This window comes from Mesorhizobium koreense (genome assembly GCF_031656215.1).
GTDB classification, from domain to species: domain Bacteria; phylum Pseudomonadota; class Alphaproteobacteria; order Rhizobiales; family Rhizobiaceae; genus Mesorhizobium_L; species Mesorhizobium_L koreense.
In genome coordinates this window covers 965544-1425829 of sequence record NZ_CP134228.1, presented here as the reverse complement: position 1 = coordinate 1425829, position 460286 = coordinate 965544, and the positions used below count along the sequence as shown (strand labels likewise).

At 62.1% G+C, this 460286-nt stretch carries 421 protein-coding genes, 3 tRNA genes and 16 pseudogenes (1 of these 440 only partly in view); 214 read left to right on the top strand and 226 right to left on the bottom strand.

The window, feature by feature from the left end:
- Positions 1–669 carry the 3' portion of an ABC transporter ATP-binding protein gene (locus tag RBH77_RS06830; protein ID WP_311031381.1) on the top strand. The gene continues 408 nt to the left of window position 1, outside the view, so only the last 669 of its 1077 coding nucleotides appear in the window; the start codon falls outside the window, past its left edge; the stop codon is at positions 667–669.
- A 136-nt stretch (positions 670–805) separates the two neighbouring features.
- Here RBH77_RS06830 and RBH77_RS06825 read toward each other — a convergent pair whose 3' ends face one another.
- Positions 806–1570: a LuxR C-terminal-related transcriptional regulator gene (locus tag RBH77_RS06825; protein ID WP_311031380.1), complete on the bottom strand. Its 765-nt coding sequence runs from the start codon at positions 1568–1570 to the stop codon at positions 806–808.
- Between the two features lie 329 nt (positions 1571–1899).
- Here RBH77_RS06825 and RBH77_RS06820 point away from each other — a divergent pair, with 329 nt between their 5' ends.
- Both RBH77_RS06820 and RBH77_RS06815 read left to right on the top strand, forming a co-directional pair.
- A complete protein-coding gene (locus tag RBH77_RS06820) occupies positions 1900–3573 on the top strand; it encodes an adenylate/guanylate cyclase domain-containing protein (RefSeq protein ID WP_311031379.1) in 1674 nt (557 codons plus the stop codon).
- 93 nt (positions 3574–3666) lie between these two features.
- Positions 3667–7830 (top strand): cytochrome P450, encoded by a 4164-nt coding sequence (locus RBH77_RS06815; RefSeq protein WP_311031378.1) that lies wholly within the window; start codon positions 3667–3669, stop codon positions 7828–7830.
- Here the strand turns inward: RBH77_RS06815 and RBH77_RS06810 are convergent, their stop codons facing one another.
- The 8 genes from RBH77_RS06810 to RBH77_RS06775 all read right to left on the bottom strand — a co-directional run bounded on the left by RBH77_RS06810 (position 7831) and on the right by RBH77_RS06775 (position 14956).
- Positions 7831–8388 (bottom strand): Crp/Fnr family transcriptional regulator, encoded by a 558-nt coding sequence (locus tag RBH77_RS06810; protein ID WP_311031377.1) that lies wholly within the window; start codon positions 8386–8388, stop codon positions 7831–7833.
- Positions 8389–8909: 521 nt separating this feature from the next.
- The gene (locus RBH77_RS06805) at positions 8910–9200 is read right to left on the bottom strand and encodes a hypothetical protein (RefSeq protein ID WP_311031375.1); all 291 of its coding nucleotides are present in this window, start codon (positions 9198–9200) and stop codon (positions 8910–8912) included.
- Between the two features lie 195 nt (positions 9201–9395).
- The gene (leuD, locus tag RBH77_RS06800; protein WP_311031373.1) at positions 9396–10004 is read right to left on the bottom strand and encodes a 3-isopropylmalate dehydratase small subunit; all 609 of its coding nucleotides are present in this window, start codon (positions 10002–10004) and stop codon (positions 9396–9398) included.
- On the bottom strand, positions 9989–10672 hold the full coding sequence (gene leuD, locus RBH77_RS06795; protein WP_311031372.1) for a 3-isopropylmalate dehydratase small subunit: 684 nt from the start codon (positions 10670–10672) through the stop codon (positions 9989–9991). The genes leuD (RBH77_RS06800) and leuD (RBH77_RS06795) overlap by 16 nt, the downstream gene beginning before the upstream one ends.
- 7 nt (positions 10673–10679) lie before the next feature.
- On the bottom strand, positions 10680–12095 hold the full coding sequence (gene leuC / locus RBH77_RS06790; protein WP_311031371.1) for a 3-isopropylmalate dehydratase large subunit: 1416 nt from the start codon (positions 12093–12095) through the stop codon (positions 10680–10682).
- Positions 12096–12119: 24 nt separating this feature from the next.
- A complete protein-coding gene (leuD, locus tag RBH77_RS06785) occupies positions 12120–12764 on the bottom strand; it encodes a 3-isopropylmalate dehydratase small subunit (RefSeq protein WP_311031370.1) in 645 nt (214 codons plus the stop codon).
- 13 nt (positions 12765–12777) lie between these two features.
- The gene (locus RBH77_RS06780) at positions 12778–14193 is read right to left on the bottom strand and encodes a 3-isopropylmalate dehydratase large subunit (RefSeq protein WP_311031369.1); all 1416 of its coding nucleotides are present in this window, start codon (positions 14191–14193) and stop codon (positions 12778–12780) included.
- Positions 14168–14956 carry a GntR family transcriptional regulator gene (locus tag RBH77_RS06775; protein ID WP_311031368.1) on the bottom strand — a complete coding sequence of 263 codons (789 nt, stop codon included), beginning with the start codon at positions 14954–14956 and terminating at the stop codon, positions 14168–14170. Before RBH77_RS06775 ends, RBH77_RS06780 begins: the two co-directional genes overlap by 26 nt.
- 188 nt (positions 14957–15144) lie before the next feature.
- Here RBH77_RS06775 and RBH77_RS06770 point away from each other — a divergent pair, with 188 nt between their 5' ends.
- The 9 genes from RBH77_RS06770 (at position 15145) to RBH77_RS06730 (ending at position 25572) form a co-directional block, all read left to right on the top strand.
- Positions 15145–16086 (top strand): isocitrate lyase/PEP mutase family protein, encoded by a 942-nt coding sequence (locus RBH77_RS06770; RefSeq protein WP_311031367.1) that lies wholly within the window; start codon positions 15145–15147, stop codon positions 16084–16086.
- Between the two features lie 5 nt (positions 16087–16091).
- Complete coding sequence (locus RBH77_RS06765) at positions 16092–17108, top strand: ABC transporter ATP-binding protein (RefSeq protein WP_311031365.1); 1017 nt, start codon at positions 16092–16094, stop codon at positions 17106–17108.
- A 26-nt stretch (positions 17109–17134) separates the two neighbouring features.
- A complete protein-coding gene (locus RBH77_RS06760) occupies positions 17135–18160 on the top strand; it encodes an isocitrate lyase/PEP mutase family protein (protein WP_311031364.1) in 1026 nt (341 codons plus the stop codon).
- A gap of 64 nt (positions 18161–18224) precedes the next feature.
- Positions 18225–20114, top strand: a complete 1890-nt coding sequence (locus RBH77_RS06755; RefSeq protein ID WP_311031362.1) for an ABC transporter substrate-binding protein — start codon at positions 18225–18227, stop codon at positions 20112–20114.
- Between the two features lie 88 nt (positions 20115–20202).
- Entirely contained in the window at positions 20203–21177 is a 975-nt protein-coding gene (locus RBH77_RS06750) for an ABC transporter permease (RefSeq protein WP_311031361.1), read from the top strand.
- Between the two features lie 10 nt (positions 21178–21187).
- Positions 21188–22105: an ABC transporter permease gene (locus RBH77_RS06745; protein WP_311031360.1), complete on the top strand. Its 918-nt coding sequence runs from the start codon at positions 21188–21190 to the stop codon at positions 22103–22105.
- Positions 22106–22113: 8 nt separating this feature from the next.
- Positions 22114–23139 carry an ABC transporter ATP-binding protein gene (locus tag RBH77_RS06740; protein ID WP_311031358.1) on the top strand — a complete coding sequence of 342 codons (1026 nt, stop codon included), beginning with the start codon at positions 22114–22116 and terminating at the stop codon, positions 23137–23139.
- Between the two features lie 21 nt (positions 23140–23160).
- Complete coding sequence (locus RBH77_RS06735) at positions 23161–24048, top strand: isocitrate lyase/PEP mutase family protein (RefSeq protein WP_311031357.1); 888 nt, start codon at positions 23161–23163, stop codon at positions 24046–24048.
- 81 nt (positions 24049–24129) lie between these two features.
- The gene (locus RBH77_RS06730; RefSeq protein ID WP_311031356.1) at positions 24130–25572 is read left to right on the top strand and encodes an MmgE/PrpD family protein; all 1443 of its coding nucleotides are present in this window, start codon (positions 24130–24132) and stop codon (positions 25570–25572) included.
- Positions 25573–25739: 167 nt separating this feature from the next.
- On the opposite strand, the gene RBH77_RS06725 is transcribed toward RBH77_RS06730, so the two are convergent.
- Entirely contained in the window at positions 25740–26690 is a 951-nt protein-coding gene (locus RBH77_RS06725; RefSeq protein WP_311031355.1) for a LysR family transcriptional regulator, read from the bottom strand.
- A gap of 96 nt (positions 26691–26786) precedes the next feature.
- Here RBH77_RS06725 and RBH77_RS06720 point away from each other — a divergent pair, with 96 nt between their 5' ends.
- Positions 26787–27734 carry a ring-cleaving dioxygenase gene (locus RBH77_RS06720; RefSeq protein ID WP_311031354.1) on the top strand — a complete coding sequence of 316 codons (948 nt, stop codon included), beginning with the start codon at positions 26787–26789 and terminating at the stop codon, positions 27732–27734.
- A gap of 223 nt (positions 27735–27957) precedes the next feature.
- On the opposite strand, the gene RBH77_RS06715 is transcribed toward RBH77_RS06720, so the two are convergent.
- Both RBH77_RS06715 and RBH77_RS06710 read right to left on the bottom strand, forming a co-directional pair.
- Complete coding sequence (locus tag RBH77_RS06715) at positions 27958–28266, bottom strand: GNAT family N-acetyltransferase (RefSeq protein WP_311031353.1); 309 nt, start codon at positions 28264–28266, stop codon at positions 27958–27960.
- A pseudogene (locus tag RBH77_RS06710) lies at positions 28259–29817 on the bottom strand (VOC family protein). The gene RBH77_RS06715 and the pseudogene RBH77_RS06710 overlap by 8 nt, the downstream one beginning before the upstream one ends.
- Positions 29818–30088: 271 nt before the next feature.
- On the opposite strand from RBH77_RS06710, the gene RBH77_RS23990 reads away from it, so the two are divergent.
- Positions 30089–30376: a TOBE domain-containing protein gene (locus tag RBH77_RS23990; protein ID WP_371832844.1), complete on the top strand. Its 288-nt coding sequence runs from the start codon at positions 30089–30091 to the stop codon at positions 30374–30376.
- Between the two features lie 150 nt (positions 30377–30526).
- On the top strand, positions 30527–31525 hold the full coding sequence (locus RBH77_RS06705; protein WP_311031352.1) for an aldo/keto reductase: 999 nt from the start codon (positions 30527–30529) through the stop codon (positions 31523–31525).
- A 167-nt stretch (positions 31526–31692) separates the two neighbouring features.
- On the opposite strand, the gene RBH77_RS06700 is transcribed toward RBH77_RS06705, so the two are convergent.
- Positions 31693–32601: a LysR family transcriptional regulator gene (locus tag RBH77_RS06700; protein WP_311031350.1), complete on the bottom strand. Its 909-nt coding sequence runs from the start codon at positions 32599–32601 to the stop codon at positions 31693–31695.
- A 100-nt stretch (positions 32602–32701) separates the two neighbouring features.
- On the opposite strand from RBH77_RS06700, the gene RBH77_RS06695 reads away from it, so the two are divergent.
- From RBH77_RS06695 to RBH77_RS06675, 5 genes are all read left to right on the top strand, one after another.
- On the top strand, positions 32702–34117 hold the full coding sequence (locus tag RBH77_RS06695) for an extracellular solute-binding protein (RefSeq protein WP_311031349.1): 1416 nt from the start codon (positions 32702–32704) through the stop codon (positions 34115–34117).
- A gap of 70 nt (positions 34118–34187) precedes the next feature.
- Positions 34188–35066 carry a carbohydrate ABC transporter permease gene (locus tag RBH77_RS06690; protein ID WP_311031348.1) on the top strand — a complete coding sequence of 293 codons (879 nt, stop codon included), beginning with the start codon at positions 34188–34190 and terminating at the stop codon, positions 35064–35066.
- Positions 35066–35899 carry a carbohydrate ABC transporter permease gene (locus RBH77_RS06685; RefSeq protein WP_311031347.1) on the top strand — a complete coding sequence of 278 codons (834 nt, stop codon included), beginning with the start codon at positions 35066–35068 and terminating at the stop codon, positions 35897–35899. The genes RBH77_RS06690 and RBH77_RS06685 overlap by 1 nt, the downstream gene beginning before the upstream one ends.
- Before the next feature lie 14 nt (positions 35900–35913).
- On the top strand, positions 35914–37566 hold the full coding sequence (locus RBH77_RS06680) for a hypothetical protein (RefSeq protein ID WP_311031346.1): 1653 nt from the start codon (positions 35914–35916) through the stop codon (positions 37564–37566).
- Positions 37567–37607: 41 nt separating this feature from the next.
- Positions 37608–39260, top strand: a complete 1653-nt coding sequence (locus RBH77_RS06675) for a hypothetical protein (protein ID WP_311031345.1) — start codon at positions 37608–37610, stop codon at positions 39258–39260.
- A gap of 146 nt (positions 39261–39406) precedes the next feature.
- Here the strand turns inward: RBH77_RS06675 and RBH77_RS06670 are convergent, their stop codons facing one another.
- Positions 39407–39856: a DoxX family protein gene (locus RBH77_RS06670; protein ID WP_311032447.1), complete on the bottom strand. Its 450-nt coding sequence runs from the start codon at positions 39854–39856 to the stop codon at positions 39407–39409.
- A gap of 291 nt (positions 39857–40147) precedes the next feature.
- On the opposite strand from RBH77_RS06670, the gene RBH77_RS06665 reads away from it, so the two are divergent.
- On the top strand, positions 40148–40591 hold the full coding sequence (locus RBH77_RS06665; protein ID WP_311031344.1) for a pseudoazurin: 444 nt from the start codon (positions 40148–40150) through the stop codon (positions 40589–40591).
- A 113-nt stretch (positions 40592–40704) separates the two neighbouring features.
- On the opposite strand, the gene RBH77_RS06660 is transcribed toward RBH77_RS06665, so the two are convergent.
- The 3 genes from RBH77_RS06660 to RBH77_RS06650 all read right to left on the bottom strand — a co-directional run bounded on the left by RBH77_RS06660 (position 40705) and on the right by RBH77_RS06650 (position 43463).
- Entirely contained in the window at positions 40705–41562 is an 858-nt protein-coding gene (locus tag RBH77_RS06660; RefSeq protein WP_311031343.1) for an SUMF1/EgtB/PvdO family nonheme iron enzyme, read from the bottom strand.
- A gap of 70 nt (positions 41563–41632) precedes the next feature.
- A complete protein-coding gene (nirK, locus tag RBH77_RS06655; RefSeq protein WP_311031342.1) occupies positions 41633–42751 on the bottom strand; it encodes a copper-containing nitrite reductase in 1119 nt (372 codons plus the stop codon).
- Positions 42752–42887: 136 nt separating this feature from the next.
- The gene (locus RBH77_RS06650; RefSeq protein WP_311031341.1) at positions 42888–43463 is read right to left on the bottom strand and encodes an alternative oxidase; all 576 of its coding nucleotides are present in this window, start codon (positions 43461–43463) and stop codon (positions 42888–42890) included.
- A gap of 38 nt (positions 43464–43501) precedes the next feature.
- Here RBH77_RS06650 and RBH77_RS06645 point away from each other — a divergent pair, with 38 nt between their 5' ends.
- Positions 43502–44326: a Crp/Fnr family transcriptional regulator gene (locus RBH77_RS06645; RefSeq protein WP_311031340.1), complete on the top strand. Its 825-nt coding sequence runs from the start codon at positions 43502–43504 to the stop codon at positions 44324–44326.
- Between the two features lie 226 nt (positions 44327–44552).
- The gene (locus tag RBH77_RS06640) at positions 44553–45311 is read left to right on the top strand and encodes an SDR family oxidoreductase (protein WP_311031339.1); all 759 of its coding nucleotides are present in this window, start codon (positions 44553–44555) and stop codon (positions 45309–45311) included.
- Between the two features lie 150 nt (positions 45312–45461).
- Here RBH77_RS06640 and RBH77_RS06635 read toward each other — a convergent pair whose 3' ends face one another.
- A complete protein-coding gene (locus RBH77_RS06635; protein WP_311031338.1) occupies positions 45462–46343 on the bottom strand; it encodes an aldo/keto reductase family oxidoreductase in 882 nt (293 codons plus the stop codon).
- Between the two features lie 94 nt (positions 46344–46437).
- On the opposite strand from RBH77_RS06635, the gene RBH77_RS06630 reads away from it, so the two are divergent.
- A complete protein-coding gene (locus RBH77_RS06630) occupies positions 46438–47349 on the top strand; it encodes a LysR family transcriptional regulator (protein WP_311031337.1) in 912 nt (303 codons plus the stop codon).
- Between the two features lie 146 nt (positions 47350–47495).
- Here the strand turns inward: RBH77_RS06630 and RBH77_RS06625 are convergent, their stop codons facing one another.
- Both RBH77_RS06625 and RBH77_RS06620 read right to left on the bottom strand, forming a co-directional pair.
- On the bottom strand, positions 47496–48329 hold the full coding sequence (locus tag RBH77_RS06625; protein ID WP_311032446.1) for an alpha/beta fold hydrolase: 834 nt from the start codon (positions 48327–48329) through the stop codon (positions 47496–47498).
- 57 nt (positions 48330–48386) lie between these two features.
- Positions 48387–48650 (bottom strand): annotated as a pseudogene (locus RBH77_RS06620) (epoxide hydrolase N-terminal domain-containing protein); the annotation flags it as partial.
- 118 nt (positions 48651–48768) lie between these two features.
- On the opposite strand from RBH77_RS06620, the gene RBH77_RS06615 reads away from it, so the two are divergent.
- From RBH77_RS06615 to RBH77_RS06585, 7 genes and pseudogenes are all read left to right on the top strand, one after another.
- Positions 48769–48969, top strand: a complete 201-nt coding sequence (locus RBH77_RS06615; RefSeq protein ID WP_311031336.1) for an IS3 family transposase — start codon at positions 48769–48771, stop codon at positions 48967–48969.
- Positions 48970–49071: 102 nt separating this feature from the next.
- Positions 49072–52371, top strand: a complete 3300-nt coding sequence (locus tag RBH77_RS06610) for an adenylate/guanylate cyclase domain-containing protein (RefSeq protein WP_311031335.1) — start codon at positions 49072–49074, stop codon at positions 52369–52371.
- A 19-nt stretch (positions 52372–52390) separates the two neighbouring features.
- Positions 52391–53071 (top strand): peroxiredoxin-like family protein, encoded by a 681-nt coding sequence (locus RBH77_RS06605; RefSeq protein WP_311031334.1) that lies wholly within the window; start codon positions 52391–52393, stop codon positions 53069–53071.
- Between the two features lie 292 nt (positions 53072–53363).
- Positions 53364–53828 (top strand): annotated as a pseudogene (locus RBH77_RS23985) (adenylate/guanylate cyclase domain-containing protein); the annotation flags it as partial.
- Positions 53829–53972: 144 nt separating this feature from the next.
- Positions 53973–55157, top strand: coding sequence for a tetratricopeptide repeat protein (locus tag RBH77_RS06595; protein WP_311031332.1), 1185 nt, complete (start codon positions 53973–53975; stop codon positions 55155–55157).
- A gap of 54 nt (positions 55158–55211) precedes the next feature.
- Positions 55212–56330 (top strand): phosphatase PAP2 family protein, encoded by a 1119-nt coding sequence (locus RBH77_RS06590; RefSeq protein ID WP_311031331.1) that lies wholly within the window; start codon positions 55212–55214, stop codon positions 56328–56330.
- A gap of 34 nt (positions 56331–56364) precedes the next feature.
- Entirely contained in the window at positions 56365–58470 is a 2106-nt protein-coding gene (locus RBH77_RS06585; protein ID WP_311031330.1) for a S8 family serine peptidase, read from the top strand.
- Between the two features lie 178 nt (positions 58471–58648).
- Here RBH77_RS06585 and RBH77_RS06580 read toward each other — a convergent pair whose 3' ends face one another.
- The 13 genes from RBH77_RS06580 to RBH77_RS06520 form a co-directional block, all read right to left on the bottom strand.
- Positions 58649–59824: an acetate/propionate family kinase gene (locus tag RBH77_RS06580; RefSeq protein WP_311031329.1), complete on the bottom strand. Its 1176-nt coding sequence runs from the start codon at positions 59822–59824 to the stop codon at positions 58649–58651.
- A 14-nt stretch (positions 59825–59838) separates the two neighbouring features.
- Positions 59839–61605 carry a sulfoacetaldehyde acetyltransferase gene (gene xsc / locus RBH77_RS06575; protein WP_311031328.1) on the bottom strand — a complete coding sequence of 589 codons (1767 nt, stop codon included), beginning with the start codon at positions 61603–61605 and terminating at the stop codon, positions 59839–59841.
- 116 nt (positions 61606–61721) lie between these two features.
- Positions 61722–63176 carry a MocR-like pyridoxine biosynthesis transcription factor PdxR gene (gene pdxR, locus RBH77_RS06570; RefSeq protein WP_311031327.1) on the bottom strand — a complete coding sequence of 485 codons (1455 nt, stop codon included), beginning with the start codon at positions 63174–63176 and terminating at the stop codon, positions 61722–61724.
- 102 nt (positions 63177–63278) lie between these two features.
- Positions 63279–64661, bottom strand: a complete 1383-nt coding sequence (locus RBH77_RS06565) for an aminotransferase family protein (protein WP_311031326.1) — start codon at positions 64659–64661, stop codon at positions 63279–63281.
- Positions 64662–64826: 165 nt separating this feature from the next.
- Complete coding sequence (locus RBH77_RS06560) at positions 64827–65642, bottom strand: ABC transporter permease subunit (protein ID WP_311031325.1); 816 nt, start codon at positions 65640–65642, stop codon at positions 64827–64829.
- A complete protein-coding gene (locus RBH77_RS06555) occupies positions 65635–66444 on the bottom strand; it encodes a taurine ABC transporter ATP-binding protein (protein ID WP_311032445.1) in 810 nt (269 codons plus the stop codon). The genes RBH77_RS06560 and RBH77_RS06555 overlap by 8 nt, the downstream gene beginning before the upstream one ends.
- 164 nt (positions 66445–66608) lie before the next feature.
- A complete protein-coding gene (gene tauA / locus RBH77_RS06550) occupies positions 66609–67637 on the bottom strand; it encodes a taurine ABC transporter substrate-binding protein (protein ID WP_311031324.1) in 1029 nt (342 codons plus the stop codon).
- A gap of 343 nt (positions 67638–67980) precedes the next feature.
- Positions 67981–68964 (bottom strand): ABC transporter ATP-binding protein, encoded by a 984-nt coding sequence (locus RBH77_RS06545; RefSeq protein ID WP_311031323.1) that lies wholly within the window; start codon positions 68962–68964, stop codon positions 67981–67983.
- Positions 68961–69986, bottom strand: a complete 1026-nt coding sequence (locus RBH77_RS06540) for an ABC transporter ATP-binding protein (RefSeq protein ID WP_371832843.1) — start codon at positions 69984–69986, stop codon at positions 68961–68963. Before RBH77_RS06540 ends, RBH77_RS06545 begins: the two co-directional genes overlap by 4 nt.
- Positions 69955–70842 carry an ABC transporter permease gene (locus RBH77_RS06535; RefSeq protein ID WP_311031321.1) on the bottom strand — a complete coding sequence of 296 codons (888 nt, stop codon included), beginning with the start codon at positions 70840–70842 and terminating at the stop codon, positions 69955–69957. Before RBH77_RS06535 ends, RBH77_RS06540 begins: the two co-directional genes overlap by 32 nt.
- 1 nt (position 70843) lies before the next feature.
- The gene (locus RBH77_RS06530) at positions 70844–71824 is read right to left on the bottom strand and encodes an ABC transporter permease (protein WP_311031320.1); all 981 of its coding nucleotides are present in this window, start codon (positions 71822–71824) and stop codon (positions 70844–70846) included.
- Between the two features lie 59 nt (positions 71825–71883).
- Positions 71884–73482: an ABC transporter substrate-binding protein gene (locus tag RBH77_RS06525; protein ID WP_311031319.1), complete on the bottom strand. Its 1599-nt coding sequence runs from the start codon at positions 73480–73482 to the stop codon at positions 71884–71886.
- Positions 73483–73583: 101 nt separating this feature from the next.
- On the bottom strand, positions 73584–74516 hold the full coding sequence (locus RBH77_RS06520) for a LysR family transcriptional regulator (protein WP_311031318.1): 933 nt from the start codon (positions 74514–74516) through the stop codon (positions 73584–73586).
- A gap of 120 nt (positions 74517–74636) precedes the next feature.
- Between RBH77_RS06520 and RBH77_RS06515 the strand changes: the two genes are divergently transcribed.
- The 3 genes from RBH77_RS06515 to RBH77_RS06505 are packed head-to-tail and all read left to right on the top strand — an operon-like array spanning position 74637 to position 78500.
- Positions 74637–76265: an amidohydrolase gene (locus RBH77_RS06515; RefSeq protein ID WP_311031317.1), complete on the top strand. Its 1629-nt coding sequence runs from the start codon at positions 74637–74639 to the stop codon at positions 76263–76265.
- Position 76266: 1 nt separating this feature from the next.
- Positions 76267–77235: a CobW family GTP-binding protein gene (locus tag RBH77_RS06510; RefSeq protein WP_311031316.1), complete on the top strand. Its 969-nt coding sequence runs from the start codon at positions 76267–76269 to the stop codon at positions 77233–77235.
- A gap of 44 nt (positions 77236–77279) precedes the next feature.
- A complete protein-coding gene (locus RBH77_RS06505; RefSeq protein ID WP_311031315.1) occupies positions 77280–78500 on the top strand; it encodes a serine hydrolase domain-containing protein in 1221 nt (406 codons plus the stop codon).
- Positions 78501–78518: 18 nt separating this feature from the next.
- On the opposite strand, the gene RBH77_RS06500 is transcribed toward RBH77_RS06505, so the two are convergent.
- The 6 genes from RBH77_RS06500 to RBH77_RS06475 all read right to left on the bottom strand — a co-directional run bounded on the left by RBH77_RS06500 (position 78519) and on the right by RBH77_RS06475 (position 85122).
- Positions 78519–79661: a mandelate racemase/muconate lactonizing enzyme family protein gene (locus RBH77_RS06500; protein ID WP_311031314.1), complete on the bottom strand. Its 1143-nt coding sequence runs from the start codon at positions 79659–79661 to the stop codon at positions 78519–78521.
- 109 nt (positions 79662–79770) lie between these two features.
- Positions 79771–80571: a GntR family transcriptional regulator gene (locus tag RBH77_RS06495; protein WP_311031313.1), complete on the bottom strand. Its 801-nt coding sequence runs from the start codon at positions 80569–80571 to the stop codon at positions 79771–79773.
- Between the two features lie 20 nt (positions 80572–80591).
- Positions 80592–81719: a mandelate racemase/muconate lactonizing enzyme family protein gene (locus RBH77_RS06490; RefSeq protein WP_311031312.1), complete on the bottom strand. Its 1128-nt coding sequence runs from the start codon at positions 81717–81719 to the stop codon at positions 80592–80594.
- Positions 81720–81747: 28 nt separating this feature from the next.
- Positions 81748–82587, bottom strand: coding sequence for a carbohydrate ABC transporter permease (locus tag RBH77_RS06485; protein ID WP_311031311.1), 840 nt, complete (start codon positions 82585–82587; stop codon positions 81748–81750).
- Entirely contained in the window at positions 82584–83480 is an 897-nt protein-coding gene (locus RBH77_RS06480) for a carbohydrate ABC transporter permease (RefSeq protein ID WP_311031310.1), read from the bottom strand. Before RBH77_RS06480 ends, RBH77_RS06485 begins: the two co-directional genes overlap by 4 nt.
- A 100-nt stretch (positions 83481–83580) precedes the next feature.
- Complete coding sequence (locus tag RBH77_RS06475) at positions 83581–85122, bottom strand: ABC transporter substrate-binding protein (protein WP_311031309.1); 1542 nt, start codon at positions 85120–85122, stop codon at positions 83581–83583.
- Here RBH77_RS06475 and RBH77_RS06470 point away from each other — a divergent pair.
- Together RBH77_RS06470 and RBH77_RS06465 are read left to right on the top strand one after the other, a co-directional pair.
- Positions 85068–86033, top strand: coding sequence for an amidohydrolase family protein (locus RBH77_RS06470; protein ID WP_311031308.1), 966 nt, complete (start codon positions 85068–85070; stop codon positions 86031–86033). The two genes, RBH77_RS06475 and RBH77_RS06470, sit on opposite strands and share 55 nt — an antisense overlap.
- Before the next feature lie 6 nt (positions 86034–86039).
- Positions 86040–86936, top strand: a complete 897-nt coding sequence (locus RBH77_RS06465; RefSeq protein WP_311031307.1) for an SDR family NAD(P)-dependent oxidoreductase — start codon at positions 86040–86042, stop codon at positions 86934–86936.
- A 1-nt stretch (position 86937) separates the two neighbouring features.
- On the opposite strand, the gene RBH77_RS06460 is transcribed toward RBH77_RS06465, so the two are convergent.
- Together RBH77_RS06460 and RBH77_RS06455 are read right to left on the bottom strand one after the other, a co-directional pair.
- Positions 86938–87840: an SMP-30/gluconolactonase/LRE family protein gene (locus RBH77_RS06460; protein ID WP_311031306.1), complete on the bottom strand. Its 903-nt coding sequence runs from the start codon at positions 87838–87840 to the stop codon at positions 86938–86940.
- 4 nt (positions 87841–87844) lie between these two features.
- Positions 87845–88888, bottom strand: a complete 1044-nt coding sequence (locus RBH77_RS06455) for a LacI family DNA-binding transcriptional regulator (RefSeq protein WP_311031305.1) — start codon at positions 88886–88888, stop codon at positions 87845–87847.
- Positions 88889–89067: 179 nt separating this feature from the next.
- On the opposite strand from RBH77_RS06455, the gene RBH77_RS06450 reads away from it, so the two are divergent.
- The 8 genes from RBH77_RS06450 to RBH77_RS06415 are packed head-to-tail and all read left to right on the top strand — an operon-like array spanning position 89068 to position 96156.
- The gene (locus RBH77_RS06450; RefSeq protein WP_311031304.1) at positions 89068–89823 is read left to right on the top strand and encodes an ABC transporter permease; all 756 of its coding nucleotides are present in this window, start codon (positions 89068–89070) and stop codon (positions 89821–89823) included.
- Positions 89820–90599: an ABC transporter permease gene (locus tag RBH77_RS06445; RefSeq protein ID WP_311031303.1), complete on the top strand. Its 780-nt coding sequence runs from the start codon at positions 89820–89822 to the stop codon at positions 90597–90599. The genes RBH77_RS06450 and RBH77_RS06445 overlap by 4 nt, the downstream gene beginning before the upstream one ends.
- Entirely contained in the window at positions 90587–91417 is an 831-nt protein-coding gene (locus RBH77_RS06440) for an ABC transporter ATP-binding protein (protein ID WP_311031302.1), read from the top strand. The genes RBH77_RS06445 and RBH77_RS06440 overlap by 13 nt, the downstream gene beginning before the upstream one ends.
- A gap of 34 nt (positions 91418–91451) precedes the next feature.
- Positions 91452–92690 (top strand): ABC transporter substrate-binding protein, encoded by a 1239-nt coding sequence (locus RBH77_RS06435; RefSeq protein WP_311031301.1) that lies wholly within the window; start codon positions 91452–91454, stop codon positions 92688–92690.
- Positions 92691–92731: 41 nt separating this feature from the next.
- Positions 92732–93628: an NAD(P)-dependent oxidoreductase gene (locus RBH77_RS06430; protein WP_311031300.1), complete on the top strand. Its 897-nt coding sequence runs from the start codon at positions 92732–92734 to the stop codon at positions 93626–93628.
- 15 nt (positions 93629–93643) lie between these two features.
- The gene (locus RBH77_RS06425) at positions 93644–94663 is read left to right on the top strand and encodes an aldo/keto reductase (protein WP_311031299.1); all 1020 of its coding nucleotides are present in this window, start codon (positions 93644–93646) and stop codon (positions 94661–94663) included.
- Between the two features lie 15 nt (positions 94664–94678).
- Positions 94679–95845, top strand: coding sequence for a UxaA family hydrolase (locus RBH77_RS06420; RefSeq protein WP_311031298.1), 1167 nt, complete (start codon positions 94679–94681; stop codon positions 95843–95845).
- Positions 95842–96156 carry a UxaA family hydrolase gene (locus RBH77_RS06415; RefSeq protein WP_311031297.1) on the top strand — a complete coding sequence of 105 codons (315 nt, stop codon included), beginning with the start codon at positions 95842–95844 and terminating at the stop codon, positions 96154–96156. The genes RBH77_RS06420 and RBH77_RS06415 overlap by 4 nt, the downstream gene beginning before the upstream one ends.
- A 79-nt stretch (positions 96157–96235) precedes the next feature.
- On the opposite strand, the gene ilvD is transcribed toward RBH77_RS06415, so the two are convergent.
- Entirely contained in the window at positions 96236–97948 is a 1713-nt protein-coding gene (ilvD, locus tag RBH77_RS06410) for a dihydroxy-acid dehydratase (RefSeq protein WP_311031296.1), read from the bottom strand.
- A complete protein-coding gene (locus tag RBH77_RS06405) occupies positions 97941–99275 on the bottom strand; it encodes an FAD-dependent oxidoreductase (RefSeq protein ID WP_311031295.1) in 1335 nt (444 codons plus the stop codon). Before RBH77_RS06405 ends, ilvD begins: the two co-directional genes overlap by 8 nt.
- Before the next feature lie 175 nt (positions 99276–99450).
- Here RBH77_RS06405 and RBH77_RS06400 point away from each other — a divergent pair, with 175 nt between their 5' ends.
- Positions 99451–100125: a GntR family transcriptional regulator gene (locus RBH77_RS06400; protein WP_311031294.1), complete on the top strand. Its 675-nt coding sequence runs from the start codon at positions 99451–99453 to the stop codon at positions 100123–100125.
- 60 nt (positions 100126–100185) lie between these two features.
- The gene (locus tag RBH77_RS06395) at positions 100186–103134 is read left to right on the top strand and encodes an FAD-binding and (Fe-S)-binding domain-containing protein (protein ID WP_311032444.1); all 2949 of its coding nucleotides are present in this window, start codon (positions 100186–100188) and stop codon (positions 103132–103134) included.
- On the opposite strand, the gene RBH77_RS06390 is transcribed toward RBH77_RS06395, so the two are convergent.
- From RBH77_RS06390 to RBH77_RS06355, 8 genes are all read right to left on the bottom strand, one after another.
- On the bottom strand, positions 103127–103525 hold the full coding sequence (locus RBH77_RS06390; protein ID WP_311031293.1) for a GlcG/HbpS family heme-binding protein: 399 nt from the start codon (positions 103523–103525) through the stop codon (positions 103127–103129). The two genes, RBH77_RS06395 and RBH77_RS06390, sit on opposite strands and share 8 nt — an antisense overlap.
- Positions 103526–103628: 103 nt before the next feature.
- Positions 103629–104801: a pyridoxal-phosphate-dependent aminotransferase family protein gene (locus tag RBH77_RS06385; RefSeq protein WP_311031292.1), complete on the bottom strand. Its 1173-nt coding sequence runs from the start codon at positions 104799–104801 to the stop codon at positions 103629–103631.
- A 100-nt stretch (positions 104802–104901) separates the two neighbouring features.
- Positions 104902–105645, bottom strand: a complete 744-nt coding sequence (locus RBH77_RS06380; protein WP_311031291.1) for a hypothetical protein — start codon at positions 105643–105645, stop codon at positions 104902–104904.
- A gap of 1 nt (position 105646) precedes the next feature.
- On the bottom strand, positions 105647–107047 hold the full coding sequence (locus RBH77_RS06375; RefSeq protein WP_311031290.1) for an amidase: 1401 nt from the start codon (positions 107045–107047) through the stop codon (positions 105647–105649).
- 1 nt (position 107048) lies between these two features.
- A complete protein-coding gene (locus tag RBH77_RS06370; RefSeq protein ID WP_311031289.1) occupies positions 107049–107462 on the bottom strand; it encodes a RidA family protein in 414 nt (137 codons plus the stop codon).
- Complete coding sequence (locus RBH77_RS06365; protein ID WP_311031288.1) at positions 107459–108802, bottom strand: leucyl aminopeptidase family protein; 1344 nt, start codon at positions 108800–108802, stop codon at positions 107459–107461. The genes RBH77_RS06370 and RBH77_RS06365 overlap by 4 nt, the downstream gene beginning before the upstream one ends.
- Before the next feature lie 168 nt (positions 108803–108970).
- Positions 108971–109930 carry a polysaccharide deacetylase family protein gene (locus RBH77_RS06360; RefSeq protein ID WP_311031287.1) on the bottom strand — a complete coding sequence of 320 codons (960 nt, stop codon included), beginning with the start codon at positions 109928–109930 and terminating at the stop codon, positions 108971–108973.
- Positions 109927–111120 (bottom strand): urate hydroxylase PuuD, encoded by a 1194-nt coding sequence (locus RBH77_RS06355; protein WP_311031286.1) that lies wholly within the window; start codon positions 111118–111120, stop codon positions 109927–109929. Before RBH77_RS06355 ends, RBH77_RS06360 begins: the two co-directional genes overlap by 4 nt.
- A gap of 146 nt (positions 111121–111266) precedes the next feature.
- Here RBH77_RS06355 and RBH77_RS06350 point away from each other — a divergent pair, with 146 nt between their 5' ends.
- Positions 111267–112148: a LysR family transcriptional regulator gene (locus RBH77_RS06350; protein ID WP_311031285.1), complete on the top strand. Its 882-nt coding sequence runs from the start codon at positions 111267–111269 to the stop codon at positions 112146–112148.
- 17 nt (positions 112149–112165) lie between these two features.
- On the opposite strand, the gene RBH77_RS06345 is transcribed toward RBH77_RS06350, so the two are convergent.
- The 12 genes from RBH77_RS06345 to RBH77_RS06290 form a co-directional block, all read right to left on the bottom strand.
- Positions 112166–113194 (bottom strand): NAD(P)-dependent oxidoreductase, encoded by a 1029-nt coding sequence (locus RBH77_RS06345; protein WP_311031284.1) that lies wholly within the window; start codon positions 113192–113194, stop codon positions 112166–112168.
- 94 nt (positions 113195–113288) lie between these two features.
- A complete protein-coding gene (locus tag RBH77_RS06340) occupies positions 113289–114152 on the bottom strand; it encodes an ABC transporter permease (protein WP_311031283.1) in 864 nt (287 codons plus the stop codon).
- Positions 114152–114892, bottom strand: coding sequence for an ABC transporter ATP-binding protein (locus RBH77_RS06335; RefSeq protein WP_311031281.1), 741 nt, complete (start codon positions 114890–114892; stop codon positions 114152–114154). The genes RBH77_RS06340 and RBH77_RS06335 overlap by 1 nt, the downstream gene beginning before the upstream one ends.
- A gap of 104 nt (positions 114893–114996) precedes the next feature.
- Positions 114997–116415 (bottom strand): amidohydrolase family protein, encoded by a 1419-nt coding sequence (locus tag RBH77_RS06330; protein ID WP_311031280.1) that lies wholly within the window; start codon positions 116413–116415, stop codon positions 114997–114999.
- A gap of 124 nt (positions 116416–116539) precedes the next feature.
- The gene (locus tag RBH77_RS06325; RefSeq protein WP_311031279.1) at positions 116540–117652 is read right to left on the bottom strand and encodes a substrate-binding domain-containing protein; all 1113 of its coding nucleotides are present in this window, start codon (positions 117650–117652) and stop codon (positions 116540–116542) included.
- 497 nt (positions 117653–118149) lie between these two features.
- Complete coding sequence (locus RBH77_RS06320) at positions 118150–118647, bottom strand: hypothetical protein (protein WP_311031278.1); 498 nt, start codon at positions 118645–118647, stop codon at positions 118150–118152.
- 342 nt (positions 118648–118989) lie between these two features.
- A complete protein-coding gene (locus RBH77_RS06315; RefSeq protein ID WP_311031277.1) occupies positions 118990–121218 on the bottom strand; it encodes a CHASE2 domain-containing protein in 2229 nt (742 codons plus the stop codon).
- Positions 121219–121384: 166 nt separating this feature from the next.
- Positions 121385–124045, bottom strand: coding sequence for a FecR domain-containing protein (locus RBH77_RS06310; protein ID WP_311031276.1), 2661 nt, complete (start codon positions 124043–124045; stop codon positions 121385–121387).
- A gap of 9 nt (positions 124046–124054) precedes the next feature.
- Entirely contained in the window at positions 124055–125461 is a 1407-nt protein-coding gene (locus RBH77_RS06305; protein WP_311031275.1) for a tetratricopeptide repeat protein, read from the bottom strand.
- Between the two features lie 272 nt (positions 125462–125733).
- Positions 125734–126063: an STAS domain-containing protein gene (locus RBH77_RS06300; RefSeq protein WP_311031274.1), complete on the bottom strand. Its 330-nt coding sequence runs from the start codon at positions 126061–126063 to the stop codon at positions 125734–125736.
- Between the two features lie 324 nt (positions 126064–126387).
- Complete coding sequence (locus RBH77_RS06295) at positions 126388–128013, bottom strand: adenylate/guanylate cyclase domain-containing protein (RefSeq protein WP_311031272.1); 1626 nt, start codon at positions 128011–128013, stop codon at positions 126388–126390.
- Positions 128014–128123: 110 nt separating this feature from the next.
- Complete coding sequence (locus tag RBH77_RS06290) at positions 128124–128498, bottom strand: DUF3307 domain-containing protein (protein WP_311031271.1); 375 nt, start codon at positions 128496–128498, stop codon at positions 128124–128126.
- Between the two features lie 758 nt (positions 128499–129256).
- On the opposite strand from RBH77_RS06290, the gene RBH77_RS06285 reads away from it, so the two are divergent.
- From RBH77_RS06285 to RBH77_RS06225, 13 genes are all read left to right on the top strand, one after another.
- A complete protein-coding gene (locus tag RBH77_RS06285; RefSeq protein WP_311031270.1) occupies positions 129257–129823 on the top strand; it encodes an ATP-binding protein in 567 nt (188 codons plus the stop codon).
- Positions 129798–130178 (top strand): PAAR domain-containing protein, encoded by a 381-nt coding sequence (locus tag RBH77_RS06280; protein WP_311031269.1) that lies wholly within the window; start codon positions 129798–129800, stop codon positions 130176–130178. The genes RBH77_RS06285 and RBH77_RS06280 overlap by 26 nt, the downstream gene beginning before the upstream one ends.
- A gap of 171 nt (positions 130179–130349) precedes the next feature.
- Positions 130350–131372, top strand: a complete 1023-nt coding sequence (locus tag RBH77_RS06275; RefSeq protein ID WP_311031268.1) for a methyltransferase domain-containing protein — start codon at positions 130350–130352, stop codon at positions 131370–131372.
- 54 nt (positions 131373–131426) lie between these two features.
- On the top strand, positions 131427–132107 hold the full coding sequence (locus tag RBH77_RS06270; RefSeq protein ID WP_311031267.1) for a type VI secretion system-associated FHA domain protein: 681 nt from the start codon (positions 131427–131429) through the stop codon (positions 132105–132107).
- Between the two features lie 37 nt (positions 132108–132144).
- A complete protein-coding gene (gene tssJ / locus RBH77_RS06265; protein ID WP_311031266.1) occupies positions 132145–132651 on the top strand; it encodes a type VI secretion system lipoprotein TssJ in 507 nt (168 codons plus the stop codon).
- A gap of 56 nt (positions 132652–132707) precedes the next feature.
- Positions 132708–134045, top strand: coding sequence for a type VI secretion system baseplate subunit TssK (tssK, locus tag RBH77_RS06260; RefSeq protein ID WP_311031265.1), 1338 nt, complete (start codon positions 132708–132710; stop codon positions 134043–134045).
- A 14-nt stretch (positions 134046–134059) separates the two neighbouring features.
- On the top strand, positions 134060–135532 hold the full coding sequence (gene icmH, locus RBH77_RS06255; protein ID WP_311031264.1) for a type IVB secretion system protein IcmH/DotU: 1473 nt from the start codon (positions 134060–134062) through the stop codon (positions 135530–135532).
- A gap of 1 nt (position 135533) precedes the next feature.
- On the top strand, positions 135534–137342 hold the full coding sequence (locus RBH77_RS06250; protein ID WP_311031263.1) for a type VI secretion protein IcmF/TssM N-terminal domain-containing protein: 1809 nt from the start codon (positions 135534–135536) through the stop codon (positions 137340–137342).
- Positions 137339–140890, top strand: coding sequence for a type VI secretion system membrane subunit TssM (tssM, locus tag RBH77_RS06245; protein WP_311031262.1), 3552 nt, complete (start codon positions 137339–137341; stop codon positions 140888–140890). Before RBH77_RS06250 ends, tssM begins: the two co-directional genes overlap by 4 nt.
- Before the next feature lie 2 nt (positions 140891–140892).
- Positions 140893–142719 (top strand): type VI secretion system baseplate subunit TssF, encoded by a 1827-nt coding sequence (tssF, locus tag RBH77_RS06240; protein WP_311031261.1) that lies wholly within the window; start codon positions 140893–140895, stop codon positions 142717–142719.
- Entirely contained in the window at positions 142716–143774 is a 1059-nt protein-coding gene (tssG, locus tag RBH77_RS06235; RefSeq protein ID WP_311031260.1) for a type VI secretion system baseplate subunit TssG, read from the top strand. The genes tssF and tssG overlap by 4 nt, the downstream gene beginning before the upstream one ends.
- Positions 143775–143798: 24 nt before the next feature.
- Entirely contained in the window at positions 143799–145343 is a 1545-nt protein-coding gene (locus RBH77_RS06230) for a methyltransferase regulatory domain-containing protein (protein ID WP_311031259.1), read from the top strand.
- Positions 145319–146095, top strand: coding sequence for a serine/threonine-protein kinase (locus RBH77_RS06225; RefSeq protein WP_311031258.1), 777 nt, complete (start codon positions 145319–145321; stop codon positions 146093–146095). Before RBH77_RS06230 ends, RBH77_RS06225 begins: the two co-directional genes overlap by 25 nt.
- 25 nt (positions 146096–146120) lie before the next feature.
- Here the strand turns inward: RBH77_RS06225 and tssE are convergent, their stop codons facing one another.
- The 11 genes from tssE to RBH77_RS06170 all read right to left on the bottom strand — a co-directional run bounded on the left by tssE (position 146121) and on the right by RBH77_RS06170 (position 160643).
- Complete coding sequence (gene tssE / locus RBH77_RS06220; RefSeq protein WP_311031257.1) at positions 146121–146618, bottom strand: type VI secretion system baseplate subunit TssE; 498 nt, start codon at positions 146616–146618, stop codon at positions 146121–146123.
- A 12-nt stretch (positions 146619–146630) separates the two neighbouring features.
- The gene (gene tssC, locus RBH77_RS06215; protein ID WP_311031256.1) at positions 146631–148193 is read right to left on the bottom strand and encodes a type VI secretion system contractile sheath large subunit; all 1563 of its coding nucleotides are present in this window, start codon (positions 148191–148193) and stop codon (positions 146631–146633) included.
- A gap of 13 nt (positions 148194–148206) precedes the next feature.
- Positions 148207–149706 (bottom strand): type VI secretion system contractile sheath large subunit, encoded by a 1500-nt coding sequence (tssC, locus tag RBH77_RS06210; RefSeq protein WP_311031255.1) that lies wholly within the window; start codon positions 149704–149706, stop codon positions 148207–148209.
- A 3-nt stretch (positions 149707–149709) separates the two neighbouring features.
- The gene (gene tssB, locus RBH77_RS06205; protein WP_311031254.1) at positions 149710–150225 is read right to left on the bottom strand and encodes a type VI secretion system contractile sheath small subunit; all 516 of its coding nucleotides are present in this window, start codon (positions 150223–150225) and stop codon (positions 149710–149712) included.
- 40 nt (positions 150226–150265) lie between these two features.
- Positions 150266–151384, bottom strand: coding sequence for a type VI secretion system protein TssA (gene tssA, locus RBH77_RS06200; RefSeq protein WP_311031253.1), 1119 nt, complete (start codon positions 151382–151384; stop codon positions 150266–150268).
- 172 nt (positions 151385–151556) lie between these two features.
- On the bottom strand, positions 151557–152159 hold the full coding sequence (locus RBH77_RS06195; protein WP_311031252.1) for a DUF6931 family protein: 603 nt from the start codon (positions 152157–152159) through the stop codon (positions 151557–151559).
- An 11-nt stretch (positions 152160–152170) separates the two neighbouring features.
- Positions 152171–154048 carry a type VI secretion system Vgr family protein gene (locus RBH77_RS06190; protein ID WP_311031251.1) on the bottom strand — a complete coding sequence of 626 codons (1878 nt, stop codon included), beginning with the start codon at positions 154046–154048 and terminating at the stop codon, positions 152171–152173.
- 57 nt (positions 154049–154105) lie between these two features.
- On the bottom strand, positions 154106–154582 hold the full coding sequence (locus RBH77_RS06185) for an Hcp family type VI secretion system effector (protein WP_311031250.1): 477 nt from the start codon (positions 154580–154582) through the stop codon (positions 154106–154108).
- A gap of 69 nt (positions 154583–154651) precedes the next feature.
- On the bottom strand, positions 154652–157399 hold the full coding sequence (tssH, locus tag RBH77_RS06180; protein WP_311031249.1) for a type VI secretion system ATPase TssH: 2748 nt from the start codon (positions 157397–157399) through the stop codon (positions 154652–154654).
- Between the two features lie 531 nt (positions 157400–157930).
- Entirely contained in the window at positions 157931–159268 is a 1338-nt protein-coding gene (locus RBH77_RS06175; RefSeq protein ID WP_311031248.1) for a PP2C family protein-serine/threonine phosphatase, read from the bottom strand.
- A gap of 433 nt (positions 159269–159701) precedes the next feature.
- On the bottom strand, positions 159702–160643 hold the full coding sequence (locus tag RBH77_RS06170) for a PP2C family protein-serine/threonine phosphatase (RefSeq protein ID WP_311031247.1): 942 nt from the start codon (positions 160641–160643) through the stop codon (positions 159702–159704).
- Positions 160644–160835: 192 nt separating this feature from the next.
- Here RBH77_RS06170 and RBH77_RS06165 point away from each other — a divergent pair, with 192 nt between their 5' ends.
- Genes RBH77_RS06165 through RBH77_RS06145 form a run of 5 tightly spaced genes read left to right on the top strand, consistent with a single transcriptional unit; the run spans position 160836 to position 165837 of the window.
- On the top strand, positions 160836–161351 hold the full coding sequence (locus RBH77_RS06165) for a ubiquinone biosynthesis methyltransferase UbiE (protein ID WP_311031246.1): 516 nt from the start codon (positions 160836–160838) through the stop codon (positions 161349–161351).
- A complete protein-coding gene (locus RBH77_RS06160; RefSeq protein ID WP_311031245.1) occupies positions 161351–162526 on the top strand; it encodes a methyltransferase domain-containing protein in 1176 nt (391 codons plus the stop codon). Before RBH77_RS06165 ends, RBH77_RS06160 begins: the two co-directional genes overlap by 1 nt.
- The gene (locus RBH77_RS06155; RefSeq protein ID WP_311031244.1) at positions 162523–164904 is read left to right on the top strand and encodes a SpoIIE family protein phosphatase; all 2382 of its coding nucleotides are present in this window, start codon (positions 162523–162525) and stop codon (positions 164902–164904) included. Before RBH77_RS06160 ends, RBH77_RS06155 begins: the two co-directional genes overlap by 4 nt.
- 2 nt (positions 164905–164906) lie before the next feature.
- Positions 164907–165461, top strand: a complete 555-nt coding sequence (locus RBH77_RS06150; protein ID WP_311031243.1) for a slr1658 superfamily regulator — start codon at positions 164907–164909, stop codon at positions 165459–165461.
- Between the two features lie 37 nt (positions 165462–165498).
- Positions 165499–165837: a slr1659 superfamily regulator gene (locus RBH77_RS06145; protein ID WP_311031242.1), complete on the top strand. Its 339-nt coding sequence runs from the start codon at positions 165499–165501 to the stop codon at positions 165835–165837.
- Between the two features lie 144 nt (positions 165838–165981).
- Here RBH77_RS06145 and RBH77_RS06140 read toward each other — a convergent pair whose 3' ends face one another.
- Together RBH77_RS06140 and RBH77_RS06135 are read right to left on the bottom strand one after the other, a co-directional pair.
- Positions 165982–166650 (bottom strand): hypothetical protein, encoded by a 669-nt coding sequence (locus RBH77_RS06140; RefSeq protein ID WP_311031241.1) that lies wholly within the window; start codon positions 166648–166650, stop codon positions 165982–165984.
- 614 nt (positions 166651–167264) lie between these two features.
- A tRNA-Ser gene (locus RBH77_RS06135) sits at positions 167265–167354 on the bottom strand.
- A gap of 798 nt (positions 167355–168152) precedes the next feature.
- On the opposite strand from RBH77_RS06135, the gene RBH77_RS06130 reads away from it, so the two are divergent.
- Positions 168153–168407, top strand: a complete 255-nt coding sequence (locus RBH77_RS06130; protein WP_311031240.1) for a hypothetical protein — start codon at positions 168153–168155, stop codon at positions 168405–168407.
- 60 nt (positions 168408–168467) lie between these two features.
- Here the strand turns inward: RBH77_RS06130 and RBH77_RS06125 are convergent, their stop codons facing one another.
- Positions 168468–169673 (bottom strand): site-specific integrase, encoded by a 1206-nt coding sequence (locus RBH77_RS06125; RefSeq protein WP_311031239.1) that lies wholly within the window; start codon positions 169671–169673, stop codon positions 168468–168470.
- Between the two features lie 190 nt (positions 169674–169863).
- Entirely contained in the window at positions 169864–170352 is a 489-nt protein-coding gene (locus tag RBH77_RS06120) for a hypothetical protein (protein WP_311031238.1), read from the bottom strand.
- Positions 170353–170632: 280 nt separating this feature from the next.
- On the opposite strand from RBH77_RS06120, the gene RBH77_RS06115 reads away from it, so the two are divergent.
- From RBH77_RS06115 to RBH77_RS06090, 6 genes are all read left to right on the top strand, one after another.
- Positions 170633–170905, top strand: a complete 273-nt coding sequence (locus RBH77_RS06115) for a helix-turn-helix domain-containing protein (protein ID WP_311031237.1) — start codon at positions 170633–170635, stop codon at positions 170903–170905.
- A 70-nt stretch (positions 170906–170975) separates the two neighbouring features.
- Positions 170976–173174, top strand: coding sequence for a LamG-like jellyroll fold domain-containing protein (locus RBH77_RS06110; RefSeq protein WP_311031236.1), 2199 nt, complete (start codon positions 170976–170978; stop codon positions 173172–173174).
- A 163-nt stretch (positions 173175–173337) separates the two neighbouring features.
- On the top strand, positions 173338–174270 hold the full coding sequence (locus RBH77_RS06105; RefSeq protein ID WP_311031235.1) for a hypothetical protein: 933 nt from the start codon (positions 173338–173340) through the stop codon (positions 174268–174270).
- Positions 174271–174404: 134 nt separating this feature from the next.
- Complete coding sequence (locus RBH77_RS06100; protein WP_311031234.1) at positions 174405–175133, top strand: hypothetical protein; 729 nt, start codon at positions 174405–174407, stop codon at positions 175131–175133.
- Between the two features lie 156 nt (positions 175134–175289).
- A complete protein-coding gene (locus RBH77_RS06095) occupies positions 175290–177122 on the top strand; it encodes an AAA family ATPase (RefSeq protein WP_311031233.1) in 1833 nt (610 codons plus the stop codon).
- Between the two features lie 236 nt (positions 177123–177358).
- Positions 177359–177946, top strand: a complete 588-nt coding sequence (locus RBH77_RS06090) for a hypothetical protein (protein WP_311031232.1) — start codon at positions 177359–177361, stop codon at positions 177944–177946.
- 363 nt (positions 177947–178309) lie between these two features.
- On the opposite strand, the gene RBH77_RS06085 is transcribed toward RBH77_RS06090, so the two are convergent.
- Positions 178310–178531 (bottom strand): hypothetical protein, encoded by a 222-nt coding sequence (locus tag RBH77_RS06085; protein ID WP_311031231.1) that lies wholly within the window; start codon positions 178529–178531, stop codon positions 178310–178312.
- Between the two features lie 436 nt (positions 178532–178967).
- On the opposite strand from RBH77_RS06085, the gene RBH77_RS06080 reads away from it, so the two are divergent.
- Positions 178968–179333 (top strand): hypothetical protein, encoded by a 366-nt coding sequence (locus RBH77_RS06080; RefSeq protein ID WP_311031230.1) that lies wholly within the window; start codon positions 178968–178970, stop codon positions 179331–179333.
- Positions 179334–179433: 100 nt separating this feature from the next.
- Here the strand turns inward: RBH77_RS06080 and RBH77_RS06075 are convergent, their stop codons facing one another.
- Together RBH77_RS06075 and RBH77_RS06070 are read right to left on the bottom strand one after the other, a co-directional pair.
- Positions 179434–179664, bottom strand: a complete 231-nt coding sequence (locus tag RBH77_RS06075) for a hypothetical protein (RefSeq protein WP_311031229.1) — start codon at positions 179662–179664, stop codon at positions 179434–179436.
- A gap of 130 nt (positions 179665–179794) precedes the next feature.
- Positions 179795–180670 (bottom strand): DUF1236 domain-containing protein, encoded by an 876-nt coding sequence (locus RBH77_RS06070; protein ID WP_311031228.1) that lies wholly within the window; start codon positions 180668–180670, stop codon positions 179795–179797.
- A gap of 369 nt (positions 180671–181039) precedes the next feature.
- On the opposite strand from RBH77_RS06070, the gene RBH77_RS06065 reads away from it, so the two are divergent.
- From RBH77_RS06065 to RBH77_RS06055, 3 genes are all read left to right on the top strand, one after another.
- Complete coding sequence (locus RBH77_RS06065) at positions 181040–181255, top strand: hypothetical protein (RefSeq protein WP_311031227.1); 216 nt, start codon at positions 181040–181042, stop codon at positions 181253–181255.
- 37 nt (positions 181256–181292) lie between these two features.
- Positions 181293–181667, top strand: coding sequence for a hypothetical protein (locus RBH77_RS06060; protein WP_311031226.1), 375 nt, complete (start codon positions 181293–181295; stop codon positions 181665–181667).
- Positions 181668–182471: 804 nt separating this feature from the next.
- Positions 182472–182915, top strand: a complete 444-nt coding sequence (locus tag RBH77_RS06055; RefSeq protein WP_311031225.1) for a hypothetical protein — start codon at positions 182472–182474, stop codon at positions 182913–182915.
- 27 nt (positions 182916–182942) lie between these two features.
- Here RBH77_RS06055 and RBH77_RS06050 read toward each other — a convergent pair whose 3' ends face one another.
- Entirely contained in the window at positions 182943–183095 is a 153-nt protein-coding gene (locus RBH77_RS06050) for a hypothetical protein (protein ID WP_311031224.1), read from the bottom strand.
- A 204-nt stretch (positions 183096–183299) separates the two neighbouring features.
- Between RBH77_RS06050 and RBH77_RS06045 the strand changes: the two genes are divergently transcribed.
- A complete protein-coding gene (locus RBH77_RS06045) occupies positions 183300–183632 on the top strand; it encodes a sunset domain-containing protein (protein WP_311031223.1) in 333 nt (110 codons plus the stop codon).
- Positions 183633–184202: 570 nt separating this feature from the next.
- A complete protein-coding gene (locus tag RBH77_RS06040) occupies positions 184203–184517 on the top strand; it encodes a DUF2059 domain-containing protein (protein ID WP_311031222.1) in 315 nt (104 codons plus the stop codon).
- Between the two features lie 308 nt (positions 184518–184825).
- On the opposite strand, the gene RBH77_RS06035 is transcribed toward RBH77_RS06040, so the two are convergent.
- Positions 184826–184984: a hypothetical protein gene (locus RBH77_RS06035; protein WP_311031221.1), complete on the bottom strand. Its 159-nt coding sequence runs from the start codon at positions 184982–184984 to the stop codon at positions 184826–184828.
- Between the two features lie 185 nt (positions 184985–185169).
- Positions 185170–185466, bottom strand: a complete 297-nt coding sequence (locus RBH77_RS06030; protein ID WP_311031220.1) for a hypothetical protein — start codon at positions 185464–185466, stop codon at positions 185170–185172.
- Between the two features lie 818 nt (positions 185467–186284).
- Between RBH77_RS06030 and RBH77_RS06025 the strand changes: the two genes are divergently transcribed.
- The 12 genes from RBH77_RS06025 (at position 186285) to rlmH (ending at position 196614) form a co-directional block, all read left to right on the top strand.
- A complete protein-coding gene (locus tag RBH77_RS06025; protein ID WP_311031219.1) occupies positions 186285–187073 on the top strand; it encodes a hypothetical protein in 789 nt (262 codons plus the stop codon).
- A 546-nt stretch (positions 187074–187619) separates the two neighbouring features.
- Positions 187620–188294, top strand: a complete 675-nt coding sequence (locus RBH77_RS06020; RefSeq protein WP_311031218.1) for a 50S ribosomal protein L21 — start codon at positions 187620–187622, stop codon at positions 188292–188294.
- Positions 188295–188312: 18 nt separating this feature from the next.
- On the top strand, positions 188313–188582 hold the full coding sequence (gene rpmA, locus RBH77_RS06015) for a 50S ribosomal protein L27 (RefSeq protein ID WP_311031217.1): 270 nt from the start codon (positions 188313–188315) through the stop codon (positions 188580–188582).
- 119 nt (positions 188583–188701) lie between these two features.
- Positions 188702–189262: a GNAT family N-acetyltransferase gene (locus RBH77_RS06010; RefSeq protein WP_311031216.1), complete on the top strand. Its 561-nt coding sequence runs from the start codon at positions 188702–188704 to the stop codon at positions 189260–189262.
- Positions 189263–189286: 24 nt separating this feature from the next.
- On the top strand, positions 189287–189877 hold the full coding sequence (locus tag RBH77_RS06005) for a GNAT family N-acetyltransferase (protein WP_311031215.1): 591 nt from the start codon (positions 189287–189289) through the stop codon (positions 189875–189877).
- A 168-nt stretch (positions 189878–190045) separates the two neighbouring features.
- Positions 190046–191089, top strand: coding sequence for a GTPase ObgE (obgE, locus tag RBH77_RS06000; RefSeq protein WP_311031214.1), 1044 nt, complete (start codon positions 190046–190048; stop codon positions 191087–191089).
- Between the two features lie 7 nt (positions 191090–191096).
- On the top strand, positions 191097–192260 hold the full coding sequence (gene proB, locus RBH77_RS05995; protein WP_311031213.1) for a glutamate 5-kinase: 1164 nt from the start codon (positions 191097–191099) through the stop codon (positions 192258–192260).
- Between the two features lies 1 nt (position 192261).
- Positions 192262–193548 (top strand): glutamate-5-semialdehyde dehydrogenase, encoded by a 1287-nt coding sequence (locus tag RBH77_RS05990; protein WP_311031212.1) that lies wholly within the window; start codon positions 192262–192264, stop codon positions 193546–193548.
- Positions 193549–193595: 47 nt separating this feature from the next.
- Positions 193596–194180, top strand: coding sequence for a nicotinate-nucleotide adenylyltransferase (locus RBH77_RS05985; protein ID WP_311032443.1), 585 nt, complete (start codon positions 193596–193598; stop codon positions 194178–194180).
- A 116-nt stretch (positions 194181–194296) separates the two neighbouring features.
- A complete protein-coding gene (locus RBH77_RS05980) occupies positions 194297–195619 on the top strand; it encodes an MFS transporter (RefSeq protein WP_311032442.1) in 1323 nt (440 codons plus the stop codon).
- Positions 195620–195735: 116 nt separating this feature from the next.
- Positions 195736–196110, top strand: a complete 375-nt coding sequence (rsfS, locus tag RBH77_RS05975; RefSeq protein WP_311031211.1) for a ribosome silencing factor — start codon at positions 195736–195738, stop codon at positions 196108–196110.
- 21 nt (positions 196111–196131) lie between these two features.
- Positions 196132–196614, top strand: coding sequence for a 23S rRNA (pseudouridine(1915)-N(3))-methyltransferase RlmH (gene rlmH, locus RBH77_RS05970; RefSeq protein ID WP_311031210.1), 483 nt, complete (start codon positions 196132–196134; stop codon positions 196612–196614).
- 23 nt (positions 196615–196637) lie between these two features.
- On the opposite strand, the gene RBH77_RS05965 is transcribed toward rlmH, so the two are convergent.
- The 3 genes from RBH77_RS05965 to RBH77_RS05955 all read right to left on the bottom strand — a co-directional run bounded on the left by RBH77_RS05965 (position 196638) and on the right by RBH77_RS05955 (position 197955).
- Entirely contained in the window at positions 196638–197045 is a 408-nt protein-coding gene (locus RBH77_RS05965) for a type II toxin-antitoxin system VapC family toxin (protein ID WP_311031209.1), read from the bottom strand.
- Positions 197042–197284 carry a type II toxin-antitoxin system Phd/YefM family antitoxin gene (locus RBH77_RS05960; protein WP_311031208.1) on the bottom strand — a complete coding sequence of 81 codons (243 nt, stop codon included), beginning with the start codon at positions 197282–197284 and terminating at the stop codon, positions 197042–197044. Before RBH77_RS05960 ends, RBH77_RS05965 begins: the two co-directional genes overlap by 4 nt.
- Before the next feature lie 104 nt (positions 197285–197388).
- The gene (locus tag RBH77_RS05955; protein WP_311031207.1) at positions 197389–197955 is read right to left on the bottom strand and encodes a peroxidase-related enzyme; all 567 of its coding nucleotides are present in this window, start codon (positions 197953–197955) and stop codon (positions 197389–197391) included.
- Positions 197956–198075: 120 nt separating this feature from the next.
- On the opposite strand from RBH77_RS05955, the gene RBH77_RS05950 reads away from it, so the two are divergent.
- Both RBH77_RS05950 and RBH77_RS05945 read left to right on the top strand, forming a co-directional pair.
- The gene (locus RBH77_RS05950; protein ID WP_311031206.1) at positions 198076–202860 is read left to right on the top strand and encodes an NAD-glutamate dehydrogenase; all 4785 of its coding nucleotides are present in this window, start codon (positions 198076–198078) and stop codon (positions 202858–202860) included.
- 16 nt (positions 202861–202876) lie between these two features.
- Positions 202877–204256, top strand: a complete 1380-nt coding sequence (locus RBH77_RS05945; protein WP_311031205.1) for an MFS transporter — start codon at positions 202877–202879, stop codon at positions 204254–204256.
- 8 nt (positions 204257–204264) lie between these two features.
- On the opposite strand, the gene RBH77_RS05940 is transcribed toward RBH77_RS05945, so the two are convergent.
- Positions 204265–205086, bottom strand: a complete 822-nt coding sequence (locus RBH77_RS05940) for a lytic murein transglycosylase (RefSeq protein ID WP_311031204.1) — start codon at positions 205084–205086, stop codon at positions 204265–204267.
- A gap of 199 nt (positions 205087–205285) precedes the next feature.
- On the opposite strand from RBH77_RS05940, the gene RBH77_RS05935 reads away from it, so the two are divergent.
- Both RBH77_RS05935 and RBH77_RS05930 read left to right on the top strand, forming a co-directional pair.
- On the top strand, positions 205286–206272 hold the full coding sequence (locus RBH77_RS05935; RefSeq protein ID WP_311031202.1) for a CPBP family intramembrane glutamic endopeptidase: 987 nt from the start codon (positions 205286–205288) through the stop codon (positions 206270–206272).
- Positions 206273–206314: 42 nt separating this feature from the next.
- Positions 206315–206974: an SCO family protein gene (locus tag RBH77_RS05930; RefSeq protein ID WP_311031201.1), complete on the top strand. Its 660-nt coding sequence runs from the start codon at positions 206315–206317 to the stop codon at positions 206972–206974.
- A 21-nt stretch (positions 206975–206995) separates the two neighbouring features.
- Here RBH77_RS05930 and RBH77_RS05925 read toward each other — a convergent pair whose 3' ends face one another.
- Both RBH77_RS05925 and RBH77_RS05920 read right to left on the bottom strand, forming a co-directional pair.
- Positions 206996–207334 (bottom strand): copper chaperone PCu(A)C, encoded by a 339-nt coding sequence (locus RBH77_RS05925; protein ID WP_311031200.1) that lies wholly within the window; start codon positions 207332–207334, stop codon positions 206996–206998.
- A 94-nt stretch (positions 207335–207428) separates the two neighbouring features.
- Complete coding sequence (locus RBH77_RS05920; RefSeq protein WP_311031199.1) at positions 207429–208415, bottom strand: cytochrome c oxidase assembly protein; 987 nt, start codon at positions 208413–208415, stop codon at positions 207429–207431.
- A gap of 238 nt (positions 208416–208653) precedes the next feature.
- Here RBH77_RS05920 and RBH77_RS05915 point away from each other — a divergent pair, with 238 nt between their 5' ends.
- From RBH77_RS05915 to rpsP, 4 genes are all read left to right on the top strand, one after another.
- Positions 208654–209280, top strand: coding sequence for a DUF1236 domain-containing protein (locus tag RBH77_RS05915; RefSeq protein ID WP_311031198.1), 627 nt, complete (start codon positions 208654–208656; stop codon positions 209278–209280).
- 273 nt (positions 209281–209553) lie between these two features.
- Positions 209554–211146, top strand: coding sequence for a signal recognition particle protein (gene ffh / locus RBH77_RS05910; protein ID WP_311031197.1), 1593 nt, complete (start codon positions 209554–209556; stop codon positions 211144–211146).
- 13 nt (positions 211147–211159) lie between these two features.
- Entirely contained in the window at positions 211160–211519 is a 360-nt protein-coding gene (locus RBH77_RS05905) for a chorismate mutase (RefSeq protein ID WP_311031196.1), read from the top strand.
- A 34-nt stretch (positions 211520–211553) separates the two neighbouring features.
- Positions 211554–211970 (top strand): 30S ribosomal protein S16, encoded by a 417-nt coding sequence (gene rpsP / locus RBH77_RS05900; protein WP_311031195.1) that lies wholly within the window; start codon positions 211554–211556, stop codon positions 211968–211970.
- Positions 211971–212270: 300 nt separating this feature from the next.
- Here rpsP and RBH77_RS05895 read toward each other — a convergent pair whose 3' ends face one another.
- From RBH77_RS05895 to RBH77_RS05885, 3 genes are all read right to left on the bottom strand, one after another.
- The gene (locus RBH77_RS05895; RefSeq protein ID WP_311031193.1) at positions 212271–212846 is read right to left on the bottom strand and encodes an NUDIX domain-containing protein; all 576 of its coding nucleotides are present in this window, start codon (positions 212844–212846) and stop codon (positions 212271–212273) included.
- Positions 212847–212861: 15 nt separating this feature from the next.
- Positions 212862–214688: a translational GTPase TypA gene (gene typA / locus RBH77_RS05890; RefSeq protein ID WP_311031192.1), complete on the bottom strand. Its 1827-nt coding sequence runs from the start codon at positions 214686–214688 to the stop codon at positions 212862–212864.
- Between the two features lie 113 nt (positions 214689–214801).
- Positions 214802–216856 (bottom strand): M3 family metallopeptidase, encoded by a 2055-nt coding sequence (locus tag RBH77_RS05885; protein WP_311031191.1) that lies wholly within the window; start codon positions 216854–216856, stop codon positions 214802–214804.
- A gap of 161 nt (positions 216857–217017) precedes the next feature.
- Here RBH77_RS05885 and RBH77_RS05880 point away from each other — a divergent pair, with 161 nt between their 5' ends.
- The 5 genes from RBH77_RS05880 to RBH77_RS05860 all read left to right on the top strand — a co-directional run bounded on the left by RBH77_RS05880 (position 217018) and on the right by RBH77_RS05860 (position 223372).
- Positions 217018–217497, top strand: a complete 480-nt coding sequence (locus RBH77_RS05880; RefSeq protein WP_311031190.1) for a MarR family winged helix-turn-helix transcriptional regulator — start codon at positions 217018–217020, stop codon at positions 217495–217497.
- Positions 217494–218765 carry a multidrug effflux MFS transporter gene (locus RBH77_RS05875; RefSeq protein WP_311031189.1) on the top strand — a complete coding sequence of 424 codons (1272 nt, stop codon included), beginning with the start codon at positions 217494–217496 and terminating at the stop codon, positions 218763–218765. The genes RBH77_RS05880 and RBH77_RS05875 overlap by 4 nt, the downstream gene beginning before the upstream one ends.
- Before the next feature lie 235 nt (positions 218766–219000).
- Positions 219001–220887 (top strand): potassium/proton antiporter, encoded by a 1887-nt coding sequence (locus RBH77_RS05870; RefSeq protein WP_311031188.1) that lies wholly within the window; start codon positions 219001–219003, stop codon positions 220885–220887.
- A gap of 80 nt (positions 220888–220967) precedes the next feature.
- Positions 220968–222161: a phosphoglycerate kinase gene (locus RBH77_RS05865; RefSeq protein WP_311031187.1), complete on the top strand. Its 1194-nt coding sequence runs from the start codon at positions 220968–220970 to the stop codon at positions 222159–222161.
- A 317-nt stretch (positions 222162–222478) separates the two neighbouring features.
- Positions 222479–223372, top strand: a complete 894-nt coding sequence (locus RBH77_RS05860; RefSeq protein WP_311031186.1) for a fructose bisphosphate aldolase — start codon at positions 222479–222481, stop codon at positions 223370–223372.
- A gap of 175 nt (positions 223373–223547) precedes the next feature.
- Here the strand turns inward: RBH77_RS05860 and RBH77_RS05855 are convergent, their stop codons facing one another.
- Complete coding sequence (locus RBH77_RS05855; protein WP_311031185.1) at positions 223548–224807, bottom strand: ubiquinone biosynthesis hydroxylase; 1260 nt, start codon at positions 224805–224807, stop codon at positions 223548–223550.
- A 108-nt stretch (positions 224808–224915) separates the two neighbouring features.
- Here RBH77_RS05855 and RBH77_RS05850 point away from each other — a divergent pair, with 108 nt between their 5' ends.
- Together RBH77_RS05850 and RBH77_RS05845 are read left to right on the top strand one after the other, a co-directional pair.
- The gene (locus RBH77_RS05850; RefSeq protein WP_311031184.1) at positions 224916–225794 is read left to right on the top strand and encodes an acyl-CoA thioesterase; all 879 of its coding nucleotides are present in this window, start codon (positions 224916–224918) and stop codon (positions 225792–225794) included.
- Positions 225795–226059: 265 nt separating this feature from the next.
- Positions 226060–227355 carry an ammonium transporter gene (locus RBH77_RS05845; RefSeq protein ID WP_371832842.1) on the top strand — a complete coding sequence of 432 codons (1296 nt, stop codon included), beginning with the start codon at positions 226060–226062 and terminating at the stop codon, positions 227353–227355.
- 56 nt (positions 227356–227411) lie between these two features.
- On the opposite strand, the gene RBH77_RS05840 is transcribed toward RBH77_RS05845, so the two are convergent.
- Positions 227412–228233 (bottom strand): FkbM family methyltransferase, encoded by an 822-nt coding sequence (locus RBH77_RS05840; protein WP_311031183.1) that lies wholly within the window; start codon positions 228231–228233, stop codon positions 227412–227414.
- A 294-nt stretch (positions 228234–228527) separates the two neighbouring features.
- Here RBH77_RS05840 and RBH77_RS05835 point away from each other — a divergent pair, with 294 nt between their 5' ends.
- The 4 genes from RBH77_RS05835 to RBH77_RS05820 all read left to right on the top strand — a co-directional run bounded on the left by RBH77_RS05835 (position 228528) and on the right by RBH77_RS05820 (position 234017).
- The gene (locus RBH77_RS05835; RefSeq protein WP_311031182.1) at positions 228528–228929 is read left to right on the top strand and encodes a hypothetical protein; all 402 of its coding nucleotides are present in this window, start codon (positions 228528–228530) and stop codon (positions 228927–228929) included.
- Positions 228930–229343: 414 nt separating this feature from the next.
- Positions 229344–230051: a YopT-type cysteine protease domain-containing protein gene (locus RBH77_RS05830; protein ID WP_311031181.1), complete on the top strand. Its 708-nt coding sequence runs from the start codon at positions 229344–229346 to the stop codon at positions 230049–230051.
- Positions 230052–230480: 429 nt separating this feature from the next.
- Positions 230481–233096, top strand: coding sequence for an FtsK/SpoIIIE family DNA translocase (locus RBH77_RS05825; protein WP_311031180.1), 2616 nt, complete (start codon positions 230481–230483; stop codon positions 233094–233096).
- A 258-nt stretch (positions 233097–233354) separates the two neighbouring features.
- Positions 233355–234017: an outer membrane lipoprotein carrier protein LolA gene (locus RBH77_RS05820; protein ID WP_311031179.1), complete on the top strand. Its 663-nt coding sequence runs from the start codon at positions 233355–233357 to the stop codon at positions 234015–234017.
- Positions 234018–234056: 39 nt separating this feature from the next.
- Here RBH77_RS05820 and RBH77_RS05815 read toward each other — a convergent pair whose 3' ends face one another.
- Complete coding sequence (locus RBH77_RS05815; RefSeq protein WP_311031178.1) at positions 234057–234794, bottom strand: class I SAM-dependent methyltransferase; 738 nt, start codon at positions 234792–234794, stop codon at positions 234057–234059.
- A 277-nt stretch (positions 234795–235071) separates the two neighbouring features.
- On the opposite strand from RBH77_RS05815, the gene RBH77_RS05810 reads away from it, so the two are divergent.
- Positions 235072–235878 (top strand): exodeoxyribonuclease III, encoded by an 807-nt coding sequence (locus RBH77_RS05810; protein WP_311031177.1) that lies wholly within the window; start codon positions 235072–235074, stop codon positions 235876–235878.
- A gap of 15 nt (positions 235879–235893) precedes the next feature.
- On the opposite strand, the gene RBH77_RS05805 is transcribed toward RBH77_RS05810, so the two are convergent.
- Both RBH77_RS05805 and RBH77_RS05800 read right to left on the bottom strand, forming a co-directional pair.
- Positions 235894–236352, bottom strand: coding sequence for a Crp/Fnr family transcriptional regulator (locus tag RBH77_RS05805; protein ID WP_311031176.1), 459 nt, complete (start codon positions 236350–236352; stop codon positions 235894–235896).
- 45 nt (positions 236353–236397) lie between these two features.
- A complete protein-coding gene (locus RBH77_RS05800) occupies positions 236398–237081 on the bottom strand; it encodes a response regulator transcription factor (protein WP_311031175.1) in 684 nt (227 codons plus the stop codon).
- Positions 237082–237236: 155 nt separating this feature from the next.
- On the opposite strand from RBH77_RS05800, the gene RBH77_RS05795 reads away from it, so the two are divergent.
- Entirely contained in the window at positions 237237–237761 is a 525-nt protein-coding gene (locus RBH77_RS05795) for a L,D-transpeptidase family protein (RefSeq protein WP_311031174.1), read from the top strand.
- 265 nt (positions 237762–238026) lie between these two features.
- Here the strand turns inward: RBH77_RS05795 and RBH77_RS05790 are convergent, their stop codons facing one another.
- Positions 238027–238392 carry a cell division protein ZapA gene (locus RBH77_RS05790; RefSeq protein WP_311031173.1) on the bottom strand — a complete coding sequence of 122 codons (366 nt, stop codon included), beginning with the start codon at positions 238390–238392 and terminating at the stop codon, positions 238027–238029.
- A gap of 9 nt (positions 238393–238401) precedes the next feature.
- Positions 238402–238674 carry a DUF4164 domain-containing protein gene (locus tag RBH77_RS05785; protein ID WP_311031172.1) on the bottom strand — a complete coding sequence of 91 codons (273 nt, stop codon included), beginning with the start codon at positions 238672–238674 and terminating at the stop codon, positions 238402–238404.
- A 265-nt stretch (positions 238675–238939) separates the two neighbouring features.
- Here RBH77_RS05785 and tkt point away from each other — a divergent pair, with 265 nt between their 5' ends.
- Positions 238940–240928 (top strand): transketolase, encoded by a 1989-nt coding sequence (tkt, locus tag RBH77_RS05780; protein ID WP_311031171.1) that lies wholly within the window; start codon positions 238940–238942, stop codon positions 240926–240928.
- Positions 240929–240989: 61 nt separating this feature from the next.
- On the top strand, positions 240990–242000 hold the full coding sequence (gene gap / locus RBH77_RS05775) for a type I glyceraldehyde-3-phosphate dehydrogenase (protein ID WP_311031170.1): 1011 nt from the start codon (positions 240990–240992) through the stop codon (positions 241998–242000).
- Positions 242001–242194: 194 nt separating this feature from the next.
- Here gap and RBH77_RS05770 read toward each other — a convergent pair whose 3' ends face one another.
- A complete protein-coding gene (locus RBH77_RS05770) occupies positions 242195–242356 on the bottom strand; it encodes a hypothetical protein (protein WP_311031169.1) in 162 nt (53 codons plus the stop codon).
- 188 nt (positions 242357–242544) lie between these two features.
- Here RBH77_RS05770 and RBH77_RS05765 point away from each other — a divergent pair, with 188 nt between their 5' ends.
- The 4 genes from RBH77_RS05765 to RBH77_RS05750 all read left to right on the top strand — a co-directional run bounded on the left by RBH77_RS05765 (position 242545) and on the right by RBH77_RS05750 (position 246729).
- On the top strand, positions 242545–244446 hold the full coding sequence (locus RBH77_RS05765; protein WP_311031168.1) for a propionyl-CoA synthetase: 1902 nt from the start codon (positions 242545–242547) through the stop codon (positions 244444–244446).
- A 364-nt stretch (positions 244447–244810) separates the two neighbouring features.
- Positions 244811–245599 (top strand): SDR family NAD(P)-dependent oxidoreductase, encoded by a 789-nt coding sequence (locus RBH77_RS05760; protein WP_311031167.1) that lies wholly within the window; start codon positions 244811–244813, stop codon positions 245597–245599.
- An 89-nt stretch (positions 245600–245688) separates the two neighbouring features.
- Positions 245689–245868 carry a hypothetical protein gene (locus tag RBH77_RS05755; protein WP_311031166.1) on the top strand — a complete coding sequence of 60 codons (180 nt, stop codon included), beginning with the start codon at positions 245689–245691 and terminating at the stop codon, positions 245866–245868.
- A gap of 150 nt (positions 245869–246018) precedes the next feature.
- Positions 246019–246729 carry a helix-turn-helix transcriptional regulator gene (locus RBH77_RS05750; protein ID WP_311031165.1) on the top strand — a complete coding sequence of 237 codons (711 nt, stop codon included), beginning with the start codon at positions 246019–246021 and terminating at the stop codon, positions 246727–246729.
- Between the two features lie 279 nt (positions 246730–247008).
- Here the strand turns inward: RBH77_RS05750 and RBH77_RS05745 are convergent, their stop codons facing one another.
- Complete coding sequence (locus RBH77_RS05745) at positions 247009–247692, bottom strand: DUF1013 domain-containing protein (RefSeq protein WP_311031164.1); 684 nt, start codon at positions 247690–247692, stop codon at positions 247009–247011.
- 1118 nt (positions 247693–248810) lie between these two features.
- Positions 248811–249815, bottom strand: coding sequence for an NAD(P)H-quinone oxidoreductase (locus tag RBH77_RS05740; RefSeq protein ID WP_311031163.1), 1005 nt, complete (start codon positions 249813–249815; stop codon positions 248811–248813).
- A gap of 124 nt (positions 249816–249939) precedes the next feature.
- Here RBH77_RS05740 and RBH77_RS05735 point away from each other — a divergent pair, with 124 nt between their 5' ends.
- A complete protein-coding gene (locus RBH77_RS05735) occupies positions 249940–250134 on the top strand; it encodes a DUF1192 domain-containing protein (protein ID WP_311031162.1) in 195 nt (64 codons plus the stop codon).
- 103 nt (positions 250135–250237) lie between these two features.
- Positions 250238–251518 (top strand): MFS transporter, encoded by a 1281-nt coding sequence (locus tag RBH77_RS05730; RefSeq protein ID WP_311031161.1) that lies wholly within the window; start codon positions 250238–250240, stop codon positions 251516–251518.
- Positions 251519–251562: 44 nt separating this feature from the next.
- Here RBH77_RS05730 and RBH77_RS05725 read toward each other — a convergent pair whose 3' ends face one another.
- On the bottom strand, positions 251563–253059 hold the full coding sequence (locus RBH77_RS05725) for a CoA-acylating methylmalonate-semialdehyde dehydrogenase (RefSeq protein WP_311031160.1): 1497 nt from the start codon (positions 253057–253059) through the stop codon (positions 251563–251565).
- Between the two features lie 160 nt (positions 253060–253219).
- On the opposite strand from RBH77_RS05725, the gene RBH77_RS05720 reads away from it, so the two are divergent.
- Complete coding sequence (locus tag RBH77_RS05720) at positions 253220–254101, top strand: LysR family transcriptional regulator (RefSeq protein WP_311031159.1); 882 nt, start codon at positions 253220–253222, stop codon at positions 254099–254101.
- Positions 254102–254115: 14 nt separating this feature from the next.
- On the opposite strand, the gene RBH77_RS05715 is transcribed toward RBH77_RS05720, so the two are convergent.
- The 4 genes from RBH77_RS05715 to RBH77_RS05700 form a co-directional block, all read right to left on the bottom strand.
- Positions 254116–255876: a chloride channel protein gene (locus RBH77_RS05715; protein WP_311032439.1), complete on the bottom strand. Its 1761-nt coding sequence runs from the start codon at positions 255874–255876 to the stop codon at positions 254116–254118.
- 215 nt (positions 255877–256091) lie between these two features.
- Positions 256092–256736: a maleylacetoacetate isomerase gene (maiA, locus tag RBH77_RS05710; RefSeq protein WP_311031158.1), complete on the bottom strand. Its 645-nt coding sequence runs from the start codon at positions 256734–256736 to the stop codon at positions 256092–256094.
- 12 nt (positions 256737–256748) lie between these two features.
- Positions 256749–257450 (bottom strand): fumarylacetoacetate hydrolase family protein, encoded by a 702-nt coding sequence (locus tag RBH77_RS05705; protein ID WP_311031157.1) that lies wholly within the window; start codon positions 257448–257450, stop codon positions 256749–256751.
- Positions 257451–257542: 92 nt separating this feature from the next.
- Positions 257543–257971 carry a PaaI family thioesterase gene (locus RBH77_RS05700; protein WP_311031156.1) on the bottom strand — a complete coding sequence of 143 codons (429 nt, stop codon included), beginning with the start codon at positions 257969–257971 and terminating at the stop codon, positions 257543–257545.
- A 394-nt stretch (positions 257972–258365) separates the two neighbouring features.
- Between RBH77_RS05700 and glpD the strand changes: the two genes are divergently transcribed.
- The 7 genes from glpD to RBH77_RS05665 all read left to right on the top strand — a co-directional run bounded on the left by glpD (position 258366) and on the right by RBH77_RS05665 (position 265955).
- Positions 258366–259895, top strand: coding sequence for a glycerol-3-phosphate dehydrogenase (gene glpD / locus RBH77_RS05695; RefSeq protein WP_311031155.1), 1530 nt, complete (start codon positions 258366–258368; stop codon positions 259893–259895).
- A 21-nt stretch (positions 259896–259916) separates the two neighbouring features.
- The gene (locus tag RBH77_RS05690) at positions 259917–260999 is read left to right on the top strand and encodes an ABC transporter ATP-binding protein (RefSeq protein WP_311031154.1); all 1083 of its coding nucleotides are present in this window, start codon (positions 259917–259919) and stop codon (positions 260997–260999) included.
- A 10-nt stretch (positions 261000–261009) separates the two neighbouring features.
- Complete coding sequence (locus tag RBH77_RS05685; RefSeq protein ID WP_311031153.1) at positions 261010–262080, top strand: ABC transporter ATP-binding protein; 1071 nt, start codon at positions 261010–261012, stop codon at positions 262078–262080.
- Positions 262081–262082: 2 nt separating this feature from the next.
- Positions 262083–262949 carry a carbohydrate ABC transporter permease gene (locus tag RBH77_RS05680; RefSeq protein WP_311031152.1) on the top strand — a complete coding sequence of 289 codons (867 nt, stop codon included), beginning with the start codon at positions 262083–262085 and terminating at the stop codon, positions 262947–262949.
- Between the two features lie 41 nt (positions 262950–262990).
- Entirely contained in the window at positions 262991–263860 is an 870-nt protein-coding gene (locus RBH77_RS05675; RefSeq protein WP_311032438.1) for a carbohydrate ABC transporter permease, read from the top strand.
- 2 nt (positions 263861–263862) lie between these two features.
- Positions 263863–264150: a DUF2160 domain-containing protein gene (locus tag RBH77_RS05670; protein WP_311031151.1), complete on the top strand. Its 288-nt coding sequence runs from the start codon at positions 263863–263865 to the stop codon at positions 264148–264150.
- An 80-nt stretch (positions 264151–264230) separates the two neighbouring features.
- Entirely contained in the window at positions 264231–265955 is a 1725-nt protein-coding gene (locus RBH77_RS05665; protein ID WP_311031150.1) for an ABC transporter substrate-binding protein, read from the top strand.
- Between the two features lie 153 nt (positions 265956–266108).
- On the opposite strand, the gene RBH77_RS05660 is transcribed toward RBH77_RS05665, so the two are convergent.
- The 10 genes from RBH77_RS05660 to RBH77_RS05615 all read right to left on the bottom strand — a co-directional run bounded on the left by RBH77_RS05660 (position 266109) and on the right by RBH77_RS05615 (position 277716).
- Complete coding sequence (locus tag RBH77_RS05660) at positions 266109–266852, bottom strand: SDR family oxidoreductase (protein WP_311031149.1); 744 nt, start codon at positions 266850–266852, stop codon at positions 266109–266111.
- 61 nt (positions 266853–266913) lie between these two features.
- The gene (locus tag RBH77_RS05655; protein ID WP_311031148.1) at positions 266914–267552 is read right to left on the bottom strand and encodes a DUF4241 domain-containing protein; all 639 of its coding nucleotides are present in this window, start codon (positions 267550–267552) and stop codon (positions 266914–266916) included.
- Between the two features lie 9 nt (positions 267553–267561).
- Positions 267562–268851: a 2-oxoglutarate dehydrogenase complex dihydrolipoyllysine-residue succinyltransferase gene (gene odhB, locus RBH77_RS05650; RefSeq protein WP_311031146.1), complete on the bottom strand. Its 1290-nt coding sequence runs from the start codon at positions 268849–268851 to the stop codon at positions 267562–267564.
- Between the two features lie 37 nt (positions 268852–268888).
- Complete coding sequence (locus RBH77_RS05645) at positions 268889–271879, bottom strand: 2-oxoglutarate dehydrogenase E1 component (RefSeq protein WP_311031145.1); 2991 nt, start codon at positions 271877–271879, stop codon at positions 268889–268891.
- 92 nt (positions 271880–271971) lie between these two features.
- Positions 271972–272883, bottom strand: a complete 912-nt coding sequence (gene sucD / locus RBH77_RS05640; RefSeq protein WP_311031144.1) for a succinate--CoA ligase subunit alpha — start codon at positions 272881–272883, stop codon at positions 271972–271974.
- Positions 272884–272887: 4 nt separating this feature from the next.
- On the bottom strand, positions 272888–274084 hold the full coding sequence (gene sucC, locus RBH77_RS05635) for an ADP-forming succinate--CoA ligase subunit beta (protein ID WP_311031143.1): 1197 nt from the start codon (positions 274082–274084) through the stop codon (positions 272888–272890).
- Positions 274085–274123: 39 nt separating this feature from the next.
- Positions 274124–275089 (bottom strand): malate dehydrogenase, encoded by a 966-nt coding sequence (mdh, locus tag RBH77_RS05630; protein WP_311032437.1) that lies wholly within the window; start codon positions 275087–275089, stop codon positions 274124–274126.
- A 254-nt stretch (positions 275090–275343) separates the two neighbouring features.
- On the bottom strand, positions 275344–276516 hold the full coding sequence (zapE, locus tag RBH77_RS05625) for a cell division protein ZapE (protein ID WP_311031142.1): 1173 nt from the start codon (positions 276514–276516) through the stop codon (positions 275344–275346).
- Between the two features lie 68 nt (positions 276517–276584).
- Positions 276585–277112 (bottom strand): protease inhibitor Inh/omp19 family protein, encoded by a 528-nt coding sequence (locus RBH77_RS05620; protein WP_311031141.1) that lies wholly within the window; start codon positions 277110–277112, stop codon positions 276585–276587.
- Between the two features lie 160 nt (positions 277113–277272).
- Complete coding sequence (locus tag RBH77_RS05615) at positions 277273–277716, bottom strand: VOC family protein (RefSeq protein ID WP_311031140.1); 444 nt, start codon at positions 277714–277716, stop codon at positions 277273–277275.
- 140 nt (positions 277717–277856) lie between these two features.
- Between RBH77_RS05615 and RBH77_RS05610 the strand changes: the two genes are divergently transcribed.
- The 11 genes from RBH77_RS05610 to RBH77_RS05560 all read left to right on the top strand — a co-directional run bounded on the left by RBH77_RS05610 (position 277857) and on the right by RBH77_RS05560 (position 288905).
- Positions 277857–278867, top strand: a complete 1011-nt coding sequence (locus tag RBH77_RS05610; protein WP_311032436.1) for an MBL fold metallo-hydrolase — start codon at positions 277857–277859, stop codon at positions 278865–278867.
- Between the two features lie 95 nt (positions 278868–278962).
- The gene (locus RBH77_RS05605) at positions 278963–280174 is read left to right on the top strand and encodes an amino acid ABC transporter substrate-binding protein (protein WP_371832841.1); all 1212 of its coding nucleotides are present in this window, start codon (positions 278963–278965) and stop codon (positions 280172–280174) included.
- Positions 280175–280325: 151 nt separating this feature from the next.
- Entirely contained in the window at positions 280326–281189 is an 864-nt protein-coding gene (locus tag RBH77_RS05600) for a branched-chain amino acid ABC transporter permease (protein WP_311031139.1), read from the top strand.
- Positions 281186–282136 carry a branched-chain amino acid ABC transporter permease gene (locus RBH77_RS05595; protein WP_311031138.1) on the top strand — a complete coding sequence of 317 codons (951 nt, stop codon included), beginning with the start codon at positions 281186–281188 and terminating at the stop codon, positions 282134–282136. The genes RBH77_RS05600 and RBH77_RS05595 overlap by 4 nt, the downstream gene beginning before the upstream one ends.
- A complete protein-coding gene (locus RBH77_RS05590; protein ID WP_311031137.1) occupies positions 282133–282867 on the top strand; it encodes an ABC transporter ATP-binding protein in 735 nt (244 codons plus the stop codon). Before RBH77_RS05595 ends, RBH77_RS05590 begins: the two co-directional genes overlap by 4 nt.
- Positions 282864–283598, top strand: a complete 735-nt coding sequence (locus RBH77_RS05585; protein ID WP_311031136.1) for an ABC transporter ATP-binding protein — start codon at positions 282864–282866, stop codon at positions 283596–283598. Before RBH77_RS05590 ends, RBH77_RS05585 begins: the two co-directional genes overlap by 4 nt.
- A gap of 72 nt (positions 283599–283670) precedes the next feature.
- Positions 283671–284552, top strand: coding sequence for a diaminopimelate epimerase (gene dapF, locus RBH77_RS05580; protein ID WP_311031135.1), 882 nt, complete (start codon positions 283671–283673; stop codon positions 284550–284552).
- A gap of 187 nt (positions 284553–284739) precedes the next feature.
- Positions 284740–286023 (top strand): tRNA (N(6)-L-threonylcarbamoyladenosine(37)-C(2))-methylthiotransferase MtaB, encoded by a 1284-nt coding sequence (gene mtaB, locus RBH77_RS05575; protein ID WP_311031134.1) that lies wholly within the window; start codon positions 284740–284742, stop codon positions 286021–286023.
- 12 nt (positions 286024–286035) lie between these two features.
- Entirely contained in the window at positions 286036–287787 is a 1752-nt protein-coding gene (gene ftsY / locus RBH77_RS05570) for a signal recognition particle-docking protein FtsY (RefSeq protein ID WP_311031133.1), read from the top strand.
- 114 nt (positions 287788–287901) lie between these two features.
- Positions 287902–288573 (top strand): septation protein A, encoded by a 672-nt coding sequence (locus tag RBH77_RS05565; RefSeq protein WP_311031132.1) that lies wholly within the window; start codon positions 287902–287904, stop codon positions 288571–288573.
- Between the two features lie 164 nt (positions 288574–288737).
- Positions 288738–288905, top strand: coding sequence for a hypothetical protein (locus RBH77_RS05560; protein WP_311031131.1), 168 nt, complete (start codon positions 288738–288740; stop codon positions 288903–288905).
- Here the strand turns inward: RBH77_RS05560 and RBH77_RS05555 are convergent.
- The 10 genes from RBH77_RS05555 to RBH77_RS05510 form a co-directional block, all read right to left on the bottom strand.
- On the bottom strand, positions 288896–289951 hold the full coding sequence (locus RBH77_RS05555) for a DUF2332 domain-containing protein (RefSeq protein ID WP_311031130.1): 1056 nt from the start codon (positions 289949–289951) through the stop codon (positions 288896–288898). The genes RBH77_RS05560 and RBH77_RS05555 overlap by 10 nt on opposite strands.
- A gap of 63 nt (positions 289952–290014) precedes the next feature.
- Positions 290015–290590 carry a DsbE family thiol:disulfide interchange protein gene (locus RBH77_RS05550; protein ID WP_311031129.1) on the bottom strand — a complete coding sequence of 192 codons (576 nt, stop codon included), beginning with the start codon at positions 290588–290590 and terminating at the stop codon, positions 290015–290017.
- Positions 290587–290757, bottom strand: coding sequence for a heme exporter protein CcmD (gene ccmD / locus RBH77_RS05545; RefSeq protein ID WP_311031128.1), 171 nt, complete (start codon positions 290755–290757; stop codon positions 290587–290589). The genes RBH77_RS05550 and ccmD overlap by 4 nt, the downstream gene beginning before the upstream one ends.
- 1 nt (position 290758) lies before the next feature.
- The gene (locus RBH77_RS05540; RefSeq protein ID WP_311031127.1) at positions 290759–291517 is read right to left on the bottom strand and encodes a heme ABC transporter permease; all 759 of its coding nucleotides are present in this window, start codon (positions 291515–291517) and stop codon (positions 290759–290761) included.
- A gap of 154 nt (positions 291518–291671) precedes the next feature.
- Complete coding sequence (locus RBH77_RS05535) at positions 291672–292079, bottom strand: F0F1 ATP synthase subunit epsilon (RefSeq protein WP_311031126.1); 408 nt, start codon at positions 292077–292079, stop codon at positions 291672–291674.
- Positions 292080–292176: 97 nt separating this feature from the next.
- Entirely contained in the window at positions 292177–293778 is a 1602-nt protein-coding gene (gene atpD, locus RBH77_RS05530) for a F0F1 ATP synthase subunit beta (protein ID WP_311031125.1), read from the bottom strand.
- A 23-nt stretch (positions 293779–293801) separates the two neighbouring features.
- Positions 293802–294686 (bottom strand): F0F1 ATP synthase subunit gamma, encoded by an 885-nt coding sequence (locus tag RBH77_RS05525; RefSeq protein WP_311031124.1) that lies wholly within the window; start codon positions 294684–294686, stop codon positions 293802–293804.
- 22 nt (positions 294687–294708) lie between these two features.
- On the bottom strand, positions 294709–296238 hold the full coding sequence (atpA, locus tag RBH77_RS05520) for a F0F1 ATP synthase subunit alpha (protein ID WP_311031123.1): 1530 nt from the start codon (positions 296236–296238) through the stop codon (positions 294709–294711).
- A complete protein-coding gene (locus RBH77_RS05515) occupies positions 296238–296798 on the bottom strand; it encodes a F0F1 ATP synthase subunit delta (RefSeq protein ID WP_311031122.1) in 561 nt (186 codons plus the stop codon). The genes atpA and RBH77_RS05515 overlap by 1 nt, the downstream gene beginning before the upstream one ends.
- Positions 296799–297026: 228 nt before the next feature.
- Positions 297027–297422, bottom strand: coding sequence for an AGROH133_08824 family phage infection protein (locus RBH77_RS05510; protein ID WP_311031121.1), 396 nt, complete (start codon positions 297420–297422; stop codon positions 297027–297029).
- Positions 297423–297703: 281 nt separating this feature from the next.
- Here RBH77_RS05510 and RBH77_RS05505 point away from each other — a divergent pair, with 281 nt between their 5' ends.
- Complete coding sequence (locus RBH77_RS05505; protein WP_311031120.1) at positions 297704–299095, top strand: MFS transporter; 1392 nt, start codon at positions 297704–297706, stop codon at positions 299093–299095.
- Positions 299096–299105: 10 nt separating this feature from the next.
- On the opposite strand, the gene RBH77_RS05500 is transcribed toward RBH77_RS05505, so the two are convergent.
- On the bottom strand, positions 299106–300053 hold the full coding sequence (locus tag RBH77_RS05500; RefSeq protein ID WP_311031119.1) for a carbon-nitrogen hydrolase family protein: 948 nt from the start codon (positions 300051–300053) through the stop codon (positions 299106–299108).
- Positions 300054–300282: 229 nt separating this feature from the next.
- Between RBH77_RS05500 and RBH77_RS05495 the strand changes: the two genes are divergently transcribed.
- The 4 genes from RBH77_RS05495 (at position 300283) to RBH77_RS05480 (ending at position 303414) form a co-directional block, all read left to right on the top strand.
- Positions 300283–301065 carry an amino acid ABC transporter ATP-binding protein gene (locus RBH77_RS05495; RefSeq protein ID WP_311031118.1) on the top strand — a complete coding sequence of 261 codons (783 nt, stop codon included), beginning with the start codon at positions 300283–300285 and terminating at the stop codon, positions 301063–301065.
- A 58-nt stretch (positions 301066–301123) separates the two neighbouring features.
- Positions 301124–301924, top strand: coding sequence for a transporter substrate-binding domain-containing protein (locus tag RBH77_RS05490; protein WP_311031117.1), 801 nt, complete (start codon positions 301124–301126; stop codon positions 301922–301924).
- Positions 301925–302029: 105 nt separating this feature from the next.
- A complete protein-coding gene (locus tag RBH77_RS05485; protein WP_311031116.1) occupies positions 302030–302725 on the top strand; it encodes an amino acid ABC transporter permease in 696 nt (231 codons plus the stop codon).
- Positions 302689–303414, top strand: a complete 726-nt coding sequence (locus RBH77_RS05480) for an amino acid ABC transporter permease (RefSeq protein ID WP_311031115.1) — start codon at positions 302689–302691, stop codon at positions 303412–303414. The genes RBH77_RS05485 and RBH77_RS05480 overlap by 37 nt, the downstream gene beginning before the upstream one ends.
- An 18-nt stretch (positions 303415–303432) precedes the next feature.
- On the opposite strand, the gene RBH77_RS05475 is transcribed toward RBH77_RS05480, so the two are convergent.
- Positions 303433–304680 (bottom strand): NAD(P)/FAD-dependent oxidoreductase, encoded by a 1248-nt coding sequence (locus tag RBH77_RS05475; protein WP_311031114.1) that lies wholly within the window; start codon positions 304678–304680, stop codon positions 303433–303435.
- 46 nt (positions 304681–304726) lie between these two features.
- A complete protein-coding gene (locus RBH77_RS05470; protein ID WP_311031113.1) occupies positions 304727–306907 on the bottom strand; it encodes a primosomal protein N' in 2181 nt (726 codons plus the stop codon).
- Positions 306908–306995: 88 nt separating this feature from the next.
- Here RBH77_RS05470 and fsa point away from each other — a divergent pair, with 88 nt between their 5' ends.
- Complete coding sequence (gene fsa, locus RBH77_RS05465; RefSeq protein WP_311031112.1) at positions 306996–307649, top strand: fructose-6-phosphate aldolase; 654 nt, start codon at positions 306996–306998, stop codon at positions 307647–307649.
- 12 nt (positions 307650–307661) lie between these two features.
- Entirely contained in the window at positions 307662–308477 is an 816-nt protein-coding gene (locus RBH77_RS05460; protein WP_311031111.1) for a 2-keto-4-pentenoate hydratase, read from the top strand.
- Here the strand turns inward: RBH77_RS05460 and RBH77_RS05455 are convergent.
- The 3 genes from RBH77_RS05455 to leuS all read right to left on the bottom strand — a co-directional run bounded on the left by RBH77_RS05455 (position 308464) and on the right by leuS (position 312706).
- Positions 308464–309387 (bottom strand): 1-acyl-sn-glycerol-3-phosphate acyltransferase, encoded by a 924-nt coding sequence (locus tag RBH77_RS05455; RefSeq protein ID WP_311031110.1) that lies wholly within the window; start codon positions 309385–309387, stop codon positions 308464–308466. The two genes, RBH77_RS05460 and RBH77_RS05455, sit on opposite strands and share 14 nt — an antisense overlap.
- A 120-nt stretch (positions 309388–309507) precedes the next feature.
- The gene (locus RBH77_RS05450; protein WP_311031109.1) at positions 309508–310074 is read right to left on the bottom strand and encodes an LPS assembly lipoprotein LptE; all 567 of its coding nucleotides are present in this window, start codon (positions 310072–310074) and stop codon (positions 309508–309510) included.
- A complete protein-coding gene (gene leuS / locus RBH77_RS05445; RefSeq protein ID WP_311031108.1) occupies positions 310061–312706 on the bottom strand; it encodes a leucine--tRNA ligase in 2646 nt (881 codons plus the stop codon). The genes RBH77_RS05450 and leuS overlap by 14 nt, the downstream gene beginning before the upstream one ends.
- Positions 312707–312834: 128 nt before the next feature.
- On the opposite strand from leuS, the gene RBH77_RS05440 reads away from it, so the two are divergent.
- On the top strand, positions 312835–313500 hold the full coding sequence (locus RBH77_RS05440; protein WP_311031107.1) for a YggS family pyridoxal phosphate-dependent enzyme: 666 nt from the start codon (positions 312835–312837) through the stop codon (positions 313498–313500).
- 119 nt (positions 313501–313619) lie between these two features.
- Complete coding sequence (locus tag RBH77_RS05435; protein WP_311031106.1) at positions 313620–314030, top strand: hypothetical protein; 411 nt, start codon at positions 313620–313622, stop codon at positions 314028–314030.
- A 22-nt stretch (positions 314031–314052) separates the two neighbouring features.
- On the opposite strand, the gene RBH77_RS05430 is transcribed toward RBH77_RS05435, so the two are convergent.
- The gene (locus tag RBH77_RS05430; protein ID WP_311031105.1) at positions 314053–314325 is read right to left on the bottom strand and encodes an usg protein; all 273 of its coding nucleotides are present in this window, start codon (positions 314323–314325) and stop codon (positions 314053–314055) included.
- Positions 314326–314616: 291 nt separating this feature from the next.
- Between RBH77_RS05430 and acs the strand changes: the two genes are divergently transcribed.
- The 3 genes from acs (at position 314617) to RBH77_RS05415 (ending at position 319334) form a co-directional block, all read left to right on the top strand.
- Positions 314617–316572 (top strand): acetate--CoA ligase, encoded by a 1956-nt coding sequence (gene acs, locus RBH77_RS05425; protein WP_311031104.1) that lies wholly within the window; start codon positions 314617–314619, stop codon positions 316570–316572.
- Positions 316573–316725: 153 nt separating this feature from the next.
- Entirely contained in the window at positions 316726–317709 is a 984-nt protein-coding gene (locus tag RBH77_RS05420; RefSeq protein ID WP_311031103.1) for a D-2-hydroxyacid dehydrogenase family protein, read from the top strand.
- On the top strand, positions 317706–319334 hold the full coding sequence (locus RBH77_RS05415) for a GMC family oxidoreductase (protein ID WP_311031102.1): 1629 nt from the start codon (positions 317706–317708) through the stop codon (positions 319332–319334). The genes RBH77_RS05420 and RBH77_RS05415 overlap by 4 nt, the downstream gene beginning before the upstream one ends.
- Positions 319335–319582: 248 nt before the next feature.
- On the opposite strand, the gene RBH77_RS05410 is transcribed toward RBH77_RS05415, so the two are convergent.
- Together RBH77_RS05410 and RBH77_RS05405 are read right to left on the bottom strand one after the other, a co-directional pair.
- Positions 319583–320713, bottom strand: a complete 1131-nt coding sequence (locus RBH77_RS05410) for a zinc-dependent alcohol dehydrogenase family protein (protein ID WP_311031101.1) — start codon at positions 320711–320713, stop codon at positions 319583–319585.
- Between the two features lie 175 nt (positions 320714–320888).
- A complete protein-coding gene (locus RBH77_RS05405) occupies positions 320889–321473 on the bottom strand; it encodes a biotin transporter BioY (RefSeq protein ID WP_311031100.1) in 585 nt (194 codons plus the stop codon).
- 117 nt (positions 321474–321590) lie between these two features.
- On the opposite strand from RBH77_RS05405, the gene RBH77_RS05400 reads away from it, so the two are divergent.
- Together RBH77_RS05400 and paaZ are read left to right on the top strand one after the other, a co-directional pair.
- Positions 321591–322232: a GntR family transcriptional regulator gene (locus RBH77_RS05400; RefSeq protein ID WP_311031099.1), complete on the top strand. Its 642-nt coding sequence runs from the start codon at positions 321591–321593 to the stop codon at positions 322230–322232.
- Between the two features lie 217 nt (positions 322233–322449).
- Complete coding sequence (gene paaZ / locus RBH77_RS05395) at positions 322450–324510, top strand: phenylacetic acid degradation bifunctional protein PaaZ (protein WP_311031098.1); 2061 nt, start codon at positions 322450–322452, stop codon at positions 324508–324510.
- Between the two features lie 58 nt (positions 324511–324568).
- Here paaZ and RBH77_RS05390 read toward each other — a convergent pair whose 3' ends face one another.
- The 12 genes from RBH77_RS05390 to RBH77_RS05335 all read right to left on the bottom strand — a co-directional run bounded on the left by RBH77_RS05390 (position 324569) and on the right by RBH77_RS05335 (position 336817).
- Positions 324569–326344 (bottom strand): alpha/beta fold hydrolase, encoded by a 1776-nt coding sequence (locus RBH77_RS05390; protein WP_311031097.1) that lies wholly within the window; start codon positions 326342–326344, stop codon positions 324569–324571.
- Entirely contained in the window at positions 326341–328866 is a 2526-nt protein-coding gene (locus RBH77_RS05385) for a glycoside hydrolase family 2 protein (protein WP_311031096.1), read from the bottom strand. The genes RBH77_RS05390 and RBH77_RS05385 overlap by 4 nt, the downstream gene beginning before the upstream one ends.
- A 31-nt stretch (positions 328867–328897) precedes the next feature.
- Positions 328898–329893 (bottom strand): DUF1839 family protein, encoded by a 996-nt coding sequence (locus RBH77_RS05380; protein ID WP_311031095.1) that lies wholly within the window; start codon positions 329891–329893, stop codon positions 328898–328900.
- Between the two features lie 2 nt (positions 329894–329895).
- Positions 329896–330819 (bottom strand): amino acid--[acyl-carrier-protein] ligase, encoded by a 924-nt coding sequence (locus RBH77_RS05375; RefSeq protein ID WP_311031094.1) that lies wholly within the window; start codon positions 330817–330819, stop codon positions 329896–329898.
- A 1-nt stretch (position 330820) separates the two neighbouring features.
- Positions 330821–332032, bottom strand: coding sequence for an acyl-CoA dehydrogenase family protein (locus RBH77_RS05370; protein WP_311031093.1), 1212 nt, complete (start codon positions 332030–332032; stop codon positions 330821–330823).
- Positions 332033–332045: 13 nt separating this feature from the next.
- Positions 332046–332291 carry an acyl carrier protein gene (locus RBH77_RS05365; protein WP_311031092.1) on the bottom strand — a complete coding sequence of 82 codons (246 nt, stop codon included), beginning with the start codon at positions 332289–332291 and terminating at the stop codon, positions 332046–332048.
- Between the two features lie 193 nt (positions 332292–332484).
- Entirely contained in the window at positions 332485–333723 is a 1239-nt protein-coding gene (gene rlmN, locus RBH77_RS05360; RefSeq protein WP_311031091.1) for a dual-specificity RNA methyltransferase RlmN, read from the bottom strand.
- A 123-nt stretch (positions 333724–333846) separates the two neighbouring features.
- A complete protein-coding gene (locus RBH77_RS05355) occupies positions 333847–334353 on the bottom strand; it encodes an invasion associated locus B family protein (protein ID WP_311031090.1) in 507 nt (168 codons plus the stop codon).
- Between the two features lie 281 nt (positions 334354–334634).
- The gene (locus RBH77_RS05350) at positions 334635–335006 is read right to left on the bottom strand and encodes a YkvA family protein (protein WP_311031089.1); all 372 of its coding nucleotides are present in this window, start codon (positions 335004–335006) and stop codon (positions 334635–334637) included.
- Positions 335007–335043: 37 nt separating this feature from the next.
- A complete protein-coding gene (locus RBH77_RS05345) occupies positions 335044–335340 on the bottom strand; it encodes a 4a-hydroxytetrahydrobiopterin dehydratase (RefSeq protein ID WP_311031088.1) in 297 nt (98 codons plus the stop codon).
- 65 nt (positions 335341–335405) lie between these two features.
- Positions 335406–335999, bottom strand: a complete 594-nt coding sequence (gene thpR, locus RBH77_RS05340) for an RNA 2',3'-cyclic phosphodiesterase (RefSeq protein ID WP_311031087.1) — start codon at positions 335997–335999, stop codon at positions 335406–335408.
- 173 nt (positions 336000–336172) lie between these two features.
- On the bottom strand, positions 336173–336817 hold the full coding sequence (locus RBH77_RS05335) for an arylesterase (protein WP_311031086.1): 645 nt from the start codon (positions 336815–336817) through the stop codon (positions 336173–336175).
- Positions 336818–336875: 58 nt separating this feature from the next.
- Here RBH77_RS05335 and RBH77_RS05330 point away from each other — a divergent pair, with 58 nt between their 5' ends.
- Together RBH77_RS05330 and RBH77_RS05325 are read left to right on the top strand one after the other, a co-directional pair.
- A complete protein-coding gene (locus RBH77_RS05330) occupies positions 336876–337589 on the top strand; it encodes an ABC transporter ATP-binding protein (RefSeq protein ID WP_311031085.1) in 714 nt (237 codons plus the stop codon).
- A 3-nt stretch (positions 337590–337592) separates the two neighbouring features.
- Positions 337593–340142 (top strand): ABC transporter permease, encoded by a 2550-nt coding sequence (locus RBH77_RS05325; RefSeq protein ID WP_311031084.1) that lies wholly within the window; start codon positions 337593–337595, stop codon positions 340140–340142.
- Positions 340143–340158: 16 nt separating this feature from the next.
- Here the strand turns inward: RBH77_RS05325 and RBH77_RS05320 are convergent, their stop codons facing one another.
- The 4 genes from RBH77_RS05320 to RBH77_RS05305 form a co-directional block, all read right to left on the bottom strand.
- Positions 340159–340392, bottom strand: a complete 234-nt coding sequence (locus RBH77_RS05320; RefSeq protein ID WP_311031083.1) for a Trm112 family protein — start codon at positions 340390–340392, stop codon at positions 340159–340161.
- A gap of 8 nt (positions 340393–340400) precedes the next feature.
- Positions 340401–341072, bottom strand: a complete 672-nt coding sequence (locus tag RBH77_RS05315) for an LON peptidase substrate-binding domain-containing protein (RefSeq protein WP_311032434.1) — start codon at positions 341070–341072, stop codon at positions 340401–340403.
- 103 nt (positions 341073–341175) lie between these two features.
- Positions 341176–342186 carry a thioredoxin gene (gene trxA / locus RBH77_RS05310; RefSeq protein WP_311031082.1) on the bottom strand — a complete coding sequence of 337 codons (1011 nt, stop codon included), beginning with the start codon at positions 342184–342186 and terminating at the stop codon, positions 341176–341178.
- Between the two features lie 91 nt (positions 342187–342277).
- Entirely contained in the window at positions 342278–342775 is a 498-nt protein-coding gene (locus RBH77_RS05305) for a prolyl-tRNA synthetase associated domain-containing protein (RefSeq protein WP_311031081.1), read from the bottom strand.
- Between the two features lie 211 nt (positions 342776–342986).
- Here RBH77_RS05305 and RBH77_RS05300 point away from each other — a divergent pair.
- The 10 genes and pseudogenes from RBH77_RS05300 to RBH77_RS05255 form a co-directional block, all read left to right on the top strand.
- A tRNA-Gly gene (locus RBH77_RS05300) sits at positions 342987–343061 on the top strand.
- 471 nt (positions 343062–343532) lie between these two features.
- Positions 343533–344489 (top strand): ArdC family protein, encoded by a 957-nt coding sequence (locus RBH77_RS05295; RefSeq protein ID WP_311031080.1) that lies wholly within the window; start codon positions 343533–343535, stop codon positions 344487–344489.
- A 159-nt stretch (positions 344490–344648) separates the two neighbouring features.
- Positions 344649–345527: pseudogene (locus RBH77_RS05290) on the top strand (ParB/RepB/Spo0J family partition protein); the annotation flags it as partial.
- Positions 345523–345954, top strand: a pseudogene (locus RBH77_RS05285) (toprim domain-containing protein); the annotation flags it as partial. The pseudogenes RBH77_RS05290 and RBH77_RS05285, both read left to right, overlap by 5 nt.
- Positions 345955–346250: 296 nt before the next feature.
- A complete protein-coding gene (locus RBH77_RS05280; protein WP_311031079.1) occupies positions 346251–347177 on the top strand; it encodes a DUF2493 domain-containing protein in 927 nt (308 codons plus the stop codon).
- An 84-nt stretch (positions 347178–347261) separates the two neighbouring features.
- A complete protein-coding gene (locus tag RBH77_RS05275) occupies positions 347262–347516 on the top strand; it encodes a FitA-like ribbon-helix-helix domain-containing protein (protein WP_311031078.1) in 255 nt (84 codons plus the stop codon).
- The gene (locus tag RBH77_RS05270; protein WP_311031077.1) at positions 347513–347935 is read left to right on the top strand and encodes a type II toxin-antitoxin system VapC family toxin; all 423 of its coding nucleotides are present in this window, start codon (positions 347513–347515) and stop codon (positions 347933–347935) included. The genes RBH77_RS05275 and RBH77_RS05270 overlap by 4 nt, the downstream gene beginning before the upstream one ends.
- Positions 347936–348212: 277 nt before the next feature.
- Complete coding sequence (locus tag RBH77_RS05265) at positions 348213–348380, top strand: hypothetical protein (RefSeq protein ID WP_311031076.1); 168 nt, start codon at positions 348213–348215, stop codon at positions 348378–348380.
- 129 nt (positions 348381–348509) lie between these two features.
- A complete protein-coding gene (locus RBH77_RS05260; protein WP_311031075.1) occupies positions 348510–348950 on the top strand; it encodes a hypothetical protein in 441 nt (146 codons plus the stop codon).
- 608 nt (positions 348951–349558) lie between these two features.
- Positions 349559–349771, top strand: a pseudogene (locus tag RBH77_RS05255) (DUF736 domain-containing protein); the annotation flags it as partial.
- A 598-nt stretch (positions 349772–350369) separates the two neighbouring features.
- On the opposite strand, the gene RBH77_RS05250 reads toward RBH77_RS05255, so the two are convergent.
- Complete coding sequence (locus RBH77_RS05250; protein WP_311031074.1) at positions 350370–350537, bottom strand: hypothetical protein; 168 nt, start codon at positions 350535–350537, stop codon at positions 350370–350372.
- A gap of 1016 nt (positions 350538–351553) precedes the next feature.
- Between RBH77_RS05250 and RBH77_RS05245 the strand changes: the two genes are divergently transcribed.
- Complete coding sequence (locus RBH77_RS05245; RefSeq protein ID WP_311031073.1) at positions 351554–351805, top strand: DUF982 domain-containing protein; 252 nt, start codon at positions 351554–351556, stop codon at positions 351803–351805.
- A 96-nt stretch (positions 351806–351901) separates the two neighbouring features.
- Here RBH77_RS05245 and RBH77_RS05240 read toward each other — a convergent pair whose 3' ends face one another.
- Together RBH77_RS05240 and RBH77_RS05235 are read right to left on the bottom strand one after the other, a co-directional pair.
- A complete protein-coding gene (locus RBH77_RS05240; RefSeq protein ID WP_311031072.1) occupies positions 351902–352063 on the bottom strand; it encodes a hypothetical protein in 162 nt (53 codons plus the stop codon).
- Between the two features lie 500 nt (positions 352064–352563).
- Positions 352564–352755, bottom strand: a complete 192-nt coding sequence (locus RBH77_RS05235) for a hypothetical protein (protein ID WP_311031071.1) — start codon at positions 352753–352755, stop codon at positions 352564–352566.
- Positions 352756–353026: 271 nt separating this feature from the next.
- On the opposite strand from RBH77_RS05235, the gene RBH77_RS05230 reads away from it, so the two are divergent.
- A complete protein-coding gene (locus RBH77_RS05230; RefSeq protein WP_311031070.1) occupies positions 353027–353560 on the top strand; it encodes a sterol desaturase family protein in 534 nt (177 codons plus the stop codon).
- A gap of 175 nt (positions 353561–353735) precedes the next feature.
- Here RBH77_RS05230 and RBH77_RS05225 read toward each other — a convergent pair whose 3' ends face one another.
- Positions 353736–354188: a hypothetical protein gene (locus RBH77_RS05225; RefSeq protein ID WP_311031069.1), complete on the bottom strand. Its 453-nt coding sequence runs from the start codon at positions 354186–354188 to the stop codon at positions 353736–353738.
- Positions 354189–354769: 581 nt separating this feature from the next.
- On the opposite strand from RBH77_RS05225, the gene RBH77_RS05220 reads away from it, so the two are divergent.
- A complete protein-coding gene (locus RBH77_RS05220; protein WP_311031068.1) occupies positions 354770–355015 on the top strand; it encodes a hypothetical protein in 246 nt (81 codons plus the stop codon).
- Positions 355016–355230: 215 nt separating this feature from the next.
- Positions 355231–355552: pseudogene (locus RBH77_RS05215) on the top strand (LysR family transcriptional regulator); the annotation flags it as partial.
- Positions 355553–355820: 268 nt separating this feature from the next.
- Here RBH77_RS05215 and RBH77_RS05210 read toward each other — a convergent pair.
- The 6 genes from RBH77_RS05210 to RBH77_RS05185 all read right to left on the bottom strand — a co-directional run bounded on the left by RBH77_RS05210 (position 355821) and on the right by RBH77_RS05185 (position 358086).
- Positions 355821–356429 carry an exopolysaccharide biosynthesis protein gene (locus RBH77_RS05210; RefSeq protein WP_311031067.1) on the bottom strand — a complete coding sequence of 203 codons (609 nt, stop codon included), beginning with the start codon at positions 356427–356429 and terminating at the stop codon, positions 355821–355823.
- A 93-nt stretch (positions 356430–356522) separates the two neighbouring features.
- Positions 356523–356798, bottom strand: coding sequence for a DUF1488 family protein (locus RBH77_RS05205; RefSeq protein ID WP_311031066.1), 276 nt, complete (start codon positions 356796–356798; stop codon positions 356523–356525).
- The gene (locus tag RBH77_RS05200; protein WP_311031065.1) at positions 356795–357118 is read right to left on the bottom strand and encodes a hypothetical protein; all 324 of its coding nucleotides are present in this window, start codon (positions 357116–357118) and stop codon (positions 356795–356797) included. Before RBH77_RS05200 ends, RBH77_RS05205 begins: the two co-directional genes overlap by 4 nt.
- On the bottom strand, positions 357115–357357 hold the full coding sequence (locus RBH77_RS05195; protein WP_311031064.1) for a hypothetical protein: 243 nt from the start codon (positions 357355–357357) through the stop codon (positions 357115–357117). Before RBH77_RS05195 ends, RBH77_RS05200 begins: the two co-directional genes overlap by 4 nt.
- A 106-nt stretch (positions 357358–357463) precedes the next feature.
- A complete protein-coding gene (locus RBH77_RS05190; protein ID WP_311031063.1) occupies positions 357464–357829 on the bottom strand; it encodes a hypothetical protein in 366 nt (121 codons plus the stop codon).
- The gene (locus RBH77_RS05185) at positions 357826–358086 is read right to left on the bottom strand and encodes a hypothetical protein (RefSeq protein ID WP_311031062.1); all 261 of its coding nucleotides are present in this window, start codon (positions 358084–358086) and stop codon (positions 357826–357828) included. Before RBH77_RS05185 ends, RBH77_RS05190 begins: the two co-directional genes overlap by 4 nt.
- A gap of 501 nt (positions 358087–358587) precedes the next feature.
- Here RBH77_RS05185 and RBH77_RS05180 point away from each other — a divergent pair.
- The 11 genes from RBH77_RS05180 (at position 358588) to arfA (ending at position 370492) form a co-directional block, all read left to right on the top strand.
- A complete protein-coding gene (locus tag RBH77_RS05180) occupies positions 358588–358905 on the top strand; it encodes a co-chaperone GroES (protein WP_311031061.1) in 318 nt (105 codons plus the stop codon).
- Between the two features lie 49 nt (positions 358906–358954).
- Entirely contained in the window at positions 358955–360589 is a 1635-nt protein-coding gene (gene groL, locus RBH77_RS05175; protein ID WP_311031060.1) for a chaperonin GroEL, read from the top strand.
- Between the two features lie 154 nt (positions 360590–360743).
- Positions 360744–361136, top strand: coding sequence for a hypothetical protein (locus tag RBH77_RS05170; protein ID WP_311031059.1), 393 nt, complete (start codon positions 360744–360746; stop codon positions 361134–361136).
- A gap of 83 nt (positions 361137–361219) precedes the next feature.
- On the top strand, positions 361220–361390 hold the full coding sequence (locus RBH77_RS05165) for a hypothetical protein (RefSeq protein ID WP_311031058.1): 171 nt from the start codon (positions 361220–361222) through the stop codon (positions 361388–361390).
- A 185-nt stretch (positions 361391–361575) separates the two neighbouring features.
- Positions 361576–362622, top strand: coding sequence for a fatty acid desaturase (locus RBH77_RS05160; protein WP_311031057.1), 1047 nt, complete (start codon positions 361576–361578; stop codon positions 362620–362622).
- Positions 362623–363089: 467 nt separating this feature from the next.
- A complete protein-coding gene (locus RBH77_RS05155; RefSeq protein WP_311031056.1) occupies positions 363090–364991 on the top strand; it encodes an ABC transporter substrate-binding protein in 1902 nt (633 codons plus the stop codon).
- 85 nt (positions 364992–365076) lie between these two features.
- The gene (locus tag RBH77_RS05150) at positions 365077–366084 is read left to right on the top strand and encodes an ABC transporter permease (RefSeq protein ID WP_311031055.1); all 1008 of its coding nucleotides are present in this window, start codon (positions 365077–365079) and stop codon (positions 366082–366084) included.
- Positions 366081–366941, top strand: a complete 861-nt coding sequence (locus RBH77_RS05145; protein ID WP_311031054.1) for an ABC transporter permease — start codon at positions 366081–366083, stop codon at positions 366939–366941. The genes RBH77_RS05150 and RBH77_RS05145 overlap by 4 nt, the downstream gene beginning before the upstream one ends.
- Positions 366941–368011 carry an ABC transporter ATP-binding protein gene (locus tag RBH77_RS05140; RefSeq protein ID WP_311031053.1) on the top strand — a complete coding sequence of 357 codons (1071 nt, stop codon included), beginning with the start codon at positions 366941–366943 and terminating at the stop codon, positions 368009–368011. Before RBH77_RS05145 ends, RBH77_RS05140 begins: the two co-directional genes overlap by 1 nt.
- Positions 368008–368937 carry an ABC transporter ATP-binding protein gene (locus RBH77_RS05135; RefSeq protein ID WP_311031052.1) on the top strand — a complete coding sequence of 310 codons (930 nt, stop codon included), beginning with the start codon at positions 368008–368010 and terminating at the stop codon, positions 368935–368937. The genes RBH77_RS05140 and RBH77_RS05135 overlap by 4 nt, the downstream gene beginning before the upstream one ends.
- A 4-nt stretch (positions 368938–368941) precedes the next feature.
- A complete protein-coding gene (gene arfA / locus RBH77_RS05130; RefSeq protein ID WP_371832840.1) occupies positions 368942–370492 on the top strand; it encodes an arabinosylfuranosidase ArfA in 1551 nt (516 codons plus the stop codon).
- A 24-nt stretch (positions 370493–370516) separates the two neighbouring features.
- Here arfA and RBH77_RS05125 read toward each other — a convergent pair whose 3' ends face one another.
- The 5 genes and pseudogenes from RBH77_RS05125 to RBH77_RS05105 form a co-directional block, all read right to left on the bottom strand.
- Positions 370517–371446, bottom strand: coding sequence for an ArsR/SmtB family transcription factor (locus tag RBH77_RS05125; protein ID WP_311031050.1), 930 nt, complete (start codon positions 371444–371446; stop codon positions 370517–370519).
- Positions 371447–371615: 169 nt separating this feature from the next.
- Positions 371616–371933, bottom strand: coding sequence for an MmyB family transcriptional regulator (locus RBH77_RS05120; protein WP_371832869.1), 318 nt, complete (start codon positions 371931–371933; stop codon positions 371616–371618).
- A 34-nt stretch (positions 371934–371967) separates the two neighbouring features.
- Positions 371968–372063 (bottom strand): annotated as a pseudogene (locus RBH77_RS05115) (IS5/IS1182 family transposase); the annotation flags it as partial.
- Between the two features lie 71 nt (positions 372064–372134).
- Positions 372135–373133 carry an AraD1 family protein gene (gene araD1 / locus RBH77_RS05110; protein ID WP_311031049.1) on the bottom strand — a complete coding sequence of 333 codons (999 nt, stop codon included), beginning with the start codon at positions 373131–373133 and terminating at the stop codon, positions 372135–372137.
- Positions 373134–373142: 9 nt separating this feature from the next.
- Positions 373143–374012 (bottom strand): annotated as a pseudogene (locus tag RBH77_RS05105) (ABC transporter permease subunit); the annotation flags it as partial.
- Positions 374013–374026: 14 nt separating this feature from the next.
- On the opposite strand from RBH77_RS05105, the gene RBH77_RS05100 reads away from it, so the two are divergent.
- Complete coding sequence (locus tag RBH77_RS05100) at positions 374027–374239, top strand: protein usg (RefSeq protein ID WP_311032432.1); 213 nt, start codon at positions 374027–374029, stop codon at positions 374237–374239.
- On the opposite strand, the gene RBH77_RS05095 is transcribed toward RBH77_RS05100, so the two are convergent.
- The gene (locus RBH77_RS05095) at positions 374223–374546 is read right to left on the bottom strand and encodes a DUF982 domain-containing protein (protein ID WP_311030957.1); all 324 of its coding nucleotides are present in this window, start codon (positions 374544–374546) and stop codon (positions 374223–374225) included. The two genes, RBH77_RS05100 and RBH77_RS05095, sit on opposite strands and share 17 nt — an antisense overlap.
- A 227-nt stretch (positions 374547–374773) precedes the next feature.
- On the opposite strand from RBH77_RS05095, the gene RBH77_RS05090 reads away from it, so the two are divergent.
- From RBH77_RS05090 to RBH77_RS05075, 4 genes are all read left to right on the top strand, one after another.
- Entirely contained in the window at positions 374774–375250 is a 477-nt protein-coding gene (locus RBH77_RS05090) for an Hsp20 family protein (RefSeq protein ID WP_311030958.1), read from the top strand.
- A 236-nt stretch (positions 375251–375486) separates the two neighbouring features.
- The gene (locus tag RBH77_RS05085; RefSeq protein WP_371832839.1) at positions 375487–375591 is read left to right on the top strand and encodes a DUF4142 domain-containing protein; all 105 of its coding nucleotides are present in this window, start codon (positions 375487–375489) and stop codon (positions 375589–375591) included.
- Positions 375592–375712: 121 nt separating this feature from the next.
- Positions 375713–376672, top strand: a complete 960-nt coding sequence (locus RBH77_RS05080; RefSeq protein WP_311031048.1) for an SDR family oxidoreductase — start codon at positions 375713–375715, stop codon at positions 376670–376672.
- Between the two features lie 215 nt (positions 376673–376887).
- Complete coding sequence (locus RBH77_RS05075) at positions 376888–377022, top strand: hypothetical protein (RefSeq protein ID WP_311031047.1); 135 nt, start codon at positions 376888–376890, stop codon at positions 377020–377022.
- A gap of 456 nt (positions 377023–377478) precedes the next feature.
- Here the strand turns inward: RBH77_RS05075 and RBH77_RS24065 are convergent, their stop codons facing one another.
- The 5 genes and pseudogenes from RBH77_RS24065 to RBH77_RS05050 all read right to left on the bottom strand — a co-directional run bounded on the left by RBH77_RS24065 (position 377479) and on the right by RBH77_RS05050 (position 380640).
- Positions 377479–377682 (bottom strand): KGG domain-containing protein, encoded by a 204-nt coding sequence (locus RBH77_RS24065; protein ID WP_442920461.1) that lies wholly within the window; start codon positions 377680–377682, stop codon positions 377479–377481.
- Between the two features lie 150 nt (positions 377683–377832).
- Positions 377833–378298: pseudogene (locus tag RBH77_RS05065) on the bottom strand (cysteine hydrolase family protein).
- 157 nt (positions 378299–378455) lie between these two features.
- Positions 378456–379442, bottom strand: coding sequence for an ATP-dependent DNA ligase (locus tag RBH77_RS05060; RefSeq protein WP_311031046.1), 987 nt, complete (start codon positions 379440–379442; stop codon positions 378456–378458).
- Between the two features lie 919 nt (positions 379443–380361).
- Positions 380362–380435: transfer RNA gene (locus tag RBH77_RS05055), tRNA-Arg, on the bottom strand.
- A gap of 19 nt (positions 380436–380454) precedes the next feature.
- Positions 380455–380640: a hypothetical protein gene (locus tag RBH77_RS05050; RefSeq protein ID WP_311031045.1), complete on the bottom strand. Its 186-nt coding sequence runs from the start codon at positions 380638–380640 to the stop codon at positions 380455–380457.
- A 205-nt stretch (positions 380641–380845) separates the two neighbouring features.
- On the opposite strand from RBH77_RS05050, the gene RBH77_RS05045 reads away from it, so the two are divergent.
- Positions 380846–381106: a hypothetical protein gene (locus RBH77_RS05045; RefSeq protein ID WP_311031044.1), complete on the top strand. Its 261-nt coding sequence runs from the start codon at positions 380846–380848 to the stop codon at positions 381104–381106.
- Positions 381107–381207: 101 nt separating this feature from the next.
- Here the strand turns inward: RBH77_RS05045 and RBH77_RS05040 are convergent, their stop codons facing one another.
- The 14 genes from RBH77_RS05040 to RBH77_RS04975 all read right to left on the bottom strand — a co-directional run bounded on the left by RBH77_RS05040 (position 381208) and on the right by RBH77_RS04975 (position 394618).
- Positions 381208–382350, bottom strand: coding sequence for a DNA topoisomerase IB (locus RBH77_RS05040; RefSeq protein WP_311031043.1), 1143 nt, complete (start codon positions 382348–382350; stop codon positions 381208–381210).
- A 57-nt stretch (positions 382351–382407) separates the two neighbouring features.
- On the bottom strand, positions 382408–382665 hold the full coding sequence (locus tag RBH77_RS05035) for a cytochrome C oxidase subunit IV family protein (RefSeq protein WP_311031042.1): 258 nt from the start codon (positions 382663–382665) through the stop codon (positions 382408–382410).
- Positions 382662–383300: a cytochrome c oxidase subunit 3 gene (locus RBH77_RS05030; RefSeq protein ID WP_311031041.1), complete on the bottom strand. Its 639-nt coding sequence runs from the start codon at positions 383298–383300 to the stop codon at positions 382662–382664. Before RBH77_RS05030 ends, RBH77_RS05035 begins: the two co-directional genes overlap by 4 nt.
- Positions 383297–384943 (bottom strand): cytochrome c oxidase subunit I, encoded by a 1647-nt coding sequence (gene ctaD, locus RBH77_RS05025; protein WP_311031040.1) that lies wholly within the window; start codon positions 384941–384943, stop codon positions 383297–383299. The genes RBH77_RS05030 and ctaD overlap by 4 nt, the downstream gene beginning before the upstream one ends.
- Positions 384940–385884, bottom strand: a complete 945-nt coding sequence (gene coxB / locus RBH77_RS05020) for a cytochrome c oxidase subunit II (RefSeq protein WP_311031039.1) — start codon at positions 385882–385884, stop codon at positions 384940–384942. The genes ctaD and coxB overlap by 4 nt, the downstream gene beginning before the upstream one ends.
- Positions 385881–386636 (bottom strand): SCO family protein, encoded by a 756-nt coding sequence (locus RBH77_RS05015; RefSeq protein ID WP_311031038.1) that lies wholly within the window; start codon positions 386634–386636, stop codon positions 385881–385883. Before RBH77_RS05015 ends, coxB begins: the two co-directional genes overlap by 4 nt.
- A complete protein-coding gene (locus tag RBH77_RS05010) occupies positions 386633–387079 on the bottom strand; it encodes a hypothetical protein (RefSeq protein ID WP_311031037.1) in 447 nt (148 codons plus the stop codon). The genes RBH77_RS05015 and RBH77_RS05010 overlap by 4 nt, the downstream gene beginning before the upstream one ends.
- Positions 387072–388193 carry a hypothetical protein gene (locus RBH77_RS05005; RefSeq protein ID WP_311031036.1) on the bottom strand — a complete coding sequence of 374 codons (1122 nt, stop codon included), beginning with the start codon at positions 388191–388193 and terminating at the stop codon, positions 387072–387074. Before RBH77_RS05005 ends, RBH77_RS05010 begins: the two co-directional genes overlap by 8 nt.
- A complete protein-coding gene (locus RBH77_RS05000; protein ID WP_311031035.1) occupies positions 388190–388732 on the bottom strand; it encodes a c-type cytochrome in 543 nt (180 codons plus the stop codon). Before RBH77_RS05000 ends, RBH77_RS05005 begins: the two co-directional genes overlap by 4 nt.
- Positions 388729–389256 carry a DUF3341 domain-containing protein gene (locus RBH77_RS04995; RefSeq protein WP_311031034.1) on the bottom strand — a complete coding sequence of 176 codons (528 nt, stop codon included), beginning with the start codon at positions 389254–389256 and terminating at the stop codon, positions 388729–388731. The genes RBH77_RS05000 and RBH77_RS04995 overlap by 4 nt, the downstream gene beginning before the upstream one ends.
- Complete coding sequence (gene nrfD, locus RBH77_RS04990; protein WP_311031033.1) at positions 389253–390626, bottom strand: NrfD/PsrC family molybdoenzyme membrane anchor subunit; 1374 nt, start codon at positions 390624–390626, stop codon at positions 389253–389255. The genes RBH77_RS04995 and nrfD overlap by 4 nt, the downstream gene beginning before the upstream one ends.
- Positions 390619–393585 carry a TAT-variant-translocated molybdopterin oxidoreductase gene (locus RBH77_RS04985; protein WP_311031032.1) on the bottom strand — a complete coding sequence of 989 codons (2967 nt, stop codon included), beginning with the start codon at positions 393583–393585 and terminating at the stop codon, positions 390619–390621. Before RBH77_RS04985 ends, nrfD begins: the two co-directional genes overlap by 8 nt.
- Entirely contained in the window at positions 393569–394225 is a 657-nt protein-coding gene (locus tag RBH77_RS04980) for a cytochrome c3 family protein (RefSeq protein WP_311031031.1), read from the bottom strand. Before RBH77_RS04980 ends, RBH77_RS04985 begins: the two co-directional genes overlap by 17 nt.
- A gap of 213 nt (positions 394226–394438) precedes the next feature.
- The gene (locus RBH77_RS04975) at positions 394439–394618 is read right to left on the bottom strand and encodes a hypothetical protein (RefSeq protein WP_311031030.1); all 180 of its coding nucleotides are present in this window, start codon (positions 394616–394618) and stop codon (positions 394439–394441) included.
- Positions 394619–394760: 142 nt separating this feature from the next.
- Here RBH77_RS04975 and RBH77_RS04970 point away from each other — a divergent pair, with 142 nt between their 5' ends.
- Together RBH77_RS04970 and RBH77_RS04965 are read left to right on the top strand one after the other, a co-directional pair.
- Positions 394761–394964, top strand: a complete 204-nt coding sequence (locus tag RBH77_RS04970; RefSeq protein WP_311031029.1) for a CsbD family protein — start codon at positions 394761–394763, stop codon at positions 394962–394964.
- Between the two features lie 1263 nt (positions 394965–396227).
- Positions 396228–396494: a hypothetical protein gene (locus RBH77_RS04965; protein WP_311031028.1), complete on the top strand. Its 267-nt coding sequence runs from the start codon at positions 396228–396230 to the stop codon at positions 396492–396494.
- A gap of 350 nt (positions 396495–396844) precedes the next feature.
- Here RBH77_RS04965 and RBH77_RS04960 read toward each other — a convergent pair whose 3' ends face one another.
- The 4 genes from RBH77_RS04960 to RBH77_RS04945 all read right to left on the bottom strand — a co-directional run bounded on the left by RBH77_RS04960 (position 396845) and on the right by RBH77_RS04945 (position 400264).
- Positions 396845–397066 carry a hypothetical protein gene (locus RBH77_RS04960; RefSeq protein ID WP_311031027.1) on the bottom strand — a complete coding sequence of 74 codons (222 nt, stop codon included), beginning with the start codon at positions 397064–397066 and terminating at the stop codon, positions 396845–396847.
- A gap of 1172 nt (positions 397067–398238) precedes the next feature.
- Positions 398239–399135 carry a hypothetical protein gene (locus RBH77_RS04955; RefSeq protein ID WP_311031026.1) on the bottom strand — a complete coding sequence of 299 codons (897 nt, stop codon included), beginning with the start codon at positions 399133–399135 and terminating at the stop codon, positions 398239–398241.
- Between the two features lie 474 nt (positions 399136–399609).
- Complete coding sequence (locus RBH77_RS04950; RefSeq protein ID WP_311031025.1) at positions 399610–399936, bottom strand: hypothetical protein; 327 nt, start codon at positions 399934–399936, stop codon at positions 399610–399612.
- Positions 399937–400021: 85 nt separating this feature from the next.
- Entirely contained in the window at positions 400022–400264 is a 243-nt protein-coding gene (locus tag RBH77_RS04945; RefSeq protein WP_311031024.1) for a hypothetical protein, read from the bottom strand.
- A gap of 102 nt (positions 400265–400366) precedes the next feature.
- Between RBH77_RS04945 and RBH77_RS04940 the strand changes: the two genes are divergently transcribed.
- Positions 400367–400942, top strand: a complete 576-nt coding sequence (locus RBH77_RS04940; RefSeq protein WP_311031023.1) for a DUF6894 family protein — start codon at positions 400367–400369, stop codon at positions 400940–400942.
- Positions 400943–400988: 46 nt separating this feature from the next.
- Here the strand turns inward: RBH77_RS04940 and RBH77_RS04935 are convergent, their stop codons facing one another.
- Complete coding sequence (locus tag RBH77_RS04935) at positions 400989–401483, bottom strand: YciE/YciF ferroxidase family protein (protein WP_311031022.1); 495 nt, start codon at positions 401481–401483, stop codon at positions 400989–400991.
- Positions 401484–401623: 140 nt separating this feature from the next.
- Between RBH77_RS04935 and RBH77_RS04930 the strand changes: the two genes are divergently transcribed.
- The 3 genes from RBH77_RS04930 to RBH77_RS04920 all read left to right on the top strand — a co-directional run bounded on the left by RBH77_RS04930 (position 401624) and on the right by RBH77_RS04920 (position 405140).
- Positions 401624–402073, top strand: a complete 450-nt coding sequence (locus RBH77_RS04930) for a low affinity iron permease family protein (protein WP_311031021.1) — start codon at positions 401624–401626, stop codon at positions 402071–402073.
- Positions 402074–402158: 85 nt separating this feature from the next.
- Positions 402159–402494, top strand: a complete 336-nt coding sequence (locus tag RBH77_RS04925) for a hypothetical protein (RefSeq protein WP_311031020.1) — start codon at positions 402159–402161, stop codon at positions 402492–402494.
- Between the two features lie 2073 nt (positions 402495–404567).
- Complete coding sequence (locus tag RBH77_RS04920) at positions 404568–405140, top strand: lipocalin family protein (protein WP_311031019.1); 573 nt, start codon at positions 404568–404570, stop codon at positions 405138–405140.
- 337 nt (positions 405141–405477) lie between these two features.
- Here RBH77_RS04920 and RBH77_RS04915 read toward each other — a convergent pair whose 3' ends face one another.
- Complete coding sequence (locus RBH77_RS04915; protein WP_311031018.1) at positions 405478–405729, bottom strand: hypothetical protein; 252 nt, start codon at positions 405727–405729, stop codon at positions 405478–405480.
- Positions 405730–405971: 242 nt separating this feature from the next.
- Here RBH77_RS04915 and RBH77_RS04910 point away from each other — a divergent pair, with 242 nt between their 5' ends.
- Together RBH77_RS04910 and RBH77_RS04905 are read left to right on the top strand one after the other, a co-directional pair.
- The gene (locus tag RBH77_RS04910) at positions 405972–406214 is read left to right on the top strand and encodes a hypothetical protein (RefSeq protein ID WP_311031017.1); all 243 of its coding nucleotides are present in this window, start codon (positions 405972–405974) and stop codon (positions 406212–406214) included.
- Between the two features lie 132 nt (positions 406215–406346).
- On the top strand, positions 406347–406652 hold the full coding sequence (locus RBH77_RS04905; RefSeq protein WP_311031016.1) for a hypothetical protein: 306 nt from the start codon (positions 406347–406349) through the stop codon (positions 406650–406652).
- Positions 406653–406703: 51 nt separating this feature from the next.
- Here RBH77_RS04905 and RBH77_RS04900 read toward each other — a convergent pair whose 3' ends face one another.
- Positions 406704–407051: a low affinity iron permease family protein gene (locus RBH77_RS04900; RefSeq protein ID WP_311031015.1), complete on the bottom strand. Its 348-nt coding sequence runs from the start codon at positions 407049–407051 to the stop codon at positions 406704–406706.
- A gap of 183 nt (positions 407052–407234) precedes the next feature.
- Here RBH77_RS04900 and RBH77_RS04895 point away from each other — a divergent pair, with 183 nt between their 5' ends.
- From RBH77_RS04895 to RBH77_RS04875, 5 genes are all read left to right on the top strand, one after another.
- Positions 407235–407474: a hypothetical protein gene (locus tag RBH77_RS04895; RefSeq protein ID WP_311031014.1), complete on the top strand. Its 240-nt coding sequence runs from the start codon at positions 407235–407237 to the stop codon at positions 407472–407474.
- A gap of 341 nt (positions 407475–407815) precedes the next feature.
- On the top strand, positions 407816–408721 hold the full coding sequence (locus RBH77_RS04890; RefSeq protein ID WP_311031013.1) for a hypothetical protein: 906 nt from the start codon (positions 407816–407818) through the stop codon (positions 408719–408721).
- 141 nt (positions 408722–408862) lie between these two features.
- Positions 408863–409204 carry a DUF982 domain-containing protein gene (locus tag RBH77_RS04885; RefSeq protein WP_311031012.1) on the top strand — a complete coding sequence of 114 codons (342 nt, stop codon included), beginning with the start codon at positions 408863–408865 and terminating at the stop codon, positions 409202–409204.
- Positions 409205–409681: 477 nt separating this feature from the next.
- A complete protein-coding gene (locus RBH77_RS04880; RefSeq protein WP_311031011.1) occupies positions 409682–410110 on the top strand; it encodes a Ros/MucR family transcriptional regulator in 429 nt (142 codons plus the stop codon).
- Positions 410111–410473: 363 nt separating this feature from the next.
- Positions 410474–410917, top strand: coding sequence for a hypothetical protein (locus RBH77_RS04875; protein WP_311031010.1), 444 nt, complete (start codon positions 410474–410476; stop codon positions 410915–410917).
- Positions 410918–411350: 433 nt separating this feature from the next.
- On the opposite strand, the gene RBH77_RS04870 is transcribed toward RBH77_RS04875, so the two are convergent.
- Positions 411351–412481 carry a diguanylate cyclase domain-containing protein gene (locus RBH77_RS04870; protein WP_311031009.1) on the bottom strand — a complete coding sequence of 377 codons (1131 nt, stop codon included), beginning with the start codon at positions 412479–412481 and terminating at the stop codon, positions 411351–411353.
- Between the two features lie 609 nt (positions 412482–413090).
- Between RBH77_RS04870 and RBH77_RS04865 the strand changes: the two genes are divergently transcribed.
- From RBH77_RS04865 to RBH77_RS04845, 5 genes and pseudogenes are all read left to right on the top strand, one after another.
- Positions 413091–414149, top strand: a complete 1059-nt coding sequence (locus RBH77_RS04865) for a class I SAM-dependent methyltransferase (RefSeq protein ID WP_311031008.1) — start codon at positions 413091–413093, stop codon at positions 414147–414149.
- Between the two features lie 213 nt (positions 414150–414362).
- Positions 414363–415052: pseudogene (locus RBH77_RS04860) on the top strand (Ti-type conjugative transfer relaxase TraA); the annotation flags it as partial.
- A 128-nt stretch (positions 415053–415180) separates the two neighbouring features.
- Positions 415181–415321 (top strand): annotated as a pseudogene (locus tag RBH77_RS04855) (helix-turn-helix transcriptional regulator); the annotation flags it as partial.
- 542 nt (positions 415322–415863) lie between these two features.
- Complete coding sequence (locus RBH77_RS04850) at positions 415864–417639, top strand: diguanylate cyclase (RefSeq protein ID WP_311031007.1); 1776 nt, start codon at positions 415864–415866, stop codon at positions 417637–417639.
- A gap of 712 nt (positions 417640–418351) precedes the next feature.
- Complete coding sequence (locus RBH77_RS04845) at positions 418352–420472, top strand: putative bifunctional diguanylate cyclase/phosphodiesterase (protein WP_311031006.1); 2121 nt, start codon at positions 418352–418354, stop codon at positions 420470–420472.
- A gap of 382 nt (positions 420473–420854) precedes the next feature.
- On the opposite strand, the gene RBH77_RS04840 is transcribed toward RBH77_RS04845, so the two are convergent.
- Entirely contained in the window at positions 420855–421046 is a 192-nt protein-coding gene (locus tag RBH77_RS04840; protein WP_311031005.1) for a hypothetical protein, read from the bottom strand.
- Positions 421047–421078: 32 nt separating this feature from the next.
- Here RBH77_RS04840 and RBH77_RS04835 point away from each other — a divergent pair, with 32 nt between their 5' ends.
- The 3 genes and pseudogenes from RBH77_RS04835 to RBH77_RS04825 form a co-directional block, all read left to right on the top strand.
- Positions 421079–422902 (top strand): adenylate/guanylate cyclase domain-containing protein, encoded by a 1824-nt coding sequence (locus tag RBH77_RS04835; protein WP_311032431.1) that lies wholly within the window; start codon positions 421079–421081, stop codon positions 422900–422902.
- Positions 422903–423095: 193 nt separating this feature from the next.
- The gene (locus RBH77_RS04830; protein WP_311031004.1) at positions 423096–424475 is read left to right on the top strand and encodes an FAD-containing oxidoreductase; all 1380 of its coding nucleotides are present in this window, start codon (positions 423096–423098) and stop codon (positions 424473–424475) included.
- A gap of 51 nt (positions 424476–424526) precedes the next feature.
- A pseudogene (locus tag RBH77_RS04825) lies at positions 424527–424775 on the top strand (heavy metal translocating P-type ATPase); the annotation flags it as partial.
- 205 nt (positions 424776–424980) lie between these two features.
- On the opposite strand, the gene RBH77_RS04820 reads toward RBH77_RS04825, so the two are convergent.
- The 12 genes from RBH77_RS04820 to RBH77_RS04765 form a co-directional block, all read right to left on the bottom strand.
- The gene (locus RBH77_RS04820; protein WP_311031003.1) at positions 424981–425211 is read right to left on the bottom strand and encodes a DUF2274 domain-containing protein; all 231 of its coding nucleotides are present in this window, start codon (positions 425209–425211) and stop codon (positions 424981–424983) included.
- A 2-nt stretch (positions 425212–425213) separates the two neighbouring features.
- Complete coding sequence (locus tag RBH77_RS04815; RefSeq protein ID WP_311031002.1) at positions 425214–426374, bottom strand: TraB/TrbI/VirB10 family type IV secretion system protein; 1161 nt, start codon at positions 426372–426374, stop codon at positions 425214–425216.
- On the bottom strand, positions 426374–427441 hold the full coding sequence (gene trbG / locus RBH77_RS04810; protein WP_311031001.1) for a P-type conjugative transfer protein TrbG: 1068 nt from the start codon (positions 427439–427441) through the stop codon (positions 426374–426376). Before trbG ends, RBH77_RS04815 begins: the two co-directional genes overlap by 1 nt.
- Complete coding sequence (gene trbF, locus RBH77_RS04805; RefSeq protein WP_311031000.1) at positions 427438–428127, bottom strand: conjugal transfer protein TrbF; 690 nt, start codon at positions 428125–428127, stop codon at positions 427438–427440. Before trbF ends, trbG begins: the two co-directional genes overlap by 4 nt.
- On the bottom strand, positions 428124–429452 hold the full coding sequence (gene trbL / locus RBH77_RS04800) for a P-type conjugative transfer protein TrbL (RefSeq protein WP_311030999.1): 1329 nt from the start codon (positions 429450–429452) through the stop codon (positions 428124–428126). The genes trbF and trbL overlap by 4 nt, the downstream gene beginning before the upstream one ends.
- Positions 429452–429742, bottom strand: coding sequence for a putative entry exclusion protein TrbK-alt (gene trbK-alt, locus RBH77_RS04795; protein ID WP_311030998.1), 291 nt, complete (start codon positions 429740–429742; stop codon positions 429452–429454). The genes trbL and trbK-alt overlap by 1 nt, the downstream gene beginning before the upstream one ends.
- 22 nt (positions 429743–429764) lie before the next feature.
- Complete coding sequence (gene trbJ / locus RBH77_RS04790; RefSeq protein WP_311030997.1) at positions 429765–430526, bottom strand: P-type conjugative transfer protein TrbJ; 762 nt, start codon at positions 430524–430526, stop codon at positions 429765–429767.
- On the bottom strand, positions 430523–433021 hold the full coding sequence (gene trbE / locus RBH77_RS04785) for a conjugal transfer protein TrbE (protein ID WP_311030996.1): 2499 nt from the start codon (positions 433019–433021) through the stop codon (positions 430523–430525). Before trbE ends, trbJ begins: the two co-directional genes overlap by 4 nt.
- 14 nt (positions 433022–433035) lie before the next feature.
- Positions 433036–433317, bottom strand: a complete 282-nt coding sequence (locus RBH77_RS04780) for a VirB3 family type IV secretion system protein (RefSeq protein WP_311030995.1) — start codon at positions 433315–433317, stop codon at positions 433036–433038.
- Complete coding sequence (locus RBH77_RS04775; RefSeq protein WP_311030994.1) at positions 433317–433649, bottom strand: TrbC/VirB2 family type IV secretion system protein; 333 nt, start codon at positions 433647–433649, stop codon at positions 433317–433319. The genes RBH77_RS04780 and RBH77_RS04775 overlap by 1 nt, the downstream gene beginning before the upstream one ends.
- A complete protein-coding gene (gene trbB / locus RBH77_RS04770; protein WP_311030993.1) occupies positions 433646–434626 on the bottom strand; it encodes a P-type conjugative transfer ATPase TrbB in 981 nt (326 codons plus the stop codon). Before trbB ends, RBH77_RS04775 begins: the two co-directional genes overlap by 4 nt.
- 259 nt (positions 434627–434885) lie before the next feature.
- A complete protein-coding gene (locus RBH77_RS04765) occupies positions 434886–435362 on the bottom strand; it encodes a cupin domain-containing protein (protein WP_311030992.1) in 477 nt (158 codons plus the stop codon).
- A 65-nt stretch (positions 435363–435427) separates the two neighbouring features.
- Between RBH77_RS04765 and RBH77_RS04760 the strand changes: the two genes are divergently transcribed.
- Entirely contained in the window at positions 435428–435889 is a 462-nt protein-coding gene (locus RBH77_RS04760; RefSeq protein WP_311030991.1) for a MarR family winged helix-turn-helix transcriptional regulator, read from the top strand.
- A gap of 275 nt (positions 435890–436164) precedes the next feature.
- On the opposite strand, the gene RBH77_RS04755 is transcribed toward RBH77_RS04760, so the two are convergent.
- The 14 genes and pseudogenes from RBH77_RS04755 to RBH77_RS04690 form a co-directional block, all read right to left on the bottom strand.
- Complete coding sequence (locus RBH77_RS04755; protein WP_311030990.1) at positions 436165–436617, bottom strand: ribbon-helix-helix domain-containing protein; 453 nt, start codon at positions 436615–436617, stop codon at positions 436165–436167.
- A gap of 10 nt (positions 436618–436627) precedes the next feature.
- Complete coding sequence (locus RBH77_RS04750; RefSeq protein ID WP_311030989.1) at positions 436628–438619, bottom strand: conjugal transfer protein TraG; 1992 nt, start codon at positions 438617–438619, stop codon at positions 436628–436630.
- A gap of 331 nt (positions 438620–438950) precedes the next feature.
- Positions 438951–440447 carry a DUF3363 domain-containing protein gene (locus RBH77_RS04745; protein WP_503623912.1) on the bottom strand — a complete coding sequence of 499 codons (1497 nt, stop codon included), beginning with the start codon at positions 440445–440447 and terminating at the stop codon, positions 438951–438953.
- A gap of 557 nt (positions 440448–441004) precedes the next feature.
- The gene (locus tag RBH77_RS04740) at positions 441005–441325 is read right to left on the bottom strand and encodes a hypothetical protein (protein WP_311030988.1); all 321 of its coding nucleotides are present in this window, start codon (positions 441323–441325) and stop codon (positions 441005–441007) included.
- The gene (locus RBH77_RS04735; protein ID WP_311030987.1) at positions 441322–442233 is read right to left on the bottom strand and encodes a lytic transglycosylase domain-containing protein; all 912 of its coding nucleotides are present in this window, start codon (positions 442231–442233) and stop codon (positions 441322–441324) included. Before RBH77_RS04735 ends, RBH77_RS04740 begins: the two co-directional genes overlap by 4 nt.
- A 4-nt stretch (positions 442234–442237) precedes the next feature.
- Positions 442238–442573, bottom strand: coding sequence for a DUF736 domain-containing protein (locus tag RBH77_RS04730; protein ID WP_311030986.1), 336 nt, complete (start codon positions 442571–442573; stop codon positions 442238–442240).
- A gap of 67 nt (positions 442574–442640) precedes the next feature.
- On the bottom strand, positions 442641–443186 hold the full coding sequence (locus RBH77_RS04725; protein WP_311030985.1) for a S26 family signal peptidase: 546 nt from the start codon (positions 443184–443186) through the stop codon (positions 442641–442643).
- On the bottom strand, positions 443183–443701 hold the full coding sequence (locus tag RBH77_RS04720; RefSeq protein ID WP_311030984.1) for a DUF2840 domain-containing protein: 519 nt from the start codon (positions 443699–443701) through the stop codon (positions 443183–443185). Before RBH77_RS04720 ends, RBH77_RS04725 begins: the two co-directional genes overlap by 4 nt.
- On the bottom strand, positions 443698–444723 hold the full coding sequence (locus tag RBH77_RS04715; protein ID WP_371832838.1) for a replication initiator protein A: 1026 nt from the start codon (positions 444721–444723) through the stop codon (positions 443698–443700). Before RBH77_RS04715 ends, RBH77_RS04720 begins: the two co-directional genes overlap by 4 nt.
- A 26-nt stretch (positions 444724–444749) precedes the next feature.
- The gene (locus tag RBH77_RS04710; RefSeq protein ID WP_311030982.1) at positions 444750–445031 is read right to left on the bottom strand and encodes a helix-turn-helix transcriptional regulator; all 282 of its coding nucleotides are present in this window, start codon (positions 445029–445031) and stop codon (positions 444750–444752) included.
- A 120-nt stretch (positions 445032–445151) separates the two neighbouring features.
- Complete coding sequence (locus RBH77_RS04705; RefSeq protein ID WP_311030981.1) at positions 445152–445607, bottom strand: DUF2285 domain-containing protein; 456 nt, start codon at positions 445605–445607, stop codon at positions 445152–445154.
- A gap of 100 nt (positions 445608–445707) precedes the next feature.
- A complete protein-coding gene (locus tag RBH77_RS04700) occupies positions 445708–445908 on the bottom strand; it encodes a transcriptional regulator domain-containing protein (protein ID WP_311030980.1) in 201 nt (66 codons plus the stop codon).
- A gap of 131 nt (positions 445909–446039) precedes the next feature.
- Positions 446040–446726, bottom strand: coding sequence for a Y4oE-related protein (locus RBH77_RS04695; protein ID WP_311030979.1), 687 nt, complete (start codon positions 446724–446726; stop codon positions 446040–446042).
- Positions 446727–447354: 628 nt separating this feature from the next.
- Positions 447355–447652 (bottom strand): annotated as a pseudogene (locus RBH77_RS04690) (MFS transporter); the annotation flags it as partial.
- 435 nt (positions 447653–448087) lie between these two features.
- Here RBH77_RS04690 and RBH77_RS04685 point away from each other — a divergent pair.
- Positions 448088–449359, top strand: coding sequence for an MFS transporter (locus RBH77_RS04685; protein WP_311030978.1), 1272 nt, complete (start codon positions 448088–448090; stop codon positions 449357–449359).
- A gap of 401 nt (positions 449360–449760) precedes the next feature.
- On the opposite strand, the gene RBH77_RS04680 is transcribed toward RBH77_RS04685, so the two are convergent.
- Positions 449761–451137 (bottom strand): chloride channel protein, encoded by a 1377-nt coding sequence (locus tag RBH77_RS04680; protein WP_311030977.1) that lies wholly within the window; start codon positions 451135–451137, stop codon positions 449761–449763.
- Between the two features lie 161 nt (positions 451138–451298).
- On the opposite strand from RBH77_RS04680, the pseudogene nhaA (RBH77_RS04675) reads away from it, so the two are divergent.
- Positions 451299–452471 (top strand): annotated as a pseudogene (gene nhaA, locus RBH77_RS04675) (Na+/H+ antiporter NhaA).
- Positions 452472–452988: 517 nt separating this feature from the next.
- Here nhaA (RBH77_RS04675) and RBH77_RS04670 read toward each other — a convergent pair.
- Positions 452989–453137: pseudogene (locus RBH77_RS04670) on the bottom strand (IS3 family transposase); the annotation flags it as partial.
- 834 nt (positions 453138–453971) lie between these two features.
- Here RBH77_RS04670 and RBH77_RS04665 point away from each other — a divergent pair.
- The 5 genes from RBH77_RS04665 to RBH77_RS04645 all read left to right on the top strand — a co-directional run bounded on the left by RBH77_RS04665 (position 453972) and on the right by RBH77_RS04645 (position 458775).
- Positions 453972–454361 carry a response regulator gene (locus RBH77_RS04665; protein ID WP_311030976.1) on the top strand — a complete coding sequence of 130 codons (390 nt, stop codon included), beginning with the start codon at positions 453972–453974 and terminating at the stop codon, positions 454359–454361.
- Between the two features lie 394 nt (positions 454362–454755).
- Entirely contained in the window at positions 454756–455979 is a 1224-nt protein-coding gene (nhaA, locus tag RBH77_RS04660) for a Na+/H+ antiporter NhaA (protein WP_311030975.1), read from the top strand.
- A gap of 847 nt (positions 455980–456826) precedes the next feature.
- A complete protein-coding gene (locus tag RBH77_RS04655) occupies positions 456827–457228 on the top strand; it encodes a hypothetical protein (RefSeq protein ID WP_371832837.1) in 402 nt (133 codons plus the stop codon).
- Positions 457229–457324: 96 nt separating this feature from the next.
- Positions 457325–457957, top strand: a complete 633-nt coding sequence (locus tag RBH77_RS04650) for a DUF1326 domain-containing protein (RefSeq protein WP_311030974.1) — start codon at positions 457325–457327, stop codon at positions 457955–457957.
- An 11-nt stretch (positions 457958–457968) separates the two neighbouring features.
- Complete coding sequence (locus RBH77_RS04645) at positions 457969–458775, top strand: DUF2182 domain-containing protein (protein WP_311030973.1); 807 nt, start codon at positions 457969–457971, stop codon at positions 458773–458775.
- 672 nt (positions 458776–459447) lie between these two features.
- On the opposite strand, the gene RBH77_RS04640 is transcribed toward RBH77_RS04645, so the two are convergent.
- On the bottom strand, positions 459448–460266 hold the full coding sequence (locus tag RBH77_RS04640) for a Crp/Fnr family transcriptional regulator (protein WP_311030972.1): 819 nt from the start codon (positions 460264–460266) through the stop codon (positions 459448–459450).
- Positions 460267–460286 lie beyond the last annotated feature (20 nt).

Below are 460286 nucleotides of genomic sequence, written 5' to 3'. Positions count from 1 at the left end.
GGCCAGCAGCAGCGTGTCGCGCTCGCGCGGGCACTAGCGCCGAGGCCAAAGCTTCTGCTGCTCGACGAACCCCTGTCGGCGCTCGACGCCAAGGTGCGCGTGGCGCTGCGCGAGGAGATACGCGCGATCCAGAAGCGACTCGGCATCACCACCATTTTCGTGACGCACGACCAGGAGGAGGCGCTTTCCATTTCCGACCGGATTGCGGTCATGTATGGCGGCAAGGCCGAACAGGTCGGCACGCCTTTCGAGGTCTACAATCGCCCCGCCACCCGCTTCGTCGCCAATTTCGTCGGCACGCTCAACGTCCTTGACGGCACGGTAACGGATGCGGCGGGCGGCACCGTCAAGGTACAGACCGGGAAGGTCTCGCTCAAGGGCAGGCTGAACGGAGCGCGGACCGGCGATCACCTGTCGCTGGCACTCAGGCCCGAGGCCATCGCGCTCGGCCGCAGGCCCGGTTATGACAGCAGCCTGAAGGGCAGGATCGCAGAGGTGCATTTCCTCGGGTCGGTCATCCGTGTCCGGGTCGAACTCGGCGACAGCGTCGTCTCGCTCGACACGTTCAACAATCCGTCGAGCCCGCCACCCGTCGTTGGAGACACCGCCGAGATCAGCTTCTCGTCGGCGGACGTGAACATTCTGCATGGAGACGTTTCTGGACTGTAGCGGCGGCCCGGCATCGAACTTCACCTCGTCAAGAACGAGGTTCATGCCAATATGGACGCTGCCGGACGGCCGAAGGGCGCCGGAGAATTTACCGACCCCAATGTCGGCGCAGGTTGGGGGTACCGCCGCTACGGCGTTACAAACTGATGCCGTTGCTGGCGAACAGATTGGAGACCTTGTAGGCGGCTTCGGTTCGGTTTGTGGCTTTCAGCTTCTGCATGATGGTGCGGGTGTGAACCTTCACCGTGCTTTCGCACATGTTCAACTCATAGGCGATGATCTTGTTTGGCTTGCCTTCCCAGATCGCTTTGGCCACCTGGATTTGCCGGGAGGTGAACATTTCCGTCAGGCGCCGATCGTGCGAGGAGCTGGCATTGATCATCTCGCGCGTCGCGAAGACCGTACTCGCGGGCACAAAGACCCCGCCGGCGAGCGCAAGGTTTATGGCTTCGACACAAACCTCAACACTCACCGACGAAGGTATATAGCCCCGCACGCCATACTCGAAGGCATTGAGCATCTGCACCACGTCATCCCTGTCCGCCAGGATGATCAGCGGGGCAGAACCGGATGCCTTGATGAGCTGTTTGATATGCTCCTCCATGTGGGAATCAGCGATCTTGTCTGAACCCACATGGAAGAGCACAGCGGCCAGTGGAGGATGCCGGTCCGCCTTTTTCTGCCACTCTTCCATGGAGCTGTATGCGACCACTTCCCATGGGGCGTGGCGTGAAACCAGACTGCTGCGCAAGCACTCGCGTGCCAGAATGCGATCGTCGATCAGGAGCACTGAACCCTTCTGTACAACGGCACGGCGGACTTCTTGCTTGATGAAGCTGGGTACCGCCTGGGGCGGATCGGCATCATCGATGAATTCAGGATTGATCCCTTCGAGCGGCATGCCCACTCCGTTGGAGGATGCGGTACAGATTGAGAGGGCTGTCATGTCGAACACCTGATTTTATAGTCGGACGATCTGTTGAACGGTGTTACATTACACGCGCTCGCATATGACTTCTGTGAAATTGACTACATTTGCTGCTCCGGAACGCTTGGGGCCAAAGGACCTCGGAAAAATGTCTGGAGGCCTCTTGATGGTTGTTTGGACTTTTCGGGAGGGCTAGGCTGAACTTTATTGGGGGGCACCTGCCGACAACAATGTCCGAGGGGCAATATACCCGACAGGTCACAACAATCGCGTCCATAGACGCGGTTGGGTTTTCACGCCTGATGGGGATCGACGATGAATTCGCCGTGGCTGCGTTCGAGGAACGGCGGTCGATAATCGCTGATAGCTGCGACGCTGCGGGCGGGCGCACTTTCGGTGCCGCCGGTGACAGCATCATGGCGGAATTTGGCACGCCGATCGATGCGCTGCGCGCCGCTTTCGATTTTCAGCAGAGGATCGTCACCCTGAACAATCGCGTGTCGGACGAGATGCGCATGCAGTTCCGAGTTGGGATCAACACGGGAAATGTCATCGTCCGCGGCTCCAGCCTCTATGGTGACGACGTGAACATCGCGGCCCGTATCCAAGAACTGGCGCCCTATGACGGGCTGGCAATTTCCGAGACCACCTGGAACCACGTAAGAGACAAGGTTGCGGCGCGCTTTACCGATCTGGGCGAGCAGATGCTCAAGAATATTGCCCTTCCGGTACGGGTCTTCGTTGCAAGCAGGGAAGGCGGCGATAATGCTCGGGTCAAACCGCAAAGCACGGCTAATCCCTCTGCGCCGCCAGCTATTGCTGTCCTGCCGTTCCAGAATGAAGTAGGTCCCCAGGAATTCGATTACGTGGCCGATGGTGTCGCCGAAGATATTATCCAGGGACTATGCAGCACGCGCTGGCTCCCGGTCATCGCCAAGGAATCCAGCTTTCAGTTTCGTGACAAGGCGCTGGGCGCGCGGAGGACCGGCAGCGCACTGGGCGCGCGCTATTTGGTGGAGGGGAATATCTCTCGCACCAGCAGGCAATTTGACCTCACCATCACACTGACTGATGCCGTCAACGAAAGGTTGATCTGGTCGCGTGGGTTCCGCCGACCGATTTCGGAGCTTTCGCTGGTGAACGACGAAGTCGGCGGCATGATCGTCACTATGCTGGAGAAGGAGGTAGAACGGGCCGAGCAGGCGCGGACCTTCCAAGTACCCTGGGAAAGTCTGGAGACCTGGCAACTCGTCAGGCGGGGGCGTTGGCACATGCAGCGCCGCACCCGCGAGGACACCGCACTTGCCTTCGATTGTCTCGAGGAGGCACGCAAGAAGGAACCGAATTCCAGTGCCGTGCTCAATGAGCTGGCCTGGTGGTATTTCTGGCGCGGCTGGCTGCACTCCGGTGCCGGTGACGATATGGACAAGGTCGCGGATCTATCGCGCAAGGCATTGCTGATGGATAGCCAGAACGCCCGGCCGCATGCCCATCTGGGGATCGTGGCGATCATGCGTGGGCAGCCTAAACTGGCGATCGAGCATCTGTTCGAGGCGTTGCAGATCAACCCCAGCTTTGCTTTCGCCCACTCGGCAATGGGTAGTGCGCATCTGCTGCTGGGTGAGGCCGCCACGGCCGTTCCTATGTTCAAGACCGCGCGACGCCTGAGCCCTTTCGACATTTACGGGTTTCACAATCTGGGCGAGTTGGCCGCGGCCTATTGCTTCAACCGACAATGGGGAGAGGCCATTAATGCAGCCGAAGGGTCGCTCAGCCTGTCCCCGCAATATTTCTATGCGCGCTTCCTGAAGATCGGGGCTCTGGCGCGCAGCAATCGCATCGAAGAGGCACGAAGAGAGAGAGAACTCTTCCACACATACCATCCCGACTTTTCGCTCGAGCGGGTCGAATGGATTCCGTTCGTGGAGAGATCGGCCACCGCCTTCCTCATCGATAACTTCAACCTCGCCGAATAGGACGAAGTGCGATGCATCTCAGCCCCGGCGTGAACTGCTTCACATAATTCCGACCGATCCACGCATAAGGCCATGCTGTCCGGGGAATTCGCGATGGCGACGACCAAATACTATGATGGCGTGCGCGAGGCACAGCGCAATCAGAGGCCGGTGGCCGACATGCCACCGTTCGACATCGAGCGGCTCCGCGCAAAGGGTTTGCGCGCGAAGCTCACAAGCCGCCTTCTGGAAAATCCGCGCTGGGCGCTAGGCTTCCTTCGACGATTCTTTCCGATCCTGCGCCTCGGCAAATTCGTCTTGGTCACGCGCAACGACGACGTGCGCGAAATACTGGAACGGCAGGATGTGTTCCAGACGCCTTACGGCCTGGAAATGACCGAGATCGCCGGCGGCACCAACTTCATCCTCGGCATGCAGGATGGACCAGATTACCGGCGCATGAAATCGCATGTGCTGAGCGCCTTTCCGGTCGATGAGGTGGAGGGCATGGTACGGCCCCTGGCGGCGCGCCATGCGCAGGCAATCATGCAGCGCGCCGCGCCTCGTTTCGATGCCGTGGACGATCTCCTGCGCGTAGTGCCGGTGCGAATCTGCCGCGAATATTTCGGCATGGTGATCGACGACGAGGCCTCCTTCTCGCACTGGGCCAATGCACTGAGCGGGCTGTTTTTCGCCGACCCCGGCGCGAATCCGGTCGTACGCGAACTGGCAGTGGTCGCTGCCGACCGGGTAAAGCAAGCGATCGACCGGTCGATCGAGGCCGTGCGCGAGGGAACGGTCCCGCGTTCCACGCCGGTTGGCAGGCTCGTCGATCTGCTCGACGAGGACGATCCGCAGATCACGCTGGGTGAGATCCACGCCATCATGCTCGGCATGATCGCCGGCTTCACGCCGACCAATCTTCTGGCGAGCGGCAACTGCCTGGACGTCGTGCTTTCCAGGCCGGAAGCGCGGCGAGTTGTGGAAGAAGCCATCGCGGCTGACGACAATGCACGCCTGGAGCGTGCGATCCTGGAGGCAATGCGCTTCAAGCCGATCTGGATCGGTCCGTTCCGCTACACCGCCCATGATGCCGTCATCGCCCAGGGCACGCGGCGCGAACGGCAGATCAGGGCGGGTACATCGGTCATGCCGGCAACGCTCTCGGCGATGTTCGATCCCGAGGCGGTGCGCGAGCCGGAGCGCTTCGATATGGACCGGCCGGCGCGCGACTATCTGGTGTTCGGCCACGGCATTCATCAATGCATCGGCGCGGCAATTGCCCGAGTACAGATCGCCGAGTGCTTTCGCTCCCTGTTTTTGAAGCCCGGCCTGCGCCGGGCCGATGGTAGGGCGGGGCGTCTCACACGGCTCGGCGCCTATCCAGAGAGCCTCGTCGTCTGCTTCGATCCGGCCCCCCTTTCCAGGACCGTCGAGCACGCCATGGTGACGGCCGTGTTCGCCTGCGCGGAAGGCGTGCGCACAGACGAATTGCGCGAAAAGGTCGATGCGCTCGGCAATCCGGCTGGCGAGGCAATGAAAACCGCCCTGGACAAAAGCGGCGTCATCCATTTCGCCAGCATCGCGGTGATCGATGGGGAAGCAACGAACGGCGCAAAAGGCGCGTGTCATCTGGTCATCGAACTGTCGGGCGACGGGTCCCAGGACGAGGTGATCGGTGCTTTCGCAAAAGCAGCGGAACTCGTCCTCCGCGAACTCCTGCATGTGGCTTGCGGGCTGGACACGCGGCAGCCCGTTGACGCGTTCATTCGCCAGAACGCGCCGGTGATATCCCCCACCTTCGGCAGCAATGCGGGGCTCGTATTCTCGGGAACGCCGGGCCATTCCGTCAAGCGCATCCACGCGGAGGCCGAACTGCAAGAGGTGGCGCGAGCGGAGATCGCGGCAGCCGGCGACAATGCCGAGGCCGGAGAGATCCTGGCTTCGGTGCGGCGCGGCCTGGCTGCGCAGGGTCGTTTCGACTGGGCCTTCGAGCCCGCCGAAACGCTTCTGGAGAACCCCGGCGGCAACGTCGTCAGCGCGGTCAAGCGCACCCTGCGCGCGCCGCGCGTACTGATCGCGGTCGCCGTGACCCTGCTCGTCTGCCTTACCATCAACTACACGCTGGTGTTCGGCTATCAACCCGGCTTCTTTCGCAACCTTTTGACCCTCGGTACATCCTTTGTGCTGACGCTCATCGGCGTGAGCATGCTGATCGCCTTTATCGGCCTGATCCTTTTCTTCTATCTGCGGTATCTGGAGAAGCGGGACGTTCCAAGCAACAAGGGGGCGGACCTGCCGCTCCTGGAGGAGATCGCAAGACGTGAGAACCGTCTCGCGCAAAACCATCTGACGGCGGTTTCCTGCCTGAAGACCGGTTGGCTGCGGCGGCTATCGCTAAGGCTCTCCTTCTACCTGATCTCCATCATGGCGCGGCAGGTCTTTCGGCCCGGTTATTTGGCCGACATCAACACGATCCATTTCGCTCGATGGGTCGCACTACCGAAGACGAAGCAACTCGTCTTCCTCAGCAACTACGATGGCAGTTGGGAAAGCTATCTGGAAGATTTCATCACCAAGGCCCATGCCGGGTTGACGGGCGTGTGGAGCAACACGCTCGGGTTTCCGAGGACGCGGATGCTCTTCCGCGACGGGGCAACGGACGGTGACCGTTTCAAGCGCTGGGCGCGGGCGCAGCAGGTGCCGACCCTCTTCTGGTATGCAGCCTATCCCAGCCTCACGACCAGCCGCATACGGATCAATTCACTGATCCGGAGCGGCCTCGCCAGTGCCGAGACGGAGAGCGAGGCGCGGGACTGGCTGCGGCTCTTCGGTTCGCGTCCGCGTCCGAGCCGCACGCTCGAAACCGATGAGATCCAGTCGATCTTCTTCGGTCCTCTCGGTCCGCTCGCGAAAGCGGAAATGCTCGCCTTCCAGGTCCCGGCGGACCTGCCGCGCGCCGCGCGGCGGGACTGGTTGGCGTTTGTGCTGAAGCAAACCAGCTTCGGCTATCAGCTTTCGCCAGAGCGGGCAGTGATCACGCTCCTCGGGCCCGAGGGGTTGAGGCGGTTCGGCTTCGACACCGATGCAGGCAATGAAAGCCTCGATGGCTTTCCGGCAGCCTTCCGGCAGGGCATGGCGACGAAGGCGCGCATCCGCGTTCTCGACGATATCGGCCAGAGTGCACCGGAGCATTGGCTATGGGGTTCGGAGCAGAAGGCGGTCGACATGGTGGTCGTTTGCTATGCCGCGACCGACAAGATCCTCGATGCCGACATCCAGGGGGTATTGCAGGTGGCAGGAAAGGCCGGGGGTAAGCTGGTGGCTCAGCTTCCGCTGATGATCAAGCGGGAAGGCAAGCAGGCGATCGAGCATTTCGGCTTTGCCGACGGCATTTCACAACCCGTCGTGCGGGGCACACCACGCGCCAACAGGCATGTCGCGCCCATGCATCTCCTCGCGCCCGGCGAGTTCTTGCTCGGCTACAAGGACGAAAGCGGGTTCTATCCGCCCTCGCCCACGATTCCCGAAGCGCAGGATCGCGAGGGCATCCTACCGATGCTCGAAACCGGGCAGGAGGAGCAGCTTTTCGGCAAAAAGGAGACAATGCGGGACTTCGGCCGCAACGGCAGTTTCATGGTCATTCGCCAGCTTGAGCAGCACGTCGCCAGCTTCAGCGCCTATTGCCGGCACGCGGCGGACCTCGCGCGAAGGGAGACGGGCAATTCGAAGCTCAATCCCAAATGGGTGGCGGCGAAGATGGTCGGGCGCTGGCAGGACGGCAGTTCCCTCGTACGCAACCCTAATGGCCGCCCCGACCGCGAAGCCGACAATGATTTCGCCTTCGCCATGGAAGACCCGCAGGGCCTCAAATGCCCGCTAGGCTCGCATGTACGTCGCTCCAATCCGCGGGATTCGTTAGGGAACGACCCCGAGATTCAGCTCAGGATCAACAATCGCCACCGAATCCTTCGCTGCGGCCGCAGCTACAAGAAAGGACAGGAGGTGGGTCTTCTTTTCATGTGCCTTAATGCCGATATCGAGCGACAATACGAGTTCATGCAGCAAACCTGGGTGTCGTCGGGGTTCCTTCAGGGGCTGGCAGGCGAGAAGGATCCGACCATCGGCGCAAACGAGGGCACGGGCAGTTTCTCCATTCCAGCGGGCGAGGGACGCGTACTGTTGCGCGATTTGCCGAGCTTCGTAACCACGCGCGGCGGCGGCTATTTCTTCATGCCCAGCCGCTCGAGCCTGCGCTATCTGCTCTCGAAGCTGTAATCAGTCGTCCTCGAGATTTACGATCTCCTGCAGGCTGTGCCTCGACACCAGTCGGATCGCACCGCGTTTGATGTCGATGAATTCCCGGTTGCGCCAGGTGTTGAGCATCTTGTTGACGGATTCCCGTGTGGCGCCCAGAAAAGCGGCAAGCTCGGATTGAGAAATCCTGATCCAGCCCGCGTCGTCGGCCAGTCTTTCCCCGAGGAGCAGCAGCCGCTTGGCGAGCCGGGCCTCGACCTTGAGAAGCGCCAGGTCGTTGCGTTCGTTGTTGATCCAGCGGAGGCGCAGGCACAGGAGCTCGATCATCGCCAACGAGAGTGAGGCGTTCTCCGCCAGCTTGCGCATGAGTTGCGCGCGGCTCAAGGAGACTAGCTCACAATCGGTGAGGCAGACGGCACTCGCCGTCCGCGGTCCTCCGTCCAACGCGCCGATCTCGCCGATAAGGCTTCGCGACAGCTCGATATTGGCGACCAGTTTACGCCCGCTCATGGAATAGGTGGAAATCTCCACGGTTCCCGACAGGACCCCGTAGACACGGTCCGCAGGGTCCTCGTGCATGAAAAGATACTCGCCGGCCTTACGACCCTCGGGCTTGCAACCGCCGAACAGAAGTTCGAAATGTGCGGGGCATAAGCTGGCAGCCTCCTTGGAGGCCTTGCTATCCTGCGCGGTCCGGAGGCCGCGTGCTTCCGTGTTTTCCAAGAGATCTCACGCGATCTGACCAGTTGTTGTGCTGGATAATGGTTTGTGCCGCCTTGTCAGTCAACGCGACGCTGTCGCCGATCTCGAAGGCGTGCGATTTCTTGTCAGCGCGTCACCATCATTTTGTTCGGAGCAATGATGGCGAGATGAACCGTCAAGATCGAGGCGGGAACGAATTTGGCGACATTTGCCGGGAGGAGGTCCGCATCGACGAGAGCAGGCAATTCAACGCCTCCATCTCTATCCGATAACAGCCGCGGCCATGCTGGACGGATCATGCGTGGCGCTCGCGATCGCCAGGAACCGCTCCACCCGTCCCCGCTGATCGTTCCTGAGTCCAACGGCATGCATCTGGCATTTTGAGGCTTGCAACCACGTCACAGCGGTGCTGAACGAGCATTCGCTGCCGTATCTCCAGCGCAGCAGGCGTTTTCGTTTGACCGATCGCCTCGGACGGTTACCCGTTTCATCAACTGGGCGACTTCCGTGGCCGAGAGGATGATTTCGTAGCAATAGCGCGAGTTGTCGCGATAGCCTGATTTTCTGTGAAGCGGATCGGCAGTGATCGAGATCGCCACTTCCGCGTTGGAACGAGAAATCAGCTCTTCCCCGCTAAGTTCCTGGTCGAAAATCAGCCGATGGTTTCCTTCGCGCTTTGCCGGTCCCATCCTTACGCGCATGATCCATCCCTCCCTAGCAACCTATAGCCCTGGATTGGCGGTGCTGGTCTACAGGATCAATGACATCGGGAATGTGACCGGTTTCACGCTGGCAAGACCCTGGTCATTGGGCAAGCCCATCGCGACCTGTTGCGATGCATCCTCAGGTGGGTCTTACGTTGTTGCACGAATTTCGTTGAAGAATTAACCCGGCGCCAATGCATAAGCCCAGGGCCGCCTCGCCTTGTCGGTCAATCGGAAGGCGTGGATCCGCTCGCCTTTCTCCAGCGTCATTTCAATCTCATCTTTGCCGGCCAGCATCATCTCGCGCATCATGCTCGGGACGATGAAATCGAAGGACAAGCCGCCGGCCGTACTGACCCTCAGGGCCTCCAGATCGACCGTGACCTCACTCCTGCCGCCGCTTGCCTCCATCTCGCCTGCGATCTGGCGGACGTTTTCGATGGGCATTTCAACCGGGACAATGCCGTTGCGGAAGCAATTGTTGTAGAAGATCCCGCCGAAAGAAGGCGCGATCACTGCGCGAAAGCCCCTGTCCCGCAAGGCCTGTGGCGCCGCTTCACGCGACGACCCGCATCCGAAATTGCGATCGGCCAGGATGACCACTGCCCCCTCGAAGGGCTGCCTGTTGAGGATGAAATCAGCGGACTTCCGCCAATCGGCAAACAGGCCCTCGCCGATCCCTTCCTTGCTGGTGCGCACCAGAAAACGCGCCGGAATAATTTGATCGGTGTCGATATTGATGCGCATCAACGGCGCTGCGATGCCCTTGACCCTTATGAATTGTTCCACCGTGAACCCTCCAGAGTGACCGAGCCTTGGGAAGTCTGGGAAATAGGCGGGTAGGCCCAGGGGCGCCTCCTCCGATCCCTTTGCCGAAAGGCGGAGATTTCCGGCGTCTGGTTCAAGGTCAGTTCGATCTCGTCGAGCCCTTCCAGCATCATGCGCCTCAGCAGCTTCGGCGTGCGAAACCCGAACCGGCTGCCTCGCGGGCTCTCGACGAACTCACCTTCCAGATCGACCGTCACAAGCCTTCCGGCCGGATCCGCTTCAACCTCCTCGGATATTCCGAGCACATTGCCGATCGGCAGTTCCACCGGCAGCAGGCCGTTCCTGAAGCAATTATTGTAGAAGATGCCTCCGAAGGAAGGCGCGAGCACCGCACGGAAGCCGAAGCCGCGCAACGCCTTTGGAGCCGGTTCGCGGGAAGAGCCGCAGCCGAAATTTCGATCGGCGAGAAGAATTTGCGCCCTGTCGAACGGTGGCCGGTTCAGAATGAAATCCGGGTTCGACTTGCGATCCTCGATGTAACGCCAATGCGCGAAAAGCCCTGATCCCCATCGCTCGTAGCTCTCGTCGACGGAACGCATGATCTCCGATCCCGGGATGATCTGGTCCGTATCGATATTGATGCGAAGCAGCGGCGCCGCAATTCCGGTGACGCGGACGAACTGTTCCACGACCTGCTCAGCCTTTTTCGATCGTAGACACGTCGGCAATGACGCCCATCAGCGCCGACGCAGCGACGGTAGCGGGGCTCGCGAGATGGGTGCGGGTACGCGGTCCCTGTCTGCCCTCGAAATTGCGGTTCGTGGTGCTGATCACCCGTCGGTCGAGCAGTCGGTCATTGCCCATATGCCCGCACATGGCGCAGCCGCTCTCGTGCCACTCGAAACCCGCTTCGCGGAATATCGTATCCAGCCCCTCGGCTTCCGCCTGCGCCCGCACGCTCGTCGAGCCTGGAACACAGATCGCCTCGATGCCCGTGGCCACTTTGCGCCCCTTGAGGATGGCTGCGGCGATGCGCAGATCGGACAACCTGGCATTAGTGCAAGAGCCGATATAGGCGGTGTCGATCCTGACCCCCTTTATGGGCGAGCCCGGCGTAAGCTGGACATATTGGAGTGCCGACTCCACCAGCTTGCGCGTGCCGGGATCTTCAATGCCGGACGGATCGGGTATACGGCCGTCGATCGATACGACCTGCTGCGGGCTCGTGCCCCAGGTCACCTGCGGTCTTATCCGGCTGCAGTCGATATCGACTTCCCTGTCGAACACCGCATCCAGATCCGATGGCAGTGTCCGCCAATAGGCCTCGGCCTCGTCCCAGGCTGCACCTTTCGGAGCGAATTCCCGGTCCTTGAGGAAATCGATCGTAACGTCGTCCGGCGGCACGAAACCATATTTGGCGGAGAATTCGATCGCCATATTGCAAATCGTCAGTCGACCCTCGACCGGTAAGTCGCGGATCGCCTCGCCGGCGAATTCGACCGCATAGCCGATACCGCCATTGGCGCCGATCTCGCCGATCAGGTGCAGGATCATGTCCTTGGCATAGACGTTGGGTGGCAGCTTCCCGTTGAAGTTGATGCGCATCGTCTTCGGCTTGACCTGGGCGAGGGTCTGCGTCGCCAGCACATGCTCGCCCTCCGTCGAGCCAATGCCCCAGGCGAGCGCGCCGACGCCGCCGACCGTACAGGTGTGGCTGTCGCCGCAGACCAGCGTCAGTCCTGGCAGGGCGATAGCCAGTTCCGGCGAAACGACATGGACAATGCCTTGCCGCCGATCCCCGACATCGAAGAAGGTGAAGCCGTATTCGTGCGAGCCCCGCCTCGCCGCCTTGATCATCTCCGTTCCGGCTGGAAGATGGGAATCGCTCGGGCCGCGGCCTGGTGCGGAGTCGATCACATGGTCGATCACGGTGAAGACCTGGCTCGGGCTGGCCGGGCGTCGGCCGGAAGCCTCCAACTGGCGCATCGCGACGCTGCCGCTCATTTCATGCAGGAACAACCGGTCGATCTGCAGAAGGAAAGTGTTCTCGCCCAGGTCCGCGATGACGTGGTCGTCCCAAACCTTCTCGAAAAACGTGCGTCCCTTTGCCATATCCATACCTCCCGGCGAATTTGATCAGTGGGCTTGACCCGCGCGTCGCGGCCTGTAGGCCCAAGGCCGTTCCGCTTGATCCTGATTGCGGAATGCGGCGATTTCGGCGGCCCGGCTCAGTGTCAGGTCGATTTCATCGACGCCGGCGAGCAGCATTTCGCGCAGCACGCTTGGAGCGCGGAAAACGTAAGTCTCGCGGTCGGGGCCGGTCACCTTCTGCGCTTCGAGATCGACCGTGAGCCTGGCCTTGCCGCCGGACGCCTCCACCTGGTCCGCCAGGTGGCGGACATCTTCAATGGGAAGTTCGACAGGCAGCAATCCATTCCGGAAGCTGTTGCTGAAGAATATGCCGCCGAAGGACGGGGCGATCACTGAACGGAACCCGAAAGCGCGAAGCGCCTGCGGCGCCGATTCCCGCGAGGACCCGCAGCCGAAATTGCGGTCGGCGAGCAGGATCGCCGCATGTTTCCACGGCTCCCGGTTGAGGATGAAATCTGGATCGGGAGTACGCTTGTCCATGTCGAGATAGCGCCAGCGCGCGAACAGGCTCGACCGGTAGCCGTCCGCACGGCCGCGCAGGATCTCCGGACCGGGCGTTATCTGGTCCGTGTCGATATTGATGCGCATGAAGGGAACGGCGGTGCCGGTGATGCTTGTGAAGGATTCCATCGTCGTCGTTGCCTCAATGCACCAGGAGTTTCCGTGGATCCGCGATGCAGCCGGAAAGCGCGGAGGCTGCCACTGTCGCGGGGCTTGCCAGGTGGGTTGCGGTTTTCGGTCCCTGGCGGCCCTCGAAATTGCGGTTTGTGGTGGAGATCACCCGCTTTCCGGCGAGCCGGTCGGCTCCGCCTCCGCCGCAATAGGCGCAGCCCGATTCCTGCCATTCGAAACCGGCGTCGCGGAATATCCGATCGATGCCCTCGGCCTCGGCCTGCGCCTTCACCTGCCCTGATCCGGGTGTGCAGTATGCCGGGAATCCCTCCGGTACCTTGCGGCCTTGCAAAACAGCGGCCGCCTCGCGGAGATCGGATAACCTCGCATTGGTGCAGGAACCGATATAGGCCGCCTGGAGTGGAATGCCTTCGAGCGGTGTACCCGGCGCAAGGCCGATATAGCGCAAGGCGTTTTCCGTCAGTTCGCGCATGCCGCTGTCCTCGATGGCCGAAGGATCCGGAACGCGCCCGTCGATCGCAGCGACCTGCTGCGGGCTGGTGCCCCATGTCACCTGCGGGCGTATCTCGGTGCAGTCGATCACGACCTCCTTGTCGAAATCCGCGCCATCGTCCGTCGCAAGCATGCGCCAATAGGCGAGCGCCCGGTCCCAATCGGCGCCGCTCGGCGCGAATTCACGTCCGGCAAGATATGCGTAAGTCACGTCGTCGGGAGGCACGAATCCATATTTCGCCGAGAATTCGATCGCCATGTTGCAGATGGTGAGCCTGCCTTCGATCGGCATGGAGCGGATGGCGGACCCGGCGAATTCGACCGCATAGCCGATGCCGCCATTGGCGCCGATCGTGCCGATCAGGTGCAGGATCAGGTCTTTCGGATAGACGCCGAGCGGAATGCTCCCCTCAAAGCGGATGCGCATCGTATCGGGGCGGCGCTGCGGCAGTGTCTGGGTGGCAAGCACGTGCTTGGCCTCGGTTGAGCCGATTCCCCAGGCGAGCGCGCCGATGCCGCCGACGGTGCAGGTATGGCTGTCGCCGCAGACGAGGGTGAGGCCCGGCAACGCCACGCCGAGTTCCGGCGAGATGACGTGAACGATACCCTGTCGGGGGTCGCCCACGTCGAAGAAGGTCAGGTTGAGCGCCTTGGACAGGGTCCGTGACGTGCGGATCGCCTCGATGCCGCCGACGCGCTCGGAATCTTCCGGCCCGCGGCCCGGCCGCACGCTGATGGCATGGTCGATGACGGAAAATACCTGGTCCGGGGAGGCGACGCGCCTGCCCTCGTCTTCAAGGGATTTGAGCGCCGCGCTGCCGCTCAGTTCGTGCAGGAACAGGCGGTCGATCTGCAGAAGTGACGTCTGATCCCCGAGATCGGCGATGGCATGCGAATTCCATACCTTTTCAAAGAAGGTTCGTTCCGTCCGCATGGGTCAATGTTTCCTCGCTGGCTGCTTGTCCTTGCCCGACGAAGGGGGTGACGCCCCGCCGGTCAATATCAGTTGCCTGGAAGGCCAACAGGCGTTGTTCGCTTTCGGCGCGGAGGCGCATGATGTGGCGCCTCATCAGCAACTCGGCGCATTCGCCATCCCGATGTTCGATGGCTTCGAGTACCCGGCGATGATCCTCCCACGAAGCGGACCCGCCAAACTGCATCCATTTGTAGTGGCGTCTCCAAATCTTGAACAATCGGAAATAGTCGACATTGACCAGGCGTATCAGCCGGGAGTTGTGCGTTCCCCGCACGATGGTCATGTGGAAGTCGTGGGTGTAGGCAACAGTGTGCCCACGGGCGACCTCCTCTTCGAACGCATGCCGCAGGCCAACTATCTCCTCATTGGTCATGTTCTCCGCCGCCAAGCGCGCCGCAAGGCTTTCGAGCGATGCACGGATGACGTGGGTGTCGAGAATCTCCTTTGGTGAGTGCGTGACGATGCGCGCGCCGGCATTGGGTGAGCGCTGGACCAAATCCCGCTCTTCCAGACGACGTATCGCTTCGCGCACCGGACCACGGCTAACACCGTAGTATCGGGCCAATTCAGGCTCTGACAGTTTTTGCCCGGGAACGAGTTCGCCGGTCAGCAACTTGTCGATAATGGCGTCGAAAAGCCGCTGGACTTGCTCGCCCTCACGGCGTGTGGGCGCCTCCGTCTCTGGTCCTGTCGCGTCCACCGCGGGCTTTTCGCTTTTCACGCAATCCTCCATCGCAACCTCAAGCCTAATATACGGCCAAAATGTGTCAACACTTTTCGTGGAATATCTCGGATCGATGCAGGAAAATGCCCTTGTAGGTTATATTGCCTAGCCTTTTTTTCAAAAGTGTTGACAATCTGGGAGCGGTGCGCAACGTTGAACCTCAGACAGCCATTGGGAGGAAAACGATGGCGGGATGGAAGGGCATGTCACGCCGATTCCGCGACATGCTGAAAAGTGGGCGCACGTTCGTTCAGCCGGGCGTCTTCAATGCACAGTCGGCACAGATCGCGGAAAAAGCCGGATTCGAAACCGTCGGCGTATCCGGGTACAGCCTTTCGGCGACCCTGATCGGCAAGCCGGACGTGGGCCTCACCACCCTCACCGAGGTCGCTCAGTTGACCGGCTACATCTGCGATGCGGTGAACATCCCCGTGCTCGCCGACGCCGATACCGGCTACGGCAACGCCATCAACGCGATGCGCACCGTCGAACAGCTCATAAAATGCGGCGCCGCGGCTATGTTCATCGAGGATCAGGTCGCGCCGAAGCGCTGCGGTCATGTTTCCGGCAAGCAGATCATCACGATGGACGAAGCGGTCGGCAAGTACCGCGCAGCTGTGCGCACCCGCGACAGCCTCGACAAGGATGTCGTGCTGGTGGCGCGCTGCGACGCCCGCGGCGTCGCCGGCGGGTCGATCGAGGACACTATCCGGCGCGGCAAGGCCTATATGGACGCCGGCGTCGATGTTTTCTTCCCCGAAGGCGTGACCTCCCGGGAAGAACTTGAGCGGGTCGCGAAGGAAGTCAGTGCACCCCTGCTTTTCAACCGTACGGGTGTCTCGCCCAACCTGACCTTGGCCGACCTGAACGGGCTGGGCGTCTTCCTGGTCGCCAATCCGGGCGGCGCGATGCGCGCCGCCGCGCGCGGTATGTGGGACTACCTGCATGAATTCGCGCGCCAGGACCAGGCGCTGGACGAACGCATCAAGCGCGAGCAGGCGGACCACCCGGTGACGGACATGCATGCTTTCGTCGGCTTCCCCGACATCTGGAAGCTCGAACAGGAGTTCCTCCCCAAGGACGACCTTCGCCGAAAATACGAAGGCTCGATCGGTTTCCGGCCCTGAACGCAATGAACATAGCCCTTAACGAACCAGAGCCGGCCGGACAGGTGATTATCGAGGTTCGTGGCCTGCGGAAATGGTACCCGGTCAGCGGGCGCTCCAAGGACCCGTCCCGACGCGGCGAACGGCGCTACCTGCATGCGGTGGACGGCGTGAGCTTCACCTTGCGCCGCGGAGAAGTGCTCGGCCTCGCAGGCGAAAGCGGCTGCGGCAAGTCGACGACGGGCATGACGGTGCTGCAGTTGCACAAGCCGTCCGGCGGCGAGATCCTGTTCGACGGCAGCGACCTTGCCGCATCGCCCAGCGCGAAGAGCATGAAGGCCTTCCGGCGTCGCGCGCAGATCGTCTTCCAGAACCCGTACGAATCCCTCAACCCCCGCTTTACCGTTGCCCAGAGCGTTGGTGAACCGATCTCCATCCATTTCCGCGAACCGGCGGAGGCGCGGCGCGCGCGCGTTGTCCGTGCGATGGAGCGGGCCGGCCTTGCACCGGTAGAGGCCTATCTCGACCGCTATCCCCACCAGCTTTCCGGCGGTCAGCTCCAGCGTATCGCGATTGCGCGCGCAATATCGGTGGAACCCGAATTCCTCGTCGCCGACGAGCCGGTCTCCATGCTTGATGTCTCGATCCGGGCGGGCATCCTCAATTTGCTCAAGCACTTCTCGCGCGAGATGAAAATGGCGATCCTCTATATATCGCACGATCTCTCGACCATGCGGCACATCTGCAATCGCGTGGCGATCATGTATCTCGGCCGCATCGCCGAGATCGGCTCGACCGACCAGGTCCTGGATCATCCGCAGCACCCTTATGCCAAGGCGCTGATGGCGGCGGCTCCTGTTATGGGCGGCCGCCGTCGTCAGCGCATCCAGCTCGAAGGCAGCGTCCCCAACCCGATCGACCCGCCATCCGGCTGCCGTTTCCACACGCGCTGTCCGATGGCGTTCGATCGCTGCCGGAAAGAGGAACCCGTACTGCGCGCGGCCGCAGCCGGCAGCGAGGTGGCCTGTCACCTGTTCGACTGACTTTTGCGTCTTTGAAGGAGAAGACAATGCGCCTGAGGGACAATCTGATCAAAGAGCGGCCGAGCACAGTGCTGCGCCGGCTCTTCAACGAAAGCCCCGAACCGGTCGTGGGTGTCTACGGCTCGACGGCGCATCACGCACAACTCGTCGAGGCGACCGGATTCAGCTATTTCGGAATTTCCGGATCGAACACCTCGACCCACCTCCTCGGCCTGCCCGATGCCGGCCTTCTCACCCTCGCCGAACTGCTCGAAAACACACGACGCGTCTGCCAGGCGGTCTCGATCCCGGTTCTGGTCGATTGCGACACCGGCTTCGGCAATGCGATCAACGTCATCCGCACGGTGGACGGCATCATCCGCGCGGGCGCAGCCGCCCTCTTCATCGAAGACCAGGTGGCGCCTAAGCGGTGCGGCTTCGTCAAGGGCAAGGAGCTGATTTCCGTCGAGGAGGCGGTCGGCAAATATCGTGCCGCCTGTGATGTCCGCGACGATCTGGATCCCGACTTCATCATCATGGCGCGCACGGATGCACGCGGCGCTGTTGGAGGCGGCATGGACGAGGTCTTGCGCCGCTGCGAGGCCTATCTGAAGGCTGGCATCGACGTGATCTATGTCGAGGCGCTGCAGTCGCGGGAGGAAATACAGACGGTGCGCGATGCCTTCCCCGACGCGTTGCTCAAGGTCACGCCATGGGCCATCGATCCGCCGATCACACCGGAAGAGACGAAGGCATGGCGGCTTTGCACGACCGGCATGCACATCACCCGCATCGGTTCGGTCATGATGTACGACTTCCTGCTCGACTACAAGAAACGCGGCGAAGCCGCCTACAACGAGTTCGCCGCGCGCTACAAGAACCACCCTCTCGGCGGCTTCGGCATCTTCGATCTCACCGGTTTTCCGAAAGTGCTGGAACTGGAGCGGAAATACCTGCCGCCGGAACATCTCGAGCGCTACGAGAAGTCGATCGGCGTCTACGATCCGCGCGTCGGACACGCAGGCCGCATTGCCGGGGAACGGGAGGAAGAAACCAGGCCGGCCGCCGAATAGGACCGCGGCATCGCGCGTCGAACCGGCGTTGCGGATTCGGCAAACCTCAAGACGGGAGGATTTCATGAACGACAAGAAGAATTCAGGCGGGCCGATCGACCGCCGCACGCTCCTTCAGTTGATGGCGGCGACCGGGAGCGTCGCCGCCTTTGGCAGCGTCAGTGGCTCTCACACCGCGCATGCGGCCCCTTCGGGAGGTTCCGGGATCAGCGTCGTCAGCCCGAAATACGAGACCTTCTACAAGCATTACAGCGATTATTTCATGAACGACCCGCAATGGGTCACCTACACCTCCGCTCGTCTGAAATGGCCCGCCAAGGGTGAGCGGGTTCCCGACCTGTCCGTCGTCATTCCCAACAGCAACCCCGACTGGTTGGACGCCTTTCGCAAATGGTCGAGCGACGTTGCCAAGCTCGGCATCAAGTTCGACATCTCGCAGGCCTCACAGGCGCGGTGGCTGGAACTGATCACCGTTCATCGGCACGGCGACATGGAAACGCATCCGTCCATCCTGCGGCCGGAGCGCGTCGATCCTTCGGAATGGATCACCTCGCGCGCTTATGGCGCCGACCGCCGGAACTACGGTGAATATGTCTGCGAGGAATATGATGCGGTGATCGAGGCGCAATCGCGCGAAGGGGATTCGAAGAAGCGCCTGGAACTGGTGCGCAAGGCGCAGGCGATCCTGGCCGAGGACTATTATTCGAACGTCGTCGGCTGGGGACCCGAACTCATCGAGGCCTTTAACAGCGCCAGCTGGGACGGCGTCGTACAGGTCCGCGGTTTCGGAGTCGGCTCGCTGAACATGCCCCACTCCTATCTGAACATGACTCCCAAGGGCGATCGAAAGAGCCTGCGCTGTGGCAAGATATCGGGTTTGGAAACGACCAACCTGCTCGCCGCCACCAACAACATGCGCTCGATCGGCCGTCTGATCTACGATCGGCTCGCCTGGCTGGACAAGGATCTCAACGTGGTGCCCTGGGCCGTGGAATCCTGGGAGCGGGTAGACGATCGCACTTGGGATATGAAGCTGCGGCCGGGAATGAAATGGCACGATGGCAATCCCGTCACCATCAAGGATCTCAAATTCACGTTCGACTTCCTGCAGAAATGGGAACGCGGCATCCTGTGGACCGCCAATCGGTTCCTCGACAAGACGGAGATCAAGGACGAGGCGGGTGGCATCCTTCGCGCCACTTTCAAGCAGCCTTACGGCCAGTTCGAAAGCTATTTCCTGCAGCTCAATGTGATCCTGCCTGAGCACATCTGGGGCGACATCATGCAAAAGCAGGGCATCGGCGATGATGTCCGTCGCATTCGCATCGAGAAGCCGATCGGCAGCGGCCCGTTCAAATATGCACGGTACCGGAAGGATGCGGATCTGCAGCTCCTCGCCCACAAGGAGCATTTTGCAGCGCCGAAGGTCGACGACCTATGGATTGTCATCACGCCGACCGTCGACGGCCTGCTCGGCAAGCTGCTCAATGGCGAGATCGACCTGATCGACACGAGCGACCTGCAATTGCGCCCAAGCCAGGCGCAGCAATTCAACGGAGTAGAGGAACTGACCGTTCTCAAGACGCCGGATATCAATTGGCTGCACGTGATCAGCCGGCCGTCGATCCTGCCGTGGCGCGACTACGAATTCCGCACGGCATGGATGCACATGCTCGACCGCCAGTTCCTGATCCGCTCCCCATGGGAAGGCGCGGGCAAGGTGCCGGCTACGGATACCTTCCTGGTGCCCGGCAATCCGTGGAACAATCCGGACCTGCCGCCGATCCCCGAGTTCAACCTCGATAAGGCGCGCGATATCCTTCAGAAGGCCGGGTACTCCTGGGATGCCGACAAGCGGTTGGTCTACCCCGACACGGGCGACCAGAAGTTCCGCGAGCGCGTGAACAAGGTCCTCAAATCCCACACCTGGGGCGGACTGAAGATGATGGCCTGATGCCGAGAGAGGGCCGGCGTGATTGGAACCGGAGTTTCGAGCCCGTTCACGCCGAATCCGATGAAATACTAACCGCAAGGACCAGTCCATGACCGGATTCCAGCGTTATTTCTTCCGGCGCCTTGGTCTGATGGTGTTCGTCATCTGGTGCGTGATGACGATCATGTTCATCCTGTTCCAGAAACTGCCCGGCGATCCGACGGCCATCTTCGTCGACAACAACTTCTCGCCCGAGATGATCGCCCAGACCCGCGCGAGCTGGGGCCTCGATGATCCGTGGTACGTCCAGTATGTCCGCTATCTCTGGAACATGGCGACGTTCAATTTCGGAGCCTCGTTCTTCCAGCTCGACCCGGTGTCGAGCATCATGGCCGAAAAGCTCCGCAACACGCTCTTGATGATCGTGCCGGCGCTGATCATCAGCATCGTTGCGGGAACCATCATCGGCGCCGCGGCCGGCTGGATGCGCGGCCGCAATTTCGAGCGCATCACGGTCGGCGTATCGCTGTTCCTGCATTCGGCGCCGTCCTTCTTCGTCGGCATCCTCGTCCTCATGATCTTCTCCTACAAGCTGCGCTGGTTGCCTTCGGGCGGCATGACCGGCCTGGGCGGCCCCAATCATTTCTTGGGGATCGTCGGCTCCGGTGAATACTGGCGGCACCTGCTGCTGCCGTTGCTGGTTCTCGTGAGCCGCGAGGTCACCGGTCCGATCCTGCTGTTGAGGGCCAGCATGCTCGAGGTGAAAGGCAGCGAGTTCCTCGACATCCTCCGCGCCAAGGGCCTGCCGCCATCCGGCGTTGTGACGCATGCGACACGCAACGCCCTCCTCCCGCTGGTCACCTATATCGCCGTTATGATGGGCCTGCTGTTCCAGGGGCAGGTCCTGCTGGAGATCATCTTCTCCTGGCCCGGCATCGGCCGCGAGCTCGTGCAGGCGCTGAACGACCTCGACTACCCGGTCGCGCAGGCCGCGCTCTACATAATGGCGCTGGTGACGCTGGTGCTGAACTTCATCGCCGATCTGCTCTACGGAGTGATCGATCCCCGTGTTTCCTACGAGTAGGAGCGCGAAGATGGCGCATATACGCTTGGCATACGAGGTGACAGAACGCGCCCCCCGTATCGGCTTTCTGCGCCAGGGCTGGGACAGGATCAGCGTCATCCGCAAATATCCGACAGGTGTCGCTGGCCTGGTGCTGGTCGTGCTCTTCGTCCTCGTCGCACTGTTTGCCCCGCTGATCGCGCCTTACGGGCCTTTCGAGGTGGTCTATCGCCCGGACCAGACCCTGTTGCGCATGGCCCCGCCTAACGCGCAGGCATGGTTCGGGACGACCAATCAGGGCATGGATGTCTTCAGCCAGCTCGTCTGGGGCTCTCAGATCGCACTGACGGTCGGCCTTCTGTCCGCGTTCGGCAGCGTTGTCATCGGCACGCTTGTCGGCCTGCTTGCCGGCTATTTCGGCGGCTGGGTCGACGACGTTCTCATGCGGATAACTGACGTCGCTTTCGGCATCCCGTTCCTGCCCTTCGCCATGGTCGTCATCTCGATCCTCGACCCCAGCCTGTCGCTGGTCGTGCTTCTGGTGATCTTCTTCCTATGGCGCACCACGGCGCGGGTGATCCGGGCGCAGGTGCTTTCCCTGCGCAACCGGCCCTTCATCTGGGCGGCCAAGGCGGCGGGCGCCGGGCCGTTCAGGATACTCTTCGTTCATATCCTGCCGAACGTGATGCCGCTCAGTTTCCTCTATGTGGCGATCGGCGTTCAGACCGGGGTGATGATGGAGGCCGCCCTTTCTTTCCTCGGCTTCGGCGATCCGCACATCCAGAGCTGGGGGACCATGCTGAACGCCGCCTTCGCGGCCGGTGCCATGCGCACCGCCTGGTGGTGGGTGCTGCCGCCGGGGCTGGCGCTCTCGGCCTTCGTCATTTCCGTCTTCATGATCGGCCGGGCCTATGAGGAAATCCTCAATCCGCGGCTGCGGTCCCAGTGAGCGACGCCATGTCTCCTGTCCTCGAAATCCGCAACCTCGAAATCCGCTACGATACGGCGACCGGCTCCGCGCATGCCGTCGACGGGATTTCCTTCAGCATCGAGCCCGGTGAATATCTCGGTCTCGTTGGTGAATCCGGCTGCGGCAAGTCCACCGTCGCCAAGGCGATCCTCGGCATCCTGCCGCCGAACGGGAAGGTATCGGCCGGCGATATATTCTTCCAGGGAACGGCCCTCAATCGCTTGTCTCCCACCGACCTTAGGACCATCCGTTGGCAGAAGATCGCGTTGATCCCACAAAGCGCGATGGACGGTTTCGACCCGGTCTATACCGTTCGCCAGCAGCTCGAGGAAGCGATAACCAGTCACGTCAAGGTACCACCAGCCGAGCGGCGGAAGCGGCTGGAGGAGGTATTCGAGCTTGTCGGCATCGCCACGGGCCGCCTCGATGCCTATCCGCACCAGTTTTCCGGTGGCATGCGCCAGCGCGCCATGATCGCCATGGCGATGATCCTCGATCCGGTGCTGGTCGTTGCCGACGAGCCGACGACCGGCCTCGATGTCATTGTCCAGGATCAGATCCTACAGCGCATCCGTGACATCCATGAGCGGATGCAGAAGACCATGCTGCTGATCACGCACGACATGGCGGTGGTGGCGGAGAATTGCGACAAGATCGCCGTCATGTATGCCGGCCGCATCATGGAGTACGGCCCGAACGCTGTTTTCGAGGAACCGTTCCACCCCTATACGATGGGCCTTCGCAACGCCTTCCCGGACCTGGACGACCGGAACCGCGAGCTGATCTCGATCCCCGGCGGACCGCCAAGCCTGCTGGCGCCTCCGCGCGGCTGCAGGTTCCACGAACGGTGCCCCTTTGCGACTGCCCGATGTGCGCGCGAGGAACCCGCGCTAACGCCGGTCGGCGAAAACCATGTCGCTGCCTGTCACTATGTCGAAAAGGCCACCGAATTCCGCAAGCGGGCGGCCAATCCCAATACTTGGCGGCGCGCCGCCATAGCCGAGCCGGCTTGATCAGAACGGAAAGGAACCACCATGAAGACGACGACTAGATTGCGCCAGATGCTGGCTGAGCCCGGCATGATTGTGGCTCCGGGCTCTTACGATTGCATCTCGGCGCGGACGATCGAGCAGGCAGGCTATTCCTGCGCGTACATGACGGGCGCGGGCACGTCGATGTCGCGCGGCTTTCCCGACTACGGGCTCCTGACCATGAGTGAGATGGTCGAAAATGCGGCTGCCATCGCCCGTTCGATCGATATCCCGCTGATTTCCGATGCCGATACGGGCTATGGCAACGAACTGAACGTCACGCGCACGGTACGCGAATTCGAAGGGCGAGGCGTTGCTGGCATCCATATCGAGGACCAGGTATCGCCGAAGCGCTGTGGCCATCTCGACGGCAAGGAGGTCATCTCGCGTGACGAATATGTCGCCAAGATAAGGGCGGCCGTCGCCGCCCGCAGCGATCCCGATTTCGTCATCATCGCCCGCACCGACGCGCGCGCCGTCATGGGCCTTGACGAGGCGATCGCTCGCGCCAGGCTCGCTTGCGAGGCCGGCGCGGATGTCGGTTTCGTCGAAGCGGTGCAGTCCACCGAAGAGATGGCCGCCGTGCCGAAGCAAATCGGCAAGCCCTGCCTGCTGAACGTCGTCCAGGGCGGCAAGACCCCGCTGGTCGAACTGGAGGAAGCCAAGCGCATGGGGTATCGGCTGGCCATCCTTCCCGGCCTTCTCTTCACAGTGGCGATCGATGCGATGGACACCATCCTGGCCAACCTGAAGAAGACCGGAAAAGCGCCTCCCCGCCCTAAAAGCGCGACTGTCGCCGACACGTTCCGCCGATTCGGTACGGAGGATTGGGACCGCATCCGGCGCGGCGAACACGCGTCCTCTCTCCTGCGCATGACCGCGGCGGAATAGACGCCCCTCCAGCCCCGGTGAACCCAAAGGCCGGCAACTGCCCCCGGCCGTCTCAACTTCGACCGTCCGAGGATTTTTCCCATGAGCATGACCGCCGTCCTGGAACCCCCATCAGCGGAGGCGACCGATCCCTCCGGCCCTACCGGTCAACTTGCAGCCTGGCTTGCCGGACTGAGGATGGAACAGGTTCCCTCAGAAGTCCGCGAGCGGGCAAAACATCTCATCCTCGACGGCATCGGCTGTGCTCTGGTCGGCGCGCAACTTCCGTGGTCGCAGACGGCGGTAGAGATCGTGACCCGGATCGAAGGCCGTGGTGACAAGACGATCATAGGCTGGAGACGCACGACCGCCGGACCCGCGGCCGCGCTTCTAAACGGCACCTTCATCCAGGGGTTCGAGCTGGACGACTTTCACGCGCTCGGACCGCTCCACAGTGCCTCTGTCGTCATTCCATCATTGATGGCGTGCGCGGAACAGATCGGCTCGGTTTCCGGGCGCGACTTCCTGCTCGGCGCCGTTGCCGGCTTCGAGGTCGGACCGCGCGTGGGCATGGCGCTGCATGGCGGCCAGATGCTTTCCAGGGGCTGGCATTCCGGATCGGTTTTCGGCACGCACGCCAGCGCCGCCGCGGCCGGGAAACTGCTCGGTCTCGATGCGGCACGCTTCGAAGACGCGCTCGGCCTGGCTGGAACGCAATCCAGCGGTCTGATGGCCGCCCAGTACGAGGCGATGTGCAAGCGCATGCATCACGGCTTCAGCGCCCGCGCGGGGCTTTATGCCGCCTTTCTGGCCGAGGGCGGATATACTGGTATCAAGCGTGTCTTCGAGCGCGAGTATGGCGGCTTCCTATCCGTTTTCGGCGAGGGGCACGACCCGGATTCCTCCCGGATCGCGAGCGACCTGGGCGAAAGGTGGGAAACCGACCGCATCGTCATCAAGCCTTATGCCGCCATGGGCTCGCTTCACGCGCCTCTCGATGCGCTGTTCGAACTTGCGGCAAAACGGCCCCTGAAACCCGAAGAGATCGAAGCCGTCGATATCGACATATCGCATGCCGCCTATCACCACGGATGGTGGCGCGTGGAGCGTCCGCTTACGACGATCGGGGCGCAGATGAACGTCGGCTACGCCATCGCGGTCGCCATTCTCGACGGCGCGGCGATGGTAAAGCAGTTCTCGCCACAGCGCATCGACAGCGACGACGTCTGGGCGCTCATCCCGAAGATCACCGCGCACCATGATCCGGCTTTCGACACAGGCGGGCAGAAGAGCCGTGGCAACACGCGGCTTCGCATCCGCTTCACCGACGGCACGGAACTGGAAACGTACCGGGAAGGGTCGCGGGGCGTCATGAACCCGCTCACGAATGATGAGATCGTCGAGAAATACGAGACGCTGACCGAAGGCATCGTTTCTCCCGAGCGCCGTGACAGTATCAGAGAGACGATCCTTCACTTGGAGCAAGTGGACGACATCGGTCAGCTCGTGGCTTTGCTGGCCGCTCCCGTATCGGCTCCATTTTGAGCCTTGTGCGAAGATACAAGAGAGCCTGACGCTTCGTATCTGTGGATGCCGCTGGCGATATTTCCCGCGAGTTCCATCATGAGAACGACGGGGCGCCGTCGCGCATATGGAAAAAATGCCATGATGATCGGTTCGTCGGGCAGACATGCGCGGAGGCGCTGCGTCGACTACACTATCCACGCTGGCCGCTCGGAAAACGCCTTTGCGAAGTGGTTGACGATCGCCCGCAACTTCATCGGCATCGGCTTGACCGGTGGCCAGACGGCAGAGATCGGCAGAGGAGTGGGCGTGAGGTTTTCAGCGATCCTGATGAGACGACCTTCCTGCAAAGCTTCATGCGCGATGAACATTGGCAAGACTGCGATGCCCAGCCCTGCAATCGCCATGTCACGGATGGCCTCGCCATTGTTCGCCGAGATCCGGCTTTCCATCGACAGTCCGATTACGGACCCATCCTCACGAACGAATTGCCAGACATTGGCGGCCTGGACGTTGAGGTAGCCAATGCAGGGATGGCTCTGGAGGTCGCCAAGCGTTTCGGGCGTGCCGCGACGGCTAACGTAATCCGGGCTCGCCACGATGACGCGCGGGTCCTCGCAGAGCTTGCGGGCGATCAGGCCGGAGTCGGGCAACTGTCCAACGCGGATCGCCAGATCGAAGCGGCCACGTACCAGGTCGAGAATCCGGTCGTCGTAATCGAGGAGAATATCAAGGTCCGGATGCTGACGAGCGAAGTCCGCTATCACCGGGCTCAAATGCCGAATGCCGAAGCTCATCGGCGCGGTGATCGCAAGCGACCCCCGCAAGCCCGCCATACCCCAGGCAGCGCTTTCAACCGCATTCGTCATTTCGGTCAGCACCGGGCGCAGCCGTAGTGCCAGTTCCTCGGCACTTTCAGTCGGTGTGATACGGCCGGCGTGACGCCGGAAAAGTGCCGCCCCGAGCGCTGCCTCGAGATCGGCGATGCGCTTGCTGATGACCGACTTGGAGAGGTTCGATCGGGCGGCCGCGCTAGAAACCGTCCCGGTTTCCATAACGTCCAGAAACGTCCTGATTTCCTCGATTGTCCACTTCATCCAACAATGTTTAGCGCATCCAGCGTTGCTGCGCACCGGCACCGTTCGTGAATCGCGAACGCTGGGTCTTCCCGTTCAGGGCTCAACCGGTGTGGTCGCCACGATCATATTGGGTGCATCGAAACAGGAGTGACCGACATGCAATTGACCGGAATCCATCATCTGACGGCGATCACGGCCGACGCTCCGGCCAACAAGCGCTTCTATACGGAAACGCTGGGCCTGCGTCTGGTCAAAAAGACCGTCAACCAGGACGATACAAGCGCCTATCATCTTTTCTACGCCGACGGCGAGGCGACGCCGGGCACGGACCTCACCTTCTTCGATTGGCCGGTGGAGCGCGAAAGGCGGGGAACGCCATCGATCAGCCGCACGGGCCTCAGGGTCTCAGGCGAGGACAGCCTGAACTACTGGTCCGCACGTCTCAAGGATCTGGGCGTTGCAGCAGAGCCGATTAGGACGGTCGACGGTCGCGCCACGATCGATTTCGAGGATGCAGAAGGCCAGCGGTTCCGGCTGCTCGATGATGGTGGCGCAGGCACGGCTCATCCCTGGGATCGCAGCTTGGTTCCCGCGGAGCATCAGATCCGCGGCCTCGGCCCGATCACCATCTCGCTGCCAAAGCTGGAGATGACCGACGCCCTGCTGACCCGCGTGCTCAACATGAAGCAGATCCGCCAGTATTCCTCGCCCGACGGTCAGGGCGACGTCCATGTCTACACAATGGGCGACGGCGGACCGGCGGCCGAACTCCACGTCGCAGTCCAGCCCGGACTTCCGATGGCGCGGCAGGGTGCGGGCGCGGTCCATCACGTCGCGTTTCGCACACCCGACGTGCAGTCGAGCCGCGACTGGGCCGCACGCCTTTCGGAATTCCGCGTCCCGAATTCCGGCGAGGTCGAGCGCTACTATTTCCGCTCGCTCTATTTCCGTGAGCCCTCAGGGAACCTGTTCGAGATCGCGACCGACGGCCCCGGCTTCTCCGTTGACGAGCCCTTGGAAAGTCTGGGCGAAAGGCTTGCCCTACCGCCTTTCCTGGAAGGCAAGCGGGCTTCCATCGAGGCAAACCTGAAGCCTCTCGGCTGAACCCGGCTTGGCAAGGATGTTTCCGGCTGTGCCGGAAACATCCAGCAGGATCGATCCCGTGCTTCGAGGTAACTTATGACCACGATATTCGGCCTATCCGGCAGTCTTCGCAGGGCCTTATTCAAGCCGGGCTCCCGCGCGTGGCTGCCGAGGTCGCCCCGCCCGAAGTGACTATCAAGATCGGCCGATCCTCGAGGTACCGCTCTATGACGCCGATGTGAGTTTAATCCGGCGCGACCGCCATCACGTCGGCCCATTCCGGGTGTTTGCGATACTGCGCCCTGACATAGGGACAGATCGGCATGATCCGAAAGCCGTTTCGGCGGGCATCTTCGATCATGTATTCTACCAGAACGAAGGCGGCTCCAGTTCCACGCATGCTTTCCGGCGCGCCGGTGTGATCAGCGCTGATGAGATCAGGACCGCGTACCGAAAAGGTGATCTCCGCCTCGCCCTCGACACCAGGAATGCGCGCCACGTAACGTCCGTGTCGATCGTCGCGACGCTCCTTACCGATTTCCATCTCAGCCATCATGGTTCCTTTCCGCGTCCAGAAGCCATTCGCGTGCGAGTTCAACATCCGCGGAGCCCAACTCATGTCCTGACGAGAGGACATGATGCTCAACCCGCGCTCCCTGTTCGCGCAACCATCCCTTGAGCACCGGCGCGGCTGAACCGTACGGATCGGTGTCCCCGCTCAGCATGAGGACATCCGCGCCCCTCAGATCCGCTGCCGGCAGCGGATCGAGAACGGGCGTGCTCCGCAGGAGGATGGCCCGGCGGATCGCTGCAGGATAGAGCGCCATCACGGTAGCGGCGAAGTTCGCGCCGTTCGAAAAGCCGAGGCAGATCATCCGCACCGGGTCCAGCCCGTAACCGGCGACCGCTCCTTCCATGAAGGCCGCGAAAGCCTCCGCCTCCGCCCGGATATCCGCCTGGTCGAAGGTGACCGTCGTCAGCCGTCGGAACCAGCGGGCAATGCCTTCTTCGTGGCTTCGTCCGCGTACACCGAGAAGCACCGCTCGGGGCGCTATCCGGCGGGCAAGCGGCATGAGATCGGCTTCGTTGCCACCGGTTCCGTGCAGCAGGACGAGCGTGCTTCCATCAGGATCGTCCGGCGTGTGGAAGCGGTGGACGAACGGAAGGGCACGCTTTGGGCGGCGCGGCTCGCCAGGCATCGAGAATTGCGGCAGCATGACCTTCAGATCCTCGGCCTGTTCGGCATCGTGCGGCGGCACAAAAAGAGCTTCACCCAGGCGTTCGAGAGGCTCGTCGACCGTGAAGCCCGGGCCGTCCGTCGCCAGTTCGAAGAGCGTCCGCCCGGTTCCCGAACATAGAGCGAAGTGAAGTACTTCCGGTCATGGATGGTCGTCGGCGACGAATTCAGTGCCGATAGCTCTGCCTCCGCCGCTCGTATGGCCGCTACGTCCGCGGCGCGGAAAGCGACGTGATCGGCGGTGCCGGTTCCGGGAACGCCGGGAACATAACCCGTCGCGTCGCGGACATCGACGGCATCGGTTTTCGATCGCATCCGCCTGATATTTCCGGCGACAAGTCCCGGTTCGTATCCGAACCGACTGAGGAAAGCTGCCGTCTGCTCGGGCTCGTCCGTCAGGATGGTGATGGCCCGCAGTCTGCGGATCGCACCATTGCGAGCGGCTTCACCGGCATGTGGGGAGAGGTCGACCCCCACCAGCTTGACGATGACACCGTCCGGATCTTTCAGCCGCAGCACCGGTTCGCCGAACTCTCGGAGCGGCCCATCGACACTCACGTGCTGGTTCAGCGCGCGTAGCAACCAGTCGCCGATGCTGGCAGATGGCACGACGAAGGCGATCTCCGCCACCTGGCCGGTGCCGACACGCCCCGGCGCGCCATCTTCCCAGACCAGGAAAGTGACGAGCGATCCGGGCGAGCCCCTCTCGTCACCGTAGAAGAGATGCAGTTGGCGGCCGTCCTCATATCCGCCGGTCCGCTTGACCAGCCGAAGCCCTAGGAAGCCGACATAGAAATCAATGTTTGCCTGCACGTCGCGCGTGATCAGCGTGACATGATGGATGCCGTTTGATGCCGCGGCCAACACTCCAGCCCTCGTCCTGTCCAATCCGGTCCGGGCATAGGCACCGCGCGCGGTGCAGTTCCGGCAAGAGAGGCCTCTATGATCTATCCATGATCGTCGCATGGCAGTGCGAGGCGCCCAACCAATTTTCGCCAGACCCGGTGTTCGCATTTCACGAACAATTACCTCAATCTGGCAAGCCGGTGGGACGGCTTCTTCCACGTCATGGGAAACAGTTTGATCGTGGCCGTCGGCGCCACCATTCTGGCCGGCGTCGTCAGCTTCCTCGCCGGCTATGCCTATTCTCAACGAAATCGGCCCGCGTGATATCACCGTCGGTGTGCGGCCTCACGACCTTAGGTTTGAGCCGGTCGGACAGGCGAAATTAAAGGCCACGGTGGCGATAGTGGAGCGGACGGGAGCGGAAACGGTAGTGACCTGCACCCTTCCCAGCGGCAGGAATGTTTGCGCAGCTATGCCCGGACAGATCGCCGTCAACGCGGGCGAACAGGTGGGGTTGGGATTCAATCCCATGCAGCTCCATTATTTCGATCCCAGAAGCGGCAAGGCACTCGTTGCTTAACCATCGCCGTCCAATTCACCTTATACGGACGCTGCAGCTCAATGACGCGCAGCGAGGCTGGTCCAAAAGGCCGGGCCTTGCTCCGACGTCTAGCTGTCTGTAACCAACAACCATACTTTGTGGACGCTTTTTGCTTCAGGTGAGCATCGAATGAATACGCCTACGACACGGATGGGGCGCACAGGCCTCATGGTTTCCCGCCTTGCCCTCGGGACGATGACGTTCGGCCTGCAGACAGATGAAGCGACGGCATGCGAGATACTCAACGAGGCTGCATCCGCAGGCATCAATTTCATCGATACCGCCGATGTCTATCCGCTCGGTGGCGATCTCGAGACCGTCGGCCGCACCGAAGAAATCCTTGGAAGATGGCTCCGAGGTCAGAGAGGGAGATATATCGTCGCCACGAAAGCGGTCGGCAAAATGGGTCCGAATGCCTGGGACCAGGGAGCTTCGCGAAAACATCTCCTCGATGCGATCGACGCTTCACTGGCACGGCTGCACACGGACTATGTCGATCTCTTCCAGCTTCATTCGGATGACCGGACGACACCCCTCGAAGAAATGGTCGAGGGGCTCAACCATATCGTCGCGTCCGGAAGGGCCCGCTATGTGGGCGTCTCCAATTTTCTCGCCTACAGGCTTGCCGGGCTGTTGGGCAAGGCGGAAGCAAAAAATCTGGTCCGCATCGTTACCGTCCAGCCACGGTACAGTCTCCTCTTTCGGGAAATCGAGCGCGAACTGCTGCCCCTTGCGTCCGAGGAAGGTATCGGCGTGATCCCGTACAACCCTCTTGCCGGCGGCCTCCTGACCGGGAAACATAGAGCCGTCTCCGCGCCTCCGCCCGGTACGCGCTTCACTTTGGGAAGCGCGGCTGCCAATTACCAGCAGCGCTACTGGAATGAAGGAGCCTTTGAAACCGTGGCCAGATTCGTCGAGATTGCGCGTCGCATAGGAATCTCGCCGACGACTTTGGCGATCGCGTGGGTGCTGGCCAATCCGGCTATCACCGCTCCCATTCTGGGGGCCAGCAAGCCGTCTCAACTTGCTGATTCGATAGCCGCGGCGTCCTATCAAATCGATCCCGCCATCAAGGAAGAGCTCGACCAATTAACCGCATCATACCGATTGGGCGACGCGACAAGATAGGGGCAAACCGTCCGCTCGGATCTCTGCCTAGCCTATGCCGGCAACATTGGCCGCGGCGCGAACATTGACAACCCGAATCCGTTTGGGGCGAGTCAGGAACCCAGTCACGCGCCAAGCAGTTCTCATTCAGCGATCAAGAATCCAGGCCGGCATCCAGAGTTGAAAAATCAGTATGGCCTGATCCCAATTCTGCCCGAACATCCAATCTCGGCACAAGCCGCTCGAATGGAATCCATCAGTGTCTCCGATATGGAAGACACGGGGCGATCCTTCCAGCGGATCATCGAGGGGCTGATATCGATCGTGGGCTCGACCAGGCAGTGATGCAAATCCTCGTCATGCAAAACGAGCGGGTCAACGAAGGCGATTCCTGCATTACACCGAGCCAACGCCACTGCCGTCGCGGCATGGTTTATGGATATGGTGATGCGCTTTTCGAGTTCGGTGAAATTTCCGTGTTGATTCAGGCCGGCGATCATCGATGAGTGCAGGTTCGAGATCACCGGATACTCGGCAATTTCCGCAATGGTCAACCTTTCCCGTCCTGCAAGCTTGTGCGTCGTAGGCAGGACGCAGATCATCTGCGAATTCAGTAGCTTCTCCGAAATCAGCATAGGCGCGTCGATCATAATGGTCGTCAGGCCGATATCGACGCGATTGGCCCTGACCAAGTGAAGCACCTGATGGCTTGCCATCACCTGCACCCAGCATTTGACCCTTGGATGAATCTTCCGGAACCGGCTGAGGGCAAATGGCAAAATTGCCTCGGCGGCGGTGGGCGTCGCCGAGATCGTCAGGGCTCCGGCAAGCCCGTCCTCCAGTTCGCGTGCCCGCTCGCGCACGGTTACGGTTGCACTGAGCACCCGCTCGATCTCCGGATATATGGCCATTGCTTCGGCCGTCGGACGAAGCCGGCCGCCCTCCCGATGGAAGAGCTTTATCCCCAACTCTCGTTCCGCCTGCCGCAGCAACTTGCTCGCCGCCGGTTGAGATATGCCGAGGGCGAGCGCGGAGGAGCTTACCGTTCGGCCGGTGAGTACCGCGTGGATGAGCTCGAACTGACGAAGGTTGACCATGAGAACATAACCCGGGGTTATTGAATGACGAAATCTTAGCATTTGACAGCATGATTGCTCAATCGCAGGATCGATAGCCGGATCATCGTGGGAGGACAGGATGACGAACACGCTCGACAGACGGGAGTTCCTTTTGGGAACGGGAATGTTAGCGCTTGGTTCGGGCCTGCTCGGCACCGGTCCGGCCCGGGCGGGCGCTCCCGATTTCAGTGGCCGCACGGTTCGGATGATCACGCAGCGAAGCGTCCATCAGAATGCGTTGTCCGACGCACTTCGCATCACTGCCGAGAAATGGGGCGCTAAGCTGGAAGTCCGGCAGGTTACCGCAAGCGAACTCGAAAAGAAGGTCGTGCTCGATCACGTCGCCAACTCTGCGACCTGGGACATCATGTACACCGGCGGCGTGCAGCGCATGTATGAGTGGTACGGCGGCAAAATCTCTGCCGACATGACGCCGCTCATCAAGCAATATGGCGATCCTAAGCTGCTCGGGCTTGAAGATCTGGACCCCAACGCCCGAAAGGCGGTGACTTTCGACGACAAGGTTCTCGGCTTGCCCATTGCCACCAGCAACCAGGCGATGTGCTATCGCAAGGACCTGTTTGAAGATGCATCGGAGAAAGCGGCCTTCAAGTCGAAATACGGCTACGATCTCGCTCCGCCTGACACGATGAAGCAGTTCCATGACATCTGCGAATTCTTTACCCGGAAAAAGGGGGACACCCTTGCGGGAAAGACGCTGACAGAGAATTTCTACGGGACGGTGATGCCCAACAAGAAGGGCGTTTACATCTTCCATAATTACGAAAATCTGGTCGTAGCGTTCGGCAGCGATATCTACGACCCGAAGACAGGCAAATCAGCGATCCGGTCCGAGCGCGGCCTGGAAGCCGTCAGGTTCCTCCGGTCGCTGATACCTTTCCTGCCACCCGGGCACATCAATATGGCCAACGCCGAATCTACCGCCACTTTCGTGTCCGGAGGTGCAGCCACGACGCTGGAATATTTTGACCGCATGCTGGGGACTGTGAGCGCGGGCGATACCAAGGTCCAACGTGATCAGGTGGGCTATGCGTTGCCACCGGTCGCCGAGGACAACCCCAAGGGATACAAGCACGGCGCCCGTTCGGGCCCGGCGGTCATGGTGATATCCTCGCTTTCGAAAGACAAGGAACTGGCCTTCAAGCTTCTGCAAAGCGCCATGGGGGCCGAAACGCAACTCGAAATGGCCAAGAAATATCCCGGCTATATGCCGACCAGGGAAACGGCCTTGCGCGAATTCGCCCAGAGCACACCGGAGGTAGACTATCTCGTCAGGGCCGCCGCGGATCGCGATACCGCCATGCTCACCGATGCCTCCATCATGCCCTATCCGGGAATCCTCCGTTCCAACCAGATCAGCGAAGCACTGGGTGATGCGCTGCAGTCGATCCTGGGTGGAGCGGATATCGATCCCGAGCTTCAAAGGGCGGAAGGCAAGATCAACGCCGCCCTAGCCGACGTCTATAAGAGCTGACGCCAGCGGACGCCTGCTGCTGCATCCGGAAGCGCGAACCAAATTGCCACCCGCATCGCATCCGATTCCGGTGAACGTCAGGACGCAGCAGCGCCTGTTTCTGCTGGCATTCTTCATTCCCGGAATGGCCTATCTGATCGTCGTCAGGCTCATTCCGGTGCTGGTCACTCTCTACCTCAGCTTCACTGAGTGGAACATGACCGAGCAACCTTCCCCCACTTGGATCGGAGTGGAAAACTACGCCAGGCTGGCCCGCGATGGCGACTTTCTGACCTCGCTGACGCGAACGCTGGTTTTCTGCGTAGTTGCGACCACGATAGAGGTCATACTGGGCGTAGCCATCGCGGTCTTTCTGGCGCGTCCTTTTCCCGGTCGCAATCTCGTGCGTACGGCATTCCTCGCGCCCATGGTCCTGACGCCGGCAGTCATCGGGCTCATGTGGTACATACTCTACCATCCTACGATCGGACCGCTGAACTGGATCCTGTCACTGTTCGGGTTCGAGCCTGTCGGCTGGCTCACGAACCCAACCGTCGCCTTTGTCTCCATCATCATCACCGATGTATGGCACTGGACGCCCTTCGTGTTCCTGCTGGCTTTCGCGGCGATTCAGAACATTCCGGCCGATCTCTACGAGAGCGCTGAGATCGACGGCGCGAGTGCCTGGCAAGCCACCCGTCACGTCACCCTGCCGCTGATCCGCGACACGGTGCTGGTCGCGGTCTTGTTCCGGTCGATGGATGCCTTCGAAATCTTTGCCGAACCCTTCGTCATGACCGGTGGCGGACCCGGCACGGCAACCGAAACCCTGAGCATGCACATCTACCGCACGGCGTTCAATTTCTTCCAGATGGGATATGCCGGCGCAATGGTGGTGGTATCGATCGTCATCCTGGTCGTCCTCTATTCGGTCTACTTACGTTTGATCCGCACCCAGGTGGCGATGTGATGGCGGCGCGCAAGCTTGGCCCCGTTCAGTTGGCAGTGAGGATCGTCGGCGGCCTCGCGCTCATCGTCGTCGCATCCTTTCCCGTCTATTACATGCTGCTGACGTCGCTGAAGCCTCAGGCGCTGCTGCTGGCCCAGCCACCGCGCTTTCTGTTCACGCCTGTGCTGGACAACTACGTCACGCTTCTGCGCGGTGGCGAATTCGAACTTTACTACCGCAACAGTCTCATGGTGGCGCTGGCATCGACGGCTATCGGCGTGCTGCTGGGATCCATGGTGGCTTTCGCCTTGGAACGAGGCCGGCTCCGCGGGGAGCACTTTTGGATGTTCATCATATTGCTGCCCCGCAGCTTTCCGCCCGTTGCCACGATCATTCCGATATTTTTTGCCGCCAGGTCTTTGGGCCTGCTCGACCAGGTGATTACACTGGTGATCTTCGAGGCCGCGGTCCGACTGCCGCTGGTGATCTGGGTGATGCGGGGCTTCCTGCGTGCGGTGCCGGACGAACTCATCGACGCCGCCATGCTCGACGGATGTTCGCTCTCCTCGGCATTTTTCCGCATCGTATTCCCCATCGTGCTGCCCGGCCTCGCCGCCGTGTCGGTCATCTCCTTCATCGATACCTGGAATGCCTTCCTGGTGCCGCTTGTCCTCACCAACCTCCACGGCATGACCGCGCCGGTGGGGCTGATGTCCTACATGGAAACGGATGAGCAGTTGCTGTGGGGCGTGATCGCCGCCGGCGGCATTCTCACCATTACACCCCTCATTGTCGTTGCCGTGGCACTGCGTCGGTTCCTGCTGCAGGGCCTGACGGCCGGCGCCATCAAATAGAGCGGAGATATCCAGTGAGTTTCAATGTCCGTGGCCTGGAACTACACGGCCGCACCATCTGGCGGCGGGACCGCATCCTGGAAGCGCTGGATTTCATCGAGCGCCACGACATGACGCATCTTGTGCTGCATGAGACCGATCTGATGCAGATGGTCACATATCCCAGATCCTATTTCGACCCTCATGCGCTGTGGACAAGCGCGCCGACGCGGCGCGGCGAGAATGCGATCGAGAACAATCGAATCTATCTCGATCACGTGCTTCAGCTCGCGCACAACCGCAACATCGGCGTGTTCATCGAAGTCAAGGAAATCGGTTTCCCCGACGAACTGATCACGGCCCATCCTGAACTGGTCAAGCAGGGCGTTATCTGCCCCAGCGAGCCGTTCTGGTACGAATTCATCGAACGCAAGACCGATGAGTTCTTCGAGGATTTCCCGCTCACTGCCGGCATGATCACGAGCCCCGGATCGACTGAAGGCAAAACGTCGCGCGCGCAGAACAAATGCACTTGCGAGCTATGTGCCCGCACCAGCGTCGAGGACTGGTATTGCAAGATCATCGCTGCGCTGCATCGGGCCACGAAACGTCATGGCAAGCGCCTCGTCGTGCGTGACTTCGCCTACAAGCCGGAGGACCATGAGCCGCTGATCAAGGCCGTCGAGAAATCCCCGCCAGAGGTCGTGTTCTGTCTCAAGGTCACGCCGCACGACTTCTACGTCACCTTTCCGGACAATCCCGGTATCGGCCGGCTCGATCGCGAGCAATGGATCGAATACGACGCCATGGGACAGTTCTACGGCTGGGGCATCTTTCCTTGCTTCGTCCTGGACGATATCCGCTCCCGTCTGGATTATGCGGGCAAGCATGGAGTGACTGGCGGCATTTTCCGCACCGAGTGGGAGCGGATCAACGATTATTGGGTGCTCGAATCGCTCAACGAAACGAACCTTATCGCTGCAGCCGAACTGGCGAAGGGTCGATCCGTCGATCCGGAATCGGTCGCACGGCAATGGCTGGAGAAAAAGGGATCGGCAATCGAAGCCGCTGCCTGGCTCGGCGGCGTCCTGGCGCGGACCTGGCCAATCGTCAAAGGGGCTGTCTACGCCAACGACTTCGTCTTCGCCGACAACAGCATGTTTCCACGCAGCGTGCGGCGCGCCTGGTGGAGCATGGAAACGCTGAACGCTTTACATACCTGGGCGCCCGACCGCGAGGCCGGTCTGACAATGGATCGATCCAAGGTGCAGGCGCTGATCGCCGAAAAGCAGAAGGCGCTCGACCTGGCACGGCAGCTCGCCGGCGACGTCAAGGCGGGTCATACTGCCCTCGATCCGGATCTGCATACGGAACTCATCGAGCTCTTCGATCGCTTCGTGCTCTACGTAGAGGGATTCCTCTATTGCGGCGCCGCCTGCTTTTATAGCCGGTGGGTAGACCAGGAACGGCGGAACGACACGGGCCCGGACGCAGGGGAACTGCAAGACTTCAAGGACTGGCTGGCCAGACTCGAAGCCTTCGGGCAGCGGATCAGGCCGATCGCGACCGAAGCCAGATACCGCCACCAGGTGGTTATGCTGATGGATTATCGCCGGATCGCCGATGTACTGCGCGAGGGGCGCCAGGCCCTCGACCTGGTTCTTGTGCCTTCTTCCGATCACGCCTGATCACGTTCCCTTCCCAGGAGTTATTCATGGCGACCCCTCCAATGGACGTCCGCGCCCTTGAGTTTCACGGTGACCGTATGTGGAGTTGGCGGTGGGTCAAGGCGGCCCTGGATTTTGCCGCCGCCAACGGTCTGAATGCGCTGGTCTTTCACAAGAACGACCTGCTCGACCTGCTTGCCCTGCCGGAGCGCTATTTCAGCGTGGACGACGTGTGGCGCCGATGGCCGGTGCGCTACCACAACATCGACAACAACCGTCAATACATTCGCAGCGTGGCCCGCTATGCGCACGATCGCGGAATCCGGTTCTTTGCCGAGGTAAAGGAGATCTCATTCCACGATTCGCTTCTTGCGCAGCGCCCCGAACTCTGGGTGAATGGCGGCATCGATACGGCGACCCCCTTCTGGTGGGAATTTCTCGAGGCAAAGGTAAGTGAAGTCGTCGAGGCGGTGCCTGAAATCGACGGTATCATCGTGAGCCCCGGCACTCGCGAAAGCCGGGTCTCGATCAGCACGACACAGACCTCGACGAAGCCGGGCCTGTCGGCTGCCGACTGGTACGAAGCGCTCATAGGAGCAATGTACCGTCCTCTGGCACGAGCCGGAAAGGTACTCGCCGTAAGGGATTTCACCTATACGCAAGCCGAGCAGAGCGTCGTCCTCGATGCGGTTTCGCGTGTGTCAGACCAGATTGTCATCTCGCTGAAGAACACGCCGCACGATTATTACCCGACTTTCCCCAACAATGCCCGCATCGGCCACGTAGGCCGAAACCCGCAGTGGATCGAATTCGACACCTGGGGCCAGTTCTTCGGGCTGGGCGTGTTCCCTGCGATCGTGCTCGACGACATGCGCGAGCGGTTCGCCTACGCCCGCAAGCAAGGCGCCATCGGCGTGATGGCCCGCACCGACTGGGAAGTGATCTCCGACAATCAGGTCCTCGATACGCTCAATCTGCCCAATCTGATGGGCTTCACCAAGCTCGCCTCCGGCTCGGATATCGATGTCTCAGACGTAGTCGGCCAATTTCTTGGCCACTCGTTCGCGACCGCGCTTGGCGGCGGGGTGGAGATTGGTCCTTTCTCCCTGGACGGAGCGCCGCGAACCAAGGCGGCTCTGGCACGTGCTCTGAATCGCTCTTGGGAGATGATGAGCAAGGCCGTCTTCGTCCTGCGCCATGTCTTCCATGAAGATTGCATGTTCCCGGATACGCTCAAGAAAGCGTACATGATGCTTGTCGAGGTGCATGGAATCGCAGATTGGGCGCCTGAAATGGCTGGGGCGCTGGATTTGACGCCCGAAAAGCTCCACGAGATCTTTGCCGAGAAGGACGAAGCCGTCGCCCTGGCGCGCGAAATGTCGGAAGAGATTGCCGGGGCGACGGCTGCGGAGCAAACCGCCGCAGCAGAAGAGCTTCGGGAGACCTACGATCTTCAGCTATGGTATGCTGAAGGCTTCCGCGCCTGTGCGAGAGCCTGCTTTGCGGCAAAATGGGCCCTCACGACCCCGGAAGACGCAGATAGGCAAAAGTCGGCCCGCAGCGAGATAGACGCCCTGGAACAATACCGTCTCGCGCTGGTGGATCGGCTTTCCGGGACCCGATATTGCCACCTCGTCTATTGGCTACTGGACACGCATCGACTGGAATCCTTGCACGAGGACCTCGAAAGGTCGCTAGGTGCATTTCAGCTATGACCGAAAGGCCAAGTTTCCACGCTCGGCCAGCTATGCCAGACTTTTCGACGGACCCGACATGGGACCGCGCTGACCGGCGCGATAGCCCCAAGCCCCCCGCCCCGCGCCGGTCAGCATAAATTTCCTATGACTTTGCGTTCACCACGTCAGAAAGCTCGGCCGATTTTCGCGTCGACCGAATGGCTGTTCCCGCCACGGATAGCGAAGAAGAAAAAGATCGCTGCCCACAGGATCGACTTTTCTGCACCGGAATAGCCCTGCCCAGCGGTGATCCAGTGAAACCAGACGGTCACAAGCAGCACGAATGTCGCCGCCAATGAAGCGGGGCGTGTCAAGAAGCCGATTGCAATGAAGATTCCGCCGACGAATTCAGTCAACGACAGCATCAACGACCAAAAAGCGCCAGGATAGAAGCCGAGGCTTTCGACCATACCTGCCGATCCGAATGGGTCGCCAATTTTACCCAGGCCGTGAGTCACCAATGCCGCGCCGGCTATCACGCGCAGGACCGTCTCGGCAAAATTGTGCAGGCCGGAATAAAGGCCAGAGAGCGCCGGCACAAACAGCCGCGTGCCCTTTGCCACTGGATCGCTCATCGTCATCTTCTCCGTTTCCAAGAAAGCCGGATGTCGGAACGACGGCGCTGCCGATCAAGGCCGCGCCCCGCGACGGACTGTCAACAGCGGTCGATGACGGATCAGGTCCGCCCCGCAACGGACGGCAAGCGGCAGAAGCAACAACAAGGTTCCACGGACCGGCACGATCTTCTCAATCTGCACCGATTTTGCGTTGCAGCAAAGTTTTGCCGAGGCGCCCGTCCTAGGAGACGACCAACGGCAGGGGCGGCGACGCCTTTCGTCGTGAGAAGAACTGGAAAGGCAACCATCATGAAGTACAGAATAGCAATCGCAGCCGCTCTTTCGGTATTGATGGCGGCAGGTGCCGCCGAAGCGGCCGACCATCAGGTGCAGATGCTCAACAAGGGCGACAAGGGGACGATGGTGTTCCAGCCAGACCTCGTCGTCGCGGCACCCGGCGACACTGTCACCTTCGTACCGACCGACAAGGGCCATGATGCGGCCAGCATCGACGGAATGATCCCGGAAGGTGCCCAGCCCTTCAAGGGCGAGATCGGCAAGCCCATCACCGTCACGCTCGACAAGGAAGGGGTGTACGGCGTCAAGTGCGTGCCCCATTACGGAATGGGTATGGTAGCGCTGGTTGTCGTCGGCAAGCCCGTCAATCTCGAACAGGCCGAAGCCGTTAAGCAACTGGGCAAGGCTAAGAAGAAGTTCCAGGCGCTGTTCGCGGAAGTGCCGACCGGCAATTGACGCCCAGGAAGAGCGTGGACGGGCGGGCGCGGGGCAAAGGCTTCGCGCCCGCCTTGTTTTTTGCAAGGAATAGTAGGAGAGGATCGCCGCGTGGACGGCTTCCGCCCCCCTGTCTAGCCGACAGCCCTTGCCCATAGCCCGCGCACATAGCTGATGGCCGAAGGAGCCTGGCGGACCAGTCGGAAGCCGAGATTGTCGGGCGCGAGGCCGGCGGCGCAGCCGCCACTCCTGCCATCTCGAATGAAGGTCGACATGTAGCCACGGTGGCTTCCGGCGACCACGCGCACGCCGCAGTTATCGGTGCTGTGCACAACCTTCCCGTTTGTGGACACTGTCGCGCGCACGTAGCACGTAGAAGTCCATTCCCAGACATTGCCGGCAATATCCGCCACCCCCTTGCGATTCATCCCGAAATGGCCGAGCGGCTTCGGCTCGGTGTCGCGCTTGCCGGCGCTCGCCTCGGTGCGATAACGGGCGAGCCACCTTTCGGCCGGATTGGCCGAATCCTGCGATACGCCAAGCGCGTCGTCGCTGCGGCGCTCGGCGGCGGCGAACGCCCATTCCTCGTCGGTAGGCAGGCGCCATGTCTCTCCTGTTTTCCCCGACAGCCAGGCCGCATAGGCAGTGGCGTCGCGATAGCTGACGCCGGTCACCGGGTAGATGGCAGAAGAATTGCCGCCTTCGGCCGCTTCGCAGGCGCCATCGGCGACACAGGCTGCATAGTCGGCTGCGCTGACCTCCACCTTCATGATGTCGAAGCCGAGCCGGAAGGAGACGGTACGCTTCGGTGCATCGACAGGTCGCCCGGCCTTCAGATATTCGCCGGAAAGGCGGAACTCGAAGGCGCCGGGTGCTATCGTGACGGTGTCGAAGGACGCAGCTGTCTTGGCAGACATAGGCCGCAGGGTGGGCCCGGAAGCGAGCACCAATGCCGTCGCAGCCGCAAGGGCCGCGGGAACCATCAAACGCATGGTCTTTGTCCTCAAGAAAAAGGCGGCTCGCCGTGTCTCGACGGGCCGCCGGTTCGAACGCGCCTGCCCGTCAGTAGGAGGCGATCGGGGCGGGTGCCCGCACCTGCGTCATCAGATCGTCGTTCCACTCTCCGTCCACCGTGATGTGGGCGGTGGCCCCGAGCTCGGCCGCCTCGATCAGATTATGATTGACGTAGGCGTAGATGCCGGGCTGGCGGAACGTGTAGAGCGCCGCGCAAGCCGATCCGCCGCGCACGAACCACGTCTCCAGATCCTTTTCCGGCGGGTTGGCGAACTTGCCCTGTTCCCAGACATGGTCGCCATGGCCGCCGATGATGTGCGGGCGTGTATCGCGGTTGGCCTGCGAGTGGATGATGAGTACGGTCTCCCCGACCTTGGCCTTGAGGGCGTTGTCTCCGGTCAGCGCGCCGACCTTGCCATTGAAGACGACATGTGTCGGGATAAGGCCGCGCATCACCTTCAGCGTATCGTCATAGGCATCGCCGAGGGATTCATAGCTCTTGTATTTGCCGTTCGCATCGCGCGGGATGTAGAAGTCGCTTTCGCCGATATAGAAGATGCGGTCGTACTTCAGTCTGCGGCCGTCGCCATCCTTCAGTCCGTCGCGGGGGAGTACCAGGATGGCGCCGTTCATGCCCGAGACGACATGCCAGGGGATCATGCCGGCCGGCGCGCAGTGGTAGACGAATACACCAGCGCGCGTCGCCTTGAAGCGCATCGTTGCCTGCTCTCCGGGATTGACTTCCAGGAGTTGTGCGCCGCCGAGCGCTCCCGTGGCGGCATGGAAGTCGACATTGTGCGGCATTTCGTTGGTCTCGGGATTGACAAGCGTCAACTCGACATAGTCGCCTTCGTGGACCACCATCATCGGCGCGGGAATGGAGCCGTTGAAGGTCATGGCCTGCATGACGGTGCCTTCGTCGTCGATGACCATCGGCTGTTCCTTCACGGTCAGGCGGAACTCGACAATCTTCGGGCCGCCCCGGACGACCTGATCGTGGGCATGTACGAAGGGCGGAGCGACAAGCTCGACCCGTTCGCGCGGCAGCCTGCTTATATCGGCAGACTGGGGCCCGGCCGCCGCCCGCGCCGCGGGCATCGTCGCAAGGATTGCCGCCGTGGTCGCGCTTGCGGCCGTTCCAAAGAGGGCTTCGCGTCTCGTCAACATTTCCACTCTCCTTAGTGGCTTTCGTTGTTGTTGGACGGAGCCTATTCCCCCTTGCTTGGGATTCTTTGTTGCGGAGCAAAAAACGGCGCTTTCCGCAGGGTGCGGCGCGCTGCCGCATTCATCGGCCGGAGACCGCTCAAGGAATGATCTGCGGTGGCCCCGGAAGATCGCGTCCGCTTTCCAGCGCGTCGGCGAAACTGTGGTTGATGTCCCGGTGAATGGCCTCGTCGTCCTGCATCGCGCGGATGACGTCGGCGAGCCGCGCGTCGGGCGAGAGGTTCCAGTAAGCGACCGCGAAGGCCGGTGCCGGCGGATTCTCCTGCCTTCCGTCTCGGATTTCCTCCAGATATTGGCCATAGCCGCGCACGGCGTCTTCGGCGAAATAGCCGACGATCCGGTGGGCCGTTCGCGGCGAGAACAGGTAAATCAGGAAATGCGCATTGTAGAAGAAACCTTGCGCGAGCAGGACGGAAAGACGCTCGAACAGGCTTGGGCGGTCGATGGCGACGAAGACCATGAGGTGGGCTCGCTGTGTCTCGGCCTCATTCAGCAGCGTGCGGATCCAGCCGCGATCGTCGATCATCAGGCGCAGGCATTTGAGATGGAGCAGCGTCGCTGCCACCATGCCCGGAACGGCAGCGATGGTCTCAAGCACAATCGTGCGGTGGCGGTAGCGTCGGCCAAACAATCCATCGGCGACGAAGCGCAGCATCCTCACGACGCGTAAGGCGACACGGTCGGACAACGTCCGTGGAGGGTGATGGCGCGTCAGATTCGTCTTGTCGATGGTCAGCATGGGCAAGGGAGTACCCTAAACGATTTCCCCATTATAAGCATATCGTCCGCCCATCGGGCAGCCAGAAACCTGAAGCGCAGGAAATGACGGGCATCAAGACGGACATCGGCATTCTTGCCGGCACCGAGATATTCCGCTCCCTGCCGAGCGAGGCCCTCGACGAGGTGTGCCAGGCGGCTTCCCGTAAGCGTTTGGCGAGGAAGGAAACACTCTATCAGCAAGGCGACGCCGCCCTGAATTTCTATGTGGTGGTGGTCGGCCGCCTGCGAGCGACGCAGACCACCGAGGAAGGCAACCAGATCGCATTGCGCTATCTCGGACCCGGCGAACTTGCAGGCTATGCGGCGCTTGCGGGAATTCCGGATTATCCCGGGACAGTGGTGGCCGTAGAGGATACTCACCTGTTTGTCTGGCCTGCGGGCGCCATGAAGCAATTGATGAACAGGCATCCGCAGATCGCGATGAACGCCGTGGCGGTGCTGGGCGCGCGCTATCAGGAAACACAGATCCGATTGCGCGAACTGTCCACCGAGACCGTCGAGCGCAGGATTGCTCATGCCTTGCTGAGGCTGGCGCGCCAGGCAGGGCGCCGAACGGCGCAAGGAACCGAAATCTGCTTTCCTCTTTCCCGCCAGGACATCGCCGAACTGGCCGGAACAACGCTCCATACGGTCAGCCGGACGCTCAGCGCCTGGGAAAAGGATAGCATCGTGCTAAGCGCGCATCGGCATATCGTCATCTGCCTGCCCGAAGCACTGGCTGCAATCAATGCATCATAGTCGTAACCGGCTTGGTGCGGTTCCAGCCGCCTACGATGGCGACCCGGCGAGATACGCTTGACCCTGATCAAGGCTAACGCCGATACGGGATGCACGAAACACCACCTGCGAACCCACATGTGAGTTGCCGCCCAATCCCACTACCCGTTGCAGACGGAAATCGGGTGGCCGCGCCATTACTCCTGCCGCTAGTCATCCATAGCGTAACACTCAGGAGAAGCAGTTCATGGATCTGGAAAACAGGTCGATCATCATTACCGGAGCGAGTAGCGGAATCGGCGCGGCGGCCGCTTTGCTGTTCGCGGCGGAGGGCGCCAATGTGGTTCTTGGCGCACGCCGGTCGGTCGAGTTGGAAGCCTTCGCGGGATCGATCAACCGCGGCAACGGCAGGGCGGTTTATCTGTCCGGCGACGTTAAGGACAAGGGCTATGCCGATGCTCTGGTCGATCTCGCCACAAAGGAGTTCGGCGGGCTGCATGGTGCCTTCAACAATGCCGGCATCGTCGGGGAGATGGGTCCGATCCCCGATATGGGACTTGCCAATTGGAACGATGTCATCTCGGTCAACCTGACGGCAGCCTTCCTTGCCGCCAAGGCCCAGATACCTGCCATGACAAAGCAGGGAGGCGGCTCGATCGTCTTCACCTCGTCCTTCGTCGGCTTCAGCAATGGCGGCATGCCGGGTATGGGGGCGTATGCGGCATCGAAGGCCGGATTGATCGGGCTGGTGCAGTCACTGGCATCCGACCATGCTGCCGAAGGCGTCCGCATCAATGCACTGCTGCCGGGAGGCACTGTCACACCTGCGGGAGGCGAAGGGAATCCGGATGTGCTGGAATTCATCGCGAACCTGCATCCGATGAAGCGGATGGCAAGCGCGAAAGAGATAGCACAGGCGGCCGTTTTCCTCCTGTCCGACCGGTCGAGCTTCATGACGGGAAGCCCGATGATCGTGGATGGTGGCATGTCCGTTCGGCTGACATAACCCGAACACCGAGCGCATCCGGAACCAGGCAACCGTCATCGACGGCAGGATCAGTGAAAACTGTTCCCGTGCCTGCCAGGCAGGGCGCCACGGGCGACATTCCGCGGCCGGTGGCTCATACTGGACCGAAGACGCGAAAATCGGTCGCCTTCAGGCGGCGGTATCCATGGCGGCCACATCGTCCAGCTCCGCCAGCGCAACATCCGGCAAATCCAACTCCGCCGCGGCAAGATTTTCCCGCAAGTGAGCGACGGAGGACGTGCCGGGGATCAAAAGGATGTTGGGTGAACGGCGAAGCAGCCAGGCGAGCGCGACCTGCATTGGCGTGGCGTCGAGACGATCTGCGACATCGGACAAGGCCGACGATTGCAGCGGACTGAACCCGCCGAGCGGAAAGAACGGCACATAGGCGATGCCTTCGCGGGCAAGATCGCCGATCAGAGGGTCGTCGGTACGGTGCGCAACATTGTACTGGTTCTGCACGCAAACGATATCGGCGATCTTGCGTCCTTCCGCGACCTGAGCGGGTGTGACGTTGCTCAGCCCGATATGACGCACCAACCCCTGCCGCTGAAGGTCGGCCAGGACGGTGAGCGGCGCCTCGATCGATCCTTCGGCCGGACCATGCGCATCGAACATGATACGCAGATTGACCACGTCGAGTACATCCAGTCCGAGATTGCGCAGATTGTCGTGGACGGCCCGAGTCAGTTCTTCGGGCGAGAAAGCCGGTAGCCATGCCCCGTCCCCGCCGCGCCGGGCGCCGATCTTGGTGACGATGAAGAGATCCTGCGGATAGGGCGCGAGCGCCTCCCGGATCAGTCGGTTGGTGATGTGCGGTCCATAGAAATCGCTGGTGTCGATATGGTTCACGCCCGACGCCACGGCCTCGCGCAATACAGCTAATGCCGCGTCGTGATCCCGGGGCGGACCGAACACGCCGGGTCCTGCGAGTTGCATGGCGCCGTAGCCGAGCCGTTTCACAGATCGATTGCCGAGGATGAAGGCGCCGGACTGGTCAATACTGGACATGGTGATCTCCTTATCAAGACGAGACACAGATAGGCGCTGTATGGGCGAATGATAATCAGGCATAATCCACACAGCTCGTGCGGAAAAACGAACAATGAAGATAGATCTGGGGGATTTGAACGCCTTCGTGACGGTAGCCCGTGCCGGAGGCTTTCGCGATGGTGCTCGCACCAGCGGCAGCAGCGCATCTGGCTTGAGCGAGGCGGTGCGTCGTCTCGAGACGGGACTGGGGGTAAGGCTGCTCAACCGCACGACGCGAAGCGTCGCCCCGACCGAAGCGGGCCGAGGGCTGCTGAACCGACTCGGTCCGGCGTTGACCGAGGTTGAAGCTGCCTTGGATGCGCTGAACAGCGTTCGCGATAGGCCGGTCGGCACCCTCAAGCTCAATGTACCGGTCAGTGCGGCACGGCTGGTGCTTCCCGACATCGTTCCGCCGTTCCTCGCTGCCTATCCCGATATCCGACTGGAGGTAATCACCGAGGAAAGCTTCGTCGACGTGCTTGCGGCCGGCTGCGATGCCGGCATCCGCTATGACGAACGGCTGGAACAGGACATGATTGCGGTACCGATCGGACCGCGTACCCAGCGCTTCGCCTGCGCTGCCTCATCGGCCTATCTCGACCGGCATGGCCGGCCGGAACACCCCCGCGACCTGCTCGCCCACGCCTGCCTGCGCGGGCGCTTTCCAAGCGGCGCGACGCCACCATGGGAGTTCGAGCGACGTGGCGAGTTGGTGCGGGTCGATCCGACCGGACCGCTGATCGTGCGGGCGGGCGGCGCGACCGATCTCGCCGTCGATGCCGCCATCGCAGGAACCGGCATCGTATACCTGTTCGAGGACTGGCTGCGCCCACATCTCGACAATGGGACGCTTGAACCTGTCCTTGGACCATGGTGGCAGCCCTTTTCCGGGCCGTTTCTCTACTACCCCGGCCGGCGTCTCGTGCCGGCACCGCTCAGGGCATTTATCGACTTCATCAAGGCATCGGCTGCTGATCGCCGTTAACGTCGCTGCCCACTGCAAGAACAGGAAGAGACCACGCGTCGGCGACCTGCAACTGCTCGAGATCAGCGAACAGCCCAGGCACGGCAGCCCCTGCATCGTGCAATTGAGATATTCTGCCACAAAGTGCGGCCCGTGCTCAGGCACGCCTATCGTCTCAGGGGCCTGAAAAACGCCCGGATATCCTCCGCCAGCAATTCAGGCTGCTCCATCGCGGCAAAGTGGCCTCCCCTTGGCATTTCTGTCCAGCGAGCGACGTTGTGGACGCGTTCCACCCATGATCGCGGTGGCATGGGCAATTCACGCGGGAACAAAGCAACGCCAAGAGGTGGTTCTACGCGCTCGCCTGGCTTGAAGCGAAGGGGGTCGAGACGGTTCTCCTTGTACATACGAATCGCGGCGTCCACCGTACCGCTGAACCAGTAGAGCGAAATGTCGGTAAGCAACTCGTCGAGGCTTACAACCTGCTCGACATCTCCGTCGCAGTCGCTCCAGGCGCGGAATTTCTCGACGATCCAGGCCGCGAGACCGGCCGGTGAATCGTTGAGGGAATAGGCCAGCGTCTGCGGTTTGGTGCCGTGCATGTGCGCATAAGCACCTTCATTGGCCGCCCATGCGGCGATTGCATCGAGAAAAGATTGCTCTTCGGCGGTGGCGGGCGACAGCCCTTCGCCGAGCGGCGGCCGATAGCCGCCTGAAATATAGTTGACGTGGAACCCCATGACGGACTCTGGAAAGCGACGTGCCAACCAGGTCGAAACTCCGGCCCCGATATCGCCGCCTTGAGCGCCGAAACGCGTATAACCAAGGCCGCTCATAAGCTCGAACCACAGTTCGGCCACTCGGGACGAAGAAAAGCCGCGCCGATCAGGCGCCTGCGAGAATCCGTAACCGGGCAAGGATGGCACGATAACATGGAACGCATCGTTCGGATCGCCACCATGTGCGCCCGGTTCGGCCAGAAGCGGGATGATCTTCTCCATCTCGATGAAGGAGCCCGGCCAACCATGGGTCATGATGAGCGGCAAGGGCTCTGGCCCGTTTCCACGCTGATGAACGAAGTGGATCGACAATCCGCCGACCATCGCCCGGAATTGCGGCAGTCTATTGAGACGAGCTTCCTGCGCCCTCCAATCGAATTGTTCCCGCCAGTACTTTATCTGGCGCTCCATGAAGGCGACGCTCGTGCCGTCTTCCCACCCTTCGACATCCAGTGATTGCGGCAGACGAACGCTGTCAAGGCGCCGCCTTAGATCGGCGAGCAAACTTTCATCGACATGAATATTGAAAGGGTGAATGTCCATGGTTGCACTCTGAAAGACGCGTTATCCGATTCAGCCGACATTTTTATACGATCACGTTGCCAGGCAGCTGTCGGGTCGCGCGAAGCGGGATGAAATACTGAAGGTGGAGATGCGGCAAGTGTTCGAGAAGAATTTGGAGGCGTACGTAGCGCGCAAGGTGAGACGGCAATTGAAGCGCGAGGGCTTCCATGTCGCCTGCTGCATGGTGGCTGCGTTGACGCGTGAAATGGACCTTGAAGGGGCGATCCGCGGTAAGTCGTGGAACGACGCGGAGCGACAAGGCGGTGCGGTGTCCGCTCGAGGGGTGCGCCAGAACTGATTCCAGTTGCCGCAAGTGCCTATCGGGTCCATGCTGGGATTGCCTTGGCCGTGGCCTGGGTTGCGCAGGTGCAGCGGAAACATTGTCCAACGAGGGTGGACGATGGACTGCGTCGGTTGTGGATTTGGCATCGAGAGTGGATTTGCCTTTTGCCCCAAATGCGGCAGGAGGATCTCCAGTCATTGTCCCCGTTGCGACTATGCCTGCGCCCCGGAATTCGCCTTCTGTCCGAAGTGCGGCGCCGACTTAAACGGTGCTGCGTCTGGCTCCGGTCAGACCGTGGGCGCGGCCGCGATTTCGGTACTGCCGCCTAGTTTCCCGCAAGCACGGATGGCCACGACGAACACTTTCGACAATCACTCCGAAAGCGACCGGCGGGTGGTAACCGTGCTGTTCGCCGACCTCAGCCAATTCACCGCCGTCTGCGAATCTCTCGACCCCGAGATCGTCCGGTCGCTGCAGTCGGACTTCTTCAGCGAAATGACCGCATCGGTGGAGCATTTCGGCGGTTATGTCGACAAGTTCATCGGCGACGCGATGTTGGCGCTTTTCGGCGCGCCGATCGCGCACGAGGACGATCCCGAGCGAGCCCTCATGGCTGCGTTGGACATGGTACGGCGCACCGATGCGGTACGGCGAGCCTTTGCCGACGCTTCGGGGGCACGCCTGAAGCTGCATGTCGGCATCAATACAGGTCCGGTCATCGCGGGGGAAATCGGTTCGGGAAGTCGCGTCTCCTACTCGGTGACCGGCGACACGGTGAACACCGCGCAGCGGCTGCAATCACTTGCCGCGCCCGGCGATATCCTCGTCGGCCCGTTGACCCATCGGCTGACACGTCACGCATTCGCCTATGAATCGCTCGGCGATATGGCGCTGCGAGGGCGGACAGGAAGCGTTCTGGTACATCGCCTGACCGGACCGCTCGATGCACCGCGCCCGGCACGCGGCCTGGAGGCGCTGGGGCTCGGCTCGCCATTGATCGGCCGCCGTGCCGAACTCGCACGATTGTGCGCCTGCCTTGACCTCGCCTGCACAGGCAGCGCCCAACTCGTCCGTGTCGTGGGCGCAGCCGGCGTCGGCAAGACCCGGCTGGTCAACGAATTCATCGCGTATATACGCGACGACCGCCGATTCGATTCGCTAGCCATCCGTACCGCTGCCTGTTCGCCTCTCGGCGAACAGTCCCATGGCACCCTTGCTGCCATCCTCCGCAGCGCCTACGGCATCAGCCACATGGCCTCGGAGACGGAAACGCGGGCGAAACTCGCCGAGTCCCTGCTCGAATTGGGCCTCCCATCCGGCGAGATCGATCGGCTGATGCCGCTCTATCTGCACGTGCTGGGTCTAGAAGACCCCGATGCGGCCTTTCGGCATCTCGAGCCGGAACAGCTCCGCCGGCAGATATTGTTCGCCGTGCGGACCTTGTTCGAGAGGCGGCTGTCGCTGTCGCCCCTGCTCATCATCGTGGAAGACCTGCATTGGGCGGATCAGGCGTCGCTGGAGGCGCTTCGCTTCGTCATCGACCGGCTGGATCGGCGGCCGCTAATGGTCCTCCTGACGCTGCGGCCAACGATTGCGACCGACCAGATGGACACGGCCCGGATCAGCCGGACGGCGTTGCGCCTGGTTTCGCTCAGTCCCGAGGATGGGCAGAAGCTGCTGGCGGCCCAGCTCGGCGAGGACTGGGTCCGCACCTCGCCAAAACTCTGCCGGCGTATTCTGGGGCAGACCGACGGCAACCCGCTTTTCATGGAGGAGATCGTACGCGCTCTCCTCGAACAGGGGATCATCGAGCGGATCGACGGCAAATGGAAAACCGTCAGCGACGGCGACGCCGCAGATATCCCGGCCAGCATACAGGCGATGCTCCTGTCACGTATCGACCGGCTGCCCGGCTGGGTACGGCAACTGGCACAGGAAGCCGCAATCGTCGGCCCGCAATTTCCCGTCGGGCTGCTTACGGCCACCGCCGGAATCCCCGCCGACAGGGTGGAAGAGGCGATCGAGATCCTGTGCGAGGCGGAGATCGTCGAGGACGTTCAGGGCGCCAGTGAACTGGAGATGCGGTCATGCCGGTTCACTCAATCGCTGTTGCGGGAGGTCATCTACAACAACCTGCTTCGTAGGCAGCGGACGGAGATGCATGGCAAGGTCGCCGCTACCCTCGAAAGGATTTCCGGCGGCCATCCATCCCGCCTGGAGGACCTGGTTATGCTCGGCTATCATTTCGCCGCGAGCGCTGAGCGGAAGAAAGGTGCTTTCTATCTGATGGAAGCGGGGGACCGCGCGCGGGCCTCTCACGCCAATGCCGACGCCATCCGCTACTACGAACAGGCGCTCGATGCCCTTTCCGGAGAAGACGCCGATGCGAGCGACCGAAACGTGCTGCGCGAGCGCATCGGCGACCTGTACGGGCCGGCGGGGAGCCGCGACCTTGCCTTTAGGCACTATGGTGAGGTGCTGGATGCTTTTCGAGCGGCGGACGACCACGCCGGATCCGCGCGCATTCTGCGTAAGATCGGCCGTCTGCTGTGGGATGCTGGCAAGCGGGGCGAAGCCGAAACGCATTATCGCGACGCGGGCGCGCTGCTGGAAGAAGCGGAAGCACCGATCGAACGCGCCCATCTGCTGCAGGAACTCGGGCGTCTGGCGTGCCGGACCGGCGACTATTCACGTGCAGTGGAGCTTGCCGACACGGCACTCCGTTCCGTCGATATGATCGGAGCCGAGGCGAGCGCGGAGATTGTCATCGAAGCAGCGCGGGCAAAGGCTGAAGCGTTCAACACCAAGGGGGTGGCGCTGGCACGGCTCGGACGCAGTCAGGAAGCACTTGGCAACGTCGAGCGAAGCATCGAGGTCGCTGAACAGAACGGATTGCTGACTGCGGCATGCCGCGGCTACACGAATCTGAGCGTTCTTTACACGACGGCAGATCCCGCGCGCGCGATGGAACTCTGCCGCCGCGGCCTCGACATCGCGCGCCGCATAGGCGATCTCGGCTTCCAGGCACGCCTGCTCGCCAATCTCGCCGTCGCCTCCTGCACCTTTACCGACCGCTGCGGCCAGGAAGGCATTCCGGCCGCTGAGGAAGCGATAGAACTCGACCGCGCGCTCGACCAGCGCGAACATCTGGCGGTCCCCCTTACGGTGCTCGCACAGATCCACCAATGCCATGGCAACCCCGAGGCGGCGGCGCTGCGTTATGGCGAGGCGCTCGAGGTCGCGCTCGAATCAGATGAGCCGCAGCTTCTCTATCCATGCTATGATGGCTTGGCGACGCTGAACCTTGATATGGACCGTCTGCCCGAAGCGGAACGCTATTTCGCGCTGGCGCAGGATGTATGCGCCAAGCACCGCCTCGATCCTGAATCACTCGTCGTCCTGCCGTTTCTCGACTGACCCGATAAAGGAGCTGAACATGCGCGCAAGCAATGGTGAAGGACCGCTGGGGCCAGGTGACCGGCCACCGAACGTCGTTCTCGATGCCGTGACCCGCGAGGGCAAGGTCGCTCTCGACGATTTCCGTGGGCGAAGTCCGGTGTTGGTCGGGCTCTATCGTGGACTGCACTGTCCGTTCTGCCGGCGGCACATCGCCGCCTTGGCCCGTCTCGAACCTGCCTTGCGCGAACGAGGCGTACAGAGCCTGGCCGTGGTCAATACGCCGGTGGCGCGGGCCCGGCTCTATTTCCGCTTCCACCCGATGCCGACGATGCTCGCCGCGGCCGATCCAGCGCGGGTCTCGCACCAGGCCTTCGGCCTGCCCAACCTGCAATTCGTCGAGGGTCAGACGGAGTGGCCCTACAGGGTGGGCATGGACGATGCCATGGCGCTCAAGGTCGACTTGCCGGGCGAGTTGCCTGAACCCATGCACCCGAACGCTGCGGCCGAGATTCTCAACCGGAAGGACGGCTACGAAACGACGGAAGCAGAGACGGAGGTGTCGCCGCCCGACCGGGCGCAGCTTGTGGGCCAATTCCTGCTCGACCGGGATGGTGTAGTTCGCTGGAGCTTCACCGAGGTGGCGAACGGCGGGGCGAACATGTTCGGCGCCGCCAGCCCGAGCGACCTGCTTGCCGCCGCCGCTGAAGTCACTCATTGAGGAGGGCGCTGATAATCGAGGATTGCGGCGCTGCTCTCCTTGATCCAATCTGTCCAAACTGCCTAGAAACCCAGGCGCGATGAAAACACGATACGATTCCAGATCAGTTGGTCGGAAAACGGCTGAAGTACACGTGTAATTTTGATCACATATATAACTATTTCATATTTATTCTATTCAAGTCTCCTTTTCTGTCGAATATATTTCATTCATAAAAATAAGTGGAAAAAACACTTGGTATTCGGTAGTGTATTGGCTGGTGGGGCGGCTGGGAACCGTGACCGGGTTTCAGATGACCCAAGCTCTGTTCGGCAAGCCACAACGTGCAGCGTTTGACGAGTTCGAAAGGGCGAGCGAAGCGGTCCTTTTTGTCGACGTTGCCGACTCCGTCCGTCTTGTCGAGGCTGACGAAGAGGGCACGCTGCGAACCTGGTTGCGGTTTGTTGACAACCTCCAGCAGAAAATCATCCCTGGAAATAACGGTCGCCTCATAAAGACGCTCGGAGATGGAGCGCTTGTCGAATTCGACGAAGCGAGTAACGCTGTCTTCGCCGCATTCGCCATCTTGAAGGCGATCGAGACGCAAAACCTCGGTATAGCGCGAGAACGGCGCTTGCAGGTTAGAATTGGACTCGATTTCGGCGACATCATTCATCATGGCCATACCGATATCTATGGTCGACACGTAAATATCGCCGCCCGGCTTCTCGGAGTCGCTCAGCCAGGCGAGATTGTGGCGACCGCCGATCTGCGCGATCAGCTTTCCAGCGAACTCGACGCCGAATTCGAGGATATCGGCGCATGTCACCTTCGCAATGTTGAAGCACCAATTCACGCTTATCGAGTGCATCCGGTTGGGGCGTTCAATCGAATAATGCCCGTGATACGGCACGAGGACCTGTTGCCGACTATTGCAGTCATTCCGCTCATTACCCGGGACCGTTCCCGCGATAATTTTCCGCTTGGCGAGGTGCTGGCCGAGAACCTTATCGTGGCTTTGTCCACATCGGCCGAGGTCAATGTAATTTCGCGCCTGTCCAGCTCCGGCTTTCGGATGCGCCGCGCATCGCTTGCCGAGATAGGCAGCGCGTTGAACGCCGGCTTCGTTCTGTCGGGGACCTATAGCGGTCACGAAAATATGGTCGTGGATCTGGAATTGGCGGAAGTCGCTACGAGCCGGGTCATATGGGCCAATCATTTGCAAGCTCACATCAACGACCTGATGGCCGACGCCAGTGCAACCTTGGAGCTTGCGCATAGCATCCATCGCGCCATCTGTGCGGCCGAGGTCAGTCGAGCCATGGAAAACCCGATGCCCACGCTCGAAGGACATTCGCTTCTGATCGGCGCGGTTACCCTTATGCATCGGCTGTCCGCGCGCGACTTCAATTTCGCTCGAGACCTTCTCGAAACTTTGATCGAACGGTCGCCCAATCTTCCATCGCCCAGAGCATGGATGGCGCGATGGCACGTGCTGCGTGTTCAGCAAGGCTGGACCGACTCGCCTAAAGCCGAGGGACAGATTGCTTTGCAAAACACGAAGCGCGCCCTCGATATAGATCCGACGAATGTTCCGGCCCTCATCGCCGAAGGATCCGTACTAACCAGCCTGTTGCATCGGCTGGACGATGCAGAGGACCGCTATGACGCTGCTCTCGATTACAGCCCAAATGATGCCACGGCCCGCTTATTGCGTGGAACGCTGAACGCCTTTCGTGGCGATGGCGATCTGGCTGTGCGCGACGCCGAACGGGCGCTTCACCTCGCCCCGCGCGACCCCAACAGATATTACTTCCTGTCGTTGGCCGCATCGGCCTGCATTGCCGCGGGTGACAATCGACGTGCCCTGAACCTAGCGGAACATTCGCTGCGCGCCAACCGCATTCACACCTCCACCCTTCGCGTGAAGACGGTCGCCCAAATGCGACTCGGAGATATCACCGGCGCGCAAAGGACGGTCCGACAATTGCTTGACCTCGAACCGGATCTGACGATCACAAGTTGGATGGAGCGGTCGCCGAGCGCCCAATTTGATGTAGGCCGGTACTTCGCAGATACGATGCGGCAAGCTGGAGTTCCCGGCTGAATATAGTCCGGATATAGGCTGGGAATTACGGGGCCGGATGGGAGGGTGCCTGTCATGCCAGTTGAAGGTGGTGGGCCCGAGAGCGGCTTCAGCGGGTTCTCAGGCTTCAGCGGATTTTCCGGATTTAGTGGATTCGCCAGTTCCGGACCGCAAGATGATCCGATTATCGTCGAGGGCCTGATCACCAATCGCGATGGAATCGCCGGAACCTGGAAAGAGGTCGGTGTCGCAATCGCCGAGAACAATCCGGAGGATGTGGAAGCACTGGCGGGGCTTGGCCCGACGATACGATCAAGCCTTTTCGTTTTCGAATTGGCATCATGTCTTGGCTTTTACTACGACGCGGGATCCTACAAGGCGCATCTCTGGCACAGGGAGAACAGAGCAGAGGCCGCCAAAGCGCCGCTCGTCGACATGACGCGACCTGCCGAAGCTGCTTTTCGACAGCAGCTTAACATGGTCGCAAATTATTCTGATTTACGGCAGGACCGCATAGCGGAGATACTTTCTCAACTTAAGACACCGTCCGAATTTCTTCGGTCGATATTGTATATGGATCCATCAAGAACACCGTATACACTGGAGCTGCTGTCCATTGCGCAGACGCTGGCCAACCTCGTGGAAATGCGGTTCAAATACGCGCTGCGTTGCAAGCGGCCTTTCGAATATTCGGCTCAAATTCAGCCGATGATCTGGACGCCACCTCACGCATCCTTGCCAAGCGGACATTCGACGGAGTCCTTCACCATGGCCCGATTGCTGTGGTTGTTGATGCGGGAAATAGGCAAATACCCTTACAATGACATCGAGTTCGGCAAGATGTTGATGCGGCAGGCCGCCCGGATCGCGATCAATCGGACCGTTGCGGGGCTTCATTTTCCGGTCGATAGCATCGCCGGCTGCGTTCTCGGGCTTACCCTTGCCAAGTACCTGTATGCGCGTTGCGGCGATCCACGAGCGTTTCCGGTTCCATTCATCGGCTGGTTGTTCGACGGCGTGGCATTTTCCGGTGATGAGGATTTCTATTGGAATCATCTTTACGACGTTGGCAACGACACGCAGCAAGAAGTTGTCCGCTGGGCAACCCAGATCACCGCTGACCCGGCAATGATATCGGCCGGATCCCCCCTTCTGAGATGGCTGTGGGAACGAGCAAAGGAGGAGTGGGCCTGACGTCCCGGTTGCGCTCGAACGAAAGGGGATTGGCATGGACTACAGCTGGAGCGATCTCGATATCGAATTCATGGACCCGAAGGCGGAATTCCGGACATCCGCGATGGAGAGGTTCTCTCGGGAAGGGACATTCGAGAACACCTGGTGGCCAGCGCTGATCGAGTTGGAAGACGAAAGGGATCTGGAAGAGCTAGCCAACGCGCGGGAGGATGCGGACGATCTCATCGTGCCAGAGATCTACGACGAGGCCGATCGCCGCCGGAAGGGAGCAGCATTCACGATTTTCGTGCGCCGTTCGTTCATCACCGACATGAACAGAAGAAACGACACGATCCGCCGCCTCGTACTTGGCGCGCCGGTACCAAATACTTCCCGCCATACTCAGATAACCGGCTCGCATTATCAGATGCCGAAGGGCGCAGCCACTTCCTGGTCTGGCTCTGCCGTAACAATGGCGGTCATCGACAATGGCATTGCGTTTGCACATGAGTTGTTCCGCAAAGAGTGTCCGACGCGATCCAGGGTTTTGTCTGCATGGATTATGGACGTGAGAGCCGATCCGATGACGGGCGGGATCGACCTTGGTGTATTCCTGGACGGAAGCCAGATCGAAGCGCTGCTGGCTCGGTGCACCGAAGACGGCCAGCTCGATGAAGACAAGTTTTATTCCCTGGCGGGAATGCTCGACTTCAGGACAGGATCTTTCAAGCCGACCGCTCTGCGTACCTCACACGGCACTCACGTGATGGGTATCGCCGCCGGCTACAAGCCGGGGGAAAAGGATGACGAGCGTCCGATCGTTTGCGTTTCGCTGCCGACCTATGTCGTCGCCGACACAAGCCCTTCTGGACTGGAGCCTTATCTGTGGCTCGCCTTGGACTACGTAATGAAGCAATCGAAATTGGTAATAGATAGAGACAAGGTAATCAGACCCCTCGTAATAAACTTCAGCTATGGCAATTTTGCCGGGCCGCATGACGGAACGGGGCTCGTCGAGCGAAGCATTGATCTCAAGCTGTACGGAGAATCGAAAGACCGGATAGTTCGTGCCGTTCTGCCGGCAGGGAACGGGAATCTGAGCCGTACGCATGCTCGCGTGGCGTTTTCCAATGTAGCGACGCCCGCTTCCAATGGGGGTCATACCCAAAAGCTCTTCTGGCGCATACTCCCGGACGATCGGACGTCGAATAGTCTCTTTCTCTGGTTGCCTTTCCGAAAGGAAGGCGTTCCGCTTGCCGAAGTCTGCGTAACTGCCCCTAGTGGCCAAACGAGTCCTGTGCTCAGGTCGGGCAAGGAGAGCGACAGATCGGCGGAATTCACCCTGTCTGGTGGAAGAGATGTGATCGCCACGCTCACCTATGTCTATGTAGGCTATCCAACAAGTCGAGGACTTTTTCAGATCGACATAGTGCCTACTGCGAGCGAAGCCGAAGTCGAGCCGGTCGCACCGTCGGGGGTATGGACGGTGGCTGTTGTCAACGGCGATCTAGCTCCAAACGAGGCCATTGAAGCCTGGATCGAACGGGACGAGCGGTTACCCGGATTCCGGCCGTTCGGACGGCAATCCTATTTCGACCATCCCGACTATCGTCGGTACGATGACGAGGGACGTCCCTTGCCCATCGACCCGGGGAACGCGACCGGGAGAGGCGTGCACGGTTCTGGTTGCATGGTCCAACGCGCCGGCACGCTGAGCGGTTTCGCCTGTGGTCAACTGCCGATCGTCGCGGCCGGATTGGTATATTGCAATGGCAAGATTGCCGACTACTCCTCTGCCGGGCCGATATCCCCGAACCCCAATGCACGGCTGCCCGGGTCATCCGAACCTGAGCGCTGCGGGCCGGATGCCGCCCTGGCAACGGATGAGTCAGCGGTTCTGAGCGGCGTCCTGAGTGCCGGCTCTCATTGCGGATCGATGGTAGCGATGAACGGAACAAGCGTCGCTTCGCCATGTGCGGCTCGATGGGTCGCCGACGAGCTTTCGAGCGGCCGCGCCGGCGACCGCGCAGCTATACAATATGCGGCTGCCGGTCAGGACCGAGGCTATCCGCCTCCAAGACCCGGTGAAACGAGAGCCGGCGGAGGCCGGATGACATTCCGGTCGGGTATCGGGACGGAGCGGCGCCCGATTGGTGGCTGACGGTTAGCGTACGATTTCGCACCAATCTTGTTCCGACACCTATCTGGCTGAAATAGTTAAAATCGCCACTACCGGGCGCGTGACTTTGCCTGGTGGCAGAAGTACGCGGTCCTGACGATAGCCGCAGGCTGTCTGGCCAAGCACGATATATCGCACATTTCGGTCCAGAGCTGCCATCTTATGCCGGATCTGCTGCAGGCAAGCTGGCAATCAATGCCGCAGCGTCGCGCGCAATCGTGGTTTCCTCGTCGGCGGGAACGATCCATGCCTCGACGGAGGAATCGGGCTGATGGAGACGAGGGCCTTCCTCCGTATCGCCAGCCCTACGAGCCACAAGGCCGGTCCATGCCATGCCGTCCATGATTGCGGCACGAATGGCGGCATCATTCTCACCGATCCCGCCGGTGAATGCGAGTGCGTCGAGACCGCCCATCGCTGCCATCATCGAGCCGGCGTGTCGCGTCGCCCAATAGCAGAAATGCCGGATGGCGAAGGCGGCTTCGGGCGTCTTTGCCGCGTGGAGCGCGCGCATGTCGGAATGGCCGCCAAGGCCTCGCAATCCGCTTTCTCGGTTGAGGAGCCGCGCTGCTTCCTCGATACCGTAATCCGATGCGAGGCGCAGCACGGCATTACCGTCGATGCTGCCCGCCCGTGTTCCCATGGTGAGCCCGTCGAGCGGTGAATAGCCCATCGTTGTCGCCACGGAACAGCCGTCGCGAATGGCGCAAAGGCTCACTCCATTGCCGAGATGGAAAGCCAGAAGCCTGGCGGGTAGCGGGTGTCCAGTGATTTCGGGCAATTGCCGTGTCAGGCCGGCGAAGGAAATGCCGTGGAATCCATAACGCCTTATCCCCTTGCCATCCTCTTTCTCCGGTATGGCGTAGCGCAGCGCCACTTCCGGATTGCTCGCATGGAAAGCCGTGTCGAAGGAGGCATATTGCGGCAGGTCCGGCGCGGCATCCGAAACGGCCCGGATGAGCGCCAGATTGTGAGGATTATGCAGCGGCGCCAGCGGTACGCAGGCCTCGATCTCGGCGATCGCTTTCGCGGTGAGCCGGCATGTTTTGGTCAGGGCCCGGCCGCCATGAACGACGCGATGCGCTACCCCCGCAAGGGTGTCGAGGCGTATCCCATGATGGTCCAGTTCCTCTAGGATCGCGTCGAGCGCGTTGGCATGGTGGGCGAAACGCGCCGCTCTTTCATTTCCACCTACATTAAGGCGTCCGTCACCGCCGATCGCGTCCGCCAATCCGGACAATCCGCGTCGAAACGCATCGTCGAACAAGGCGAACTTGATTGAGGACGATCCGGCGTTGAAGACGAGAATGCCGCTGGAGCGTCCGCCGCGTGCCATCGCCTCGAAATGCCTCAGTCGCGCATGTCCGCCGGATCGATCCCGGCCACCGCCACTGGCTTCTTCATCGCGTCGCGACGGAACGGCTCGCCGAGTTCTTGATTGATCATGGCCTCGATCAGCGTCGTCTTTCCATGCTTCATCTGGTCTTCGACTGCCTTGTCGAGCGCAGCGGTCAACGCTTCCATGGTGAAGGCCTGTACGCCCTCGAGGCCGCAAGCCTTGGCGATACCGGCATAGGAGACCTGCGTATCGAGTTCGGTGCCGACGAAATTGTCCGCGTACCACAGCGTCGAATTGCGCTTCTCGGCGCCCCATTGATAGTTGCGGAATACGATCATGGTGATTGCCGGCCATTCCTTGCGGCCGATGGCAGTGAGTTCGGTGCAGGCGATGCCGAAGGCGCCGTCGCCGGCAAAGCCGACAACCGGCGTATCCGGGCACGCGATCTTGGCGCCGACGATGGAAGGCAGGCCGTAGCCGCACGGGCCGAAGAGGCCCGGCGCAAGATATTTGCGTCCCTTTTCGAACGAAGGATAGGCGTTACCAATCGCGCAATTGTTGCCGATATCGGAGGAGATGATCGCGTCGCGAGGCAGCGCCTTCTGGATGGCGCGCCAGGCCATGCGCGGGCTCATCCAGTCGGGCTTGGCCTTGCGGGCGCGTTCGTTCCATGTGGTGCCTTGATCGTCCTCCTCGTGGTCCATCGAAGAGAGTTCCTGCGCCCAGGCGGATTTGGTCTGGGCGATCGTCGCCTTGCGCTCGGCGCGGCCGGTATCTCCGGCAGCGTCTGACAAACGCGCCAATATGCCTTCGGCGACCTTCTTCGCGTCACCGACGATGCCGACGGTGACGGGCTTGGTCAGGCCGATGCGGTCCGGATTGATGTCGACCTGGATGATCGCCGCGTTTTTCGGCCAATAGTCGATGCCGTATCCGGGGAGCGTCGAAAACGGATTGAGCCGCGTGCCAAGCGCCAGCACGACATCGGCCTTGGCAATGAGCTGCATGGCTGCCTTCGAGCCGTTATAGCCGAGCGGCCCGGCGAAAAGCGGGTGCGAACCCGGGAAGGCGTCATTGTGCTGGTAGCCGCAGGCCACCGGCGCATCGAGACGCTCGGCCAGCGCCATGGAGGCGCCGGTCGCGCCGGCCAGCACCACGCCGGCGCCGTTGAGGATGACCGGAAACCTGGCAGAGGAAAGAAGTGCCGCGGCCTTTTCGAGCGCTTGCGCCTCACCGGACGGCCGCTCGAAATCGACGATCGCCGGCAGCTCGATATCGACCACCTGGGTCCATAGGTCGCGCGGCACATTGATCTGGGCCGGCGCGGAAGCCCGCTTCGCATGCTGGATAACGCGGTTGAGGACTTCGGCGATGCGCGAGGCATCGCGTACCTCCTCCTGATAGGCGACCATATCCTTGAACAGCGCCATCTGCTCGACTTCCTGGAAGCCTCCCTGCCCGATCGTCTTGTTCGCCGCCTGCGGCGTGACGAGCAGAAGCGGCGTATGGTTCCAGTAGGCCGTCTTGACCGCCGTGACGAAGTTGGTGATGCCGGGTCCGTTCTGGGCGATCATCATCGACATCTTGCCGCCGGCGCGGGTGTAGCCGTCGGCCATCATGCCGCCGGAGCCTTCATGCGCGCAGTCCCAGAAGGTGATGCCGGCCTTGGGGAACAAGTCTGAAATGGGCATGAAAGCCGATCCGATGATGCCGAAAGCATGCCTGATGCCGTGTCGCTGCAACACTTTGACGAAAGCTTCTTCGGTGGTCATTTTCATTTTCGGTCGGGCTCCCATGGGATCGCGCGCGCATACCGGCGCGCTGCTCTCGCGACCATAGTGGGATGGGGGCAATGAGGGGTGTAGGGCCAGTCTGCGCGCGCCATATCGCCAGATCAGACCCGGCTGGCAATCAGCCTGATCCCCTCGGCGATCTTGGACGCGTCGATCGACGAATAGGCAAGGCGATAGAAGTCCCGCGGCGCATCCTCCCTATTGAAGAAGACATGGCCGGGTTCGATCAGCACGCCCAGCGGCCGAAGCCGTTCGGCGAGGAGGCGCGCGTCCTCGCCGAACGGCGTGCGCATCCAGAAACTGGAGCCACCGGCCGCCTCGCCATGCGCGAACGTCAGCCCGTGGTCTTCGATCGCTTTTCGCATGACCTCGCGGCGTTGGGCGAAGGCGTGGCTCATACGGGCGACCATCGCATCGTAATGGCCGAGCGAGAGGAAGCTCGCGACGGTGCGTTGGATCTGGCCGGGCGGATGGCGCAGCACGGTTGCCCGCAGCGCCCGTACTTCCTGGATGAACGGCTCTGCGGCTACCACGTAACCGAGGCGCAGGCCTGGAAACAAGGATTTCGAGAAAGAGCCGATATAGATGACACGGCCGTCGCGATCGAGCGATTTCAATGCCGGAACCGGCGGCTTGCCGAATGATATTTCGAACTCGTAATCGTCCTCGATCACCATGTAATCGTGCGTGGAGGCGTGTTCGAGCAGCATACGTCGGCGCTCGAGCGGCATGGTGACATTTGTCGGACAGTGGTGGCTGGGCGTCGTGAAAACCGCGTCTACACCCTCGGGAAGCTCCTCGAAGCGCATGCCTTCGGCGTCGACGCGCGCGCGAACCTGCCTGCAATGCGTATGGTTGAGGATCGCCCGCAGGCCGGGATAGCCGGGATCTTCCATGGCGGCCGTACGGGACTGTCCGAGCAGCACCTGCGCAGTCAGCCAAAGCGCGTTCTGGGCGCCGAGCGTCACCAGGATTTCCTCGGGCCGCGCGCGGATGCCTCGCCGCGGCAGTGTCCGCAGGGCGATGAACTTCACCAGTTCAGGGTCGTCGCGCTCGAAATAATCGGCGGTGATATAGGGGATTTCCTTCCTGCCGAGCGCTTGCAGAGCGCAGAGCCGCCAGTTGCGGTGGTCGAAGAGGGTTTCGTCGGCCTGGCCGTAGATGAAGGGATACGCGTAGCTGCGCCAGTCGCTCGGCTTTTCGGGAAGAATCTGCCCAGAGTAGTGCTGCCCGATCGCGCGGCTCCAATCAACGGCGCGGCCATTGCTGCTTGCCGTCGGTTCGAAGACCGTGCGCAGCGGTGCGTTCGGTGAGACGAAATAACCGGAGCGTCCGCGCGATACGAGATAGTCGTCGGACAGGAGTTCGCCATAGGCGAGCGTCACGGTGATGCGGCTGACGCCGAGATAGCTCGCCAGCCTGCGGCTCGATGGCAGCTTCTCGCCTCGGCAAAGCCGGCCGGACAAGATTCCTTTTGCAACCATGTGCTGGATGCGCTGCTGCAACGTTCCCTCGAAATCGGGATCGAGAAACAGCGCTTCCGGTGGGACTGGCACGGCGGAGAAATCCTGCCTGCGGGATTGCAGTGCAATCATACTAGCAGAATTCCACCGGCGCCGGCCAAGAGGACGACGCCGGGCCGAAACAGCCGATCCGCTCTAGCCGAAGACCTTCGTCAATGCTTTGTCGATCGCATCCGTGATCTGGTCGATATCGCCCGTTTTCGCGATCAGCGCCGGACTGAGGCAGAGCGTGTTGTTGAAGCCCGGCAGCGAACGGTTGGTCATGCCGATCAGGACGCCCTGGCTATTGCAGTCGGCTACGACCGCTTGAACCAGCTTCTCATCGGCTGATTCCTTCGTCTTCCTGTCCGCCACCAGTTCGGCGCCGAAGAACAGGCCCTTGCCGCGGACATCCCCGATCGCCGCATGCTTGTCCATCAGGCCCCTCAGGTTCCGCTCCAGCCGCGCGCCCATCGCCTTGGTGTTGTCGAGCAGTTTCTCGTCCTCGATGATGCGCATGTTCTCCAGCGCCGCCGCCGGACCGGCCGTGCATCCCCCGAATGTGGAGATGTCACGGAAATAGGAGAGCGGATCGGCCGGGTCGTCCTTGAACATGTCGAAGACGGCTTCGGTCGTGACCGTGCAGGAGATCGCCGCATAACCGGACGCGACACCCTTCGCCATGGTAACGAAATCGGGCTTGATGCCGTAATTCTGATAGCCGAACCATTCGCCGGTGCGGCCTACGCCGCACACCACCTCGTCGATATGAATCAGGATGTCGTGACGCTTGCAGATGTCCTGCACGCGCTCCCAGTAGCCCGCGGGCGGGGTGATGACGCCGCCGCCGGCCGTGATCGGCTCGAGGCAGATAGCGCCGACCGTATCCGCCCCCTCGCGCAGGATCACGGCCTCGATCGCGTCTGCCGCCGCCTCGCCGTAATTCTCCGCCGCGCCGTACTGGTTGCGGTATTCGAGACAGTGCGGAACCTCGACGAAGCCGGGTGTCAGCGGTCCGTATTGCGCCGCCCTTTGTGGCTGTCCACCTGCCGACAGCGTACCGATCGTCGTGCCGTGATAGTCACGCTCGCGGTAGAGGATCTTGTATTTCTTCCCGCCATGACGGTGATGCGCGATCTGGCGCACCATCTTGAACACCTTCTCGTTAGCCTCGGAGCCGGAGTTCGAATAATAGACGCGGCTCATGCCGGGCATCTTCTCGATCAGGCGCTGCGCGAAAAGCGCGCCCGGAATCGAGCCGGCGGAATTGGCGAAATAATTCATCTTCACGAGCTGGTCGCGCACCGCATCGGCGATGCTCTCGCGCCCGTAGCCGACATTGACCGTCCACACGCCGCCCGATACGGCGTCCAGATATTCCCGGCCCGCGGCATCCCACACGCGCATGCCGCGGCCCTCGACGATGACGCGCGGGTCGGTCGTCTCGAACGGCTTGTGCTGGACGAGATGGTGCCAGACGTGCCTGCGATCGGCCTCCACCACTTCGCGGATGTCGTTGGTATGCAAATTCATGTTCATGATACGCGATCCCGTTCGAGCCGGCGGCACGATCCGCCCGCAACATTACGGCCCAGCCTGCTCACAAACGCGCCGGCGGCTATAGCACCAAACGGCGCGATATATATATCCAGTGCCGTTGGGCGGCCGGGCGGAAACCACCGATCCGCCTGCCCGCCTCGGACCTCAGACCTTGCCCTTCCAGGGGATCATGATGCGTTCGAGATAGCGTACGATAAGGTCGAAGCCGAAGGCGAAGAGGCCGATGACGATGATGCCCATGATGACCGCGTCGCTCGCCAGGAATTGTGCCGAGTTGAGTACCATGAAGCCGAGGCCCCGCTCGGCCGCCACCATTTCGGCCGCCACCAGCGTCGTCCAGCCGACGCCGATGCCGATGCGCATGCCGGTGAATATCTCGGGCAGCGCGGCCTTGAGGATGACGTGCCAGATCACCTGCTGGCGCGTGGCGCCCATGGCGTAGGCGGCGTGTATCTGCTCGGTTGATACCGACCGCACGCCTGCGCGAGCCGAAATCGCCATCGGCGCGAAGATGGCGAGGAAGATCAGGAAGATCTTCGGGAACTCACCGATGCCGAGCCAGATGATGACAAGCGGCAGATAAGCGAGCGGCGGCAGGGGACGGTAGAATTCGATGATAGGATCGAAGACCCCGCGCGCGATACGGCTTACCCCCATCCAGATGCCGATGGGGATGGCGGTGAGGCATGCCAGGAAGAACGCGCCGAAGACGCGCGTCAGGCTGGCAACGGTGTGCTGGAGCAGCGTCGAATTGGCGACGCCATCTGTCGTGGCGAGGATGAACTTGTTGTAGACGGCCTGGGGCGAGGGAAGGAAGAGCGGCTTCACCCAGCCCTCGCCGGTCACCAGGAACCAGGCGCCGATCAGGACAATGATGGTGATGAGGCTGATATGGCCCGAATAACCGTCGCCCGGCGCGCCGTAGACTTTGCCAGGACGGACCGCCTTTGCCTTAGGCATGGATCAAATCCTTCTGGTGGGCACGCTCGTCACCATAGATGATGCTGAGGATGGTCTCGCGCATCGCGATGAAATCCGCGCTCGACTTGATCGCGCGGGCGTTGCCGTGCTCCAGGAATCGCCGGTTGAAATCCAGCTCGTAGGAATGCGTGATACGGCCCGGTCGGGGTGACATCACGATCAGCGTCGAGCCGAGGAACAGCGCCTCCTCGACACTGTGCGTGATGAAGAAGAACATCTTGCCCGTCCGCTCCCACACCTTGAGGAGCAGTTCCTGAATGGTCTCGCGGGTGAGTGCGTCGAGCGCGGCCATCGGCTCGTCCATCAGGAGCATTTCCGGGTCGCAGGTCAGAGCGCGGGCGACGCCCACGCGCTGCTGCATGCCGCCAGAGAGATGGTAGATCATATGGTTATGGAAATCCTGCAGCCCGACCAGGGCGAGGTTCTGCGCCGCGCGCTCGCGCCGTTCCGCCTTCGCGACGCCCTGCAGCTTAAGGCCGAACTCGGTGTTCTCCATGACGTTCAGCCATGGCAAGAGGGCATGCTTCTGAAAGACGACGCCGCGATCGGCGCCGGGGCCCTGGATCAAGCGGTCGCCGAGGCTGATCGTCCCCTCCGTCGGCGACAGGAAGCCCGCGAGAAGGTTGAGCAGCGTGGTCTTGCCGCAACCAGACGCGCCGAGTGCCACGACGAAATTGCCGTTTTCTATCGTCAGGTTGACGCCCTTGAGGGCGACCACCGCCTCGTCGCTGCTCAGGCCAGGATAGGTCAGACTGACATCCCGTACCGTCAGCGTCTTCATTTGCGATGCCATATGGCCCGAATCCCATCAAAGCTGACGTGCCGGAGCCTAGACGGTTCATGCGGCGAATGCATGCAAAACGTTTTCGGCACCCTCGCAGGCCTGTTGAAGCAACTCACGAGCCAGCCGGCCTTGCGAAGTCGGCTGGCCCGTCGCTTCTGCCGTTATTTTGCAGCTGCCTTTGCGTATTCGTCCGTCACGTAGGACGTGTAGTCCGGAAGCACAGCATCGATCTGCTTCTGATCCTTCAGGAACTGCGCGCTTGCGGCGAGCGCGCGCACGGCACCGCCCTCTGCCCCGCCACCGAGCCAGGTCTTGGACGCCTGTTCCTCGGCCGTCGGAAATTCCAGCAACCGTGAAGCTTCGATGATGTCCTTCGGCTCGCCGCCGATCAACTTCACAATACCCTTCACTTCCGGAGAGTCGGGCGTCCATTTGGCGCCGTTCTCCTTGAAGTCGGCATAGGCCTGGGCGAGCACCTTGGTGAAGGCTGCCATGAATTTCGGATTGTCCTTGGCCCAATCCTTGTTCACGATGATACCGTCGAAAGTCGGCACGCTGGCCTTGCCCACTTCGGCGGAATTAATGATCTCCTTGCCGTTCTTCTGGATTTCGGAGAGTGCCGGCGGCCAGACATAGGCCGCGTCGATGTCGCCGCGCTTCCAGGCCGCGACGATTTCCGGCGGCTTCAGGTTGAGGATGTTTACCTTGCGCGCATCGATGTGCCAGACTTTGTCGAGCGCAACCAGAAGGTGGAAGTGCGAAGTGGAAACGAAGGGTACGGCGATCTTCTTGCCAACGAGATCCTCAGGCTTCTCGATGCCGGAGCCGTTACGGGCGATCAGCGCTTCCGACTTGCCGATATTGTCAAGGATCCAGAACAGTTCTGCGTCGACGCCGCGCGTTACCGAGGCCGTCACGCCTGTCGATCCGATCACCCCGACGGCGACGTTGCCCGAGGCGAGCGCGACCGAAATGTCGCCGGCGGATGCGAACTGGCGCCAGTCGATCTTGTAGCCGGCCTCCTGCTCGGGCTTATCGAAGCTGCCGGCGGCGATCGCGCTGACGAAGGGGCCGACGATCTGCTGATAGCCGACCACGACGGTCGTCTCGGCATGAGCTGCCCCGGCCCCCACCATCGCGCCCAAGGTCAGAGCGGTGGCGAAGGCCCTCGCTTTGTTGACGATTTTCATCGAGTTCTCCTCATTTATGAGTTTCGTTCCCGCACATCGTTGCTGTTTGCCGGCTTGATCGCCAGTCTCGTAGCTGCACGCGCGATGTTGATTGAGAAAAAAATAACCCCGCTATAGCCAGTTTTGAACATCATTATATCCATGCCTGGGTTTTGCGGCGTCCGCTCCAGCGGAGCGGAGACTACCGGCATGTTGCCCGATGGACACTTTTTCCACGAGAAGCACGGCCAATCCCAAGTATGGTCGGGCGACGATAATGAGCGCCGAGGCTTGGCTTGTGAAGCCCCGATATTTCCCAAAGGATGATGCGCTTTATGGCGAACCGTGCGCAGGCCTCGGCGTCTCAGGCAAGCGGATAATGGCAGGCAACCGAACCGTCGGCATCGTGGACCAACTGTGGCCGTTCGGCACGACATTTCGACTGCGCGCGTGGGCATCTCGACGCGAAAGCGCAACCCTCGGGAATGTTCAGCGGGCTCGGCGGGTCGCCCTTGACGGAGCCCTCGCGCACATAGCCGGCGCTTTTGCGACGCGCCAGCGACGGGGCGGCTGAGAGAAGGGCAGCCGTATAGGGGTGGCGCGGCCGGGCAAACAGGTTCGGCCGGTCGGCGAATTCGACGATCTGCCCGAGATACATCACCGCGACATCGTCGCAGATGAACTGCACCACGCCGAGATCGTGGCTGATAAAGAGATAGGAGAGGCCGTAATCGTCCTGCAAACGGCGCAGCAAATTCAGGATTTGTGCCTGGATCGCCACGTCGAGCGCCGACACCGGCTCGTCACAGACAATCAACCGGGGATTGGTCGCGAGCGCTCGGGCGATCGAGATGCGCTGCCTCTGCCCGCCCGAAAACTGGTGTGGGAACAGCGCCATCTGGTCGGGCCGCAGACCGACCAGTCCGAACAGCTCGCGCACCCGTTCCTCGCGATCGAATTGCGACATTTCGGGCATCATCAGGTCGAGCGGTTCGCGAACGATCGCGCCGACGCGCTCGCGCGGATTGAGCGAGGAATAGGGGTCCTGAAAGATCACCTGCAGGTGCCGTCGGCGCTGACGCATCGCTTCCGGGTCGAGGTTGAGAAGATCGACGCCATCGAACGTCACCGAGCCCGACCAGGCCGCAACCAGCCGGATCGCGGCCATCGCCGTCGTCGTCTTGCCGGAGCCGCTCTCGCCGACGAGGCCGAGCGTCCGCCCGGGCTTCAGCGAAAACGAGACGCTACGTACCGCTTGCAGGGTCGGCCGCGTCCCCAACAGGGATTGGCGCGGCATGGCGAAGCGCACCGACAGCCCTTGGACATCAAGCAGGGGACCGCTCGTCACGCCGCCTCCATTTCCGTCGCGAAGCACGCGACCTTATGGGAACGGCCTTCAAGTCCGGGACTTTCAACGCGACAGCGATCGAATGCGAGGGGGCAGCGATCCGCGAAGGCGCAACCCCGTCCGAGCAGATGGAGCGGCGGAACGATGCCGGGTATTTCGGCAAGCGGCGGCATGCGTCCCTGCCGTCCCGCCTCCTTGCCGAGTACGGGAATGCAGCCGATCAGGCCACGCGTATAGGGATGCAGAGGATTGTCGAGGATCTCATCGGCGTCGCCCTTCTCGACGATGCGGCCGGCATACATGACCGCCACCCGATCGGCCATTTCGGCAATGGCGCCCATGTCATGGGTTATGAGCATGATGGCAACCCCGAATTCTCTCTGGATATCGCGCATCAGGTCGAAGATCTGCGCCTGCACGGTCACGTCGAGCGCCGTCGTCGGCTCGTCAGCGATCAGGACACGCGGTCGGCATGAGATCGCCATCGCGATCATGACGCGCTGGCGCATGCCGCCGGAGAGTTCGTGGGGATAGGAATGCGCGCGCCGCTCCGGCTCCGGGATGCCGACCGTGCGCAGCAGATCGACCGCCTTGCGGCCGGCTTCGCCTCTGCTCGCCGACTGGTGCAGCATGATAGCCTCGGCGATCTGATCGCCGGCGGTGAAGACCGGATTGAGCGAGGTCATCGGCTCCTGGAAGATCATCGAGATGTCCGAGCCGCGCAGGCTTCTCAGCCGTTTCGCGTCGGCATGGGTGATATCCTCGCCATCGAAAAGAATCCGGCCGCCGGCAATGCGGCCCGGCGGATCGGGGACAAGACCCATGGTCGCCAGCGCCGTGATCGACTTGCCGCAGCCGGATTCGCCGACGATGCCGAGCGTTTCGCCCGGCATCAGGTCGAGGTCGATGCCGTCGAGCGCGGTGACGCGTCCGTTGCGCGTCGAGAACTCGACCTTCAGGTTCCGGATCGAAAGCAGCGGCTCCGTCACGTCAGCGCTCGCGCAGTTTCGGGTTGAAGGCATCGTTCAGCCCATCGCCGACCAGGCTGACTGCAAAGACGGTCAGGAAGATCGCGACGCCGGGCAAGGTCACGGGCCACCAGGCGTCGAGGATATATTGCCGGTTGGTTCCGATCATCAGCCCCCACGACATGGTATTGGGGTCGTCGAGACCGAGGAACGACAGGCCTGCCTGAAACAGGACTGCCACGCCGACGGTGAGCGTCGCTGAGACGATGAGCGGCGGCAGCGCATTGGGAAGGATCACCTTCCACATGATACGCCCGTTGCGCGCGCCGATGGAGCGCGCGGCTGTAACGTATTCGAGTTCCCGGATCCTCAGGAATTCCGCCCGCGTCAACCGCGCGGTCTGCGGCCATAGAACGATACCGATCGCGATCGCCGTCGTAAGCGTGGACGGCGAGAAGAGCGTGATAACCACCATGGCGAAGAGAAGCGCCGGCAGGACCTGGAAGAATTCCGTGACGCGCATCAGGAGATCGTCGATCCAGCCTCCGAAATAGCCGGCGATCCCGCCAAGCGCGATGCCGATGACGAGCGTGATGATCGCCGCTGCTGCCCCGACTGCAAGCGTCGGTCCGCCGCCTTTCAGGAGGCCGCGCATGATGTCGCGGCCAAGATAATCGGTGCCGAGCGGCACGCTCGCTTCCGTTCCAGGCGGCGTCTGCGGTGCCCAGACGATCTCATAGGGGTCGCCTTGGAAAAAGAATGTCCCGTAGATGACGAGGATGACAATGGCTACCAGCAGGAGCGTTCCGAACAGGGCCGGCTTGTTGCGGCGATAAGCGATCCAGGCCTCCCTGAGCGGGCTTGCCCCCTCGACCGCATGGTTCCTTGCCGCGGGCTCGACTGCGCTCATATCAGCGGCCTCCCGTTCGGATGCGTGGATCGGCGAACCGATAGGAGAGATCCGTGAGCAAATTGGCGACGATGACCATCAATGCTGCGAAGAACAGGATTCCCAGAAGTGTCGGATAGTCGCGCCTCAACACGGAATCGAAAGCGAGCCGTCCCATGCCCGGCCAGTTGAAGACCGATTCGACCAGCAGTGCGCCGGAGATCAGGTTGCCGAACTGGATACCGGCAACCGTGATGATGGGGAGCACGGCGTTACGCAGCGCGTGCTTGAAGACCACCTTGGTTTCGCTGAGCCCCTTGGCCCGCGCGGTGCGAACATAGTCCGCGCCGAGCACGTCGATCATCGAGGCCCTGGACAGCCGCGAATACTGCGCCAGGAAAATGATCGCGAGCGTGAAGGCAGGAAGCACAAGATGATAGAGCACGTCGCCGATATAGGCGAAATAGCCGCCGGCGAAGCGTGCGCTGGTCATGCCGTCGACGGGAAAGATCGGCCATATCGATGCGAGCAGGATGATCAGCATGATGCCGGTCCAGAATACCGGAGCGGCGTAGCCGATGGTGGAAAGGACGGTGATGAAGGCGGAAAGAGGCCCGGAGGGTTTGCGCGCGGCGAAGACTCCCATGGCCACGCCAATCGTAATCGCGAATACCTGGGCAGCGAGAACGAGCAGGATGGTCGGTCCGACGCGAGCGGCGATCAGTCCTATGACCGGCTGGTTGAAATAGTACGACATGCCGAGATCGCCATGCGCGACATGCCCGAGATAGATGGCTAGTTGGGTAAGGAGCGGCTTGTCGAGGCCATAGCTTGCCCGAATCTCGGCCAGCATCTTCGCCGTGGCACCACCCATGACGCCGGCGATCGTTTCCGCAGGATCGCCCGGCGCCGCGTGTATCAGGAAGAAATTGAGGACGAGCACCCCGACCAGGAGGATCACTCCGTAGAGGAGCCGTCTGGCGATATAGGCGGTGGACCCCATCTACGGTCAGTGCTCCCATGATGGTCCGCCCGCTCCCGCAGGCGGCGCCGGCTGCGTCCTCAGCTTCTCTTTTCCTTCCAATAAACCTCGTCCATCGACTGCATCGAGCCCCATATCGACTCGGGGACGTTGCCTAGCCGCTTGTCATAGACGGTATGGTAAGGGAGCGCGTTGATCCAGTAGATCGGCAGGTCGTCTCCGACGATCATCTGGAATTCGTCATAGAACGCTTTGCGCTTTTTAGGGTCCTTCTCCACCGCCGCATTGTTCAGCAACTCGTCGACCTTGGGGTTGCTGTATTGCTGGGTGTTCGACCAGATCACGCCCTTACGGATATTCGAGGACAGATAGGTGCGATGCACGCCGATCACCGGATCGCCCCAATTGTAGACCTCGTCCATCGTCAGGTCGAAATCGTAGTTCGAGATGCGCTTGGCCCAGGTCGGGAAGTCGGGCGAAGCGCGCACCTCGATGTCGATGCCCGCCTTCTTGAGCTGTGACTTCAGATATTGAGCGACTCCCTGCTGCTGCTCGCCGCCGCCGGGGAGATAGTCGATCGTCAGCTTGAAGCGCATGCCGTCGGCGCCCTTCTTGTGACCGGCCTCGTCGAGCATCGCATTCGCCTTGTCGAGATCGAGGCCATAGGAAGGCATCTTCGGGTTGAAGAAGGGACTCGATTCGATGATCGGCGAACGTTGTGCCTTGGCGATGCCGCGCAACAGCGCCTTGGTCACGAAATTGCGGTCTATCGCGTAGCCGATCGCCTGGCGCACGGCCTTGTTGTCGAGCGGCGCCTTGGCCGTGTTGAACGCCAGCCAGTTGATCGGGCCGACGGCGGCATAGCCCTTGTCGGTCACCCCGAGACGGTCCGACTTCTGCAGGCGCGTGATGTACTGGCTCTCCGCCAGCCAGGGCAGAAAATCCGCCTGGCCGTTCTCGGTGGCAAGTACGACCGTGCTGAGGTCCGGGCTGATGCGGATGACGATCTTGTCGAGATAGGGTCGGCCCTCGATGAAGAAGTCCGGGTTCTTCTCCAGCACGATCTGCTCGCCTGCCTTGAACTCCGCCAGCTTGAAGGGCCCGCTTCCGATCGGATTTGAATTGGCAGGATGGTTCACGATGTCCTGGCCGTCGCCGAAGACGTGCTTCGGAATGATCGGGCAGAGCGCGCCCGACATGCAAAGCAGCAGCGCAGGATGCGGACGAGCGAGGCGGATGACCGCGGTATGCTCATCCGGAGTCTCGATCGAACTGACCGGCTCGAACATGGTCTTGAAGGGGTGATGTGCCTTGATCGTCTCGATGGAGAATTTCACGTCGTCCGACGTGACCGGCTTGCCGTCGTGAAATTTGGCGTTCTTGACGAGGTTGAGTGTGCACGAGAGGCCGTCCTCGGCAACTTTCCAGCTCTCGGCGAGGTAGGGATGCGGATTCCAATCCGCATCGTAGCGGAGCGGCGAGGCGAAGATCTGCGTGCCGGGCACGGCCGTGGCGATGCCGGACTGCACCGCCGGATTGAGATGGCGAGGCACCTGCGTCGATACCATCACCATCGTACCGCCTTTCTGCGGCTCGGCGGCATGAGCGTGGAAGGCGATATCTGGCGCGATGAGCAGCGCACCGGCGGATCCAAGGATTTCCCGTCTCGTCAGCTTCATGACCGTTCCCCGATTATTGGTTTTGCTTATGGTCCGTGGCCAACGCTAGTCGATGAACAATCTTTGGAAAAAAGGTATTTATGCGCGAGCTTCCGCTAAATTTACGGGGAATTGGATGGGCGCTTCACGACCAGGTCGTCGAAGGTTCCGGCGCTGCTTAGCTTCGCGCAATGGTCGAGGAATGCCCGAACGATGCGCGGATGGCGAACGCCGGCGATCGAGACGATCCCGAACTCGATCGCGGGCGTCGGGTCCCTGATCGGCAGGCAGACATATTCCGGACGGGCCGCTTCCCTAGCCCGGATATTGAGAACGGAGAAGCCGAAGCCGCCCGCCGCCAGCGCTCGTACGATCTCTGACGACCGGGTTGTGTGAGCAATCCGTGGTCGCAGCCCACGGGAAAAGAACAGGTCGGTATAGTAGTCACGGCCAAACGGAAGGTCAAGGACGATCATCGGCCGCTCCGCCAGTTGCGCCAGCGTTACGGACGACTTCTTCGCGAGAGCGTCCTCGGCGCTGATTATCGCATAGGGCGGGGCAGAGAAAAGCGGGGTGAACGACACCTGCTCGGGCAGACTGTTGCTGTAGGTGCAGGCAAGGTCGACGCTGCCGTCGAGCAGTTGTTCGACCACGGAAACCATGTCGCCCTCGGCGAGTTCCACGCGCACGCCGGGATGATCGCGTACGAATCCTTTGAGCATAGGTGGCAGCACATGCGGCGCTGTCGTCACGTAACAGGCGAGGCGTAACGCTCCGACCGGCTCCCCGCCGATTGACCGAAGATCGCTGTCAAGATGGTTGGTCTGCTCGAGGAAGCCGCGGATATGGCTGAGCGCGTCCGTCCCCGACGGCGTTGCCTGTATCCCCTTCGCCGGCATCCGGATGAAGAGATCGAAGCCGAGCGCTTGCTCCAGCGCATCGATCGCCGCAGTGATCGAGGATTGGGAAATGCTGAGAAGCTCGGCCGCATTCGTGATCGAGCCGCATCGGCCAGCCGCTTCGACATAACGGAGTTGCTTCAATGTGAAATTCATCGAACATCCTCCCAAAAGATCGGCAAAATGAGGTTTATAGCCAAGAAAATACTATTTTCCCGGCCAATGGAAGTTGCTTACTCCTCTTCCGCTCCGACAAGCCAACATCCGGAGGGGACCATGGCGGATACCGTCGTCTACAGCGCTTCGAAGATCATCACGATGGACCCCACCTTGCCGGAAGCCACGCATGTAGCCGTGCGTGACGGGCTTATCCTCGCGGTCGGCACTGCGGACTGCGCCAGGCCCTGGGGCGATTTCCGTCGCGACGACCGCTACCGCGACGCGGTACTGATGCCGGGCTTTGTCGAAGGCCATGCCCACATGATGACGGGTGCCATGTGGAACTACGCTTATGCAGGGTATCAGGATCGCATCGACCCGGACGGACGGAAATGGGAAGGTCTAGCCGACATCGCCGGCGTGATGGCCGGATTGAAGCGCGCTCTTGCCGAACTTCCGGCCGGCAAGCCGCTGATCGCGTGGGGGTTCGACCCAATCTTCCTGCCGACCGAGCGGTTGAACCGTCGTCACCTCGACGAGGTGTCGAGCGATCTGCCGATCGTCGTCATGCATTCCAATTTCCATCTGATGACCGCCAATTCGGCCGCTCTTTCCATCGTCGGTTACGACCGCAACACAAACGCGGTCGGCGTCGCCAGCTTCGACGATGGCGAACCGAGCGGGGAGTTGCAGGAGATGGCGGCGATGTTCCCGCTCATGCGCCGTCTCGGCATGGATTTCCGCGGCTTGGCGCGAACGGAATTCGCCATGCGCAACTTCGCCAAATCCGCCATGCGCGTCGGCGTGACGACAAGCACGGACCTCCTGACCGACCTGCCGGAGGACGACATCGCCACGCTTACCGCCCTGACTGGCAGGGACGATTTCCAACTGCGCATCGTGCCGGCCCTGAACGGCATCACGCAGCCAGCCGAGGACATCGCACGGCGCGTGGCGGAACTGAGGAAGCGCTCCACCGACAAGCTGAGACTCGGCGCCGTCAAGCTGATGGCCGATGGGTCGATCCAGGGCTACACTGGACGCCTCAAATGGCCGGGTTATGTCACGGGCCATCCGAACGGCATATGGAACACGCCGCCCGATCTTCTGAAGGAGCAGATCGTGCACCTGCATCGCGAAGGCGTGCAAATGCATATCCATGTCAACGGCGACGAAGCCTCCGAAGCCGCGCTGGACGCGCTGGAGGAGGCGCAGGCGCTCTATCCGCGTTTCGACCACCGTCACACGCTGCAACACTGCCAGATGGCCGACGATGCGCAATTCCGCCGCATGGCCGCGCTTGACCTGTGCGTCAACCTTTTCGCCAATCACATCTGGTATTTCGGCGATCAGCACTATGAGCGCACCATGGGGCCCGACCGCGCCATGCGGCTCGACGCGTGCGGCTCGGCATTGCGGTATGGCGTTCCGCTCGCCATCCATTCCGATTCCCCGGTAACGCCGCTTGGACCACTGCATGTCGCCTGGTGCGCCGTGAACCGGCTGACGCCATCCGGCCGCGTGCTTGGCGAGAACCAGAAGATTTCCGTCGAGGCAGCGCTCCATGCCATCACACTTGGAGCGGCCTTCACACTGAAGCTGGACTCCGAGATCGGCTCGATCGAGACCGGCAAAAAGGCCGATTTCGCGGTGCTGGGTCAAGATCCCTTTGCCGTGCCAGCGATCGAACTCAGGGATATTCCCGTTCTCGGGACGGTTATGGGCGGCCATCATTTCCCGATCTGAGATGCTGGCGCAGCCAAATCCTCAACCTTATCCACCGCTGCCGGTCACCATCGTCAGCGGCTATCTCGGCGCCGGCAAGACGACACTGGTCAACGCGATACTGGCTGGCGATCACGGCCTGCGCATCGCCGTGCTGGTCAATGATTTCGGCAAGATGGCGGTGGACGAGGCATTGATCGTCAACAGAAACGGCGACGTCGTGGCGCTTGCGAATGGCTGCATGTGCTGCCAGGTCGGAGGCGATCTCTATGATGCCATCGACCGCATCCTGCGCATGAGGAAACGGTTCGACCATCTCCTGATCGAGACCAGCGGCGTTGCCGATCCGGCCAAGGTCGCCCAGATCGCCGTGGCCGAGCCCGATCTCGAAACAGCTTATACGGCCGTTCTCGTCGATGCCGCCAATTTCCTCAATGTCCTGAAGGATTCCCGCCTGAACGATACGCTGCTGCGGCAGGTGCGGGCAGCCGACATCATCCTCCTGACCAAGACCGGCGCAGTCGCGACGGCGCTTGACGATCTCTATATCACCCTTGCGGACGCTGGGGTCGCTGCGCCGACCGTCATGCTCAAGAAAGACGACCGGGAGGCCTGGCATTTTCTCCAGTCGCGCGAGCGCCATGCGAACCTGCCGAAGGCCGGCCTTTCACGCTTTCACACACTGCCTTATCAGAGCTGGAGTTGGACGGGCAACGGGGCGGTCAAACTGGACGAACTGATTGCATTCGCGAGCGATCCGAGCCTCCATATCTACCGCCTGAAGGGCCGTATTCGCCTGAACGACGGCAGATCGATCCTGATCCACAAGGTCGGTGCCGATATCGCGTTCGAGGACACGGTCGAAACGTTCGAGAATTCGGAATTCGTTGCAATCGGGGTCAAGCCGGACTTCGATCCTGTGCGTACGGAAGCTGCCTGGCTGGCGATTGTGAACTACACAGCGCCAGCCGCTTCCCATAACCTCCCCTGACGGCGGGAGCCGTTGTGACCTGGGGTAAGACATGGAGATTGGAATTGAGCAGCCAGCCCGTCACCTGCCCCGAAGATCTGGGCCTGTCTTCAGCCCGCCTCGATCGCGTGAGGGTGTGGATGCGCCGCCAGATCGACAGCGGAAGGCTACCGGGGATCGAGGTGCTGATTACCCGGCGCGGCAAGGCGGCCTTCCATCATTGCGAAGGAATGGCGGATATCGCGCGCGGCAGGCCGGCGACGGCCGAGACGCTCTATCGTCTCTACTCAATGAACAAGTCGCTCGCTTCAGCCGCGGCGATGATGCTTTACGAGGAAGGCTACTTCCAGCTCGACGACCCGATCTCGCGTTTCATCCCGGAATTTTTGGGGCAGCACGTCTGGTCCGGCGGAGGCTTCGGCGCGATGCAGAGCGAGCCGGCGCGACGCGACATCACCTTCCATGATCTCCTCACGCACACTTCCGGCCTGACCTACGGCTTTATGCAGGCGAATCCGGTCGATGCCATATATCGCGAGCAGAAGATCGATCGGCTCGGCATCGAGATGACGCTCGCCGAATTCGCCGCGAAAGTCGCGAAGCTGCCGCTCGTCGCGCATCCCGGCACGCGCTGGAACTATTCCGTGTCGACCGATGTCCTTTGCCGGCTCATAGAGGTGATCTCCGGCCAAGCCTACGACAGCTTCCTGACCGAACGCCTGCTGAAGCCGCTCGGTATGGCCGATACGACCTTCAATGTTCCGCCAGGTAAGGCCCATCGCTTCGCTGCCTGCTACATGCCCGGCTCCGATGGTTTGCTGAAGCTACAGGACGATCCCGAAACCAGCCGTTTCGTCGCACCGCTCAAGGCTCCGTTCGGCAGTGCGCTCGTTTCGACGGCGAGCGACTATATGCGCTTCTGCCGGTTTCTCCTTTCGAAGGGAGCCTGCGGCGACACACATCTGCTTGGCCGCAAGACGATCGAACTGATGATGATGAACCATTTGCCGGGCGACCTTGCGGCGATGGGTCAGCCGCGCTTCGCCGAAAGCACTTTCCATGGCATTGGTTTCGGGCTCGGCTTCTCCGTCCTCATCGATCCAACGAAGGCGGAGATTGTCGGCACGCCGGGCGAATGCGGCTGGGGCGGCATGGCGAGCACAGGCTTTTGGGTGGACCCCGTCGAGGATCTCGCTGTCGTCATGACGACGCAGTTGATCCCCTCTTCCAAATACCCGCTGAGGCGCGAATTGCGCGTCCTCACCTATCAGGCGATTGTCGAGTAAGCGTAGAAGATCAGCATCTCATCGGACTGCGCTGGCCAGCGACCAATCGCCTACTTGCTCGGAAGTCGATGCGAGGACGTCCCTGTCGAGCGTTATTCCGAGCCCCGGCGCTTCGGGCAAGGCTGAATGCCCGTCCTTGAACCGTGGCAGGCTGTCGCCTACCAGACGCCAGAAAAGATCGCTTTCTTCGAACGGTACTTCCAGCCTGTCAAAATGGGCCATAGCCGCCGACACATGAAGACTGGCGGCATGAGCAACGGGGCCGCTTGGATTGTGGGGTGAACATGCAACACTACATTGCTCGAGAAGGCCGGCCAGCCGTATCACTTCCCCGACGCCGCCGGCATATTTCACGTCCGGCATCATGACATCATAGGCTCGGGCTTCGGCGAACGGCCGGTTGTGCTCGAGCCCGATCAGTTCCTCGCAGCCGGCGAGCCGCATCCCGGCATCGTTCGCGAATTCGCGCAGCCGCCGGATGACCGGGATCGCCTCTAACGCCTCGGGCACGGGACACTCGACCCAGCGGACGCCGGGCGCCCGGCCTTCATCAATAAGTACCCTCGCCGAGATCTCGTCGAAGCGCCAGTGACAGTCGACCATAAGATCGAACTCACCGATGACCCTGGCGACGGCTGCCACACGGTCGAGACCAGGCTGCATGGCCTCGACGATCCGGCCCGCATGCCGTGCAGCCTCATCGACCTCGTCAAAGGGGGCGAGCTTGAAGGCGGTGAAACCGGACTCCAGAGCCAAACGTGCGCTGGCTGCAAAACCGGCGGGTGAGCGGTCGATCGTCCGGCGGTTGATATTGGCATAGAGCGGTATGCACTCCCGTTGCGCCACGCCAAGGTAATCGACCAGGCGTTTGCTTTCACGCTTTGCGGCTATGTCGTGAAGTGCTTGGTCGACTGCGGAGATGAAAGCGGCTTCCGCCAGGGTCTCATCTCTCATCCGTCTCGCGACTGGCTTGGCTGCCAGCCCCAGCAATGACGGCGCAAACCGGTCGGCGGCCTCTTTGACGGCGATTTCGCGCCCCTGAAGCGACGCCTCGCCTAGGCCCGTGATTTCCGAAGTGGTGCCGATCTCGATAAAAAGCCAGCGCGTCCTTGGCGATACCCCGACGTCGTAAAGACGGATGTGGCTAATTACGTCGATCAAGTTCAACTGCTCCGGCCGCAGCCGCAGAGGCGGTCATTCCCATTCATTCGAAAAGTTCCTGCCCTGCCTTGAGGACGTGCGCTCCCGGTACAGAAAGCCTGCGATGCGGTCACTTGAGATCGACAGAGAAGTCGAGCCGCACAAGATCACCGCGGAAGAACAGGTTACCGAAATAGATGACCGTACCGGCCCCGTCGCGGATGACACGGCGCAGTTCGGCGATTGGTGCCGCCTCGTGCACGCCGAGATGATGAGATAGCTCGATGTCGGCTTCGCCGATCGTAAGGGTTTGCTGGATATGACCGAGATCGGCATGGTGCGCCGCCAACCGCTCCAGGATCGGCCGGCCGCGCACTGCTTCTCCACCGAGCTGCGCGTGGGTTTCGAGTTGAGCGTAAACCCGGCTTTCGATCAAGATCTCCGTCATCGCGACCGCGTGAGGAAAGCTCGAATGATGATGAAGATGGACGACACGATGATAGGCCTCGGCTGCCTGCCCCTCTTGTGAAGCGATAGGCAGTGGTCGTTCCCACGGACCCGATTCGAGTTCCGAAACCGTTATGGAGGAAGAATGCGTTTCCAGTTCCGCCAGATTGAGCGCGAGGGTGAACCACCGCCGGTCGAGCGGATGAGCGATGACCGAACTGCCGCGCCGGTCGCGATGCCGCGCAATCAGTCCTTCATCTGCGAGAAGGTCGAGCGCATGGCGGACGGTGACGCGGCCGACACGAAACTCCTCCACCAAAGCGTCGAGCGCCGGCAAACGATCGCCTGGCTGCCACTCCCCGCTCGAAATACGGCGCCTCAACACCGCCGCGACCCGCCGATAGGTGGAGATGCCGAGCCGCCGCGGACGCTCAGCGGCGTGCAAGCCCTTTCCCCTCTCCTCCTGTTTTGACCGCTGCTTCAAATGCCTTCTCCCGGACGTCGCTACCGGATCTCGAAATTCTCGAAGACTTCTTCACGGAGAAGATCGTCCCCAAGCCCCGGGCCCTCCGGCAGTAGCAGCTTGCCTTCGCGCACGACAGGAGCTTCCGGCAGCAGCATCTCGAACAGCGGGTTGGGCATCGAATCCATCTCCAGCCACGACATGCCGTCGATCGCCGCCGTGAGGTGCGCGCTGGCGTAGAGTCCGATCGGGCCGCCATACATATGAAGGCAGGCGCGTGGTCCCGCCGCGATGATCGCACGGCAGATGTCACGGCCTTCGCTGAGGCCGGCCGTCTTGGTGATGTCCGGTTGTGCGACGTCCGGATGGACAATGTCGAGGATCCGCCGGAATCCGTCCAGGCGATAACTGTTCTCGCCGAGCGCCACCGGCGGGCGGACGGGTTCGTCCCGCCATTTGGCATAAGCTTCGAGATAGTCGGCCAGGAATGGCTCCTCCAGCCATTCAAGTGAGAGCTCGGCCAGCCGCCGTGCAAGTGGCCGCAGCATTTCGAGACGGAAGGATTGCGTCGCGTCGGCCATCAGCGGCCGCGCACCAGCGGCGGCGCGGGCGTCCCTGAGACGTTCGACGATTGCCAGGTCGTCGCCCGACACGCGGAACTTGAAGCGCGCATGGCCTTTCGCCGCCATGGCCTCGATGGTTTCCGGCCGCGAGATCGGCAGATTGGTGGCATAGACATCGACGCTCTGCCGCGAAGGCCCGCCACGGACGAAATCGGCGAGCGGCTTGCCGGCGCGGCGCGCCGCCGCGTCCCATAGTGCGATATCGGCGCCGGCGAGCGCCTGCTGGAACGGCCCGACCGCGCCGAGTTGGTTGGCAAGCGCCCTGAGCCTATCGGCCAGCATCCAATAGAGTCGCGAAGGATCGTCGAGCCGCTGTCCGACGAGCAGAGGCCGGATCACATTCACGAGAATGTCGACGCGGTCGCGGCATCCCCAGGGCGGGAAGTTGCCCCAGCTCTCCCCGATGCCCCAGGCACCGTCGTCCGTTTCGACACGGACGAGGATATTGTGCCGGGTTCTCACGGTCCCGAAAGGCGCCACGATCGGATTGGCCAGCGGCGCGGCAACCAGCGCCACGCGAAGCCTCGTGATCTTCGGCGCGCTCAACGGCCCCTCCTCATCGGCTTCCAGTCCATCACTTGACGGCCCCGGCGATTCGCCCCGGCGATATCCTGCCCTGGATCGGAAGGAAAAGCAGGAAGACCGGCAGCGTTGTGACGACCGACGCAGCCATGACCGCACCCCAGTCGACATTATCTTCGCCGAAGAATTGGTAGAGCCCGAGCGGCAGCGTCTTGAGGTCGGTCTGGGTGAGGAAGGCGAGCGCGAAGAGATATTCGGTCCAGCAAAGCAGGAAGGCGTAGGTCGCCGTCGCTACGAAACCGGGCAGCATGACCGGGCAGATGATGTACCAGATGACCTGCCAGCGCGAGGCGCCGTCGATGATGGCGGCCTCGTCGAGGCTCTTGGGTACAGTGACCAGATAGCCCACCAGCATGTAGACCGAAAAGGGGACAGTGAAGGCCGTATAGGTCAGGATCATGCCGATATAGCTATTGATGAGGTGCAGAGTGGCGAAGGCCACGAAAAGCGGATTGATCAGCACGATCCACGGGAACACCTGTCCGAAAAGGATTCCGGTAAAAAGCGCCCGCTTGAAGCGGAAATCGAAACGCGAGAACGCGTAGGCCGCCATGATAGAAAGAATTGTCGACGCTGCCGTCGCGGCCACGCAGATGGCGAGGCTGTTGAAGATGAAGCGCCCGAAACCGCTCTGGAAAATCCTGACATAATTTCGGAAGGTGAAGGTGCCGGTCGCCGAAAGAAGACCGCCGCCGGGACGGAACGAACCGATAAGGACGTAGATGGCGGGGTAGACGAGAAGGAAGAGCGTCAGGATCGCCAGGAGCGCGGCAGCGAGCAGCGCCAGCCCGCCGGGAGCGCGCCAGTGGCGCGAGGAAGCGGAAGCGCTCACAGCGTCTCCTCCAGCTGCTGACGCGCGACCAGCCTGAGATAGAAGATGCCGAAGGCGCCCATGATGACGGCCATCACCATGCCGATCGCCGAACTGTAGCCGAGCCGGAAATCGATGAAAGCCTTGAGATAGACCTCCGTTGCCAGCACGTTGGTATAGGTCCCCGGTCCCGCGCCCGTCGCCAGCCAGACATAGACGAAATTGTTGAACGACCAGAAGACCGACATCAGCCCGAGCACCAGCATGGCCGGCATCAAAAACGGCAGGGTAACGAAGCGGAATTTCTGCCAGTCTGTCGCTCCGTCGAGTTCGGCGGCTTCATAATATTCGTCGGGAACCGTCTGCAGGCTGGAGAGCAGCGACAGCGCGATCAGCGGCACGGTGTTCCACAGCATGATGGCGACGAGGGAGGGCCAGACGGTGCGCATATCGGCCAGGAAGGCAACCGGGTGATCGACGATCCCAAGGGCGATCAGCGCCTCGTTGACCGCGCCGTTGCGCTCCAGCAAAAAACGCCAGATGACAACCGCGACGATCGGCGGGGTCGCCCAGGGGATGAGCAGCGCGAAACGCGAAACGGCCGCCAGCCTGAGGAGCTTAACTGCGCGGGTGTTCAGCAGGAGTGCGATGCCGAGCCCGATCAGCAGCCGCAGGGCCACGGACGTTGCGGTGAGCCAGACCAAGGTATTGAACAGGATGTGGCTGAAATCGCCGCTGCGGAAAAGCTCGCGGTAGTTCGCCATACCGACCCAGTTGCCGCCCTTTTTCATGCCGAGAAGCGACAGGTCGGTGAAGCTCATGCGCAAATTGTCGAAGATGGGATAGCCGTAGAAGAGCAGCAGGAGCACGACCGTCGGCAGCACCATCATCGTGATGAAGAGTCTGTCGCGCATGCTTTGGGATCGGCTCTCGGTCTTCGACAAAAGAGGGCCGGCGCTTGCCGGCCAGTTGACGGCCGGTCTGCCCGGCCGCCCTTCGGCAAGGATTACCTTATCAGCCTTTCGAGGCCATCTGCTTTTCGATGTCCTGCAGCAGGCCCTTCGCCGCTTCTTCCGGCGTCGACTGGCCGGAAAGCGCGGTCCCAAAGGCCCGGCCGGTCAGGTTCCACATCGTCCCGATCGGCACCGGCCCGCTGGCATAAGGTCCCCAGGTCCGGGCATACTCGAACTGTTCGGCAAAGCCCTTGAGCGGCGCGCCGAAATCGATCTTCTTCAGAAGCGAATTCTGCGCCGGGAACTGGGTCCGGTAGTATTTGGCGAAAACCTGCTCTGACGCCATGAACTTAACGAACTTCCAAGCCTCGTCCGGATGCTTCGTGTTGGCGTTGATGACCAGCATGCGGCCGCCGATCATCGAGCTCTTGGTATTGTCCGGATGCGGGAACGGCGCTGAAACGAACGGAACCGGTTTGCCGGGATTGGCGTCCTCGTAGGCCTTGATGATTTCCTTGTAGGTGTTTGGCGGCATTGCGCCCATGGCCTGGTTGCCGGTCACCAGCGCCTGCATGATCGAAGGATCATGCGCATCGCTGGCGGCGAGATTGGATTGCGGATTATCGCCGCTATCCATGTACTGCTTGAAGTACTTCATGCAATCCGCGACGTCCTCGGCCGTCACGCCGACGGCATAGGAACCGTCCGGCTTCTGCACGATCAGGGCCTTGCCGTGCGACCACCAATAGAAATTAGCCAGGAACCAGATAGCGCCCGAAGCGGAGCTTCCCGCTGGATAACCGAAGCCAGCCTTGCCGGTCTTCTTGTAGACGGCTTCGCTGTCCGCCCGCAGTTCACCCCAGGTCTGCGGCAGCTTGTCGATGCCCGCCTGCTTGAGCAGGTCGCTGCGATACACCATCGCCCATGTGTCCGTCGTCCATGGCAGACCGTAGACGTGGCCGTCCTTACCCTTGGCGAGATCCTGCGCGGCAAAGTCCGAAAAGCCGTTCGGCGGCCCGTCCTTCTTCAGGAAATCGTCGAGGGGGAGCAGCGCCCCGGCGTTGCCCATCTCGCTCACCCACACCTGCGCGCTATGCACGACGTCCGGCCCCTGCCCGACGGCGGCCTCACGGAGGAATTGGTTGCGCGCGTCCTTCCAGCCGATGCGCTGCAAATCGACCTTGATATCCGGGTTTTCCTTCTGGAATTCGTCTATCGCTCCGCGAACTTCCTGTTCGGTATCGTTGAAGCGGAAAGTGATCGTGACCGGGTCCGCCGCTGCGGCCCGCATGGTTCCGAACATGGCCGCGCTGACGAAGAGCGCGGCCGCAAGCGATTTGAGCATGGCTTCCTCCCAGTTGCCCGCGGCCACAGTCGGCAGTCCCAACGAGGATTGCCCGCCCGACGGAAGCCACGTGATTAACAGAACCATATGTAATCCTGTTAATGCTGTCAAACGCGTTCGTCGGCATGTTTGCCGCCGCAATTGACGCTCCCTAAAAACAGAACTAGCAATAGGTCTGTTTTGAAGAATCGAGAGGCGCGATCTTGCGGCCGACGATCGACGCTCATCATCATTTGTGGCAACTCGGCCGTTTTCCATATGCTTGGCTGGCTCCGGATTCTCCTCCCCGCCCCTTTGGCGACCACAGCAGACTGAAAAGCGACTATCTCGTCGACGATTACCGGCGCGACATGTCCGGTGCTGGCGTCGTCGCGTCCGTCTTCGTCGAGGCGAATGCGGGCGCTCCTGGCTCAAAAGAAGTGGAATGGGTGGACGCCGCAGCCCGTGATTTCCCGTGGCCAGCCGCCGCCATCGGCAGCGCCGATCTGCGGCGGCCCGATATCGCCAAGGTCCTTGACGAATTCATGCGTTCGCCGCGTATGCGCGGCATCCGCATGTCGCTATGCTGGGACGAGCGGCCGCAATGGCGCTTCATCGACCGGCCGGATGTCATGCTGGATCCAGGCTTCCGGCACGGGCTGGCGGAATTGACCCGCCGGAACATGGTTTTCGATGCGCTTGTCGTCCCTGGCCAACTGTCGCAACTCGCCGATCTGGCTCGCGCCAATCCGGACCAGCAGATCGTCATCGACCACCTCGGCACGCCCTGGTTCGAAACGGCCGCCGACGAAGCGACGTGGATGGCCGGCATGCGCGAATGCGCGCGCCGCGCCAACGTCGTCGTCAAATTGTCCGGCCTGTGGCCGCTGGACAGGCAATGGCGGCCGGAGCGGATCGCCGGTCCGGTCCGGCTGGTCGTCGATCTCTTCGGGCCGGAGCGCTGTCTTTGGGCCAGCAACTATCCGGTGGAGAAGCTGATGTGTCCGGTGCTCGACCAGATCAGCAACCTCGAAACGGTTCTGGATGGTCTCCCGGAGAAGGACAAGGACATGATCTTCCGGGGGACAGCCGAACGGGTCTACCGAATCCCGCAAGTTGCCCTCGGCGGGCCGCAAGAGCGAAGCCCGGCCCGAGAAGCGGTTCGCGCCAGCGGTGCCGCGCGCCGATAGGATGAGTTGCATGACGAAATTGAAGCCAAGGACGACAAGGGTAGGGAAATGACGATCGACGAAGAGGCAATCGAGAGCAACCGCCGCGTAGCGGAGAGATTCTCGATGATGGGCCGCAAGGCGCTGGTGACGGGCGGCAGCGTAAGTATCGGCCGCGAGATCGCGCTTGCCTTCGCCGATGCCGGTGCCGATGTCGCCATCCAGCATGCGCGCGCCGCCGACATCGCCTTCGGCCGCACCTCCGCCGCCGAGGAGACGGTGGCGGCGATCGCCGGGCGCGGGCGCATGAGCGTCGCGATCGAAGCGGATTTCGCCCGGCCGCATGAAGCGGCACGCAGTGTCGAGGAAGCACGTCGCTTCCTCGGCGGTCTCGACGTCCTCGTCGTCTGTGCCTCCATCCAGTACCGCACGCCCTTCGAAGAGGTGACGGAGGAGCAGATCGAGCGGCAGATTCAGGTGAATTTCAAGGCGACCGTCGAGCTTCTCCAGGCCGCGCTGCCCGAGATGCGGCGCCGCCGTTTCGGCCGCATCCTGACCATCGGAAGTGTCAACCAGATAGTGCCGGAGAGCGTTCTGTCGGTCTATGCCGCGCTGAAGAGCGCGCAGCATAATCTGGTGATAAATCTCGCGCGCGAATACGCGCCTCACGGCATCACCATCAACAATCTTTCGCCTGGTCTGATCGCCACCGAGCGTAACAAATGGCGACGCAAGGATGCGGCGGCCTGGAAGGCGATAGAGATTGGCTGCAGCCCGATGAGACGGGCGGGCAGGCCTGCCGAGATGGGGGGCGCGGCGCTGCTGCTGTGCTCGGACGCCGGCAGCTACATCACGGGTGCCGACCTTCAGGTGACCGGTGGTCGTCACCTCGCCTGGCAATCGCCGGAAATCCCGGCCTCCTGACCTATCCAGCGAAGCCCGGTTCCGTCAGACCGCGCACGCCCGGATCGATGGCAAGCAGCGCGCCCGCCAAAGGCTCGGCCGCAAGCGCCGCGGCATCGAGCCCTTGCCGTGCGGTGGTGATGTAGAGACGGTCGAGACGGTTGCCGCCGAAACTGCACGAGGTCGGCCGTGAGACAGGAAGAGGATAGACGACATGGGCTGAGCCGTCGGGCGCGGAGCGCACGATGCATCCGCCATCGAAACGCGCGTTCCAGAGATAACCCTCGCTGTCGACTGTCGCCCCGTCCGGTCGGCCCGGTATCAGCCCCGCCGGAACGACGGCGCCGAGGCGACGGAAAGAAACATCGGTCTCGGTCATCTCGAAAGCATCGAGGCTCTCCTTGGGCGTGTCGGCGAAATAAAACCGTCGCCCATCCGGCGAAAAGCAGATCGCGTTCGGGATGGTCACGCCGGAAATCAGTTCGACGGGATCGCCCGAAGCATCCAGGCGATACAGCCCGCCCGTGCTTGCCTTGCCGAAATCGCGCATGCGCGAGAACCAGAGCCTGCCTTCACGGTCGCAGCGCGCATCGTTCGTCCGATCCTGCGGATGCCGGGTGGGAAAATGAACGGTTCGACTGAGCGATTTCGTGCCGAGATCAAACGAATAGAGGCCGGATTGCAGTCCGACGATGACGCCGCCAGTTTCGCGCAGCACCACAGACCCGGCCAGTTCCGGCATCGGCCATCGAGCCACCTCCCCGCTCCTGATATCCAGTCGAAAGAGCGCGGGCGCCCTTATGTCGGTCCAATAGAGCACTTGCTCGCGTTCTGACCAGACCGGCGACTCGCCGAGCACGTTTCCGCATTGTGCGGCGACATGCACCTCGGCGTTGCCATGGGAGACCTTCGGCGCAGTCGGCATGAGCCTAGCGGACCTTGCGTGTCGAGCCTCGCACGACAATCTCGAAGCCCATGTCGACCACCGAGCCTTCGACCGGCTTGCCGGCGATGCGATCGAGCAGCAACTCGGCCGCCCGTGCGCCGATCTGCGGGTGCGGCAGGCGGACGGTGGTCAATCCCGGCTGTACGTAGGCAGCAAGATCGATGTCGTCAAAACCGGCTATGCCGAAATCTTCCGGGACACGTAATCCGCGCCGTTGACACTCGAACAGCGCCCCTACGGCGACCAAGTCACCACCACAGAACAGCGCCTCGGCATCCGGCCTGCGCTCCAGCAACTCACCGAGACTTCTTGCGGCATTGGCAAGATCCATCGGCACCTCGGCCATGAGCGCCGGATCCGGATCAAGACCGAACGTTTCGACCCCCCGCCTGAAGCCGGCGATGCGGCCCCGTTGCCGTTCATTGTCCCTTGTGGGAAGGCTGAAGAATGCGATCTTCCGGTAGCCGCATCCGGCGAGATGCCGCATCATCGCAAACGACGCCTCGACGTTTGAGAACCCCACGACCATATCGATCGGCTCTCCATCGAGACTGGCTATCTCCACGACCGGCACTCGGCTTTCCTTGAGCATGTGCCTGGCACGATCGGTATGGGTGGTTCCGGTGAGATAGATGCCATCGGCGCGCCGGGCGAGAAATTCCACAATCAGGCTTTCTTCCTCGTCCACCGAGAAATTGGAGCCGCCGAGAAGCAACTGATAGCCCCGGCTTCTCAGGACGGTCGCCATGCCGCCGGTGAATTCGGTGGCCACCGAGCTTTGGAAAGTCGGGATGATTGCGCCGATCAGGCGCGTCTGATTGGACGACAGGCTGCCGGCAACCCGGTTGGGAATATAGCCGAGCGACGATACTGCCGCCATGATGCGCTCGCGTGTGGCCGGCGCCACGGCGCTCGGGAAACTCAGCGCGCGCGAAACCGTGATCGGCGCGACTTCCGCGAGACGTGCGACTTCCCGAACTCCGATCCGCTTTGTCTGGCGGGTGCTGTTTCGCTTTTCCCCTGACATAGAGAATCCGCTTCTATCACATCGCCTTGACTCGACAATATGATACCGGTACCATAAATGCAACATTGACGGGATTTCGGGAGGTTTCGTCGGTGAAGGCAGATGCTTTCAGCGGAAGAGGCATACCGGCCGGACCGCGCCGGACGCCGGCCCATAGCACGGGTCGCGCGTGGAGCGCGGTGTTAGAGGTCGCCGTCTACCTGCGTACGATGGTCGTTTTCCTGCTCGTCTGGCAGGCGGCGGCAATGTGGATAGGCAATCCCATCCTCCTGCCGACGCCCATCGATGTCGGCCAAAGCTTCGTGGAACTGGCCGGCACCGGCGAGATGGTGACCAATGTCGTCGTCAGCGTCAGCCGCCTCGTCCTCAGCTTCCTGCTCGCAGGGGTGATCGCGGTGCCGCTCGGCTTCGCCATGGGCCTCAACCGCACCCTCTTCGAGATGATCGATCCCACGATGGAATTGCTGCGGCCGATCTCGGGCATCGCCTGGATCCCGCTCGGCCTGTTCATCCTCGGCATTGGCGACGCACTGCCGACGGCGATCATGTTCTACGGCGCCTTCTTCCCGCTCCTTGTCAACACGATCACGGCCGTGCGCTCCGTCGACCGCTCTTATTTGAACGCAGCGCGTACACTCGGCGTCGGCAGGACAACAATTCTGACGCAGGTGATCATTCCCGCCGCACTCCCCGGCATCCTCGTCGGCGCGCGGCTGGCCGCCGGGGCCGGCTGGATGTCGATGGTCGCAGCGGAACTGATCGGGGCGCCGTCCGGCCTCGGCTTTGCGGTCGAATGGTACCGGGAATTGCTGATGACGCCGAAAGTGCTCGCCTTTGTCGTCCTCATCGGCCTGATGGGCTACCTGTTCGACCGGGCGCTGCGTTATCTCCAGCGCTCCCTGACGCGCTGGGCCGAGCCAAGGAACGCCTCATGACGCGCCTGGCCGGATCCTCGCTGCTACGCGCGACCGTGCTCCCGGTCGGACTGCTGGTCCTTTGGCAACTGCTCGTGACCTTCGGTTCGCATTCGCCGCGCACGCCGATGCCGACCCATGTCGTGGCGGCGGCGTGGAACCTTATCGGCAGCGGCGATCTTCCGCTCGCGCTGATCCAGAGCCTCGGCCGCGTACTCGCCGGCTTTGCCTGGGCCGCCGCCTTCGCGCTCGTCCTCGGCGCACTGATGGGAACCTATCGCGCCATCGACCGGTCGATCGACCCGCTGGTGGAAAGCTTCCGATCGATCGCGCCGATAGCGCTCCTGCCTCTCGCCATTTTGTGGTTCGGGACAGGAACGCCCGCGGCCGCTTTCATCGTCGGCTATGCCGCCTTCTTCCCGATGATCGTCAACACCATCCATGGCGTGAAGAGCGTCGACCCGCAGCTCGTCCGCGCTGCCCGTACACTTGGTGTCGACCGCCTCACCGTCCTGCGGACGGTCGTGCTGCCGGGCGCCCTTCCCTACATCTTCGTCGGTGCCCGGTTGGCGCTCGGCGTCGCTTGGACCTCGATCATCGCCGCCGAACTCGCCGTCGGCGCCAAGGCCGGCGGCGGTTCAACCGGCGGCATCGGCCAGATGATGTTCGTGTTCTACGCCTACAGCGTCGATCTGAACGGCATCATCGTGTGCATGATCTCTGTCGGGCTTGTCGCGCTTGTGATCGATCGGGGGCTGCGCCGGCTCGAACAATGGATGATGCCATGGAAACGCTGAACGACGCCGCGCCGAAGCTCCGCCTGCGCGACGTGCGCAAGGAATTCGTCCTACCGAGGACGGGCGAGCGAACCGTCGCGCTGGAGGACATCGACCTCGACGTGAAGCCGGGCGAATTCCTTTGCATCGTCGGGCCCTCCGGATGCGGCAAGACCACGATCCTCAACATGATCGCGGGCCTCACGGCGCCGACCAGCGGCAGCCTCGAACTCGACGGCAAATTCATAGAAGGCCCAGGCGCCGAGCGCGGCGTCGTTTTCCAGGATTATGCGCTGTTTCCCTGGAAGACCGTGCGGGAGAACATCGAATTCGGGCCGCGCTACCGCAAGGGCTCGACGCTCACCAAACAGCAACGGGACGAGCGCGTCCGCCACTTCATCGAGCTGGTGGCGCTGAGCGGGGCGGAAAACAAATATCCCTACGAGCTCTCCGGCGGCATGCGTCAGCGCTGTGCCTTCGCACGCGCCCTTGCGAACGATCCCGATGTGCTCCTGATGGACGAGCCGTTCGCCGCGCTCGACGCGCAGACGCGAGTCATCCTGCAGGAGGAACTCCTGCGCATCTGGGGCGAGACCGGTGTGGAGGCCGAGCGGCGGACAGTAGTCTTCATCACCCACGGCATCGACGAAGCGGTGTTCCTGGCCGACCGGGTCGTGGTGATGGGGAGTCATCCCGGCAGGATCCGGGAAATCGAAACCGTCAACCTGCCGCGCCCGCGCAAGCCGGAGGTACGGGCAAGCGCGGCCTTTCAGGAACTCGTCGAGCATATCTGGCAGCTCATACGCGACGAAGCCTATGCCGCCACGGTCAGAGCATAAACCGGCCCAAAGGGCCAAACATGGAGGAGACGAAATGACCCGCAGAAAAGACAATGGCATAAACCGGCGTACCCTGCTTGCGGCAGGCGCGGCCGGCCTCGGCGCCGTGGCGCTTTACCGGCCTTCGATCGCGCGTGCGGCGGAAGAGGCATCTGTCTCCGTCGGCCGCCAGCCCTGGGCGGCGGCGAATTCGCCGATTACTGAATACATGATGCAGCAAAAACTCTTCGAGAAGCATGCTGCCAAGCTGGGCTACAATCTCAAGGTCGACTGGCGCGACTATCCGTCGGCGATGCCGCAGGTCGAGGCCTTCGTCAGCAACAATCTAGACCTCGGCATGTGGGGGAACACGCCGATCATTCGCGGCATCGCAGCCAAGCAGCCCTGGAGCATTCTCAATGTCGGCGAGGGCCATTTGCGCTTCGTGTTGGCGACCCGCCCCGACAGCGGCATCCGCAATGTCCAGGACCTGAAGGGGAAGACGATCGGCGCGCTTCTCGGCGGCGATCCTTACAACGCCCTTTCCCAGATCCTGCTCTACCAGCTTGGCTCAGGCGATCCCAAGGCGAACGGCATCAAGATCGTCAATACGCCGACCCAGGCGCAGGCCGCCACGGTGCCGACCGGCCTCGATGCCGCCGTCGTCATCTATCCGGCCTTCCTAAAGGCGCAGAAGGATGTCGGCACCGTCGGTATCGTCAATTCCTACGGCTATACGGAAGACCACTACAAGGGTCCCGAGGGCGAAGGCGCCGGCATCCTGCTCCCGTCGGTGAAGAAGTCACCTTTCTACCCGGACGGCTACTACCTGCACCGCTCCATGTGGATGGCGCAGAACAAGCTGCTGGAAAAGACACCGAAGCTGGCGGTCGCTTTCATGAGTGCCCAGCAGGAGGCGCTGGAGGCGCTCGTCAAGATGGATCCCGGCGATGTGTCGCAGCTCGTCAAGAAATACTGGGAGCTGCCGCCGGACCTCGGCGCCAAAGTATGGAAGGACGACGTGCTCTATGCCCGCAAATGGGTGTGGTCGACCCGCGGCGATGTCAGCGCGGTCGTGGCCGCCTCGAAGTTCATGGTCGCCGGCGGCCTCATCCCGCAGCCGACCACATGGGATCAGATCAACGAGGCGATTTCGAAGGGCGCCCCTCTCATGCAGCAGGCCTACGAGGCTTCCGGCAAGGTGCCGGACGAGTCGGCCTTCACGGCCAAGGACGTGGCCGATGTGCGTGGCCTGCCGGTCTGGGAACAGTCGAAGTGGCCACAGGAAAACTGAACCAGCGCAACGCCGGAAATTGAAGGAAAAGGGCGTCGAACATGAAGAAAATCGGATTTGTCGGTTTGGGCACCATGGGCGGACCGATGGCACGGAACGTGCTGAAGAAGGGTTTCCCCGTGAAGGGCTTCGACCTCAATCCCGACGCCCTGGAAAAGCTTGCAGGAGCCGGCGGCACCACTGCCGGCTCCCCGAAAAAAGCGGCGGAAGGCGTAGATGTGCTGATCACCATGCTGCCGGATGGTCCCGATGTGGAGCACGCTATCCTTGGCGAAGACGGTGCCATTCACGGCCTGAAACCGGGCGCGGTGGTGATCGACATGAGCACGATCGACCCGGCTTACACCAGAAAAATCGGCAAGGCGCTCGCCGAGCGCGGTATCGCCATGGTGGACAGCCCGGTCGGCAAGACTGCCGACCACGCCATTGCTGGGACGCTGACGCTGATTGTCGGCGGCGACCCCAAGGTGGTCGATGAGGTGCGGCCCGTCCTCGACTGCATGGGAACGGACTATTTCTACTGCGGCGAACTTGGCATGGGCGAGGCGATGAAACTCGCCAACAATTTCCTTGCCAACACCATCCTCTCGGCGACCAGCGAAGCGCTTGTCATGGGCATCAAAGCCGGCCTTAGCCTGGAGACGATGATGTCGGTGATGCGGACCACCATGGCCTGGAACAACCAGCTCGGTGTGTCGCTGCCGAAGAAGGCGCTCGCCGACGATTTCTCGCTCGGCTTCATGGTGCGGCTGGCCGAAAAGGATCACCGGCTGGCGGTTCAGATGGCGAAGTCGCTCGGCGTCGAGACGCCGGTTGGATCAGCGGCGTTCGATGTGCTGAAGCAGGCTTCGACCAACGGGCTTGCCAGCCTCGATGTCAGCGCTGTCCTGCGCTTGCGCGAGGAGCAAGCCGGGGTGAAGGTGCGGATGGCGCGCTAGGTCGGACGGAACGGAATGGAAAAGAGACGCATCGGCCGCACCGGCCTGGAGGTCACGGTCCTCGGCTTCGGCTGCGGGCCGATCGGAGGGCTGTTCGACAAGGTGCCCGATGAGCAGGCGCATCAGGCGGTACGCGCTGCCCGCGACGGCGGCGTCACCTATTTCGATGTCGCGCCTTTCTACGGCACCGGGCTTGCCGAACATCGATTGGGCGAAGCTTTCCGTGGCAGGCCGAAGGATTTCGTGCTCTCCACGAAAGTCGGCCGGCTGCTCAAGCCGGCTACCTCCGGCCGTCCGCAGGAATCGATGTTCCGCGAGACGCTGCCCTTCGAGATCGTCTATGACTACAGCTATGACGGTATCATGCGCTCGGTGGATGATAGCTGCCAGCGGCTGGGTATGGCAGCCGTCGACATGCTCTACATTCATGACGTGAACCGTAGGTGGCATGGCGACGCGATTGATGACCGTTTCCGCGAAGTCATGGAAGGCGGATACAGGGCGTTGGAAAAGCTGCGCGCGGATGGCGCCGTCAAGGCAATCGGTGTTGGCGTCAATGATCCCGACATTCTCGTGCGCTTCGCCGAGACAGGTGATTTCGACTGCTTCATGCTGGCCGGTCGCTATACGCTTCTGGAACAGACGCCGCTCGAAAAGCTGTTCCCCGTCTGCGAAAAACGCGACATCTCGATCGTTGCCGCCGGACCTTTCAACTCCGGAATCCTGGCCACCGGCGCGAAGCCTCGCGCCAGATATTTCTATGCGGATGCCACCCCTGAAATTCTGAACAAGACCCGCCACATCGAGAAAGTGTGTGCGTTGCACGATGTGCCGCTCGCAGCCGCAGCGCTTCAATTCGCACTCGGCCATCCGATCGTGGCCAGTGTCGCCACCGGAATGGTTTCGCCACAGGAAGTCGGGGAAAACCTTCACCACATGAAGCACGCCATACCGGAGGATTTCTGGCTGGAACTCAAGCAGGAGGGCCTGCTGAGGCAGGACACGCCGCTTCCGCGCATGGCGCGGGCGGGGTAGCACGAGAACCGCCGCATGGTTGAAAAGACGTTTCTTGGATTTCCACGCAAATCCGGCCGGCCGGGGACGCGTAACCACCTTCTGGTCCTCGGCATCAACGGTCTGGTCGCGACAGGCGCTGCCCGCGTCGCGGCCGCCCTTCCCGGCAGCAGGCTGGTTGCAACGCCTTACGGACGCGGCCAATTCGGCGCCGACAAGAAATGCCATTTCCGGCAGTTGGTCGGGATAGGCGCCAATGCCAACAATGGCGCCGTGCTGATCATCGGGGTCGACCGCAGCTCCGCGGACGAGGTGGCGAACGGTATTGCCGCAAGATCACCTGTGCTGGTCGAAACCGTCACGCTTGACGATACGCATGAGGACGCGCTTGCGCTTGCCGAACTGGGCATCCGGGCCGGCTCCCGGCTGGCACGGGAAATCTCGCGGGCACGCAGACAGCCTGTCAGCGTTTCCGAACTCTATGTCGGCCTCGAATGTGGTCATTCCGACGCAAGTTCGGGCCTTGCCGCCAACCCGCTCGCCGGCGCGCTTGCCGACCGGCTGGTCGATGCCGGCGGCACGGCGGTGATCGGCGAGACGATCGAATGGCTGGGCGCCGAACATGCCCTGCGCCATCGCGGGGCAAAACCGGAGATCGGCGAGGCTATCGTCCTCGCCGTTGCCGCGCGTGAGGCGGCTGTCACGGCGGCGGGCGTCGATCTCCTCGGAAACAATCCGGGCGCGGAGAACATTCGCGGTGGCCTCTCGACGATCGAGGAGAAATCGCTGGGCGCGGTAGCGAAAGCCGGCTCGCGACCCATATCCGGCCTCCTGCCTTTCGCTGGGCCGCCGGACCACGCCGGCCTCTACCTGATGGACGGGCCGAGCTTTTCGCCTGAATCGATGACCGGCTTCGTCGCCTCGGGCACCCAGATGATCCTGTTCACCACAGGGCCCGGCAACTCCTATTGCAGCCTGCTGGCGCCGACGATCAAGATCAGTGCCAATCCCACCGCCAGGGAACGTTTGGAGAGCCAGATCGACTTCGATGCCAGCAGCGTCTTCCAAGCTCGTGAAACGCTGGATGCGGCCGCCGATCGTCTTTTTGCCGAGGTGATCGGGATTGCCTCCGGTACGCTCACCTGGGGCGAGGCCGTCGGCGAAGGCGCGGAGTGTTTTACACGTATAGGAGCCTCGTTGTGAGCGCAGCGAAAGAAGAAGCCGGCTGGGATGCCGTTCAGATTGCGCGAAACGACCACGTCGCCATCGCGCTTCGCGACCTGTCGGGCTCTGTGCGCGTCCGCCGTGGCGATGAGGTCGCCTCCGTCACTCTGCTCGGACCGATCCCGCTTGGCCACAAATTCGCGCTCGCCGATCTGCCTGCGGGCAGCGAGATTTACAAATACGGGGCACCGATCGGGCAATTGACGCAACCGGTAGCGACGGGTGCGCATGTCCACGTCCATAACCTCGTCAGCCAGAGGGCAAGGCAATCTGCCGCCCCCAAGGAATGATGCCTGCGCTCCGTTTGGTCCCGGCATTTGCCGGAGCGTATCTGCTCTGAGCCGTTCGGGCCGTGAAACCCGTGCCTCGTTACTCGCCGGCGGATTTTGGCCGTACTGTGTCTCCCACTACCGCGCCGCGCGCAAGCGGCCCGACAGTAGCACGGTATATCGACAGCCAGCCGCGGGGAGCGTCCGGCAGGCGCAGTGGAACGCGCAAGCGGCGCGCCATCTCTTCTCGATCGACCAGCAGATCGATAGTCCGCCGGCCCAGATCGATCGCGATTTCGTCGCCGCTTTCGACATAGGCCAGCGGCCCGCCTTCGGCCGCTTCCGGCATCACCTGGCCGATGGTAATGCCGCTGTTCAATCCCGACAGTTCCCCGTCGGTGACGACCGCGACGACGCCTGCCAGGTCCGTGCCTTGCAAGGCGGCCATGAAGCTGGCGGCGAACACGGTGCCGGGTCCGCCTTTAGGTCCCATCATGCGCAGCACGACGACGTCACCTCTCTCGATATGCTGCGGATGGGTTGGAGCGAGCCTCTCGATGGCGTCGGCCTCGTTCTCGAACACCCGCGCCTTTCCGGAGAAACGGCGGGTTTGATCGGGGACAGCCGCGATCTTGACCACCGCGCCATCTGGAGCCAGCGAGCCGCGTATGATCGCCAGGCCGGGGTCTGTCGAGAAAGGGAAATCCAGACTGGCAAGATGTGGTGAATTCGGCGTTTCCGCGCTCGAGATCAGTTGGCCGATCGTCTTGCCGCTCACCGTTACCGCGTCGATCTCCAAAACCTGCTCCAGCACCTTGAGCGCTGCCATGCAGCCGCCGGCCGCCTCGAAATCCTCGATACGCGTGCCGCCGTTCGGCCGTATCCGGGCGATCAGCGGTGTTTGGGCCGCCGCCTTTTCCACCTCTGCGACGACATCGAGCTCGAGTTCGGCCTCTTGCGCGATCGCTGCCAGATGGCGCACCACATTGACCGAGGCACCCAGGGCCACGGCTATACGGACGGCATTGCGGAAAGCCGGGGGCGTCAGGATGTCGCGAGGTCTTAGATCCTCTTCCACCATTTCCATAATGCGGCGTCCGGCAGCGTTGCAGATCTCGTTCAACCGATCCGAGCTGGCGCGGATCGGGGTATTACCCGGCAAAGTCATGCCGAGCGCCTCGGCCATGACATGCATGGAATTCGCGGTAGCGAGGCCGGCGCATACACCGGGGCCCATGATCGCCACGCGGCTCATCTCGGTGAGTTGCTCAAGGTCGATCTCGCCCGCCTTGTAGCTGCCGACGGAATTGTAGAGCGTCTCGATATCGACCGATTTTCCGCCACAGCTGCCACCGAGCTGGTAGCCACAAGCCACTACGATCGAAGGGATGTCGAGACGCGCGGCCGCCATCAGATGTGCAGGCGTGGTCTTGTCGCAGGACGACAGAAGGACCATCCCGTCCAGTTCCGCACCCTCGATCTGAACCTCTACGTCGAACGACATGAGATCGCGCGTCGGCATGAGATACCGGCCTTGCCGGCCCGCACTGGTGACGAAATCGGATGACGCGGCCGTGCGAACCTCGAAGGGCAGCCCACCGCTGTCGCGGATTGCCGTTTCAACTCGCGCCGCAAGCCTGTCCAGATGCTGGTAGCAGACGGACAGTTTGCTCGACGTGTTGACGATTGCGACCTTCGGTTTGGAGAAATCCTTCTCGTCGATACCCATCGCGATCCACTGGGCGCGGCGCACGGCCCACCGCGTACTGCCCGGCTCGAAATTGCTGCGGATCGGCCGCCTCGTTCTACTCATCGAGCCTGGCTCCCATTCTGTTGAGGCCCATCCTGATGCGCGAGCCTTCGATGCTGCTTGCAGGAATCTGCTCGTCGACCGCGATCGAGGCGGCGTGGCCTATGGCTTGGCCGTAGGAAAAGCACTGCGCGGTAACCCGCGCCGAGGCCACCGCCTCATGCTCGGCCGAAAGACAGCGGCCCGCGAATAGCAACCCATCGCCGCGCTCGGGGATGAAGCATCGATACGGCACCTCGTAGAAGTCATTCAGCAACCAGTGCACACGCGGCTTTTCGCCCGCATGCAGCTCGATCGGCCATGGCGAGCGGGCGATACCGTCGGAGAATTTCGCGCTGGTCAGCACATCCTCGTTCTTCAGCACGTAGCGTCCGAGGCCCTGGCGCGTTTGACGTATGCCGACCTGGACGCCGGTATCATTGACGAAGCTCTGCTCGCAGCCCGTGACATGGTCGTGGAAGAAGCGGGCATATTCGCGCACCTGCTTGCGACCGAGAACTTCAGCCTCCGTGAAGTCCCGCGCATAGAGCGTGTTGAGCGCACGGCCGTCCGACCCGATGATACGCGTGCAGTTGCACAGCAGTTCGTTCGGCCGGGTCGTTGGAAACACCCAGATTTTCGTCCTGGGCAGGCTGTATCGGCCAGAACGGTTCTGGGTGGCGATCAAATCCGTGATCTCAGCGGGCATGATCGTGTCTTTGCCATAGGCGCCGAACAAACGGTCCGTGTCGACGCCCATCAGCCGGAAAATCATTGTCGGGTTCTGTACCTGGCCATCGGCTCCGACGAAGCTCCCAAGGCCGGCCATCGCGACCACATCGGCGTCGCCGCTAGCATCGATCGTAATGCCGGCGCGCAGTCGAAGCGTGCCTTCCTTGCTATAGGCCTCTACGCCGAGCAGGCGGTCCCCGTCCTGGATGACGCCGGTCACGGTTGTGTGGAACAGGACCTCCACGCCGGAATCCGCCAGGAACTTGTCTGCGGTCTCGCGCCAGACGAGCGGATCGTGAACGCGCGTATATGTCTTGCCGTAGCGCACGGGAGCGGTCAGCCCGCCGCGCCGTTCGAGTTCGAAGATGAATTCGTCCACGAAGCCGTGGACCACCTTGCGCGGTTCCGCTTCGTTGTCGTCGCTGGCCTCGTAAAGACCGCAGATAGTGCCCGAGAGACCGGCGACCGCGCCGCCTCCACAGAAACCGTAGCGCTCAATCAGGCAGACGCTCAAACCCGCCCGCGCCGCCGTCACGGCGGCGGCGACGCCCGCTGCCCCGCCGCCGACGACCAGCGCATCGAAGCTGCGTTCAATGGTTCCTCGCGCATCGCCGGCCATGTCGATCGCCTTCTGCCGATAGGACACTTCACTAAGCGACTACAAATATGTTAGTGGTCGTCAAATGACAAGGCCATTGAGGATGATGGTACAGGCGGATATGGTCGCGGCGGTGAACGCGACCCGTAAAGAGGCTGATACCAGCCGAGGCAGCGACAGGGATATCGGGGTTCGAATGCCGAGTAGGCGCAAGGCGAGGGGCACGCGCGGCGAGGTGCCGCTTTCCGAACGAGCCTATCAGACCATCGAGGAAAAGATTGTCGTCGGCGAGCTTCCGGCCGGCAAGGCTCTCTCCGAAGGAGCACTCGCTGAGTTGTTGGGGATGGGGCGAACGCCCGTTCGCGAGGCCTTGCAGCGTTTGGCAGGGGAGGGTCTTGTCCAGATACTGCCTCAGCGGGGAGTCCTGGTCTCCGACATTACGGTCGACGACTATCTGAAGCTGATGGAAGCGCGCAGGCCGCTTGATGTGTTGATTGCGGATATCGTTTCGTCGCGAGCGTCGGATAGCCAGCGGATGCGCATCGCTGAAATTGCGGTCCTGTTCGATGAAGCACGAAGCGTTGCCGACGAACGGCTCTTCATGCACGTCGACCGTGAGTTCAACGGGCTCCTCTGCGAAGCGTCGGGCAATGTCTACCTTGCAAGGATGTCGGGCCTGCTTCAGGGACAGTCCCGGCGCTTCTATTTCCGGCATCGTCATCGAACCGATTTTAGCGAGACGGCGGGATTGCACGGAGAACTGGCGAGAGCCATTGCTGCGGGTGATCCGGGCCGGGCAGGCAAGGCCGCAGATGCGATCATCGCCTTCAACATCCGGCTTGCGCGCGACGTGCTTCTCGACAGGCGATGATATGCCGGATCGAGCCTTTCCGGTGTGCGGACAGCCGCTTCTAGTGTCTTTGGGGTAATCATGAGCGAAGCCAGGGTCGGCATTGGGACGCGGCACGTCGGTTTGGAGCGCCGGCTGGCTCGCGATGTTCGTGGAGAAGTCAAGTTCGACGCGCTGACGAGAGGCCTCTACGCGACCGACGCATCGATCTATCAGATTTTTCCGGTGGGCGTCGTCTTCCCCCGCGATGTGGCCGACGTGCAGGCCTGTCTGGGGGCTGCAGCCGAGTTCGGTGTCCCGATCATAGCGCGCGGCGCGGGAACCTCGCAGAACGGCCAGCCGATCGGCGCGGGATTGGTGCTCGACATGAGCAGGCATTTCAGCGGCATCCTCGACCTTGATCTGGAAGCCGGGACGGTGATCGTTCGTCCTGGCACTGTTCTGGAACAGTTGAACAGCGTAGTGCGCCGACATGGGCTTTTCTTCCCGGTGGAGCCATCGACCGCCAGTCGCTGCACGTTAGGCGGCATGGCCGGGAATAATTCCTCGGGCGCCCGCTCGATGCGCTATGGAAAGATGGTCGACAACGTGCTGGCCATCGAAGCTGTCGATGCGGAGGGGGAACTTTTCCGCTTCGGACGCTCCCCGAGCGCCTCAAGCGTGCACGGCCGTATCGCCGATACCCTGGAACGGCTGCTCGCGGTCGCCCATGCCGAAGCCGGGGAGATCGAGCGCACCTTCCCGAAGGTCCAGAGGCGGGTCGGCGGCTACAATCTCGACGAACTGATCAGGAAGCCCGCGAACCCCGCGGGATTGCTGGTCGGGTCCGAAGGCACACTTTCGGTGACGACCGAACTGACGTTGAAGCTGGCGCGGCTGCCTGCCGGGCGGGTGATGGGGGTATGTCATTTTCCGAGCTTCCGCTCGGCCATGGAAGCGACCGCCAGCCTCGTCGATCTGGGGCCGACGGCGGTCGAACTGGTGGACAACAACATCCTTACGCTTGGCCGCGACATTCCGCTGTTTCGCAACACATTGGCCGCGATCACGCGTGGTACGCCCGATTGCCTTCTGCTGGTCGAATTCGCCGGGGCGGACGAGGCATCCCTGGCTATCGATCTGCAGCGCCTTGACGAATGCATGGCGGACCTCGGCTTTCCCGATGCCGTTGTCGAAATAACCCAGCCCGACAGTCAAAAGCTCGTTTGGGGCATGCGGGAAGCGTGTCTCAACATCATGATGTCGATGCGAGGCGACCGAAAGCCGGTCTCCTTTATCGAGGATTGCGCCGTCCCGCTTGAACACCTCGCCGACTATACGGATGCTATGACGGAGCTCTTTGCACGCAATGGCATACGTGGCACCTGGTACGCGCATGCGTCCGTCGGCTGCCTCCACGTCCGCCCTATCCTCGATATGAAGGACGTTGCGGATATTGCAACCATGCGTGCCCTTGCAGAGACAGCCTGCGATATGGTCAAGAGATTCAAGGGATCCTTCTCGGGAGAGCATGGCGACGGTATCTCGAGATCCGAGTTCATCGAGCCGATGTTCGGCAGGAGGATGACGGCTGTTTTCGAGGCCGTAAAGCAGGGTTTCGACCCGAATAACCGGCTCAACCCGGGCAAGATCGTCCGCCCGTTCAAGATGGACGACCGCTCGCTCATGCGATTTGCTCCATCCTATCGCGTTACCGAGCCCGCGACGCCCATTCTGGACTGGTCCGCCTTTGGCGGCTTCGGCGGCGCTGTCGAAATGTGCAACAATAACGGGACATGCCGCAAGCTTTCGGGCGGTACCATGTGCCCGTCGTACCGGGTCATGCGCGACGAGCGGCATGTCACGCGCGGGAGAGCCAACGCCCTCCGCCTCGCCATGTCGGGTCAGTTGGGGGCAGACGCCTTTACTTCCGCGGAGATGAAAGCCTCTCTGGATCTCTGCGTCTCCTGCAAAGGCTGCCGGCGGGAATGCCCGACCGGAGTCGACATGGCCAAGCTCAAGATCGAATTCCTGCACCAATATTACGAACGGCACGGACTACCGCTGCGCGAGCGGCTGATCGCCTACCTTCCGCGTTATGCGAGACACGCCGGGCGTCTAGCGCCGCTGATCAATTTGCGGAACCGGGTGCCGTTTGCAGCCAAACTGTCCGAGCGGATGCTGGGCTTCAGCGCGCGCCGAACCCTCCCTGTCTGGAGACGCACATGGGATGCTCCGTCCCGCACATCCGCCGGGCCGGTGGCCGGCGACGGCCGGGACATCGTGCTGTTCGCCGATACGTTCAACAGCCATTTCGAGGCCGAGAACCTCGATGCCGCGGTGCGCGTGCTGGGCGCTGCCGGCTATCGGGTTCATCATGCACAAGCGGCCGACGGGGGGCGGGGGCCTTGCTGCGGCCGGACGTTCCTGTCTGCCGGCATGGTCGAAGAGGCGCGCAAGGAAGCGGAGCGGAGCGCCGCGATGCTGCTTCCCTATGTTCGCGCCGGCGCACGCATTGTCGGGCTGGAGCCGTCATGCCTTCTCACATTTCGCGACGAATATGAAAGCCTGCTGCCCCCCGAGGATTTCAAGGCACTGGCCGAAGCGAGCCTACTGTTCGACGAACTGCTTGCACCCGACGCTGGGCGCATCGCCGACTTGCTCGGAATCCGCGATCAGGGCGGCAGGGTTGCCCGCGTCCACGGGCATTGTCATCAAAAGTCTATGGACGCGCTGGCTCCACTCGAGAAATTGCTGGGAGCGATACCGGGGCTGGACGTGCGCGTGATCGATTCAAGTTGTTGCGGCATGGCGGGGGCCTTCGGCTACGGTGCCGAAACCATCGACGTGTCGATGGCGATGGGCGAACTGACCTTGCTGCCGGAGGTCCGAAAGACGGGACCCGATGACGTGATCGTTGCCAACGGCACGAGCTGCCGGCACCAGATCCACGACGGTGCAGGCCGGGATGCCATCCACATCATCCGGTTCCTGGACGAGCTGATTCAGACCGATACCGGCGCGGCACCGGCCCGCAACCGGTCTACCTGACGGCCTTGGCACCTGCCTCCGCAACCTGATGATCCTGCTGAGGCGCCAGGCCCGATATCCCGATGCCGCCCACGGTTTGGCCTCCGGCTACGAGAGGGACGCCGCCCATTACCGGTGTGATGCCCGGCAACGCCAGCATCGCCAGGCGCCCGGCGATGCGGTCTTCCATGGGTCCGGTCGGGCCACGGAAGATCGCTGCCGTACGTGATTTTTCGAAGGCGATGCGGGCAGTCGCCGGCGCGGCCCCGTCCATGCGTTCAAACAGGATGGGATAGCCGCCGGCATCGACTACCGACACGCTTACCTTCCAGCCATTCGCAGCGGCCTCCTGCTTGGCAGCCTCGAGGACGGCGCGTGCATCGCTCAATTCCAGTAATTTCGTATCAATCATCTAGCAGTCTCCATTTCACGCGTTTCAGATCGCCAAGCTTTCAGCGTGGGTTTGATCGACGACACAGGCAGGCATGCGTAGGAAGCGACGGGAGATCCAGCGTCTATGCCGCGCTCGTTTCCGCGAGATAGCGCATGGCCGTGTCGACGCCGCCCTTCTGATGGGGGACGCCGGCCAGTTCGAAGCCCATCTCACAGCCGGCCAGCGTGCCGACCAGCGTCAGTTCGTTGATCTCTCCCAGATGGCCGATACGGAACACGCGATCGGCGACCTTGGACAGGCCGGACCCGAGCGACATGTTGAAATTCTCCAGAACCTTGCGCCGGAAGGCATCGGCGCTATGGCCTTCGGGCATCATCACGGTCGTGAGCACGGGCGAAAAATGGCGCGGAGATGCGCAAAGGTTTTCCAGCCCCCAGGACTGGACCGCACGGCGTGTCGCCTCTCCCATGCGCTTATGGCGGGCAAACACGTTTTCCAGCCCCTCGGCCAGCAGCATATCGATCGCGGTATCGAGGCCGAACAACAGGTTGGTCGCCGGCGTATAGGGGAAATAGCCGGTCCTGTTCATGGCCAGCATCTCGCCCCAGTCCCAATAGGAACGACGGATGCCCGATGATTTGGAAGCAGCCAGCGCCTTTGGGCCGACGGCGTTGAAAGAAAGGCCGGGGGGCAGCATCAATCCTTTCTGCGACCCTGCCACGACCACATCGACACCCCATTCGTCCATGCGCAGGTCGGCGGAAGCCAGGCCGGAAATGCTGTCGACCATCAGCAGCGCGGGATGGCCGGCGGCGTCGATCGCGTCGCGCACCTCCTTGATCACAGTGGTCGATCCCGTCGAAGTCTCGTTGTGGACCACGCACACCGCCTTGATCTCGCGTTGCGTATCCTTGCGAAGCTCGGCCTCGATGGCATTGGCGTCCACGCCTGCCCGCCAATTCTCTCCCGCAATAACGGGCACGAGCCCGATCTTCCTGGCGAGTTTCGCCCATAGGGAGGCGAAGTGCCCTGTCTCGTAAGTCATGATTTTGTCGCCGGGCGACAGCGTGTTGCTGAGCGCTGCCTCCCACGCCCCGGTGCCCGAGGCCGGATAGATGACGACGTCATGCCCGGTCTTGAAGATCTTCCTGATCTTGGTCAGAACCCTCGTCCCCAACTCGCCGAATTCCGGACTGCGGTGGTCGATGACCTGGCGCGCAGTCGCGGCGAGAACGGCTTCGGGCACTGGCGAGGGCCCGGGAATCTGAAGAAAATGGCGACCGGTTCTGTTCACTGTCTTCTCCCGCGAGGCACGTCGGACGCCGCAGTATCGTGAGGTCCGATTGACAAATCCATTGAATTAATCTCGGTAACAATTGTAAAATTCGTAATTATCAGACAACGTTTACTGACGCCGCCCCATACTCTGGAAACGTCGCGGTAAAATGTTGCGGACTTTCCAGGGTTATGATGCCGCAATAGCTTCCCGTGATGACAACGTCGCCGCGCCTTAGCCCGCCGCGATGGCGCGATACATGACGGACGACCCAGCAGACCAGGTCGAGCGGGTCGCCGAACGGGTGCGCGGCATCGGTGGGGTGCTGAAGCCCATCCGCACCGATGGCGAGAGATACCCGACCCAGGTCCTGCTTCCTCCAGGGCGCCGGCTCGCCCAATATCACGCCGCCATTCGCCTGCAGATCGGCCAGTTTCCAGAGTGCGTCTCCCGCCTGTGGCTCGACCAACCGTGACTCAAGGATTTCTATGGTGGGAACGACGGCGTCGATGAGTTCGGCACACTCGGCCCTGCCAAGGTCGGCCGCTTCGGCCGGTACGTCGCGGCCAAGCCTCAGGCCAAGCTCGGCCTCCAGCCGCGCAACACCTTCGTAGCGCTTGTAGACCTCTCCATTCTCCAGCCGTCGCGAGGCGGGAAGCGGCGCGCAATAAGGCTCGGCATCCGGCTTTGCCAGCCCGACTTTCCATCCACATGCACGGCCGAGGGTCGCCATCATCAGGTCCTGCACCCGATAGGAATCGGCACGGGTCGCAGGAGCGGCAAGAAGCGACGCGCCTTTCGTGCGGCGATCGAAATGTTCTGCGAGAAAGGCCGCCGCCGCCTCGGCTGAAAAGGCGTTCATGCTACAGGTCCGGCCATGCGTAGGGGCCGAATTCCTCCGCATACGCCTCGGCCAGCGAAACGAGCAGGAGGTCGGAGCGGAAGGGGCCGACGAGTTGGCAGCCGATCGGCAGGCCGGCAGCGGATGGCGCGGTAGGAAGGTTTATCGCCGGCAGGCCGCCGGCATTGACGAAAGGCGTGAATACGGCATGTCCCCGCGGGCCGGCCGCGACGCCGTCGATGGTCTCGGGGTGGCTTTGCGATTTCGGCCACGGAAGGGCGGCGACCGACGGGGTCAGGATGAAGTCGTGGTGCTCGAACAGCAGCACAAGCTCGTTTCGCAACGACTGGACGTCCGCAAGGAGTTGCAGGTAAGCGGTCGCGCTGGCCTTGCGTCCGGTTTCGACCATTGGCAACAGGGAAGGCGACATGAGGCTGGTGTCGAGCGAGTGGCTATCGACCAACCAGGCAAGTCCTGCGGGACCGATCAGATTCCATATCGCATTCAGCCGGTCGACATCGAATGGTACCTCGCCCATTTCGATGCTGTGGCCCATCCGCTCCAACAGACGCGCCGCGCCGTCGACACTGTCGCCAATCTCCGGATCCACGGGAAAATCACCGAAGCGAGGCACATAGAGGATACGCTGGCGCCCCTTCGCTGCCGGGACAGTACGGCGTTCCTCGTCGGAAAACGCGAAGGCGGGACGGTCCGCCGGATGGCGATGCGCGGCTGTGAACAGGATCGCCCGCAGATCGCCCGGCGAGCGGGCGATGACACCCATGGTCTCGAAATCGCCGAGCAGCGGAGGCAGTCCGTCGATCCGGCTCACGAGGCCGGGGCTTGGCTTCAGCCCGTAGAGGCCGGTGTGGGCGGACGGTCGGCGGATGGAGCCGCCTCCATCGGTTGCCATGGCCGCCACGCCGATGCCGCTCGCCACCGCCGCGACGGCACCGCCGCTCGATCCGCCAGGCGTGAGGTCCGGGTTCCAGGGATTGCCGGTGGCCCCGAAGACGAGGTTGTCGGTGTACCCCTGCAAGGTGAATTCCGGTACGTTGGTCTTGCCCAATATGCCGACGCCGGCGTCGCGCAGGCGCGCGATCGGCCACTCGTCGCGCTCGGGCACATAATCCGCATAGGTGCGGCTGCCCCAGGTGCAGCGAAGGCCCCGAACCGGGATGTTGTCCTTGACGGTTATGAAGACCCCGTCAAGCGCGCTGCGCGGGGTTCCGGTCTTCCATCTCAGCGTGCTTTGGCGGGCGAGCTGGCGCGCCTCCTGCTCGTCTTCGGTGACCACGGCATTAAGGATCGGATTGACCTTGGCGAGCCGCTCCAGGGTCTCGTCCAGAACGTCTTCAGGCGTGAACTTGCCGCCCCGATAACCCGCCGTGGTTTCCGCGATGCCGAGCTGCCAAAGCTCCATGTCAATTCACTTTTGGATTGTCGATGTAGGCGATGACGTCGAACTCGACCAGCAGCTCGGGCATGCCGAAACTTCCGGTGACCGTTGCGCGCGAAGGAAGCGAATTGCCGAAGAAGAACTTCTTGTAGGCGTTGTTCATGCCCTGGAAGTAGCGCATGTCGGATAGGTAGATCATGACGCGGACGACATCGTCGATCGTGCCGCCGGCCGCCTCCAAGAGATGGGTCAGATTTGTGAGCGCCTGGGTGGTCTGGGCCTCGATGTCGCCTACCCCGACGACCTTGCCGTTCACGTCAAGCGCGACCGTAGCGGTGTAGAAATGATTGCCCGCCAGCGTTGCCTGCGAATGCGGGTTCGGTGAAGTCAGGACTTTGGGCGAATAAACGATCTGCTTGCCCATACTTGTTCCTTTCATATCGGCCATCCTGGATTGTGGTCTTGGGATTTCAAATCGCCCTCGAGATCGAGGAGCAGTTGCGCCAGCACCCGCGAACCGCTGCCTGTCGGCCCTTGCGGCATCAGCGGCGTGTCGTGACGGTTCCAGCAGGTATTGTAGATGTCGAGGTGCAGCCAGGGATGCGCACCCACGAAATGGGACAGGAACGCCGCTGCGACCGGCGTGCTGCCGTTCTGTCCGGTCGTGGAAAAATTGCGCAGATCGGCGACCGGGCTTTCAAGGAATTTCCGGTATTCCGGCCACAGCGGCAGGCGCCAGATCTTTTCTCCGGCAAGCCTGTCGGCGCGCGCCAATCGCTCGAACCAAACATCGTCGTTGGCGAAGGTAGCGGTTCCGATCGGGCCGAAAATGCCGAGGGACGCACCCGTCAATGTCGCGAGATCGATGACCGCCGCGGGGGCCAGTCGGGCGGCAGTGTAGAGCGCGTCCGCCAGGATCAGGCGACCTTCGGCGTCGGTGTTGATGATCTCGACCGTCGCGCCGCTGGCCATCCGGATCACATCGCTCGGCCGCATAGCGCCCGGACCGGGCATGTTCTCCACGACGGCGAAGATGGCGGTGACGGGGAAGCTCGGCCTGAGCTTGCCGGCCAGGACCATGGCGCCGAAAACCGCCGCCCCGCCGCCCATGTCGGCTTTCATATGGTCCATGTCTTCGGCTTTCTTCAGCGAAATGCCGCCGCTGTCGAAAGTCACCGTCTTGCCGACCAGCACCAACGGACGCATGTCCTCGGGCGCTTCGGGCGGCCGCCAGTCCATCCGCACCAGGAACGGTTCGTAACGGCTGCCGGCCGCGACCGTGAGCAACCCTCCCATTCCGGCAGCTTCGAGTTCCTTGCGCCCCATTACGGTTAGTCGGAACCCGGCCTGCCCGGCGAGATCGCGGCAGCGCTCCACGAAAGCCGGCGGGGTGAGTTCATTAGCCGGCTCCGTCGCGAGGCGACGCGCCGAGAGAACGGCCAGGCTGGTCAGCCAACCGGCATGCAGTCCGTCGGCGACGATCCCTTTTTCGTCGGCCGCCATGAAGTCCAGATCGTCGAGCTTTCCGCGCGGATCACGGGCGTGTCCCGACGATTCGAACCGGTAATTGGCCGAGAACACCCCTTCGGCGATAGCCTGCACCTTAGGCTTCGTAATGTCGGGCAAGACGATCGTGCAGGCCGTCATGCCCCGGGCGGTCAGCAGGGCGACGGCCTCGGCCGCTCTTGTACGCAGCGCCTGCGGATCGTCGTTTTCCGGAAGCGCCACGAAAAGCACCGGCCGGTCGCCGTCACCGTCCGCCACGGCCGACAGCGCCATGCCTGCCTCCCCGAGCAAACCGGCACCGCGTTGCCTTGCTGCCGCCGCATCCAGCCAGGCAACAGGAACCACCTCTCCACGCCCCGCGCCCAGGAAGGCAAGGACGGGGCGGCTGGACGGGAGCCTGCCCGGCTGGCGAACGAGGGGGGCCTCCGGAAGAGCCATGACCTAACCAGCCCTCTCAGGCGGAAACTGGCGTCGCCAATGGTCGGCTATGTCGGAGCGCCTTGCCACCCAGACCCGCTCGTGTTTGCCGATATGATCGAGAAAGCGCGCCAGGCCTCGGGCGCGGCCCGGGTGTCCCACCATGCGCGGATGAAGCCCGATATTGAGCAGCTTCGGTGCGCTTTCGCCTTCCTCGTAGAGCTGGTCGAAGGCGTCGGCCAGCAACGAAAAGAACTCGTCTGCCGTCTGGATGCCGCGCGGCACCAGCTTGCAGTCATTCGTCACCAGGGAATAGGGAACGATGAGATGCGGCTTGCCCCTGACCGCCGCCCAATAAGGCAGCTCGTCGTTATAGGCGTCGGAATCGTAGGTGATCGCCGGCTCGTCCGCGAGCAATTCGCGCGTATGGACGCTGGGACCATAGCGGCAGCACCACCCTTCCGGCGCGCGCCCGACCGTCCTCTCCAGACTTTCTATGGCCCGACGGATATGGCGCCGCTCCTCTTCGGGGCTTAGCAGCCAGTGTTTTTCCCATCGGTATCCATGACAGCAGATATCGACGGTGCTCTCGCGGAGCCTCTTCGCTAAAATTCCATGCCGTTCGAGCGCTACGGCGCAGGCGAAAGCCGTGAAGGGAAGGGCACGCTCCTCGAACAGGCGCATGATCCGCCAGATGCCCACGCGGCTTCCGTATTCATACATGGACTCGGCGGCGAGGTCCCGCCCGGCGATGCCGGTGTCCATGCCCTCGCCTTCGGTAAGCGCCATGTCGGTTTTTGGATCGCCGTCGAGGGGCGAATATTCCGAACCTTCCTCGATATTGACGGCAAAATTGATCGCGATCCGTGCGTCGCCCGGCCACCGGGGATGGGGGGGCGTCTCCCCATAGCCTACGAAGTCGCGTTCCGGCCCTGCAACCCGCGGATCCCCCGCTCCACCCCGGTCTTTCGATTGCTGTATCATTTGACGGGTGCTCCGGCTGCGATCCATTGGGCGAGCAGCTTGCGCTCGTCTTCGGTCATTCCGGTCAAGTCGGCGGGCGGCATGACGTTCGTCACGACAGCCATCTGCTGGATCTTTTGAGCGTTTGGCGCAGCCTTTTCGATCGAGTCGAGGACGAGGCCTTTGGGGGCTTCGGTGAAACCTTCCATGGTCGGCTTCTGCGCATGGCAAACCGCGCAGCGCGTCTGAAGCACCGCAGCCACTCTGGAGACATCGACGTTGCCGGACCCAGAAATCGACCCTTGCCTGTCGAGAAGGTTGGGGGGCGCCAACAGGACCATTGCTGCCACGCCGAGCGCGATGCCGGCCGCTATCCAACGCGGCTGCGCATTGCCGGCATGCATCGTATTGAAGAAGTGACGGATCGCGACGCCCGCACCACTTATCAATATGAAGCCCTGCCAAGCGTATGGGTGGCCGTAGGTCATCGGGAAATGCCCTGCGATCATTGCAAAAACGACCGGCAAGGTCAGGTAGTTGTTGTGATAGTTCCGTCGCTTCGCATCCGCGCCAACGTCAAATTTATCGATCGTTCCGTCCCGCATGGCCTCCAGCATCTTCTTCTGGCCGGGGAGAATGACGAACCAGACATTGCCGGCCATGATCGTTGCCATGACGATACCGGCATGAAGATAGGCTGCCTTCCCGCTGAACAGATGCGTGAAGCCCCAGATGGCTGCCGAAATCAGAACGGCGATGACGAGAGACAGCACCTTGTCGCTCGCGATCACGCGGCACAGCACGTCGTAAGCCACCCACCCGCCGATGATTGACGCGATGGATGCGAGGATGGCTGCAGCGGGACCAAGGCTGTCGGCCCCTCCGGCCACGAGGTTTATGCTAGCGCCCCACCAGTAGACAACCGCCAGCAGGCCAGCGCCCGAAACCCAGGTGCTCAGCGATTCCCATTTGGACCATTTGAGCCTTTCGGGCACATAACCCGGTCCAAGCGGGTAGCGGCTGTAATTGTATATGGAGCCGCCGTGGATCGACCAGAGTTGGCCGCTTACCCTATCGACGGGCGGCACGGGTGGTCGGAACGAGCGGTCGATACGGTTGAAATAGAATGACGAGCCGACCCAGGTGATGGCGGTTATCACATGCAACCATCTCAAAGCGAGGTTCAGCCATTCGGCAATATATGATTCCATCGTCGTGCCCTTGAATGCGGAATCCCGCCGGAACGGCTGAAGGCCGGGGCCAATATCTCGTCTTGAGATCAATTAGACAAATTCAAAAAAACCATTGATTGATGAGTTTAGCTCAATAGAATGCCCGCCGTTGGGGAACAGCTATCGTGGCCAACGTCACCCTGAAACAACTGAGAACGTTCGTCGCCGTCGCGGACTGCGGTCGGTTCCGTTTGGCTGCGGAGGCGGTCAATCTCACGCAATCCGCCGTAAGCATTCTCATCAAGGAGTTGGAGGGGCAGCTCGGAACGAACCTGTTTGACCGGCATACGCGCTTCGTAGGGTTGACCGACGCCGGCCGGCGACTATTGCCGCTCGCGCTCGACATTCTCGAACGTGTCGACAGCGCAGTTGAATCGATGGTCGACATAACCGCGCTCAAGACGGGGCGCGTGACCATCGCCTCAGCCACCGTTCTCGCGGCAACATACCTTCCAAGCCGTATCGCGAGCTTCATGCGGATACATCCCGAAATCCGCGTTGACTTGCGGGACGTATCCGAAGACGAGATCCGCACGCTCCTGCTGAACGGCGAGGCCGACATCGGCGTCGGCACCAGCCGGTTTCGGGAGCAGGAAATCAATGAACACGAGCTCTTCGCCGATCACCTGGCGCTTTTCTGTCCGGCGGACGATCCGTTGGCGCAGAGAAAGGCGGTGGACTGGGCGGACTTCGACAATCGTTCCTTCATCACGCTTACTTCTGAAAATCCTCTCCAGCGGCGCATCGACCAATTGCTGGAAGTAAATGGCGTCGCCACCCGACGCCAATTCAGCGTCCGTTTCTCCGCAACGTTGCTTGCGCTGGTCAACGAAGGGCTCGGGATCGGGATCCTGCCTGCGGGATCAAAGGGCCTGTCGCCCATGGTCAACATCGTTATGCGGCCCATAACCGACCAGGTGGCTTCCAGGAACGTCGTGGCCCTCACATTGCGCGAGCGCACGTTGAGCCCTGCCGCACAAAGCTTCTTCCTGCATATTACAAGCTAGAGCGCCGGACGTCGCCTTCAGACGACCCTGTTTATCAACGGTTCGTCCCTCATCAACCTTTCGACGTTCTGCCATTCCCGTCGCCTGTTGGCACTAATGTCGGCCGGGGTAAGCGAGCCGCCGGCCGTATGAGGCGTGAAGGCAATATTCGCATCCGGCTGCTCGGCCAGTTCCAGCAATGGATTGCCCGGCAAAAGCGGCTCCCAGGCCCAGCCATCGGTCGCAACGCCCGAGAGCTTTCCATCGCGGAAAGCTTCCGCGACCGCCGCTTCGTTCAAGGTGGAACTCGAGCCGGCGGAGATCAGGCAGGCTCCATCCTTCATGCCCCCGATGAAATCACGCCCTATCGGCGGCTCCTCTCCGGCAATATGTGGAAGCAGCAGGCAGAGGAAATCGCTTTCCGCCCGGATCGAATCGCTGTCCGCATAGCTGATGCCGAACTGTTCCTCGACCGCGGCTGGAAGACGCGTCCTCTTGTTGTAGAGGATCCGGCAGCCGAATGGTTTCAGGCGCATCGCGAGCTCGGCGCCGACTTCGCCGAACCCGACGATCCCGACGGTGGAGCCGATGACCGGGCGAATATTCCGTCGCCCCGTCCAGTTGATCAGGAAATAGTTCCCATCGCACTTGCGGGGCGGCGCTTCGTATTCGGCCCCCTGGCGCAAGATATCTTCACATTCCCGGAAGCGTTTGGCCAAGGTCAGGAGTTGCATCATCGTATGCTCGGCGACCATTGCGCAGCTCTGCAGCGGCCAGTTGCACACCGGTATGCCTGCGCGCTTCGCAGCTTCCAAGTCGATGTCGTGCGTCATACGGCCCAGACGCTGAATAAGCCGCAATTGGCCGGCGCCGGCAATTGCCGCGGCATCCACCTCCCCCTGCCTCTCCGTGATCAAGACGTCGAAATGAGGCAGGCGCCTTGCCAGTTCGTCCCGCGTCGGCCGCGAGCAGATTTCAATATCGAGGCCGGCGGGAGCCACATCCAACGCCTTCTTCTGATGGACGGCTTCCCGGAAAGTCGACAGCAATACTTTCAGTCTTGGCATTCTGTTGGACCCCTCACGGTCGGAATTTTGGCCCGAAGGAGAACCGGGGCGGCGACGCGGCCGCTCCCTGCCTCTTCCGCAGTCCGGCCGGGGATCAATCGTCGCCCGCCGACCGCGTTTCGTACCAGTGGCCGATCGAAGCCTTCGAAAGCCATGTGAAGAAAAGGAACACGGCGATACCCAGGCAGCATGACATGATGACAGCCGCCAGAAGCTGCTCCCCTTCGAGTTCGTTGGCGTATTCGCGCAGGCGCTGACCGATGCCCACGTCGCCACGGCCGAAAAAGAAGTCACCGACGATGGCTCCGATAACCGACAGGCCGGCCGAAATGCGCAGACCGGCAAAGATGGCCGGCAATGCGGCGGGCAGCATGAGCTTGCGGAGCCGCGTCAACCTGCTGGCCTTGTGCAAGGTAAACAGATCATGGGCGCCCCGCGATGCGCTGTGCAGTCCGAATAGCGTGTTCACCAGCATCGGAAACAGCGAGATCAGAACGCAGATGACGACACGTGATGTCTGTCCGAAACCGAACCAGAAGGAAATAAGCGGCACGATGGCGAGCAAAGGTATTGCCTGAAGCGCCACCATGTAGGGAAAGACGGCGATTTCGATCAGCTTGCTCTGGCTCATGATGGTGGCCAGCAGCATCGCGATGCAGATCGCGATCGAAAGGCCGATTGCCGCGACGCGCGCGCTCGACCACAGCGACAGCAGGATTTCGGAGAAATTGCCCCAGTCGGCGAAACCCAGACGCCAGACCTCGTGCGGAGGACTCAACAGAAAGCGGTTGGTGCTGTTGAGGATGAGATAGCTGATCATGTACCAGACGATCAGGAGGAGGCAGCCCAGGATCATCGGCGGAATGATCGTCTCGCCAAGCTGGCGCGCGAATGACTTGGGCTTCGAAATGTCCGCCGGCGGGGTGCCATTGGCGGGAACGGCTACTGCCTTGCTCATTAGTAGGCACTCCTCAACGCGCTGGAAATCTCGGCGGAGAGCTCCGTGAATGCAGGGTCGAAACGGAGTGGCGGGTTTCGAGGATATTCGAAGGGAACATCGAAGCTTGCGACGATGCGCCCCGGCCTTGCCGACATGACGTGAACGCGCGTGCTCATGAACACCGCTTCGCCGATCGAGTGCGTGATGAATAGTCCGGCAAAGCGTTCCTGGCCGAAAAGCCGCTGTGTCTCCTCGTTGAGATGCTCGCGGGTGATCTCGTCGACGGCGCCGAACGGCTCATCGAAAAGAAACAGGGAAGGCTTCAACGTCAGCGTTCTTGCGAGCGACGCGCGCATCTTCATCCCCCCGGAGAGGGACTTCGGATAGTGCTTTTCGAAGCCCGACAGACCCACGAGATCGATCGCGGCCTGTGCAAGTTTCGTCCGCTCGTTGCGTGGAATGCCGTGAAGCTCCGCCGGGAGCTCGACGTTCTGCGCAACGGTCCGCCAGTCCAATAGCGTGGCGTCTTGAAAGACGTAGCCAATCTTGTCCTCTTCCACGGTAACAGAGCCGGAAGTATGCTTGATCAGGCCGGACGCGATCTTGAGCAGCGTGGACTTGCCGCACCCCGAGGGGCCGACGATGCTGACGAATTCGCCAGGCCGAACCTGGAAGGTGACGTCGGAAATCGCCTGCGTACCGTTCGGATACGTCATTCCGATACGATCGAAGATCAGGGCTGGATGTGCCGAAGCCATCGCGTGTCCTCCATACGTGGCACCTACCGCTCTGGCGGAAATGTTCATGGCAGCTCTCTCTTGCTCGGACGCGACACCAGGGTCGCTCGGGAGGGCGGGCACGCTCACAAGACGGGCCAGCGTGGCCGCGCCGCCGGTACCCCCGCGCGTCTGGCAATTTCCGGCATTCGCAGGCGGGCATCCGCTACGATCGCTTCTTCGTCCATTGTAAGGATCTCATGATTGCGCACTACGATCTTGCCGTCGATCACTACCGTATCGACATCCGCTCCCTGCGCGGCGAACACCATCGTGGCAACCGGGCTCCAGATGGGGGTAAGATGTGGTACGTCGGTATCGATGGTTATGAGATCCGCCTTTTTCCCCACTTCCAGCGAACCTACCTGGTCGGCGATACCGAGCGCGCGCGCTCCATGAATGGTCGCCATTTCGAGCACCGTTTCCGCGCGCAGGCAATTACGGGTCTTGGCATGGGTGCGGGCGATATGACAGACCACGCGCAGATCGCGCAGGAGATCCATGTTGGCATCGCCGGCCGTTCCGTCACAGCCGAGCGCCACGTTGACGCCCTCGGCAAGCATGTTGACCACCGGGGTCGGCCCCCACGCGGATACAGCATTGTTCGCCGCATTGGTCGATACCGATGCGCCGGCCTTGGCCAGGATCTTGATGTCCTCCTCGTCCGCCGCCGTGCAATGGGCAAGGACGGCGTTCGGTCCGACAATCCCTAGATCGTAGCCGAATTCCATGTGGCTGCGATAGCCGAGGCGACGCGCGTAGGCATTGTCGCTCTCCAGTTCCGAATGATGGATCGTGAGGCGCATGCCGCGCTCTTTGGCGATCTTCGCGACATTCCTGTAGAGATCGGGATTGGCCGTTTCATCCGCGGTCCTGCATCCGAACCAGACCTGGATCCTTCCATTTGCGGCGCCATTCCATTTCTTATACGCAGCAAGGGTATCGGAAATCGTCCTGTCGGGGTCGAACCAGGCCGACATAGGCCAACCGACCTTGTCCCGGTAGGCGGCCGGTACATCCATGACAACCTTGCCGAGCGCCGCGCGGATGCCCGAGTTCACGCATGTCTCGGCTATTCCGTCGAATCCATGATTCTCCGAAGTCATGCATTCGATGAAGCTCGTCGTCCCGGATTTCAGCATCTCCAGGATGCATAAAGATGCGGACGCCGCGCCGTCTTCCGGCGTCATCGCCCCTTCCATGGGAAGCGTCAGGCCGTAAAGCCATTCGTGGAAATTGTCGGAGCGTTCGTTGCGTTCGCCTACGCCGCGGAAGAAGGCCTGGCTCAAATGGACATGCGTGTCGATCAGGCCGGGTGAGATGATATGCCTGCTGTAATCATGGACCTGAAGCTCGGGAAACTGTCTAAGGACATCGGCTGTCTTGCCGACCGCCGCGATCGAATCCCCGATGACGGCAACGGCTCCGTCATCGATCACCCGGCGCCCGCCGTCCATCGTGATCAAGGTAGCGTTGGCGAGTATGAAGCCGGAATGCGCCGACACGACAGGTCTCCTTGCTTGCGAGTTCGGGCGGCCGCCCAGGCTCAGGTCGAAAGCGACCTTACCCGGGCGGGAGGCGGATTCGCCATCGGCTTGACACCAGGAGAAGCAGCGATGTCGTCCAGCTTCAATTGAGCCCGATCGACTTGTCGATGAATTCGTTGGTGTAGGTCTTGTCGGAGGTCAAATCATCCGGCAGGCGCTCCCCGCTCCTGCGCAGGATATCCATCATCCCGTCGACCACTTTCTTGTCGAAATTGCCGAAGGTGGTGTCGCTTCCATTCGATACCATGCCGAGATCCAATTGCGCCTTCGCGGAATAGGCGGCCTTGTCCATGGGGTAGCGCCAATAACTATTGATCTTCTTGACCATATCGACAATTTTCTCATTGGCCGCTTCGGGGTGTTTTATGTAGTCGACCGCAGACCGCTGCAGGAGCGGGATAAGCAGCTTCAGGCAAGGCTGCAGCTTTTCTAGGTCGGCACTACGTATGGCAAGTGTCTCGAAATAGGCGTGGAAGCCGGCGTCGTCGATCAACTGGTATTTTATCGGCTTGCCCCATTCCGTATAAATCTTCGTATAGTTATAGGGGTCAACCGTCGCCAAAGCCTGCTGCGCGATCTTGCCTTTGGACGCGATGAAGCGCGCCGGTGAACTGTCGAAGGATCTGTCGATCTGCGCTTCCGAAAGCTGCCCGAGGGTAACAAGATATTTCGGGTAGGACGCATATGGCGACACGTTCACGACAATATTCTTGTCTTTCAGATCCTTGATCGTCTTCACGTCGGGATAGGTCTGGGGATCCCACATGATCCCGACCGGGTTCTTCTCGAACGGCGCCAGTACGGAGATCATCGGCGCCACGCGGTAGCCGAGGGCCAGATCGTAATGCGACAGCACCGCCATGTGGATCGCGGGGTCGGTGTACATGACTTTGTTGGTACCCATACCAGCGATCGGAGCGCCGCCTGACCGCAGCTCTATTTCGATCCCGGTATCTTTTCCTTCCGCGACGAGCTTGCTGCGGGCGGTCATGTTCTTGGTGTCGATCTTGTATCCGTCGCCCAGCACGTTGAAAAGGTAGCCGTGCTCGGCCTGCGGGAACCAGTCAAGCTGGACGATAAACGGCGAAGGACATGAGGCCGAAAGGTCGGCGCCGGCTGCGTTCACCGGAGCAGCCGCGAATAAAAGCGGCGACATCACCGCAAGGGCCGCGGTCACTTGAATTGAACGGTTCATAACTGTCTCCTCCCACAGCAGCTCGCGAAAGCCAGCCTCTGCTGGACAGCAGGCTAAATACGGCGATTCACCGATGCAACAGCAATGATCTGATCAATTATTTCGATTTTTTAGAGCTGCCCCGTGCCGAACCGTCCTCGGTTGCAATCATGGCTTTCTTGGCGAAGGCCTGCTCGATCGGATTGAGGTCGGGGCAGCAAAGCGAGTGATATGCCGGCAATACGTGGCTACTGGGGTCGGAACAAAGCTGCTCAAAACCGTACGCTAACCTCGAGCGGAGCATGGAAAGTCATGCTGCAGAAAATGCCCGAGTTCGTGGCGATCGAAAAGCGACGCAGCTCTCCGAAGGCAGCGGAGCGGAACTTCGACGCCCTTCGAGTTCATGTGCAAGGGATGAACCTCACAGCCTACGCGGTTCAAAGTGAACCCGCCTATCAAACCTTTAGACCCGAGCGCCCTCCCCAAGCCACCGTTAGGTGGCGTTTTTATCGCGCGACCTATAATTGTGATACGAGATTGGATGATGCGCCGGCAACCGGCCCCATGGCCATCTGATGCTCAGAGTGAGTCGCACTGCTAAGGTCTTCCAGGAAGAACCGCGCAATCTCCATGCATTTGGACCACGTCTCGTCTGCACTTTCATATCTCCGAGTGGGTGCGGCAGATCGCTTTTCAGTCTTGCCATATCCCCAAATCGGCTGCCAGACACCCGCTCCCGCGTAAACGAAGTACAGATAATCGTAATCTTGCTCTTCTTGTGAAAACCACGACTCGCGCTTTATATGAAAGCTGCTGACAAGGTGCATATACGCGTTGCGATCTCCCAGCTTTCTAAAGCTGCCGCCCTCGAATTTTTTCAGGTCGATCCGCACATGATTTTGAAATGCTGTGCCAAAACTTATTAAGACAAAGCCTTTTGCATTATACTCATATTTGCCCTTGGCAAGTCGAGCTATGTTCTTGAACTCGTCCTCGGTTACCATAAATGTCGGCATCACAAGTCTCCTAGTCAGCCCGCTAATACGGGGGAGGGAATATCCCCCACGGACGGTCAAAGTTCAAGAATTTTGGGCGGTTGCTCGCGCTAGGATGGTTATAGACAGCACAACTGCCGGCTTCATATTCGTCTCGAAACGACTGGCCAACCGAAAAGATTATCGCAATATGAGAACCGGCGCCACGGTCTATGCCGACGGATGCTGGCGAGGTTAGGGCGCTTTTGGCTCGTAGATATGCAAGGTTTTTGGCACAGCCGCTTCCGATGAACATTATTATTTATCATAAGAATATTACAGCATGCGACAGTCTAGTCGGAACGTTTATTATTCTTCTGACATCTACTTCTTCTCGGCTGCGAATACACCGTCCCACTCCTTGTCCGGAGGCATAAGCTTCATCGCGGCAAGACGCTGGGCGTAAAGGTTGTAGAGGCCGTCGAGTGCCGGCGTCTTCCCCCGGCGCGCTTCGGCCAGTGCCGCTTGCGCCTCGTCAATCTCAGCGCGCCGGTAACAGGCGAGGAACTGCCGATGCAAGGCGAGCAGGCCGGCAAAGGCAGGCGTGCCGGCATATTCGGCGTCGCCGACCAGTACATGGACCGCGACCGGCTCCTGCCTGCCCACCACCCGCACCCGATCGGCTTCTAGGAAAGCCAGTTCCGCGGCGGCAGAACGCGTTTCCTCGGTGACCAGAATGGAAACACCATATTGCTTCGTCAGGCTTTCCACACGCGACGCCACATTGACGCTGTCACCAATGGCCGAATAGCTGAAGCGCTGGGCCGAACCGAGATTGCCGACGCAGCACGGACCGGTATGCAGGCCGATTCCGACCCTGATCGCTGCGCCGGCCTTGCTGTTGACGGCATCCACTGCTTCCAGCATGCGCAATGCCGCCAGGCATGCCTTTCGCGGATGATCGGCGATATCGAGCGGGGCGTTCCAGAAAGCCATGATCGCGTCGCCGATATATTTGTCGATGGTTGCCTCGCTTTTCAGCAGCACATCCGTGGCCGGAGTGAGGAAATCGTTCAGGAGCCTGGTCAGCGCGTCGGGGTCGAGATTTTCAGACAGCGAGGTGAAGCCACGAATGTCTGAGAACAAAATGGTAAGTTCCCGGGTTTCGCCGCCGAGTTGCAGCGCGGTGGCATTGTCGGCAAGCCGCTCGACCAGCGTTGGCGACAGGTAGTGCGCGAAGGCACCGCGGATGAAACGCTTCTCACGATCCGCCATCAGCAAAAGGACCGGCATCGTGACGGCGAAAATGGCGAGAACGCTGCCGACCGGGATGATGGGATTGATCAGAAGGTGGCCATGCGAGAAAGCCAGCCACGAGATGCCAAGCGTCAACGCTACCAGCGCGAGGGCTGCGCTGCCGCTGACCAATGCTCCGGTTCGCCACTCCACGATGAGAATGATAAGACCGAACATCACGGCGAACAGAATTTCTGCGCCGTAGGCCCAGTCGGGGCGGACGAGGAATTCCTGCCCGAGAATCTGGTCGATGATTTCGGCATGGACGCGCACGCCCGGCACCGCCTGTTGAAAAGGGGTGGCGACGAGGTCGCGCAAGCCGACAGCGCTAGTCCCGATAAGAACAATGTGCCCCTCCACCGACGAGCGCAGCGGGGCAGTCTCCCCCGAGGCAAGCAGAGCGGCGGCGGGGATCGTCTTCAAATCGGGCAGGCCGGAATAATAGACCCTAAATTGCCCGTCCGGACCTGTCGGCATGGCCAGCGCGCCGACCTTCAGCGCTGTCATCGCCGGCCGTCCGGTGCCGGCCTCGCCGCTTGCACCGGTACTGCGTACGACAAACGAACCGGCGCCCTGAGCCAAGCGCAATGCCTCGACCGAGAGGGCCGGATAGAGCTGCCCCCCGGCATTGGCGACCAGCGGTAGCGAGCGAACCACGCCATCTCCGCTCAACGGAAAGGAGAAGAAACCCAGGCCGGCCGCACTCTCGTCCAGTACCTGCAGGTTGGAAACGCCGCCCCGAAACGAGGGAAGGTAGCTTTTCGGGTCGGCGCCGCCAAACGCAAATCCTGCCTTCGGTGGCGGCAGATGCGCTTGTGTCTCGTTGCTGATTGCGATGCCGGCGACGACCGGATTGCGGGCGAAGGCCCGACCCAGCGCCGCATCGTTGTCGAGGTTCGCTCCTGCCGGCACGGCTACCGTCGCGCCAGCTCTTTCCAGCGCCGCGATCGCGCGGGACGGCGAGGTGCGATCGGCCTCCGGGAACACCATGTCGAAAGCGATTGCCGCTGCGCCGAGGCTACCGAGACGGTCGACCAGTTCGGCTATCTCCGTACGCGGCCAGGGCCATTGCCCGATCTTGGCAATCGAGGCCTCGTCTATGTCGACAATGGTGACCGGAGCATTGGCTGCCTTCCTTGGCTGAATACGCTGATAGGCATCGAAGATCAGATCGCCGAGTTGGCCTACGAAAGGCGGGCCGGCCGCTGCCAATCCGATGACGGCCGCCAGTACGGCAAGACCGGATACCCAGAGAAAGCCTCCCCGTCGCCCATTCCCGCGCCGTCGTGGCGAGCCCGGCAAAAGAGTAGACCTCATCTGATGACCGCTCGGCACAACAAGGCGAGCCGGAGATTGTGGTCGGCGAGCGGGCGTGATCCGAAACCGGCCGTGTGAGCGGCTCGCCCGGAAGAGGTCGTGTCGTTACAATATTGAAGCCCAGCGCCCACGCTGTTTCACCTACCCGACAAGCTGCTCGGCCGATTCAGTTTGTATTGGGCGTCACCGATGTCCTGCCGCCGGCGAAAACGCCGTTTGCCCGCCAGTCGCCTTCCGATGCCCCGACTTCGAAATTGCCGATTGCGCCCGCTGCGACATCACTGCCGTTGTTGACGAACGCTCCATTGGCCGAGCCGCCGAGGAAACCCGATGATCCTGACAGATCGCCATTGAACGTGGCTTGCCCGCCAACAGAGCCGTTCATCGTGCCGCCGAAGCTGTGGCCATCGAAATTGCTGATATTCAACGTTCCCGATCGCTCGCCGAAATTATAGGTCATGTCCATGTCACCGGCCGCGACATAGGAAGCCTCGCCCGACACCACATTACCAACCGCCATTCCCTTGAAGGTGCCGGTCGCGTTCACGAGATCGGAATTGGCGATATCCGCGTCATTGGCGATGTCGCCCGCCACCCATGTGCCGAGATGGACGGAGAAGCGCCCGCCCTCGACTGAGGGATTTGTGGGATCGGCCGTCTGCACCTGCGTTCCCCACCAGCCCCATTTGAGGAAGTCGCATGTCGTGCACAGGTGGTCCGTCGAAACACCAAGCGTCGTGAGGTTCGTGGGCGTGCCGGAAACGAGGTAGGTTCCCGCCGGCTGCCCGTCGCGCTGATAGTTGACAACGGACGAGTCCACGGAACTGACATGGGTGCCGGCGGTGTTCGGATTCGCGGTCGCGGCAAAGGTGTCGCTGTCTATGTAGGCGGACGCTCCATTCTGCGTATTGCCGTTTATCCCGTCGCCGAAGGCGACCGTCATGGTTCCCGGATCGTCGTAATATTGGGCATCGACCGTGATCGATCCGCCAAGCGATTTCCGCGCCGGGTCGAACGCGATGGTCATATCGGAGGGGCTGCCGCTCGTGCCGAATACTGCTCCGCCCGTGCTCGCATTCTCGATGACGCCGGTGGCAAAACCCTGATACGTCCCGCTCAGCGACCGTGCCGGATTGGTGACTTCGCCGGCCAGATTGCCGACATGGATGGTCGAAAAGCCCGTGCCTGACGTGAAACTATCGGACGAGGAATCAAAAAAATGCCCCGGCTGGCCGGGCGCATCGTCGCTGACAACAAAATTCTGGCCGTTCGTTCCGAAGAAGCCGGCGCCGTCAACGGTCAGCGTCGCGGCCTGACCGAACAGAACAGATGACGGCCCGTCGGAAGCGACGCGATAGCTGCCGCGCCTTTCGAGGCTGAAGCCGCTGCTGTCGAGCGCCCCGACATTGACGCCGATCGCGCTTTGCTGATTTGCGCCGGTGCCATTGAACGCTACCCAGCTCTGCATCACGCGGCCGCTGCCGTCACCTGCCGAGCCCGGTTCGGCGACAAGAAAATCGGAACTCGCAATTCCCGACATGCCGATCCCCGCGGCGCCACTCATGAAGGGTACGCCTCCAATTCCCTGGATCGGATCCGCCGTAAAGCTGTAACGGCGCACGCTATTTCCGGTAAGAGCGGCCATGTCGGTCTTCGTCCCGGTAATGGCATAGAAAGGCAAACTCGGATCCCCGCCCATGCCCAACAGATAGGCAGTGAACCCCTCGGGCCCCGAATAGGCAACGCCCGAAAGGGTGCCGAAGGGCGATGCAATACCGCCGACGGAATGCGCCGCAAAGGCGGTATCGTTATAAACGGGGAGCGTGACCGTTCCCTGCGAGAGCGTCGCGGTTCCCGTATCGGCCCCCGCCTGCACGATCAATGTCGTCGGCTGGTCCGTATCCGTCGATCCTCCAACGACCCCGTCGCCCCCCTCTTCCGACGAAATCGTCAGCACCCGCATCGATCGTTCCGATGGCGGAGGAGGAGGCTCGCCACCACCACTGCTATTCTCGACCCTCTGACGGATAATATCGTTGTTTCCCTGATCGACGACCCCAAGGTCAGGGTTGTCGGGCCGCGTCGTGGGGATCGGTATGGAATTCAGCGGCAGCGGAAAATTGGAATTCGTCTCCGGTAGTGTGCTGGCGACCACCATGGCACCGGTCGGCTTGATCGGCGCTCCGCCGCCGCCGCCATTTGCGCCAGAGATCAGTCCTTGGAAAAACCCGGTCCACCATTCAGGTGTCCGGTGCACCCGCACCTTCGAACCCTCGATCACGATCGAGAAACCTGCCTTGTACAACCTGATTGGCTTGCCGTCTGGCCGCCATAGCGTGATGTCGTCGCCGTAGCTGAGATCGATGTGGGACGGCGTGCCGTTACCGAGGCCGAAGGCCATATCCGCAATCGCCCCACGAATGCCGACGGTACCGACCGGCGTATTCAACCGCACGCCGTCCGGTGTTTTGGACGTCTTGCCACCAATGAAACGAAAGACGCCCTTGCCGAGCGACGCCGTGACCTTCGCAGCGCCCGCGTCAGGGTCATAGACGAAGGAATCGATCGTCAAGTGCGAGTCTGGTCCCACGGTGAATGTCGTCCCGTCGGCCAGCAGGATCTGAAGCAGCCCCTTTGTGTTGGTCTCTATCCGTTCATTATGAATGATCTTGTCGCCGAGCACGATGGTGCGGATCGATCGGTCTGGCGGCGTTCCACGCGAATCCTGATTGACCGCCGCGGCCGTGCCGATCGGCTGCGCGAATGCGGTGCAGTTCAGGAAGGTTAGGAAAAAGGCCGTCGACAACAGGGGTGATACGATCCGCATGGCCTTGTCCTAGAAGCTTTTCGTGAAGCCTAGCGACACGCTGACATTGTCAAACTTGTCGATATCGTAGTTCGAATTGACATTGCGGTAACTGGCAACCGCCTGCATCGACCAGGTTTCGCGCAAGGGTATGGTCAATATCCCCTGCACGAACGTTTCGACATCGTGGCGATCGTAAGCTGCCATCAACGAATCGGGTTCGTCGTAGCTGCGATCCAGCACACCGAAGGAAAGGTTGGCAGTCCAGGGCTGCGAGCCGTTGCCAATTAACGGGTCAAGCAGATAGACGCCGCCAATGGTACCCCCCAGACTCCAGTAGCTTTCATAGCCCCGCCTGGCATCGTGGCGCTCGCCTTCGAGGCCGGCATAGGCCGCGAAACGGTTTGTGATCTGATGGCGCAAGGTGCCGATGATGTTGATATTGCTGCCTGTGCGATCCGATGCGGTGGGGCGAAGATCCGAGTCCCGGTAATCCTGGTAGCGATACTCGACCCGCAATTCACCGCGCGTGTCACGTGTGAATGCCTTTGCGAGCCTTGCGCCTATACCTCCGCTCCACCGGTATGGATCACCATGTAGCATCACACCGCCCAATATGCCGTAGATGCCGAAATCGGTTTTGTCGAAGCCGAACCGGTCGAGGCTGATCACCGGCCCGAAGGTCAGTTCAGCAAGCCCGGTATTGATTTCATGATGGTCGTTATAGAAAGCTCCATAGGTCAGGAGTTGCGCGTCAAATCGGTCGCCTTGCGAGGCAAGATCGTGGGAGTAGATGAAATTGCCCAACACAAAACCGTTGACGTCCGAATCCGCAAGGGCGGCATCGCTGAGGAGAAGAGGAATTCCTCCTATGTTGACGATGTCGCTGCTGGCGCCGCCATTCGCATTGGACTGATAGCGTGTCCCGAAAGTGATGGTCCCGTTGAACCGGTCTATTGCAGTACGATTGTGGATCTCAGCGAGATAAGGCTCCACCCGCGCACGGACCTCCGCCGGGACATCGGGGGCTTGGAGCGCGGCTGTCAGATAGTTCTGGGCAAGCTGGTACGAACCTAGCCGATAGTAGAGTACACCCAGTTCCAGTTGGAGACGCGGCACTTTGGGAGCAAAGATCAGCATGCGCTCGAGTGTCGAGATCGCACTTTCAAGATCGCCCGCCTGCGAGGAGAGCGCCGCATATTCAAAGGCGACGTCAAGATTGGCCGGATCGGCCATCATCTTGGCAAACAGGATTTTCCGGCGGGCGGCGTTTGCAGCGAGGCTGCTTTTCTCGATCCTTGGCAGGACGTTGCTAGCGGCAGGTTCGTCGGCCAGGGCGGACGCGCCACGAGCAAACAGGCACAACGCTATGGCAAAGCCGATGAAGCGAACCGCACACCTCATCTCGGCAGGATCTCGCCCTGTCCAGAACGACACCGGGTCGGTTCACGTTCCCAGCCACGGAGAAGAGGACGCATTTTCCCCAAGAAGCCGCCACCGCCGGTCACGGCATTGCACGCAACCCACGATTGCGCGCTCCTCGCCTGCGGCTTGCCCCTGGAACCCATTGATACACACGTCCCCATCCGTGCTGAAGCACGACGGCGCTCTCGTTCTCATTTTTGAATGATTTGCCGGTCGAAGTCAAAGACCGCTGCAGGCGCAAGCCTCTTCCACACGGCTTCCGTTTCTCCGGGACCTGCGGACGTTTACCCCGCTGTAGCCGCGTCAACGCTGGGAAAGACGGGAAAGAGGCGCAGGAATCCACTCATCTCGAATACCAGACGAATACGGCTGTTGAGGCCGCTCAGCGCCATGCTCCCGCCTGCAATCTTTATTTTCTTGGCCGAAGACAGGAAGACCGAAAGTCCGGTACTGCTGATGTAGTCAAGTCCGGCCATGTCAACAACGATATTGATGTCTCCACGGTCGATGGCAGCATTCATATGCCTGCCAAAACCCGGCGAGGTGTTACTGTCGATCCGTCCGATTGGAGCGACGACCAGAATCCCACCACGGCGGCTTTCAGTGATGTCCATTACAGGTCAGCCCTAATACGTCTCGTTTTCACATTGAACGATCTCGGCTTGAGGCGCAAACCAAAGTCGGCGGCAATGGGCACATTCGTGCCAGCCAACGACCCGGCCTTTATCCCCATAGAGGCAAGACACGCAACATCCGGCAGAGCGACTAGCCTAATGGTAGGCAGGCTCGAGGGCACGATGTCGGCTGTGGTCTACCTTTTCATCCATCATCCATCAACGATGATTAATTCTTGCGTTGGATGGCGTTAAGGTACCAGCCGCTATCGAAGAAGATCCAGTATGCTGATAAGATGATTTTCTTGCCTGCCACAGCGAACCTCAATCCCCTCCTCGGGCGGGTCTCCAGCCGGGCGTTGGTTGACGATCGGCTTCGCTTGCCGGGCTCTTGCTCCTCAATGCCGTGATCGCCCTTTCCAGTATCCGGCGGGCACGCTCGGCAGATTCGCCATCGAGCATGGCCGTATCGAGGAAAAGCGTCAGGCCGTTGTCGATTTCGCTGATCGTGGTCGCACCCGCGTCGGGCGAATCGTGGATACCTTCGACCATATAGGGCACGATCTTTCGCGATATTCCTTTGAGCGTTATCGCCGGCAGCGCGCGTGCCCTTACGCTTTCCTCGACGAGCGCGTAGGTTTCGTAACTCAACACGATCCCGCCCGGCTCCGCGATCGACTGGAGGCGCGCGGCCAGATTGGCCTCCGCGCCGACGATCGTGTAGTCCATGCGGTCGAGGCTGCCGAAATTCCCGACATTGCAATAGCCCGTGTTGATGCCCATGCGCACCTCGAAGGGCTTCTGTATACCGCGATGGCGCCATTCAGCTTGCAGGGCGACAAGACGGCGCTGCATGGCGATCGCCATGTCGAGGCAGATGCGGGCATCCTCGCGGGCGCCCTTGGTTTCGGGGTCGCCGAAGAAGGCGAGGATCGCGTCGCCAATGAACTTGTCCACCGTCGCGCCATAGGATTGCGCGATGGCCGACATTTCGGTGAAGTACTCGTTGAGGAGACTGGTGAGTTCTTCCGGCTGAAGGTGCTCCGACATCTCGGTGAAGTCCTTGATGTCGGAAAAGAAGATGGTGAGCTTCTTGCGCTCCGTCGAGATGGTCACGTCCTTCTCGCCGCTGAAGATGCTTTTGTATATCTGCGGCGACAGATATTTCGATATCTTCATGGAAACGGATGCGAGGAAGCCGTTGGCCTCCTCAAGTTCGTGATTCATCTTGCGAAAATGCTTGGCCTGCCGCCATTGCACGCGGGAAAAAGCAACCGCGAACAGGCCGCCGAAGGCGAGATACCCCAGAAGATATTTGAACGAATAAAGATTGCTGGCGATCGTCTGGTGAACGGTGATTTCCTGAATGGCGCGCACGTCACCCACCTTCCAGTCTCGCTTCGGGCTGTCGGGATGCGAGTTGTGGCAGGTGACGCAAGGCTGGCTCATGATCACCGGAACCGCCATGCGGATCTGCCGCTGGAACATAGAGCCCGAGATCGAGGTCCGGATCATGTCCGGGTCGCGCTTGGCGCGGAAATCGGCGAGTGCGTTCTTCTCGAAAGCATCGAGTATATGAGGGGCGCGGCCGGCGAACGGGTAGTCGGACACGAAACGATAGCCGATGTTGGAGCCATGCTCGCCCACGATGCTTCCCAGTTCCAGCGACAGGGTGGCGGGTATCGGAATCGCTCCGGGGACATCCATGTAATTGTGGACGGCGACGCTATCCCCTTTGAAGCCCTGTACCCGGGCGACGATGTTGTCGGCATAATAGCCGCGGATGGCGTTGAACACGCCGTTAAGCGTGCGTGCTTCGGTCGACAGCCCCGCGTCCGAGAGATTTTTCAGGTCGAGCCAGACCGCCACCGGCAACAAAGCGAGAGCCACCGCCATAATCGCCGCCAGCCATTGCGGCCTTTCGATGGCATAGCGCCAGAACGGTTTCATCGCGCCCCCTCGCAGCACGGTACCGGCACACGGTATCCCGAATGAATTACCGAGACGTCAATCGGCCCTTTGATCGCGGATGAATGCCATGGGCCGGCGCCGCCCCACGGTCATCGCGATCCGTAAAGGATAGCGGCAATCGCCAGATAAGTCAGTTGATGAAGCAGTTGGTCAAGACCGATCATCTGCCAGAAGAAGGCATTCTGTCCTGTCGCGAAACGGCGGGTGATCTGATCCTTACCCCAGTCGATATGGTAATGTACGAGAAATTCGCCGACGACTATAGCGACCAAAACTGCGGCAGGAACCGCCAGGACGAGAAGAACAAGCGCCGTGGCGGCGGCATGAAAGCCGGAGTGCAGAATGCCGCCTGGATGTCCATAGGTTCCCTTGTTCTTCACCTGGTAGGACGTCTGTAGCACGAAGTCGAAAACGAAATGCTTCACCTGCAACAAGAGCAGCAAAAGCACGGCACTATGGCTCACGGTCGCCCCCTTCTGATCCCCGGTTGACGATAGAGCGGCGACGGTTCACCCGCAATCGTGTTTCCTGGCTTTGCATCAGCCTCCAGCGGGGTTCATGTGTGCCGCCGGTCGGCGGTGACACACCGCGCAGGATTCGACAGGCCAGCGATCGGGCTGATACCGGGTTGACGCGTAAACCACGGTAAGTCGTAATTGACATGGAATGCCATCCCGAGGCGATTGCGGCCCTCGGCACGGAAGAGGCAAAAAACCGGATGTCCGACGCACAGAAGGAGGATGCACTCGCCCGTGCGATCAGCGCAGGGCTTCCACCGCAGTCCTTCCCATTTCGGCGGGAGGTCGAATTCGCCGGAACCCGGCACGATTCGAGCGAGCGTATCTGCTTTTACGATACCTGGTGGCCAAAGGACACTACCGTCTGCTTCGCAGTTGCAAGCTTGTCCTCGGGGGGTATCGAAGGCGCGCTTGCTGCGGCCTCGCTGAAACATCTTCTACGTGCCGCCATTGCCGAACTCACGGAACCGGGGGCCGCGTTGGCCGCCTGCCGACATTTTATCGGCGCGGATACAGATGTTACGGTGGCCACGCTCGATCTTCAATCCGGAACGACTCGCGCCGCAGCCTTGGGAGATGCCGCTTTTGGATACGATACTTCCCCAACGACCGGATGCGCCACCGTTGCGCTTCAGCCAGGCGCATATTTATGGATCGCCGCAGGCACGCTGCCTTCGCCCAGGATCGCCGAAGCAGGCGCGGGTATGTCGGCAGCGGAAGCCCTCGATGCGGCGGGTGCTGGTCTTCAGCCGGGCGGGGTTCTCGGACTGATCTTTTTCAAGGGGCGGAGCCGGCGACCGGACGACAGTATGTCGGAGACGATCTCGATCACCAACGAGAATAGGCAGATCGCCTCGGCGATCTTGCAAATGGAAAAATTCCGCGAGCGCTGCGGCATCGACGAAAACACGTTCGCGGGACTCGACCTGGCGGTGGACGAACTCCTGACCAATCTTGTCAGCTACGCGTTCCGGGATGGCGCCTGCCATCGAATCGACATCGATCTCGATTTTTCCGGCAAAAGACTTTGCATCGACATCCGCGATGACGGCGCGCCCTTCAATCCGCTCGACATTCCGCCGCCCAGGCTCGATGGCGAACTTGGCGAGCGCGAGGTCGGTGGCCTCGGGATGCATTTCGTCCGCAACATTGCCGACGAGATCACCTACCGCCGCGAAGCAAATTGGAATATATTACGCCTGACAAAGAATATGGGCGTTCCACAGGGTACGGGGGAGGCTGCGCATGAACGCGGCTCGCTTGGGCGATAAGATTCTTCAGGACGCGCCGCATTGCCATGCGCCGATCCATCCGGCCGCGCCCACGCCGACGCCCACGCCGCATCCTGCGATGCCGCTTACGATCATTAAGGGCGAACCGACGGTGCTGATCGGCAAAATGCCTGCGGCACGGATGATGGACATGTCCCAGCCCTGCATGCTGGCGGGCTGCGTTCCCGGCGGGCCGGGCAATATCCTCAAGGGCTCGGCGACCGTGCTGATCGGCAAGATGCCGGCTGCACGCGTGGGCGACCCGACAATGCATCCCAGTTGCGTGGCGCCCATTCCGAGCCCGACGGGCAAAATCCTGCCGCCGGGATGCCCGACGGTCATCATCGGCGGATAATCGAGAGTCCGCCTGCTCAAGGCGCGGCGGGCTCATGCTCGCCGGCATTCGAATACAAGAGCGGGCTCCGATCTGCCTGCCGTTCAAACCCTCCGGCTGGCGTCAGGGCCAGGACCACGCATGCTCATAAAGATTTTCAATTCGCTTCGACCTGTCTGCCCGAATTGCCGCATGCGAGAGGAAACGATCCGGCTCGAGGTGGCGACGGTCGAGGAGCAGCAGAGCGACGATGTCATTTCAGGCATCATCCGCTGCGGCAATTGCGGGGCGGAATATCCCGTGATCGACGGATTGCCGATCCTCGTTCCCGATGTCCGGCGCTACATCCAGGACAATCTCTTCTACCTACTTGCCCGTACCGACTTGCCGCCCGCCGTTGAGAGCCTGATCGGCGATGCTGCAGGCCCGGGCAGCATGTTCGATTCCGCACGGCAGCATCTTTCCTCCTACGTCTGGGACCATTGGGGCGAATTCGACCCCGACGAGTGCCCACCTGAAAACGTAACCGTCCGCCCCGGCGCGATCGCACGGGCGCTGCGCTCCGTGATGGCGATGGCGGCCGACGACCTGCCTCAAGGCCCTGTCCTCGATATCGGTTGCGGTGCCGGGCGATCCGTCCGGGAACTCGTGGCCGGTGGCGGACGCATGGTGCTCGGCATCGACCTGGGTGCCTCACTGGCAAGGACGGCACGCCGGGCCGTGATTGGCGGGCAGGTCGACTACGGCCGCCGCCGGATAGGCCTGACCTACGATCGGCGGCGCTTCAACGTCCCGCAGACCCCTGCGGGCCGAGCCGATATCTGGATTTGCGATATATCGTGCCTGCCCTTCGCCGACGAGACCTTCGCCCTGACGGTCGGCATGAACGTGCTCGACTGTCTGGGAGATCCACGCGGCGGACTGATCGAGATGGACCGCGTCATCGCGAAGGGAGGCGAACTCCTGCTCACCGTTCCGTTCGACTGGAGCCCGGCGGTCACGCCGGTCGAGGGCTGGATCGGCGGACATTCGCAGCGCGGGCCACATCAAGGGTCGGGCGAGGCGATCCTCGATCATCTTTTGACGGACGGACCGATGGCTGCGGGAACGTTGCGCCGCAAGTCATCCACAACGGAGATTCCTTGGCACGTGCGCCTTCACGAACGATCCTGTATGAACTATCAAACTTATGGAATTGCCGCGCGGCGCGGCTGACGACTGGTTTCGCGTCCAACGGACGCACGTCAAGGGTGGAAGGGGCCCCTCCCGGTGAAATTGACGCTTTCCTTGCGCATGTCGCCGCCTCCCGAAGGCGTGGAGGCGCGGCATATGCTTGAGGAAGGCAGCATGACGATCGGGCGCGCGTCCGATGCCACATGGACGATCCCGGATTCGACCCGGGTCATCTCGAAGCAGCATTGCCGCATCGACGCGGCACCCGGCGGCTTTACGGTAACCGATATCTCGACCAACGGCGCCTTTGTGAACGAGCAGCCGATCGGGAGCCAGTCCACCCGGCGTCTCGCGCATGGCGACCTGATCCGGCTGGGCGACATCGTCATCGCGGTCGGAATCGAAGACGCGGACCAGGTCGCGCCGGACAGCGCGCCGGTGAAGGATGGGCCGTTCGGCGAAAATGAGCGCCGTCCCGCGCCCGGACCGGCAATCGCCGAGCCGCTGCCGGCCACCGGCGCTTCGATCGCCGAGGACTGGTGGAAGGAAGCGCCTCCCGCTTCGACTGACAGAGCCGCAGCCCTCGTTCCCGGCTCGCCGTCGCCTACCGCCGACGCTATCGTCGTCAGCCTGATCGAGTCTTTTCCCGAGCTTGACGTCACAGCGCTTGCGCAAGGGGTCGATGTGGCGGGCGCTGTCGTCAGCGACCGGGAATGGCAGGCTTTCTACGACCGGCTGCGGTCATATCTGCGAGAACGATATCCGGAGAGCGTATAGGTATCGAAGACGGCGACGGTATGGGTAGGGTGGTTGTATGGTCCGCATTCTCCGGTTGTTGGTGATCGTTGCGTTGGCGTTTGGCCTCGCGTCGTGCGGCATATTCGGCAAGAAGAAGCCGCCGGCAAAGGAAATCGAAATCAAGCCGGCGCCGCAAAATGCCGGCCTCGACTTCCTTGTCGCCGCGTCGCCACTTGTAAATCCGCAGCCGGACGGACAGCCCTCGCCGACGGTCGTTCGCGTATATCTATTGTCGGGCGACACCGCATTCGCGAACGCCAGCTTCCGCCAATTGTGGGAGAACGATGCAAAAACGCTGGGCCCGACCATGCTGGGCAAGGCGGAACTCATCGTACAGCCGGGCAGTGTCGCGCATGTGAAGGCGCCAATGGCGGAGGGAACGGTGCTGGTGGCGGTGGTCGTCGGCTTTCGCGACTTTCAAGACGCCAAATGGCGTGCGATGATACCGCTCCAGGGCGAAAAGAAGCTGAAATTAAAGGCAGACCTGAAATCGCTTTCGGTCGATCTCGGGCCACAGGATTGACCGTGGCGCGGGGCTAATTCACGACCCAGGTCAAGCAACGGGGGAAGAGGCACTTCATGCCTGTCGACAGTAAGGTGATCTGGTCCGAAGGGATGTTCATTCGGGCCCAGCACTTCCAGCAGGAAGCGCGCTATGTGGAAGGGATGGCGCGGCATCTCTTCCATGGGCTTCGTGGCTATGGGTGGGGGCTGTCCGAACTGAAGCTCAACCGCGACCTTCTCTCGATCGGCAAGTTTTCCGTGGAACGCGCCTCCGGCATCTTTCCGGACGGTACGCCGTTCAATTGGCCGGACGATATAGACGAAGGCGCCATGCAGCCGCTCGAACTCGACGAGAGTGCGCGGGGCCAGATCGTCTACCTGACGCTGCCGACCCGTCGACCGGGCGGGATAGAAGTGGCAGACAACACTTCCGATGCGATAACGCGTTATGTCGGGCATGACCTTGCAGTTTCCGATGCGACCGCTAGTGACGAAGCCACCGCCACGATCACGATCGGCAAGCTTCGCATTCGCTGTGCGCCGCAGGGCAGCGAACGCAACGGCCTGCTTGGCCTCGGCGTCGCGCGCATCGGCGAGGTTCGTTCGGACAATACCGTCATCCTCGACGAGACCTTCATCCCGCCCCTGCTCGACATGCGGGTATCCACGGTGGTCAGCGGCTTCGTCACCGAGATCGTCGGACTGCTGAACCATCGCGGTGAAGCCATCGCTTCACGGCTCGCCGCCGGCAGCGAAGGAACGTCGGGCGAGTTGTCGGATACGCTGATGCTGCAGGGCGTCAACCGCTGGCAGCCGGTCTTCACCCATCTGGCATCGGCTTCGATCGTTCATCCCGAGACCGTTTACATCAACATGGTCTCGCTCGCGGGAGAGCTTGCGACGTTCGCCCGCGCCAATCACAGGCCCGCGAGTTTCCCGGCCTACGACCATGACGATCTGCAGGCGACGTTCGCGCCGGTGATGACATCGCTCCGTCAGGCGCTCAGCGCCGTCCTCGAACGCGGCGCGCTGACCATCCCGCTTGTCCAGCACCGCTACGGCATCCGTGTCGCCGAGGCGCCCGACCGCTCGATTTATTCGAAATATACGCTCATCCTCGTCGCGCGGGCGGACATGCCGGCGGAGACATTGGTGAAGCGCCTGGTCGGACAAGCGAAGGTCGGGCCGGTGGAACAGATTCGGGAATTGGTCAACGCCGCCCTCCCCGGAATTCGGCTCCGCGGGCTGACGGCGGCACCGCGCCAGATCCCCTACCACACGGGCAAGGCCTATTTCGAACTGGACAGGACAAGTCCCGTCTGGAAGCAGATAGCTTCCTCCGGCGGGCTGGCGATCCATGTGGCCGGGGACTTTCCCGGCATCGAACTTGAACTGTGGGCCGTCAAGGATTGATCGAGGAACCCACGATGAGCAGCGATCCGATCTTCGATCCACCGGATGCCGACGATACCATCCGGCAGCCCTTGCCCCGGATCAGGCAAGCCTCGCGCCCGAGCAGCGACAGCCTGTTTCTCGACAATGGCTTCGATGCAGCCGGCGAGAACGAGTTCAAGACGGCTTTCTCCCAGCCGCGCGCGCGGCGATCCGACGATTTCGACGACCTGCTGGGAAGCGACGGCGCATTCGCGGACGATTTCGGCACGGGCGACTATCTGAAATCCGGCAAGGAAGGGGCGATCGAGAAGGCGTTCGATCTCGCCTCGGTCAATCCGTTGGTCAGCGCCGCAGCACCTCTTCTGTGGTTGGCGGGTAGACTGAACGAGAGCGCCCCGCCGGAGGACGTGGAACGCTTCCGCCAGCGTATCCTGGCTGAGATCAAGCAGTTCGAGACCGCCGCGATGGCGCGCGACGTCCCGCCGCGGCTGGTGCGAATGAGCCGCTACGCGATTGCCGCGACGCTCGACGACATCATCCTCAACACCGAATGGGGCGGCCAGGCCGTCTGGGCCGGGCGCAGTCTCGTCAGCTCGCTCTACAACGAAACATGGGGTGGCGAGCGCTTCTACGAATTGCTCAATCAGATGCGCCGGCAGCCGGACGAGAATATCGACGGCCTGGAATTCATGGCGATCTGCCTTGCGGTCGGATTTTCCGGCAAGTACCGGGTCATGGAGGGCGGTCAGGGAAGGCTGAGCCGGCTTCGCCACGAGCTCTACCGGATCATCCGGCGGGTCCGCGGCCCCTACGATCGCGAATTGTCGCCGCCATGGGAACCTGTCGCCGCACCCCATGTCGCGCCGAAATCGGCGCGCGGCGCCTGGATCGTCGCCATCGTGGCGCTGCTCCTGGCCGCCATCCTCTGGGCGCTGTCGAGCTTCGACCTGCGCCAGCGCGTCGACGCGGCGGCGCAGCAGATCGATGCGCTGGCGCCGGCAATCCCGGTCGTGGTGGCAGGACCAGCTATCCCCAACATCCCCGAGCCGGTGAAGCCAAAGACGCAGATGGAGCGGCTGCAGGGCTTCCTTGCGCCGGACATCGCCGCCAAGCATGTCGAACTCGTGAAAGAAGACGACAAGATCGCCATCCGGATGCTCAACGCGTCCTTCCCGTCAGGAGGCGTCGATCTGGCCTCGGCGAGCGATCCGCTCGTCGGCCGCATCGCGGCCGCGCTCAATCACGAGAAGGGGCCGATCGTCGTTTCCGGCAACACCGATAACGTGGCCGTGCCCTACGGCAGCAAGCTCGGCGACAACATGGCGATCTCAAAGGCTCGCGCCGATTCAGCCGCAAGCGTGCTGCGCAAGGGGCTGGACGACCCGTCGCGCGTGACCACCGTCGGCCGGGGATCCAACGATCCGATCGCTTCCAACTCGACCGCGGAAGGGCGCGAGCGGAACCGGCGCGTCGAGTTCCTGATCGACGCGGAGGCGGCAAACTGAGATGCCGGCGCGGGCGAACATCGCAACCCTGCTCGGCCTGCTGGTGGCGCTCGCCGCAAGCTGGCTGATATGGCGCGATGCGCGGCTGGCATCACCCGGCCTGCATTTCGCCGCCAGCGTGGCGCCGCTGGTCCTCTGGGGGTTCCTGCCTGTTTTCCTTGGCTGGTACGGAAGGCGACGGGACGCCCGGGGAGATACCGGGCGCGCGATGGCGGTGCGCGACCAGAAGCGCGCGGCCCTCGCCTTTCTGAAAAACCGTGGGCTTTCCGGGTTCCGGGCACGCTACCGCGTGCCGCTTTTCCTTGTGCTAGGTCCCGGCGGCTCGGGCAAGTCCAGCATCCTCAAGCAATCGGACCTGCAACTGGGTAACGGCGTTCGCATCGGCGACGCGGTCTGGTGGGCCGGCAAGGAAGGTATTTTCGTGGAAGCGCCGCTCGGCACGGGGCATGAAACGATCCTGCAACTGACCACGCTGCTCGCGGCACTGCGCCCGGATCTGCCGCTGAACGGCATTCTCCTCGTCCTCGCGCCGGCCGACCTCGCGCTTGCCGACAGCATCGAATACGAAACGCTGACGCAGGCCACGACGGAATCCATCCGCGAGATCGAAAGGCGGACGCGCCGCCGCTATCCGGTCTATCTCCTGCTCTCGAAGGTCGACCTCGCTCCGGGATTCCGTGAATTCTTCGACCGCCACGAGCCGCAGGAACGGCAACAGGCATGGGGTTTCGGGCTTCCCTTCGAAGGCCTGGCACGCCCGCAAGGCGGGGAAGCCGGCGACAAGGCGCTCACCGACGGTTTCCGCGGCATCCTCACCGCACTCAGGCTGCGCCTGATCGAATGGCTGTCGCGAGAGGGAGACCCGATCCGGAGCGGACGCATCCAGAGCTTCGGCGCGCAGATCGCGACCATATCCGACACTATCCGGCCGATGCTCGAGGCGCTCTTTCCCGACGATCGCCCCGATTGGAAGGGGGCGGCGCTGCGTGGCGTCTTCCTCACCAGTGCCCGCCAGGAGGCGCTGGCCATCGACCCGCTGCTGCCGGAGATGTCGCTGCGCTTCGCCATGCCGCGCTCGGGCACGGTGCCGCCCGACCTTGGACTCGACGAGGAGGAGCACGGCTTCTTCATATCAGGCGCGCTTCGCAAAGGCGCTTTCCAGGAAGCCGGGCTCTCCCTGAAGGAATCCCCCTACCATATTCGTCTTCTATTGCAGTGGCTCGCGGCCGCCTGCGTCGTTGCCGCCTGCATCGGGTTCCTGGTCCTTGCGAGCGCGATCCATGATCGCGAAGCCGCCTGGCCGCGAGAAGCTGCGGCAACCGCCGCGACGTTCACCCCGGTCGCCAGCCCTTCGCAGATCGGCAAGACGCCGGCGGTCCTGGGCGATCTGAAGAAGCTTGCCGCGCTCAACCAGCGCATCCAATCCGCATCGGAGGACAAGCCTCGCGTGCCGGGCTTCTCGGCGCGGCCCAAACTCGGCGAAGCGCTTCTCCGGGCACGCCGGGCTGTCCTTCAGAATGCGCTGGCTCCGCATCTCGACGCTATCCTCGAGAGCCAGCTGGTCGACATGGACACGGATGCCAAAACGCTTCAGGACCTGATCCGGCTTGCAGACCGTTCGGCCCCAAGCGAGGAGGCCGCCATCCGTGCCTGGCTGGAGAAATCGGCCGAAGCCGTGCCGGCCGAACTCCGTGCCTCGTTCGTGGCCGACGGGCTGGAAGCGATAAAAGCCGCCGGCGGAATGACGGCCAGCGCGCCCTACATCGCCGCGGCACGGCGCATCATCGCCTACAAGGAAAGCCTGTCGTGAAAGCGGGCGGCATGATCGGTGCCGCGCTCGAGCGCGCCCTCCGGCCATTCGGGATGGTGACGATCATGGGCGGGGTGCTGGCGCTCCTCGTCTTCTTCCTTGGTCCGCTGCTCGCGGTCGGCGAAATGCGACCGCTGGCGCCGGCATCGGTGCGGCTTGCGGTCCTGCTGGTCATGGCGGTCGCCTGGGGCGTTGCCGGACTTCTGATTCGTGGCCATCGCAAGCCGGAAGCCGGGAGCGAAGGCGACACCAAGCAACGGGAGGTAGATGAAAGGAAAGCAGCGCTCAAGCGCGAGCAGGCGGCAGGCAACGAGCAGTTCGCGCTTTTCGCCGGAAATGCACGGCGCGCTCGCCATGCTCTGGGCGAGCCGCGATGGCTGGACCTGCCCGGCCGGCGAGGCCGTTCGCTGCCGCGCTATCTGGTCGTCGGAACCCAAGGGAGCGGCAAGACGACACTGCTCAGGAACGCCGGCCTTTCGATCACCGGCGACGGTGCGACGCCGGCCGCAAATTCGCCCGCCGATATCATGCTTTCCGAGCATGGCGTGTTCATGGAACTCGCCAGTTCCTGTCTCCGGCAGCCGGATGAAACGCAGAAAGCCGTCTGGCTGCGCACGCTCACCTACATCCGGCGGTGGCGCCCAACCCAGCCGCTGAACGGCGTTCTGGTGACGCTCGACGCCGCCGCCCTTGCGACCGTCACGCCCGACGCCGCCGAGGCACTCGGAACGCTGTTGCGCAAGCGGCTCGACGAGATGACGGACCGCCTGCGGGCGCGCCCGCCGATCTATCTGGTCCTCACCAAGCTCGATCTTCTCGTGGGGTTCGAGGAATTCTTCGATTCGCTCAACATGGACGAACGCGACGCGCGGCTCGGGTTCCAGATCGGATCGCCGAACGATGACGGCGCGCACGGCACGCCTGTCGAACGGTTTTCCACGGGCTTCGACGATATGCTCGATCGGCTCACAGGCCAGCAGCTTCGCCGATTGCAGGAAGAGACCGATGAGAGGCTGCGCCTGAGGGTATTCGAATTCCCGAGCCAGTTGGCGCTGCTGAAATCGCGCCTGACGCCGCTGGTCGGGCAGATCGGCTCGCCGAGCCGCTTCGGCACGCCGCCACTCCTGCGCGGCCTCTTCTTCGCCAGCGCGCTGCAGACCGGGCATTCAAACGACGCGCTGCAGAGCGCCTTGGCGCCCGTCTTCGCCTTCAAGCCGGGCGCCGTCGCACTGCGGGACCGCAAGGCGGCACTGCACTCGCGGCCCTTTTTCCTCCGTGGCCTCCAGCAGACCGTGCTGGCGGAGGCAGCCATGGCCGGCTATTCGCGAAGCGCCGCTGCCGCGCAGCGCGTGCAGGCGCTTTCCGTCAATTTTCTCATAGCGCTGGCCATCTTCGGATGTGCGATCCTGTGGTGGATAAGCTTCAGCGACGGACGCGCCTATACCGCACGCCTTTCCGACGAGATCGGGACGGCGCGCAGCGCGCTTGCAGCGATCGGAGACGTCAAGGCCGGCACGCCGGAGTTCGGGCGCATCGCGACGGCGCTCGATAGCCTGGCGGCGCTGGAGCGCGAAAAGCCAGGGCGGGTCACGCTCGGCCTCTATTCGGAGAAGCCGGCATCGGCCTCGTCCGAAAAGACCTACGATCTCGGCCTCAGGAATTTGTTCCTCCCCTATGTTCTTTCCTATGCCCGCTCGGCCCTCGATCTGCCGACGCTCGATGTCGTCAGCCGGTTCCAGTTGCTGAAATTCTATCTCATGCTTGGCGGCGTCCGCCCGGTCGATCCTGCCGTTGCCGCCGGCGTCGCGCCGGGCTTCGCCGCCACCATGATGCCCGGCAATGAAGCCGAGGGAACCCGCATGCAGGCCCATCTTGCCGCGTTGGCCTCGGTTGATCTGACCAAGCAACCGATCGACAGCGCCCTGGTCGATCGCGCGAGAGGGCGCATCGGAGAAGCAGGGCTTGCCGAACTTGCCTACCAAATGCTCCAGAGCCGGCCGGACGTGCAGGCGCTCGCGCCATGGAGACCCGTCGACCATATGGGAACCGAGGGGCCGCAGGCGCTCGCCCGCGTCAGCGGGGCGAGCCTGTGGGACGGCATACCGGGCCTTTATACGCTCGACGGGTATCGCTCCTGGATGATGCCGCACTCGCAAGAAGCCTCCGTAGCGGTCGCGGACGATTTGTGGGTGATGGGCGAGAACAGGAAGAAACCCGACCTCGGGCAGCAGGCGGGGCGGATCCGGGAAGGCATGCTCGAACTCTACGCCGTCGCCTACAACCGGGAATGGGACAGCCTTCTCGCCGATCTTACCATCACCCCTACGGCCGATGCTGGCCAGGCCGCCAAGCTGGTCTCCATCCTGACCGGCGCTCCCTCGCCCGCCGACGAATTATTGAAGGCGATCGCGCAGCAGACGGATCTGACAGGCGGCTTGACCGGCGCAGCGAGCATGGCCGAGAGTGAACTGGCCAGCCGTGTACCGCTCTATCCGAGCACCCCGCGCAGGGTGGCCAATGCCGAAAGGCGCGTGACGGAGCATTTCTCCCAATTGGCCAAGGCGGTCGGGATCGGCGTCAAAACGGCCAAGGACAAGCCCTCTCCCACCCAGGTCGATGTCGTCCTCGACGCCCTCAAACCGCTCTACGGCAATCTCAATCTGATCGCGACCGGCGGCGATATCCTCCAACTCGGCAACAAGCCGCAGGACACGCTCAATCAACTCGACGAGATGGTGCGGAAGCTGCCAGACCAGCTTCGACCTCTTTTCCAACGCATCGTCTTTCGCATGGCCGCGGTCACCGGCGCGGGCGCGCGCGCGCGCCTGACCGACATATGGAGCTCGACGGTGCTGCCCGCATGCCGCGCCGTGGTCTCGGGCCACTACCCGTTCGATCCGAAGAGCGAACTCGACGCATCGCCCGAGGACTTCACTACCGTCTTCGGCCCGAAGGGCGCGATCGCCTCGTTCCGTGACGGCTATCTCAAGCCCTTCATCGACGTTTCGGCGAGCCCGTGGAAATGGCGCGGCGGCAACATGATCGGGCTCGGCCTCGACGACGCCGTACTTTCGGCGTTCGAGCGCGCCTCCGCCATCTCCGCCCTGTATTTCGACGCCAGCGGCAAGGCCGGCGTCAATTTCACGGTGACGCCGATCGGTCTTGACGGAACGGCCAACGCGGCGCAATTCGAGCATAACGGCCAGACCGACATTTATGACCATGGCCCCGCCACGCCTTCGTCGATAGCATGGCCGGCGCCGCCAAAGGACAGCGAGGTCGCCCTGTCGGTCACGCCGGAGATCGCCGGCCAGAAGAACATCGTCCTCTGGCAGGGGCCGTGGGCGCTGTTCCATCTGCTCGACGCCGGGCGTGACGTGGATCCCGACAAGAAAGAAGCCGGGGAAGCCACCCTTCGCTTCACGATAGGCAGCCGGCGGGTAAAGCTGAAATTCTCCGCCCCTTCGGCCCGAGCGATCATCGGCGGTGATCTCCTGCACGGATTCAAATGCCCGCAACTGGTTGAGGAAAAGGTGGCGAGGCAGTAGAGATGACCGACGATATCCTTGGCCACTACAACCGCGAATTGCTGAACATCCGTCGTGCGGCGGCCCAGTTCGCTGCCGAGAATCCGCGTATCGCCAGCCGGCTCAGGCTTTCCGAAGACGCGGTCGAAGATCCCCATGTCGGTCGTCTCATCGAGTCCTTCGCCTTCCTGACGGCTCGCATCCGCCAAAGGCTCGACGACGATTTCACGGAACTGGCCAACGCCATGCTGGCGGTCCTCTATCCGCACTACACGCGGCCGTTCCCGTCCATGGCCATCCTTCAGATCGAGCCCGGCCCGGACATCGCCGAAGCGGCGACGGTGCCGCGCGGTACCCTCGTCGATACCGAAGAGATCGGTGGCGAAAGCTGCCGCTTCTCCACCGCTTTCGACGTGACGATGCATCCCGTCCGCGTCGTGAGCGCTGCCTTGTCGGGCCGTCCCATCCGGGCGCCGGAATTCGAAGCTGCGGCGGATGCGGCGGCTTGCCTGCGGCTGACCCTCGAAACCTCGCTGGCGGAAGGCGGCTTCTCCGACATCTCACCGGCATCGCTGCGCTTCTTTCTGCGTGGACAGCCGCAACTCGTTTATCCGCTTTACGAGATGCTCTTGAACGATGTCGTAGCCGTCGCCTTCGCGGCGGGAGCGAACGACGCCGAACCGGTGATCGTCGAAGGCGCCGCTCTGACTCCGGGTGGTTTCGACAGCAATGAAGGGCTCCTGCCCTACCCGGATACTTCGCACGCAGGCTATCGGTTGCTGACGGAATATTTCGCCTTTCCGGAGAAGTTTCTTTTCGTCGACCTGGCTTTCCCTGATCGCGCCCGGCTTGGCAACAAAGGCCGCACGCTCGACGTATTCATCTATCTCCGGCGCTCGCGCGCCAATATCGAGCGCGCGGTGACGGCCTCCGCATTCGCGCTCAACTGCACGCCCGTCGCCAACCTCTTCCGGCAGGCGGCGGAGCCGATCTCCCTCGATCACACCACGGCGCAATATACGGTGGAGCCCGACAGCCGCCGTTCAGACGCGCTGGAAATCTACTCCATCGAGAAGGTAGTCGCATCGGACGGTGACGGCAACGCGCGGGAAGTCTTGCCCGTCTACGGAACGCTCCACACGCGCCACAGCGACACCGCGCGCGGCGCGCCGGCGTGGTGGATCGCCCATCGCCACCACGACACGGATGCGACCGGAAAGCAGCGCATGGCGCTTTCGATCTTCGATCCGGATTTCACGCCTTCCGTGCCGGCCGATACGGTCCTGTCGGTCGATACGTTGTGCTTCAACGGAAATCTTGCCGAAAGGCTGCCGTTCGGAGGCGGGCGGCCGGAATTGCGCCTGGCGGAACCGATGGCCGGCGTGGAAGGATTGCGGCTGATAACCGCCCCCACTCCCGTGGCCCGGCCGGATTACGGAGAGGGAGCGCGATGGCGGCTGATCTCGCACCTCGCTCTCAACCACCTGTCCATTGTCAGTGACGGCGGCCTGGACGTCCTCAAGGAAATGCTGCTTCTCTATGACATCCGCAGTTCCGACGAGACACGCTCGCTCATCGACGGGATCTCTGCCCTGTCCTCCCGGCCGGGAACGGCACGGCTGCGTGTGAAAGGGAATACGGCGTTCTGCCGGGGCATCGACGTCACGGCAACCTTCGACGAGGCGTATTTCTCCGGCAACGGCATCTATATGGCCGCCAGCGTGCTGGAGCGCTTCTTCGGCATGTATGCCAGCGTCAATTCCTTCGCCCGCCTGAGCGTCAGGGTCAAAGGGCAAACCGGAGTTCTGAAAACATGGCCCGCGCGCGGAGGCGACCGCATACTTCTTTGAAGTCGGATGTTTTCGACCGCCCGCAGGCCTACGAACTCTTCCAGGCCATGCGGATTGTCGAATTGATCGCGGCCGAAGAGAACGCGACTTCAGACCTGCCAGTCCCCGAGACGGCCGGACGCGGCGTCGATTGGGAGCGCGCCACGATGCGGATACGCTCGGGCGTGCCGCTCGGCTTCGCGGCAATCGAGGTGGCCTCCGTTCGTCGGCCGAAGGGAAGCAGCCAAATCGAACTGACCCAGACCGTCTTCGGCCTGACCGGACCGTCCGGCGCACTCCCCCATGCCTTCAGCGAACTTGTCCACCTTAGCGTACGCGAACGAAATCCGGGCCTGCGCGATTTCCTCGACCTCTTCAACAATCGTCTGAGCGGGCTGTATTTCGAGGCCTGGGCCAAGCACCAGCTGGCTGCCGAATTCGAGCGCGGCGCCCGTCTGGAACTGCCGCGCCCGATAGACGCCGCGCTGAGAGCCGTCGTCGGCTTCGGCCTGCCGTCCATGCTCGGCCGTACCGCTACCGACGACAACACACTTGTACATTACGGCGGCCTGCTTTCACGCAGCGCCCGATCCGCGCAAGCCGTCGAGCAATTGCTGCGCGGCGCCACCGGCCTTCCCATCCGGGTTGAGCAGTTTCACGCACGCTGGCTGCCGATCGCCGAAGACGACCGTACCCTCCTGCCGGCTCCGGATCGGCCGCAAGGCTCGTTCTGCCGGCTCGGGGACGACATGGTTATCGGCGAACGCATCTATGATATCCAATCGACCGTTCGACTGATCGTCGGGCCTGTCGGGTATTCGGATTTTCGGGCGCTGCTGCCGGATGGGACAAGCTCGCGCGGTTTCGGCGATCTTGCCGCCGTCACGCTCGGACCGGAGATGTCGTTCAGGCTTTCGATCGAGCTCAAGCCGGATGAGCTTCCGCCGCTGCGTCTCGAAAGCCGGGATCATCCCGAAACCGGAAGCAGGTTGGGGTGGAATACCTGGCTTCACATGGATAAGCCGCGCCAGGCGCCGGCACGCGTAGACATAGAGCCACCCGCGCATCTGCGCTGATCGGGCGGCCAGGGGGAAGAACGGATGAACAACTGGGCGGATGGATACGTCTCCGATATAGAGTATCTGGACGGATGGTATGCCGAGCAGATGCCGGCGCATCTGGATATTGCCTGCCTCCTGCGCGCGACAGAGCCGCCGGTCGAGGCCGGCGAGCCGTTCTTTTATTGCGAACTGGGCTGCGGCGCGGGCAAGTCGGCGGCGACGGTGGCGGCGACCTGCCCTCACGCAGAGGTCTGGGGCATAGACTTCAACCCGGCTCATATCGCGCGCGCACGCCGGCTGTCGAATAAGGGGGAACTCGACAACCTTCATCTGGAGGATTGGGCGTTTGCCGATCTTGCAGGCGCGCATGGAGCGGCGCTGCCGCGTTTCCACTACATCGCCCTGCATGGCGTGTGGTCGTGGATCAGCTTGGAAAACCAGCGGCACATCGTCGATTTCATCGACGCGCATCTCGAACCTGGTGGCCTTGTCTATATCACCTACAATGCCCTTCCCGGCTGGAACAATGTGGCGCCGATGCAAAGGGTGATCCGCTCGCTGGCGATGCGAGAGGATGGCCGCAGCGACGACCGTGCCGCGAGGGTCCTGGGAATCGTCCGGCGGATGGCGGATGCAGGGGCCGGGGCGCTGCTTACGGAACAGCTCTCGCGGCTGGAAGAGATGTCCCGGAAGGAAGATGTCGCCTATGTTGCGCATGAATATCTCAACGAACACTGGCAGCCCTGCTATCAGATGGACGTGGCAGAGGCGCTTGCGTCAGCCAGGCTGACCTTCGCCGCGTCCGCCAACATTCTCGACAATTATCCCGACGTCTGCCTGACCAAAGAGCAGCGCGAACTCATTGACGGTTCGCCGCTCGATCTGCAGGAGACCGTGGGCGACTTCTTCAGGGAACGCACCTTCCGGCGCGATATCTTCATCCGCGGCGCCCGCACCATTCCTGCCCGCCGCCTCGAGAGCAGGCTGCGCTCGGTCCGCCTCACCGCAATCATCCCGACAAGCGCTCTGAGCCGCGAGATCAAGGTGCCGGCTGGCGCGGCGACGCTTGGCGAAGCGTTCTATGGGCCGGCGTTGGAACAGATCGCCGGAGGCACCCCCACGCTTGAAGAGATTTTCACGCATGTCGATCCGGCATCGTCGACAGCGACCGCACGCGAGGCGATCGGCATGCTTGTCGGTTCCAAGCAGGCCCTGCCCGTCGTGACGGCCAATCCGTCGGAAGCCGCGCGCAAACGGGCGCGCCGCTACAACAGCGCCCAAATCCGCCTCCGCTCGGACCAGGGCAAGGCGTATGCATCGCTGGCCGGCATGGCGATCGGTTCGGCCGTCACCATCCGGTTGGTCGAGATGCTGGTCTACACCGCGTTGGCGGATGGGATCCCTGCCGAGGTTGGACCCGTCGTGGATGATTGCTGGAACCAATTGCAAAGAGGCGGCGATCATCTGGCGAAAGACGGCAAGATCATCGAGGACAGGGCAGAGACCGTCACATTGCTGGAGCACAATGTACCGGAGGTCCTGTCGGTCGCGTTGCCCATGTGGCGGCGCGTCGGCGCCATCTGACCGGCATGGCGGAAGGGCTCTTCACGGGTGAAGTCCTTCGCCGCGCCGGCCGTTCCTTCGATATCTTCGAGGCGGTCGACGAGGACGGCCGCAAGGTGGCCGTCAAGCGCCCCCGTGACCCGGCCGGGCCCGACAAGCCGCGCTTCGCACGCGAGGCGCACCTTGGCCGGACAGTGAGACACACCGGGCTAGCGTCGGTACTCGATCACGCGCCAGACCGGATCGTTTTCGAGTGGTTGCAGGGATCGCTTCTCGACATGCCGGCAGGGACGGCAACATTGACGGCATTGGGAGACGTCGCTCGAACGTTGGCGCATCTGCATGCATGTGGCGTCGTGCATCGCGATCTCAAACCCGCCCACATCATGTTCCGCGACGGCCATGCCGTCCTCATCGACCTCGGCGTCGCGGGCCTGGTCGGCGGCACGGACCGGTTGGACACAGGAGAAGTCGTGGGATCGCCCGCATGGATGGCCCCCGAGCAGATGCTGGGCGCCGCGCCGGAGCCGAGCGCCGATGTATGGGCGCTCTGCGCCGTCGCGCATCGTATGGTGAACGGCCGGCCGCTCCATACGGGAACGGCTGATGCGGTATTCGCGGCCCGGCGCAGGAACACCGAACCGAAACCGGATTTTTCGTCGCTGGCGGATCGCCGCCTTGCCGAAGTGCTCCATGCCGGCTTCGCCGCCCCCGCCGACAGACCGTCGGCGCGTGAACTTGCCGCAGCCCTTTCAGCCATCGACGGCAGATGACCGATCTACCCGCTGCCGCGCCGTTTTATGAAATCGCCGATCTGGTTCCGGCAAACAGCACGCCGCCGGAAACCGGATCGACAAAAGTGTCGTAGACAACGGCTTCCGCCATCTCGGCGACATCCATGATCGCGTCGATCCTGAAGCGCAGGGTCCGCTCGCGCGTCTGCGCATCGTCTTCCAGTATCTCCACCGAAACATCCCGCAAGCGGGGCTCGAACCGCCGAATGGCATTCTCGATCCGACGCCGGCATTCCTCCTGCTGTGAGGCGCCGGCCAGGTTCTGAACCTGGAGATCGGGCAGCCCGAACGCGATAAGCGACGATTTCAGTTCCCCGAATTCGTCGGGGATGGCCTGGTAGTAAGGCCGCGTGTTGAAAAGGATTTCGAGGTCACGCCGAACGGATTCGCGCAGGACCTGAATGGCGCGGTCGAAATTGCCGTCGATCTCGATATTGTCTCCTTGCAGGAGCCTGTCGAGGATCGGAAGGACGACGGGTCTTTTCGCGGGTTTCCTGTCCACCTCGTTCTCCGGTCAGATATTCCGCGGCGGCTGTATCTCCGTCCGCAACTGTATTCCGGTCACGACCCGGTCGAACTGGAAATGCGGCTGGATATGCATGATGCAGGCCATCGAGCCAGGCTTTCCGGGCAGTTCCGTAACTTCGACGCTTCCGCCACTCAGAGGATAGCGCGTCTTGAGTTCGGTGCTGGCATCCGGATTGCCGATCATATAGCCGCGCAACCAGTCGCCGAGGAGCCTTTCGAGTTGCGCGACAGTGGTGAACGCGCCCACGCGGTCGCGGGCGATGACCTTCACGTAGTGGGCGAAGCGGCTGACGCAGAGCACGTATTGCAGCATGGATGACAGCCTTGCGTTCCGGCTCTCCGCGGTATCGGCAACCGGGGGAACGTTGAGCGACTGCGCTCCGAGGAACGCCACGGACTTCGTGTACCCGCACGGGCTCAACGCTACGAAGCCGAGTTCCTCAAGCACCTTCTGCTTCCTGTCGGTCAGTTCGACCTCGAGCGGGCGGCGGTAGGCGACCGCCTCGCCGGTAGAAAAAAACGGCGCCGGCAGGCCGTCGACGCGCCCTGCTCCGAAAACCCCGTCACGCGCACCGCGGATATCGGCGAACCATCCCGACTCACGAAAAGCGCGGATAACGACGGCGCCGAAGCCGTAGACGGCATTTCCCCAAAGCCAATCCTCTATGCCGAGCGCCCGCTCCCTGTAGACGAAGCCGCCATGATCTTCTCCATCACCGTCATGCAAGCCACGCAGCAATATCCGTGGCAGCGCGACCCCGAGAAAGCGGCTCTCCTCCTTCTCCTGCAGGCGCCGCCAACGTTGATACTCTTCCAGGCGGAAGCCGGCATCGATGTGCTGGACATGCGAGAGATCTGCAAAGGTCGAGACGCCGAACAATTCAGGCGCCGCACCGACGACGCATGGCGAAAACGATGCGGCAGCCACTTCCGCCAGTCGGGAAAGCGTCCCGATATCGTCGGCGGAATCGGCCCCGCCATGCCGATGGCGGACAAAATGATCGCAAAGCAGCAACCCGTAAGGCAAACCGCCCGGCATGCCGTATTCTTCACTGTAGACCTTGGCGAAAAGCGCGCTCTGATCGAATTCGCTGGACCGGTCGAAATCACGGCCGAGTTCCTTCCACGTCGTGCTCAGCAGCCGGATGACGACCTTGTCATCCTCCTCGACCTGGTCGAGAAGGAAGGAAACACCGCGCCAGGGCGCCTCGATCTGCTTGAATTCCCGATGATGCAGGATCGCATCAAGCTGCTCCGACAGGAGCGAGTCGAGCGCGGCTATGTCGCGGTCGAGGTGGACGCGCAGCGCCCGTTTATCGAGAGGACCCATGGCGGCAAGCGCATCGGCGCCGTACCAACGGCAAAGAAGGCTTCCTGTGTCCTCCTCATCCAGGAACCCCTGCAAATCGAAATCGCCGTCGTCGTCATCGCAGACGGCGGCGGCGATATTTTCGCGCAGGCGCACAGACGCGGGACCGGGTCCGGTCCGGCTGGCGGATGCCGATCCGACATCCGCCGCAGGTTGTGCTATCGCGCCTTCCTCATTCATTTCGACCCAGGCGTCATCCCATCTGCGGGATGCGCGCCACCAGCCGCATCGAGGCGGTAAGCTCCTCCATCTGCAGCCATGGCCTTAGATAGGCAACGGCATTGTAGGAACCCGGTGCGCCGGGCACCTCGGTGACGGTCACCTTGGCCTCGGCGAGCGGATATTGAGCCTTCATCTCCGCGCTGGCATCCGGATTGCCGTTTACGTAATTGCGAATCCAGTTGTTCAGCCAGGTCTCGCAGTTCGACGCTTCCATGAAGGAACCGATCTTGTCGCGACCCATCACCTTGAGATAATGGGCAAACCGGGCCGTCGCCATGATGTAGGGCAACCTTGCCGAGATCGCGGCATTGGCGGTCGCGTCAGGGCTGTCGTACTTCTTCGGCTTCTGTGTGGTCTGCGAACCGAAGAACACGGCGTAGTCCGATCCCTTGTAGTGGCAGAGCGGCAGGAAGCCGAGCTTGGACAACTCCGCTTCGCGACGATCGGTGATGCCGATTTCGGTCGGGCATTGCTGGTCGATGTCGCCATCGTCGCTGGTGAAGGTGAAGGTCGGCAAATCCTCCACCTTGCCGCCGCCTTCGGCGCCCCGCACAGCAACGCACCATCCATATTTCGAGAACGCCGAGGTCAGCCGTTCGCCGAGCGCGTAAGACGCGTTCATCCAGGTGAACTTGTCGGATGTCATGGCGCTAACGACGCCGTTGGCGCTGACCGGCGCTTCCTCGAACTTGAATTCCTCGATCGAACGACCAGCCGAGCCATACGGCACCCGCGCCAGCACCCTGGGCATGGTGAGCGTGACGAAACGGCTGTCTTCGCTGTCGCGGAAGCTGCGCCACTTGATATATTCGGAGCTCTCGAAAATCTTCTCGAGGTCACGCGGCTTGGACAATTCGGTGAAACTGTCCAGCCCGAACATGTCGGGGCTCGATGCCGCGATGAATGGCGCAAAGGACGCCGCCGCGACGTTCGACATGCCCTGCAGCACTTCCAAATCTTCCGTGCCGGCTCCGAATTCGTAGTCGCCGATCAGGGTGCCGTAAGGCTCGCCACCGGGTGTCCCGAACTCCGTTTCGTACATCTTCTTGAAGATCTGGCTCTGATCGAACTCGACAGCCTTCGTCAGATCCTTGTGAAGCTCCTTTTTGCTGAGGTTCATCATGCGGATCTTGAGCGTCGCTCCGGTCTCGGAATTCTTGACGAGGTGATTGAGCCCGCGCCAGCTTCCTTCCAGCTTCTGGAAATCCGGATGATGCATGATCGCCGAAAGCTGTTTGGACAGCTTTTCGTCGATCGCCTCGATAGCGCGGTTGAAGGTCTGGGTCAGGTTCTTGCTGAACGTGACTGTCCCCGAGAGCGCTTCCGACGTCAGGGTGCGCAGGAGGTCCTGCATTTCATCGCGCTTGGTATTGCGCGTCGCTTCGATCGCCTGGTCAAGCAGGCTGACGCCGGCCACTTCCTCGGCGCCGGCGGCCGCAGCCGCCGTTTCGGTCTTGGCTTCACTGCTCATGGCTCAGGCCTCCTGTCCGGTGGTTTCGTCTCCAAGCTCTCCCACCAGCGCGGAAAGCTTGTCGGTGTTGCGCAGAACCTCCTCGAGAATGTTCTCGAGATCTTCCGAGCGATCCGCCTTCGACATCAGGTCACGCAGCTTGTTACGCACCGCCAGCAGCTTACGCAGCGGCTCCACCTGCTGGACGACCGAGCCGGGCTCGAAATCGTCCATTGAATTGAACCGGAGCGCCACGGCCATCTCGCTATCGTCTCCGGCAAGCGTGTTTTCGACCTTGAACTCCGCGCCCGGCGTCATGCGCTTCATGACGTCGTCGAAATTGTCACGGTCGATCTGGATGAACTTGCGGTCGCGCAGCGGCTTGAGCGGCTCGTACGGCTTGCCCGAGAAATCGCCGATGACACCGACGACAAAAGGCAGCTCCTTGCGGACCTGGGCACCCTCCGTCTCCACGTCATAGGTGATATGGACGCGCGGTTTGCGCACTCTTGAGAGTTTCTTCTGAACGCTTTCTGCCATGTTACTTTCCTCGGTTGGTACGGTTCTGATTATCGGTCGGCTATTCGGACGAAGCCTCGAGATTTTTGATGCCCGCGGCGAGCAGGATGCGCTGGACGTGGGACGGGTCCTCGGCAAGCTCGGCCAGAAGTTCCGGCAGGGTCAGACGGGCGCGCCGGACGGCTTCCTCCAGCGTGTACGAAATAGGGGATTGCGGTTCGGTCTTGCGGAAAAAGCCGGCAAGGCGCGTCAGTTCGCCGAGCGCCTCGTTACGCGAGGCATAGCCGTCGACGCGGGGTCCGCCGGATGCAGGCGCGGACGCTCCTGTGCTATCGGCGGTGGGCGCAGTGTCATCGGTGGCGACGGCGTCGTCTACGCTCACGAGCGCAAGCTTGTCGGCCGCGAAATAACGGATGGATGAGCCGGCCTGCTGCAGCAATTCGCGCAACGCCGTCACAGGCGGCGCGTCGGGACCGGCAACCGCGTCGAACGCGGACGACATTTCGTCGAGCGCCGCAAGACATTCATCGATCAGCCCGACGGTCGCGGCGAACGTCGCCGCAGGCGTCTCCGTCACGCTTTGCATGAACTGTTCCATGGGCACGGCGCCCGCATCTATGCGGGCCTGGCGCCTTGCGGGATCCGTGATCTTCTGTATCTCGCTGGCCTGCTCATAACTCCATAGCGAATAGCTCGCGATGTCGCCTTGCGTGATCGGCAGAAGGCGGATCGGCTGAATCAGCGTCCCGACGGCGCCCGATCCGCTTAGGCCGGCGACCGCCGTCACCCTCCCCTCGACGCCGTCCTCATCGAGTTCGGGGAAACACGTCTCCCAATAGTTCCGCACGATGCCCGCGATCACCGCCAGACCATCGCGAAGCCCCGCGAAGCCCTCCGTGCGGACCAAACCCTCGACCAGCCATGCGGCAATCTCCAGGTCTTTGCTCGCTGTGGTCAGCAATTCCACCGAGGTGGAAACGACCGTATTCCACTCTTCGGGCGTGGCCGCTCCCGTCTCGATCGCGCTACGTTCTTCCGAGCGGGCGGCATTGCGGGCATCTTTGACCCGGTAGTAGAGGGAGTTCGATTGCTTGTCGCCGCGCGAATCCGTCCCGGCCGCCGCCTCTTCCGAGATCGGCTCCATCAATGCGGCGATATCGATAACCTGCGGGCTCGTCATCCGAACAGCTTCCCCCCGGTACCCGCGGCGGCGCTGGCCAGCCAGCGGCAGAAGTCGGCGAGGTTCCTTCCGAGGTCGACAATGCTAGAGAACGCCGCGCGAATCAACCGATCTCGCCCTTCCATTGGTTCCGCTGGACTTGCTCCCCGCAACAGCATGAAAACGACGGAGCTCATGACGCCTCGCGGCGAAGTTCCGCCTTCAGCTTCCCGTTTCCGCCATTGGCGATATCCATCCCGCGCTCGATCGCTTCCTCGAAGCGTCGGTCGGCGGATTGTGCCTCGCCCGCCGCAACCGCGAGGAGAACAGAAGCCCCTACCCCGATGGCGCAAAGCGATGGGTCCGGGGGTACGTCCGGCATGCCCTCCGGCGCCATGCTGCCACCCGACCAGAACACGGACAAGGCCGCGTAGGCGGCTGCCCCCTCGAAATTAAGCTGCTCGGCAGCTGCCATGCAGGCGCGCCGCTTGCCTTCGTCGGGCTCATAGGCCCAGGCGATCGCCAGTCCAAGGCAATCGGTATCGGGTGGCGCCAACTCGTTGCCGCGCGCCGTCACGCAAGCCCACCATACGGCCTCTCGCGGCGGCAGGGAAAAGGCCAGGAAGCGCACTGCGTCGCCGAAATGCCGGCCCTGCACCAACAGCGCCAGGAAGGCCTGCGGCGAGAGCGCGGGCGAAAGCAAAACCATCGCCGTCGGCGACAAAGCCGCGCGGCGACAGATCTCCTCGGCCGAGGATGCCGAAATCTTGCGAAACGGAGCGGTCTGGACCTCCACCGTCTCCACCTTCAATTGATATTGACGACGCCGCCCTTGAGGGCGGCCAAACCGTCGGCGGTGATCTGGACGACGGGGGCCTTTGTTTCCGCCTTGGTCGTCCCCGTTACAGTGATGGTGAGGCCATTGATCTTGACGCCCTGCGGGGTGATCTCGACAACGCTGTCGCCGCATTTGAGCTTGATGCCCTGCATCGCCTCTACCGTGATCTGACCGGACGACGCCTTTACCGTCTGGTTCCCCTGCGAGATTTCCAGTTCGTCATTACCCTGCTTTATCGTCGTCGTGCGGTTGTTCTTGATCGTGCGCTTCTGGTCGTTGCCGACGTCGAGCGTATCGTCGTTCTCGACCTCGCGCAGAAAATCCTTCTGGGCGTGGATAGTGAATTTTTCCTCGCCGGCCTTCTCGTCGAAGGACAATTCGTGCGCCGTAGTCTTGTTGCGGCTTCCGACATTGAGCGTGAGGAAGCCGCTTTTGGTCGCGGTCTCCTTGGTGACCCAGGGCGCCTTGTTGTCCACGTTGTATACAGCGCCGGTGACCAGCGGACGGTCGGGATCGCCGTCGAGGAAATGCACGACGACCTCCATCCCGCCCCGCGGAATGAAGAGCCCTCCCCAGCCGGCGCCCGCCAATGGCTGGGCGACCCGCACGAGACAGGACTCCTTGTTTTGCTTCTTGCCCTCGCGGTCCCAGTAGAAGCGGACCCTGATCCGCCCCAACTCGTCGGTGCCGACGGAGTCCTTCCCGCCGACAACGATCGCGGTCAACGGTCCGTGCACCACCGGCTTCGGCGGAGGCAGAGGCCGCCGGGCGACCCGCTCCGCGGGAATGCAGGAAAAATCGTTGCGGTAGTAGGGTTCGCCCTCCGTTCCCTCATGCAGGGCGAAATAGGTCGGATCGCGGCTTTCATGCGCCACACGTGTCAGGACGAATTTCTTGTCAACGACATCGGAGGCGGGATGTTCCTTGATGGTGAAGCGATGGCCGGGCATAAAGCTCGCGGCGCCGCCTCTACCGTCGATGACGGCGAAGCCGGCATCCGTCGCATCGACCGCGGCGGCGGACAGCGCGCTCACCCTTTGCGCCTTCGGCCCGGCACTGAAGCGGAACCGTTCCCACTGCTTGGCGCTGGCAGGCTTCAGCGCTGTCTTCGTCGTCGTAACGGAGGGATCGGTCGAGACCTCGTAATCGTAGTCGGAGAGTGTCCAACTCGTCTCAGTCAGGCGGCTCGCCATGTCGAATTCAGCTATCGCGTTCGCGGTAGCCTCGACATCCTGTCGATATTCGATCGAATCCTGAGCGCAGTCCGCATAGGCCGTTGCGTCGTTGCACAGCACGAGCGTGTGATCGGAATCGGTGTGCGTGAAGTAATAAAAAATCCCTTCTTCGGCAATCAGACGTTCGAAGAAGGCAAGGTCGGTCTCGCCGAACTGAGTGCAATACGCGCGCGGCTCATATTTTCCCTTGAGCGAATTCTTGAATTTGACGCCCGTAAGAAGCGTGGCCAGGATGTTCGGAATCGTGCCCTGGAAAACCTTGTAGTTCGACTTCCGGCCAAGTGTCCAAAGCGTCGGTGAAATCACCAGCGTGTACAGCCTGTAGCCGCCGCGCGTAAAGGGCCCGGCTGCAATCGAGGTGACGATGCCGTTGACGATGCGGGGCTTGTCTTGCGGCCGCGCCATCGACAGCGTCGCCGGCTTGCCCAGAATGTCTTCTGGGGCAATGGTCATCTTCGGCGAGAGAGCCGAGACGCGAAACTCGAAGGGTTCGGAGATGGCTTCGGTCCCGACTGCTTCGGTCGCAAGCATCTGGTCCTTGCCGAGCGCCGTGTTGAGCGTCAGCCATCGGTCTACCTGTGAGATGGGTGCCTGCGAGACAGATTCAGCCATGCCGGTTACCGAGATTCCGACGCCCCATTTCGCCGGGACGCCGGACCTCGTCCATCATCAGCCTTTCTTGGCAGTCGTAAGGTCGTAGCTGACCCTGACCGGCGTGCCCGCTGCATTCTTGTCGTCGTGCGGCGTCATCTCGAACTCGACCTTGGTGAAATTAAGCGAGAGCGATTCGCTCGGCCTGTCGCCGCCGCTCGATACGCTGTATCCGGAGATCAGCGTGTCATCCAGCGTGTATTTCGCATAGACCATGCCCGGATCGCCCGTCGAAACGAAATTGATTTCGACTTTCTTTCCCGTCGTGCCCGCGGCCGATTCGGTGAAGAGCTTCGGCGACGCGCCGTCCATCGACTTCGTAACCGTGACTTCGCTTACGGAAGCATGAGAGGATTCACGATTGTTCGTGCTCCCGGTCGGTGTCGAGATCCCGCGTCCGACGCCGAACTGGAAGGACTGGACCTCTATCCACTTAACGTGATCCTTCTGCGTAACCTCGCCGTCGATACCTTCATATTTCATGTAAACAGCCATTGCACATCCTTCCCAGACTAGTGAACGAGCCCTGGGCGCCCCCCATGGAGCGCCTGACATTAATAGAAGCTACTCCGCCGCCGCACTGTTGGCTTCGCCGGGTTCGCCGCCTTCTTCAACACCCGAACGGGAGGAGGCGTCGCCACCCCCGGTTCCGGCCTTGAATTCGAATTCTCCCTCGGGGCCGATCGTCACGAAGATGCTGCCGATCTCCTCCCCGTCCGCCATCCGCGACAACACATGCGCCGACAAGCGCGGCAGCAGGCTGCGCGACAGAATGTGCTCGATATTGCGCGCTCCGCTTTCGACTTCGGTGCAGCGGCCGGCGATCTCGTCGATCAGATCCCCGTCCCACGACAGGCTCGCACGATAGACTTCCAGGTAACGCTTGCGGATGCGGTTGAGCTGGAGCTCCACGATCTTGCGGATGATATCGTCGGCCAACGGGAAATAGGGCACGATGGAGCAACGGCCGAGGAAGGCCGGCTTGAACGTCTTGAGGAGTTCGGGGCGCAGGGCCTCGTTGAGTTCCTCTGCGCTCACCCGCGTCGCCGGGTCGTCGCACAATCGATGGATCAGGTCCGTGCCGGCATTCGAGGTGACGATGATGATGGTGTTCTTGAAATCGATATCGCGGCCCTCGCCGTCACGCAGCATGCCCTTGTCGAACACCTGGTAGAAGACGTCCTGGACGCCGGGATGGGCTTTCTCCATCTCGTCGAGCAGGATCACCGAATAGGGCCGGCGGCGCACAGCTTCGGTGAGCACGCCGCCCTCGCCGTAGCCGACGTAGCCGGGAGGCGAGCCCATCAGGGTCGATACCTTATGTTCTTCCTTGAACTCGGACATGTTGATGACGGTCAGGTTCTGCTCACCGCCATAAAGGAGATCCGCGACGGCGAGCGCCGTCTCCGTCTTGCCGACGCCCGAAGTGCCCACCATCAGGAAAACGCCGATGGGCTTGCGCGGATCGATCAGCTTGGCGCGGGAGGTGCGGATGGTCTCGGCAATCGCCTCGAGCGCATGACCCTGGCCGATCACGCGTTCCTCCAGCTTGTCCTTGAGGGACAGGACCGTCTTGATCTCGTCGCGTAGCATCCGGCCGACAGGAATGCCGGTCCAGTTTCCGACGACTTCCGCGATCGCCTGGGCGTCGACCGTCACCCGCATGAGGGGGTGCTCGCCCTGCAACGCCTCCAGTTCCGACTGGCGCGTCTTCAACTCCGTGCGCAAGGCTTCCGGATCCGGCATATGGCCGGTACCGCCCGCCTCATCCCCGGACGATAAATCGCCCCCCTTGCCGAGTTGTTCCTGCAGCTCGCGGATACGGGTGACCTGTTCCCGTTCCTGTTCCCATTTCTTCTCGAGGTCCGCCAACTCGCCGACGGCAGCCTCGCGCGTGGTGCCGAGTTCCTCGATACGCGCCGTGTGGTCGGTCCCGATGCGGGCCTCTCGACCGAGGATCCCCAAATCCATGTCGATCAACTCGATGCGCCGGCGCGCGTCTTCCACGGCGGCAGGCACGGCATGGCTGGCGACCGCGACCCGCCCGCTGGCGGTGTCGAGCAGGCTGACGGCCTTGTCGGGGAGCTGACGGCTCGGGATGTAACGGCGCGACAGGCGCACCGCTTCCTCGACGGCGTCCGACTGGATACGCACGCCGTGATGCGCCTCGAGCGCCGGCACGATGCCGCGCATCATGGCGATCGCTGCCTCATCGTCCGGTTCCTCCACCCGGACGACCTGGAAGCGCCGGCTGAGCGCCGGATCGCGTTCGAAGTATTTCTTGTATTCGGCCCATGTGGTGGCCGCCACGGTTCTCAGTTCGCCCCTGGCCAATGCCGGTTTCAAGAGGTTGGCCGCGTCGTTCTGACCGGCCGCACCTCCCGCGCCGATCATCGTGTGCGCCTCGTCGATGAACAGGATGACGGGCTTGGGCGACGCCTTGACGGCGTCGATGATGCCTTTCAGCCGGTTCTCGAACTCGCCCTTCACGCCGGCGCCCGCTTGCAGCAGGCCTAGATCGAGCGTCCGTAACTCGACGTCACGCAACGCGGGCGGCACGTCGCCGGCGACGATCTTCAGCGCGAAGCCTTCCACCACCGCCGTCTTGCCGACGCCGGCCTCGCCCGTCAGGATCGGGTTGTTCTGCCGGCGGCGCGTCAGGATATCGACGATCTGGCGGGTCTCGGCGTCGCGGCCCAGCACGGCATCGATCTTTCCCTCGCGTGCCCTGGCGGTGAGGTCGATCGTATACTGGTCCAACGGACCGCCGGCACCCGGCCGTGGCGCCGCTCCCGCACTACCCTGCGCACCGCCCGCCGCCGGCGCACTTCCCGCCTCGGCGCTGCCCGAAACGATGTCGGCAAAGGACGAAGTCAATGTCTCGACGTTGATCTTGCCGAATTGCGAGGATGCATCGCGCGCGACGGCGGCGAGCGTATCGTCGGAAAGAAGGGCGACAAGGACATGACCGCTGCGGACGGCGGGTTCGCCGAATTGCAGCGAGGCCGCCATCCACGCCTCGCGGATCAGTTTCACCAGATCTGGCGACAGGGCCGGCGAGCGGCTGTTGCCCGTCTTGAGGCGATCGAGCGCGCGCGTCAGGTCGGTAGCAAGCCGATCGGCCTCGATCTCGAACCGAGTGAAAATCGCCGCAATATCACTGTCGACGCCCTCGATGATCTTCGATAGATAGTGCTCGATCTCGACATTGTAGTTTGTACGGGAAAGCGTGAGCCCGACAGCGGCCTCCAAAGCCGAACGGCACCGCGGCCCAAGCCTCGCTACAAGCGATTTGATGTCGAGTGTTGCCATGCCCAAGCCCGCCCGCCGCACAAACGGCGCATAACTAAACCGGCAATTTGCCGGACCCCAAATACAACGCCGATTTTTCTCTCGACTTAGTCTCTGCCCACCAGACAGCCCCTCGTACAAAACAGAGCCTCGCCGAAAATCAGCCGGCCTCTCTGCTCACTACCCGGACTACGGTTGGCGCCGCCTTTCACTTAATCTCACCCTGCACGGCTACTTGTTTGTCGCGCCGGGAACGTGTCTCGTCGATTCGACCCGCAATGAGGGTCCTGCCCGTCTAAATTCCTGGCGATCCCTTGATGCGATCACCCATCTGCCTGTTTCCTTTTGCCACCTGCGACCCCAATCGAGCCGTCACGGCTACCTTCCAAGGCGGACCTTCGCACCACATCGATCTTCGCTGATGGGAGAAGTGATCCCGAATCTGGGTAGACTACTCATACAAGTTCCGTAGCGTCAATCAAAACCCGCCAATGAGGTTACTCGACGGTGCGTCCCTTATGTCAAATCGGCGATGCTTCCGCGGGCCAAACATCACGGACCTGAAGAAGCGCCACGATAGGCGAGCACGAGGCAGGTAAGATCGTCATGTTGGCTCGCGCCAGCGGCAAAAGCGTCAACGTCTTCGAAGATACCCTCGACCAGTTGCCGCACGTCGAGATTTCGACGCCCCGCGACCGTCGCGTGAAGCCGCTCGTCTTCAAAAAGCTCGCCCAACGGATCGTGCGCTTCCGTTATGCCGTCCGTGAACAGCAGGAGCCGGTCGCCCGGGTCGAGCCGCGTGGTCCGCGTTCGGCAATCGGCCGGCGATAGAACACCAAGCGCGATGCCATCGGGCGGCATGGCCTCGACAGTGCCGTCGCGTCGCTGGACGAGAGGCGGGTTATGCCCGCAATTGCAGTAGGAAAGACTTCCGTCCCGCAAATCGAGGATCGCGCCGAAGAAGGTGGCGAACATGGAGGCCGAGTTCTCCATCTCCAGGAGCTCATTGGCATATTCGACTGCCTCGCCGATCCCGGATGCCGGCCCGCGCAGCGTCATGCGCAGCGTCGTCTGGCAAACGGCCATAAACAGCGAGGCGGGCACGCCCTTGCCGGAAACATCGCCAATGGTGACCACGAGGCGGTTGGCGTCGAGTAGGAAGGCATCGTAGAAATCGCCGCCCACTTCCCGCGCCGGCCGCATCGCAGCGAAAAGATCGAAACGTCCATGGCCATCCCTTGGAAGCGGATCTGGAAGCATGGCGTGCTGGATAGCGGCCGCGCTCGCCAGTTCCTCGCGCTGCCGCTGCCTCAGCGCGATCTGCTCCGCCATTCTGCGGAACGTCTCGGCGAAATTGACCAGTTCGGCCGAAGGGTTGTTGAGATTGTCGAGGATGCCCTGGTCAAACGCGTCCTTTTCAAGCGCGACCAGCGCGTCGGTATAGACGCCGATCGCCGAATTCAACGATTTCAGCTGCCCTCCGAGCCGGCCCACCACATGGCGCAGTATTTGTGGGCTCTCGTCTGCCAGCGAGTTGAAGACCTCTTTGCCTATGTTCAAATAACGTATGTTTTCTAGGGCGCGGACCGTCGCGGTTCGCGGCAAAGCTGCAATGACCCCGATCTCGCCGAGTAAGGCCGGCGCATCGACGCGGGCAAGGCGGATTTCGCCGGAAACCGTCTCCGCTACCACTTCGACCGCCCCCACGAGCAACAGCATAGCGGAATCGCTCGCCTCGCCCTGTCTGAGAAGAACGGAGCCTATCTCCGCCTCCCTTCTCGCTCCGTTCGAGAGCAGCCGGTCAAGCGCGACTTCAGGCAAAGCTCGCAGGAACGGATGCGCCCGAAGAAGCGAAGGGATTTCGCCTGCCTGCGGCGCCTGAGACGGCATCGACATGTTTTCCTGAAAGGCCTCGCGCTTCCGGCCGTCGCTTCGACCGAGGGTGCGAACAGATCACAATTCACGCCTCAAGGCAAAAGAACGGCGGAGGCTGGGGGTCCGCGATGGAAAGTTTCCACTTCGCCAGCGAGCAGGCGGACTTTCGGTGCGGTCATCTCCGACTACAAGTGTCGCACGTGGCTCGAAAAGTGCCCGACCTGTTGCTTCATACCTATATCACAGACATGGAAGCGCCACTTACCGCTTTTCTTTTGCCCTCTGATCGGCTTCTCTGACGCCTTCGCGGTCCCGACGAGCCTTTTCGTCATTGGCTTCGCGGCATTGAATTTGTGCAGAATTCACATCGGCAATTGCTTGCCGATTGCGATGCTGGAGGGTCGATCACCCCCAAACCTGCCGGAATCTTTTTGTCCGCCGTTCTCGATCAGAACTGAATGCGGAGCAATGAAAAATCGTCTGGCAGCGGGCCATCCGCATTGAAGGACCGCACCCAGTCAAGGACTGCCTGCGGGTAATCGCTTTGCATGGTCACGAACTTTGTCAAATCGTCGATGCCGAGCATGTCGCCGTTCGGGCCGGACACTTCGAAGGTTCCGTCGCTGATCAGCAGCAACCGGTCGCCAGGTTCGATTGCGATGCGTTCGGATTGATAGCTTATGTCGGGAAGCGCGCCGATCGCCATCCCGCCCCGCGTCATCAGATGCGTTGACGTCGTGCGTCTATCGGCGCCGGTGCGCAAATGGATAGCCGGCGGATGGCCGCCGCTCGCATAGAGAAGCGTCGCCGTCGTGCGCTGGTACACGCCGTACCAGATGGTGAAGAACATGCCGTTCTGCTTTTCCATCGGAAAGGCATCATTGAGCGCGCAAAGCACGCTGTGCGGTTCGCGAAAGTCGGTAGCCGGCAATGCCGACGACTGCAGCACTTTGATGGCCGCTACCGACAGCAGCGCTGCCCCAACCCCGTGGCCGCACACGTCGAGCAGGTAAAATGCCATGTGATCTTCGTCGATGTCGTGATAGCCGAAGGAATCACCACCAAGCTCCGTGGAAGGCACCAGTAACCATTCAGTCGCCGGAATTGCCTGGCGTGGCGCAGGCAATATGGACATCACATACCGCTCGGCATCGAGAAGCTCCGCCTCCAGCCGCGCCTGGATCTTCTGAAGCGCTAGGTTGCTGTCGGCCAACTGATCTTCAACTGCCTCGCCATGTTCGATGGTGGCTTCATACAGGAGCGTAAGATCGTCGTATTCGGCGGTCAGTCGCGCGATCTCGGCCTTCGCAGCGGCAAGCTCTTCGGCGAGATCAAAACTGCCCTGCGCCTGCTTGGGAAAAACAGCGGCTGTTTTTGAGGGTTCGTTCATTATCAGGTGTAATAGTCCCCCACCGAACCGCTTGGCAAGCAATCGGCCCGGCTATCGGCGTTGCCGTTTCAACGGCCGTTCCATATCGTTGCAGGGGCGGACCGCTTGGCAAATCCGGTTCGCGAATACACGCTCTCCGATACAGCCGGGGGAAACGAAGCACATCAAGCTTCACATCATGACGGGGGGCATATGTCTCGGACGGGGAAGACACGCGAGGGCGGCTATTTCGCCCCGCTTCTCAGCATCGATCTCGACATCGCGGCCTTTGCTTCGAACTGGTCCTATTGCGACCGGTTTTCCTCGTACATCGCGCGTATGATCAGCCACAATCGCACGGACTCGCTTCTCTACGCGAACCTGTTTTCCTCCGCGCTCAACGAGTTGCTGGAGACCGTCTTTCGGGTCCATGGCGGGGCAGGCAACCTTACCTGCTGCGTTTGCCGCCAGGCAGACAGAGACAGGATCGAGCTCACGGTTCCCTGCGGGGAATCTGAAATCGCCTTCTATCAGGATGCCGTAGCCAAATTGGCGGGCGAAGACATCGAGGACCGATATCGGGCCGCCTTGTTCAAAGACGGTCCGATGGAGGCCAGTGTCGGGCTGCTCGAACTGGCCGTCGACTACGGCGCGGACCTCTCCGTTGAAGCGATACCGCAGGCAATAAGGCTGGTTGTCGAACTCTCGCTGGAAGAGGGGGGGAGTTGATGTCGGACATAGCCCATCCAACCTTCGACGTACGCTATGACGAGAACAATCAGGAGTTTTCGATCATCGGTTCGATGCGTCCGCGACAGGTCGAGGAGATGCATGCCTGCACTCGGCTGCTCAAGACGTCCATCGCACTCGTCAAGGGCACGTTCTATATCAACGTCAAGCGATTGCTACGACTCAACAATCTGGCTTTCCATACGCTTGCGACCGATCTGATAAAGGCTTGCGAGGAAAGGCCGGAACTTAGGATTTCGATCATCACGTCGAGCGTCGTGGGCTGGTCGACACGCAAGTTTCACGCCCTGCAGAATGCGAACCCGCGCATTGTCGTCGAGGAATACGACAGCGATTTTTATCCTGGCCAGACCTTCCTGGAAGAAGGTTCCTTCATTCCGATCCTTCGCACCCAGACGAAGATGACCTGGCGGCACGAGCGGGACATCCTGCCGCGTCACGGCATGCGCAAGGGGCTGGCGATCGCCGACATCTGCTGCGGCATCGGCGATTTTGCCGTGCTGGTTCACAAGGAGTTCGATCCTTCGCGCCTGGTCGCGCTCGATCATTCACGATCGAGCCTGGACTACGCCCGAAAGGTCGCGGGCGACTTCGGCATCCAGGGTATCGAATATGTCTATGGCGACGCTTCCGATATGCTTTTGGAAGACGACCAGTTCGACCTCGTCACCTGCCGGCATTCGCTGCAAATATTCGACCGCCCGGAACTGATCCTGCGCGAGCTCTACCGCATCTGCAAACCGGGCGGTCGGGTTTATGTCACCAACGAAAAGAACTCCCACTGCCTGGGAGAACCACGCGCCGAAAGCATCCAGTGGACCTATACCGAAGTCGCCAAGCTGTTTGCACATTTCGGCATGGACGTGGAGCTCGGCCCGAAAAGCCGACGATATCTTCTCGATGCCGGCTTCGACGAAGTTCGTATGGAATCGTTCATGGTGACCAATGTGGATGGCGATCCACAGGATTTCGCGGACATCATACAATCCTGGGAAAACGTCTATGCCGGCCAGATGTCGGTCCAACGCGGAGACGACGAAGCCTTCAATGCACGCTTGCGGCAGGGCTTCCAGGATCACATCTTCGCGGCGACACACCCGAAAGGCTATGCCGGCTGGCCGATATGGGTTGCGTCGGGGCGCAAGCCGCAATGACGACGCAAGCGCTCGAGGCCCGACCCGATAGCAGGTTTACGCTGTCGCCCCGTTCCTTCCGGGCCAAGTTCATCATGGTTGTCGGCGCGGCCGTTCTCTTCGATCTGCTGCTCAGCGGCGGCCTCGCGCTGTGGAATGTGCAGCGGTTGTCGAAGGACGCGACTTCGGAAGTCGGTGCCGGGCTGACGACCGCGACGCAGGAGTTCCTGAAGACCTATGTAGGTTCCACCTCGGTGCGGGCGGATCTCGTTCTCGATCGCGTGCGCGGCGAAGTCGATGCTCTCGCCGGTTCGATGCAGGCGCAGATCGACAGCCCCGACAGCAGGGAGGCTCTTGCTGCGGCCTTGGCCGGACCGGCGGCGACCCAGGCGCCCCTGATCTACGACCAAAAGGGCGGATGGGCACAAAACGGTCCCGGCAGCGCATCGGTCGTCAGCGTATGGGGCTATCTGCTCGACGCGGATCACCGGCCCCTGCCGGCGGTGCAAAAAGAAATCGACGACAGCGCCATGCTCGATCTTTTCGCGCCAAGCCTCATGGCGACCGGCGCGCCGAAACAGCAGATGTATTACATCGGCCCGAAAAGCCGGCCGATCTTCCGTACGGTTCCCTACACTGACCAGGCGCAGACTTTCGACAAGCTCTACCCCGGGCACAACAGCGCCAATTTCTGGGATTTCTTTTTTCCCGGTCTCTACGAAAGTTGGCAGGGCTGGCTCAGGACTCCCGGAAGTGAGCCGGTGAAAGGGGACCTGACGATGACGGCGCCTTACACCGACGCAATAACCGGCAAGCTCATTGTCAGCCTTTTTCATCCGCTCTTCACGAAGGATCGCTCCGATATTGCCGGCACCGTGGGCGCGGACATCACGCTCGACCAGCTTGCGCAGGTGGTTCAGAGCGTGAAGGTCGCCCAGAGTGGCTTCGGGTTCCTCACCATGTCGAACGGCAATATTCTCGCCATCAGCAAGGCCGGCGAGAAGGTGCTCGGCATCGAGGCGGCAAGCGGCGCCCGCTCGAGCGGCGTGACCGGTGTCGAGCGCTCGCTCCGCAGCAGCACGCAACCTGCGATAAAGACGCTGTCGTTGGATGCGGTCAACGACGGTGCCATCCAGGAAATCTCGCTTGAACAAGACGGCACGCAGGTCCCCTATCTTGTCGCGTTGAAACGCCTGAAGCCAGTCAATCTCTGGAGCGGCGGCCCGGTCGCAAGCGAAACGATGTCGGTCGGTATCGTCGTCCCGGAACGGGAGATCTATGCCTCGCTGTCCGCCGCCCAGGATAGCATCTCGGCTGCCACGAAAAGGATCCTCACCTACCAGGTCCTGGCCATTCTCGTTTGTATGCTGGTCGTGTTTGCCGCGGTTTTCGCCATATCGGGGCGGATCACCGCTGGATTGAGCGCTTTGGCGAATGCGGCACGTCGCTTCGCCGCCAAGGACTATTCGGTGCGCGTCAGCATTCCTACCCGTGACGAGGTTGGTGCGGTGGGGCTGGCCTTCAATCGAATGGCAGAGGAAATCAGTTACCATACCGAGAATCTCGAGCGGCTGGTGGAGGCACGCACGACACAGTTGGAAAGCGCCAACAAGGAGATTTCGGCGCTCAACAAGAAGCTGAAAGGCGAGAATCGCAGGCTTGGCGCTGAACTTGATGTCGCTCGGCGGATCCAGATGATGGTGCTGCCCAAGGCAAGCGAACTCGATGCCATCCCAAAGGTCGAGATTGCCGGCTTCATGGAACCGGCCGACGAAGTGGGTGGCGATTACTATGACGTGCTGCACGACGGGGCTCGTATCAAGGTCGGCATCGGCGACGTTACCGGACACGGACTGGAAAGCGGCGTCCTGATGCTGATGGTGCAGTCCACGGCGCGGGCCCTTCAGGAAAAGGGCGGTGGTGATCCGAAGCAGTTCCTGCAGGTGCTCAACCGTGCGATTTACAAGAACATCACGCGCACAAATTCCGACAAGCACCTGTCGCTGGCCTTCCTCGACTACGAGGATCGGAAGGTGACCGTGTCAGGCCAGCATGAAGAGGTGCTGATCTTGCGCGGGAACGGCGAGCTCGAGCGCATCGATACCATCGACCTCGGCTTCCCGATCGGCCTGGAAGGCGACATATCGCCTTTTATTGCCACGCGCGACATCCGTTTCGACCCGGGCGACGCCATCGTGCTCTATACCGACGGCGTCACCGAGGCGGAAAGTCCGGCCGGCGAACTGTTCGGCACGGAAAGGCTGTGCCGCAGCGTTCGCGCGCACGGCCACGGCAACGCCGAGGAGATCGTGCACGGCGTCATCGACGACGTGATAGCACATATCGGCACCCAGAAGATCCATGACGACATCACCCTTGTCGTGATGAGGCACAGATAGCGATGCTCAAATCTTTCGGCCGCACGGATTTCCGCAATGGTCCGGGTGCCTTCGCCACCCGCATCAGACTAGCCGACGGCCCGCTTGGCCTTGCCTGGCACCATTGCGCCGCGACAGCCGATTTCCTCGGCGATTTCTTCGCGCTTCGCCGGGCGACCTCGCAACAAGCCTATACAGAGACACGCCACGGCATCGGCTATCTGGTCAACGAGCTTCTGGAAAATGCGGTCAAGTTCGGGGAGCCGGGCGATATAATCATTGAGAGCTCGCTCGACGGCGATCTCTTCGAAGTCAAGATCGTCAACGCGATCAGCCCGGGAACCGCGCGGCGCTTCCAGGATATGCTTGCGGAACTGACGGCGCGCGATCCCGGCGAATTGCTGATCGCCCGCATCGAGGCCAATGCAGCCGATGCGGGGGCCAGCGGATCCGGGCTTGGTCTTTTGACCTTGATGAACGACTATGGCGCGCGTTTGGGCTGGATATTCCACGACGCGGACGCTGGAGCGGGCGGGTCTATCGGTCTCGATACATTTGCCGCCCTTGATCTTTCCTGACGCCCAGAAGAATTTGTGACGGAGCCAATAGCAAGCCATGGAAATCAAGACCAACGAGTACCGCGTCTGGAGCGAGGGCGCCGAGATCCACTACGAAGGCACGATGCGTCTCTCGGGCACGGAAGCGTATGCGCCGGTCCTCGACCTGATGAACGGCGTGCTGGCGGCGAAGCCGAAGACGATTGTGCTCGACCTGACCGAGCTTGAATTCCTCAACAGTTCCGGCATCAATCTCCTGGCGCGGTTCACCATCGAAATCCGCAAGCAGATGGATGTCGGACTGACCGTCAAGGGATCGACCCGTATCCCCTGGCAGTCGAAGTCGCTACCCAATTTGAAGAAGCTTTATTCCGCGGTCGATCTCGTCATTGCCTGACACTTGAACCGCCCCCTGGCAGCTTTATCGGCCGCGCTTCCGAACTGCACACCCCTCAGGCCGCATTCGGCAAGCGGATCCATCAGTTGGAGGGTGGATTGGAGGCCGCGTATAAACCGTGCTGGATTGTTATCGTTGGGGCAGTCAGATGAAACGCTCGCACCCGATATAGCGTAGCGTCATTCGATCACCAGGTACCGTGTAATACTGGTGGGTATAGAACTTCCATGCTCCGCTGGAGCTACGCCTACCGAACGTGACGGTAGATATCTTTGCGTTGTTCGGAACAACCGCTTTGCGGGTCATTGGGTTGTAGTAGTCATCCGGGTCGATCAATTTTGCATTCGTTACCAAGCCTTTGGCGACATTTCTCTGGATCATTCTCTGCTGTTGGCCGGCGACTGAAGGATCGAGGTTCTGTCGTGTCTGCGGTGTCATATTGACATGGTGAACGCTCACGTCGTTACCACTAGTCACTGATCCCGCGACAAAAGTGCACCCGTCCATTGCGTAGGTAAACATCATGTTCGGGCCACCGTTCCCTGGCAGTGTCGTCCCCAGCGCGTCAGAACTGGAGTAAGGACACCAGAACGCATTCACATCGTCGCCCTCCTTCCCCGACAAAAGGCTTAGCGAAAATACCGGCATTGTCGGATTTCCGTTCACCAGCATATTCTTCGCTATGACCGAATGAACAGGGCTGAATTTGAAGGTTTTTTCTCCGCCGGTTCCACCAGTACCCGCTGTTACCATAAGGACATTGTTACGCAGAAACGTCCGTGGGTGTGAGATAAAGTCCTGAACGTCCGTCATTCGTTGGTCCTCAGTTCCGCCTGTCTCGCCGCTGCCTCCTAAGAGCAGTTGCCCATCCTTCCACCTTTGTTTTCCATCGACAAGCGAGCCTACTTCAGATCGTGCTTAGGCCAAGCGTTTGAATTGGCCGAGGACATCGCAACGGAGTTGCTATCGGCTGTCGAAGAGCCGCGACCTGCCCGCATAACGGAAGGGCAGCACAATATGTCCCGCCTGATCTGGAGCAGAAACGAGATGGTAGGCAGGCCGCAGCCAAACGCCTGACATATCGCCAGATTGTTGCCAGTTTGCCCGTCCCGGCTCGCTGGGGCGGGTTTTTTCAATGTTGCTGGTGGACGGTATCCAACGCCAGCAAGATTTCTCGGCCCGAGACGGTGGGTTTGGCCCAATAGCCGCCTCTAGTATGCTCCTGCCAGTCCACCCAGCCTCTCAAAGCCATGCGGCGGCATATACCCAGCGTTGTCGCAGGTAAGGATTAAAAGTGCCCTGATGCAAATCGAAACCTTGCCGGAAGGAAGAGATGCCCGTTTTCGGGTGTCAACATTTCGCAAAGTGGTGATGAAAATATCTCGGCTCGGAAAATAAAATAATAACAAATGCTTATGTCAATAATTTGGCGGAGAGGGGGGGATTCGAACCCCCGATACCCTTGCGAGTATGCCGCATTTCGAGTGCGGTGCTTTCAACCGCTCAGCCACCTCTCCAACCACAGGATTCCGCCATTCTCAAGGTGCACTTGACGGAACATCCTGTGAACAAAACCGACCCGTGGACCAGTGTTGGACCAAATAGGCCACGGACCCGGTTTGAGCGGGCGGGTTGTAGCGATCCTTGGCCAGTTCGACAAGGGAAAAGAACGCCGTCCGCTGCCCGCGCAGATAAGGAGCGCCGGCACGGACCACAAGCCGCGCCACGTTGCTTGATCAGTTCGCTCTCTGCACGTTGCACAGGAGGAACTCCGCTCCCTAATTGTCGCCGCAGTTCAAATGGTGGCAGCGCCTTTGCCCCTCTAGGCGGCGTGCCCAAGCTTCGAGTATCGGGTGCATCAGCCGGATCATTGGCAGCAGAACGCAGCGTGAACGTAGAAACCTTGACACTGCATGAACTTTAGCGCGAAATTACTAACTGGATCGGTTGCATGACCGATTCTCGATGAGAGAGGCCGGGGTGGCGACCCCGGCCCTCCATCGAAACCGCAAAAGCTTCGGACGGCCTGCGGTATTCGGTTAGTGCGTTGCGAGGATACTCGCACTCCGACTCCTGTCAAGCCGTCCGAGGTCCGACATATAAGGACTTTGGAATATGGTTATTCCTCCCAAACCACCATACTGCCTTACCTTTGACGATGCCGTTGACGTTTGGCTTCGCCATTGGCAGGGCGAGTACCAGCATCACATTGCGGCCTCGTATGGCGTCAATCCGGGCCGTGTGAATGACGTTCTGAAAGGACGCAAACACCCCGGTAGCGAACAGGCAGCCGCTCCGAAAAGGAGGGCTGCGTGATGGCGCAATGGGATATTGCTCTTGTGCTTGAACAGGGCGTCGACTTTGCCGTCGCATCTGTGCAGGATCACGTCATTGACAATCATCATACTGCGGAAGGTCTGGTTGCCGCGCTCAGCGTTCGGTTGGGCCGTCCCGCTGTGCTGTTAGGAGCACAACGACACCGCCTTTACGGGCGGCAGGACATCGTTCGGTTTCTGCAAAGTGTTGATCCGGCACGTCTGCCGTGGCGTCGGATGGAAATTGCGTCCTGAAGCCTGAAAGCACGGTGGGCGCGCCAGCAATGGCATCAACGGCTTGGCGCGCCTACCTCCTCAACTTGCTCCCAGCACGTTGGCGAGAAGAAGACCGGCCGCTGTTGCCGCCGCCGCCTCCGCGTCGGTCGTTGCGTGGCTGTAAATGCCCAGCGTCACCGCCGCGTTGGCGTGACCGAGCCGCGCGCTGACCGCCGCGACCGGCACGCCGGCCTGAAGCAACAGGGTGGCGTGCGTGTGGCGAAGGTCGTGGAAACGGAGCCCAGCGAGGCCGATCTTGCCCGCCCTTGCCGCGAACGCTTTGCTTATTGGCCCATGCCGGCGGGGCGCTGCCGGGTCAACCGCGGAAGCCGGGAATACCAGGGCGTGATCGGGCAGGAGGCTGCGCAGCGTGGCAACGCTGCCCATGCAGCGGATTGCCCGCTGTTCTTCCTCCTGCCGCTCCCGTTCGGCTTCAAGCAGGGCCGCCAGCCCATCATCCAGGCGGATAGTGCGCCGGCTGCGCTCCGTCTTGGGTACGCCGCGCTGAAGCCCCTCGCGCGTCGGTTTCAGCGCCGCTTCGATGCGTAGTGTCTTGGCGCTCCAATTGACGGCGGACCACTCCACCGCCAGAAGTTCATTGATGCGCGCGCCCGTGCCTGCGGCAAGCGCCACGATCGGAAACAGCGGGTCGCCGTCGAAGGCTCTCAGCAGCTTGTCGAGTTCGGCTTGCGTCAGCGCCCGGCCGCCGCTTTGTGTGGTTGCTTTTGGGGGCGACGCGTTCGCGACCGGGTTGCGCGCAACCGCCCCGATTCTGGCCGCCGCCTTGAAGCATGAACCAAGCACCACATGCACATAGCGTATCGTGGAGGCGTGCAGGCCATCCGCCTCAAGCTGCCGGTAAAGCTCATTGATGCGGACAGGCGTCAGCTTTTGGAGCGAAATCTTGCCCAGCGCTGGAACGATGTGACGATCCAGGATGCTTTTTTGGCGATCGTAGGAGCGCGTCGACACTGCGCGTTTGAGATATTGTTCGGCCCAGGTCGCAGCCCACTCGGCAAGCGTCGTAGCGGCGGGCGCAGTCCATGCGTTGCGCGCGATATCCGCGCGGATCACGTCGCGGCGGGCGATTGCGTCCTCCTGGCTTCCCGTCACAGTCTCCGTGTGACGCTTGCCGTCCTTGACGTAGCGGATGCGCCATCTGTTTTCACTACGACGATCGATCCCGGCGAGCTTCTTGGCCTTTTTACTCATTACTTTCGCTCCTACGGCTGCTGCGAGCGCCACGCCCTGTAATCTTCCAATGTCTGGAAGGTACTAGGGCCGCCAACGGGCTTCCTGGAGGACGGTTCGCCGGCCGTTACAACCTCAACTTTCTCGCCATCGAAGGTCACGCGCTGCACGGTCAGCCCCGATGACATGACGGCCTTAATCAGCCGGGTCACCTCAACGTGTGTGATCTTCGCAGCGCGGCGGCTCACGTGGTCTCCCGCTTCTTTTGTGGGCGCTCCGCCGTTTGTCCGATTCCCAAATCTGATTTAATTTCAGACAGAGCCTTTTGATCGCTCGCCATCGGAACCGGGGTACCCTGCTCGTAGGTCGGCTCATGAGCGTTGTACAGTCGATTCCACATGATCTCCGCTACCATTTCCGCTAGGTGTTTTGGGTCATCCAGCTTCTTCTCGCCAAGGCGTTCAAGTACCCTACAAAGACCACGCTGGAGGTAGGCGTAATCTTCGCCCTCTGGAATGTCTTTGATTAGTTCGTTCGCCACTAGGCTGAGTAGCCGGGTGAGCGCTCGCGCACGCGATGTCAGACGCGCTTCCAATCCAGCCCACGAATCCCTATTCAGATTCTCAGGCAGAGTCTGCTCCAACCGCCACTCAATCTCTTGGCGCGTCGTTCTTCCGCTTACCTCCGCTTCTTTGCCCATACGCTCCCACAGCTCGCTGTCGAGACGGAACATTTGACTGGCGGGGGCTACCCTCTTTGCCACGGTCTGACCTCTCTGCACCCGAAAAAGTGATCGCACCTAATCACACTCGTTGCATCTTGTCAACAAAATCTGTTGATTTGCTATCAAGGCGAGATGCAATGAAGCCAATAGCCGTCAACGGCACACCCGTACATTATCAATATCGTAATCATGTCTGTTTACAATATTAACTTTATCTGCTAACGAATAAGGCGAGGCGGCTCCTACTTGGGTGAGCGGCCGAGTACATAACTATTAAGGAGCAGGTACCATGACCCTTCCCGATCGACCGCTCAGCCCGGTGGAATTTGCCAAAGCGCTGGGATGTGGCCGGCACACGGTCGACTGCGCAATTCGCGACAACACTATCCCAGCGGCCCGGATCGGGCGTCGCTACTTCATTCCGCGTCGTGTCGCGATCGAAATCTTGGAAAACGGTCGCATTCCGCAGGCGCACTCCACGCCGGCTCCGACGCCGTTCCTTGCTTCAGACACTCCCCCTCAGCAGCCCGTCGCCCACCCGGCAGGGGTAGGCGCCTCCTGACCCGGCCGCGCGAACCGTAACGTAATCTCGATGAGCTGCGGAGGCTCGTCACCTGGAATGAGGCAGCGACATGAGCAACGTGATTGTTGAAGGTTTCAGCGCCTACGGCACCGGCACGTTCGATTCAACTAAACCGATCGGACTCGCAATGCTCGCCGGTGTGTGGGCGGCGTTCGACGGAGGCATTATCGAAGCGAGCCGGGCAGTCAAGACTCTGCCCTGGGATATCAAGAATCCCGACCTTTACGTGGAATACCTTTTCGGCTCCACGAACGTGAACAAGAACGCCATGCGCCGCGTGCTGCCCACGGCACAAAGCACGGCGATTTTCTCGTTTTACTACGCGTGTTCGACGCTGCCCACTGTTGCAGATAGCGGCACCTTTATCCTCGCCGTGTGCGATTCCGGCAATAACCGTCTCGCCAAGCTGGTATTGGAGACGACCGGCGCGCTGAAGCTGGTGGACAACTCGGACAGCTTGCTTGCGGCGACCAGCGGCCCCGTCATCGTCGCGGAGACGGCCGCGCACATCGAATGCAAGCTCGACGCGAATACTGGCGTGTGTGTTCTCTATGTGAACGGCACGAAGGTCATCGACGCCAGCAGCCTCACGTTCTCGGATACCCAGGACATTGCGCAGTTTCAAATGGCTGCAACGGGCGGATCTATCTCGAACGGGGGGCGCGGCTACATTGGTCACTTGATCGTGCGTACCGGCGATTCCACCTTCCCCGTGGGCGACCGCAAGGTGGCGACTCTTTTCGTCAACAAGGACGACGCCGATCACACCGGCTGGGCAGCGCAGCCGCTGCATCGCTTCGGCGTCGGCATTCTCGACCTGTCGGTGAACGACTTGGGCGGCTCGGCCGTCACCAAGGCCGTCACCGGCCCCGGCACCACGGCAACCGACCTTGGATCCGACGACTTTACCATTGAAGGGCAATTCCGCTTCCAGTCGCTCCCCACGGGCAGCGATAAGGCGGTGCTGTTCGGCAAATGGGATGAGACGAACAACGCACGGAGCTACCAGCTCTATCTCGGCGGCCCCGACCTCGAAAACGGGTTGCTGGTATTCCGCATTTCGACGGACGGGCAGAACGGCACGGTTTCGGAAGTGCTGAAGTGGGCTTGGACGCCCGCGATCGGGCACTGGTACCATGTCGCGCTGGTGCGCTCCTCCGATGAGCTGCTGCTGTTCATCGACGGCGTGCAGCAGGGCGAGGCGCAGGCGGATGCGAACACGTACTACGCCGGCACGGAGCTGCCGTGTCTCGGCGGCCAGACGAACGGTTCCAGTGTCGTCGCTGACACGACCCTCCAGGGCTGGGTGGATGAGTTCCGGCTGACAGGCGGCTTTGCACGCTACACGGCGAACTTCACCCCGCCCACGGAAGGCTTTCCGCGCAATGCCGACGATTCGCAGTGGGGCAGCGTCGTTTGGCTGTCGAGCTGGGATAACGGCGTCATTGCCGACGATGGCCCGAACGCAATCGCGCTGGTGGCGCACGACGACGCGGCGGCGATCACCCCCGACGATGGCGAGCACGATTTCCAGACGATCGACCAGGCGACGCCGCTGGATGACAACTTCATTGAAGCGGCTCTCATACCCGCAACCGGGCTTTTCACCCTTTCGGCTGTCCCCACGGCCAACGACACGGTTACGGTAGGCACCAAGGACGGCACCACGGCGGCGGTTTACAAGTTCGTCGCGACCGTTTCCGCCGCCTACGATGTCGCCATCGGCGCCAGCGTCCAGGCGACGATGAATAACCTTAGCGCGGCGATCACGGCCGGTGCCGGTGAAGGTACGGTCTACGGCACCGGCACGCTCGCCAATGCCGATGTCCCCGCTGCGCTAGAGCCGACAAACCAGATGCTGGTGACGGCGCTTACGGCGGGCACGGCCGGCAACTCGATCGCGTCGAGCACGACCGCCGCCAACGGCTCATGGGGCGGCACCACGCTGAGCGGCGGCGAAGATATCCCCGGATACTCGCAGTTCTCGCTCGACCGGATGCCCTCGAATACCTCCGTGGTGGACAGCATCACGATCGCCGCCCGTCAGTGGAAAACCGACGCCGGGTCGGCCAGTACTCAGATGTCATTCGTGGGCGCCGATGACGGCGTGTCGCTGGGCACGGAGCGGCCTATCACCACGACGCCTTCGGTGACCTTCGACACGTTCGAAACGGACCCCGATACGTCCGCCGCGCTGTCTCCGACCTCGATTCTGCTGGGTAAAATCCGACTAAACAGGACAGCGTAACCATGAGTCATGCAACACAAGTAGATCAGCCCAGCGGGCGCATCCACGACGCCTCCGCCTCACGCGCCCATGCGGCTCAGCCGACGACTCGGATCAACCAAATCGTCGCCCTAGTGGCCTACGCACCGGAACAGGTGCCGGCGAAGAGGGAGGATTCTCAGCAGTGACATTGCCCCGCCAATCTCCTCTTAACTGGAATATTCCAATCGTGGATGCGCAAGGCCGTCCAACTGTGGAATTCATGCGCAAATTTGACCATCAGACGCGCACCAACGACACCATCCCGAACCTCTCTACGGCCGCCAAGGTGTCGGCAGTACTCGACCTGATCAGCGACGGTGCCGGTGCCATGCTCCGCCGAGGTTCGGCAGTATGGGAGGCAGGCACAGCTGTTACCGGTACGTCGAAATTCCTGCGCGCTGACGGCACATGGGCGGAGCCGCCGCAACAGACGATTGACGAGTCCGAGATGGACCTGTCGGACGTGCTCACGAACAACGTCAGCACCAGCCGGCACGGTTTTGCGCCGAAACTACCGAACGACGCGACCAAATATCTCGATGGCACCGGGGCGTATAGTACGCCCGCAGGTGGAGGCGGCGGGGGTGGAGGACTTGGAGCGTGGCAGCAACCCTGTACATTCACTTACTCGGGCTCGGCCCACGCGACGAAGGGGCAAATTTACGCCCCACTCGTGAACATGCAGCTTTCATACCTTTGGGCGAACGCGAACCTTGTGTCGGGAGCCTCCTATAAACTCTCTGTATTCGAGACGGACGGCTCCACGCTTGGCACACTGCTCGCGGAAACCGCAACATTTGTGGCAGCTTCTAGCGGTGGGCAAGATATTGTTAAGGCTCTCCTTTCCACCGCCAGCCTCACGGCCGGGCAGAAATACTACCAGTGCCTGACGCGAACAGACAGCACTGCCACGGCCGCGCTCGGGGTGGCTACAGCCGGCCTAGTCGGAATAACGGTGCCGCTCTCGTCCTCTTACTCCTTTGCTTCGGTAGATTCGGCAGATCCAGCGGAAGCAGACTCCCTGACCGGTTTAGCGAGCGGTTTCTTTATAATCGGCGGGCTCTATGCCACGTAACTTCAACACCTTCTTACGCAGTGAGTACATGCTCAAAGGCTTCGACACTTCTATTCACCCCACCACGGAGCAGCTTAGAACGCTCCGTCACCGCCTGCCGGCACTCTAGAGCGCAGCGTACGGGAGATTGCCCGATGAACCTCCTTCCTTTCATTAAAACCCGCGAAGATCACGACTTCTGCACTTGGCTTTGGCGGGCGATACGCCGGGGCGCGTTTCCGCTCGCCTTTGCGCAGCTTTGGGCCGACTCCGGCGTCGAACAACGCGAGTTGATCAAGATAGGCGCTGGAATCGAAGAGCTGTTGCTGGGGCGGGGCGATAACTACTCCAAAGCCGATCGGCTGGGGCGGTTTGCGGTTCGTGTCGACCGGCTCATTGGCGCGCGCGCGTATGACGAAAAAACACCGCAGCGTCAGCTTGTCGGCATGTTGTTTCAGTGGGCTAACGATCGCCGCCGCTTTCCGCTCAACGATGCCCGAGGTGATTATCCTCTGGTGGTCGGGTACATTGCCGGAGCGGCGGAACTTGCCATCGCAACCTCCATGGCGCTCGGGGCGCCCTACGAAACCACGCTGGCGGAGCTGGAAAAAGATCCGGGTTGGCTCGCCGATATGGCCTTCCAGGCAATCGACGGTCATAGATTGCCCGTTTCCAGAACGGATGTGAAAGACACCATCCGCTTCGGCATGACGGCCCACGGTGGGCTAGGCGACTGGCTTCTATCTGAGAAAATCGAGAGTGCACAGGAAGGCTCCGCCGCGAAGCTCGCCCGGTTCCTGGGAGCGGCGGATTTGCGCGGCATGTGTGCTTCGGAAGTGTCGAGCCGCATTCGCGACCGCACATCCGAGCAACGCGCCGCCTAGAGCAAGCCGCCATGCGAGGGCGAAGTGACAGAAGATTCAACAGCCCCCACAGGCAGCGTTCTCTATGCCGACGCGAGTGAAGCCACCCCTACCTCTGGCGCCTTTTTCACGCCCGTCCCGCAGGGCTGGGCGCAGGCCGTCGCTGAGCCGGATTACATGCGGCTCGCCTCCGACTATCTTGAAGCACGCGGCGCCACCCTGGAGGCTTTCCTTGCTGCTGGCGGTGAGGTTGTTGCCGATGCCAGCCGCATAGACCGCTCGCATCGACGTGAGCCGGCGCTGGTATGGTGGTTTTACAAGCCCGGCACCGCCGACCACATGATTGCCGACCACGGGCACCCTTTCCATCGCGTCCGCTATCTCGGCGGCGATGCACCCGCCCTCCACGAAAGGCGATTCAACCAGCCCAGGGACAGCGGCGTCCATGTTTACTTCGTTCGGCACCCTGAAGCACCATGGCCGGAAATAGCGGCCGATCCGAGCTACGGCCTCATTATCAGCGAAGGCGAGACTCGCGCGCTCGCGGGCGCTGAGCATGGTCTTCAGGTGATTTCGCTGACGGGCGTGGATTGCTGGCACCGCAAAGGCGAGAGAGAGCTGCACCCTGACCTTGCCGGTATCGAGTGGCGCGGCCGGCTGGTTTACGTGGCGTTCGACTCCGACATAGCGACCAAGCCGCGTGTCGGGCAAGCATTCGACGGGCTGGCGGCGGCCCTGAAGCAGCACGGCGCCGATGTGTACCACATGCGCCTGCCGGCCGCCCCTGACGGCGCCAAGCAGGGCCTTGACGACTATCTCAAGCGCTGGGGCGTCGACGCCTTCCACGCCCTTCGCCAGTCGCCGGAAACGACGCCGGCCATGTCGGACGCCGATCTTTTCAGCCCGAACATCAGGGCGCATGAGGAATACAGCGTTGCCGAGTTGCTTGGCCGCCCGGTTGCTCCGGTCGAAGAGCTTGTGCCCGGCTGGATAGAGCGCGGCATTCCCAACTTCATCGCGGGCCCAGGCGGCGTCAATAAATCCCGTCTCGCGCTGCAATGGGGGCTGTGCCTCAACGCGGGCGCCAACGTGCCGGGCGCCCCGGCCGGTAGCCTGACGCCGCAGAAAGCACCGCTGCTTTACTGTTCGGCGGAGGACGACGCGAACGAGATTGCGCGGCGCACCCAGGCGATTTGCGGTGCACTGAAGCTTCAGAAGCCCACACAGGGGCAGTTCGTCATCTGCCGGGGCGTGGATACGGCGCTTGTGGTCATGAAGGAAAGCGGCGGTGTGGAAGCACGCCCGTTCTATTTCGAGCTGCTGGAGCGCCTCAACGCAATTCCGGGGCATAAGGTCGTGGTGCTCGACAGCGCCTATGACTTTGTTCGCTTCGCCGGCCACGCAAAGATCGATGAGGACAGCGTCAACTTCTTCATCAAAGTGGTGCTGCAAAGCGTGTGCGATCGGGGCAACTGCACCCTCGTCATTCCATGGCACCCGTCACAGGCCGGTAGTGAGCGCAAGAGCATGGATGGCTGGTCGGTCGCCTGGCAGAATGCACCACGGCGGCGGCTGGCGCTCAGCGCGGTCAAGGACGTTCCCGACACATACGAGCTAAGCGTAGTGAAGCGCAACCACGGCGCCCCCGTCGACCCGCTTAGGCTACGCTATCATGAAGGCGCTTTGATGCCCGTCGCGGCGCTGCCGGATGATGGAAAGCTGGAAGAAGCCCGACAGGCTGTGGTGAGGGAAGCCATAGCATGCGCGAAGGCGAACGTGCCGCTCAATCGAAGCAGGCGCCACTCCGACACGGTGTTCAAAAAGGTCGAGGAAGCGATAGGGCGCCGCCCATCGAAAAACGAAGTGAACGATTGGCTTGCAGACGCCGTTCGAAACGGCGAACTCAGTTGCCTGGATGGCGCAAAGGGCCGGAAAGCAGGCTATTATCCACCCAGCAGCGCACATGAGCTTGCACGCGAAGCCTACGGGGCGAGCGTTAAAAGGAGCTGAGTTGCTTGAACTGCCACGGCTCATTGCCGAGCCCACGGAGGCTACACCTTTCCGAGAGAGCCCCCGCCCTGACGCTCTTCCACATGTACACGTCATCGGCATCGCTTGTAGCGAAGCACCATCTTTGGTTTGCTGTTGTACGGCTAGATTACTTCAAAGACGGCACCATGCGCTCACCCATAACGTATTCGTCGGTCGCTAACCCTAGGTGGCTAAATCCAACGCAGATTCACTGTATGGTACGTTTCGACAACCTCCCCGGCGAAGAAGTTCCTTTTGTCGCTGACGCCAACGATATCGAACCTCACGGACGGGAAATATTTGAAAGGGCGAAAAATGGTGAATTCGGTCCTATCGGTGCTGTCTCCTACAGCGAGGTAGAATCTTGGCCACAAGTAAGTTTGGAGTCTTTGCCAAACTGGCCGGAAATCCAGGAGATATTGGCTAGGGCGAACGTCGAGAATGCGCTACCAACGGAAATCGGTACTGTGGTGTTATGGACGACTGTACTTGATCACATGCTCGCGCGAGCCCTTTTGGCAACCGGCGTAAGCGCGCCAGGTAAGTTTGCTCGCCGGATCGACGCAGCTTTCCGCCACAAGTTGATCGACAAAGATCAGAGGTGCGCACTTCACCTTATTCGCGAAATACGGAACACGTTCGCTCATGAGTCTCTAGCGACATTGGACTCACCGGTGATTGAGGCAAAACTTTCCGAAATTTATAACCTAACCTGCAACGATGGGTGGCGCGCGCCCGAGCCCAAAATGTACCTTTCGGCGGGCGCTGCAACTCTGGCAATGCACCTCTATTCAAAACTCTAGCGTCTTGCCCTTGGCAAACGCCTGCGCGAAACTCCATGGCGGGCGCAGTGGAGATGGGCATGTCGAGCTTCCAACTTTCGGTCGTCGGAGTTTTAGCCGCGGCGGTAGCTATTAGCGCGTGGATGTTTCGATATGAGAGGACTCCTGGTCCCGACAACAGCATCCTGAAATACGATCGGTGGACCGGAGGCACCCAAATCTGCGTGGTCGGGACGTGTGTTCGCGTACCCTAGCCGCTTCATGCCACCTCTCGCGCCGATGCTGCCAGAGGGGTAACGGGGTGCAATCGGTGGGGTTGCTTTGGCGAGCCGCACGGCAAGGAGACGCGCTGGTTATGCGGGGAGCATCGGCCCCGAGAATAGCTCAGCCGGCGGCGCGACGCATATCGCGCATCGCGATTGCCACCAGTTCGTTCCGATCCTTCTCACCGGCGCGGTAGTGCATGATGAGCGTGCTGACGACATCGTGCATCATCACGTCATCGATGTTGGCCATGCCGATCGCCGCCTCCTCGTAAACTCCCTGCAGAAAATCGAGATCGTCCGGCGTCAGGACGCCGTCCTGCGCTATCGAACGGAATGGCATGGAAGCCTCCAAAATGCGGAGCTTCGCGGTTATCGTTATGAACGCTCCGCGAGTGAACAGTACGCCGAATTGCGGTCCCCGTCGAATCTCGCCCCCTTGAGATGAAAAGCCCCGCCAATCGGAAAGGACAGGCGGGGCGTCGATCGCTTCGCTCAGAGCGGGCGGCGTTAGCTGCGCGAAACAAGCGATCCATATGAACAGCCGCTAAGGCCGTGCGTTCCGATCAGACCGGCAGCTTGGACCAATGCGCGTGGAGCATGGGACCAAGGTCCGGCATCCCTTCCCGATGACCTAGACTAATTTGGCCAAGCGGCCGAGGCTGAACCGCCGCAGCAAGGGCCCGGTCGCCTCTGTTCCCACACTACCCCAGGCGGCCGGGCCTACTCAAAATGCGCGTCTGTTTCTGCAGCATGCAAAAAGGCCCCGATGGGGAGCAATGACGAAGACGGCAACGACAGAAGTCCGGTTCGATAAGACGACCTGCGAGGTTATCGTCGAGGCCACGGACAATGCGGGGACAAAGGAGACGATTAGAGTAGGGTTAGATGCGGCGGAGGCGATCTTCGAAACATTTGCAGCGGAAGCGGGGAATGCTCCGAAGATCGAGGATCCCATAGGAGTTCATAGTGTGGCTGGCCTTACCGCGCAGCCGTTCGATGGCGAGCTTCATCTATATCTGCAACTGACTGACGGCACGGAAGGAATCTTCGTTCTTACCGCGCCAGGCAAAGACGTCCGACAAGTAGAGACCGTATCGAACGCCATACGCGATGCGATCCACCGTCTGGTTGCGATGCACTGAAGCGCACGGACCATGACCGTTTGACTAGAGCCAAAGATACCGCCAAAAAGCAGTCGAAGCTGAACGGTGTTTGAGGCGGTTTCATTCAGCAGGGCACTCTTTAAGCAAATCCACCTGCGTCCGCGATGGTTCCGGCTATCCTGCCCGCCTCCACAGCTGTGAAACTGATCCGATAGCGATAGTGAGACTTGACGTCTCTAATTCCGCTCGCGTCTATGGTCAGCGCAATCCCGCCATTGGGATCAACCTGCAGGTCATCTTTCTGCAGCGGCCTGTCGTAAATGGTGTCAGCGATGCCCGGCCGACGCGCGGGTCCAACTTCGATTAACATGATACCCTCCGTCCTCGTTGATTGACGAGCCACAAGGACACGTGCTTGTTCCGGCAGACCCTCACCAGCCGAAGCTGGTAAGGGCTTACGCCGCTCATCAGAAGCCAACGAGCGATTGAGATCGACCCGTTTACGCCAGAATGTAGACAATCTCGTATGAATTCGGATCGACGATAACGATGCGGCCATCGGCAAGGACGAAGTACTCGTAGTCCTCATAGGCCGGCACAATCTTCACGATCCTCGGCGGCAGCCGATGCAGATGCACGCTGTGCGGGATTGACGTACCCACATCCACGTCGAACGTCACGTGCTCGACCGGCTGGACATCCTCCGTCTTGATCACCTGACGGATTTCGGTCTTCTGCTCGGTGGTGACGTTCACTTCTACGCCGCCATTCTTCTGCACGGAACCGGTCTTCTCATTGCTGGTGCCCGTGCTTTCCACCTGGCCGCTCTTCGTGGTCTCGCCGTTCATCCCGCCACCAGACGTGGCGCTGCCGCTCTTGCCCGTTTCCGATCTCATTTGAGCGCGGGAGCCCTCGCCCTTCTTCGTCGAGCCGGACTCCTCCGTCTTCATCTGAGTTTTCTGATCCGATTTGGCGCCGGTATCCGTCTGGGCATTCTGGCCTTCGCCTTTCATCCGGGTACTGCTCTCGGCTTTGGTCCGATTACCGGTTCCACCCTTCATCTGGGTGCTGCCCTCGGCCTTCGTCTGGCCGCTCGTTTCGCCTTTCATCCGGGTGTTGCCCTCTGCCTTCGTCTGACTATCGGACTGACCCTTCACGCGGGTACCACCTTCGGCCTTCATGCCGCCGCTGGTCTGGCTCTCTGATTTCGTCTCTGAGCCAGTTGCACCCTTGGTTTGGTGCTGCGTCTCGATTTTGGAATTGCTATCGAGCTTCGTGTTGCCTTGGGCGCCCTGCGCCCAGACCACACCCGATGTGATGCCGAGACTAACCATCATGGCGAGGCTGCTTACGGCCATTTTGCGAGAGATGTTCATATTAATCTCCGTCTGCTGTCCCGCCGGCCCTGGTTAGGGGGCCAACATCGGAGTCTAGAAGCGGTTCCGTTGAGACGCGGGATTGGGACCAATGATCCCATGAGATCGGCCCTTGGTCCCATGCCGCAAACGCAAAAAAGCCCCGCCACCTTTCGGCAGCGGGGCGGAAATCGGATATTGATCGAGCCAATACGATGGCACAATGAGAGGTAGGGTCAACTCATCCGATGGAGGTAGGTCAGGGCGAAGACCGGCCTTGGCGGTCCATTTTAGCTTCCCGATGCCGGCTCCGGCCGGGCTCCTCGCCTGCAACGTTGCCCTCGCAAAAACGTTGTTCTCCCATGAGGATGACACGCGTGGGAGGACTCTATGCAGAGAGGATGGGAATTCCTGTTCGATGATAGGGTCTTTTACGTAGGGGCGCCCGACGCCGGCACGGCGGCCTATTTCATGCTCCAGCACCTGCGATGCTCAGCCGACGTTCCAGTCCGAGAGATGCCGCAGGATGCTGTTCGCTATCTCAAGCTGATGGACGGAATTGTGTTCGAGGTGCAGAGGTTCGTCATCAAGCCGCCTGTCAATTAACGCCTCCCGCGAGCACCGACCACGGCCGAAACGTGATATGGCTGGTCACCTAGGCATAGAAGCCGACGAGGGCTACGGCAGCGGCAAGTATCCAGCCGCCGGCTTTCCAGATAGCCCGGCCAGGCGTGCCGGTGCCGCCCACCTGATCCATGACATTTCCTTTCTGGATTTTGATCGACTTGGGCCGCCCCTGTGCTGTAAAAGGCGCGGTGTTTTAGGGGGCGGGACGGTGTTGACGTACGTTGAGGTGAAGCTGACGATCAGCGTGCCTGTAGATGCAGAATACTCACCCGCCGAGCACGCAGACGACATCGTCAAGAATGTCAGACGGCTGTTTCCGGCTGCAGACGTGACGGTTCAGGAGGTCGAAACCGGCCAGGTGCGCAAGCCGAAGCGATCCGCTTTCCGTTGATCGTTGGGCGTGCTTAGATCAGCGGCCGGGCTTTTAACTTTCCACCTGACCGCTCCCAACTCTCACAACCGGTCGGTCTGTGACGAGCTTCATAGAAGTGTCTTTCCCGGTGTGGCTAGATCGCATGTCGGTTCGCCTGAACGCTGACAAGGCCCGGCCGATGTTGAGCCCAACTCTGCGGCCGGGTCTTCTGCGCTCTTCCCGGATCGTGCTTAAATCAGGGGTCAGCACGCTGAACGCTGGCGGGGCCCGGTCGCTCGTTCTCACCCGAACATCCCAAGCGACCGGGCTTTTCCAATTCCATCGGCCGTGCTTAGATCCGCGCGTCAGTGTTGCATCGCTGGCAAGGCCCGGTCGCCGACCCCACCCACTCCCCCAAGGGCGGCCGGGCTTTTGCAGCAACCGACAACCGCCCTTAGATCATCGGCTCGGGTCAGTTGCAGACTGTGGGATTGCTCACGCCGCCCCAACTCTGCACGGTATCTTTGTCGCTTCATCCGGGGCAGAGATCGACGCTGAAGCAACATAGTTTGGCAAAGTATGTTGGTGTCTTGCAGGTTGTAAGTTGCTTCGTTGCTCAATTTCTTGGTGCCCAAAAACCGGGTAAAATCTCGGTAAAATTCACACCCAAAAACGGGTAAAATCCCGGTAAAATTCCGGTAAAATTTGGGGGTGGTGTGTCCCCCCATACCCCTACGGCCGTTCGGCCCTTGGAGGGGCCTTGGCCTATTGGCATGTGGGCCGAAATGTTATAGCGTAACAACCGTCGTCCCGACTATCTCAATCCGCCGCGCGAGACACGCCATGCCCTCTGACCTGACCATCGCCAACCTAACCCATCCGCAGGAAATTGCTTTCGTCGCGGCAGTGGTCGCCCTTGGCGGCCCACAACATGGCGCCACAGCGGCTTTGCAGGCTGGCTATAGCGATGACGAGCGAGAGGCTAGCGATGTGGCTGAGCGGCTGCTTTCGGCCCGCCGTATCAGGAGCGCTATCGCGGGCGAGACGCGGTCGCGTTTCGAAGCCGCTGCGCCAGCGGCCTTCACCACGCTGATGAACGTTTGCATAAATGGTCGATCGGAGTCGGCACGCATCACCGCCGCCCAGGAAATCCTCAATCGTGCGATCGGCCCGATTCCGAGCCGCTCCGTTGCCTTGATGGCTACTGCGACGGTCGAGGAGTTGATAGCGATGCTCGACAAGTCAACCGAAGAGAAAGTGCTTAATGGGGAGTATGAAGCTGGGTGAGCCAACAGTGCGGGTTGCCCTCGCCGGCTAAATTAGAAGTAGGACTATCTCAAACGTGAATGCGGCGAAGGACAGCATTGCCGTCCACGCGCCGAAGAATTCCGTATTGCTTCCATGACCGCCGCCCGCTGCGCACAGTACGCCGAGCCAGAAGGCGGCGACGGTTAGCAACATCATCATTCACCACTCTCCTGTTGCCGGCTCTACTTGGTGTTTTCTCGCTCCTTTGCCGCCGCATGTCATAGCAGCGGTGTTTTGCAGTGAGGTTGAGAAATCCCAGCGAATTTATCCGCCCCGATTAAGGACCGTTGAGAGGCAGGCTCGCGTGTGTTAGCGCCAGCCAGAAATTTCCTTTTAAATTGTCGGTTTTGCTGAAACTGCTGGTTGATCGCTGCCTGCTATTCTCAACGGATGAAGATCAGTAGCATTCCCTTGCCCGCCGCGATCCTTGTCGCCGCTGGTGTAGGCTACTATTCGACCGACCTGTTTGCGTTCAGCCGGCAGGCTGCGCATGTCTCCCAGCCGCGCCCGGCGAGTCAGGTGTCGCAATCGTGTGACATCAAGGGCAACATCTCGATCAACACCGGCGAGCACATCTACCATGTGCGGGGTCAGAAATATTACGCCGTGACCCGCATCTCTCCGCAGTATGGCGAGCGCTGGTTTTGCTCAGAGGCCGAAGCCCGCGCCGCTGGGTGGCGGAAAGCGAGAGAATGACTGCCGTTCGCCGATGCGCTCAGCATTGTCGCCGCGACGGCGCGCAAGCACCTACCCAAAAATGACGGTTGATCCTTCCATTCTGGCGGCTTCCATCAATCACTGGTGCGAAGCGCCTGGCTGCGAGCGTTGGGGTTTTTTGGCGAGCCCTACGGCAAAGAGACGCGATGGCATTGCGGCGAGCATCGCGATCGGGGCTGACGGAACGAACCCCCGCCTCTAAGGTAAGAAGGCGACCCGAAGGCCGCCTTCCCGTTTTGCCTGCGTGAGAATCAAGTCTGAGCATGACCAAGCTTTGGCGATGGTTCGCGCCTATCGATGGCCGAAAGCGTGCCCCCGGTTTTGATCATTACGCGAAGGCCAGCGCGAAAAGCCCCGCCACCTTTCGGCAGCGGGGCGAATGCAGACTTCAGGGCGATCAGGATCGCATGATCGGAGGTACGGTCTGCCCCTCCAATGGAGGTAGGTCAGGGCGGCCGTTAAGATCATTGCCGCTTTCAAGCCATCTCATATCATGGGCGCCGTGAGCGGAAATTGTTCCGCTTGGCATCAAAGATATGTGAGGGGCTCATGCACAAACTCTATATCGTGCCGCTCGCAGCGGCATGCCTGTCTTGGTCCGTCGCTGCTATGGCGGCAGAGCGCCCGGCCACCAAAGCCGAAATCGAGAAGGTCGCAGTCGGTCACACGGTGAGCGGCGCGATGAAATATCTTCCCGACGGGAGATACACCTTCAAGGGCGGAAGCCCTGGGCACTACAAGATTTCCAACGGGAAGATCTGCGTCACGTTCGATAAAGGTGGATCGCGCTGTGATCGCATCGTTACCGATGGCAAGAAAATGACTTTGGTCAACAGCGGCGGCAACCGTTTCCCGTTCAGGTGAACTTTCCGACAGCACGCTGCCGCCCACCTGATCCATGACATTTCCTTTCTGGATTTTGATCGACTTGAGCCGAGCACGCAGACGACATCGTCAAGAATGTCAGGCGGCAGCAGACGTAACCGTTCAGGAGGTCGAAACCGGTCAGGTGCGCAAGCCGAAGCGATCCGCTTCCCGTTGATCGTTGGGCGTGCTTAGATCAGCGGGTCAGTGTTGCATCACTGGCAAGGCCCGGTCCCCCAGGGCGACCGGGCTTTTGCAGCAACCGACAACCGCCCTTAGATCACCGGGCTCATGCAGGTGACGTACATTTACACCGCCGCCTTGTCTTCGTCCCTCTTGTCGAGCGCCGTTGCAAGCCGGCTTCCGATCCGCTCATTGACGGCGCGGAGAGGATCATTCGACAGGTGGGCGTAGCGCGCCGTGGTGGCAGCGTTGCCGTGCCCCAGCAATGCGCTGATCACAGGCAACGACGCGCCGCTGGAGGCAGCGGGCCGCCGCCCCACAAGCCCCTGCTCGCAGCAGCACGGCCGAAACGCGCTGGTGAAGCCCTGAGCGTGGCTGGCGGGCGTTGGCTCGTACGGCGGGAAATATGAAACCGGCCGAGCCTGTCACTGGCCCGGCCGGTTTCTTTAGCTGTGTGCGTTGCTACGGACTATCGAAAGAGGTTTCTGATATCCGGGGCAGAGCCGCGCCGCAGCGCGTCCATCAAACTCCACTCCTGTATATCGTCCAAATTCGGAATATCTTGCGCCCGCAGTTCCTCGCGCGAGAGCCGTGGGAACGGGCGGCCGAGAATTGCCGCTACCCGGCGCCGGCGTTCCTCCATTTCTTCGGGCCCCATCGGTCCTGGCTCCGGCGTCAGCAGCTCGCATACCAGCTCTTCCTTTAGCTGCGCCTCGATTTCCGGTGCTGGCTGGCGCTTGAACTCAATAACGTTTGCGGTTGTCATCTTTTACTCCCTTGCTTGCGTGCTTGCTCGCTTTGTTGCCAGCAATCATCAAATACAAATGTAAGGGCTATCTCTAGTCATTCAAGCAACAGCTGTGCACATATCGGAGGATAAGATCCGATCGGTTAATAATCTCCTTAGAAACTAAACATGTATTTAAGGTATGCTATTATATACTTTAAGATATGTTGTAAGCCCGCACCACAAACACCGCCAACTGCATTGTCGCCAGTCCTCGCCGAGACTTAAGATCGACAAGCAAAAGGTATAGCAGCATGGGGGCAATTTTCGGTGCGTGTGGTCCAGAATATGGTCCTGGCGCGAACGCGCTAGGCACTAACGCATGGATTTCACAATAGGTTTTCCGGTCCAATTACTGCACAAGGACTGCGGTGCCTGCTCTGAAGCGGCAGGGAAACGACGCAACCAAGTCCCTCCGGCCAGCTTGTCCCATAGCCACGCTGCCAAGTGGTGACGGCGCGCTACTATTTATTAGCCAACAATATTAGCAACCAAGCTGCTCCGTCACTTCGCTAGCCAGGAAAAGATATAGTTATCAATCGGTTAAGTTTCTAGATTGCCAGAATCGGAGGGGCGGGTACCGGGGGCATACCTTCGATAGAAATGCTGCGTTGCTTCGCTATAAGCCAGACTCGAACTAGAATCAGAATCGGCCGTTTACCGATCACGGCGCTCAGCGAATCTGAAAATTTCAAAAATCGAATTTCGAGTGCCGCACAGTTTCGATTTTTCTTGATGCTCGCAGTGCGTTCATGGTTTCCGGAGTAAGGCAGTGAAAACGGCGGGAGGGGAGCAAGATGAGGAAGACCGACCCTGCAAAAGAGATCGCCGCTTTTTGCGATGCTCTCGCAACTGGAGGTTCGACAAAGGGCGATGTCCACATCGCAAATGCTTTCAGCGTGCGACCGTGGTCAGCCGAGTTCCTGTTGATCCTCAATGCCTTCATGGACCGCACCGAGCTGGTAATCTCGACAATCGACAGGGTCGATGTTGACGACGACCACCGGAAGGAAATGAAGAGCCACGTCCGCGCGTTACAGGGTCTATGCTCGTTGAAGGTGCTAGGGGCAACCTGGAACAACAGTGATGGGGGGCTGCCCTTAGTCAAAGGTGCCAGCCGCGCGGCCGTGAGTTCGCTTTCCCCTTCGATACGGCTGTGGGTCTGGTACCCGCTCCTTGAGGAACAAGAGCGCCAAGGTGTGCTCGCCCAAGTCGAGATGATCATCGGGAAGCTAGAGGAGTTACAACTCGGCGACCGCGACTTCATTCGCCAAGCTTTGATTGATGGGCTGCGCCAATTTCATTTTCGCCTCGCACGGTTAAAGTGGCTCGGCTGGGGATACACGATCGCGGGCTTGCGCAGCGTCATCACAGCCTATCTCGCGCTAGAGCGGGACTTTCCAAACGCAAACGAAAACACATCGGCTGCGGCAGCGATGAAGTGGACACAGGGTCTTTTCGAGACAGTTTGGAAGTATACTGGCTACGCTGCCGACGCCAAGAGCAGATACGATGTCGCCGCGCTGGCCTTCAACGTGGCACACGTTGCTGGTCCCTTCATCGCAGGCTATCTGAGCGCAGGCTAGGACCACTTTCCGGACCAAAATGCCGCGCTACTACATGCCATGAAGTGAAACAGGCGCAAGCCGACCAACACCAAACCCTCCACGAACTTACTCTTATGCTCGCAAGTGTGACGGGCGGAATTGTTTATTCTGTATTTCGAGTGCGGTGCTTTCAACCGCTCAGCCACCTCTCCTGAGGGCGATTTCGACATCGCGGTGCGGCGCCTAGATAGCGACGGATGCCGCCAGACACAAGCCCTCCGATGGCCGCTGCGGATCAATTGCCCGCGACCGCTCCTGCCGCCGGAAAAGGTGAAGCGCCGGCGCAGCGCGAGACGGACAATATGCTGCCCCGACGCGGCCCGGCAGACCTTGTCTTCTTGCCGTTTGCCGGCCTTCTTTCTTGACACTCCCTTCCCCTTCGGTTAGGGACTGCCCGAGCTTGGCGTGGGTCGCTCCCGCGCCAGTTTGTTTTTGAACCCGTAACAGACTGACAAAAAGACGGCCGGGCCGCTCTCCCTCCGGGCAGGCAGTCCACAAGGCCGACCGAACAGCGAAAGGCAAATAATGTTCGCAGTCATCAAAACGGGCGGCAAGCAGTATCGCGTCGCCGCCGAGGATACGCTGGAGATCGACCGCGTCGCGGGCGAAGTCGGCCAGATCGTCGAGATCGGCCGCGTGCTCGCCCATGGCGAGGGTGACAAGGTCACGATCGGCTCGCCCTTCGTGGAAGACGCCACCGTCACCGCCGAAGTCGTCGAGCAGGGTCGCGGGCCGAAGGTCATCGCCTTCAAGAAGCGCCGCCGCCAGAACTCCCGCCGCACGCGCGGTCATCGCCAGCTTCTGACCACGGTCCGTATCTCCGAGATCCTGATCGGCGGCGCCAAGCCATCGAAGAAGGCCGAGGCCAAGCCTGCAGTCAAGGCGGAAGCCCCCGCCAAGAAGGCCGAACCTAGGGAAGAGGCGAAGGCCCCTGCGAAGAAGGCTGAGTCCGAGGCAGAAGCAAAGGCGGCGCCGCTTTTCAAGGCGCCGAGAGGCAAGGGCGACGACCTGACCGTCATCAAGGGCATCGGCCCGGTCGCCGCGAAGGATTTGAACGAGCAGGGCATCACCACTTTCGCCCAGATCGCGGCGCTCTCCGACGAGGATGTCACGAGGATCGACGCGGCGATGCCGTTCAGCACGGCGCAGATCGAGGATTGGCGTGAGCAGGCCAAGGCGCTCGCGGCCGAGAAGAAGTAAGGCAGAAGGAGAACAGCAATGGCACACAAGAAGGCTGGCGGTTCGTCGCGCAACGGTCGCGATTCGCACTCCAAGCGCCTCGGCGTGAAGAAGTTCGGCGGCGAGAAGGTCCTCGCCGGCAACATCATCGTGCGTCAACGCGGCACCAAGTGGCATCCCGGCACGAATGTCGGCATGGGCACGGACCATACGCTCTTCGCGCTCGAGCAAGGCGCAGTCGCGTTCCGAAAGAAAGCCAATGGCCGTACCTACGTGTCGGTAAACCCGATTACGGAAGCAGCGGAGTAGCCGGTTCCGCACCAAGAACACCGGCGCCCCATCTCGGGAACCGGTGTTCTGGACAGGCCAGAAAAAGGATCAGGGGAGATGGGTCGCCATCTCCCCTTTTTCTTTGCCTGGAGGGAACCATGCAAATTCTGGTCACACCCCGCCTGACCCTGAGGCCGCCGGCGATGCCGGATGCCGAAGACATCGCGGCTTGGCTGGCGGAATGGGATGTGGCGCGTATGCTCGCGCCGGTCCCCTATCCCTATCGGCTCGAGGACGCCGAAAGGTGGATCGACGATGTACGCAGCCGGTCGACGGACCTCGTCTTCACGATCCATCGCGAGAGGCTGATCGGCGTCGTCTCCATCGAAAATCCTGAGGGCGACGTTACCGACGGGACGCCGCGGCTTGGATACTGGCTCGGCTCGCACTGGCATGGACACGGCTTCATGACCGAGGCGGCCGGCTGCCTGCTGGAGCACGCTTTCGACCAGTACGGCCTGTCCGCCGTCCGTTCATCCGTCTTCCTCGACAATCCCGCTTCGTTCGCGGTCCAGCGCAAGCTCGGCTTCGTGGGAACCGGCGACGGCGCAATCTGGTCGCGTTCGCGCCAGGCGATGGTCGCCAAGCGAGACACGTTCTTGACGATAGAGGCTTTTGCAGTAGCCCGGGCATCCTCGCCCCGCAGAGATGCTGCCTGAACAAGTACCATGGGAGAAATGGAAATGGTTGCCGAGAAGGAAGAGAGCGAAGACGAAAGTCTGAGGATCGACTGCCCCGTGCTAGTCACGGAGCGGCTGGTGCTGCGTCCGCCGCACGATGACGATATTCCCGACCTCGCTGCGCTCGCCGCCAACCGCCGCATCGCCGAGATGCTGGCGCGCATGCCGCATCCCTACGGCATCAGGGAGGCGCGTGCCTTTATCGAGATGACACGCAAACAGCGTGCCGCCGGCTGCGTTTATGCCGTGACCGTTGCCGAAACCGGCGCCTTCATCGGCTCCGCCGGGCTGAACGACACTGAGCGCGGGCTTGAACTCGGCTACTGGATCGGCGAGCCCCATTGGGGGAGTGGCTACGCCACGGAAGCGGCGCACGCGCTGGTCGACCTCGCCTTCCGCGCAACCGATATCCAGGTGCTGCATGTCGCCTGCCGCGTCATCAACGACGCCTCGCGCCGGGTCATCCACAAATGCGGCTTCCAGTATGCCGGTCAGGGCATGATGGATTCCATTGCCGCCGGCCGCACGCCGGTGGAGCGATACACGCTCGACCGCAAGACCTGGATCGGCCTCAGGACATGGCCGAGGGACTGACGCCCCTTCTTCTCCCCCATGAATGCGGGGGAGAGGTGGCCGGCCCCCGGGTCCGGCCTTTGACCGGCCCGGGGGCAGGCTCCGCCGGGACGGAGAGAGGGAGGAAACGGGCATTCAAATTCTCCTGGCCATGCGCTAGGAGAACACCTTGAAACTGGCGGTCACCGCATGAAATTTCTTGATCAGGCAAAAGTCTACATCCGCTCCGGCGACGGTGGCGCCGGCTCGGTGTCGTTCCGACGCGAGAAGTTTATCGAGTTCGGCGGGCCGGACGGCGGCGACGGCGGGCGCGGTGGCGACGTCTGGGTCGAGGCGGTCGACGGGCTGAACACGCTCATCGACTACCGCTACCAGCAGCATTTCAAGGCGAAGACCGGCACCCACGGCATGGGCCGTAACCGTACCGGAGCCAAGGGCGCGGACGTCGCGCTCAAGGTCCCGGCCGGTACGCAGATCTTTGAGGAGGACAACGAGACGCAGATCGTCGATCTCACGGCGGTCGGGCAGCGTTACCGGCTCGCGGCCGGCGGCAATGGCGGCTTCGGCAACCAGCATTTCAAGACCTCTACAAACCAGGCTCCCCGCCGCGCCAATCCCGGCCTGCCGGGCGAGGAGCGCACGATCTGGCTGCGATTGAAGCTGATCGCCGATGCCGGGCTGGTCGGCCTGCCGAATGCGGGCAAGTCCACTTTCCTCGCGGCCGTGACGGCCGCGAAGCCGAAGATCGCGGACTACCCGTTCACCACGCTCCATCCCAATCTCGGCGTCGCCCGCGTCGACGCGCGCGAATTCGTGCTGGCCGATATTCCTGGCCTCATCGAAGGCGCGCATGAAGGCGTCGGCATCGGCGACCGCTTCCTCGGCCATGTCGAGCGCACGCGCGTGCTCCTGCATCTCGTCTCCGCTCGGGAGGACGATCCGGCCGCAGCCTATCGCACCGTCCGCGGCGAACTGGAGGCTTATGCGCACGGCCTCGCCGGCAAGCCGGAGATCGTGGCGCTGTCGCAGGCCGACACGGTCGACGCGTCGGAGCGGAAGGAAAAGGCCGCAGCGCTGAAGAAGGCGGTCGGCCGCGCACCGCTCGTTCTGTCGGCCGCGACGCATGAGGGCTTGGAGCAGGCATTGCGTGACTTGATGAATGTTATCGCGGAAGCGCGGGAGCCGATGGCCGACGCTCGGACGAGCGAAACACGTTGGCAACCTAACGAATAGTCCGGCAATGCTTTCGAACAGTCACACCCCCCTCTCCTCCTACCGCCGCATCACGGTCAAGATCGGCTCGGCGCTATTGGTCGACCGCGAGAGCGGGCTGAAGCGGCAATGGCTTGCCTCGCTGGTGGACGATATCGCCGCGCTTGCCGAAGGCGGTGTCGATATGCTCGTCGTCAGTTCGGGCGCTATCGCGCTCGGCCGCGCCATGCTCCACATCGGCCGACGCCGGCTGAAGCTCGAGGAAAGCCAGGCCTGCGCGGCGATGGGCCAGATCGCACTAGCCGGCGCGTGGTCGGAAGAACTGGCGAAGCACGGCATGCGCTCCGGCCAGGTGCTCGTCACGCTCGGCGATACCGAGGAACGCCGCCGCTATCTCAACGCTCGCGCCACGATCTCCACACTCCTCAAGATGAAGGCCGTTCCGGTCATCAATGAGAACGACACGGTCGCGACCAGCGAGATCCGCTACGGCGACAATGACCGGCTTGCGGCGCGCGTCGCCACCATGATGGGCGGCGATCTCCTGATCCTGCTCTCCGACATAGACGGGCTCTATACCGCACCGCCGGCGATCGACCCGACCGCCCGCCACATCCCCTTCGTCGAACGCATCACGCCGGCAATCGAGGCGATGGCCGGCGTGGCGGCCTCTGAACTCTCGCGCGGCGGCATGCGTACCAAGCTCGACGCCGGCAAGATCGCCACAGCCGCAGGCACCGCGATGATCGTCACGTCCGGCGACCGGCTGCATCCGCTCTCGGCCATCGAAGCGGGCGAACGCGCCACCTTCTTCCAACCGAGCGATACGCCGGTGAAGGGCTACAAGAGCTGGATCGCCGGCCAGCTCGAACCGGCCGGCCGGCTACGTGTGGATGCCGGCGCGGTCGCCGCGTTGTTGTCGGGCAAATCATTACTCGCTGCCGGCGTGCGCGCCGTGGAAGGCCATTTCTCCCGCGGCGAGACGGTCGCGATCATCGGCGAAAGCGGCCGCGAGGTAGCGCGCGGCCTCGTTGCCTATGACGCACAGGATGCCGTAAAGATCATGGGACTGAAAAGCGCCGAGATCGCCGAAGCGCTCGGATACGAGACGCGGGGCGCGATGGTGCATCGCGACGACCTCGTGGTTTCCGCCGGAGCGAAACTGGCGCGAAAGGAAAAAGCGGAGGGCTGACATGCTCCAGACGCTGGAAAAGAATGGCGAGAATGTCGCCGCCATCATGCGCCGGCTCGGCGAAAATGCCCGTGTCGCCGCGCATCCGCTGGCGATTGCCTCAAGTGCGGCCAAGAACACAGCGCTCGAAGCCATGGCCGAAGCTATCGTGCAGCAAGAGAGGGAGATTCTGACTGCCAATGCTATCGACATGGAGAACGGCCGCAAGGCAGGCCTGGCCGCTTCCTTTCTCGACCGGTTGAAACTCACCCCAGACCGCATCCGCGCCATGGCCGACGGCATCCGCGCCATCGCGGCGCTAAACGATCCCGTTGGCGACGTGATCGCCGAGTGGGATCGCCCGAACGGCCTCCATATCGAACGCGTGCGCACACCGCTCGGCGTCATCGGCGTCATCTATGAAAGCCGGCCGAACGTGACGGCCGATGCCGGTGCGCTCTGCGTAAAGGCGGGCAACGCGGTGATCCTGCGCGGCGGTTCGGATTCGGTGAATTCGTCCACCGCGATCCATGCCTGCCTGGCCGAGGGCCTCGCCAAGGCCGGCCTGCCGGAAGAGGCTATCCAGCTCGTGCCGACCACCGACCGCGCCGCCGTCGGCGAGATGCTGAAGGGGCTGGGGGGCTCGATCGACGTTATCATTCCGCGCGGCGGCAGGAGCCTCGTCGAGCGCGTTCAGAATGAGGCGCGCGTGCCGGTTTTCGCGCATCTGGAAGGTATCTGCCATCTCTATGTCGATCGGTCCGCGAAGCTCGGCATGGCCGTCAAGATAGCCGTCAACGCGAAGATGCGCCGTACCGGCATCTGCGGCGCGGCCGAGACGCTGCTGGTGGATCGTTTGAGAGCTTCGACGCATCTCGTTCCCATCCTTGACGCGCTCGTCGAAGCCGGCTGCGAGATACGGGCGGATAGCGAGACGCGCGCGCTTTATCCGGCCGCAAAACCGGCGACGGATGCCGACTGGGTGACGGAATATCTGGATTCGATCATCTCGGTGAAACTGGTGGACGGGGTCGGCGACGCCATCGATCATGTCGAGCGCTTCTCCTCGCATCACACCGAGGCGATCGTCGCCGAGGATGCGGCGGCGGTGGAGCGCTTCTTCAACGAGATCGATTCCGCCATTCTGCTCCACAACGCATCGACCCAATTCGCCGACGGCGGCGAATTCGGCATGGGCGCGGAGATCGGCATCGCCACCGGCAAGATGCATGCGCGCGGCCCGGTCGGCGTCGAACAACTCACCTCGTTCAAGTACCGCGTGCGCGGTTCGGGCCAGATTCGGCCTTGAACCCCAGGCCTGCGCAATATACCGAGGTTGCGGAGCACTATCTTCGCATGCCGCATGCCGGACCCGGCATGGCGGTCGGGCTGTTCGGCGGTTCGTTCAACCCACCGCATGCCGGCCATGCGCTGGTGGTCGAGATCGCGCTCAGGCGCCTCGGGCTCGACCGGCTCTGGTGGATGGTCACGCCGGGCAATCCGCTCAAGAACGCAAACGATCTGCGTCCGCTCGCCGAGCGCATCCGGCTTTCGGAGACGTTGGCAGACGATCCCCGCATCGTCGTCACCGCCTTCGAGGCAAGCCACCATATCCGCTATACGGCCGACACGCTGGCGCTGGTAAAGGAGCGCAATCCGGGCGTCGATTTCGTCTGGATCATGGGCGCGGACAGCCTGCGCGATTTCCATCGCTGGGAGCGCTGGCGACAGATCGCGTTGACCTTCCCGATCGCGGTCATGGACCGGCCCGGATCGACCCTCTCCTTCCTTTCCTCGGTCATGGCCAAGACGTTCGACTATGCCCGCATCGACGAGAAGGACGCACCGCTGCTCGCGCGCATGAAACCACCTGCATGGACCTTCATCCACGGCCCCCGCTCCTCGCTTTCCTCCACGGCGCTGAGGGCGAACGGCGACTGACCGCCCGTCTTGAGCCACCCCATTTTTGAGCCACAATGCCCAATTCGCCGGTCCACCGGCGCCGTGTCGTTTTTGACGCTCAATAAATTTCCGCAATGACAGTTAACTGGCGCGCCATGAACCAGATTGCGCCTGAAATCGAAGGGGCTGAAGAAGCCGGGCAAGCCTCGCTCGTCGCCATCGCCAGCGTCATCGCGGCGATGGGCCTGATCGCGATCGGAAACGGCCTACTCTTCGCCTATATCCCCGTGCGCCTCAACGCCGACGGCTTCGCACCGATTTGGGCAGGAATCATCCTGACCATGCTGTCTGCCGGCGGTATGGCCGGCTGCCTGCTGACGGGGCTTGTCGTGCGCCGTGTTGGCCACGCCCGCGCTTTCATGACGGTAGGGGCGCTTATCATTCTTTCCAACGTCGCCATCGCGGCGGGCATTTATCCCGCCGTCTGGACGGCGGCGCGCACGCTCTATGGCTTCGCCATCTGCGCCATGTTTATCGTCGCCCAAAGCTGGTTGAACGACGCCGTGGAGAACCACATACGCGGCCGCATCATGGCTGCCTTCTATGTCACTTACGAGGTCGGCCTTGGCGTCGGCGCCTTCCTGCTGCGCTTCATGGACCTTAGGACCGATATCGCGCCGGTCGTCGGCATCGCCTTTGCAACGCTCGCGCTTCTGCCTGTAGGCATGACGCGGCTGCCGCCTCCCCCGCCGCCGAAATCGGCATCGGTCGCCTTCCGCCGCGCGTGGTCGATCTCCCCGGTCGGCGTGGCCGGCATGCTTGCGGTAGGCGGGCTTTCGATGATGGTTTCGGGGTTCACGCCGATCCATGCCGCCGCGACAGGCTACAGCCAGGCCGACGTCGCGCTGCTCCTTTTCGCCATGCCGGTCGGCACGCTGCTCTTCCAGATTCCCTTCGGCTGGATCTCCGACCGCACCGACCGCCGCTATGTCATCATCACCGCCTCCGCGCTGGTTGTGATTGGCGGCCTCGCCGCAAGCCGCTTCGACGGAAGCGCGCTTTGGTTGATGATGCTGATCTATGTCGTCTGGAGCGGCTCGACGGAATCGATCTATTCGCTGTCGAGCGCGCACGCCAACGACCGGGCCGACAAGGACGACCTGGTGCCGCTGGCCAGCACCATGCTGTTCGCCTGGTCGCTTTCGGGCTTCGTCGTTCCCGCGATCGCCACCACCCTTACCGCCGCCTACGGCACCGGCGCCTTCATGTGGGTGGCCGTCGCCATCGCGATCGTCTTCTGCCTCTTCGTCGGCTGGCGGATCTCCCGCCAGAAGCCGGTGCCCGCCGCCGAATCAGGCAATTTCTCGCCGCTTGCCGCTCAAGCGCCCCTTCCGGTGGAGCTTGCCTTCGCGCCGATGGATGAAGACGGAGAGGCCGCCGAAACGGAAGGGCGCGAAATAGGAAGCGGCGCGTCTTGAAACTGTTAAGGAACTCTGCCTATCTTTAGTGTGTTCCCGGATGAATCGGGGACACCCGTTGTTCTTGTTCGAAAGGAAAGACGCTGAGAACAGCACTCTCGAAGAAGGCTGAAATCATGCCTTCGCCGGCCGGAATGGTACAGCATGACGACCCTTCCATGGCCCTCAAGACAGTCCTTGCCAGTCTGGAAGACTCCAAGGCCGAAAACATCGTCTCCATCGACATTCAGGGAAAATCGAGCCTCGGCGACTATATGGTTGTCGCGTCGGGCCGGTCGCATCGCCATGTCGCGGCGGTGGCCGACCATCTCCTGAAGGCATTGAAAGACACCGGCATGCGCCCCCGTGTCGAAGGGCTCAACAGCGCCGACTGGGTCCTGGTCGACGCCGGCGATGTGATCGTGCACGTCTTCCGTCCGGAGGTCCGCGAATTCTACAGCATCGAGGAGATGTGGCAGGCGCCGGATCTCGAGGACGAAACGGTCCACTGACCTGATCTAGGGCCGGGACCGATGCATGTTTCCGTTTATGCGGTCGGCCGCATGAAGGCCGGCCCGGAACGGGAATTGGCCGGTCGCTTCTTCGACCGCCTCGCCAAGGCCGGCCCCGCGGTCGGCCTCGATTTCACCGGCGTCACGGAAATCCCCGAAAGCCGGGCCTCTTCTGCGGATGAACGCCGCCGCGAAGAGGGCCAGAAACTTCTCGCCCGCAAGGATGGCGCCACCGCGATCATCCTGCTCGACGAGCGCGGCAGGAATATCGGCTCGGAAGAACTCGCCAGAGCCATTGCTCGCTTCGGCGAAAGCGGCCGCAAGAACCTTGTCCTCGCCATCGGTGGCCCGGACGGCCACGACCCTGCATTTCAAGATGACGCGGACCTCGTCCTTTCCTTCGGCAAGCTCACCTGGCCGCACCAGCTTGTGCGCGTCATGCTCGCAGAACAGCTTTATCGTGCGGCGACGATCCTCTCAGGCCATCCCTATCACCGGGCATAGGCGGCGCGGCCTTATCGCTTGCGTCAGACGAGTTGCGCGCCCGCATCGGAGGCAGCCCTTCTCAAGTCCTTGTCGAGCGTCGCCAGCGGCATGTGCCGCCGCAACGCAAGTTCCAGATAGGCAGCATCGTATGGGGTCAGGGCATGGGCGTCGGAAAGCGACAAGGTCTCATCCCAGGCGTGAAACGCCGTCTCATCATCGTTGTGGATAGGCAGGCGCCATAGCCGGGCAAGCGCATTGTTGCGAAAAGTCATGTCGATCCGCCGTCGTCGGATAGCCGTGCGCAGGCCATTCGCGATTTCAAAGCGCCATAGCGTCGGGACGATCGCACCTTCCTCGACAACGCGATCGATAACGGCTTCGGCGATGTCCGACACCTCGTCTTCGAAAACCCATGCAAACGTTACCGAGGCATCAAGGATGATCGTCACTTACGGCCTTCCTCGATCAGTTCCTTGATCGGGATGCCACCCAACGTGACCCCTTTACGCATCCTTCTTATTTCTTCTACCGCCTTCAGCGCATCGCGCTTGTCGTATCCGCAGACAGCCGCCACCAGCCGCGCCGCGGGCTTGCCGTGGCGCGTGATCAGGACTTCCTCACCCTGCTCGACCAGGTCGAGAAGCGCACCCAGCCTGTTTTTTGCCTCGAACGCACCAAACGTCCGCATTGTAGCCTCCAATTTAAGCTAGCTTAAGCTGGATCTATAGCGGAGCACGGCTCTTTTCAAGTTTATGCGCCGGAAAGCACGTAGCAGACGCGTGACCAATACGCCTACCGCGCCATCTTGTGGTATTCCTCGTTCGGCCGCATATCGACGGCGGCTGCAACGCGGTTCGACATGTTGAAGAAACCTACCACCGAGGCGATGTCCCAAATATCGCGGTCGGAAAAGCCTGCGTCGCGCAGCCCCTGCCGGTCAGCCTCCTCGATTCTGTCCGGCGTCTCGGTGAGCTTGACCGCAAAATCGAACATCGCCTTCTGCTTCGGCGTCAAATCGGCGACGCGGTAATTCATCACCATCATCTCGCCGAGCGCCGGATCGCCGGAAAGCTGACGCACCGCGGCCCCATGCGCGGTCAGGCAATAGAAGCAGTGGTTTACCGAGGAAACGGCGACCGCGATCATCTCGCGCTCCAGCTTCGATAAACCGGAATCTCCTAGCATCAGATCGTTGTACATGTCGGTGAAGGCGCGCAGCTTCTTCTCGTCGAAGGCATAGGACAGGAGCACGTTGGGGACGAGCCCGAGCTTCTCCTCGCATTTGGCGAAATAGGCCTTCGTCCCGTCGGAAAGATTCTCCGAAGGCTTGAGGTCCAGCGCTGTGAGCTTCCCGGTCATCTGCTTCATTCCTTTTTCACATTCGTCTTCCAATTTCCCGATACCGGCGATCCGATCGGGGTCGCCAATATCGCTTTCTCTGCTACGATGCCGCGACCGCCGGTGGGAGGAAGAAAAGCCATGGCCAAGGTGAACGAACACACGCGACCTGACAAGGAGGCTCTCGCCCCGAAAAAGACAGGAGAGGCGGATCGGTTCGGCAAGCTACTCCTGGCCGGCTCGGCGGAGGAAGATATCGCCGCCTACGACCGTGGCGTGCTCAAGGAAGCCGCCGCACTCGCCTGGCATGCGCTCAAGAAGCACCGAGCCGGCGCCAGCGTGGTCGCGGTGGACAATGACCGCCGCATGGTGCGCGAAGGCCGGCCGCTCACAGCCATCACCGTCGTCAACGACAACATGCCCTTCCTCTTCGATTCGGTGCTCGGCGAGATCGCCGATGCCGCAGGCTCGCCGACGCTGGTCACCCACCCGATCATCGCGGTGAAGCATGGCCGCAGCGGCGTCACCGGGCTCGCCGACGGCAAGGCCGACGAGCGAACAAGCGACAAGGTCAGCGTCATCCACGTCCACGTCGCACGCCTCGCCGACGACGAGGCCGCTGCACTCCAGAAGCGCCTGGAATGGATACTCTCCCAGGTGCGGGCTTCCGTCCGCGACTGGCGCGCGATGCTGGCACGGCTCGACCAGGCGATCCTCGACTACCGTTATTCCGAAACGCATCTGAACAAGGATGCGGTCGCCGAAGCCGTCGCCTTCCTCGAATGGCTGCGCGACAATAATTTCACCTTCCTCGGCATGCGCGAATACCGCTACGCGCCGAGCCCCAAGGGCGGCGGCATGGAGCGCGCCGACAAGCCCGGCATCGGCATCCTAGGCGATCCGGATGTGCGCATCCTGCGCCGCGGCGACCAGGAACTGACCACGACGCCGGAAATCCGCGCCTTCCTGACCGGCCCGGAACCGCTTATCGTCACCAAGGCCAACACCCGCTCGGTCGTCCACCGCCGCAACTATCTCGATTATATCGGCGTCAAGACCTTCGACGGTAAGGGCAAGCTGAAGGGCGAACTGCGCATCGTCGGCCTCTTCACTTCGACCGCCTATCTGCGCTCTGTCTTTTCCATTCCCTATCTGCGCTCCAAGGCCGAAGCCGTATTGAAGCATTCGGGGTTCGAGGGCTCGGACCATTCCGGCAAGGCGCTCATCAACATCCTGGAATCCTATCCGCGCGACGAACTCTTCCAGATCGACGTGGCCACGCTGGAGCACAACGCGCTGGCCATCCTGGCGCTCGGCGATCGGCCGCGCGTGCGCGCGCTGGTGCGCGCTGATCCGTTCGACCGCTTTGTCTCCGTCCTCGTCTACGTGCCGCGCGACAATTACGATTCGGACGTGCGGGTGCGCATCGGCGACTATCTGAAGACCGTCTTCGACGGCCATCTGTCGGCCTATTATCCTTCCTTCCCGGAAGGCGCGATGGCGCGTGTCCATTTCATCATCGGCCGTTCCGCCGGCAAGACTCCGAAGGTGCCACAGGAAGAGCTCGAGGCGGAAATCCGCGACATCGTCCGCACCTGGCAGGACGCGCTGCGCGATGCCGCGCATGACGAAGGCGCCGACCCGGCGCTGGTCGCCATCGCCTCGCATTTCCCAGGCTCCTATCGCGGCACGTTCTCGCCGAAAGTGGCTCTGCGCGACGCCGCCGAGATCGGGCGTATCGCCGAGGAAAACCCGATCGCGGCCGATTTCCATCGCCATCCGCACCAGCCGGATACGCATGGCGCGCTGAAGATCTATCATTACGGAGCGCCGGTAGCGCTGTCGCGGCGCGTGCCGATCCTGGAGAATATGGGCTTCCGCGTCATCTCCGAGCGCACCTTCGAGATACCGACCGCCGGCGGCGGACTGGTCTTCGTCCACGACATGGAACTGCAAAGCGCGCATGATGCGCCGCTCGATCTTTCCGATAACGGCGCGCTCTTCGAGGAGGTGTTCCTTTCCGTCTGGCGGGGGACGAACGACAATGACGGCTACAACGCGCTCGCCCACCGTGCCGGCTTCACCTCGGCTGATATCACGATCCTGCGCGCATACGGCCATTATCTGCAGCAGGCCGGCATCCCACAGAGCCAGGATTTCATCGCCGCCGTGCTGGCCCGCCATCCGTCGATCACGAAGAACCTGAGGGAACTGTTTTTCGCCCGCCTCGATCCGACCCGCGTCGACACCGCCGGCAAAAACGAAGATGCGCGTTCGATCAAGGTCGAGATCGAAACCGAACTGGACGGCGTGCCCAACATCGACGAGGACACGATCATCCGCCGTTTCCTCAACCTTGTGCACAACACGCTACGCACCAATCATTTCGCTCCCGTGACGGACGGTAAACCGCGTTCGCTCGCCCTGAAGCTTGATTCCAAATCGGTCGACGGCCTGCCCGAGCCGAGGCCATGGCGCGAGATCTTCGTCTTCGGGCCGGAGATCGAGGGCGTACATCTGCGCTTCGGCCCGGTGGCGCGCGGCGGCTTGCGCTGGTCCGACCGGGCACAGGACTACCGCACCGAAGTGCTCGGCCTCGTCAAGGCGCAGCAGGTCAAGAACGCCGTCATCGTGCCGGTCGGCGCCAAGGGCGGCTTTTATCCGAAGCAACTGCCGGCTGGCGGCAGCCGCGACGCCGTCTTCGAGGCAGGCCGCAACGCCTACATCAATTTCGTCTCCAGCCTGCTTTCGGTCACCGACAATCTCCATGGCGCAAAGGTGGTGCCGCCGGAGAATGTCGTGCGCCATGACCGCGACGACCCCTATTTCGTCGTCGCCGCCGACAAGGGCACGGCGACCTTCTCCGATACCGCCAACGCGATCAGCCAGGCGCATGATTTCTGGCTGGACGACGCTTTCGCCTCGGGCGGCTCGGCCGGCTACGACCACAAGAAGATGGGCATCACCGCGCGCGGCGCCTGGGAGGCGGTGAAGCGGCATTTCCGCGAGATGAACCGCGACATCCAGACGGAGCCCTTCACCGTGGTCGGTGTCGGCGACATGTCGGGCGACGTCTTCGGCAACGGTATGCTCTTGTCGAAAGAAACCCGCCTGATCGCGGCTTTCGACCATCGCGATATCTTCATTGACCCCGACCCGGACGCCGCCTCTTCTTTCGCCGAGCGGCAGCGCATGTTCAGCCTGCCCCGCTCCTCCTGGCAGGATTACGACAAATCGAAGATCTCGGCGGGCGGCGGCATCTTCCCCCGCACGCAGAAATCCATCACCCTGTCGGAGGCGGCCGCTTCGGCCATCGGCCTGAAGAAGACGACCGCCACGCCGACCGAGATCATGAACGCGATCCTGAAGGCCCGCGTTGATCTCCTCTGGTTCGGCGGCATCGGCACCTATGTGCGCGCGACGACGGAGAGCAATCAGGATGTCGGCGACCGCGCGAACGACGCCATCCGCGTCGCGGCTGCGGAAGTCGGCGCCACAGTGATCGGCGAAGGCGCCAATCTCGGCGTCACCCAGCGCGGCCGCATCGAATTCGGCTTGCTCGGCGGACGCTGCAACTCCGATGCCATCGACAATTCCGCCGGCGTCAATTCCTCCGACATGGAGGTGAACATCAAGATCGCGTTCGCGGCAGCTATGCGCAAGAAGAAGCTGACGCGCGTGGCGCGTAACGCCCTTCTGGTCGATATGACGGAGGACGTGGCGTCTCTGGTGCTTGTCAATAATTACGAGCAGACGCTGGCGCTTTCCATGGCCGAGCGGCGCGGCCTCTCCTACCTTCCCCACCAGCGCCGCTTCATCGGCGGGCTGGAGGCGCGCGGCCTGCTCGACCGCAAGGTCGAACTCCTGCCCGACGAGACCGCGCTCTCGGAGCGCGAGGCCAAGGGTCAGCCGCTGACTCGCGCCGAACTCGGCGTGCTGCTCGCCTACGCCAAGCTCACCCTCTTCGACGATCTGGTGAAGGGCGGCCTGCCCGACGACCACTATCTCGAACACGAGCTGATGGGCTACTTCCCGCATCGCATGGCGCAGGAATTCGCTTCCGAGATTTCCTCCCACCGCCTGCGCCGCGAGATCATCGCGACAAGGCTCGCCAACGACATCATCAATCGCGGCGGGCCGGCCTTCGTCAGCCGGCTGAAGGACTTGACCGGGGAGACGGACGAGGCGGCCGGCCGCGCCTTCCTGCTCGTGCGCGAAGGTTACGATCTGAACCGCCTCTACGCCGAGATCGACGCGCTCGACAACAAGATCGACGGCGGCGCGCAGCTCAAGCTCTATTCCATCGCCGCCCATCTGCTCGAGCAGGTGACGTCGTGGCTGCTCAAGAGCGGCGACGAGATCACCGACCTTTCAGCCCGCATCCACAGGCTGAAGGAAGCCCGCGCGGCACTCGAGCCCGAACTGCCGAAGATCATGCCGGCCTTTATGCTGGCCTCGCTGGAGGAACGTACGCAACGCCTGAAGGAGGTTGGCGCTCCCGAAAAACTCGCCGGCGAACTGGCCATGCTGAGCGTCAGTGGGCTCGTCCCCGACATCGTCCATGTCGCCGCCGCCGCGAAAGCCGATCTCACCGCCGCCGCACGCGCTTTCTTCGTGGTGTCGGACGTTTTCCGCATCGGCCGTATCGAAGAGGCGGCACAGGCGCTCGGTACCACCGACTATTACGACGGAATGGCGCTGGAGCGGGCGACCGATGCGCTCGGCAAGGCGCGGCGTGGCATCTGCGTCACCGCGCTCGCCGCACACGGGAAGGAGGCCGACCCGGTGCGCGCATGGATCGCCGCCGGCGGCGAACGCATCCAGCGCACGCGCGAGTGCCTTCAGGCACTGACCGAGGGCGGCGACGTCACCGTGTCGAAGCTTTCGGTGGCTTCCGGCCTGATGACCGATCTGGCGGGATTATAGGAGAGCACCGGCGCGTATGGAGGGGAAAACCGCTCAAGGCGTCGTGTCGCGGCGCGGCGTCTGGGGCTGGATGTTCTTCGACTGGGCCGCCCAGCCCTTCTTCACCGTCGTCACCACCTTCATCTTCGGCCCCTATTTCGTCTCGCGCATGGTAGCCGATCCGGCGCTTGGCCAGGCCGCGTGGGGCTATGGCATCGCGGCCGCCGGTTTGGTCATCGCCATCCTCTCGCCCGTGCTCGGTTCGATTGCCGACCAGACCGGCCCGCGAAAGCCATGGATCGGCTTCTTTGCCGTCATCCAGATCGTCAGCCTTGCCCTGCTCTGGTTCGCCGCACCGGGCTCAGGCGTCGTCCCGGTCCTCATTCTCTTTGCGTTCGCCACGGTGGCGGCGGAATTTTCGATCGTCTTCAACGATTCCATGCTGCCGCGCCTCGTGCCGGGCCCCGACATCGGCCGCATCTCGAACCTCGCCTGGGGGCTCGGCTACCTCGGCGGCATGATCGCACTGATCGCCATCGTGCTCTTCATCGCCGGTTCGCCCGAGACCGGCAGGACCATCATCGGCACGAAACCGCTCTTCGGCCTCGACCCGACGACCGGCGAGGATGCCCGCATCACCGGGCCGATCGCCGCGCTCTGGTATCTCGTCTTCGTCCTGCCGATGTTCTTGTTCACGCCCGACGCCGCGAAGGGTAGCAAGGCGGGACCGGCCGTACGCGCCGGGCTCCTGGAATTGCGCGCGACGCTTGGCGAGGTGCGCGGCAAGGCCGGCATCTTCCGCTTCCTCGTTGCCCGCATGATCTATCAGGACGGCGTCAACGCGCTTCTCGCGCTCGGCGGCGCCTTCGCCGCGCTCATGTTCGGCTGGTCGATCACCGAGATCGGCGTCTACGGCATCATCCTCAACATCGTCGCCATCTTCGGCTGCTGGGCGGCAAGCCGGCTCGACACGGCATTCGGCTCGAAGAAAGTGGTGATCGTCTCGCTCGCGATGCTGACAGTGGCCACGATCGGCATCGTCTCCACCGGCAAGGGCTACACGCTTTTCGGCCTCTTGCCGCTCCCCGGCTCAGATACGGGCGGGCTATTCGGCACGCCGGCGGAAAAGGCCTATGTCGTCTTCGGCCTGCTGGTCGGGCTCGCCTTCGGGCCGGTACAGGCCTCCTCGCGCTCTTATCTCGCCCGCAGCGTATCGGTGCACGACGCCGGCCGCTATTTCGGCATCTACGCGCTCGCCGGCCGCGCCACGAGCTTCGCAGCACCCTTCCTCGTCGCCACCGTGACCGCCGCAAGCGGCTCGCCGAGGCTCGGCATGGCCGTCATCATCCTGTTCCTGCTCGGCGGGCTCGGCATATTGCTGCCGACGCCCTATCCGGCTGCAAGACCGGACGATTGACGGCCAGATTACTGGGCGATCTTGCTGGCGAAAAGCGCCAGCGCCTGCTGATAGACCGTGGCGCGGTTCCATGCCGCGAAAATCGCATAATTCGGCTGGCCCGGCTCATAACCGGCACCCGGCTGCCAGCCATGGCCGCGCAGGAAATTGGCGGTCGAGGCCAATACGTCGGCGCGCGAATGGATAAGGTCGCGGCGGCCGTCGCCATCGAAATCCACGGCATAGTCCAGATATTTCGAGGCCAGGAACTGCGTCTGCCCGAGCTCGCCGGCCCAGGCGCCTCGCATCTCGCCGGGCGACATGTCGCCGCGCTGGACGATCTGGAGCGCCGCGTAGAGTTCATTGGTGAAGAACTCCGTGCGCCGGCAGTCATAGGCGAGCGTCGCCAGCGAACGGATCGTGTCCATATGGCCGGAATTGGCCCCGAATCCCGTCTCCATGCCCCAGATCGCCACCAGTACTTCCGGCGGCACGCCGTAGCGTTTCTCGATGCGCGACAAAAGCCCGGCATTCGAGCGCATTATATCGCGGGCGCGCTTGATATAGGAAGGCGGCGCGCGGCGCGCCATGAACTGCTCGAGCGAAAGCTTGAAGGAATGCTGGTTGCGGTCGAGCCGGATGACGCGCGGATCGTAGCTTACCCGGTCCAGCGCCGAATGCACCGTACGGCTCGATATGCCGCGCGCCTGCGCCTCGGCTTTGAAGGCCTGCAGCCATGCCGGAAAGCCGGCCGCGCTCGAGCCGCATTTCGCGGCATGCGCCGCTCCCGAACTCAAGGCAATGCCGACGACGGCGGCCGCCGCTATCCAGCCCACGAAGCGCAACGCCATACTTTTCTCCTCGATTGCACGAATCCGAAGGTCTTGCGCCGGAATGTGCCAGCCAAAGCCTGCTTTGTCATCTTCCGCAGGTCTATACGGTGTTTTTGCACGAACAAGTTGCAGCAATGCCGCATCCGGTCAGTAAGAAGACCTTCATTTCCATAGGTTATCCGATCCATGCGATATTCGGGGCGGATATCGGCATCGTATGGCGGGAGAAAGCGCGGCAATGGTGCTCGACGGGACGGCATTCGAGACATACCGGCGCTCGGCGGGAGAGAAGACCACGCTTCCCCGTCTGGTCTTCGGCACGATCCTCATCGTGCTCGTATGGCTCGTCGTCACGCTCGTCGCCGTCTTTTCGGGCTTCTATCTTTCCGAAAGCTACGACCTCGGCTTCGGCTCCATGGGCAGTTTCATACAGACGCGCTTCGGCGTGCTCGTATCGCTCGTCACCTTTTCCGGCATCTGGATCGGCGCGTGGTTCGTCATGCGCTTCGTGCATGGCGAACCGCTTTCCGCGCTCTTCGGCGCGGCGCGGCGTATTTCGTGGCCAGATTTCGTCAAGGGGCTGGTCGCAGTGCTGATCACTTCCGTGGTCTCGGAAATCGCGATCTACATGATAGCGCCTGACATCCAGCGCACCGCGATCGGATGGGGTCCCTGGCTCGTCTTCCTCGTCCCCATGCTGTTCCTCGCCTTCGTGCAGACATCGTCGGAGGAGCTTCTCTTCCGCGGCTATCTGCTGCGCGGGCTCGCGCACCGCTTTCGCAATCCGCTGATCTGGGGCTTCCTTCCGGCGCTGGTCTTCACCTGCCTCCACTGGAACATCGGCGCGCCGCTTGCCATGAACGCCTGCGTGCTTGCCAGCATCGGCGCCTTCGCCGCGCTGGTGACCATACTCGTCTACCTGACCGGCAATCTCGGCGCCGGCATGGGCGCCCATTTCGCCAACAATTTCGCCGGTTTCCTGCTGATATCGCATGAAAGCGCGCTGAGTTCGTTCGCGCTCTATCGCGGTAAGCCGCTGGAGACGCTCGTCTGGACGCCGGGTGCGGCCCTGCTGATTGCGTCGATCGGTCTCGTCTGCTGCGCGCTGACGCTTTTGATCCTCGCCCATCCGCGCTCGCCATTGCGTGTCGGAGGCAATGACGCCGGACCGAGGACCGAGCCGAACGGCGCTGCGGCAATTTGAAGACTGGCCGCGCCGCTCGAGCGGCGTATTCCTGGCATCATCATGAGCCTTTATCCGGCATTCCGCGCGCTTGCGGCCGCTCTCGTCCTCTTTTCGATGGGTGCGGCACTTTCGGCCTGCAACAGGGACGAGGGCTGGCATGCAACGGACGTCACAAGCATTTCGCCTGACCTGAAATTCACGATGACCCGCGCCGAGGACGGCAAAGAGGTCACCGCCGCCGATTATCGCGGCAAGGTGACGCTGCTCTATTTCGGTTACACTTTCTGCCCCGATATCTGCCCGACAACGCTCGCCAATGTAGCGGAGATATTGAAGGGACTGGGCAGCGAGGCGAACAAGGTTCGCGTGCTCTTCGTCACCGTCGATCCGGGCCGTGACACGCCGAAAGTGCTGAACCTGTATACGGACGCCTTCGCGCCTCAAATGGACGGCCTCGTCGGCACGGCGGATGAACTTGCCGCGCTCGCGCGCCGCTATCGCATCGCCTATTCCGTCAAGCCCGACGACAACCCGTCCAGATACGAGGTCTCCCACAGCCCCGCCATCTATGTCTTCGGCAGAGAAGGCAAGGCGCGCCTTCTGATCGGCAATCTCGGCATCGGCAAGCCCGATCTCAAGGGCATCGGAGCCGATCTTCACCGCCTGATCGGCGACAATGGGAAATCCGGCTGGCTCGGCTGGCTGCAAGGCGTGGTGTAAACGGCGACGCTCCTCACACCGTCATTCGCCGTTGGCATTGCGCACCTTGAAATCGGCCGTCAGCGTGCCGCCATCGTCGAAGGTGAGCGTCATCTTGACGGCGTTACCGGGCTTTACCCGGTTGCTCGGCTTCACGCACATCAGATGATAACCGCCCGGCGCGAACGACACCGAACCGCCCGCCGGCACGTCGACGCTGTCGACCATCGCCATATGCTCGCCGCCCTCATGCTTGGAGAGGTGCAGCATCAGCATGCCGCAATCAGGCGATGCGGCCGAGACGATCTTGCGGTCCTTGCCGGTCTCGTTCTTCAGCATGAAATAACCGGCCGCCGGCCGCGACGGGATGACGCTGCGCATCCAAGCATCCGAAAGGACCATACCCGCCTCGTCGGCGGATGGGGGAAGCGCAGCAGCCGTCAGCAGGGCAAGGCTCGCTCCCAGGGCTAACAGACTAGCGGCCCGTCCACGGAGCCGACGAGATGACAAGGCCTGTCGCATTTTCCGTATCTTCCTCGCTCCACTGTCTTTCCTCGGCCTGCCGCAGGAAATTGATGACGATGATGAGAGCGATGACGCTCATCATCGCCGACGGGATCCAGACGATCAATCCGCCATACTGCTGGTCGTCCAGCGCGCTGACGGACGGGTAGAGGCGGCCGCACCAATCGTAGAAGGTGTAGATATCGTGCTGGGCGAACGTGATCAGCGCCCCCATGAGGATCTGCGGGAACATGACCAGCATGGCGAGCGTCGCCCTTATCGCGAAGGACGTGTAGGCCGGCGGCGCCGGGCGCGGGTCGAGCACGAGACACCAGAAGAACAGTCCGTCGACGACCATCGACCAGTTCATCACCGCATAGAGGGGTGGGTCGATCATGGCGCGGAAATGGATCGTCGGTGTCAGCCACAGCGCGATCAGCCCGAAGAACAGAACCGCTGCCAAAAAAGGCTGCTGGACGACCGCCACCACCGCCCTCAGCGGCCGCCAGCGCGTCAGCCTTCTCGCCGCCTCGGGCATGCCCTCCATCAGCGTCTTCCCGGGCCAGGCGAGCGCGATCAGGAACGGCCCGAGATGGTGCATGACCACGTGCTGGGCGCGATTCAGGAAGAACATATGCTGCGCCATATATTCGAACCGCGTCTGCAGCACGATCCAGATCAGCGCGATGCCGGCATAATAGAAGACGGTGCGCCACAGCGCCGGACGCTCCTCCAGCGGCGTGCGCACCAGTCCGCATCCGTACCAGTAGACGGCCAGGACCGCCGCGATGAACCAGAGCGGGGAGAAATCCCACGGCGCCCAGAAGGGCATCTCCGACATGCGGTAGGTCGACATCCACCACAGGAAGATGCCCAGCACCGCCATGGCGGCGTAGAAACCGTGGCTGCGGCGCACCCCCGGAGCCGTTTCGGTGGAAATGCTGAAACTCTGCGCCATGACCGCCTGCTTCCGTCCCCGGCTTGTGTTGCAGGGCGTCAACGGGCGTCCAGGTGCCGAAAAACCCACTCTGTGTAAGGCATTTCCGCCTCGCCGCCATTTTGACCAATCGTCGCGGCCGGGAGATTCCTCCGGTCACGCAGCATATGGCGCCGTCACACACACTGAACGTCAGCCCGGAACGAACATCCTTCCACTACGTTCTAGCGGCCGTAGGGCGGCAACAAGGAGGTGTGTCATGAAGAGCATTCTCGTATCCGCCGGCGCAGGCGCGGCCCTCTTGGCCTTTGCCGGCGTCGCGGCCGCCGACACGATGGTTTCCGCGACGACCGATCTCAACGTGCGCGCCGGACCCGGACCCGAATACCAGGTGATCGGCTTTCTCGGCGCCGGCCAACAGGCGCCGCTCACCGGCTGCCTGAAGGATTCCCGCTGGTGCACCGTCTCCACTGCAAACGGCGAAGGCTGGGTCTATTCCGACTATCTCGCCGCCGAGGAACAGGGCCAGCGCGTGGTGATCACCCGGCGTCCGGCCGGTATCGCGGTACCGGACGTGACCTATAACGGCCCTGCCGCGCCGGTGGACACCACGGTGACCAGCGCCATCGTCGGGCCGGAGGACGATATGGCGACCGACGACACGGTCGGCACGATCGAACCGCCGAGCGAGGTCCGCACCTATGTCATCGACCATCGCATGGATCCCGTCTACCTGAACGGCGAGGTGGTCGTCGGTGCCGGCCTGCCCGACAATGTCGAGCTGTCCGACATTCCCGATTACCAGTACCGCTATGTAGACGTGAACGGCCAGCCTGTGCTGGTCGACCCGCAGACCCGGCGCATCGTCTATATCGTGCGCCAGTAGCGGGCAGACCTGTAAGAGAGCCGCCGGATCAGCGCAGTCCGGCGGCTTTCGCCTTGACTCCGCCTCCGTTTTACTGTCTAGACGCGCGACATTCCGCGACGAGTGAGAACTCCGAGCCGCCGACCGGGACGCATCAGAATTGGCCGATCCCGGAGGTCAACACCCGGCAGCGCTGTGCGCCCCCGGGTGGTTTTTGGCTTTGCGCCCGGGTTTCAACGCCAGCGTGGAAACACTACCTCTCGGACCATAACCCGAGAGAAATGAGGAATCTGCATGTTTGAGAGCCTTCAAGAGCGCCTCGGCTCTATCCTGAACGGCCTGACCGGCCGCGGCGCTCTGTCGGAAGCCGATGTAGCGGCGGCGCTGCGCGAGATCCGCCGCGCGCTGCTCGAGGCGGACGTTGCGCTGGAGGTCGTGCGCTCCTTCACCGACAAGGTGCGCGAGAAGGCCGTCGGCGCCGCCGTGCTGAAATCGATCAAGCCCGGCCAGATGGTCGTCAAGATCGTCCATGACGAGCTGGTCGAGATGCTCGGCGCGGAAGGGCAGACGATCGACCTCAACGCGCCGGCGCCGGTCGTCGTCATGATGGTCGGTCTGCAGGGCTCCGGCAAGACGACCACTTCGGCCAAGATCGCCAAGCGGCTTGCCGAGCGTCAGGGCAAGAAGGTCCTGATGGCCTCGCTCGACACACGCCGCCCTGCCGCGCAGGAGCAGCTTCGCCAACTCGGCGAGCAGACGAACGTTCCGACGCTGCCGATCGTAGTCGGTCAGTCTCCTGTCGATATCGCCAGGCGGGCCGTACAGGCCGGCAGGCTCGGCGGCCACGACGTCGTTATCCTCGACACGGCCGGCCGCACCCATATCGACGAGCCGCTGATGGCCGAGATGGCCGATATCCGGAAGGTGTCGGACCCGCACGAGATCCTTCTGGTCGCGGATTCGCTCACCGGCCAGGACGCCGTCAACCTCGCCCGTTCCTTCGACAGCAGGGTCGGTATCACCGGCCTCGTGCTGACCCGCATGGACGGCGACGGGCGCGGCGGTGCCGCCCTTTCCATGCGTGCCGTCACCGGCAAGCCGATCAAGCTGATCGGCACCGGCGAGAAAATGGACGCGCTGGAGGAATTCCATCCCAAGCGCATCGCCGACCGTATCCTCGGCATGGGCGACATCGTCAGCCTGGTCGAGAAAGCTGCCGAAACCATCGACGCCGAGCAAGCGGCGGCGATGGCCAAGAAGATGCAGTCGGGCAAGTTCGACCTGAACGATCTCGCGCAGCAGCTTCAGCAGATGTCCAAGATGGGCGGCATGGGCGGCATCATGGGCATGATGCCGGGCATGGGGAAGATGAAGGATCAGATGGCCGCCGCCGGGCTGGACGACAAGATGTTCGGCCGCCAGCTTGCCATCATCTCCTCGATGACGAAGAAGGAACGCGCCAACCCCGACATCCTCAAGCACAGCCGCAAGAAGCGCATCGCCGCCGGCTCCGGCACCGACGCCGCCGAGATCAACAAGCTTCTGAAGATGCATCGCGGCATGGCCGACATGATGAAAGCCATGGGCGGCAAGGGCAAGGGCAGCGGCATGATGCGCGGGCTGATGGGCGGCATGGCGCAGAAGATGGGACTAGGCGGCATGATGCCCGGAGGCGGAATGCCGGATCTGTCGAAGATGGACTCGAAACAGCTCGAAGCGTTGAAGAAGCAGGCGGAAGCCGCCGGCCTCGGCGGCGCCGGCATGAAGGGTCTGCCCGGTCTGGGTGATGGCGGCGGATTGCCCAAGGGGCTACCAGGCCTCGGAGGGCCGAAACTGCCCGGCCTTGGCGGCCCTGGCGGGCTGCCGGGCCTCGGCAGGAAGAAATGAAGGAGAGGAAAGAATGAGCGACGAGAGGGACCAGGCGCGAGCGCAACTCCTTGAATATCGCGCCTCTATCGACAATTTCGATGCGGCGCTGATCCACATCCTCGCCGAGCGCTTCCGCTGCACCAAGGCGGTCGGCGTGCTGAAGGCCACCCACGGCCTGCCGCCGGCCGATCCGGCGCGTGAGCAGCAGCAGATCGCGCGGCTGAGGAAACTCGCCCATGATTCCCATCTCGACCCCGACTTCGCCGAGAAATTCCTCAACTTCGTCGTCAAGGAAGTGATCCGTCATCACGAGCGGATCGCGGCCGAAAACGGCGACGGCAAGAACGACGCTTCCGGCGTCATCCCCACCCCGGCCGAAACCGGCCGTTAACGCAACAGTCGAACATCACCTTCAGGAGAAAAAAATGGCATTGAAAATCCGACTGGCCCGCGCGGGCTCCAAGAAGCGTCCCTATTACCATGTCGTCGTCGCCGACGTGCGTTCGCCGCGCGACGGCCGCTTTATCGAGGCGGTCGGCTCGTGGAGCCCGCTGCTGCCCAAGGACGGCGAGCGCGTGAAGCTGAACGAAGAGCGTATCAAGCACTGGCTCGGCCAGGGCGCTCTGCCGACCGACCGCGTCGCCCGCTTCCTCGACCAGGCCGGCATCGCCAAGCGCGATGCACGCAACAACCCGGTCAAGGCGCAGCCCGGCAAGAAGGCGCAGGAACGCGCCGCCCTGATCGAGAAGGCGCGCGCCGATGCCGAGGCCGCCGCGGCCGAACTGGTCGCTCCCGCCGAGGCTCCGGCAGAGGCTCCGGCCGAAGAGAACGCCGCAAGCTGAGCCATTGGCTTTTTTGCCTCTGTCTCCCTTGCAAGCGGAGGGCAATCGCATATGCGATCTGCATGGCCTCTTACCCACACACCTAACCCCTCCCCACAAGGGGGAGGGGGACTTTTCTCCGGCGTCGCATAACGCAAACTTCGACGATTTTTGTTCGGAAGCGGTGTCGGCGTCTCCCTCCCCCCTGTGGGGAGGGGACAGGGGTGGGAGTGCGAAGCCGCGCGAATTCCAAAAGCGATTGTCTCCTGCAAACGACAGGAGAGGGCCTTGTGCGGCCGGAGCCAGACCGCCCGGCCGCCGCTATCCTTTCGCCAGCACACATTCCTGGATGAGCAGGATCGTCTTGGCGTCGATGATGCGGCCGTCGCGTGTGGCGGTGAAGGCATCGTCCAGCGTCATTTCCACCACTTCGATGTCCTCGCCCTCGTCCGGATGGCCGCCGCCGGCCGAAATCCTGTCGGCGGGCGTGTAGCAGGCAGTGAAGAAGGTTACCCGCTCGGTGACACTGCCGGGGATCGTATAGGCGCTGTAGAGCCGCTTCAGATCACGCAGGCGGCAACCCATCTCCTCTTCCGCCTCCCGGCGGATGCAGGTCTCGGCGTCCTCGTCACCGTCCAGAACACCGGCACAGGCTTCCAGCAGGCTGTCGGCACCGCTCGCCAGATAGACCGGTAGGCGGAACTGTCGCACCAGCAAAACCGTGCCCCGTTCCGGATCGTAGGGCAGAACGGTCGCCGCTTCGCCGCGCTCATAGACTTCGCGCGTCTGCGGCTCCCAATTCCCGTCGCGGCGGCGATAGTCGAGAACGACCTTCTTCAGCTTCGTCCAGCCGTCGGAGAGAAGTTCGACGGAGCGGATGCAGATGCGATCGCCCATCGTCGTGCCCCTGACTCAGGCGGCGCCGAGGGTCTTCGCCCTTTCCGAGCGCTTGCGTTCGTTCGGATCGAGGTGGAATTTCCTCAGCCGGATGGATTTCGGCGTCACCTCGACCAGTTCGTCGTCCTGAATCCAAGCGAGAGCGCGTTCGAGCGTCATGCGCACCGGGGGCGTCAGCTTCACGGCCTCGTCCTTGCCGGCGGCGCGGATGTTGGTGAGCTTCTTGCCCTTCAGGACGTTGACCTCGAGATCGTTGTCGCGCGTGTGGATGCCAACGATCATGCCCTGATAGACCTTGACGCCAGGATCGATGACCATCGGGCCACGGTCCTCGAGGTTCCACAGCGCGTAGGCTACCGCCTCTCCCTGGTCGTTGGAGATGAGCACCCCGTTGACGCGGCCGCCTATCTCGCCCTTGTAGGGCTCGTAGGCATGAAACAGCCGGTTCATGACGGCGGTGCCGCGCGTGTCGGTCAAAAGTTCGGACTGGTAGCCGATCAGCCCGCGTGTCGGCGCGTGGAAGACCAGGCGCTGACGGTTGCCGCCCGAGGGGCGCAGTTCGACCATCTCGGCCTTTCGCTCCGACATCTTCTGCACGACGATGCCGGCATGCTCCTCGTCGACGTCGATCACGACCTCCTCGATCGGCTCCAGCAACTGGCCGCCTTCGTCGTTCTTCATGACGACACGGGGGCGCGAGACGGCAAGCTCGAAGCCTTCGCGGCGCATGGTCTCGATCAGGACGGCAAGCTGCAATTCGCCCCGGCCGGAGACGTAGAAGGAATCCTTGTCGGCCGATTCCTCGATCTTCAGCGCCACATTGCCTTCCGCCTCGCGCAGGAGGCGATCGCGGATGACACGGCTCGTCACCTTGTCGCCTTCGGTGCCGGCAAGCGGCGAATCATTGACGAGGAAGGACATGGTGACGGTCGGCGGGTCGATCGGCTGCGCCGGCAGTGGCTCGGTCACGGAGGGATCGCAGAACGTGTCGGCGACCGTGCCCTTGGCAAGCCCGGCGATGGCGACGATGTCGCCGGCGGAAGCCTCCTCGATCGGCTGGCGCTCGATGCCGCGGAAGGCGAGGATCTTGGAGATACGGCCGCTCTCGATCAGCGAGCCGTCATGATGGAGAACCTTGACCGCCTGGTTCGGCTTGATCGCGCCGGCCTCGATACGGCCGGTGATGATGCGGCCGAGGAACGGGTTGGCCTCGAGGATGGTGCCGATCATGCGGAACGGCCCGGCATGAACGGTCGGCTCGGGCACATGTCGAAGCACGAGATCGAAGAGCGGGGCGAGGCCCTTGTCCTTCGGCCCTTCGGGGGCTTCCGCCATCCAGCCATCACGGCCGGAGCCGTAGAGGATCGGGAAATCGAGCTGCTCGTCGGTGGCGTCGAGCGCAGCAAACAGGTCGAAGACCTCGTTCACGACCTCGATATGGCGGGCGTCGGGGCGGTCGATCTTGTTGATGGCGACGATCGGCCTCAGCCCGACCTTCAGCGCCTTGCCGACGACGAATTTCGTCTGCGGCATCGGACCCTCGGCGGCGTCGACCAGCACGATGGCACCGTCCACCATGTTGAGGATGCGCTCCACCTCACCGCCAAAATCGGCATGGCCGGGCGTATCGACGATGTTGATGCGGGTGTCGCCCCACACCACCGACGTCGCCTTGGCGAGGATGGTGATGCCGCGCTCCTTCTCCAGATCGTTGGAGTCCATGACGCGCTCGGCGACGCGCTGGTTGTCGCGGACGGAGCCGGATTGCTTCAGGAGCGCGTCGACAAGGGTGGTTTTCCCATGATCGACATGGGCGATGATCGCGATATTGCGGAGTTTCATTGGTTCAGCTCGGGAGAGTTACGGGCGCCGCCAGACGGCACGGCCTGAAGCGCGCCTCGTTTCGTTTGCGGCGCTCATACAGTTTTTTTTGCAGATGCGAAAGAGGCCGGCCCTCACATGAGGCCGCGCTGCTCCATCATGGCTTCGGGCGAAGGCATCCTGCCGCGAAAGGCGGTATAGAGCGTTTCCGGATCGGCGGAGCCGCCGGCGGCGTAGATATTCTTCCTCAGCTTTTCCGCCAGCGCCGGGTCGAACGGATCGCCGGCCTCCTCGAAGGCGGCGAAAGCATCGGCATCCAGCACTTCCGACCACATGTAGGAATAATAGCCGGCCGAATAGCCGTCGCCGGAGAAGACATGCAGGAAATGCGGCGTGCGGTGGCGCATGACGATGGCGTCGGGCATGTCGATCTTCGCGAGTGTCTCGGCCTCGAAGCGGAGCGGCTCCTCGGGCGCGTCGGCCCGCGAATGATAGGCCATGTCGACAAGCGCCGAGGACGTGTATTCGACCGTCGCGAAGCCGGCGTCGAAATTCTTCGCGGCAAGCATCTTCTCCACGAGCGCCTTCGGCATCGGCTCGCCGGTACGCGCATGGCGGGCGTGCTTTTCCAGGATTTCCGGCACGGTCAGCCAATGCTCGTAAAGCTGCGAGGGCAGCTCGACGAAGTCGCGCGCCACCGACGTGCCGGCGATGGACGGCCAGGTGACATCGGTCAGCATGCCGTGCAGCGCATGGCCGAATTCGTGGAACAGCGTACGCGCCTCGTCGAGCGAGAGAAGCGCCTGCTCGCCCTTCGCCGGTTTGGCGAAATTCATGATGTTGTAGATCACAGGATGCGTGCCCTTGCCGAGCTTGTAGCCCGATTGCAGGCTGCTCATCCACGCGCCCGAGCGCTTGGACGGCCTGGCGAAATGATCGGCGAGGAAGGTGGCGCGGTAGGCGCCACCGGCGTCCTTCACCTCGAAGACGCGGACGTCCGGGTGCCAGGCGGCGATGCCGCGCTTTTCCTCGAAGGTCAGACCGAACAGCCGGCCCGCCACATCGAAACATGCGTCGATGACGCGGTCGAGCTGCAGATAGGGCTTCAATTCCGCCTCGTCGAAATCGTACTTCTCGGCGCGCAGCTTCTCCGCATGGTAGCGCCAGTCCCAAGGCGCGATCGCTTCGTTCTGGCCTTCCGCCTCAGCGAGTCTTTGCAGTTCTGTCCGGTCGGCCTCGGCCTTCCCGCGCGCCTTTTCCCAAACCGGATTGAGAAGGCCCATGACCGCGTCCGGCGTCTTCGCCATCGTGTCGTCGAGCTTCAGCGCTGCATAGGTGTCGTAGCCGAGCAGCTTCGCCTTTTCGGCGCGCAACGCGAGCGTCTTCCTTACATTTTCACCGTTGTCGGTCGCGCCGCCATTCTCGCCGCGCTTAGCGAAGGCATGGAAAGCCTTTTCGCGCAGATCGCGCCGCGAGGAGAAGGTGAGGAACGGGATGACGATCGAGCGCGAGAGCGTCACGGCGAACACGCCCGGCTTTTCCCGCAGCGCCGCCTCCGCCATCGAATCGCGCAGGAAGTCCGGCACGCCGGCAAGATCGTTCTCTTCCAGGAAAAGCACCCAGTCCTTCTCGTCGGCGAGCACGTTCTGGCCGAAGGAGGCACCGAGCGAGGCAAGCTCGCTGTTGACGGTCGCCAGCCGTTCCTTGCTCTGCTGGTCCAGTTTCGCGCCAGCGCGCACGAAGCGCTTCCAGGTCCTTTCCAGCACGCGCGCGGTCTCAGCGTCGAGGCCCAGGCTCTCGGCTTTGCCCTGCAGAGTGTCTATCCGCGCAAAAAGCCGGTCGTTCATGTAGATCGCCGAATAATGCGCGGCCATCTTTGGAGCGAGATCGCGCTCAAGCGCCTGAATCTCATCATTGGTATGCGCGCCGGCCAGGCACCAGAAGATCGCCGAAACGCGCGAGAGCGCATCGCCGGCGAGTTCGAAGGCGGCCAGCGTATTCTCGATGGTCGATGCGTCCTCATTGGCGGCGACCGCCTCGATCTCGGCATTGTGGGCGGCAAGGGCTGCCTCGAAGACGGGCGCGAAATCCGCCTGTCTGATCCTGCCGTAGTCGGGCAGGCCGAGCGGGCCGCCCCAGGCGGTGAGCGGATGCGTGACTAGATCGACGGCGGATACGCTGGACGGCATTGGGAGACTTTCGCGCTGGGACGGATGAAGATCGAAAGGCGAGATGTCCCCCCGGATTTAATGAACCTGCCCGCGCTTCGCAACCAGCTCCGGGAACCGTTGACGGCGCCGAGACCTTATAATAAGGGAGACTTATCGTAAGCCTCTCTTATTATTTTTTCATGCCTCCCACAATCGACCCGAATTCCTTCGGCTTCCTCGTTACGGACTTGTCGCGGCTCATCCGCGCCGAGATGGACCGGCGCGTTTCCGATGCCGGTCTCGGCCTGACGCCGGGCGAGGGGCGGACGCTCGCGCACGCGGCGCGTGCCGGGATGGTGCGCCAGAACGTTCTTGCCGAGCAGATCGGCATAGAGGCGATGACGCTGTCGACTTACATCGACAGGCTCGAGGCCAAGGGGTTGGTCGAGCGGATGCCCGATCCGAACGACCGGCGCGCCAAGCTGGTGCGGCTCACTGAAGCGGCTTCGGAAGCGTTGGGCAGTGTCAACGCGGCGGCAGCTTCGATTCGTTCCGATGCCTCTGCCGCCATGGAACCAGCGGATTGGGCGGCGCTGCTTCGGCTGCTCAGGCAGGCTCGTGACAACCTTGCCGAACTGCGCACCGCGCAGGGCAAGGCGCGCGAGGAGGCCGCCACGTGACAACCGCGCCGCGTCCAGTCTCGGAGGAGACCGTCAGCCCGCCTGTGATGAGCGAACGCCGCGTCTCGATCGTCGGCGGCCTTTTGGTCGCGATCGGACCGATGTCGCTGTCGCTGTTCACGCCTGCCATGCCGGAGATCGTGCATGCCTTCGGCAGCACCGAAGCCGTCGTCAAGCTGACGCTGTCGCTTTATTTTGCCGGCTTTTCCTTTGCACAACTCGTCTGCGGGCCGCTCTCCGACGGCATAGGACGCCGCCCCGTCACCATCGCCTTCATGGCCATCTATCTCGCCGGCAGTTTCCTGGCCGTCCTCGCGCCGAGCATCGAAATCCTCATTCTCGCCCGCTTCCTCCAGGGTGTCGGCGCGGCGGCCGGGCTCGCCGTCTCGCGCGCCATCGTGCGCGACCTCTTCACCAGCGAAAGCTCGGCGCGCATCCTCAACCTCGTCGGCATCATCCTGTCGGTCGGCCCGGCCATCTCGCCTACGCTCGGCGGCTTCACACTGGAATTCTTCGGCTGGCACGCGATCTTCCTGCTGATGGCGGCGGTCAGCGTGTCGGTCATGCTGATCACCATCTTCGCGGTGCGCGAGACGGTAAGCCGCGACCTCTCCCGCATACGGCCGCGGGCGTTGGTCCGCATCTATGGCGAACTTCTGACCAATCCCCGTTTCCTGCTGCCAAGCCTTGTCGTCGCCGGCACCTCCGGCGCGATCTACGCGCTGGCGACGATACTTCCCTTCGTTCTGATGACGCGGGTCGGCATGTCGCCGACAGCCTTCGGGGTCGGCATGCTGATGCAAACCGGCAGCTATTTCGTCGGTTCGTTGATTTTCCGGGCGCTCATGCCGCGCTTCGGCGCCTTTCGGCTCGTCGGCGTCGGCGCAGTGTTCGTCATCATCGGCGCCATCGCGCTCATCCTGCTGCTTACCCTTCAGGAGCCGAGCTACTGGAACGTGATGGGGCCGGTCGGCTGCTATGCGGTCGGCATCGCGTTCTGCCAACCGGCCATGATGACGGCGGCGATGGCGCCGTTTCCGAGGACGGCGGGCGCGGCATCGGCGGCCATGGGCTTCATGCAGATGGGCGCCGGCATGGTGGGCGGCATGGCGGCCTCGCTTTTCACCGATCCGGTGACCGCCACGATCATCGTCATCCCCATCATGGGCGCGGTCGCCGTCGGCTCGTGGCTTGCGTGGCGGCGCATTCCCGAGGAAGGACTGACGGCGTCCGATAACGTTGAAATCCAGAGATATTCCGACGAGTGACGTGTATTTATCGCGTCCGCAACTTTATTTCGTCCGATTCGATTTCTAGATTGGGAAAGTGGCCGGCCAGCCCGCCATCCCTCCTATGCCGATTTGGATTCAGGAGCACCTTGGACAGTACTCTGAAGCCAGGCATATTTTGTCCTGATCTGCGCCACACCAGGTTTGCGAAGGAGAGAGCGGGCAGCCCGCCGAGGGGTAAGGCGGGCGAGAGGCCGACGACGAGGGGGACGCCATGATCGATGCGATCTATATCGCGACGCTGATCAGCATGCTGCTTGTGCTGCTGGCCACGTTCTCCAGCCTGATCGCCTTTCGCTTCGGCGCACCGCTCCTGTTGCTGTTCCTCGGCATCGGGTTGATCGCGGGCGTGGACGGACTCGGCATCGTTTTCGACAATGGTCCCGTCGCTTATTTCGTCGGAAGCCTGGCGCTGGCGCTCATCCTGTTCGATTCCGGCTTCGGCACGCCGATGCAGGCATTCCGGCAGGCGGCCGCGCCGGCAATCGTGACGGCCACCGTCGGCGTCCTGATCACCTCCGGCCTTGTCGCCGTCGCCGCGCACTACTTCCTCGGCATCACCTTCATCGAGGGCCTTCTGCTCGGCGCCATCGTCTCCTCCACCGACGCCGCCGCCGTGTTCTTCCTGCTCCGCGTCGGCGGCATCAACATCCGCGACCGCGTGCGTTCGACGCTGGAGGTCGAGTCAGGCTCGAACGACCCGATGGCTATCTTCCTGACGATCACGCTTGTTCAGATCGTCTCCTCCGGCGCGGGCTTCGAGAGCCTGTCGGCCGAGCTTCTCGTCCATTTCTTCAAGGAGATGTTCCTCGGCGTGCTGTTCGGGATGGCCGGCGGATTGATCATCGTCGGGCTTGTCAACCGGCTGCGGCTGGAACGCGGCCTGACACCCATCTTCGTGCTGGCGCTGTCGTTGCTGGTCTTCTCGCTTGCCGGCGCGGTCGGCGGCAGCGGCTTTCTCGCCGTCTACGTCGCCGGGCTTTATGCCGGCAACGGCCATATCCGCTCCGAAGGAACCATCCGGCGTTTTTCCGAAGGCGTGTCGTGGCTGTCGCAGATCATCATGTTCCTGATCCTCGGGCTTCTGGCGACGCCGTCGCAATTCGCCGGGATCGCGGTGCCGGCGATCGGCGTGGCGCTCTTCCTGATTTTCGTGGCAAGGCCGATCGCGGTGTGGTTCTCGCTCCTGCCTTTCAATTTCCCGCGGGCCGAGGCGGCCTTTGTCGGCTGGGTGGGCCTGCGCGGCGCGGTCTCCATCCTGCTCGCCATCCTGCCGGTGCTTTACCGCCTCGACAACGGCATGCTCTATTTCAACACGGCCTTCATCGTCGTCCTGATCTCACTGGTCGTGCAGGGGTGGACCATCGGCCCGGTGGCGCGGCGCCTCGGCCTCATCGTACCGCCGCGCATCGGCCCCGTGGACAAGGTCGAACTGGAACTGCCAGGCACCGCGCACCACGAGCTTCTCGCCTATCGCGTCGTTCCCGGCAGCCCGGTCGCGCGTGGCGTCAGGCTACCGCGCTGGGCAAGGCCCTCGCTGGTGATCCGCGACGGCCAGTCGATGGCCTACCAGTTCGCCGGAAGGCTGCGCGCCGGCGACTATGTCTATCTCTTCATCTCGCAGCGCTATCCTCGCCTGCTCGACCGGCTGTTCGCGAGCCCGGCGCCGGTGGCCGAGGACGATGCCGAATTCTTCGGCGCCTTCGCCATCGATCCGACGCGGCCGGCAAGCGAACTGCACGAAGCCTATGGGCCGGAACTCGCCTCCGACGAGCAGGACAAGACGATCGGCGAACTCATGAAGGCCCGCCTCGGTGGGCGCGCCGAATATGCCGATCGCGTTGCCTTCGGACCGGTGGAACTGATCGTACGCGATGTCGATGAGGAGGGCGAGGTCGTTTCGGTCGGAATCTCGCTGACCCCGGAGCCGCAGAAGCCGCAGATTCCCCTCTTCCTCAATCTTCGCGATATCCGCGCCTTCTTGCGCGACTGGCTCCGCACCAGGGCAGCGCGGAAGGCGACGGCAACGCGCGGTAAGCCCAAACCGGTGGAAGAGGAATTGCCCGACGATCCGGCCATGCGCACGAACGATCGCGTCTGAGACCGGCTTCACGCTTGCGTCGCATAATTTGGCCACTATTGTCTCGCAGCCCGGCCCCCGGGCACCTTCAGGAGCATGACATGTCCGATTTCCATACCCTCGATGACGGTGATTTCGCCGGCAAGCGCGTGTTGCTGAGGGTTGACCTCAACGTGCCGGTGAAGGACGGAAAGGTCACCGACGCCACCCGCATCGAGCGCGTCGTGCCGACGATCAGGGAACTCTCGGACGATGGCGCGAAGGTGATCCTGCTTGCCCATTTCGACCGGCCGAAAGGCGAACGGAATCCGGCGATGTCGCTGAAGCCCATCGCCAAGGCGGTCGAGGCCGAACTCGGCCGCAAGGTGGGATTCGCCGAAGATTGCATCGGCGAACCGGCGAGGGAGGCGGTCGGCGCGATGGCGGACGGCGATGTCCTGCTTCTGGAAAACACGCGCTTCCACAAGGGCGAGGAAAAGAACGACCCCGATTTCACGCGCGCTCTCGCCGAAAACGGCGACGTCTATGTGAACGATGCTTTCTCCGCGGCGCACCGCGCGCATGCCTCGACGGAAGGGCTGGCGCATCTCCTGCCGGCCTATGCCGGCCGGGCCATGCAGGCCGAGTTGGAGGCGCTGGAAAAGGGGCTGGGCAAGCCCGCCAAGCCGGTCGTCGCCATCGTCGGCGGAGCGAAGGTGTCTACCAAGATCGATCTGCTTACGAATCTCACGCACAAGGTCGATGCGCTGGTCATCGGCGGCGGCATGGCCAATACGTTTCTCGCAGCACGCGGCACCAATGTCGGCAAGTCGCTTTGCGAGCACGATCTTGCCGGCACCGCCAAGCAGATCATGATCGAGGCGGCGGAAGCGGGCTGCGCCCTCATCCTTCCCGCCGATGCAGTCGTGGCAAAGGAACTGAAGGCGGGCGCGGCGACTGAGACGGTGGCGATCGACCATGTTCCCGCGGACGCCATGATCCTCGACGCCGGGCCGAAGACGGTCAAGGCTGTCAACCAGTGGATCGACCGGGCGGCGACGATCGTCTGGAACGGGCCGCTGGGCGCGTTCGAGGTCGAGCCCTTCGATCGTGCGACGGTGGAAGCGGCAAGGGATGCCGCGCGGCGCACGAAGGAAGGCAAGCTGGTCTCCGTCGCCGGCGGCGGCGATACGGTGGCCGCGCTCAACCATGCCGGCGTCGCCGAGGATTTCACCTATGTCTCGACCGCCGGCGGGGCCTTCCTCGAATGGATGGAAGGCAAGGCGCTTCCGGGCGTGGAGGTGCTGAAAGCCTAGCGGCCACGTTTATCCTGCCGCGGCGTCGCGCGGCAGGATGAAACACTTCCACATCGCAAGTGACATCATTCAATCGATTCAAGGTTTTTGCCGGCATTCCATCATGAATCTTCTTCTGTTAAGCGCCTAGTGGAATGAATTTAACATTCGATACCCGCGTGATATCGGCCTCAGAATCGAATGTTAAATTCAAAAATTCCACTAGAATCATAAACTTGCTAGCGGTTCTCTTGTTTTCAACATTTGCCTGGCGGCCGATACAAATGGGATGCAAATGTTGGAAACGAACCACTAGACAGACAATGCGGGAGAACGAAATGAACCAGGACATGGCCGCGCAGGCCGCACACAAAGCCGGCTTCATTGCCGCGCTCGACCAGTCCGGCGGCTCCACGCCGAAGGCACTCAAGCTCTACGGCATCGACCAGAGCGCCTGGTCCAGCGACGCGGAAATGTTCGACCTCGTTCATCAGATGCGCACACGCATCATCAAGTCGCCCGCTTTCACCGGCGATAAGGTCATGGGCGCGATCCTGTTCGAGCAGACCATGGACCGCGACATCGATGGCACGCCGACCGCGCAGTATCTCTGGGAAAAGCGCCATGTGGTGCCTTTCCTGAAGATCGACAAGGGCTTGGCGGAGGAGAAGGACGGCGTCAAGCTGATGAAGCCGATGCCGGGTCTCGACGCGCTCCTGGAGCGCGCCGTGGCGAAGGGCATATTCGGCACCAAGGAACGCTCGGTCGTCGACGCGGCGAACCCGACAGGCATCGCGGCAGTCGTCGCTCAGCAGTTCGACGTCGCCAGGCAGGTCCTGTCGCACGACCTCGTCCCGATCATCGAGCCGGAAGTGACGATCTCGATCCCCGACAAGGCGGAAGCCGAGGGCATCCTGCTGGCGGAAATCCGCAAGCATCTTGACGACGTGCCGGCCGGCAAACAGGTCATGCTGAAATTGACGCTGCCGACGAAAGCGAACCTCTACAAACCGCTGATCGGAGACCCCCGTGTGATGCGCGTGGTTGCCCTGTCCGGCGGCTATTCCCGCGACGAGGCGAATGCCAAGCTCAGCCACAACACTGGCATGATAGCCAGCTTCTCGCGCGCCTTGACCGAGGGTCTGTCGGTGCGCCAGACCGACGCCGAATTCAACGCGTCGCTGGGATCGGCAATCGACAGCATTTTCCAGGCGTCCAGCGTCAAGCGGTAGCCGGCCCGCGGCGGCGAACGGCCTTGCCGCCATGGGCGAATGGAACGAGAAATCGGAGAAAGCCGCCTAAGCGAGCTTTACATTCCCACGGTCTCAGGCAGCAGCCGGCCGGTCTGGTCCGAAAGGTCAGGTCGGCCGGCCCCTTTTTATGTCGGCGCAACCAACGCCGGCGCCGTCAGATATCCTCGCCCCTCAGCAGCCGGGGCGCCGGTCCGGTCAGGCCCGAGGCCTGGCGGATGAAGAAATTCTTCAGCGGCGGCATGCGGTCGACCAGCCCGAGCCCGATGTCGCGGACGGCACGCAGCGGCCCGAGATCGTTGGAGAACATGCGGTTCAAGATGTCGGTGGTGGCGCCCATCTGAACCGTGTCGAAGCGGCGCCAGATCTGATAGCGCTCCAAAACGTCGAGCGCGCCGATATCCTGGCCGAGCCGGTCGGCCTCGACCACGGTCTGGGCAAGAGCCGCGGCGTCCTTGAAGCCGAGGTTGAGCCCCTGCCCGGCGATCGGATGGATGCCGTGGGCGGCATCGCCCGCAAGCGCGAAGCGCGGGGCGACGAAGGCACGCGCCAAGGTCAACCCGAGCGGCCAGGCGCGTCGCTGTCCCTCCACATGGATCTCGCCAAGCTTGAGGCCGAAACGCTGTTCGAGCTCGGTCTCGAAGATGAAGTCATCCTCCTTGACGAGACGTTCGGCGTCGGCGGTGCGCTCGGTCCACACGATGGAGGAGCGGTTGCCCTTCAGCGGCAAGGTCGCGAAGGGACCGGCAGGCAGGAAATGCTCCTCGGCGCGGCCATTGTGCGGGCGCTCGTGCGCCACCGTGCAGACGATGCCGGACTGGCCGTACTCCCAGTTCACCGTCTTGATGCCGGCCATGTCGCGCAGGCGCGAGCGCACGCCGTCGGCGGCGACAAGCAGGCGTGTCTGGAGCGAACCGCCATCGGCGAGATGCACTGTGACGGTGGCCGGACCCGCATCGAACCGTTCGACCGCCACGCCCTCGATCAGGTCGATGCCTAATTCGGCGGCGCGCTTGCGCAGCGCGCCGTTCAGTACGCGATTGGCCACCATATACGCGAAGGGTTCGCCGGGCCGGACCTCGCCGTCGAAGGTCAGGAACACCGGCCGCACGGGATCGGAAGTGCGCGAATCGGTGATGACCATCTCGGTGATCGGCTGTGCTTCCGGCTCGATATCATCCCAGACAACGAGCCGGTCGAGCATGCGCCTGGCGGCGGCGGCCACGGCGGAGGCGCGGCCGTCCTTCTCCCAGACGCCGGGAGGCGCGGCATCTACGATCGCGATCCGGAGTTCGGGCCGCGCCGCGTGCATGGAAACGGCCGTGGCGAGCCCGACATAGCCAGCGCCGGCGATCAATACGTCGAGTCGGGCGTCACCTGGCTTCTCGCTTTTCGGCGTCGTTTTTCGCGTGGCCATCTCCGGCGCTCCCTTCGAACCAACCCGCCTTGACTTCACCGGTTGATCTATCCCAAACCGGAGGCGCTGCAAGAGGCCGGCGGCAAGGCCGGTAAAGGAGAGGACCCGATGTCGGCGGCCATGCAGGAACTGCTTTCCATTCTCGACCTGGAAACGCTCGAATACAACCTCTTTAGAGGTCGCAGCCCGAAGGTGCGCTGGCAGCGCGTGTTCGGCGGGCAGGTGATCGGCCAGGCACTGATCGCGGCTCAGCGCACCGTGGTCGCGGAGCGGCCGGTTCATTCACTGCATGGCTATTTCATGCTGCCGGGCGACCCCGAGGTGCCGATCGTCTACGAGGTCGATCGCATCCGCGACGGCCGCAGCTTCACCACCCGCCGGGTCGTGGCGATCCAGCGCGGCCAGGCGATCTTCTCGCTGGAGGCCTCTTTCCAGGTCGAGGAGACGGGGCTCGACCACCAGTTTCCGATCCCGCTCGACGTACCGCGGCCCGAGACACTGAAAAGCCAGCGCGAGCTTCTGGACCAGGCGGGCGAGCGCGTGCCGGAGAATATCCGCAAATTCTGGGCGCGCGAGCGCCCGCTGGAGTTGAAGCCGGCGAATGTCGCGCACTATACCAGCCGCGATAGGCTGCCGCCCCGGCAGAATGTCTGGCTGCGCGCGCTCGGCAAGGTGCCGGAAGACCGCGGCATCCAGGCAGCCGTGCTCGCCTATCTCTCCGACATGACGCTGCTCGATACATCCACCTTCGCGCATGGCCGCTCCGGCTTCGATCCGGACGTCCAGATGGCGAGCCTCGACCATTCCATGTGGTTCCATCGCGCCCACCCGCTCGACGGCTGGCTGCTCTATTCGCAAGACAGCCCGTCGGCTTCCGGCTCGCGCGGCTTCTCGCGCGGCGCGCTCTATGGCGAGGACGGGACCCTGATCGCCTCGACCGCGCAGGAAGGTCTCATGCGGCTGAGGACTGATTCGAAAGGCCGGTAGTATCGTCTGCATGGCTGGACCAGCCTGATGCACACTGATTAGCCAATATTCCAATTTTGCCTATTTTTTGAGCGAAGCGCCGCAGGCTGACTAGACGCCCGTCTTTGTCGCGACCCGTAAAGCCTGAAAATTCAATCTGTTGCGACCCCGCATGCCGATTGGCACGCGGCATGAATTGCCTTTCGCGCCTGGCGGGATCTCCGACCGGCGAAGCGATGCGGCAGGCACGCCGATGGCAAAAGAGCGAGAACGGATGAAATTCACGATGACGAGAATCCATTTCAGGAGCGCCGCGCTCGCGGTCTTTGCCGGCCTTCTATCGAGCGCGCCGGCTTTCGCCCAGGACGCGCCGAAGCTCGACACTGGAAACACCGCCTGGATGCTCACCGCCACCGCGCTGGTGCTGATGATGACGATACCCGGGCTGGCGCTCTTCTATGGCGGCATGGTGCGCAAGAAGAACGGGCTCGCCACCGTCATGCAGAGCTTCGCCGTCTGCTGCCTGGTGACCGTCTTGTGGTTCATCGTCGGCTACTCGCTCGCCTTCTCCGACGGCGGCGGCATGAACGCCTGGATCGGCGGCCTGTCGAAAAGCTTCTTCTCCGGCATCACTGTCAGTACGCTATGGGCGCCGGGCGTGGCCAACATCCCCGAATATGTGTTCGCCATCTTCCAGATGACGTTCGCGATCATCACGCCGGCGCTGATCGCCGGCTCCTTCGCCGAGCGCATGAAATTCTCCGCGATGCTCATCTTCATGGCGGCCTGGCTTCTGCTCGTCTACGCGCCGATCGCGCATTGGGTGTGGGGCGGCGGCTTCCTCGGCGGAGCCGGCGTGCTCGATTTCGCCGGCGGCACGGTCGTCCACATCAACGCCGGCGTCGCCGGGCTGATGTGCGCACTCGTCATGGGCAAGCGCGAGGGCTACGGCACCGTCAACATGGCGCCGCACAACCTGGTCTATTCCGTCATCGGCGCCTCGCTCCTGTGGGTCGGCTGGTTCGGCTTCAACGCCGGGTCGGAACTGGCCGCGGACGGGCTTGCGGGCGCCGCCATGGTCAACACGCAGGTAGCGGCAGCGGCGGCCGGCCTTGCATGGATGTTCACCGAATGGCTGGTAGCGAAGAAGCCGAGCGTGCTCGGCATCGTTTCGGGCGCGGTGGCGGGCCTTGTCGCCGTCACCCCGGCCGCCGGCTTCGTCAATCCGACCGGCGCCTTCGTCATCGGCATCGCGGCCGGCATCCTCTGCTACTTCGCGGCGGTCAGGCTGAAGCACGCGTTCGGTTACGACGATTCGCTCGATGCCTTCGGCGTGCACGGCATCGGCGGCATCGTCGGCGCGTTGCTCACCGGCCTCCTGGCCGATCCGGCGATCAATCCGCTCGGCAAGGACGCCTCGGTCGTAACGCAGGCCTATGGCATCGTCTTCACCATCGTATGGACGGCGCTCGTATCGCTGATCATCCTCTACGTTCTGAAGGCCACGATCGGCCTGCGCCCGTCGACACAGGAAGAGATCGAAGGCCTCGACGTCACGCAGCATGGCGAAGTCGTGCCGTGAGCCAAGACTTCGGCCTGGGCAGCCGCCTGATACGGCGGCTGCCTTAAAGCTGGCGACTATGATCGCCGGCCGTTTACCGGTGCCTTGAGGAATACGAGATTCTCTCCGATGGTGGACGGAGCCGTCATCGTCGGCGCCAGGGTACGGGTAACAGCCGCACGGCACCCGCCGTCCTTGAAGAGGAAATCATGTGTTTCAACAATGACGCATGCGGCCGATTGCAGGATTTCGGCTGACGCCGCGCAGACTTCTCTTTCCGCACCTTCGATGTCGAGTTTGCATATCAGCAGGCGTGCGTCGGCGATGGTTTCGATCAGGCTTTCCAGCGTCACCGACCGCGTTGTGGGACGATTCCGGGGCGCGACGGTGCGCGCGGCCCAGGAGCCATGCTCTTCAAATTCGAGATCCACGCCGTCGCCGTCTCGCCACAACGCGGCCTGGACCGGAATGACATTCCCGCACTTCGAGGTATTCCTGAGCAGGAGTTCATAGGATTCCGGGTTGGGCTCGACGGCAAGAACGATCGCCTCCGGGAACCTTGAGGCGAAGAACAGCGAGGAACAGCCGATATTCGCGCCCCCATCGACGACGATCGGCACCGTGCCGCCTGAGCGCCAGTAGCGCCCGAGGGCTATGAGTTCTGCTTCGATTTTCCACGGCAACTCGTATTCCCGCCAACCGAACACCTGGCCGGCGACAAACAGATCGCTGTCTGTAGGGCGCAGGAAGATCGTGTCGGCTTCTCCGCCGCCCGGTGCCGGTATCTTGACCGGCAGCGGCGATGAGTTGTTCAGAAGCCGGCGAACAAGAATGCTTGCCGCTGCAAGCGAGCCCACCGCCCGTCTGAGGCCGATAACATGGTGAAGGATGGTTGGCACGGGCGCTCGCGTACGGTGGTACCGGATGGGGCGGCGAAGGGCGGCAGGTTATCGGCAGATGGATACCTCGCAACCTCGCCATCCGGCGTAGGCGGCTACCTGATTTGATGCAATCGAGCGGGAGGCCCCCGGCCGTGGCCGCGCGGCCCGCGAACGACGTCGCTTCGGAGCGCGGAGGTCCAATGGACATTGTGAGAAAAAGTTGAACGCCCGGCAGGGAACCGATCCTGCTCCTTTGTAGTATAATGCGATGGAGAAGGGGATTGGGGGGCATCCACCGTGCAGGAGGTTGCCATGAAGCACCAATCACGAGACGAGCTACGAACCGTAGCCGATATCACTGCCAAGCCTGTGTATTTGGATCGGACGCAGCGTCTCCAACGCTGGTCTGAACTTCTCGGACGCGATCCCAACCGGTCCTTGGCCGCCCTTGCGGGCACCGAATACCGGGCGCCGCGCGAACGCGACGTCATGCGGAGCGATGGTTCGCCGCTGTCGGTCGCCTTCGAGGATCCGGTTCTTCGCGAGGAGGGTCTGGGGAATGATACCTACGGTGAAGCGAAACGCTTCTTCGACATTTCCGACGAGCAGCTCCACGAGATCGTATGCTACTGCCATGTCGGCGACAGGATGATGGCGGCGAGAGCCGCGTATTGCGTCCGTGCCGTTATCGGCGGGCATGGTGTCTTCGCTTAGGAGAAGCCGTTTCCCGACTGGCGAAGAGCAGAACAGGCAAATCGGCCCGGGGCCACACGGGTAACGTGGCCCCGGAGATGTTCTGAAGTAAGAAAGCCCACCGAGCGAAGCCGGCGGGACGGTATAGAGCAGCCCGGCGCTCAGGCCTTGCAAATCAAGGCCTCCGTTTTCGCCATGGTTAATGCCGTCTTTAGATCAAGCCGTTGAAATCATTGGTGCGTGTTACCGCGCGTAACAAAAAGGCGTACCGACGTGACAGCTGGTCGGAGCACCATGGGCGGGTAGCGGGGGCTGATATGGTCTACGTCGATCTGTCGGCCCTGTTCTTTGCCCGCCTCGCAGCATATCTTGTTGCGCACCTACCTGCACTCTGTCTAATACTACATTATCTTATTTTTGGGGGGGCTTGGCGATATGGCGACCAAAATCGACTTAATCCGCGACTTAACGAAAGGGCTGGACGGAATATTCCGCGAATTCAGTCAGAGTTATAAGCAAATCAAAAATTCACGCTCCGTCCCCGGGCTTTACACCAATGACAAGAATAATGTTCAGGGAAATGTTTCCGAACTTTACGTCGGGGGCATGTGCCACATCATGTCAGCGTTCTGGCTGGTCGGGCAGATTCATGGACTAGGGGAAAAGCGAACGCGGTTCATCGAATGGGTGGTGCCGGGCGGCAACAGCGAGGCCATCAATCTCAACGCGGTGGGCGTCCTGGTGGCAAAAACCGTGATGTATAAGGCCAAAGGCGGCAAGGCGCAGAGTTTAGGCATTCTGAAGGACAGTAATTTCGACGATACGTTCTTCTCCAACTATGGCATCCGCGCCAAGCACGAGTCGTTTGACGGTTTCGCGAACATCACACAGGGCGTGGGGCGAAGCAGAGACCGTCTGTACCTCATCGGCTACGGCGGCCAGAGCTCCGGCCACGCCTGCGCAGCGCAATCCTCGACGAAGGGCGGCCATGCCTATTTCGACCCGAATTATGGTGAGGCTATCCTGACCAGCCGTAAGGCGTGGGAAGCCTGGTACAAGCAATATTTGGTCATATCCGGCTATGATCAGAAATATCTCGGCCACCAGCGAGCAAGCGGGTATAAGTCGATAGCATCGAACTGACCAATCCCTGAGATGCAACCACACCCGATTGGCGTAGGAGGATCTAGGCGCGCCATGAACAGCGCGGTGTGCCTGATCTGAATTGATCGAGCGGACGGATCATGGCGGCGGCCCACACGTCATCGTGTAGTAAAGAGTGACAGCACCTTCGGCGCCGAGCACAGAAATTATGTTGGACTTCGTCGCGCCGGGCTGCATAAGCGCCAGAAGTGTTTTCTCGACGGTGAAGCAGGTCACGATTCCGACCAGCGCACAAGTAGCCGTCACGCTCGGCCTTGCCTGTCAGGGCCAGTTCGTGCGCGCTGGATGCCTTGAGAATTAAGACATCCGCAGATGCCATGGTTAATGCCGTCTTTACCATCCCCTCGTAGGCTCGCGGCCAAATGTCCGTGCCGGTCTGGTGCGGCTGGTTCCTGCGGGGAAATTCGTATGCGTTCAGCGGCAGAGGCGCCCTTCGATTTGAACGAGACGGGGTTCGGTGTCCACGCCTTCATCCGGAGGCTGGTCGAGCGCGCCGTCGGGCTGGCGCTCTTCGGAGGCGTGGCGCTTTCGGTGGCGAGCCTCGCCACCTGGAACGTCGACGACCCGAGCTTCTCCAACGCCACCGACCATGCACTGTCGAACGCGATGGGCTATCCGGGTGCGGTCATCTCCGACCTTCTGATGCAGTTCTTCGGGCTTTCGGCGCTGATGGCGCTGGTGCCGGCGGTGGTCTGGGCCTTTCTGCTGGCGACGGGGCGCGGAATCGACCGCAAGCCGCGCCGCGCCGGCGCATGGCTTCTGGGCGCGCTGCTGGCCGCCGGCGTTGCCGGCTGCATCGCCGCACCGCCGACCTGGCCGCTGCCGACAGGGCTTGGCGGCGCCTTCGGCGATCTGGTCCTCAATCTGCCGGCGCTTTTCATCGGCGGTTATCCGAAGGGCGTCGCCGCCACAATCATCGGTGCGGTGCTTATCGGCCCGGCGGTCTTCTTCCTGACCTACGGCGCCGGGCTGATCGGCCGCGACGTGGCGCCGGCGAAGCCCGCGCGGCAGCGCAAGCGCGCCGCCCGGACGCCCGTCATCGAGGTTGACGATCTCGAGGAAGAGGACGACGAGGATGAGGACGACGGCGTACCGGCGCTGGGCGCGGTTTTCCATTGGTGGCTCTCGCTTCGCGCCTTCTTCCACCGCATGAGAATGCGCGGCGGCCGTGCAGGCGGCATCGAGCCCGCCATGCGCTCGCTCCCGCGGGAGACGGGCGTTCCGGTGGTCGATCCGGACCCGCGCCCGGGCACGGCGCGAGGCGTTCGGGTCGAGCCGGAATTTTCCTCGCTCGGAGGAACGCCCGACGATATCGAACTAGCGGATTTCGACATCGACGACGAGGAGGATACTTTATCTGCCGACCGCCCGGCGGTGCAGGCGACGCGGAGCGGAGGGCCGGCCGGCGCGACGGGTCCGCGTATCGACAACCCCGCGGCACGTCCGGTACCTGGAGCACGCGTGATGCGCGAGGCACAGACCTCGCTGCTCTCCAGCGACACGTTCGAGATGCCGTCGCTGCATTTCCTGGCGGAGGCGCGCAGCGTTGCGCGCGATCCGAGCTTGTCGCCCGATGCGCTGCAGCAGAATGCCCGCCTGCTCGAAGGCGTGCTGGAGGATTTCGGCGTCAAGGGCGAGATCATCCATGTCCGCCCCGGCCCCGTCGTCACCCTCTATGAGCTCGAGCCGGCGCCCGGCATAAAATCCTCCCGTGTCATCGGGCTGGCCGACGACATCGCCCGCTCGATGAGCGCGATCGCCTGCCGCGTCGCTGTGGTGCCGGGCCGCAACGCCATCGGCATCGAACTGCCGAACGCCAAGCGCGAGACGGTCTACCTGCGCGAGATCCTGGCGAGCCGGGATTTCGAGCAGTCCAAGGCGAAGCTGGCGCTGGCGCTCGGCAAGACGATCAACGGCGAGGCCGTCATCGCCGACATCGCCAAATTCCCGCATCTTCTCGTCGCCGGCACTACCGGCTCGGGCAAGTCGGTGGCGATCAACACCATGATCCTGTCGATCCTCTATCGCATGACGCCCGCCGATTGCCGGCTCATCATGATCGACCCGAAGATGCTGGAACTATCGATCTATGACGGCATCCCGCACCTTCTGACGCCGGTCGTCACCGACCCGAAAAAGGCGGTCGTCGCGCTCAAATGGACGGTGCGCGAGATGGAGGACCGCTACCGCAAGATGTCGAAGGTCGGCGTCCGCAACATCGAGGGCTTCAACCAGCGCGTCGCGGCGGCGCAGAAGAAGGGCGAGAACATCGTCCGCACCGTGCAGACCGGCTTCGACAGGCAGACGGGCGAAGCGATCTACGAGACCGAGGAACTCGATCTCGAGCCGATGCCCTTCATCGTCGTCATCATCGACGAGATGGCGGACCTGATGATGGTCGCCGGCAAGGATATCGAGGGCGCCGTCCAGCGTCTGGCACAGATGGCGCGCGCCGCCGGCATCCATGTCATCATGGCCACCCAGAGGCCTTCCGTCGACGTCATCACCGGCACCATCAAGGCAAATTTCCCGACGCGCATCTCCTTCCAGGTGACGTCCAAGATCGACAGCCGCACCATCCTCGGCGAACAGGGCGCGGAGCAGTTGCTGGGCATGGGCGACATGCTTTACATGGCCGGCGGCGGCCGCATCCAGCGCGTGCACGGGCCGTTCGTCTCCGACGACGAGGTCGAGAAAGTGGTCTCGCATCTGAAGCTGCAGGGCGCGCCCGAATATCTCGAGGCGATCACGGCCGACGACGACGAGGACGACGCCGATGGCGACGGACCGGCTGGTGGCGGCGGCGGCAATTTCGACGATTCCGACGACCCCTACGATCAGGCCGTCGCGGTCGTGCTGCGCGACGGCAAGGCCTCGACCAGCTATATCCAGCGGCGCCTGGGCATCGGCTACAACCGCGCAGCCTCCATCATCGAGAAGATGGAGAAGGAAGGCATCGTCGGGCCGGCCAATCACGCCGGCAAGCGCGAGATCCTGGTGCCGACCGAAGAGGACGTACTGTAAAGCATGTCTCCCGGAAGTGAACGCCGGTTCCGGGATAAAGATATGCGTAAAATAGAGAGCTGAAGCGCGGAGCAAACCTGGAAGATCGCAACGCGCTTTGGCGGCGGCGGGTCAAATTTCGGCCCCAGTGCCTTCCTAGCTGATGGTGCTCGACCGAAATGGTGGTGGGCAGGCGCCCGTGACCTACATATCGGGGACCTGCATATCGGGTGTGAAACGGGCCGGCGGCAGCCGGCCTTCGTCCGCAAGGAGTAGCAGATGTCTTTTTCGCAAACCCGTCGCGGCTTCCTAGTCCTGACCGCGCGCGCCGCTGTCGTGACATTCGTGGCGGCTGCCGCCGGGACCGTTTCAGCGCCTTCGATTGCCGCGCCGGAACAGGAGGTCACCGCTTCGGCGCAGCAGATCGCCGATCATTTCGCCAACATCAAGACCATGGCCGGCGAATTCGTCCAGTTCGGCCCGAACGGCGAACAGACCGGCGGCAAATTCTATATCGAACGACCGGGCAAGCTTCGTTTCGATTACGATACGAAGTCCAATTTCAAGGTGATCGCGGACGGCAAATCGGTCGCCGTCAGCAATGTGCGCATGAAGACGTACAACATCTATCCCCTGTCGAAGACGCCGCTGAAACTCCTGCTCGGCAACCGCATCGATCTTTCGGGCAACGAGGTGAAGGACATCCAGCAGACGCCGGATGCCACCACCATCAAACTCGCCGACAAATCCGTCTTCGGCGATTCCAAGCTGATGATGATGTTCGATCCGAAAACCTACGCGCTGAAGCAATGGACCGTGACCGATGCACAGGGCAAGGACACGACGGTGATGATCTTCAACGTCCAGGAAGGCGTGAAGGTCGATCCCTCGCTCTTCAAGATCGACTACGCCAGCGCGCAGGTGAAGCAGCGGGCCAGGTAACACAAAAGCCACGCCGGCCGTATCCTGAGGCTCGCTTGCTCAGATCGCATGCTTCTCGGCCGGCTTTCCGGCGATAAAGATCCGTATGCCGGGAATGATCGAGTATTTCACCGAATCGGCGCCCCCGACGACGAATTCGCTCAGTTCGAAGCCGGCCTGCCTGACCCGGTCACGGAAATCGCGCCCGTAGCGGCGGACATGGTCCCGCTGGCCGAAATGCAGGAGGCGATCGCGCTCGTCGGTAACCGTGGAATCCTCGTAGCTCGTCTCCCAGCCTTCCACGATTGGCACCATCAGGAGGGCGATGCCGCCGGGCTTGAGAATGCGATGCAGTTCCTTGAGCGCCGCGATGTCGTTCACGTGTTCGAGGACATGCGAGCAGATCACGCAATCGAAGCTCCGGTCCGGCAAGTCGATTGCTTCGATGTCGAGATTGAGATCGACATCGTCCCGCATCAGATCGGCGGTCACGTACTTGTCGCATAGCGGGCGCACGAGCCGGGTTATCGCGGCCTCGGGAGCGAAGTGCAGCAATGAAGACCCGGGCCGCGGCAGGTCGACGCGATCCAGCATCAGCTTGAATTGCCGATGCCTCTCGAGCGCATTGCAGTTCGGGCACATCGCGTCCGGACGCGGAATGACGCCGAACGGTTCGAAGGCTCCGTGATATCCGCAGATGGGACAGTCCCTCGGCTCGCCGACCCGTTGCGGGTTGCGATGATCGATCCGTTGGGCGGCCTTTCGAAGGCCGTTGGCAAGGAGCAGTTTGACGGTCATGTCGGCACGCCTCATGAAGGGTTGGTCGTGCTCCCGGCCGGTCGCCCCCCGGTCGCCCCACCGGAGCACGGGTTTCCAGTCACGAACAGGCTGCCTGAAACGTCGTCACCGCCATCTTCCATCCGAATCCGGCCAATTTGGGAACCGGGGCGATTTTTCGTTTCGGCGAGGCTCTTCTGACGGCGCCGTCGTGGCGGGCTTTTCACGGCCGGTGCGCTTGCCTGCGCGCGCCGGGGCTGGCAATAGCCTACCTTCAGTTCCGCATCCGGGGTTTTCCATGCCGTTGACGATCGCCACCTGGAACATCAATTCCGTGCGCCTGCGCATGCCGATCGTCGAGCGCTTCCTGCTGCAACATCAACCGGACGTCCTGTGCCTGCAGGAAACCAAATGCATCGACGAACTGTTCCCGGTCGAGGCGTTCGCCGCGATTGGCTATTCCCATCTCGCGATCAGCGGGCAGAAAGGCTACCACGGCGTCGCCACGGTCGCGCGACGGCCGCTGGAGGTCGTGGAACGGCGGCGCTTCTGCGAAAACGACGATTGCCGGCATATCTCGACACGGCTCACGAGCAGCGGACACGCGCTCCTGCTGCACAATTTCTACGTGCCGGCCGGCGGTGACGAGCCGGATCCCGACATCAACCCCAAATTCCGGCACAAGCTCGATTTCATCGAGGAGATGAATACGGTACGCGCCGAACAGGGCGACGCGCACGGTTCCATCCTCGTCGGCGACCTCAACATCGCGCCGCTGCCGACGGACGTGTGGTCGCACAAGCAGCTCCTGAACGTCGTCAGCCATACGCCGGTGGAGACGGGAGGACTGGAAGCGATGCGGCAGGCCGGCGGCTGGGTCGACCTGATGCGCCGGCACATTCCGCCGGAAGAGAAGATCTACACCTGGTGGAGCTATCGTGCCCGCGACTGGGAGCTTTCCGATCGCGGCCGGCGCCTCGACCATGTCTGGTCGTCGGACAATGTCGCGGGCAGGCTCGCCGGGATCGAGATCCTGCGCGAGGCGCGCGGCTGGGAGCGGCCCTCCGACCATGTGCCGGTGATCGCCCGCTTCGACCTCGACTGAAGTTCCCGCGCCTCTTCAATCCGAGAAGCGCGGTCCGAGCCTGTCGATTTTCCCGACCATCCGGGTCAGGTCGCGCGCGATGTGGTCGCGCAGGGCCGCGGCGAGTTCCGGATATTCCTGCAGGATGCGGTGGAAGAGCTTGCGGCTGAGCCGTACCAGTTCGGTATCTTCGACCGCTACGGCCCCGGTCGGCCGCACCGTATCGGCGATCAGCGCCAATTCGCCCAGCATGGCGCCGACTCCCGCCTCACTGAGCAGGACGCGTTCCCCCTCGGCGTTTTCGCGAAACAGCCCGACCCTGCCCGTCGCGACGACGAATGCGCCGTCGGCCTCGACGCCTGCCTCGTAGAGGAGCTGCCCCGATGCCAGCCGCATGTTCTCCGCGCCGAACGCGAGCAGCCGAAGCTGGTCGGGCGTGAAGCTCTGGAAGAGTTCCACACCGGAGAGCAGGCGGATGTCGTCATCCAGCGCCAAGATTGTCCCCTTGCGTCCCGCCCCGCCCAGGGCCCGGAGAGCCTGTCAGGGAACGAGCTTGTATCCGCCGCTTTCTGTCACAAGTATTTCGGCATTGGAAGGATCGCGTTCGATCTTCTGGCGCAGCCGGTAGACATGGGTTTCCAGCGTATGGGTGGTGACGCCGGAATTATAGCCCCACACTTCCTCGAGAAGGACATCGCGGGTGACGACCTTCTGCTCGGCGCGATAGAGATATTTGATGATCGCAGCTTCCTTCTCCGTCAGCCGCACCTTGGAACCGCGCTGGTCGACCAGAAGCTTCTGACTCGGCTTGAACGTGTAGGGTCCGACGGTGAAGGTCGCGTCCTCGCTCTGCTCGTGTTGGCGCAATTGCGCGCGGATGCGGGCAAGCAGCACGGCGAAGCGGAACGGTTTGGTGACGTAGTCGTTGGCGCCCGCCTCGAGGCCGAGGATCGTGTCCGAATCGGTGTCCTGTCCGGTCAGCATGATGATCGGCGCCTTGTAGCCGTTCTTGCGCAAAAGCTTGACCGCCTCGCGCCCGTCCATGTCCGGCAGGCCGACATCCATGATCAGCAGGTCGATCATGCCGTTGCGCACCGACTGGATGCCCTTCGTGGCCGTTCCTTCCTGCAGGATCTGGAATTCCTCGTAGAGCGCCAGTTGCTCGACAAGGGTCGAGCGCAGATCTTCGTCGTCGTCGACAATCAGGATGGTGCGCGATGCCATGGGCCAATCCATTGTTATTGAATGAAGAATAGAGACTACTGAAAGAACCGTCTATGCACGGAGAAAATGGCTGCAAAGCGGCTCACGAATTGTTGTTGTCCTCCACGGCTGTTCTCCGCGAGACGTGAAGATAGCAGCCTGACGAAGGATTTGGGATGCCGATCCGAAATATCAATGTCCGCTCAAGGCCGGGAAATCGCGCCGAGGGGCTTCTGAACGTCGAAAGAGTGGTCTTCCGATGCGCGCTCGGAAAGGCGGGCGTCTCCGCCTTCAAGCGCGAGGGCGACGGCGCGACGCCGCTCGGCAGGCTCCGCCTTCTTGGCGGCTACACGAGGAACGAACGGCATCCCTTGCGTCGCTCCGGCCTCGTCCTGATACCGATCCGCGCCGATCTGGGCTGGTGCGACGCGCCAGCCGACGCCAATTACAACCGGCCGGTACGCCTGCCCTTCCGCGCCAGCCACGAAAAGATGCTGCGCGGCGACCGGCTCTACGATGTCTGCATCGTGCTCGACTGGAACATCCGCCCGCGCCGACGCAACGGCGGCAGCGCCATCTTCATGCATCTGGCGCGGCCGGGTTTCCGGCCGACGGAAGGTTGCATCGCGGTGGAGCGAAGCGTGATGCTACGTCTTTTGCCCTATCTGTCGCGCGGGACGGTGCTGACAGTGCTTGCGTAAGGCAACCCGGCTTACAAGGGCAACCCATGTGAAGGTCGACCCCCACTCCGATTTGCTTCGCAAACCACCTCTCCCCCGATCGACGGGGGAGAGGAAGGGCCTGCCGCAACGCCTGTCCCCTTTCCTCTCTCACACGAAAGTGGGGGAGAGGTGGCCCGCGAAGCGGGCCGGAGTGGGGGATCGGCCAAATACGATCGCTCTTCGCCCGCAAGAAAGGCTCCAGCGAAAGGCAAACGGCAGAGCGAACGGCTATGCCCCTCGCCGCCTATGCCGGCTCACCGCCCAGCCGGCCGGCGAGCGCTTCCATGCGCTCGGCAAGCCCGGTCAGCGCTCCCGTCAATGCGGCGTCGTTCTTGTCCGCCTTGGTGAGCGCTTCGTCGCGCGTCTTGCGCAAGGTGCCGATCTCGGCCTCCATGCCCTTCACGCGCTTCTGCAATTCGACGAACTCGTCCATAACCATGATACCGGCCATGACGGTCAGCCGCTGGTCCCCGATCTCGCCGAAGGAATCCTTCAGGTGGCCGACATAGCGGTCGAAGCGCTGGGCGAGATCGATCAGATGCTCCTCCTGGCCTTCGTCGCAGGCCATCCGATAGGTCTTGCCGTCGATTGTCACCGTAACCTGGGCCAAGGCGGGCTCCTATCTGTCGAGCACGGCGCGGATCGTCTCCATCGCCGTCACCAGCCTGCGCGAAACCTCGCGGTTGGCATTCTCCAGCCGCTCGGCACGCGCTTCCGAATTATCGAGTTCCTGCGCCAGCTTGGCGCGATCCGCGTTCATCCGCTGGACCTCGGCCTCGATTTCGGTCGCGTCTACCTGCTGTTCGAACCGGGCCGCGACGGTCGCCTCCAGCGTCTCGATCGCCTTGCCCAGCCGTCCGATGGTCTCCCTGAGGGTTGTTTCCCCTGTCATCGTTTCGTTCCAAGCCCCGCCCGGCAGCGAATCGTGCGCGTTGCGAACGCGTTATGCCGGAAAGATTAGGCGGAGGATGAATGCTGCGTCAATAAAGCCACCGGCCTATCCCCCGGAATTGGCGTAAGGTTTGTCGTGTGGCCAGGCGAGCACGGGTTGCCGACCCTCGGAAAAGCCCCATTTTGTTGACTTGGCCAAGCCAACTGCTATGTGTCGCCCAGCTTTTCAGGGCCCTTCACCGCATCTCCAACCAGCGGGCATTTCCATGATTTCACGCGAACAACACGACCGGATGGCCAACGCGATCCGCTTCCTCTCCATGGACGCCGTCGAGAAGGCCAATTCGGGCCATCCGGGCCTGCCGATGGGCTGCGCCGACGTTGCCACGGTCCTGTTCACGCGCTTCCTGAAATTCGACCCGAAGCACCCGCACTGGGCCGATCGCGACCGCTTCATCCTGTCGGCCGGCCACGGTTCGATGCTGCTCTACTCGCTCCTCTACCTCACCGGCTACGAGGACATGACGATCGATCAGATCAAGCATTTCCGGCAGCTCGGCTCGAAGACGGCCGGCCATCCGGAATACGGCCACGCGACCGGCATCGAGACGACCACCGGACCGCTCGGCCAGGGCGTGGCCAATTCGGTCGGCTTCGCGCTTTCCGAGCGCATCATGAACGCAGCCTTCGACGACGATCTCGTCAACCACTTCACCTATGTGCTGGCCGGCGACGGCTGCCTGATGGAAGGCATCAGCCAGGAGGCCATCGCGCTCGCCGGCCACCTCAAGCTGAACAAGCTCATCCTTTTCTGGGACCATAACAGCATCTCCATCGATGGTCCCGTCTCGCTCGCCGACAACACCGACCAGGTGGCGCGTTTCCAGGCGTCCGGCTGGAACGCCAGCCATGTCGACGGCATGGACCCCGAGGCAATCGCCTATGCTATCGAGGCCGCCCACCATTCGCAGAAGCCGACCATGATCGCCTGCAAGACGACCATCGGCTTCGGCGCGCCGACCAAGGCGGGCACCGCCAAGGCGCACGGTTCGCCGCTCGGCGCGGAAGAGATCGCCGGCGCGCGCAAATTCCTCAACTGGGATTATCCGCCCTTCGAGATCCCCTCCGATATCCTCGACGCGTGGCGCGAGGTCGGCCGGCGCTCGATCGGCGAGCGCGAGGCATGGGAGAAACGGCTCGCCGCCCACAGCAGGAAAGGCGAGTTCGAGCGTCGTATGGCGGGCAAGCTGCCGTCCGGCCTCGACAAGACCATCGTCGATTACAAGAAGAAACTCGCCGCCGACAAGCCGAATGTCGCCACGCGCAAATCCTCCGAAATGGCGCTGGAAGTGATCAACGGCGTCGTGCCCGAGACCATCGGCGGCTCGGCGGACCTGACCGGCTCGAACAACACCAAGACCAGCCAGACCAAGAACATCACCGCCGACGATTACGGTCAGCGCTACATGCATTACGGCATTCGCGAGCACACGATGGTCGCGGCCATGAACGGCATGTCGCTGCATGGCGGCGTCATCCCCTATGGCGGCACCTTCCTGTGCTTCTCCGACTATTGCCGGCCCTCGATCCGCCTTTCGGCGCTGATGGGTATCCGCAACATCTTCGTCATGACGCACGATTCCATCGGGCTCGGCGAGGACGGTCCGACGCATCAGCCCGTCGAGCATCTGGCAGCGCTGCGTGCGATACCGAACCATGTCGTCTATCGCCCGGCAGACGCCGTCGAGACGGCCGAATGCTGGCAGCTCGCGCTGGAATCGTCGAAACATTCCTCGACGCTGGCGCTCACCCGTCAGCCGCTGAGGGCTGTGCGGACCGAGCACACGGCCGAGAACCTCTGCGCGAAGGGCGCCTATGAACTGGCGCCGGCGAGCGGCAAGGCCGAGATCACCATCTTTGCCTCGGGCTCCGAGGTCGAGATAGCGCTCGATGCGCGTGAGACGCTGGAGAAGAAGGGCCATAAAGCCCGCGTCGTTTCCGTGCCGTCCTTCGAACTGTTCTTCCAGCAGGACGCGGCCTACCGGAAAAAGACCATAGGCGACGCGCCGGTCCGCGTTGCGGTCGAGGCGGCGATCCGCCAGGGCTGGGACGAATTCATCGGCACTGACGGCAAGTTCATCGGCATGACCGGCTTCGGCGCCAGCGGCAAGATCGAGGACCTCTATCCCCATTTCGGCATCACCGCCGACCACGTGGTGAAGGCCGCCGAAGGAGCGCTCCCTAAGAAGAACTGACCTATCCCGCGCCGCCTCCCAGGCGCTTCCCCGTCCATTATCTTTCAGGAGAGAATGATCGATGACCGTCAGAGTAGCCATCAACGGATTTGGCCGTATCGGCCGCAACGTGCTTCGCGCCATCATTGAATCGGGTCGCACCGACATCGAGGTGGTGGCGCTCAACGATCTCGGTCCGGTGGAGACCAACGCCCACCTGATCCGCTACGACAGCGTGCATGGCCGCTTCCCCGGCGAGGTCAAGGTGAAAGGCGACACGATCGATGTCGGCCGCGGCCCGATGCGGGTCCATGCCGTGCGCAATCCGGCCGAGCTTCCGTGGAAAGCGGAAGGCGTCGATATCGCGCTCGAATGCACCGGCCTCTTCACCACCAAGGAAAAGGCATCCGCACATCTGGAAGCCGGCGCCAAGCGCGTGCTCGTTTCGGCCCCGGCGGACGGCGCCGACCTCACCGTCGTCTATGGCGTCAACCACGACAAGATCACGAAGGACCACAGGGTCGTATCCAACGCGTCATGCACGACCAACTGCCTGGCGCCCGTCGCCAAGGTGCTGCACGACGCCTTCGGCATCGAGAAGGGGCTGATGACCACCGTCCATTCCTATACGGGCGACCAGCCGACCCTCGACACCATGCATAAGGACCTCTACCGCGCCCGCGCGGCCGCCATGTCGATGATCCCGACCTCGACGGGTGCGGCGAAGGCGGTCGGCCTCGTCCTGCCGGAACTGAAAGGCAAGCTCGACGGCGTTTCGATCCGCGTGCCGACGCCGAACGTCTCCGTTATCGACTTCAAGTTCGTGTCGAAGCGGAACGTCACCGTCGAGGAAGTGAACGACGCGCTGGTCGCCGCCGCTTCCAAGGGGCCGCTCAAGGGCATCCTCGCCTATACCGATGAAAAGCTCGTCTCCATCGACCTCAACCACAACCCCGCTTCATCGACCTTCGCACTCGACCAGACCAAGGTGATCGAGGGCAACCTCGTGCGCGTCATGTCCTGGTACGACAATGAATGGGGTTTCTCGAACCGCATGGCCGACACGGCCGTGGCCTTCGGCAAGACGATCTGAGGGCTAGCAGAGCCATCGCATATGGTCGGATTACCCCCACTCCGTCCGCTTCGCGGCCACCTCTCCCCCACATTCGTGGGGTAGAGGAAGGGAGCCAAGCCTTGTGGCCGGGCGCTTCCTCTCCCCCGTCGAACGGGGGAGAGGTGGACCGCGAAGCGGGACGGAGTGGGGGTCGAACTTCACATCCGACAGCCTCACGTCACGTGGGTCAAAAACACATCCAGCGCGAAGGCGGCGAAGGCGACGACCGCCAGCTTCCAGAAATCGCGGCGCTGCCGGAAGCCCGGCAGGCCGATCGGCTTGATGATCTGGATCGCCATCATGGCGATGATGACGAGGGCGATGATCTTCGACATTGCGACTTCTGCTTTCGGCTCCGTGCGGAATCGCCGCTGACATTCCACAGACATGCCCGTCGGCGCCCGCGCTGTCAAAGCGGAGCCTTTGGCCGCATCATCCCGTTTATTCGTTAGTCACATGGACGCAGTGACCGCCGATTGGCTAAGAAGGAAGAAATCCGCGAAATTCTGCACGGGAGGTTGAGATGGCTTCGCGCTATCATGAGGTTTACGAAGGCTGGAAACGGGATCCGGAGGGCTTCTGGGCCGACGCCGCCAAGGCCATTGATTGGTTCTCGCCGCCGAAGAAGATCTTCGACAAGGATGCCGGCGTCTACGGAATCTGGTATCCGGACGCCACCTGCAACACCTGTTACAACGCCGTCGACCGCCATGTCGAAGGCGGCCGTGCCGATCAGAACGCGCTGATCTACGACAGCCCGATCACCGGCAAGAAGAAGGCCTTCACCTATGCAGACGTGAAGGAGGAGGTCTCCGCGCTCGCCGCGCTGCTCCAGGACCACGGCGTCGCCAAGGGCGACCGCGTTGTCATCTACATGCCGATGGTGCCGGAAGCCGTCTTCTCGATGCTCGCCTGCGCCCGTATCGGCGCCATCCATTCCGTCGTCTTCGGCGGCTTTGCCTCGCGCGAGCTCGCCACCCGCATCGATGACGCCAAGCCGAAGCTCATCATCTCCGCCTCCTGCGGCGTCGAGCCGGGCCGCATCGTCGCCTACAAGCCGCTGCTCGACCGCGCCATCGAATTGTCGGCGCACAAGCCAGACGCCTGCATCATCCTGCAGCGCGAGGCAGAGACCTGCGAACTGATCGACGGCCGCGACTTCGACTACGCCGAGGGCGTCGCGAAGACGCGCGGCCGCGACGTGCCCTGCGTCGAGCTCAAATCGACCGATCCGCTCTACGTGCTCTACACTTCCGGCACGACCGGCCAGCCCAAGGGCGTGGTGCGCGACAATGGCGGACACATGGTGGCGCTCGCCTGGACGATGGGCAATGAGTTCGGCGTCAAGCCGGGCGAAGTCTTCTGGGCGGCCTCCGATGTGGGCTGGGTAGTCGGCCACTCCTATATCGCCTACGGGCCGCTGATTTATGGGGCGACCTCCATCCTGTTCGAGGGCAAACCGGTCGGCACGCCGGACGCCGGCACCTTCTGGCGTGTCATCTCCGAGCACAAGGTCGTGGCGCTGTTCACCGCGCCGACCGCCTTCCGCGCCATCAAGCGTGAGGACCCGGCCGGAGAATTCGTCAAGAAATACGACCTCTCCGCCTTCCGTACGCTGTTCCTTGCCGGCGAGCGCGCCGACCCGGAAACGATCAAATGGGCCGAGCAGAAGCTCGGCGTGCCGGTGATCGACCATTGGTGGCAGACGGAGACGGGCTACCCCGTCTCGCAGAACCCGGTCGGTCTCGGCATCCTGCCGGTTAAGTACGGCTCGCCGGGCGTGGCGATGCCGGGCTACGACGTCCAGGTCGTGGACGATGCCGGCCATCCGGTCAAAGCCAATGTGCTCGGCAACGTCGTCATCAAGCTGCCGCTCCCGGCCGGCTGCCTGCCGACGCTGTGGCACGCCGACCAGCGCTTCCGCGACGCCTATCTGCGCGAGTTCCCCGGCTACTACAAGACCGCCGATGCCGGCTATATCGACGATGACGGCTATCTGTTCGTCATGGCGCGCACCGACGACATCATCAACGTTGCCGGCCACCGCCTCTCGACCGGCGCCATGGAGGAGGTCGTCGCCGAGCATCCGGACGTCGCCGAATGCGCCGTCATCGGCATCGCCGACGCCATGAAGGGCCAGGTGCCTGTCGGCTTCGTCGTCCTCAATGCCGGCGTGGCGCGCGACGGCGCCACGATCGAGCGCGAGGTCATCGGCCTCATCCGCGAGCGCATCGGCCCGGTCGCCGCGTTCAAGTCCGTCGTCACGGTCAAGCGCCTACCCAAGACCCGCTCCGGCAAGATCCTGCGCGGCACCATGCAGAAGATCGCCGACAAGGAGGAATGGACCATGCCCGCGACCATCGACGATCCCGTCATCCTCGACGAGATCACGGTGGCGCTGGCCGATCGCGGGATGGGGGTTTGAGACGTTGATTGGCGTTGCGTCCTTCGAGGCTCCGCTTCGCGGAGCACCTCAGGATGAGGGAGTCAGAGCGCGTCTCGCTCACATTTCGGGATGAAGGGCGCTTGCGCTTGTGTCTTCATACCCGTGAGTGCCGTGCAAGCTCGCTTCGATCCAAGTCCGTTTTTGAGACCCGCTGCGCTTCAGGATGAGGCTCGCGGCACAAACCTCCCTCATCCTGAGGTGTGAGCGGAGCGAGCCTCGAAGGACGCGACCAAATCTCAGCCGGCTTTATTGCCGGCAGTAGAAGCGAAGGCAAGTTGACCCGCCCGTTGCTTCGGGCCTATTCCGATGCCGAAGAAATGCATAGGAACAGGCAGGAGCGCATATGGCACTCAAAGGCAAGACGGCGATCGTGACGGGCGCGGCGGGCGGCATCGGCTATGCGGTGGCCGAGCGCTTCGTGAAGGAAGGCGCGAAGGTCGTCATCGCCGATTTCGATGCCGAAAAGGGCGCGAAGGCCGCCAAGACGCTCGGCCCCGACAGTTCCGTGCGCTTCGTCAAAACCGATGTCGGCGACGCGGCCCAGATCGCGAAGATGGTGGACGAGGCGGTGTCCGCCTTCGGCGAGATCGATATCCTGGTTGCCAATGCCGGCATCGTCCACGGCGCCGATTTCCTCGACATAGCCGAGGCGGATTTCGACCGCGTGCTGCGCGTCAACCTGAAGGGCGTGTTCCTCGCCGGCCAGGCGGTGGCGCGCCGCATGGCCGAGCGCGTCAAGGCCGGCGGCCCGGCCGGCACCATCATCAACATGTCCTCGGTCAACGCCGTCTTCGCCATTCCCAACCAGGTGCCCTATTCGGTCTCCAAGGGCGGCGTGAACCAGTTGACCAAGGTGATGGCCCTGTCTCTCGCCTCCTACGGCATCCGCGTCAACGCCATCGGTCCCGGCTCGATCATGACCGACATCCTGAAGGCGGTCGCCAACGACAAAGCCGCTATGGACAGGATCATGATGCGCACCCCGCTCGGCCGCATCGGCGACCCCTCCGAGATCGCCTCCATCGCCGCCTTCCTCGCCTCCGACGACGCCAGCTACATCACCGGCCAGACCATCTACGCCGACGGTGGCCGCTTGCCGCTCAACTACACGGTGCCGATAAAAAACGCGTAGCGGACCATCCTGCATCCTCCTGACAGAAAGCTGTCAGGGGCACTGTGCGATGATCTTCCTGTTCAATGACGCGAACAGGAGATCGGACAATGAACCCGTTCAGTTTTGCCCCGATGGCAGCCATCGGCCGCTACGCCGCCAATCTGCGCGCTCTGCGCGACGATATCCGTACCGAGCGCATCCTTAACTCCCTGCCCGCCGACCTGCGCAAGGACATCGGCTGGCCTGAAATCTATGCGGGACGCCGGTCGCGGCGGCGGCTGGATTAGGCCGTGGGTCTGCGTCATGGAAAGCGCGTCCACTGACAGGCTCCTGACATATCGCTGTCAGGAGCCTCATGTCATGATAGTGTCAGGAGGGTCGCTCCATGACCTATGCGAGAAAACCATCGCCGGCCTTGTCCGGCCAAGGGCACTGAGATGCGCCGCGCCGACCGTCTCTTCCAGATCGTGCAGCATTTGCGCGGCGGGCGCCTCGTCACCGCGCGCATGCTTGGCGAACGCCTCGAAGTCTCGGACCGCACGATCTATCGCGATATCGCTGACCTGCAATCGACCGGCGTTCCGATCGACGGCGAGGCGGGCGTCGGTTATATCCTGCGCGAAGGCTTCGACCTTCCGCCGCTGATGTTCACGCGTGATGAAATCGTCGCCCTCGTTGCCGGCGCCCGCATGGTGCGCGCTTTCGGCGGCGCGGCCATGGCGCGCGCGGCGGAGGAAGCGCTGGTGAAGATCGGCGCCGTGCTGCCCGACAGCGAGAAGTCACGCATCGCCCAGACCAGCATCTTCGCGCCGAGCTACGTCGTCTCCGACAACGACCGCAACGTCATCGACATACTGGAGCGCTCGGTGGAGCGCCGCGAGGTCATGCGCCTCGATTACCGCGACGAGGCCGGACGCCAGACCGAGCGCGACGTACGTCCGCTCGGTCTGTGGTTCTGGGGCAAGGTGTGGACGCTGATCGGCTGGTGCGAGATGCGCGACGATTTCCGCGCCTTCCGTATCGACCGCATCGCCGGCCTCGACAATGCCGGCCGCACCTTCCGGCCCGAGCGCGGCAAGACGCTCACTGACTTCTACCGCACGGTAGAGGTATGGGAGCGCTCCCCGCCCGTGGACAAGGCAGGATAGGGACGGCTTCGCCGCTGGGCCGTGCGTGGTTCGAGGCCCGCTTCGCTCGCACCTCACCATGAGGCAGACCGGCGCCGACCGTCCTCATCCTGAGATGCAGGCGAAGCTTCACCACCGGACAGAAATTTGACAGCATGACGCCAGCGCTCCTCATCCTGAGGTGCGAGCAAAGCGAGCCTCGAAGGACGCACTGGATAGCGGCCATCGAAAGCTCTTCGACCGAGTCCGGCGCGCCCGCAACCCAACCGAGCGCCGTTTGCAGCCCGGCCCGGCGGATTTTTACTCCTCGTCGGCGTCGGGAGCCTTCTTCAGCGAGGACAGCTTAGCGAACACCGCATCGGCGTCGAGTTCCCTGTCCTCCTTCTTCTCGTCGGCGGCGGGAAGCTTCTCGGTGACGGAGGCCGGCAGCAGCGTGTCGCCAACCGGCGCGGGCTGCGGCTGGCCGCGCGAGGCCCGCTGCACTTCGAGGTCGAGGTCGATCTGCGAGCAGAGGCCCAGCGTCACCGGATCGAGCGGCTGCAGATTGGCCGAGTTCCAGTGTGTGCGCTCGCGGATCTGTTCGATGGTCGATTTGGTGGTGCCGACAAGGCGGGAGATCTGCGCGTCCTTCAGTTCGGGATGGTTGCGCACCAGCCACAGGATCGCGTTAGGGCGGTCCTGGCGTTTGGACAGCGGTGTGTAGCGCGGACCCTTGCGCTTGGATTCAGGCACGCGCACCTTCGGCTCGGAAAGCTTGAGCTTGCGCTCCGGATCGGCCTCGGCGACGGCGATCTCGTCGCGTGTCAACTGCCCGTTCATGATCGGGTCGAGACCCTTGATGCCCTGCGCGGCCTCGCCGTCGGCGATCGCGCGCACCTCCAGCGGGTGAAGATTGCAGAACTGCGCGATCTGCTCGAAGGTAAGCGCGGTATTGTCGACAAGCCAGACGGCGGTCGCCTTGGGCATAAGAAGCTGGTTGGCCATAAAGATAATATCCTCTCGTTCGCCCGCGTCCCTGGCGCGGGCGGTGGATGGAACCACCATGTTGGGAAATCATCCCGGATATAAAGGCATTCGCGGCGCTCCGCAACGAATTCCGGAAATTTCTGACGGCGGGGAGTGAGACCAGCGTTCCGACCCTACGACATCTCGGCCGCTCACTCCACCAAGTTCGCCCGACAGTTCGGCTCCGCCTCGCCAGGGCTCCCTATCTGTCGGTGCGAAAGCGCCGAGACGGATGAGAGGTGCCGGGCCGGACAGGGCGTGGATAAATCTGCGCCCATTTGTTTCCCAACCCGTTCATATCGCTGCCTTTCCATATTTTCTTCGCCTCCCTTTATCCACGCCTCCCGCCCATCCTCCATAATCCCTGTCAGTTCCTCCCATCGGGAACACCGGTCATGACGGTGATTGCGTGGGGAGGAGCCGGCGCCTCCGCCGCGATGCTGACGTGGCATCATGGCCGGGGAGGTCCCGCCTGGAGGTTCCCCTGGGGGCACTACGACCCCTGCGTGCCGGTAGAAGGCGCACAGACCCCGGGACGAACGCTGAACCTGTTCGGAGTGACTATCCTTCGGCAGGTTCAGGGTGAGGCTCGGGGAGCAGCGGAACAGGCGGGAACAGAAATCGCCGGCGGGGCGCGTGTGTCGCGCCACGTATTTATATTCGGAAGGCACGGCCTCGCGCCCCGCTTCCCGACTTTCAATGGCCAGGGCCGGAAGGCAGCGTGGCGAGGATGAGGCATGTGCGATGACAAATGCGGATAGTCCTGCGCTCTTCGCACCCCCCTCTGTCCTGCCGGACATCTCCCCCTCAAGGGGGGAGATTGGCTGGCATCACCGCTTCCGCAAACCATCAAAGCTGCAGGAAAGGGAGCAGGCCGCACGGCCGGCTGATCTCCCCCCTTTGAGGGGGAGATGTCCGGCAGGACAGAGGGGGGTGCGAAGGGGCGGAGGACAGGAAAGGATACCCACAAACAATGAACCTCAAACGAGGGGCGCCCCAAACGCTCGACCGGGCGTCGCCGTTGGCGCGCCCCCGCGGAGCCCAGCCGCGCAAGCGGCGGTACGGGCGTGAGCGAAAGCAAATTCCCGAGCGAAACCCTACCCCACGTCGAGCACGATCTTGCCGATATGCTGACCCTCTTCCATCCGCTCATGCGCCCGCCAGGCTTCCTTGAGCGGGAAGATCATGTCCATCACCGGCGCCAGTTGGCGCGAGGCAAGCAGCGGCCAGACTTTCTGCTCGAGCGCGGCGGCGACCTCGCCCTTGAATTCGGCGGAACGCGGCCTGAGCGTGGAGCCGGTGTGGACCAGCCGTTTCACCATCAGCTTGCCGAAATTGACGGTGGCTTTCGAGCCGCCGAGGAAGCCGATCTGCACGATACGGCCTTCCATCGCGGCGGCGGCGTAGTTGCGGTCGATATAGTCGCCGCCCACCATGTCGAGGATGACGTCGGCGCCGTTGTCGCCGGTGACTTCCTTGACCACGGCCACGAAATCCTCCTCCCGGTGGTTGATGGCGCGGTCGGCGCCGAGCCTCACGCAGGCCTCGCATTTCTCCGCCGACCCGGCAGTGGTGATGACGTAGGCGCCGAACGCCTTGGCAAGCTGGATGGCCGTCGTGCCGATGCCGGACGTGCCGCCATGGACGAGGAAGCGCTCTCCCGCCTTCAGCGCGCCACGCTCGAAGACATTGTGCCACACCGTGAAGAAGGTTTCGGGCAGCGCAGCGGCTTCCGTGAAGGTGAATCCAGCCGGCAGCGGCAGGGCGTTGGTGCCGTGCACCGCGACATATTCGGCGTAGCCCCCACCGGCGGCAAGCGCCACGACCGGATCGCCGACGCGCCACCTGCCGGCGCCGACGCCGAGCGCCGCGACTTCGCCCGACACTTCCAGCCCCGGCAGGTCCGAAGCGCCCGGCGGCGGCGGATAGGCGCCCTGCCGCTGCAGGACGTCCGGCCGGTTGACGCCAGCGGCGCGTACCCTGATGAGGATCTGGCCGGGCGCCGGTTCAGGCACGTCGCGCCGCTCGGGCTTCAGCACCAGCGGGCCGCCGGGCTGTGTGATCGCGATCGCGGTCATCTTGGCGGGGATTGTTCCGGTCATGCTATCTCAACTTCCTCCGGCGATACTCGACGAACCGATGTTTGCGTCCTGTGCCCCACGCCCTTTATGGTGGCGATGTATGTAGCCGATCAGGTTGGACAAGCAAGGCAAAGGAAGGAATTGCATGAGCATGTTCGACGAGGAAGCTCCCCGGAAAAAGAGAGTCCACGAAATCGGCCAGGACCTTTCGCTGCTGTCGGTCGACGAACTGTCCGAGCGCATCGAACAGTTGAAGGAGGAAATCGGCCGGCTGGAAGCCGAAAGAACGGCGAAGGACGCGACGCGAAGCGCTGCGGATGCGCTTTTTCGCAAGGGCTGAACCTTTGTCGCGCGGCGATCGTTTCCGTCTCGAAACGGCCGCAAACTTCATGGCATCGCCGTTGGCGACAGCACCGCATTTCACGCCCTAGCCGGAACCCTCGATGTTCGCCTCTTTCGGTCCCATCCTTGCCCTTTTGCGCGGAACGGCGTTCCTGCTGCTCGCTTCCGGCCTGCTCAGCCTTCTGTTGCCGTTGCGCGGCCAGGCGGAAGGTTTTTCGACCGCGGCGCTCGGCCTGCTCGGTACGGCCTGGGCAGGCGGCTTCGTCGCCGGCTGCTTCCTTGCGCCCAGGCTGGTGCGCAATGTCGGCCATGTTCGAGCCTTCGGCACTTTCTCCGCGGTCGGCGCCATCATCGCGCTTCTGACCGGCCTCTTCGTCGATCCCTATGTCTGGATCGCGCTCAGGATCTTCACCGGCTTCACTATGGCCGGCTCCTTCATGGTCATCGAAAGCTGGCTGAACGAGCGCGCCACCAACGAGAACCGTGGCACCGTCTTCGGCCTCTACATGATGGTAACCTACGCCGCGATCATGGCCGGGCAGATGATCGTCGCCGCCGGCGACGTCCGCTCCGCCTCGCTCTTCATGGTGACGGGCATCTTTTTCTGCCTGTCGCTGATCCCGACCGCCATCTCCACCCAGGCGACGCCAACGCCGCTCAAGGAAGTGTCGCTCGATCTACGAAAGCTCTATGCCAATTCGCCGGTGGCGCTGATCGGCTGCCTCCTGATCGGCATCGCCAACGGCGCGTGGGGCACGCTCGGCGCGGTGTTCGGCGCACGCATCGGCATGCCGACCTTCGAGATCGCGCTGATGATGAGCCTGGTGGTCATCGCAGGCGCGGTCATGCAGCTTCCGGCCGGGCGCGTCTCCGACCGCACCGACCGCCGCTTCGTCATGGCTGCCGCCGGCGCCGGCGCAGCACTGATCGGCCTTCTCATTTTCCTGTTCGAGCCGCGCCATGGCGCCGTCATCCTGGTGATGACCGCCTGCTATGGCGGACTTGCCTATATCCTCTATTCGCTGGCTGTCGCGCATGCCAACGACCACGCAAGCTCGGAGGATTTCGTCAAGGTTTCGAGCGGGCTCCTGCTGCTCTATGGTTTCGGCACCATGATCGGGCCGTTGCTCGGCGCGGCGCTGATGGCCTATCTGAGGCCGGAAAGCCTGTTCCTCGCCACCGCGATCGCCCACGCCGCGCTCGCGGGTTACACGCTCCTGCGCATCAAGACCCGCGCCCCGATCCCGGTCGAGGAGCGCGAAGCCTTCCAGAGCGTGCCCGCCGAGCGGGCAACGACGCCGCAGGCGCTGCAACTCGACCCGCGCGGCGATGCCGGCGACGGCGAGGACAGCCCGGACAAAAAGGAACCGGCCGCCGCCTGATCGGGCAACGGCCGGTTCGATTGTTCATGGCTGGCCTATATGGATCACTTCATGGTCGGCATCGCGAACTCGGCGCCTTCCTTGACGCCGGAGGGCCAGCGCGAGGTGATTGTCTTGGTCTTGGTGTAGAAACGCACCGAATCCGGACCATACTGGTTGAGGTCGCCGAAGCCCGACCGCTTCCAGCCGCCGAAGGTGTAATAGGAAACCGGCACCGGGATCGGCACGTTGATGCCGACCATGCCGACATTGACGCGGGACGCGAACTCACGCGCGGCGTCGCCGTCGCGGGTGAAGATGGCGACGCCGTTGCCGTATTCATGCTCCGAGGGAAGCCGCACGGCTTCCTCGAAATCATGGGCACGCACGACCGACAGCACCGGGCCGAAGATCTCTTCCTTGTAGATGCGCATGTCCGGCGTCACTTCGTCGAACAGGCAGCCGCCCATATAGAAGCCGTTCTCATAGCCCTGCATCTTGAAGCCGCGCCCGTCGACCTTGAGCTTGGCGCCTTCCTTGACGCCGATATCGACATAGTTCTTCACGCGCTCCAGCGCCTGGGCCGTCACCAGCGGGCCGAAATCGGCGGCCGGATCGGTGGAGGGACCGATCTTCAGGCTTTCGACGCGGGGGATGAGCTTCTCGACCAGCTTGTCGGCGGTCGCCTTGCCGACCGGGACGGCGACCGAGACGGCCATGCAACGCTCGCCGGCCGCGCCATAGCCCGAACCGATCAGCGCATCGACCGCCTGATCCATGTCGGCGTCCGGCATGACGATCATGTGGTTCTTGGCGCCGCCGAAGCACTGCACCCGCTTGCCCGTGGCGCAGCCGCGCGCATAGATATATTCGGCGATCGACGAAGAGCCCACGAAGGCAACCGCCTTGATGTCCGCATCGTCGAGGATGGCGTCGACCGCTTCCTTGTCGCCGTTGACGACATTGAGGATGCCTGCCGGCAGCCCGGCCTCGTACATCAGTTCAGCGAGTTTCATCGGCACGCCTGGATCGCGCTCGGATGGCTTCAGGATGAAGGCGTTGCCGCAGGCGATCGCCGGCGCGAATTTCCACATCGGGATCATGGCCGGGAAGTTGAAGGGCGTGATACCGGCGACGACGCCGAGCGGCTGCCGCACCGAATAGAGATCGATACCGGGACCGGCGCCCTCGGTGAATTCACCCTTCATCAGATGCGGGATACCGAGCGCGAATTCCACTACCTCGACGCCGCGCAATATATCGCCCTTGGCGTCGGGGATGGTCTTGCCGTGCTCACGGGCGAGAAGCTCTGCGAGCGCCTCGTTGTCGCGCGCCACCAGTTCGAGGAATTTCATCAGGACGCGCACGCGCCGCTGCGGATTGGTCGCGGCCCAGGCCGGCTGCGCTTCCTTGGCGTTCTCGACCGCCTTGCGCAGTTCGGCCGCAGAGGCGAGCGCCACTTTCGAGCGAACGGTGCCGTCCATGGGCTGCAGGACGTCGGCCGTGCGGCCGCTGGTGCCGGCGACATGCTTGCCGCCGATGAAATGACCCATCGTTTCCATGATCTACTCCCTGTGAATACCTGCCCCCATTGTCCTGCTTTGCGCCGATCATTGCAACGCGCGCGAAACCGCATCCGGTGTGCGTACATTCGCTATCCTGAGCTCTGGCGCTTTATTTTTTGCAACATTGCAACTACATTCCCTCAGCGGAGGGGCAGCCATGAACTGGGACGACGTACGCATCTTTCTGGCGGTAGCGCGCTCAGGCCAGATCCTTGGCGCGGCAAAGCGGCTCGGCCTCAACCACGCGACCGTCTCGCGCCGTATCGCCTCGCTGGAGGAAGCCCTCAACGCCAAGCTGTTCAGGCGCCTCACCACCGGGTCGGAACTGACGCCGGCGGGCGAGCGCTTCCTGGAACGCGCGGAGCACATGGAGGCCGAACTTATCGTCGCGCGCGCGGACATTGCCGGCGAAGGCGGCGAGGTATCCGGCACGGTGCGCATCGGCGCGCCGGACGGGTTCGGCGTTGCCTTCCTTGCCCCACGCCTCGGAGCATTCGCGGCGCGCCATCCGGAGCTTACCGTCCAGCTCGTGCCGGTACCGCGTTCCTTCTCGCTTTCGCGGCGGGAGGCGGATATCGCGATCACCGTCGAGCGCCCGAGCGAAGGCCGGCTGGTCGCCGGCAAGCTCGTCGACTACACGCTCGGCCTCTATGCCTCGCGCGCTTATGTCGAGGAGATGGGTATGCCGCGTACGCCGGCGGAGCTTTCCCGCCATCGCCTCGTCGGCTACGTGCCCGACCTGACCTTCAGCCCGTCCCTCGACTACGCGAACGAATTTTCACCGGACTGGGGCTCGCATTTCGAAATTTCCTCCTCACTCGGCCAGGCCGAGGCGGTGCGCTCCGGTGCCGGTATCGGCATTCTGCATACCTTCATCGCCCGCGCGCTTCCGGACCTCGTCCACGTGCCGGCGGCAAAGCCCATCCGCCGCGCCTACTGGCTCGTCTATCACGAATCGGTCAGGCCGCTCAGGCGCATCCAGGCCGTCGCCGGGTTCATCGGCGAGGCGGTGGAAGGGGAACGCTCTTTGTTCGCGTAAGGAAAGGCCTCTCTTTAGAGGCTGGACTCGCCAGAGAGGTCGCGGCGCGCTTTTTCGAGTTCCTCCGCGTAACGCCTGAGGAGATGGCCCTCGGTCAGGAGACCGACGACGGTGCGGTCGTACTTGTCGCTCACGACGGCGAGCTCCTCGCTTCCCGACGCGGTGAACGCCTGCGCGGCGACCTTGACGTTCATCGACGGCAGCAGGACCGTTTCCCTGAACTTCGCCAATTCGCTGACGGGCGTGCCCTTTTCCGCGTCGGCGTCCGCCTGGTCGGCATGAACCTCCGGCACGATCAATATGCCGGCATAGTGCTGGTCGGAATCGATCGCGATGACGCGCTGCGCCGAGCCCAGCGGGAACAGCTTGCGGAACTCCGCAACCGGCGTGTCGGCATCGACGGTTCGCACGTCGGCGCGCATCATCGAGCCAACGGTCAGCGAGCGCATCCAGCCGACATCGTTGGCGCTGCGGATCGTCTCGCCGCGAAGGTGGAGGCGCCAGGTCGAGAACGAATAGCCGAAGCCCTCGCGCACCACCATCGCCGACAGGATCGAGGCGGCCAGCACGACGCCGGTCAGCGTCAGGTCGCCGCTCGATTCCAGCGCCAGGAAGGTCATGGTCAGCGGGCCGCCGACCACGCCGACCGCAAGCGACGTCATCCCGATCACGCCGGCCACGCCCGGATCGATGCCGGTCGCGGGCGATACGATCGCCATTGCCGCGGCGAACAGCTTGCCGAGCAGCACGCCGAGAAAGAGCGAGGCGAAGAACAGGCCGCCGCGAAAGCCGGAGCCGAGCGAGATTGCCGATGCGGCAAGCTTCATGACGAACACGCTCGCCACCACCGTCAACCCATAGTTCATCGCCATCTGCAACTGGAAGGCGCCATGACCGGAGGAGAGAACCTGCGGCGTGCCGAGCGCCAGGAGTCCGACAAGGCAGCCGCCGATAGCGGGCCTGAGCGTCGCGTCGATCGACAGGCTGGAGAAAGCGCGCTCGACAAGCGTCACGAAATGCATGATCGCGATGGAGACCCCACCGCCGATCAGGCCGAGCAACAGATAGGGCAGGTACTGTTCCGGCGTCATATGCGGAACGGCGTCGAGGTGGATGGGAAACTGCGCGGCCTTCAGCAGATCGGCCGTTACCGAACCCATGAGAGCCGCCGTAAGAACCGGCGCGACATTGACGATCGTATAGACGCCGATGATGAGTTCGAAACCATAGAACGCACCGGTGAGCGGTGCGTCGAAGGCGGCAGCGATAGCGGCCGCCGCTCCGCAGCCGACCAGCATGCGCACGTCGTTGCGGCGCAGTTTCAGGCTACGGCCGATGCGAGAAGCGACCCCCGACCCCATTTGCGTATAGCCTGCCTCCAGGCCGACCGACGCACCGAAGCCGCTGGAGATGATGGTCTGGAAGGCGATGATGAGACTATCGGTCAGCGACAGGCGTCCACCGTGGAGCGCGTTGGCTTCGATAGGATCGATGGGCGTGCGGTATTTACGATAGCGCAACCAGGCGATGCTGATCCCCATGATGACGCCGCCGACCAGCGGTACGAAGGCGTGGCGCGGATCGAAGAGCGCGAACATGCTGGAGAGGCGCGCGCCCTTTGGCAGGTCGTAGAGATACCAATGCATCTCCTGCACGATCCAACCCATCGCCCATACCAGAACGCCGGAGATGACACCGACAAAGCACGCCAGAAGCACGATGAAAAGGCCCGGCGCCTTGAGCGTTCCGAACAGATGCTTCGCGCCGGCAAGCAATTGCGGCCGGCTGACGAAATGGAGGCTTTCGATTGCCACGGGGATATCCTGATCATGCCGAGCAGTCGCGGTCCCTCCGCCGTCATCCGGCCCGCAACCACCCGCTCTGCCTACGCCCTATCGCAGGGCTCCGACTTCCGGTCCAAGGTAATAGCGGCATTTTGTTGACGTTTTTTTACGTCATGGCGCCGGTGGCGCGTTCCCGCTGCCTTGACCTATTCCGCATCCGGCTGACGGTCGGGCGCGGCGCTGGCAAAGGCATCGAGCGCCTGCGCTTCCTCGAAGATGCGCATGACGGTCGGATAGGGCGAAAGGTCGAAGTGGAAGCGCTTCGCGTTGAATATCTGCGGCACGAGGCAGATGTCGGCGAGCGTCGGATCGTCGCCATGGCAGAAGCGGCCGGTCTCCGGTTCAGCCTTCAGCCGGACTTCCAGCGCGTCGAAACATTCCTTCAGCCAGCGATGGTACCAGGCCCTGCGTGCCGCCTCGTCCAGCCCGAGTTCGGTTTGAAGATATTTCAGCACGCGCAGATTGTTGAGAGGATGCGTGTCGGCGGCAACGACCGCCGAGAGCGAACGGACGCGGGCCCGCTCGACAGGTGTGGCCGGCAACACGCGCGGCGTATCGGGATAGGCCTCTTCCAGATATTCGATGATGGCGACGGATTGCGTGACGACAGTGTCGCCATCGGCGAGCGCCGGCACGAAGCCCTGCGGGTTGATACCGAGATAATCCGGCGCGTGATGCTCCCCCTTCGCCAGATGATGCGCCTGCTGCCGGTAGGGCAGTCCCTTGAAGTTGAGCGCGATGCGGACCCGGTAGGATGCGCTCGAACGGAAATAATCGTGCAGCAGGAGCACTATTTCGTTCTCCTATTCGGCCGGCCCGATCGTCAGCTTCACCGGCTCCAGCCCGTCGATCGTGCCTTCCAGCACGTCGCCGGCAACTACAGGTCCGACACCAGCCGGCGTTCCGGTGAAGATCAGGTCGCCGGGCATCAGATGATAGTAGCGCGAAAGATGCGAGATCAGCTCGTCGACCTTCCAGACGAGATCGTCGAGATGGGCATCCTGACGAACTTCGCCGTTCACCGTGAGCGCAATGCGCCGCCCGTCCAGCGACGAAACGGACGCCACCGGCGTAATCGGCCCCAGCACCGCGCCGTTCTCGAAGGCTTTGCCGAAATCCCATGGGCGGCGCTTGTCCTTGCCCTCCTGTTGCAGGTCGCGGCGCGTCATGTCGAGGCCGCAGGCATAGCCGTAGACGGTCGATTGCGCTTCCTCGGCCCCGATACGGAAAGCGGGGCGGCCGATCGCGACCACCAGTTCCATCTCGTGATGAAGATCCCGTGTTCCGGGGGCATAGGGCACCGTCGCGCCGCTATGGGCCATGCCGATGGTGGGTTTCAGGAAATAGAACGGCGCCTCGCGATCCACCTCGTTACCCATCTCCTTCGCGTGCTCGACATAGTTGCGGCCAACGCAGAAGATACGCGCAACGGGAAAAAGCTTCCGCTCCCCGATTACGGCGAGTGCGGCCTGAGGCTGCGGGGGAAAAAGATATTCACTGACCATGAGCGACGCCTCGGAAATGTGTGATCGGCGCTCTTTTCACAGGCTGGAGGTTCGGCGTCAACGGTGATGGGCACCGGATGCGCCGCAAGCCGTCAGGTTGGCCTGTTCGCCGGAAGGACCATCTGCGTCTGCGTGACGATTGCGGCCACCTTGCCGTCTGCGCGCATGATCGTCGTCTGCCAAACCATCGTGGTGCGGCCGCGATGCAGCGGCACGCAGACCGCGTGGGCAGTCTCGCCGAGCGGCACCGGCCGCAGGAAATTGGTCTTGCTTTCAAGCGTCGTCGTGGTGAGGCCGCTGGAAAGATTGAGCGAGGTCGCCAACCCACCCAGATTGTCCGCCATCGCCATGATCGCACCACCATGTACGACGCCGTTGCGGTTGCCCAGGCTCTCGACGGCGGCAAACTCGGCCTCGACGCGGTCAGCCGCCGCGGCGGTGACGCGAAGCCCGATCAAATTGGCGAATGGCGGCTGGTTTGCGGCAATGGAGCGCAAGAAGGGTCCGTCGCTTTCCATCATTCGGCCTCCATTACTCGGCTTCCCTTGGCTTGGCATCGATTGCACGATCTAGCACGAACCCGGTCGAATGACACAGAGGCCGGCATGCTTCTGATATCAGGCGGCCGCCCTGGCATCGGGTCTTTTCAAATCCTCCTCGACTATATTTCGCTAATCTTCGAGATCTCGATCGGCACAAGAAAACGAATGCACACGGTTGCAATATAACACCGGAATACAAAACATGTGGATGGAAAACGCCAATCGAAACCTTCGTTTAGCATTGCTGCCGTTATTGAGCCGGATAATCATCCATTGATTTCGTTTGACATTCGTTTCCCATTCGAAATAATGTTAACGGGCTTTCGAAAAGTATCGAATTCTGCGCCGCAAGAGAAGCCTCGGAGGGATTTGAGTGGACGCACGCCCGATCCATGACGTCTTCGTCATTGGCGGCGGCATCAATGGATGCGGGATCGCGCGCGACGCGGCCGGGCGCGGCTACTCGGTCTTCCTGACGGAGATGAACGATCTGGCGAGCGGCACGTCTTCCGGCTCGACCAAGCTCATCCATGGCGGCCTGCGCTATCTCGAATTCTACGAATTCCGCCTGGTGCGGGAAGCCTTGAAGGAGCGCGAAGTGCTGTGGGCCAACGCGCCGCACATCATCTGGCCGATGCGCTTCGTTCTTCCCTATCAGAAAGGTCTTCGCCCGGCTTGGCTGCTGCGGCTCGGCCTGTTCCTCTACGATCACCTCGGCGGGCGCAAGCTCCTGCCGCCGACCCGCACCATCGACATGCGACGGGACCCGGCGGGCCAGCCGCTGAAGAAGCTTTTTTCCAAAGCCTTCGAATATTCCGATTGCTGGGTGAACGACGCCCGAATGGTCGCCCTCGTCGCACGCGACGCCGCCGACCGCGGCGCCGTCATCCGCACGCGCGTCAAGGTCACGGGTGCGCGCCGCGAGGACGGGCTGTGGCGCCTCACAATCCTCGACACCTGCACGGGCCGCACGACGGAAGAGCATGCGCGCCTGTTGGTCAACGCGGCCGGCCCCTGGGTCGACACGGTGATCACCGAGACGCTCGGGCGCAACAACGTCCACAATGTCCGCCTCGTCCAGGGCAGCCACATCGTCATCCGCAAGAAGTTCGAGGATCCGCGCGCCTATTTCTTCCAGAACAGGGACGGCCGCATCATCTTCGCCATTCCTTACGAGGAGGACTTCACTCTGATCGGCACGACCGACCGGGATTATGACGGCGATCCTCACGAGGCGAAGATCAGCGATGCGGAGATCGACTATCTGTGCATGGCGGCCAGCGAATATTTCGCCGAGCCCGTCAGGCGCAGTGATATTGTCTGGACCTATTCCGCCGTCCGCCCGCTCTTCGACGACGGCGCCTCGAAAGCGCAGGAAGCGACGCGCGACTACGTTATCAAGGCGGATGCGCCGAAGGATGAGGCGCCCCTCATCAACAGCTTCGGCGGCAAGATCACGACCTTCCGCAGGTTGTCGGAAGCGGTTCTGGAAAAAATCGGCGGGCACCTTGGCGAACGTGGCAAACCGTGGACGGCCGATGCGCCGCTTCCCGGCGGCGATTTCGCGCCGACCGGGTTCGATGCCGAAGTTTCGAGGCTCAAGTCCGACTATCCTTTCCTCGACCGTGTGCATGCGCGGCGCCTGACCAGGCTCTACGGCACAAGGGCGCGGAAGATCCTTGGCCTCGCCAAATCGGACGGGGATCTCGGGCGTTGCTTCGGCGCCGATTTATACGAGGCTGAGATACGATATCTCATCCGTGAAGAGTGGGCCGTGACGGCCGAAGACGTTCTGTGGCGACGCACAAAGCGGGGGCTTAGGCTGTCCACAGAAGAGGCCAAGGCCTTGGCCGATTTCATGCGTGACGAACAGGACCGGAGGATAACCGCAGCGGCGGAATGAGGATTCGTCCGGGAGGGGATGATGCTTGAACTAAAGGATGTCTCGAAAGTGGTGGGTGGCGTGACGCATATCGACCGCGTCTCGCTGACCCTTGAGCACGGCACATTGAACGTTCTGCTCGGACCCACTCTTTCGGGAAAGACGAGCCTAATGCGGCTGATGGCGGGGCTCGACGCGCCGAGTTCCGGATCGGTCTGGTTCGACGGCACCGACGTGACCGGCGTGCCCGTGCGCAAGCGCAATGTCGCCATGGTCTACCAGCAGTTCATCAACTACCCGACGCTCACCGTCTACGAGAACATAGCCTCGCCGCTACGCGTGGCCGGCGCCGACGCCGCCACGATCGACGCCGAAGTAAAGCGCGCCGCGCATCTCCTGCGCCTCGAGCCCTTCCTCGACCGCACGCCGCTCAACCTCTCCGGTGGCCAGCAGCAACGCACGGCGCTCGCCCGTGCCATCGTCAAGAATGCCGGCCTCGTCCTGCTCGACGAGCCACTCGCCAATCTCGACTACAAGCTGCGTGAGGAATTGCGCGAGGAACTGCCGAAAATATTCGCCGAGGCCGGGACCATTTTCGTCTACGCGACGACCGAACCGTCGGAAGCGCTTCTCCTGGGCGGCAACACGGCGACGCTTTGCGAAGGTCGCATTACCCAGTTCGGCCCGACCATCGAGGTGTTCCGTCACCCGAACGACCTGGTCACGGCGCAAACCTTCGCCGACCCGCCGCTCAACACGATCGTGCTGCGCAAGAAGGGCAGCCAATTTCAGCTGGATGGTGGGGCGGACCTCCCGGTGCCCGTCTCTTATTCGGGCATTGTCGACGGCAACTACACCATCGGCTTCCAGCCCCACCATCTTTCCCTCAAGCCCCAGACGGCAGCCGCCGTGCCCCTCCGGGCAAAGGTGTCGGTGACCGAGATCACTGGATCGGAGAGTTTTATCCATCTCGACTTCGCCGATGTGCGCTGGGTCATGCTGGCGCCGGGCATCCACAGCCTGCAGCCGGACGACGTGGTCAATATCTATATCGATCCGCGCCACATGATGATCTTCGACGAAAGCGGCCGCGCCGTTTCCGCCGGCGAGCGGCTGGCGGCGTAGGAGGACGGGAATGGCACGTATCGATCTCGATCATATCCGCCAGTCCTATGTGGAGCACCCGCGCTCGCCGGATGACTACGCGCTGAAGGAGGTGGAGCATACCTTCGCCGACGGCGGCGCCTATGCCCTGCTCGGGCCATCCGGCTGCGGCAAGACCACGCTTCTCAATATCATCTCCGGGCTGCTGCGCCCGACCGAAGGCCGCATCCTCTTCGACGGCCGCGATGTCAGTCGCCTATCGACGCAGGAGCGCAACATAGCGCAGGTGTTCCAGTTCCCCGTCGTCTACGACACGATGACGGTCTATGAGAATCTCGCCTTCCCGCTCAGGAATCGCGGCGTGCCGAAAGCGGAGATCGACCGCAAGGTCACCGAGATCATCGACATGATAGACCTCGGCGACTGGGCCAACCGCAAGGCTCGGGGCCTGACCGCCGACCAGAAGCAGAAGATCTCGCTCGGCCGCGGCCTTGTGCGCTCCGACGTCAACGCCATCCTTTTCGACGAACCGCTCACCGTGATCGACCCGCATATGAAATGGATGCTGCGCTCGCAGTTGAAGGTGCTGCACAAGCGCTTCGGCCATACCATGGTCTATGTCACGCACGACCAGACCGAGGCGTTGACATTCGCCGACACGGTGGCGGTCATGTATGACGGCCAGATCGTCCAGATCGGCAAACCGGCGGAACTGTTCGAGCGCCCGAGCCACACCTTCGTCGGCTATTTCATCGGCTCGCCCGGCATGAACGTACTGCCGGTGAAGGTGAACGGCGATGTGGCTCGGATCGGCGAGCGCACGGTCCACCTGCCAGGCAAGCCCGGCGGAAACGCGGCCGCCGTCACCGAACTCGGCGTCCGGCCCGAATATGTGCGCGTCGGCCGCGAAGGCATGCCGGTCGCCATCGCCAAGGTCGAGGATATCGGCCGCCATAAGATCGTACATGCGGCGCTCGACGGTCACCAGATCGCGGCGATCGTGCCGGAAGAGGCGGAAGTATCGGCCGAGGCGCGTATCAGCTTCGATCCGGCCGGCATCAATCTCTACGCCAATTCCTGGCGGGTGGAGATGGGGGCGTAGCCATGGACAAGACCTGGAACAACAAGGCCTGGTTCATGGTGCTGCCGGTGCTGGTGCTGGTCGCCTTCTCGGCCGTGATCCCGCTGATGACGGTGGTCAACTATTCGGTGCAGGACACGTTCGGCAACAACGTCTTCTTCTGGGCCGGAACCGAGTGGTTCCAGCAGGTGCTGGGCTCGCAGCGCTTCTGGAACGCGATGGGCCGCAACCTGATCTTCTCCTTCATCATTCTCGCGATAGAGGTGCCGCTCGGCATCCTCATCGCGCTCAACATGCCGCGGCGTGGATGGGGCGTGCCCGTCTGCCTCGTACTGATGGCGCTGCCGCTCCTCATTCCCTGGAACGTGGTTGGTACGATCTGGCAGGTCTTCGGCCGCACCGATATCGGCCTGCTCGGCTATTATGTCGACCGCGCGGGCATCGACTATAATTATGTGCGCGATCCCTTCGATGCATGGGTGACGGTCATCCTCATGGATGTCTGGCACTGGACGAGCCTCGTGGTACTGCTCTCCTATGCCGGTCTCGTCTCCATCCCGGATGCCTTCTACCAGGCTGCCAAGATCGACGGCGCATCGCGTTGGGCCGTCTTCCGCTACATCCAATTGCCGAAGATGAACCGCGTGCTCCTGATCGCCATCCTGCTGCGCTTCATGGACTCGTTCATGATCTACACCGAGCCTTTCGTCGTCACCGGCGGTGGCCCCGGCAATTCGACGACGTTCCTTTCGATCGACCTCGTGAAGCTAGCGCTCGGCGAATTCAACCTCGGGCAGGCTGCCGCGATGTCGCTCGTCTATTTCCTGATCATCCTGTTGTTTTCGTGGATTTTCTACACGGTCATGACCAATCGCGAGGCGGGGAACTGATGGCCGAGGCGAAAGACAGGGCAATCATACGTGAGGCCGACATGACGGGCGGCGTCGCCCGCTCCGTTGCCGACGATATCATCGCTCGTCGCATGCGGCGCCGGGGAGAGGAATCGCGTTGGTGGTGGCTGGTGCCGACGCTCTACATCGTCTTCCTGCTCCTGCCGATCTACTGGCTCGCCAATATGAGCTTCAAGACGAACCACGAGATCGTCACCTCGCTCACGCTCTATCCGCACGAGCCGACGCTGCGCAACTACGTGATCATCTTCACCGATCGCTCGTGGTATTCCGGCTACATCAATTCGATCAGCTATGTCGTCATCAACATGGTGATCTCGGTTTCCGCAGCGCTGCCGGCCGCCTATGCCTTCTCGCGTTATCGCTTCCTCGGCGACAAGCATCTGTTCTTCTGGCTTTTGACCAACCGCATGGCACCGCCGGCGGTGTTCGCGCTGCCCTTCTTCCAGCTTTATTCGGCCTTCGGATTGATCGACACCTATTGGGCGGTAGCGCTGGCGCACTGCCTCTTCAATGTGCCGCTGGCCGTGTGGATCCTCGAGGGCTTCATGTCCGGCGTGCCGAAGGAGATCGACGAGACCGCCTATATCGACGGCTATTCCTTCCCGCGCTTCTTCTTCAAGATATTCATGCCGCTGATCGCGAGCGGCATCGGGGTCGCCTGCTTCTTCTGCTTCATGTTTTCCTGGGTCGAGCTTCTGATAGCCCGCACGCTGACGACGACCGATGCCAAGCCGATCGCCGCTGTGATGACCCGCACCGTCTCGGCGGCGGGCATGGATTGGGGATTGCTTGCCGCCGCAGGCGTTCTGACACTGATCCCCGGCGCGCTCGTCATCTGGTTTGTCAGGAACTACATCGCCAAGGGCTTCGCGCTCGGGAGGGTATGATCATGAACCTCAATCTCTCCTGGATGGCGTGGACATGGCCGACGGCCGCCTTCTTCATCGTCATCGCGCTGCTGCTTATCGGCATGGGCGCCTGGGAATACGTCTCGCCGGGCGGCAATCCGCGCATCGGCATCCTGCGCTTCGAGACGACGCGCGGCGACCGACTCTTCGTCTCGCTGCTCGGAAGCGCTTTCATCACTCTCGCATGGCTCGGCCTCGTTGGGCCGAACCTGTGGTGGGCTCTCGCCCTGTCCGTGGTCTACGCGATCGGCGTATTCCGCCTCGTCTAGGGGGAGGAACTGTTGGAGCGGCCGCATGCCGGCGACCGCTCCAAATCGCACTCGAACCTTTTTGAAAGGGAGGACACGAAATGCGACGGCACTTACTAGCATCGACGACAGCTCTTGTCGTGATCATGATTACAGGCAATGCCTGGGCCGGAATGGACGAGGCGAAGCAGTTCCTCGACCAGGAGATCGGCGACGTTTCCACGCTTTCCCGTGCTGACCAGGAAAAGGAAATGCAGTGGTTCGTGGATGCCGCCAAGCCCTTCCAGGGCATGGAGATCAAGGTCGTTTCCGAATCGCTGACGACCCATGCCTATGAATCGAAGACGCTGGCCCCATGGTTCACCAAGATTACGGGCATCAAGGTAGTGCATGACGTCATCCAGGAGGGCGACGTCGTCGAGAAGATCCAGACCCAGATGCAGACGGGCCAGAACCTCTATGACGGCTGGGTCAACGATTCCGACCTGATCGGGACGCACTGGCGCTACAAGCAGGTGCGCAACCTGACCGACTGGATGGCCGGCGAGGGCAAGGACGTCACGAACCCGATGCTCGATCTCAAGGACTTCATCGGCACTTCCTTCACCACGGCGCCGGACGGGAAGCTCTACCAGTTGCCGGACCAGCAATTCGCCAATCTCTACTGGTTCCGTTACGACTGGTTCAACGATCCCAAGAACAAGGCGGACTTCAAGGCTAAATACGGCTATGACCTCGGCGTGCCGGTCAACTGGTCAGCCTATGAAGATATTGCCGAGTTCTTCACCGGCCGCGAGGAAGATGGCAAGAAGGTCTATGGCCATATGGACTATGGCAAGAAGGACCCCTCGCTCGGCTGGCGCTTCACCGATGCCTGGCTTTCCATGGCCGGAAACGGCGACAAGGGCCTGCCGAACGGCAAGCCGGTCGACGAATGGGGTATCCGCGTCGACGATCATGACCGCCCGAGCGGCTCCTGCGTGGCGCGCGGCGGTGACACCAACGGCCCGGCAGCGGTCTATTCGATCGTCAAATATCTGGAATGGCTGAAGAAATATGCTCCGCCAGAAGCGGCGGGCATGACCTTCTCCGAATCCGGGCCGGTGCCTTCGCAGGGCAATATCGCCCAGCAGATCTTCTGGTACACCGCCTTCACCGCCGACATGGCCAAGCCCGGCCTGCCGGTCGTCAACGAGGATGGCACGCCAAAATGGCGCGTCGCGCCCTCGCCGCACGGCTCCTACTGGCAGAAGGGAATGAAGCTCGGCTATCAGGACGTCGGATCGTGGACGCTTCTGAAGTCGACGCCGACCGACCGCGCCAAGGCCGCGTGGCTTTACGCGCAGTTCGTCACCTCGAAGACGGTAGACGTCAAGAAGAGCCAGGTCGGCCTGACCTTCATCCGCGACTCCACCATTCACGACAAGAGCTTCACCGAGCGCGCGCCGAAGCTTGGTGGCCTGATCGAGTTCTACCGCTCCCCGGCCCGCGTGCAGTGGACCCCGACCGGCACCAACGTTCCCGACTATCCGAAGCTGGCACAACTCTGGTGGCAGAACATCGGTGACGCGGCCTCCGGCGCCAAGACGCCGCAGGAGGCAATGGACGCCCTTTGCGCGGCTCAGGAGAGCGTGCTCTCCCGCCTCGAGCGCGCTGGCGTCCAGGGCGACATCGGGCCGAAGCTCAACGAGGAGCACGATCTGGCGTACTGGAACAACTACGCCAAGGAGCACGGCACGCTGGCGCCGCAACTCAAGCTCGACAACGAGAAGGAAAAGCCGGAGACGATCGGCTATGATGAGCTTGTGAAGAGCTGGAACGAATAGCCGACTTGCCATCGCTTGAATGAATAGGGGAGGCGGTCACCCGCCTCCCTTTTTCGATCGATGTTGGAGGAAATAGCCGGCGCTACATCATTTCGCTTTTTACGCAATTCCGGACGGAAAATCGGTTCCCATTTTTCCTGGAATGCTCTCATGTCAGCGACCGCCGCTCACGTCGAGTATCGCCCCCTGGACATAGGAAGCTTCGTCGGAGAGCAGCCAGACTACCGCATTGGCGATCTCCTCGGCCGTACCCGGGCGGCCCACCGGAATAGTGTCGGCGATCTTTCTGGCGCGGTCGGGATCGCCGCTATCGGCATGGATTTCGGTATCGATCATCCCGGGCCGGACGGCGTTGACCCGTATGCCCTCACGGGCCACCTCGCGCGAAAGGCCGATCGTCATCGTATCGATCGCCCCCTTCGACGCGGCATAATCCACATAGAGGCCAACGCCTCCAAGTCTTGCCGCCGCCGAGGACATATTGACGATGACGCCGCCCCTGCCGCCATGGCGCGTGGACATGCGCTTTATGGCCTCCCGCGCACACAGGAATGCGCCGAGCACATTGATACGCAGGATACGCTCTATCCGTTCCGCGCTCATCTCGTCGACACGCGCTACGAGATCGACGACGCCGGCATTGTTAACGAGAGCGTCCAGCCTGCCGAAGCGCTTGTCCACGGCTTCGAACATCGCCATCACGTCGGCTTCGGTTCCGACATCGCCTTTGACGGCGAAGGCTTCGCCGCCGCTCGCATCGATCTCCGCCACGACCCTGCGAGCGGCCTCTTCGTTCGAAGCGAAATTGACGGCGACCGCATAGCCTGACCTAGCGGCCAGTCGACATACCGCTGCACCGATGCCCCGCGAGCCGCCCGTCACCAGAACTGCCTTCATGGTGCTGAACTCCCGCCGTCACGCCTTTCTCTCTCGGTCTGATGCTGCGTCATCGTACCAATCAGCTTCGCTCGATAACGAGGAAATCGCATAACAAAAGCACGGGTGAATCAGCCGCATCCAGCCCCCAGAACGCAGGATATTCGCCATCGCCATAGCCGCTGGTAAAGGCCGCTACATTGCGCGGATCACCCTTGATCGGGCAGTGGAGACCAGCTTCCTCGTCAAAGAACGACTCGAGAAGCGCGTCGAAAATATAGCCTTCGTAGTCTGGATTGTCGTCCTGCTCGGCGTTGTCGCGAAGATCGATGAGGTTATGGGTTTCCATGTCCATGAAACCCGCGAAGCCGCTATCGACGATGCACCCACCGCTGTAGCGTGAGGGCTCGCCGCCATCGACGATCAATTCTATCGGCGCGGTTTCCCAGCGGGCGATTCGTTCCGTCGAAAAGCGCAACAGCGCGAAGGCGTTTCGGTCTTCATGAGCGAAAGCGGAAACAAGATACCGGCCAGGCGCGACGGCGCGTTCAAGGGGCTCGGAATCAGACATACCAGGCGTTGGATCGCAGATCAGCAGCCGCCCGGTTGGCAGATAAAGCTGGCCAAGACCAGCTCGCCGCAGATCGTGCGCCGCTAGCTCGCTATCCGCCGCTTCCGCGAGACGGAAGACCAGGCGTTCACCGGCCGGCTTCCCCGCCACTTGGCTTACCTAAAGATCGAGTACCAGCCGCTCGGGGTCCTCCAGGCTTTCCTTGACGCGCACCAGGAAGGTCACCGCTTCCTTGCCGTCGACGATGCGGTGGTCGTAGGAGAGCGCCAGATACATCATCGGGCGGATAACGACCTGCCCGCCGATCGCCATCGGCCGCTCCTGGATCTTGTGCATGCCGAGGATACCGGACTGCGGGGCGTTAAGGATCGGCGTCGACATAAGCGAGCCGTAGACGCCGCCGTTCGAGATGGTAAAGGTGCCGCCCTGCATGTCTGCCACCGACAGCTTGCCGTCGCGAGCGGCCACACCGAGGCGGCCGATCTCCTTCTCGATCTCGGCGATACCCATCCGGTCGGCGTCACGCACCACCGGCACGACGAGGCCGCGATCCGTACCGACCGCCACGCCGATATGGCAGTAATTCTTGTAGATGATATCGGTGCCGTCGATCTCGGCATTGACGTTGGGGATTTCCTTCAGCGCGTGAGTGACCGCCTTGGTGAAGAAGCCCATGAAGCCAAGCTTCACGCCATGCTTCTTCTCGAAGATGTCCTTGTACTTGGCGCGCAACGCCATGACCGCACCCATGTCGACCTCGTTGAATGTCGTCAGCATGGCGGCGACGTTCTGGGCGTCCTTAAGTCGACGTGCGATGGTCTGCCGAAGCTTGGTCATGCGGACGCGCTCTTCGCCGGCCTGGTCGGCGGCTGGTGACGGTGCGCGCGCTTCGCGCGGCGCCTCGGCCGGCTGCGAGGCCGCGCCCTTCGACAAAGCCTCCAGCACGTCCGCTTTCAGGATCTGCCCACGTTTGCCCGAGCCTTCCACCTGACCGGCGGAGACGTTCTTTTCCGCCATCAACTTGGCGGCGGAAGGAGCGGGCGGCATGGCGCGTTCCTCAACCGGCTCCTGGCCGGCGATCCTGGACGTCTTCGCCGCCGCTTCGCCCGTCGACCCGGCAGCCGCTGCACCGGCGGCTTGCGACACCGCCTGCGGCTTTTCTTCCGCCGGCTTTGCGGGCTCGGCCTTCTTGGCGGGTAACGCCTTGCCGCTTCCCTCCGCGATCGAGCCGAGCAGCGCGCCGACCTCGACCGTCTCGCCTTCCTTCGCGGCGATCTCGGCAAGCGTTCCCGCGGACGGCGCGGGCACCTCGATGGTTACCTTATCGGTCTCGAGCTCGACCAGCGGCTCGTCCACGGCGATCGGGTCGCCCGCCGCCTTGAACCATTTGCCGATGGTGGCTTCCGTTACGGACTCGCCGAGGGTCGGAACGCGGATTTCGGTGGTCATTGAAATTTTCCGTTGCCTTGGGTTGAGCAATGAGGAGCTAACCGAGCGCATCTTCGAGGAAGGCCTCGAGCTGCGCGCGATGTTTCGACATCAGGCCGGTCGCGGGCGATGCGGCGGCCGGACGGCCGGTATAGCGCACGCGCTGATGCTTGGCGTCGATATGGGCAAGCACCCATTCCAGATAGGGGTCGATGAAGGACCAGGCGCCCATATTCTTCGGCTCTTCCTGGCACCATACCATCTCCGCGTTGCGGAAGCGCGACAACTCGTTGATGAGAGCCTTGGCCGGGAACGGGTAGAGCTGCTCGACGCGCAGCAGGTAGATGTCGTTGATGCCGCGCTTCTCGCGCTCCTCGTAAAGGTCGTAATAGACCTTGCCCGAGCACAGCACCACGCGGCGGATCTTGGAATCCTTGACCAGCTTGATCGGCTCGTTGTCGAGATATTGCGCGTCGTCCCACAGAAGCCGGTGGAACGAGCTTTCGCCAGACATTTCGGCGAGCGTCGACACCGCCCTCTTGTGCCTCAGAAGCGACTTTGGCGTCATCAGGATAAGCGGCTTGCGGAAGTCGCGCTTCAACTGCCGGCGCAATATATGGAAATAGTTTGCCGGCGTGGTGCAGTTGGCGACCTGCATATTGTCTTCGGCACACAGTTGCAGAAAACGCTCCAGCCTGGCCGAGGAATGCTCCGGCCCCTGCCCTTCATAGCCATGCGGTAACAGGCAGACCAATCCCGACATTCTGAGCCACTTGCGCTCGCCCGACGAGATGAACTGATCGAAGAGGACCTGGGCGCCGTTGGCGAAATCGCCGAATTGCGCCTCCCAGAGCGTCAGCGCGCGTGGCTCGGCCAGCGAGAAGCCGTATTCGAAGCCGAGCACCGCTTCTTCCGAAAGCATGGAGTTGACGACTTCGTAATTCGCCTGCGCGGGTGAGAGGTTGTTGAGGGGGATGTAGCGGGCTTCGTCCTTTTGGTCGTAAAGCACGGAATGGCGCTGCGAGAAGGTGCCACGCTCGGAATCCTGGCCTGACAGGCGGATCGGATTCCCTTCCATCAGGATCGACCCGAAAGCCAGCGCCTCGGCCGTCGACCAGTCGATCCCCTCGCCCGTCTCGATCATCTTCGCCCGATGTTCGAGGAACCGCATGATGGTTCGGTGCGCCTCGAAATCCTTGGGGATTTCGGTCAGCTTGCGGCCGATCTCCTTCAGCGTCTTGGCCGGCACGGCTGTCTTGCCGCGCCGCTGCTCGTCCTCGTTGTCGGCCTTCCTGAGCCCGGTCCATGCGCCGTCCAGCCAATCGGCCTTGTTGGGCATGTAGGACTGGCCTGTTTCCCATTCGCCATCAAGGCGGGCACGCCAGTCAGCCTTCATCCGGTCGAATTCTTCCTGGGTGATGAGCTGTTCGGCGATCAGCTTCTCGCCGTAGAGCTGAAGCGTCGTCTTGTGCGTCCGGATTTCACTGTACATCAGCGGCTGCGTGAAAGACGGCTCGTCGCCCTCATTGTGGCCGTAGCGGCGATAGCAGAACATGTCGACCACGACCGGCTTGTGGAAGATCATGCGGAACTCGGTTGCCACCTTGGCCGCGTAGACGACCGCCTCCGGGTCATCGCCGTTGACGTGGAAGATCGGCGCCTCGATCATCTTCGCGACATCGGACGGATAGGGCGAGGAACGCGAGAAGCGCGGATCGGTAGTGAAGCCGATCTGGTTGTTGATGATGAAGTGCAGCGTACCGGCCACGCGGTGCCCGCGCAGGCCGGAAAGGCCGAACATCTCAGCCACGACACCCTGGCCGGCGAAAGCCGCATCGCCATGGATCAGGAGAGGCAGCACCTTCGCGCGCTCCTCCAACGGCACCATCTCCTCGCGCTTGCGCCCGAAGACGATGTCCTGCTTGGCGCGCGCCTTGCCCATGACCACAGGATTGACGATCTCGAGATGCGAGGGATTCGCCGTCAGCGACATATGCACCTTGTTGCCGTCGAACTCGCGATCGGAGGAAGTGCCGAGATGGTACTTCACGTCGCCGGAGCCTTCGACATCGTCGGGCGTGAACGAGCCGCCCTTGAATTCATGGAAGATCGCCCGGTGCGGCTTGCCCATGACCTGCGAAAGCATGTTCAAGCGGCCGCGATGCGCCATACCGAGCACGATCTCCTTCATACCCATGGCGCCGCCGCGCTTGACGATCTGCTCCATCGCCGGGATCAGCGATTCGCCGCCATCGAGGCCGAAGCGCTTGGTGCCCTTGTACTTCACGTCGAGGAATTGCTCGAAGCCCTCCGCCTCGACCAGCTTCTGCAGGATCGCCTTCTTGCCCTCTGGCGTGAAGGCTATGCCCTTGTCCGGCCCCTCGATACGCTCCTGTATCCAGGCCTTCTCCTCGGGATTGGAGATATGCATGAACTCGACACCGAGCGTCGAGCAATAGGTGCGCTGGAGAATGTCCAGCATCTCGCGGATGGTTGCGAATTCCAGCCCGAGCACATTGTCGATGAAGATCGGCCGGTCATAGTCGGCTTCGGTGAAGCCGTAATTCTCCGGCGACAGCTCGTTATAGTCCTCCAACGGCTTGGCGATGCCGAGCGGATCGAGATTGGCGTGCAGATGGCCGCGCATGCGGTAGGCGCGGATCATCATGATGGCGCGCACCGAATCGCGCGTCTGCTGGTGGATTTCGGTCTCGCCCAGCTCGGCGCCGGCCTCGGCCGCCTTCGCCTTCGCCTTCACCTTGCGTTCGATATGCTTCTCGACCAGCGCCCAGTTGCCGTCGAGAGCGGAAACGAGTTCGCCATTGGCAACGATCGGCCAGCCGGGCTTCTTCCACGATGCGCCCTTGGCGTTGCGGATGACGTCGTCGGGCTCGTCCTTCAAGGAAGCGAAGAAATCCCGCCATTCGGCATTCACCGAATTCGGGTCCTTCTCGTACTGGGCCTGGAGTTCCTCGACATAGCTGGCATTGCCGCCATAGAGGAAAGAGGTGAGCGAAAACTGGTCGTTTGCCTGATCTTGTCGTCGCATCGTCTTTCGGAGCGCTTGCTCCGTCTCCTGTTTGGGCAGTCGTCTTCGGGCAATCGACAATCGAAAGAATTGGAATCCGACTGCCTATTGCCTTACCCCTTGATCACGTCCACCAACGTCTTGCCAAGCTGCGCCGGCGAGGGCGAAACCCGGATGCCCGCCGCTTCCATCGCCGCGATCTTGTCTTCCGCCCCGCCCTTGCCACCGGAGATGACGGCGCCGGCATGACCCATGGTGCGCCCTTTCGGCGCGGTACGCCCGGCGATGAAGCCCACCATCGGTTTCTTGCGGCCTTTCTTGGCCTCGTCGCGGATGAACTGGGCGGCGTCCTCTTCGGCCGAGCCGCCAATCTCGCCGATCATCACGATGGATTTGGTCGCCTCGTCGGCTAGGAACATCTCAAGCATGTCGATGAACTCCGTACCCTTGACCGGGTCGCCGCCGATGCCGACGGCCGTGGTCTGGCCGAGACCTTCATTCGTGGTCTGGAACACCGCCTCATAGGTAAGCGTTCCGGAACGTGAAACAACGCCCACCGAACCCTTCTTGAAGATGTTGCCGGGCATGATACCGATCTTGCATTCGTTGGGCGTCAGCACACCCGGACAGTTGGGGCCGATGAGCCGCGACTTCGACTTGTCGAGCTTCGCCTTGACCTTGACCATGTCGAGCACCGGGATACCCTCGGTGATGCAGATGATCAGCGGCATGTCGGCCTCGATCGCCTCTATGATGGCTTCCGCGGCACCGGCCGGCGGGACATAGATCACCGATGCCGTCGCGCCCGTCCTGTCCTTGCCTTCCGCGAGCGAGGAGAAGATCGGCAGTTCCACCGCCTTGCCGTTGACCTTGCCCTGCCATTTCTGGCCGCCCTTCGTCGGATGTGTCCCGCCGACCATCTGCGTGCCGTGATAGGCAAGCGCCTGCTCTGTGTGGAATGTGCCGGTCTTGCCGGTCAGCCCCTGGACGAGGACTTTCGTGTTCTTGTCAACGAGAATGGACATTAATTCAGTTTCCCTTCACCGCCTTCACGATCTTCTGAGCGGCATCGTCGAGATCGTCGGCCGAGATCACGTTCAGCCCGCTTTCGTTGATGATCTTCTTGCCGAGTTCGACATTGGTGCCTTCGAGACGGACGACGAGCGGCACTTTCAGCCCGACCTCCTTGACCGCCGCGATCACGCCTTCCGCGATCACGTCGCAGCGCATGATGCCGCCGAAGATGTTGACCAGAATGCCCTTTACGTTCGGATCGGCGGTGATGATCTTGAAGGCGGCCGTTACCTTCTCCTTGTTGGCGCCGCCGCCGACATCGAGGAAGTTCGCCGGCTCCGCGCCGTAGAGCTTGATGATGTCCATCGTCGCCATGGCAAGCCCGGCGCCGTTCACCATGCAGCCGATATTGCCGTCGAGCGCGACATAGGCGAGGTCGTATTTCGACGCCTCGATCTCCTTGGCGTCCTCCTCGGTCGTATCGCGCAGTTCCACGATATCCGGGTGGCGGAAAAGGGCGTTGTTGTCGAAGGAGACCTTGGCGTCGAGCACCCTCAGATGCCCGTTTTTCATGACGATCAGTGGATTGATTTCGAGCAAGCTCATGTCCTTGTCGAGGAACGCGCGGTAGAGGAGCGGAAAAAGCTTCCCGCCATCCTTGGCCGCATCGCCCGAAAGCTTTAGCGCATTGTTGAGCTTCTTCACGTCTGTCTCGGTGACACCGGCCTCCGGATCGATCGCAACCGTGACGATCTTCTCCGGCGTGTCATGTGCGACGGTCTCGATATCCATGCCGCCCTCGGTCGAGACCACGAAGGCGACGCGGCCGACCGTGCGGTCGACCAGAAGCGATAGATAGAGTTCACGGTCGATATCGGCGCCATCCTCGATGTAGAGGCGGTTGACCTGCTTGCCGGCCGGCCCGGTCTGCTTGGTCACCAGCGTAGCCCCGAGCATTTCGTTGGCGTTTGCGACGACCTCTTCTACCGATTTCGCCAAGCGGACGCCGCCCTTGGCGTCTGCCGACAATTCCTTGAACTTGCCCTTGCCGCGGCCGCCGGCATGAATCTGGCTCTTCACGACATAAAGCGGGCCGGGAAGCTTCTTGGCGGCGGCTTCCGCCTCACCTGCCTTGAAGATCGGCACGCCGTCGGCGACAGGCGCGCCATATCCCTTCAGAACCTGCTTTGCCTGGTATTCGTGGATATTCATCCGCCCAATCCTGTTACTTGGCCTGTCTCTTGTTCCCGGTTATTTCTTGAGGTTGGGGGCGATGTTGGCACAGGCCTCGCAGAGTGTCCGCACGGCCGCCACCGACTTGTCGAACATCTTCTGCTCGCTCTTGTTGAGATCGAGTTCGATGACGCGCTCGACGCCGCCCGCACCGATCACCGCCGGAACGCCGACATACATGTTTTTGACGCCGTACTGGCCCGAGAGATGGGCGGCGCAGGGCAGCACCCGCTTCTTATCCTTGAGATAGGCCTCGGCCATCGCGATCGCAGAGGAAGCCGGCGCGTAATAGGCCGAGCCGGATTTCAACAGGCCGACGATCTCGCCGCCACCCTTGCGCGTGCGCTCGACGATGGCGTCGAGCTTCTGCTTCGAGGTCCAGCCCATCTTGATGAGGTCCGGCAGCGGGATGCCGGCAACGGTGGAGTAGCGCACCAGTGGCACCATGTCGTCGCCATGGCCGCCGAGCGTCATGGCGCTGACATCCTCGACGGAGACCTTGAACTCGTCGGAAAGGAAATAGCGGAAGCGCGCCGAATCGAGCACGCCCGCCATGCCGACCACATGTGTCTTCGGCAGGCCGGAAAACTTCTGTAGCGCCCAGACCATGGCGTCGAGCGGGTTGGTGATGCAGATCACGAAGGCCTTGGGCGCGTATTTCTTGATGCCGGCGCCTACCTGTTCCATCACCTTCAGATTGATGCCCAGCAGGTCGTCGCGGCTCATGCCGGGCTTGCGCGGCACGCCGGCGGTTACGATGCAGACATCCGCGCCTTCGATGGCCGAATAGGCACTGGCGCCGGCGAATTTAGCGTCGAAGCCCTCGACCGCCGAGGATTGCGCTATGTCGAGGCCCTTGCCCTGCGGTATGCCCTCGGCGATGTCGAACAGGACGACGTCGCCCAGTTCCTTGAGGCCGATCAAATGGGCGAGCGTGCCGCCAATCATACCCGAGCCGATGAGGGCGATCCGGTTGCGTGCCATCTCAGTCATTTCCCTTTCGCGTGAATTGCCGGCCTAAGAAATAGCGGCCCGAGGAGCAGCGTTTAACCGCCATGCCGGCCGGCGCCTGAGAAGCCGGGAGACGGCATCGCGACGGGCAGGGAAGCTGCCCATTCGCAGAAGCACATAGACTTGCCGAGCCGATAACTCAACCGGAAATTTCTGCCCCAATATTTTCAATCGGTTAAGTCACATGGGATTTACGTAAACGTAATATATTTAGCATGCCGGCCAGCCTAGACTGCGGTCTCGGCATGCTTTTGCGCCGTCTCCAGCCATTCATCGCTCTGCATCTCTATCAGCCGTGAGGCCGTACGCTCGAACTCGAAAGCCTCCGTGCCGGTTCTGCCCGCATAAAGCTTCTCCGGCGCTGCCTCAGCGCTGACCACAATACGCGCATGGCGATCGTAGAGCGTGTCGATCAGCAGGATGAAGCGTTTGGTCTCGTTGCGGCGCGTCTGCTCCAGGACCGGGATATGGTCGATGAAGATCGTGTGGAAGCGCGCGGCGATGGCGAGGAAGTCGCGGGCGCCGTGCGGCTTCTCGCAAAGCTCGGCAAAGCTGAAGCGGGCCACGTCCCGCACCGCGCGCGGCACATGAACGGTACGGCCCTTGACGGTCAGGTCCACCGGCGCCTCGACGTCGCCGTTTGCCGCGATCTTCCAGGCTTCATCCATTCGGCAGTCCGTTTCGACGCCGAGCGGGGTCAGGTAAACCGGCAGGTGGGAAAGTTTCTCCTGCCGGTAATCAACGCCGGAATCGAGCCGCAGCACATGAACATGTTCTTCGAGAAGATCGATGAAAGGCAGGAAAAGCTGCCGGTTGAGTCCTTCGCGGTATAAGTCGGCAGGTGCCACATTCGAGGTCGCGACAAGCACCACGCCCTGCGAGAAAAGCGCCGAGAACAGGCGCGACAGGATCATCGCATCGGCGATGTCGGTGACGGTGAACTCGTCAAAGCAGAGCACCCGCGCTTCTTCCGCGATCGCCGCCGCGACCGGTGGGATGGGATCGTCTCCCTTTGCTTCTCCTCGTTTCAACGCCTTGCGGTGGGCATCGATGCGATCATGCACGTCGGCCATGAAATCGTTGAAATGCGCGCGGCGCTTGCGACGCGAAGGGACAAGTTGGAAGAACATGTCCATAAGCATCGTCTTGCCCGTGCCGACGCTGCCGTAAAGGTAGATGCCCTTGACGGGCTTCTTCCGGTCCTGCCGCTTGGCGAACAGCCAGCCGAGCGCGCTCGACTTGGCGGCAAGCCGGCTGGACGAGATTTCGCCGATCAGCCGATCGAGGTCAGCGGCGGCTTTTTCCTGTGCGGCGTCCCGGCGGACCTCACCCGTTTCCGCAAGGTGCCGGTAGCGATGCGCGACGGAGGGAAGCGCGGATGAGGCATCACGCAGGGACATGAGAAGCCGTCTGTTCCGAAGGGAGCGTTCCGGCTGCTCTTGCGCTATCTGCCGGCTGCGATCAAGCGCTACTGGCCGAGCGCCAGCGTGATGCCCTGCCCGCCATTGGTTTGGCCGTCGAAGCGCTGGCCGCCGGTCGAATAGAGTCCGGCGATCTGCACGCCGTTCTGGTCGTAGAGCACCAGTTGCTTGCCCTTGATGTCCCAGCCCTTGATGTTCTCGATCGGCGCCGGACAGCGGAGCGGCGCGGCCCGGTAGTTCGAGCCGTATTTGGTCAGGCCCATCGCCACCTTGCAACTCTGGCCGGCGACGGAAGCCGTCCACACGCCCGACATGCTTTCCTTGGAGATGTCGGGAGCATTCGCCGCCATCTGGTCGTTCGGGGCTTGTGTCGTCGCGCCCGGAGCGGTCGGGAACTGATTGGGGCTGGTCGTTGTCGGAGGCGGCAACTGGTTCTGCGAGACCGGCGGGGTCGGCGTCGCCGGCAATGGCTGCGGCTCTGGTTGATCGAGCCTGCCGAAACGCGAGCTCTGGCAGCCCGCCACCGCGAACGCCACCAGGCACACGGCGAGCAGGCCGGTTCTCGAAACAGTCATTGCAGTCCTCCGTAGGAGCGAGTCCTCGTCATGCGGCTGTATCCCGATCGCGACAGGCCGCTTCGTCCCTGGCGCCTAAATTATGGCGCAGGCGAGGAGGATTCCAACTGCTCATGGTTAAAATACGGTTGCCGCTTCCGTTACCAGGCTATTGACCCTGCTACCTTAGCGCGATACCCGGCACGAATACATAGCCATTTGGTCCCACGATGTGGCACTCGCGCAAGCCATGCGGCTTGTCGACCGAACCGGAGAGGACGATGGCACCTAATTGCCGGGCGCGCGTCTCCACCAGGTCGGGATCGAGGCCGTAGACACGGATTTCGACGCCTGCTCCGCGAACGCCTTCAGCCGGAACGACTCCGACCATCTCATGGTCGCGATAGGTGTGATCGGCATGCAGCATGAAGGTCGAGCCGGCCAACTCGACAGCGGCGAAATCCTCGTCGGCATAGACGATCGTTGCACCGAGGACTTCACGGCAGAAACCCGCCATCTCCGCGACATCCGGCACCAGAAGATTGATGCCGATCCCACGTGAAAGCGAGCGGCCGAATTGCGGCGCCGGCATCCATGGTTCACCCGTTCGCTTCTTGACCATCATCGAATCTCCGCGTTCCCGCGCGGCCAGCCTGTAGCGAACGATGTCCGGACACAAGTCGCGGTGACGCTTGCCGAAGCGCTGCCGTCGGATATCTTCGCCTCGACAAACGCGTGAAGAGCGAGGTGCCCGGCAAGACGGCGATGGCAGGCAATCCCTACTATTCCGGTCCGCCAAGCGACCATTTCGACGGCACCCATTTCTTCAATCCGGAGGGCGCCGCACCGCGCTCATTCAGCGATCTCCTGAAATGGCAACTGGGACGCGGCCGCGCGAAATGGCCCGCCTTCTGGCCGAGCCCCTTCGAACCCGTGCGGCCGGCGGAGCGGCTCGACGGCAATCGCCTGCGCGTCACCATGGTGGGCCACGCGACCCTCCTCCTGCAGATGGCCGGCCTGAACATCCTGACCGATCCGGTCTGGTCGGCACGCGCTTCGCCCTTCTCCTCACTCGGTCCGAAGCGCGTCAATCCGCCCGGCATCCGCATCGAGGACCTGCCGCCGATCGATCTGATCCTCCTTAGCCACAACCATTATGACCATCTCGACGGCGCCACGCTCGCCTGGCTCAAGGCGAAGCACGATCCGCTCGTCGTCACCCCGCTCGGCAACGACGCGATTATCCGCCGCTACGCGCCCGGGATGCGGATCGAGACCGGCGATTGGGGCGACAGGCTGGAGATGGCCGGAGGATGCGCCGTCCATTTCGAGCTCGCGCACCACTGGTCCGCGCGCGGCACGCGCGACCGGCGCATGGCGCTGTGGTCGGCCTTCGTGATCGCAACGCCGGCGGGCAACATCTATCACATCGGCGATACCGGCTTTCACGCCGGCCGCAACTATCGTGCGGCAGCACAAAGGCATGGTGGTTTCCGGCTGGCGATCCTGCCAATCGGCGCCTATGAGCCACGCTGGTTCATGAAGGCGCAGCACCAGAACCCCCAAGAGGCTGTGGAGGGAATGCAACTCGCCAACGCTGCCTATGCGGCCGGCCATCATTGGGGCACGTTTCATCTCACTAACGAGCCGATAGCGGAACCGTCGGACAGGTTGCGCGAGGCTCTCGACACCGCCGGCTTGGCACGTGACCGTTTCCGCGCCTTGCGGCCGGGTGAGGTCTGGGACGTGCCGGAACCACGCGGCCTTTGCGACTAATCACTAAGTTGACATGGTGCGTCGATGAAACAATTGTGCGGACCATCCCATCGCGGATCGCGAATAAAATCAAATCTCATAAGGGAGGAAGAATAATGTCTAACGGAAAGACAAAACTGGCTTGCGCCCTGCTCGCCGCAACGGCGCTTGCGCTCTCGTCGGGCATGGCGATGGCGAAGGACATCGTACTCGGCGCCTCGGTACAGCTTACCGGACCATCGGCCAATACCGGCCGCTACTACAAGGACGCCTACGAGTTCGCCGTCAACAAGATCAACGAGGCGGGCGGTGTCAAGGTCGGCGGCGAACAGGTCAAGCTGGCGCTGAAAATCTACGACAACCAGTCCGACGTGAACTTGAGCGTGCGCCAGTACACGCAGCTCGTCTCGCAGGATAAGGTAGATTTCCTGCTCGGCCCCTTCGCTTCCAATTTCGCGCTGGCCGATTCTGCGGTTTCTGAAAAATACCAGATCCCGATGGTCCAGGGCGGCGGCGCGTCGGACCAGATCTTCTCGCGCAAGTTCAAATACATCTTCGGCACGCTGGCGCCGGCGAGCAATTATTTCGGCTCGACCGTCAACATGCTGAAGGAGCTCGATCCGGCACCGAAGAAGGTGGCGCTCCTCTATGCGGATGACGCCTTCGACGTTTCCGTCGCCAAGGGCACGCGCGATCTCTTGAAGAGCGCCGGGCTCGATACGGTGATGGACGAGAAGTACAGCTCCAACGCGAGCGACTTCAATTCGCTCCTGTCGCAGATCAAGAGCAACGGCGCCGAAGCGGTGCTGGTCGCCGGCCACGAAACCGAGATCCTGAATTTCGTGCGCCAGGCCAAGAGTCTCGCTGTCGCGCCGAAGATGTATTCCTTCACCGTCGGCGTGCCGAGCGAGGATTTCCGCAAGGCGCTCGGCAAGGACGCGGATTATGCTTTCGGCATGACCGCATGGCTGCCTTCCGCCGACAACAAGGACAAATGGTTCGGCGATGCGGCGCAGTTCGCCGAAGCCTACAAGGCGAAATACGGCTATGAGCCTGACTACCACGCCGCCTCCGGCGTGGCCGATGTCGAAGCCTTCGCGCAGGCGATCGAGGACGCCGGTGGCACCGACAAGGCCAAGGTCCGGGACGCCCTCGCCAAGCTCAGCCTCGACAGCCTCTATGGCAAGATCGCCTTCGCCGAGAACGGCCAGATCGACCTGCCGCAGACGGTGATCCAGGTTCAGGAAGGCAAGGTCGCGGCGGTCTACGGTGCCAAGGGCTTCGTTGAGAAGCCGAAATACCCGATGCCGGCCTGGGACAAGCGCTGAGGAAAACACTCGAAAGCGTTGCCATACTACCCTTCTCCCCGTATCAACGGGGAGAAGGGCCGCATAGCTGCACTGTCTGGATGGGACGGACAAGTGGCTTTCATAAGCGGTCTCGAAAACTGAGGCGGATCGGCGAAAGGGAGGGGACTGCTTGGATCTGCTCGCGCAAGTCCTGATCAACGGCATCCTTCTGGGCGGGCTCTACGCGATCATGGCGCTGGGGCTTGCGCTCGTCTGGGGCGTCCTCAACATCGTCAACCTGGCCCACGGCGCCTTCATCATGTTGGGCGCCTATCTCGCCTGGCATCTCTATGTCTATCTCGGCATCGACCCGTTCCTCGGCCTGCCGATCACGGCGATCGTCATGTTCGGTGTCGGCTATGCAGTGCAGCGGGGAATACTGAACCTCGTCGTGCGCGCGCCGATGTTCAACACGCTGCTCATCACCTTCGGCATGGAGGTCGTGCTGACCTATCTGGCGCAACTCGCCTTCTCCGCCGATTTCCGCACCATCAACCCCTCCTACGCGGGCACCAATGTCGCGCTCGGCCCGGTCGTCATCCCGACCGTGCGGCTTGCGGCCTTCGGTGTCGCCATCGCGCTGACAGTCGCTATGTGGCTGTTTCTGCTGAGGACGAAGCTCGGTCGCGCCATCCGCGCGACCGCGCAGAACCTTGTCGCGGCCCGGCTCTACGGCGTCGAACCCCGGCACCTCTACGCTATGACGTTCGGCATCGGCATCGGGCTTGCCGGTGTCGCGGGCGGACTCTACGGCACGGTTTCGCAGATCAACCCCTATATCGGTGCGACGCTGACGGCGAAATGCTTCGCCATCGCCATCATCGGCGGCCTCGACAACCCGCTCGGCGTGATCGTCGGCGGTCTGGTGCTCGGCATCATCGAATCGCTCGCCATCCTCTATATCGGCGCCACCTTCGGCGACGTGGCGAGCTTCGGCGTGCTGGTTCTGGTACTCATCATCCGGCCGAGCGGCCTTCTCGGGAGGACGGCATGAGCACCACAGCACGCATCGCTGTCGCCGTCGTCGTCGTCGCCATCCTTGCGGCCGTGCCGTGGGTCGGTTCGGACGTGATCGTGCAGTTCGGCATTTCGACGCTTCTTCTCGCCGTGCTGGCCCAAGGTTGGAATATCATCGGCGGCTATACGGGGTACGCCTCTTTCGGCAATTCCACTTTCTTCGGCCTCGGCGCCTATGGTGTCGCCATTGCCATGGTCCAGTGGAACCTGCCCTTCTGGGTCGGTATGATCTTCGGCGCCGTCATGGCCGTGGCCTTCGCCATCCTGCTCGGCCTCCCCGTGCTTCGGCTGAAAGGCCACTATTTCGCCATCGCCACGCTGGCGCTGGCGCAGGTGGTGGCCGCGATCGTTTCCAATATCCCGCTCTTCGGTCAGAATATCGGACTGGTGCTACCGCCGCTCAACAACGATGCGATGTTCTACGAACTGGCGCTCGCCCTTCTGGTGGCGGCCACGCTCACCGTCGCATGGCTGACCAGAAGCCGCTTCGGCTTCGGCCTCATCGCCATCCGCGAGAATGAGGAGGGCGCGGCCGTGATGGGCGTCAACACGACGCTCTACAAGGTGATGGCGTTCGCGCTTTCAGGCCTCTTTTCCGCGCTTGCCGGCGGCATCCAGGCCTACTGGATCACCTTCCTCGACCCGGCCAGCGCCTTCGACATCAGCCTGAACGTCAAGATGATCATCATGGCCGTGTTCGGCGGGCCGGGCACTATATTCGGTCCGGTCGTCGGCGCGTTCGTGCTTTCGGCCATCTCCGAAGTGCTTTCCAGCGAGATCACCAGCGTCGCCGGACTGTTCTTCGGCATCGTCGTGGTGGCCGCAGTCGTATTGATGCCGCGCGGCCTCGCCGACATAATCCGCCACTTCCGCACCTCCGGCTGGCGCTATTTCATCCAGAACGTCAAGGCGCACCGCATATGAGCGCCATCCTGGAAATCGATCACGTCACGCGGCGCTTCGCCGGCTTGATCGCCGTCAACGATGTCAGCTTCACGCTGAACGAGGGCGAGATCCTCGGCGTCATCGGCCCGAACGGTGCCGGCAAGACCACGCTGGTGAGCCTCATCAGCGGCACGCTTGCGCCGAGTTCGGGCGACATCATGTTCGGGGGCCATTCCATCAGATCGCTGCCGGCCTTCCGCCGCGCCCGGCTCGGCATCGGCCGCACCTTCCAGATCATGCGGCCCTTCCCCGGCCTGTCGGTGCTCGACAACGTCGCCGTCGGCGCCCTTTTCGGCAAGGGCGAAGGCACAGCCGACCTCAAGGAAGCACGCGAAAAGGCACGGCGCCACCTTGATTTCGTTGGGCTCGGCCGCTTCGCCGACCAGCGCGCCGACGAGCTTGGCGGCCCGGGCCGCAAGCGGCTCGAACTCGCCAAGGCGCTGGCCATGGAGCCGAAACTTCTGCTCTGCGACGAGGTTATGGCCGGACTGAACCATGTCGAGATCGACGAGGTGATCGACGTCATCCGCAAAGTACGCGATTCCGGCATCACCATTCTCGTCATCGAACACGTCATCAAGGCCATCAAGAGCCTCTCCGACCGGTTGCTGGTGATCCATCACGGCGAGAAGATCGCCGACGGCGAGCCCGATGCGGTCCTCTCCGACAAGACGGTGGTCGAGGCATATCTGGGCAAGAGGCGGGCATGAGCGCGTCAGGGAAAAGCGCCGACGGCGCGTTGCTCAAGGTTTCCGGCCTCGGCGCGGGCTATGGCGGCATGCCGGTGCTGCACGAGGTCTCGCTGGAGGTGCGCCCGGCGGAGATCGTCGCCATGGTCGGCTCCAACGGCGCCGGCAAGACCACCATGCTGCGCGCCCTGTCGCGCGTCATCGCCGCGACGGGCCGCATCGAGTTCAAGGGCCGCGACCTCGTGCCGATGACGCCGGACGAGGCGTTCGGCTCCGGCCTCGTGCAGGTGCCGGAAGGGCGCCAGCTTTTCGACCGCATGACGGTCGAGGACAATCTCCTGATGGGCGCCTATCGCCGCGCCGACAAGGGGGGCGTCGCCGAGGACCTCGGGCGGATGTACGGCCTCTTCCCGCGCCTCGGCGAGCGGAGGCGGCAGCTTGCCGGCTCCATGTCCGGCGGCGAGCAGCAGATGTGCGCCATGGCCCGCGCGCTGATGGCGCGGCCTATCCTCCTGATGATCGATGAGATGAGCCTCGGCCTCGCCCCGGTAGTGGTCGAGCAGTTGATGCAGGTGCTGGCGAAAATCCGCGACGAGGGCGTGACCGTTCTTCTGGTCGAGCAGGACGTGCATCTGGCGCTTTCCGGCGCCGACCGCGGCTATGTCATGGAGACCGGCCGCATCGTCCACGAGGGCGCCGCCAAGGATCTGATCGACGACCCCGAAGTGCGCCGCGCCTATCTTGGCCTCTGACGGCTCGATACTGGTAATCCCCGGCCTTTTCCGCCATATAGGCCCCGAAAGCGGATAGGGCTGCAGTGCGGCATGGAAAAGCGCGTCGAATTCGCCAGGATGAACGGGCTCGGCAACGAGATCATCGTCGCCGACATGCGCGGCCGCGCCGACCGCATCGCGCCGGCGGCGGCGATTGCGCTCAACGCCGATCCGGCCATGAAGTTCGACCAGATCATGGCGATCCACGACGCGCGCACCGACGGTACGGACAATTACGTCTCGATCATCAATTCGGACGGCAGCCCGGCGCAGGCCTGCGGCAACGGCATGCGCTGCGTCGTACAGGCGCTCGCCGCCGAGACCGGCCGCAAGAATTTCCTCTTCGAGACGGTCGCCGGGATCCTCGACGCGCATGAACATGCGGACGGGCTGATTTCCGTCGACATGGGCAAGCCCCGTTTCGGCTGGCAGGAAATCCCGCTTGCCGAAGAGTTCCGCGACACGCGCATGATAGAGCTTCAGGTCGGGCCGATCGACCAGCCCGTCCTGCATTCGCCCTCAGTCGTTTCGATGGGCAACCCGCATGCGATCTTCTGGGTCGAGAACGATGTCTGGTCGTACGCGCTCGACCGCTTCGGCCCGCTGCTCGAGAATCATCCGATCTTCCCCGAACGTGCCAATATCTCGATAGCGCGAGTGACGGCGCCCGACGCCATGACCATCCGCACATGGGAACGCGGCGCCGGCCTGACGCGTGCGTGCGGCTCGGCCGCCTGCGCCGCCGCCGTCTGCGGCGCACGGACGCGGCGCACGGAACGTACTGTGACGGTGACCGTACCCGGCGGCCCGCTCCTGATCGAATGGCGCGAGGACGATCATGTGATCATGACCGGCCCGGCGGAGTGGGAGTTTTCCGGCACGCTCGATCCGGCCACCGGCCAGTGGATGCGCAACGAGCAGGGCGCGGCTTGATGGGTTGCTTTGTAGTCGAACGTACCCCCACCCTTAATCCCTCCCCACAAGGGGGAGGGAGACGCCTTCATCGTGCTTGCAGCCACTACTATCGATACTTGGTGCAATGTGGGGCTGCCAGAAAGTCCCCCTCCCCCTTGTGGGGAGGGGTTAGGGGTGGGGGTAAGACGGCCGGGGAGTCAGTTTGATGGCTCTCGAAATCGTCACCTTCGGCTGCCGCATGAACACCTATGAATCGGAAGTCATGCGGCGCGAGGCGGGCAAGGCCGGCCTTGGCGAGCTTGACGGCGGCGCGGTGGTCTTCAACACCTGCGCGGTGACCTCGGAGGCCGTGCGGCAGGCCAAGCAGGCGATCCGCAAGGCGCGGCGCGAACGGCCGGATGCGCGCATCATCGTGACGGGCTGCGCCGCGCAGACCGCCCCCGCCGCCTTCGCCGCCATGGGCGAGGTCGATCTGGTACTCGGCAACGAGGAAAAGCTTGCCGCGCACAATTACCGCGCTCTGCCGGATTTCGGCGTCAACGATACCGAGAAGGTCCGCGTCAACGACATCATGAGCGTAAGGGAAACCGCCTCGCATATGGTGGACGCCATAGAGGGCCGCGCCCGCGCCTTCGTGCAGGTGCAGAACGGCTGCGACCACCGCTGCACCTTCTGCATCATCCCTTACGGCCGCGGCAATTCCCGCTCCGTGCCGATGGGCGCCGTCGTCGAGCAGGTGAAGCGCCTCGCCGGCAACGGCTATGCCGAGATCGTGTTGACTGGCGTTGACATGACGAGCTACGGCGCCGATCTGCCCGGCAAGCCGCGCCTTGGCCGGCTGGTACGCACGATCCTGCGGCAAGTGTCGGAGGTTCGCCGGCTGCGCCTTTCCTCTATTGACTCCATTGAAGCCGACGAGGAACTGGTCGAGGCAATCGCCGCTGAGAAGCGGCTGATGCCGCATTTGCATCTGTCGCTGCAGGCCGGCGACGACATGATTTTGAAGCGCATGAAGCGCCGCCATCTGCGCGCCGATTCCATCCGTTTCTGCGCCGAAATAGGGCGGCTGCGTCCCGATATCGTCTTCGGCGCCGACATGATCGCCGGCTTCCCGACCGAGACGGAAGCGATGTTCGAGAACTCGCTGGCGATCGTCGAGGAATGCGGGTTGACGCATCTTCATGTCTTCCCATTCTCGCCGCGCGAGGGAACGCCGGCCGCCCGCATGCCGCAGGTGGCGCGTGCGGTCGTGAAAGAGCGCGCGGCGCGGCTGCGCGAGGCGGGCGAGCGCGCCTACCGCGCGCATCTCGACCGGCTGATCGGCAGTCGGCAATCGATCCTGGTCGAGCATGACGGCATCGGCCGCACTGAAGGTTTCACGGTGGCCGCCATCGATGCCGGCGTGCCAGGCGAAATCGTCGATGCCATCATTGCTGGCCATGACGGCGCGCGGCTGATCGCCCGTGTGCCCGCGGCCGAGGCCGCCTGAGCGGAAGGCGATATGGCATTCGGATTCATCAAGAAGGTCTTTTCCTTCGGCAAGAAGCAGGTCGAGGAACGCCCGGCGGAAGACGAGACGCTTCCGCCGCTCAATCTCGATGCGCTGGAAGGTTTCAAGGGCAAGGCGCCCGAGAAGCCGGAACCCCCAGTCGCCCGCGACACTGTCGCCGAGCCGGAACCTGCGCCGCAACCGGTGCCGCCTCCCGAGCAACCTGCGCCAGAGCGAGCACCCGAGGCATATCCGATAGCGGAATCGCAACCGGTTCCTACGCCTGAAACTCCGTCCGAACCCGAGCCGGGGCCAGCGCCAGAAGTGCTCTCGGAGCCTGTAGCAGAAGAGCTGGAACCCGCGCGGCAAGAGACGCCGGGCGAGCCGAAGCCGCGGCCGGAGGCTGCTCCGGTACCGGAAGTTCCCGCTGAACCGGAACAGGAACCGCTGCCTCCGCCAGTAGTATCGGCCGAGCCGATCCGCGAAGAGCCAAAGCCTACGCCGGAGCCGCTTACGACACCCGAGGTTCCGTCTGCACTGGAATCGGCACCCGAAGCGCCATCGGAGCCTGGCCCAAAGAAGCCCGAACCAGCACCGCAGGCGGCCCCTCCTGAGCCAGAGCCTGCGCCCGAGGTCCCGCCGGAGCCAACACCGGAGACGCCGCAACCCGAGCCCGACGACGTTCCGGCTGTGCCGGAGCCGCCGCTGGAAACACCGGGCGCGGCCGAGACACCTCCCTCTGCTGCACCGGCTTCACCACGCAAACCGGAAGGCAAAGTATCCGTCGCCAAGGCCGTCGAGCGGAAGCTGGAGCCCGAGAAGACTCCGGAGCCCGCTCCTGCGCCGCGCCAGTCCTGGTTCCAGCGCATGCGGGCCGGCCTGTCGCGCTCCTCGCGCGAGCTTACCGGCAACATCGCCGGTATCTTCACCAAGCGGAAACTGGACGAGGATACGCTGCAGGACCTCGAGGACGTGCTGATCCGCGCCGATCTCGGCGTCGAGACGGCGATCCGCGTCACCGACGCGCTGGCCTCGGGCCGCTATGGCCGTGATATCTCCGATGCGGAAGTACGCGGCGTCATGGCGACCGAAATGGAAAAGGTGCTGGCGCCGGTCGCGCTGCCGCTGGAACTCGACCTGTCGCACAAGCCGCATGTCATCCTCGTCGTCGGCGTCAACGGTACCGGCAAGACGACGACTATAGGCAAGCTCGCCGCCAAGCTTACCGCAGGCGGCCTTTCGGTCATGCTGGCAGCTGGCGACACGTTCCGCGCCGCTGCGATCGAGCAACTCAAGATCTGGGGTGAGCGCACGCATTCGCCGGTGATCGCCTCCAAGCTCGGCGCCGATGCCGCCGGCCTCGCCTATGACGCCTTCGAAAAAGCGAAGGAAGCCGGCAGTGACGTGCTCATCATCGACACGGCCGGCCGGTTGCAGAACAGGGCCGAGTTGATGGCGGAGCTGGAAAAGATCGTGCGCGTGCTGGGCAAGCTCGATCCGGAAGCACCCCACACCGTATTGCAGACAGTGGACGCCACGACCGGGCAGAACGCGCTCAATCAGGTCGAGATTTTCCGCAACATCGCCGGCGTCAACGGGCTGGTGTTGACCAAGCTCGACGGTACGGCACGTGGCGGTATCCTCGTCGCCATCGCCGCCAAGCACAAGCTGCCGGTCTATTTCATCGGCGTCGGCGAGCAGGTGGACGATCTGGAGCCGTTCTCGGCAAAGGAATTCGCGCAAGCAATTGCCGGCGTAGCGTGACCGGCGAAACCACGGCGGATAGGCCTTTGTGCTGGCCTTCGCCACAATCCTCGGCTACGGGCAGAACGACGTTCGTTCAAAAATCTCTGGCAAAACCCTCAGGAACGGCATTTCATGGCTGAACCCATCATCGAACGCGCACCCGGCGACCCGCGGCAGAAGAAGATCAATCCCGGCCTGAAATTCGCCCTCGAAATGGGGCCGCTCATCGTCTTCTTCCTCGTCACCTATAAGGGCGATTGGCTGACGACGCTGTTTCCGGTGCTGGGTGAAATCGGCAAGCCGATCTTCATCGCTACAGCGCTCTTCATGGTGACGAGCGTGGCCGCACTTGCCGTCTCTTGGATATTGACGCGGACGCTGGCGCTTATGCCGCTGGTGTCGGGCGTCGTCGTATTGTTCTTCGGCGGGCTCACGCTCTGGCTCCACGACGACACCTTCATCAAGATGAAGCCGACGCTGGTCTATGCGCTGTTCGGCGGCTTGCTTCTCGGCGGGCTCGCCTTCGGCAAGGCGCTTCTGGGCTATGTCTTCGACCAGGCCTTCCAGCTCGACGAGGAAGGCTGGCGCAAGCTCACCTTCCGCTGGGGCCTGTTCTTCCTCGGCTGCGCTGTACTGAACGAGATCGTCTGGCGCACGCTTGGCCACATCTATCCACCGGACCTCGCCGACAAATATTGGGCCGGCTTCAAGCTCTTCGGCTTCACCGCCCTCACTTTCCTCTTCATGCTGACGCAGATGCCGCTGATCGCGCGGCACTCGCCGGAGGAGAAACCCGAGGAATAGACCCGACGTTCTCGCCGTTTCCTTGTGTTGAGCCATGCGCCGGGATCAATACTGCATTGCAGCATAAAATGTTGCAATGCAGAACAATCAAGCCATCTTTATGGAGAACCCAGGGAGGAAAACCAGGGCGCCGTCAAGGCGGCGCCGCGAACAGGAGACCTCCGATGATCTTCAACGATATGATCTCCCGCACCAAGGACCGGATCGCCAAGCACAGGCGCTATAACGAGCTTGTCTCGGAAATCCTTTCCCTCTCGGACCGGGACCTCGCCGACATGAACGGCAACCGTACTGAGATGCTGCGTCACGTCCGCAAACAGATTTACGGCTGAGCAGGGCCGGCAACCCATTCGATCCAGCGGCCGTGATAGTCGCAATCGGCAAGATGCCTGGTTTCTCCACCGGGCCAGCTTGTCAGCGAGAGGGTCGCATGCCGGGCCTTGGGAGCCAATGGCTCCATGCGGAGCCAGGCGGCCGGTGAACTTTCGGTCGCCTCCGCGCCGGCTTCGCTCATGGATTTCTCGATTGCAGACTTCGTCGCCCCCGGCATGTACTGCCACATGATCGAGTGAAACAGCACAAATGCCTGGTCGGACACACGTCCGGCCAGGCTTTTGTTTACGAACATCGCGGCATCGGCTGCAACGACGTGGACGGGAAATTGCATCGCGACGCGGATCGCCGCATCGAGCCGCTCCAGCCGCCCGGTTTGGCCCGCCCAGATATAAGATCTGAGGCCGAGGCGCTTCACCGGATCGGCCAGATCGACTGGGGCGATGTCGCAGCCTTCGCGGCTTACGATGGAAAGCCTGCCTTCGAGCGGTGGCGGATTACCTCTAACTTCGGGCGCCAGTTGCACCGGCGAGCCGGCGTCGCCCCATTCCAGCGAACCATAGCGATAGTGAAACCGGTCGAAATTGAGGTTGAGCCCGGCGCTCGATCCGATTTCGTGGATCGCGAGCGGCATACGGTACTTGCGGGCGATGAAAAGGAAACCGGGCAGCAGCATGCCCGAGCGGGCGATCTCGTTGGTCTGCGGCGGCGAAGCCAGGGACCTGACGAGGTTGGCGTCGCGCCTCCGGATTGCATCGGCGAGCGTGTCCCGAAGCTTGGCGTCGTCCGCCTCGTTCGGCGGATAGACGGTAGCCAGTTCCTCATCGGTGCCTGAAAGGACCAGCGCGTGCAGGCCGCCGACGAGCCTGAGCGACAAGGCGTCCGCACCGGGATCTCCCGGCCAGCCGAGGACACGCCTTCCCGTCTCCGTTCCTGCATCGAGGACAGAAATCGCAGCCCGGCATATCCGTGCAGTAAAGGGCGAGCCGAGCGCGTCACACGCTTTTGCCTGCGCCTCGAAATGCGCCGCGATCTGGTCGTTCATGATTGGCATCCGGGATGGACGAGAAGGGTCGTTTTTTCAGATCATGGAAGTTGGAATTGAAGCTTACGAGCCCGCAGCCGCCTTCTCGACCGCCGGCATCAGTTCGCCGGTGATCGATTGTTCGGTGAACGGCCCGACATGCTTATAAAGGACGCGGCCGTCCTTGCCGACGAGATACGTTTCCGGCACGCCGTAGACGCCCCAGTCGATCGCGGTGCGGCCGTTCTCGTCGACACCGATGGCGGCGAAGGGATTGCCCATCTCGCCGAGGAAGCGCAGCGCATTTTCGGGCTTGTCCTTGTAATTCAGCCCCGTGAGCCGGAAGCGCGGATCGCCCTTCAGCGTCATCAGGAGCGGCTGCTCCTCGCGGCAAGGCGCGCACCACGACGCCCAGACATTGACCAGCGTGACATGCCCCTTGAAATCGGTGGAAGCGAGGCCCGGCAGATCGCTGCCGGCGAGCGGTGGCAGGTTCGTGGCCGGCGCCTCGCGCCCGATCAGGACGGACGGAACGAACGAACTGTCTTCGCCGGAGCGGAGCTGGATGAAGAAGATCGCCGCGAGGCTCGCGAAGACGACAAGGGGCAGGATGGCGAGCCAGCTTCGCCGCCTTTTCGTCGTACTGTTCTCCACGCTCACGCCTGCCTGCTCTTGTCCTGTGCCGAGCGACGACGCACACCGCTCGCCTCGAGCGCGGCAATGTCTCGCCGCCGGGCCCGACCGTCGAGCAGGATCCACCCGATCAGGCCGGCGATCACGATCGCCGAGATGCCGTAGGCGGTGGCGACGAACCAGGGATGGTCCATGTCAGGCCCTGTCGGCGCTGCGGGCGGCGAGCCGCCGCATGGTGACGACGCGGCGCTTGAGGATTTCCGTACGCATGGCCGCCATGTGCAGCGTGAAGAAAAGAAACGTGAAGCCGACCGCCATCACCATCAGCGGCCACAACATGCTCGGCGCGATGGTCGGCCCGTCGAGGCGGAAGACAGACTCGCCTTGATGCAGCGTGTTCCACCAGTCGACCGAGAATTTGATGATCGGGATGTTGATGAAGCCGACAAGCGTCAGGACTGCCGTGGCGCGCGCCGATTTCTGCGGATCGCCGAGCGCGCGGGTCAGCGCGATCAGGCCAAGATACATGAGGAACAGCACGAAGACGGAAGTGAGCCGCGCATCCCAGACCCACCACGTGCCCCACATTGGCTTGCCCCAGATCGAGCCGGTGACCAGCGCCAGAAAGGTAAAGGCCGCCCCGATCGGCGCCGCTGATTTCAGCGCGACGTCGGCAAGCGGATGACGCCATACCAGCGTACCGAGCGCCGAGGCCGCCATCAGCGTGTAGCAGAGCATGGCAAGCCACGCGAAGGGCACGTGGATATACATGATCCTGACCGTCAGGCCCTGCTGGTAGTCCGCAGGCGCGTTGAAGCTCGCCCACAGACCGACCGCGAGGATGACGGCCGACAGCCCGCCCAACCATGGCACGAGCCGATCTGCCAGCGCCATGAACCGTGTCGGGTTGGCGAGATCGCTCCAGCGTCCAGTGCCGATAGTGGTATCGCTCATGCTTGAACCATAGCCGCGGTGGGGCGAAACGGCAATCGACCGGCCATATGCACTCTGTCGCATGAAAGAGCTCACGAAATTTCTATCGTCGCGCCCACCAGCAACAAAAAAAGCGGGCCGAAGCCCGCTTTTTCGATCCAACCCGGTTGAAAAATCAGGCCGGGATCATCGCGTTTTCGAGTGTAACCAGCTGGTGCAGGAATTCCTCGAGCTTGGTCCGGTGCTCGGGGCTTTCCGCCTGCGAGATGGCGTCCCGCGTCTCCTGCACCCGGCGGCCGAGATCGGCACGGTCGAGATCGTTCTCGTGCACGGAGAATTCCGCCAAGAGCGTACAGGAATCCGGCAATATGTCGACGAAGCCGCCATAGACGACGTAGCGCTCGGTGCGACCGTCCGTGGTCCTCACGGTGACCAGTCCCGGCCGCATCGTGGTCATGACCGGCATATGGCGGGCGAGCACCGTCATCTCGCCCTCCTTGCCGGGGACGATGACGGACTCGACTTCCTCCGAAACGAGGAGCCGTTCCGGTGAGACCAGTTCGAACTTGAAGGATTCAGCCATGGCGTATTAGCGAATAGCGAAATAGCGAATAGCGAAGGAAATCCGCATAAGCTTTCGACCAACCCTATTCGCTACTCCCTATTCGCTACTCGCTCTCTTACGCCGCTTCCGCGGCCAGCTTCTCGGCCTTCTCGACGGCTTCCTCGATGGTTCCGACCATGTAGAAGGCCGCTTCCGGAAGATGGTCGTATTCGCCGTTGCAGAGACCCTTGAAGCCCTTGATCGTGTCGGCGAGGTCGACCAGCTTGCCCGGCGAACCGGTGAAGACTTCAGCCACGAAGAAGGGCTGCGACAGGAAGCGCTCGATCTTGCGGGCGCGCGCCACCGTCATCTTGTCCTCTTCTGAAAGCTCGTCCATGCCCAGGATGGCGATGATGTCCTGCAGTGCCTTGTAGCGCTGAAGCGTCGACTGCACGAGACGCGCCGTCTGGTAGTGCTCCTCGCCGACGATCATCGGATCGAGCATGCGTGAGGTGGAATCGAGCGGGTCCACCGCCGGATAGATGCCCTTTTCCGCGATCGAGCGCGACAGCGTCGTCGTCGCGTCCAAGTGGGCGAAGGATGTCGCCGGCGCCGGATCGGTCAGGTCGTCGGCCGGCACGTAGATGGCCTGCACCGAGGTGATCGAGCCCTTGGTGGTGGTGGTGATGCGCTCCTGCAGCGCCCCCATGTCGGTCGCGAGCGTCGGCTGGTAGCCCACGGCCGAAGGGATGCGGCCGAGGAGCGCCGACACTTCCGAACCCGCCTGCGTGAAGCGGAAGATGTTGTCGACGAAGAACAGCACGTCCTGGCCCTGGTCGCGGAAATATTCCGCGACGGTGAGGCCCGTCAGGCCGACGCGGGCACGCGCTCCGGGCGGCTCGTTCATCTGGCCGTAGACGAGCGCGGCCTTGGAACCCTCGCCGCCGCCCTTCTTGTTGACGCCGGATTCGATGAACTCGTGATAGAGGTCGTTGCCCTCGCGGGTACGCTCGCCGACGCCGGCGAACACCGAATAGCCGCCATGCGCCTTGGCGATGTTGTTGATCAGTTCCTGGATGAGCACGGTCTTGCCGACGCCTGCGCCGCCGAACAGGCCGATCTTGCCGCCCCTGGCATATGGAGCCAGGAGGTCGATGACCTTGATGCCGGTGATGAGGATCGCGGCTTCCGTCGATTGCTCGACATAGGCCGGAGCCGGCGCGTGGATGGGACGATACTCGGTGGCATCGACCGGGCCGGCCTCATCCACCGGCTCGCCGATGACGTTGATGATGCGGCCGAGCATCTCCGGGCCGACCGGCACGGAGATCGGCGCGCCTGTATCGCTGACCGGTTGGCCGCGGGTCAGGCCCTCGGTCGTGTCCATGGCAATGCAGCGCACGGTGTTCTCGCCGAGATGCTGCGCCACTTCCAGCACCAGCCTATTGCCGCCATTGTCGGTCTCGAGCGCGTTCAGGATGGCCGGGAGCTTGCCTTCCTGGAAGGCGACGTCGACGACGGCGCCGATGACCTGGGCGACCGTGCCGGTGGCAACCGAAGCCGACTTGCGCACCGGGGCCGAAACCTTCTTCTCCGCGGCCTTCGGAGCGGCCTTTGCCGCAGCCCTGGGAGCAGCCGTTTTCGCGGCAGCGGCCTTCGTAGCGGCCTTGGGGGCGGCTTTCGCTGCTGCTTTGGGGGCGGCCTTGGCGGCGGTCTTCGGGGTCGCTGCTTTCGCCATTGTCTAACCTCTTTCCTGTTCGTCTAGAGCGCTTCGGCGCCCGAAATGATTTCGATCAGTTCCTTGGTGATCTGCGCCTGGCGCTGGCGGTTGTAGGTGATCGACAACCGGTTGATCATGTCGCCCGCGTTCCGGGTGGCATTATCCATCGCCGTCATCTTGGCGCCCATCTCGCCGGCCGCGTTTTCCAGAAGCGCGTGGAAAATCTGCACCGCGATGTTGCGCGGGATGAGATCGCCGAGGATCTCGCTGGCATCGGGCTCATATTCGTAGATCGCCCCGTCCGTGCCCGCATCTTCCTCGGCGGCAGCCTCGGTCTTCAGCGGGATAAGCTGGTGCGCCGTCGGGATCTGTGAGATCACCGACTTGAACTGCGAATAGAACAGCGTGCAGACATCGAACTCGCCGGCGTTGAAGAGCCCGATCACCTTTTGCGCGATCGCGTCGGCATTAGCGAAGCCGATCTGCTTCACCTCGCGGAGGTCGACCCGGTCGATGATCATGGCGCCGAAATCGCGGCGCAGGATGTCGAAACCCTTCTTGCCGACGCAGAGGATCTTGACCGTTTTGCCCTCGGCCAGAAGGTGCCGCACATGATCGCGCGCAAGACGCGCGATCTGGCTGTTGAAACCGCCGCAAAGGCCGCGCTCCGCCGTACAGACGACCAGCAGGTGGACGGCGTCCTTGCCGGTGCCGCCCATCAGCGCCGGCACGTCCGAGCCGGCACTGATCGTGCGCGTGACATTGGCAAGCACGGTCGCCATGCGCTCCGAATACGGCCTTGCCGCCTCCGCAGCCTCCTGGGCACGGCGCAGCTTCGCCGCGGCGACCATCTGCATCGCCTTGGTGATCTTCTGCGTCGCCTTGACCGAGGCGATACGGTTACGCAGGTCCTTTAGTGACGCCATGCCCGAAACCCGTCCTTAAGCGTCAGGCGAAGTTCTTGGCGAAGGCGTCGATCTGGGCCTTCAGCTTGTCGCGCAGATCGTCGGAAAGCGCCTTCTCCTTACGGATCGCGTCGAGTACGGCCTTGCCTTCCGAGCGCATATGGGCAAGCAGGCCCTGCTCGAAACGGCCGACATCGGCGACCGCAAGCTTGTCGAGATAGCCGTTGACGCCGGCGAAGATCACCGCGACCTGCTCTTCCGTCTTGAGCGGCGAGAATTGCGGCTGCTTCAGGAGCTCGGTCAGGCGTGCGCCGCGGTTGAGCAGACGCTGGGTCGCCGCGTCGAGGTCGGAGCCGAACTGCGCGAAGGCCGCCATCTCGCGGTACTGTGCAAGCTCGCCCTTGATGGAGCCCGCGACCTGCTTCATCGCCTTGATCTGGGCGGCGGAGCCAACGCGTGACACCGACAAGCCTACGTTCACGGCCGGACGGATACCCTGGAAGAACAGATTCGTCTCCAGGAAGATCTGGCCGTCGGTGATCGAGATCACGTTGGTCGGGATGTAGGCCGACACGTCGTTCGCCTGCGTCTCGATGATCGGCAGCGCGGTAAGCGAACCGCCGCCATTGTCGTCGTTCATCTTCGCGGCACGTTCGAGCAGGCGCGAATGCAGGTAGAAGACGTCGCCCGGATAGGCCTCGCGTCCCGGCGGGCGGCGAAGCAGGAGCGACATCTGGCGGTAGGCCACGGCCTGCTTGGAGAGATCGTCATAACCGATCAGCGCATGCTTGCCGTTGTCGCGGAAATATTCGCCCATCGTGCAGCCGGCAAACGGCGCCAGGAACTGCATCGGGGCCGGGTCGGAAGCGGTGGCGGCGACGACGATCGAATATTCGAGCGCGCCGCGCTCTTCCAGGACCTTGACGAACTGCGCGACCGTCGAGCGCTTCTGGCCGACGGCGACATAGACGCAGTAGAGCTTGGCGCTCTCGTCGTCGCCTTCGTTGAGCGGCTTCTGGTTGAGGAAGCTGTCGAGGATGATGGCGGTCTTGCCGGTCTGGCGGTCGCCGATGACCAGCTCGCGCTGGCCGCGACCGATCGGGATAAGCGCGTCGATCGCCTTGAGGCCGGTCGACATCGGCTCGTGCACCGACTTGCGCGGAATGATGCCGGGCGCCTTCACGTCGACGCGCTTGCGCTCCTTGGCCTTGATCGGCCCCTTGCCGTCGATCGGGTTGCCGAGCGCGTCGACAACGCGGCCGAGGAGTTCCGGCCCGACCGGAACGTCGACGATGGCGCCGGTGCGCTTGACCGTATCGCCTTCCTTGATGTCGCGGTCGTTACCGAAGATGACGACACCGACATTGTCGCTCTCGAGGTTGAGCGCCATGCCGCGGATGCCACCGGGGAACTCCACCATCTCGCCGGCCTGGACGTTGTCGAGGCCGTAGACGCGGGCGATGCCGTCACCGACGGAGAGCACCTGGCCGACTTCCGTGACCTCGGCCTCGCGGCCGAAATTCTTGATCTGATCTTTCAGGATTGCGGAAATTTCCGCGGCGCGGATATCCATCAGCCGACCTCTTTAAGTGCAAGCTTGAGCGAATTCAGTTTGGTTCTGAGCGAAGTGTCTATCTGGCGCGAGCCGATCTTGACGATCATGCCGCCGAGCAGCGAGGGGTCTACCGAAACGCTGATCGCGACATCCTTGCCCGCGATCGATTTCAGCGTCGCCTTCAATTCCTTTTCCTGCGCCGGCGTCAGCCTGTGCGCGGATGTCACCTCGCCGGCCACCTCGCCGCGGGCTTCGGCCGCGATCTGGCGGAAGGCGCGGATCATGCCCGGCACCGCGAAAAGCCGTCGGTTCTTCGCCACGACGCGTAGGAAATTGCCCGCAAGACCGGTGATTTTCGCTTTGTCGGCGATGGCAGAAATGGCGTGAAGCTGATCCTCGGCGGAGAAGACGGGGCTTGAGATCAGCCGCTTCAGGTCGTCGCTGCCGTCCAGCAGTTCCTCGAACCGGCCGAGGTCGGCCTCGACTTTCGAGACGGAGTTTTCCTGCCGGGCAAGCTCGAAAAGCGAGCCCGCATAGCGCTCTGCGACACCTGAGATGAGCGAACCGGACTGTGCCACGGACGGTTTTTCTCTCGGCTGGCTGTCAGGATTTCGCGCGCCAGCTACAAATCGCGGCTAAACCCTTGACTTTGTTGATATTTCCCGACCGTGCGAATGAACATGCCGCATCCCCCGATCGAATGTCGCCTGCCGTCTAGCACAGGCTATTCCGACTCGCAACACCGTGCGATCCCGCACTTTGGTAAGGATTGTCGCAGCCCCGCCCGGCCGTCGCTCGTAGGGATTCTACGACACCAGTCCGAAGGCGAAGAGAAGTGGCAACGCCGCCAGCACGACCTCCACGACCAATAGGACGAGATTGTAGAGCCTGCCGCCGCCGTCTGAGAGCATCGAGACCAGTCGGCCGAATGCCGTAAACGCCCAGGCAAAGCCGAGCGCCATATAGATCAGCGGCTGGGCGAGCAGGATCGCGGCTAGCCCGAGGCCAAGATAGAAGCCCGCCACACGGCCGCACACTTCCGCCAGCGCCTGCGGCCGGTCCGGCGCGGTCTGCAAGCGCAGCGCCTTCAGCCCCGTACCCGCGGCAAACAGAAAAAAGACGCCGAGGAGAACGGTCACCGCGGCCGAAATCCAGGCTAGCCATTCGCCCTGGCTCATCGGCCACGGAAAGGAAAGCTCCATCCATATCCCCTCGAAGCGACGTCTCCGCCCGCATTGAAGGGTGCGGGCAAATGAAGTCAAGCGGGAACTCCGCGCAGCGACGGGTAGGAGGGAAAGCAAGCCGGATTTGCGGCGGCAAAGTCTCCTGACAAAACCGGGTGGGCGGCAATGGGGGTCCGGCCCTAGATTGGCAAAGTGGATTCGCGCGACCGGTCGACATGCACAGTTCGATCAGAACCGAAGCATCTTCGCCCGCTTTGCCCTTACAAACTCTGTCGAAACAAAAGCAGAGGGAGCCTGCGGTGAACATAATCGATACAAGGATCGTGGACGGCTCTCCGGCCCGAAGCGCGGGGCATCGCCAACTCGCCCTGATTGCGCTCTGTCTCGCGGTTCTCGTCGCTCAGGTCGACACGGCTGTGGTCAACCTAGCCATGCGGCCGATCGGCGCCTATTTCGATGCCGGCGTCGGCGCCATGCAATGGGTTATCGACAGCTACAACCTCGTTTACGCCGTTCTCCTTTTGACCGGAGGCCTTCTTGCCGATCTCTACGGCCGGCGACTCATTTTCATGGCAGGCGGCCTTGTCCTGACGCTCGCCTCGCTCGGTTGCGCCTTCGCGCCCTCCATCGCAATCCTCATTACGGCCCGCGCCGTGGCAGGCCTTGGAGCGGCCCTCATCATCCCGGCATCGCTTGCGAACATCCGCGTGGTCTGGCAGCAGCCGGCCGAGCGTGGACGCGCGCTCGGCATCTGGGCGGCATGCAACGGGCTGGCGCTTGCCATCGGGCCGACGCTTGGCGGTGTCCTGATCCATCATTTCGGCTGGTCGAGCGTCTTCCTCATCGCCATTCCGCTCGGTGCGGCGGCCCTGTTCCTGGCGCCCATTTCGATCCCCGAATCACGCGATCCCGTCGGCCGCCGTTTCGATGCATCGGCGCAGGCGCTTGGCATGATCGCGTTGGGAGCGCTCGCCTATGCCGCAATCGAATCGCATGCCTCATGGACCGAAGCCGCGCTTGCCCTTGCCGTCAGCGCGATCTCGGCCATCCTCTTCGTCAGGGTCGAGGCGGCCAAGGGCGCCGCTGCGCTCGTGCCGCTCGATATTTTCCGCATCCGCGAATTTCGTGGTGCCGCGGTCGCCACCGCCGGCATGACCTTCGGCATGTACGGGACCCTTTTCCTCTTGCCGCTGACCTGGCAGAGCACCGGAGGCCTGAACGCCACGCAGGCCGGCCTCGCCATGATGTCGATGGCGCTCATATTCGTACTCGTCTCGCCGTTTACGGGCGCATTGGTACGCAGCTTCGGGACGCGGATCGTGACGAGCGGCGGCGTCTCCATCATCGGGCTCGGCCTACTGCTGATCGCCATCGGCGCTACTTTGTCCAGTTTCCCGGCGGAGGAGATAGGTCTGACGCTGACCGGCCTCGGCATGGGCATCGCGACCGGGCCGCTGATGGGCATCGCGGTGGGCGCGGTCGCCGCATCCCGTTCGGGCACGGCTTCCTCGCTGATCAATGTCGCCCGCATGGCGGGCGCCACCGTCGGCGTCGCCATTCTCGGCTCGGTATTCGCCTTTGCCGGAGGAGAGGAAACCGGCCTATGCGCGGCCATGCTGCTCGGCGGCTGCGTCCAGATCGCTTGTGCCGCCTTCGCCTGGTCGGCGAAACCGAAAGAACAGCAGGATTAAGGAAGCGGTTTCACTCCCCGCTTTCGGCAAAGCCGACGCTGTTCAGCATCGCCGGCTTCGCGCTCTCATCTACCAGCAGGCGGAACACATCCGGCCTGGCATAGTGCCCGACCGCGTCGAAATCGTATTTGCCACGGGTGATGTCGTCGAGGTTCAGATCGGCGGTCAGGATACACTCGCAGTCGAAGTTGGGGCCGGCCAGCACTTCGCCGAGCGGCGACACGATCAGGCTGCCGCCGCGCATCAGCACCGTATCCGGCTCGTCGCCCTGGATCGCGTCATAATCGTCGGGGAAGGCGCCGCGCGTGATATACTGGCAGGCCGACAGCACGAAACAGCGGCCTTCGAGCGCGATATGCCGCATCGTCGCCTGCCATGTGTCACGGTCGTCGGCCGTCGGCGCGCAATAGAGCTGGATCTTCTTGGCATACATCGCGGTGCGCATCAGCGGCATGTAGTTTTCCCAGCAGATCACCGAACCGAGGCGGCCGATCGCGGTGTCGTAGACTGGCAAGGTCGAGCCGTCGCCAAAACCCCAGATCAGCCGCTCCGAAGCCGTCGGCATCAGCTTGCGGTGCTTGCCGAGATAGCCTTGTTCGGGTCCGAAGAAGAGAACGGTGCAGTAGAGTGTGCCGGAATCGCGCTCGATGACACCGATCACGACATGTACGCCCGCCTCGCGCGCGGCGGCTGCGATCTCACCGACCTCCGGCCCGGGAACGTCGATCGCACTCTTGTGATAGCGCAGGAAATCGTCACGCCCGCGCGGTAGACGGCCGCCGACCCGCGCGCCGAAATCGGCGCCCTTCGGATAGGCCGAGACCAGCGCTTCGGGAAAGACCAGCAGCTTCGCCCCGGTCGCTGCACCTTCGTTGATATAGCGCACCACCTTTTCTACGGTGGCTTCCTTGTCGAAAGGCACGGAACCGATCTGAACGACTGCGGCGCGAAACGGCATCTGGTTTCTCCGGACTGAATTGCAAAGCTGATGGGCGAGGCTAGACCAATCTTTCCCGCGTCGCCACCTGAGGCACGAACGGATTTCGCATCCTGCGAAATGGCTTGTCTTGCCCCTGCGGATCGGCTTTCATGCGGCGCGCCGAAGATATAAGCAAAAGGCGCTCGGGAGGGAATTCTTGGCCGGAGGAGAGGGGCCATTGGCTGCAGCCGGAAGTGCCGGAAGCAGGATGGGCAAAGCCGCGCCGGCCGCGGCAGGTTCCGATTCACGGCCCATCGTGGTCGCCGAAAACGTCCGCAAGACCTATCGGCTGGCCGATGGCCGGTCCCATCTCGCGCTCGACGGGGTAACGACAGAACTGGCGCATGGCGAGGTGCTGGTGATCTTCGGCCCGTCCGGATCCGGCAAGAGCACGTTCCTGCGCACGCTGAACGCGCTGGAGACGATCGATTCCGGCCGCATCGTGGTCGATGGTGTTTCCATCGCCGAGCCCGGCGCCGACCTGAACGCGTTGCGCGCCGAGGTCGGGATGGTGTTCCAGCTTTTCAATCTGTTCCAGCACCGCACGGCGCTCGACAATGTCGTTCTGCCGCAGGTGGTGGTGCGGCGCCGCTCACGCGCCGATGCCCTTCGGCGAGCGCACGAGCTGCTCGCGAAAGTGGGGATCGGCGACCGCGCCGGGCACTACCCTGCCCAACTCTCCGGCGGACAGCAGCAACGCGTGGCCATCGCCCGCGCGCTCGCTATGGACCCGAAGATCATGCTTTTCGACGAGCCGACTTCGGCGCTGGACCCGGAAACCGTGAGCGGCATCCTCGACCTGATGCGCGAACTCGCGGGCGAAGGCATGACGATGGCGGTAGTGACCCACGAGATGGGGTTCGCCCGCGAAATCGCCCAGCGGATGCTGTTCATGGAATCCGGCCGGATCGTCGAGGAAGGCCCCCCGCAGCAGATTTTCCATGCCCCTCATGAGGCGCGGACGCGCGCGTTCCTCGAACAGATCCTGTAGGCTGCATGCCTTGGGAATTACGATCCATCGAACCGAAAAGACAACAAGGGAGAAGAGAATGAAAAGCCTATTGACCAGACTGGCGGCGGGATTGATCGCCATGACGGCTGTCTGCTTCGCGGTGGCGACCGTCGCGCAGGCAGACGAGATGGACGACATACTGAAGCGAGGCGAACTGATCGTCGCCGTCCAGACTCAGGGGCCGCCGGTCAGCTTCGTCGACAAGAACGGCGCGCGCACCGGTCTTGCCGTAGAGTTCGCGCGCCAGATGGCGAAGGACCTCGGCGTCAAGGCCGTCTTCCAGGATTATGACTGGAAAGGCCTTATCCCGGCGCTTCTGGCCGGCAAGGCTGACATGATCGCCGGCGACATGACGCCGACGCCGCAGCGCGCCTCGCAACTGCTGTTCTCGAAGCCGATCTTCTTCAACGACACGATCGCCTTCGCGGGCAAGGATTCGCCCTACAAGTCCTGGCAGGACCTGAACAAGGAAGGCGTGACCGTCGCCGCCCTTCAGGGCAGCACCTATGCCGACGCGGTGAAGAAATATCTGCCGAAGGCGACGCTGAAGGTATTCTCCGGCGGCGGACCGGCGGTGGCGCAGACCCTCACCATGGGACGTGTGGACGGCATGGTCGGCGGCCAGGACTATAATTCCTATGTGCGCCAGTTCGACAATCTGAAGGCGCTCAATGGGACCATGACGCGCGAGCCGCTGGCCTTCGCCACGCGCCCGAACGCCTTCCATCTCAAGATGTGGATCGACAATTACGTCGAACTGAAGACGGCTGACAATTCGCTGCAGGAACTGCTGGCCTATTGGTGGACGTCCAACGACTGGGAAAAGGACCACAAATAATCGCCTGCGATCCGACCGGCGCGACCAAGCCGTCGCGCCGGCCTGACGGTCCCCGTCACCCTTCAAGGCTCCTGACGGTCCGTCACCCTGCAAGGCGGAGAGCGGATGAACTGGATCCTCAATTTCTATAATTACCGGATTGTCGAGCAATATCTCGGACGTTTCGCCGAGGGCCTCGAAAACACGCTCATCGCGGCCGGTATCAGCCTAGTCGTGGCCATCATCCTCGGGACCGTGCTCGCCTTCGGGCGCATGTCGAGCCGTTCCGCGCTCTGGCGCCCGGTCGCCGGCTACGTCGAATTCATCCGCGCCACGCCGCTTCTGGTGCAGATATACCTCATCTATTACGGCCTGCCTTTTCTCATTCCCGCTACCGGCCGCTGGAGCGAACTGACGCTCGGAACGCTGGCGCTGTCGCTGCACAACGCCGCCTATATGAGCGAAATCGTGCGCGCCGGCGTCGCCTCCGTTCCGCGCGGGCAGGTCGAGGGCGGCAAGGCGGTCGGCATGTCCTATCTCCAGCGCCTTCGCTACATCGTCCTGCCGCAGGCCTTCGCCAACATCCTGCCGCCGCTGCTCGGCCAGACCGCCGTCCTGATCAAGGACACCTCGCTGCTCTCGATCATCGCTGTGTTCGATTTCCTGAGCGCCGGGCTCCTGCTCAACAGTGAGCGGGTGCGCCCGAACGAGAGCTTCCTCACCATCGCCGTGGGCTACCTCGCCATTTATGCCGTCATGCTGACGCTCTCCTGGATGGTCAAGAGATGGCTCGCCGGCCCGGCCTGGAACGCGGCGAGATGACGATGCTCCAGCACTATTATTCCGTCACTGTCGCCATCCTGCCCTTCCTGTGGAGCGGCTTTGTCCAGACATTCTGGATATCGCTGGTCGCCATCGTCGCGGGTTCCCTCCTCGGCTTCGTGATCGGCATCGTGCGCAGCCAGCGCGTGCCGGTCCTGCACCAGCTTTTCGGCCTCTATATCCATATATTGAGGGGAACGCCGTTCCTGGTGCAGCTCTACGTCTTCTATTTCGTGCTGCCCAATACCGGCATCGAGGCGCTGCAATGGTCGTCGGACATGGCGGCCTTCGTCTCGCTCTCGGTCTATACGTCGAGCTATGTCGCGGAGATCGTCATGGCCGCGATCGACGGGATCCCCACCGGCCAGTGGGAAGCGGCCGCCTCGCTCGGGCTGAAGCGGATACCTGTACTTGTCCTCGTCATCCTGCCGCAGGCGCTCAAGCTGACCGTACCGCCGATGAGCGGCGTCTACGTCAACATCATCAAGAACACCGCCATCCTGTCGGTGATCGGCATTTCGGAACTGACGCGGCAGGGCGAGATCACGATCATGCGCTATCCCCGCGACGTGCTCTTCGTCTACGGGCTGATCGCCGCGATCTATTTCGTCTACTGCTATCCCGTCCTGCGCTTCACGCGCTGGGCCGAGCGCAAGGTCGGCGGTACCCGCCACATCGACCTTGATTGAGAGAGCAAGGCCGAAGCGTCAGAATCGTGTCGGCGAGTAAGGCATCGGATCGACATGAGGCGGCGCCCCCGCGACCAGTTCGGCCAGAAGCCGTCCGGTCGAGCCGCCGCCTATCATGCCCGTATGGCCGTGGCCGGTAGCGACGAACAGGCCTGCATGGTTTTTCGCTCGGCCGATCGCCGGCACGCTGTCCGGTAGCGACGGGCGATAGCCCATCCAGATCGTCGGCTCGCCGCCCTTGAGGTCGGGGAACAGCGCGCGCGCATGGGTGAGCAGGATCCTGGCGCGACGTTCGTCCGGCGGAGCCTCCAACCCGGCGATCTCGACCGTTCCGGCAAGACGCAGGCCATGCTCCATCGGCGACATCGCAAAGCCGCGATTCTTCATCTGCACCGGCATTTGCAGCTCGATCGATGGTGAGGGCAGCATCAGGTGATAGCCGCGCTCCGTTTCGAGCGGCAGGCCGGCGCCGAGCGGCTTCAAAAGCCGGTTCGACCAGGCTCCGGCCGCAACAACGACAATGTCCGCCCGGCGATTGGCCGTATTCGTCAGAAGCATGTAGCCGCCGCCTTCTGCGGGCACGATCTTGAGCGCCCGTTCGGTCGCGAAGACGCCGCCGTCCCGACGCACGCCGTCGGCAAGCGCCGTCACCAGCCGATGCGGATTGATCGTGTGAGCGTTTTCCGGATAGAGCAGGCCACGCTTGGCGATCCCGGAAATGCCCGGCAGGAGCCGTTTCAGATCCTCGACCGAGAGAGGTTCCGTCACGACCCTGTGCCTTGCATTGATCTCGGTCGTGATACGGTCGCTCAAGCCCTCCTCTTCGCTCTCCCAGACCTGGATGCCGCCGACCGGGCGGATCAGATCGCCGAACGGCCCCGCGCCCAGCAGATCGCGGTAGCAATCGAGGTTACCGCGATGAAGTTCCGAAAGCGCGTCCGCCGCCGCGTTGACCACATCCATGCGGCCCGCCCGCACCCAGCGCAACAACCACGGCGCGGCCTTGAGCGCATAGCCCGGGCGCAGTGCCAGCGGTCCGAGCGGATCGGCAAGCCAACCCGGGACTTGCCGCAGCATTCCCGGCAGCGCGACGGGCACATTGCAATCATGCCGGACCATGCCGGCATTGCCGTAAGAGGTGGCGCTGCCCGGCGGCAACGGATCGACGATCGTCACTTCGAAGCCGGCCCGAAGAAGATAGGCGGCGGTGCTGACACCGACGATCCCCGCGCCGATGACCGCTACTTTCTTGCCGCGTTCGCCCATCGAGAATTCCCCAAGCCGGCCGACGATCGTTCTTCCCGGCGATATGTCACAGAAAGCTCTGCGGGTCGATATCGACCTGCACGCGCACCGAGCCGCGCGGCTTCGGACCCGCCGCAAGCATCGCGCGGACAAAGCCCTGCATGTCGGCGTCGCGCCCGCCATGGATGAGTAACCGAAAGCGGTGACGCCCCGCTAAGAGCGCCAGCGGCGCTTCTGCCGGCCCCAAAACTTCGATGCCGGAGGCGGGAGGCGCGGCGCGGCGCAATGCCCGCGCATGGGCTTCGGCTTCGGCGCGTGTCGCCGCGCTGACCACGACACCGGCAAGACGGCCAAAGGGAGGCAGTTCGGCCGTCCGCCGCTCCGCGATCTCGCGGCTGTAGAAGGCTTCGGCATCGCCGGAGACGATCGCCCGCATCACCGGATGGTCGGGCTGGTAGGTCTGCAGCAGGCCGAGGCTCTTCTTGCCGGTTCGGCCGGCACGGCCCGTCACTTGGCTCAGAAGCTGGAAGGTACGCTCGGCGGCGCGTGGATCGCCGTTCGCGAGGCCGAGATCGGCGTCGACCACCCCGACCAGTGTCATCTCTGGAAAGTGGTGGCCCTTGGCGACGAGCTGGGTGCCGATGACGATATCGGCCTCGCCCTTGGCGATGGCTTCCAGCTCCAGCCTCAGCCGCTTCACGCCGCCCGTCAGGTCGGAAGAGAGCACGATGGTCCGGGCCTTGGGGAATCGCGCGTCGATCTCCTCGGCAATGCGCTCGATGCCGGGGCCGCAGGCGACCAGATGGTCGAGCGTCCCGCATTCGGGGCACGCTTCGGGCCTCGGCTCGGCATGCCCGCAATGGTGGCAGACAAGCTGCCCTCGGAAGCGGTGCTCGACCAGCCAACTCGAGCAATCGGGACACTGGAAGCGATGCCCGCAAACGCGGCAGAGCGTCAGCGGCGCATAGCCGCGCCGGTTGAGGAACAGAAGCGCCTGCTCGTCACGTTCGAGCGTCTTCCCGATTTCTCCCAGAAGGGCCGGCGACAGGAAATTGCCGCGCGCGGGCGGCGAGCGCCGCATGTCGATGGCACGTATATCGGGCAGCGGCGCCTCGCCGAAGCGTGCCGGCAGGACAAGCCGCTCGTAACGGCCTTGCTCGGCGTTGACGCGGCTTTCGATCGACGGCGTCGCCGAGGCGAGCACTACCGGAAAGCCGCCGATATGGCCGCGCACGACCGCCATATCGCGGGCGCTGTAGAAAACACGATCCTCCTGCTTATAGGCCGGGTCGTGCTCCTCGTCGACGACGATCAGCCCAAGGTCCCTGAACGGCAGGAAGAGCGCCGACCGCGCACCGGCGACGACCCTTACCGCCCCTTCCGCGACCTGGCGCCAGACACGCTCGCGGCTGCGCGGCGCGAGGTCGGAGTGCCATTCCGCCGGTTTCGCACCGAAGCGATCCTGGAAGCGCTCGAGGAATTGCTGGGTGAGCGCTATTTCGGGCACCAGCACCAGCACCTGCCGGCCCTCTTGCAACGCCGCAGCGATCGCCTCGAAATAGACTTCCGTCTTGCCGGAACCGGTGACGCCGTCGAGAAGTGCGACCGAAAAGCCCTGACCTGCCTTCTTCCGAAGATAGGCCGCGGCCTCGCGCTGGGCGGGCGTCAGTTCGGGAATATGGTAGCCCGGATCGGGCGCCGCCACGATGGGCCTTGGCGGCAGTAACACCGGCTCGAACGTGCCCTGCTCGCGCAACCCGTCGATGACGGTGGAGGAAACGCCCGCCGCATGTGCAAGGCCCGAACGCGTCCATGCCAACCCGTCGCCGGCATGTTCGAGCACGCGCTGACGCGCATCCGTCATCCGCTCGGGCAAGGTTCCGGTGAAACGCAGCCCTTCGAGCGGCGGCTCCGGATCGAAGGCTGCCGGCACGCGCAGCACCATCCGCGCCACCATGCCCGGCGCTGAAAGCGTGTAGGCCGCGATCCATTCGATGAAGCGGCGCATGTCGGCGTTGACGGGCGGACAGTCGAACACCTCCTCGATGGCACGCAGCTTTTTCGGATCGACGGCGCTGCATTCACCGTCCCATACGACACCGGCAACCTGGCGCGGACCGAGCGGCACGCGCACGATCGCGCCCGGCCCGGCCGTCATGCCTTCGGGCACGGCATAGGAGTACGGTTCGGCTGTCGGCACCGGCACCAGCACCGGCACGACCTGTCGTTCGCGCGAATCTTCTTTCATGGCGCGTGACCTTGCCCGCACTTTGCACTAAATCAAAGCCAACGATGCGGCGGATGCCCGCCGCTCCATGTTAATGAAGGAGACGGCAATGAAATTTTTCGTCGATACAGCCGACCTAAAGGAAATCGAGGAACTGAACGATCTGGGCCTCGTCGACGGCGTCACCACCAATCCCTCGCTCATCATGAAATCGGGCGGCAAGATTCTCGATGTGACGAAACAGATTTGCGACATCGTCAAGGGACCGGTTTCGGCGGAAGTCACCGCGACCGATTACGACGGCATGATGAAGCAGGCCAAGGTGCTCGCCGGCATCGCCGAAAACATCGCCATCAAGGTACCGCTGACCATGGACGGGTTGAAGGCATGCAGGGCGTTGCGCGCACAAGGCCGCATGGTCAACGTCACGCTCTGCTTCTCCGCCACCCAGGCGCTTCTCGCCGCCAAGGCCGGCGCGACCTTCATCTCCCCCTTCGTCGGCCGCGTCGACGATATGGCCGATGACGGGATGGAGATCGTCTCGGAGATCCGGACGATCTATGACAACTACGATTTCAAGACGGAAATCCTCGCCGCCTCGATCCGCACGGTGAACCATGTCAAGCAGGCAGCCCTCATCGGTGCCGACGTCGCGACCGTCCCGGCTAAAATCCTCAAGGCGCTTTACCAGCATCCGCTGACCGACAAGGGCCTGGAATCCTTCCTCGCCGACTGGAAGAAGACCGGCCAGACCATCGCCTAGGTCATAGTTCGGATGCACGAGGAAGAAGCCGAAGCCATCGCCCGCGAAGCGCTGGAAACGCTGAAGCGCGGGCGCCAGATCGAGCCTTTCTCGCTGCGGCGCCCTTCCTTCACGGCACGCGAGGCCTATCGGGTCACGGCGGCACTGCGCCGATTGCGCGAGGAAGACGGTGCGGCATCCATCGGTCGCAAGATCGGCTTCACCAATCGCGGCATATGGTCGGAGTACGGCGTCTACGAGCCGATCTGGGGCGATGTCTACGATACGACTGCCAGCGAGATCCCGGCGGACGGGGTGATTCGCGTCTCGCACCTGCCAGAGCCGAGGATCGAGCCGGAAATCATGTTCGGCCTTGCCGACGATTTGCGCCCCGGCATGAACGAGCGGGAAATCCTGGCCGCTCTCGCCTGGGTCGCGCACGGCTTCGAGATCGTGCATTCGATCTTCCCCGGCTGGCGCTTCACCGTCGCCGACTGCATCGCAGACGGCGGGTTGCACGGCGCGCTGGTCGTCGGGCCGCGCCGCGCCATCCAAGCGGATGAACGCGAGGCTTTGTTCGAGGCGCTGCCGAGCTTCGCAATCGCGCTCCATCGCAATGGAGAGGAAGCGGATATCGGCAAGGGCGCGAATGTGCTTGACGGTCCGCTGAGCGCGCTGAAACATCTGGTCGAGGTGTTGGGGAGCGACGACCTCAATCCGCCGCTCAGGGCCGGCGAATTGGTGACGACCGGAACACTGACCCGCGCCTTTCCGGTCACGGCAAGCGAGAAATGGTCGACGACGCTATCGGGCATCGACCTTCCCGGATTGGCGATCACGATCGGCTGACAGGCTTTTCCTGCGCCCGGAAATCGGCATCCGGATCGGCGGCAAGACCGAAAACCGTATGCTCTTGCAGACGCGCGATCACTTCGCCCGGCTCGCCTTCTAGGTCGGCAGCCGGGATCGGCCGGCCGATCGTGACGGAATAGGAGCGACCCTTCTTGTTGAGCAATTCGCGGAAGATCGTCATGTCGCGCAATTCCGTCGAATATTTCGATAGGAAGTAGAAGAGACCTGAATTGCGCGCGGTCATGCGCGCGGGAACGACCGGAAAGTCATAGCGCCTGGCGAGCGAGATCAGCGAGGTCTGCCATGGCCGCTCCGTCAGCTTTCCCTCATGCCAGTAGGCGATGCGGCCCGAAGGGAAAAGCACGATCGCCCGCTTTTGCATGAAGGCGCGAGCGGTCAACTCCAGCGTGTCGCGGCTCTTGGCATGGGTCTTCTCGTCCTGTCGCCATTCGACCGGGATGATGAGGTCCCGGAAGCCGGGGGCGACACGTTGTGCATCGCGGTTGGCGAAGATCGCCATGTCTGGCCGGATAGCCTTCAGAAGCTCGAAGACCGCGATTCCGTCGGCAATGCCCGTCGGGTGACTGGGCGCAAGGATGAACCCGCCGCTCAAGGGAATGTTGGGAAGGCCGATCACATCGACATCCAGCGACAGCAACGCGCCCAGATGCGCCATCGCATCATGGCCCGACATGCCGGCGATCTCGTCGGCCAGTGAAACGGCGCGCCTGTATTGGAAAGCACGGTAGAGGATCGGGCGCAAAACGGGCCACAGCGCCGTCTTCGACAGATGCGTGGCACGTTCTTCGATCAGCTGGTCGATGATATGTGGCTCGCGAGGCGTAGAACCGGGCAATTCGCCGGCAAAGGCTTCAGCGAAGGAGGACGGCGCCGTACGGAGATCCATTTGCAACCCGCTCGGTTCAGGCCCGTTCGATTCAGGGTTGTCTGTCTGAACTCTGTGACGCCGCAATGACATCCGATCCGTAAACCCGGCGGGTATGCGAAAGTTCCCCGCGGTCGAGGCCTATTTCTTCCCTTCGCGCACGAGATCCTGCGCGATGGCGAATCGCAGAAGCTGGGCCAATTCGCGCGCGGCACGCTGCTGCGCATCGTTTTCGGCACGCAGCGCGGCGTATTGCTGGCGTGGAACGTCGATCGAGGAGGAGATATTGCGGCTGCCTTTGGCGACCGTTTTGCTGGTCGTCACGTCGACCAGTGTATAGTTCGCCGTCAGGGTCAGGATGGCGGCGGTCGGGACGTTGACGTCGTCACGCGTGGAGGCGGGAGCCGTCGCACTCGACATAAGCTGGCTGGAGACGTTGAGGTCCAGCGTATAGCGGGGGTTCGTCGCCTCGCCGGCGCCGCCGCCCAGCAGGAAGATCAACTCGTTGCGCACCAGTTGGGCATAGCGTGTCTTAACCGGATTAACCGCGACCGACGCCAGCTCCGCGGCAGTCCCGGCGGACGCGCCGGCCGAGGCCGGGTCCTCCTTCATGTAGAGGGGCCGAACCGTGCAGGCGGAGGCGGTGACCGCCAGACCGGCAACGAATGCGAATGCGAAGAGCGGGCCTTTCCGTTCACGCAACGACATTGACGATCCTTTGTGGAACCACGATCACCTTGCGCGGCGGCCTGCCCTCCAGCGCCTTCTTGACGAAATCGAGGTCGAGCGCCGCCCGTTCGACGGCACCTTGATCCGCGTCGCGCGCAATTGTCAAATCGCCGCGCTTCTTGCCGTTGATCTGCACCGGCAATGTGATTTCCTCATCAACGACCAGCGCCGGGTCGAACAGAGGCCAGGCGCGCTCGGCGACCAGTCCTTCGCCACCGATCGCGGCCCAGCATTCCTCGGCCAGATGCGGCATCATCGGCGCGATGATGACGGCAAGCGTCTCGACAGCTTCGCGCAACGCGGCGCGGATGGCAGCGTCGTCCTTTCCGGCGGCAAGCTCCGCAAGCACGGGCTGCAGGACATTGGCGAGCTTGTATATGGCGGCAACGCCCGTGTTGAAGGCCAGCCGCTCGATCGATTCGCCGACCGCCTTCAAAGTGCGGTGCACCGACCGGGAGATTTCGGCAGCCGGCCCCTCATGCGCCGGCCGCGCCTCGACGCCCTTCAGGAAGGGCGCGGCATCCGACACCATGCGCCAGACCCGTTGCACAAACCGATGCGCACCCTCGACGCCGGCCTCGGTCCAGATGACATCGCGGTCGGGCGGAGAATCGGAGAGCATGAACCAGCGCGCCGTATCGGCCCCGTAGCCGGAGATGATGTCGTCGGGATCGACCACATTCTTCCGCGACTTGGACATCTTTTCGATGGAGCCGATCGTCAGCTTCTCGCCGGATGAAATGAGCGTGGCGCTACGCTTGCCGTCCACCTCATCGATCCTGACCTTGGCCGGCTCGATCCATTGCGCGCTCGGCCCACTGCCGAGCCGATAGGTCTCGTGCACCACCATGCCCTGCGTGAACAGCCCCTCGAAAGGCTCCTCGACCGCGTTGACATGGCCGGTCGCCTTCATGGCGCGAACGAAGAAGCGGGAATAGAGCAGATGCAGGATCGCGTGCTCGATGCCGCCGATATATTGATTGACCGGCAGCCAGCCCTGCTTTCCGTCGACATAGGCGAGCGTCGTCGGAGCGCTCTCGTTCCACGGATCGGTGAAGCGGGCGAAATACCAGGACGAATCGACGAACGTGTCCATCGTGTCGGTATCGCGCACCGCCGCCTTACCGCATTTCGGGCAGGAAACATGCTTCCAGGTCGGATGACGGTCGAGCGGATTGCCCGGCTTGTCGAAGGTGACATCGGTCGGCAATTCGACAGGAAGCGCGGAATCGGCAACGGGCACCGCCCCGCAATCGTCACAGTGGATCACGGGGATCGGACAGCCCCAATAGCGCTGGCGCGATATCAGCCAGTCGCGCAGGCGGAACTGCACCTTGCGCTCGGCCACCGGCCGGTTGCCGCTCGAAATCCCAGAGAGCCGCGTGGCGACCTCCTCGAAAGCCTGTTTCGGCCGCATGCCGTCGAGGAAGCGCGAATTGATCATGACGCCGTCGTCGACATAGGCGTCCTCGGTGACGCGGAACGTCGCCGCATCCCCCCCTTCGGGCATGACGACCGGGATGACCGGCAGTCCGTACTTGTTGGCGAAGTCGAGGTCGCGCTGATCGCCCGACGGACAGCCGAAGATGGCGCCGGTACCGTATTCCATCAGGACGAAATTGGCGACGTAGACCGGCAGCGTCCATGACGGATCGAACGGATGGACCACGCGGATACCTGTGTCGAAGCCCTTCTTCTCCGCCGTCTCAAGCGCCGCCACCGAAGTACCGGCATGACGTATCTCTTCGATGAAGGCTGCCAGCTTCGGGTTCTTCTCAGCCGCTTTCTTCGCCAGCGGGTGATCCGCCGCAACCGCCATGAAGGAGGCGCCGAAGATGGTGTCGGGACGAGTCGTATAGACTTCGAGTCCGGTCTCGCCGGAAGGCGCGGTTTCAGGCTGGATCGCCCAGCGGATCAGGAGGCCCTCCGACCGGCCGATCCAGTTGCGCTGCATCAGCCGGACCTTCTCCGGCCAGCGGTCGAGCGTATCGAGCCCGTCGAGCAGTTCCTGCGCCATCGACGTGATCTTGAAGAACCATTGCGTGAGGTCGCGCTGCTCGACCTCGGCGCCGGAACGCCAGCCGCGACCGTCGATCACCTGCTCGTTGGCGAGCACCGTCATGTCGACCGGGTCCCAGTTGACCTTGGCCGATTTGCGCTCGACTAGGCCCGCACGCCAGAAATCGAGGAACATCTTCTGCTGGTGCTTGTAATAGCTCGGATCGCAGGTCGCGATCTCGCGCGCCCAGTCGAGCGACAGCCCCATCGTCTTCAGTTGCGCCTTCATCGCGGCGATGTTGGCGTAGGTCCACTCACGCGGGTTGACCTTGTTGTCGCGCGCGGCGTTTTCCGCCGGCAGGCCAAAGGCGTCCCAACCCATAGGATGCAGAACGTTCGAGCCCATCGCGCGACGGTAGCGTGCCACCACGTCGCCCATGGCGTAGTTGCGCACATGGCCCATATGGATGCGGCCCGACGGATAGGGGAACATCTCCAGCACGTAGTGCTTCGGTCGCGGATCGTCGTTCCGGGTTTCGAAGAGCCGCGCCTCGTCCCATGCCTTCTGCCATTTGGCCTCGGATGCGCGCGGATTATATCGTTCAGTTGCCATGACAGGGTTTTCGCTTAAAAGGCAGGGCAGGAGAAGACGGTCACAGGTTGGAAATGTGGCGCGACCTTCACCATGCTTTGCACGAAGCGTCAACTGCGCGTGCTGGCGCATGCTGGAGCAGCAAAGAAATGACGGATAAGGTGGCGCGGCTGAACGCCGTGAAAGAGAATATCGCAAGAGCCGAGGCCGATGCACGCCGGGCAGCCGGATCGGTTACGCTCGTTGCTGTTTCCAAGACCTTCGCAGCCGATGCGATCCGCCCTGTCATCGAGACTGGCCAGCGCGTGTTCGGGGAGAACCGTGTGCAGGAGGCTCAGTCGAAATGGCCGGGCCTCAAGGCGGAGCAACCGGACATCGAATTGCACCTGATCGGGCCGCTGCAATCGAACAAGGCGAAGGAAGCCGTGGCGCTGTTCGACGCGATCGAGACCGTCGATCGCGAGAAGATCGCCGCCGCACTCGCCGCCGAAATGGAGAAACAGGACCGTTCACCGAAGCTCTACGTTCAGGTGAATACCGGATCCGAGCCGCAGAAGGCCGGCATCGACCCGCGCGAGGCGGTGGCGTTCGTCGAGCGTTGCCGCGAGGTGCACGGACTGGTCATAGAGGGGCTGATGTGCATCCCGCCGGTGGACGAGAACCCGGGTCCGCATTTCGCGCTGCTCGAAAAACTGGCGCGCGAGGCCGGCGTGGCGAAACTTTCCATGGGCATGTCAGCCGACTACGAGACGGCGATCGCCTTCGGCGCGACTCATGTGCGCGTCGGCTCCGCCATCTTCGGCGGACGGACCTGACGGGGCGGTATTCTGCGCGCGGCATTCGACCGCATTGTTTCCGGCCGATCGCTTCCCACTTCCCGAGTAGAACATGAGCGACCGCCTGGCCGCTTCTTCGCCGATCGAAGGAGGGCATCATGCGCGACGAAAATATCTCACGCCGCAATATACCTGTTTCCGACAAACCGATCTTCAACGGGCTGCACCCGCGCGTCTACACCGCCATGGTCGTGCTGGCGGTATGGTTCGTCATCGCCGGATGGATCGGCTTCGGCGGAGGCGGATATGCCGACTATCTTCTCGTCGTGATAACGGGATTCTTTTCCATGGTGGTCGCGCTGCCGCTCATCATGGGTCATGAGTGGCACCGATTTCGCACATGGATGCCGACACACGCGGACAGTTTCGACGAATGGCTTTCAAGCGAATTCCAGGTCGATCAGACGCACATGCCGGCAAGAACGGCGATGCTCCTGATATTGCTGCCGCTGATGGCGGCGGCGTTCAGCATGACTGCCTTCGCCATCGTCGCGCTCGCCCTCGAATAAGTGTGGCCTGCGCGCCGGCGGCTCAATGCAACAGCAGTTCGCCCTTCACATTGCGCCATTCGTTCGGTGCGATCAGCCGTCGGTGCGTGTAGCTGACCGAATGCAGCGGCCCGTCGAGCTTGGACCTCCAGAACTCCAGGAATTTGAATAGGACCGGGAATTTCGGCGCTATGTCGTATTCCTGCCAGACATAGCTCTGCAGGAAATGCGGGTGGTCGGGCATGTGATAGAGAATCTCGGCGGTGGTGAGGCCGTATCCCTTCAGCATCAGTTCCATTTCAGGCGTGGCGTGCATGTCGGTGCTCCCCGCGTCATGGCTTCCTCCACGCTTCGAATTGTGCCGGGTGGATGGTTAACGATCCATTAGACAAAAGCCTTATAGAGGCCATCTTTCACTAATCAAATCAGTAGCTTGGCAGCATGAAAGAGCGAGTGCTGACAGCAGCCGGCGGCAATCGCCACAGCACCGTCGTCCGGCCGGTGCTCAAACCGAACGTCTAATGTTGTAGCCTCCGGCAGAATGTTAATAATGGCGCGAACGGCAGCCGGCCGTCCGACGAGGCCGGCAGGCAACTGGAGGAAACAGATGTCCGAAGACTATGTCCATCGTATCCAACCCGCATGGAAAAAGCATGCGCTGATCGACAAGCAGACCTACCAGAAGTGGTATGCCGACAGCGTGAAGAATCCGGACCGTTTCTGGGGCAAGCATGGCAAGCGCATCGACTGGTTCAAGCCCTACACCAAGGTGAGAAACGCCTCGTTCGACGGTAAGGTTTCGATCAAGTGGTTCGAGGATGGGCTGACGAACGTTTCCTACAATTGCATCGACCGCCATTTGAAGAAGCGGGGTAACCAGGTCGCTATTATCTGGGAAGGCGACAACCCCTACGATGAGAAGAAGATCACCTACAACGAACTCTATGAGCATGTATGCCGCTTCGCCAACGTGCTGAAGAAGCACGGCGTCAAGAAAGGCGACCGGGTCACCATTTATATGCCGATGGTCCTGGAAGCGGCCTATGCGATGTTCGCATGCACGCGTATCGGGGCGATCCACTCCGTCGTGTTCGGCGGATTTTCACCGGACGCACTCGCCGGACGCATAGTCGACTGCAAGTCGAACTTCGTCATCACCGCCGACGAGGGCCTGCGCGCCGGCAAGCGCATTCCACTGAAGGACAATACCGACAAGGCGATCGAGATCGCCGCCAGGGAAGGCGTCAAGGTCGACAAGGTTATCGTCACGCGCCGCACCGGTGGCAAGATCGACTGGGTGGACGGTCGCGACTTCTGGCTGCACGAGGAAGCGGCATCGGTGAAGCCGGACTGCAAGCCCGAAAAGATGAAGGCGGAAGACCCGCTCTTCATTCTCTACACGTCGGGCTCAACCGGTAAGCCGAAGGGCGTTTTGCACACGACAGGAGGCTATCTCGTCTACGTGTCGATGACCCACCAATACGTCTTCGACTACCACGACGGCGATATCTACTGGTGCACGGCCGATGTCGGCTGGGTGACCGGCCACTCCTACATCCTCTATGGGCCGCTCGCGAACGGCGCGACCACGCTGATGTTCGAGGGCGTGCCGAATTATCCCACCCCGTCGCGCATGTGGGAAGTCGTCGACAAGCATAAAGTCAACATCTTCTATACGGCGCCTACCGCGATCCGCGCCTTGAGAGGCGTTGGCGACGAATGGGTCCAGAAGACCTCGCGCAAATCGCTGCGCATTTTGGGTTCCGTCGGCGAGCCGATCAATCCCGAAGCCTGGGAATGGTATTTCAACGTCGTCGGCGAAAAGAAGTGCCCGGTCATCGACACGTGGTGGCAGACCGAAACCGGCGGCATCATGATCGCGCCCCTGCCCGGCGCCATCGACCTGAAAGCGGGCTCCGCTACCTTGCCCTTCTTCGGCGTCGTCCCGGAACTGCTGGACGGTGACGGTAACGTCATCGAGGGCGAAGGCAGCGGAAATCTGTGTATGCAGCAGGCATGGCCGGGTATGACCCGCACCGTTTTCGGCGATCACGACCGCTATGTGCAGACCTATTTTTCCGCCTACAAAGGCAAATATTTCAGCGGCGACGGCTGCCGGCGCGACGCCGACGGCTATTACTGGATCACCGGCCGCGTCGACGACGTCATCAACGTGTCCGGCCACCGCATGGGCACGGCGGAAGTGGAGTCTGCGCTCGTCGCCCACGACAAGGTCGCGGAAGCCGCCGTCGTCGGCTACCCGCACGATATCAAGGGCCAGGGCATCTATTGCTACGTCACGCTCGCCGAGGGCGTCGCAGGGAGCGAGGAACTGCGCAAGGAACTGATCGCCCATGTGCGCAAGGAGATCGGTGCCATTGCAGCGCCGGACAAGATCCAGTTCGCCCCAGGTTTGCCGAAGACGCGCTCGGCCAAGATCATGCGTCGTATCCTGCGCAAGATCGCCGAAGACGAGTTCGGCTCGCTCGGCGACACCTCGACGCTGGCCGACCCGAGCGTGGTGGACGATCTGATCGCCAACCGCCAGAACAAGAGGGCATAGGCTTCCGCTGCGCGGGCGGATCGCCCGTCCGCGCCTAGCGACGTCAGTCATTCAAGAAAAGCATTCCCGGCTTTCGTCGGGAAACGAAAACCCGACTATTCCAGAAGCTTTGGTCCGCCATGGCGGGCCAGCGCGAATTCAAGGCATAAGAAAATGGAACTACGCTGCGCGATACTCGACGACTACCAGGAGGTCGCGCTCAAGATGGCCGACTGGAGCGCGCTTGAAGGCAAGGTGCGGCTGGAGACCTTCCCCGATCATATCGAGCCGGAAGCTTTGGCAGGCAAGCTGGCCGGTTTCGATATCATCGTCGCGATGCGCGAGCGCACCGTCTTCGACGCGGCGCTCCTGTCGCGCCTGCCGAAGCTGAAGCTTCTCGTGACGACGGGCATGGCCAACGCCTCGATCGATACGGAGGCGGCGGAAAAGCTCGGCATCCTCGTCTGCGGCACGCGCGGTGTTGCTGGCCCGGCGGCCGAACTTGCATGGGGCCTGCTTCTGGCGCTCATGCGCAAGATACCGATGGAGGTCGCCAATTTGCGAGCGGGCGGCGACCGCTGGCAATTGGAGGTCGGCAGCGGGCTGCAGGGCAAGACGCTCGGCGTCGTCGGCATCGGTAAGCTCGGCCGGCTCACCTGCGGCTACGGACGAGCCTTCGGCATGGACGTGATCGGCTGGTCGCGCAGCCTCACGCCGGAGAAAAGCCGGGAACTTGGCATCGGGCATGTCGCGACGCTGGACGACCTTCTCGGGCGTTCCGATGTCGTCTGCCTGCAACTGAAGCTGACGGCGGAGACGCACGGTATCATCGGCCGGCGCGAGATCGGTCTGATGCGGCAAGGAGCGATCCTCGTCAACACCGCGCGCGGCCCGCTCGTCGACGAGGCAGCACTGATCGAGGCGCTTCGCAGTGGCAGGCTTGCCGGCGCAGCGCTCGATGTCTTCGATCAGGAACCGCTGCCGCCCGGCCACCCGTTCCGCGCACTGCCGAGTGTCGTGGCAACGCCCCATCTCGGCTACGTGACGGAGGAAACCTACCGCGTCTTTTTCGCCGACGCGGCCGAAGACATCGCGGCCTGGCTTGCCGGCAGGCCGGAACGCACGCTCAATAAGCCGGCGGGGGAAAAAGCATCATGAGCGCAACGGAAGAAGGTCGGAAAAGCGAAGGCGAATACGATTACATCGTCGTCGGCGCCGGTTCGGCCGGTTGCGTGCTCGCCAATCGGCTTTCCGCCGACCCGAAGAACCGAGTTTTGCTGCTCGAAGCCGGCGGCAAGGACAGCTGGCGCTGGATCCATATCCCCATCGGCTATCTCTACTGCATGGGCAATCCGCGCACCGACTGGATGATGCGCACCGAGCCAGACAAGGGGCTGAACGGCCGCTCGCTCGCCTATCCTCGCGGCAAGGTCCTGGGCGGCTGCTCGTCCATCAACGGCATGATCTACATGCGCGGCCAGGCCAACGACTACGACGGCTGGCGCCAGCAAGGCAATGCCGGCTGGGGCTGGGACGACGTGTTGCCTTATTTCAGGAAATCGGAGGACAATTGGCGCGGCTCGGGCGATCTGCACGGCTCAGGCGGCGAATGGCGCGTGGAGAAGCAGCGGCTCTCCTGGCCGATCCTCGACAGTTTCCTCGAGGCCGCGAAGGAACTCGGCATTCCCGAAACCGACGACTTCAACAAGGGCACTAACGAAGGTGCAGGCTATTTCGAAGTCAACCAGAAGCGCGGCATCCGCTGGAGTACCGCAAAAGCGTTCCTGCGGCCCGCTCTTTCCCGACCCAATTTGCGGCTGATCACCGGCGCGCTCACCGAGCGCATCGTCCTGGAGAACGGCCGCGCAAAACACGTCGAATTCACGCAAGGCGGCCAAGCCGCGACCGCAACCGCGAAAGGCGAGATCATCCTGGCGGCCGGCGCGGTCAACACGCCGAAGCTCTTGGAATTGTCGGGTATCGGCAGGGGCGACATCCTCCAGGCACTCGGCATCGATCCCGTCAGGGAACTCCCCGGCGTCGGCGAGAACCTACAGGATCATTTGCAGCTGCGCACGATCTACAGGCTCGGCAATGGCCGCACGCTGAACCAGCGTGTCAACAGCCTGTTCGGCAAGGCGGCGATCGGCCTCGAATACGCACTATTCCAGTCAGGACCGCTTTCCATGGCGCCGAGCCAGTTCGGGATCTTCACCAAAAGCAACCCGCGTCTCGAAACGCCCGACCTCGAATACCATGTCCAGCCGCTCTCGACCGACAAGCTCGGCGACCCGCTGCATCCCTTTCCCGCCGTCACCGCGTCGGTCTGCAATCTGAGGCCCGAAAGCCGTGGCTCGATCCACATGACGGAAGTGAAAGCGGACGCCCACCCTCTCATCCGGCCGAACTATCTGTCGGCGCCGAACGATCGTGCCGTCGCCGTGCGGTCGCTTAAGCTCACGCGCGAGCTGATGAGGACCAAGGCGATCGCCCCCTTCCAGCCGAGCGAGATGCTGCCTGGCGAGAAATTCCAGAGCGACGAGGAGCTTGCGGAGAAGGCGGGCGATATCGGTACGACCATTTTCCACCCGGTCGGCACCTGCAAGATGGGCAGCGATCCGCAGGCGGTGGTGGATGCACGGCTCCGTGTCCAAGGCATCGGTGCGCTCCGCGTGGTCGACGCCTCGATCATGCCGACCATCACCTCGGGCAACACCAACTCGCCGGTCATCATGATCGCCGAAAAGGCATCCGAGATGATCCTCGCGGACGCGCGGGGGTGATAGCCCATCGAGAGTTTAGGGCGACCGCATATGGAATTTGCGTGGGCCTTTACCCCCACCCCTAACCCCTCCCCACAAGGGGGAGGGAGACGCCGGCATCGCTTTCCCAGCTAAAATCTTCAACGTTTGCGCCATGCGGCGCCGGAGTAGAGTCCCCCTCCCCTTGTGGGGAGGGGTTAGGGGTGGGGGTAAATCGCCCTATCCGAAGACCAATGCAACGCCCTGAAAGCGCCGCCGCCCTTCCTCTCTCAGGCGAATTCCACGATCTGCCGAATTGCCGAGCCGTCGGCCAGCCGATCGAAGCCCTCGTTGATGTCATCGAGCTTGAGGCGGTGCGTAAGCAGCCGGTCCACCGGCAACTTGCCCCGCTTGTAAAGGGCAAGAAACCGCGGAATGTCGCGCGACGGCACGCCGGAGCCGATATAGCTCCCCTTGAGGGTGCGCTCCTCGGCGACCAGAGAGACGGCCGGCAGCGATAGCATGGCCTGGGGATGCGGCAGGCCCGCCGTCACGGTTGTGCCGCCGCGGCGGGTGATCTTATAGGCCAGTTCAAGCGCCTTGACCGATCCGGCGAATTCCAATGCGGCTTCAACGCCGCCTCTGGTGGCTTCCCGTATCTTTTCCACAATGTCGGGATCGTCCGCGTTGAAAGCGTGCGTCGCGCCGACCTGTTTCGCGAAATCGAGCTTGGAATCGAGCCGGTCGACGGCGACGATGGTCTCGGCCCCAGCCGCGACCGCCCCGAGGAGGGCGGCCAGTCCCACCCCCCCGAGACCGACCACGGCCACGGAGCCGCCTGGCCTGACATCGCCCGTGTTGAAGACGGCGCCGGCTCCCGTCAACACCGCGCAGCCGATGAGACCCGCCACGTCGAGCGGCAGTTCGGGATCGATCTTGACGAGCGAGCGTCGCGAAACCGTCGCGTATTCGGCGAAGGAGGACACGCCGATATGGTGGAGGAGCTTCTCACTGCCCCGGCGGGAAAGGCGGATGGCACCGCTCAGGAGATCGCCCTTGCCGTTGTGGACGGCGCCCGGTTCGCAAAGCGCCGGCCGGCCTTCCGAACAGGCGGCGCAATGGCCGCAACTCGGCACAAAGACGAAAACCACGTGATCGCCCGGCTTGAGGTCGTCGACATATTCCCCCACTTCCTCGACGACGCCGGACGCCTCGTGTCCCAGCACCATCGGCAGCGGCCGCGGACGATTGCCGTCGATCACCGACAGGTCCGAATGGCAAAGGCCAGCGACCGCCATCTTCACCAGCACCTCACCCGGCCCCGGTCCCTCCAGATCGACTTCCTGCACCTTGAGGGGCAGGGTTCCGGCATAGGGGCGCTCCAGCCCCATTTCCTCCAGGACGGCCGCCTTGATCTTCATTTCCAGTTCCTTCGTTCTTCCGGGCAGGCCGGCATTGGTGGTTCTGCGGCTCGATGCACATACGCATGCATGATCTTTCCCCGGTCGTTTTCTCTACCGAAAACTCCTTACCGGCGCGAGTCCCGCCGGTCCGGACAAAAGGATCCGGACCGCATCGCGGATTGTAGGCCGCTCGTCAGAAACGCCACGCCTTGCGGGACAGCACCATCGTTGCGGCCGCCGCCAGGAAGACTTTCAGGAGATCGCCCGGAAGAAAGGGCAGCACTCCGAGCATCCACGCGTTCGCCCAGCCGACGAATTGCGACAGCCACAGGCATCCCAGGATGTAGATCAGCGCGAGCCCGGCAAGCATCGGCAGCACCGACGCGACGCGCCCCCCGAGCCCGGCGCGCCGGATCCATTCACCGGAAATGAATGCCGCGATCGCAAAGGCGACGAGATAACCTCCCGTCGGGCCGATCAACGACAAAAAACCGGCGCCGCCGTCGGCCGCATTCGCAAACACCGGAAGGCCTGCCGCGCCTTCAACGAGATAGAGTGCAATCATCGCCGCGGCGAGACGCCCGCCGGCGATGCCGGCCAGAAGGAACGTTCCGAACACCTGCATGGTCATCGGCACAGGCCAGAACGGTACGGTCGTCTTTGCGCAAACCACCATCACCAGGCTTCCCGCAACGACCAGAAGCGGAGTGCGAAGAGCAGCGGGAAGAAAGGCTAGTGGCTTGAAGCTTACCGGCCTGAATGTATCTTCCGTTTTCATGAGATACCCCTTGCAATCATAGATAATAAATGAAAATATCTATGAGATTGATCACAATAGGCACTGTATCGGGGGTAATCTCCGAAAGCACGCGAAATCTCTATAGATTATCTATAAATGAATGACCGAACCGACCCCGTTGCATCCCGGATCGCCGCCACGCTGGCCGAGCGCATCGTCTCGGGCGAGTTGTCGCCGGGCGCGCCGCTCAGGCAGGACCATGTGGCGTATGAATTCGGCGCCAGCCATGTGCCCGCGCGCGAGGCATTTCAGATGTTACGGGCGCAGGGCCTTGCTGTTAGCGAACCGCGGCGCGGCATGCGTGTCGCGCCCCTCGACGCGGCGTCGATCCTCGAGGTAGTGGAAATGCGGGCGGCGCTGGAACTGCTTGCCTTTCGTCATGCCGTCCTACGCATGACACTCACGCATATCGCTGCGATCGAGGAGGCCCTGCAGGCCGGCGAAGAAGCCGAAACCCTCCCCGTACGGGAAGCGGCAAACCGCGATTTTCACCGAGCCTTGGTCGAACCTTGCCGTATGCCACGGCTGCTTATCGCGCTTGAGCAGTTGCGTCTTGCCAATTCCCGCATCGTACTTGCCGCCGTTCGCTCGACCTCCTGGCGGTCTCGGTCAAATCACGACCATCGACGTATCGTGGACGCCATCAGAAGCAAGGATTTCGAGCGGGCAGCAGGGCTGCTCAAGGCGCATATTTACGCCTCGGCAGCGATCACAGCGGCTGCAACCGACGAGGCGTGATCAGGCCCGGACGCCGCAAATGAGAAACGCTCTCCCAAGGACGATCCTCTTGTGATATAAACCGGCCGGCCGGTCAATGAATACCCGCACTTCGATTGGCCGGCGGTGGACGACCCGATTTACGGCTGCGCCAAAAGTTAGCCGACGAATTCCCTGGCACGATCGACCATGAAATGGTCCGCTCGGTCGGATTGGATGGAAGAACGAGGAGGCAATCATGGCAAGCATGGCGCCGCGTTGGTTGGAAAGCTATGTCTATGGAGCATGGACGAAGGGTACCGGCCACGGCCAGCCGCTGCTCGACGCCGCCACCGGCGAACCGGTTGCCCTGATCGATTCAAAGGGCCTCGATTTCGAGGAAGTGCTGAATTATGGGCGCGCCGTTGGCGGACCGAAGCTGCGCGCCATGTCGTTCCACGAACGCGCCGGCATGCTGAAGGCACTCGGCCTGGCACTGATGGAGAAGAAGGAAGAATTCTACGCCGAGAGCCTGCACACGGGCGCAACCCGCGCCGATGGCTGGGTGGATATCGAGGGCGGCATCGGCACCATGCTGACATTCGCCTCGAAGGGTCGGCGCGAACTGCCGAACGCGCGCGTTCTGACCGATGGTGATGTGGAACTGCTGTCAAGGGACAACAGCTTCAGCGCGCAGCACATCTATACGCCGTTGCAGGGTGTGGCGGTCCACATCAATGCTTTCAACTTCCCCGTCTGGGGTATGCTGGAGAAGATTTCACCAACTCTGCTGGCCGGCGTTCCCTGCATCGTCAAGCCCGCTTCGCAGACCGCCTACCTTACCGAATTGATGGTGAAGCGGATCGTCGAGACGGGCATACTGCCCGAAGGCGCGCTGCAGTTGATTTCGGGCTCGGTCGGCGAATTGCTCGACCATGTGATCGGGCAGGACGTGGTTACCTTCACCGGTTCGGCCTCGACCGGCCGGAAGCTCAAGGCGCATCCGGCGATCATCACCAACTCCATACGCTTCACCATGGAGGCCGACAGCCTGAACGCCTCTATCCTTGGACCGGATGCCGGGCCTGGTACGCCGGAGTTCGACCTTTTCGTCAAGGAAGTCGCCCGCGAGATGACGGTGAAGGCGGGGCAGAAATGCACCGCCATCCGCCGCGTGATCGCACCACGCGACCATGTCGATGCGCTCGTAGAGGCGCTCGGTGACCGACTCGGCAAGACTGCGCTCGGCCTGCCGAGCGACGAGACGACGCGCATGGGACCGCTTGCCTCGCTCGGCCAACGCGAAGAAGTGCGCGAGCGCATCCGGAATCTTTTGTCGGATGCCGAGATTGTCGCCGGCGATCCGGACGACGTGCGCGTCACGTCGGGAGACGCCGGGAAAGGCGCCTTCCTCAATCCGGTCCTGCTCTATGCGGACAACCCGTTCGGCGCGACCAAGGTGCATGACGTTGAAGCCTTCGGCCCGGTTTCGACGGTGCTGCCTTATGACGATCTCGATCAGGCCGTGGAACTGGCCAGACTCGGCAAAGGGTCGCTCGTTTCGTCGCTATTCACCGACGACCCGAGGGTTGCGGAAGAGGTCGTCATCGGAATGGCCCCGTTCCACGGTCGCGTACTGATCGGAAACCGGCGCTCGGCCAAGAGTTCGACAGGTCACGGCTCGCCGCTGGCGGGTCTCGTCCATGGCGGTCCGGGCCGTGCCGGCGGCGGCGAGGAAATGGGCGGCATACGCGGAATGAAGCACTATATGCAGCGCACCGCCGTGCAGGGTACGCCGCGCCTACTATCGGCCGTGACCGGCCGCTGGATCGAGGGCGCGGACACCGCAGAGGGCGAGCACCCGTTCCGCAAATCGCTGGCGGATCTCAAGATCGGCGACCAGTTGGTGACGGCCAAGCGCCAGGTGACCAAGGAAGATGTCGAGCATTTCGCCCATTTCACGGGCGATACCTTCTATGCCCACATGGACGAAGCGGCGGCCAAGGCCAATCCGTTCTTCGACGATAGGGTGGCGCATGGCTACCTCATCGCCTCCTTTGCCGCCGGGCTGTTTGTCGAGCCCAATCCCGGGCCCGTGCTCGCCAATTACGGCGTCGATCACCTGCGCTTCCTGACGCCGGTCTATTTCGGCGACACACTGCAGGTTCGCCTCACCTGCAAGGAAATCAATCCACGTGAGAACGCCGATCATGGCGAAGTGCGCTGGGATTGCCAGGTGACCAACCAGAAAGGCGAAATCGCGGCGCAGTACGATGTGCTGACGATGGTTGCGAAGGAATGGCCACCGCGGACCCATTGACACCCCTGACGAGGCGGAACGATCGTCGATAATGGCATCGGTCCGCCACAGTGGAACGTCAAACCACGGCCGGCGCCGCGGGATCTCCATTCCACCCGCTGCGAACGGGTCGCGAATCCGGATCGCCTATGTGGCCGGCCAGCCTGGCAACCAGTGCGTGACGGGCATGGACCGGCGTCAAGGTATGATCCGCGTGGCGGAGCAGTAATCGGCCAATGTTGGGAATGGTTCGCAGTCGCTCTCCGTCCGGCCCGAAATGCCGGTCGATTTCCTTGAGGCTGAGATCGCCTTCGGAGGTGGCGATCAGGACGTGCACCCCCCGGTCGGCGAGATCCCGCATCCAGCGTTCCACCGGCCTCGCATGCAGGAACGCAGACGGCCGCGCGTTCGCCAGCGTCGTCTTGATTGCTTCCAGGCCGCGCCGGACAAAGAGCCGGCTGTTTTTTGACGTCACCATCTTGAATGCCGACAGATATTCTGGCCGGCGGGTTTCTTGCGGTTCGGCCTTGGAAAATTCCCGATCCGCCTTCGCGGCTTCGTATGCTTTCCATACCGTCATGTCCAAGGCGTAGGAACTGTTCCAGGAAAAGCAAAGAGGATTGATCATGACCAGCCGGTGGACACGCTTGTCCGCTCGCGCCGCATGAAATGCCTGAAACGCGCCCGAACAGATGCCGGCAAGGCTCACGCCCACGAGACCGTTCCGCTCGAGCCAATCGATGGCGCAGCTTACATCGGCGCTGCCGCGCGCATCGTAGAGGAAAAGCCGCTCTTCCCGAGGCGCATCACTCTGGCCGAGACCGGGAAGATCGATCCTGAGCGAGGCGAGGCCTTCGGTGGCGAGCATCCGGGCCGATTCCACCGTGCCGCGTGCCCATCCGACATGTGGCACCGCGCCTGAATTCAGGAAGAGGACCGTATCCTTGATTTTCCTGCCGCCCGCTGGGCGACACAATACGCCGCATATGTTCGGGGTGGGCCCGATCACCACCGGCTCCTCCTCGTAGTCGGAAGCCCGGAGAGCCGGAACACCGATGTCGAGGACGGGTTTGACCGAGTGTCCCTCCCCGGAATGGTCACGGACCCAGTCGGCGCAACGCTCGATGACGGAAGCCGGAATCCTGTTTGCCGTCGGGTCGCACATCAGGCGGCCGTAGCCTTCGAATTCATCGAAGACAACACTGGCAGGCAACCCGGCGGAATCGCCCGCCCATTTCGACAGCGCCGGCGTCTGTAAGGAGGTCACGACCAGCACCGGTAACCCTGAAGGTCCCGGCGCAACCTCTGGCCAGCCGAGCGCGCCGAGATTGGAAAGCGTTTCGGTCGAAAGCCGGAAGCCGGCTACCGTGCGGCCGTCGAACGGCTCCGTGCCCGTTTCGCTGGATGGCAGCGCCGCGTCGATCATGCGCGACAGCGCCGTCATCTCACGGACATAGGCCTTGCCAGATGCCGGCGGTGCGAGAAGCACAAGACCCGCAATATCGTCCCGGCGTTCGACGGCAAGCGGAGCCAGCAGGGCGCCGAGCCGGAAGCCGATGACGATCACCTGCGTGACGCCCGTCTGCCGCTTCAACTCATCTGCCGCGGTGCCTATACTGTCGACCCAGGCGGCAACCCGGCCGGGCGCTGCATGGTCGCCCGCGGCATCGCCGCAGCCGGGATAGTCGAATTGCAGGACAGGAGAGCCCGACTGCGCGATATGGTCCGCCAGAAGCGTGAGGAACCGGCGGCTGCACAGATCCTCGAAGCCATGGGCTCCCGCGATCACGACGCCGCAATCTCCGTCCGCTTCTTTCAGCCAGCCGATCGTGTCGTTGAAGACGAGCGGTTTCATCGCTGCCCTCTCATCCGAGACCCGAGAATCGCAGGCGCGGCCGACGAGTCGCCGACCGTCGCATAGTCCGCGTGACGGTCGCCGTTGAGGGCGCTCACAACGCCGTATGGCGCCGGCGCATCCGCAGGCCCGACAAGCAGGATAGTCTTTTCGACATCCGGGATCAGGTGGAAATAGTCCTCTTCGCTTCGGTAGATCCCGTCGGCGATGTGGACGTAGTAGGCCGCTCGCCGGCAGGAAACCGCCAGGCGCCATTCGCCGTCGCCGCCTTCGACGCGGGCACGAAGTCCGACATCGGTCCTCATGGTCATTGCTCCCGGCAGCAGGTGAAAGGCTTCGGCGAGAACCGCGCCCGCCTCATCCTCGAAGCGTGCGACCGTGACTTCATGCGCGGCCGGACCGAAGCGGTAGGCTTGGGAAATGTCGAAAAAAGCGCCGAGAAGGTCGAAGGCGGAGAGGGTCACCCCGCCATGGCCGTCAATGTTTACCGTCCGGCTGCCGGCAACCACCGGCGTGGCGCCGTCGCGCAGGCAGCTAAGCCGCAGCGTGCCGGCGACCGCATCCGGCCCGTCATTGACGAGGTGCACGCCAAGCCCGTTGACGCCCTCGTCGGTGAGGATGAGCCGTAGGGGCCGGAAGGCGCGCTTCAGCGCATGCCAGACGGATTTCGGCCGTCCTGTCGCGTCGAGAGCGCCCCAGCCGGCCCCGACCTGCAGGTCTTTCCAAAACAGCATCAGCGCACCGGCGGTCGGCGAGACCGGCCGCCGCCATTCGTCGACGGTCCGCTCGGCGATCTCCGCCGTCACCGCGCGTGACAGTTCGAGATAACGGGCGCCATCCTCGATGCGAAGCCGCCGCGCATCCACGCCGAACAGATGCTCAAGGTAATGGTCCCTGACATCCTCGAAATCCCACGAGGCGCCCGCATCGCGCGGCGTCGCCACCTTCCAGCGCGGATCGTGCAGCGGCTGGACCGGCAGATGCGCGTCGAGCGTCGCCTGATCGGGCACATTGGCGAAGGCCAGGCACTCACTGGCAAAGCGGACCTCCGCGCGACGCGCATCCTCCAGCGGCCGGCAATAGGCGCCGACGCCGTAATAATGCGTCGGCCCGCCATCGGCGGTGAACGGCAGGCTGCCGCCGCAGGGTGACGACGGCACTAGGACGATATCCGGGCGCAGCTTCCCCGCTACCGGCCGGACAATTGTTTCGAACCAGGGTGTCGGATCGATCTGCGCCGGAAGACCCATCATAGCGGCCTGCTGGGCGATCTCGCTGCCACCGCAAAGCACCGCCAGCGAGGGCGAGTGCCGCAGCCGCTTCAACAGCGCGCCGGTTTCCGCTGCAAGGGCGGCGCACCAATCCTCATCTTTGGACGGATAGTCGAAATTGGCCAGCATCAGGTCCTGCCAGACGAAAATGCCGAATTCATCGCAGAGCCGGTGAAATGCATCGGCTTCATAGACGAAGGTGCCGGCGACGCGCAGCATGTTGACGCCGGCCTCCAACGCCAGGCGAAGATCATTCGCCAGCATATCCGGCCGTGCCGGAAGTCGTACCGGATCGCTCGGCGTCCAGACGGCGCCGCGGCAGAACACCGGCACGCCATTGACGACGAGCTGAAAGCCGCGCCCGTCCGTGCCGTGATCGAGTTCGATGCGGCGGAACCCCACACGGCCCAGCCGAACGGTGGTCGCGCCCAGCGTCGCGGTGACCGTGTGCAATGCCGGATCACCATGGGTATGCGGCCACCAAGCCGCGACATCCGCGATCTCGAGCCGTGCCTTCAACCGAGCACCGGAAGGCCCCAGCTTCGCCGTTACGCCCGCGCAGGTCACGGTCGCAGCCCGGCCTTCGGGAAGCGGCTCACCAAGCGTCAGAAAGACATCCAGGATGCCGGTCCTACCATCGAGGGCGGCATGCATTTCCGTTTCGACGATAGGTTTGTCCGCTGCATCGCGAACCAGCCGGACCGGACGCCAGGGACCCACGACATCGATTTTCGGACACCAGCAGGACATGTGACCGATCAGCGTCGTGCGGACGAGCCGCAGGCGCTGATCGTCGATCATGCGCGGCTTCCAGCGCGCCCGCGGCCCCTTCAGCCCTTCGAGATACCGGTCGAGGCTTCTAAACGCGATCGACAGCGTCTCGCCGCCCACAAGCGTGAGCGCTGCTTCCCGCGGCGCGAACATCGAGGTCGACCTGAAAAGAAGACGGTCGTCGATGTAAACCTCGGCAATCGTCGCCAGACCTTCGAAAACAAGACGCACAGGCCCCACCGCATCGAGCCGGCGCCGATACCAGATATCCTTGTCGTGCAACGGCGCTGGCACGGAGCGATGCCAAAGCCCATGGGCCTCGAGCGAGGCAGCGGCTGTGCCGGGACACTCAGCGTCAAGCCATTCGGCAGCCGGATCGATGGCGCCAGGAGATACCCAGGCGCCAGCCGGCGAGACGGCAAGGCGCCACCCGCTTTCCAGCGACTCGACTGTTCCGTCGATCGACAGTGCCTCGCCCACTTGTATCTCCCCGCTCCCGGACCCCGTCGGTTCAGGCGGCTTTGTAGCTCAGCTCAGGCGCGATTTTCACGTCGAGGACGTGCATCGTCACGTCGTAGGCTGCAGCCATCGGAGCCAGCATCTCGGCGAGCCCGTCGAAGCGCCGCCGCGCCATGGCGCGCGCTAGCTTGAACTGCATCGTCTTGGAGCCTTCCGAAATCGAGCCGGCCGCCTCCGCCGCCCGCTCAAGGCCGTGCAAGCCGTGAACACCGAGCCATGCGATATGGCTCGAAAGCAGTTCGAAATTCGCGCCGAGCTGACGCAGCGTATTGAAGGCGTAGGTATGGAAATATTCCGGCTGCCGTTCGGCAAGCGCCGCCGCATGCCCGGCGAAGGTTTCGGCGTAGGCGGCGATCGGGTTCGTTTTCGGCCGCCTTGCCAGATGGTGGGAAAGCAGGCATCGCGCAGTCCGCACCAGATCCTTCGAACACGGGGTGCGTCCGAATTTCATGAACTCCGAATAGGGGAAGAGTGGCAATCCGTTCGCTTCGTCGCGTTCGGGGAACAGCGCGTCGTAGTCGGCACCCTGCAGCGTGAAGTAGCCGGCATTGTGGAAATATTCCATGCGCCGGCTTTCCGGATCGAGCGCGTTGATGCCGATCGAGGACTTGGAATGCGAGATCCGATAGCTCACGCCGCGCGTATCCGGCAGGTAGAAAGCATCGACCTCGACCATTGGGAGGCGGTTTCGGTCGATCTGCGTCATGACACGCGCATCGAGCCGGTCGAAGATCGCCAATTCCTCGATATCGATACCGTAGAGCCGCTGCAGGTCGGCGGTCGGGAACTTGAAGAAAGTGAAATGATCGCCCTCGAAGTCCTGCATCACCGTGAAGCCAAGCGCCGCGGCCGGTTCATGACCGGAAGCGTGGAGAACCTCGATCAGGAGGTCGACGTAGCAGTTGGTCTCCGGCCAGCGCCGCTCGGCGTCATGCAGGAAACTCGACCGGTAGGTAGCCGGATCAAGGCCGGGAATGACCTGCCGCATGCTCACGCTCCCCAAAGGGCATGGCGGACCTTGACCGGCCACGTCGCAACGTCAGGCCCGTGGTGCCGGAACAGCGCCAGCGCCACGCGCTCCAGCCCGAAGCCGACGCAGCCCGAATGACAGAAGGTCCCGTCGGCGAAGCGGATGCCCCAGCTTTGCCCAAAATGATCCTGGTGGTTGTTGAACGACAAGCAGGCGGTCGGCTTCTCAATACTCGTCACGGGTATCAGAAGCTCGAATTTCAGCGTCTGGTCGCGCTGGCTGTTGGCCATCATCTTTCCGGCGCGCCCGAAGAACGGGTCGTTGGCGACCTCGATCTCGCAGGGCAGGTCGAGTTCTTCGACGATCCGCCTGCCGCGCTCCATCCAGCTCTTCTGGAATGCCTGCACCTGTTCGTTGGTGCCGATCCTTATATATTCGCGCTGGCGAAAGAGCTGCATGCGCGCCGGGTCCTTCGATGGCTCATGCCGGAAGCAGTAGGAGGACAGTTCGTAGAGAAGTCCCTCCGCCGGCACCGGCCCCTGCCGGGCGACCGTCGGATAGAGCGGATAGCAGGCCGCCGGCGTCATCGCGACCTCGGTCGCCTCCTGCATCTCCGTCCAGTCCTCGCCCTTCTCCATCATGCCGAGCAGCCGCGCATGATCGCGCTCGTCGCCCATGAAGGAGTGGACGCAGCCCGCAAGCTGGGGAAAGCTTTTCATGTAGCCGGTCTTTTCCAGCGCCGCCCGCGCCATGCCTGGCGGGAAATGGATGCGCGTCGCCTTGTCCGGGCCGCCGACCTTGAGAACGATCTTCTCGAAGCGTTCGATCACGTCCTCGAAGGTGCCGGAGCGGCCGTAAAGGCCGTCGACGCCGGATTCGAACAGGATGCCATTGTCGAACAGATTATCGAGCAGGGTCTTGGCATCGAATGTCTTGGCGTCCATCTCAAGCCCCCCGAGGAGAATCAAACAGAGACGTATCGAAGCGGCTCATGAGAAGCAGCGTCGAGGTGTTGGAAAGAATGCGGTCGTTGGAGATCATCACGGCGGCCGACGTCACGTCACGCAGATGACGGCCGACGCTGAAGGGCGTGCCGTTCTTGTAGCCGAGGATGCCGGTGATCAGCATGGCGACACGCACCACTTCCGCGGCCTTCTCGCTGCTGGCGACCTTCAGCGCGTTGATCTCGGCGGCGAAGCCGATCGACGAGAGGTCGTCATCGTCCTGCTGGGCGGTCTCGAAGCGATGGATTGCCGCGACCAGATGCCCCTTCATCTCCTGCAGCATCGCGGCTGCCTCCGAGAGACGCAGTGCGCCGGGAGGCGTCACGTTCGGTTGCTTGCGTGCCGCCGCCTTGACGAAGGCCTGAGCGCGCGCGAACGCATCGGCCGCGATGCCGAACCATGTCGCGGCCCAGTAGATGTGCGAACTCGCCAGCATGGACTGCGCCGCGATCTCGGAGAACGGCTTCGGAAAGATCTGTGCCGCATCGCCCGCTGCCGTTAGCAGGAAGCCGTCGGAACACGTGCCGCGCATGCCGAGCGTGTCCCAAACGGACTTGCGCTCCAGCGAACGGTCGCTATCGGCCGGGATAACAACCATGACCTGGTCGGAATGGGCGGCATCAGGCGCGCGGCGCGCCGTCGCCAGGATCGCGTCGGCATTGGCACCGTAGGAAATCACCGTCGCGTCCTTGGTGAGCGAGAAGCGCCGATCCGCAACCTCGACAGCGCAGATCGAATTCCTGAGATTGCCGCCGATGCCGGCTTCCGAGGTGGCCGAGGCAAGCAGGAGTTGTTCGTCCGCCACACGCCGCATGAAGGCGCGGTGCCACTCGCTGGTCACGCCATGTGTCGCCAGGCTGGAAACCTGGATCTGATGCATCGCATAGACCATCGCACTCGATCCGCAGGCCTGGGCGAGCTGGACGACCAGGTCCGCGACGGCTGCGGTGCCGAGCCCCTCGCCACCCAGTTCGGCAGGAATGGCAACCCCGAGCAGACGTCCGTGTTTCAGCGCCTCCGCTGTTTCCAGCGGAAACCGGCCCTCCCGATCGACCGTATCGACGGCTTCGGCCGCAATAGCGACGACACGCGCCATGCGATCGGCGGCGCTCTCCGCGGGCGACAACGCCAGCGGATCGCTGATCTTCCCCATCACGTTCATTGGATCAGACCGATTCGACCGTGAGTTCCGAGACAGCCGCGGCGATGCTGGCGATCGACGAAAAGGTTCGCCGGGTCAGCATTTGCTCGGGAAACTCGATGTCGAATTCCTCCTCGATCGCCAGCATCATCTGGACGGAGGCGAAGGACGTCAGTCCCGCATCGTAAAGATTAGCGGTGTCTGACATCGCCTCGAAATCAATGGGAATCATCGAATTCTGCGCGAGAAGCGTGCGGATTCTGTCGATCATTGGTGAGCCACCCCGATTATGATTTTCCGTTTCCATCGCACGGCCAGAGCGACCGTTCCGTTAACGGCGGGGATGGTCTTATTTTGTGCTTAAATCCCGGTGACGAAATTCGATAGAATTCTACCGGCTACAAGTATCGTTCTGGAACGAGCTCGAAACACCGCAACAAGAGCGTTGCTGCGTTCTTGCCGCCTCAGGCCTCGCCGTGACCGGCGATCATCATCGCCTCGAGCGCCAGCCGCTCCGTCTTCTTCAAGCGCTCCGATTCCGACTTGAGCTGGCCGCAGGCGGCGAGGATGTCGCGTCCGCGCGGCGTACGGATCGGCGAGGCATAGCCTGCGGAATTTATAGTGTCGGCAAATTTCTCGATCGTCTCCCAGTCGGAGCATTGATAGTTCGTGCCCGGCCAGGGATTGAAGGGAATGAGGTTGATCTTCGCCGGGATGCCTTTAAGGAGCCGCACCAGTTCCTTGGCGTCGGTAAGGCTGTCGTTGACGTCCTTCAGCATCACATATTCGAAGGTGATGCGGCGAGCATTCGACAGGCCCGGATAGGCCCGGCAGGCGGCGAGCAGTTCGTTGAGCGGATATTTCTTGTTGATCGGCACCAGAAGGTCACGCAGATCGTCGCGCACGGCATGCAGCGAGATGGCCAACATGACACCGATCTCCTCGCCCGTGCGGGAGATCCCCGGCACGACGCCGGAGGTGGAAAGCGTGATGCGCCGCTTCGACAACGACAGGCCGTCACCGTCGGCGGCAATCAACAACGCCTTCTTCACTTCCTCGAAATTATAGAGCGGCTCGCCCATCCCCATCATGACGATGTTGGAGACCTTGCGGCCTTCGGCCGGCACGATGGCGCCGGCGGGCGTGTCGCGGTCGGGAAAGTCGCCGAGCCGGTCACGCGCCGTCAGCAGCTGGGCGAGGATTTCCTCGGCGGTGAGGTTGCGCACGAGTTTCTGCGTCCCGGTGTGGCAGAACGAGCAGGTGAGCGTGCAGCCGACCTGGCTGGAGATGCACAGCGTCCCACGTCCTTCCTCGGGGATATAGACGGTCTCGATCTCGACCGGCCTCCCCGCCCCGCGCGCGGGAAACCGGAACAGCCATTTGCGCGTGCCGTCGTTGGAAATCTGCTCCTCGACGATTTCGGGCCGCGCGGCAGTGAAGCGTTCCGCGAGCGTCGTCCGCAGATCCCGGGAAATATTGAGCATGTCGGCGAAGTCGGAGACGCCACGCACGTAGAGCCAGTGCCAGAGTTGCTGCACGCGCATCCGGACCTGCCGCTCGGGCACGCCGGCAGCGACGAGCGCCTCGGCCATGTCGGCGCGGGAGAGTCCGATCAGGGACTGTTTCTCCCGGTGGCGCGCGCGCGCCTGCATGGCGAGGGCATCGCGGGCGGCATGATCGGCAAGGTCGAGCGAAACGGTCATAGGTTCACGAAATGGCAAAACGCGCCAAACGGCGTTCGGCGCGCACATAGCACGGCAGATGGGGAGCGTCACGCGGCAACGCAAGCTGTCGCGCTCAATGCCGCTTCCGGCCGGCGAGGCTTCTTATTTGCAGTCGGAGATGGAACCTAGCGCGGCTGTTATGCCCTTGAGTGAGAAGACGTATTTCGTATCGTTGCCGCGAGTCGATTTTGCCGCGACCGTCATGTCGGTGCCACCCTTCATGGCGGCGATCAATTGCGGCTCCTCGGCCGCATTCTCCATCCACGCCGATTTGCCGCGGGTGAACATGGAAAAGCTCTTGTTTCCGACTGTGACCGTCACCTTCGACTTGTCCTGGAGGTCATAGCCGGCAATGAATTGCGGCTCGTAGCTCACATTCTGCCCCGGCCTCTGGCTGACGAAGAAGAAGATGTCGCCATGGTCGAGATTCTTCGGTTCCTTTTCTGTCGGGACCGTCAGGACATAGCAGACTTTCCCGTTCTTCGACGGATAGGAATAGGTGCCCCATGCGTTGTGCTGGCCGATCTTGGTGGCCGACTGCGCCATCGCCGGCGCGGCAAACGCCAGCGCGATGAGACATGAAAAGGTTAGAATTCGTGCGCGATGCATTGTTGCCGTTTTCCCTTTGTCATGTGTAACGCCGTTCGGGCTCCGGCCTTTCGGCGGCGCCCGATGCATTCACTTTGATTTAATTTGGGTTACCAAAACGTGAATCCCCCAATTCGCCGTCGCGCCGGCAACCCCGCCGCCCTGCCGCATGCGTCGAGAAACGCGCTTGTGATGCTCGGCAGGCCCTGGCTCGTCGGTTGGAAATCACGAAAAAGGCGAGAGTTTGACCCGGCCGAATGCTGGAGCCGAGGGGCAAGGCGGCCAAATGCCGCAAAATCGGATCACGAATCCTCGGAAAGCGCCTCACGCGCAGCGGCGCGATGGGCCGGCGTGATGTGTGATCGGATCGCGGTGATCGCAGCCGTCAGCACGGCCACGTCGTCGGTGAAACCGAGGCCGAAGATGAAGTCGGGAATGAAATCGGTCGGCAGCACGAAATAAGCGAGCGCCGCCAGGAGAATGCCGCGCACGCACGTCGGCGTCCTTGTGTCGAGCGCGCAGTAATAGGCGGCGACCACGTCCTCCATGAAGGGAACCTGACGCGCCGCGCGCTTGGCCGTGCGCCAGAACTGACCGCGCACCCGCTCCTCGCGTTCCCGGTTGCGGTCGCGGTTTCCCGGCGTGAGGATCTCGTCTATTCGGGCCTTGTCCATGGGCCGAATGTGGCGTCTGGCGCGCCCGCGCGCAAGATCAGGCCTCCGCGAAACCATCCATACGTCGGGCAAGGTCGAAATCGAGCTCGGTGAGGCCGCCGGCATCATGCGTGGAAAGCGTCACGTTGACGGTTTTGTAGACGTTCGACCAGTCGGGGTGATGGCCGAGTTTCTCCGCGGCGAGGGCCGCGCGCGTCATGAAGCCGAAGGCCTCGGAAAAATTGCGGAAGTCGAATTTGCGCGAAATCGACTTACCGCCGACATCCAGCGTCCAGCCATCCAGTTCCTGCAGCGCACCGTCAACCGCAGCGCGTTCGAGCTTTTCGCGTGCCATGCTCGTCTCCCTTCCTTCGCTGTCCGCCGAAGATAGCGCAGGCGTGGGAGATGAACCGTTTTGGCCTATCGGCCGATCCGTGAAATATCCGCGGCGGGTGCACTGTAGGGACGTGTTGCATCGCCGGCAGTCAGCGGCCAGGCCTCTTCGACGACATAGGGGCCGCCACCGACCGAATCCTTCGACGACATCAGCACGAAGCGCGACACGCGGAATGGCGCGGTACGGAAATTGCCCCGTGCCGAAAGATAGACGGCGACTTCGGCCGGACTGACATTCCTCAACCGGGCGATGGTGACGTGCGGCATGAATTTGCGGGCATCGGCGGGCAGGCCGAGCCTCTGGCAGATGCGCTCGATCTCGCCCTGCAGCGCGTTAAGGTCGGGCGAGGCCATGGCGCCGGCCCAAAGCGCGTGCGGCTTCTTCGATCCGAAGGCGCCGACGCCGGAAAGGGTGAGTTGGAAGGATCGGCGACGCACCCGATCGAGCGCGTCGGCGATCTCATCGGCGACATGGCCCTCGACATCGCCGATGAAGCGCAAGGTGAGGTGGTAGTTCTCCACATCGATCCAGCGGGCGCCGGGCAGGCCGCCGCGCAGGAGCGACAGCGAAAGGGCGGCATCACGCGGAATTTCGAGGGCGGTGAAAAGGCGTGGCATTTGATCGGCCCTCCTCGAATCGATTACCCCATGGCAGCGAATCACCGATTGCGGGGCGGAGCAAGTCGTTTGTGCGGCTCTGGGGAAAACGCGGGCGGAGACGATTCGTTTCAGTCACCGCCGCGGCCGCAGGACACCTGCAGCGGGAAAGCCCGCTTATGCCGATTTGATCCTCATGAGTTTTTTCCAGGCTTGCCGAGCGCCTTTTCGACGATCGGGAGCGCGCCCGAGACGATGCGATCCACGCCTTTCGCATTCGGATGCATGCCGTCCTTGAGTTGCAGGTCCGGGTGCCCGGCAACGCCGTCGAGGAAAAACGGGTAGAGCGGTAGTGAATATTCGGCTGCCAAATCCGGATAAATGGCGTCGAACGCCTTCTGGTAGTCCGGGCCGAGATTGGGCGCGGCCTTCATGCCGAAAAGCACCACCTTGATATCGCGCGCCCGCAGCCGCTCGATCATCGCTTCGAGGTTCTTCTTCGTCAGCGCCGGATCGATGCCGCGCAGCATGTCGTTGGAGCCGAGTTCGAGGATGACCAGATCGGTCCCATCCGGAACCGACCAGTCGAGCCGCGCCTGCCCGTCGCTCGTGGTGTCGCCGGAGACGCCGGCATTGGTCACGGTCGCGTAGTAACCGTTCTTCTTAAGAGCATCCTGCAGTTTGGCAGCGAAGGGTTCTCCGGGGCCGAGTTCGTATCCGGCCATCAGGCTGTCGCCCATGCCGACGATGCTCACCGGATCGGCCGCTGCCGGCGCGACGGCCAGCGCCGCCATAATGGCGACAAGCAAAGCCCTGAAAAGAATTTTGAAAGCCGCCATCCGGAACCCATATGCTTCTGAAAACCTCTAGCCCTGCCCAATATAGGACGGATCGCCCGTGACTGAAGCCGTGCCCGCGATCGATGCCGTCATTGCGCTGAGCGACGTGTCCCTGACGCTGGGCGAAGGCGCATCGCAGGTCCATGTGCTGAAGGGCGTGACGCTTTCGGTGGCACGCGGCGAGACTTCGGGCATCGTCGGGCCCTCCGGATCGGGCAAGTCGACGCTTTTGATGGTGATCGCGGGACTGGAGCGGGTCGACAGCGGCACGGTGACGATTGCCGGCGAGACTTTGAACGGCAAGAGCGAGGACCAGGTTGCGGCCTTCCGCGGCCGTAATGTCGGCATCGTTTTCCAGTCCTTCCACCTGATCCCCAACATGACGGCACTGGAGAACGTCGCCGTGCCGCTGGAGCTTGCCGGCCGCAAGGATCCGTTCATGGTCGCCGAGCGCGAGCTTGCAGCAGTCGGCCTGAAGGAGCGCATGACGCATTATCCCGGTGAGCTTTCAGGTGGCGAGCAGCAACGCGTGGCGATCGCGCGCGCGCTGGCGCCGGAACCGCCGATCCTGATCGCAGACGAACCGACCGGCAATCTCGACCAGGCGACTGGAAGGCAGATTGCCGATCTACTCTTCACGACCGCCAGGGAGCGCGGCACGACGCTGTTGCTGGTCACGCACGATGCGGCGCTCGCTGCACGCTGTGGACGACAGATCGGCATGCGTTCGGGTCGCATCGAGGCGGCGCCGGCGCTCAAGGTCACGGCCTAGGCGATGCGCTGCGGGGATGCGCTTCGCCTCGCCTTTCGCTTCTCGCTGCGCGAGATGCGCGGCGGGCTTCGCGGTTTCGCGGTTTTCCTTACCTGCATCGCGCTTGGCGTGGCCGCCATCGGCGGCGTCAATTCCGTCGCCGAGGCGATCGGCACCAGCGTATCGGACCAGGGCCGTGTCCTGCTTGGCGGCGATATACGCTATCAACTCATTCAACGTGAGGCCGACGATGCGGAGCGCGCCTATTTCAGCGATCTCGGCACCGTTGCCGAAAGCGCCAATCTGCGCTCGATGGCGCGCCTACCCGACGGCGCGGATCAAGCTCTGGTTGAGGTGAAAGCGGTGAGCGACGCCTATCCGCTGTACGGCAAGCTTGCCACCGCACCGGCACTTTCGCATGACGCGCTCTTCGGCGAGGAGAACGGCGTCTATGGCGCCGCCGCGCCCGATATATTGTTCGCCCGGCTGCACCTGAAGCCCGGCGACCGGATCAAGCTCGGCAAGGCGACGATCGAACTCAGGGCAAGGCTCGTCGACGAGCCGGATGCCGTGTCGGACGGCTTCGCCTTCGCGCCGCGCCTCCTCGTCTCGCTCGATGCGCTCCATGCCTCGGGTCTGATTCAGCCGGGTAGCCTGGTCAAGCATATCTACAAGGTGAAATTGCCGGCCGGAACGAGTGATGCGGCGTTGAAGAAGATCAGCGACGAGGCCGGCGACAAGTTCCCTGAGGCCGGCTGGAGCGTCCGCACCCGCATGAACGCCGCGCCGGCCCTTGCCTCCAACATCGAGCGCTTCACGCAATTCCTGACCCTCGTCGGGTTGACGGCGCTGATCGTCGGCGGTGTCGGCGTCGCCAATGCTGTGCGCGCCTATCTCGACGGCAAGCGGGGCGTCATCGCCACCTTCAAGAGCCTCGGCGCCTCGGGCGGCTTCGTCTTCACCGTCTATCTCGTCCAGATCGGCCTGCTCGCGCTGATCGGCATCGTCACCGGCCTCGTGGTCGCCGCCGCGCTCCCCTTTGTAGCCGGTTGGGCGCTATCCTCCGTCATCCCCGTGCCGGCCGAAGGCGGCATCTATCCCGGTGCGCTCGCCATGGCCGCTCTCTTCGGTGTTCTGGTAACACTCGCCTTCGCGCTCTTGCCGCTCGGCCGCGCCCGCGACGTTCCGGCGACGGCGCTCTTTCGCGAGATGGGCTTCGAGGCGAGTGGATTGCCGCGCCGCCCCTATCTTGCCGCGGCAGGCGGGATCGTGATCGTGCTGGCCCTGCTTTCCGTCTGGTACGCCAGCGACCGGCATATCGCCGTCATCTTCGTCATCGCGGCCGCGTTCGCCTTCCTCGTGCTGAGAAGCGTCGGCTGGGGGGTGCAGTTCCTGGCGCGCCGAAGCCCACGCGTGCGCTCGACCGCGCTTCGGTTGGCCATCGGCAACATCCACCGGCCGGGGGCGTTGACGGGTTCCGTGGTGCTCTCGCTCGGGCTTGGACTAACGCTCGTCGCTGCCCTCGCCCTGATCGACGGCAATCTGAGGCATCAGATCGCCGACAGCCTGCCGGAAAAGGCGCCGAACTTCTTCTTCGTCGACATCCAGGGAAACCAGGTCGACGATTTCACCAGTCTGGCGGCAAAGGAGGCTCCGGGAGCGAAGATAGAGCGCGTGCCGATGCTGCGCGGCCGCGTCATGGCCCTGAACGGCGTACCTTCCAAGGATATCAAGGCACCGCCTGAGGGCGCCTGGGTGCTGCGTGGCGACCGCGGCCTCACCTATGCGGAGGAAAAGCCGAAGAACGCCACCATCACCGAGGGAAGTTGGTGGCCGAAAGACTATTCCGGGCCGCCGCTGGTCTCCTTCTCGGAAGACGAAGCGCACGCGCTCGGCGTCAAGGTCGGCGACACGCTGACCGTCAACGTTCTCGGCCGCAACGTGACGGCGAAAGTCGCCAATCTGCGCAAGGTCGAATGGGAGACGCTCGGCATCAATTTCGTCTTTATCTTCTCGCCCAACACACTCGCCGGCGCGCCGCATGCCTGGATCGCCACGCTGACCATGCCGGGCGCGACACCGGCGGACGAGGCACGCATCCTGGGCGCCGTGACGCGTGACTTTCCGGCTGTGACCACGATCCGTGTCAAGGACGCGCTCGAAGTGGTCAACCGCCTCGTCGGACAATTGGCGACGGCGATAAGGGCAGCGGCCGCGCTCGCCCTTCTCGCCTCCGTACTGGTGCTGGCAGGCGCGCTCGCAGCCGGCCACCGCGCCCGCATCCACGATGCGGTGGTGCTGAAGACGCTCGGCGCCACAAGGCGCACGCTGATCGCCGCCTTCGCGCTCGAATACGCGCTGATCGGACTGGCGACGGCGGTTTTCGCGCTTTTCGCCGGCGGCGTGTCGGGCTGGTATGTGGTGACGGAGATCATGAAGCTGCCGTCGCGTTTCCTGCCCGAAGTCGCGGTCTCGACCGTGGGAATAGCACTGGCATTGACGGTCGGCTTCGGCCTTGCCGGCACCTGGCGAATCCTCGGCCAGAAAGCGGCGCCGGTTCTGCGCAACCTGTAGGTTCTTCAGGAACCGGTCAGCGCGGCCGGCGCCCGGGCTTTTCCGCCTTTGCTGCCTCGTCGCCGGTCTGGCGCGCCTCGGACGCGAGCATGATCGGGATGCCGTCGCGCACCGGATAGGCGAGTTGCGCGAGCGGCGAGACAAGCTCGTTGCGCTCGCGGTCATAGGTGAGCGGCCCGCGCGTCAGCGGACAGGCAAGCAGTTCCAGCAGTTTGGGATCGATGACGGCACTGCGCGTATTGTCGGGCATATGGTTTCCTATTGCAGGCTGGAGCCGAAATCCTCGCGATCGCGGGCGAGCGCCATTTCCGTGATCGCGATCAGGGTCTCGGCGCGCGTCTTCAGGTCCGGCGCTTCGAGCAGCGCCTGCTTTTCCGCCGCGCCATAGGGCGACATCATCGAGAGTGCGTTGACCAACGTGGCGTTTTCGGCACGGCTGACGCTTTCCCAGTCCGCCTCCAGATCGTTCGCCTCGAGATAAGCTCGAAACACCTTGAGCAGAGCCGGGCGGTTCACGTCCTCCGCCCCCTTCTCCTCGTCGAGATCACTGAGGAAGGGCAGTACGCGGCACTGCCGAAAAGGCGTCCTAGTATGCAGCTCTTCCGCCACGCGGAAGCGGCATACACCCTGAAGCGAGATGAGATAGCGGCCGTCGCCCGTCTCCGCGAAGGTCGTGATGCGGCCGGCGCATCCGACTTCACACAGTTTCGGCTCACCGCCCGGCTTCAATTCACCCTCGAGGTTCGGCTGGATCATGCCGATCACGCGGTCGCCACCGATGGCGTGATCGATCATTTCGAGATAGCGCGGCTCGAAGACGTTGAGCGGCATGCGTCCGCCAGGCAGAAGCAGCGCCGCCGACAGCGGGAAGACCGGGATGGTCGCCGGAATGTCGTTTGCCCTGCGATATTGCCTGTTTCCTGCCTGCACCGTCTTCCTCTTCGCCCGGCAACCGGGAATCTGGCGCAAATTCGCTTTTTCTCAAGCGCCTGTTCCAAACGAAGCACCGATTTAGGCGATTGCGCCGCTGTCGTCAGGAAAACAGCAGCGAGGAAAGCTTCCGTCGCGCGGAAAGCGTTGCCTCGTCGGTCATGCCCCAGGCCTCGAAGAACTGCAGAAGCTGGGCACGGGCGCCGTCATCCTTCCAGGTACGATCCGCCTTGATGATGGCGAGCAGATTGTCCGCCGCTTCCTCGCGTCTGCCCATGGCATTCTGGATCATGGCAAGATCGAAGCGCGCCTGGTGGTCCTTCGGATCGGCGGCCAGTCGCCGCTCGAGTTCGGCCGGGTCGCCGATCTCCTTCACCTGCTCGGCCATTGCGATCTTCGCGCGGACGGCCGCGATCGCGGGCTGCTCCGCCTTGTCGGCCGGCACGCCGGCGAGAAGGTCGGATGCCTTGCCGGTCTCGCCTGCCTCGAAGAGCAGGTCGGCGAGCCCGGCCAGGGCATCGACGTTGTCCGCTGCTTCGGCAAGCACGGCCGAATAGATCTCGCGCGCCATATCCGTGTCGCCCTGTTGCCGCGCCTCGGCGGCCGCGGCAAGCGCTTCCTCGATGCCTGCCTTGGCCGAGCCGCCGCCAAGCTTCGCGATGAAGTCACGCACCTGGCTTTCGGGAATGGCGCCCATGAAGCCGTCGATCGGCTGACCGTCGCGGAAGGCGATGACAGCGGGGATCGACTGGATGCCGAGTTGGCCGGCGATCGTCGGGTGCTCGTCGATGTTCATCTTGACGAGCTTGACCGTACCCCTGGCCTCATGCACCGCCTTTTCGAGCACGGGCCCGAGCTGCTTGCAGGGGCCGCACCACGGCGCCCAGAAATCGACCAGCACCGGCTGGTTGCGCGATTCCTGGATGACGTCCGCGGCGAAAGTGGCGGTTGTCGTGTCCTTGACGAGGTCGGCCGGCGCCGCCTTGCCGAAAGCGTCGGCGATACCGCCCGCTCCGGCCTGGCCGTTCGGCCTCTCTCCGAACTGTATCTCCGTCTTGTAACCTTGTGTCCCACCGCCATAGGGCGATTGGGTCGAATTGTCCTGACTGCTCATGTCCTTCCCTTCCATCGCTTCGCCGGCGGCTTCTTTTCGTCCTGAAGCGCTCCGCGCGCGGAGGCGACGATGCTGCGCTCCAATGTGGCGATCACGTCGCCACTTTCAAGATATGGGGCTCGTGGCCGGTGGCCCTGAGAAAGGCGAGAAGATCGCCGCTCCGGATCGATGTCGTGGCCTCATTGGTCAGCGGATGGGCGTTGATGGTCTCTTCGCGCATCAGCCCCTCGTCGAGGACGATCTTCACCCGGCCCTCCGTATCGTTGACCGCGCCGAAAACGGTAACGGCGCCCGGCACGACGCCGAGCAGTTCCATCAGCATATCGGGCTTGCCGAAGGAGACGCGACCCGAGGCGCCGATCAGATTGTGGATGGTCTTGAGGTCGACGACAGCCTCCTCTTCGACCGTGACCAGGAAATAGGCGCCCTTCTTGTCTTTCAGGAAGAGGTTCTTGGTATGGCCGCCGGCGATCTCGCCGCGCAGCGACTGCGATTCAGCCACGGTGAAGAGCGGAGGATGGCGGACGGTGGAAACGGAAATGCCAAGGCTTTCGAGGAAGGCAAGGAGTTCGTCCGGCATTTTCGGCATTCGTAGAAGTCCCGTCGGTTGCTGGCGGCGGTTTAAGGCCTTTCGCGATCCGGGGAAAGCCCCGCGACGGTGCGGCCGACGCAGGCAAGGGCCAAACCCTGCCCGCTGCCGTAGTGAAGGCTCGGACGCCGGCGAGCGTCGACATTTCGCTGTTGCAATCGGCTTTCGCTTCGGCCATATAGGCGTCGCTTGCGGCCTCGCTGCCGCGCGAGCGGGTGTAGCTCAGGGGTAGAGCACAACCTTGCCAAGGTTGGGGTCGGGCGTTCGAATCGCCTCACCCGCTCCAGATTTCCTAAGAAAATCAGCGAGTTAGAGAGCCTCCTTCGGGAGGTTCTTTGCTTACACGCCCAAACGCGTCCCCACCGTGTAAGCACTATGTAAGCAGTTCAACGCGCAATTTCGGATAGCGTAGCGGCGGTTTGGCGCTTTTCAATAACCCCACATGCCCGGCTGTCAGTGAATGCGCGCTTATGCGGAGGCCCTCACCACAGTTTCGATGCGCTAACAGGCAGCAGATGGAAAGCGGCCTCCCGCCAGATGCCAGATCGATGCTGCTGGGCTGGCTGATCACACTATGATTGGAATTTCGAATGTCAGAGGGTAAGCCTTCCCCTGCGGCCGAGCCCTGGGTCTCGCCCGACCCCTTCTGCGGGGAGAGCCCCGCAACGCCCCCGATAAAGTGAGAGTGCGGGCGGGTTTCCCGTGACGGGTTGAGGGCTGGAGAAGAGGTCTCCGGCGCCCGTCGCGGAGAACCGCGATGTTCAGCAAAAACCACAGCGCCGGCGCCGGCCGAACGAACCTTTACGACGACATCACCGACAAAATCATCGCCGAGCTGGAAGCCGACCGTGCGCCCTGGGTCCAGCCATGGGGATCGGCTGCGGCCAAGGCGCCGCTCGCCATGCCCCGCAATGCCGCGACCGGGCGGCATTATTCCGGCATCAATGTGCTGATCCTCTGGGGCGCGGTGATCCAGCACGGTTTCCCCGGCCAGAACTGGCTCACCTTCCGCCAGGCGCTGTCGCTGGGCGGCAATGTTCGCAAAGGCGAGCATGGCACGACCGTCGTCTATGCCGACCGCTTTACGCCGGAGGACGAGAAGCGCCGCGCCCTCGAGACCGGTGAGGATGCCGCCGCCATTCCGTTCCTCAAGCGCTTCACCGTCTTCAACGCCGCACAATGCGACGGTTTGCCGGAGAACATCGCCGCCATCGTTCCGCCTCCGCCACCCGGCCTCATCGAGCCGCGCGTCGAGGCTCTGATCGAAGCGACGGGCATCGATTTCCGCATCGGCGGCGATCGCGCCTTCTATGTGCCAGCACACGACTATGTGCAGGTTCCTCCGCCGCAGGCCTATTTCGAGCCGATCAACTGGCACCGCACCGCCCTGCACGAGTTGGGGCACGCCACCGGACATGCCTCCCGGCTCGGCCGCGACCTGACCGGCAGTTTCGGCACGAAGAAATACGCCTTCGAGGAGCTGGTGGCCGAGATCAACGCCGCTTTCTGCTGCGCATCCCTCGGCATCACGCCGACCGTCCGCCACGCCGACTATATCGGTTCCTGGCTGGAGGTGCTGCGCGAAGACAATCGCGCCATCGTCCGCGCTGCCTCTCAGGCCAGCAAGGCGGCCGATTGGCTGCTCGGCTTCCTGCCGGACGTCGATCTCGGCTCCGACCTCGGTTCGGCCGACGACGAACGGCAGGCGGCATGATCAACCTGAAAACCGGAAAGGCGGGAAATCGGGTTTCCGTCTTCACGTCTTTCCGCTTCCGTGGCGCTGCCCTCCTTAGAGTGAGAGGGCGGCGCTTCGCTTCGTGACGGGTTGGAGGTCGAGAGAGAGGCTCTCGGCGCCCGTCGCGGAGTAAAGTCCATGGCAACTGCCGTTCAGAAGATCACCCTGTCGTCGGCGCGCGACATCCCCTTCAGCAAGCTGGTGCTGAGCCAGTCCAACGTCCGCCACGTCAAGGCCGGCGTCTCGATTGAGGAAATGGCCGAATCCATTACCCGGCACGGCCTCATCCAGAGCCTGCATGTCCGCCCGGTCCTCGATGGCGATGGCAATGAGACCGGCATGTTCGAGGTGCCCGCCGGCGGCCGCCGCTATCGCGCGCTTGAGTTGCTGGTGAAGCAGAAGCGCTTGGCCAAGAACGCTCCGGTTCCCTGTGTCATCGGCGACGCCAACAGCGACATCCTGATCGACGAGGTGTCGCTGGTCGAGAACATGGAACGCGCGCCGCTCCATCCGCTCGACCAGTTCCGCGCCTTTCAGGCCATGCGCGACAAGGGCATGACCGAGGAGGCCATCGCCGCCGCCTTCTTCGTCAGCGTCACGGTGGTGAAGCAACGCTTGCGCCTCACCTCCGTCTCACCGACCCTGCTCGAGATCTATGCCGATGACGGCATGACGCTCGAACAGCTCATGGCCTTCACCGTCAGCCCCGACCATGCCCGTCAGGAACAGGTCTGGGACGCGGTCAAGGATAGCTGGCAGAAGGAGCCCTACCAGATCCGTCGGATGCTGACCGAGACCGCGGTTCGCGCCTCCGACAAGCGGGCCGTCTTCGTCGGTGTCGACGCCTACGAGGCGGCCGGCGGCATCATGCTGCGCGATCTGTTCCAGTCCGACGATGGCGGCTGGCTGCAAGACCCGGCCCTGCTCGACCGCATGGTGGCAGAGAAGCTCAAAGCCGCAGCCGACGAGGTCGCCGAGGAAGGCTGGAAGTGGATCGAGGTCGCCGTGAGCTTCCCCTAAAGCCCCGATCGACACGCCACGAAAGGCGATGGGCGATCTCCTCGGTCATGCCGTCCGCATCGGTGTGCCCGGCAGCGTGATGGCGGCGGGCGAAGGTATTGAGACCATGCTGTCGCTTCGGCAGGTTCTGCCCGATATGGCGATCGCGCCGGCGCTCTCGGCGGCACATCTGGCCGCCATCCTGTTCCCGCCGACTTTGCGGCGACTCTATATCGTCCGCGACGACGATCCGGCTGGCGGCGGCGCGCAGGACATATTGATCGAACGGGCGAACGCCAAGGGAATCGAGGCTATTCCATTGTCGCCGGCACTCGGGGACTTCAACGAGGATCTCCGGCGGCTCGGCATCAATGCACTGCGGGCGGGCGTCCGCGTGCAACTCGCCCCAGAGGACACCCTGCGTTTCATGAACCTGGCCGCGTAGCCGGAAAGGTCTGAAGGACGGCGCGCAGCCGCCATACCCGCAGGATGCACCAGCCCCCGGAGATGGACCGCGCCTCGGCCTTCGAGAGGGCGATCGGCCCACAGTCGGGCCGGGCCGGCAATGGCGGCAGCCGACTATTTTCCGGCGGCGCGTGCCGCGCCTTTCCATCGCGAGTCAAAATAGTCGGCCTTAGCCATCGAGCCCTGCGCTTCGCTCCGGGTGCAGGCCCGTCCCGCCGATGGGCTTCGTCGCCATGAAGGCCGCGACGGTCGCGGTCCAAACCGACGGAGCATCCCATGAGCGAGCACAACGACTACGAACCGCACCACGAGTCATCCCAAACCGACCATCTGATCCAGGACTTGCAACTCCACGGCTATCGCCCCTCTGAAGACGAACGCGACCAGCGCCCGCCACCGGAAGACCGCATCATCGAAGGCGCCGTCGCCGACATCTTCGACGCCCTGGTCGGCACGATCACCGACACGAGCCTCGATTTCGATCTCCCCGATCTCCTGTGGTCGACCGTCAATATGTTCCACCGCGCCGTGGACCGGATCGAACAGAAGCTCGACGAAAACGAGCGGGCCCAAAAGCAGCTTCAGCGCGAACAGGACGGCTCGGAGGTAAAGTCCCTCCAACTCGAGCGCCTCATCGACATCGGCACGAACCTGATCGACCGGCGCGATAGCATGGAAACCTTCCGCGAGGCTGCCGCCGAGCGCTACCTGGTCGCCACCGGCTCACCCTGGTCACAACGCACCGGATCACGGGTCAACCATCGCAATCTCACTGCATCGCTGATCGACAGCCGGGATTTCCTCGCCGCCAAGCGGCGCGCTGATATCGAGGTGCTGGTTCCCGCTGGGCCGAAGATCGCCTTCTCGGGCGGTGACACCGCCGACCACAAGCAGATCTGGGCCAAGCTCGATCAGATCCACACCAAGCACCCCGATATAGTGCTGCTGCACGGCGGCTCGCCGAAAGGCGCCGAAAAGATCGCGTCTCGCTGGGCCGACAGCCGCAAAGTGCCGCAGGTCGCCTTCAAGCCCGATTGGACGAAGCACGCCAAGGCCGCACCGTTCAAACGCAATGACCAGATGCTCAGCGTGGTGCCGATCGGGGTCGTGATCTTCCCTGGCAGCGGCATTCAGGACAATCTGGCCGATAAGGCTCGGAAGATGGGCATACCGGTCTATCGGTTCGGCTCGGGCGGCGCGTGAGCGCCGCGGGGCCAGCCACCTTGAAAAGTGATGGCACATTCTCTATCTTGCTATCATAGCTATCAATCTCGCAGGAGGGCTATCATGCCCGCGGTCACGATCCGGAACCTGTCCGATGCGACGCACCGTGCCCTCAAAGTGCGGGCGGCGCAGCACGGCCGCAGCGCCGAGGCGGAAATGCGCGACATCCTCGAAACGGCCGTCCGCCCCGAAACCCGGCTGCGGCTTGGCACGGTCCTCGCCGAGGCCAGCCGTCGCATCGGCTTGACCAATGACGACGTCGAGGCTCTTGAGCAAACCTTTGATCGAAAGCCCGCCGAGCCCATGAGCTTCGAATGATCGTCCTCGACACCAATGTTGTCTCGGAGACGATGAAGCCCGCTCCGAGCCAAATCGTCCAACGCTGGCTCGACGAGCAGGCCGCCGCGACGCTTTACCTGTCGAGCGTCACCATCGCGGAGGCTATGTTCGGCATCAGGACGATGCCGGACGGCAAGCGCAAGCAGGGGCTCACGGAGGCTCTTGCGGTTTGGATCAACCTGTTCGAGGGGCGCATTTTGCCCTTCGATCTCGATGCTGCCCGCCACTATGCCGATCTCGGTGCGCTCGCTCGAGCGTCCGGGAAAGGCTTTCCGACACCCGACGGCTACATTGCCGCCATCGCCGCCTCCAAGGGATTTGCCGTCGCCACCCGCGACCCCAGCGCCTTTCATGCGGCTGGCCTTGAAGTCATCGATCCGTGGAAGGCGGAGCACTGACAACAAGCCGCGGACACGAGGTTGTGTCGAATTCGTTGAGGCAAAACCCGAGCGACACCAGGGCATCCTGGGTCTCCTGACCGGCGGCCACCCCGGCTTCAAGACGCTGATCCTTGGGTTCAGCCGACGGCCTGACGCCATCAACCCGTAAAGGGTCGGACAACGCTTAGCGTGCCGCCGCTCCGGCTTGGCCTGCGCGGTGATTGCGACCACCGGCCGAACACTTCGGGCGCCTGTCAGCGGAGGATGGACCTCCGCTCAAACAGGAGCCAGGTCGATGTCCTTCCAAACCGCTCACGCCTTCGCCTTCGGCCTTGCCACCACCCTGATGGCCGCGATCGTCATCTACCGCGCCGGCGACGGCACGCTCTCCGTCGCCCCGGCCTCGGAATACGACGGCGACGAAGCCGCCATCGTCGGCGAAATCGACCCCTTCGCCTCATGACGAGGCAATATCACGTCCGCGGACTTGAAGACCTTCGCGGTTCCCGCGGGCGCTCATGATTTGCTATGCTCGACGTTGCGTCACGGTGGTGGTGGAAGGCGCTAGAGCTATCCTATCGGAGTCGCCACCATGATTATTCTCGGAACCCTCCTTAACATGGTCGCAATCGGCTTCCTCTGCTGGTTGCTGTTCACGCTCGCCGTCTTCACACTTCCATTCTTCGTCGGCGTGACCACCGGTATGTGGGTGTTCAACTCAGACGCTGGCTGGTTTGGCGCCATCCTCGTCGGCACGCTTGCGGCCGGGCCCACCTTCGGCATTGGCCAGCTTCTGCTCGGAATCGTGCGGCCACTCTGGGCGAAGTTCATGATCGCGCTCGTCTTCGTCGCTCCGGCGGCCGTTGCCGGCTGCCACGCGACGCATGGCATCGCGAAGCACCTCATACCATCGGGCGTATGGCAGACCGCATTCTCGATTTTTGGCGCTGCCGCAGTCGGCGTTGCGGCGTTCATCCGGATCGCGGGCGCAGCAAGCGCCGGCCAACCCGGCCAAGGCATTGCACGGGCCTAAGATCTGCACCACGGCGCGGCGAACCAAAGGCCATGGCGAGTCGCATCGGCGTTAAATCCCTCGGCATATAGTGGCGGTCTCCCGCAGCGTCTTGTCGGCCCATGCACGGGCGGCTCTTGTTGCTGCCTATGCGCCAGGAAGCCATCTCGCGCAGACAACACTGAGACGGGGAAGTCCGTGTTCTCACGGGTGCCCTGATGCGAAGTGCGGAGATCGTCGGCCTGAAATGAGGGAGCATGCGGCGATGAGCGCAGGGTTGCCGGTTCGAATGTGTTGGTGGTCGCCACAGTCTCCGCCTGCCATCCATTCAGCGAACGCTCCAAACGGCCTCTCCAATGGGCTGATCTGCCCGAAGACGGCTGACGCCTCGACCGCCTATGCCGCAACAGCGCGTCTCGACTTTCTTCCCCTGCCGGTACCCACCCCATGCAGCAAGCTGCATGGGGTCCCTGGGGTGGCCGTCATTCCTCGCGAAACAAGAAATTCGATCCTGCGCCGTCCTACGCTCCGCTTCGGTCGCAAGCGATGCGGCCTCGGTCGCCTCCGGCCAACCGATCGCCATCGAGGCCGCATGGTGCGGTCTCGGGAACGGAAAACGGAGACTTACAATGGCGACCATCGGCACTTTCAAGAAGACCGGCAACAACGAGTTCACCGGCGAAATCGTTACCCTCAGCGTCCAGGCCAAGAACGTCCGCATCGCTCCTGACCAGCGCGCAACCGGCGAAAACGCCCCCAGCCACCGCGTTCTGGTCGGCCGCGCCGAGATCGGCGCCGCCTGGTCCAAGACCTCCAACGAGGGCCGCAACTACTTGGGCCTCAGCCGCCTCCGCACGATCCGTTTCGCCGGCAGAAAGAGTGGCGCCAGCATCACGCCACCGCCGTCATCGGATTCCGGTATTGACCGGACGAGCGAGACAGGGCGATCGCGTAGGCCTTCATCGACAACAAATCGATATCAATCCGATGGCTTGGAAGCTTACGCGGTGATAGGCGTTTGGTGGGGTTGAGAACTGTGAGCCTGAAGCTTGATAATCCCAGTTTCACCGCTCGGATCTTCACCATCTCTTCAATGGCGAAATAGGAGGAGGCTACTGCCTCATCGGCTTTCGTCAACGCCGCCGCAACGGCGAGTAGTGGAAGCTGAGCCACCCGACCCACGGTCGGGCTGTTGCCTCGCTAGACGCCGTGCCAGGTACTCCGGTTCGGTGGATGTGGCCAAAGGCCGTGCTTCTCAACGTCGACTTGTACTCTCGATTTCCGATGGTTGCCGCCACCCTCGCAGTCTCTCGGTAACGGCAGCTTCGCGCCTCTTCCCGGCCGTACCGATCAGCAGTGGGTTATCCCAAAAGCAGCCGTCAATCTGCGCGGTTGTTTGGACATTATGATCGCGTGCATCTCGAGAAACGGTCCGCGGCGTCACCGAGGAAGATCTGGTTGATGTAGTGCCCCGGTCGCCTCGGCATGCGAACGCGCCAGCCGGGGGAGTTCCGTCACTGCACGCTCGACGTCGTGGAGGCCGATGGGACTTTCCGATTCCGAAGGATCGATGCGGACGACCTTCTGCTTGCCGACGAGAAGGTACAACTGCGGATGTTCTCCCATGGAAAACCGTAGCAGGCAAGCGCATCGACCATGGCGTTCATGACGGATTGTTAGCCCAGCTATCCCCGTTGATCATGATGTGGTCGTCATTCTCGGCCCCGGAGGGTACCCGAAGCCGCTGACGTATGGAGCGCGACGATGCTGATGTCGTCAAGACGCTTATCTGGCATTATCAGGCTGGAGAGCGTGACCGGGAAGCTGATTGGCTTGGCGATACAGGATTTGCGCCGCGCGGTCGGTTGATCTGGCTAATTTCAGCTTCAGCGTCTCCCCGCCTTCCTTGTCTAGTTAATATCGTTCGTCGGCTTATTCTTTTGGCAGCGAAAGCGGCTTGAAGGGGTCGATCAGGCCTTGCGGTTTATCCAAGACGGGTTTTCCGCCTGACCATCGCATTCTGACCACGTAGAGGCGAGCGCCTTCGTCTATCACGTAGGGCGCGCACTGCTCGATGGCTTGCGAAGCGCTCCGTACCGCGTCTCTTCCGGCCGCTGTAGACGGTGCAAAGGACACGACTGCGATATCCCTTACATTACCGGCACCGTCCATCCGAACATCGAACTTGGCCGAGAACTCTGAATCCTTCATAGACGGCGTAATCTTCCAGCACCGGCTAGCCTGGTCGCCGATTGATAAATTTTCTGCGCCAGCGACAGGTCCGGCGACAAGAAGAAGAACCCAGAGGGACTGTAGCCGCGTCATTTGCCTGCCTCCGCGCGTGCTCTATCATAGCCGGGGGAATAAACTATTCGCTGGGTCATGGCCCCCGGTAATTGCCTCGGCAGATTTTTCACAGACCATGCTACCTCACATTTTTCTGACCTAATGTCTCCGTCTTCACGTCCACAAGCGCCGCGCAGCTTTCACCCGATCCGATGCCGCTTCTTCTCCGGCATGCCGCCGGTCCGCCCACCTTGCCAGTCGCCGCATTCAGGGCGTGCCTCAACTGCCTCCGTTCTTCCCGCGCTCGCTATTGCCTCGAATGAAGCGTAGGCTGCCTGATGGATACGAAATGGTTCCGGGTGCCCGTTGTGGTCTATACCGCCGACCAACCGGGATTCGTGCTCATCTCCACGATGGAAGACGCCTCCGATTTCCTGTTCAACTATTGGGCTGGAAACGACAGCGATGCTTGGATCGATGCCATGCGGAGTTGTGACGGAGGCGGCACCGCAAATGCCGCCAATGCAGCGTTCCTGACGGCTCTTAAAGGCGCCGGTATGCGCTATGGTCCGGCAATCAAATTGTACTGAAGATATCATGCGGTCTCTCCATAGATTGGGTACCGACCGCGCCGTCCGCTCCCTGGGTTTACCGACAGGGGCGGGGTTTCGTGCTCGTTTGGGCGTCTAAGTATCGTCTACCGGCGGGCGCGGTCCGATAATCCTATCATTGGGGATGTACCAGCGCACGCCACGAGCATCGTCGATCGTGACGCCCTCCGGATACGTCTTTACGAGCGTGCCGGATATTGGGCGCATATAAGGATCTAACGCCTGGATGATGGTCATTGGCCTACCTCCTTGGTGAGTTCCGAAGGCTACGCCGCAAGTTCTCGTGGTCGACCGGCGCCCTCATCTTCCCATCGGTTCAATGCCCGCCTCATATGTTGCTTTCGCTGGGCATGCATGGCGGTATCTGACGGCCCAAGGAATATTGCGTACAAGCCGTCTTCGGTCGTGTTTCCGATCTGGAATTCGCCTACCATGACGGCGGCGACATGGAGTTCTTCTTTGGAGCCGCGCTCCAATCTAAAAAATTGATCGAACACGCGCTAAGGCGGCGTCGATCACTCTCATATTGCGTGAATTAAGATGCTGCTGATGAATGGAGGGCATGGCGTCCTCCTTTCTTATTGGGGCTAAGGATTGCTAGGCCCTCACCCGGTAGCGCCCTTGTCAGAAGCTACCGATGCGTGACCCTACTCCAATCCAGCCCGAATAGCGAATGGCATCCCCTGTGTCATTTGACGGACCCGTCTGCTGCATCGGCTGGCGGGCTTTTTTGCGTTTCAGCCTTCCTGCTGGAGGTGAGTATCGTCATCCGATTGCGCCGCGTTCCGCTGGATAATCTCGTACGCTCTTTCCTCCCGCTGAGCTTCTGTTTCGGCCGGAATGTCGCCGCGCCTCAACTCGCGGCGCATGTTGCGGATTTGTGACGGGTGGAATACCCCCGCTCGTCCATTACTATCGCGAACGCGCATGATCGCCTCCTTTCAAGGAGGTCAGGGCGAGAGCACGTATTATATGCTGAGCCGCCGGAGCCCGCATCATTTGGCCGGCGATAAATTATCGTCGCACGAGATTGTGTCACCGGCGAGATGCAACCTCAATCATCGTCCCGCCTCTGAATTGCCTGTATTTCGGCGATGTCTGGCGCGGACGGGAAATGGGCGACAGGTCCCCTGGCGCGACGCCTTGCCGTGTAAAGCAGCCATACGGCCATTGGAACAGCCCCGCCTAATGAGGCCAAACATGCGGCTCAGTCGAGCTGGCTATTATGCTGACTTTTACGTTTATCCCGCGTTGGTCACCTTACTTGCCGGCGCTGCTCTGTGGCGTGCCAGTGCAAGCAGCGTTACGAAATGGATTTTAACTTTCTTCTTATGCCTCGCCCTGTGGACGCTCGTCGAATATCTGATGCACCGATTCGTCCTGCATCACGTTCCCTACATTAGGGAGATGCATGACGACCATCATGTCAACGAACTGGAGCCGATTGGCACCCCCACCTACCTCAGTCTCGGGCTGCATGCATTGTTGGTGTTCTTTCCTTTGCTGTTCGTCTCCGGCTTTACGATGGCAAGCGCTACGTCGTGCGGGCTAATGCTCGGCTATTTCTGGTACATCAGTGTTCATCACGTCCTTCATCATTGGCACCCCACACATTCGGGCTACATTTATGGCCTGAAGCGTCGCCATGCGTTGCATCACCATTTTGACGGAACCACCAATTTTGGCGTCACGACGAGCTTTTGGGATCAAATCTTCGGCACGCTTCGCCGCTAAAGGCAAAAGCTCGGCCCAGCAAACACAAAGCGAGCGCCTGAATGAAGATCGCGGCCGGAGCCGGAATAGAATTGACCGCCCCGCGCAAAGGGCAAGGTGCGCCAACCGAGCAGCAACGTTGCCCGGAGCCATCACCACCGTTGTGAAACAACCACAATGAAGTTGGACAGCGTATCTACACGACAACCCATGAGTAAGCTGCTTTTCCCCAGCCGAGAAAGGCTTTAGCTACGCGCAAGAAGATAGGTCCTTCAATAGCAGTACGAACGCAATATGCGGCCCGCGATGCCATCATCCTTTCGCCGGCATGGCAGTAGCATACGATCTCGTGGAGTTGCTCGTCGGACACTTCGAAGAAACGTTTTGCCTCACCGTAGGTGTCGTTCTGCAGACCCTCCCCGCGCAGGACCGGATCCTCGAAGGCGACCGACAGCGGTGAATCTTCGCTCCTCATGAGGTCCCGTTCGCGCTGCGGTCGGTATTCCGTGCCGGCAAGGGCGGCGAGGGACCGATTGGGGTCACGTTCGAGAAGTTTCGACCAGCGTTCGAGACGCTGCCTCCGATCCATTACCGGATGTGCACTGACGTGGGCTATGTTTTGTAGCTGGTCTCGTGATTGGTATTTCATGGCAACAGCCTCCTACACCAGGTGGATGTCCCCCATTCCGCAGATCATACTACAAACGAGCCGGACCCGCTCCGGCCATGCCGTTCACATTTCCTAGAATTGGGCCGCGACAACCTCCGGCCGGCGCGTCTTTCACGTATTGATACTGAGCCGAACAACCGCGATTCCCTCGACTACGACGGTCATTCTTGAACTGACCGCGAGCCGGCGTTGGGCTTTGGGGACGGCCCTGCGAATGATAAGAGAGGCGTGAGGGAACTTCGCAGTCCCGCTTCTGTTGTTCCATCAAACAGAAGCCGGAATGTCTGCCCCGGATAAAGTTAAATCTTCAGAGTCCATGAAACGGACGAAAGCGGAGAATACGACTGCGGCCGCCAACCAAATCATTGATGCCGAAGTCGCGGTGCGGAAGAGCAAAACCGCGAGGCTTCGTGCGGCAAGGCTCGCGCGAGAAGCAGCAGTGACAAAAGTCCCAGCCAAAAAAGGTCCGAAGAACGCCGCGCCAATTGCTCAGTCGAAGTAAATGAGACGGGTGTCAGAAGGGAACCATAGCTTGCTTTGTCCCTCGTGGAGAAAATCCCATGTTCAAATTGTGGTTCGACCTGTCCATGCTCGGCATCGAAACCCAGCACGTGATCTGGTTGCGATCGATGAAGATCGCCGCAGGCGGCAAGCCGGGCGAGCGCGAGGCAAGGCGGATGGTGATCGAAAAGGCTATCGCGGCCGGAGAGGCCGGCTTTGCCTTGGCCATTGGCAAGTCCATGAACAGCGTAATCAGTGGCTATCGTAAGAAGGTCCGGGCCAATCGCAGACGTCTTTCGCACTGAATGGGCCAAGCGCCCATGCATGAATTTCGATCTTAATCAGGCGCGGTCTGCATTCAAAGACAAGCTGCGGCAACGGCGTTTGCAACGAACATCTGCTAGTTGCATATGATAGATTCTGATACAGTTCAGATAATCCGTTGATATGAATTGTCGTCTCACCGAAGATGTCTGTCCTAGCGGCAAGGGCCTAGAGAGCCGCCGCAACGGGAGGAGACAATCATGGAATTCCGGACTTGGGCGCGCGAGGGAGAAGTTCACACCACGAGCGTTCCGTTCAGGACCCCGGACGCCGAGACGCAGATCGTAGCGGCGCAGCAAGGGATCGGGATGACGAAACTGCCGTGCTTCGTCGGAGATGTCGACCCCCTGATGGTGAGGGTGCCGGGCATCGAGGCGCCCATGCATGGGACGCTCTGGCTTCTCACGCAGGGGGAGACGCGCAAGACAAAGCGCGTACGGCTCTTCACGGAGTTCGTATCCCGCAGGCTCTCCGTGTACGCGCCGCTTCTCGCGGGACTGTCCGTACCGCGCGACTGACGCGCGGCAAGTAGGCGTCGACATCGAGGATGCGCTGGAGTTGGCTGAAAAACTGAAATTTGAGATGTGGCGGTCCCGCCCTCGGTCGGGACCGCCGAACAAACCTTATCTCTCGCTTCAAGCTTTCTATACGAGCAGCTTCGCGCCCATGTCGGCCGGCAGCCAGCTTTGCTCCATCCCAAAAGCAGACATCGTCGGAACCACGCGGGAGGTGGTGGTGACACCTCATGCAGGTCGTTGAGAACGCTGTTGGGAATACCACAGCGTATCATATGAGTGAGATCGTTGCCGACATCGTGCTCCATGTTGCCCCCAATACCGCTGCAAGCAGGCAAAGAGCCGCGACAAGCGCGAAAGAAAGTAGCACGCCGTCCTGTTCCAGATAGGCAAAGGACAGGAGGATAATATTCAGCCCGAAAGGAATGTTGCTCAGTGGGAAAGGAACAAACAGGCCGAGACTGAGAAGGATTACGCCCCCTCCGACCACCCGCTTGGTGATTTCAACGGGCGTTGGCCAACGCGGCCGGACGAAGCGTTCAAGATATCGCAGGATCGGTATGATGCGCGAGAGCATGGATACGAGCTTCGCGGTCGCGATGGGCCGTGAGCCAAGCCGCCGTGGGAGAAACGGACCATCATGCCCTCGAACCATTTGAAAGGCCACGATAACGAGCAACAGTCCGGCCAATGGAGAAATGAGCGGGATCAATCCGGAAACGCCAAGGACAAGAAATAGAATCCCGAAGGATCGTGATTTCAGGTGAGCGAGCAGCCAGTCCATTGTGACGTGACCAGCCGGGGCGGGGGCGGCCTCGATCAGACCGTCAAGCACGGTAGAGGTTGGTTCGTAAGGCATGTTCAGCCATGGCTCGTCCACTTAACACTTCCCGGCAGATCATGACCGAATAGCGCCTGAGCGCGTATCGATGCTGTGAATTGGACTACGCAGGGAGCCTTTCGAAAGCCATCGTCAACGTATATCGGCAGTCGTAATGATATAGCTGGTTTGCCGGCCACGCGAATAGAGTTTTCGCGCGACGTCGTGGATGGAACGTCGCGCCGCGTCGAAGGCCGCGAGACACGCCGCTTCCGCCGCTTCCAGCCCGCCACCTTTGGTGATGGTCGAGGCCAATGCATCGGCTTCGATAAAGAATGGTACCTCGAACATACCGTCGTGGCCGATGAAGCGAACCGCATTGCGTGCCTCATCGAAGCTTCTGCTCGGATTGGGGAAGTCGAGTGTCACGACCGTTCCCTATCGATTCCGCGATCGGCCGGACCGCAGGTCGCCAACTTGCGTTCGTGCCGGCGCCCTTCGTTACGGCGATTAAGCGATAGCATGCCTGCCGTGGCGTGGGAGCGACTTAGACCGATCATGGAACGATCGTGGATCTTCGCCGGAACACCGGTGAAGACATGATAGATGCTCCATGAACCATCTCGTTCGATCCGACGGCCATACTGGTGATCCATCGAATCCTGTGCGGGCGCTCCGCCTTCGTTTTCCCAGATATCGACCGCCAACGCATGCCTCCTGACTTCGGTTTCGTCGGTGTAGGCATTCATTGCGGCATCCTTTCTTCCGGATTGTCGTTGGCGCCGAGTTGGCCGGAATAGAGCCTCTTTCCCTCAGCGTCGGTTATCGACATGCAATCGGGAAACTGCGGCATGTCGAGGGTGAGCGAACGCGCTCGCCCGATGCCAATCGCCCCCACAAGATCGATGGCCTCCGCAGTTTCCCGGCCGACGATAGCATGCGCGCCATCTGCGTCGCGGGTGCGGTAGAACTCGATCACGATTCTCATCAACGTCCTGGCCATTCCGTAGGAGCATCACGACCTTTAGTTCTTGCCCTTGCCGTGCGGTGTGTTGGCATTCGCAGGGGGCTTGATCTGGCTGGCGAATGTGTTTTCAGGCTTGGGCGGTGCTTTTTCCTGCTTCGGTTTCCTGATCTCGCGATTGCTGCGTTTCTGTCCCTTGGCCATGGCCGAACGTCCTTTCGATTAGGGTCGCGCCGCTGGATTGCGAACTGACCGGTTCCAGGCTGTCCTGTGTCGTCACCCGCTCATAACGCTCGTCGTCGTTACGGATGCGGTATTGTAAGGAATCTCCCCTCGGAGGGAGCGTGGCGGTGACATGGTAAATTTCGCCGGGTAAAGCAGGTCTTCCGAAACCACTCTTCAACCGGACGGCCTGTCCGACCGCAAAGAGATGGATTGCAACATCGTGCCGGATCGGCGGACGGCCGCTGCGTTGCAAAGTGCGGGTAGAAGTCATGATTGTTGGTGGTCCTTTTCGAGTACGGCGTCGAGATCCGCCGGATTGATCGCCACCATCTGCTGTGATCCCTTCGCTGAGATCGCCGGCAAATGGATGAAGGCACTGACACGTCGCCAGGCAAGCCGGGAGACACCCTCGATCAATTCCTCGTCCTGATCGACGCGATAGTCTCCAGCCGGCTGCGGCTGGTCGAAGCCGGGCAGGAGGAAGGGTGAGGAAAACCGGGCGACACTTTGCGTGGTGCGTGTTGTCATTGATATATCTCCGCAGAAGTACGCAAAGGCGCCTCCTGCATCGTTCCCGTCCGAACCGGAACGATCCCAAAGCTGCCAGTACATCCGTGGTCAGCGCCGGGTGTTCATTCCAGGTCCGAACAGAGCGGGGTGCCGCGCCGGCCGGCGCAAGCACATCCGCTGTCGAAAATTCGGTGGTGAATGGCGGGTCTCTGACACCGCGAAAGCCAAGTCGGCCAAATCGACGTATCTCATATATGTGCTTCGATCATGCCTTAAACAAGGCGCCAACAAAGTTTTATTTGCAATCGGGAATAAAAATCTCTCCATCTCTGCGTCAGAAAAAGCCTATTTCGGACGAAATTACCCGCTTTACGGGAAGAATACGGAGGTATGGTGAAATTTATTCACTAAATATTTTCAGCAGCCCAAGAAATAATTCTGGCACTCCTATCATTCGAGTGCCAGACACGCTATGTTGGTGACGTGGTCGCCCTACGCGCCGGCCGCGGAAAGAACCCAATGAAATTCCGTCCCCTCCATGACCGCGTCGTCATCCGGCGCGCGGAGGGCGATTTGAAATCCAAAGGCGGGATCATCATTCCTGACACCGCGAAGGAAAAGCCGCAGGAGGGCGAGGTGATCGCCGTCGGCCCCGGTTCCCGGGAGGAAAGCAGCAAATTGATTCCGCTCGACGTCAAGGCGGGTGACCTCATCCTGTTCGGCAAATGGTCGGGAACTGAGGTCAAGATTGACGGCGAGGACCTCTTGATCATGAAGGAGAGCGATATCATGGGCATCGTCGAGAAGACCGAGGCGGCCAACAAGAAGGCGGCCTGACCGGTCAATCTCCGATCTCCGTAAATTTCAAGAATCGATTGGACAAAAAATGTCTGCCAAGGAAATCAGATTTTCCACCGATGCCCGCGACCGCATGCTGCGCGGCGTCGAACTACTCAATAGCGCAGTCAAGGTGACGCTGGGCCCGAAGGGCCGCAATGTCGTCATCGACAAGGCCTATGGCGCGCCGCGCATCACCAAGGATGGCATCACCGTCGCCAAGGAGATCGAACTCTCAGACAAGTTCGAGAATATGGGCGCGCAGATGGTGCGCGAGGTGGCCTCGAAGACCAATGACCTTGCCGGCGACGGCACCACCACCGCCACCGTGCTTGCCGCGTCCATCCTGCGCGAGGGCGCCAGGCTGGTTGCGGCCGGCATGAATCCGATGGACCTGAAACGCGGCATCGATCTCGGCGTTGCCGCCGTCGTCAAGGAAATCCAGGCGCAATCGAAGAAGGTTAAAACTTCCGGAGAGATCGCCCAGGTCGGGACCATCGCGGCCAACGGCGATGCATCGGTTGGCGAGATGATCGCCAGGGCAATGGACAAGGTCGGCCACGAGGGCGTCATCACCGTTGAGGAAGCCAAGACTGCCGAGACCGAACTCGACGTGGTTGAAGGCATGCAGTTCGACCGCGGCTATCTCTCTCCCTATTTCGTCACCAATCCCGAGAAGATGCGCGTGGAATTGGAGGACCCCTATGTTCTCCTTCACGAGAAGAAGCTTGGCAATCTGCAGGCCATGCTGCCGATCCTCGAGGCCGTCGTGCAGAGCGGCAAGCCGCTGCTGATCATTTCGGAGGATGTCGAGGGCGAAGCGCTCGCCACGCTGGTCGTCAACAAGCTGCGCGGCGGCCTCAAGGTTGCTGCCGTCAAGGCTCCGGGCTTCGGCGATCGCCGTAAGGCGATGCTGGAGGACATCGCGGTGCTTACCGCCGGCCAGTTGATCTCGGAGGATATCGGTATCAAGCTGGAGAATGTCACGCTCGACATGCTGGGGCGCGCCAAGCGTGTCGTGGTCGAAAAGGATACGACCACCGTCATCGACGGCGCCGGCGACAAGGCTGGCATTGCCGCGCGCATCACCCAGATCAAGGCCCAGATTGAGGAAACGACGTCCGACTATGACAAGGAGAAGCTTCAGGAGCGGCTGGCGAAGCTCGCCGGCGGCGTCGCGGTAATCCGGGTCGGCGGCGCGACCGAGACGGAAGTGAAGGAAAAGAAGGATCGTATCGACGATGCGCTCAACGCCACCCGCGCGGCGGTCGAGGAAGGCGTCGTTCCCGGCGGCGGCGTGGCGCTGTTGCGGGCCAGGGCGGCTCTAACCTCGTTGGCAGGCGCCAATGCGGACATCACGGCCGGTATCTCGATCGTGCTCAGGGCGCTTGAGGCGCCAATCCGTCAGATTGCCGAGAATGCGGGCGTCGAAGGCTCTATCGTGGTGGGAAAACTCACCGACAGCAAGGATCATAATCAGGGCTTCGATACCCAGAGCGAAACCTATGTCGACATGATCAAATCCGGCATCGTGGACCCCGCCAAGGTCGTGCGGGCAGTCGTACAGGCTGCCGGCTCGATCGCCGCTTTGCTGATCACCGCCGAGGCGATGGTCGCGGATATCCCGGTGAAGGATTCCGCGCCGGCCGGAAACGGCGGCGGCATGGGTGGGATGGGCTACTAGCTCCATCACGCAGGCGCGTACACCGAAGAAGCCGCATCAACCAATTGCGCATTCGGTTTCCGGCGACGCGCCCGGATTGAATGCGAAAGCAGTGCCTTAACCCTGCTGCCGATAGCGGGAGCAGTCGGAATATCGATCGGAAAGGATTGATACCATGGCCATACAGAGCACGACAAAACCATCCCTCTCCAGACGTTGGGAAGATTATCGACCTTCGAAAGCCATCCTGTTCTGGGCCTGCGTCGCGGCGGTGATCGCCACGATGGTGGTCGGATTCGGATGGGGCGGCTGGGTGACCGGCAGCACTTCACAAGCGTTGGCGGCGACAGCCGGTGACAACGCACGTGGAGAGCTGGCATCCGCCATATGCGTCGAAAAATTCAACGCGGCGCCAGATGCGACGGCCAAGCTCGCCGAGTTCAAGGCGATACCCGACAACTACAAACAGCGGCAGTTCATAGTAGCCGGCGGCTGGGCGACGATGCCCGGGCAGACCTCTCCCGACAGGCTCGGCGTCCAGGGCTGCACGGCTGCTCTCGCCAAATGAGGGATACTCATTTCACCGGCACGCTCGCGCTTCGGCATTCGGCCAAAGCGCTTACCTCAACCTGCCAGGCAGGAGCACGAAGAATGATCTCTTTCATGAAGAAGTCCGAGAACCTGCAGCCACCGTCCAAGCCGGCCGAGGACAATCGCTTCGAACAGATCCGCAAGACAGCGGCTGAAAGGCATAAGAAATCCGACACCGACGGATCCCGTCGCCGCGCCCGACGGATTGTCGAAGACAACCGTCTCACATGAAAACAGAAGATCGATCATCTGCACGTTTAGAGCGACCTCTGCTTGCCAAGCGGCACTTTGACCGCTCATGTGCGAGATATGAGAATTATAGACCGGGCGCAAAGCCTAAGCGGCATGCGTGCCGATTGGGAGAGAACAGCTTTGTCAGCCGTACAGCCGTCACTGGTCTTAAGGAGGCCTGATCATTGACGCCAGCCGCCGCACCCATTTCCCCGTTTGTCGGCGAGCGAGCCTGGCCCAAGATCCTATCCAGCTATCGGATACCTCATAGAGGCCGCACCTTGCTCGAACTGGGAGTGACGATCGTCCCGTTTGTCAGCCTCTGGGTGCTGGCCGCGGTCGCGGTGCATCACGGCTTCTGGTGGGGCATGGCCCTGACAATTCCGGCGGCGGGCTTTCTGCTTCGGTTGTTCATGATCCAGCACGATTGCGGTCACGGCTCCTTCTTCGCTCACCGTAGGGCGGATGACTGGACCGGTCGCCTGATCGGTGTCCTGACGCTTACGCCATACGATTACTGGCGCCGTGCGCATGCGGCCCATCACGCCTCCGCCGGCAATCTCGACGAACGCGGCGTCGGTGACATCACGACCCTGACCGTGGCCGAATATCGTTCTCTTTCCCGCTTGCGCCGGCTCGCGTATCGGCTCTACCGCAACCCGATCGTGATGTTCGGCATCGGCCCCATCTGGCTTTTCCTGTTCAAGCAAAGACTGCCTTTCGGCATGATGCGCTCGGGGATGGAGCCTTGGGCCTCAACCATGGCGACAAATCTGGCCATCGTCGTTCTGGCGGTCGGCCTGATCTGGTTGATCGGCTCCAGCTCGTTCATACTGGTGCAGTTGCCGATCGTTGTGTTGGCGGGATCAGCGGGCATCTGGCTCTTCTATGTTCAACATCAGTTCGAGGAAACGCACTGGTCGCAAAGCCCGCAATGGCAGTTCCAGGACGCCGCCCTGCACGGCTCTTCCTATTATGAACTGCCCGCTGTCCTGCGATGGCTAACGGCCAATATCGGCATACATCACGTCCACCATCTTTCTAGCAGGGTGCCGTATTACCGGCTTCCCGAAGTGCTCCGGGACTATCCGGAACTACGCGACATCGGCCATATCACCATTATGGAAAGCCTCCGCTGCGTGAAGCTTGTCCTGTGGGATGAGCGCAGCCAGCGCCTGATTTCGTTTCGCGATGCACGCGCCGAGAAACGACGTCAGAATGGCAATGAGTAACGTGTTGCGGACAACTGCCTTCGCCGAATGAAATTCGAAAGTCCCTTTTGGATCGGTTCATGCCGATGCACGTAGGGCGCCCGAAGGTCTGCTTCATGACAAAACCATCAACCCGCTTGCGGCCCCATTGCTGTCGGTAATGCGCCTCATCCCGGTCATTCCGTGGTCCCCAACTGCCGTCTAAAAGCGGACATCGCTTTACTGCCAGCCAACGTATGCTCGCATCATATCCGGCCATCCAGAAGGGGTGAGCTAACAGACATATGCTCTAGCAATTCCGACCTGGTCAGGCGCGCTCGTATCCTAAGATAAGCTGGGCGCAACCATGTTCGTAGATGAGCTTCTTGCCACTATATATCACAGAATCTGATACAGTTCAGATAATCCGTTGACATGAATTGTCGTCTCGCCGAAGATGCCTGACGTAGCGGCAGGCATGGAGAGCCACCGCAACGGGAGGACACGGCATGTTATCGAGGAGAACCTTCATTCTGCTCGCAGGGACTGCCCTTGCCAGCAGAAATGCCTACGCACAGGCGCAAGTCGCCGCTTCGGATATTCCACGCGACCAGCTGCTGATCCTTGAGAACCCGGAAGGCACAATCAAGAACGCGGGATGGTTCAACATATGGGCCATCAATGCGGGCGGCCAGTCGACGGGCCTTCATCAGCAGGCGATGGATACGTTCTGGTACATCGATGCCGACCACGGGATCGACGGAGTGTGGGATAATTCGCTTGCTTCGGAGAAACCCAAATACAATTCTGATTTCTCCGAGATGACTGTGAAGCTGAGACAGGGTATCTTCTGGAGCGACGGCGTCGAGTTCACGGCCGATGATGTGGTCTATACGATAGAGACGCATCTGAAGACCAACGGTCTTCGCTGGAGCGCCCCGGTCCAGGTCAATGTCGCGTCTATCGAGAAGAAGAGCCCGACCGAGGTCCTCTTCAAGTTGAAGAAACCGAATTCACGGTTCCATGCGCTGTTCACTGTGCGCTGGAACGCCATGTGGATGATGCCGAAGCACGTATTCGAGAAGGCCGGCGACGTCCTCAAATTCGATTTTAACCCGCCGGTGTCGCTCGGAGCCTACAAGCTGAAGAACTTCGACCCGGGCGGCAAATGGTTTATCTGGCAGAAGCGCGACGACTGGAAACGCACCACCGTCGCCCGCTTCGGCGAACCAGGCCCCGGCTATTTGGCCTACATCGATCCAGGACCGCCGGAAAAGCGGGTGATCGAGCAGCGCAACCACCAGCTCGACGTTATCCACGATACCTCGCCGGAAGGCATGTTCACCCTCGCGAAAGAATCGCCTTCCTCGACGAGTTGGTTCAAGGGCTTTCCCTACGCGCATCCGGACCCGACGCTGCCGGCCGTTATCTTCAACCACCAGATCGAGAAGTTCCAGAACAAGGACGTGCGCTGGGCGCTGGCGCTGCTCATCGACATCAAGGCGGTCGACATGGCCTCCTACCGCGGGGCAGCGACGATCTCGGCGATCGGCGTCCCGCCGACCGGGCTCTACCCGAAGTACTACTTCGACCCGATGGAGAAATGGCTAACGGATTTCGAGGTCGACACGGGCAAACGGAAGATCAAGCCTTACGACCCCACCATAGGCCAGCAGATAGCCGACATGCTTCGCCCCTCGATGGGAGACAAGATACCATCCAAACCGGAGGATATTGCCACAGCCATCGGGCGTGGCTGGTGGAAACGGGACGACCAGGCCGCAACCGAGCTCTTAGAGACGGCCGGCTTCACCAAGAAGGGAAATGAATGGTACCAGCCGGACGGCAAGCGCTTTTCGGTCAAGGTGATGGTCGAAGGAGATATCCGGCCGGTGATGACCCGGGCGGGCTCGCTGATCGTGCAGCTTTGGCGGCAGTTCGGCATCGATGCGCAGATCGACGTCGCCCAGGGGACGCTGAACGACCGCAGAGGCGCGGGCGATTTCGAGACCTTCATCGGATGGAGCGTCGAGACCTGGGGCGGCCATCCGGATCTCTCCTTTTTCCTCGACAGCTGGCATTCGCAGTTCGTCGCCGCGCCCGGCAAGGTGCAGCCGCCGCGCAACTGGCAGCGCTGGAAGGATTCGCGTCTCGACAAGATTATCGAGGAGATCAGGACGATCGACTTCGACGATCCGCGCGGCGTCGAACTGGGGCTCGAATATCTCAAGCTGGTGGCACAGGAGATGCCGACCATACCGTTGATGTCCTATAACGTGTTCACCGTCATGGACACGACGTACTGGAAGGGCTTCCCGAACGCGGAGACCGCGCCCTACACCGACCCGGTTCCGAACTGGGCGAACACCAAGTACATGATGGTGAAGCTCAAATCCGCCAAGGCAGGCTGACAGCCGACCTGCTCATCCTCCCCATGGCGGGACGCGCCCATGCGTCCCGCCGCAGGGAAGACAACGGAACCGATCCGGACGTCTGATGCGAGCCTACGCGATCCATGTTTTCAAGCGCCTCGGCCAGTTCATCCTGGTTGTCTATATCGGCATCACGATTACGTTCTTCATCACGCATCTGACGCCGATCGATCCGGTTGAGCACGCCGTGGCACAGGTCAGTTCCTTCGGGTTCTCCAGCCCGGAATCGATCGAGCTTCTGCGCAAGTCGCTGAAAGAGATGTACGGCCTCGGCGACAATCTGTGGCTCCAGTATCTCCGCTTCCTGAAGCGGGTGACCGTGCTCGATTTCGGCCCGTCGCTGTCGGCCTTTCCGACGCCGGTCGGCGTGCTCATCGCACGCGCTCTCCCCTGGACGATCGGCCTTCTGACGATTTCGACATTGCTGAGTTGGTTCCTCGGCAACATCCTGGGCGGCCTCGCCGGTTACTATCGCAAGAACCGCCTGCTGCGGCTGGTCGGTGTGATCACGATGGGGGTCCATCCGATACCCTATTACATCGTCGCCTTCGTCCTCCTGATAGTCTTCACCTTCCTCCTACCGATCCTGCCGAGCGGCGGCGGCTACGAGATGAACCTTAATCCGGGCCTCAACCTGCCCTTCATCGGAAGTGTCGTCATTCACTCCATTCTGCCGGCTTTTTCGCTCATCCTCGTCGGTCTCGGCAGCTGGTACATGGGCATGCGCGCGCTGGTGTCGAATATCGTCACCGACGATTATGTCGTCTACGCGGAACTGGCAGGCGTGCCCCGCGGCCGCATCCTCACCTCCTATGTGATGCGCAACGCCTTCATGCCGCAGATCACCGGCCTCGCGATCTCGATCGGCTCGATCTTCAACGGGGCGATCATCACCGAGTACGTCTTCGGCTATCCTGGCATCGGCCGCCTGCTCATCGACGCCGTGCACGCGGCCGATTATTCGCTCGTGCTCGGGATCGCCACGATTTCGATCATTTCGGTCTCGGTCGCCGTCTTTCTGATCGACATCATCTACCCGCTGATCGATCCGCGCGTGCAGGTGAAGCCATGATCCGGACCGTAAGGGATCTCTTCCGGTACAATGGCGAGTTCGCCGCCGGCGCCGTCATCATGCTGGTGGTGTTTACGATGTCGCTGGCCTCGTACTTCTCGCCTTATTCGCCGATCGATGCCTATCTGGTCCCGATGGACGTCCCGCCATCGGAACCGTACTGGTTCGGCACGAATTCGCGTGGCCAGGACGTCTTCTGGCAGCTCACTTATGCGCTCAGGAACACGCTGGCCTTCGGCTTCGTCGTCGCCGTCATCAGCCGTATACTCTCGCTGACAATCGGTCTCATCTCCGGCTATGTCGGGGGCGCAGTCGACCGCGTCCTAATGTCGATCAACGACACGTTCATCGTCATTCCGCTCTTTCCGCTGCTCGTCCTGCTCTACTTCGTCCTGCGCGAGGACATGACATGGTTCATGCTCGCCCTCATTATGGCCTGTCTCGGCTGGGCTTATGACGCCCGGCTCATCCGTTCGGTGATGATCAGCCTGCGAACGCGCGAGTTCACCAACGCCAGCATCTTCTCGGGCATGTCGACGCCCCGCATCGTGACCGAAGAGCACCTGCCCTACGTGCTGCCCATCGTTTTCTCCACCTTCATGAACAACATGAACTGGTCGATCGGTCTCGAGGTGACGCTGGCCGTGCTCGGCTTCACCGACGTGAATACACCCACGATCGGCGGTATGATCTTCTGGGCCAACCAGCACAGCGCGATGGTCTCCGGCGTATGGTGGTGGTACCTCTTCCCAACCTTCTTTGTCACACTCACCTTCATCGGCCTCTTCCTGCTGTCGATCTCGATGAACGAGTATATCGACCCGCGCAGCAGGCTCAGCAGAATGGGCAACGGCTGATGTCCAGGCAGCCTTTGGCACACGCCGATGCCGATGACGCAGTGCTGCGGACGGAGAACCTGCGCGCGTACTACCAGATGAGTTATTTCGGCATCGAGCGCGAGGTCCGCGCTGTTGACTCAATCACTATGCAGGTCCGGAAGAACGAGATCTACGGGCTGGCCGGCGAGTCCAGCTGCGGCAAGACGACCTTCATCAAGACCATCGCTGCTGCTATCCAGCCGCCTCTCAACGTGGTCGGTGGTTCGGTCCGCTACAGTTTTCTCGACCGTGACATTTATGCGCTCACGTCCGACGAGCGCGACGCCATCCGCTGGCGGCATTTGTCCTACATCATGCAAGGCTCGATGAGCGTCCTGAACCCCGTCCGTCGCGTCCAGCGTACGTTCGAGGACTTCGCCTTCCGGCATATGAACCTCCAGAAGGACGCCTTCCTAGAGGCGGTCAAGGCCCATCTTTCGCGCCTGCGGCTCCCCGCCGATATTCTCCGCGCCTACCCGCACGAACTCTCGGGCGGCATGCGCCAGCGCGTCTGCATCGCGCTTGCTACGGTCTGCCGCCCAGAATTCATCATCGCGGACGAGCCAACCACCGCCCTGGATGTTGTTGTCCAGAAGGACGTCCTCACCATGATCCGGGAGACGCAGCGCGAGTTCGACTCCTCGATGATCTTCGTCACCCATGACCTTACGGTCCATGCCAACATCGCCGACCGGCTCGGCATCATGTATGCCGGCCGCCTCGTTGAGGAGGGGCCGACGGCGGAGGTCTTCGCCAATCCGATGCACCCCTACACCGCGCATCTAGTCGCAAGCCTCCCCAGGATAGGCGAGGCGAGCACGCGTTCTGCTCTGCATGGTGCGCCTCCCAACCTGGCCGACCCACCAGCGGGTTGTCGGTTCCATCCCCGCTGTCCGCTGGCGATGGATATCTGTCGGCGCGAGATACCCATGCTCACCACGCTGGCTCCGGACCATCGCGTCGCCTGTTTTGCGGCCAGTCCCGATGTCCGCCCGAGTGTTGCGCCCGAGATAGACATCACAGGCGCCGCGAAGGAGGAACCCATATGACCGGCGGAAGCCTCCTGGAGGTCAGCCATCTCACCAAGTCCTATGCTCGCGGCGGCGCTTTCGGCCGACAGAGCTTCGACGCGGTCAGAGAGGTCAGCTTCTCGCTGCCGGTCGAGCGGCCCGAAGTGTTCGCGATCATCGGAGAGTCGGGAAGCGGGAAGACGACGCTTGCGCGCATGATCCTGAATATGATCACGCCGACGGGAGGCAGCATCAGGTTCAGGGGCGGTGACTTGACGGCGCTCCGCAGGCGTTCGGACCGGCTTGGCTTCATGAAGCAGGTCCAACCCATCTTCCAGAATCCGTTTGAAGCGTTCAATCCGCTGAAGCGCGTGGATCGCTATCTGCTGATCTCGGCGAAGAACTTTTTGGGTGCCAGATCGCATTCCGAGCGTGAGCGGGCAGCCGATGGCGCGCTAAACAAGGTGGGATTGTCGCTTGCCGAAATCCGGCGCCGCTTTCCGCATGAACTCTCGGGAGGCCAGTTGCAGCGGGTTGCCATCGCCCGCGCGCTTATATCGGAGCCCTCCCTGCTCGTTGCCGACGAACCGGTGTCGATGGTCGACGCATCCCTGCGGATGTCGATCGTCAATCTGTTCAGGACCCTGCGCGACGATCTTGGCGTGTCGATCATCTATATCACGCATGATCTCGCGACTGCCTATTACATCAGTGACCGGATCATTATCATGCGCAAGGGCGAGGTCGTGGAGAGCGGTCCCGCCCGATCGGTACTGGACAAGCCCAAGCACCCCTATTCACAACTTCTGAAGGACTCGCTGCTGTCGCCGGATCCTTCCGGAAAAGGTGTGCTTACCGGCTCCAGCCTCGCGGTGCGACAGGTGAGTGCCGACGCGCACCTGTCCGAACCAGTCATGCAAGTCATCCGGCGTGACGAACGATTCCCCCACGAAACAGAGCGATAGGGCTATGCAAAAGGCACAAGTGCGTTTCGACAGAGACTTCATCATCGGAGAGACGGACAGGCGTCTCTTCGGGGCTTTCGTCGAGCATCTCGGACGATGCGTCTATGGCGGCATTTTTGAACCCGGACATCCCACGGCGGACAAGAACGGCTTCCGGCGCGACGTTCTCGATCTGGTGCGGGAGCTGGCACCGACGATCATGCGCTATCCGGGCGGCAATTTCGTCTCGGGCTACAATTGGGAAGAAGGGGTTGGGCCCGTTGAAAAGCGCCCGAGCCGCATGGATCTCGCCTGGAAATCGATCGAAACCAACCAGTTCGGGACCAACGAATTCATCGACTGGTGTCGGCTCGCCGATATTGAGCCGATGCTTGCGGTCAATCTCGGCACGCGCGGGCCGGATGAGGCGAGGCACTATCTCGAATATTGCAACCATCCCTCCGGTACGACGCTCTCCGACCTTCGCCGCGAGCATGGCTGGGAAAAGCCGCATGACGTGAAATTCTGGTGTCTCGGCAACGAAATGGACGGCGCATGGCAGATGGGCGCCAAGACCGCCGAGGAATACGGGCGCATCGCGACCGAGGCGGCGAAGGTGATGAAGCTGACCGACCCCACGATCGAGCTTGCCGCATGCGGGTCGTCGGGGCGGAAAATGTCGACGTACGGCGAATGGGAGCGCATCGTCCTTGAGCACACGTTCGACGACGTCGAGTACGTGTCGCTGCACACCTATCTCAACAATTACGCCGACGACACGCCGTCCTTCCTCGCAAGTCCGGACTTGATGGACAGCTTCATCGAGGAGGTCGTAGCCATCGCGGATTCGGTTGCGGCGCGACGCAGGTCGCCCAAGCGCATCATGCTGAGCTTCGATGAATGGAACGTCTGGTACCGGACCCGCCGCGGTGACGAGAACCGCATCCAGACCGGATGGCCAGTGGCCCCGCATATCCTGGAGGAGAAGTACAACATGCAGGACGCCTTAGCTTTCGGCGGCGCCTGCATCTCGCTCCTCAACCATGCCGACCGGGTCAAGGCCGGATGCCTAGCGCAACTCGTCAATGCCATCGCTCCCATCATGACCGAGACTGGTGGGCCGGCATGGCGGCAGACGATCTTCTGGCCTTTTGCCGATTTCAGCAATCTTGGCCGCGGGCGCGTGCTGCGTACGTATGTCGACGTGCCGACCTATTCGACACGCTACTACGATCCGACGCGCACCGAGGAACTCTACGACAGAATTGAAACGGTGCCGTATCTCAAGGTTTCAGCCATCCACTCCGAGACCGATCAGACGGTGACACTTTTCCTGCTCAACCGCCATCTGTCGGACGGGATCGAGCTCAATCTGGAAGCGACCGGGTTCGGCACGCTGACCAAACAGCGGGCGCACGAGCTTCGCCACGATAACCTGCTTGCCCTCAACACAAGGGAGAAGCCCGACGAAGTCAAGCCGCGCGAATTCGACGCCGTCGAGGCGGCGGACGGCTGCGTCAGCATGAAGCTGGCGCCGGCGTCGTGGACCGTCGTGCGGTTCGATGTCTCTAAATGACGGGCTTTCGACGAAGGGAGAGGCCTATTGTACAAGGTGGAGGCGCATGACGATGTCCTGATCGTAATTGCCGAAGCCGCGACCGAAGATGTTGACGCCACCCGGATGGCGGGCGTTGTCGTCGATGCCGATACGCATCCTGATCGAATGGTGATCGGAAAGGCCGATATCGTCCACGGTGACGCTGGAAATCGAGATGCCGTCGATGAAGGAGCCGGACTTGTTGATGCGCCAAGTCTTCAGCTTGCCGTACTGCGACCCCTCAAGCTTCCACCAGCTCGGCGTGTAGACCCCGCGCTTGTCACCGTAGTCGCCGGGCGAGGTCCAGGTCCCGATGGGATGATCGTTGACCCAGAGGGTGATGTCGGAAGGCCAGTCTAGGTTGGTCCCCGGCACCTCTGATGAGAGCTCCATCGAGAACTCAACGGCCTCAATTTGCGAGTTCACGAGCTTGGCGTTATTAGGGAATTTGTATTCGACGTAACCCCGCCCGAACCAAACAAGTGCGGCTTGCACTCGTCCCGGATCGAGAAAGAAATCTGGTACGTCGAGCAGACCGATCACCCCTTCGGCCGAGCACAGGCCACACGGAGCGCTGATCTCGCAACTGGTAAACAACCCAAGCGGCATTGCGACTTCTATCTGATTGTTCTTGCGCTGCTCCTCGCCGGATTCGAAGCGAAGAATGATCTCGTTATATTTGGAAGCGCAGATTTTCTGGTGGCCTTTTTTTGCCTTGGTCGCGTAGGTTTCCACCAACCCAGCCTCTTCCAGCAACTGGATGTTGGTCGCAACGGTTGATTGAGGCAAGCGCAGCGCCTTGGTGATTTCATTGACGTTCAGTTTTCCCGATTTGTGTAGGAGCTGAAGAATATGCATGCGAATCGGTGAGGCCAGTCCCTTCAGTACGGGGACGCCGCTCTCAGGTGTGACGTTCAGGAAATTGGGCTTCATAGAAATGGCTCTATCATTCAGCCTGCTATATATCAGAACACCTGATTGAATATCCATGCGTGAATGGGGCACATATAGCGGAACAGCTTTATCCTGGGCTACCCGTTCATCACGCAGAGCTTGAATGTTGCCAAAACTGGCGTTCGCCTCTCGGGAAAGTCGCTCCGAGTCAGGACGATGCGTCGGTCAATCTCTTTCGCCGGGGGACGCGGGCTGTCTGGCGCGAGCGGCGACGAGCGACCCAATGTGCGCTGCGCCCTCTCGATGGTCCCGATCCCGGGTGCCGGAGACGCTTCACGCCCTCACCGTGACTGGAGATGTCAAGCGCGTCGAATTCTGCACTCGTCTTGGAAAGGTCCCCGACAAGCTGGGTGATCTCGGCGGAAGCGCCGGCGCGTGCAGCATCGGCCCTAAATGCCCCTACCGCGAAGTGGGCGACGCCGAGCCAGTCTTCCTGGGCGGCCCGAACGCGCGAGTCGGAAAATATCAGGCGCAGGATGTTGCGTTGCTCTGGCGGGAATAGCCACGCGGCGGAGATTCTTGAGGTGGCAGAAGGCGTTCTCGACGAGGCGCCGGTCGCGATAGCGCTTCTTATCGTAATGTATGGCGCCTCTGCGCTTGCGGTGGGCAGCAAGGCGACATGGAAAGCGAATCTAGGCGGTAGAAGCCCTATTGCCCATCGAACTGCTTACAGTGCTCGTACACGGACGGTGCCGGTTGCAGTCGCGGCTTCTATTGCCATGGGATTGCGCAGGGGTAGGCCAAATCCGGGTACCTCGATCTCCATCACGTCGCCGGGTTCGATGCGGACTTTGTCGGCGAAGGAGAGCGTCGCGGTTCCGAACATATGGACATGCAGGTCGCCCGGCTGACGGAACAGGCCGTATTTGAAATGATGGTGTTCCAGGTTGGCGATGGTGTGCGACATGTTTCCTTCGCCGGAAAGAAAGGGCTTTTCCCACAGGAGCTTGCCGGCGCGGCGGATGCGGGAGGCGCCTCTTATGTCGACGGGGAGTTCGCCGACCAGGATTTCCGGGCCGAAGGAGGCGGGGCGGAGCTTGGAGTGGGCAAGGTAGAGATAGTTCTGCCGTTCGGTGACGTGATCGGAGAATTCGTTGGAAAGTGCGAAGCCGATCCGGAAGGGTGTTCCGCCGTCGCCAATGACATAGATACCGGCGATCTCCGGTTCCTCGCCGCCGTCGAGCGCGAAATCGGGTGAAAGCAGCGGCGCGCCGGGCGCCGTAGCGACCGTGCCGTTGCCCTTGTAGAACCATTCCGGCTGGACGCCGATCTCGCCGTCCGCCGGCTTGCCGCTCTCGATGCCCATGCGGAACATCTTCATGGAATCGGTGAGGGTTTCTTCCTTCTGCGCGGTCGCGGCGTGCATGGCGTCGCGGGTCGCGGCTGAGCCGAGATGGGTGAGGCCGGTGCCTGTCATGTGCATGTGTGCGGGATCGGGGTGCGTGACCGGCAGGAGAACACGGCCTTCCGCGTGGGCGGCTTCGAGGTCGACGGCCTCGCCCAGGCCGAGTTCGGCGATGCGCGCGGCAAGCGATCGGCCAGACCGGGCGGCCTTCAGAGCAAGATCGTAGACACCTGATGCGTCCTGGACGGCATAGGCCTCGCTACCGTCACGGGCAGCGACTACCGTGCCTCCCTCCGGGGTCGCAATCTGCGAAATGAGCATGGTGATTCCTCAGGCTTGCTTGTTCTTGTTGTAGACGTCGAAGACGACTGCGCCGAGCAGCACCAGGCCCTTGACGACCTGCTGCCAGTCGACATTGACGCCTACGATCGACATGCCGTTGTTCATCACGCCCATAATGAAGCCGCCGACAACCGATCCGATGACCTGGCCCACTCCACCCATCGCTGAAGCGCCCCCGATGAAGACGGCCGCGATGACGTCAAGCTCGCTGCCAAGGCCGGCTGCAGGCACGGCCTGCCCCAGGCGAGCCGCGATGATCAGGCCGCCCAGTGCCGAAAGCACGCCCATGTTGATGAAGACGAGCAAAGTCAACCATTCGGTGTTGATGCCCGATAATTGCGCTGCCTTGGGATTGCCGCCCATGGCATAGACGCGGCGCCCGATCGTCATCCGCTTCGTCACGAAAACAAAGAGTGCGATCAATATGCCCATGACGATCAGGACGTCTGGCAGGCCCTTGTAGGTTGCGAACTGGTAGATCAGGAAAAGCGCGAGCAGCGAGATCACCAGGGTCTTGACGGCGAAGAGCGCGAAGGGTTCAGCCTCGTATCCATGCCGCTCGCGGGTGCGGCGGGAACGAAGGCCGACATAGGCATAGGCGAAGACGCTGAGAACGCCGATAAGCATCGAGGTGAGATGTAAATGAAGCCCGCTGCCGTAGATTGTCTTGCCCGCCGCGTTCACCGTCGGTGGAACAAGCACCCATGTGCCGATCATTTCGGGAATGAAACCGGAACTGAGTTCTTTGAACTCGACCGGCAGGGGGCCGACTGAAAGGCCGCCGCCGAGCATCGCTTGACAGAGCCCGCGGAAGATCAGCATCCCGGCCAATGTGACGATGAAGCTCGGTATTCGGTGGCACGACTGCGGAGATCCATTATCACATGCCCGATCATCCGAGCCTTCTGCAGCTCTATGTCTGGCAGGAATACGATCTCGCGCCGGCGTTTCCCGAACTGCGTGGCTTTCTCGATTACTGGGCGCGCGAACTTGACGGCGCGCTGCATTCGGTCCGGGTCGCCCATCACGGGCTGATCGAGCCTTCCGAATGGCGCGCCGTCGACGGCATCATCCCGCTGAACTGAGCGAGGGCTGTTGCGTGGCCCCTTGCGGCAGCCGGAACGCGGGCGCCCCTTTCCGCGGCCGGACAGGCTCGCGCACGATCGCAAGCCCAGCCCTTTCAGCCGCCTTTACGAATGCCCTACGTGCATCGCGGGCGCCGCGCCACCCCTCGAGCGCGTCCCGGCAGGCCCGGCAGGCGGCGCGCCAGCTGCGGCCCCGCGCCCATTTGGGCCACTCCTGATCCAGGCATTCGAGCGCCTCGAAGCTGCTGGCCACCTTGCGCGGAAGGCCGCGAGGTGATTTCAGGATAACAGGTTCGGGAATCGGCATCGCCGCGTCCTCCCGAAGAGTGATGAAAGGGTTCTTCCTCCGGTTGCATAACGTGCCTCGGGTAAGCGACGTTCCACTGGTTGCGCGAAGGGAGAGCAAAACCTCTTGACGCAACGGAAGTGAATTCCCAAATCATTGTCGCCGACGCCAAAGGGGCCGGCAAATGGTCAAGGAGCGCCGCTTCTTGGCGCTCCTCGTACCCATGTTGCTCACAGGAGGATATGGCTATGAGAACCGCATTTGACTTTTCCCCGCTCTACCGTTCGAGCATCGGCTTCGATCGCATTGCCGACCTGCTTGAGAACGCCAGCCGGACGGCAAGTGCCGAAAACTGGCCGCCCTACGACATCACCAAATCCGGCGAGGACGACTACCGCATCACCATGGCGGTGGCCGGGTTCTCTCAGGATGAACTCAGCATCATCCACGAGCCCAACATGCTCGTCGTGGCTGGCGAAAAGGCCAGCGAGGACAATGGCGATTATCTGCATAGGGGCATCGCCGGGCGGCCTTTCGAGCGCCGCTTCGAGCTCGCGGACCACGTGAAGGTGATGGATGCCGGCCTCGCCAACGGCCTGCTTACCATCGATCTCAGACGCGAGCTTCCCGAGGAAATGAAGCCGCGCCGGATCGAGATTGCAACCGCGGACGCGTCGTCCAAGGTGCCGCCGAAGCGGATCGAAGCCGATAAGCAGGCCGCGTGAGACTATCTCGTTAGGCGCACTTCGCAAGGCGCTGGGCGACAAGCCCGGCGCTGACGGGATGGCATTGTCAATCGAACGAACGAAAGGAGAAGAACAATGAGTGTGCGTGATCTGATTCCTTGGAACCGAAACGAGAGCAACCTGGCGGCCGCGCTGGTTCTCTTCGGCGATCACCTTGAGCCGTGCTCCTTCGGAAACGCTGCTGCGCCCCCCGGCCTCGGCGCGCGGATGTGCAGATGGGCCTCGGCGCCGCCCTGCAAGCCGACCTGAAGGCCTGGGCCGCCAAGACCCTGCCGACGCTTCAACACCATCTGGTGATGGCAAAAGAACTGAACAAGTAACCCGCGGCCCGCGACGAACAATCTGACGGCCAATGGTACCTTGGCCCGCGCGATCTCGTTTCGGCACCGATGAACACCAAGTGTCCTGCGGCGTTAGGCTTACAAAAGCGAGGAGATTCGAATGGCCCGCCAAACCGCGAAGACAACAGCCAAGCACAGGAAGGTGCAGCAGGACGTCGCCCAGCAAGACAAGAAGTCATCCAGCCGCTCATCCGGCGCCATGCAGGCCGGCGCGCGCAGGTATCCGGTTCCTCCGTTTCCAAAGCAGCATCAGTCGAAGCCGGGCGATGAGCGCATCCTTGATCCGGCGCCGATGTATGACGCTCCCTACTACCACGGCTCCGGAAAGCTCGGAGGAAAAGTGGCGCTGATCACCGGCGGGGATTCCGGTATCGGCCGTGCCGTAGCTGTCCTGTTCGCAAGGGAAGGCGCCGATATCGCAATCGTCCATCTCGAGGAAAAGGCCGATGCAGACGTCACTCGCGAGGCGGTCGAGAGGGAGGGACGGCGCTGTCTAGTCATCGAAGGGGATGTTTCGAAACGCAGCTTCTGCGAGCGCGCTGTCGCACGCACCGTGAAGGAATTCGGCAAGCTGAACCTGTTGGTGAACAACGCGGCCTTCCAGGTTCACAGCGCGCGGTTCGAGGATCTGACCGAAGAGCACTTCGACCTTACGGTGAAGACGAACCTTTACGGATACTTTCACATGGCGAAGGCAGCTGTTTCCCACTTGGGCAACGGAGATGCGATTATCAATACGGGATCGGTAACGGGCATCAAGGGGTCGAGAGCCTTGATCGACTATTCCCTGACGAAGGGAGGAATCCATGCATTCACCAGGGCTCTCGCGAGCAATCTTCTGAGGCAGGGGATCAGGGTCAATGCCGTAGCGCCAGGCCCCGTCTGGACACCGCTCAACCCGTCGGACAAGGAAGCGGAGGATGTTTCGAAGTTCGGTTCGGATGTTCCGATGAAGCGCCCGGCGCAACCGGAAGAGATCGCGCCCGCCTACGTGTTTCTCGCCTCACCCCAATGCTCCAGCTACATCACGGGCGAAGTGCTTCCCATCGTCGGCGGATAGCGACGAGGAGCCCCTGTTTCGTTTGCGCTCGATCCGTGCCAGGTGCGAACGTCCACTTCCCGCCGGAGCGAGTAGGCGTGGCAGGTTCGCAGAGGCTCAGGCGCGATGCACCGGCGGAGGCCTCTTTCTGCCCTCCTCTGCCGGCCACTCCCGCAGCAGAACTTTCGAGCGCGGCTGCGGTTAGTCCGCAGTGAATATTGAAAGGAGATAACGAAATGCGCAGTATCATCATTGCGTCTATCGCCACCCTAGACATGACCGTATCCATCGGCGGAATGGCACAAGCTGCGGCCGTTACAGTCCAACTGGGCAACGAGCACTATCAGCCGCCAGTCGTCGTTGAACAGTAGCACCGGGTCCACGCAGACCGCTACTATCATCATCACCACCACGATGATGGCGTAGTTAAGAAGACTGCCCACCATTATGGAAAGACGGTCGTCAAGACGAAGCGGCACTGCGATTAGCCAAATTGGCGGTGGCACGCGCTTTCCGGCGAGGCCACGGGTTTGAACATTTCGAGGATTCAGCCGTTATCTATTTGCTGCAGGTCGCTTCAACCGGGCACGGCGGCACAGTGGACAGGACGATTTTCCCGGTTTCTTTTCCTGGCCAACGAAACGTCAGACGAGCGCCTGTCCCCGTAGCACCCTTCCCGGGTCCGACGACGGCAATCCAACAAGCGTACGCCGACATTGGAGCATCTCTTGCATCCTGTCGGGCTTGCGGTCTGAAGGAAGCACCCCGCTGGTTTGCAGCCAGCGGGGCCTTTCGCGTAATCAGTCTATGCCATTGGGGCAAGTCATCTAATGCTGGCCGCCCTTGCGGCCGGCTTCGGACGAACGCTCGCGGTCTTCCGCAAAATTTCCGCTGCCACCACGATGCCCATCCGAGCCTTTCGCTTCCTGGCTCATGTTCTTCTGGTCAGGATTGTTCTTGTGGCTCTGTTGGCCAGCTTTCACGTGCTGTTCGTGGGTACCACCTCGTTCCATTTTCTTTCTCCATTCCATTATGGGGCGAACCATTCGTCCCGTCAGCCCAACCCTCCCCCTGCGCGGCCGTTCCTTCACGTAATATTTTGTGTCTCCGGAAACCTCCGCACTTCAAACCAGGGACACGAATCTGCAAGATCGTGGTCGGGACCACCTCTCCCACGCCCCTTAGTGAAGATCAGATAGGACTTCCTCAGTCGACGCCGTTTCGACATGCTGGCTATAGCGGCTATTGAAGAGTTTCAGGATTGCATCGTGGGCTTCGTCCGAGACGCTGCAGACCGCATCCCCGACCAAGATCGCCCGATATCCCCAGTCGATTGCTCCCAATACGGTCGAGCACACACACGTCGGTTTCACCGCCCGAAATGATCACGGTGTCGCAACTATCCTCCTGAAGCAGGGCGCGGAGGCGCCTGCCATACCACGGCGAGTATACGGGCTCGTCGATGACCTTAGCGGGAGGGCAGAAGGCATCGAGTTCCGGAACCAGGTCGACAAGGCCGCGACCTTCTTCCTCCAACGTGAATTGGCGCCATCTGACGTAATACTCCCGCCAGAGGTCCTCGCCTTCACCCGCTCGCCGTGCCGGATGAAGCGCGTGAAGACGGTCGACGGCGGCCGCGCCTCGCATAACCTTACAATGTTGGGCAGAAGGCGCGGCATCCATTCCAAACCCCACTCCGAGCCGGGCGCGAACAGCAGCTGCATATCCACGCAAATGTGAGCCCAGCGATTTTGAATGGGTTCTCGCAGCATCGCGATGTGGCCTTCCGAACGGTTCGCGAAATTCAGGCAATCTGTTCGAGCGTGCATTGTTCGGGCGCCTTGTCAGGACGCCAACGCACCAGCTTCGTGCCATGCCGGAAGCGCTGGCCGGTCACATGATCGAAGCACACCTCGACGACAAGTTCCGGCCGCACCGCCTCCCATTCAGCGCCGCGCGCGCTCCAGCGGCTTGGACCTCCCGGGGCCTTTCCCGTGAAGCCGGGTGGTTCGCACATCGCCTCCAGCCTGGCAGTGAGTTGAGGACGCTCACCGTCCGCGATCGTTGAGGTGAACCCGACGTGATCGAGCTTTCCGGCAGGATCGTATAGCCCCAAGAGGAGGGAACCTACTTCGTGCCTGCCTGTGAGATAGCGGAATCCCCCGACGACGCAATCGGCAGTTCTCAACCGCTTGACCTTTATCATCGCCCGTTCACCGGGAAGGTATGGATAGGATAGCCTTTTCGCGACGATTCCGTCCGTGTTGGGGCCGGGCTTTGAGAGCCATGATTCCGCCATTTCGGCGTCCCGTGTGACCGGGGACAAGCTCACCGACGCATGCCTCGCAGCAAAGGATTCGAGATTGGCCCGCCGTTCCGACAAGGGCATCTGGAGCAACGCGTCGCCGTTGCGTCCTGCGAGCATGTCGAACAGGGTGACGGTGGCGGGCGTTTCCGCCGCGAGTTTCCGGATACGGCTCTCTGCCGGATGCAAGCGCATCTGGAGAGCACCGAATGAATTCCTGCCGCCAAGTTCCACCATCAATTCTCCGTCCAGCACGAACCGGTCCGCCCTCACGCAACGAAAGAACTCGACGACTTCCGGAAAATAGCGGCCTAGGGGCTTTCCCGACTTCGCGCGCAAGTCCACCTGGTCAGTTTCCTTGAAAACCAAGCAGCGGAAGCCATCCCATTTCGGCTCATATTGCCAAGGGCCGTCCTGCCTAGGAATGGTCGACTCGGTCTTCGCTTCCATGGGGCGCGTCGAAATGGGGAGGGGGAATTTCGCCATAGGGTGCGATCACGTGCGCGTTGGAACACCTGCATAACGGCGAACGCCCCTGATTGATCCACGCATCCCTTTACCGTCCCTGAAACCGGAAAGAACTAACGGACAGCCGAAATGGGTATGCGATCGTGTCCGAGTCACCGAACGACAGGCCAGCACGCGAGCGCCGTCAGCGTGTCCTGAAGGGGGCTACGACCATCGCCAGCGCATCGAGGTCGGAAATTTCGTGCGGGGTACGAAACTAGCATCCCCTGGCGCCGAACTTCGAGTTTCTCTGGATACCCAGCTCCCTGCGCTTCACACTATACATTTCCACGGATAGCCTCGCGTATTCCGCAAGCTTGCGATGGCGGCATGGTGAGCGTGGAGGAGCGCAATTCAGCGGTACGGTGCCGAAGCCAAAACATCACTACGGCTAGTTTGAAGGCGCGATAACCAAGGCGCCCGAGACGACAGAGCGCCGGAGGCCTGAAGCGAAGGCAGAACACGCGGCCTGCGAGCGCGTTCCTTCAGTGATGGGCGTGCTGTTCGTTCCTCTTACGGGTCGCCGCCGCCTTCTTTGCCGACCTCGACCTCTCCGCCGCTGATCGGTTGGCCGATGCTTCGCCGCCTAGTTTTCCGCCTTTGCGGGAGGATCCATGCGTATCCTTCTTGCCTCTGCCGGAACCGGACTTGTTGCCGCCGCCCGACTCCTTGTTAACGGTCGCCCACGCCCGGCGTTCGGCTTCGCCCTCGGATACCCCTCGCTTTTCATAGCCTTCGGCGATGTGGTCCGCCTTGCGTTCCTGCTTATCCGTGTACTTATCCTTGTCGCCTCGGGGCATTGGTCCATCCTCGTGTTTGCTTTCGACGGTAATCCTGTCCGAACATCGCAGGCGGGAAAGAGTTCCCCATCGTGATGTGCAGAATGCGGCTTGGCTGATGCGCTCGGCAGGGTTCGAACCTGCAACCGACGGATTCGAAGTCCGCTGCTCTATCCAGTTGCGCTACGAGCGCCAGGGCTTGGTTCCGGATGTCAGTCAAGCTGGCGCAACATGTCCGCTTCGTTCTCCAGGATCGTAGCGACCTCCTCCCGTTGCAGATGGGTCATCATGAGGCTGATGCAGCATTCGAGATACGTGATGGAAGCGCGCCGAAGAAACGCTTCGGTCTCGCGTGCGGCAATCGCGTCGACGTCTTTTCGTATCGGTCGGGGATGCATCCGAAAATCCTTTGCGCGGGTTGATCGGCGCCCGGAGAAGAGGCCGGGTCCCCTTCAAACAAGCGGAACGAACGAGAGTTCCGTCGAGCCGCGGATCGGAGCGTTCCTTCGAGCGGTCTCGACGGACGACGGCTTCAAGGAACATCGAACAGTTGCGGTTGTTAGGGCGGCCTAGAGCAAAGGCCGGCATTTAAAGGAGGATACGATGGCTGAAGCAACGACGACGACCGATCATGAAGCTATCCGCATGTGGGTGGAGGACCGAGACGGCAGGCCCGCGGCGGTTCGGACGGGCGAGGAGGGCGGAATCCTGCGGATCGATTTCGGCGACGCAGAGGAATCGCTCGAACCGATAGAATGGGACGAATTTTTCCGGATATTCGACGACAACAATCTCGCCTTCCTTCATCAGGAAGATGGGCGCAGCCGGTTCAATAAATTTGTCGAGCGCGACTATGGCAATTGAGCGCGCCACGCCCTCCCAAAGAGGCGCGGGGATTAACGCGACGCATACGCGGCCGCCTGACTTCTGTATGGCAGGGCGTCAGCGCGAACTCACGGAGAACGCTAGCCAGCCGATGTGCGACGCCCGTTTCCTCCGCGCTCGGATTTTGCCCGGTTCCGGCCTTGGGGGCGCCGGATAGGTCTGGAAAGCCACCGAAAGACCGTCGCCTCCTCGGGGCTTAGCCCTGCCGTCCGGCGTCCCCGTGCAGCCTTTCCTAGTTCGGCGTGCAGTGTTCCGCGGTTCCAAGTCTCTAATACGGTCGGGTGTATGTAGCCGGTTCTGCATACTGCCCGCGTATTGCGTAGTTTTTTCGCCACCTGGTCGACTGCCTGATTCAGGGCTTTTGCACGTGCACCGCGGGCGGGTGGAACAGGCGTTTCCGCAAGCAGGCTCGCGGCAAGGACAGTCGCTCCCCAGGTGCGGAAGTGCTTGGATGTAAAGTCATCGCCGGTCGCGTCACGGATATAATTGTTCACATCGTGCGAATGGACATCGCGGAGCGCGCCATCCGGATCGCGATATTGAAACAGGTGCTGTCCCGGAAGTTCCTGGATCGCGCGCGCGACCGACGCGACGCGCCGATCGCTCAGGCGCAGCTTCCATTCCCTTCCGGATTTCCCGACAAAGGAAAAACGCAGGTTAGAGCCTTGGATCTTAAGGTGACGCGAGCGTAGCGTGGTCAGGCCGTACGTGTTGTTCTCCTCAGCGTAGCTGTCGTTGCCGATCCGTATCAGCGTCTTGTCCAGCAGCCACACGATAGAGGCGATGACTCGGTCCCGCGGCATGCCTTGCTTTCTCAAGTCGAGGTCGACCTGCTTGCGCAGCCCCGGAAGGGTCTGCGCAAACCGCGGAAGCGAGGAGAACTTCGCTTCTTCCCGGATCGCCGTCCAGTCGGGATGATAGCGATATTGCTTGCGGCCGCGATCATCCCGCCCGGTCGCCTGAAGGTGCCCTTCAGGATCAACGCAGATCCAGACATCGGACCACGCTGGCGGGATCGCGAGCGTCCTGATCCGGGCGAGCGTGCCGGCATCGCACACCGGTTTGCCTGCTTGGATATAGGAGAAGCCTCTGCCGCGCTTCTCTCTGCGGATTCCTGGATCGCTGTCGCAGACATAGAGGAGACCAGAACGCGAAAGGCTTGCCGCTTCGTCGGCGACAGCTCTCCCAGGCTGCGGCTTTCCGTTCCGCATCTTGTCGACCACCTCAGGTTTTCCGCTCTAGCCCATCATTTCCGATTGAAGCCATCAGACGGGGCACGATCACGATTGCCCGACGAGGGTCAGGCCGAACAGGATGACGAGCCAAAGCCCTGCGGCGGCGACAGCCAGACGCGTCAGCATCGAACCCGTCAGCAGATGCATGAACAACAGCGTGATGACGGCCGCCTTCCCGGCCGCAATCACGAGATTGATCGCCACGTTGAAGCCGCCAAGGTCGATCCGTGAGGAGCCGACCGTCAGCGTCAGCAGGAGAAGAAGGCCGAAATAGGCTAGCGCGAGTTTTCTCAGTTCTGTCATCGGTTGATCAGATAGAGTGCGGGAAACAGGAAGACCCAGACGATGTCGACTAAGTGCCAATAGAGACCGATCGCCGGCACACGGCGCATGCGGTTCTGCTCCGGCGTACGCCGCCACAACAGAAGCATGCCAACGATAACGGCCATGCCGCAGATCAGATGCAGTGCGTGCAGTCCTGTCATGGCGAAATAGAGCGCGAAGAACAGTTGGGCGTGGGCGGGATCGGGACCATCGAACGTGAAGGGCGCGCCTAGCACGGGGGCAATGCCTTCGTGAAACTCCATCGCATATTCGCTGCCCTTGATCACGAGGAACATGAGTCCGAGCAGCGCCGTCGCCGACAGCGACCACACGGTCGCGCGCCACCGGCGCGAGGAGCAATAGAAATGCGCCAGCGCCATAAAGAAGCTAGACGTGATCAGCACGGCCGTATTGATGGTGCCGAGCGTCAGGGAAAGATGTTTGGATGCGGCGGCAAAGGCAGTGCTGAAATGAAGGCGGGCGACGAAGAACACCAGAAGCACAGCGCCGAAAAGCATCGCCTCGGAGCCGATGAACACCCACACGCCAATGGAATCGGCGGATCGCTCCCGTTGAGGAGAGCGAAAGGCGACGCTTTCTGTGGCGTCGGTCATGCGCCTTCCCTCCGATGCCGGCTGAAACGCTCATGCTCCAGCCCCTTCATGGGATAATCATAGGCCGGACGCGTCACGACGGGCATTTCATCGAAATTATGCGGCGGCGGCGGTGATGCGGTGGTCCACTCCAGCCCCGTAGCCCCCCACGGGTTGGCAGGCGCGCGCTCGCCGCGGAACAGCGACCAGCCAAGATAGAAAAGCGGCATCAGATAGCCGATCGCCAGCACGACCGCGCCCGCCGAGGACAGGTCGTTCCAGAACTGGAATTCCGGCGGATAGGTATGGTAGCGGCGCGGCATGCCCAGAAAACCCAATATATATTGCGGGAAGAAGGTCAGGTTGAAGCCGAGGAAGGCGGTAATAGCCGCGATCCGCCCCCAATTCTCGGGATAAAGCCGCCCCGTCATCTTCGGCCACCAGAAATGGATGCCGCCCATGAAGGCCATCACCATGCCACCGACCATGATGTAATGGAAATGCGCGATGACAAAATAAGTGTCGGTGACGTGGACATCGACGGCCAGCGAGGCCAGGAACAAGCCGGCCAGGCCGCCGAAAGTGAAGAGGCCGAGAAAGCTCAGGGCATAGAGCATCGGCGCCTCGAAACTGATCTCGCCCTTGCGCAGCGTCAACGTCCAGTTGAATACCTTGATCGCCGACGGGATGGCCACGCAGAAGGACAGGAAGGAAAAGATGACCCCGGAATAGGTGGACTGGCCTGACACGAACATGTGATGTCCCCAGACCAGAAAGCCGAACACGGCGATCGCCATCGAGGATAGCGCCACGGCCGTATAGCCGAAGAGCGGCCGGCGGCTGAAGCAGGGGATTACTTCCGACACGACCCCCATGCCCGGCAGGATCATGATGTAGACGGCCGGATGCGAATAGAACCAGAAGAGGTTCTGGAAAAGCAGCGGATCGCCGCCGAGCGCGGGATCGAAAATGCCGATGCCGAAAACCCGTTCCAGCACGATCAGGATCAGCGAGGCGGCGAGCACCGGAGTGGCGAGCACCATCACCAGCGATGTCGCATAGAGCGTCCAGACGAAGATAGGCAGACGGAACCATGTCAGTCCCGGCGCGCGTAGCGTGTGCACGGTGACGATGAAGTTGATGCCGGTCATGATCGAGGAAAAGCCGACGATGAAGACGCCCATGGCGGCCGTCGAGACATATCCGTTAGCGAACATCGTGGAAAGCGGAGTGTAGAAGGTCCAGCCCGTATCGACGCCGCCGAGCACCACGGAAGCCAGCGCGAACAGGCTGCCGAAGATAAAGACGTACCAGCTCGCTAGGTTCAACCGCGGAAAGGCGAGATCGCGGGCGCCGATCATTAGCGGCAGCAGGAAATTGCCCAACGTGGTCGGAATGGACGGTACCAGAAAAAACCAGACCATGATGATGCCGTGCAGTGAAAAAAGCCTGTTGTAGGTGTCATCGGAAACGAGGTCTCCGGCCGGCGTCGCAAGCTCGATGCGGATCAGCACCGCGAAAGAGCCGCCCAGGAAGAAGAAGAACGTCAGCGAGAAGAGGTAGAGCCAGGCGACGCGCTTATGATCCGTGGTGAGAAACCACGATCGCGGACCGGCTCCCTCATCCAGATACGTTTCGGCGGCGGGGATGACGTCGGCGCTCATCGGTTTACCTCCGCGGGCGAGAGGGATTTGAGGTAGGCGATCAGCATCTGCAATCCGCCTTCGTCGATCAGCCCATCGAAGCTCGGCATGACGGGCTCGTAGCCGGCGGCGACCTCCTTGCCGGGATTGAGGATGGAGTCGCGGAGATAGCGCTCGTCTGCGATCACCGTCTGCTTTCCTTCGAGCGCGACGGGACGGCCATAGACGTTCGCCAGATCGGGAGCCCTCACCTTGCTCGAATTGCCGTGGCAGCCGGAGCAGCCGAGGGAACGGAACAGCTTCTCGCCGCCGGCGGCAAGGGTTTCTCCCCCGCCCTGCCCCTTCAGCCACGTCGCGTATTGCTCCGGGGGCATCACCGTCACCCACCCGCCCATCTCGGAATGCTGCGTGCCGCAAAATTCGGCGCAGAACAGGTGGTAACGGCCGGGCTTGGTCGCGGTGAACCAGACATGCGTTGTGCGTCCCGGGACGGCATCCTGCTTTACCCGGAAGGCCGGCACGAAAAAGGAATGAATGACATCCTGCGAAGCGAGCGAGACGACGACGGGCTTGCCCGCAGGCACATGCAGCGCGTCGATCTCGCGCTGGCCGCCCGGATGCCTGAACTCCCACATCCATTGCTTGCCGAGCCCGGAGATCTGAAGCGCGTCGGCCGGCGGCTGGTCGCGCTTCACGAAAAGTTCCGCGCCCCAGCCGAAGAAGAGAAAGGCGATCGCCAGGCTGGCGAGCGTCCAGGTCGCTTCGAGCGCGAGATTGCGCGAACGCTTACCCGTACGGTTGGCGCCGGACCCAACGCGATATTTGACGGCGTAGCCGATGACGAGGCCGGCGAGGAAAAGCCCGAGGAGAAAGGAAAAGGCCAGCAGCGCGTAGAACAGCATATCGACCGAACCGGCGGCCGAGGACGCTTCGACGGGCGCGAAGGGAATGCCGGAGCTCATGCGCGCCTCCGCCACGTCATCGCCCCGATTGCGCCGAGCAGAAGGGCCATCGTGACGATGCCCCCGATCCGCAGCACGACCTTTATCGTCGGCGTGTACTGCCCTTTGCTTGCATCGAACCCGGCGCAGAGGAGGAAAATGTGATCGCCCAAGCTGCCAAGCTTCCCGGCCGACGCCTGTACGAGAGCAAGCCGAAGATCGCGCGCTTCGAATTGCAGGGCCGGCAACACTTGCGCGATGCGGCCCTGAGGCGTCAGGGCGAGAACGGCTATCGGGTGAACGAACTGGTCTATGCGCGGTCTTGCCCGAAAGTCGATGCCGGCTTCCGCCGCAAGCACGGCGCCATCTCCCTTGCCGCTGGTGAGAAAACGCCACGCCGAAAGACCCTTGGCGTCGGTGACCTCGGCGACGCCCGCCCGCGCTTCGGCTGCGTCGTCCCTCGTCTCAGTCTTGTCGATCGAGATGAAGAGTGCCCGATAAGCTTCGGGGTCGAGACCCGTTTTCCTCAACTCCGAAGCGACCGCACGCTGCGTCACTCCACACAGGTTCGGACATTTGTCGTAGCCGAAAACGACGAGCGCCGGGCGCCCGCCAAGGATGGAAGACAGCGGCGCTTCGACACCCGACGCCTCCCGCAGCACCCGGGTGAGATCGAGCCTGGCGCCGATCGTCGGATTGAAGGTCGGACGATCTATCGCGCTGGCCGGCGTGGCGGCGAACAGAAATGCGACGAGGAGAAACACCGCTCTCATGGCGATTGCCCTCCCCCATTTCCGTTGGCGCAGGACGCAGACTGGGGCGCGCGCGGCACCTGCCCTTTCAGCAGCCCGCATTCGCCTTCAGCGGAAGATGGCTCCGACCAGTTTGGCAGTCCCTTCGCCGCAACGATCTTCATGGCGTCGTCGATCGGGATGCGCGCTATCGCGGCTTTCCGATCGACCCAGCCGAGCGTCGCCAGCGCCTTGTCCTGCGACCGACGGAATGTCGCCAGATCGGCTTCAGCCCTCGTCTGCAAAGCGGGGCTTGCCTTGCTGCCTTCCGCCGAACGGCCGGGTTGCGGCCAATGCGGCACGACGTTGAAGACAAGCCCCAACACAATGACGGAGAGCGCCAGAAAGACAAGCAGGCCGCCGCCGAAAAAGAGCAGCGTCCTCGGCCAGACGTCCCTCGTTTCAGGCAGGCGGTTCTCAGCCATGGGCGTGCCTCCGCTGCCGGAAGGCGATCCATTCGGGCCGGTCGAGAAGGACGAGGAAAAGGCCTAGCCACAGCCCGCCCACGCCTGCCAGCGCCGCAAGGTCGGGCCAGATCGCGGCATCGCCGGAAAGCGCCGGCCTGATGCGCCAGAAAACGTCCACGAAATGCCCCGCCAGCACCAGCCCTCCGAGCCACAGGATCCCGACATGGCTGCGTTTTACGCTGCGCATGAGGAAGCCGCAAAAGGGGACGACGAATTGCAGCAGGACGAGCAGCCAGATCACGTATTGCCAGCCATGATCGCTGCGCCGGATGTACCAATGGATTTCGTCTGGAAGATCGCCGCCCCAGACGATCAGCCACTGCATGTAGGCCATGTAGGTCCACATCAGTACGAAACTGAAAAGCATATTGGCGACGTCTTCGCCTAGAGAGACCCGCTCCTTGCCGCCCGGCATCACCTCGATCGCCTTGGTCGCGGCAAGGACGATGATGGCGAGCGCATAGGCTCCAACCGCCTGCGCCGAGGCTTCCAGCATCCCGTAGATGGTGGAGGTGAAGGTCGGATCGAGGGAAAGCATCCAGTCGATGGAGAAGATCGTGACGGCGATCCCGTGCGCGACGAGGCCGGCGGCATGCCCTTTGCCGTGTCCATTGCGGTTCCCCGGCGCCGTCCAGTCCAGCACGAGCCAGGCCAGCACCAGCCATGCGCAGGCGCAGATGACAAAGCGCAGAAGGAAGAACGGCACGTTCAGGTAGGCGAGCTTGAGCCGAACGGTCTCCGGGAGCGCCGACGGATCGGCGCCCGCCCAGGGGAAGACGAGATCGAGCCGTAGCAGCACTGGCAGCAGGAAAACGAGCCCGAGCGGCAGCATCGCCACGAGCGCCCTGAGCGGCGCCTGAGCGGCGTCGCCCCAGCGGCCGCCAGTGAGTCCGTGCACCATCAGTATCGTCATGGCACCGAGCGGCAGGCCGAGCAGAAACAGCACCATTGTCAGCCAGCCGGCAAAGACGGCCGGCGCATTCAGGAAGAGGCCGACAAGGCATCCAAGAAGGCCGGCCGCGCCAATGATGAGCGGCGCGGCGATTCGGCGGTCGGTGAGGAGCTCCTTCATTGCATCGCCTCCCCATCCAGTTTTGCACGGAGTTCCTCCGGCAGCGCGGCGACAGGCGCGTATCTCGAATACTGGAGGGTCCGGATATAGGCGACGATCGCCCAGCGGTCAGCCGGCGGCACGCGCGCGGCATAGGAATACATCGCGCCGTAGCCATTGGTGATGACATCATAGAAATGGCGGTCGGATGCCTTACGCAACGCGTCCTGATGGTAGGTCGGCGGTGCCGGAAAGCCGCGCTGCACCACCGTCCCGTCGCCATCGCCGGTGCGGCCGTGACAGGGAGAGCAGAAGATATTGAAGCGCTCCTGCCCCCGCTTCAGGAGTTTCATCGTCACCGGATAAGGCATCTTGTCCGGAACGGGTGAAAGATCGTCATCGCGCGCCACTGTGCCCGCAACAGGCTGTCGCGCCGAGGCGCCATTGGCGAACTGGTCACTCTTCGCCAGCGGGTCGTAGCGCGGCATGTCGGCCATGTCCTGCTTGCAGCCGGCAGCCGCGAGCATGAGCGCGAACGCAAGGAGGTGCACGGGTCTCATGCCTCCACCTCCTCGACGCTCTCGGCGCCAAGCCGCGTCAACTGCCCCTTTGTGACGCCTTTGCGGAATTTCGGATCGGCGGCCTCGACCAGCAGGTAGAACTTGCCGCCCCGCGCATAGGTGAAGCTACGGGCGTTGAAGACCGGATGGTAATATTCGGGGAAGCCGTTAGCGGCGAGCAGCCCGAAGAAGCCGGCAAGGGCGGCGCCGAGGATGCCTGCCTCGAAGGCGATGACGACGAAAGGCGGCCATGAATGAAGCGGCCGCCCGCCGACATTGATCGGATAGTCGATCTCGACCGAATAAAGGATCAGCGCGTAGACGAGAACGGCCCCGGCGATGCCGCCTGCCAGCACCACCCATGGCAGGCGCGTCTTCGGGATGGCGAGCGCCTCCTCCAGCCCCTCGACCTCGAAGGGCGAAAAGGCGTCCATGCGACGATAGCCGCGTTCGCGCATCTTCGTCGCGGCGTCGAGTAACGCTTCGGGCTCGGCGAAGACCGCCATGAGGCCGTAGAAGCTCATGGCGTCTTCTCCATCTCCTCGGCCAGTTCCTCGACCTCGAAGATGGTGATTGCCGGTAGGAGTCGGATGAAAAGGAAGACCAGCGCGAAGAAGGTGCCGAGGGAGCCGAAGAAGATGCCGAAATCGAGCCACAGCATCGGTTGCTCGCCCCAGGCCGAGGGAAGGAAACCACGGCTCGGCCCGCTCACGACGATGATATAGCGCTCTATCCACATGCCGGTGTTGATGACCAGCGCAATGATGAAGAGCGCGGGCATCCAGAGCCGGACCCGCCGGAACCATAGAAGCTGCAGCACCGCGCAATTGCAGAAGAGCATGATCCAGAAGATCGGTGCGTAAGGCCCGACAGCGCGTTTGACCATCATGGTGCGTTCCCAGGCTTCGCCGGAATACCAGGCGAAGAAGGCCTCCGAGAGATAGCCGTAGACGACGATCATGCCGGCCGCGAGCATCAGCTTGGCGGCGTTGTCCATGTGCCTGAGTGTGATCAAATCCTCGACGGAGAAGGCCCAGCGCAGCGGGATAGCGATAGTGAGCACCATCGCGAAGCCGGAAAGGAGCGCGCCGGCGACGAAATAGGGTGGAAAGATCGTCGAATGGTAGCCGGGCGTGATGGCGAAGGTGAAGTCGAGCGAGACGATGGAATGGACGGATACGACCAGCGGCGTGGCGAGCGCCGCCATCAGGTAGTAGACGACCCGGTAGCGCGCCCAGTGATGCGCCGATCCGCGCCAGCCGAGCGCCAGGACGCCGTAGAAGACCTGCTTGCCGCGCGTTTTCGCCTTGTCGCGCAGAACAGCGAGGTCGGGCAGCAGGCCCATGTACCAGAACAGTAGCGAGACGGTCGCGTAAGTGGCGATGGCGGCGAAGTCCCAGACGAGCGGGCTGCGCCATTGTGGCCAGTGCATATGCGTGTTCGGCAGAGGCAGCAGCCAATAGAAGAACCACGGCCGGCCGAGATGCAGGATCGGGAATAGCCCCGCCATCGCGACCGCGAACAGCGTCATCGCCTCCGCGAAGCGGTTGATTGAGGCGCGCCAGGGCTGACGCAACAACAACAATACCGCCGAGATCAGCGTGCCAGCATGCCCGATGCCGATCCACCAGACGAAATTGGAGATCATCGTGCCCCACACGACCGGTACGTTGATTCCGAGCGCACCGACGCCGACGCTAACCAGCCACGTGACCGAGAACAGCATCAAGAGCACGCCGAGGAAGCACAGGAAGAAGGCGGCCCAGAAGTAACGCGGCAGGCGTCCCTGCAGGACGATCGAACCAATACGCCCGCTAATCTCAGGGAAATCGTGGCGCCCTCGCAGAACGGGCGGCCGTTCCCTCGAGTTGGAAGCGGCAAGCGCGTCAGCCATCGCCGCGCTTCCCTTTGGCGAGTGCGGCGTTCGGATTGGTGATCTTGCCGAGATAAGTGGTGCGCGGCCGCGTATTCAGTTCTTCCAGCAACGCGTAGTTCTGCGGCGCGCTCTTCTCGCGCGCGACCTTTCCATCCTTGCGCTTGATGTCGCCGAACACGATCGCTTTGGTCGGACAGACCTGCTGGCATGCCGTGACCACCTCGCCGTCCTCGATGGCGCGGTTTTCGATCTGCGCATGGATGCGCTTTTCGGAGATGCGCTGGACGCAATAGGTGCATTTTTCCATGACGCCGCGCGAGCGCACGCTGACGTCGGGATTGCGCACGGCCTGTTCCGGCCCGGCCGTTTCCTTGTCGAACTCGTTATAGGCGAAGAAGTTGAAGTGACGCACCTTGTACGGGCAGTTCTGCGAGCAGTAGCGCGTGCCGATGCAGCGGTTGTAGACCTGCGCGTTCAGCCCGTCATGCGTATGCACGGTGGCGTTGACGGGGCAGACGATCTCGCAGGGCGCCTTTTCGCAATGCATGCAGGGGACTGGCTGGAAGAAAAGATCCGGATCGTCGGCCGATCCGGAATAATAGCGGTCGACCCGCAGCCAATGCATCTCGTGGCCGCACTCGCTTTCGTCGGGGCCAACGGTTGGGATATTGTTCTCCGCCTGGCAGGCGGCCACGCAGGCCATGCAGCCGATGCAAGCGGACTGGTCGATCGCCATGCCCCAGGCTTCGTCGTCATAGGGCCAGTCCGGATAGAGCGACTCGGTCGGCGTGGGCGGAACGCCCTTGCGGACGAAATGCGGGTCGGCGCGGAAACCTTCCAGCGTGGCGTGGCGCACGATGGCGCGCCCTTCCATCCGCTGATGGTGTTGCGTGGTGATAACCCGTTTCTTGCGGTCGCGTTTCGCAACGGTAGCGCCGTCGGCCATCCACGGCGCATCGGAAGTCCGAAGAGGATAGGCGTCGTAGCCCTCCCCAAGCGTAGCTACGGAGCCGATCTTGCGCCCATGACCAAGGGAAATGCTGACGCTCCCATCGGGCTGTCCGGGCATGATCCAAGCCGACGCTTCGATCTCTGTCCCGTGCCGGGCCAGATCGACTACCTGATTGTTCTCGATGCCGAGACGTTCCGCCATCGCCGGCGAGACGAGCAGCGCGTTGCCCCAGACGATCTTGGTGAGCGGACGCGGCAGTTCCTGCAGCCACGGCGCATTGGCATGGCGGCCGTCACGCAGGAATGGATCGGCGATAAAGCGGATTTCGATGCCCTTGCGTGGGCCGGACGGCTTAAGGCCGCCGAGGTCGTCCGGAACGTCCGCCGCGACAGGTGCAGCCGCGCTCTCCGCCACAACGCCGTCGCGCAACGTCTTGCGCCATGCCGCATCATCAAGGCTCCCGGTCCATGTCCGGCGGACCAGCGCAAGCGCATCCTTGTCGAACTCGCCGGCAAGCGCCGCCAGGATTTCGTGGACTGTCCGTCCTTGGAACAACGGGAGAATAAGCGGCTGGATGATCGAGGCCGCTCCATCAAAGGCGCGGATATCGCTCCAGCTTTCGAGATCGTGGGCGGCAGGCACATGCCAGTGGGCGAACTTCGCCGTCTCGTCGCGGTAGAGGCCCCAGTGCACGAGGCGCTTCAGCTTCGGCAGGATTTCACGGGCCTTGAGGTCGCCGGGCGCGGTCCCAACCGGATTGCTGCCGAGTACGAAGGCGATGTCGATCGTTCCCCGGCTGATGTCCGCAAAGAACTCCGCAAGAGTGCCGTCAAGACGTATTTGGTCGGGATCTTCGATGAACTCGACTGTAACGCCGAGGCTGCCAAGCTTCCGGTTCATGGAAAATGCTGCCGCGTTCACGAAGGGGGCCTGCTGCGGTCCAGGAACGATCAGGGCGCGAGGGCCGGCTTTCTTGAGGTCGTCCGCCATGGTGGCCAGCCAGTTCGCTTCGATCGGCGCCCGTTCCCGCGTGCCGCCGGAAATCGCCGTATGAAGCGCCGCCGCAACCGCCTCGACGGCGCTCGGCTTCACCGCCTTGCGGTGATCGGCGGCCGCGCCGGTGATGGTCGGAGTGGATTCGATCGCATAGAGCCGGCTCATGCCGTCGTCGGCGCCACGCACCCTGCGGCGATCGGCAAACGCCTTCCCGTAAGCGAGCCGGCCCGGCCCTTGGCCCAGGAAATCGGCGTCAAGGCTGACGATCACATCGGCCCTTTCAAGGCGGTAGACAGGCGACAGGCCGCGCCCGAAAAGCGCCTGCGAAGCAGCCGCCGGCCCCGTTGTCGCCAGAGGGTCATGGCCGTAGATGCGCAGCTTCGGATAAAGCCGGCGCAGCCCATCGAGCTCAGCCTTCAAGGTAGGCGAGGTGGAAGCCTCGATCAGAAGCGCGGCACTCGCTCCGGCCGAAGCCGCGAGGTCGCGGCCCAGATCGGACATTTCCTTGAGGAAATCATCGTAGCTTGCCGGATCGCCGTCCCGGAGCGGCGTCCGCGAGCGCTCCGGATCAAAGAGCTCCAGCGCGGCGGCCTGCATGACTGCGTCGGTGGCGCCGAGCGAAGCGGGATGATCCGGGTTGCCTTCGACCTTGGTCGGCCTGCCCTCGTGGCTTTCGACGATGGCACCGATGCCATAGCCTTCGCTCGTCAGCGTTGTCGCATAGTAGCGCGGCTTGCCCGGGATGACGTTCTCGGGCTGGCGCACATAGGGTACGATCTCCTTGGCTTCGCTGCACGCCGTCAGCCCGGCCATGGAAAGGGTAGCGCCGAAAAGCTTGAGAAGCGTGCGCCGGTCGAGGCGGGCCGGCAAGCGCTCGGCGAGCGCCGGAAATTCGGTGGCGACGAAGGAGCGGATATCCCGGCCGTCGGCCAAGTCCTCCAGACTGCGCCAGAATTCCGGGTTCTCCGTCTGGTCGGAGGAGCCAGAAAGCGCGCGCGCATGTACCTCTCTGTCAGCGATGGCAGACATAGCAATCCGTCATGTTTTCGGGGTGGATGTCGAGAATGCTGATGAGGGAACGCCGGATTTGCTCGATATCCTTCGGCGACTTCCAGTGCATCTTGAACACATCCCCGGGCGGCCGCAGGTTGGGTTCCGGGTCACGGTGGCAGTTCAGGCACCAGCCCATCGTCAGCGAATGCGCGCGTTCCGTCAGTGGCATGTCGTCGACGTCGCCGTGGCAGGTCTCGCAACCAATGCCCTTGTTCACGTGGATGGCGTGGTTGAAATAGACGAAGTCCGGCACCGAATTCACGCGCTTCCAGTGGAGCGGTTCTCCCGATGCCAGGCTGTCGCGCACCGGCGCCAGCATCGCGGCGTTGGTAAACAATTGCGAATGGCAGGTCATGCAGACTTCCGTTGCCGGCAGGCCGGCGGAGGACGAGGTTTCGACGCCATTATGGCAATAGCGGCAATCAATGCCGAGTTGGCCGACGTGATGCTTGTGGCTGAACGGGACGGGCTGGGCGATCGGCTGGCCGATGCCGTTGTCGAACGCCGATCTTGGGACGGCCACCGCCACCACCACACCCGCGAGCAGCAGAAGACCCGCCGCCCAAAGGACGAAGCGTGAAACGCCGTTGGCGCTTCTGGGAAAGACTTGCGGCATCCCCACCCGGCTCGCTGAATGCAATCGTGACGTGATGCAACGGATCGTTACCTCGTCCTAACGGCGGGAAGGCCCGGAAGGTTCCCAGTCAGATCGATCGCATGTCTGGAATGTTTGCTGGATCGCCTGCGATCCAAGAGTGCGCCGACCCCCTGCGCCGCTACACCGGGTCCGTCATTATGTGGTTTGTAAGGCTTGGAAAGCCGGCGAGCTTCATTGTGATTTATTTTGTTGGAGATGCACCGCCGCCGGTTCGTTGGCGAGATGTTCGCCATAGATCTCAACGCCGATCCAGACGATTCCCGCCAAGATGAGCGCACAAACCAGAATGATAAAAATCTGCGCGCCCCATCGGCCTTGCCGGGCCTTCACCGCTGGGATTTTCTTTTTCACGCCTTCTCCTTCGGAAGCTCGCTCGCTTTCGGCTGGTTCCGCTGATGCAATGGGCGGGCAGGGAGATGGTTCCTCTTGCGAACCAAATTGTCGATGGAACGTTCCCTAAACAGGGCGATCCCCGCCCGTAGGAGAAACGACTATGGACTGGAACCGCGTTGAAGGAAATTGGAAGCAACTGAAAGGCAAAGTCAAAGAGCAATGGGGAAAACTCACCGACGATGATCTCGACGAGATCGCGGGGCGGCGGGATCAATTGGAAGGCAAGATCCAGGAACGGTACGGTATCGAAAAGGACCGCGTCCGGTCGGACATTGATGACTGGTATGACCGCCAGGCATGGTGAACTAAACCTGCCCCTTGCCTGTTAAATCAGCGGGCGTGACCTTTGTTCTTTTAGAAAAGGAGGCGGCAGAGAGGCCGCCTCCCGGCCATTCCGCGACAACGACCGTCAGCATCCGGACCAGCAGATAGGCGCCGGCGATGCGTGTGCTGCCGGGAACCGCCAGGCGTAGGCGATGACCACGCCAATCGACCGCGGGATATCGCTTCCAGTGATTATATCTCTAGCCGTGACGTTGTGCTGCTTATGATGGCGCATTCTGAACGTTGCGCCGGCCCGGGCCGGCTCTCATTGTTTCGTGGTGACGCGCCATCCGTGGGCGCCAGGGCGGCTCCTATTAACAAGGCGACCGACCAGGGAACGTCCAAAAGGACCCTGCAGGATATAGCGATGGCGGCGATGGTAAGAGGCATCGCGATACCGAGCAGCCGCCACGGGGCATTCCACCCGTGCCAGGAAAGCGGGCGCTTGGTCCTGAGGCCGGCTCCCATCAAGGCAACCAGGATCACTAGCTCGATCAGGTGCTCGAAGACATGGCGCTGTCCAAAAACCGCGAAAGCCGCTTTCGACCAAGATTCCGGTACCGTGAAGTATCCAATGGCTACCGCGATGATCGGCAACGACAGCGGCAGCGACCGCAAAAGCAAAGGAAGCCAAGCAGTAAGAAGGACAACCCCGCCCATGGCGATCAAGGCCGCGCTTATCGAACCCAGGGCGCCTGTCATACAGAGTGAAACGCTAGCTGGCCGCTATCCCGCTGAAAGGCCCCCTGCCCGAATGTGAACATCGCCGCCAGGGAGGAACTTAGTAAAAAAGACGATGTCAGGTCAGCCGGGCTGTACCCGGTGCGTACCCAAGATCGTCGATTTTGGGACATCAAGTTCGTTTTCCACTCATTCCTGAGTCATCCGGCAAGAAATTCGCGGTGATCTCAAGCCGCATTTCCACATTGATCGACAGCACTCAGTAAACTTGCTCGGAACCCGATAGTTCCCCGACGTCCAGTGCTCAATCGTCTGCGCGGTAATCGTCACGCCGACAAGATTCTTCCTGCCAGCCTTCGGCGACGCGTGAGGCAAAACTCGGGTCGGCGGGACATGGGGCAATCGTCGAATAAGCCCCCTTTTCCAATCCGAGAAAATTTCAAAGCCGATCTGGAGCGTTCGCGATCGTGCTGCGCATCCGGAACTGTGGCCCATCTTAGTGGAACCAACGATCTGGCGGCGGATTAACTTCCATGGCCCGTCGAAACCGCGAGGAAACAAGATGCTAGAAAGACCTGAGATTCCAAGCGGTATCAGGCTGGAACTGATCAACATCGTCCTGAATGCGCAGTCTCTTTGCTTAGGTCACGCTCTTGAACACATAGCCGAGGCCGAAGGTTCGGAGGCGGCTTCGAAATTCAAGACCGAACTCTTAGACTCGGTAAAACATGGGCGCATCGACATGGCGCTGCTTGAGGACACAGCGACATACGACTTCGTTGTCGCAATGATCGAAGGACTGCCGGTGGCAAACCCTTCAACCATATAGACGCATTGGGCTTATCTGGTCCCGCTCGCTTGCCTTCTGTGAATGTCGCTCCGATCAGTTTCGGCCAGAGCGGCGCGCCCTGTGTTCCCGATTATGCGGAGTTTTTCGTCGTCTTAACAAAGCGGAAACGCATACGCCGCGCCGGTGTTCGTCCCCTTTTTGTTCGCTCACGCGAAACGCGTCGGCAGGTGAGCCGTGCTACGGATGGGCCTCTGCGTCCTCAGCGTTGCCGGGGGTAGACCGAAATACCAAAGCTATCCTATCCTCTCAGCGGGGAGGGACAGGCCAATAAAGGATTGTCGAGCGTCACCATGGAGCGCGGAAAGCAGCGAGGTTCACCTGAACCGGGATCACCCGACGGCGCGTCGCAACGCCTTGGAAGCGATGGCGATCAGTTCTTCGCGATCTTCCTCGCCAGCCCTGTAGTTCGCGATGAGCGTGCTGATGATCTCATGCATGGTCGTGTCGTCGACGATCGCGGAGCCTTCGACAGCCGCCTCGTAAACTTCTTGCAGGAAATCCAGATCGTCGGATGCCAGTATGCCGCCTTCCGCCATCGTTCGAAATGGCATTGCTCGCCTCCGATGTGAGCTAGACGCCGCCTACCCCAATTGCACGAAAGCATTAACGCATGGGTCAGGGGAGCAGGCAAGTAAAGAATTTCAGACCAAGAGGTGGTGGCTGCAGTGGCGGGTCGAAAATCTTGCCAATGACGCCCATCGCTCAGGCCGTGGGAATGTCCTTGAGCTTCCTCTCCTGCTGCCTGGTCGTCGTCGTTTGCGTCGGGCGGACCGCTTTTTCGCTTCTCTGGAATCTGGCGGCATATGATCAGCATCGGAACGAGTGGCGGCGAAAACAGCTTCATCGGGATTGAACATCTGACCGAGAAGGAGGTTGGCGAGTTCCGGACAAGCGCTAAGTCGCCGCTATTAAGCGGCCCGATGGTAGCGCCGAACGACTTAAACGCAGAGCTCGGCCCAGCTAACCGAATTGGCGCTGGGCTGGCGCCTCTGTGGGATTCCGGTTTTCCCGTTCCGAGCGGAGCTTTCATCGTCGGAGCTTGCCGTTCAATCACCTAGAGCGGCATGCAAGTGGTCTCCCGCCAGGCCGAAGCCTGCGCTGCAGCCACTGCGAAATCATCGAGGACCTGAACCGAGCCCCGGAAAACCCGGAACATCAGACGGCAGCGAGAGAAACCAGCTCGAGCAACCGCCATCGAAAATGTATCTCAACGCGATGTTCGTGCGAGCGAGGCCACGATAGACAAAACTACGCTGGATCCGTTATCCGTTCGGAAGTGGGACTTCGCCTCGCGAGCATCGCGGCGGGCGGGTGGAACCAAGGAGTGGTACCACGACAACAAGGGTCGCCGCGAGGATGGCCCGGCCGTCCACTTGGCCGACGGGGCCGCCTCTTGGTACCTCGACGGCCAGAAAGTAGCGCGGGAAGATGGTTATCGGTCAGACGCCAACGATGGGTCATGTCGGCTTCTTCGAACATAACCTGAGCAGAACGATCTCTTCCTCCGCGGTGGTCAGCGCGGCACCGCCCCAGAATTAACAGACCGCAACATAACCCTTCGGCACAAATCGCCTTCGAGATCGTTGACGCTTGACGAACTTCTTGTCTGCCTCAGCGCAACAGCGCTATCAGGATGATGATCGGGATAGGAACGCCGAGCAGCCACAGGAGGATCGAACGCATCTCGTGTTCCCTTTGCTCCGGCTGAATTTCCGTAATCCGCTTACGACATACGATCGAACCACCTCGGAATGACCGTTCCTTCGTCGCGGTGCCTGCCACCCATGCCGGCCGCCCAGAATGCTGCGGCGGCGCTGATTGCCAGCGAAGCGGCGGCGAGGAAGGCGGCGATAACAGCGAAGTGCTTCGCCCGTTGGGCTTTCCGCTTGGCTTCTTCTGCGGCTTGCCGGGCGTTGGTGATCATCGTGTCGACCCGCGTCTTCGCTTCATCTTCGGCAACGTTGGTTCGTGCCCCAATGACCTGGGCCAGATATGTCCGGTCCGCTTCGGGGATATCGCCGTTCGCGATGCCGCGAGCGACGATTGCCATCGCCTCGTTGCGCGCGTCGACGGAACTGCCTGCTTCCGGCCGGCTGGCCCGGAATGCGGTGTCGACCGCCTGGGAGAAAGGATTCGTTCCCTCGGCGGCGCTCGCCATCTTTTCGATGGCCGACTGCGCGGCGCCGCCGGCGGCTGTGGCAGCGGTCGTCGCCGCGCCACCTGCGCTAAGCGCGAGGAACAATGCACCGACCAGGACGCCGGTGCCCCACATAACGAGGCCGTGCATCCCATCGCGCACGTCGGATTCGTGCTCGGTCGCATCGTAAGCCCGGCGGCGCATCCGCCCGGTGACGTAGCCGCCAGCCATAAAGCTCGAAACCTGCACCCAGACGAGCCATAGCCCTAACGCAATAGCGAGCCCCACCGCTGACATCCCGGTATTGTCAAACGGAGACGTCAGCGACAGCCCGATCGCGGAGCCGAAGGTGACGAGCACCAGCGAGATGGCCGAAGCCACTACGGCTCCTGCAAATACCGCCGGCCAGTCCAGATAGCTACGCGCATCCATATCAGCGTCACGAGTGGCAACGATTGCGGTCTCTTCTTCCATGATGGTCATCTTTGAACCCTCTTTGCGCAGGACCGGGATTCTCCGGCCCGAAATAATGGAAACCGAGCTGGCGGCTCAGCGCAGCCCGAGGAAAGAAAGGATGAACATGATGACCACGATCAATCCGACGAGGTAGATGATGCCGTTCATGATGACGTCCCCTTGTGCAGATTTGTCGCGGAGGAACGCCCATTCCCGAACTTGGTTCCAAGCCCTGGCCTGACATGGACGCTCCGACAACCACGAGAAGCCCGTCCTCTGGTTGTGTTAGCTGCAGTCTCAGCCCTCGACCTTGAAGTTCCTCGCCGCTTTCTCGACCTTCGAGCTGTCTTGCCGTACTTCTTCATCAGGTCTTTAGCCTGCTCGGGAAACGTCGGTGGTCTCCGTCAAGCGCATCGGTTTTTTCTCGGCCGTCTCGTTCTTGTGCTTCCCGGTCATCGGGCTTGTTTCTAGGCAGAGGCGTCTCGACCGCGCCAGGCCATTTCAGTCTTTGCAATTGTCTTTGGCATGGGCTGCGGCGGTCTTTTCCCCCTGTTGCTGCGCCTCGACATCCTGCTGAGACGTAGCCAGGTTCTTGTTGCCACCGCCCTCCTTGGTCGCCAGTGGCATTGTCGTGCCGTCTTTTTGGGCGGAGTTCTTGCGGTCTTGAGACAGGGAGTTTGGCGATTCCAGAGGCGCGTGCGTGCCATCCTTGGAAATGCCCGCGGTTGTGTCCGGTCCGTTTGAAGCCGACTTGCCGGGGCAGGCAGCCATAGCCGTCCCGGCGCAGAGCGATATCATTGCTGTTAGGATCAAGGCTGGTGCTTTCATGGTGCTCGCTCCTTCTGAAAGACGCCCCCAGAAACAACCCTCGCGTTTTCCGCTTGTTTCGCGCGAACGGCAGAGAAATCGGCGATCAGCGCCAGTAACGCTCGGATCGCGCCGATGACTGCCCACACGCCCAGCCAAGGGCAAACCCGGCCATTGCGACCAAAATCGCCATAACGGAGAATGTACCCGGATTTTCGCGCATCGCCTCGCGCGGTCCTTGCGCCATCTCTCCGATCTGGTCTTTCGCCTTGGAATATAATTCCGATGCTTTCGACTGATCCTCCTCGTCGGGTTCCATCGCGATGTGTCTCTCGAATTCGCTTGGCATCGAAGTCCTCCGTTGCTGGAAGCAAAGCAACATCCGGCGAGCAGGATTGTTCCGCCCATCAGCAAGCAGTTCGAATGTTGACGGCAGGCGCAGGAACTTAAGATGCCGCGCGGCATTGTGGGCTTGTCACTGGAGGACAAGACGATGCGGATCGTTCGTACCCAAGTCGGCCAGGCAACCGCCGCCTCAAGCGGCGAACCCATTCTGCGCGTCCAGTTTTGCGGCGAAGGCGGGGAGTGCGTGAGAGTCGACATGGCTGATCCCGACCGCATCGCGAAGGAGAATGCATTGAACCTAGCAAAGGCAATCCTGGTGCAAACTGCGACCTTCAATCAGGCCGCCAACGATTACGACGCCCAAAGCAACGGCAATTTCGATGAGGTTGCTGTCACCAGCGTCCAAGAGGGAGAAAACAAGACCTACATCTTCGAATACCGCGACGGCGAAGGCATCCGACGGGTTCCTCCATCCGTAATGCCGAGTTTCCAGGCCGCACGAGAGGAAGCAATCCGCGGCGCGATCGATCTTCTCGATGGCCTTCAACCAGATACAGTCGATCTGTCAGGCTGGTTGGTGCGGGTCCGGGACGAGAACGGGGAACTGCTTTGCATCATCGACGGGCGGGCGGCGGAGGAAGCCCGACGGGCGGGGGATGATGCCGGAAGAACGGGCCACTAATCGCACCCCCGCTGGCTGGGCCAGCGGGGTTTAGTAGCGGGGGCCCTTAAGCGGCCGCCTGTTGGTTGGCTGAGTTGTCGGCGAGCTTGGTGAGGTCCTCGTCGGTCTGAGCCTCTTCCTTCAAAGTCGCATCGAGCAACTTGACGGCGTCCTTCATCCCCAAGGTCTCGGCCCAGCGTTTGAGGGTACCGTAGCGCGTGATCTCATAATGCTCGACCGCCTGGGCGGACGAGATCAGTCCCGCGTCGAGCGCCGGCATATCCTTGAACTCCTCCATGATCTCTTCGCCCTCGGCGATGATCCCTTCGATCGCCTCGCACGTCTTGCCCTGAGCTCGCTTGCCCATCGCCTCGAATACCTGCTGCAAGCGCTCCACGTGACCTTCCGTCTGGTCGCGGTGCTTTTCGAACGCGGCCTTCAGATCCTGCGATTCCGCTGCTCTGGCCATCTTGGGCAGCGCCTTCAGGATCTTCTTCTCCGCGTAGTAGATGTCCTTGAGCGTGTCGTGGAACAGATCTTCCAATTTCTTTTCCTTCGCCATGCGTCGCCATCCTTCGTTCGGCGCCGCCCTGGCGTGCCTCTGGAATAGATAAGGAACGCTTTTGTTCCGCTCATCAGCGATCGCGCGGAACGATTTCATGCGTCGAGCATTTGAGGGCTGCCACTTCGGAGGGGAATACCTTGCAACAGCTTTTTGGTAAGGCCGCAAATGCAGTAGCCCATGCGGCGGGCCATCCAATCACGTTTGTCTGCTGCTGCCTCATCGTGATCATCTGGGCAATCGCCGGGCCGTTCGCGGGATATTCGGACACTTGGCAGCTCATCATCAACACGGGCACGACCATCATCACCTTCCTAATGGTCTTCCTCATCCAGAATACGCAAAACCGGGACGGCGCGGCGGTGCAGGCGAAGCTCGACGAACTCATCCGGGCGAGCGACGGCGAGAACGTTTTCGTCGGGATCGAGCATCTTTCCGTGGAGGAGGTCGAGGCTTTCCGCAGGAGGTGCGAGGAGGCTGTCGCCGTTGTCGAAAAAGAGGAACAAAAGAGACTGTCGAGGCGCGGGCCAAAGAAAGCGACGAAGCATACGAAATCGCAGAAGGTCAATCGACGGGCTGTCGGGGCATGAAGAAGACGGACTTCATCGTCTGAAGGGTTCGGCTATCTCGCCTCATCGGCGAGCGCCCAACGTGCCCGAGCTACGAGGCTGAGATATGACGGGACTTTCAGTGTTCCTTTTGGTCTCGTCGACGGCGATTTTTGTTGGCGCGGCCAGTTCCGCCAAGACGTGGGCTTTATCACCGAACAGCCTCGCTTGGCTCGCGCTGACGCTTACACTTTACACGATCGGCAATTTGATCATGCTGCGCCTGATCCGCGACGTCGGGATGGGCGTTGCGCTCAGCCTATCTGCTGTAGCGCAGCTTGTGGCCGTTAATGTCATGGCCCTCGCGATCTTCGGGGAGAAAGTATCCCTCGTTCAAGCCACTGGGTTGGCGTTAGCGATCATTGCTCTCGCGATGATCCTTCTCGGTCCGGCGCGCGGATAGATGGACCTTAGCTTGGAGCGGATGGCCTTGACGTCAGCAAAGCGACTTGTTCAAATTATTTCTAATGGCGCGTCAGGATCGGTGACATCAATGCCGTGTCGCGTCGTGGCGTTTCTCCAATCCACTTTGCTTGGCAATGGAGCCTCGTGATGAAGGTTGTGATAACCTAGCCGGGTCGTGGCGAAGGTTCCGGAGCCTCGGATATCGAGCGCATGCGTATCCTTCTTTCTCCGTCGAGCGCGGGAATTGACGTCGGCAGTATTGTCGTTTTGCCTGAACTCATCGGGAACGACCTGGATCCCGGGAACTACATGCGGGAGGTGCGGGCACTGGCTATGGAACTACGCGCTTGGGTCGTCGGGGGGCGCATTTTGACACAAATGGTCCTCATCCCCTCAACTGCGGTGTGGTGGTGGACCCGCAGGGCGACATAGCAGCGCGTTATACCAAAGCGCACCCCTATTGAGTTGAGCGGGAATATTCCATTGCCTCCGGGGATGGACCGGCCTGCTTTGTCGCTGATGGCGTACGCTGCGTTGCCATGATATGCGCGGACTTCTGGCATCCCTCGTGCTTTCCCGACGAGCCGGTCGATCTGATCCTCTTTCCAGCATTTTCGGCGACGCAACGCGCTGACCCAGCCATGGCCGCGCACGACGGCGCCACGCCATGGTCTCCCGTGCATATGAGCATTCGGCCTATGGGCCGTGAGTGACTGGGCGCGTCCGACATCGTTTCGAGAGCTGAAGGCCAGTGGCGTGGCGGCCTTCGCGCAACCGAATCCCAACGATCCTCGCGATCTCTGCCATAGCCTCGGCCGGCGTCGCACACAGGCTTCGCGCTTGATCTCCGTATTTTGTGCGATCTGCGGGAGAACAAGGAGTACAAGGGGGTTCAACCCTTCCTGACTGCGCCGCCGAAGGTACAGCGACTGCCAGTATCGCGGCGGCGATGCGTGGCGCGATGTTGTCCGGCTGGAAATCCTCTTTCCATAGGACGGGCACGGCCCCTTAATGAGCTTTATCGAAACGGTCCGTAGGGTCAGACCCTGTCTTGAGATGCGAAGCCCATCGACTGGACAAACTGATCCCTAAACAAGGCTCGTCCGAGGATTCGGTTGGCCGGGTTGCTGATGAAGAATACCAATCACTCCCGACCATGGCGTCCGTGACCTCTCGGCCCGTGGGCCGCGGAACGATCAACCGACCCAGATCAGATCCTGGCATCTTGCTCCGGCGAGGTATTCCTCACCAAGGCCCCTCAATTTTGTAGGCGAAAAGCCCCCGCCGGGGTCGAAGCCGGCAGGGTAGTGCTGGAGGGGAGTAAGTTGTCAGGGAAACAGCATTGATCTAACTTCGAAGCGACGCGGATGTTCCCATCTGGTGTGAAAAAAAGCGCGCCGGCCGCAGCGAGCGTGTCACGCAGTGTGATAGCCGCCTGATGATGGAGCGGCGATTAGCGATGCGAAGCGAGGTGTTTGGCTACACTCTTGCGGGCGCCCTCGCTCCCGATAGCCTCGTAAGTTTTTCGTGACATGCATAAGTTCCAACAAAAACCCCGCCGGCCGAAGCCAGCGGGTAGGGATCAGGAGAGCTCGCTGTCCCAGGCGGCGATCATCTAACCTCTGAAGAACCGGAATGTTCCTCAGAACGCAGAAAAGCCCCACTGACAGCATCGACGAATGGCTGGACCTGAATTGGAACAGGTCAGGATTGTACTCAATACGCTCCACCTGTGCATTGAATACGCCATGAGACATGTAGCCGAGCACGAGGGGGTGGAAGCAGCCTCCGATCTCAAGGGTAATATGCTGAGAGCACTGAAACATGGCGACATCGATATGGCCTATTGGAAAATGCGAGAACCTTCGATCTTCTCATCCCCAAGATTGAGCAGCTTACTTGGGGCGATCCGATCACCGAGCGTCTGCGCTAGGAACCGCGCGTCGACCAGGCCGAGCTCCCCCGCATGTTTCGGCACAGCGATGAATGGAGGCTTGCGGGCATCTCCAAAAATCCCGATCGGAACCAAAGTCGTGGGGGGGGCGTTATGCCCCTCCACGGAGCGCCCATCATGACCGACGTGACCGCCCTTCCTCGTCTTGATCTCGATAAGTATCTCGGGCGCTGGTACGAGATTTGCCGCCTGCCCATAGGGTGGGAAGACGAAACAGCAACCGACATCACGGCCACCTATGCGCTCAACGAGGACAGGAACATCAGGGTCGACAACAGATGTTTCGACGAAGACGGCAAGCCATCGCGGGCGATCGGTGAGGCGGTCCCCGTCGACGATGCCAAATCGCGCCTGAAAGTCACCTTCCTGCCCGAATACGTCCGCTGGATACCCTTTACCAAGGGCGACTATTGGGTCCTCAAGATCGACCCGCCCTACCGAACCGCCTTGGTCGGAACGCCCGATCGGAAATATCTCTGGATCCTCTCGCGCCAGCCGCAACTGGCTGAAGCTACAAAGGTTGAATACCTCGACGAAGCCCGTCAGCAGGATTTCGATTTGGCTAATCTGATCACCCCGCTCCACACGGGCCGCGAGGTGTCGGATGCCATGGTCGAAGGATCATGGCCAAGCCGCCGACCCACAAGCCTCGCTGCCAATAAAACATGTATAACGATCCAGAAACTCTAACCGGGGACCGCCGGGAACGATCTCCCCCTGCATGATCTTCGACTGTTGGAGGATCGCTTGATGTCCGGCCGACCCGAAGGAAACCTTATTAACGCGGTGCAATACGTCAGCAATGCGATCACCGCATTGCGCGACTTTGATGATCCGGATCGCAACGGGACGGCGACCCTTTGGCTGTGCCGGGCCCTAATCAGATTGCAAAAGACCTCCCTGCAACCAGCGTTGCTACCGAAGATCGAAATCAGCTCGTCGCCGCCCGGGCAATCCTGGAGAACGTCTTGGCGCGTCTACAAAAACGAGGCGCTGCATTGTCGCGCAGCACCGGTGACTACGCTGTTCAGTCGAGCCTCCCTGTCAGGACCAGACGGCCGAGGACCTCTTCGCCCAAGCCGCGCACGAATGCGGTCTCGTGGGCTTGCTCTTGGCTACGCGCAATGATGCGGCCGCCATATCTCCGACTATTGGCTTTGAACTCGGTGATGTAGACCGTGCCATTCGCAGCCAGATGGTTAGTGCACTCGATATCGAAACCTTCGATGTCATCGAAGCAGATACCGTCAGCGTAAGGCAGGCTGGAATGGACGCGCATCGGTGAAAACCTGAAAGCTTGGATTTGGTTGCAGCGGCGCGATGCGAACGCGCGTCTTCTTGGTTAGAGACAGCGACATGCCAGATGCTCGCTTTTGCCGCCTACGCCGACACGGCGATGAAGTGGCGGTTTGCAGGGCGGACATCCGTAAGCCTGCCTGCAACACAGCGTGCGATCGCCCCTTCCGGGAACAAAATCATCCGCCAGATGTTGCTTTGATCCCATCCATCGGAGCACTCGAAATGGCTAGCGAATTTGAGAAGCACATCGCAATGGACCCCGATAAAATCGAGCAATCGGAGGAGTCCAGCCTGATCGGCCGGACAACGGATCAGATTGGCGAGACAGCCCAAGCAGCGCGTGACGCGGTGCGCGAGAACGCTGGCACGGTTACCGCAACAGCTCTCCTCTTTGGCGTTGTCGGTTTTGCCATTGGCTGGATGTGCGGGCAGTCATCGGCGCGATCGCAAAGCCACTGGCGCTAGGTGCAGCAGCGCGTCTAAGCTTAAAGATTTGATAACGGGTTGTTAATCTTCGGGAAAGGGTTTTGGGAACCCCCAACGTATCTGCCCGTCAGACTTTTGATTCCAGAAGCGGCAGGGCGGGAGAACATCAAGATGGGTAGTTTCGCAGAACCAAATGGTGGAGCGGACGCTGACCTGCACTCGCACATTCTAGGTGCGATGAAAGGCCGCCGCCGGTCGTCTATTGTGTCGACCAATGCAATCGTCGACGGCATCCGAGCAGCCATGCCATCATGTCCGCTTCCCAATGAGCGATTAGTTCAACTCATCACCGAAACCGCGATGCTGCTCGATCTTGTCCCGGTCCTTGACCGTAGTCGTTTGGCCGACGGGGACGATGAACCGAAGAGAATGTACGGTTATAGCCATCCCGCCCAGCGACGCTACTTGAACGGGTGATCCAGCGCGCCAGAGCCTTGGTTTCGTCCCCTCAGGGGTCCTCATTCTGCCTTAAGAATCCCGGCCGTCCTGGTAAATTTCCGCCTCGTTTTCGAGCCGCTTACGCTTTTCGGCAATTTCCTCCGGGTCGCGGTGCTCTAAGCCGATCACATCGTTCTGAGTCTCGCGCAGTGCAACAATGATCTCGTCCAGCTTTGCGTGGATCGCAGCAGTATCGCGATAGCCTTGGATCAGAACCACGCCGGTGATGATAATTGCGGCGATCGATAGCACATAGGTGACTACGTCGGTCCAACCAAACGGAACCAGCGCCGTGCAAAGCGCCATGAGCACTATGACAAAATAGAATCCGGGCGGGCGTGAGAGGAAATCAGCGAAGCGAAACAGGTGATTGTCCATCGCGCCTTAACGCCGATCACGTGGTTCGGTTCCTCCGGTTCGCAGTGCTGCGACGCCGCCCGCCTATATTGGAAGACTGTTGGGTTAGCGGCTTGTTTACGAAACGCTAACCACGCGGGCCGCCTTTAGTGGAACAATGCCGGGTAAGCTTCGGTTGATGCAGGGCGGAGGCTAAGCTCTCCCATGACGATAGACTTGGAGTTAATCGCTCCCGCCGACCCGCCGACATATCTGCTCGCTTACGATACTGACTGCGATTTGATGACTGATTACGCATGGAATACCGCCTCAACGATCATTCAATCGTCGTTCGATGGGGCCAGTATGGAATTCGTCCGGAAGAGCAACATCCCGCTGCATGAAGCGGTCCGGTTTGTGATGGAAGAAGTCCGCATTCGATTTCTTGCCGACACCGTCATCTAATACGCCGGCGGCACACTGAAAGGCGCAGAGATAGCCGTGGCTTATGAAGCATCGAGCTATCCTCATCGCCGCAAAATGGGAAAATTCTGATCTTCTGCGCTGCTGCCTGTCGCCCATGCCGGCAGGGGATGGACCGCCGGTTTGCTGGGCATCACCGTCGAACTCCCGCCGCCTTGCGGAACATTCTTGCCCGGCCGCCATTGAGAGTGGCTGGTCGGCATTCCGTCGGCCCTTGTTAGGAGGTCAATCAAATGGGTCGTGGAATATTGCTCTGGCTCCTTGGGGTACCAATTCCCATCATCCTGCTCATCCTGCTTTTCTGGCACTAGGACGACTGAGAGATGGCTTCCCAAACCGATATCGTGGTTGAAACGGCCGCCCCGGCTTCACCCTTGAACTGGGGCGCGATCCTCGCCGGCGCCATCGCCGCGGCGGTCGCAACCATAATCTTGATGTTGGTCGGATCCGGGTTCGGGCTGACGATGATCTCGCCCTGGTCATCTCAAAGCGCGTCGGCGACGGCCGTTCTCGTTTCGGCGGCGGTCTGGCTAGTGGTCGTCCAGTGGATATCTTCTGGCCTCGGCGGCTACATGGCCGGTCGCCTGCGCAGACGTTGGACGGCTGTCCATTCGGACGAGGTTGTCTGTCGAGACAGCGCCCATGGCCTCCTTGCCTGGGCGCTCGCGACGCTCGTGGTCCTCGGGTTCCTGGGCTCGACGATTTCAGGCGTTGTCAGTTCCGGTGTGCAGGCTGGGTCAAAGGTAGCGGCGGGCGCCGCGCAAGCTGTTGGGGCCAGCGCGGCCGGCGCCGCAAATGACAGCAGTCCTGTGACATCCTATTTCGTAGATGCCCTGTTTCGGTCAACAGACACTTCCAAACTCAGTGCCGCTGGTCCCGAGGGTGATGCTGCCGCGCTTGGGCAGGCAAGCCGTATTCTGATCCAAAGCGCCGCCGACGGTCAGATATCTGAGAACGACAACAATTACCTTGTTACGCTCGTCGCGACCCGAACGGGCCTCTCGCAGGCGGACGCCAAGAAGCGCGTTGATGATGTCTGGACAATGGCCCAGAATGCAAAGACGAAGACACAGCAGGCGGCTGATACAGCGAGAAAGACAGCCGCCACCACAGCTCTCTTAGGCGCGCTTATCCTTCTCATCGGCGCCTTCATCGCGGGCGTGGCGGCAATTCTCGGCGGAAAGCAACGCGATGAGGACGAGGATCGCTGGAGCGCTGCCAACCCATAGAGACGGCAACGCGATCCTTATTCAGATCGCGTTGCTTTCCGCTATCGACACGAATGCCGGGTTTGCGCTCCGTCATACTGTGCCTGCCTGCGTGAGATGTCCGGAACCTCATCGTCCGTTGGGTTCGAAAGGGACCGAGCCGTGAAACGGGTGAAGCGGCTCGATACGATCATCGATGAGACGGCGGCGTCCGGGACGCCCGTCCAGCGCAAAAGCAAGACGCGGAGTAAGGAGATGACAATCCTGTACACAATCCGCTTTCGCAGCGGAGACCCGATGCCGATTTCCTGCGTTGCAGACGCCGTGAAGGCGCTGGCGGACACACGATGGCCTGGTAAGGACGACGCCTCGTACAGGGAAGCGGTGCGCGTCTCCAACGACGCGCTGGCCGGACATTGCAAAGTCGCGGTCGCCTTCGAGGCATTCAGGAAGGCCGCAGGTGGTGCGGGTATACTGGCGGCGACACCACTCGAAAAAAAGTGATCTCATGCTGCTGTCCTCGCCGGCGGGCGGCGGGGCTGGCACACTACGCCTTCCGCGCTTCTCATGCTGGCGGCGCCTGGACCTCGTCTTTGTCGCCGCATTCCATCTGCGCTGCAGGTCGCGTCAACCGGGCGCGGCAGCATGGTAAGCAGGAAGGTTTTCCCGGTTTCCCTTCCTGACCAACGAAGTGGCGGACGGCACCTGTCCTGCCCGACCTCAGCAACCGTCGTGAACATGGAGCGGCAGCAATGCCCGAGAAAACCGCTTTTTGAAACCGGAGCCCGTAAGTATCCGGCCGATCGCGACCTTGAAAGACAAGGTCGAGCAAGGCATGCCGGCAGCGTGAGCGGCGAGAACCTCGGCCGTGCCGATTTATTGCCCGTAGACGGTCGATGAAAGATCGATATCTCCTTGTGAAGACGCGCCGGCTCTACTAGGGCAATCTTGCGGGGTCGCTTTCTCCGAAAGGCTTTAGTCATGAACGACGAATTGGTTGAGCTTACCGCTGATATTGTCTCCGCTTATGTGAGCAAGAATGCTGTCCCTACTGCCGAATTGGCCGGGGTGATCGCCAGCGTCCATCAGTCTCTCCGTACTCTCAAAGGGGGCACTGCTGCACCAATGGAAGAACAGCAAACGCCATCGGTGAATCCGAAGCGGTCAGTCCATAACGATTACATTGTCTGCCTGGAAGACGGGAAGAAGTACAAGTCGCTTAAGCGCCACTTGGCTACGCATCACGGTATGTCCCCGAACGAATACCGCGCAAAATGGGGTCTTCCTTCGGACTATCCAATGGTAGCGCCAGCATACTCGACCGCTCGTGCGGCACTCGCAAAGTCAATGGGTCTTGGCAGGAAATCAGCAGCAAAGCCTGCCCCGAAGGCTCGTAAGGCCAAGGCATAGTCGAGGCCTGCGGGGTCAGCCGTTTATGTGAGCTGTCTCGCTTCTGAAGCGGGGTCTCAACCACGCCCACGCACCAGCATCAGCCTCGCCGGCTAACCGAAACCTTAACCGGAACGCTCGGCCTCTAACGATTGCGGGCCGCTGTAATAACGCCCGACACTACTTTCCTCGCTCGTCTCGCCGCCGTGAATACAGCCACGGAAGGGCCTGCAGTTCGTATGTCTCCTGTCCGGCCGGCCTTCCCGGAACGTTCGGAAAGGAGATATCTTAAAATTGATAGTCCGATCGGAACCGGAATCCCCTTAATCAGGTATAGTGTTTTGCAAAAGGGACTTGGGGCACACCACCTTGGAGGAGGTTGCCATGAAGCACCAGTCACGCGACGAACTGTCGAACGTAGCGCATATTACCGCTGAGCCTCAAAATGCCATGATGGATCGAAGGCAGCGTCTCGAGCGCTGGCTTAAGCTGCTCGAACGCGATCCCCACCGGACGCTCACTGCGCTTGCGGGTACCGAAAACCATCCTTGGTGCGATCGCGACCTTATGCGGAGCGACGATTCACCGTTCTCGGTCGCCTTCGAAGATCTGGTCCTACGTGAGGAGGGGCTGCAGAACGACACTTACGGCGAGGCGAAGCGCTTCTTCGAATTGTCCGATCACCAGCTCCACGAGATAGTCTGCTACTGCCATGTGGGGCATTCGATGACGGCATTGAGGGCCGCTCGATGCGTCCGCGCCGCTATCAAGGGATCTTTGTCCCTGCGCCTCGTTAAAGCCGTTCTCGGTTGGGGAAAAGCAACTTAATCCGCGTAGGTAGGTGGGATGCCGGATTGAGCATCCTGGCCAACGGAACCGTCATTGAATCGACCTGTTGAGTACGCCGATGGCCGAGGATCATATCGCAGCGGTAACGATCGACACGGATCAGCCAGGCCGGCTCATCAATGTTACCAGCACGATGCAAGCCGCTGAACGCCCGCGCATTGGGGGGCGCTCTATCGCAAGCCCGTGAAACCCTGCATGGAGCACCTGAGGGCGAAGAAGGACGTAACAGCCGTTGGCGCAGCCTTTGCGGACGCAGCGATAGAAGCCGACATCTTTGTGCGGGATGAAAGGGATCGCCCCGCCAAATGGGCCGAGGTTGGGCGAAGCGCGGTGAGGGCGCGTGTCGGGAATACCTCTGGATCGCGTGCACTCTCCGCCATTTATTCGTCGCCGCAAATCGGCAGAAGCCCAATCAGGCTGGAGCGTCGCGCGAGATCTTGCCATCGGCGACCTTCTCACCACCGCGGCGGGACACTAAAACGAGTTCCTCCCGGAGAGGAGCCGCACATATGCGCGCTGTTCCGACCCAAGGGCGGATATCGATCAGGCTGCCCTGTTGAGATCCCGAAAAAGTACGGCGGCCAGCTGCTTTTGCTGCGTAGAGTGCACAGTCAGCCCTCGTGAATACAGTCGCCGGTGTTTCCTGTTCTGCGAAGGCATAACCGACAGAGGCGCCAATTCGAAAAATACGACCCGAGCAGTTCATTGGTGCCTCCGCAGCGCGGATAATGCACTGAGCGATATCTTCGATTTTTTGTACGTCGGCGCTCGGGCCGAGAAGCACGGCGAACTCGTCCCCGCCAATACGCGCAATAAGCTCAGCGGACTGGCACACCGCTGACAATCGGCGGGCAATCTCAATCAGACACTCATCGCCGATGGCATGCCCGAGAGTATCATTGACCTCCTTAAATCCATCGAGGTCGATGAGCATGAGGGCGCCTCCTGATCTTCCCGGCTCGCAGATTTGAGCCAGCCTCGCTTCAAACTGGCTGCGATTGGCAAGGCCCGTCATTGCATCGTGCCCCGCGAGATATTCCATTCGTTCTAGCTGCTTCTTTTCCTCGGTAATGTCCTGCTTGACACCGAAGAGCCGAACCGGCTCGCCATTTTGGCGCTCGACGGTAGCGGATATTCTGATCCAGCGCTTTCCGGTGTCCGGGCTCCAGATTTCGGCATCAAGTCCGAAGCCAGATCCCGTCTCTATAGCGTTGCCACGGACTCTCCCCAGACGAGCAAGCGATTCTTCAGAATAGCTTCTCAGAATTTCCTTGCGCACGATCCCGCTGCGACGGTGGAGGCCGAACAGGTCGTAGGTTCCGTCGCTCCAGGTCAATCGTTCGCTGGGCAATTCGCACTGCCAGAAGCCCATCCGCGCAGCGACAGAAGCCTGCTCGAAAATCTCGGCGCCTGCGAGCGCGGCTTCAGCTTGGCGGATGAGGCCGGATTGGTGCTCTATCTGCCGACGCAATTGCCAGACGGTGCGAGCGTTAATGGGGCGCGTCAGAGCCAAACGAAGATGGCCTAAGAGCGAATAGAGCATGGACTCTGGCGGATGACCGTGGCCGGAATCGGGCCGAAGGGCTTCCGGTTGGCCCGCTGGGTCCTTCATCTCCGTCACCTGTGCTGACTAGGTCTAGTCTAAAAGTCTCTTATAAGGTGGATGTATAGCTAGAGACGTTAACCGCAGGTAAGTAGCTCGATGATTGCCACGGATCCTTGATCCGCTCGTATGCCTCTTCCGCGGGCAGCTGTGTTCCAGCAATTTCCGGATGGGTGCGACCAATGCGTAGCCACGTTCCGTGAAATGGCTGATGACAAACCAAGTTCTGCGGTAAAAGGGATAAGGCCATTCTCGCGCTATGCCGCAGAGCTTGGCGTGCGGCAAAGGACTGTCGCTTCCACTCAATCTTTTTCAACGCGCGCCAATGGGCGTGCAAGTCCTCATCAGATCGGCTGAATTGACGCGCGTCACGCTTCTATCATTCTGGTCCGGTAATTCAGCATGAATTTTCCATGTTCTGCCTCGCTATCAGCAGGTGGTCGGGCGCTCCTTGGTTTTTTGAAGCGGCCCGGAGAACTGAATGGAATTGCACTCGCTCTTGCCAGCAGCCCACGGCACGCAACGGCAGCAAGCTGAAGGAACAAGCCAATGTCGGAGCCTAATCAGGAGAAGCTTGACGCCCTTCTGGGGAAAATGATTGGCGATTTAGGCGCAATCGCAACGGGTGCTGCCGTGTTATTGGGGGATCGGCTTGGCCTGTTTGCCGCTATGAGCGAGGGCGGCAAGATGACCGCTGGAAAACTCGCGGCAAAAACCGGCACTCAGGAACGGCTGGTGCGGGAATGGCTTTCTGCGCAAGCGGCCGCTGGTTACGTCGAATATGACGAAGCCTCGGACAGCTTCTATCTCAGCCCTGAACAAAAACAGGTTTTCGTCAACGAAGACAGCCCCGCTTACATGGCCGGCGCATTCGAGGTTGCCTCAGCGCTATGGTTGGACGAAGAGAAGGTGAGGAAGGCGTTCCATTCGGGCAAAGGACTAGGCTGGCATGATCACAGCACCTGCCTCTTCCGGGGCACCGAGCGGTTTTTCCGTCCAGGCTACAACGCCAATCTGATCGAGTCCTGGCTGCCGTCGTTGGACGGGGTGGTCGAAAAACTTAAACGAGGAGCCACTGTAGCCGATGTCGGATGCGGCCATGGCGCATCGACGGTGTTAATGGCCCAGGCATTCCCAAATTCACGCTTCGTCGGTTTTGATTATCATCTACCTTCCATCGAACGGGCACGCGCGGCTGCGAAGGAAGTTGGTGTTGCTGATAATACCCGGTTCGAGGTGGCTGCGGCAAAGGATTTCCCTGGTAAGTATGATCTCATCGCCTTCTTTGACTGCCTGCATGACATGGGAGATCCGGCCGGCGCAGCCAGGCATGTATATCAGGCGCTAGAGCCGGACGGGACGTGGATCATCGTCGAACCATTTGCCCATGATCAGCTTTCGGCGAATTTCAATCCGGTCGGTCGGATTTACTATGCTGCCTCGACCTTCATTTGCACGCCGGCGTCGCTATCGCAGGAAGTCGGACTGGGTCTCGGAGCCCAAGCCGGCGAAGCAAGGCTTCGGGAGGTCGTGACCAGCGGAGGTTTCACGAAGTTTCGCCGCGCCACCGAGACACCCTTCAACATGGTCCTGGAAGCTCGCCCCTAGAGCAGGCTTCACTAATCAATTGCTGGATGCGAACAATTCACTAGAAAAGGGAAGAGTGCGCCATCGTACGAGATCCGGGGTCGATCCTTAAGATATGGCGACTGTTTTTTGCGGGCACTTCAACTCGATCTAGGGCGAACGTGTCGACCGCGAACTCGACATCATCGCCGAGCATCGCGGCTATCCCTGCATGATCGTGTCGGACACGCACAACCGGAAAGGGGAGATGGTGGAGCTCAGATCGGGGATGGCGTACATAAGCCGCGAAAGGCGAGGCTGGGGCCGGACGCGCAGCGCGATGCGGTCGTACCGGCTGACCCGGAAGCGACGTTGCGCAACGCGCGCACCAAGGCGCTTGTGCGCCATGCGCGTGTGATCGACGCAATCCTCTCCAGCGGGAACGCAGCCGGCCTCGGCACGCCAGAGCAGATGCGCGAACTGACTGACCCCCGCAACATCTTCGAGAAGGTTCGCCCGCATGGCTGGCGTGATGCGGAAGCAGCTTACGTAAAAAATCCCGAGCTTGTCCGTGAGGCGGGGTCTGGCCGGGTCAATCGCATCGTGCGCGCCCTCCAGCTCAAGGCGGAAATCCGCACCGCACGAAGCGCCGATCCGGGCACTAGTCCGACCGTGCGCGCCGAACGCTTCGTAAAACGCTGGCAGAAGCTCGACCAGACCAGCCAGCGTCAATACCAGGTAGGCGACATGGCCAACTACAGATCAACCCGCTCGGCCAGGCCTGACATGGCCAAAAGCCTCGAACGCGATCCGCAACTGGAATCCCTGCTCGCCAACCATAAGAAGGCGCTTGGCATCCAGGTCGAATCGGGCCGGCGACTCGGTGCCGAACTCGCCTTCACTCACGGCATCGGGGTCGGCCGAGGCCGCGGCATCGGACTCTGATCCATCCGATTTGCCGCCGTTTCCGCGCCATCTTACGGCACTGCGGCGATTCCTCTTGCGTGACCATAACCACCTGTTTGGTCTGACCCGTCAGGTATCAGAAGCTCCCAGCAGAAGGCAGGCCAGCCATGCCCGAACCCGACCGCATCATCCGCAGCAGAACCGTTCTTGCCCGGACCGGTCTGTCCCGCTCAACTATGTATCGCAAGATCGCCGAAGGCACCTTCCCGACCCAGATCAGGATCAGTGTCAACGGTGTCTTCTGGCACGCCAAAGCGCGACGGGACGAAAGCGGCTAATGGCTATGGGTCTAAAGGCCATTGCTGCCATCGCCATACGGTCACCTGCTTCCTGAGGTATCGATTTTCAGAAGCAGACCAATATGCCCCGGCCGGCATCGCCGCCTGACCCGGAGCTGTCCTTCGTGCCGTTGCCGTCCGAACCCGGAGAGGCGTTCCAGTTCGACTAGCCGGCGCGTGGGCGGGGGCTTGGGGGGTACACGCCGGCCAGCGCGGTGTTCCTTTAGGGTCCTGCCGCACATCAATTGGGGCACGGCCGTCAAGTCGGCGATACTTGGCCTTTCGGTCACACGGAAACGGGCATATAGCGCTCCCACATTCCTCCCGGTTTCAGGGGACCTTGTCATCGCCGTCGACGCCGGGGTGGCGAGCGGCTGCACCGGATAGTGAAGCGGGCCGATGGTAACCTGATCGCAACCGCTTGCCCGTATTGACACCCTATGCGCCTAGCGACGATCACCAATTGGGCTTACGGGGCAACGCTCGTTCTGACATTCGCGTCGGGAGCGACCATGCTGCTGGCGTCAAATGTTCAGGAGGAAGAGCGAGCTGCAGTTGTTCAACGCGAGCTGCTCGACCAAGCAAGTGCCAAGGCCGCTGCTGAAGTCACCGCGCTCAGTAATAAGGCACGCGAGTACGTCATCACTGGCGATCCAGTCCATCTCGATATCTACAACCGCGAAGCGACAGCGCTGCGGCCAGTGGAGCAGAGGCTCCGGAACCTGAAGGATATCGGGGCCAGTACTGACGAACTCAACGTCCTGGCTAACGCGCTGCGCTTAGTGGATGCTCTTCAGGACGAGCAGCGAGAGGCAATCAAAGCTCACCAGCAAGGTGATGCGGATCGGGCGCGCAGTATCCTGTTCGGTGTTGAATATGATCGCCAGTTGGATCGCGTAGCCGCGGACGTCGAAAGGTTTCAATACCGTCTCGATCAGCGCACCGACAGCGAAGTGGCTGCTGCGGTCAACATCTCAAAGCTCTGGAAGACCATTTCGGAGATCGCTCTCAGCATCACCGGCCTTCTTTTCCTTTGCGTCCTCTATTTTGTCTTTAAGCGTCGTGTGCTGCGACCGGTCGTCAGGCTGAGCGATGTGGTGAACCGTCTCGCGGCTCAAGACTACGCCGTCGAGCCTCCCGAGTACGGTGAGATTGACGAGATCGGCGACATGGCCCAGGCCGTCCGTGTCTTCCGCGAGAATGGCCTTGAACGCCAGCGGCTGGAGGAGGAGCGGAACGCGGATTTTGTAAAGCGCTCGTTGTTGTCGCGAATGACCCAGCGGATGCAAGAATGCGAGACGATGCACCAACTGGAGCGTGTCGTCGGGAGCTTTGTTCCGCAGATCGCACCAGGCTTTGCCGGCCAGCTCTACCTGTTGGATGAGAGCCGCAATCTGATGGTCGAGGTGTGCTCATGGCTTGCGCCGGTTCACTCACGTACCGAATTTTCGCCAGCGGCGTGTTGGGCATTGCAGCGAGGAGAATTACATCGTCCTCATGGCAGCGCCGCAGACGTGCCGTGTGATCATCTCCGTTTCGATGGACAACCGATCGATTCGATATGCCTGCCGTTGATCGCGCAACGGACTACGATGGGGCTGCTCTATCTTGAGCCGCGGGGCGATCTTTCCGAACCCTCGCTGGATATCTCTGAAACGTATCTCAAGATGTTGGCGGAAAATATCGGCCTCGCGGTTGGCAATCTACGCTTGCGTGACAGGCTGCGCGACATGGCGATGGCCGACCCGCTAACCGGACTTGCCAACAGGCGGCGGCTTGAGACGGTGCTCGAATCCCAACTGATGGAGGCGAGCAGAACCAATCGACCTATCAGCTGCATCATGCTCGACGTCGACCATTTCAAGCGCTTCAACGATGAATTTGGTCACGACGCCGGTGATGCCGTTCTTCGCGCGGTCGGTGAGCTTCTGAAAAACTCGATGCGGGAAACCGATGCTTTTCGCTATGGTGGCGAGGAATTCTTGTTGCTGATGCCTGACATGGGAGCAGAGCAGGCACTGGAGCGTGCCGAGGAGGTCCGGCTCAGGATCGGAGCACTTCAAATCGAGCATGCTGGACGCGAACTGGGCGCAATAACTGCTTCGCTTGGTACAGCAACTGCTCCGAGCCATTGCACATTCGACAAGCTGGTTAGGACCGCTGATGCCGCACTACTCCGGGCTAAGGAGGGTGGGCGAAACCGCGTGGTGCAAGCCGCGCTAAGCGGTCTGGTTGGAATAGCGAAGAGGGTTGCCGCGGTCGATCCTGACGTCGGTTCATCCTCATAGTGAGGCCATCGCCAGCAGCTTCTTTGCACGACGAAGACATAGCTGTACGGCGCGTGAAGAGGGATTTATCAATTGAAGAACTAATCCGGAGATCAGTCCGGGTCGGCGGTCTGGTTTCCGCGCGAACCACTCGGTCGCGTATAGCTCGCTTTCCCAACGTTGCAGTTCGCCATCAGCGTAGTAACTGTGCAGCACAGCCGGCCCGTCAAAGGCTATATTGCTTCATGGCTGTCCTCCGTTCGATGCCTGGGCCCGGTGGCAATCGTGAGCCCATTCTTCATCCTATCGGGGGACAGCCAGCCGGCTAGATGTTCGAACATCGCCGCCACTTCTCAGGTAGCCACCGCTCCCGGGATTACGTCATGTTTGTGCATCGGGGCTGGAAGGCGACGATCAGTTTATGGATAAAAAGGCCTACCGAAACAGACAATTCCTAGGCACCCGCACCGGTAGGTCCGGAGCCCGAAGCGATCAACAGATCGCCATTGGCGAACTTCCGCGATTGCCCCACCTTCCGCGTTCGGGCGTCACGGGTTTTCGAGCATGTCCATCGATAGGGGAGAACGAGACTTTTCTGGCTCGTAAGAACAGCGAATTTTAACGGCTATCTCGTAAATAGGGAGAGGTTGCACACACCGCCTCGGCCGAGGCAGGTCAGCCTTGTCGCCTAGGTGAGCCGCCAGCGGCAACAGTTTGCAAGCGAGTGACCGCTATGATGACCGTCGTTGGTTGCCTAGTCTATGAACATAATCTCTGGCTGGTAGTAGCCGCACTTGTTGTCTGCGCCGTCAATTCCTGGGGCGTCATGCAGTTATTTGCCCGCGCCCGTGCCAGGACCAGACTGCAAAAGACGGTGTGGTATTTCCTCGCTACCATTCTGGCTGGGTCAGCGATCTGGTCGACCCATTTCATCGCGCTGCTGGCCTACAAGGCTGCGGTCCCGATAAGCTTCGACCCTGGGCTTACCGTTATCTCGCTTCTTGTCGCCATGATAGGGGCCGCCTGCGGATTTGCACTCGCCGCGACTGGATGGTCTCGCTTTGCCCCGATTGTCGGCGGAGCGGTTTTCGGCCTCTCGCTCGCCGCCACGCACTACACAGGCATGATTGCCTATCGGATGCAGGGCATCGTCACCCTGGACTGGCATTATGTGGCCGCGTCGATCGTGTTGGCGGTAACGATCGCCGCCTGCGCCTTTCATTTCGCCACCCGCCCGTCGGCCAGACAGGGGGGAACGACCGGCTTTGGTCTCCTGGTGCTGACCATCGTCACATTGCATTTTACCGGAATGACCGCCATCCGGGTGGAGCCCATGCTGATTGCGGGCAATTATTCCAATCCCGCGGCATTCCAGATGTTGGGATTTGCGGTCGCCGGTGTGGCGCTGATCATCGGATGTGCCGGGCTGGCAAGCTACCTAATCGACGATGGTGTGCGGGCAGAATCGTATGAGCAATTGCAGCAGATGGCCAAAAGCGACAGCCTGACCGGATTGCCCAACCGGCGCGCCTTCAACGAGCGGCTCGATCACGAAATCTATCTTGCGCAGGAGGGGCAGGGCAAGGTTGCTTTCCTGGGGATCGATCTCGATCGCTTTAAGGAAATAAACGACATACGCGGCCATGCTGCCGGAGATGAGGTCCTGAAAGCGCTAGCGCAGCGAATGATAGCCGCGCTGCGCGAAGGTGAATTCGTCGCCCGGCTCGGCGGCGACGAATTCGGCGCTATTCATCGCATGGGCAGCCAGGCCGATCTGATTGATTTTCTGGGGCGCCTTGAGAACGCCCTGTTCATGTCGCTTTCCATGGGCGATTACGATGCGGCCTGCGGCGCCAGCATCGGTGTCGCAATCTATCCCGATAATGCGGCCGACAAAGAAACCCTGATCGGCAATGCGGACCTAGCGATGTATCGGGCCAAGGCTGAGCTTTCCCGATCAGTGTGCTTTTACGAGCCCTCCATGGATGAAGCCGTTAGAGCGAGACGCAACCTCACCAGCGAACTCCGGAAGGCAGCTGAAGGGAATCAACTCGACATCCACTATCAGGTCCAGACATCGATCTCGAGTGGCACGGTTCAAGGCTATGAAGCCCTTGTCCGCTGGAAGCATCCACAGCGCGGTTTTATTCCACCATCTGAATTCATTCCCCTGGCGGAAGAAAGTGACCTGATCCTGCAGATCGGAGAATGGGTTCTGAAGACAGCCTGTACGGAAGCGGCTTCCTGGGAGCAACCCTACCGGGTCGCGATCAACATTTCGGCAATGCAACTTGCCCACAGCGACCTGCCAAGACTTGTCCTGGAAACGCTCCTGCAAAGCGGCCTACCGCCCGAGCGCCTGGAACTGGAGCTCACCGAATCGACCATTTTCGCAGATAAGGAGCGATCGATTCACCTACTGCGGCAGATCAAGGCATTGGGTGTCAATATTGCGCTTGACGACTTTGGGACCGGCTATTCCTCTCTGGATACGCTGCGTTCGTTTCCTTTCGACAAAATCAAGCTCGATCGGTCCTTCATCACAGAGGTGGAGACCAATCCGCAATCAAAAGCGATCATCCGGGCGGTGCTCGCCTTGGGCAACAGTTTGCAGATTCCCGTCCTTGCCGAGGGCATTGAAACGGAAGGGCAGCTGTCGCTGCTTGGCGTAGAGGGATGCGACGAGGCCCAGGGCTATCTGCTGGGCCGACCGGCGCCGCTCTCCCAGATTATCGCCAGTGGACAGATTACATCAGTCAGTAGAGATCGCAGCAAGCAGCTTGACAAGACGGTCCTGCGCCAAAACAACACAGAAAAGGACATCCCCGGCGCTGTAGTCGCCGCAAAAGCATAAAATACAGAAACTCGAAATGGTCGGCGGTTTCGTGTTCCTTGACCAGAAAGGCGGCAAAGCTTGGCTTGGCCGCATCATCAAGCATTGCCGCTCCAGCCACAGCGTATTTGACTCCTTCCGTTTTCCAGTGAGCAGTCGCCCAGCTTCGATCCTGTTCCCGGTTCACAGAATGTGCAGAACGTGTGTTCGGCCTGCTAGCTGAGCTCTTGGGAGCAGACATGGGATGCAATCTCCGTCGCGTTGACATCAGCGATCGCCACCTTTGGAATACGCTAGGGGCCCGTATAGTGCCCGAGATGAGGTGCGAAGCTGCCAACCCATCCAAGCTGATTGATGCCGGCTCTCGCTCAGGCGCCTGAAGAGCGGATAGGCAAGAAAGTCACTAGGCAAGGCCATTGGCTCGATGATCGCCACGGAAGTGATCGTCCGCTTCGATTGGATTTCGAGAAGCGGGCTGCTTTTGAACGCCACGGCCATGAGCCGGCATCGATCCTCCGATCGAAGCATTGTCTGTAATTTTTTTGTGAAGGCGTCCGCTCGCATAAGCGATCTGCTGCGATTCCTGCTCCGCCATGTTAGTATCAGGTTGGGCTCGAAGGCCTGATGATGGAACACAGACTCGCTGCTGTGCTGGCCGCCGATATGGCGGGATACTCCCGGCTTATGGAAGCTGACGAGGTGGGTACCCTCGCGCGCTTGCGCGCGCATCGGATCGAGCTGATCGATCCGGCGATCGCCAAGAACCAGGGCCGTATTTTCAAGACTACCGGCGATGGCCTGCTCGTTGAATTCCAGAGCGTTGCCGATGCGGTGCGCTGCGCTACGGAAGTACAAATCCGCATGCGCCGCCGCAACTCCGATGTGCCGGAGAACAAGCAAATCCACTTTCGTATCGGCATCAATCTCGGCGATATCATTTTCGACGATGACGACATTTACGGCGATGGCGTCAATGTGGCGGCCCGGCTTGAGCAACTCTCGGACATTGGCGGTATATTCATCTCGCAGGCCGTCCAGGAACAGGTTCTGGATCGGGTCGACATTCAATTCGAGTACCTGGGCGAGAAATCCCTAAAGAACATTTCGCGCTCGGTTCGGGTCTGGCGCGCCGTGCTGGAAGACGGTGCGTCGATCCCCGACCCCGGTTCGGGCCAGGCGCGGCGCGCGGTCGTCAAGCCTTCCATCGCAGTGATGCCTTTTGCCAATATGAGCCGGGACCCTGAGCAGGAATATTTTGTCGACGGGCTCACTGAAGACATCATCACGGAACTGTCGCGCCGGCACGAGCTCTTCGTCATCTCGCGCAACTCGACCTTCGTCTACAAGGGAAAGTCAGTGAACCTTCGCGAAGTCGCTCAGAAACTGGGAGCGCAATATCTTGTCGAGGGCAGCGTCCGCCGATCGGGCGATCAACTGCGCGTCACCGCCCAATTGATTGATACAGCGAACGACGCGCACATCTGGGCCGAGCGGTACGACCGCAAGCTCGACGACGTCTTTGCCATCCAGGATGAGCTGACGGCGGCTATTGTCGCCACGCTTCCGGGCCGCGTCGAAGCGGCGCAGCATGACCTCCTCGCCCGCAAGACCCCGGCTAACTTCGCCGCCTACGAGTGTGTGCTCGCCGCCAAGGTCCGCCATCACAGAAGCGATCGAGCCGAGAACGAAGAGGCGCAGAAGCTTATTGCGCAGGCTGTGGAACTCGACCCCGACTACGCCCATGCGCATGCGTGGCGAGGTTGCATCCTGGGCCAGGCCTGGGTCTATGGCTGGTGTGCCGACAAGGAGGCGACTTACAACGAGGTTCTTCGTGAGCTCGAGATCGCCCGGACGCTGGACGAGAACGACGCCGACGTCCATCGGATATTGGCGGCAAGCTGCATCAATCGCAACGACCTCGACAAGGCGCGGCACCATCAGGAACGGGCGCTCGCACTCAATCCGAATTACGATCTGGTGGTTGTCCAGCAGGGTGAACTGCTGAGCTGGCTCGGCCACCCGAAGGAAGGCGTCGAGTGGATCCGAAAAGCGATGCGGCTGAACCCGCATCATCCCGAGAGGTTCTGGAGCCACCTTGGCAAGGCGCACTTTGCGGCACATGAATACGCCGAGGCGATCGACGCTTTCATGCATCTCGCCAGGATGGATGCCAGCCAGCATGCCTTCGTTGCCGCAACCTACGCTTCAATGGGAGATCCGACAGCGGCGGCGGCGCACTACGAACAGATGGCTGTGCTGGACCCCGAACTCACCATCGAAAGCTTTCTCGCCACGTTGCACTACGGAAACGAGACCGATCTGGCGCATATAAGGGCCGGGTTGACGATGGCGGAAGCGGCTCACAGTGGGCGAGCTGCCGGTCTCCAGGAAACCGGATTAAAGCCCGTCGAACCCGTTCGGCCACCCAAATCTCTGAAGGGCTGCGCGTAGCGGTCTTTCCTTCGCTCAACGGCAGGCGGCAGTCACCACAGATTAGGGCGAAGCTCCGGTTGTCGTCCAGCGATGCCCAACGCGAAGCGATGCTTCTACCGCGCTGCTGCGTTCAGCCGCATACTGACAAGATTGTTAAGATTTGTCCAAGATTCGGCACTATTATCGACGTTCTTAAATCCCGGGTGTTTCCATGAAGACGCGCTTTGACGCCATCGTGGTCGGCGCGGGCCAAGCGGGACCGTCATTGGCCGCGCGGCTTGCCAGCGCCGGAATGAAGGTAGCGCTGATCGAGCGCAAGCTTCTTGGCGGCACATGCGTTAATACCGGCTGTACGCCCACCAAGGCCATGGTCGCCGGCGCCTATGCCGCGCATCTGGCGCGCCGGGCGACGGATTATGGCGTCCGCGGCGTCGGCAGGGTGTCTGTCGACATGAAAGCGGTGAAAGCGCGCAAGGATGCGATCGTCGAAGCATCGCGGAATGGTTTGATTGACTGGTTGCGCGGCACCAAGAACCTGACGGTGATCAAAGGCCACGCACGTTTCACCTCGGCGAGCGAACTATCGGTTGGCGATACGCACATCTCGGCGCCACGCATTTTCCTGGACGTCGGCGGCCGGGCGACGGTCCCCGATTATCCCGGTACGCACGATATCGGCTATCTCACCAATTCCACCATCCTCGACCTCGACGCCGTCCTCGAGCGTCTGGTGGTGGTCGGGGGCGGCTATGTCGGACTGGAGTTCGCCCAGATGTTCCGTCGGTTCGGGTCTAAGGTGACAGTGGTCCAGCGCGGTCCGCGCCTGCTGCCGCGCGAAGACGAGGACGTGTCGGAGGCCATCCTCGATATGTTGCGGTCGGAAGGGATAGAATTCCGGCTGGAGGCGGAGTGCATATCTTTCGAGCGCCGGGGAGAGGACAAGGTCGTAAGCCTGGATTGCCGGCAAGGCGAACCGGAAATAGCCGGCAGCCATGTGTTACTGGCGATAGGTCGCACGCCCAACACGGACGATCTCGGCCTCGACCTGGCCGGGGTGAAAGTCAACGAGCGCGGCGTGATCGAGGTCGACGACGGGTTGCGAACCAACGTCCCCGGCATCTGGGCGCTTGGTGACTGCAACGGTCGCGGCGCCTTCACCCATACGAGCTACAACGACTACGAAATCGTCGCCGAAAACCTTCTGAACGACGCAGGACGCAAGGTGACGGAGCGGCACCCAGCCTATGCGCTCTATACGGATCCGCCGCTCGGTCGGGCCGGCATGAGCGAGGCAGATGCCCGCCGCGCAGGCCATTCAATCCTCGTCGGCAAGCGGCCGATGACGCGCGTGGCGCGGGCGGTAGAGAAGGGGGAAACGACCGGCTTCATGAAGGTCGTCACGGACGCGGAAAGCGGCAAGCTCCTCGGTGCGGCCATTCTCGGCGTCGGAGGCGACGAGGCCGTGCACAGTGTGCTCGACCTCATCCATATGGGCGCGTCCGCTGAGGCGCTGAGGCGTTCGGTCCATATCCATCCGACCGTTGCCGAATTGCTGCCCACTCTGGTGGCGGAGCAGAAGTCTGGTGAATAGGAATTGTGTGGAAAGCTGTCTGCTTTGAGAAGCTGCTTTGCCGCGCTGAATGAGACCGCCGATGCAGCGCTGCTGCGCGATAGGGTGGAGGGCGTCGCCGACCTCGTCGCGCTGTCGCAGGCGACGCTCGGCAACGTCTGGCAGAATATCTCGATCGCGCTCGGCCTCAAGGCAGTGTTCCTCGCAACGACGCTGTTCGGCGTGACGACGCTCTGGATGGCGATCCTGGCCGACACCGGTGCCACGGTGCTTGTCACGGCGAATGCGCTGAGGCTGCTCGGCTATAGGCCGTCGAAATAGCAGAAGGGAAACAGCATTGATGACACGACTTGCCGTGGCGCCGGCGACGTTCATCGCCTTGCCAGCAGAATCGCTAGCGGGAAGATAAAGGCCCGTTGAGACCAGCAGATATTGTAGGGGACCTAGCCCATCACCTCGCCGACGAACAGCATGGCGAGCCTGACGATCAGCTTGGCGGGATCAATCTCTCGGTTGCCGGAGACAATCAAGGCCCGCCCCGGCCGGACCGCCGCGCCTTCGCGAACGCGCGATCCGTGGCGATGAACCGCTCCAGCATCGGCACAATCAGTTTCACCGGGTCGGCGGCGGGCTGGCCCGTCTCGCGGGCAAGCACCTCCGCATAGGCAACAAGATCGCGATGGAGTGGCGCAGGCAGCTCCATCGCGATTTTCACGGGCTTGTCGTCGGCGATGGGACCGAGTTTCAGCTTTGTCATTCTCAACCTCTGTAGGGTTCGAGCACGAGATCGCGCGTGACGATGATGCGGACTTGGAATCCCGGCCGAATGGTCAGCGTCGGCGCGACATTGAGCTGGTGGCGGATGATCTGCTGGCCGGCATCGTTGATTGTGTCTTGACCGCCGTTGCGGATGGCGCGCAACAGTCGGCCGTCGTCATCGACGGCCAGCTCCGCGCCGACGGAGAGCAGCGTCGAGAGGCCGGCGGCCTTGGCGAGATCCCACCAATGATAATCGACGCCGTCCTCAAGACCGGCATAGCCTTGTGTGTCCGCGCCGGGTTGGCGTTCGAGAACAATGGAGCGACCATTGGGGAGGATCAGCCTGTTCCAGACGAGCAGGACGCGGCGCTGACCGAACTGCACGTTGTTGTCGTACTGCCCGATGATGCGCGTACCCTGCGGCACGAGCAGGATGCGGCCGGTCGGGCTGTCGTAGATGTTCTCGGTCACTTGCGCGGTGATCTGGCCCGGCAGATCGGAACGGATGCCGGTAATCAGCGCGGCCGATATGACGGCTCCGGCCTGAAGGACATAAGGCGATGCCGGCGGCATGACGCGATGGGACGACGTGGTGCGGCGATCGACGGCGCCGTTGAGGAAAGCGAGCTGTTTGTCCTGCGCGGTCGGCTGGCCGGATTGTTCATTCAGGCCCGCAAGGTCGAGGCCGGCGAGGTTCGGCATCGCCGTGCTTCCCGGCGTGCCATCAGGATTCGTGGTGCGTGCCTCGGTCTGGAAAAACACCTTGCTGACGCGGGCGGCTTCTTCTTCGGCGAGCCGGCGTTCCTCAGCGCGATCGACGGTCGGCGGCGCGACCGTGGGCGGCACGACAGGCTGGCCACGGTTCTGCGCGTTGACAATGGGACGACCGAGATCGCCCGGCAGCGCCGGGCCGAGAACGGGGCCGGTGTAGTCGCGCGGCAATCCGGCGAGACCATCGGCGGTCTGCCGGTTTTCGGTCGAATAGAGTTCTTCATTTCTGTTGCCGGTGCCTCGGGTCTGGAGCGCATAGATCAGTGCCCCGCCGATCCCGACCAGCGCGACAGCCCCGATGCTGGCGAGTACTTTGCGCGACAGCCTCGTGACGCGCGGCTGTTCGGCGCGAAGCCGCATCGATCCGGCGTTGTTGTCAGTGTCGGTCATTACGATGGCCCTCCGTTTGCACTTTGGGCGTTGGTCGCTTGCGAAGGTTCACCCGACCTTCGAATCCACGAAAGTGGACCGCTCCTTATCCCGTCGGTACGGACAATCCTGACGGTCTGCTGTTGCTTGCCGCTGCCAAGGCGCAGTTCGGCCGCGCCGAACAGGCGGTCGACGATCAGGATGTTGTGGTATATGCGGCTATTGACAATCTGCGCTTCGCCGTCCGCGCCGATGACAAAGATCGGCGGCATCTCGCCCTGCACGATGCCGCGCGGAAACTCGACATAGACACGGCGGCCGTCGTCATAGACCGCGACCGGCTTCCACGGTGGCGTGTCGCCGGTGAGGCGATAGCGGTAATTGCGCGCGGCCACGGCAGGAATGACCGTCGTGGCGGGAGCGCTGCCGCGCTGCCCGGCGCCCGGCTGCGGATAAGCCCAGGCGACGGCGGGCATATAGGGCTTCTCTCCCGAACGTAGCTCGATCATGTAAACGCGCTGGTCGGTCGTCACGATGAGATTGGTCGTGATATCGGGGCGTGTCGGCTTGACGAGGATGTGGACGCGCCGGGTCGCGCCGCTACCGCTTTCCGTGTCGCCGATGACCCACCTTGTCGTGTCGCCGGCCGCGATCGGTCCTGCGCCGGTAAGGCTCTCGCCGGCCTCCAACGCGATGTCGGTGATCTGGCCGGGCGCGGCATAGACCTGATAGAGCGCGCCGTCGCTCCATGGATAGATTTGGATCGCATTGTAATAGCCTTCGCGGCGCGGCTGCACGCGCGCGGCTGCGTTGGCGTGCTCGACACGGCCGAGCGGCGTAGTGGCCGCCGTGCCGCCTTTCGCCGGCGTCCAGGCCGGAGGAATGTGCAATGGCTTTGGCCGATCGTCGGTGACGGATGCCGGCACGGCCGGCAGCGGCGGCACATCGGCGTCGTAGCTGATCTGCGGCGGCTTGTAGGTGGCACAGCCGGCCAGCATCGTTGCCGAGAGCAAGACGACCGCGATTGCGGATTTACGGAGAGACGTCGTCTCGCAACCGGAATTTCGCTGAGGCAGAAGTCCGCTCATTGGCTCATCTCCCGCGACCAGTTGATAGCATTGACGTAGATGCCGAGCGGATTGGCCTTCAGCCGTTCTGCATCTCGCGGCGGCTGGATCACGATGGTGAGGATCGCGGTCCATCGTTCGGTGGTAGAGAGCTGGCCGTTCTCATAGTGACGCTCGGTCCAGGCGACCCGGAAGGAATCCGCCGACGCACGGATGACGCTTGAGACTTCGACCGCGTTCTGCTGCTTGCCGACCTTGGCGAAAGGATCGTTGGCACGGGCGTAGTCATTGAGCGCCGCCGCGCCGCGATCGGTCGTCCAGTCGTAGGCTCGCAGCCAGTTTTGCCGCACGATGATCGGATCAGCAGGAATCGAACGAACCTGCTCGATGAAGCGGGCGAGATGCCACGCCACTTGCGGATCGGTCGGACGATAATCAGCCGTGGCCGCCGCCACGGCCTGCGCCTGGCCGAGCTCATCGACCTGCACCACCCAGGGCACAACGGTCCCGCGCGCGGATTGCCAGACCAGGGCGGAAGCGAATCCGGCCGACAGGATCAGTGAGCCGAAGGCCATGAGCCGCCAGTTCCTCGCCTGCACGCGGGCTGAACCGATACGGTCATCCCAGACCTGTGCGGCCTTCTGGTATGGAGTCTCGGGTTGCGGGGTCTTGCCGTAATGCGTGGCGGGTCGCCTGAACAGATTCATGAGCGGTCACTTTCGGAGAGGTTGACGGAAGAACCTGAGCCATGGCCGTCGCCGGAGCGCAGGGCGTGAGCGGCGGTCTGGACGGCATGGCCGGATCGGCGCATCCGCTGCGCCCAGCCGGGCGGCGTGCCCGTGGCCTGCGAGGATGCGGAAGCCGCGTCGTCGATGCCGCCGACCGTGCCCATGGTCGAGGAGCCGCCGGTTGCACCGAAGCTTGATTTGACGCCTTCGGCAAAGCTGGATTTGACGCTTGCCGTCGCGCGGCGCAGCGGCGACGTGGCCGTTCCACCGGCAGCGTGCGCGATGCCGCCGAGACCGGAGGCGACGCCGGACCGGCCGAACGAGCCGAGGCTATAGGCGGCGGAAGCCGCACCGGCAGCGGTCGCGCCGCCGCGCACGGCGGCAGCGCCACCGGACAATGCGGCGGCCCCGCCTTGCGCGACCAGCATCGCACCGCCGCCGGCTGCAAAGGCTGCACCGCCAACGGCAAGCCCCGTTCCCATCGCCGAGCCAGCGCCAAGCTGCGGACCACCGCTGACAAGGCCGGATGCGATGCCGGGGCCGAAGATGCCCAGCCCGACCAGCGAAAGCGCGGCCAGCACAATCGCCATGGCGTCGTCGATGGTCGGCGTGACGCCGCCGAAGCCGCGCGTGAACTCGCTGAACAGCGTCGAGCCGATGCCGATGATGACGGCAAGCACCAGAACCTTGATGCCGGATGAGATCACATTGCCAAGCACGCGCTCGGCCATGAAAGCGGTCTTGCCGAACAGGCCGAAGGGGATCAGCACGAAGCCGGCCAGCGTAGACAGCTTGAACTCGATCAACGTCACGAAAAGCTGGATGGCCAGAATGAAGAACGCGAGGATGACGAGCGCCCAGGCGAACAGCAGGCACGCGATCTGGATGAAATTCTCGAAGAAGGCGACCCAGCCCATGAGGTCGGAAATGGATTCGAGCAGCGGGCGGGCGGCGTCCAGCCCGGTTTGTGCGACCTTGCCGGGACGCATCAGATCCTGTGCGGAAAACCCCGTGCCGCTCGCCTTTAGGCCGAGACCGGCGAAGCTGTCGAAGACGATGTGTGCGAGGTTGTTCCAGTTGCCGATCAGGTAGGCGAAGACGCCGACGAACAGGGTCTTCTTGACCAGCCGCGCGATGATGTCGTCTTCCGCGCCCCAGCTCCAGGACAGCGCCGCCAGGGTCACGTCGATGACGATTAGCGTTGTAGCGACGAACGCCACTTCGCCGCCGAGCAGGCCGAATCCGCTGTCGATGTAGCGGGTGAACGTGCCGAGGAAATTGTCGATGACGCCGGAGCCGCCCATCAGCGCGCCTCCGTCGCCGTGTTCGCAACCGAAGGCGCAGGCGTGCGACCAAGGAAGCGGTCGCGCGTCTTTGCCCAGGTGCGCAAGCACTCGGGGTTTTCAGCCGCCTGCTGCCCAAGCTGCTGGCACCGGCGCAGGCTCTCCCGCAGCGGATCGCGTTCGGGCTCAAGGACGCGCGCCGAGGGCGATGCCGGCGCGTCTTCCTTGCGCGTCATCTCGACCACGGTTGCGGTGATCGCGATGGCGATGAACACGACAGCGACGAGACGGGCCAACATCTTGCCGTCCATGACGTTGCTCCCCTTCTGGCCCTCAATTGCCGAACATGCGGGCGTTGCCGGGCTGGTAGCCCGTGCCCGGTGTCAGGAAGCGGCGGCGCTGCTCGCGACCCTGCTCCGCGGCGGCAGTACGCTCAGCATCGGTGAGCGCGCCCGCGCGCCCGTTGGCAGCGAGCAAGGCGACCAGATCGGAAAGCTGCTGCGATTGCATGGCGAGCAACTGGTTGCCGGCCTGCGTTGCCTGCAACGCGCCGGTCGCACGCTGGCTCTCGCTGATGAGGTTCGACATTTGCGTGCGGTTGGTGTCGATGTTGCCGACGACACCGGCCTGCACGCGCATGGAATCCTGCAAGCCGCCGACCGTGTTCTGCCACCGCGAACGCGCATCGGCGACAAGCTGCCGATCGGTCGCCGACATGGAGACGTTGGCGTATTTTTGGGCAAACATCTGGTCGATCTGCTGCACGTCGAAGGCGATGTTCTGCGCCTGACCCAAGAGTTGCTGCGTCTTCTGGACCGATTGCTGAATCTGCTGGAGTGAGGAGAACGGCAGGCTCGCCAGATTGCGCGCCTGATTGATGAGCATCTGCGCCTCGTTCTGAAGCGACGTGATCTGGTGTTTGATCTGCTCCAGCGCCCGTGCCGCCTGAATGACGTTCTGCGCATAGTTGGAAGGGTCGTAGACGATCTTCCACGCATGGGCCGGCGAGGTCATCATAGGTGAAAGCGCGATCGACGCGGCAAGCATGGTCGCGGCCATGAGGACGGCGCGCGAGCTGGGATGACGGATCATCATAGTTTAAGCTCCTCTTCTGTCAGAGTGATGTGCATGGAAAAGTTCGGAAGGAGATCGACGGCCCAACCGGCATCGCGTGCGGTGAGCCATGCCGTCAGGAATCCCTCGCGGCCGTGCTCGGCGACGATCTGCGCAATCAATGTCTGGTCGGATTTGGAGGACGCGGCGCAGAGCGCGAGGCCCACTTCCGACAGGCCCAACTCGAACAGGCGATTGCCGCGTCGCGACTGGCAGTAGTAGTCGCGCTTCGGCGTCGCCCGTGCGAGGATTTCGATCTGGCGGTCATTGAGGCCGAAGCGGCGATAGATCGCCGTAATCTGCGGTTCGATCGCGCGTTCGTTCGGCAGTAGAAGCCGCGTCGGGCAGCTCTCGATGATCGCCGGCGCAATGGCCGAATTATCGATGTCGGAAAGCGACTGCGTGGCGAAGATGACGCTGGCGTTTTTCTTGCGCAACGTCTTCAGCCATTCGCGAAGCTGGCCGGCGAAACCCTCGTCGTCCAGCGCAAGCCAGCCTTCATCTATGATGAGAAGCGTCGGGCGGCCGTCGAGCCGGTCGCCGATGCGATGAAAGAGATAGGCGAGCACGGCGGGCGCAGCACCCGTGCCGACAAGCCCCTCTATCTCGAACGCCTGCACTTCCGAACTGCCGAGATGTTCGGATTCAGCGTCGAGCAACCGGCCGTAAGGGCCGCCGACGCAATATGGCCGAAGCGCCTGCTTCAGGTCATTGGATTGCAGCAGCACGGCAAGGCCGGTGATAGTGCGTTCCCCGACCGGCGCGGAGGCAAGCGAGGTCAGCGCCGTCCAAAGATGCTCCTTCACCTCCGGCGTGATCGCGATGCCTTCACGCATCAGGATCGCTACGATCCAGTCGGCGGCCCAGGCGCGTTCATAGGTGTCGTGGATGCGGGCGAGCGGCTGGAGCGAAACCGAGAACTCGTCCCCTTCGGTCAACCCGCCGCCGAGATCGTGCCAGTCCCCGCCCATGGCGAGCGACGCGGCGCGGATCGAACCGCCGAAGTCGAAGGCGAAGACCTGTGCATTGGCGTAGCGGCGGAACTGCAAGGCCATGAGAGCAAGCAGCACGGACTTGCCCGCGCCGGTCGGGCCGACGACAAGCGTGTGGCCAACGTCGCCGACATGCAAAGACAACCGGAACGGAGTGCTTCCCTCGGTCTTGCCGTACAGCAAGGGAGGCGCACCGAGATGTTCATCCCGTTCCGGCCCCGCCCACACGGCGCTCAGGGGGATCATGTGGGCGAGATTCAAGGTGCTGATCGGCGGTTGCCGGACATTGGAGTAGGCATGACCGGGCAAGCTGCCGAGCCACGCGTCCACCGCGTTGACGGTCTCGATCATGGCCGTGAAATCGCGACCCTGAATGACCTTCTCGACAAGGCGCAACTTCTCCTGCGCCAGTCGCGGATCGGCATCCCACACCGTGATCGTCGCGGTGACGTAGGCCATGCCCGCCACGTCGGCCCCAAGCTCTTGCAGGGCCATGTCGGCATCCGCCGCCTTGTTCGCCGCATCCGTATCCACAAGAATGGACGCTTCGTTCGTCATCACTTCTTTTAGGATCGCGGCAATCGACTTCCGCTTGGCGAACCATTGCCGCCTGATCTTGGTCAGCAGCTTCGTCGCGTCGGTCTTATCGAGCAGGATCGCGCGCGTGCTCCAGCGATACGGGAACGCCAACCGGTTGAGGTCATCGAGCAGGCCGGGCGTCGTGCTGGTCGGAAATCCGACGATGGTGAGAATGCGGACGTGCTGGTCGCCAAGGCGCGGCTCCAGTCCGCCGGTCAGCGGCTGGTCCGCCAGCAGCGCGTCGAGATAGACCGGCGTTTCCGGCACCCGCACGCGATGCTGTTTTGTCGAAACCGTCGAATGCAGATAGGTCAGCGTCTCGGCATCGTCGAGCCACGCGCATTCCGGCATGAAGCCGTCGAGCAGCGCCAGCACGCGGTCGGTGCGATCGGTGAATGCGCGCAGGATCTCATGCGGATCGACGCCGGCTTGCTCGCGGCCCTCGTAAAGCCATGTCTCCGCGCGCGCAACTTCCTCGGCCGGTGGGAGAAACAAGAAGGTCAGGAAGTAGTCCGATACGAAATGCGCGCTGTTCGGCCGGCGATCGTCCCACTGGGACGATCGCTCATCGGCCTCACCCTCGAAATCGGCTTTCCGCTCGGCATCGACCAACCAGGAAGCCGGATCGGGGAATTTGCAATCGGGATAGGTCGAGCATGGATTGCGCTGCGCCTCGACAAAGATGCTCCAGCCGGAGCCGAGACGGCGAAAGGCATTGTTGATGCGGCCGGCGATGGCGACCAGCTCGGCCGCAACAGCGGAATCCAGATCGGGACCGCGAAACCGCGCCGTGCGCTGGAACGAGCCGTCCTTATTGAGCACCACGCCTTCGGCGACGAGCGCGACCCAGGGCAGATAGTCGGCCAGACGTTGGGCATTGCGACGATATTCGGCGAGGTTCAGCATGGTGTGCGCTCCCCTCAGACCGACAGATGACCGGGGATGCGCAAATGCCTGCGCCCGACTTCGACAAAGAGCGGATCGCGCTTCGCTGCCCACACTGCTGCGAAATGCCCGATCGCCCACATCAGCAGCCCGACCAGCCAGAGCCGCAGGCCGAGGCCCACGGCCCCGGCCAGCGTGCCGTTCATTATGGCGATGGAGCGCGGTGCGCCCCCGAGCAGGATGTGTTCGGTCAGCGCGCGACGCACGGGAATCGTGTATCCCGGCACCGCGTCGAGTTGTTCAAAGGCGGTCGCCATCAGACGAGCGCCCCGCCGCCAAAGCTGAAGAAGCTGAGGAAGAACGAGCTGGCCGCGAAGGCGATCGACAGGCCGAACACGATCTGGATTAGGCGGCGAAAGCCGCCGGACGTGTCGCCGAACGCCAGCGCAAGGCCGGTCGCGATGATGATGATGACGGCTACGATCTTCGCAACCGGCCCTTCGATCGACTGGAGGATTTGCTGAAGCGGCTGCTCCCAAGGCATGGAGGAGCCCGACGCATGGGCGGTCGGAGCGAGGGCGAGGTTGACATAGGTGATGGCGGCGACCGTCGCGATGGTACGACGGACGCACATGGTGGTGCGGATCATGCGGAGCCTCCTGTGTTCGGGTTGGCTTGGGTGATGCGGTAATCGCCGTTCTGGCCGAGCCCTTCGACGCGGGCGAGTTCGATGAGCCGGCGCGCGGCGCCACGGCCAGAAAGAACGGCAACGAGGTCGATGGTCTCGGCGATGAGCGCGCGCGGGACCGTGACGACGGCCTCCTGAATGAGCTGTTCGAGCCGGCGCAGCGCGCCGATGCCGGTGCCCGCGTGGATCGTGCCGATGCCGCCGGGATGGCCTGTGCCCCACGCTTTGAGCAGGTCGAGCGCTTCAGCGCCGCGCACCTCGCCGATCGGAATGCGGTCGGGACGCAGGCGCAGCGAGGAGCGGACAAGATCGGAGAGCGTCGCCACCCCGTCCTTCGTCCGCATGGCGACGAGGTTGGGCGCGGCGCATTGCAGCTCGCGCGTGTCCTCAATGATGACGACGCGATCCGCGCCCTTCGCCACTTCGGCGAGCAGCGCGTTGGTCAGAGTGGTCTTGCCGGTCGATGTGCCGCCCGCGACCAGAATGTTGGCGCGGAAAACGACTGCGGCGCGCAACGTCTCCGCCTGTTCGGCGGTCATGATGCCCGCCGCCACATAGTCGGCGAGGCTGAAGACCGCCACGGCCGGCTTGCGGATGGCGAAGGCCGGCGCTGCGACGACGGGCGGCAACAGTCCCTCGAACCGTTCGCCGGTCTCGGGCAGTTCGGCCGAGACGCGCGGCGCGCGGGCGTGAACCTCCGCACCGACATGGTGCGCGACCAGGCGCACGATGCGCTCGCCATCGGCGGCCGTCATCGTCTCGCCCGTATCGGCCAGCCCCTCCGACAGCCGGTCCACCCAAATCCGGCCATCGGGATTCAGCATCACCTCGACCACGGTCGGGTCTTCCAGAAAGCGCGCGATCGCCGCGCCGAGCGCGGTCCGCAACATGCGTGCGCCCCGCGCGATCGCTTCCGGCTTCTGGTGCGGTGATGACATTCCGGCCCCGTTTCTTGGCGGGGCGCGACAGACGGTCCCCGCAGCGGGGTCGATTAAAGGAGCCCGAAAGCGGTTCGGTTCAACAAGTAATTATGCGCGTGCGGTGATCGGCGGCCATCGGCAGCAAACAGGATGGGTAATGTCTTGGAAGGGGTGGGAATCCGACTGTCAGATTTCGGGTGCCTACCTCAGGAAAGCTGCCCTTCACTGATCAACGGCTGCCGGCAGTTTTGCGCCTCTCAGCAGCCATCGCCAAGCGCTAGGTCGGCGGCAGCGCCGGGGTGAGGCCATGGCGGCGCATGATCTCAGCCATCTTGGCCCGGTCCGGCGGACCACCGGCGGCAGCATTGAGGACCGCGAATGTCTCGCGGAAATATTCCGCACCGATTGCGGCCGGAGTGATCACGCAGAGCGCCTTCACGTCGCGGCTGCCGTTATTATCGAACCGATGAACGGCACCTCGCGGAATACATAGCGCCTGTCCGGGCCCGACATCGATCGGCTTGCCGTCAACTGTCCAGGTCAACACGCCGTCGACGCCGTAGATCGTCTCTTCGTAGCTGTCATGGCTGTGGGCTGGGGCTGGCAGCCGCTGCCCACTTGCGACATCGAGTTCAAAAGCCGCGATGCTGCCATTCGAACTGTCTCCGGTCAGCAGAAAGCGAACCACGAGCCCCTTGGTGGCGATAGTTTCATCGGCAGGATTGACGTGAGGGTCCAAAGCGGCCTGTGACATTGCATTGTCTCCTGGAGTAAACTAAGTTTACTTACGTAGGTAAACTCCATTTACCGAGAATGTCAATGATGCCGCCTTCGAAAAGTTTTCCGGTCAATCCAGAGGATATGCTGATCGGCGCTCTGCTGCGCGTTCCCGCCCAGGCGATCCATCGCCGGATCATCACGGAGCTCAACGCCGCCGGCTTCGACGACCTGCGCCTGCCGCATATCGCGGTGCTGCAGTTTCCCGGACCGGACGAGGTCCGCCCGGTCACGCTTGCCGAGCGTGCGGGCATGAGCAAGCAGGCCATGAACCAGTTACTCGGGAGCCTTGAGGGTTTCGGCTATATTGTGCGCACCGACGCGCCAGGTGAAGGCGGCGCGCGCATTGTCCACTTTACCCAACGTGGACGCGCAGCGTACGCAAAGATCATCGACACGCTGCGCGACATAGAGCGCGAGTGGACCAGCGAGCTCGGACCCGAGCGCTTCACCCAGCTCAAGGCATTGCTGATGGTTGTCTGGGAAAGTCCGCTGGTTCGCTAGCCGAAAGCACCTGCTGCCCCATCTGGTTTTCCGACTGGTAGACGGTGGCTCGGAAAATCGGACCTTTCCGGGTCTGTCACGATATTCACAGAAGAACGCCAGAATGGCCGAGAGCAGGTCGATTGCGGGACAGCGGCAATCCGTGGGGTACGCATTGGAACCGGACCGGCCGCTGTTGGGCACGGCGCTGCCGCCCGTGAATAACCGAGCCAGTGGCAAGTTTCGGGCGGCGACGAATGCACCCCAAACGGCAACAATGGGGTGGGAACGAGACACTATGCTCGAGCGCCTTCATCACCCTCTGTCGTTCCTTCACCGGAAGGGTCTACATCCCTTGTCAGCTCTTTCAGGAACCTGTCTCCGGTGGCCAACCTTCTGCCAAGCGTCTGCATGAAACCCTCGAAGCGTTCGACGCCTTTGGCGCGCGCAGAGGCTTGGGCCGTCTCCGGCAGCGGCGGCGTGATGGTGAGCCAGAAGCGGATGAATAGCGACACGGTCTCGCCGACCACGGCGAGATCTTCGTCGAGCCCGTCGATCTGGCGGCAGAGCTTGTCCAGGCGACGCGACATGGCCGCTTCCAGCTTCTCGGCGGAATCGCCGGACAGGAAGGATGCAACGGCGGCCTCGATGATGGCGGATTTAGATACCTGCCGGCGCAGCGCCAGCGCCTCGACCTGGGCGAGCAATTCCGGATCGAAATAGACATTCATGCGGGTGCGGGTTGTCATTGGCGTATCCTCAAAGCTCGATGCCGTCGCCGGGGTCGAGGGACGCTTGCCGCGCGACCAGGCGGATATGCGAACGCAGCGCGCGGGCCTTCGCCGCGTCGATGTCGGGCTCGTCGTCCAGAAGATCGAACTCCTGCTCCGGCGGCCGTGGCGATGCGACGATCTCCTCATGCTCGGGCAACTCGGGTTCGCGGCGAATGCCTGCGTTGGCGGGATCGCCGTCAACGTCGCCCGCGGCGGCGCTCTCGGCCGAAGCCTTCGCGACGGTGACGACGCGGCGCGACCAGTCATCAGATCCTTGCTGCTCGGCAGTCGGATGCGCGGGCGGATCGGGTGGCGTCAGGATGCGTTCCTTGAACTGCGCATCCTCATAGTAGCGAGCTTTGGTCGCGCGGATCGGCGGCGTGCCCGCCACCATGACGATTTCGTCGGCGGGCGGAAGCTGCATGATCTCGCCGGGCGTCAGCAGCGGCCGCGCCGTCTCCTGCCGCGAAACCATGAGATGCCCCAGCCACGGCGACAATCTATGCCCCGCGTAGTTGGTGGAATCGCGCAGCTCCGTCGCCGTGCCGAGCGAATCCGACACACGCTTGGCAGTGCGTTCGTCATTGGTCGCGAAGGCGACGCGGACGTGGCAATTGTCAAGGATCGAATTGTTCGGGCCGTAAGCGCGCTCGATCTGGTTGAGGCTCTGCGCGATCAGAAAACTCTTAATGCAGTAACCGGCCATGAAGGCGAGCGCCGATTCAAAAAAATCCAATCTCCCAAGCGCGGGAAACTCGTCCAGCATCAGCAACAGGCGGTTACGCTTGACGGAGGTTTTCAGTTCTTCCGTAAGCCTGCGGCCGATCTGGTTGAGGATGAGCCGGATCAGCGGCTTCGTCCGGTTGATGTCAGAAGGCGGCACGACCAAGTAGAGACTGACCGCCTCACCGCTTCCGACCAGATCGGCGATGCGCCAATCGCAGCGTGTCGTTACGCGCGCTACGACGGGATCGCGGTAGAGGCCAAGGAAGCTCATGGCGGTGCTGAGCACACCGGATCGTTCGTTCTCGGATTTGTTCAACAGTTCACGCGCCGATGACGCGATGACAGGATGAACGCCGGCCTCGCCGAGATGCGGCGTGTCCATCATGGCCCGCAAGGTGGCTTCCACCGGCCGGCGCGGATCGGACAGGAAGTTGGCGACGCCCGCCAGCGTCTTGTCTGGCTCGGCGTAAAGGACATGCAGGATCGCGCCGACCAGAAGCGAATGCGAGGTCTTTTCCCAATGGTTGCGCTTATCGAGGCTGCCTTCAGGATCGACAAGGATATCCGCAATGTTCTGCACGTCGCGGACTTCCCATTCGCCCTGCCGCACCTCCAGCAAGGGATTGTAGGCTGATGAGTTCGCGTTGGTCGGATCGAACAGAAGCACCCGGCCATGCCTGGAGCGGAAGCCGGCTGTCAGCGTCCAATTCTCCCCCTTGATGTCGTGAATGATGGCCGATCCCGGCCAGGTCAGAAGCGTTGGTACGACAAGGCCGACGCCTTTGCCGGATCGTGTCGGCGCGAAACACAACACATGCTCGGGACCGTCATGGCGCAAATAGTTCCGCTCAAACCGGCCGAGCACGACGCCATCCGGGTCGAGCAGACCGGCAGCGCGGATTTCCCCATGTTCCGCCCATCGCGCAGAACCGTAGGTCGCGACGTTGCGGGCCTCGCGCGCACGAATGACCGACATGATGATCGCGGCGACGATGGCGATGAGGCCTCCAGACGCCGCAATGAAGCCGCCTTCGGTGAAGATCGCTGGCGCATAGGCGTCGAAGGAGAACCACCACCAGAAGAAGGCCGGCGGATAGTAGAGCGGCCAGCCCGCAAGCTCGAACCACGGATTACCGAGTTGCGGCTGAAACCCTAGCCGCCATGCTGTCCATTGCGTCGCCGCCCAGGTCGTCACCACGACGATGGCGAAGACCACCGCAATCTGCTCCCAAAGGATTCGGCCTCCGCGCATAAGGGCTCCAGTCAAGAAAAGAGATGGAGCCGATCAGAGAATAGGCGTTCTCCCGAGAGGCAATAGAAAAGATGGCACCGGCGAGTAATCGGATACCATCGGCGACGAACAGGATGATGGCTGTGTGCGGCGCCAACTTGTGACGTCGCGGTTGAAATCCTGAATATTGCAGCCTCTCGCCTGGTGCCATTCGGTCGGTCAAATTTGCAATAACTTACAGAGGTAATTCTGGCGCGTAGTACGAGGCTCAGGTTCGATGATGCCGAAAATGGGAGTCTTTCACACCCCAGGGGCTGATGTTGCCGCATGGCTCTATTACGACAATGATAACCTATATGCCCAATCCCCGCTGCCGCCCCAATTGCCACGACACCGATCCTCCCTGCACGACGCCCATGACCTCGCGGCCAAGCTGACGGTCGATGACCGGCCGCCACGGGACAAGGGTGAACTCGTGGCTCTTTTCCACGATGGCGAACTTGCCGCTGGATAGCTGGACGGTGCTGGTGAACTTACCAGAAACGACCTCGCCGTCCGCGGCGGCATGGAACGGCAGGGCCTTGGCCGTCGCCATGTGCTCGCCGACGCGGGCGATCTCTCGTCCGCGCAGGGTGGCGAGGAGATTGCGCCGGTAGATAGTGCGGCCGTCCTGCTGCCGCGCTGCATCGCCGTGGTCGATGTGATGCTCGCGGCGCCGCTCCATTGCCTCGCGCACCTGCTGGCCGAAACCGGCCGGCGTGAGATCGAATGCGTCGGGCAATACCAGCCGCCGGTCGAGCCACGTCGCGCCGTCCGCCGTGATCTGGCTTTCCAGCTCGAAGGTGGTGATGACGCGGATATTGACCTGAGCGCCACGCCCGGCGTCAAATGCCATACTGCGTTTCTCAAAATCCTCCGGTATGCGCCATTGGTCCGCGTCGATCCGCTCGGCGATACCGGCGCGGCGCAATGCCTCCAGCCGCCGCACATGGGCATCGACGAAGCCCTCATAGTCGCCACCCGGAACGCGCCCCTCGAACTTCGCCTGCTCCAGATGGCGGCTCGGCCGATAGATGCCGTCCTCGGCGATCGCGGCAATGGCGCGGTCGGATGGCCGGGCGCTCGCCTCGGCCCGACCGATCTCCATGATGCTGCCGATCCTGGCATCCTCCAACTGCCTCGGGTCGATGTTGGAAATGTGGTGCGTCCGGCCGTCGATCCCGTCCACAACGACGGTGAGATTGTCGCCCAACTCGTTGGCGAGATATTTATCGAGCACGCGGCCGGTGACGGGCGCGGCGGGCACCGCCTTGTGGATGTGGAAGGTCAGCGGATCGCGCTCCAGTCCATCGGCGGCGAGCGACTTTTGCATGGTGCGGATGATGTCGCCACGTTCGCCAAGCTCGCGCAGGGTCGGTTCAAGCCGCTCGTTCAATTCCCACACGCCGGGCGCATGTTCGGTGGCGAGCCCCATGCGACCCAGCTTGGCGAGCCGGCGCAAGCGAAGCGTGCGTTCGAACTGCCGCTTGGGCTCTCCGGGTTCGTGGCGCAGGTCGAGGAACCGCCCATCGGCTTCCTCTGCCATGGCGCGGTCAATGCGCGTGAACCTATCCTGATCTATCTCGGCGGTGAGCTTGCGGGTCTGCTCGATCTCGCTGACAGGGCCAAGCTCCAGCGTCGCCAGGGCGCTGGCGCGCTCGCGAACACCATGCACGATGTAATCGCCGTTGATGACCAGATCCTCCCCCAGTTCGTCCTTGCCCCGGACGATGACATGCACATGGGGGTGGCCGGTGTTGTAATGGTTGACCGCGACCCAATCGAGCTTCGTGCCAAGATCTCCTTCCATCTGGCTCATGAGGTCGCGGGTATAGGCCGTGAGGTCGGACAGCTCCGCGCCGTCTTCCGGCGAGACGATGAAGCGGAACTGGTGGCGATCGTCCTGGCCGCGTTCAAGGAAGGCTTCCGGCTCGGCGCGATTATCGGTGGACGAATAGAGCTGCCCGCGTTCGCCGTCGCGCGCGGTGCCGTCGCGCTGGATATAGCGCAGATGGGATTGCGCCTTCCGGTTCTGGCCGGGACGGAGAATGTAGCGCTGCTGGACCATGACGCGACGCGCGCCGGGTTGCCGGTGCTGCCATCCTCCGCCGCCAAGATTGCGGGAGCGGACGAAGACCGCGCCGCGCCCGCGCTTCACGCCCTTGCCGCTCGACAGCACCACATGGGGACCGGCCGGCGCTGCCGGCGTGAACGCTGCCGTTCCGAAATCGACGCGGTGCGAGGTGCGGCGCTGCTGGCGCGCGATCTTCTTTGCCTGCGTGAGAAAGCTCTTGGTCTTGCCCGCGCGTGGCGTATCGGAGCGGATGCGGCCCGGCTTCGGCCGGAAGCGGTTCTCGTCGTCGGCGCTCATGAACGCGCCTCCGGCCAAAACCGGCGAAAATCGTACAATCGGCGGCCATGGTGCCGGTCGAAATCCAGCAACGCCAAGGCGTTGCGCGAAATCGCGGCACTCCAACCCTCAAAGCCATGGTGCCGGAATCGGCCGCCTAACCAGTGTGCAGACAAAGACAATTTTGGAAACCGGCCCGACAGGGTGCCGGTTTCTTCAATCTTGCCCTCCGCCTTTTCTGCCACTTCCGCCCTTCCAACCGGGAATGCAGCCAGGCGCAAACATGCCTGCCTGCACACCGGAAAGCGCGCTGCCGGACGCGGGAACGCCGTCCTCATGGCGTTCTCCCGTCGCCCGCGCGCGCGACAAACATGCTACCGGCCTGTGGCTCCGCATCGGCGCGAGTGCGCGCCGGAACGGTCGCGCGCATGTCGGCGGACGGCAGCGCGGCGGTTGTTCGGCTGTCGTCCGGGCGCACGACGAACAACGGCGCATCGCGCCAGTCGGGCGGCGGCGCGGCTCGCCGGGCCGCTGCGCCGGATGCAGCTACACCGCCGAGAACCGGCACAAGCGCGGCGACATAGGCGCGCGTTTCCGCCGGCAGCGGGCGGCCGGTCGCACGGTAATCGTCATAGCGCGCGGGACCGGCATTGTAGGCCGCGAGCATCACGGCGACATTGCCGTAGCGGTCCCACATCTCGCGCATGTACGCGGTGCCTGCGAGAATATTGTCGCGCGGTTGATACGGATCGCGGCCGAGACCGTAGCGATCGCGCAAGTCGGCCCAGGTTACGAGCATGATCTGCATCAGCCCGATCGCGCCGGCCGCCGAGATCGCGCGCACGTCGCCCGCGCTCTCGGCGCGCAGCACGGCGCGAATCCAGTGCTCGGGAATGCCGAAGCGCTGCGACGCCTCGGCAATGTGCGCTGCATAAGGATCGGCGACGATGCTGCGCGCGGCCGGCATGGATTGCGCGATCGACACGCCCGGTCCCGCGCAGAGCGCGAGTGTGCCGATGAGGACAAGAACGGCATGACGCCGTGCTTGCCTTTCTCCGCCACGCCGCCAGCCTGCCAGCGTGCTCGCTACGGTCAAGGGTCCGCGCCAAGCGCCGGCCGATGGCCGCCCTTGACCTGCGCTGCGCGCGCCGGCCGTCCTGCGGTCGAGCGGGACGAAGGGATGAGACGGCTTTTCCGCGAACAAAGGGATGAAGCCTTTCAACGCGACGATGACGCAGGACCGCATGGCCTCAGTCCCGCTCGTCGCGCTGTTTCGGGCGGCTCCAGTGCAGCGACCATGATGCCTTATCGCTGCTGTTCTGGAACAGATTGGCGCGGATCGGCTGCGGCAAAGCCGGATCGTCGAGCAGTACGGAAAGATAGTCGCCGGCCTTTTCGCCGGTGCGCTTCCACGCCGCGCCGACTTCCGGGCCATCGGCATCGCCGCGATGGACGCGGTAGTCCGGCGCGTTCTCTGTGTCGGATTCCTCTGCGGGAACGATGGTGAGTTCCTGCGTGATTGTGAGCGTGTGAATGCTGCCGACGAAGTTCTTCTTCGCGGCGGTGAATTGACCTATCTGCGGCATGGATAGTCCTCCTTCTGTTACGGCGGTGATAAAGCGGACGACACGCCATGCGCCGCCCGGCGCGCGCTCACCGCGTCGGCGCGCGCCATTCAAAGCGGCCGTCGCCTTCCTCGTCGGTCCACAACGGGACGGCGCGGCCGATGATCTGGTCCGTGGAGATCAGCCCGAAATACCGGCCGTCCAGGCTGTCGCGGACCTGCCAGTTCATCAGGAAGATTTCGCCGGTGTGGATGCGCCGGCATCCCTGCCAGACAGGAAGCTCACGGCCGGCGCGGTCGCGCTCCAGCGCTGCGCCGGCAATCACGCCATCGACGGTGATGACGTGGCCGATCCGGCAAACGGTCTGTCCGGAGACGGCGCGCACGCGCTTCAGGAGCGGCACGCCCTTGGGCAGATAGCCGCGCCCGGCAAGAAAGGTCGCGAGCGGTTCGGGCGCGTCCACGGCGACAAGATCAGTCACCTCGAACGGGCCGGCGAAGTCGATCGTATAGAAGCCGATCGGCACGCTGGCCGAAGCATTCCAGATCAGCTTGACCGGCATCGGCGTGAGGCCGGGATAGCCGACGCCGAACGCGGCGAACGCTGTCGCGAGCATGAGACCGGCGCGCGTCATGGCGCGATCCTGCGGCGGCGCAGCCACGCCGCATGGCGTTCCGGTGTATAGACGTCCGGCTCAAGGCCGGCGATCAAGCGGTTGTGGACGTGCCGCCAGTGATCGGGCGACACGTCGGCCGCATCGAGGCCGAGCGCTTCCACGGCGTCGATCGCCTGCAACGCTTTCTGGACCTTCGCCCAGGTGTCGAGCCGCAACAGGATGTCGCCGCCCGGCCGCACGAACGGCAATGTCTGGAACGGCTCGCCGCGGCCGATCGCGCGCACGATGTCGATGCGCGAAATGATGGTGCCGTGCTCGCCGGCCGCCCAGCGGACGAAGGCGAAGACCGCGTTCGGCGCGAAGCCGACGACGCTGCGGCGGCGGTCGAGAATCTTTTCGTAGCTCTTGTGGCCGAAGCGTATCCAGTGTTCGACCTTCTGTTTCTGGAAGGTCAGTTCGACCAATGTGGTGAAGGGCTGAGGGTCGTCCGGCAGCGGACGGCCGTGCGCGCGACCGTTCATTTTTCCGCTCATGGCACGCGCCCCGAGTGTTTCGCGTTACCATGGTTCGCGCGCCCACGCGCATCTGAATCTAAGTTAGATTCACTGTTAGAGTCTAAGTTAGGAGCACGAATTTCCGTTTCAGATGATGCACTTAGGCCGGCTTCAGGTTCCCGATAGCACGATAGTGCGGTTCCCGATGGCACGATAGTTCGGGTTCCCGATAGCACGGGCCTGTCAACAGGCGGCGTCGGTTCGAAGGCAAGCAACACACGGCCACTGACTTCGACTTCCGTGAACAAGATATATCCGGGCAGCGGTTGCCGGCGGACGATGTCGCGCATTTCGAATGCGAAGCGCTTGAACGGTGCGAGGCTGCCAGACTTCTGGTGCAGGTGCCGGATGTCGAAGCGCCAACCGGCGCGCTGGCGGCCGCCATGCTTGCGCACAAGCCGGTAAAGCCAGCGATCCAGGCCGCCTGTCAGCCTGAAGTAAGCACGGTCGATCGTGAGGACGAGCGCGTCATCCATGACGGCGCGATAGAACCAGTCTGGCAGGATCAGTTCGATGCCGAGCGGGCGGCCGTCAGGGCTGGTGCGTTCCTGCCATTCATTGATCCATGAGAAGCGATGGCATCGGCCCTCCGCGGCTTGCCGGATGGATGTGACGACGCTTGTCGATTGCAAGCGATCGAGCGCGGCCTTGAGGCGTTGATAGTCGCGCTGCGAGACGCCGCGGCCGATAAAGGTGAGCATCTCGTAGGGTGTCGCAGCCATCAGCCGCGACGTGCGCAGGCTCGCGTCCCTGGCGTTAACGATCTGGCTGGCGGCCCAGATTAGGATGTCGGCATCCCAGATGGTCGCCATGACATGATCCGGCACAGCCTCAACTCGAATGACAACGCCGCCGGCGTGAAAATCGATCGGCGCGACGCGCTTCGATTTGGCGAGCGAAAAGAAAGGATAGGCCATGAGGTCCTGCGCATCGCGTGGCGCGAACTCGCCTGGTAGCGCACGGAACAGGTCAAGCTGGCGACGTTCCGACGGGGCGCGCATTCGTGCTGACAAAGGGGAAAGGCCGTTCAGCGGACTTCACGCCCGGCGTAGGCGATGGGGCGTGCGGTATGGCGCTTGGCCGGCAGGACCGAACCTCGTGGATCGGAGGTCGACGTCATCGCGCCACGCTGGACCCAGGCTTGAAGATCCTCGATCGCATAGACGACGCGGCCTCCGAGTTTACGATAAGCGGGGCCCGTCCCGTAGGTGCGATGCTTCTCGAGCGTGCGAGCGGAAAGGCTGAGAAAGTGCGCGGCTTCCTTCGTGCGCAGGTAGCGCGGCGGCAGTGCGGCGGTGGTGGCATGCATGAGGGTGTCTCCTTCTTGCGGTCGCGGATAAAAGACGATCCATGGCCAGAATGGAGGAGCAGAAGGAGGATGATCAGGTGCGGAATTGCGCAACGTTATTTCGCACCGGGACGAGCAGGATCATGAATGCCGCCGCCTATAGCGGAGCAACTGGCGGTAGCCGCGCTCGACCATCTTCGCGCCGTCGCGCGCGAGGCGATGTGTCAGGTATCGAAAGGACGAGTCATGCCAGTCTTCCCGACTGACAAGTCGTCGGCCGAACAAAGCCGTCGCGACTTCAAAGTGCGAGGCCTTCTCTTCCCGGCCGTCGAGGCATCGCAACATATGGCCCAGACGCCGCCGCTGGGCTGAGCTCAACCTGGCGTCAGGACGGTGTTTGCCGCCAACCGAGTGGATCAATTGCGCAATTGATGAGAGCCGATCGAACGCCATGTCATCGAGTGGGATGATGGCGGCCAACGGTTTGTCAGGCTGCGCACCGTTCAGGAGCGCCAGTTGCGGGCCTTCAGGCGATGGACGGATATGAAGGCCGATTTCATCACGCTCGCCCTGCGGGTACGGAATGTTCGCCGTCATGTCCTGCTTCGCTCGCAAAGACATCGGGGACTCGATGAGGTTGATGACGCCCGGGTCGATCTCAGGCGCCCAATAGATAGGCTGTTCGGCCGCGGACTGGTCAGGCCTGGCGGCGAAACTGCAAACCCCAGCGTTTGCGCAGCTCGCGCATGGCCTTGGTCGTGCGGGACGCAGAGAAATCACGCTGATAGTCAGGATTCCGGCGCAGGAATTCCCAGGCGATCACATTGGCGGCGGCGTCTTTGACGAACGCATATGCATGTGGGTCACGCCACCGCGATGAGTCCGGTTTCATCCGCATCCGCTCTCTCCCTTTCAAAAGTTTGATAGGGCAGCGCGGACGTGTGCGGTATCCTTGGATTCCGTCATTGACGACGGATTGGTGGAAGGCGACGACCTCGGATTCGGCGGATCGGCCGATGTCGAAATCGTCTACTGGCGTGCGCTTTGGAGTGTCCTGAAAATATCCGTCCAGGTCCGATAGGTTTCTTCGTCGTCCTGGCTCCAGGCACGGAATGCGCGCCAGGCGGCGATGGAAGATGCAGGCTGCTCGAAAAGCGATCCGATCGACCGGTCACAACCCGGCAACGTGGCAGCGTCGTCGCCTACCGATTCGTGCAGGAGATGTCGTAGGTCAGCCAATGCCGAGCGGATATGTGGAAGCGGGAAATCAAAGAGATCGTTGTTGTCAGCGGCTTCGCGCACGACGACTGCAAGCTTTGCTGCCACGCCCGCCATTGAGATGGCAGATGTGGTCGCAATTTTCTCCAGCAAGATTTCCGCTTTCGATGCGTTATCCATTTCCGCCTTCCGGGCGGCGAGGTAGCGGAGTTCGGCTGTTATCCCCTTCCCTTTTCGCGGCACCTCAGTCGATATGGATGAGAAACCGTTATCTTTCATGAGCTCGGTTTCAGCTTTTTGCTGCTGAACACAAGAAGCCAAAGTCGTCGTGTGCGCGTCGATCCAGGCAAGGGAAAGAACGACCGCGGGATCTTTTATCAACGGATCATCAACGGCAGGGCTGGCTAGGGAATGTCCATCGCGGAACTCCGCTGGGTCGCTACGATCCGCTCTGCGCGTGACGAAAGGCAAAGTCGTGGTATTGTCGGAATCAGCCATGATCCGAGCTCCACTCAGCTTGGTGTGGTCAGGCTGGTCAGAGCGTTGCACCGCTTTGGCCAGCTGTTGCACGTGCAAAGCGAGTGCATTGCACGTGCAAGACTATACACAAATGAGAGCGAAGTTCAACACCGAAAATGTCGAAGCAGCCGTTTACGACTCGCCTTGACCCAGCGATCTTAGCGTTGGCTCAAAAACTCGCGGAGTTGGACCGCCGGTCAATTACGGCTGTCATTGAGGTCGCATTGATCGAATACGCCGACCGGCGCGGCTTGAAGCCATCGAAGCAGAACTCCACTGAATGACCCGATGTGCCTTGGAGCTCAAGCGGTCTGTCGTCCAGAGTAGCATAGCGCACGGCTTCATCCATTAGCGAGTATCAAGCGAGAGATGTCTCGGTTGGGGCCGTCTCCGGACAGTCGGCTTTAGGCATCGAGGATCGAATAGCCGCCGTTGTAGGAGGGCTCTGATCGCAACGACAGCTTCCGACCCAATCTCTGCCGTTCCAAAGTCACTGACGTTTTCTTGAAAGCCGCCGTTCCTGGACGCCCAACGGTCGGCATGGACGGGGCCGGGAGCTGATCGACAACTTTTGGCGTTCGCATAGCGGGTAGCAGACATTCAAACCTAGCCGCGCGGTGCCTAGCATGGGACCGGCGCCGCCACAGCGCGCCTTGGGCGCTGACAACGGCAGGATGCGGTTGTTCGGCGTCTGGAACAGGCCGAAGCCGAGGCCGGCGATCACGGTGCCGACGACGAAAGTCGCCCGCGTGGATTGGTCGGCAGCAGTCCGCCGCGAGGCCAATCGTCAGCAGAGCGCCACGCATGGCGCAGAGCCAAGCCGTCTTCACCCGATAGGCCAACCGCCTGGAGAAGGGGGGTGATTATCGCCACCGCCCCCGCCAGGGCAGCATGTAGAGCCCCGCCGGTCGCCGTCATGCCGAGCCTGTTCGATGCGCCGGTCACGGCGGAGCAACTGTGCGCCTGGGCCCATGTGGTCTCCCCGCAACGGCGGAGCCGATCCAGCCCGCAGACGAGGCGCTGGGCGCGCACGGGCTCTCGCGCCGGGTAGGTGTCGAGCATCGTCCTCCGGTCTCATGGGTATTGTTCCGTGCTCGGCCTGCCTAGCGCTCCAACGAACTTCTTCCGAGCGATCAGAACGGTACATATTAACTGCGATGCCCTACAGGCTTTTGAGGAGCTCAGCGTCGCTGCGAAATCCGGCATAGCCTGCAAAAATATTCGCGGCCTGCGGCTACGCTGACGCCGCGAAAGCGTCGGTTGTGGACGCTCTTTGAAAATTCGATGCCGCGATCTCGGTGATAATTTCAGCTTTGGGTCATCTAGGGATCGGTGTCATCATGAGGGGCAGCTTGCGATCGGTCGGCGTTTTGCTGCTCAGCACGTTCATTATGATGCTGGCGGTCGGGTTACAAGGCGTGCTCATCCCATTGCGGGCCGCGGCCGAAGGCTGGAGCCGCACCGAAATCGCGTGGATCGGAACGTCTTACGCGCTGGCTTTCACCGCAGGCTGCATTATCACACCGATCCTGGTGAAGCGGGTCGGCCATATCCGTGTGTTTGCCGCACTTCAGGCGCTGCTCGGTGTTTCCATGCTGCTCCATGCCTTAATCCTGGATCCGCTTGCATGGTGTGTGTTTCGGGTAATTGGCGGCCTTGCTCTTTCGGGCGCTTACATGATCATCGAGAGCTGGCTCAACGAGCGCGTCGATAATGCAAACCGTGGTACGATTTTCGCCGGCTACATGATCGCTTCCATGTCGGGCGTCGGAGCAGGGCAATTCATCCTGCCTTTAGGCCATGTTGGAACGCCGGTATTGTTTATGATTAGCGCTGTGTTCTATAGCATGGCGATGCTGCCGATCGCCTTTACGACAGCGCAGTCACCGCAACCTCTTACTCGCATGTCTCTCGACTTGAAGGCGCTTTATTTCAAATCGCCGGCCGCCCTTGTCGGATCATTCCTCGCCGGCGTCATCTTTGGCAACTGGAACTATTTCGGGCCGCTTTACGGGCAGGCCGTTGGACTGTCTTCGACCGGCATCGCAATTATGATGACGGCTGCCATGGTGGGTGGAATGATATTCCAGGTTCCCTTTGGAAAGCTCTCTGACCGTATCGATCGTCGCTACGTCATGGCTCTCGCCGGAATGATCGGGGCGGCAGTCTCCCTGACCATGATCATGACTTCGCCTGTTCGGTCTGTGGCGGTCATTGCCGGTGTGTTTGCGCTGGGTTCAGTCCTTTTCACGATCTATGCTCTCAACGTTGCGCATGCCAACGACAAGGCCGACACTGGGGAATTTCTGCAGGTATCGGGAGGCCTGCTGATCGTTTACGGCATCGGCACCATGATCGGCCCGCAACTCGGCGGGCGGCTTATGGATGCAACGGGCCCATCAGGCTTTTTCATTGCAATGGCCATCATTTATGGGCTTTACGGATTGCATGCCTTATGGCGCTCTTGGCAGGCGCCGGCGGTCGATCCTGATCAGCGCAGCGATTTCCAGGTTCTGCCTGCAACGCCGGTTCAAACTCCCGAGAGTGTGGCCCTGGACGGCCGGGCGGATGAAGAGCCGAAGGGGGAGGACGTCACGCAGCTTCATACATAACTGGTTGCATGGATAATCCTGAAAACCACCATGTGTCGCCTGGCGGGGCGACGGTAGCAAACCTTCGTCTTTCGTTCGTTTCGACAGGCCGCGCTCCTGATCTTCGTCATTGCCAGCGTGGCCCGACCGGTGTGAAGTTTGCCGGCACAATCGCGGAATTGGCACGATACGCTGGCGGCGGACTTCCACAACATCGACACGCGAAAGCCACCGCCCTCAATGAGATCCGTCAGCGCGTTCTTGCGGGGTATCTCGATAATCTATGATTGAGCATCAGCGTCAGCCCAGGGGGGACGCCCACCGGGGGGGAAGTTTCCGGAACGCGTCGAGCCGTCGATGATCCTGGTAAAGGCGAGCGCCGTGGCAGCACCGGGATGCAGTTATCCGTCGGATTCCGCAAACTAGCCGTCACGGGAGCTTTGCTCAAGCGGCGCTGGCGACGTCATCATTTCCGATCGTCGCCGGCGGATCGCTTCGGCGACGAATATGCGTGACAATGCGTGATAGAGCGGTTCATGCGAGATCATCCGGGCCGTGCCGTAGCCAAGCATCGAGGTGATCATCAGCGCGATGACGTTGTCCTGGTTGCCGGTCATTTCGAGGATGATGACGAAAGCGGTCATCGGCGCCTGGACCACGCCGGCGAAATAGCCAGCCATGCCGAGCAGCGCCGCTACGCCGGTGCCGCCGCCGAATATCAGGCTTAGCGAAGAGCCGACTCCCGCTCCCACCGCCAGCGACGGCGCGAACAGGCCGCCCGGTATTCCGGAAACCGTCGACAACACGCCGGCAGCCAACTTCTCGGCAAAGAAAATCCAGGGCAGAGGCGTTCCTTCGATCGCGCCGCGCGCCTGGGCGTAGCCGGTGCCAAAGGTCAATCCGTCCGAGGCTAGGCCGATCAGCGCCACGCCGATGCCGCACAAGCCGGCCACCAGTAAGGTGCGTGGCAGCGGCTGCAGCACGTTCCAGCGTCTTATCTGACGTGTTCCCTTCAATACCAGCAGGGAAAACAATGCGCCGAACCCGCCGCCGACAATGCCGCAGGCCAGGATCAGCGGGGCGTTGACGATGAAAGACACAGTGCCCTTCGCCACCCCGAAATAAGTGTAGTTGCCAAGCAGGCCGAGCGAAGCGAGCCCGGCCAAGATCACCGCCGTCAACACCAGCCCGTTGGTGCGCGCCTGATAGGTACGGCCCATTTCTTCGATGGCGAAGACAATGCCGGCGAGCGGCGTGTTGAAAGCGGCAGCGACACCGGCGGCCGATCCGGCGAGGATCAGGCCGCGTGCCTGCGCCATGCCGCCCCAGCGGGCCACCTGCAGCATGATCGACGCGCCGACCTGCACCGTCGGCCCTTCGCGGCTGATCGATGCGCCGCACAACAGGCCGAGCAGGGTAAGGCCGATCTTGCCGATCACCATCTTGAACGACAGCAAGCGGTTCCGTTCCTCTTCATCGCGAAGGTGGCGGGCGGCGATCGCCTGTGGGATGCCGCTGCCCTGTGAGTTGGGGAAATAGACATAGGCTGCCCACGCGCACAGCATGAAGCCGATGGGCGTGATGAGAAGCGGCAGCAGGCCGCGCCAGCCGCCGCCATCGCCGATGATCGTATGGAAACCGGATTGTGCAACGTCGGCCAGTTTCGCGAACAGTACGCTGACAAGGCCGACGAGCACGGCACCGATCCAGAACACCAGGCGCGGCTGCCATACACGGCGCGAACCCCACATGGCGCGCGTGCGGCGAAGCATTGGGTTTCGTGGAAATGTGCGACGCATTTTCCAGCTTTAGACTGGCATGGTGTCGCCGCATAGAGGTTTGGCCGGTGGCCATATCTCAAGGCAAACGCTATATACCGTCAACGGCGTGTGCTGCGTGCGCCCAAGGCTTCCCTAAAACGACGGAGAACAGGCGCAACCTGCTCAGGGAAGACGAACCCATGTCCACGCCAAAGACCACGCGGCCGTCAAGTTTTCTGCGCGGCTTTATCGACAGCGAGGCATCGGGCGGCCTCGTCCTGATGGCGGCCGCCGTTCTTGCCTTGATCGTCGCCAACTCGCCGCTGGGCGCGACCTATTCAACGGTGCTGCACTCCTATGTTGGCGGCCTGAGCGTCCAGCACTGGATAAACGACGCGTTGATGGCCGTCTTCTTCCTGCTGGTCGGCCTCGAAATCAAGCGCGAAGTGATCGGCGGACAACTGGCGACATGGTCCAGCCGGATGCTTCCCGGCCTCGCCGCCCTTGGCGGCATGGTTGTTCCGGCTCTGATCTATGCCGCAATCAACGTAGACTCGCCTGAAACAATACGGGGCTGGGCGATCCCTGCCGCGACCGACATAGCCTTTGCACTCGGCGTCCTGTCGCTCCTTGGTTCGCGCGTCCCGCTTTCTCTCAAGGTGTTCCTGACCGCGCTGGCCATTCTTGACGACCTGGGCGCGGTCATCCTCATCGCCCTCTTCTATACAGCCGACCTCAATTTGCACGCGCTCGCCGGAGCCGCCGCCGTCATTGCGATGGCCATCGGCCTGAACCGCGCGAAGGTCACTGCCCTGATTCCCTATCTCATCCTCGGTGTTGGCCTTTGGTATCTCATATATCTATCCGGCGTTCACGCGACGCTGGCGGGCATAGCGCTCGCCCTTACAATCCCGCTTGTGATCGAAACCCCCGACACATAATTAACTGAACCGCCGCTCCTGAGGCTCGAATACGCGATTCAGCCTTGGATGGCGTTCGCCATCGTGCCAATCTTCGGCTTTGCCAATGCCGGCGTATCGTATGCGGGTTTTTCGCCCTCCGCCTTGCTCAGTCCAGTTCCACTAGGCATCGCCGCTGGTCTGTTCGTTGGTAAACAGATCGGCGTATTCGGTATGACGATTCTGGCAATCAAGACCAAGCTGGCGGTCTTGCCGGAACGCGCCACCTGGCGGCAGGTCTATGGCGTATCGCTGCTGTGCGGCATCGGCTTCACGATGAGTCTTTTCATTGGGTTGCTGGCATTCCCGATGTCGCCCGACCTCCTCGATCAGGTCAAGATCGGCGTGTTGGCGGGGTCCGTCTCCTCTGGCGTTGTCGGCGCTATCGTCCTGGCGACCACTCGCAGTTCGTGAGTGGCTGCAATGGTACGGCGGTCGAGAAGGGTGATCTGGGTCATCGCCGCCGCCCTATCCGTGACATTCGTCGGCCAGTTCGTTCAGCCACGGCACGATCGCGCCGTCATAGGCATACAGATTGCCGAAGGCCGCCGGCGCCTTTTCGGAGCGTGGTGAGGGCATCGGAGGTCACGGGCGGAGCCGGTTGCGAGGCAGACGTCGGTTGTTCGGATCAGAAAAATGGCCCATCGGATCTTTTCGGCGAAATGCCTGCTCCAACGCTTCATCCCGACTGGGCAAGCGCACACACATTCTTCTCCGCAATCTGCATCGCAGCAGCCGTCATTTTCTGGCTCTGATCAACGAGTCCTGAGCCTAGGTGGCGAGGTCACTACTGGAGATGTCTTCCTGCTTCCTCCAATGAGACGACGCAACGCCAGCATATTAGCAGCTGCGAGCGCTTGGGGCCACGTTGTTGTCCGCCGTCAGGGGCGGTGTGACCTAACGGAGGTTCTGGCCCATCAGGGTTGTCATTTTATGCGGCCGCTTCTCGTTGAAGCAAACGGCGTCGTCTGCCGGTTTGGCATCTGATCCTTTCCCTTTCTAGCAAGATGACGTCGCCACGCCCGAAGTAGACGTCGGCGGGGTTAGATTGCCGAGGCTCTCGTGGTAGCGGCGGTGATTGGCGCTCCTGGTCGTAAAGGAACATTGGTGGGCCATCCCGGGCAATGCCAGCTTGCGCTCGATGCAATGGGTCAAGCCGCTGGCGGCAAGCGGACGCAGATGCTGGACCAGTTGTACGTCAAAGAGCGCAGGATCTCCGCCGGAGAGGACAGGACGATATCCGTCGGATGACGCCCCTTTGTCGTAATCTTAGTGAAATTGTCGAAACGGCTATTGCCGCCTTCGATCGGCCTTTCGTCCGGCAAAACGCACTGCTCGATCGCTACGGGCAGCGGCTGGCGCGGACGGCTTCCAACTTGCCGTCCTCGGCCAGTTCAAACGGGGCAAGAGCACACCGGTGTTGATCCGGCATTACTTGCTAAAACCATCCTATCGCCAAATTCCACGCCAAGACCCCAAACAGAACAGCCGCAATGGATAGCAAGCCTATGGAGACGATCAGGGCCGCTAAACGGACATAGGGGCGTCTCTCGGGGAGCATCGTTAAATCCGTCCACCAAGTCTGATTTTTCGTAGATCCTAGTCTAGCGGTAACAGATGTTCTAATTGTGGGAGGACGAAATCTGCCTGATTGGATTACCACACTACTCATCCTTTGCACCATGGGTCCCGACTGCTGACCGGCTTCGACCCGGCCGGCTTTGTTGGGAACAAATCGCCCATTTGAATGTTCGATGATCGCTGCCCTTGACAGCTGTCCTTTTCGGAACGCCCAGCTGGCTCCCTCGCCGACGGGGCTTCCTAGAAGCTCATCTGTCCACCCCTCGTAGATCACGTGAATCCAAGGGAACCTTACGTTACGTTACTCGTTGTGAGGTGAACAAGGCAGGGATCATGGGGCAAGAGGTACCGGTGCTGGTGGTCGAGGACGATGGGCTGATCCTCCTCGATCTGGAAGGTACGATCAAGGAAGGTGGCTATTCGCCATTGCCGGCCGATACGGGCGAGCAAGCGAGGGAAATGCTACAGACCACCGAGTTTCGGGCGCTCGTTACCGATGTCAATCTCGGTAGCGGAGTGACCGGCTGGGATCTAGCGCGCCAGGCTCGCGAGCTCTTTCCAGACTTGCCGGTGGTCTATGTCACAAGCGCGTCTCACGAAGAGTGGTCGGCGCAGGGCGTGCCCAATAGTATCTTGATCGCGAAGCCATTTGCGCCCGCTCAGGTCGTGACAGCGATTTCTCAGCTTCTCAACAACCCAGACAGCGACGGCATAGCAGGTTGACGAAGTGCAGCCGACTGCGTGTGAACATATAGCCCCATCGTCTCAGACCTTTTGCAACTGACCGAAGCTCCGTCGTCCGCCGTTCGGTTTCCGTTGACACCGATCGCGGCTCGCTGGGAACGGTGGCGTTATATCAGGCTGCGAATTATCGTCCACGTCAACAGGATGCAAACGCCGGTGAAGATGATCGCGCCGATCAGCGTCCCGAGCTTCAGCAATGGGTCATCACCTTTCTCGAACATATTAGCCCCTTCTCGGCTCTTCTTACATTCATCGTTGGCGGTGCAAAAAGATAGTGCGCATATAACGTGCGGATCAATTTCTTCGCCCGCTGGCTCGGCGAAAACCTTTTATACGACGCGACTACGTCGCATATGTGCTGCTGGAGTGATTCATGGCGGAGGAGATATCTGTGCCCTTGAAAATGCGACCTCTTTCCGTCCTGCGCAGCTTGCTCGACAGCGAGGCATCAGGAGGGCTGATCCTGATGGGCGCGGCCGCTCTAGCCTTGATCATCGCTAATTCATCGCTGGACGGCATCTATTTCGATCTACTGCACACCTATATCGGGCCGCTGTCCGTCTCCCATTGGATCAACGATGCGCTCATGGCAGTCTTTTTTCTGTTGGTGGGGATGGAAATCAAGCGTGAGATGCTCGACGGCCAGCTCTCGACCTGGAGCCGGCGCATTCTGCCCGGCGTAGCCGCACTTGCCGGTATGATCGTGCCCGCGTTCATCTATATCGCTTTCAATTGGAGCGACCCGGCAACCATCCGCGGTTGGGCTATCTCGTCAGCGACAGACATTGCATTCGCACTTGGCGTGTTGTCGCTGCTCGGCGACCGCGTGCCGACTTCACTGAAGGTTTTCTTGGCGGCTCTCGCGATCATAGATGACCTAGGCGCCGTGGTGATCATCGCGTTATTCTACGCGGGCGGCCTGTCACTGACCTATCTTGGGGCGTCTGCTGCGATACTGTTGCTGCTTGCCATCATCAATCGATCTGGTGTTACGAGGCTCTTGCCCTACCTCCTGCTTGGCGCAGTGCTTTGGTATTGCGTGTTCCATTCTGGCGTACACGCGACAGTCGCAGGTGTTCTACTGGCGCTCACGATACCGCTTTATCCCTCGCGCGGCACACCCGACGACCTGGAGAAGTCCCCTCTGCACAGGCTTGAACACAAACTGCAGCGATGGGTCGCTTTCCTGATCATACCTATATTTGGCTTTGCTAATGCAGGTGTCTCTTTTGAAGGCGTTTCTCTGGCGGCGCTGACTAGCCCGCTGACGCTCGGCGTGGCGCTGGGCCTGCTGATCGGCAAGTTAATCGGCGTTTTTGGCAGCGCCTACGCCGTCATAAAGACGGGGCTGGCAAGTGTGCCGATGGGCGCAAGCATGCTGCAGGTCCTCGGCGTCTCGATACTGTGCGGCATCGGCTTCACGATGAGCCTGTTTATCGGCCTTCTAGCATTCGCAGACGAACCGGCGCTGCAGGAAGAAGTCAAAGTAGGTATCCTGCTTGGATCGACGACAGCCGCCATTGTCGGTTACAGTTTGCTGCGCTTTGCGCCGCGTGAGATACCGGCACCGCGCTCACGGCAGTTGAATGATGGATAAGGACGCCGCATTTCCTGGATAAGGCGCCCTTCTGCTTATGCTTGGCACAGCGTCTTCCGACTGCCTCCCGCGTTGCATGAGCATATGCCGGCAATGTGGAGACATGACCCTGTCGAACGAACCTCGTCCTGACGATTGGCATTCAGCCATCGGTGGATGGATTGTGTTGGCGGTTCTGCTGGCCGTGGCCGCCGTCATCGTCTGAGCAAAGTAGGTAAGCCGCTGTAGGCGCAGACTACCTACATTCCGTTACTCGGCAAGCTTGATATCTGCAACTTCACTTCCATTAGCATGCGGGCTGTTTTTAATTAAGTCGGCGGCGCGCCGATAGGGGCCTCGTACCAACGACCGCTCCGACGTGCGCCACAGCACCGTTCAAACCGGCGCCGTATTTCGGACAGAAGGCAAATCGGCTCTCGATGCCCAATCCACAGCCGACGCAGCCCATCGTTGTCGGACGATGTTTCCGCCGGGCCCAGCAGCAAGCCGGGCCGCGGGCAAGGCAGCTACAGTATGGACCTGACGGCCTACGGTGACAAGGGGCACGTCTATGGTCAGTCCGATTTCGTTGGCTGACATTGCGGAAGCGGACATTCCTTTTGGCCCGGTCTCGGTCCAAGTCAAGCCTGATCCCGGTCGGACAAGGAGTGACCTTCCAAAGTGCATTTACTGCTGCAGCGCTGGCCGGGAGTTTCGGGCCTTGTAAAGCGCCGACACGAATCCCCGTCGATAGGCTCTCTAGGTGCCGAGTCGCGGCACGACTGGACAAATCCGCGATTTCGGCGTCTAATTTGATCATCAAGAATGCATGGGGGCGTTGACCGGTCGAGAGCCGCGGGAGGGCGAGATGACCGCCGTCAGATGCGCCCTGAAGGGCCGGGAATACGTCAGCTGTAATCGCGCCTTTGGCTGCCTCTGCCAATTCAATTCGCTGCCGACATGCGGAAAGTGCCACGAGGTGGTGCCGATTGTTGATGCGAAAGCGTCGCCAGAGCGGCGAGACGCCGTGTTTCGGACTATGAGCGGCCTCGGCACCAAACCGGGGGCGACTCTTTTCCAAAAGTCCTCCGCGACCTTCGACACGATCACGACCCCGTCTTCTCCGAAATCGGCTTCGACGTCGACGCGGCCCCGCGTGCCGAACGGTTTTGAATATGACGTTTGCGAGGTCGGGAGCGGCACCGCCCGTACGCAGGGGCCGGTCGCTCTTATGATTGAGGCTTCGCATGCGCGATTCGCGCGCTTCTAGATGACGGAGAGTGGCGTCGTCCAGTGAACGGCATGTCCGGAACTGTAATGGGATCAACTCAGGCCCACCGGATTCCGGCACAACATGGAGGAAGTCATGGCAGACCAAGTTCAATGGCATCTTTCTGGCGATTATTTCGAGAACTGCAACTGCAGCGTCGTCTGTCCGTGTCTCGTGTCGACAGCTGCGCAGCTGACCGCAAGGCCCACGGAGGGCGAGTGCAACGTGCCGATCGTCTTCCACATTGAAAGCGGCAGCTACGGCGACATCAGGCTCGACGGCCTCAACGTCGCGGTCGCAATCCACACGCCCGGACCAATGGCGGACGGGAACTGGTCAGTGGCGGCCTACATCGATGAACGCGCCGACGATAAGCAGACTGAGGCCCTCGGCGCGATCTTCACCGGTGCGGCCGGTGGCCCCATGGCGGCGTTTGCACCAATGATCGGCAATGAACTCGGTGTGAAGAAGGCCAGAATCACCTATACGGTCAGGGGCAAGACGCGCTCCGCGGAGATTCCTGGCATCCTGCACATGTCGGTCGATCCGCTCCCGACCATGCATCCGGACGGCGAGATCTGGGCGGCGACCGGCCATCCGGTCAATCCCGACAGGTTGGCATTCGCCGTCGGCGCGTCCGGTAACGTCTTCAGCGACCACGGCATGCGCTGGGACAATTCCGGCCGGAACGGCCACTACGCCTCAATCAACTGGTCCGGGCCCAACTAGACGCGAGCGCCATGGGCATGGCTGCGATCGAGCATGTGCTCCGGCGCGACCGGATTGTCGTCGTCACCGCTCTCGCCGTGCTGACCGTGCTCGCTTGGGCGTACACGCTCTGGGCGGCGAGAACGATGGACATGGGCGAGATGTCCATGTCGGGCATGGGAGCGAATATGGGCATGGCGCTCGCCCCCGCCTTCAGGCCGTGGACGGGTGTCGACTTCCTCGTCATGTTCGTCATGTGGGCGGTGATGATGGTGGGGATGATGACCCCATCGGCCGCGCCAATGATCCTGATCTACGCGCGGGTCGGCCGTCAAGCGGCGTCGCAAGGCGGGCCGCTCGCGGCGACGACGTACTTCGCCGCCGGCTATCTGTGCGCGTGGGCTATCTTCTCACTCGCCGCGACTGTCGCCCAATGGATCCTCGAACATGCAGCGCTACTGACGCCGATGATGGCTCCGGCCAGCGATGTCTTCGGGGCCGTCGTCCTGATAGCAGCCGGGCTCTTCCAGTGGCTGCCGCTGAAGGATACCTGCCTGAAACATTGTCAGTCGCCCTTCGGCTTCGTCATGCAGCACGGCTTTCGCCGCGACGCATGGGGGTCCATCAGCCTTGGCTTCCGGCACGGGACCTACTGCGTCGGCTGTTGCTGGGCGCTGATGGCGCTGCTCTTCGTCGGCGGCGTGATGAATATCGTCTGGATTGCCGGCCTGACGGTATTCGTCCTTTTGGAGAAGGTAGTGCCGCTCGGCCGTCTCATCTCTCGGATCGCCGGAGCGGGACTAATGGCATGGGGGCTCTGGCTGCTGATCGCGCAATGAAATGCCATCAAATCTGTAGAAAGATGATCTGGTGGGCCTGCCAGAAACTCCGGCGGCGCTGCCGATCTTTCTCCGCGCTTTGCGTGATGATGGTTTCTGCGTAACGTACATTAGGATGAAGGGAACGTAATGCGGGCTATCGACGAGAGCGTGATCCCTTGCAGATCCAGACCTCATCGTGAGCATCTACTCGCAGGCACGGCTCGGATGTTCCCGAACGGCCGAATTGAGGCGTATTGCCCCGAAGCGCTCACCGCGAGCGGCCGCTCCACAGCGCGAGGGGTTTCGCCATCTGGGCGACTGAAAAGCCGAGATCGCAGGGGCGTCATGCCTTGATCGAATCGGCGGCGACGACCGTGGCGGCAATCCAAGCGTCGATAGCGGCATAGAGCGGGGTCTTGCCCTCGTCGGTGAGACGCGCCGCCGTGGCGCCAAGACCGAGACATCGAGGCCGAACTTAGCCACCATCAGGCGATCGGCGCCGACCTCGACGGTACGGCCTTCGAATGCCCTGGCAAAGCCGCAGCTTGAACTGCGTCGGGTGCCGACGTACGGACCGCGTGATTTCATGAGCCCCCTCCCTCCAAGGCCCGCAGAGCGCATCAGTTTTTCCGCCCCCGATCCAGCCCGAGGTTTCACCACAATGCCGGGTTCTCGGCAGAAATCAAATGACTATTGACGCTTCGAAATTGAAGCCACTGGAAGGCCAACTCGGGAGTCCAGCTTGCCAAGAGCGAGGTAACTCGCATCGAACTGCGCCATGGCGCAGAGGCTTTCCAGATCGAGCAACTGGACCGCTGCACCGCGGAAGATCAGAAGCCCGTCTTCCCGAAGGTCGCGCAACACACGATTTGTGTGAATAGCAGTAAGTCCCAGGGCGTCCGCGACATCGCTTTGGGTAAAGGGGAAGGAAAATGAAATGGCTTGCCCGTCCGCCAGCCCCGCGGCTTGCAGCCGGTGGCGCATCTCGAGAAAAAGATGTGCCGTTCGTTCTATGGGCGGGCGCCGCGCGATGTTGGCCAGGTGCTCGGTGGCGATGCCGAAATTCCTGGTCAATAGATGTATGAACGGCCTAACCAGAAGAGGCATCTGCCACATCGGAAGCGGTTCTCTGTCCAGCGCCAACTCGAAGGTCGTCACATTCGTAACGGCAAGGGCCCCCCGATAAGTCGTGCCGAGGATCGAAGCACTGCTGAGCAAATCGCCACGCAAAGGGAAATCGGCAACAAGCCGCCGCCCGTCCGCCATGGACTTGAACGAAAGCGCCCAACCTGAAGAAACAAGTAGAAGCGATCTGCGGACAATGCCTTCCTCCAGAATGAGCGTTCCGGCGGGGTAGAGCCTTTCAACGATCTTTACCCTTGCCAGCGCCTCTTTTTCCTCCTCGTTCAAGGACAGACAGAAGGGCTGCTGATCAAGAAACTGTAGAAATTTTTCGGAAATCGACCTCACGCCCATCTCAACCGGATGAAGTGAGAACAACCGTACCATTTATCCAGCTTATCGGGAGA

Bases quoted from the DNA above. Each gene is read 5' to 3' on its own strand.
- RBH77_RS06825 (WP_311031380.1), bottom strand. From the start codon at position 1,570: ATGCCGCTCGAAGGGATCAATCCTGAATTCATCGATGATGCCGATCCG.
- RBH77_RS06820 (WP_311031379.1), top strand. From the start codon at position 1,900: ATGGGGATCGACGATGAATTCGCCGTGGCTGCGTTCGAGGAACGGCGG.
- RBH77_RS06815 (WP_311031378.1), top strand. From the start codon at position 3,667: ATGGCGACGACCAAATACTATGATGGCGTGCGCGAGGCACAGCGCAAT.
- RBH77_RS06810 (WP_311031377.1), bottom strand. From the start codon at position 8,388: ATGCACGAGGACCCTGCGGACCGTGTCTACGGGGTCCTGTCGGGAACC.
- RBH77_RS06805 (WP_311031375.1), bottom strand. From the start codon at position 9,200: ATGGGACCGGCAAAGCGCGAAGGAAACCATCGGCTGATTTTCGACCAG.
- leuC (WP_311031371.1), bottom strand. From the start codon at position 12,095: ATGGCAAAGGGACGCACGTTTTTCGAGAAGGTTTGGGACGACCACGTC.
- leuD (WP_311031370.1), bottom strand. From the start codon at position 12,764: ATGGAATCCTTCACAAGCATCACCGGCACCGCCGTTCCCTTCATGCGC.
- RBH77_RS06780 (WP_311031369.1), bottom strand. From the start codon at position 14,193: ATGCGGACGGAACGAACCTTCTTTGAAAAGGTATGGAATTCGCATGCC.
- RBH77_RS06770 (WP_311031367.1), top strand. From the start codon at position 15,145: ATGGCGGGATGGAAGGGCATGTCACGCCGATTCCGCGACATGCTGAAA.
- RBH77_RS06765 (WP_311031365.1), top strand. From the start codon at position 16,092: ATGAACATAGCCCTTAACGAACCAGAGCCGGCCGGACAGGTGATTATC.
- RBH77_RS06760 (WP_311031364.1), top strand. From the start codon at position 17,135: ATGCGCCTGAGGGACAATCTGATCAAAGAGCGGCCGAGCACAGTGCTG.
- RBH77_RS06755 (WP_311031362.1), top strand. From the start codon at position 18,225: ATGAACGACAAGAAGAATTCAGGCGGGCCGATCGACCGCCGCACGCTC.
- RBH77_RS06750 (WP_311031361.1), top strand. From the start codon at position 20,203: ATGACCGGATTCCAGCGTTATTTCTTCCGGCGCCTTGGTCTGATGGTG.
- RBH77_RS06745 (WP_311031360.1), top strand. From the start codon at position 21,188: ATGGCGCATATACGCTTGGCATACGAGGTGACAGAACGCGCCCCCCGT.
- RBH77_RS06740 (WP_311031358.1), top strand. From the start codon at position 22,114: ATGTCTCCTGTCCTCGAAATCCGCAACCTCGAAATCCGCTACGATACG.
- RBH77_RS06735 (WP_311031357.1), top strand. From the start codon at position 23,161: ATGAAGACGACGACTAGATTGCGCCAGATGCTGGCTGAGCCCGGCATG.
- RBH77_RS06730 (WP_311031356.1), top strand. From the start codon at position 24,130: ATGAGCATGACCGCCGTCCTGGAACCCCCATCAGCGGAGGCGACCGAT.
- RBH77_RS06720 (WP_311031354.1), top strand. From the start codon at position 26,787: ATGCAATTGACCGGAATCCATCATCTGACGGCGATCACGGCCGACGCT.
- RBH77_RS06715 (WP_311031353.1), bottom strand. From the start codon at position 28,266: ATGGCTGAGATGGAAATCGGTAAGGAGCGTCGCGACGATCGACACGGA.
- RBH77_RS23990 (WP_371832844.1), top strand. From the start codon at position 30,089: ATGCCTATTCTCAACGAAATCGGCCCGCGTGATATCACCGTCGGTGTG.
- RBH77_RS06705 (WP_311031352.1), top strand. From the start codon at position 30,527: ATGAATACGCCTACGACACGGATGGGGCGCACAGGCCTCATGGTTTCC.
- RBH77_RS06700 (WP_311031350.1), bottom strand. From the start codon at position 32,601: ATGGTCAACCTTCGTCAGTTCGAGCTCATCCACGCGGTACTCACCGGC.
- RBH77_RS06695 (WP_311031349.1), top strand. From the start codon at position 32,702: ATGACGAACACGCTCGACAGACGGGAGTTCCTTTTGGGAACGGGAATG.
- RBH77_RS06685 (WP_311031347.1), top strand. From the start codon at position 35,066: ATGGCGGCGCGCAAGCTTGGCCCCGTTCAGTTGGCAGTGAGGATCGTC.
- RBH77_RS06675 (WP_311031345.1), top strand. From the start codon at position 37,608: ATGGACGTCCGCGCCCTTGAGTTTCACGGTGACCGTATGTGGAGTTGG.
- RBH77_RS06670 (WP_311032447.1), bottom strand. From the start codon at position 39,856: ATGAGCGATCCAGTGGCAAAGGGCACGCGGCTGTTTGTGCCGGCGCTC.
- RBH77_RS06665 (WP_311031344.1), top strand. From the start codon at position 40,148: ATGAAGTACAGAATAGCAATCGCAGCCGCTCTTTCGGTATTGATGGCG.
- RBH77_RS06660 (WP_311031343.1), bottom strand. From the start codon at position 41,562: ATGCGTTTGATGGTTCCCGCGGCCCTTGCGGCTGCGACGGCATTGGTG.
- nirK (WP_311031342.1), bottom strand. From the start codon at position 42,751: ATGTTGACGAGACGCGAAGCCCTCTTTGGAACGGCCGCAAGCGCGACC.
- RBH77_RS06650 (WP_311031341.1), bottom strand. From the start codon at position 43,463: ATGCTGCGCTTCGTCGCCGATGGATTGTTTGGCCGACGCTACCGCCAC.
- RBH77_RS06640 (WP_311031339.1), top strand. From the start codon at position 44,553: ATGGATCTGGAAAACAGGTCGATCATCATTACCGGAGCGAGTAGCGGA.
- RBH77_RS06635 (WP_311031338.1), bottom strand. From the start codon at position 46,343: ATGTCCAGTATTGACCAGTCCGGCGCCTTCATCCTCGGCAATCGATCT.
- RBH77_RS06630 (WP_311031337.1), top strand. From the start codon at position 46,438: ATGAAGATAGATCTGGGGGATTTGAACGCCTTCGTGACGGTAGCCCGT.
- RBH77_RS06625 (WP_311032446.1), bottom strand. From the start codon at position 48,329: ATGGAGAAGATCATCCCGCTTCTGGCCGAACCGGGCGCACATGGTGGC.
- RBH77_RS06610 (WP_311031335.1), top strand. From the start codon at position 49,072: ATGGACTGCGTCGGTTGTGGATTTGGCATCGAGAGTGGATTTGCCTTT.
- RBH77_RS06605 (WP_311031334.1), top strand. From the start codon at position 52,391: ATGCGCGCAAGCAATGGTGAAGGACCGCTGGGGCCAGGTGACCGGCCA.
- RBH77_RS06590 (WP_311031331.1), top strand. From the start codon at position 55,212: ATGCCAGTTGAAGGTGGTGGGCCCGAGAGCGGCTTCAGCGGGTTCTCA.
- RBH77_RS06585 (WP_311031330.1), top strand. From the start codon at position 56,365: ATGGACTACAGCTGGAGCGATCTCGATATCGAATTCATGGACCCGAAG.
- RBH77_RS06580 (WP_311031329.1), bottom strand. From the start codon at position 59,824: ATGGCACGCGGCGGACGCTCCAGCGGCATTCTCGTCTTCAACGCCGGA.
- xsc (WP_311031328.1), bottom strand. From the start codon at position 61,605: ATGAAAATGACCACCGAAGAAGCTTTCGTCAAAGTGTTGCAGCGACAC.
- RBH77_RS06565 (WP_311031326.1), bottom strand. From the start codon at position 64,661: ATGAACATGAATTTGCATACCAACGACATCCGCGAAGTGGTGGAGGCC.
- RBH77_RS06560 (WP_311031325.1), bottom strand. From the start codon at position 65,642: ATGCCTAAGGCAAAGGCGGTCCGTCCTGGCAAAGTCTACGGCGCGCCG.
- RBH77_RS06555 (WP_311032445.1), bottom strand. From the start codon at position 66,444: ATGAAGACGCTGACGGTACGGGATGTCAGTCTGACCTATCCTGGCCTG.
- tauA (WP_311031324.1), bottom strand. From the start codon at position 67,637: ATGAAAATCGTCAACAAAGCGAGGGCCTTCGCCACCGCTCTGACCTTG.
- RBH77_RS06540 (WP_371832843.1), bottom strand. From the start codon at position 69,986: ATGCCTTCAACCCGAAACTGCGCGAGCGCTGACGTGACGGAGCCGCTG.
- RBH77_RS06535 (WP_311031321.1), bottom strand. From the start codon at position 70,842: ATGAGCGCAGTCGAGCCCGCGGCAAGGAACCATGCGGTCGAGGGGGCA.
- RBH77_RS06530 (WP_311031320.1), bottom strand. From the start codon at position 71,824: ATGGGGTCCACCGCCTATATCGCCAGACGGCTCCTCTACGGAGTGATC.
- RBH77_RS06525 (WP_311031319.1), bottom strand. From the start codon at position 73,482: ATGAAGCTGACGAGACGGGAAATCCTTGGATCCGCCGGTGCGCTGCTC.
- RBH77_RS06520 (WP_311031318.1), bottom strand. From the start codon at position 74,516: ATGAATTTCACATTGAAGCAACTCCGTTATGTCGAAGCGGCTGGCCGA.
- RBH77_RS06515 (WP_311031317.1), top strand. From the start codon at position 74,637: ATGGCGGATACCGTCGTCTACAGCGCTTCGAAGATCATCACGATGGAC.
- RBH77_RS06510 (WP_311031316.1), top strand. From the start codon at position 76,267: ATGCTGGCGCAGCCAAATCCTCAACCTTATCCACCGCTGCCGGTCACC.
- RBH77_RS06480 (WP_311031310.1), bottom strand. From the start codon at position 83,480: ATGCGCGACAGACTCTTCATCACGATGATGGTGCTGCCGACGGTCGTG.
- RBH77_RS06475 (WP_311031309.1), bottom strand. From the start codon at position 85,122: ATGGAAAACGGCCGAGTTGCCACAAATGATGATGAGCGTCGATCGTCG.
- RBH77_RS06460 (WP_311031306.1), bottom strand. From the start codon at position 87,840: ATGCCGACTGCGCCGAAGGTCTCCCATGGCAACGCCGAGGTGCATGTC.
- RBH77_RS06455 (WP_311031305.1), bottom strand. From the start codon at position 88,888: ATGTCAGGGGAAAAGCGAAACAGCACCCGCCAGACAAAGCGGATCGGA.
- RBH77_RS06445 (WP_311031303.1), top strand. From the start codon at position 89,820: ATGACGCGCCTGGCCGGATCCTCGCTGCTACGCGCGACCGTGCTCCCG.
- RBH77_RS06440 (WP_311031302.1), top strand. From the start codon at position 90,587: ATGGAAACGCTGAACGACGCCGCGCCGAAGCTCCGCCTGCGCGACGTG.
- RBH77_RS06435 (WP_311031301.1), top strand. From the start codon at position 91,452: ATGACCCGCAGAAAAGACAATGGCATAAACCGGCGTACCCTGCTTGCG.
- RBH77_RS06430 (WP_311031300.1), top strand. From the start codon at position 92,732: ATGAAGAAAATCGGATTTGTCGGTTTGGGCACCATGGGCGGACCGATG.
- RBH77_RS06425 (WP_311031299.1), top strand. From the start codon at position 93,644: ATGGAAAAGAGACGCATCGGCCGCACCGGCCTGGAGGTCACGGTCCTC.
- RBH77_RS06420 (WP_311031298.1), top strand. From the start codon at position 94,679: ATGGTTGAAAAGACGTTTCTTGGATTTCCACGCAAATCCGGCCGGCCG.
- ilvD (WP_311031296.1), bottom strand. From the start codon at position 97,948: ATGAGTAGAACGAGGCGGCCGATCCGCAGCAATTTCGAGCCGGGCAGT.
- RBH77_RS06405 (WP_311031295.1), bottom strand. From the start codon at position 99,275: ATGGCCGGCGATGCGCGAGGAACCATTGAACGCAGCTTCGATGCGCTG.
- RBH77_RS06400 (WP_311031294.1), top strand. From the start codon at position 99,451: ATGCCGAGTAGGCGCAAGGCGAGGGGCACGCGCGGCGAGGTGCCGCTT.
- RBH77_RS06395 (WP_311032444.1), top strand. From the start codon at position 100,186: ATGAGCGAAGCCAGGGTCGGCATTGGGACGCGGCACGTCGGTTTGGAG.
- RBH77_RS06390 (WP_311031293.1), bottom strand. From the start codon at position 103,525: ATGATTGATACGAAATTACTGGAATTGAGCGATGCACGCGCCGTCCTC.
- RBH77_RS06380 (WP_311031291.1), bottom strand. From the start codon at position 105,645: ATGAACGCCTTTTCAGCCGAGGCGGCGGCGGCCTTTCTCGCAGAACAT.
- RBH77_RS06375 (WP_311031290.1), bottom strand. From the start codon at position 107,047: ATGGAGCTTTGGCAGCTCGGCATCGCGGAAACCACGGCGGGTTATCGG.
- RBH77_RS06370 (WP_311031289.1), bottom strand. From the start codon at position 107,462: ATGAAAGGAACAAGTATGGGCAAGCAGATCGTTTATTCGCCCAAAGTC.
- RBH77_RS06365 (WP_311031288.1), bottom strand. From the start codon at position 108,802: ATGGCGCTGTCGGCCGTGGCGGACGGTGACGGCGACCGGCCGGTGCTT.
- RBH77_RS06360 (WP_311031287.1), bottom strand. From the start codon at position 109,930: ATGATACAGCAATCGAAAGACCGGGGTGGAGCGGGGGATCCGCGGGTT.
- RBH77_RS06355 (WP_311031286.1), bottom strand. From the start codon at position 111,120: ATGGAATCATATATTGCCGAATGGCTGAACCTCGCTTTGAGATGGTTG.
- RBH77_RS06345 (WP_311031284.1), bottom strand. From the start codon at position 113,194: ATGCCAAGACTGAAAGTATTGCTGTCGACTTTCCGGGAAGCCGTCCAT.
- RBH77_RS06340 (WP_311031283.1), bottom strand. From the start codon at position 114,152: ATGAGCAAGGCAGTAGCCGTTCCCGCCAATGGCACCCCGCCGGCGGAC.
- RBH77_RS06335 (WP_311031281.1), bottom strand. From the start codon at position 114,892: ATGGCTTCGGCACATCCAGCCCTGATCTTCGATCGTATCGGAATGACG.
- RBH77_RS06325 (WP_311031279.1), bottom strand. From the start codon at position 117,652: ATGAACCGTTCAATTCAAGTGACCGCGGCCCTTGCGGTGATGTCGCCG.
- RBH77_RS06320 (WP_311031278.1), bottom strand. From the start codon at position 118,647: ATGCCGACATTTATGGTAACCGAGGACGAGTTCAAGAACATAGCTCGA.
- RBH77_RS06315 (WP_311031277.1), bottom strand. From the start codon at position 121,218: ATGAGGTCTACTCTTTTGCCGGGCTCGCCACGACGGCGCGGGAATGGG.
- RBH77_RS06310 (WP_311031276.1), bottom strand. From the start codon at position 124,045: ATGCGGATCGTATCACCCCTGTTGTCGACGGCCTTTTTCCTAACCTTC.
- RBH77_RS06300 (WP_311031274.1), bottom strand. From the start codon at position 126,063: ATGGACATCACTGAAAGCCGCCGTGGTGGGATTCTGGTCGTCGCTCCA.
- RBH77_RS06295 (WP_311031272.1), bottom strand. From the start codon at position 128,013: ATGAAACCGTTCTGGCGCTATGCCATCGAAAGGCCGCAATGGCTGGCG.
- RBH77_RS06285 (WP_311031270.1), top strand. From the start codon at position 129,257: ATGTCGGCAGCGGAAGCCCTCGATGCGGCGGGTGCTGGTCTTCAGCCG.
- RBH77_RS06280 (WP_311031269.1), top strand. From the start codon at position 129,798: ATGAACGCGGCTCGCTTGGGCGATAAGATTCTTCAGGACGCGCCGCAT.
- RBH77_RS06275 (WP_311031268.1), top strand. From the start codon at position 130,350: ATGCGAGAGGAAACGATCCGGCTCGAGGTGGCGACGGTCGAGGAGCAG.
- tssJ (WP_311031266.1), top strand. From the start codon at position 132,145: ATGGTCCGCATTCTCCGGTTGTTGGTGATCGTTGCGTTGGCGTTTGGC.
- tssK (WP_311031265.1), top strand. From the start codon at position 132,708: ATGCCTGTCGACAGTAAGGTGATCTGGTCCGAAGGGATGTTCATTCGG.
- icmH (WP_311031264.1), top strand. From the start codon at position 134,060: ATGAGCAGCGATCCGATCTTCGATCCACCGGATGCCGACGATACCATC.
- RBH77_RS06250 (WP_311031263.1), top strand. From the start codon at position 135,534: ATGCCGGCGCGGGCGAACATCGCAACCCTGCTCGGCCTGCTGGTGGCG.
- tssF (WP_311031261.1), top strand. From the start codon at position 140,893: ATGACCGACGATATCCTTGGCCACTACAACCGCGAATTGCTGAACATC.
- RBH77_RS06230 (WP_311031259.1), top strand. From the start codon at position 143,799: ATGAACAACTGGGCGGATGGATACGTCTCCGATATAGAGTATCTGGAC.
- tssC (WP_311031256.1), bottom strand. From the start codon at position 148,193: ATGAATGAGGAAGGCGCGATAGCACAACCTGCGGCGGATGTCGGATCG.
- tssC (WP_311031255.1), bottom strand. From the start codon at position 149,706: ATGAGCAGTGAAGCCAAGACCGAAACGGCGGCTGCGGCCGCCGGCGCC.
- tssB (WP_311031254.1), bottom strand. From the start codon at position 150,225: ATGGCAGAAAGCGTTCAGAAGAAACTCTCAAGAGTGCGCAAACCGCGC.
- tssA (WP_311031253.1), bottom strand. From the start codon at position 151,384: ATGACGAGCCCGCAGGTTATCGATATCGCCGCATTGATGGAGCCGATC.
- RBH77_RS06190 (WP_311031251.1), bottom strand. From the start codon at position 154,048: ATGGCTGAATCTGTCTCGCAGGCACCCATCTCACAGGTAGACCGATGG.
- RBH77_RS06185 (WP_311031250.1), bottom strand. From the start codon at position 154,582: ATGGCTGTTTACATGAAATATGAAGGTATCGACGGCGAGGTTACGCAG.
- tssH (WP_311031249.1), bottom strand. From the start codon at position 157,399: ATGGCAACACTCGACATCAAATCGCTTGTAGCGAGGCTTGGGCCGCGG.
- RBH77_RS06175 (WP_311031248.1), bottom strand. From the start codon at position 159,268: ATGCCGTCTCAGGCGCCGCAGGCAGGCGAAATCCCTTCGCTTCTTCGG.
- RBH77_RS06170 (WP_311031247.1), bottom strand. From the start codon at position 160,643: ATGAACGAACCCTCAAAAACAGCCGCTGTTTTTCCCAAGCAGGCGCAG.
- RBH77_RS06165 (WP_311031246.1), top strand. From the start codon at position 160,836: ATGTCTCGGACGGGGAAGACACGCGAGGGCGGCTATTTCGCCCCGCTT.
- RBH77_RS06160 (WP_311031245.1), top strand. From the start codon at position 161,351: ATGTCGGACATAGCCCATCCAACCTTCGACGTACGCTATGACGAGAAC.
- RBH77_RS06155 (WP_311031244.1), top strand. From the start codon at position 162,523: ATGACGACGCAAGCGCTCGAGGCCCGACCCGATAGCAGGTTTACGCTG.
- RBH77_RS06150 (WP_311031243.1), top strand. From the start codon at position 164,907: ATGCTCAAATCTTTCGGCCGCACGGATTTCCGCAATGGTCCGGGTGCC.
- RBH77_RS06145 (WP_311031242.1), top strand. From the start codon at position 165,499: ATGGAAATCAAGACCAACGAGTACCGCGTCTGGAGCGAGGGCGCCGAG.
- RBH77_RS06140 (WP_311031241.1), bottom strand. From the start codon at position 166,650: ATGACGGACGTTCAGGACTTTATCTCACACCCACGGACGTTTCTGCGT.
- RBH77_RS06130 (WP_311031240.1), top strand. From the start codon at position 168,153: ATGGCGCAATGGGATATTGCTCTTGTGCTTGAACAGGGCGTCGACTTT.
- RBH77_RS06120 (WP_311031238.1), bottom strand. From the start codon at position 170,352: ATGTTCCGTCTCGACAGCGAGCTGTGGGAGCGTATGGGCAAAGAAGCG.
- RBH77_RS06115 (WP_311031237.1), top strand. From the start codon at position 170,633: ATGACCCTTCCCGATCGACCGCTCAGCCCGGTGGAATTTGCCAAAGCG.
- RBH77_RS06110 (WP_311031236.1), top strand. From the start codon at position 170,976: ATGAGCAACGTGATTGTTGAAGGTTTCAGCGCCTACGGCACCGGCACG.
- RBH77_RS06100 (WP_311031234.1), top strand. From the start codon at position 174,405: ATGAACCTCCTTCCTTTCATTAAAACCCGCGAAGATCACGACTTCTGC.
- RBH77_RS06095 (WP_311031233.1), top strand. From the start codon at position 175,290: ATGCGGCTCGCCTCCGACTATCTTGAAGCACGCGGCGCCACCCTGGAG.
- RBH77_RS06090 (WP_311031232.1), top strand. From the start codon at position 177,359: ATGGTACGTTTCGACAACCTCCCCGGCGAAGAAGTTCCTTTTGTCGCT.
- RBH77_RS06085 (WP_311031231.1), bottom strand. From the start codon at position 178,531: ATGCCATTCCGTTCGATAGCGCAGGACGGCGTCCTGACGCCGGACGAT.
- RBH77_RS06080 (WP_311031230.1), top strand. From the start codon at position 178,968: ATGACGAAGACGGCAACGACAGAAGTCCGGTTCGATAAGACGACCTGC.
- RBH77_RS06075 (WP_311031229.1), bottom strand. From the start codon at position 179,664: ATGTTAATCGAAGTTGGACCCGCGCGTCGGCCGGGCATCGCTGACACC.
- RBH77_RS06070 (WP_311031228.1), bottom strand. From the start codon at position 180,670: ATGAACATCTCTCGCAAAATGGCCGTAAGCAGCCTCGCCATGATGGTT.
- RBH77_RS06065 (WP_311031227.1), top strand. From the start codon at position 181,040: ATGCAGAGAGGATGGGAATTCCTGTTCGATGATAGGGTCTTTTACGTA.
- RBH77_RS06060 (WP_311031226.1), top strand. From the start codon at position 181,293: ATGGCTGGTCACCTAGGCATAGAAGCCGACGAGGGCTACGGCAGCGGC.
- RBH77_RS06055 (WP_311031225.1), top strand. From the start codon at position 182,472: ATGCCCTCTGACCTGACCATCGCCAACCTAACCCATCCGCAGGAAATT.
- RBH77_RS06050 (WP_311031224.1), bottom strand. From the start codon at position 183,095: ATGATGATGTTGCTAACCGTCGCCGCCTTCTGGCTCGGCGTACTGTGC.
- RBH77_RS06040 (WP_311031222.1), top strand. From the start codon at position 184,203: ATGCACAAACTCTATATCGTGCCGCTCGCAGCGGCATGCCTGTCTTGG.
- RBH77_RS06030 (WP_311031220.1), bottom strand. From the start codon at position 185,466: ATGACAACCGCAAACGTTATTGAGTTCAAGCGCCAGCCAGCACCGGAA.
- RBH77_RS06025 (WP_311031219.1), top strand. From the start codon at position 186,285: ATGAGGAAGACCGACCCTGCAAAAGAGATCGCCGCTTTTTGCGATGCT.
- RBH77_RS06020 (WP_311031218.1), top strand. From the start codon at position 187,620: ATGTTCGCAGTCATCAAAACGGGCGGCAAGCAGTATCGCGTCGCCGCC.
- rpmA (WP_311031217.1), top strand. From the start codon at position 188,313: ATGGCACACAAGAAGGCTGGCGGTTCGTCGCGCAACGGTCGCGATTCG.
- RBH77_RS06010 (WP_311031216.1), top strand. From the start codon at position 188,702: ATGCAAATTCTGGTCACACCCCGCCTGACCCTGAGGCCGCCGGCGATG.
- RBH77_RS06005 (WP_311031215.1), top strand. From the start codon at position 189,287: ATGGTTGCCGAGAAGGAAGAGAGCGAAGACGAAAGTCTGAGGATCGAC.
- obgE (WP_311031214.1), top strand. From the start codon at position 190,046: ATGAAATTTCTTGATCAGGCAAAAGTCTACATCCGCTCCGGCGACGGT.
- proB (WP_311031213.1), top strand. From the start codon at position 191,097: ATGCTTTCGAACAGTCACACCCCCCTCTCCTCCTACCGCCGCATCACG.
- RBH77_RS05990 (WP_311031212.1), top strand. From the start codon at position 192,262: ATGCTCCAGACGCTGGAAAAGAATGGCGAGAATGTCGCCGCCATCATG.
- RBH77_RS05985 (WP_311032443.1), top strand. From the start codon at position 193,596: ATGCCGCATGCCGGACCCGGCATGGCGGTCGGGCTGTTCGGCGGTTCG.
- RBH77_RS05980 (WP_311032442.1), top strand. From the start codon at position 194,297: ATGAACCAGATTGCGCCTGAAATCGAAGGGGCTGAAGAAGCCGGGCAA.
- rsfS (WP_311031211.1), top strand. From the start codon at position 195,736: ATGCCTTCGCCGGCCGGAATGGTACAGCATGACGACCCTTCCATGGCC.
- rlmH (WP_311031210.1), top strand. From the start codon at position 196,132: ATGCATGTTTCCGTTTATGCGGTCGGCCGCATGAAGGCCGGCCCGGAA.
- RBH77_RS05960 (WP_311031208.1), bottom strand. From the start codon at position 197,284: ATGCGGACGTTTGGTGCGTTCGAGGCAAAAAACAGGCTGGGTGCGCTT.
- RBH77_RS05955 (WP_311031207.1), bottom strand. From the start codon at position 197,955: ATGACCGGGAAGCTCACAGCGCTGGACCTCAAGCCTTCGGAGAATCTT.
- RBH77_RS05950 (WP_311031206.1), top strand. From the start codon at position 198,076: ATGGCCAAGGTGAACGAACACACGCGACCTGACAAGGAGGCTCTCGCC.
- RBH77_RS05945 (WP_311031205.1), top strand. From the start codon at position 202,877: ATGGAGGGGAAAACCGCTCAAGGCGTCGTGTCGCGGCGCGGCGTCTGG.
- RBH77_RS05940 (WP_311031204.1), bottom strand. From the start codon at position 205,086: ATGGCGTTGCGCTTCGTGGGCTGGATAGCGGCGGCCGCCGTCGTCGGC.
- RBH77_RS05935 (WP_311031202.1), top strand. From the start codon at position 205,286: ATGGCGGGAGAAAGCGCGGCAATGGTGCTCGACGGGACGGCATTCGAG.
- RBH77_RS05930 (WP_311031201.1), top strand. From the start codon at position 206,315: ATGAGCCTTTATCCGGCATTCCGCGCGCTTGCGGCCGCTCTCGTCCTC.
- RBH77_RS05925 (WP_311031200.1), bottom strand. From the start codon at position 207,334: ATGCGCAGCGTCATCCCGTCGCGGCCGGCGGCCGGTTATTTCATGCTG.
- RBH77_RS05920 (WP_311031199.1), bottom strand. From the start codon at position 208,415: ATGGCGCAGAGTTTCAGCATTTCCACCGAAACGGCTCCGGGGGTGCGC.
- RBH77_RS05915 (WP_311031198.1), top strand. From the start codon at position 208,654: ATGAAGAGCATTCTCGTATCCGCCGGCGCAGGCGCGGCCCTCTTGGCC.
- ffh (WP_311031197.1), top strand. From the start codon at position 209,554: ATGTTTGAGAGCCTTCAAGAGCGCCTCGGCTCTATCCTGAACGGCCTG.
- RBH77_RS05905 (WP_311031196.1), top strand. From the start codon at position 211,160: ATGAGCGACGAGAGGGACCAGGCGCGAGCGCAACTCCTTGAATATCGC.
- rpsP (WP_311031195.1), top strand. From the start codon at position 211,554: ATGGCATTGAAAATCCGACTGGCCCGCGCGGGCTCCAAGAAGCGTCCC.
- RBH77_RS05895 (WP_311031193.1), bottom strand. From the start codon at position 212,846: ATGGGCGATCGCATCTGCATCCGCTCCGTCGAACTTCTCTCCGACGGC.
- typA (WP_311031192.1), bottom strand. From the start codon at position 214,688: ATGAAACTCCGCAATATCGCGATCATCGCCCATGTCGATCATGGGAAA.
- RBH77_RS05885 (WP_311031191.1), bottom strand. From the start codon at position 216,856: ATGCCGTCCAGCGTATCCGCCGTCGATCTAGTCACGCATCCGCTCACC.
- RBH77_RS05880 (WP_311031190.1), top strand. From the start codon at position 217,018: ATGCCTCCCACAATCGACCCGAATTCCTTCGGCTTCCTCGTTACGGAC.
- RBH77_RS05870 (WP_311031188.1), top strand. From the start codon at position 219,001: ATGATCGATGCGATCTATATCGCGACGCTGATCAGCATGCTGCTTGTG.
- RBH77_RS05865 (WP_311031187.1), top strand. From the start codon at position 220,968: ATGTCCGATTTCCATACCCTCGATGACGGTGATTTCGCCGGCAAGCGC.
- RBH77_RS05860 (WP_311031186.1), top strand. From the start codon at position 222,479: ATGAACCAGGACATGGCCGCGCAGGCCGCACACAAAGCCGGCTTCATT.
- RBH77_RS05855 (WP_311031185.1), bottom strand. From the start codon at position 224,807: ATGGCCACGCGAAAAACGACGCCGAAAAGCGAGAAGCCAGGTGACGCC.
- RBH77_RS05850 (WP_311031184.1), top strand. From the start codon at position 224,916: ATGTCGGCGGCCATGCAGGAACTGCTTTCCATTCTCGACCTGGAAACG.
- RBH77_RS05845 (WP_371832842.1), top strand. From the start codon at position 226,060: ATGACGAGAATCCATTTCAGGAGCGCCGCGCTCGCGGTCTTTGCCGGC.
- RBH77_RS05835 (WP_311031182.1), top strand. From the start codon at position 228,528: ATGAAGCACCAATCACGAGACGAGCTACGAACCGTAGCCGATATCACT.
- RBH77_RS05830 (WP_311031181.1), top strand. From the start codon at position 229,344: ATGGCGACCAAAATCGACTTAATCCGCGACTTAACGAAAGGGCTGGAC.
- RBH77_RS05825 (WP_311031180.1), top strand. From the start codon at position 230,481: ATGCGTTCAGCGGCAGAGGCGCCCTTCGATTTGAACGAGACGGGGTTC.
- RBH77_RS05820 (WP_311031179.1), top strand. From the start codon at position 233,355: ATGTCTTTTTCGCAAACCCGTCGCGGCTTCCTAGTCCTGACCGCGCGC.
- RBH77_RS05815 (WP_311031178.1), bottom strand. From the start codon at position 234,794: ATGACCGTCAAACTGCTCCTTGCCAACGGCCTTCGAAAGGCCGCCCAA.
- RBH77_RS05810 (WP_311031177.1), top strand. From the start codon at position 235,072: ATGCCGTTGACGATCGCCACCTGGAACATCAATTCCGTGCGCCTGCGC.
- RBH77_RS05800 (WP_311031175.1), bottom strand. From the start codon at position 237,081: ATGGCATCGCGCACCATCCTGATTGTCGACGACGACGAAGATCTGCGC.
- RBH77_RS05795 (WP_311031174.1), top strand. From the start codon at position 237,237: ATGCCGATCCGAAATATCAATGTCCGCTCAAGGCCGGGAAATCGCGCC.
- RBH77_RS05785 (WP_311031172.1), bottom strand. From the start codon at position 238,674: ATGACAGGGGAAACAACCCTCAGGGAGACCATCGGACGGCTGGGCAAG.
- tkt (WP_311031171.1), top strand. From the start codon at position 238,940: ATGATTTCACGCGAACAACACGACCGGATGGCCAACGCGATCCGCTTC.
- gap (WP_311031170.1), top strand. From the start codon at position 240,990: ATGACCGTCAGAGTAGCCATCAACGGATTTGGCCGTATCGGCCGCAAC.
- RBH77_RS05770 (WP_311031169.1), bottom strand. From the start codon at position 242,356: ATGTCGAAGATCATCGCCCTCGTCATCATCGCCATGATGGCGATCCAG.
- RBH77_RS05765 (WP_311031168.1), top strand. From the start codon at position 242,545: ATGGCTTCGCGCTATCATGAGGTTTACGAAGGCTGGAAACGGGATCCG.
- RBH77_RS05760 (WP_311031167.1), top strand. From the start codon at position 244,811: ATGGCACTCAAAGGCAAGACGGCGATCGTGACGGGCGCGGCGGGCGGC.
- RBH77_RS05755 (WP_311031166.1), top strand. From the start codon at position 245,689: ATGAACCCGTTCAGTTTTGCCCCGATGGCAGCCATCGGCCGCTACGCC.
- RBH77_RS05750 (WP_311031165.1), top strand. From the start codon at position 246,019: ATGCGCCGCGCCGACCGTCTCTTCCAGATCGTGCAGCATTTGCGCGGC.
- RBH77_RS05745 (WP_311031164.1), bottom strand. From the start codon at position 247,692: ATGGCCAACCAGCTTCTTATGCCCAAGGCGACCGCCGTCTGGCTTGTC.
- RBH77_RS05740 (WP_311031163.1), bottom strand. From the start codon at position 249,815: ATGACCGGAACAATCCCCGCCAAGATGACCGCGATCGCGATCACACAG.
- RBH77_RS05735 (WP_311031162.1), top strand. From the start codon at position 249,940: ATGAGCATGTTCGACGAGGAAGCTCCCCGGAAAAAGAGAGTCCACGAA.
- RBH77_RS05730 (WP_311031161.1), top strand. From the start codon at position 250,238: ATGTTCGCCTCTTTCGGTCCCATCCTTGCCCTTTTGCGCGGAACGGCG.
- RBH77_RS05725 (WP_311031160.1), bottom strand. From the start codon at position 253,059: ATGGAAACGATGGGTCATTTCATCGGCGGCAAGCATGTCGCCGGCACC.
- RBH77_RS05720 (WP_311031159.1), top strand. From the start codon at position 253,220: ATGAACTGGGACGACGTACGCATCTTTCTGGCGGTAGCGCGCTCAGGC.
- RBH77_RS05705 (WP_311031157.1), bottom strand. From the start codon at position 257,450: ATGGTCAGTGAATATCTTTTTCCCCCGCAGCCTCAGGCCGCACTCGCC.
- RBH77_RS05700 (WP_311031156.1), bottom strand. From the start codon at position 257,971: ATGATGGAAAGCGACGGACCCTTCTTGCGCTCCATTGCCGCAAACCAG.
- RBH77_RS05690 (WP_311031154.1), top strand. From the start codon at position 259,917: ATGCTTGAACTAAAGGATGTCTCGAAAGTGGTGGGTGGCGTGACGCAT.
- RBH77_RS05685 (WP_311031153.1), top strand. From the start codon at position 261,010: ATGGCACGTATCGATCTCGATCATATCCGCCAGTCCTATGTGGAGCAC.
- RBH77_RS05680 (WP_311031152.1), top strand. From the start codon at position 262,083: ATGGACAAGACCTGGAACAACAAGGCCTGGTTCATGGTGCTGCCGGTG.
- RBH77_RS05675 (WP_311032438.1), top strand. From the start codon at position 262,991: ATGACGGGCGGCGTCGCCCGCTCCGTTGCCGACGATATCATCGCTCGT.
- RBH77_RS05670 (WP_311031151.1), top strand. From the start codon at position 263,863: ATGAACCTCAATCTCTCCTGGATGGCGTGGACATGGCCGACGGCCGCC.
- RBH77_RS05665 (WP_311031150.1), top strand. From the start codon at position 264,231: ATGCGACGGCACTTACTAGCATCGACGACAGCTCTTGTCGTGATCATG.
- RBH77_RS05660 (WP_311031149.1), bottom strand. From the start codon at position 266,852: ATGAAGGCAGTTCTGGTGACGGGCGGCTCGCGGGGCATCGGTGCAGCG.
- odhB (WP_311031146.1), bottom strand. From the start codon at position 268,851: ATGACCACCGAAATCCGCGTTCCGACCCTCGGCGAGTCCGTAACGGAA.
- RBH77_RS05645 (WP_311031145.1), bottom strand. From the start codon at position 271,879: ATGCGACGACAAGATCAGGCAAACGACCAGTTTTCGCTCACCTCTTTC.
- sucD (WP_311031144.1), bottom strand. From the start codon at position 272,883: ATGTCCATTCTCGTTGACAAGAACACGAAAGTCCTCGTCCAGGGGCTG.
- sucC (WP_311031143.1), bottom strand. From the start codon at position 274,084: ATGAATATCCACGAATACCAGGCAAAGCAGGTTCTGAAGGGATATGGC.
- mdh (WP_311032437.1), bottom strand. From the start codon at position 275,089: ATGGCACGCAACCGGATCGCCCTCATCGGCTCGGGTATGATTGGCGGC.
- zapE (WP_311031142.1), bottom strand. From the start codon at position 276,516: ATGTCCCTGCGTGATGCCTCATCCGCGCTTCCCTCCGTCGCGCATCGC.
- RBH77_RS05620 (WP_311031141.1), bottom strand. From the start codon at position 277,112: ATGACTGTTTCGAGAACCGGCCTGCTCGCCGTGTGCCTGGTGGCGTTC.
- RBH77_RS05615 (WP_311031140.1), bottom strand. From the start codon at position 277,716: ATGATGGTCAAGAAGCGAACGGGTGAACCATGGATGCCGGCGCCGCAA.
- RBH77_RS05610 (WP_311032436.1), top strand. From the start codon at position 277,857: ATGGCAGGCAATCCCTACTATTCCGGTCCGCCAAGCGACCATTTCGAC.
- RBH77_RS05605 (WP_371832841.1), top strand. From the start codon at position 278,963: ATGTCTAACGGAAAGACAAAACTGGCTTGCGCCCTGCTCGCCGCAACG.
- RBH77_RS05595 (WP_311031138.1), top strand. From the start codon at position 281,186: ATGAGCACCACAGCACGCATCGCTGTCGCCGTCGTCGTCGTCGCCATC.
- RBH77_RS05590 (WP_311031137.1), top strand. From the start codon at position 282,133: ATGAGCGCCATCCTGGAAATCGATCACGTCACGCGGCGCTTCGCCGGC.
- RBH77_RS05585 (WP_311031136.1), top strand. From the start codon at position 282,864: ATGAGCGCGTCAGGGAAAAGCGCCGACGGCGCGTTGCTCAAGGTTTCC.
- dapF (WP_311031135.1), top strand. From the start codon at position 283,671: ATGGAAAAGCGCGTCGAATTCGCCAGGATGAACGGGCTCGGCAACGAG.
- mtaB (WP_311031134.1), top strand. From the start codon at position 284,740: ATGGCTCTCGAAATCGTCACCTTCGGCTGCCGCATGAACACCTATGAA.
- ftsY (WP_311031133.1), top strand. From the start codon at position 286,036: ATGGCATTCGGATTCATCAAGAAGGTCTTTTCCTTCGGCAAGAAGCAG.
- RBH77_RS05565 (WP_311031132.1), top strand. From the start codon at position 287,902: ATGGCTGAACCCATCATCGAACGCGCACCCGGCGACCCGCGGCAGAAG.
- RBH77_RS05560 (WP_311031131.1), top strand. From the start codon at position 288,738: ATGATCTTCAACGATATGATCTCCCGCACCAAGGACCGGATCGCCAAG.
- RBH77_RS05555 (WP_311031130.1), bottom strand. From the start codon at position 289,951: ATGAACGACCAGATCGCGGCGCATTTCGAGGCGCAGGCAAAAGCGTGT.
- ccmD (WP_311031128.1), bottom strand. From the start codon at position 290,757: ATGGACCATCCCTGGTTCGTCGCCACCGCCTACGGCATCTCGGCGATC.
- RBH77_RS05540 (WP_311031127.1), bottom strand. From the start codon at position 291,517: ATGAGCGATACCACTATCGGCACTGGACGCTGGAGCGATCTCGCCAAC.
- RBH77_RS05535 (WP_311031126.1), bottom strand. From the start codon at position 292,079: ATGGCTGAATCCTTCAAGTTCGAACTGGTCTCACCGGAACGGCTCCTC.
- atpD (WP_311031125.1), bottom strand. From the start codon at position 293,778: ATGGCGAAAGCAGCGACCCCGAAGACCGCCGCCAAGGCCGCCCCCAAA.
- RBH77_RS05525 (WP_311031124.1), bottom strand. From the start codon at position 294,686: ATGGCGTCACTAAAGGACCTGCGTAACCGTATCGCCTCGGTCAAGGCG.
- atpA (WP_311031123.1), bottom strand. From the start codon at position 296,238: ATGGATATCCGCGCCGCGGAAATTTCCGCAATCCTGAAAGATCAGATC.
- RBH77_RS05510 (WP_311031121.1), bottom strand. From the start codon at position 297,422: ATGGAGCTTTCCTTTCCGTGGCCGATGAGCCAGGGCGAATGGCTAGCC.
- RBH77_RS05500 (WP_311031119.1), bottom strand. From the start codon at position 300,053: ATGCCGTTTCGCGCCGCAGTCGTTCAGATCGGTTCCGTGCCTTTCGAC.
- RBH77_RS05495 (WP_311031118.1), top strand. From the start codon at position 300,283: ATGGGCAAAGCCGCGCCGGCCGCGGCAGGTTCCGATTCACGGCCCATC.
- RBH77_RS05490 (WP_311031117.1), top strand. From the start codon at position 301,124: ATGAAAAGCCTATTGACCAGACTGGCGGCGGGATTGATCGCCATGACG.
- RBH77_RS05485 (WP_311031116.1), top strand. From the start codon at position 302,030: ATGAACTGGATCCTCAATTTCTATAATTACCGGATTGTCGAGCAATAT.
- RBH77_RS05480 (WP_311031115.1), top strand. From the start codon at position 302,689: ATGGCTCGCCGGCCCGGCCTGGAACGCGGCGAGATGACGATGCTCCAG.
- RBH77_RS05475 (WP_311031114.1), bottom strand. From the start codon at position 304,680: ATGGGCGAACGCGGCAAGAAAGTAGCGGTCATCGGCGCGGGGATCGTC.
- RBH77_RS05470 (WP_311031113.1), bottom strand. From the start codon at position 306,907: ATGAAAGAAGATTCGCGCGAACGACAGGTCGTGCCGGTGCTGGTGCCG.
- fsa (WP_311031112.1), top strand. From the start codon at position 306,996: ATGAAATTTTTCGTCGATACAGCCGACCTAAAGGAAATCGAGGAACTG.
- RBH77_RS05460 (WP_311031111.1), top strand. From the start codon at position 307,662: ATGCACGAGGAAGAAGCCGAAGCCATCGCCCGCGAAGCGCTGGAAACG.
- RBH77_RS05455 (WP_311031110.1), bottom strand. From the start codon at position 309,387: ATGGATCTCCGTACGGCGCCGTCCTCCTTCGCTGAAGCCTTTGCCGGC.
- RBH77_RS05450 (WP_311031109.1), bottom strand. From the start codon at position 310,074: ATGTCGTTGCGTGAACGGAAAGGCCCGCTCTTCGCATTCGCATTCGTT.
- leuS (WP_311031108.1), bottom strand. From the start codon at position 312,706: ATGGCAACTGAACGATATAATCCGCGCGCATCCGAGGCCAAATGGCAG.
- RBH77_RS05440 (WP_311031107.1), top strand. From the start codon at position 312,835: ATGACGGATAAGGTGGCGCGGCTGAACGCCGTGAAAGAGAATATCGCA.
- RBH77_RS05435 (WP_311031106.1), top strand. From the start codon at position 313,620: ATGCGCGACGAAAATATCTCACGCCGCAATATACCTGTTTCCGACAAA.
- RBH77_RS05430 (WP_311031105.1), bottom strand. From the start codon at position 314,325: ATGCACGCCACGCCTGAAATGGAACTGATGCTGAAGGGATACGGCCTC.
- acs (WP_311031104.1), top strand. From the start codon at position 314,617: ATGTCCGAAGACTATGTCCATCGTATCCAACCCGCATGGAAAAAGCAT.
- RBH77_RS05420 (WP_311031103.1), top strand. From the start codon at position 316,726: ATGGAACTACGCTGCGCGATACTCGACGACTACCAGGAGGTCGCGCTC.
- RBH77_RS05415 (WP_311031102.1), top strand. From the start codon at position 317,706: ATGAGCGCAACGGAAGAAGGTCGGAAAAGCGAAGGCGAATACGATTAC.
- RBH77_RS05410 (WP_311031101.1), bottom strand. From the start codon at position 320,713: ATGAAGATCAAGGCGGCCGTCCTGGAGGAAATGGGGCTGGAGCGCCCC.
- RBH77_RS05405 (WP_311031100.1), bottom strand. From the start codon at position 321,473: ATGAAAACGGAAGATACATTCAGGCCGGTAAGCTTCAAGCCACTAGCC.
- RBH77_RS05400 (WP_311031099.1), top strand. From the start codon at position 321,591: ATGAATGACCGAACCGACCCCGTTGCATCCCGGATCGCCGCCACGCTG.
- paaZ (WP_311031098.1), top strand. From the start codon at position 322,450: ATGGCAAGCATGGCGCCGCGTTGGTTGGAAAGCTATGTCTATGGAGCA.
- RBH77_RS05390 (WP_311031097.1), bottom strand. From the start codon at position 326,344: ATGAAACCGCTCGTCTTCAACGACACGATCGGCTGGCTGAAAGAAGCG.
- RBH77_RS05380 (WP_311031095.1), bottom strand. From the start codon at position 329,893: ATGCGGCAGGTCATTCCCGGCCTTGATCCGGCTACCTACCGGTCGAGT.
- RBH77_RS05375 (WP_311031094.1), bottom strand. From the start codon at position 330,819: ATGGACGCCAAGACATTCGATGCCAAGACCCTGCTCGATAATCTGTTC.
- RBH77_RS05370 (WP_311031093.1), bottom strand. From the start codon at position 332,032: ATGGGGAAGATCAGCGATCCGCTGGCGTTGTCGCCCGCGGAGAGCGCC.
- RBH77_RS05365 (WP_311031092.1), bottom strand. From the start codon at position 332,291: ATGATCGACAGAATCCGCACGCTTCTCGCGCAGAATTCGATGATTCCC.
- rlmN (WP_311031091.1), bottom strand. From the start codon at position 333,723: ATGACCGTTTCGCTCGACCTTGCCGATCATGCCGCCCGCGATGCCCTC.
- RBH77_RS05355 (WP_311031090.1), bottom strand. From the start codon at position 334,353: ATGCATCGCGCACGAATTCTAACCTTTTCATGTCTCATCGCGCTGGCG.
- RBH77_RS05350 (WP_311031089.1), bottom strand. From the start codon at position 335,006: ATGGACAAGGCCCGAATAGACGAGATCCTCACGCCGGGAAACCGCGAC.
- RBH77_RS05345 (WP_311031088.1), bottom strand. From the start codon at position 335,340: ATGGCACGCGAAAAGCTCGAACGCGCTGCGGTTGACGGTGCGCTGCAG.
- thpR (WP_311031087.1), bottom strand. From the start codon at position 335,999: ATGCCACGCCTTTTCACCGCCCTCGAAATTCCGCGTGATGCCGCCCTT.
- RBH77_RS05335 (WP_311031086.1), bottom strand. From the start codon at position 336,817: ATGGCGGCTTTCAAAATTCTTTTCAGGGCTTTGCTTGTCGCCATTATG.
- RBH77_RS05325 (WP_311031084.1), top strand. From the start codon at position 337,593: ATGCGCTGCGGGGATGCGCTTCGCCTCGCCTTTCGCTTCTCGCTGCGC.
- RBH77_RS05320 (WP_311031083.1), bottom strand. From the start codon at position 340,392: ATGCCCGACAATACGCGCAGTGCCGTCATCGATCCCAAACTGCTGGAA.
- trxA (WP_311031082.1), bottom strand. From the start codon at position 342,186: ATGAGCAGTCAGGACAATTCGACCCAATCGCCCTATGGCGGTGGGACA.
- RBH77_RS05305 (WP_311031081.1), bottom strand. From the start codon at position 342,775: ATGCCGAAAATGCCGGACGAACTCCTTGCCTTCCTCGAAAGCCTTGGC.
- RBH77_RS05295 (WP_311031080.1), top strand. From the start codon at position 343,533: ATGTTCAGCAAAAACCACAGCGCCGGCGCCGGCCGAACGAACCTTTAC.
- RBH77_RS05280 (WP_311031079.1), top strand. From the start codon at position 346,251: ATGAGCGAGCACAACGACTACGAACCGCACCACGAGTCATCCCAAACC.
- RBH77_RS05275 (WP_311031078.1), top strand. From the start codon at position 347,262: ATGCCCGCGGTCACGATCCGGAACCTGTCCGATGCGACGCACCGTGCC.
- RBH77_RS05270 (WP_311031077.1), top strand. From the start codon at position 347,513: ATGATCGTCCTCGACACCAATGTTGTCTCGGAGACGATGAAGCCCGCT.
- RBH77_RS05265 (WP_311031076.1), top strand. From the start codon at position 348,213: ATGTCCTTCCAAACCGCTCACGCCTTCGCCTTCGGCCTTGCCACCACC.
- RBH77_RS05260 (WP_311031075.1), top strand. From the start codon at position 348,510: ATGATTATTCTCGGAACCCTCCTTAACATGGTCGCAATCGGCTTCCTC.
- RBH77_RS05245 (WP_311031073.1), top strand. From the start codon at position 351,554: ATGGATACGAAATGGTTCCGGGTGCCCGTTGTGGTCTATACCGCCGAC.
- RBH77_RS05240 (WP_311031072.1), bottom strand. From the start codon at position 352,063: ATGACCATCATCCAGGCGTTAGATCCTTATATGCGCCCAATATCCGGC.
- RBH77_RS05235 (WP_311031071.1), bottom strand. From the start codon at position 352,755: ATGCGCGTTCGCGATAGTAATGGACGAGCGGGGGTATTCCACCCGTCA.
- RBH77_RS05230 (WP_311031070.1), top strand. From the start codon at position 353,027: ATGCGGCTCAGTCGAGCTGGCTATTATGCTGACTTTTACGTTTATCCC.
- RBH77_RS05225 (WP_311031069.1), bottom strand. From the start codon at position 354,188: ATGAAATACCAATCACGAGACCAGCTACAAAACATAGCCCACGTCAGT.
- RBH77_RS05220 (WP_311031068.1), top strand. From the start codon at position 354,770: ATGTTCAAATTGTGGTTCGACCTGTCCATGCTCGGCATCGAAACCCAG.
- RBH77_RS05200 (WP_311031065.1), bottom strand. From the start codon at position 357,118: ATGAATGCCTACACCGACGAAACCGAAGTCAGGAGGCATGCGTTGGCG.
- RBH77_RS05195 (WP_311031064.1), bottom strand. From the start codon at position 357,357: ATGAGAATCGTGATCGAGTTCTACCGCACCCGCGACGCAGATGGCGCG.
- RBH77_RS05190 (WP_311031063.1), bottom strand. From the start codon at position 357,829: ATGACTTCTACCCGCACTTTGCAACGCAGCGGCCGTCCGCCGATCCGG.
- RBH77_RS05185 (WP_311031062.1), bottom strand. From the start codon at position 358,086: ATGACAACACGCACCACGCAAAGTGTCGCCCGGTTTTCCTCACCCTTC.
- RBH77_RS05180 (WP_311031061.1), top strand. From the start codon at position 358,588: ATGAAATTCCGTCCCCTCCATGACCGCGTCGTCATCCGGCGCGCGGAG.
- groL (WP_311031060.1), top strand. From the start codon at position 358,955: ATGTCTGCCAAGGAAATCAGATTTTCCACCGATGCCCGCGACCGCATG.
- RBH77_RS05170 (WP_311031059.1), top strand. From the start codon at position 360,744: ATGGCCATACAGAGCACGACAAAACCATCCCTCTCCAGACGTTGGGAA.
- RBH77_RS05165 (WP_311031058.1), top strand. From the start codon at position 361,220: ATGATCTCTTTCATGAAGAAGTCCGAGAACCTGCAGCCACCGTCCAAG.
- RBH77_RS05155 (WP_311031056.1), top strand. From the start codon at position 363,090: ATGTTATCGAGGAGAACCTTCATTCTGCTCGCAGGGACTGCCCTTGCC.
- RBH77_RS05150 (WP_311031055.1), top strand. From the start codon at position 365,077: ATGCGAGCCTACGCGATCCATGTTTTCAAGCGCCTCGGCCAGTTCATC.
- RBH77_RS05145 (WP_311031054.1), top strand. From the start codon at position 366,081: ATGATCCGGACCGTAAGGGATCTCTTCCGGTACAATGGCGAGTTCGCC.
- RBH77_RS05140 (WP_311031053.1), top strand. From the start codon at position 366,941: ATGTCCAGGCAGCCTTTGGCACACGCCGATGCCGATGACGCAGTGCTG.
- RBH77_RS05135 (WP_311031052.1), top strand. From the start codon at position 368,008: ATGACCGGCGGAAGCCTCCTGGAGGTCAGCCATCTCACCAAGTCCTAT.
- arfA (WP_371832840.1), top strand. From the start codon at position 368,942: ATGCAAAAGGCACAAGTGCGTTTCGACAGAGACTTCATCATCGGAGAG.
- RBH77_RS05125 (WP_311031050.1), bottom strand. From the start codon at position 371,446: ATGAAGCCCAATTTCCTGAACGTCACACCTGAGAGCGGCGTCCCCGTA.
- araD1 (WP_311031049.1), bottom strand. From the start codon at position 373,133: ATGCTCATTTCGCAGATTGCGACCCCGGAGGGAGGCACGGTAGTCGCT.
- RBH77_RS05095 (WP_311030957.1), bottom strand. From the start codon at position 374,546: ATGCCGATTCCCGAACCTGTTATCCTGAAATCACCTCGCGGCCTTCCG.
- RBH77_RS05090 (WP_311030958.1), top strand. From the start codon at position 374,774: ATGAGAACCGCATTTGACTTTTCCCCGCTCTACCGTTCGAGCATCGGC.
- RBH77_RS05085 (WP_371832839.1), top strand. From the start codon at position 375,487: ATGGGCCTCGGCGCCGCCCTGCAAGCCGACCTGAAGGCCTGGGCCGCC.
- RBH77_RS05080 (WP_311031048.1), top strand. From the start codon at position 375,713: ATGGCCCGCCAAACCGCGAAGACAACAGCCAAGCACAGGAAGGTGCAG.
- RBH77_RS05075 (WP_311031047.1), top strand. From the start codon at position 376,888: ATGCGCAGTATCATCATTGCGTCTATCGCCACCCTAGACATGACCGTA.
- RBH77_RS24065 (WP_442920461.1), bottom strand. From the start codon at position 377,682: ATGGAATGGAGAAAGAAAATGGAACGAGGTGGTACCCACGAACAGCAC.
- RBH77_RS05060 (WP_311031046.1), bottom strand. From the start codon at position 379,442: ATGGCGAAATTCCCCCTCCCCATTTCGACGCGCCCCATGGAAGCGAAG.
- RBH77_RS05050 (WP_311031045.1), bottom strand. From the start codon at position 380,640: ATGCATCCCCGACCGATACGAAAAGACGTCGACGCGATTGCCGCACGC.
- RBH77_RS05045 (WP_311031044.1), top strand. From the start codon at position 380,846: ATGGCTGAAGCAACGACGACGACCGATCATGAAGCTATCCGCATGTGG.
- RBH77_RS05035 (WP_311031042.1), bottom strand. From the start codon at position 382,665: ATGACAGAACTGAGAAAACTCGCGCTAGCCTATTTCGGCCTTCTTCTC.
- RBH77_RS05030 (WP_311031041.1), bottom strand. From the start codon at position 383,300: ATGACCGACGCCACAGAAAGCGTCGCCTTTCGCTCTCCTCAACGGGAG.
- ctaD (WP_311031040.1), bottom strand. From the start codon at position 384,943: ATGAGCGCCGACGTCATCCCCGCCGCCGAAACGTATCTGGATGAGGGA.
- coxB (WP_311031039.1), bottom strand. From the start codon at position 385,884: ATGAGCTCCGGCATTCCCTTCGCGCCCGTCGAAGCGTCCTCGGCCGCC.
- RBH77_RS05015 (WP_311031038.1), bottom strand. From the start codon at position 386,636: ATGAGAGCGGTGTTTCTCCTCGTCGCATTTCTGTTCGCCGCCACGCCG.
- RBH77_RS05010 (WP_311031037.1), bottom strand. From the start codon at position 387,079: ATGGCTGAGAACCGCCTGCCTGAAACGAGGGACGTCTGGCCGAGGACG.
- RBH77_RS05005 (WP_311031036.1), bottom strand. From the start codon at position 388,193: ATGAAGGAGCTCCTCACCGACCGCCGAATCGCCGCGCCGCTCATCATT.
- RBH77_RS05000 (WP_311031035.1), bottom strand. From the start codon at position 388,732: ATGAGACCCGTGCACCTCCTTGCGTTCGCGCTCATGCTCGCGGCTGCC.
- RBH77_RS04995 (WP_311031034.1), bottom strand. From the start codon at position 389,256: ATGAGCTTCTACGGCCTCATGGCGGTCTTCGCCGAGCCCGAAGCGTTA.
- nrfD (WP_311031033.1), bottom strand. From the start codon at position 390,626: ATGGCTGACGCGCTTGCCGCTTCCAACTCGAGGGAACGGCCGCCCGTT.
- RBH77_RS04985 (WP_311031032.1), bottom strand. From the start codon at position 393,585: ATGTCTGCCATCGCTGACAGAGAGGTACATGCGCGCGCGCTTTCTGGC.
- RBH77_RS04980 (WP_311031031.1), bottom strand. From the start codon at position 394,225: ATGCCGCAAGTCTTTCCCAGAAGCGCCAACGGCGTTTCACGCTTCGTC.
- RBH77_RS04970 (WP_311031029.1), top strand. From the start codon at position 394,761: ATGGACTGGAACCGCGTTGAAGGAAATTGGAAGCAACTGAAAGGCAAA.
- RBH77_RS04965 (WP_311031028.1), top strand. From the start codon at position 396,228: ATGCTAGAAAGACCTGAGATTCCAAGCGGTATCAGGCTGGAACTGATC.
- RBH77_RS04960 (WP_311031027.1), bottom strand. From the start codon at position 397,066: ATGCCATTTCGAACGATGGCGGAAGGCGGCATACTGGCATCCGACGAT.
- RBH77_RS04955 (WP_311031026.1), bottom strand. From the start codon at position 399,135: ATGACCATCATGGAAGAAGAGACCGCAATCGTTGCCACTCGTGACGCT.
- RBH77_RS04950 (WP_311031025.1), bottom strand. From the start codon at position 399,936: ATGAAAGCACCAGCCTTGATCCTAACAGCAATGATATCGCTCTGCGCC.
- RBH77_RS04945 (WP_311031024.1), bottom strand. From the start codon at position 400,264: ATGCCAAGCGAATTCGAGAGACACATCGCGATGGAACCCGACGAGGAG.
- RBH77_RS04940 (WP_311031023.1), top strand. From the start codon at position 400,367: ATGCCGCGCGGCATTGTGGGCTTGTCACTGGAGGACAAGACGATGCGG.
- RBH77_RS04935 (WP_311031022.1), bottom strand. From the start codon at position 401,483: ATGGCGAAGGAAAAGAAATTGGAAGATCTGTTCCACGACACGCTCAAG.
- RBH77_RS04925 (WP_311031020.1), top strand. From the start codon at position 402,159: ATGACGGGACTTTCAGTGTTCCTTTTGGTCTCGTCGACGGCGATTTTT.
- RBH77_RS04920 (WP_311031019.1), top strand. From the start codon at position 404,568: ATGACCGACGTGACCGCCCTTCCTCGTCTTGATCTCGATAAGTATCTC.
- RBH77_RS04915 (WP_311031018.1), bottom strand. From the start codon at position 405,729: ATGCGCGTCCATTCCAGCCTGCCTTACGCTGACGGTATCTGCTTCGAT.
- RBH77_RS04910 (WP_311031017.1), top strand. From the start codon at position 405,972: ATGGCTAGCGAATTTGAGAAGCACATCGCAATGGACCCCGATAAAATC.
- RBH77_RS04905 (WP_311031016.1), top strand. From the start codon at position 406,347: ATGGGTAGTTTCGCAGAACCAAATGGTGGAGCGGACGCTGACCTGCAC.
- RBH77_RS04900 (WP_311031015.1), bottom strand. From the start codon at position 407,051: ATGGACAATCACCTGTTTCGCTTCGCTGATTTCCTCTCACGCCCGCCC.
- RBH77_RS04895 (WP_311031014.1), top strand. From the start codon at position 407,235: ATGACGATAGACTTGGAGTTAATCGCTCCCGCCGACCCGCCGACATAT.
- RBH77_RS04890 (WP_311031013.1), top strand. From the start codon at position 407,816: ATGGCTTCCCAAACCGATATCGTGGTTGAAACGGCCGCCCCGGCTTCA.
- RBH77_RS04880 (WP_311031011.1), top strand. From the start codon at position 409,682: ATGAACGACGAATTGGTTGAGCTTACCGCTGATATTGTCTCCGCTTAT.
- RBH77_RS04875 (WP_311031010.1), top strand. From the start codon at position 410,474: ATGAAGCACCAGTCACGCGACGAACTGTCGAACGTAGCGCATATTACC.
- RBH77_RS04870 (WP_311031009.1), bottom strand. From the start codon at position 412,481: ATGCTCTATTCGCTCTTAGGCCATCTTCGTTTGGCTCTGACGCGCCCC.
- RBH77_RS04865 (WP_311031008.1), top strand. From the start codon at position 413,091: ATGTCGGAGCCTAATCAGGAGAAGCTTGACGCCCTTCTGGGGAAAATG.
- RBH77_RS04850 (WP_311031007.1), top strand. From the start codon at position 415,864: ATGCTGCTGGCGTCAAATGTTCAGGAGGAAGAGCGAGCTGCAGTTGTT.
- RBH77_RS04845 (WP_311031006.1), top strand. From the start codon at position 418,352: ATGATGACCGTCGTTGGTTGCCTAGTCTATGAACATAATCTCTGGCTG.
- RBH77_RS04840 (WP_311031005.1), bottom strand. From the start codon at position 421,046: ATGGCGGAGCAGGAATCGCAGCAGATCGCTTATGCGAGCGGACGCCTT.
- RBH77_RS04835 (WP_311032431.1), top strand. From the start codon at position 421,079: ATGGAACACAGACTCGCTGCTGTGCTGGCCGCCGATATGGCGGGATAC.
- RBH77_RS04830 (WP_311031004.1), top strand. From the start codon at position 423,096: ATGAAGACGCGCTTTGACGCCATCGTGGTCGGCGCGGGCCAAGCGGGA.
- RBH77_RS04820 (WP_311031003.1), bottom strand. From the start codon at position 425,211: ATGACAAAGCTGAAACTCGGTCCCATCGCCGACGACAAGCCCGTGAAA.
- RBH77_RS04815 (WP_311031002.1), bottom strand. From the start codon at position 426,374: ATGACCGACACTGACAACAACGCCGGATCGATGCGGCTTCGCGCCGAA.
- trbG (WP_311031001.1), bottom strand. From the start codon at position 427,441: ATGAGCGGACTTCTGCCTCAGCGAAATTCCGGTTGCGAGACGACGTCT.
- trbF (WP_311031000.1), bottom strand. From the start codon at position 428,127: ATGAATCTGTTCAGGCGACCCGCCACGCATTACGGCAAGACCCCGCAA.
- trbL (WP_311030999.1), bottom strand. From the start codon at position 429,452: ATGGGCGGCTCCGGCGTCATCGACAATTTCCTCGGCACGTTCACCCGC.
- trbK-alt (WP_311030998.1), bottom strand. From the start codon at position 429,742: ATGGACGGCAAGATGTTGGCCCGTCTCGTCGCTGTCGTGTTCATCGCC.
- trbJ (WP_311030997.1), bottom strand. From the start codon at position 430,526: ATGATGATCCGTCATCCCAGCTCGCGCGCCGTCCTCATGGCCGCGACC.
- trbE (WP_311030996.1), bottom strand. From the start codon at position 433,021: ATGCTGAACCTCGCCGAATATCGTCGCAATGCCCAACGTCTGGCCGAC.
- RBH77_RS04780 (WP_311030995.1), bottom strand. From the start codon at position 433,317: ATGGCGACCGCCTTTGAACAACTCGACGCGGTGCCGGGATACACGATT.
- RBH77_RS04775 (WP_311030994.1), bottom strand. From the start codon at position 433,649: ATGATCCGCACCACCATGTGCGTCCGTCGTACCATCGCGACGGTCGCC.
- trbB (WP_311030993.1), bottom strand. From the start codon at position 434,626: ATGTCATCACCGCACCAGAAGCCGGAAGCGATCGCGCGGGGCGCACGC.
- RBH77_RS04765 (WP_311030992.1), bottom strand. From the start codon at position 435,362: ATGTCACAGGCCGCTTTGGACCCTCACGTCAATCCTGCCGATGAAACT.
- RBH77_RS04760 (WP_311030991.1), top strand. From the start codon at position 435,428: ATGATGCCGCCTTCGAAAAGTTTTCCGGTCAATCCAGAGGATATGCTG.
- RBH77_RS04755 (WP_311030990.1), bottom strand. From the start codon at position 436,617: ATGACAACCCGCACCCGCATGAATGTCTATTTCGATCCGGAATTGCTC.
- RBH77_RS04750 (WP_311030989.1), bottom strand. From the start codon at position 438,619: ATGCGCGGAGGCCGAATCCTTTGGGAGCAGATTGCGGTGGTCTTCGCC.
- RBH77_RS04745 (WP_503623912.1), bottom strand. From the start codon at position 440,447: ATGGAAGGAGATCTTGGCACGAAGCTCGATTGGGTCGCGGTCAACCAT.
- RBH77_RS04740 (WP_311030988.1), bottom strand. From the start codon at position 441,325: ATGAGGACGGCGTTCCCGCGTCCGGCAGCGCGCTTTCCGGTGTGCAGG.
- RBH77_RS04735 (WP_311030987.1), bottom strand. From the start codon at position 442,233: ATGCGGTCCTGCGTCATCGTCGCGTTGAAAGGCTTCATCCCTTTGTTC.
- RBH77_RS04730 (WP_311030986.1), bottom strand. From the start codon at position 442,573: ATGCCGCAGATAGGTCAATTCACCGCCGCGAAGAAGAACTTCGTCGGC.
- RBH77_RS04725 (WP_311030985.1), bottom strand. From the start codon at position 443,186: ATGACGCGCGCCGGTCTCATGCTCGCGACAGCGTTCGCCGCGTTCGGC.
- RBH77_RS04720 (WP_311030984.1), bottom strand. From the start codon at position 443,701: ATGAGCGGAAAAATGAACGGTCGCGCGCACGGCCGTCCGCTGCCGGAC.
- RBH77_RS04715 (WP_371832838.1), bottom strand. From the start codon at position 444,723: ATGCGCGCCCCGTCGGAACGTCGCCAGCTTGACCTGTTCCGTGCGCTA.
- RBH77_RS04710 (WP_311030982.1), bottom strand. From the start codon at position 445,031: ATGCATGCCACCACCGCCGCACTGCCGCCGCGCTACCTGCGCACGAAG.
- RBH77_RS04705 (WP_311030981.1), bottom strand. From the start codon at position 445,607: ATGACGGCGAACATTCCGTACCCGCAGGGCGAGCGTGATGAAATCGGC.
- RBH77_RS04700 (WP_311030980.1), bottom strand. From the start codon at position 445,908: ATGCGGATGAAACCGGACTCATCGCGGTGGCGTGACCCACATGCATAT.
- RBH77_RS04695 (WP_311030979.1), bottom strand. From the start codon at position 446,726: ATGGCTGATTCCGACAATACCACGACTTTGCCTTTCGTCACGCGCAGA.
- RBH77_RS04685 (WP_311030978.1), top strand. From the start codon at position 448,088: ATGAGGGGCAGCTTGCGATCGGTCGGCGTTTTGCTGCTCAGCACGTTC.
- RBH77_RS04680 (WP_311030977.1), bottom strand. From the start codon at position 451,137: ATGCGTCGCACATTTCCACGAAACCCAATGCTTCGCCGCACGCGCGCC.
- RBH77_RS04665 (WP_311030976.1), top strand. From the start codon at position 453,972: ATGGGGCAAGAGGTACCGGTGCTGGTGGTCGAGGACGATGGGCTGATC.
- nhaA (WP_311030975.1), top strand. From the start codon at position 454,756: ATGGCGGAGGAGATATCTGTGCCCTTGAAAATGCGACCTCTTTCCGTC.
- RBH77_RS04655 (WP_371832837.1), top strand. From the start codon at position 456,827: ATGACCGCCGTCAGATGCGCCCTGAAGGGCCGGGAATACGTCAGCTGT.
- RBH77_RS04650 (WP_311030974.1), top strand. From the start codon at position 457,325: ATGGCAGACCAAGTTCAATGGCATCTTTCTGGCGATTATTTCGAGAAC.
- RBH77_RS04645 (WP_311030973.1), top strand. From the start codon at position 457,969: ATGGGCATGGCTGCGATCGAGCATGTGCTCCGGCGCGACCGGATTGTC.
- RBH77_RS04640 (WP_311030972.1), bottom strand. From the start codon at position 460,266: ATGGTACGGTTGTTCTCACTTCATCCGGTTGAGATGGGCGTGAGGTCG.